This window comes from Singulisphaera sp. GP187 (assembly GCF_900129635.1).
In the GTDB taxonomy this organism is placed as follows: Bacteria; Planctomycetota; Planctomycetia; order Isosphaerales; family Isosphaeraceae; genus Singulisphaera.
On record NZ_FSRB01000003.1, the window covers coordinates 173,015 to 634,387 of the forward strand.

A 461,373-nucleotide genomic window follows, 5' to 3' on the forward strand; every position below is an offset into this window, starting at 1 on the left:
CGGCTTCGGGTCGAACAGGTCCATCTGGCTCGGCCCGCCATGCTGGAACAGGCAGATCACCGACTTCGCGCGCGGCGGCTTTGAGGCTGCCACGGGCGCGGCGTGGAGCGACCGGTCGTCCATCGCCAGCAAATCCGCCAGCGCCAGTGATCCCAAGGTTCCGGCGAAGCGGCTCAGGAAGGCGCGCCGATTGTGGCGGAAGTCGTCGTGTCCGAAGACGCCCATTGCCCGATCCCTCCCGGCCTGAAATTCAATCATTCCACGTATAAAAAGGCATTACTTGCCAGGAGTGCCTGACAGAAGTCGGCCCAGGAACGTTCGGCCGCGTCGGCCTGCCCCGGGTAGTGGGCCGGCTGGGCGTCGACGAACCGCATTGCCGCAACCCGCTCTTCCTCGGTCGGCGGCCGACCGACCGCGACGAGGAAGGCGTGAGCGATCTTGCCCTCAGCGTTCGGACCGGCTTCACGCTCTAGCCGCTTGGCCAGGGCACGGGAGCGGGCGAGCACGAAGTCGGAATTGAGCAGGCTCAACGACTGCAAGGGGATGGTGGTCGCGTTGCGCCGGGTGCAGTTGATGACGATCGAGGGTGCATCGAAGTCTTCGAGCACACCGACGACATGGGTTCGTCGCTGCTGGAGGTACACCGAGCGCCGATGGGCCCCATCGACCGACTCGTCGACCGCGACGGTACCATTCCCGTTGCGATTGGCGGCCACATAGGGGCCTCCCATCCGCCCGTCGAGTTCACCCGAAGCGGCGAGCATCGCGTCGCGGATCGCCTCGGCATCGAGCCGCCGCATCGGGTAGCGCCCAAGCAAACGATTGTCAGGGTCGCGTGCTTCGCCTTTCGCGTCCGGGCTGCTTACCTGGCGGTAGGCGTTTGAGGTCACGATCAGCCGGTGCAGGGCTTTGGCACTCCAGCCGCTGTCGACCAGGATTCTGGCGAGTTCGTCCAGGAGCGCCGGATGCGTGGGAGGAGAACCCGAATAACCGAGGTTTTCCGGAGTTGCGACCAATCCGACGCCGAAGTGGTACTGCCAGATGCGATTGGCCGTGACCCGGGCCAGCAGTGCCGACGACCGCGACCCAGGCCGAGTGATCCAGTTCGCCAGCGCCAGCCTTGCGCCCGTCGATGACGACCCCTCAAACGGCGGCACAACCTGGAATGGGTGATCCGAGTCGCGCAGAACGGAGGGGACCCCGGGCTCGACCACCGGTCCCCGGCTCGCGTAGTTTCCCCGCAGCAGCAGGTGAACCTCGGGTGGAGTGGTCTTGAGGTCGTGAACCCAGGCGATCTTCCCTGGCCGCCCGCCCCGCTTCGAATCGAGCGACTTCAACGCATCGGTGTATTCTTTGAGCTTCGCCTTCCGAGCCTGAGCGTTGGAATCCTCGGGCGCCTGCTCCCCCCCCTCGATGAGCAGGTTGTCGACCACGAAGCTGCGGTCACAGCAGTATTCGAAGCCAAATCCTCCGTCGGGCAAGTCAGCCGCGGTGAGCGTTACCGCGCGCCCTTCGGGCTGCCAATCATACACATGTTCGAGGCGAAACTTGCCTTCTCCTTGATTCGTAATCCGCACGCCAAAGCGATGCCCCGGCTCGTAGCCGATTCCGCCGATCGTGCCGACCGCGCGCGAGTCCGCTCCCGGGTAGTCGACGTGGACCTCGGCCCCTCCCGACGGGTTTCCGTCGATCAGGACATTGCCCCCCTTGGCGGGGGTCTTATCCTGATAATCCGCCAATGCAAGGTAATAACCGACCCGCGCGGCCGGAACGCCATCCTCCTTGACCTTGCGGGCAACCAGGTCGAACGTCACCTGGATCCACCCGCCGACGTTGTCGGGCGTCCAGTCGAACGCCTGGCTCGTCGACAGAAAACGATTGCCCCCCGTTCCCGACTCGAGGATCTTCAAGGTGCCGTCCTTGACGACGGCCCCAGGAACCAGTTCGGAGTCGATGTTGACCGGCGGCGTCCCGAACGGCATGTCATCCGCCGGAGCCTTGGCGATCCAACGCGGTGCCAGTCGACCCGGCGTGTCGTCGAACGCGTCCTGGAACCGCACATCGCCTTTGCTGCGGTTCTGTTCCGACCAGACCCGAAACGCGGCTTTCAAACTGGCGATCTGACCATCGATCCCCTTCGTTCGCGCGGTCCACTCCGCCAACTCCGCGGGGACCGGCGCCTCCACCACCCGTTCGTTCGGCTTGACCCAGCCGTCCACCGGAAACGCCGGGTAGAGGATCGCTTGCAGTTGATAATAATCCTGCTGCGTGATCGGCTCGAACTTGTGGTCGTGGCAGCGGGCACACTGGAAGGTCATCCCAAACAGCGAGGACCCGAGGATCTCGATCGCCCCTTCGAGCACCGCATAACGATCGGCGCGAAGCTCATCGGGATTGCCGTCACTCTCGCCGGTTCCATCCTGCGAGTTCCGCAAGTAGTGCCCGGCGACAAGCTGGTCAACCACTTCGGGCGTCACCGGGGAGCCAGGCCGAAAACCGGAAAGCTCATCACCGGCCAGTTGCTCGCGGACGAACTGATCGAGCGGCTTGTCCTGGTTCCAGGAGCGAATCACGTAGTCGCGATAACGGTAGGCGAGGGGCCGGTCGCTGTCGGCCGCGAAGTAGCCGTTGGAGTCGGCATACCCGGCGGCGTCGAGCCAGTACTTACCCCAGCGCTCGCCATACCGCGGTGAGGCCAGGTAGCGTTCGACCATTCGCCCATAAGCGTTGGGGCGGTCGTCGGTGAGGTAGGCCGCCACCTCCGCGGGGGTCGGTGGAACGCCGGTCAGGTCAAAACTGACGCGACGGATCAGGGTCGACCGATCGGCCCCGGCCCCCAGGGTCAGTCCCTCGGCCTCGAGTTCTGGCAGAAGGAGCCGGTCAATCGGATTCGCGGCGCCTGGGTGGCTGCGAACCGCCGGCAGAGTCGACGAGCCGAGCGGCGCAAACGCCCAGTGGTCGGCCGCCTCCGGCGTTCCCGCGACGAGCTTCGGCAGACCAGGCGCCCCCGCTTCAATCCAGCGCTCGAGGATCCGCTTCTCGTCCGCGGTCAGCGGCTCGTCGGGCGGCATCTCCTCATCGGCGACCCGCGTCCAGAGCAAGCTTTCGTCGAGCCGACCCGCGACGACGAGGTCTCCTGTTTTCCCACCCCGGGCGAGCCCATTCGGCGAGGCCAGGCTCAGCTTCGCCTCCCGCTTGGCCGGCCCGTGGCACTTGACGCACCGGACCTTCAGCAGCGGCATCACTTGCCGGTCGAACGAGGGCGTCGACGGCCCATCATCGGCCAGCGCCATGCTCTGGCAGATGATCCCCAAGACCAAGCTGCTCAGGACCGTTCCTCGGGTCATCAGCACCTCACAACCATCGAGTCAATTCGCGGAAAGCCAAAGGCAAGCGTCCGGCAGGCCATAAGCTCGCGGTTTCCGTTGTGCGGGCATCCTCTCGAATCACAGTTCCCAAGCGGCCACGGACCTCGAGTGGAGATCGACAAGACGCTATTTCCTGTCAAACGCAATCAGGACATTCCAAAGTCGCTTCGATCGGGATTGCGATGCTTTCGTGGTGGGACGAATCGGAAGTCGCGGTTGGTGTAGAATACCCGGCTTCACCCGCGCGAAGCCACCTACTTCCGCGGCGTTCCCCGGCTTGGACTCAAACCCAGGACCGCAGACGGCTCATCGCAAGCTTTCCAGCCATTCGTCGAAGTAAGCCTGCTGCTCCCCGATCGTCACAGAAACAAGCGACTCATTCGAAGAGAAAATCGAAACCAGATCCTTGGAGGCGGCGGCTCTGCCCTTCTCCAACTTGTACGCCAAGTCCCCAGTGCCCATCCCTCGACTCATGCGGGACGGGTATACACCTCGGCTGGCCCCCAGGCAAAGGAGGCGATAGCCATCGGGCTCGATAACCTGCCGGATCTGACAGAGGGCGTCGAAGTAACCTTCTTCCGAGTCGGCGGAAACCGTTGCTCCATTGAAGGACAATTCCAGGCGAACCGTAACGGGATCGTCCGGCGACTCGTCCCACAAGACGAACGTGCCATTCAGAAGCGTCCCTTCCGGTGCCCGTACCTGGACCGGCTTCACTTCAGGCATTGATCACCGCCTAATCGCTAAGCCGCGGAGGGGATGGTACACTGGAACAAGCCACGAAACGACCAAACCACGAAACACAAACATATTTAGACAAGAGATTCAACCAACATGGGTCTGTCTTGCGCAAAATGCGGGTCGACCGAGATTCTCACCGATATCCCTGTCATCTCCGACAATTTGCCGACGGGCGCCGTCTCCGCCCTGGCTTATCGCAGGCCGGGCGCACGAGTCTTCAAGAGGCCAATCACTCACCCCTTCTTGGCCCGAGTCTGCGGTATCTGCGGATTCGCCGAATTCTATGTCGAGAATCCGAAAGGCCTCTTGGCCGTCGCAAAACAGGTCGACACAGACGTCTGAACGCCTCTACAGTCAATCTGCTCACCCTAACGGATAATGATACCAGGATCGAATCAAGTCGAATCATGGTGGTCACTTCAAGCTCGGATCCTGACCTCATTTCCGCATCCCAGTGAGGACCGCGAGGGTTGAGGCCTGTTCCCGGGCCCAGGCGTTCCGACGTGTCCCCCGCTCAGCAATCGATATCGAGCCATCATTTTCTACTGGTATGGTGAAGGGACGCCCGTAGCCGTGGTGCGTGGTAGACCGTTGTGGCACGAGTGGAGGAGGTCTGCAAAGGCGAGGTCTACGACTGGTACCCAGAGAGGAGGTCTCAATCCCGTCCTCTCCAAAACTCAGCAACTGTCAAATAGTAACCATCGGGTGCCGGATACTTTACACGGAGCCGGCCGCCACTTCACCGCCGTTTTTGAGGGCTTCCCACTCGTCCCACGAGTAGAGGACCTCTCGCGCGGAGCCGCTCTTGAATTCGCCGACGATGCCGTCTTCGGCCATGAAGTCGATCAAGCGAGCGGCGCGGCCGTAGCCGATGCCGAGGGCACGCTGGAGGAGGGAGCAGGAGCCGCGACCTTCGCGAATGATGATCTCGATGGCCGGTTCGTAGAGCTCGTCACGCTCCTTCAGGGCCGCGCCTCGCTCCTTACCACCGGGGCCGCCGCTGACCTGCATCTGCACCAGCTCGCGACTATACTCGGCGGGGAATTGCTCGAGATACTGACAGACCCGATTGACCTCGGCGTCGGAAACGTACGTCCCCTGCGCCCGGACGATGTGCGAGGTGCCGGGGAAGAGGAAGAGCATGTCACCATTGCCGAGCAACTTGTCGGCGCCCATTTCGTCGAGCACGACGCGCGAGTCACCTCGGCTCGCCACCTGGAACGCGATTCGCGCGGGCAGGTTACCTTTGATCAGGCCGGTGATCACGTCGACCGTCGGCTTCTGGGTCGCGACGATCAGGTGCATCCCGACCGCACGGGCCTTCTGTGCCAGGCGGACAATGTGCGACTCGACCTCTTTGGCCGCCGTCATCATCAGGTCGGCCATTTCGTCGGCGATGATCACGATGTACGGCATATACGTCGGGATCCGCGCCATCTCCTCGTCGTCTTCAGGGCGGAGACGCGAGTAGATTTCGTCGGCACCAAGCTGATTGTATGTCTGGATGTTGCGGACGCCCGCCCGGGCCAGGTAGCCGTACCGTTCGTCCATCTTGTCACAGGCCCAGGACAAGAGCGACTCGGCCTTCTTCATGTCGGTGACGACCGGGTGCATCAGGTGCGGGATCTTCTTGAACTGCGACAGTTCGACCATCTTGGGGTCGATCAGGATCAGCTTCACCTCATCCGGGCGCTTGGTCATCAGGATCGAGAGGATCATCGCGTTGAGACAGACCGATTTACCGGTTCCGGTTCGTCCCGCGATCAGCAAGTGGGGCATGTCGGCCAGGTCGAAGGCGAGTGGGGCCCCCTTGACGTCCTTGCCCAGGAAGAGGGGGATCTTGAGCTTGTCGTTCCGGTTATGAATCTCCGTGACGACTTCGCCGAGCTTGACCATCGCCCGGAGTTCGTTGGGGACCTCGATCCCGACCGTGGTCTTGCCCGGGATCGGCGCCACGATCCGGACGCTGGGGACCGCCATCGCGATCGCCAGGTCATCGGCCAGGCTGATGATCCGAGAGACCCGCAAGCCCGCTTCCAGCTCGATCTCGAACTGGGTGATCACCGGACCGGTATCGATCTGGACGACTCGCACGTTGTAGCCGAAGTCGAGCAGGGTCCGTTCGACCAGCAACGCCCGCGCGTTGATCTTCGCCTCGTGCTCGTGGACCGGGAACGAGGGAAGTGGTTCCAGGAGTTCGAGCGGCGGGAGCTGGTAACCGCCCCCGGCCGGCGCGGACGGAATCGGCGCGGACGGATTCGCAACGGCCGGCTTGGTCACGGTGGGCTGATTGAGACCGCGAGCCCCCGCGTCGGGAATCAACTCGTCAGGCGATGGCGGGCGACTCAGCGCAGGTCGCGAGGTGATCGGGGCCAGCCGCGTCGTCGTGTCCACCAGCGCGAAGTTGCCCGGCATCAGCATCGCCGGGTTCGCGGCGGGAATCGGCTCGGCCGCCTCGACCGGCTTCCGCCTGGCCTTGATGCCGAGGACGCGAACCACCTCTTGAAACGGCCAGACGAAGAGGGCCTCGGCACAGAGCGAGAGACCGACCAAGCCGGCCGCCGCGAGAATCAGGAGCATCCCGAGCAGGCCGAACTGCCCCTCGAAGAAGGCCACCGCCAGCGCACCGAGGTAACCCCCACTCCCCACCAGAGGTCGTGGATCGAGGTCTCTGCCGTACTTGTGAACAAGTGCTGCCGTCACGGCCGTCAACAAGGCGAAGCCAGCCGCGGGGCCGACTCGCTCGGCAACCGACCGCCGGGCGAACCAGAGGAGGTCGATCGCCGCGAGGCCGAAGACGACCAGCAGTGAGGTCCAGCCCACCGACGTGAACAGGACGTGAGCCAAGGCGGCCCCGACCGGACCGCACGGGTTGGCGGGCGACGTCCGGACCGGCTCGGTCGAGTGACCGGGCGGGTCGGCCGGGTCGTAGTGAGCCAGGCTCAGAGCCAGAAAAATGATCGCCAGCAAGAAGGCCGACGCCGGACCGTTGCGCGTCAGTCGCTGTCGATCAAGCATGAAGATTCCTCGGCGCGCCTGAAGATGAGGGAGTCCGGGGATGACCTGCCCCGCGCGCCGTTGCGCGAGTGTCCAAGTCCCGGACCCGTCTACTTCAGATCGGCAGCGACGAGCGAACAGCTTTCAAATTCCCGCCGCGGATCATGCGCCTGTGGGCCTGATGCGACTATTCTGACGGTTGGGTAAGATCGACGGTGCCGCCCTCTTCGGCTTCCTCGGTCGGCTCGGTGTTCTGAAGGTTGCCCGACATATCGAGGTAGATTTTATCTTGCATGATCTCCTGGATCACGACCGCCATCTTGTCGGCGCCTCGCGATTCGACCAACGGCCGTGCGCCCTGGTTGAGCGCGATCATCCGCTTCTGGATCAGGGTCGACAGCTTGAACCGGCCGCCAACCTTGTTGACGATGTATTCTTCCTTCAGTTCTTCGAGCATCGGGGGATCAACCTCCACAACCATGTTGGACAAGCAGGGCGACCAGGTCGTTGACGGCCTGGTCGAGTTCGCTATTCATCAATGAAAAATCGTAGCGGTGGACTTGTTCGTGTTCCCACCGTGCATTGGCCAGACGGCGAGCGATCGTTTCTTCACTGTCGGTGGCACGATCGCGCAACCGTGATTCGAGGATCGCGAAGCTCGGGACGTTGACAAAGAGCAGCAAGGCCGACGGCACGCGTTCCTTGACGAGCAGGGCCCCTTGGACGTCGATCTCGAGAAGCACGCACTCGCCTTTTGCCAGTTGGTCGCGGACCGGCCCCGCGGGAGTGCCGTAAAGATTCCCGTGGACCTCGGCACTCTCGAGGAACTGCCCGCGCTCGCGTTGCGCCTCAAACTCCTGACGCGACAGAAAAAAATACTCCCTGCCGTGCTCTTCGCCGGTCCGAGGAGCACGCGTCGTCGCGGAGATCGAGAGTCGCGTCTTCACTTCCGGACGCTGCAGCGCCAGCCGAACCAGGGTGCTCTTGCCAGAGCCCGAAGCCCCTGAGACCACAATCAACCGGCCGGGCAAATTCTCCCAGTCATCCATCGCAAATTCCGGAAAGGGATCCAATATCAACACACAAGAGACTTCAAAATTGATCTTTCATCCATGAAATCGAGTGATGACACAATCGATTCTTGGGAGGGCGATCGATCATTCCACGTTCTGAATCAACTCGCGGATCTTTTCCAGGAGACCCTTGATCTCGACGACGCACCGGCTGATCTCGACGTCGTTGGCCTTCGAGCCAATCGTGTTGGTCTCGCGTCCCATCTCCTGGACGACGAATTCGAGCTTGCGCCCCGCGCTTTCGGGCTCGTGGATCACGTCGATGTATTGAGCGAGATGGGCGCGGAGCCGGACGATCTCCTCCGCGATATCGGCCCGCTCGGAGAGGATGGCGACCTCGCGAATCAGGTCCTTGGGCTCGATCGTGACCCCTTGCCCTTCGACAAGGCTCTGAACCCGCTCGATCAGCCGCTTCTGATAGGCGGCGACGACCTCGGGCCCCCTCGTGACGATCTGGTCGAGGTGGGTCGCCACAGCCTTGCCGAGCACGAGCAGCTCGTTGGCCATCGCCTTGCCTTCCTCGGCCCGCGCCAACTGAAGCTTCACGAGCGCCTGCGAAATCACACCCGAGAGTGCGGGCCAGTCTTGGTGCGGGTCGTCGGTGGAGGGCTTGCGCTCCTCGACCACGCCGGGCAAGACCAAAAGCGCACTCAGCGGGGTCGACACCGACGAGTTCCCTTGCAAGGCGTCGAGCTGGTCGCGATAGCTCGTGAGCGCCACCACGTTCAAGCGGTAGTCCTCAACCCGACGGGGGCGGTCGATCCGTAAGACCACTTGCACCGTCCCACGGCGGATCGTCTCGCGCACCAGCCGCTCGAGATCGGGCTCGAGCGCACCATAGGGGTCACTGATCTTGGCGCTCAACTTGAGATGGCGGTTATTGACCGTCCGGATCTCGACGCTGACCGTCCAGCGCTCCTCTTGAAGCCTGGCCTCTCCGAATCCGGTCATGCTCAGGAGCACTTCGACCTCATGGCGGGTTCAGGGAATGAATGTTAGGAAGGCGCGCGCTCGAAAAAAGCCAAAATCAACGAGGAAGAGGGGTCGGCCCCTCATCCCCCCTTACTTCTTCGTGGGGGGAATCGGAGCGGGAACCGCGGGGACTTCGATCGGCTGGGGAGAGGTGGACGTTCCGCTCGGGATCGCCGGCGCGGGGGTGGAGCTAAGGTCTGCACCGCTCGACTTCTTCGACTTGGTGCCCGTGGTCGAAGCCGCCCCCTTGGTGACCTTCGAGGTCCCGGAATCATTTCCCCAGGCGGAGTCGCCACCCCGGTTGGAGATGATCACCATCAGCATGCAGAGGACGATCCAGAAAGCGGCCACGCTCATCGTGACCTTGGTGAAGACGTCTCCGGCCTTGGTACCGAAGGCGCTCGAACCACCCATGCCGCCGAATGCGCCCGCCAGGCCTCCTCCTTTACCGCGCTGGATGAGGACCAGGCAGATCAGGAAGAACGACGCAAGGATCAACAGCGAATCGAGAATGCCGATCAGGATATTCACGGCGAGAGTCCTTCCGCGAGGAGGGTGTTAAAAATAAAGGAAGCGTCGTCCCGATCGGAGGGGACGACGCGCGGCGATTCCCGAAGGCTCGAATTCAGACCTGGCCCTTGGCGGCGACAACCTGGGCCGCCCGGATGATTCCCAGGAAGTCCGCCTCTTTGAGGCTGGCACCACCGACAAGAGCCCCGTCGATGTCGGGACAAGCGAGCAGCTCAGCCGCGTTGTCGGGCTTAACGCTCCCCCCGTATTGGACAACGATCCGCGCCGCGGTCGCTTCGCCGAACAGCTTGGTCAGCCAGTCGCGAATAAACTCGTGGACCCCTTGCGCCTGGGCCGGGGTGGCGGTCAGACCGGTGCCGATCGCCCAGACAGGCTCGTAGGCGAGGACGATCCCGACCATCTGTTCGGCCGAGATCCCGGCGAGGGACCCGGTCAACTGGCCGGCAACCACGTCTTCGGTCTGGGCCGCTTCGCGCTCTTGAAGGGTCTCGCCGATGCAGACGATCGGGATCAAGCCCACGGCCAGGGCGGCGTGGAGCTTGGCGTTGACCTGGGCGTCGGTCTCCCCCATCCCGTGCCGCCGCTCGCTGTGGCCGAGGATGACGTGGGTGCATCCGGCGTCGTTGAGCATCGCCCCCGAGATCTCGCCGGTGTAGGCGCCTTCGGTCTTCCAGTGCATGTTCTGCGCACCGAGACCGATCGGCGAGTTGGCCAGGGCCGCGTCCACCTGGTCGAGAAAGAGCGCTGGGGGGCAGACCGCGACGCGGACGTCGGCCGCCGGTCCGACGCCGTTCTTGACCGCCTCGGCCAGGGCGACGGCTTCCTTCGCCGTCGCCGGATTCATTTTCCAGTTACCCGCGATAAACAGGGGACGCATCAGACAGTCACTCCCTCACAAGCGTCGATCGTCTTGCCCAGGAGTTGGGCAAGCTGCCGCAACTCCACCATGAGCTGGGCGTATTGGCGAGGCAACAACGCCTGCGGCCCGTCCGAGAGTGCTTTCTCGGGACAGGAGTGAACCTCGATATGGATTCCGTCGCTGCCGGCGGCGACTCCCGCGAGCGACATCGCGGGGATCAGGTCGGGCCGACCGGTCGCGTGGCTCGGATCCACGATGATCGGCAGGTGGCTCAATCCTTTGACATTCGGCACGATCGAGAGGTCGAGCGTGTTGCGGGTCGAGTCCTCGAACGTCCGCACCCCGCGCTCGCAGAGAATCACCCGGCGGTTGCCCTGGGCGAGCACGTATTCGGCCGACATGAGCAGGTCTTTGACCGTCGCGCTCATCCCGCGCTTCAGCAGGACGGGGATTCGAGTCTTGCCGACTTCCTTGAGCAGGTCGAAGTTCTGCATGTTCCGGGCGCCGATCTGGAACAGGTCGGTATAGCGTTCGACCAGCTCGATCTGCCGCGGATCCATAACCTCGGTGACGACCGGCATGCCGAACCGCTCACCCGTCGCCTTGAGCATCTTGAGGCCGTCTTCGCCGAGCCCCTGGAAGCTGTAGGGGGAGGTTCGCGGCTTGAACGCACCGCCGCGGAGCACGTTGGCCCCCGCCTCGCGGACCTTCTCGGCGATCTCCACCAGGAGCGGCTCGCTCTCGATGGCGCACGGGCCGGCGATCATCATCAGGTGGCCGCCGCCAACCTTGATCCCCTTGATGTCGAAGACCGAAGCCTCGCCGTGAAACTCGCGGCTGGCGAGCTTATAGGGCTTGAGGATCGGAACCACCTGCTCGACCCCCGCGATCGCCTGGAGCGGCTCGGCCTGCAACTTATCTTCGTCACCAATGACGCCAATGATTGTCCGCGCGACCCCCTGGCTCAGGTGCGGGGTAAAGCCCAGGGCTTCGATCCGCTCGATAACGTGGTCGATAACCTCCTGGGTCGCATGCGGCTTCAGAACGATGATCATGAGGGTCCTCAGGCTCCCGGCCGGGTCGGCCGTGTTCCTCCCGACGCTGGGGGTCGACCTACTGTCGGTTGGGTGAACCCAAGAGTTTAACGATCGGCAAACGAGGAGGGAAGCGGAAACCGCTCCGGGCATGCGATTTGTCGTCGCCGCGGCCCCGCCTTGCCGTCCCGGTCAGATCGCCCGGCGCCGGGCGATCCTCCGTCGCGCGACGAGCCCGGCCGACACGATGCCAAAGAGGGCCAGGACGCTCGGCTCAGGAACCGGCTGCGGAGCTCCCAGCTCGACGTGGAGTGAGGGCATCGACACGGGCATCGGGGTCGACGTGCCATCGGCACCGGAGGCCGCGGCCACAAGGCTATTGGCGCTATCGGGGACTTGCGGTGCCAGCCGGAGGGCATGCATCACGTCGAGGGAAGTGAGCCCGAACGCCCCGATCTGACCGACGGCATTGATGTCCGTCGCTCTCGTCAGGGTCGAGGCCGAAGTGGGATCGATCAGGCGATTGGGATCGACCGGGGCGTTCTCGTTGAACGAGGCGAAAGTACGCCCAGTCGGACCGCTCCCTTTGGCGAGGTCACCCACAAGCTGCCCGGAATTGTTGATCGCATTCGCCGCGCTCCCCACATCGGCTTTGCCGAGCCCGGTGGCCCCTTCTGCTTGAGTATAGAGGAAAGCCTGGGCATTCTGCCCACCTGAACCAGACGTTCCGACCACCTGACTCTTGTCGTTGCCCCCGAGAACCTGACTCAAATTGCCGCCGGGCAACGATCCCGCGGTAGTGGCTGCCGGGACACTGGGCAATGATCCCGCGGCAGTGGCCGCCGGCACACTGGGCAACGATCCCGCGGTAGTGGCTGCCGGGACACTGGGCAACGATCCCGCGGTAGTGGCTGCCGGGACACTGGGCAACGATCCCGCGGCAGTGGCCGCCGGCACACTGGGCAACGATCCCGCGGCAGTGGCCGCCGGGACATTGGGCAACGATCCCGCGGCAGTGGCCGCCGGGACATTGGGCAACGATCCCGCGGCAGTGGCCGACGGGACATTGGGCAACGATCCCGCGGCAGTGGCTGCCGGCACATTGGAAAAGAATCCCGCGGCGGGGGCCGAGGCACTGGGCAAGGATCCCGTGGCAGAGACCGTCTGGGCACTGAGCAAGGATCCCGTGGCAGTGGCCGACGGGACACTGGACAACGATCCCGAGGCAGGGACCGTCGAGACGCTGGGCAACGATCCCGAGGCGGTGGCCGACGGGACGCTGGGCAACGATCCCGTGGCAGGGACCGTCGAGACGCTGGGCAACGATCCCGAGGCAGTGGCCGACGGGACATTGGGCAACGATCCCGAGGCAGTGGCTGCCGGCACACTGGGCAACGATCCCGCGGCAGTGGCCGACGGGACACTGGGCAACGATCCCGTGGCAGGGACCGGCACACTAGAAAAGAATCCCGCGGCGGTGGCCGGGCCACTGGGCAGGGATCCCGTGCTGATGGCCGGGCTACTGGGCAGGTTTCCGATGGCAGTCGTCGGGCCACCGACGAACCGGGCCTCGGCCCGGTGCTTGCCGAAGTCCCATCCCGCGGCGTTGCTCCCCGCTCGCGACGTGGCCCCGGCGTCGACGCCATTGGCGCCCTGCTTCAACGCGTCGGGATGAGGCCCCCTGGATTCGCCGGACTGGGGCCGGTCCCCAGTTCCGTTCGTGTTTTTTCCCGAGGGGTCGACCTTGAGCCGTTTCTGGGTGGTCACAGCCCTCGAGCTGTCGCCTAAGGGGAGCACGGAATCGCTGCTACCCCCGACGTCGGTGACGGTGTACATCGGCTCGGCAACGACCGATGAGCCCGCCATCACCAGGGCAGCCAGAGTCGAGAGTCCACACCGAGTCAACCCTGCAAGTCGAATGCTCATGGGTGGGTCCTTCCATGGAGAGCAAAGCCCTGGTCAGCGTCCTGGCTCACCGCCACTTGCTCCTAAGGTTTGGGCCGGGACATTAAGTACCGGCCGCGCTCTCACGTCAAGACCAATCGTTATAACTGGAACACTTGGGTGTTCGCCGCGGATCCACCCCCAATCAACTCTCGATACATTCCCCGCGGGGATAGGAGCCGAGAATCTCGAGGCGTTCGCACTTCTTGCGGACCAGGTCGAGGGTCTTTTTGATCGGCTCGTCATCGGCATGACCGTCGATGTCGAGGAAGAAGAGGTAGGTTGGATCGCGCTCGGTCGGTCCGTCGGAGTTGGGGAACGACTCGATCCAGGTCATGTTGATCCCGCTCTTCTTGAAGAGCGCGATCGCCTCGACCAGCGCTCCCGGTTGATTCGGCACGCGCAACATGAGCGTGGTCTTGTCGCGACCGGTCCGCTCCTCCGAGCGCTCGGCGATCACGGCGAACCGTGTGACGTTGTGAGTCTGATCCTCGATGTTGGCCGCGAGCACGTTGAGGCCGTACGACGCTCCCGCCGCCTGACTGGCGATGGCTGCGGAGAACTCCTCGCGCTGGGCGTGCTCCGCGGCGGCGGCCGTCGAGACAACGTCGATCAGTCGAGCGTCGGGAAGATTCTTACCGATCCAGTGCCGGCACTGCGAGAGGGCCTGAGACTTCGAGTAGATCCGCTGGACTTGCCCCCAGGCACAACGGCTGAGGAGGCAGTGATGCACCCGCAGGCGAATCTCGGCGCGGATCTTCAGGCCCGGGAGCCGCACGAACATGTCGAGCGTGTCGGCGATCCGTCCGTCCGTCGAATTCTCCAGCGGCACGATCCCGAACTGGACGTGCCGCCGGTTGACTTCTTCAAAGACGGCGGTGATCGAACCGACCGGAACGTGCTCGACCGCCTCGCCAAATTTGGCGACAGCAGCGAGATGGCTATAGCTGTATTTGGGTCCCAGGCAGGCGATCCGCATGGTCCGCTGCAACGAGCGTGATCCGCTCATCAGTTCGCGGAAGATGAGTCGGAGCGTTTCGACGGGGAGTGGCCCGCGGCTGGTGGCTAGGGCCTTGGCGATCACTTCGTCTTCGCGGGCCGCGGACCAGACTTCCAGGCCCTGTTTCTGTTTCAACTGGCCAATCTGCAACGAGATTTCGGAGCGACGGTTCAGGAGCGCGATCAGCTCCTTGTCGATGCGATCGATCTCGCTCCGAAAGCTCGCCAAGGTCGGCGCACGTTTCGTATCGGCGGGTGTCGCCGCCGTCGAGGACTTGGGGCGGTCGGACGAGGGCTTACGGGGCATCGGTCCACTCGGGGCAAGAGACCGGTCTTCGCGGTCCGCTAGAAATCGGACGCAACCTTGGCCGTCACAAGTGGATACATAAAGTCTGAACCCCTGTCAAGCCATTTCTCGCGACAACCCGGGATCGGCCCCGTTTCACTGGACCCCGAAATGGGTTAGAGTAACCCGATCGACCCGTCGGACCGCTTCGGGAAAAGAACGCGAATTCGGCGGTTGCTGCCAAAGCGGCAGAGCGCTTTCCCAGCGCGCAACGGTCCCTGTCGTTTTGGCAGTCGACTCGGGGGTTCACGTTTGCAGGCGATCTTTCATTCCCGACGCAAGTCCTTGAATTTTCCGGCGAACCAGCGATCCAGCGAATGACGTCGGGCCTGATGGCACTGACCTTGCATAATTGTTATTCTGTGTCGCGAGGCGGCGAAGAATCAGATGAGTGAGGCCGAGTGGGCCCGTGTGCCGCTTGGTCGTTCCCTTGAGTGGGCGATCGCACTGAGTTCTCGTGGGTCCCGTGGCCCGCAACCTCGCCACTGCTCAATCTGGGAGAAGGAGACTGGTCGTGGCTGAAGGCGAAAAGATTATCGGAATTGACCTCGGGACAACCAATAGTGTCGTTGCGGTCATGGAGGGGGGCGACGTCACGGTCATCGCCAACCAAGAGGGGAGTCGCCTGACGCCGTCCGTCGTCGCCTTCACCCCCAAGGGTGAAACGCTGGTGGGCGAGCCCGCCAAGCGACAGGCGGTCACCAATCCGACCGGAACCATCTACTCGATCAAGCGGTTCATGGGCCGACGCCACGACGAAGTGCGCGGCGAAGAGAAGATGGTTCCTTACCCGGTCGTGGGCGGCGCCAGCGACTATGTGAAGGTCCACGTCGGCGGCAAGGACTACACCCCGCCCGAGATTTCGGCGCTGGTGCTCCGTAAGCTCAAAGAAGCGGCCGAGAGCTATCTCGGGCACAAGGTCCGCAAGGCCGTGATCACCGTCCCGGCCTACTTCAACGATAGCCAGCGTCAGGCCACCAAAGACGCTGGGCAGATTGCCGGCCTCGAGGTCGCCCGAATCATCAACGAGCCGACCGCCGCCGCCCTGGCGTACGGACTCGACCGCAAGGCGAACGAGAAGATCGCCGTCTTCGACCTCGGCGGCGGAACCTTCGACAACTCGATCCTCGACGTGGGTGACGGCGTCTTCGAGGTCCTCTCGACCAACGGCGACACCCACCTCGGTGGCGACGACTGGGACCAGGCGCTGATCAACTACATCGCCGACGAGTTTCAGAAAGAGCAGGGGGTCGACCTCCGCAAGGACCAGATGGCCCTCCAGCGCTTGAAGGAGGCCGCCGAAAAGGCCAAGAAGGACCTCTCGTTCCAGACGCAGGCCGACATCAACCTGCCGTTCATCAGCGCCGACCAGAACGGTCCCAAGCACTTGACCCTGACCCTCAACCGCAGCCAGTTCGAGAAGCTGACCGACAGCCTGTTCGACCGCTGCAAAGCCCCGGTCTTGAAGGCGCTCGATGACGCCAAGCTCAAGGCGGCGGATATCGATGAGGTTGTGCTGGTCGGCGGCTCGACCCGGATGCCCCGCGTCCAGCAGATCGTCAAGGAGATTTTCAGCAAGGAACCCCACAAGGGGGTCAATCCCGACGAGGTCGTGGCCATCGGCGCGGCGATCCAGGGCGCGGTCCTGACCGGCGACGTCAAGGATCTGCTCCTGCTCGACGTCACCCCGCTCTCCCTCGGCCTCGAGACCAAGGGGGGCGTCTTCACCAAGCTCGTCGAGCGGAACACCACGATCCCGACCGAAAAGAAGGAATCGTTCACCACCGCCGAAGACAACCAGAACGCGGTCACGATCAAGGTCTACCAGGGCGAACGGCCGATGGCGGCCGACAATCGCCTGCTCGGTGAATTCAACCTCGACGGTATTCCCCCCGCGCGGATGGGCACGCCCCAAATCGAGGTGACCTTCAACCTCGACGCCAACGGCATCCTGAACGTCACGGCGCGCGACAAGGGGACCGGCAAGGAACAGACAATCAAGATCGAGTCGTCCGGCGGTCTCTCGAAAGACGAGATCGAACGGATGCAGCGCGACGCGGATTCGCACGCGGCCGACGACAAGCAGAAACGCGACCTCGCCGAAGCCCGGAACAATGCCGATCAGCGAACCTATCAACTCGAGAAGTTGATGGATGAGAGTAAGGACAAACTCTCCGACTCCGATAAGTCCGCGGTCCGCGCCGCCATCGATCGGCTCAATGCGGTCAAGAAGGAGAACGACGTCGCCGCGATCAATCAGGCGATTGAAGACCTCCAGCGAGCCAGCCAGGCGATGTCCGAGCATCTCTATGCCGCCAATGCCACCGGCGCTCCCGGTGCGGGCGGCCCCGAGGCCGGCGCGGCCGCCGGTGGGGGAGCCTCCGCCAATGGCGGCCCGGACAACAAAGCCGACGACGTCATTGATGTCGAGTTTGAAGAGAAGAAGTAACTGCCCAAGGCCGCAAGTCAGGGGGGGTGGGGACCATCCCCACCCCCTTCGTCGTTTTGTACAATCAAGAAGGTGCCCCGCGGAACCGGGCCGTTGTCTCCAAGACGCCCCCTACTTCCGAGGCGTCTTGTCTCCGAGGAGTCGACGCTATGTCTCTCGATGATGCACGGACGGTCTACCCGATCCTGGTGCGCATAGCCCAAGACCTTGCCCAAGCCGCCCGTGATCGGCGAACCGCCGTCTGGATTTCCTACGATGACTTCTGCCAGCGCTGCAAGGAAGTCGGCGTCAAGGAAACGCCTCGGACGATCGCCACCAAGCTTCTCAAGCCGCTTCAGACGGTCTGCCTCGAAAACAACCTTCCCGACCTGAGTGCGCTGGTCATTCAGAAGCCCAAGGCCCGAAGCGACTTCGGCAATCTCCTGCGGCCCTCGGACGGCTGGTGGGAAGCCTACGTCAATCGGGGCGAATCCACCGTCGGCGATGTCCCGTTCTGGTTCAAGCAGTATCAAACGGCTCGCGACTATCCCGAGTGGCCCGAGTCGCCGTTCTTCTAAGCCGACCACCCACGGGAGTCGGACTGGCCCGCACTGACGACGGTGGACGGCCCGGTCACGACGCGTGGAACCGAGGTGCGCCCAGTTGACCGTATTGGCAAACGGTCATACTGGAGCCCCCCTTTAGAACCGAAACGCTTCGAGCCCCTCTCCCTTCGCGGCGTACCCCTTTCGCCCCCCAATGAGGGGACTCAAGTGTTCTCATATCTCGCTGGGTGGCCCTGCGATCGAGATTCCGCACTCGCGGTTCGATTTCGATCGCGCCCCCTTGCGCCTGCCGAATCATGCAATCCCATTGACGCCTCGCGAACCAGCCGACGAGTTGGGTGCGTAGCAATGCAGAATGCCTCTCGGATAGGGACAACCTTTTCGTTCGAATGACGGCAAGCGCCGTGAGGTCGTATCATGGCATTTCGATTCGAGAAGCTCACGCTGAAAAGCCAGGAAGCGGTGCAACGGGCCCAGGAGTTGGCCAAGGAACGGGGCCATCAACGGCTCGAACCGATGCACCTGCTCGCGGCCCTGCTCGACCCCGATCAGGCCGTGATCCGTTCGCTCTTGACGCAGCTCGGGGTGAACCCGGGGCAGCTTCTCAAAGCGACCGGCGAAGGCCTGAACGCCTTGCCCAAGGTCAGCGGAGGCGAAACCACGCTCGGTCCGGACCTCAGCCGCGTCTTTGACGTGGCCCAGGAAGAGGCCGACCGGATGAAGGATGAGTTTGTCTCGGTCGAGCATCTCCTGCTGGGGCTCATCAAGGTCAAGGGGAAGGCCCAGTCCCTGCTCGAGGCGATGGGGATCACCGAGAAGGATATTCTTCAGGCCCTTCAAAAAGTACGAGGGGGACAAAGAGTGACCGACCAAAACCCGGACGACAAGTATCAGGCACTCGAGAAATACGGGCGGGATCTGGTTGAGCTGGCGCGCAAGGGAAAGATGGACCCGGTGATCGGCCGGGACGCCGAGATCCGCCGCGTCGTCCAGGTCTTGAGCCGCCGAACCAAGAATAACCCGGTGTTGATCGGCGAACCAGGCGTCGGTAAGACGGCGATCGTCGAAGGCTTGGCCCAGCGGATTATCTCGGGGGACGTGCCCGAGAGCCTGAAGGATCGCAAGGTCATCGCGCTCGACATGGGGGCACTGGTCGCCGGAACCAAATTCCGCGGTGAGTTCGAGGAACGGCTCAAAGCGATCCTCAAGGATGTGACGGAGTCGGAAGGGCGGATCATCCTGTTCATCGACGAGCTGCACCTGGTCGTCGGTGCCGGCAAGGCGGACGGAGCCATGGATGCCGCCAACCTGCTCAAGCCCGCCCTCGCCCGAGGCGAGCTCCGCTGCATCGGCGCCACCACGCTGGACGAATATCGCAAGCACATCGAGAAAGACCCCGCGCTCGAGCGTCGGTTCCAGCCCGTCTTCGTCCCCGAGCCGTCGGTCGAGGATACCGTCGCCATCCTTCGCGGTCTGAAGGAACGGTACGAGATCCATCATGGGGTCAAGATCAAGGACTCCGCCCTCGTCGCGGCCGCCAAGCTTTCCTCGCGGTACATCACCGACCGGTTCCTGCCCGACAAGGCCATCGACCTCATCGATGAGGCCTCGAGTCGCCTGGCGATGGAGCTGGGATCGGTCCCGACCGAAATCGACATCATTCAGCGCCGTTTGCTCCAGCTCGAGCTCTCGCAGCGAATGCTCGCCGCCGAGGAAGAAGAGCACGCGCTCGAGCGTCTCGCCGAGGTGGAAGCCGAGATCAGCCGGCTCAAGAAGCAGGAGCAGGATCTCCGCGCCCAGTGGGAATTCGAGAAGTCGGGTCTCGGCGATGTCCAGAAAGTCCGCGAACGCCTCGTCCATGTGCAGACCGACTATCAGCGGATCTGGGACGAGATCCGGATGATGCAGCAGCGCGGCGAGCGCCCCGAAGAAAAGAAATATCAGGAACTGGCTGCGCTCGACGTGGAACGAAAGTCGTTGGAGTCCAAGATCGCCCAGAACGAGCTCATCGGCGACAACCAGCCCAAGGACACCAAGCGACTGCTCAAGCGTGAAGTGGACGCCGAAGAGATTGCCGAGGTCGTCTCGCAGTGGACCGGGATCCCGGTCGCGAAGATGCTCACCACCGAACGGGAGAAGCTGATCGATCTGGAGGATCAGATCCACCTCCGGATGGTGAATCAGGACGCAGCCGTCAAGGCCGTTGCCGACGCCGTGCGGCGGAGCAGGGCGGGGCTCCAGGACCCGCACCGTCCGATCGGCTCCTTCCTCTTCCTCGGTCCCACGGGCGTTGGCAAGACGGAGCTGGCGAAGGCCTTGGCGGAGTTCCTGTTCGATAGCGAGACCGCGATGGTCCGCATCGACATGAGCGAATTCGGCGAGCGGCACAATGTCTCCCGGCTCATCGGCGCCCCTCCCGGCTACGTCGGCTACGAGGAGGGCGGTCTGCTGACCGAAGCGGTGCGCCGCAGACCCTATTCGGTCATCTTGCTCGATGAGGTCGAGAAGGCGCACCGCGACGTCTTCAATGTCCTCCTCCAGGTCCTTGACGATGGTCGTCTGACCGACGGCCAAGGCCGCACGGTCGACTTCCGCAATGCCGTGATCATCATGACGTCCAACCTCGGCAGCCAGGAGATCGCCCGGCTCGCCGAGAGCGGCGACGAGGCTCGGATGCGTCGCGCGGTCATGGACGTCCTCAAGGCCCAGTTTCTTCCCGAGTTCCTCAACCGGATCGATGAGACCATCATCTTCCATCCGCTCGGGATGAAAGAACTGGTGAAAGTCGTCGAGATTCAGCTCCGCCGACTCCAGGCGCAACTCGTCGAGGTCGGCCTGACCATCCGGGTCAGCGAGCCGGCCGAGCAACAAGTCGCCGACGAAGGCTTCGACCCGGCCTATGGCGCTCGCCCGTTGAAGCGGGTGATCCAGCAACGGATCGCCAACCCGCTGGCAAGCTGGCTGCTCCGCAATCCGGCGAAGCCCGGAACCACGATCGACGTCGACTGGGACGGGAACGAGTTCACGTTCATCCCGGTTGAGTCCGAGCCGGCGCCGACCGCTTGACCCGTTCACGCATAAACCCCCGCTCGACCCCGTTTTTTGGGGGATCGAGCGGGGGTTCTCTGTTCGTGGACCGCCGCGCCCGTAAACGCCACGAATCATGGGGCATGCGGGGGGGATGGGTCAGCTCAAACCGACTACGGTTTGGTTGCGGCCGACGCGGACGAGGCCTTGGCCCCAGCCGTCGAGGTCGCATTTGATGAAGTGGCCGTCGTGAAGGCCGATTTAACCGCCGTGACCGACTTCTTTTTCTTCTTCTTCCGTGGAGCCAGACTCGTCACCGTACTCACCGGCGTGACGGGTTGAAGGTTGGTATTCCCTTTGTTGTTCTTGGCATTCTTCTGCATCTGCTTCATGTACTGTTGCTGCTGCTTCAGCATCATCATTTGCTGTTGCATCAACATCTTCTCTTCCATCAGCTCCTGATAAACATACGGGTTGCCCCCCGCCATTTTGTACTCGGGCGAGTTCGTGTTCATCGAGCCGAACGGGGTGTTGATCGTCCCACCCGATCGTCCGTAGCCCCTCGCCATCGCCAGCGATGGAACCATCGCGAACAGGGCCAGTACCGCCAGGAGACCGAACCGGCGAATCCCCATCATCCCCTCCCCACAAAAATCCCCTGCCACCGCGCTGAACCCAGGGAAGTGTTCAAACGTCGTGGCATGATTGATGGGCGCATCCACGATGATACCGACTCCTCGGTCGTGTCGCGACCACCCTTGGTTTGTTTTGGTGCGATTCCGAGTTGATTTCGTTGCCGGAAGCGGACCGACTCCAGGCTGGACCGGCGCAAATTCTTGTGGATGTTCTTGATGCGACGAGCCGCTCGAGATCCGTGGGCGGTCGAATTGTGCGGATGATACCGCTTGACAGGATTCCGAGATCTGCCACAAGATACAAGGCACTCCGCCAGTTTCGGGTCCATCGGCTCGAATCGATGATGGCGAGTGTTTTGGGGATTTGATGTTGAGACGGTCTCGGTCTTGGTTAGTTCTGCTCTACCTCCTGGCCACGGTGCTGGTCCAGGGGTCGCACGACCATGGTCGTGGCGACGAGGGGAGAACTTCGCAACACGAGGCTGGCTGCGCCGATCCCAGGCCGCATATCGCAGGGCACTGGTCGCCGGACCTCTCGCACGACCATGACGAGTGCCTGGCCTGCCAATTTCGGGCGGAGCATCACGCCTGGATCCTCACCCCGTTCTGCCTCGACCGGCCGGTCGGTTCGCTCCTAACCGACGCGACCGGCTCCTCCACTTCGACCAAGTCATTCCGCTGGAACACCTGCCGAGCCCCTCCGGAACGTGAGACCGCCTGAACGACGCGTCCTCGTGTCCCGCACGATGACGTCCGCTCCGTGGTTTTCCTCAAAAAAAAACGTTCCCCAAAGTGTGGCTCAGCAGCGGTGCCGTTGTAGCGCCCATTTTTTCTGGTGCGCCCGGTCTCCGTTGAGTGTTCCGGAGGTTTGCATGCTTCGCAATGCGCCGCGGATTCGTCCGCGAGGGTTTACTCTCATCGAGCTTCTCGTCGTCATCGCCATCATCGCCGTCCTAATCGGGCTCCTCCTCCCCGCCGTGCAGTCAGCACGTGAGGCCGCGCGACGCTCGCAGTGCGTCAATAATCTCAAGCAGATCGGCCTGGCGATCCACAACTATCAGAGTGCCCTCGGCGCCTTCCCACCCGGCTACGCCAGCAACTGGCGGCGCGACTCCGGAGACGAGGGAACCGCCGAGGACGACATCGGCCAAGGCTGGGGATGGGGGAGCATGATCCTCCCACACCTCGAACAAACCGCCGTCTACAACGCGATCAATTTCAGTTTGACCATGACCTACCAGGACAACGTCACCGCACAGTCGATCCGGTTCAATAGCTATCTCTGCCCCTCCGACTTCACCAAGCAACTCATCCCCGTGCGCGATGAAACCAACCAGCAGACCGTCTATACCGTGGCCTCGGGCAATTACGTTGGCATGTACGGAATCGGCGAGATTGGAGCAGCTCCCGGTCGGGGCACGGGCATGTTCTACCGCAATAGCCGCCTGACCTTCGCCGACATGACCGACGGTTCAAGTCAGACGATCATGGTGGGTGAACGGAGCCACAACCTCAGCTACGTCACCTGGACCGGCCGGGCGATCGGCGGTTGGCTCCACAAGACTTCGTCGTTCGAGGGCGGTACCGACCAGTTCGCCGTCGACCCCGAAGAGTCGTTCACGATGATCCTCGGACCGGTCGGCACCGAGAACGGCCCGAGAACTCCCAATCATCCGATGGCACACGTCGAGGATTATTGGAGTCGTCATCCCGGCGGGGTCAACTTCGTCTTCGGCGACGGCTCGGTGAAGTTCATCAAAAACGCCATCACCCCCGTCGTGTTCCAAGGATTGGCAACACGAGGCGGGGGTGAAGTCATCAGCGCCGATAGTTTTTGAGACCGCGATCACGGCGGCTCAGGCCGGCTCCACCAGGGCCACTTCCTGGTGGAGCGAAGCTTTCGATTTGAATTCGGCCTTGTCGATGCAATAACGTCGGAGCTTCTCGCTGATGCTCCGACGCGACAGCCCGCAATGGGCCGCACAACGGTCGATTCGGCCTCGGTAGCGCGAGAGGACCCGCTGGAGATAGGCCCGCTCGACGCGCTCGGTCAATTCATCGGTGATCAACTGGAGCGGCCGATGCAGATCGAAATCGAGGCTGAACGGCTCCTCCCGGGTGGAGACCACCTGGGGCGGCAAGTTATCGGGTTCGATCACCAGTCCCGGGGTCGTCACCACGGCCTGCTCGATCACATGCTCGAGTTCACGGACATTGCCCGGCCAGTCGTACCGCGCCAGCCTCGAGTAGGTCTCGCGCGAAAGCGTCTTCGCGGGCAACCGCCGCTCCTGGAGACGCTTAAGAATATGCTGTACGAGCAGCGGAATATCGTCGGCGCGATCCCGAAGCGCGGGCAGCTCGATCGAAACCACGTTCAAACGATAGAAGAGGTCTTCACGGAACCGGCCGGCGGCCACCGCCTCGGCCAGGTTGAGGTTCGTGGCGGCAAGGACGCGACACTCGGCTTGGATGACTTCGGAACCACCCACGCGTTCGAACGTCCCGTCCTGAAGCACGCGAAGCAGCTTGGCCTGCATGCCCAGCGGTAGTTCGCCGATCTCGTCGAGCAGGAGGGTCCCCCCCTTGGCCTGTTCGAACCGTCCCTTCTTCTGGCGGTCCGCTCCGGTGAACGCCCCTTTTTCGTGGCCGAAGAACTCGCTCTCCAACAGCGGTTCGGGCAACGCCGCGCAATTCACAGCGACGAGCGGCTCGCGGCGTGTGACATCGCTGTAGTGGATCGCCTGCGCCACCAGTTCCTTGCCGGTCCCGGTCTCGCCCGTGATCAAGACGGTGCAGGACGACGAGGCCACCCGAGCCACCCGCGAGAAGACCTCGCGCATCCGGGGACTCTTGCCGAGGAGGTCGTGGTAGGCGCAGCGCTGCTGTACGCCGTGTCGGAGCGACTCGACCTCATCAATCAACTTACGATCCTCGAGCGCCTGCTCGACGAGGACACCCAGTCGCAGGGCGTCGATCGGCTTGAGCAAGTAATCGTACGCGCCCAGCTTCATCGCGGCGACGGCCGAGTCAATCGAGGCATTACCGGTCATCACGATCGCGGTCACCGGCAAGTCGCGCTGACGAATCTCGCGAATCAGGTCGAGGCCGTTGATCCCGGGCAAACAGAGATCTGTGATGACCAGCGAGAAATTTCGCTCGACGATCCATTCCAGGGCGGTGGTCCCATCATGGGCCACTTTGATGCGCCGATCGGGGGAAGCAAGTAGCTGGGACAACTGCTGACAAATCAGCTCACTATCGTCCACCACAAGGATGCGTCGATCCATGGCGCCCTCATCCAAGGTTGAGGCGGGTGGGACTACGTTCCCGACCTTCCAGAAAGCCTGGTCGAGATCAGATCTCGGACTCGGAAGGCGGGAGAATATCCTAAAGGAAGTAGATTACGCCGATTCCAAGGGTTGTCAAGCCGAGGTCGGCTCGCGCGCTCGACGGTTGCGCTTCCGCTCCGGCTTGTTGGGAGGGGAGCCCGAGGCTCCCGCCTCCCACGACAGATCGGATTCGCGCCCATCGGTTCGGAGAAAAGCCTAGCCACCCGTTCAGGGAGCCGCCCCGAGATTCCGGTCGAGGAATTCATAGGCACGCGTTCGCTCGGACTTGGGAAAATCATGCTCGGCGTCGGGATAAACCGCCACGAGCCGATCGCTGGCCCCGAGCAACCGGTAGACAGGCTCCGCGGCCACGAGACAACGTTTGACGCCCTCGACTTCGAAGTTGGCGTCTCGCGTGGGCGAGTTCGTGAAGAAGGCACGCGGCGCCAGGGCCGCGACCAGTTCCGGAAAATCGAACGGAACCTTGCCGAGGTCAAGCTGATACGTATCTTTGAGCCGAGGCATGTACCCTTTGTGCGACCAGCCCGTGATCTTCCCCTCGTAGTAGGACGGGAACGCGTTGAAGCCGCACGACGAGACGACGGCCTTGATTCGCGGGTCGAAGAGCGCGACGAAGATCGAGTTATGCCCCCCCAGCGAGTGCCCGATGACGCCGATCCGGTCGGGGTCGACCTCATCGAGCGAGCTGAGCAGGTCGACCGCGCGCAGGTGGTCCCAAATGCCCTTCATGGATGCACTGGCGTAACCCAACGCATAGGGGTCGACCTTGTGCTCGCCGAAGTTCGGGTAGTCGGGAGCGATCGTGACATAGCCCCGCTCCGCGAGCTCCTTGGCATAGTGGAGGTTGGGCTTGCCTCCGAGCCCCGTCGGCTCGTCCTTGCCAATCGCGGTGGTCTGATGCAGGCAGAGCATGGCAGGGCGTCTGGCCGGGGCGCCTCCTGCTTTCGGGATCAGGAGCCAGGCGGGAACCCGGTCGCCCGGCTCGCAGGCGTAGCTGATCTTCTTGCGGACGAAGGTCGGTTCGTCGATCGTCTCGAGAACCTTGAGATCGAGCGGAACCCGACGTTCGCCGCCGGGCAATGGTCCCATGACCGCCTCGAGGTTGGCGATGATGTGGGCGCGACGGACCTGCCAATCGGCAGCCGACCGGACCGGCGCCTCGTCCCCCTCGACGTTCCTGACAACAAGCAGCTTGGCATGATCCGGATAGCTGGGGACTTGCGGGGTCCCCGCCCATCCGTTAGCTCCGGTCAATGCAGTGAGGAGGCAGAGTGCCAGACCAAGAGCGGCCCGCGTCGAGCCGAAGCGAAGGCGGGTCGACCAACTGAAGCTTGGTCTCCCTCGAAAAACGCTCGGCCGATGAACTGTCTCCATGGAAGCAAACTCCTCGGATAAGATTCGGGGAAACCGTTGACGGACCGAAGATGACAAAAGCATAGCAGAATCAAAGCCGTGGCGATGCCTGTCATCCGCCGTGAAAGGGCGAGCCGGCGAGGCCAAGCCACCCCCGACTCGGCGGGTGGCGCTCATCCGGGAGCAGACCCCGGAGGAGTGGCCTGTTCAAGCAGATTAAAAGTGAGTCGATCGGCAAAGCTTGACGATCTAGGATTCGTCAACGGCTGATGAGCCGCATCCTCGGCAGACGCCAACCCTCACTCCGGAGTGACGCCATGCGTAAGGTCAGGCTCAGAACCGCCCTCGTCGGTTGCGGCAAGGTCGGGCGGATCCACGCCCTCGCACTCGCGCGGCTCCCGGAATCGGAGCTGGTCGCCGTCTGCGACGGACTCCCCGACCGCGCGCGAGAATTCGCGGCGGAATTTGGAGTCGCGGGGTTCGTCGACGTAGCGGAGATGCTCGAGAAGGCCAGGCCCGAGGCAGTCTGCGTCTGCACGCCCCACCCAGTCCACGCCGACCCTGCCGTGCAGGCGCTGGACGCGGGAGTCCACGTCCTGGTCGAGAAGCCAATGGCCGCGACGCTCGCCGATTGCGACCGAATGCTCGCGGCGGCGCGGGCCTCCGGCGCAACCCTCGCCGTGGTCAGCCAACGCCGCTGGTTCGAGCCGGTCGCGCGCGTCAAGGCGGCGATCGCCGCCGGCAAGGTCGGCCGGCCCGCCCTCGGCGTCCTGGGCATGTTCAACTGGCGCGACGCATCCTACTACGCGTCCGACCCCTGGCGGGGCCGCTGGGAGACCGAGGGGGGCGGCGTGCTCGTGAACCAGGCGCCCCACCAGCTCGACCTGCTCGCCTGGTTCATGGGCGAGATCGAGGAGATCAGCGGCTGCTGGGCGAACCTCAATCACCCCTCCGTGGAGGTCGAGGACACCGCCGTGGCCGTCGTCCGCTTCAAGTCGGGGGGGCTCGGCTCAATCGTGGCCAGCCTGTCGCAGAAACCCGGCTTATTCACGCATGTGCACGTCCACGGTTCGAACGGAGCATCGGTCGGCGTCGAGACCGACCGAGGGGCGTCCTTCGTCGCGGGCGTCTCGTCAATCATCGAGCCGCCCCTGAACGACCTCTGGAACGTCCCAGGCGAGGAGGCTGAGCTCGCCGCATACCGGGAGCGCGATCGGGAGCAGTTCGCGCGGGTCGACGCCACGACCCACTACCACGCGTTGCAGATCGGCGAGTTCCTGCAGGCGATCCTTGAGGGCAGGGCACCCGCCGTGACGGGAGAGGACGGCCGCACGGTCGTGGCGATGTTCACCGCCATCTATCGTTCCCAGCGCGACCGTTGCCCCGTGCGGTTCCCAGTCCTCGCGTGAGCGGCAAGCATCACACCGATCAGGGCAGCGTGACGCAAGCCAGGAACTTCAATGGGGAAGCCTGGGAGATACAGTGAAGATAGACACTTGATCGCTGACCTCGATGGGGTTTCCAGGTTCCCCGTCTTACCCTCTTTGGGTGCATGGCCACCGACGGCGCTCCGGGGACAAAAGGTGTGGAGGACCAGTCGGATCAACTTCTTCCCCGCGCAGGGTCGAATGCAGCGTTCTTAGCCGCGAATCTGACCGACACGGCCATACATGACATCAGAGCGGAGGACATACTTGCGGCCGCTGGTCACGGCGGCTCCTTCATGGATAAGCTGATGCTCGAAAATCAGGGCCATGCCAAGTTGAGGTGTCACTGAGACTTCCTGAAAGACCGTCTCACCGCCAGTGAACCCCTCACTGAGGTAGATCATAAAAGTCAGGAGGCTCTTTTCTCCGTTCTCTCGACGATAGGGACCATCCCGATGGGCCGCGAACCGCTCGCCGGGATCATACCGATAGAATCGGAACCGCTCGTTCAAACCGATGGCCTGACGACCCTGGAAGAATCGGGGGATCCGATCGCGAACACGACGCCACAAGTCATCCGCTCGTGCGGCGTCATCGACAATTACCCGCGTATTGTTCCGGATGTCCGGGCGCATCGCAAAGCCGCTTGCCGTGGTGATCGGTGCCGCCTGATAGCCTTCCCGCTCCGTCAGCGCAATATACGCCTGACACTCCTGCAAAGTCAGAAGGTCTGGCACGGTAAAAATACCTTCCGCGACGTTCATCGGATCACCGTTATTGGCAACAAAGTTGGCTTGACGCACAGAAGGTTCTCAACGCAGGCCACCGGTCGACCTTTCTGACCGATCCAGTTTGAGACACCAAGGTAATGACGCGTTTCGAAGGCGAAAGGTTCATACAGGGCAAACACATCAACGCCCAAACAACGAAAAACCAATCCAATTACCATCAACAAAATAATACGCTTAACATAAATAATATCTTATTATTTAATATCATAATATTCGCCGATTTTCTGAATCGAGGACGTGGCCCGCACGCGCACCCTCGAGAAGTCGTGGAGAATCACACCAACCCCCCTCGGGTGATCGGTCGCCTTCACTTTCAACTGCGGCGTCATCTCGACGCGGTCGTGCGGGTCCAGCCAGTTTCGGTTCGCACCGCACGCCTCCAAGACCAAGATCGCATTGCTGGGGATTCGGTCGATGGGGGGTCTCCCTGAAATCATTGATCATGATGAACGGCGACCCACGAAACCACCGCCTATTCTGATGGCATATAGGCGCAACAATTAGGCAAAAGTAACCCAATCCCGACTGCGATCGACCGCAGATTTCCTTCGGTTTCCCGAAACGGGGTTGGGGCTGAACCGAAGCTCAAGTCGCGATTTCCGCGGAAAAACAGCTCCTCGGCTCGAAATGCCGTCGGTCGTGGTACGGAGCCTGCCTTAAGGGGAGCATCGCCACCAACGACAGGTCCGTCGCCGGTCTCACCCCAGCGGTGGCCCTCGGAGTCCAGGGACCGGAGTGATGGTCGTTGCGTGGCGGCGCAGGTCGGACCGGGTGCGTTGGCCACGCCGACCGTGCCGGCCGGACAGGTTTCCTCCGCAGGCACGACGATTCGATCAACCTGTTGACCCTCGCGGCACTCGGCCTGGAATCACGCCGGCCGGCCGACAAGGCCTGCGCGGTGCGGGTCGACTCGACGCGGGACGAGACGCTTCCTATCACTCCGACGCATCGAACGCACATTGGCCACCAGCACAAGGGACCGACGATGATCGCGATAGGACACGAGCGGAAGACCGTGGTGGTGGTCGGCAACGGCATGGTCGGTCACCGGTTCTGCGAACGACTGGCGGCCTACGACACCGATCGCAGTTACGAAGTCGTGACGTTCTGCGAAGAGCGTCGGCCGGCCTACGATCGCGTCAACCTGTCGAAATATTTTGAACGCCACGACGCCGAACACCTGAAGCTGGCCTGCGAGACGTGGTACCTCGAGAACGGGATCACGCTGCATCTGGGCGACCGCGCGTCGGCCATCGACCGCGAGCGTCGGGTGGTCGTCTCGGCCAAGGGCCGCGAGGTCGGCTACGACACCCTCGTCCTGGCGACGGGCTCGGCGCCGTTCGTGCCGGCGGTCCCCGGCGTCGATAAGAAGGGGGTGTTCGTTTATCGGACCATCGAGGACCTCGAGCGGATTCTCGCCTACGCCGGTAAGGCGTCGTCCGTGGCGGTCGTGGGGGGCGGCTTGCTCGGCCTCGAGGCCGCGAAGGCGGTCCGCGACCTCGGACTGGAGACCCACGTCGTCGAGTTCGCCTCTCGGCTGATGCCCCGCCAGGTCGACGATGCAGGCTCGAAGACGCTGCTCGACAAGATCAACGCGATGAACGTCCGGGTCCACCTGGGCAAGAGCACGCGTGAGTTCCTCGGCAACGGCAAGGTGGAAGGGCTGGCGTTCACCGACGGCGGGCAGCTCGATGTCGACATGGTCGTGATCTCGGCGGGGATCCGGCCCCGCGACGAGCTGGCCCGCGACTGTGGCCTGGAGGTCGGCCCGCGTGGCGGGGTTGTCGTCGACGACGCGCTCCGCACCTCCGATCCGGACATCCTCGCCGTCGGCGAGGTCGCCTTGCACCGGGGCATGGTCTACGGCCTGGTCGCCCCTGGGTACGAGATGGCCGACGTTGTCGCGGCGAACCTCAAGGGGGAGGCGCGGACATTCGGCGGCTTCGACATGTCGACCAAGTTGAAGCTGATGGGCGTGGACGTCGCCAGCTTCGGCGACCCCTTCGCCGAGGCCGGTGGGGCGAAAGCCTTGACCTACGAGGACCCTTTCGGGGGCGTTTACAAAAAGCTCCTCTTCGACCCCGAGGGCACCCGCCTGCTGGGGGGCGTCCTGGTGGGTGATGCCTCAGACTTCGGCGTCTTGCTCGGCCTGTTCAAAAGCGACCAGCCGCTCACGATCCTTCCCGGCGACCTCCTGTCGGCGGGCCGAGGCTCCGCCTGCGGCGGCGAGGTCGACGCCCAGGTCTGCTCGTGCAACAACGTCGGCGAGCGTCGGATCCGCGAGGCGGTCCGCGACCAGAAGCTCACGACCGTCGCCCAGGTGAAGGCCTGCACCCAGGCCGGCACCGGCTGCGGCGGCTGCCTGCCGCGCGTCGCCGACCTGCTCAAGGCGGAACTCCAGGCGACGGGCGCTCGGGTCGACAACCGCCTCTGTGAGCACTTTCCGCACAGCCGCCAGGAGCTCTACCAGATCGCCCTCATCAAGCAGATCAAGACGTTCGACGCCCTGATCGCCGCGCACGGCCGGGGGCACGGATGCGAGGTCTGCAAGCCGACGGTGGCCTCGATCCTGGCGAGCCTCTGGAACGAGAACGTCCTCGACCCGGCCCACGCGACTCTGCAGGACAGCAACGACCGCTTCCTCGCCAACATCCAGCGCGGCGGCCTGTATTCCGTGGTCCCGCGCGTCCCTGGCGGCGAGATCACGCCGGAGAAGCTGATCGTCCTGGGCGAGGTCGCCCGGAAATACGGCCTCTACACCAAGATCACGGGCGGCCAGCGCATCGACCTCTTCGGGGCGCCGGTCCACCGGCTCCCCGAGATCTGGTCCGACCTGGTCGCGGCCGGGTTCGAGAGCGGCCACGCCTACGGCAAGGCACTGCGGACGGTCAAGAGCTGCGTCGGCTCGTCCTGGTGCCGGTACGGCGTCCAGGACTCGGTCGGGTTCGCCATCCGGGTCGAGCTGCGCTACCGCGGGCTTCGCTCTCCGCACAAGCTGAAGGGGGCCGTCTCGGGGTGCGTCCGCGAGTGCGCCGAGGCCCAGAGCAAGGACTTCGGACTGATCGCCACCGAGAAGGGCTACAACCTCTATGTCTGCGGCAACGGCGGCGCCCGGCCGCGGCACGCCGACCTGCTCGCCGCCGACCTCGACGAAGACACCGCGCTCCGCTATCTCGACCGGTTCCTCATGTACTACATCCGCACGGCCGACCGGTTGACCCGGACGTCAGTCTGGCTCGAGAACCTCGAGGGCGGGATCGACAACCTGCGGGACCTGATCGTCAATGACCGTCTCGGCATCGCCGACGAGCTCGAGCGGCAGATGCAGGCGCTCGTGGATTCGTACCGGTGCGAGTGGAAGGCCGTCGTCGACGACCCGGAGAAGCGGCGGTTCTTCCAGCAGTTCGCCAACACCGACGAGGCCGTGTCCGGCGTCGAGTTCGTCTCGGAGCGCGGCCAGCAGCGGCCCGCCGACTGGCCGTCGGACTTCGTGCCCATCGATCAGCTCGGGGGACGGCAGCCCATCGAACCGGTGACCCAAGCCGACGAACCGGTGACCCCGGCCGACGAGGCCGGCCTCCGCTGGGTCCGCGTCGGGTCGGTGAGCGACTTCCCCGTCGACGGCGGCCGCGCGATCAAGCACGGGGCGGCGGAGGTCGCCGTGTTCCGGTTCGACTCCCAGGGCACGTGGTACGCCTGCCAGAACACCTGTCCGCACAAGCGCGAGGCGGTCCTCTCGCGAGGCATCCTCGGCGATCAGCAAGGCGTCCCCAAGGTCGCCTGCCCGCTGCACAAGAAGTCCTTCTCGCTCGAATCGGGCGCCTGCTTGAGCGGCGAGTCGTACCGGGTCGAGGTCTTCTCGGTCCGGGTCGAGGGCGACGACGTCTACGTCGAGCTGCCGCCCGAGCCAGACATGGAACGCCGCGCCGGGGCTCCCGAACCCTGCCGCATGGCTTGCGGCTGAACGACCCTGAACCCGAGACTGAATCTTTCAGATTCAGTCTCGGGTCCCGACTCCTCGTGACGGCGTCCCGACGACTCGTCGCGGCCGGCGTCTATGTCATCTCGCTCGGCGCATCGACCTCGCAAACCCCATCCGTCTCCGCGAAGCCACGGAAGTGGCAACTCGTCTGGCTCTTCACTTTGGCCAAGGGGGGCGAAACCGACAGGGCAGTGGCAGACCCACACACCGATCAGGGCAGAGTGTCGCAAGCCAGGCACTTCAGTAGGGAAGTCTGTGAAATTCAGTAAAGATAGACGCCTGATCACTGACCTCAATAGGTTTTCCAGGTTCTCCGTCTTACCCTCATTAGGTGCATGGCCACCGACGGCGCTCCGATGAGGATTACACCTGGCGCCACCGTGAGGATTGGATCTTCGATCCTCCTATCGCGTCTGGCACCACGCCCGGCGACGTCGAGAATCATCCGAAAAGGCCGATCGACCCGAAAACGGCCGCCTCAGTGGAGGCGTCGTGGAAGCGGATCGACGCCTGGCTGACGCTGCACGTCCCGTCGCTAAAGGCGGAGATGGGCAAAGGGGCAACTTCTGAGGCCATCGCCAAGGCCGAAGCGACCCTGGGCGTGGAATTCCCCGACGCCGTGCGGGCCTCATATGCGGTCCACGACGGCAGTGGTAGCGTGTCTCTCTTCCCCTCGGGCGATTACCTGTCGCTCGACGGGATGCTGGAGCAGTACAAAATCTGGAAGGAACTCGTCGATGAAGGCACCTTCGATGATGAGGAGAGCGACCCGGAGGGTCCGATCCAGAAGGTCCACTATCACCTGAACTGGATCCCATTGACGCACAATGGCGACGGGGACCACGCGCTGATCGACCTCGCCCCAGCCGAGGGCGGAAATGTAGGGCAGTTGATCGACTTTAGCCACGAGACGGGGCCCGAGAACGTCGCAGCGCACGGTCTCGCCGAATACCTTTCGATCCTCGCCGACGGATTCGAGTCGGGGGCCGGCGTCGTGGAGGAGACGTATATCGAATGGCATCAGGAAACCGGCATGGCGCGTTCGGCGTTCGGCGTTCTCCATTCCCCCAAAGGCAACGTCCGCCAAGCGTTACTTCGAGTTCATCGCAGGGACCTCGAGCAAGTTCTGGGAGGTCTCCCAGGAGGGCAGCGACATGACGACCAGATACGGCAAGATCGGCACCAAGGGGCAGTCGACGACCAAGTCGTTCGACAACCCTGAGAAGGCGATCGCGGAGACGGCCAAGATGATCGCCAAGAAGGTCAAGGAAGGGTACGTCGAGAAGACGCCGTGAGGGATGTTCGAGCGGCAGGTGCAGGATTCGGGGCCGGCGGCAGGATCGCCCACTACCTCGGCGCATAAAGAAACCCCGTAGCCGCCCGTGGCCACGGGGTTGTCTCGTCTCACTACCCTCACCCGCCTCAACCGCTCAGGCTACCCTGAAGAACCGACGGAGCGAATGGAACGCGGCGTGCACGTCGCGAGGATCGCCTGGGGGGCTGATCCGTCATCAGCGATGACTACCAAGGGAGTGCCGGCAGGTCTGGCAGTAGAACTTCTCTTGACCTTCTCGTCCCTCTTCCTCGAACCTTTGGCAACCACAGGTGGAGAAAGGTCCACCCCCGCTGCAGACGGATTTTGGAGCGCCCGCGGCGGGTTGATTGGAAGAGAGAGCCGCTGCTGCTGCCGCCCCGACTAGGAACAAATTGCCAAGTGCTTTAGCCTTCTGATCTCCGGACATGGCTTGCCAACCGCCGGCGCTGCTGGCCCGGGCGAGGGCTTTCTGTGCTTCGGGCGAACCAGCATTGGCGGCTTTCCTGAGCCACTCATTCGCGAGCCTGAAATCCTTCTTCACATAGATCCCGTTGGTGTAGCAAGTAGCTAGTGAGTACATGCCACCTGGGTGCCCCGCTTTCGCCGCTTTTTCAACCCAAGCGACTCCCTTCGCCTCATCCCTCTCGACATTCTTCCCGAAGTAATAGCAGATTCCCACGTCGTACATGCTCTGGGAGTCTCCGGCGTTCGCCCGCAACTCCAAGGCTTTTATATCTACCCCCGACTTCGCGCTTCCGCCGACTTTGGCAGCGGCCTTCTTCTCCGCGAGTTGAACCTTATCGCCTGGGACGGCCATCCGGATGGCCTTCGCATTGACCAGGTTCTTACCCGGCGGAGAGTGGAAATCGTCCGGAGTCTCCTCGCCTCCGCAGTAATAGAGGACGTCCCCCTCCAGCTTGACGATGAGGTGCCTCGCCTTGCCGGCACCTTTGCCCTTCTTGACATATTGGGTAAGCTCGACCGGGTCTTTGGTGTCGTCGACGGTCCAGGTGCCGCTGGCGAAGAAACCCAAATTGGACTTGAGGACGTACGTATCCCCCGTACGTGTGATGGTCCAATTATTTCGTCGCATCTCGACGGAGATGTCGCGCCCGTTCTCAACCTGCTCGACGACCTTCCAGGAGCCCTGGAGTTCTTGGAAATAGTCGGTTTTCTCTGCTGTTCCCCCGGTTGACGGCTTGCCTCCCACGCCTGCCGTGGCGTCACTCGATGTCCCCCAGCCAGCTCCGAAGGCGATCAGAAGAACGCTGATGCGGCGGGAACGAGTCATGGTCGGGTTTCCTTGCTGACGGAGTGGACCAGATGGTTGAGGGAGCGGCCGTCAGATGCTCCGAATCGGAGGCTGCCGGGGGAGCCTACGGGCTTCGCTCGGACCGCACAGCCATGCATTCGACGTAGGAACGAGATTCTTATACCAAATTGGTGTACTATCCGTCGATCCAGCGGATTCGAGACCCTGGCCTTCCTCTTCGAGCGTTTCAATTTGCAAAGGCCCACGGCGGAATCGGTCAGGCCCGATCTTACGACAAGTCGACGCAAGCGGTTTGGTGGACGGATGTCTAGCCGATCATCGTAAACTTGGACGTGACTTCACGAAACGCGACCATCTCGGGGATTCCATGGACATTCTCGACGCCTACCTCGCTGGAACCGGTGAACTTCGCACGGCCTTCGACGGCATGACCCGCGATCAGCTCCTCGCCCGGCCCGTTGAAGGGAAGTGGAGCGCAATGGAGGTGCTGTGCCATTTGGTCGATGCCGACCTGTCGATCGCGACGCGGATTCGTGCCGCCCTCAGATTAGACCGCCCGCGAATGATGGCCGCGACCATGGAAGAGATGACGGCGAAGCTGGCTGTCGAGGCTCGTGATGCGGAGGAGGAATTGAATCTCTTCGAGACCATCCGTAGCCAAACCGCCCGGATCGTCCGATCCTTCCCGGAAGAGGCTCTCGATAGAGAGGTCATCCTGGTCAAGGTCACCGGGGACGAGGTGACGTGGTCAGTGAGGAAGGCTCTGACCATCATCACGGGTCACGTGGGCCACCACCTGGCCTTCGTCGCCGAGAAGCGACGGGCTTTGGGGCTGCCCGCCTAAGTTTGGGAACGGCGTAGGCTGGCGGGTGAAGGCACTCACCCAAACTGGTAGAATCAGGCGAGGGATCATCGACTCATGCGGGCGGGCTCCACGATGCTCACCATCGACGTAATCTCGGACGTGATCTGCCCCTGGTGCTTCATTGGCAAGCGGCGGCTGGAGAAGGCTTTAGGCGATCGTCCTGCCATTATTCGCTGGCACCCGTTCCAACTCAACCCAGACATGCCCCGCGAGGGTATCGAACGGAAGGCGTATCGGATCAAGAAGTTCGGGAGCTGGGAGCGGTCTCAGGAGCTCGACGCCCAGGTGGCAACCGCTGGACATGGTGAGGGGATCGCGTTCAACTTCGACCGGATGGCCCGCACCCCGAACACTCTCGACGCTCATCGGGTCATCTGCCTCGCCGGCGAGCGGGGTATTCAGGACGCGGTGGTCGAGGCCCTGTTCGTCGCCTATTTCACCGAAGGCCTCGATCTGTCCGACCGGGCGACCCTCGCTGAGCTGGCGCCTGGAGCCGGCCTCGAGCGGACTGAGGTGGACGAGTTGCTGGCGAGCGACAAGGGTCTGGACATCGTGCGGGCCGGGGAGGAACAGGCTCGTCACCTCGGCGTCTCAGGAGTGCCATTCTTCGTCGTGAACGGCCAGGTCGCCCTGTCCGGTGCCCAGCCGCCTGAGCTGTTCCTGCAGGCGTTCGAGCAGGTGGCCGAGGCGGTGGCGGCCCGGGAGGCGTGCGAGGGCGATTCGGGGGCGGGGAAGCGGGGGTGTTGAGGGGGAGCGGGATAGGTTCCTTGATTCAGATTAAACATTTATGATTATTACTCATGCCTTTTCTCTACCGCGATTTCATCAAAACCGTTTCTACGCGATTTGATGCCAACCTGACTTACTTGCAGGCAATTTGGAATTTTGACCTGGGTCGGGAGTTCGAGGTGGCAATTTGCAAAACGCTACGGGCCGCTTTGCCTTCTCGCTTTGGCGTGTGTCGCGGGCATGTTGTCGCCAGTAATGGAGGTAGTGCCGACGACGATATCATCACATATGACCGTCAACTTTTCCCGACGCTACGACTAATTCGTGACGAGGATTATTGTGCACAAAGATGGATGACGTGGCATTTGGTTTCGGCGTATCGGTGCTTCTCACCGTTTTGGACTATGTCCAACTTGGAAGGCTCCCCTGGTCAGCTATAACCAGCGAGGCTCTGGACCTGCCGCAATAATGCTTGGGGAAAAGCCGCTGCCATGACCCAGACGGCGTTCGGCGACGCGGAGGCATCAAAGGGGACGGAGCGAATTCCAGAAAACGATATGCAGTCGAATTTCTATGATAAACCACATCGATAATTCGCTCCGTCACAGTTGATTCCCCGATGCGGATGACATCCCGCCGGTCGTGGAGGGTTGTCGCGATCGGTGTCGATGCAGGGAGGGGCGTCCCTGGGGACGCCCCGGCCGTCGGGGAGGGTCACGGCTCGTTCAGGTCGAGGGACGCATCCAGGACTTTGTTGATCCGGGTGCGACACTCCTTCAGGTGGGCGCGGGTCGTCTCATCGACTTTGGCGTCTTTCGAGTCGAGGAGCTTGCCGATCCGGTCGCGGATCTCCTCCATGTGCAGCCGCGCCAGGCTCTTGGCGTCGGCAGGCGGCTCCGGCGTGCCGAAGAAGAAGATGTAGTCGAACAGGTCCTCGTAGGGGCTGCGTTTGCGGCCGAGAACGAGGGTGCTCAGCTTCTTGAGGTGCTCGCGCTGGAGGTTGCGCCGGATCGTCGAGCAGGCGACGGCTCCGCCGCGGGCGTCGATCGGCTCACATTCCGACCAGATGCCGTCGGTCAGGGACCGGAAGACCTCAGCCATCGTCAGTGACTCGGTCCCCGGCTCGGCCTGGAGTTCCTGATTCTGGAGTCGCGACAGCGTGTCGGCGGACAGGCATCGCCCCAGGACGATCTTCTGGATTCCGAGGATGTGCTGATAGATCGGGAATTCGACCGAGCCCCCATAGTAAAACAGCCTCTCGTTGCCCCAGTGATACCAGCGCTCGCTGGCCAGCTTGCGGAGCAGGGCCGGTGAGAACTGGAACGCCCTGTCGCTGAGGATCTGTTCGGACACAAGCTTCAGCGCCTCGCGCTGCTTGGTCCCCGGGACAGGCGTGATGGGGTCGTGCGTGGGCCTCTGGGGCGTCTCGGCCTTGGCCTCCTTTTCGTTCTTGTCCGCCTTGCTCTCGGCCTTGTCTTTCTCCTTGCGGTCCTTGTCCTTGTCCTTGTCCTCCTTGAATTCCCCCGGCCGGTGGTCGCGGGAGACGTACTGGCCGCCGACGTGCGACGAGGCCAGGTACGCGGCGTCCCCCCACTGGGAGAGTAAGAGCGAGAAGGCGCGGCGGGTGCGGGACCACGGCTCACCCTCCTTGACCACCTTCTCGTCGAGGCCCTTCATCAATTCGGTGGCCAGCGCGACCCGGTCCCTGGCGTACCGGGTCGGGTCGGAGCCGAGGTCGAAGGCATTCACGAGCGGGTCGTGGTCGAGGAACATGTCCTCATCAGTAGAGTAGACCAGGTCGGGGTCGGGCGACCGGGCGGCGATCTTCCTCAGCTCGGCCGCCTCGTCGCCGTCGATCGGCTTGTAGGCATACTCGATCGCCCAGTAGTCGTAGGGGCCGATCGTGGTGGTGGCGAAGTCCCCCTGCTTCTTGCCCTTGGCGGCGATGTTGAGTGGGTTGTAGTCCATCACGCTGCCCGACTGTCCCTTGACCCGCGTGATCGCGGGGTCGTTGATCTCGTCGGCCGTCAGCATGGTGCTGGCGTGGAAGTTATGCCGCAGGCCGAGCGAATGGCCGACCTCATGCATGACAACGTACTTGATCAACTGGCTCAGGGCCTCCTCCGAGAGCTTCTCGTCGGGCCCGGAGGTGCCGGCGGCGGCAAAGGTGATGGCGGCCATGGCCAGTTCCCTGCGCAGGCCCGTGGTGAACTGGCAGGCGGCGAACTGCCCCGTCAGCATCTGCCGACGGAGCCGGAGCAGGTCGGCGCCGGTCCCGGCCGGGACCGCCTCGACGCCCGGCGCGAGGCCGTCGGCCGACGACCGGGGTCCGATCAGCGGCAGTGGCAGTCCGAAGCCCATCTTGGCCGCCATGATCGGGCTGATCACCTCGCCCATCGCCAGCGGTGCGCCGGCGCGGTCGCCGGCCGCGGTCGGGGCGGTGCCGGTCATGAAGGCGTACTCCTGCGTCCAGAAGCGGACCAGGCCGTCGTCGAAGACAACGTCGCCGTCGATCATCTCCCCGGTCAACGGGTTGGACCGCAGCCCCGAGTAGGCCCCGGCGCCGTCGGCGGTCCCCCAGCGGAAGGTGCAGTAGTTGATGTCCTCGGGGTCGAAATCGTCGCGGCCCTCCGTCTGCCAGCGGACGGCGATGGCATTCTTGAAGCCGATCTTCTGAAACGCCTTGTTCCACTCGAGGATGCCCTCCTCGACGGCCGGGCGATACTTCTCGGGGACAGTCGCCTCGATATACCAGATGATCTGCTTCTTGGGCGGCGACAGCTTGGCCTTCGGGTCAACCTTCTCGAGCCGCCAGCGGTTGACCTGACGGACGAAGTAGGTGTCGAGGTCGGCCTTGCCGAAGTCCTTGGCCGCGTCGAGGAAATGGCCGACCCGGTCATCGGCGTATCGGGGCTTGTAGCCGCCGTCGGGCGCCTTGACCAGGCTGTAGTGGATGATCAGCGTTTTGCCCCGACGGTCGGCGGCGGCGTTATCGAAGAAGGCAAAGGAATAGGGGCCGCCGCTGTAAGTGGCCTCGACCTCGATCTCGAGGTTGTTCGGGTACGTCTTGATTTTGTGCCAGGTCGTCCGGTTGCGATCCAGGCTGCCGAAGAACTGGAGCTGGGCGAAGTCGGTCAGGAAGACGTCGGCCAGGTCGATCACCACGGCGTTGTTGTTCGCGTGGTTGATGCTGATGATCGGCAGAGCCAGCAGCACCGAGTCGAGGTAGTTCTGCTGGACCGCCCGCTCCACCGCCGAGCCGGTCGGCGCCTTGTAGTGGACGTTACGGCGGATCAGATGGACCTTGTCGCCGACCCGCTTGAAGACCAGGACCCACTGGTCGCCGAAATTCAGCGGCTCGCCGGCCATCGCCATGCCGCGCGCGATGTTGATCGGCGCCAGCAGGGGCTTCTCGAACTGGTCCGCCTTGATCTCGGCGTAGAGGTGCTCATCCTTCCTGTGGAGCGTGAACAGGCCGTCGAACTTCTCGGAGTCCTTCGTCACCTCGTTGAAGTCGCGGAACTTCTTTTCCCCCTCGGCCCCCCGGCCGTGTTCGTCCTTATCCTTGCCCGCGGCCACGTCGGGGGCCTTCCCCTCCGGCTTCTTGTCCTCCTCGGCCCAGAGACCCGTCGATCCGAGGACGATGACCAGGGTCGTGGCCCATCCGAGTGCGATGAGATGCCTCATGTGACCCTCGCGATGCTGCGGGAGGGCAGGCTTGCCATTGACCTCGCCGGGAACGCCCCGGCGTCCACGGGCCGATCGCCAGAACGATCGGGCCTCGCCGCGTGCCCCGCGGCCGCGAAACCGGGTCCCTGAAGTCACGGTACGAACCCCGATGAGACGAACCCCAGTCGTGGAGGGTCTGACTCAGGTACCGCCCGCCCATCCCGACGGCATTCGACCCGGGGAGCGCCCGAAGAGCGCGGGCCAGAAGCCCCCGTCACCGCTGGTTAGGCGCACTCGCTTCGATGAGATACGGGCAGCACGTCGGAATCTGCTCCGCTCATTCACAGGGTAACCCTTTCCCGCCGAACCCGCATAACCGTCAATGCTGGCCAGCTTCGGTTCGGGACACAAGGGGGAAATCGAAGGATTTCGGATTCGACCACGGCTCACTGCGGTCGGCCCGGCGCGTCCGTGGTGCCGTCGATGGTGATGTCGATGGCCATGCACCTAAAGAGGCCAAGATGGGGAGCCTGGAGAATCCACTGAGGGCAGCGACCAGGCACCCATCTTCACTGGATTTCCCAAACCTCGCCACTGAGGTGCCAGGCTACTCTTGCTCGCTTCGATCAGTAGGCGAGGATCCCCTGGACTCGCTCCCGGCTGGCCCGCGAGTCATCGAGCTTCTTCTGGAGTGCCGCGACCAGCTCGTCCTTCTTCTTGCCCACCACCACCCCCAGGAATTCCTTCTGGACCTCCTGGAGTTCCTTCTGGGTCAGGGATGCAAGTCCCTTAACCTCGGCGGCGATTTGACTGGACTCAAGGTTCAGGGACCGATCCTGGAGATCGCGGAGCTTCGCCACGGCCTCGGAGGGCGTCAGTTTCGGGGCCTTGGGAGCCTTGGCCTTAGGGGATGCTGCCTTCTTCCCCGAGTAAACCTCGGGGAGTATCCCGGTCCGGCGGTATTCCTCGGCGTCCCGCAGGAGCGCCGCCAGTTGGTCCATGTCCATGCTTGCGAACGGTTCCAGGGTCGCGGCGACGGACTCCAGGGCGCTCGTGACGCTCTTGCCGGCCGACTGGTTAATCCCGGCGGCCATCAGCGGGGGCACCAACAAGCGGATGAATTGCTGCAGATTGGAGACGAGCATGAGGAATCCCCTGGCGTATCTCGGCGACGAGTCTTCGATAACGGCTCTCATACCTCGGGTCGAGGGCGGCGAGCCGACCCTCGATTGCGGAGTGTTCCCGGATGATCTCCTTGTAGAAGTAGACCGGATCCCCCCAGGCGTCCTTGCAGTTGTCACCGAGCGAGTTCCAGATGGCCTGCTCCCGGGCGATCAGCCTCTCGCGGGGATTTGCCTTGTTCCCGACGACGCCGAGTACGTTCAGCTCGGCGCACGAGGTCGATTGGAACTTCCTAAGCCAACTCAGGATCCGGGGGACCGACTCGGCGGACGTGTCCTCCAGGAGGACCGGGATGAGGACATAATCGCTGGCGGCCAGAGCGTTGACGCAGCCGGTCGTCAGCCTCGGCGGGCAGTCGATGAGCACGACGTCGTAGTGGTCGCGGAGCTGGGGGGAGTGGAGAGCCCCGCGGAGACGGAAGCGGATGTCCTCGTCGCTGAGGCCGGAGTGCCACCGGGTCATCAATTTGTTCTCGAGGTCGGCAAATTCTTCACGCACCGGGGCGAGATAGAGCTGCCCGGATCCGGACATGATCCGGAGCTGGGTGACGCACCGATTGAGGGCCGCTAGGTTCCCGCCTTCGGAGAACAAATTGTCGATGTAACAATCGGACCGTTTTACATTGGCCCTCTCCTCGTGGAGCAGGCAGAGGTTGGAGAGCGAGCCCTGCTGGTCCAGGTCGATCAGAAGGACCCGCAGGCCGTCGGACGCGAGCGAGGCCGCGAGATTGGCTGTGATCGTCGTCTTGCCGACGCCACCCTTGAGGTTAGCCAAGGAAATCACCGCCGTGCGCCTCGCCGACAGCGGGAGGAAAGGAACGACGGACCCGCTCAGCGGCTTGATCCAGATCTTTCCGTCTGAGTTTGAGATCGTGTTCAACTGGGCCGAGTATTGTTTGATGAGAGCCTGTGCCTTCCGGCGGGCACTCAGTTCCGCCTTGAGCCTCGCCTGCGTCTCGTGCAACTCCAGCGAGAGGCGTTCGGAGACGGTGGATATCTCGTCGGCGCGGAGTTGGAGGGCGTCGATGCGACCCTCCTGGGCCTTGATCTTGTCGTGGAGCAGGTCTCGCTCCCGGCCTATCCCCTGGATCTGCGACCGGAGACCTTCGTTCTCCCTATCAGCGCCCTGGACCTCTGCCGTCAGTTGCGCGAGCTGATCACGAAGTTCGTCGACCAGGCCCGAGGATCGCATTCTCCGGCTCATCTGAACGGCGAGCAGCACCAGGAAGGCCCCCACCACTGCACCGCACACGAAGGCGGGCAATTGGTTTCGCTGCATCATCAACGTTACATAATGATCGATATCGACTAAGCTCATGCAGTAACATCCTCTCCAAATAAAGGTCTCCGAGGATCGGTCTCTGGTGGCCATCGGTCACTGAGAACACGATGGGCCCAAACGTTCACCACTTATTCATTTTCGGAATACATATTGGCTTGGCTAGGATCCTTTTTATGATGGCACACTGGCGCATGACAAGCAATGAACCTCTCCGAGACTCTAGGTCCTCGTTCAGCCTACGGCTCGAATTACGACCGAGAGTCCGACGCCCGAAAAGGCCATGCCGCCAGGCACTTCAATGGCGAAGTCTGGGAGGTATGGGTAGAGCTTTGGCCTGACTCAGGGAGGCCATGCTGCCAGGCACTTCAATGGGGAAGTCTGGGGGGATTTGGGTAGTGGGGAACCGTACCGCCAGGCACTTCAATGGGGCACATTGCGGAGGTTCCCTCAGTCGCCAATCGAACGAATCAATCTCGCCGGATTTCCTCCGACAAGGGTATTCGGGGGAACGTCCTTGGTGACGACCGAACCCGCCGCGACGACCGAGTTCTCGCCTACGGTGACGCCACCGATGATGGTCGCACCGGCTCCGATCCACACGCTTTTCTCAATCACGATCGGCGTTCCGATTGTGGCGGCGCGTCGCTGCGAAGGTTCAAGGGGATGGCCCGTTGTGATGATGCTCACGTTGGGCCCGATCATCACGTCGTCCGCGATGTCGAGGCCGCCAAGGTCATAGAAAGTGCAGTTCTGATTGACGAAGACATTATGCCCGACGCGGATTTCGTCCCCACCGGCAGTATAAAAGGGAGGGATCAGTAAAAAGTTCTCGTCGACCTCTTTACCGATAAGTTCGCTGAACAAGGCCCGAATTTCGTCCGCATCGTTGAACGTCAAACGGTTAAGTGTGGCGGTGATCGCCATCGCTCGTTTGACGTTTGCCAACATGGCTGCTGATTCTGGCGTCCTGCTGTAAATGATTTTGGTGCGATCGTCATTCGGCATTCGTTGTTTTTCCTCGGGCTACAGTTTCGCGTGCGTTTCGGCGCACGAGGGCGGCACCGAGATTCGCTGAGTGTAGCCCCTCATCGGTCCTGTTCCAGGTTCACGTCCTTTGTCAGTGTGCAGAATCCCTTCCGTAAGTTCAACTCGCGTACCGGACCTCGATGGTGTCGTCCTCCAGCAGGGCGAATCCCCCTCCCATCTTGTGTCACGAGTAAGTCACGGGGCAATTGGCAAACCCTGCTGCAAGCCGACCCAAAGTGACTGGTAGTCGAGTTGTGACGGGTGAAGCCAAAGGACTTCGACCGCATTTCCGGCACCAAACGAACAACTGGACCAAGAACGGGCGTATGGTGAAGGCCGAATGGCAGGTAGGCGAGTTGCTCCCTCGGTTCGGGTTCAAGATGGCCGAGGTGGCGGTGCCCAGGACACTGGTCGCGGCGCGAGGTGATCCGGCAAATTCGCAGGCGTTTTCGTGAAGTCGAGCGCGGAGATGGTACGAATATCAGGCATCGGACGACGCTGAGACAGATGGTCACATTGATCTGATTGAAGTGATTGGGAGCCCAATTGAGGCTCGAACCGTCCGTCAGAACCGGCGTCGACTTGATCGAACCATCTCAGCATGATGGAATTACATCTCAAGTGACCAGAAATGGGTCCAAACCGCATCTTCTCACCGGCAATCGAATCAATATAAGTTAACGGCACTTCCAGGAGTTCTCCATGCGGCTTGCCGACGGACTGACTGGGCTGAATCAACGACTGCGTTTCAGGAACGTTGGCCGTACGCGCGAGCGTCGTGGGAAAAGTTTGCGGTACTTCACGGCCGAGGTTTCGCAGTTGGAAATTCGTACCCTGCTCTCGAGCGACGTACTCGGCCCTGAAACGCGGATCAACTCCACGGTCGCCGGTATTCAGCAGTTTTCGGTGCAGAGCGATAAGTCGGTTGCGGTCGATGTCCATGGAAACATCATCGCAACCTGGACGTCCCCGAACGCCAACGGCCGTGGCTCGGAGATCGTCGCGCGACGGGTTGATGCCGAGGGGAATCCGCTCGGGGCCGAATTCGTGGTCAACACGACCACCACGAGCTTGAATCGTAACCCCGTCGTCGCGGCCTCCGACGACGACAAGTTCGTCGTCGCCTGGGAGGCCCGAGGGAATTCCCAGGACCAGAGCGGATGGGGCGTTTACGCGCGAGTGTATTCCAACGATGGGACAGCACTGACGGATGAAATTCTGGTTAATGCCTCAACAACCGGAAACCAGCGGGATCCGTCGGTCGACTGGCTGACGTCGGACTCCTTCGTGGTCTCCTGGAGCGGCGCCGGCCAGGGGATGCAACAGACCGCGTTCTCACGGATCTTTCAGAGCTCCGGCACGCCGCTCACCGGGGAGACTCGACTGAGCGGCTTCGCCAAGGGCGGCCAGCGGGACGTCGCCGTCGTCGCCCTGCCTGGTGGCGATTTTCAGGCGGTATGGCAAGGGCAGGGGGCGGGTGATTCCAACGGCATCTTTTCACGGCAGTTCGACGCTCTCGGTCACCCCCTGGGACGCGAATTCCGGGTGAACACCGCGCGGCGCGCTCGGGAGCAGCAGCCTGCCCTGGCGGTCGTCGACGACCAGGTGGTCATCTCCTGGCAGAGCATCAATAACAGGCTGGACCGGCTCGGCACCGGCGTCATCGCACGGCGATTCGACCTCAAGGGTGCGCCGCTCGGACCGGAGTTTCGGATCAACCAGACGACCGCGGGCAACCAGTTCGACCCGTCGATCGCGCCCTTGGTCGACGGCGGCTTTGTCGCCGCTTGGGAGGGCGCGGGCGTTGGGGACAACCACGGCGTTTTCGTCCGCGAATTCAACGCCGACGGCACTCCACGCAGCGCCGAACAGCGAGCCAACACGACCGTTGCCGGCATCCAGGCCCACCCCACCGTCCAGGCCACGGGCACGGGGTACGTCGTCGCATGGGACGGCATGATCGGGGCGGGCGAGAGTGGTGCGGACTCCGCTGCCGACCCTCGCGGGATCGCCATGCGAGCGACCCAAGCGACCCAGTGGGCGATGCCGGAATCGAGTGTCGCGACCAGGGATGACGTGATGACGTTCACCATTCCCGGCATCGGCGTGGTGCAGCAGGTCTCGCCGAAGACGATCACGTTCACGAACACGACGGACAAGACGATCTATCCGATCCTGGAGTCCGCAAACAACAACGCGGTGCCGAACAACAATAACGGGCACTCGGGGTTGGGCCTGTATGACCCCTACGACGCCGTCAACCTCGAGTACCGGGGCTACATCGGTTACACCGAAAACGGCCAGTACTATCTGGGACTGAAGGCAGGCCAGACCGTCACCGTCCCGGTCCCGCTCGTATTCTGGGATGCGGGCCGCATTCTGATCGCGCCTGACGGTGCCAACCTGATCCCACAGGTGGATAACGTCGTACCGCCTGCCAACACCCCGAACTCGCCGAATCCGTTCCATTTCCATGATTTCCAGAATTTCATCATCACCGATGGCGTGTTGCAAGACCTGGTGAGCAAGGACGGTGTCCCTCAGTCCGTCGCGGACGCTCTCAAACCGCTCCTCAATCAGACGTTCGTCGATATCGACAAGTTCAAGAATGCGGCAAGGACGGCGGTCGGACCGGCGGCGTACGGTACGTACGAGGTGCCGATCCTGAATCGCGCCAGCTCAGTGATTCCAACCAAGCGTTACCGGGACGATCTGGCGGATGGGGTGCATGCCGTCCTCTGGTATCGCGCCCAGGGCGTCGGCGGCCTGGCGGAAGGCCCGGCCGGCAGCGCCCCGGCCCAGCTCGGTGAGATGACCTTCCGGAGCAAGATTTTCGCGGATCCTCGCTACGTCACCCACAAGGACATCGATCCCAACGGAAAAAGCGGCGAAGTGCACGACCTCGTGAATTACGACGTCTCGTACGTCGATTCCATGACGCTCCCCGTGGCCATGCAAGCCAATAACGTCCCCTTGGATCCGAGTGGCAAGCTCACCACGGCCACGGCGCCGTTCGGCTGGGTCGGAGCGGACAAGTCGATCGCCCAGTTGCAAGGGCCTCTCGATGTCTTCACGTCCCCGAATCCGGATCGCAATACCAATGCGAACGGACTGGGGAATTACTTCGGAGGCCAAGGCTACCCGAAGTACTACATTCCCTCGGCCACCGAGGCGCTCACGGGCATCAAGGTGCCTGCCGGACAGAATCTGGCGCTCGAGAGCCCCGTGACCAATGGCCGATCCTCCTGGGATCAGAATCGGTTCATCCTGACGAGCGCCGGTTCCGACCCGATCGTCTACGCCCAGCCCGGAGCGATCAGCTCGCAGGGAAATACGATTTACTTCGACAAGAGCTATCTGCAAGATCTCACGATCGTGAAACAGGCCGTTGATGCCAAAAAGCCTGTTCTGGTCGATGCGTCGCTGAATAACTTCAAACCGGGCACCAAGGTCACCGGCGTCGATCTGTCTCCAGACAGCCAGCAGCGTCTGACGGTCACTGTGGACCAGAGTGACGTGAATCCCAGCGGTACGCCAGGGGGAGTTTACAACTTCGTCAGGCCCGTCGAGGATTACGTCATGACGAAGCTGGCGAACCTCTGGTTCTCGTGGGCGGATCACTACTACGATCAGTACAAGGACGTAACGCCCGACTCGAGCTATTCCGGCAAGATCAACGCCGGCTCGAATGAGCTTGTTCTCACCGCCCCCGTCGCCGCCAGTCATCTCGTTGTAGGCATGCCGGTGTCAGGTCCGGGAATGCCAGCCGGCTACCTGGCCACGATCATCGGCCTCGTGTATGCGGATGCCGCCCAGACCCAGGTCAAGTCGATCAAGCTCAGCAAGCTCTCCGATGCCGGCGGATCGGGAGCGGATTATCTCGTGAGTCGAGTCCAGCAGATCAGGCCGCAAAACACGGTCGGTTTTCCGATCACGCCGTACAAGCTGAGCTTCACGGATCCGACCGACCCCGATTACGACCTGCGTTTCGCTCGGTCTATCTATGTGGTCATGGACTCGATGAACACGATTCCGGTGAGCTCTCCCACGGATCCGGCGATCATCAGTTTGATGGCCAACGTAATCGGTGGAAACATCGGATTCATCCCCCACATCGGCGTCTCGACCGATCCGAGCAAACCCTCGAACTATTCGGGGGTCCTGCTCGTCGCCGACGTGATCCGCGACAGCCTCAAGTCCGTGTTGCGCGGAGTCGACGATTTCCAGACCGATACGGAAGCCATGGGACACTGGTATCCCGACCCTTCGTTGACCGGCGACGTGACCGGACAGAAAATCAACGGCACCAACGCCGATTTCAACGTCTACAACCTCAATCCGTTCGTGTGGTTCGTCCACAAGAAACTGGGGCTGTCGGGATATGGTTTTTCGCTGGACGACGATGCCGCAGACGTCGGCGCCGACGGCGCGTCCGAGTTACGGGTCGTGATCGGCAGCATTGACAATCTTTCGCACGATCAATTCTACAAGGCCGAATGGACGCATGGTGCCCCCTACGGTCCGGTGAAGAGCACAACCGGAAGCTTGTCGATCGTCAACGGGGGCCAATATGACGGCAAGTATCAACTCACCGGCCTCGACATGTCGCCGTTGCCCGTCGTCCTGCAGGTGCTGGGTACCGGATCGAGCGGGGAGGCCGGGGCACTTGTGAGCGGCCCCGGAATTCAGCCGGGGACCAAGGTCCTGTTCGCGAACATCGGCGGCAACGGGGTCATCCTGGACAAGGTCGCAACGATTCCCGCCAGTCCAAGCGGTCCCTACTTCTTCTCGGGCACGCCTCCCAAGGTCGCGACCCCGGCTTCGGCGACACCTGCCGGTGCAAACTCCTGGAACCTGAGGGTTCTGGGCGCCGACGGTTTCTACGGTGAGCCGAGCCTGAGCTACACCTGGTCCCTGCTCAGTGGGCCGAGCGGAGTGAACGCAACCTTCGCCAGCAACGGCTCAAACGCAGCGAAGAATACCGAAGTCACACTCACCAACGTGCCGGGCAAGTACGTTTTCCAGGTGACGATCTCCGAACCGAACGACGTCGGTGGGTTCTTCACAACCACCGGAGTGGCGGTGGTTGTCCCGAACGGTCCGAGGGCGAGAGTTGCGGCTCGGTCGCGAAGGAACTGAGGCGAACGAGCGAAATTCGGGAACCGTGTCGGGCGAGGTCACGACGGCGACTGCGGCGAGAAGCCGCAGGGGCCGCCGTCACCTCCTGCGACACGGTTCAGAAACTACGATCCGTGAAACCTGTGCGATTGTTAGCGACTTACCGCCCCGACCCTTTCGCTGACTCCAGGAGGATCGGATCGGTTCTTAGCCTGGAGTCACGGCAATTGACGACCGGTTCCGCGGTCGGATTCCGCGCGAGGTGTGCCCGCCTCGGGCCGCGACTCGCGGACTTGATCCGCGCGTTGCCAGAACGCGCGCCCGGCGTCCGTCTCGGTTTCGGCCATTAACCACAGAACGCGGCCGATGGCCGCATTCGAGATCAGGTCGGCGGGCGGTTTCGCTTTCCAGCGATCGTAGAACGCATCCACGTTTCGCTTCGCCCGCTGCATCAGGTACTCCTCCTTGGTGGTGCGGTACAATTCCAGATCGGCCTCGACCATGAAATGGGCGTATCGCACGGCGTCGCGATAGACCCCCGTCTTCTCGTCCAGAAACCAGTCCGCGGCTTTCCCGATCCTCTGGGCTTGATCGAGATACTCCGGCTTGCCCGTGGTCCGGTACAGTCCCAGAAACGCGCGGAGCATCAGCGCGGAGTTGTACGTCAGTTTGCCGCGCTTGACTTCGCCGGTGGCCACAACCTTGCGGTCATCAAACAGGCCGTCCTCCGCCTGCAGCGCGTCGACCGTCCACGCGACGATCCTCCGGGCCCGATCGACGAGCGCCCCGGCGTCGCCTGCGCGGAACTTCGCCAGCCGGAGGCAGCCCACCGCCGCCGGGCCATTGGCGCAGGCGTTCTTGGTGCCGTCCTTATGGAGTTGATGCCACCAGATCCCCCCGCCACTCTCCTCGTCCCAACCGCTCAGCACGAATTTTAGCGTCTCGTCCGCCCGCGTGAGGTAGCTCGGGTCGCGGTCCGTCTCATAGGCTTCCAGGAACGTGATTACTAGCCATTCGTTATCATCATAGTATTTATCGTTGCCGTTGCCGCGGGTGGGTGCCGCTTCATAGCCAGGGATTTTGACTTTCGGATCCCAGTAGGCGTCGAGCGCTTTGAAGTACTTTTGCAAGAGCGGGCCGTAAGTGGCGGGGTCGGCCCGCGCCGCCGCCACGAGATTCGAGAACATCACGCTTTGGAGCCACACGTAATCCGGCCTCCGCTCCGTCGCGGACCTGAAATACACGCCGGTTTGCGGGTCGAAGAATGCTTTTTGGATGTGTTCCGTCACTTCGCGTGCGTGTTGCTCATACTGTCCAGGATTCGCAGCCCGCGTCGGACCGGCAAAACCTAGAACCAGGACGGCTGCCGACAGTACCTTGCTCATCGCCGGAATGCTCCTCGGTGATCGACCGATTTTCAATGCTGACGCCTACATATTTCCCGTGTTCCGCCCCGATGCGACTCAACCCGCAATAGGCGCGGAAGACCGGCCAGGTCGAGCGTCAGGCGACGGAGGAGCGTCCGCCGGGCCGACCGGCTTGAGGCCCTCGGCCTCGTACCCCTCCGCGACGAACGCGTCGATCGGGTTCAACACCCCAGTCCGGCGTGCCGTGGACTCCGGGCGGACGACCGGCTTGAGAACCCAGAGTTCTTCCGCCTCGTCGTCTGCCGCCCCGGCCAGCGGCGGCAGGAGCGCGATGAAGCAGGCCATCCACCGGAGAGTCGATCGCACGCTCGGCACCTCCCGGATTTTCGGATGTCGGACGATCCTGGTTCGTCATAATAACCGACACTGGGGCCACGCCATAGCCAACGCGAGCGATGTCTCGAGGTGTCGCCCCGCGAAACGAAGCCGGACCGGCTACGGTTCTCGGCCACCAGACGATGAGCCGTGAACGGCGCAGAGGAGGGATCGGAAAGCGCTCGCGTGGCCGGGGCCGCGCAGCGCGGCGGTTAGGCGAGCGGACGCGGACGCGGACGCTCAGTTCCAGAACCACATGACCAAGACGCTCAGGAGGCAGTAAGCCCCCAGAACCGTGGCGCAGCCCCACCGCCATCGGCCGCCATACCACGTCACGAATACCGGAAGCAGCAGGGATGCGAACGAGAGTACGACTTTTGTGAGAGCGGGGATACGAACCCTGTCCGCAGCGACTCCACACAAACCAAGGACAAGCGGCCATGACCACCCGACGAAGTAGACGAGCGGGCCTATGGGGTTCGGATGCCTCGGACTCTTCGATCGGGTCGTTCCGATCGAAGAGTCCGAGGCAGGGGCGGCGTAAGGATTCAGCTCATCGCTCATAGCCGCACCGACTCCTGGGCCGCCTACCGACCAAGCTCAGCAGCCGGGGCCGCCGCCAGGCCGTGATGTCTCGAATCACCGAAATTCGGAGACTTCTCACTGATCTCCACCAAGCCGATGACCGATTACAAGCCGTTTTGCTCTTGAAAGATAGGGCTTGCAAGCTTGTGACGATGATCAAAATTCGATTCTTGAATATCAACAAATTCATCATTGATGCTAAACGAGAAACTTGTCCACGTCAGGCAAGAGCCGGGCGAAGTCGAGCTTGGTGGGACAAGCCGCCCTGGCGGCATCGAGATCGGCATCGTGCCAGTCGCGCTCGTGTGGGGCGAGCTTGGCGTAGGCGTCACGGGCGTGTTGGCGAGCGCCATGATGCTCGTGGTAAGTCAGGAAGCGTGCCAAGTCGCCCAGGCGAGCGTTCGTGCCCGCAGCCAGTCCACACCTGCCATCACATTCCGCGCACATCGTCGGACCGGCACCCAGCATTGCGACCCGCAGCCCCTGGATCTCGGCCGGTTTCATGGGTTGGTAACGCCGAGCGGCCTCCGTGTTTTGGTTGACCTCATCGGTGTTCGCCATCGCCACACAGGCGGAGGCGATCCGCTCATCCGACCAGAGGGCTTGCAAAATCCCCTGATAAGGGTTGAGGCTTCGCTCCTTCAGCACCGGAGCTTGGAACTGCAACTGCTTGAGACTTCGCTCGAAACCCGAGAGTGCCAGGTGGCCGGCCACGACCTTCATCGCCACGAGGCCGATCTTCTTCTTGTAACAAGCGTCGATCGCCCGGTTGAGTCGAGAATCCTGCTCCAACCACGGATTCATGGCGACCATGACCACATCCATCAGGCCACCCTCGGCGGCGGCCTCAAGCTGCTCGGCACGGTGTTGGTCATGGGTTGCGAAACCAACGAATCGCACCTTGCCGCTTTTCTTGAGGGCGGCGATCGTCTCTTTCATCTCCTTGCTCTTCGGCCAGTCCATCTCGTTACGGGTCAGGCCGTAGTCGACTGCCTTTCCTGACAGCGCGTGAAAGTAAAGCAAGTCGATGTAATCCGTCCCGAGCGCCTGCAATCGCAGATCGACCCGCTTGATCATATCGCTGGGCCGCGCAACGCCGTCCTTCGTCGCAAGAAAGATCTGTGAACGGACCTCCGGCATGGCCGTGAACCAAGTTTTGAATCCACCCTCCGTTCCATAGGTCGCCGCCGTGTCAAAGAAACGGACACCGAGGCTGTACTCAAAGCGCAGGAGCCGATCGAGGGCGTCGGGAGCACGCGCGGTGCCACCGTTCAGGATCGTGACCGCGACCCCCGTATTGCCCAGGGTGCGCCTGGGGAGTTCAAGTGGCTTGGCGGGGAGGGGCGAAGCAGCCTCCGCCAAAGTCGGCGTCTGCGTCAGAGCCGTCGCCGCGACAGTCGCGGCCGCGCCATTCTGAATGAACGCGCGACGACGCATTGGGACCGCATCGGAGTCAGACATCGCTTGGTCCTTCGGGTTGAGGGAGAGATCAACCATTCCGCAAGCCCACATCGCTCAATGTAGACGGATACCAACGGAGAGTCCAGCAATGGGCCCGCCCTGACTGACCGCTGCGCAAAGCGAGCGAGTGCCATGGGGTGGGGATCAGACCGACGCATGCAACAGCGACACCGGGATTCGGGTCCGAGATCAGCCCTGCGAGCGAAGTCGGCCGGCCGATGCGTGACGGTGTTCGGATTGAATCGGCTCCCAAAGAGCCTCTCGGGCCGGGAACGGCTTCCAGGAGTTGGGGCCACATGGAACCTGAGAAACTTTCCGTCTCGACCGTGGGGAGGATGGTCGGGAAGTCGAATCGCTTCACCGCCTTGGCCAGGACGGTCGTGTTGCGTGCTTCGGTCCGACGCACTTCGGTCAGTGTGACCGAAGCCCGATGCCCGGACGGCTGGTGGCTCCAATGATCGGTGGCGTCTTCGTGGCGATCAGGCCGGCCCTGAACGGCAGTTTAAGCGTCATTCGGGGCGGGCTGCCGGACTCCGCCGACCTTCATCTTGCCTCCGAACCGTTCGTTTTGCTATGAATTAGCTGCTTCAGAAATTGGTTCTTCCACGGTGGCTTGCCTCAATTCAACAAGCCACCACCATCTCGTCGAGGGGCGCTGCGACGGCACGCATGGGCGTTCCTGCCAGGCTCGCTGGGGTGGATTTTCACTGTGCAACGGCGCCCGTTCATCGTTTCAGGAGACTTTGAACGTGACCGCCGTTGCTCAAAAGCCTGCGACAGTCAAGGATTACCACGTCGCTGACCTCGCGCTTGCCCCCTGGGGCCGCCGCGAGATCGCCATCGCTGAGACCGAGATGCCTGGCCTCATGGCCATCCGCGAGGAGTATGCCTCGCGCCAGCCCCTCAAGGGCGCTCGCATCACCGGCTCGCTCCACATGACCATCCAGACGGCCGTCCTGATCGAGACGCTCAAGGCCCTCGGCGCCGAGGTCCGCTGGGCCTCGTGCAACATCTTCTCAACCCAGGATCATGCCGCCGCCGCCATCGCCGACGCCGGTATCCCCGTCTATGCCTATAAAGGCGAGTCCCTCACGGAGTACTGGGAATACACCCATAAGATCTTCGAGTGGGCTGACGGCGGGCACTCGAACATGATCCTCGACGACGGTGGGGATGCCACTCTGCTCCTCCACCTGGGCGCCCGCGCCGAGGCCGACATCTCCGTCCTCGACAAGCCGACGAGCGAGGAGGAGCGCATCCTCTTCGCCGCCATCAAGAGCCGGATCAGCGCGCAGCCCGGTTGGTACTCCAAGAACCTCGCCGCCGTCAAGGGTGTCACCGAGGAGACCACCACCGGCGTCCACCGCCTCTATCAAATGCACAAGCGTGGCGAGTTGAAGTTCCCCGCCATCAACGTCAATGACTCGGTCACCAAGTCCAAGTTCGACAACCTGTACGGCTGCCGCGAGTCGCTGGTGGACGGCATCAAGCGCGCCACCGACGTGATGATCGCCGGCAAGATCGCCGTCGTCGCCGGCTACGGCGACGTGGGCAAGGGTTCGGCCCAGGCCCTGCGCGCCCTCTCGGCCCAAGTCTGGATCACCGAAATCGACCCGATCTGCGCGTTGCAGGCCGCGATGGAAGGCTACCGCGTCGTCACCTTGGACTATGCCTGCGACAAGGCCGACATCTTCGTGACGACCACCGGCAACTACAGGGTCATCACGCATGACCACATGGCCAAGATGAAGAATCAGGCCATCGTCTGCAACATCGGCCACTTCGACAACGAGATCGACGTGGAGTCGCTTGAGAAATACACCTGGGAGGAGATCAAGCCGCAGGTCGATCACATCATCTTCCCCGACGGGAAGCGGATCATCCTGCTCGCCAAGGGCCGCCTGGTCAATCTCGGCTGCGGCACCGGCCACCCCTCGTATGTGATGAGCTCCTCGTTCGCGAACCAGACCCTCGCCCAGATCGAGCTCTGGCAGCACAACGAGAAGTACCCCGTCGGCGTCTACGTCCTGCCCAAGAAGCTGGACGAGCACGTCGCCCGCTTGCAACTCAAGAAGCTGAACGTCGAGTTGACCGAACTGACGCCGGAACAGGCCGCCTATATCCACGTCCCGAAGGAAGGCCCCTACAAGTCCGACCACTACCGCTATTGATCGTGATCGGCTTGCTTGGGCGGCAGGGGGCTACGTCCCCTGCCGCCACCATTTCCAGGGAGGATGGGTATCCAACCAGGTGCCTCCTTCACTTCTCCGCCACCGGCGGCTTGTAGGGCTTGAGGAATGCAGGATCGATCGCCTCGTGCCCTTGGCCGACCCACCATTGGTTCCACGCCTGCTTATCTGCCTTAAAATCGTTTTTCGCCATTCTCACCAACGCGGCACGTGCCCAAAAACGCGTGTTCTGATTGCCATGGTCGATCAAACTGACTAGCAATGGCACCACGCTCGGCGATTCCTGCCGGGATAGCGCGGCAATGGCCATCCACTTGGGGCGACAGTCATAGTCTTGCCCCTCAACGTGGTACGCGGCGACCTTCTTCAACCCGGGAACAAGCCGCGAGTCTTTCAGAGCGCTGGCCTCGGCCAAGGCCGAGCACAAGTGGCGGCCGTACTCGGGCTCATCGAAAAGCTTGACGAGATAGGAAACTCGCGCTTCGCGATCGGCGGGTTTCAGATCCGCGTAAGCGTTCTCATTAAGCCATAAGCCATTGCGACCGAATGAGCGTGCGGTATGCAAAACAAACTCCTGCACCTCCGGCTCGGCCTTGCCGTATGAGGATGACACTTCCGCAGCGGCAGCATCCATGTCCAATGGTCGCGGAGCGGCGAACGCCACAGTGTTCGCGATCAAGGCGAGGAACAGACCGATGGACAATGACCTTGAGTTCATGCGATCCTCCCGAAAATCATGAGATGTTGGCCGGACGGTAAAGCTCACATGCCTAACCTGCCCAGGTGTCAATGCCTCCCCCGAAAGCCTATCAGGCTCCTGGCCAGGTGCAACACCTGTCTCAACCAAGCCGCTCACGCGGCAAAATGGCCGATCCGCCTCACTCTCACCAGCCGAGCGTCCCCGGTCATGGGGAGTTGGTCCGCCGGGCACTGGCGAATCGCACGAGAGTCACGCAGGTTCTCCGAGGAAGTGTTGGCAACTCGCCGACCACTTCCACGCCGCTCCTGACCGGCTCCGCGAGAGCCCGTCCGTGATGACTTCCTCCTCATCGAGAACGATCTCAAGTTCGCCGTAGCCATCGCCGACAACCCGACCAATTCATCGAAGCGGGCCGTCGCGTTTCGCGCTTCGCTCCGACACCCCGCAGTTGATTCGTCCGACACTCGCAAAGTCACCAACCACTGAGCAGACCGCTTTGGTGCGTCAGCGCCGCGTGCGGAGGCCGACCGCATGTGGCCCGGCATGCTCCGGTTGCCGCGTTGGGTACGGAGTCGCTGACCCTCCGGCCCGGCGGGCATCAGGGTTTTCTGTGAGGCGAGGAAAATGCTGGCTCCGGACAAATAAGTTCAAGTGTCTCGAGCAGTCGGGGACGTTATTTCCTTCGCTGAAGACCTTTAGCAGTGCGCCAGATTCGCAAGTACAGGTCGGGCGAACGTACCGGAAATTTATTTTTGACCGCGCGTCGATCAGGCCCAATGTCGTTCGACCAATTGGTGGCGTGCGATTGGGGGTTGCGAGCAACCCCAGCCTGAACTCTTTCCTGAAGGAGAACCCAAATGACCCGACGACTGCTTATTTGCCCCGCGCTGTTCTTTGCTCTTCAGCTTGCGGCCTACGGCGACGAGAAGACCGGCCAACGGCCGCCGGTGACCGCCAATTCCGATCTCGAGAAGATGAAGAAGCTGGCAGGCAGCTGGCTGGCCGCCGATGAAGACGGCAAGCCGACCGATCAAGTCATGTCAATTATCAAGGTGACTGCGGGCGGCAGCGTGGTGCACGAGACGCTCTTCCCCGGCCAACCGCACGAGATGGTCTCGATCTACTCTGTCGACGGGCCCGACCTCGTCATGACCCATTATTGCGTGCTGGGTAACCAACCGCGCATGAAGGCCGATCGAAAGTCGGCGGCCAACCAGATCCGATTCCAGTTTGCCGGCGGTTCCAACCTGGACCCGACGAAGGACAAGCACATGCACGAGGCAACGCTCACGATGGTCGACAAAGACCACATTGAAGTGAACGGGGTCGGCTGGGACAGCGGCGCCCCCGCGAAGGAGATGTGCTGCGGACTGAAACTCGTGCGCAAACAATAGCAGCAGCGTCCGGACAACAAGACCAAACGGCGCATGAACGCGTTGGGTTCTGCCGAGGCTGTCGCGCCCACCGATTTGGCCGGCGTGCAGCCTCGTGCCACTGGAATGTTGAACCGACAAAAGCGGGAGTCATTACCTAACGTCCCCCGAACGCCCACGCGCCGTCGCCATCCCGGCTGGTTCCCGCTTGCGACCCGAGTAACGTAACCGACAACGCAAACTCGCGTGAATCGGGCCGATACCCTGCGGACGATCCTACCGACGCACTCAGTATCTGTGCCGTCGATGCGAAAACCAGCCGGCGGGAACCAAATGGACGGATGGGGGGGGTAAAGCGGGTCAGTCCGGCACGCGGTTTAAGCACTTCAATTGCCCCCCCAGAGCGGGGTCTCGGCATCGCATCGTTTTCTGTGAGAAGGATGTCTCCCGAGCCCTCGAACCTGCCCGTCTATTGCTTTAAATATTTGCTCGTCAACGATTGTTTCGCTCCCAGCAACTCTTTCGGCGTTCCCTCAAAAATAATTTGACCGCCTTTGTTGCCGCCTTCCGGCCCCATGTCGATGATCCAGTCAGCACTGCTGATGACGTCGAGGTTGTGTTCGATGACGAGGACAGTATTGCCGCCCTCGACGAGGCGATTCATGATATCGACGAGGTGGGTAATGTCGGACATGTGCAGCCCCGTAGTGGGTTCGTCTAGAACATAGATGCTGCCTTGTTTGTGGAGTTCACTGGCAAGTTTGATGCGTTGACATTCTCCGCCGGAAAGGGTGCTCAACGGTTGCCCGAGGGTGAGGTAATCCAGCCCCACATCGCTGAGTGCCTGGAGTTTGGTGGCCACACCGCGGATTTTGAAAAATTCCAACGCGTCGCTGACGGTCAGTTCCAAAATGTCGGCGATGGACTTGCCCTGGTATTTGTATTGGAGAACCTCTTCTTTGAAGCGTTTGCCCTGACAGATTTCGCAGGGCAAGGCAACGCCTTCCAGGAAGGCGAGGTCAGTGTACGTGACACCCAACCCCTGGCAATTGTCGCACGCGCCTTTCGAGTTGAAACTGAATCGACCCGCATCGACTTTGTTGGCGGCGGCAAAGGCTTTGCGCACTTCGTCCATGATGCCCGTATAGGTAGCGGGGTTGGAACGGCTCGAGACGCCGATGGGGGATTGGTCAATGACGGAGGCTTCGGGATGTTGCTGGAGAAAGGCTTCGTTGATGAGTGAACTTTTGCCCGAACCAGCCACACCGGTGACGACGGTTAGGACGCCCGTGGGAATCTCCACGCTGATGTTTTTCAGGTTGTTGAGATTTGCTTTGCGAACCGAGAGTTTGCCTCTGGGTTTGCGAAACTCGGACTTGATGGCGACGTTGCGGTTGAGGAATTGGGCGGTGAGGGTTTTGGCTTCGGTCAGTCCTTGATAGGTCCCTTCGTAGACAATCGTGCCGCCTTGCGTCCCTGCGCGAGGTCCCATGTCCACGATGTTGTCGGCGACGGTCATGACGGCGGGGTCGTGTTCGACGACGATGACGGTGTTGCCTTTGTCGCGGAGCGATTGCAGAAGGTCGTTCATGCGATGCACGTCGCGCGGGTGGAGACCGACGCTGGGTTCATCGAAAATGTAAATCGCATCCACCAAGCCGCTCGTCAGATGTTTGACGATTTTAACGCGTTGGGATTCGCCCCCCGAAAGGGTGTCGGTTTCGCGGCTTAACGAGAGGTATTCGAGACCGATATTGACCAATTGTTGCAAGCGTTCGGTGAGGGCTTGGATCAGGGGCGCGGCTTCGGGAATGTTGACGGTTTGAAGAACGCGAATCAACTCGTCCACTTGCATGTCCGAGAGTTGAGCAAGATTGTAACCCTTGACCTTGCAGTTGAGCGCGGCTTGGCTGAGGCGTGCGCCATTGCACAGTGGACACGTCATCATGGTCAGATAGGGTTCGACATTTTTCCGCGTGCGTGCCGATAGGGTTTTAATGTCTCGCTGGATATACGATTTGTTGATTTTCCCCATAATGCCCTGATACGAGGCATTCATGGTGGTTTCGCCGATCGGGAGCTTGAATTTCAAGTCCTTGCCGTGGAGCAGCAAGTCCATTTCCTGTTGGGTAAAATTCGACAACTTTTTGTCATTATCGAAAAAGCCCGAACTCGAATAGGCTGAGTTTTCCCATTTCGAGAAAAAGGGAACCTGCACGGCGCCATCGTTCAACGATTTTTCCATATCCAAAAATGTGTCTGATTTGATACTGAGTTTGCGCCCGATGCCGTGACATTCGGGACACATGCCCGCGGGATCGTTAAAGGAAAAGGAATTGGAATAGCCAACGTAGGGCTTGCCGATGCGGGAAAAGAGGACTCGAAGAATCGGGGCAATATCGATGACGGTACCGACGGTGGAATGGGAACCGCCCCCGAGTCGTTTTTGGTCAATGATGACCGCCATGCTGAGGTTTTCGATGGCGTCCGCATCGGGCTGGGGATACCGAGGGAGAAAGTTGCGGACGAACATGGAAAAGTTTTCGTACAGACGGCGCTGGGCTTCGGAGGCGATGGTGTCAAACACCAAAGAGGATTTGCCCGAACCGGAAACGCCTGTGAATACGGTGATTTTGCGTTTGGGGAGTTGAAGAGAAACGTCTTTGAGGTTGTTTTCACGCGCGCCACGAATTTCGATATATTCTTGAGGCATCGTACGGGATTCTCCTCGTCACCGAATCTGTTTTGTTGTTTGGAACGCAACGACAAGCGGGCTTTCCGTCGACAGGACCTTGGGCCGGCGTTACTCAAGTGGCGGGATCGCCTCCATCGGGCCGGCAGACGGCGAGGCGGCGACCCAAGAATTCTCGATCGGCGCGGGCCGTGGTAAAGCGTAAGGCTTCCCGCCAGGCGCGCTCGGCGGCGGCGTGTCGGCCGAGTCGGAAATGGAGTTCGCCGATCACGGTGTGCCAACCGGGATAACGGGCGGGAACGCGTTCCGGAAGAACGGCGGCCAACCGCTCGAGGCCGGCTTGCGGGCCGTGCAGATAGGCTTCGGCGACCGCGCGGTTGAGGGAGTGCAGCGGCGACGGCGCGATGCGATCGAGCGTGTCGTACAATTCGGCGATCCGTCGCCAATCGGTGTCGGCAAAGCTCGGCGCACGGCAGTGCTCCCACGCGATGCCGGCTTCCACGTGATAGCGCGTCAGCTCGTCGCCGGTGGCTGACCTGGCGAGCCACGCCATGCCTTCACGCACGTCACTCCAGTTCCAGGCGGAACGATCCTGTTCCTCGAGCAGAACGATGGCGCCATTGGGAGCGACGCGCGCGTCAAAGCGGGCTCCGTGAAAGCACATCAACGCGAGCAAGGCATGGACCGCCGGGACGTCGCCGACGGGATGGGCGGCGAGCATCCGCGCCAGCCGTCGCGCCTCGTCGCACAGGTCACGGCGGATCGGCATGTCGCCATGGGTGACGTGGCAGCCCTGACTGAAAAGGAGATAGACGACCGCGAGAACCGCGTCCCGCCGACCGCAAAGCTGAGCCGCTGCCGGCGTATCAAAATCCACGTCCAGCTCGCACAGCCGATCCCGCGCCCGCTCGATCCGCTTCTGGACGTTGGCGTCGGTGGTGAGCAACGCGCGGGCGATCTCCGCGGTGCTGAAACCGCAGAGCGTCCGCAGCGCGATGGCGACGCGGGATTCGGCCGGCACCGCTTCGTGGCAGCAGACGAAGAGCAGGCGAAGCGGTTCGTCGCCGATCTCGTCGGCGAAATGCGCTTCGAGCGGCGACGATTCCCGCTCGTCGTCTTCGGCCAGGCGCGGCAATGCCTGGGCGTGGATTCGCTCCCGCCGCAGCGCGTCGATCGCCAGGTTGCGGGCGGTGCGGTAGAGCCAGCCGGCCGGGTCTTCAGGCACGCCGCGCCGAGACCAGGTTTCCAGGGCCTGCACGAGCGCGGCTTGAACGACGTCCTCGACGAGGTCGAGCCGGCGCACGCCGAGCGACCGGGTCAGCACGGCGCTGAGCCGGCCGAACTCGTGGCGAAAAAAGTGCTCCACCAGCGTGCGCGGTTCGCTCACGCGTAGCCGGCCATTTCGCGGATCTCGATCGTGTGCCCGGGCGGACACGCACGGGCGATCGCCAGCGCGGCGTCGTAGTCGTCGGCCTGGATGATCGTGAAGCTGACGATGATTTCCTTGGCTTCGACATAGGGACCGTCGGTCACAAGGCCAGCCTTCACGATTCGGCCGGTGTGCTTCAATCCGTCGCCTCCGGGCACAATCGACGAGCTGAACTTTTGCATCCATGCGCCCCAGGCCGCCCCCAAAGCCTGCATTTCCTCAGGAGACGGCTGGACGCGACTCTCCGTGGATTCGCGATAGATGAACAGAAACTTCGCCATGACAGACTCCAGACCGTTTCGCATCCGCGGGCGGAGGTCCGTCCCCCGCCTTACGTGAATACAACGAACAAGCCACAACCCTTCGGACACTCGCGCGAAAAAAAATCCATCGACGCGCCCGATACGATCCGCGCAGCTCGCTGAGCCAGTGCTACCGCTGCTGAGGGCCCACGTGGTGTTCTGGATGCTCATCGAGGAGACGGTCATCGGGAACCTGTTGACAAGTGCGTCCACCCCGACTTCGCGAGCGACCGCCGCCAGGGTCACGGTCGCCGTCGGCGACCCGGCGAACACGAACATGCCGAAGTCGACCCGCCGACAGCCGCTGGCAACCCGAGAGAGGCCGGCCGGTTCGAGTCGGTCTCCGATCACCACCTCGGCACCGGCGGCCCACAGGGCAGCCGCCCGCTCGTCCTCGCGACCATGGCGGGAGCCGGACGCCCGCGATCGAGGAGCAGTTCGGTCACGGTTCGCCCAACCGCACCAAGTTGACCGACTGCCCCGGTTACGAGGATCATTCGGTTATCGACCAGGCGACGTTCTTCGCTTTCGCCGAACTTGGGCTGATCCAACACGATCGCATCGATAACGACAAGACTGAAACCAGGCACGACAGGACTGGAACCCACCCGACAACGACCGAATTCGCTGATGTCTCAACAACATGGGGCGAATTCGGGCGAGCGAACTCGCCCAGCCAATCTTGCGCAGCAGAACGACCTCCCACCATCCGAACGGGGTGCCGGGATTTACCGGATGCCAGGATTTGAACCAGACGGTCAGTTCCTCGGCCTCTGCCTTTGTCACCCGGACCGTCAGCTCGCGCCCATCGGTTCGACACCACCAAGCTGAAGGGGCTCCGAGCATCATGATTCGTTCATTTCAAAATTGCACGACCACGCCAGTGCCGATGGATTTTTCGAATCGGAAGTTCCCCGACCATTCGGGTTGAACGTTATTGTTCAACCCCACCGAAAAGTTGAGCGTCCACTTGAAGTGCGGCTTATTGATGAGGTTCGCGACAACACCCGCATTCAAGAAGCCCTCATCCGGGTTCAATAAGCTGAAGTCGAAGGTGTCGAGGATCCAGTCGGGCAGCTTTCCCTGCAATTTGGTCTTGAACAGCAGCTCGTTCACGAAATGGCTGAGCACGGATGGCGAGATCTGGACGTCGTCCCCTAATCCGCCGAGCGTGACCGTCAACTTGTCGACGTGGGCATTGCATCGAACCTGGCTGAGCGTACTGAACTGGGCCACGGCCAAATGCAAAGCAGAAATATCGATCGCCACGTCACGGCCTAACCGGGTGTCGAACCGCATCGTCGTCATCGTGTCCAACGGCCGGTCGTTGATCCGCGGTCGAAAAACCTCGCGAAACCCAACGCCATCGGTCGCCAGGAAGGAAAGGGTGAGGGGCCAATGTTGTTTCCAACCGCTGCTTGACCCCTCGACAAAGCCGGCACGATCGCCCACCTTTGCGTTCCGAATGGCGACGAGCAACTTCTCGCGATCTTCGACAATGAAGTCGATGCCGTTCAAAACGTCGCGATGGGCAATGACTGGAAGAAATCGCTGTTTGGAAAGCTTCTCGATCTTGTCCCAGGAATAAACGATGTGATCGCCAAGCACGATCTTGGGCGTAAAGGTTTGCAGGCGGGTGTTGATCGCATCAAACACCTTTTGATTGGCCAGGAGGTGGTTGATGTGCTTCTCGCAAGCGACAAACGGCGAACCTGTCGACCGCTCGAACGTCGCCCCCGGCCGATCGGTTTTGGAAGGGGAGGGACTCTTGAGCTTTTCCAACTCCACGGTATTGATGACCTGCTCACCAGTGCCGCCATCCAACGCATGAGCAGCATCGAACGGCTTGCCCTCACTCAAGGAGACCGGATCCCTCATTCCCAATTTATTTGGCGGCGCCATCTTGAAAGTCCCCCTGGTTGAAGTGGGATTTCTCAGATGAGTATCGACCTCGCCGTAAGCGACATCGCATGATCCTCTTCAACACTTATTGTCCTCAGGCCAAATGCCCGTGTCCAGGGGATTGGTTGGTAAGTCTGGGGCATCCGGCGGCCCCGCCGGCCTCTCCTGTTTTGGGGCTTGTGGTAAACGAGGAGGGCCGTGACTGGCGGGAGTGCGGGTGCGACCACAGACCGATTCCGGCTTGACTCGGCCCCAAAGTTAAACAATGATTTAGCGATGTCCCGGCCGCCGCCCGACTCAGGGCCGCATCCGCGCGGGGACGAGCCCGAAGGGTGTCTTGATGCGTATCTTAGGCGCGACGCTTCTGATCCTTGTGACGACTCACGCCGGTCTGGCCGCCCGGGCCGACCAGCCGCTGACATTCGAGCGGGACGTGCGGCCGATCCTCAAGGCGTACTGCCTCGACTGCCACGGCGGTGGCGAGCAGCTCAAGGGCAAGCTCGACCTTCGGCTCAAGCGGTTCGCAGTGCGGGGCGGGGCGACCGGGCCGGCGCTGGTGCCAGGGCGGCCGGACGAGAGCGAGCTCCTGGCCCGCGTGCGGGACGGCGAAATGCCGCCGGGCGATGCGAAGGTGCCCGCCGACCGCGTCGCCGTGCTCGAGAAGTGGATCGCCGCGGGAGCGCCGACGGCGCGGGAGGAGCCGGAGAGCTTGCCTCAGGGGATCGACATCACGCCGGAGGATCGGGCGTTCTGGGCATTTCAGCCAATTCGACGCCTGGATCCGCCGCAGGCCGGGCCGGACGACCGGGTGCGGACGCCAATCGATGCGTTCGTCCTGGCCAGGCTCCGCGACCGCGGGCTCGGGTTCGCCCCCGACGCCGATCGACGCACCCTCATCCGCCGCGTCCACGCCGACTTGACGGGCCTGCCTCCGACGCCGGAGGAGGTCGACGCGTTCGTCGCCGACCCGGCGCCCGACGCCTACGAGCGGCTTGTTGACCGACTCCTTGCCAGCCCCCATTACGGTGAGCGGTGGGCGCGGCACTGGCTCGACGCGGCGGGTTACGCCGACTCCGAAGGGGACGGCACGCAAGACACGCCGCGACAGTTCGCCTACAAATACCGCGACTACGTCATCCGGGCCCTGAACGCCGACACGCCGTTCGATCGGTTCCTTATCGAACAAGTCGCAGGCGACGAGCTCGTCCCGAAGCCCTGGGCGAACCTGTCGCCCGAGCAGACGCAGCTCCTGGCAGCGACCGGCTTCCTCCGCACCGCCCCCGACGGAACTGCCACCGGCGGCGCGGATGCCCTGGTGTCGAATCAGGTCGTCACGGACACGATCAAGATCGTCGGTTCGGCGGTCTTGGGCCTGACCGTCGCCTGTGCCCAGTGCCACGACCATCGCTACGACCCAATCCCCCAGTCGGACTACTATCGCTTCCGCGCCGTGTTCGAGCCGGCCCTCGACCCGCAGCATTGGCGCCAGCCCGGTCAGCGGCTCATCTCGCTCTACTCCGACGCCAACCGTGCCCGCGCCACAGCGGTCGAGGCCGAGGCCCAGGCGATCCAGAAAGAGCTCGACGCCAAGACCGCCCGGTTCCTCGCGGCCGCGACAGTAACGGAGCTGTCGAAGTTCCCCGAGGACGTGCGGGGCAAGCTCCGTGCGGCTCTCGACGCCCCCGCCGATAAGCGGACCGACGAGCAAAAGTCTCTCCTCGCCACCAACCCGAGTGTCAACATCAGCGCGGGGGTGCTTTACCAGTACGACCCCAAGGCCGCCGACGAGCTCAAGAAGGACGCCGAGCGGATTGCGGCAAAGCGGTCGGAGAAGCCGCCGGAAGACTTCGTCAGCGTGCTCGACGAGGTGCCCGGCGTTGCGCCCGAGACGCATCTCTTCCATCGCGGCGACTACCGCCAGCCGAAGTCGCCGGTCGGGCCGGGCGACCTCACCATCGCGGCCCCGGACGGCCAGCGTTACGAGATTCCCCCCGATGACCCGACGTTGCCGACCACCGGCCGCCGCCTGGCCTACGCCCGCCACCTGGTGAACGGCCGGCATCCGCTCGTGGGGCGGGTGCTCGTGAACCGGCTCTGGCTTCATCATTTCGGACGCGGCCTGGTCGAGACGCCCGGCGACTTTGGCGCACTGGGCACCCGGCCGACGCACCCCGAGTTGCTCGACTGGCTGGCCGACGACGTCGCCCGCGGCGGCTGGGGCCTGAAGCGGATGCACCGGCTCATCTTGACGTCCACCGCCTACCGCCAGTCCTCGCGGCGCGCCCCGGCGCAAGACGCGGTGGACATCGAGAACGCCCTGTACGGCCGCTACGCCGTCCGCCGGCTCGACGCCGAGGCGTTTCGCGACAACGTGCTCGCCGTCTCAGGCCGCCTCGACCGGACTCCGTTCGGCCCGTCGGTGCCGGTGGCGGAGGATTCCGTCGGCCAGGTGCTCCCCGACAAGGACTCGCCGCGCCGTAGCGTTTACCTCCAGGCACGCCGCACGAAGCCGGTGTCACTGCTCTCCGCGTTCGATGCGCCGGTGATGGCCATCAACTGCGACCGCCGTGTGCTCAGCACGTCAGCGCCGCAGGCCCTGGTGCTGATGAACAGCGAGTTCACGCTGGGGCATGCGAAATCGATGGCCCAGCGGCTCCGGGCCGAGGCGCCCGCCAACTCCGCCACCGACTCGACGGACCCTGCCGCCAATCGTTTGCCTCGGATGATCGCCCATGCCTGGCTCGTCGCCTACCAGCGCCCGGTCAGCCGCGAGGAGCTCGACGCCGCCGTTGCGTTCGTCGCGGTCCCCCGTGGCGGTGATGACCCCGAACTGGCCGCGCTGACGGACCTCTGCCAGCAGCTCCTCTGTTCCAACGAGTTCCTCTATGTCGACTGAGCCGCTCCCCCACAGCAGACGGGACTTCCTGGCGAGCTCCGCCTTCGGCGTCGGTGCATTCGCCCTGGCGCACCTGCTGCGCCAGGACGGACTGCTCGCCGCAGGGCCCCCCAAGCCCGGCGAGAACCTGCCGCTCGACCTCAGGCCCCGGCCACCCCACCACGCCCCCAAGGCAACGGCGATGATCTCGCTGTTCATGCATGGGGGGCCGTCGCACGTCGACCTCTTCGATCCCAAGCCCGAGCTGTCAAAGCACCACGGCAAAGACTACGGCGGCGACGTAGCCTTCAGCTTCGTGAATCGCGCCAGCAAGAAGCTGCTTGGAAGCCCCTGGAAGTTCGCCAAGCACGGACAGTGCGGCACGGACGTTTCGGAACTGCTTCCCGAGACAGCGCGGATGGTGGATGACCTCTGCGTGATCCGGTCGATGCACACCGGGCACAACGGCCACGAAGTCTCGATCCGTTACTTCCATGGCGGGATCGCGGGCATCACCGGGCGTCCGACGCTCGGGAGCTGGGTCGTCTACGCCCTTGGCAGCGAGTCGCAGGAGCTCCCGGCCTACATGGTCCTCTCCGACCCCGCCGGGCACCCCGTCGACGGCACCCACAACTGGTCGAGCGGGTTCATGCCGCCGACCTACCAGGGGACCGTGCTCCGCCCCCAGGAACCGCGGATCCTCAACCTCGACCCGCCGCCCCACCTCCGCGGCGAAGCGCAAGCTCGGAATCTCCAATTCCTCGATGCGCTGAACCGCCGCCACGTGGCCTCGCACCCCGGTGAGACCGACCTGGAGGCCCGAATCCGGACCTACGAGCTCGCCGCGTCAATGCAGACCGCCGCGAAGGAGGCGCTCGACGTCTCCGGCGAGCCCGAGTACATCAAGCGGCTCTACGGCCTGGACCAGGACGCCACCCGCGAGTACGGCACGCGCTGCCTGATCGCGCGGCGGCTGGTCGAGCGCGGGGTTCGCTTCGTCCAGCTCTTCCTGGGCGGCCAGCCCTGGGACAACCACAGCGCCATTAAAACGACACTCCCCGAGATCTGCCGTCGCACCGACCGGCCCGCCGCCGCACTCGTGGCAGACTTGAAACAGCGCGGTCTGCTGGACACGACGCTCGTCCACTGGGGCGGCGAGATCGGCCGGCTCCCGGTCAGCGAGGGGACCCTCGACGACAACGCAGGGCGGGACCACAACGGCCAAGGGTTCTCGATCTGGCTCGCCGGCGGCGGAATCAAGGGCGGCATGATCCACGGCGCCACCGACGAGGTCGGCCACCGCGCCGCCGACGGGATCGTCACCCCAAACGACTTCCAGGCCACGGTCCTCCACCAGCTTGGCCTGGAGCACACGCGGCTGGCCTACCACGCCAACGGCCGTGCCCAGCAACTCATCGACGGCCGCCCCGCCCGAGTGGTGGGTGAGATCCTCGCGTCGCCGCCGGGGGCCGATCAGGTGTCGAAGTGAGCCACACGCAATAAGATCCGCCCTGGCTGATCACTCGCTTCGGGAAGGTCCCCGCCGCCTCGTTCCCGAGCGATGGTGTTCCACCATGCGCGGGGGGTAGTCGTCGAACAGCGAGCCATCGGCGGCCTGCTCGAAGTGTCGGATCCTCGACCACAGTGGTGCCTCTGCTTTGCGTCCCCGTGAATAGGCTTCAGCTCGGCGTGAGAGCGTGTTATGAACCACGCCAAGGCGTTAGTTTGAGCCGGCTCGAAACAGGATGCGAGGTCGTGTAGCACGGTGGACGTCTCGCTGTCGCATGACGGTGTGCAGTCATCCCAGAGGTTTCAATCCTCGATCTGCATCCCGGCTCCGTGGATTCTACCCTTCTTATCGAGATCGAACGTCAACTTGACGGTCATGTTCTCGAGGACGGCCCGATACTGGACACGTAGGCCCTGATCCTGCTCCTTCCGTTCGAGGAGCTGGAAAGTCTGCAAGGCTCCGAACGAGGCCAACCTCTCTTGATCGGCCTTGATGGCCGGAATGATCTTCGTCTTTGCCTGGTCCGTGAAAATCGCCCCGTCAACCTCGCCTTTGAGCGCCCCCTCGAACATGCCCCGGAGGCGTTCAGTGGTCTGCTTATCGTTATCGGCGATTGGCTCGACCGGCTTGGCCGCGAGCGCCGGCAGGTAAAGGCCGGCGATTCCGCGTGCCAAACCATCGGCCCGGCCGCCGTCGGCATTGGTCAACACAATCACGGTCAGCTTGTCGTCGATAAAGCGCGAGATCTCGGTGGAGAAGCCGGGGATGGCGCCGCCATGCGAGATACGGCGGTGGTCGTTCACCTTCGACACCTCCCAGCCGAAACCATAGTCGGCCTCTTTGCCATCGTTCAACCGGGTTGGAGCCCACATGTGTTCGAGAGTCGACTCATCGAGGATCGTGTGGCCCGCGAGCGCGAACTCCCACTTCACGAGGTCGCCGAGGGTCGATACGAGCATGCCGGCCGCGAAGGGCTGGGTCGGGCTCACGTACTCGGCGTTCCTCAAAGTCTTTCCGTCCCACTGATATCCCTGCGCACGGCTCGTGATTACGACCCGGAGGTCGTTCACGCGGGTGTGCGTCATCCCGAGGGGCTTGAAGACCCGTTCGGCCATGGACTCGCCATAAGGCTTGCCAGTGGTCTGCTCGATGAGCATTCCCAGGAGCACGTAGCCAGTATTGGTATAAAGCCACTTTGCTCCCGGCGTGAAATCCAGCGGCGCCGTCGCGACTCGATCGAGGATTTCGCGCGGCGTGCAGTCCTGCCGCAGCGTCTTGTTGTACCCCTGGACCGAGGTGTAATTCTTGATGCCCGAAGTGTGATTCAGCAGGTGTCGGACCGTCACCGACTCCCATGTCCTCGGGAGGTCGGGCAGTCGCTCCGTGATCTTGTCGTCGAGCCCGAGCGCTCCGTCCTTCACGAGTTGCATGATCGCGGACGCGGTGAAAGTCTTGGTGACCGACGCAATCTGATAGACGGTGTGCTCCGTTACCGGAACGCGATGCTCGACGTTCGCAAGCCCGTAGGACTTGGTTAGGGCGATCATTCCATCGCTCACAACGGCGACCGATACTCCTGGAATGTGATGCCGTTTCATGAATTGTGTGACGTATTCATCGACGTCCGCAGAGATGGAATCACTTCGTCTCGACTCGCTGGCTTGAGCCGCATTGAGGACTTGAGCGAGACACACGCCGATGATGGCGCAGACGTACGTTGCGGGGATCGGGAATCTCATCGGGGAGACCGTCCTCTTCTCGAGTCGGGCGTCTTGACACAAGCCGATCTCAAGCTTATTCGGAGCCTGGTCTGAATTATTCGGTTTTGCACAAGGCCCAATGAACATTAGTTTAGATGCGGACGTAGTTGAGAGTAGGTCGTGAAGCTGGCCGAGGCGAAGCGTGGGTTCGTTCTGCTGCCACGACATCGAGTCGTCGTTCGGCACGGTTCCGCCGGTTGGCGCGGGACTACGAGACACTCGCCGAACTGCACCTCGAATTCACTTTCTGATGCTCTAAAAGGCTGCCCCCGCTGCTTGAGTCAAATTCATCACACGCTCGAGGATTCACCGTTCCAGACGCCGAGGAGCCGCCGGACCGTCACGAGCTGGCCCAGGTGATAGGCGTTGTGGTCGGCCACCAGGAGGGCCTCACGCAGGATCGTCTGACCCTGCCCGTGCGGGATCGGGGCGAGCAGGTCCGTCCCGGGGTCGGCCACCAGATCCATCATTGCGCGCAGATCGGCCCGGAACGCCGTGACGGAGCGGTCCCAGGCGCCGGGGTCCGGCGGTTCGTCCGACGTGGGCCAGTAGCCGTCCGGGAACTCAGGGGACACGTGGGCAGGATCGACACTGAAACGGAGGATATCCCACTGGGCAATCCGCATGTGTTCCACCAATCGCCAGGGGGTATGCGGCAGCCCCGGCGGCCGCGAGCCACGCAGTTCGGTGGGCAGTCCGGCGATCGCCCGCTCGAAATCGAGGTGAGCGTGGCTCCCGCCCAATAGCTCCAGGAGGTGTTCCCTCAGCCCGGCTTGTTCTGCCATCATCGAAATCCCTCCTCCGAGTCGTCTCGGCCCTTCCCCTGGCCCGGGACGTCGCCCGATTATCGCAGCCCGCGACCGCGCCGGGAAGCGGCGGGGCGTCGTGGCACCTTGCTCCTCCGGTCGGCGTATTGCGATGGTTCTCGCCGTTCGTACAATGTCAATCAGACGAAAAATCCTCGTCCGGCCAAGAGAACTGCACGGTGCTCTCAGCGAACTTGATACCTCTCGTTTCGAAGAGGACACGCGAGCGCGGCCGCGACTACTTCGTTTCGCGGAGGGTGACGGTTGTCGAGGGCGATGCGTGGCACGTGGACGCGACCGTCCAAGGAAGCCGGTCGTACGAGGTGAAGCTTTCCCGAGAGCGTGCTACGATCGAGGCTGGGTGTTCATGCCCGTACTGCGAGGAATATTTCGAGCCCTGTAAACACATCTGGGCCACCCTCCTCGCCGCGGAAGCCGAAGGTTATCTTCAGGGAGACGGCAAGCGAACGGTGCGGCATCTGACGTTGGCCGCCCTGGACGACGAGGATAACCTCGAAGACAAGCCATGGTATCCGACTCCTCGACCGTCCCCGACGTTCCGCCCGCGGAGCGACATCGCCAATTCAAAGCCCCGGTCCCGTCAACCTCGGCAGACGACCCCGGCGTGGAAGCAGACCCTCTCTCGCCTGCACTCGACGACGGGGCAGGCACCGGCGATCCTCTCCACGGCCCTACCTCCTGGACACGAGATCGTCTATGTCGTGGACATACCGGCCTGCCTGGCGAGCAATGGGCTCGTGCTTGAGGTGGCGACACGCAATCGCAAGAGGGACGGCGAGTGGAGCAAACCCAAGGGTCGACGCTTCGCCCTGAGTGAGATTGCTCACCTGCCGGAACCCGCCGATCGCCAGGCCATGGCCATCCTGGCCGGCGGGCGCGAGCAAGTGAGCGGTTACTATTCCGGCCGCGGCTACTACGATAGCGCCCCGGCTCGCTTCCTCCTCACGCACGCGCTCAGCGAGGCCCTGCTGCCAATGCTCTGCGCCACGGGCCGGTGCCTGTTGCGGGAATCGGAGCCGGACGACTCGATGCGTCCGCTCCGCTGGGATGACGCCGGCCCTTGGGAGTTTTGGCTGAAGGTGACGCCCGACGATACCGGCAAAACGTACGCGATCGCCGGCGAGCTCCGTCGCGCCGAGGAGCGACTGGCACTGGTGACTCCCCTGCTGTTGCTGAGCGGCGGGCTCGTGTTCTGGGAGGATCGCGTCGCACCACTCCTTGACTTCAACGCCTTCCAATGGATCGCACTGCTGCGACAGCAGGGGGAAGTGCCCGTCCCCGCCAAGCAGAAACAGGAGTTCCTCACGGAATTGCTCCGGCTACCGGACCTGCCCCGGCTCGAACTGCCGGAGGATCTGCGGTACGAAGAGGTCGCGCCGGCACCCCGGCCTTACCTGACAATCAAGCGCCGCGACGACCGGCGGTGGATGTCCAATCGGGATCAGAACTGGCTCATCGGCGACCTCTCGTTTGAGTACGACGGCCATGTCGTGCCCGCGCAGAGCCCGGCCCGGAGCGTCTTCGAGCCCGACGAGCGACGGCTGCTGCTACGCGACCCGGCGGCCGAGCGGTCCTTCGCGGCAAGACTCGAGGAGGTCGGCTTCCACCGCAGGGCTGACTACCGCCAGGGCGAGACCCTGGAGTTGCCCGCACGCAACCTGCCGAAGGCCGCGCGGGCCCTCCTCCAGGAGGGCTGGCGCGTCGAGGCCCAAGGGAAGCTGTACCGCCAGGCGGGCGACTTCCGGATCGAGGTGACGTCCGGAATCGACTGGTTCGAGCTGCACGGCGGGGTGACCTTCGGCGATCAAGAGGTGCCGCTTCCCACCTTGCTCGCGGCCCTGAGGCGCGGCGAGGACCTCGTGCCGCTGGGCGACGGCAGTTTCGGCCTCTTGCCGGAGGAGTGGCTCAAAAAGTACGCGCCCCTGGCCGGAGTGGGCACGCCGGAGGGGGATCACCTGCGGTTCCGGCGGACGCAAGTCGGCCTGCTCGACGTCCTGCTGGCCGAGCAGCCCGAGGCGCGATTCGACAAGCGATTCGAGCGGGCGCGCGAGCGGCTGCGCCAGTTCCAGGGCATTGCGCCCGCGGACCCGCCGGCCGGGTTCCAGGGTCAGCTTCGCGGCTATCAGAGCGACGGCCTTGGCTGGCTCCACTTCCTCCGCGAGTTCGGCTTCGGTGGCTGCCTGGCCGACGACATGGGCCTGGGCAAGACCATCCAGGTGCTCGCCCTGCTGGAGGCACGCCGCGAACGACGGGCCGCTTCCAGGAAACGCCGCCGACCGCCGCCGTCGCTGGTCGTGGTGCCGCGGTCGCTCGTCTTCAACTGGATGCAGGAGGCCGCTCGCTTCACGCCGAAGCTCCGCGTCCTCGACAATACGGGCCTCGGCCGTGGTAAGCCCGGGGAACAATTCGACGGCCACGACGTCATCCTGACCACCTACGGCACGCTTCGGAAAGATATCGTCGACCTCAAGGACTACCCCTTCGATTACGCCATCCTCGACGAGGCCCAGGCGATCAAGAACGCGAGCAGCCAGTCGGCGAAGGCGGCCCGGCTGATCCAGGCGGAGCACCGGCTTGCCCTCAGCGGCACGCCGATCGAGAACCACCTCGGCGAGTTGTGGAGCCTGTTCGAGTTCCTCAACCCGGGGATGCTCGGCAAGGCCGCGGAGATCGGCAAGGCCGACATCGGCCTCCTCAAACCCGGCGAAGAGTCCGTGTCGCTCCTGGCGAAAGCCCTCAGGCCGTTCCTCCTCCGGCGCACCAAGGAGCAGGTTGCGAAAGACCTGCCCGAAAAGTCCGAGCAGACGGTCTACTGCGACCTGGAACCCGCCCAACGCAAGCTGTACAACGAGCTGCGCGAGCACTACCGGAACTCGCTACTCGGGCGCGTCGCGCGCGACGGGATCGGGAAGTCGAAGATCCAGATCCTCGAGGCACTGCTGCGTCTGCGGCAGGCGGCCTGTCATCCCGGTTTGATCGACAAGGCCAATCGGTCGGGCGAATCGAGCGCCAAGCTGGACGTGCTCCTGCCGCAACTGCGCGAGGTCTTCGACGAGGGACACAAGACCCTGGTCTTCTCCCAGTTCACGAGCATGCTGGCGTTCGTCAAGCAGCGGCTGGACAAGGAGGGAATCCCCTATGCCTACCTCGACGGCCGGACGCGGGACCGGCAGGCGCGGGTGCAGCAGTTCCAGGAGGACCCGAACTGCAAGGTGTTCCTGATCAGCTTGAAGGCCGGCGGCCTTGGCTTGAACCTGACGGCCGCAGACTACATCTTCCTACTCGACCCCTGGTGGAATCCCGCGGTGGAGAGCCAGGCGATCGACCGCGCCCACCGGATCGGCCAAGTTCGCCCGGTGTTCGCCTACCGGCTCATTGCACGGGATACGGTCGAGGAAAAGGTACTCCAGCTCCAGGCGCAAAAACGAGCCTTGGCCGACGCCATCATCACCGCGGACAACAGCCTCATCCGAGACCTTGGCCGCGAAGAACTGGAATTGCTCCTCTCCTGAACTCCGCGGCCCACAAATGCCGTGCTCGACCGAACGGCCGTCCCTCATTCGAAATTCAGGAGAAACGAGGGGAGCAAGGAGCCGGGGAGAGGTCTGGAGACGAAAGTCCGAGACTCGATATCGACTTCGACACCATCGAGTTATTCATCAAAATAAAATAAAGCCGCATATTCCTAATCGCTGCAAAAAATCACGTAAACCCAATAAAATCATCCCTATGAAACTCTCTTTAATTGCCCATTTTACCCACATGACCGCAAAATTGACGAATGTCCCATTGATTTCACCAACGCTCATGCCCGCCCCTGGGGGCGGGCATGAGCGTGGCCGTGAACCGCACCGCAGGGCGATTCGACCATTGATCAGACCCCGCCGGCCTGCCTCGTGATCCCTCTCACGGGGTCCCGGTGGTCGGGGCGATCCTGGCATAGGTCGCCCGGCCGTCGAGCTTCCAGCCACCCCATCGGGTCAAGGTCCAATCGGTCAACTCGCCGAACGGCATCGCCGCGCCGGCAGTGGCCTTCGACGGGTCGGCGAGCGAGACGTCTCGCGCCCCGGTGCTGGCGGGGTTGATGGAAATGCCGACGGACCCCTTCTGTTGAACCGGGTCCTCCTGCCCAACGTGGACCTCGACGGTCTCCGCCTTCGCGCCCCATTGAGCGCGGAGCTGGACCAGCCGCGGGTGGACGGCATCGTACCAGCGACGGAGGTCGTCGGTGGTGCCGGAGGCGGCGAGCGATGCCAGGGCGGCCGGGTCGTCGCCGGCGAGCGCCTGTGCCGCCGCCTCCGCGACCCGTTCGAGCCGCTCGGCGGCCCCGAACAGGTAATACAAGCCCAGCACGAGGGTCAGGAGCAACGCCAGGCCGGCTCCGACCTTCTGGAGCGGGAACTGGCCCGCCAACTGTCGGACTTCCTGTTTCAACTCGCGATATCGTTCTTCCATGTCGGGAGGCTTGCCGACCACAAGCTTCCCGCCCTCGCCCAGATGCAGATCGGCGTGGCATTTTCCGCAGGTCAGCCGCTCGTAGGGCTTCACTTCCGCGGTCCCGAGTGGGCTCTTGCAGAGCGGACATCTCCTCCCTGTCATCGTCAACTCCCTTGTCCCGTCAGAGTTCCGAAAGTCATCATATCAATGATTGAAAAAAAGAGGTGATTTCGCGAACGAGAAACGGCGAGGGGCGTTCTCGAGGGGGGAGCCCCCGGTGCGGACGTTGCCACTTTACTCGACATAGGATTTAAAGTACATACGCCGGGTCGGCGGCGTCAACCCCGTAAGGCATGGCTGTCGCCCGACGCCCGCCCCGCCCGGAAGCCAGCCTCCGGCCCCTCAAAAAGCCCAAGCCGTCCGACACACGGGATCGGGTCGATCCGCCTCGGGTTGTCGATCAGCCAGCACCATCCGGGTAAAGGGTCGGTGGCCATGCCCCCACAGAGGCCAAGATTGGGAACCTGGAGAGTCCACCGAGGCCAGCGACCCGGCACCCAGCTTCACTGGATTTCCCTAACCTCGCTGCCGAGGTGCCTGGCGACTCTTGCTCATCAGTCGACAGCTTGGCGCTATGACTCACCATCCCAGGCGCCGAGGAGCCGCCGGACCGTGACGAACTGGCCCAGGTGGTAGGCGTTGTGGTCGGCCACCAGAAGTGTCTCACGCAGGATCGTCTGCCCTTGCCCGTGGGGGATCGGGGCGAACAGGTCCGTGCCGGGGTCGGCCACCAGGTCCATCATCCTGCGCAGATCGGTTCGGAACGCCGCGAAGGGCAATGATGGCCAGGCACTTCATTGGCGAGGTCTGGGAAATCCAGTGAACATGAGTGCCGGGTCGCCGACCCAGATGGATTTCCCAGCCCCCCCGTCTTACCCGCTTTAGGTGCATGGCCGCCGTCCCTCGGGAAGTCCCGGTCTGGCAGTCAGATGGGCGAGAAAGGTAACAAAGGGTACAGTCGCCGCTAATCCTGAATTTGCACGGAGGCGCATACACGGAGCCATCCCGGATGGTGATACAGCAATCGACTGGCAGGCGCGGCTTCATCGGACTGACGGTCATCGTCGGCCTCGCAGTCTGGTTCGCCAGGGGCTCTTCCGATTGCAAACAGGCTGCACAGCCCTTGATCGACGCTCTCGAACGGCATCACAAAGTGCACGGGCGTTATCCGGTTTCGCTTGATGACCTGGTCGGCGAGAACCTGATCCGGGCGATTCCACAGACGACGTGGAACTTTGGCGTCCGGCATCCGTTCGGCTTTGAGTATTTTGTCGACCCCGACCTGGACTTCTTTTGCCTCGGCTATGCTGAGTACGAGCTGCACTTCGATGATGATGGCAGACAAGTCTCATATGTCTCGTTTCGAGGCTGTTGGGATGACGCGCCCGGCCTGCAAGAAACCGATTTGTGGCGGCTCCCTGTCGAGCGGGCGGGTGAGTGCTTCCGAGTGTCGCGGTCATCTGCGGCACTTCGCCTACTTGTCAAGAAAGTGATTGGGTCCGCTCCAAAAGGTTGTTCAATCTTTTGGGAGGATGTCGCGGAGGCGATTGGTTCAGTGTCGCAGTGTGCGATCGAGGGTCAGTCCGGTCTGTGCGTGGAGGCTGGAGACAACGAGGCCACCGCATTCTTTCTTGTCACCAGACGAGCGCACACTTTGCGGGGCAATTCCGATTTACTTATTAAAATATTAGAGCGCAATAAAGGCGACACCATCCTGAGGTGGCGTGAGGTCCTCCACGATCGAAATGAATGGGAATGGCTGTCCGAAGACCAACATCCCTTTCACCATTCGCTGATCTCCTCGCGGAGCCGTTGGTTCCCGCGCTGGAGTTGCTCAGCCATGGCGTTCGGGGCCAGGGGAGCCGGGATCGGCGCGAACTTGCGGACCCAGTGGCGGATGGAACCTTGATCGACGCCGAGCCTCTGGGCTGCTTGTTTGACCGTGTAACCCTGCTCGGTGGCGAGCCTGGCGCTTGGGTCTTGAACTCGTCGTTGTAAGTCGTGCCTGCCATGGGCGATCTCCTTGGGTTGGTGTTATACCAACTCCTCCGAGTGCCCACGTTTCGTGGGGAAGATCACCGATGCCGAATTCCCGCTCTCACGCCTTGCCGCGGGCTCGATTGTCGTTTATACGTCAACCCCCCAGAATGCCTCCGCGATTCCACGGTCCGACCCGGAACAACGCCCATGAACTTCTCCCCGCCTCGCCGCTTGCTGGCCGTCCCCGTCTACTTGTTGTTGCTCTTGGTCGCGCCCGACGCCGCGCTCCATGCTCAGCAGGCTCCTTACGACGTCTTCCCGCCGGCCGATCCCCCTTACTACCGCGTGCGGTATGAGCCCTCGAAAGAGGCCGGCGAGCTCAGCTTCGGCGTCAACTACACCGCCTGGATTCCGCCTGACCTGAAAACCGTGCGCGGGGTGATCGTGCACCAACACGGCTGCGGCGAGGGGTCGTGCAAGTCGGGACTCACGGGAGCGTATGACCTCCATTGGCAGGCCCTGGCGAAAAAGCATAATTGTGCGTTGCTGGCTCCCGCCTACGAACAGCCCGAGAAGGCCGACTGCCAGATGTGGTGCGACCCGCGCAACGGTTCGAGCGCGGCGTTTCTGACGGCTCTGGTCGACTTGGGGGCGAAGTCGGAGCATCCCGAGCTGGCCGAAGTCCCGTGGGCACTCTGGGGGCACAGTGGCGGCGGTCACTGGGCGGGTGGAATGGTCCTGATGCACCCCGAACGCGTCGCGGCGGCGTGGCTCCGCTCGGGCGTGCCCCAGTTGAAGGAGAACTCGGATCGGCCCACCATCAAGGCGCACACACTTCCCGATGCAGCGCTCAAGGTGCCGTTGATGTGCAACCTGGGCACGAAAGAAGGCGTATCGGTCAAGAACGACCGATTCTCCGGAGTCTGGCCCGCGAACGAGGCCTTCTTCAGCGAAGTTCGCTCCAAGGGCGGGCTCGTCGGCGTGGCTGTCGATCCGCTTACCGCTCACGAGTGTGGAAATCAGCGTTATCTTGCGATCCCCTGGCTCGACGTCTGCCTCACCGCCCGTCTCCCGAAAAGGTCGGGAGAACCCTTGAACGCCATGCCCGCCGACGACGTCTGGCTCGCGGTTCCGACCGGATTCGAGGCTCGGCCCGCCACCAAGTTTTCAGGGGATCCCCTCAATGCAGGCTGGCTCCCCAACGCGGCGTTTGCGCGGGCGTGGATGCAATACGTCAAGGACACGAACCTACCCGACACGACTCCGCCTCCCGCCCCGACGAACCTGCACGTCGATGGCAACCGGTTGCACTGGGAGTGTGAGGCCGACCTCGAAAGTGGCCTGGCCGGATTCATCATCGAGCGCGATGGGGCATTGCTCGCCAACCTGCCTGAAACGCCTAAAAACCCCTTCGGCCGGCCCCTCTTCCAAAACCTCCAATACAGCGATACGCCTTCTCAACCACTCGTCCCCTTACAATTCACCGACGCGACGACAGAACCGGGCGCTGCCCACACCTACAGGGTGATCGCCGTGAACTCGGCCGGAAGCAAGTCGGAACCGAGCGAGACCGCCAAAACAAACTGATCACCACAATGATTCATGTTGACAAGTCAATAAAATTGACGGAGGCCGAACTTTCCCCTGCCGGACCTGCCCCGACAGGTGATCGCCGCCGACGTGGAGGCAGCCCGCGATGGGGCGAAGCCGTTTCCCGCATTCCGGTTCGAGGACATCCGGGAGCGGCATCGCGTCATGGAGTCAAATGAGGCCAAGGGGACGAAGATCGTGAATCCCCGAGCGATCGGTCAGGTGGTCGCTCAGGGGTCATGCTGGAGCCGCGGCAGAGTGACGGTCCTCGACTTCCCGGTGAAGCGAAGCGGATCCGGATGTCCGTCGGACCAATCCATAAGCACGCCCGCATTTCTTAGATCGGCAAGCGGAGCTGCTGCTCGCCGCCGGTCTCGGTCGAGAGTGACGAGAGCGTCACACCGAGGAGCCGAATGCCCTTGGTGACCGGAAAGAGCGACTCGAGCAGCGGATCCACGATGGCCTCAATGGCGGCTTGGGTCGCAAGTTGGGTCTCACCCGTCCGACTGCGGGTGACTTGCTGAAAGTCTGCGTACTTGGCCTTGAGGGTTACCGTGCGTCCCCGAAGCGACGATTCTTCACAGTAGGTCCACACCTTGGCGATGAGTGGAGTGAGAACCACCCGTGCCTCTTCGAGTGTGAAGAGGTCGGCATTGAATGTCGTCTCAGCACCGATGGATTTGCGAATACGATCGGCGCACACCGGGCGTTCGTCGATGCCCCGCGCCAGGGCATAGTAGTAGGGGCCCGCCTTTCCGAACTGCTGTTGAAGGAATAACAGGGTCTGGGCCTTGAGGTCGCCGCCGGTACGAATTCCGAGCCGTTCCATCTTGGCGTGCGTCACGGGACCAATTCCGTGAAACCTTCCGACCGGCAGATTCTCGACGAAGGTCGGGCCCCTCCTCGGCGTGATGACGAACAAGCCGTCGGGCTTGCGCTCGTCGGACGCCATCTTGGCGAGGAACTTGTTGTAGGAGACGCCCGCGGACGCGGTCAGCTCGGTTTCCGAGCGGATTCGCGCCCGGATCTGTTCGGCGATCTCGGTCGCCGAGGAGATCGCCTGCCGATTTTCGGTGACATCGAGATAGGCCTCATCGAGTGAAAGGGGCTCGATGAGCGGTGTGTACGCAGCAAAAATCTCGCGGATTTGACGCGACACCGTCCGATAGACTTCGAACCGCGGTCTCACGAAGATCAGGTCCGGGCACTTTCGCTTGGCGGTCACCGACGGCATGGCGGACCTGACGCCGAATCTGCGGGCCTCGTAGCTCGCGGCCGCCACGACTCCGCGCTCGCGTGAGCCGCCCACCGCGACGGGCTTGCCGCGAAGCTCGGGATTGTCACGTTGCTCGACGGACGCATAGAAAGCGTCCATGTCGACATGAATAATCTTGCGCTGTCGTGCGGGTTCGACCACGCCCGTTTGGTCAAGCGTGTTGCTCACTCGCTCCCGTCGCTCGAACTCCGGCACCGGCATCTCACCACAGGCCGCGAGGCCTCCCTCATCGTTCGCCTGACTCGGCGGCAACCACGAACGGTCGATATTCGCTCATCGACCGATCGAGTGCCCGCGCTTGACTCCGAGGCTTCCGGCACACACTCTACCCGACTCCTGGTCGCGTGTATACTGACGCCATACTGTTTGAAGGCATGCGGGTTCACATGTTCTTCAGAGTGGCTTCGACCTAGCCGAACTCACGCTCGAACGCGGCCTGGAGCCTCGGGCTTCCCCGTCCCCGGACAACCTCCGCGATCCGTTCGCCCAGGCGCGGGTCATCCTTGTAGATCCCGAGCGCCGACAGCGCGGCGATCGCGTCCGGCTCCGACTCGGACGCAACGAGGTCCGCCAGAAAGTCCATCGCGGTCGGTCGGCGCAGGATGGCAATGGCCAGGAGGATGTGCCGACCCAGCTCGTCGGAGTGGGACCGTTCCCAGCAATCCCGGAGCGGGTCGAGCGCCTCGGCCAGACGCGACCTCCCCAGCGCCATGGCCGCCGCCTCGCACGCGGGCGGGTTGCCCGGATCGAGGAATTCGGCGACGAACGGGAGGTTCTCCCTGGGATCGACGGTCAGGAGACCGCTGAGGCACTCGGAGAGCACATCCGGGTCCTTGTCGCCAAGGCGGACCTTGAGGCGGAGAACCAGGCCCGCGCCCACGGTCCCGACGGCACCGAGCGCCACCGCCGCCGCGATCCGCACGTCCTTGGCAGGATCGGCCATGGCGTCGACCAGCACGGGCAGGGAGTCCGGGCCTTCCGTGCGCGCCAGGGCGACGAGGGCCGCCGCGCGCAAGCGCGGGGCGGAATCCTCCGATCCTCCCCAGGCCGGCTCGAGTTGGACGTGCCTCGCCGCCTTCAAGAAGACGTCAGGCTGCGGGTGCTCCATCCGGTCGAGGGCCTGGACGATCGCGAGCTTGGCACGGCAGAGCTTGTCGTCCTTGACGGGATTGACCAGGAAGCGAGCGAAGGCCGCCTGCAAGTCCCCGGCCAGTTCGGCGAGCGCGTTCTCGCCGGCGATCGCAGCGGCCGCCGCAACGACCAGGTTCGAACGGTCGCCGATCCGCTTCCGCAGCCCGCCCTTCTGCTCGTCGCTGAGCTCCTCTCCGCGGAGTGCCCGGATCGCCGCCAGCTTGTCGTCGAGGGATTCACGGGTTGCCATGCTTCGCTCCAGGGCCGGCGGAGGTGGTATCGCCGGACCGCTCAGACTCGGGACCGGCGGCCCGAGAACCGCACCAAGCCGGCCGAACGGACACATAAGGAACACGTGTTACAACAGCGGCGACTGGCTGACATAGAGGAACGGGAAAATCTTGCTGACCCCGTCGAAGAAGAGGACGGACGTGACGGCGACGAAGAGGATCGTGGCCCCGTGGGCCATGATCTGGCCCGCGATCCCGCCTCGCCTCGCCAGGCGTTCGAGCCACCCCGAGGCGAGCGCTGCCGGCCCTTGGATCGTGAAGAACGCGAGTTGGTAGCCGGTCAGTCGCGAGGTCGCCAGCGCGAACATGACCTCGTGGAATAGACCGCTGACCAGGAACACGAGCAGCAGGGAGCGGACCGGAGTGCGTCGGCCTCCGGTCGCCTGGAAAACGTTGCGGTAGAGCCAGTCATGGATCCGGCAATTGTACCGCCGCCAGAACTCGGAGACGGTCCGCGACAGGTAGGCATTTCGGATGATTGGAGTCGTGTCGAAGCCTGCCAGGCGTTCGAGCGCGCCAAGCGCTCGCGAAAGCGATTCGATGGCGAGCACAAAGGTCAGCAACATCACGGTATGGTTCAGCGCAAAGCAGGATCGGACCAGGGCGATCCCGGAGAGAGCTCTGACCGCCAGGAGAGCGACGGTGAAACCGATGATCCCACCGAACAGCCGCAGGACCTGTGGCCAAGGGCACTCCGGCCTCAGCAACCGACGCTTGTGATCGGGATAGACGGCGGAGAGTATCGGGAACGGGATCAAGAAGCGGTAGTATTCGCGAAGGACGATGCGCCGGTCGACCTTGTCCCAATGGCGTAAGTAGTCGACCAACTTGAAGGTAATGTCGCCCGATGCGAAAGCGGACGCAGCCCGTAGCCCCAGATTCGCGGACGGGATGAGCCATGGGCAAACCAGGATGATCGGCACGAAACACCAGCCGATGAAGGCGCCGACCCAACCTCGAAGCCGGTATCGCGGCAGCGGCGCGACCATGGCGAAGCCATACGCGACCAGGATCGCCAGGAAGAGCCAACCCACGTTCTTCATCAATCAAGATCTCGCACCATCGACAACGGACAGCCGAGCGACCATTGTGACCGATTTGAGGCCGGAGGAGCACCGCTTGCCGCTGCAATCCGGCCGTGGACTTCGCAGTTCGCACCCAGCATGAACACCTGTCCCCTGGGTGTCCAGCGCCAAATCCCGGGAATCTCCGAGTGGGGTGACCGCACCACGGAATGTGGATTTCCCCCGTCTCCCACTACGCCCGCCGCGAGAAAACCTGAGGAGGTCGGTGCTGTCTGCCGCCCGGCCATGATAACCGCCGCCTCGAAGGAAGGCTGGCTTTGGCCAGGCACCAAATCCAGGCAAGCTCGAGACTCTAGGTAATTCACCGGGAGTGGGATCGCGACAGCCGTTTCCCCTAAAACTCCCAACTCGCCCCTTTCAAGTGCCTGGCCATGACGGCCCGTCGTTTGGGTCGGTTGCGTGAGACGCTCAAGAAGCTAGAGTCGCCGGGGTTGGAGAAGACGCGAGTGTTCCTGGATGAGCGGTTGATGGGAGCGACGTCAAACGAGGTGGAGCGAGGCAATAGGCCTTGCCGTAAGATGCAGAAGTCGGTGTACCGGATCAGGACGTCGGGCGGGATCGAGGGTCGGTTGGCGCTAGACCTACAACGGGAACGTCAAGGAGACGACCGCTCCTAGAAAACCGGATCCCTACGCAAGACACGGGCCGCGTGATGCATCAAGCACGGTTTCTTTGTGCAGTGACTTCAAAAATTCTGGATTCCGAGCTTTTTTTTATTTCCTTTCGCACAAGTACATGGTGGAATGATTGACGCCCGTCGCATCCTCTCACAACTCTGAGGCCGTGATACAATCGAGTGAGGCTCGGCCTACTAACTCCTCGCAAGGGCCTGTTCACCCAGGCAATGCTGGAAATTACGGCCGAGCCTGAAGGAGGATCAGTATGAAGTTGGTGAAAGCTTTGGCGATGACGTCACTCGCCGCCACACTCTTCTTGGCTGCCAGTTCCTCCGGGGCCGGGGTCAAGAAGTCGCAGCGCATGTTATCCGAGCTGGAGCAAAAGAGCTTGTACGGCGGCGTTAACGACGCATGCTGTGGACAAGCATCGAACTGCATTGAGCTACACCCAGCATGCGCCACGTATCAAGTAAAATCGGAGTGTGAAGGCAAGTTTGCCGACGGCGTCCTTGCCGGCGCATTCGCGAGTTGCTCGACAACTTCTATTGGCAAGACGTGCACCGTCGACAACCTTGAAAAGTGTCGAGTTTTCGGATCTTGCAACTGGAATGACAGCACGAATGAGTGCGAGGTAACGCTACTCCCTAACGTGTACTCGCAGGGCTGGACTTCCTGCATCGACGATTGCGCTCCGGGTTGAATGAGGGATGATCCCTGAGCTGCCATCGAGATGCTGTAAATTGACGGCCCTCAATCAGCAGGCTTCTAAAAGGAGGTTTGTGCGAGCCAATCGGTACAGACGGTTGCATCAATGTTAAACATAAGACGCCATGCAACCTGTATCTACTCCAATTCGCCTACGGAGGGCCATGAGGGGGCAGGCTGCTAGCAGGAGTGGTCTACAACAATCCTGCCCGCAACTTGCCCCCTCGAGGCTATGCGTCTCGCAACCGCTAAGCCCATATGTTTCTAGCCATGGGCTGGCGGCTAGAGTTCACCTTGGAGAGGCTCGGATAAAACTTAATCATGGATTCGCTTAAACACCGGAACTCCAGAAATCCTCGGGTCAGCGGCAATGATTAGGGTGTGTTTTGTCCGAGCCACATAGGAACCAGCACCTGGACTCGAAATAGACGGAGTATTAAGCTCGAATAGGCCACTTGGCACGACGCTCCATCTGAACCGAGACACCTTGTTTAAAGGGTATTTTAGCAAGAACATGGTCGCCTTCTGCGACGGTCGGCCACCTATGCATTGCAGTCTGCTCCTGCTTAAATCCTGACGATCTGCACGAATTAGAGAATTCAAGGAATCCTTGGCAATGAACATCCGGTCGCAAGCAATGCTTTTGTTACTTCCGCTTCTTCTCGGGAGCGACTGGTCCGACTCCGATACCTCACTTGCTATGGTCGTCAAAGACGCCATCTCATCAAATGCATCGCGATGGAATTCGGGGGCGTTGAAAGTCCGTTTGACGTTTTATTCCAAACCGTCGGCTATGAATCTCGAGATGGATGCCGACGTAACATGGTTAGGAAGGCAATCATTGGTGGCATACAGATTGCGAGATATCACTGGAAACGTAATCGGTTCGCCCAGCCCGGACGTCCCACTAAATGAGCAGCCTATAAATTATATAATGCGATCGCCAACGAGTCTTTATACATATCATTCGAAAAACAAATCTTTGGTTCTTTACGACCCAAAAAGGAAAGAGCCTATCGTCGAAGTCTTTGCGGTTTCCCCGGTCGATTTCTGGGAGTATTTCCACGGCGGTTCACTTACAGCCAAACGAAAATGGGTAGATATGATCGGCCCAAACCCGATCTTCCCAGATAGCACCTATTCTCTCGCACGACTGGACAATCATCGTGTCAATTTCATAAGACAAGACAGCGGCGGTGGGATGCTCGAGCTTACGTCATCCATGGCAGTTGCCGGCAACGTGACGAAGGCCGCTTACAAAAATAGAAGCGGATCGCCCTCCTTCATTCAGAACTACGATTGGCGAACCGACCGCGATGGAGTGGCCGTTCTGGACAAATGCGAAATACGTGCGAGCCGCTCTGGCGATCTTGCTGACGCCGACCTCAGTCTTGTTGCCGAGTTTAAAGACATCGACCTTAAAACCAAGGTTCTTCCAGCGAAATTCACCGAGGATAGCTTGTTTCGGCTTCTGCCTCCTGGATTCACGTTTGTAAATCAGGTCACCGGGAAGCGGGTTCGCAACGGTGGGCTTAGAACCGAAACCGACTCGAGACTGAAATCTGTCGCCAAAGATCTTAAAAGACATGGCTTCCTAGCCAGATGATGACACGGCTCTAAGAGCACATTTCAACGCCTGCACAGAGACACAATCGCATTCCACATTTATAGACGATTCCTCTGTACCAAGCATTCTGCTAATCTCATAAATTCAATCCAATGGAGAAAAGAGTTGCTTATTCACTCTACCACCGTATTGCTCTGCCTATCCCTGTGCTCGTTGGGTGCCGAGCCGAGCAAATTAAAAAAAGACCTGCCGGATGTACGCTGTGGAAGTTATGCGCTATTCGTCGCCCTCACTGCTCTTGATCTCGGTCCTAAGACGTTCGATGAGCTTGAATTGGCGTTAGGCCCCCCTACAGATCGAGGCTATTCCATTGCCCAATTAAATGAACAGGCTAAAAAGTCTGGCGCCCGCACGCTCGCACTGTCGACGAACCTTGACGAGATTCTGGCCCGGCCTGATCGATTCGTAGCCATCTGCCTGATTAACAAAAAACACTTTGTTATATTGCAATGGATCGACGAAGCGCAGGGTATGGCCGAGATTATCAACGGGACCATAGCAAGTCGAATGCCACTTGACACTTTCAGGACCGCATGGGGTGGAGAATGCTTGCTGCTGGGCACCCAGCCACTGACCACAATATCGGTTCGCTCCTATTCGCACAAACAAATGATCACTTCAACACTCATCGTTTGCGTACTAGCAACAATACTACTTGCGTTTTGTGCACTTTACCTGAGAGCAAGAAATCGCCTAGCATCAAAGTCGATTTGCTTGGTGGGCGCATGCATCCTGGCGGCCTCTTCCGCCGGCTGTGGCAAGGAAAAAGCAAGTGCCTTCAGAAATTCGCATTCGCCCGAGCCTCAATCATTAGTTGCCTCCTCCAATGTTCATGATCTCGGCGTGATTGCTTCACTCTCCGCGGATCGCATCGAAACAATCGAAACTAAGATTCGCAACATATCGAATGCACCCGTTTCTGTTCTAGAAATTCAGTCTGGATGTGGCTGTACATCTGCGGCCTTAAGCAAAACTCGCATCGAATCGGGCGAAGAAACAGTCCTGACTACAATTATCAAAGTAGGCATTGATCCACAGCCACGTAGGAGTGTTGTCAGATTAGTCTCCAGCACATTGGGTTCACGGCCATTATCTATCACATACCAGTGGCAGGCCGCTGCGACGATTCTCAATATGCCAAGGTCAATTGATTTGGGAGAACTTGGCCCTGGCGTGCATAGGACAGCTCAAATTGCGATAAGTTCAATTCATCCTGAATTGTGTTCTCGATGTGAAGTCGCATCAAAGCCTAGTTCGCAATTAATGTCAATCGGATTTTTCAAGGCCGGCCAAGTTTCACGACTGTTATCGAACGGGAAGATGTCGAACTCGGTTAAGCTCGGCGATATTGCTCTGGACATCCGTGGCGATCATGAGGAGCAAGAGCATCGGGAATCTGTGGGATTGATTCTGTCATGTGGAGGGAAAATTCTTGGCGAATCAACAATTCCGGTGTTTTGGCGTTCTCGCTCGATTATTAGGGTCTCGCCAAGTCGGTTATGGCTTGGCGTTCACAAGATTGGTGACACGCTTTCCGGCAAGCTTAATTTGTCTTCTGCCGATGGTAAGCCGTTTCGTATCCGGAAGGGCACTTCCGATGATCCGCATCAATCCATTGAGATCACGTTTGACGGCGAAGACCGGTCGTCCCACATGGTAAACGTACTGGTCAAGTCCCCCGTCGTACCGGGCCCATGGCGAAGCATTCTGTCATTAGAGACTGATAATCCGAACGCAGCTCAGCTATATGTACCAGTCTCTGCGATCATCAATGAGGCCTTATAAATCATGTGCGAGCCATCCCCCAGTTTTCGTCCCTATCCTCGAAGGCACCTAGAGCTGGGCTTCTCCCTGATTGAAGTCCTTGTCGTGGTTTCTGTCCTGGGTCTGCTGTTGGCACTTTCAATACCGGCCGTGCAGGCCTCACGTGAGGCTGCTAGACGTTTGACGTGCATTAACAATCTTCATGAAATCGGCATCGCCCTCAATGCTCACCACGGTGTGCATGGGCGGTTTCCGAGCGGCATGCGTCCCGATGGCACAAGCCGTACTGGAGATCTTTATGCGGCTGGCCCTTCGTCGACGCATGCGCAATTGCTTGCGTTTATCGATAGCGGTGTGTTATTCAATGCGATAAATTTTGCGGGCACCTCATTTAGGGGCCCCTCGCTTTCGTTGCGTCCATCTAATGAGACCGTAAGAAAAACCACAGTGACAAGCTTTCTGTGCCCTTCTGACGGCTCGCTCAGCCTTGGGGGTAATAATTACCGAGCATGTGTTGGCTCCTTGCCGTACATGCATGACGGAACTCCCTGGCCCGGGGGCGGGGGTGCATTCCCCGGTCTTAAGGCCGTCTCCGCAGGGGACTTCTCTGATGGATTGTCTATTACAGCGGGCTTTAGCGAACGACTTGGTGGAAGTGGCCTGAAACATGCGTTCTCACAGCCCAGAGATTTGTGGTTTAGCGGACTGGAGGCTCTTGGCAATCCGGAATCAGCGTCCGAGGTGGCTTCCGCATGCGCGGGTTTGTCGACTACTCCTCCCACATTCTATGAGCTTATGGGGCATGCGTGGCTTCCTGCAGGATATGAAAACACGCTGTACAATCATGTTTTGACGCCAAATTCCAGAGTTTGTGATTGCAGCACCGGAATCTACGAGAACTCGGTTGGACAAACCACCGGAGGAGCGATCAGTGCAAGAAGTCGGCATCCTGGTGTCGTCGGTGTTTTATTCATGGATGGGTCAACACGATTTATTCGAGAGTCCATAGCAGCCCAAGTTTGGTCGGCGCTTGGCACTCGTTCAGGAGGGGAAACGATCAATTCCACCGATTATTAAGTTAAAGAGAAAGTGGAGCTGTATATCGATTTGCGGTAGAGTCAGTCATCGATCTGGCAATTGTACCTCCGCCAGAACTCGGAGACGATGCGCGACAGGTAGGCGTTTCGGATGATTGGAGTCGTGTCGAATCCTGCCAGCCATTCGAGTGCGCCAAGTGCTCGCGAGAGCGATTCGATGGCAAGCACGAATGTAAGCAACATCACGGCATGTTTCAGCGCAAATCTCGATCGGACCAGGGTGATCCTGGATAGAGCTCGGACCGCCAGGATGGTGATGGTGCAACCGACGATCCCACCGAAGAGGCGCAGAACCTGCGGCCAAGGGCTCTCCGAACGCGACAACCGCCGCTTGTAATCGGGATAGACGGCAGAGAGTACCGGGAACGGAATCAAGAAGCGGTAGTATTCGCGAAGGACGATGCGTCGGTCGACATTGCCCCAATGGCGAAAGTAGTCGACCATTTTGAAGGTAATGTCGCCCGATGCGAAGGCGGACGCAGCCCGTAGCCCCAGATTCGCGGACGGGATGAGCCATGGGCAAACCAGGATGATCGGTACGAAGCACCAGCCGACGAAGGCGCCCACACGACCTCGAAGCCGATACCGCGGCAGCGGCGCGACCAGGATCGCCAGGAAGAGCCGACCCACGTTCTTCATCAACGACTCGATACAGAGCTAGGAAGCCTCGCGCGACTCGTTCCCACGGTCCCCCACTATGCCTTACCCACAAGTCGTAAGTCGTTAGCAATCCGGAGGTTACGGAAGGGGGCTGTGGCCCGAGCTGGATGCCACAACTGGAGGACTCTCAAGCACTTGCGCCGATCACCCTCGCTGGACACCGGGCCAGACCCCCACTTGTGGGTAAGGCATAGCGGAGGACCGTGGGAACGAGGGTGATTCTTCGAGTCTGTCTCGGAAGGTCCGTCTGAACCGGGAAATCAGGGATGATTGGGTGCCACGCGGTTCCGTATTTGTCACGCGACAGTAAGTTAGGCCGCGCAATCGCGACACGAAGTTTGTCCGCAACCTGTTCGTTTGACACCTACTTGTTCGTCACCGCTAATCCCATGATCCGCTCGCGACTAATTGCGGACGCCACTTGCCGGCTCAACTGTCGCCCCTCGGTGTCCGCGATTACCCACTCACAAGCCAAGGGGTCAAAATTCACATACACATGCTTATTTTTGTTGAGAATTCCGATGTAAAGATTTCTATTGCATACGGAAATGTATCAAGTTGCTCCTGCCCATCGTCGACCTGTGGAGTTGGCCAGGTGCCTATTGACCGATTCCAGACTCCAGTTGTCCCGCTCCCACGCCGGTGTAAATTCGCGACCGGAGCTCGCCAACTCGGGGTACGCTTCCAATCGGCTCCGGCCCTTCACGCTGGGATACTCGCCACGCTGAATGTCGTCCATAATCTTCAGGCGTTCCCGCAACTCTTCCGGGGTCGCGCAGGCCTGCGGTTCCGCCCACCGCTTGGCCGTCCCTTGGGACCGCTCAACCACCCCATTGTCCTGGGGGGTTGCCGGAGGGTTGTAGTCGATACCGACCTCTATCCCGGCCAGCCACAGTCCGAGGTCCGTCGGCAGGTCGCCCCGCGCCGAACCCCACGGCGTCCCATTGTCGACCCGGATCCGATCGGGTCGGCCCCAGCGGGCGAAGGCCAGGCGGAGTTGATCCTGGGTCGACGCGGGCGAGACCTGGTTCCAGCGGGCCGGGGGGGAAAACCTCGGTCCAAAGGACTGCGCCACTGCACTCGTCAACGATTCTTAACCAGCAAACTCGCTGCCCGGTCTGGAGCGGAACGAGTTCGGCGGCGTCCATCTGCCAGACCTCATGAGGCCTGGCAGCCCGTAGAGTATCGCTCGAGGGCCGCCGTCCCGGCGGGGCGGGCGCGAGGTCGGCTCGGAGGAGCCACCGTTGAAGAGTCCGAGTGGCGGGGAGCGGTCCGTCGAGACCGTTGCGACGTAACATCACGCGGATCAACCCCGCCCCCCAGGTTGGGTGCTCGCGGCGAAGCTCCAGCACGGCTTGTACAAGGGTCTCGATGGGCTTAGGTGTCGCGACTCCACAACGGTCGTAGGACGTGGCCAGCGGATCGGCGTTCTCGGAACGGAAACGTTGAAACAACCGCCGAACGGTGCGTAAGGAGAGGTCCAAATCCTTGGCGATGGTCCGAACATCCTGTCCATCCTGGAAGCGATTCCAGATGGTTTGACGAATGGGAAGGGGGACGTGGCGTGGCATGAGCCGTTCTCCACGGACGACGGGCGAAAGAACGAGTCTCTACTGTAAAGCCATACCGATTCGCGGACAAACTTCGTGTCGCGATTGCGCGGCCTAACTTACTGTCGCGATTGCGCGGACAAACTTCGTGTCGCGATTGCGCGGCCTAACTTACTGTCGCGTGACATATTCGGAACCCGTACCCCCCAGGCCAAGGCATTCCCGCATGGGTTCCGAGTCCGGAACCGCATGGCACTCGGAGAAGATCCAAAAGCTTCGGTGGGATTCGCCTTTCGGGACAGACTCTAAGCTCCATGGCGGGTCGTTGTTCTTCATCGAACACGATCTCGTACCATCGACAACGGACAGCCGAGCGACCATTGTGACCGATTTGAGGCCGGAGGAGCACCGCTTGTCGGGGCACCCTCGCCCTGGTCTTCGGCTTTCGGCCCCAAAATAAACACCTGTCCCCTGGGTGTCCAACGCCAAACTCCGGGAATCTTCGGGTGGGGTGACCGCACCACGGAATGTGGATTTCCCCCGTCTCCCACTATGCCCGCCGCGAGAAAACCTGAGGAGGTCGGTGCTGTCCGCCGCCAGGCCATAATGATCACCGCCGCGAAGAACACGAGCAACCGTTGAGAAATCGGATGCGTAAAGACAGCCGCGGAGGAGCCGATCAACGCAGAGCGATCCTCAGGTGGAATAGGGATAGGTCCGTCCTCGGTCGGTGCTCTCGAGAAGTCGGTTCAATTTCTGATGCGATCGCCGTGACTGAACCGAAAACCTGGACCAGTCGAGCATCGCGGAAGGCATGCTCGTAAAATGAAGTCAGTCACAGGTCTCGAGAGAACCGCACCATGCCGCGCGTGATCGTCGTCGAGGACAGTCCGACTCAGGCCCAGCACCTCGGCTTCATTCTCGAAGAGGCCGGATTCGAAGTCGTCCTCGCCCCCGACGCCGAAACCGGCTTCCGGCGTCTGAATGAGGAACACTTCGACGTCATCCTCAGCGACCTCCACCTCCCCGGCGACAGCGGCTTCGACCTCTGCCGACGCCTCAAGGCCGACCCCGTCCACCGCAACATCCCGATCGTCGTCTGCACCAGCGAGGTCGACCCCGTGAACGTGCTGCGCGGGCTCCAGGCCGGCGCCGACGGCTTCGTCACCAAGCAACGCCCCCCCGCGGAGATCCTCGGATGTGTCCGGAGGGTCCTGCAGCGCGGGTGCGCCCCTGAGCCTTCGCCCTCGGCCCGCACGCGCGTCACTTTCCTCGATCAGGATTTCGAGCTGACCGCCGGCCGCGAACAACTTCTCGATATCCTCGTCTCCGCCTTCGAAGACGTCGTTCATATCAATGCCCAATATCGCCAAAGCGCGGTCGCGCTTCGCGAGGCGAACCGGAAACTGGAACAGCGCAACCTGGAGTTACAAAGGTCGGTGGAGTCGGAACGTCGTGCCCACGAGGAACGGAAGCGTGCCGAAAGCCATCTCATTCAGAACGAAAAGATGACCTCGCTGGGGCAATTGGCCGCCGGCGTGGCCCACGAGATCAACAACCCGCTGGCCTTCGTCATCAATAACATCACCCTCCTCCGTCGCGACCTCGGCTATCTGGAAGCGATGCTCAGCCTCTACCGAGAGGCCATCGCTCCCCTTGCCGTGGGCCGGCCTGAGCTGGTCGAGCCGATCGAGGAGTATGCTGAGAAGGTCGACCTTCCCTACACCCTCGAGAACCTCGGTCGGCTCCTCGAACGCACCGCCGAGGGGGCGAAACGCATCCGGCACATCGTCGCGAGCCTGCGCGACTTCGCCCGGCTCGATGAACAGGAACTCAAGGAGGCGGACCTGAACACGGGGATCGCCTCAACGCTCGACCTCGCCCGCGGCCGGGCCAGCGAACTGCAAGTCGCGCTGGAGACCGTGCTCGGCCCCTTGCCGATGGTGACCTGCTATCCCGCGAGGATCAACCAAGTGGTGCTCAGCCTGGTGACGAATGCCCTCGACGCCTGCAAGCCGGGCGGCCGCGTCATCATCGGCACCTGCGTCAAGGAGGACGGCGTGGAGATCGCGGTCACCGATACCGGGACCGGCATCCCCCCGGATGTTCTCGGCAAGATCTTCGACCCGTTCTTTACCACCAAGTCCCAGGGCAAGGGCACGGGGCTAGGGTTGAGCATCAGTTATGGGATCGTCCGCTCTCATGGTGGAACCATCGCCGTCGAGTCCACCTCCCCCGGCGGAACCCGCATCGTCGTCGATCTGCCAATCCGGCCGTCCCCGACGGCCGCCCCATAGGCTCAGCCCGGACAAGCTGACCGGGAAGGTCGATCAGGATTGGAAAACGGAACTGACGATCAAGAGGCCGGGGGATTCGCATTCAAGCCGATTGGCCCGGCGGCTCGAGGAGGTGTCCCATGATCGCAAACTCGGGTTTGGTGCCGGATCGTCAACCGTGGCTGATCGCGCCGGCGGTCGCGGTCATGAACCGCCTCACCTACCCGCGGAAGTTCGCGCTCGTCAGCCTGTTATTTGTGACGCCTCTGGCTCTTGTCATGGGCCTCCTGATCTCCGAGATGGACGCACGGATCGAGTTCGCCCGGAAGGAGATCCAGGGCACCCGGTATTTGCGCCCCCTGCGCCAACTCTTCGAGCATGTCCTCCAGAGTCGAGTGCTGGCACACGCCTACGGCAACGGGAAGGTCTCGCTCCGCCCCGCGTTGATCGGCAAGCAGGCGGAGATCACCGAGGACCTGGAGACCTTGCGGGTCATCGAGAGTGAGCTCGGCCACAACCTCCGGACGACGAGCAAGCACGACGCGCTCCAGGAGAACGCGCGGTTCCTCAGGGAGAAGCTGTTGAAACTGGAGGCCGGTGACAGTGACGAATTGCACAGGCAGCTCCTCGCGGAGATTCGCGATTTAAACGCTTATGTGAACAACACCTCGAATCTTATCCTGGACCCCGACCTGGACAGTTTTTATTTGATGGATGCCATCCTCATCGAGCTCTCGGGAGGCCAGGATCTCCTGGCCCTTGCGAGTTCGTTGGGTAAAGGCGTCGTCAAGGGCAGAACGCCCACGGCGGAGGAGAGGACGGAGTTCATCAGCCTGTCCAGCTTGCTGCGTTCCAACGAGGAGACGACCACAAGGGGACTTGACGTCGCGTTCCAGAACAATCCCTCGGCCAGCCTGAAAGCCGAGCTAGGGTCGACGCTCCGCGACCATCTTGCTGCCACGGATGCACTCCTGAGCGCGATCGACGGCAAAGTCGTCAGGTCCGAGGCGATCGCGATCCAGCCGGCCGACTACGACCGGCTCGTCCAGAAAAGCCTGGAAGCCAACTACTCCCTCTGGGACAAGGCTGTCGTCAACCTCGAGGGCCTATTGCGAGCCCGCATCGACGGTTTAACCCGGAAGAAGCATCTCATTGAGGCGTTCGCAGCGGTCATGCTGCTTTCGGTCGCCTATCTCTTGTTGGCCATCTATCTCGGCATCCTGGCCACCGTGAGGCGACTGAGAGAGGCCTCGGAACGTATGCTCGGCGGCTCGGTGGTCCAGCACGTCTCCCTGGAGACCAGGGACGAACTGGGTCAGGTGGCCACCGCCTTCAATAATATCGCCACGCGTCTGCGTGCTGAATGGGTCCAGGCGCGGGAAGAGAGCGCCCGAGCCCGGGCGGCAGAGGCGGAGGTGCGCACCGCCAAGGACGCCGCCGAACAAGCGACCCAAGCCAAAAGCACCTTCCTCGCCACCATGAGCCACGAGATCCGCACGCCGATGAACGCCATCATCGGGATGACGGAGCTCACCCTCGACACGGATCTGACTCCCGAACAACGGCAGTACCTCGAGCTCGTAAAGGAGTCATCCGAGTCGCTCTTGACGCTGATTAACGACATCCTCGACCTCTCGAAGATCGAGGCGGGCAAACTCGATCTCGAGTCGATTGAATTCTCCCTTCACGAAAGCCTCGGCAACACGATGAAGGCGCTGGCGCTGCGGGCGCACAAGAAACGGCTCGAACTCGCCTATCATATCGCTCCCGACGTCCCCGAGACGCTCGTGGGTGATCCGGGAAGGCTTCGTCAGGTCGTCGTCAACCTGGTCGGCAACGCCATCAAGTTCACCGAGCACGGTGAGGTGGTCGTTCGGGTCGAGAAGGAGTCTCAGTCGGCCGACGAAGTCTGTCTGCACTTCCGGGTGACCGACACCGGGGTCGGCATCCCCCGCGAGCGGCAAGACCTGATCTTCGAGGCGTTCACTCAGGCCGATAGCTCCACGACACGGCAGTATGGCGGCACCGGGCTCGGCCTGACGATTTCCGCCAGACTCGTCGCTCTGATGCGGGGACGGGTCTGGGTCGAGAGCGTGGCGGGCCAGGGGAGCACCTTCCACTTCACCCTGCGGCTGAGCGTGCGGAAGGACCCTGGTATCACGCGGGACTCGGCCGGGCCAACCTTGGTTGACAACCTGTCGGTGCTGGTCGTCGACGACAACGCGACCAACCGTCTGATCCTGGAAGAAATCTTGACCAAATGGCACATGAGGCCCACGGCCGTCGTGGACGGCCCCACCGCGTTGGCGGAGATGAAGCGAGCGGCCGCCGCCGGCGATCCCTACGCCTTGGTGCTCGCGGATGCGATGATGCCCGGGATGGACGGCTTCACCCTCCTCGAACAGATCAAGGCGCACCCCGAGCTGGCCCGTTCCACTCTGATGATGCTCTCGTCCGCTGACCAGTCAGGGGACGTCGCCCGCTGCCGGCGGTTGGGGGTGGACGCCTATCTGGTCAAGCCGATCAAGCGCTCAGAGCTGCTGGACGCCATTGTCACGTCGCTGGGCACGGCAGGGGTCGCCGATGGGCGCGGGGACTTGGCCTCCCGAGTCCACCGTCTCGAGCCGGGAGATTTGTCAGCTCCGTCGCAGCGCTTACGAATCTTGCTGGTGGAGGACAACCCCGTCAATCAGACGCTGGCAACAATCATGCTGGAGAAGCGCGGACACACGGTAATCGTCGCCGGCAATGGCAAGGAAGCGCTCGCCGCCTGGGAGCAACAGCCATTCGACCTGATCCTGATGGACGTGCAGATGCCCGAGATGGATGGCCTCGAAGCGACAGCCTGCATCCGCGCGAAAGAGCGGGGGACAGGCCGACACATCCCGATCGTGGCGATGACCGCCCACGCCATCAAGGGCGATCGTGAGCATTGTCTGCAGGCGGGTATGGACGGTTATGTCTCCAAGCCGATCGAGATCAGTGACCTGCTCCAGGCCATCGCCGACGTCGCACACAACACGACGGCGGGATTGATCCGCCCGGAAGGACTACCCGAAGCGACGCCCCCTCCCGATGATCCCGAGGGTGTGCTGCCGGATCGGAACGCACTGCTCGAGCGAGTCGGAGGCAGTCGGGAGAAACTCGAGAAGCTCGTGGCCGTGTTTCAAGGCGAGGTTTCGCGATCATTGGCCGAGATTCGAGCTGCGATCGATCTTGGGGACGCGACGAGGATCGAACGAGCGGCTCACTCGCTGAAGGGGGCGATTGGAGTGTTCAGCAAGGCCGCGGCCTATCACGTAGCGGAGACGCTGGAGTCCATGGGCTTTGCCGGCGATCTGACCGAAATCGGGGATGTCTACCACGCTCTCGAGAAGCGGGTCCACGAGCTCGAATTGGCTCTCACGGAAATCGTCCCGCGCTCGAACGATCGATGACTCAGCCGGTCGTGGGACTGTCGGAATCATGTCGGATTGCTCTGGCATTACTCGAACTCGCCGCAGCCGAGTACCGTGTCACAACCTCGGTCGGGGCCGCCATTTTGGAGTGGGTTCGTCGCTCCTGATGAGCGAGACGCAGGGCGGAGGCACGACGAATCGAGCCCAGGTCGCGAGCGACGATAGATTTTAATATTACCACATACAATATTGTTCACTTCATATTTTTTCATCTCCTTGAAACGTTCATCACGAACAAGGACAACATCGCCCGTTTCTGCAAGAATTACCGGTCGCGGTCGCGTTGGACGGGAACAGCGAAATGACCGCGATGCGGATCGCTGAATGAAAACGTCAAGGTAGCCGTTCACGTATGTCCGTCAGTTACTGATCGCTCTGTCATCGGCTGAGGTGGATCTGAGGTCGCTCTTGCCCGACGTTTGGATCGCCGCGCATCCCGAGCACTTCCTGCAGTGCCGCCGCGATGAGGCGGAGGCGGCCGCCCGAGCGCGGAAGCGGCGTCGCGAGAGACGCCAGGCCGAGTCGAAAACCGGGCTCCCAGCAGGTTGAAGTCGTGCCTCGCCCTGGGTTGATCGGACATCTCGATCAGCGTAATCAACGTCTCCAGACCGGCCAAGGGTCCTGGCCGGTGAATGGGCACGGAGAGCCGCGATCTGGCACCGTTACCGGATGAACCTTTTCCGGAATGTGGAGAGGAAAGTTCCCAGGGGGTTCAGGTGATGATTTCTCCGGGTCGCGGCGCTGGCGGGAGGGCGGCCGCGGGCGTCGCGTGACCAATTCAGGTCCCGCCGAGCGCCCGCGCCCAGGCCTGCATCGCGCGCCGAGAGGACTCGGGGGGTAGGCGGCGTATCCGAGGATCAGGCCGGGGGTGGGGGGGGTCGCGGCGCTGTACCTGGAGATGGGGTGGTATTCGACCCCGACCCCGGACGCTGCGGCCATGATCGCCTCCTGGGAGGCCCCGACGGCGCGGGCGACGAGGTGCATCCCGGCCTCGGCGGCGGGGATATCGACGGCCCCCGACAGCTCCGCACGCGCGGAGTCGACCACGGCTCCCTGGCGCTCGGCGTAGAGGGTCCGCATCTGGCGGATGTGCCGGGCGAAGTGGCCGCCGTCGATGAAGTCAGCCAGGACGGCCTGATCCAGCGGGGGCGAGTGCCGGTCGGCCAGCCAGCGGGCGGCCCCGAAGGCCTCCGCGAGTCCCGGGGGGGCGACGAGGTAGCCCAGCCGCAGGGAGGGGAACAGAACCTTGCTGAAGGTCCCCGTGTAGATGACCCGGCCGGACCGATCGAGCCCCTGCAAGGCCGGCAGCGGGAGGCCTCCGTAGCGGAACTCGCCAGCGTAGTCGTCTTCGAGGACCCACGCCCCGGAGCGATCGGCCCAGGAGAGCAGCTCCAGTCGGCGCGCCAGGGACATGGTGATCCCGGTCGGCCACTGGCAGCTCGGGCTGACGTAGGCCAGACGCGGGCGCGGCTGCGAGCGCTCGGCGGCGGACACGTCGAGGCCGTCGGCGTCCAGCGGGACGGAGATCACCTCGGCCCCGGCCATCTCGAAGGCCGGGCGCACGTCCAGGTATCCCGGCTCCTCCAGCCAGACCTTGTCGCCGGGGTCGATCAGGAGCCGCGCGATCAGGTCGATCCCCTGCTGCGCCCCGGCGGTGATGACGATGTCGTCGGCCGTGCAGCGGACCCCGCGCGAAGCCCCCAGGTATCCGGCCACGGCCTCGCGCAGGGGCCGATAGCCGAGCGAGTCGACCCGGGCGAACAGGTCGCGCGACAGCCGTTTCTGCCGACGGGCGGTCAGCCGCTCCCAGACCTCGCGCGGGAAGGCGTCGAGCGCGGGGACGTGCGGCCGGAACGGCGCGGGCCGGCCGCCATCGTGGCCCCGCAGGCGCCCGAATGCGGCGATCTCCCGGCCTCGGGCCGACAAACGCGAGGGGCCGCCGGCGCCGACGGCCGGCGCGGGGGTCAGGCCCGGCCTCGGGGCGTTCAGCAGGTGCTCGGGGAGGGTCCGCGAGACCCGCGTGCCGGAACCCACCGACGGCACCAAGTAGCCCTCCGACGTGAGCTGGTCGTAGGCCGACGCGACGGTGTTCCGCCCGACCCCCAGCGAGCCGGCGAGCCCGCGCGTGGAGGGGACCCGCTGCCCCGGGCGCAGTCGCCCCTCCAGGATCGCCCGCCGAATCTGGTCCCGGAGCTGCCGGTGGAGCGGCTCGCGGGCCCCGACGTCGAGGACGAGGGAGTCCAGGTCGAACCGCAGGGCGCGGCTGTTCTTCGGCATTGAAGTGGTCCCATGACTTGTTACGCGAGTGGCCCTTTCAACGGTACCACCGCGGCGTATCATTCGGGTAGCAATTTGCGGCACGGCCGCTCAATTCAGGGAGTCATGGCGATGCAACCCCGGCTCGATGACACGAAGGCGTCCCCCGGCGCCGTCAGGGCCCTGTTCGGCCTGGAGGTCTACCTCCACGGCTACGGGCTTGGAGCACGGGCTGCTACACCTGGTGAAGCTGCGGGCCTCGCAGCTCAACGGCAGCGCCGACTGGATCGACATGCATTCCAAGGAGGCCCGCGCGGCCGGCGAGACCGAGCAATGGCTCGACCTGCTCGACGCCTGGCGCGAGGCCCCTTCGACACCGACCGCGAGCGTGCGGCGTTCGCCTGGACCGAGGCGGTGACCAAGGTGACCGAAGGGCATGTCCCCGACGCGGTCTTCGAGGAGGTCTGCGAGCAGTCCAACGACAAGGAACTCGCGGACCTGACCATGGCGATCGCCGCGATCAACGCCTGGAACCGGATGGCGATCAGCTTCCGCAATCTGCCCGGCGATTACCAGCCGGGGCAGTTCAGCCACCTCCTGAAGAGGCAGATCCACTGATGCGTACCGTAATCGCGATCGCCCTTGGGGCGGCTTTGGGGGCCGGCGGCCTCGTGCTGGCCCAACACAACAAGCACGGGGATGCCGCGAAGGTCAAGATGCTGTCGGAGCAGGACGTCTCCGAGATGATCGACGGCAAGGCGGCGCGGGTCTCCTCGCTCGAGGTCTCGTACGGGCCGGGGGGCTTCACCCCGCCGCATCGCCACCCCGGCGCTGTCTTCGGGTACGTGCTGGAGGGGGAGTTCGAGACCCAGTTCGGAGGCCAGCCACTGCGGAGGCTGAAGGCCGGCGACACATTCTACGAGCCGACCATGGCGCTCCATTCCGTCTCGCGGAACCCGAGCCAGACGGCGAATGTGCGGTTCCTCGCCGTCATCCTGCACCCGCGGGACGCCAAGGAATTGGTGATCCTGGAGCCGCCCAAGCCTTGAGCCCCGGCCCGGGGAATGACGACGTCGCGGCCCCCGCTCGGGATGGCGGGCGGGGGCCGGGACGCGAGTGGCGGCCGGGTCCTCATCCTCGCGCCGGATGATTCCGTCTGATTTTCGGGTCGACCGGGCCTTGTCGGGCTCGTGGACCAGGCCCCCGGCAGGGGGGACTCAGGGGCCCCTCGCCGCGGCGAATGGAGGTTGAATCATGCTATCGAAGACGAGACTCTCGAACGCAGCCCTCGTCGCCATGCGTGCAGCGCTGGGCGCGGGATTCTTATCGGCGGTGGCCGACCGTTTCGGCCTCTGGGGGCCGAGCGGCACGCCGGGGGTGGCGTGGGGCGGGTTCGCCAAGTTCCTGCAATATACCGCAACGCTTCTCCCGTACCTGCCGACCACGCTCGTGGCGGTTGCAGGCTGGGCGGCGACCGTGGCCGAGATCGTGCTAGGCGTTGCACTCCTTGCCGGCGTGGGCGTTCGCCTGGCCGCGCTCGCCAGCGGAGTCCTGCTTCTCACCTTCGCCATCGCCATGACGACCGCGCTCGGCCCCGAGGCGCCGCTGTCGTACTCAGTCTGGACGGCGGCGGCCGGCGCCTTCTTGCTGGCCCAGGACCGGCCGGCCTCGTGCCAGGAGCCGCCGGTTGCAGCGTGAACCAGACTACGCAGCCAGACCAGACCGGGCCCCAACTCCACTACAAAGGAATTTGGAAGATGAAGATCTACAACAAAGAGACAGGACAGGGAGGCGGACGATGAAGGCAATCGTTGTGACGGATCAGGCTGCGGGAACGGCTGGGATGAAGCTGGTGGAGCGGCCCGAGCCGCAGGCCGCGATCAACGACGTCGTCGTTCAGGTTCATGCGTCGGGATTCACCTGGGATGAGCTGGCGTGGCCCACGACCTGGACCGATCGCCTCGGCCGTGACCGAACGCCGTCGATCCCCGGCCACGAGCTGGCCGGAGTGGTCAGCGCCCTCGGCTATGGAACGACCGGGCTGTCGGTGGGACAGCGGGTGTTCGGCCTTGTCGACTGGTATCGCGACGGCACGCTGGCGGAGTATGTAGTCGTCGAGGCACGCAACCTCGCGCCGCTGCCGGGCGACGTCGACTTCACGGTAGGCGCGAGCCTCGTGATGCCGGGCCTGACCGCGTGGCAGGGACTGTTCGAGCACGGCCGCCTGCAAGCGGGGCAGAGCGTCCTGGTGCACGGTGCGGCCGGCGTAGTCGGTTCGATGGCAACCCAGCTCGCACGTGAGGCCGGCGCCTACGTCATCGGCACCGGACGCGCTGCCGGCCGTCAGACGGCGCTCGACTTCGGCGCGAAGGAGTTCGTCGACCTCGAGAACGACGCCCTGGAAGACGTCGGCGGGGTCGATCTGGTTTTCGATGTCCTCGGCGGAGACATCGGGAAGCGGTCCGCACGCCTGATTCGCGCCGGAGGAACGCTGGTGTCGATCGCCGGGCCGCCCGAGGCGCGGCCCGGCGACGGACTGGCGATCGACTTCGTTGTCGAGTCCGACCGCGCCCAACTGCGTGAGATCGTCCGGCGGGTGCGGGACGGACGACTGCGGACGAACATCGGTAACGTCTCGACCCTCGACGATGCCGTCGCCACCTTCAACTCGACCGAGCGACGCGCGGGGAAGACGATCATCCGCGTTCGTCCGTGAGCGACACGCGCCAATCGATGCACGCGGCCGGCCGGCCGGCGCTGTCCGGATCGGCCGGCTCCGTCCTATCAGACCCGCCGGGACAACCTGGGAAACGCCCCATGGCCCCTGGCATGAGATGTCGAACGGGCTCCATCCCCGCAGCATTTCCAGCAAAGAGAGCGAAAACACTCTTGTACTTCAACCTATCCCTTCACCCATGGGAATCACCATGACCAACGGAATCACCATGACCAACGCCGTCATCGAATGTATCCTGAGCCGCAGCACCACCAAGAAGTACGACCCTGCCGTCACCTTGAGCGATGACCAAATCCGCGAGCTGGTGCGAATCGGCACCACCGCGCCGACATCCTTCCACATGCAGAACTGGCGCTTCATCGCCGTACGCACGCCTGAAGCCAAGGCTCGGCTGAGTCCGATCGCTTGGAATCAGCCCCCGATCACCGATGCAGCCGTTACCTTCATCGTCTGCGGCCAGTTGGCCGATTCCAGCGTAATACCAGAGCGCCTGGCACCGCTGGTGGAAGCGGGCGTCATGCCGGCGGCGATGGTTCCGGATTGGGAAATCCCCGCACGCGGTCTGTATATGGAGTACCCGCAGCGCCAGCGCGACGAGGCAGTACGCTCCGGCGCCATCGCCGCAACGGCGATGATCTATGCGGCCCGCTCGCTGGCCCTGGGTTCGACGCCGATGATCGGTTTCGATGCCGAAGCGGTGGCCCGCGAGTTCGGACTGGCCGAGGACGAAGTGCCGGTCATGCTGTTGTCCGTAGGCGCGGAGCGTCCGGGAAACTGGCCGCAGAAGCCGCGCCGTCCGGTGGCCGATGTGTTAGATCTCGTTTAATTATTAGTGAAATCAGGAACTTACGGAGAATATGATCCTACGTTCCGCACATCTCTGGTTCATTATCTCCGAATTTCCGGCGGCCTGCAATTTCAGCGATCGTAGGCCGTCGCCATGCCAAGCAGGTTCAGAATCTGGCGTTGCAACTTGGAGAGCTCGGTCGTGAATTCCACTGGCGCTTGCCCCTCCACGATCAGCTGATGACGCTGCACCTCCTCGAACAAATCAATCACCCGACGTGCCGTCGGGCGATGGCACGCTCGACCTTCCGGGTACAGAGGCACACTCTTCACACCATCGCGTTTCATCGCCGCACGCAGTTCCCGCTCCAGCAGCGCCTCGGTCAACAGGGCCAAGAAATAGACGCAAAGCAGCGACTGGATCCGCCCCACGTTCTGCAGGTACACGGGAGCCACTTCGAAGTCTGTCTTGAGTTGCGAAAACCGCTTCTCGATTACCGGCTGACGCTTGTATGCTAATAGCAATTCTTCCTCAGTAAGCAATAACTCGTTGGTGATTAGGGGAAAGACACCGTCGACGCACATTTCCGCCGCGAGAGCAACATGGTCGATGCGGTAAGTCAATGCGATGCGAACGGTCTCCTCTTTCACGTAGCGCGTCTTGTCGTTGGGACGGCCACGCCCCTCCTGACGGTAAGTTTCCTCCCGTTTTTCCACGACTTCGACTGTGATCCACCGGGCCAAGTCCCGCGGCTCCAGGATGGCCGCGACCGCCTCCTTGACCTTTCCGAGTTGGCGATAGCGGCTACGCGGCGAGCTGAGTTTTAACCGCAGTTCCGACAACGCCAGCAACGCACGCTCCACTTGCTGATGACGTGATGATGCGTCGACTTCCGCTTTCCGTGTGCTGTGACACCAGATCAGACGGTAGCCCTCGGCACTGAGGGTCGCCTGGTCGGCCACGCTGTAGCGTTCCAGGAGAACTCCCTTCTCATCCCGCTTCTCATGGATCGGCTTCCAGGTCACCTGGTCCTGGTACAACAACGCGCGGAATTCGCCATCTTCGGAGCGGGTACGAGGCAGGATGCTCAGGAATCGGCCGCCGTGCTGGTGCAGGTAAGCCATGTTCTCGGCGGTGGCGAGCTTGCAGTCGGCCACATAGAGAAAGTCCCGTCGCCCGGTCAACTGGCACAGCAGGTCCCAGGTGGCACGATGAGTGCGGTCGTCGGTGGTATTCCCGCTTTCGACGCGGAAGTGAACCGGTACGCCGCCATCGCGAGTGACGGTCAGGACGTAGAGCAGTTGTTTGAGGTCAGGGCGATGATCCTTGTTGTGCCCCCAGGTAATGGCCTGGGTCTTCTGGCCCCGCATCAGGTCCTCTTGGGCCGCCTCGCGATAGTCGCCGTGGAAGGTGATTGTGGTCGAGTCGTTATGGAGTTCGTCCAATGCGACGTTGAACTCCGCCACGGCATGGGTGGCGACGGCCAGGGTGAACGAGGGGACATTGGCGTCGAAGAGTCGGTCGAGACAACGTCCGACGCGGTCGTCGTTCCAGTGGGGCAGTTGGGCCGGGGTCAGAGCGAACCACTCGGCGGGGTGGCGACTCGCCCATTGGCCGACGCCATACATGGGTTCACGGGAGACGAGAAGGTTCTTGAGCAAGAGAAGGAGGCCGGTGGAGGTGGCGATCTTTTGGCGGGCATCCTCGGGGGGAAGGTATTGGCGGAGGAAGTCATCCAGTCGAAGTCGGCGGATGATCCGATCGAGGATGGGAAGGGCGCCGAGCCGGAAGGACTTGAGGGACTGACCGCCGGTGTGGGCCGCCTCGCCGGGACTGAGATCGGGAGCGGGATTCGACTGGCGCGGTCGTTTTTGTTCTGGCATGGACCATGGCCTCGAGAGGGATCAAATCGTCCTCGACATGCCCGCGATTGGCGACAGGCGTCGGGTTGTGATTCCCGTCGGCATGATTGTCCGAGAGTCGAGCGGGTCAAGGTGGAAAATTTTGTTGACTTGCAGAAATAATTACGCCTTGACGTAAGTCTAGGCCCGCAAGACTTACGTCAAAAGCGAATCCTCAAGTTTGACTCCGAAAGGAGGCAGGGAACGGTTGGGACATTGCCTTGCATGGGAAACAAGCGAAGAATCGATGGGGAACGATCACGATGGGTTGGCGGGACGAGGAGGCGTGATGTGAGCAAGTCAGTGGCGGAGATCATGGAAGGAGCGGGTCGCGGGAGCCAATACATCAGCGTATGCCAGAAATAGCAGGAGGTGAAAATTCCGAGAAATTGCAGGCGAGATGTGCGGAACGTATGTATGATGCCAAGAACTGCAGCTCTTAAGCCGGAACAGGTGCCGGCCGAATCGAAACCGACTATCGATCTGTTCACCAATAACATCGGTTTCACCCCAAATATGATGGCGACCTTCGCGCTGAGCCCGATTGCGTTCAACTCATGGGCCGCCCTGCTCGGCTCCTTGAGCAAGGCGCTCGACGTGAAGACGCGTGACAGCATCGGCCTCGCTGTCTCCGAAGTGAATGGCTGCAACTACTGCCTGACGGTTCACAGCTTTACGGCCGAGCATATGGCCAAGCTGCCGGCCGATGAAATCATTCTCGCTCGGAAGGGTCATGCCAGCGACCCGAAGCGGGACGCCGCCGTCCAGTTTGCTCGCAAAGTCATCGAGACCCGCGGCAAGGTCAGTGACACCGATCTGAAAGCGGTCCGCGATGCTGGCTACACGGATGCGAACGTCATGGAGATCGTCGCGCTGGTGGCCATGTACTCCCTGACGAACTTTTTCAATAACGTGTTCGATCCCGAGAAGGACTTTCCCGCCGTTCCACCGGCTGGCTCGATCTGAACTCTATCCGGTCGCATCGACCATCTCCGGGCGTCCTTGGAGGTTTCATGCCTCTTGCGATTTCCGGCAGGAAATCGTGCTGTAATTTCGGGATGGCGACCCGTCGCCATCGGACGACGACACGACATCACCTTTCCCAGAAACGACGAGACAAAATCATGATTCGATGGATTCAGTATGGCGTCATCGCGGGCGTCGCCTGCCTGGCCGGGGCCGCCGGCCTGACCTTCGCGTTGGCCGCGCCGCCCGTTGGTACGACGGCGGCGGTCGAGTTTACCCCCGACGGCAAGCTCAAGAAGCCCGACGGCTACCGCAACTGGGTGTCCGTCGGCGCGGTGGTGACCCCCAACGACCTCAACGACGGCGAGGCCGCGTTCCCCGAGTTCCACTCTGTCTACATGGACCCGGAGAGCTTCGCCCACTACGAGAAGACCGGCGAGTTCCGCGACGGCACCGTGATGATCAAGGAACTCATCGGCGTCGGCGCCAAGGAGGCGACCAGCGGCAAGGGCTACTTCATGGGCGACTTCCGCGGCTTGGAGGCTTCGATCAAGGACTCGAAGCGTTTCAAGGACGAGCCCGGCTCATGGGCCTACTTCAGCTTCGGCCACAAGTATCCGCTCAAGGCGGAGGCGACGAAGCAGGCCGCGGCCTCGTGCAACGCGTGCCACCCAACGTCAGTAACTCGGCGTCGTCAACAACGGATGTAACTCTCACCGGACCAGAGAATTACTGCCGCTCCGTGGCTGCGGTTCGTTCGAGAGAAGGGGGGGCAAAAAATCGCCGTTCTTCGTCATGATGGGTGCGGCTAGCAACCGGCACTCACCTGGATTGAGGAAGAACGGCGATGAAGGCAGCTCGGACGCTGCAAGGCTTGCAGCAACCGCAGTCGTTGATCGGCTATGTCCGACAGTTTCTCACCCCGACGGTCTGGAAGCAAGCCCGAGGGGTTGTTCCTCAAAGGCGGTCGGCGCCGCGGTGGGATCTCCAGCCACTGGTCGTGGTCATGCTCGCCATGACCTGGGCCACCGGCGACTCCGAGTCCGAGAGGTTTGAGAAGGCCCGGGGATACTACGTCGCCTGCCATGAGTCGCGAAGACGCCCGGGAAAGACCCTCGTCGGCTTCCAGAAAGCGATGCGACGCGTCCCCATGCGACAACTCAGGGCGTTGGCCGCGGGGGTTCGGCAACAGATCCACGCCCGACTGGGGTCGCGGCGGATTGTCGACGGCTTCGAGCCGATGGGCTGCGACGGCTCGCGGATCGAGTGCCCCCGCACCCCCGAGTTGGAACGGGGACTCGGGCAGGCCGGCAAGAACGACGCGGCCCCCAACGTCTGGCTGACGGCGTTCGTCCACTTGCCCACGGGACTGCTTTGGTCGTGGCGACTCGGCCCGGGCACCGCGGCCGAGCAAGAGCATTTGAGGCACTTGCTCGCCACCCTCTCGCCCGAGGCCCTGATCGTCTGCGACGCCGCTTATATGGGCTTCGATCTGGTCCGGGCGATCCTCGGTGTCAAGCGATCGTTCCTGTTCCGGATGTCGTCGCGGGTCGACCTCTACACCCTCGAAGTGGCGAACCTGGAGGATTGGACCGAAGGCCCTGTCTTGTACTGGCCGAACTATGTCCAGAAGAAAGGGGAAGCGCCGATCCAATGCCGCTTGATCCGGATCCCGGCCAAGGGCAAGGGTAAGGGGTCGGTCAAACGCGACGTCTGGCTCCTGACCGACGTCCTCGACCCAGCCCGGATGTCGGCGGCGACGGCCGCCAAATTCTACCGCTGGAGATGGCGTAATGAAGGACTATTTCGCACATACAAGCGTATAATCAATAAATTGAAACTCGCTAGCCGCACGGTGGCCTTGGTGCATCGCGAGGCCGAGTTGTCACTGCTGGCCACGCAGATCCTCCTGGCGCATGCCGACCTGGCGCTTCGGCCGGCGTCGGCGTCGGCGACCGATGGCCCAGTGATCAGCCCCCGCAAAGTTCTGATCGAGATCCGCAAGGAGATCGACGCGGCCGTGAAACCCAAGGCCAAGTGTTACCACAAGCGACTCGCGGGCTGCCGCGCCGGGTGCCGGAAGCAGAAGAGCCCGAAAGCCACACGCAAGTGGCCTCGTCGCAAACCGCATAAGCCGCCGAAACCGCCTGTGCTCCACACCCTGACTCAGGAACAGAAAGCCTTGCTAAACAAGCACATGAGTGCAGTAGGATGAGGCATCAGTAATCGACGTTGCGTGCCTCCCCAGCAAGTACCTGATCCACGGCGCAAAAGTCGCCAGCTATTTCCGCAGGGGTGCCGAGTTCGGGATCGTCCCGGGCGATTGGAAGGTCGAGATGTCCGCCGTCCACGACGGTAAGAGGAAGATGGTCGACACGATGGTCGTCCGGAATCAAGACCTTTATCGGGAGAGCGGCGCGGAGCTGGTCATGGGACAGGGCCGCTTCGTCGGGCCGAGGACGATCGAGGTCGTGGCTGCCGACGGCGGGACGCGGACCCTCCGCGGCGAGGTGGTCGTGATCAGCACCGGCTCCAGGGCCCGGATCGACCCGATCTCGGGCCTCGCCGAGGCGCGGCCGATGACGCACGTTGAGGCCCTCGACCTGGACCGCGTCCCGGGTCACCTCGTCGTCCTGGGGGGCGGCTACGTCGGGCTCGAGCTGGCCCAGGCCTTTCGCCGCTTCGGCAGCCGCGTGACGGTCATCGAGCGGAACGACGCCCTGGCCCATCGCGAGGACCGCGACGTCTCGGAGGCCCTGCGCGAGCTCTTCAAGGACGAGGGGATCGAGGTCCGCACCGGCATCCGCGTCGAGCGTGTGGAGGGGCGGTCCGGCGAGTCCGTGAAACTGCACGTGGCGCGCGACGGGGCGGAGGACCCGATCGAGGGCACGGACCTCCTGGTCGCGAGCGGACGGACCCCGAACACCGACGGCATCGACCTGGAGGCGGCCGGTGTCGAGCGTGACGGCCGTGGCTTCGTCAAGGTCGACGAGCGGTGCCGGACGACGGCCCCCGGGGTATGGGCGGTGGGCGATTGCGCGGGTGGCCCCCAGTTCACCCACATGGCCGACGACGACGTCCGCGTGGTCCGCGACAATCTCGCCGGCATCGACCGGACGACGACCGGACGTCTGGTACCCTTCTGCCTGTTCACCGACCCCGAATTGGCCCGCGTCGGCCTGAGCGAGTCGGAGGCGGAGCGTCGCGGGATCGCCTACCGTCTCGCGAAGATCCCGGTGACCGCCATTCTCCGCTCCAGGACCCTCTCCGAGCCGCGCGGCTTCTACAAGACGCTGGTCGCCGCCGACAGCGATCGCATCCTCGGCTTCACCGCGTTCGCCCCCGAGGCCGACGCCGTCATGACGACCGTCCAGGTCGCGATCTCGGCGGGTCTCCCCTACACGGCCCTCCGCGACGCGACCCTGACCCACCCGACGATGTCGAAAGGCCTCGCCGCGTTGTTCCACGCGGTGCCCGACCGATCCTGATCCGCCGGCTGAGCCGGACCGGGCCCTATGCCGGCCAGGCGGTGCCAAACCAGCGAGAGCCGCGCCGAGCTCGGCGGGACCGACAGCGAAACGGAGAGCCGCTTCGTGGAACGGATGCTTTCGGCGGTAGCGACGTACCGGCAGCAAGGGCGCGGCGTGTTAGAATATCTTATCGCCTGTCATGAGGCCCGATCGCTCGGCCATCCCGCGCCCTCGTTGTTCGCCAGAGAGATCGAAGGAAGAAGTGCGGCCCGCCCCACGGCCACCCTCCAGGCTCGATCGCACGGGCTCGCCAGGGCATGAGCGCCGGCCTGGCAACTCCTTTTGGTTCATCTACCAGGCGATCGTGGTCATGCCGGACACGCCTGCCGCATCCGCTGAAGTCGCCGGGTTCCTCGGATCACTTGAAGTGGTCCCGATCGCCGTGGACCGGCGTGGGCTGACCCCGGCTTGGAAGCGGCACAAGTCAAGGAAGAAGGGTTCACCGTCCTCTGGCCCGAGCGTTTCGACGATGTGTTGATCCGTTTCGTGACGACACCGACGAGGCTGGCCTCGTATTCCACCTACTTTGTCTTCCAGAGATCGATGAGCTTCGCGGTCACTGTCATCCGGCATGATCCGCCCACCATATTGGCCCCCGATGTCCTCCGCATCGAGGCGGGCGAGTCGCTGGATAGCGTTCGCGATCGGTTCCTTTGCGATTTCCACGCTGAGTTGCTCGGAGAGCGCCCGATCCTGCTCGGGGCGTTGGTTGGTCGCGAGTTCGAGGCGAGGTTCACTGGGGCCGCGAATAAAGAGCACGAGTCGAGACGTCATCCGCCCGGCCCCGGGGTCGGGCGTGTCAAAGCACGGCTTTACTTGTCCAATCCTCGAGTGTTGAGGGTCTTCGTGACGACACCAAACGGTCAGGAAACCCACAAGGGGCTCGAGTCATTCCTTGACTCTTTCCGCCTGGTAGAGGCGTGAACGCTTACCAACTACGTTTAGTCACATGCTTCTGCCTAAACCATTTTGTCCGCGTCCCACTCTCAGCAATCGGCAAAGGCTCTGGTCGAGTGCACGGCAGGTTTGGATTTTCTGACCCGAAATGACTGACTTACTAGATGCATTGATATCAAGACACGCTATCACAATCAGTCGCCATCCAGATCGCGGTTTTACCGCCGTGTGAAGACGGACAACCCAGCAGCAATCCATGGTTTTCACGGCCGCTCCCGTGACGTAATATCGATCCGTGGCCGTGGGTTTTGATTCAGGATCACTCGAGCAGGGATACGCAATGACGATGAGACCACCGTCCCCCGCATTGTTCTTCGATACGATCACTGCCTATCAGCGTACAGAGGCGCTCCAAGCGGCCATCGAGCTGGACTTGTTCTCGCTGGTGGCGGCGGGGCGACGGACGGCGGCCGAGTTGGCCGAGGCATCCCAGGCCGCTCCTCGGGGCATCCGCATCCTGGCGGACTATCTCACCATCCTCGGCTTCCTCAACAAGGAAGGCGACCACTACGAGCTCACTGACGACACGCGGGTGTTCCTGGATGGCGGGTCGCCGGCCTATGTGGGAGGCGCAGCGCGATTCATGCTCGCGCCCGAGATGAGAGAGAGCTTTCAACAACTGACGGCGGCCGTGCGGCGGGGCGGTACGGCGGCCTCCGAGGAGGGGACAGTCTCCCACGACAATCCGATCTGGGTGGAATTCGCCCGCGCGATGGCCCCGCTCATGCAGTTGCCTGCCCAGTTGCTCGCAGGCTTGGTCGGCGGGGACGCCGGGCGGCCACTGCGCGTGCTCGACGTCGCCGCGGGACACGGTTTGTTCGGCATCACGATCGCCGAACGCTATCCCAAGGCTCAGATCACGGCGCTGGACTGGCCGAACGTGCTGGCGGTTGCGGAAGAGAATGCGCATCGGGCCGGAGTTACCGAGCGATACACCTTGCGGCCGGGCAGTGCCTTCGACGTGGCCTGGGGCGGCCCTTACGACCTCGTCCTCCTGACGAACTTCCTGCACCACTTCGATCGATCGACCTGCGAACAGTTGGCGGCCAACGCGTACGTGGCCCTCGCCCCGGGTGGCCGGACCCTGACGCTTGATTTCATCCCCGAACCCGATCGCGTCACGCCGCCGGCAACGGCCGGCTTCGCGCTGGTGATGCTCGCCACGACGGCCCGCGGCGACGCCTACACGTTTACGGAATTCCAAGACATGTTCGCTCAGGCCGGGTTCGTGCGTAGCGAATTCCACGCACTCGCGCCAACCACGCAACAGGCGGTGGTGTCGTATAAGGATTGAACAGAATGAGGGATCGCGGCGCCGGATCTCGGTCGCGGCGCCCGACCGCCCACGATTAACTGCCTCATTGTTCAAATTCAAATATCAACGCGTCTTTCGCCACGTTACGGTGGCGCTTCATCCGTCGGAAGACAGGGAGCGATCAGCTCCCCGCTCGCCATTGGAAGGCGAGCGAAGATCAATGACCACGATCCGGCTGCCGTCGCCAAGCAGGCCGTTGGCGGGGAGACAACAATGTCGGTGTCGATCGGGATCGCGGTGGTGTCGATGCGGAGCTTGTAGACCCGGGTAACCTCGGGTCCAGGCCGACGGGGCCACACGGTCGATGAGAGCGTGGATCGTTCCGGGACAGCAAGTCCGGCTGCCGGCCCGGAACGCTTCTGGGCGGAAACACGATTCGACGATTCTACATTTAAAAATCAGTATTTATGGCTTCCCACGATCCACGCCGCCGCGAATGTCCGTGCCCAGGTCCCAGATGATCGCCGTCGTGTCCGCCATCCCGGTGGCCATTGACTTGCCGTCGGGCGCGAAGGCGAGCGATGAGATCGGCTTGCCCTGGGTGGCCAGGCTCAGTAACTCGCGACCGCTGGCCATGTCCCAGAGCCGAATCCGATCCGAACCAGCGGGCAGGCTGTTGCGGAGGGTTGTCACAGAGCAGAACCGCCGTCCATCCGGCGAGATCGCGACGCGTGTGCCCACGTTCGGTTCGTCCTCGATCGTTCGCAAGGCCTTGCCGGACTTCAAGTCCCAGACGATGAGCCGGTGATCCCGCTCACCACTGGTCAGAGCCCACGTCAAGTCGGGCGCAATCGCGGCGTTGGCAATACGGTAAGGTTTGCCCTTGCCAAAGTGGCTCGTGAGGTCGAATTGCCGGATCGGCTGGCCCGAGTCCGACTCCCAGAAGCGGAACGACGTGTCCTGGCTCGCGGTGACGAACGACCGGCCGTCGGGAGCGAACGCGAACGCGACGATCCTCGAGTCGTGACCGCGCAGCTCCGCCAATCGCTGCCCCGTATCGGCGTCGAAGACGCGGACCGTATCGTCCGGCGGCCCATCATTCTTGCCCCCCATCCCGAGCGTGGCCTCCGCGTTCCAAGTCGCGACCGCCACTCGCCGGCTGTCCGCCGAGAAGCTCACGAGGGTAGCGCGGTGATCGAACCTCAACTCGCGTAAGAGCCGGCCGTCGGAGAGGTCCCAGAGCCGGGCGATGCCGCCGAAGTAGGGGGTGTCGGAGTTGGGATCCTCGCCGACTGCGGCCATGAGCCGTCCGTCCGGAGACACGCAGACCGCCCGGGCCCAGCCTCGCTCGGTCAAGTCGAACTGGCGGCGTGGTTCGCCATTGGCCGTGTCCCAGATGCGGATCGTGCCATCGGCGCTCGCGGAGGCCAGGGTGCGGCCCTCGGGCGTGAACGTGACGGCGAGCACGGAGTCTGAGTGGGACTTGGTCGGGGCGGGCAGTGACTTTCCCGAGGCGAAGTCGAGCACGCGAATCCGATGGTCGTTGCGGAGGAGTGCGATCGTTCGATCGTCGGGCGCGATGGCAATCCCGGAGGCCCCCCCACCCGAGTCCAAGTCGTCTGGAGGGAACAGGATCGTCCTCGTGACGCGGCTCGAGGCGATGTCCCAGACCAGAAGCCGATCGTGATGGGCCGAGACCAGGGTCGACCCGTCCAGCACGAGCGCGAAGCCGCCGAGGCCGAGGATCTCGCCCGAATCCATCTCGCCGAGTTTCTGGCCGTTGCGTACATCCCAACGGGTGAGCTTAGCCACGGGGATGACTCGACCCCACTTTTTGCGAATCGCGTCCTCCTGGACATGTCGGTCCACGAGCCCTCCGGAGATCAATTCCTTGCTGTCCTTGGTGAACGCGATACCGGCGAGGAGAAAATCATGGGCTGCACGAAAGACAACCGGCTTACCTCGGTCGCGAAGGTCCCAGATGCGGAGCATGACCCGTTCCCCGGTTTTCGGCTCCATCCCGAGCGCCAGGCGGTGGCCGTCGGGGGAGAAGGCGACCGGGCCGCAGTGGTCGTCCTGCTCGTCGCGGAACTCAAGCGACTGTAGCTCACGACCGGTGGCGACGTCCCAGAGCCGAACGCACTTGTCATCACTGCTCGACGAAGCGAACGTTGTCCCGTCGGGCGCAAAGGCAATTCCTCGCACCCGCCCACCGGGCAACTTGGAGCGGAAGCGTTCCCGTTTTGCCGTAGCGTCCCAGAGCTGGACCGTGCCATCCTCGCGGCCCACCGCCAGGAAGTGACCGTCGGGTGAATAGTCCACAGCCAGGGGCGATGATGACTCCTTGAGCAGGTCCAGTCCGGGGATCGTTTCGCCTGTCTTGAAGTCCCAAAAGCGGACCGCCTTGTCCCAACCGGCCGTGGCCAGGGTGCGGCCATCGGGGGAGAAGAGGGCCCGGACAACATTCCCCTCGTGTCGGAGGCGCGTGGTCCCCATTCGCACCCTCGCGCCTTCGGGCAGGGGACGATCGATCGATCGCGCGGCCGCGACCGCCACCGCCAACGCGGCCCCTCGGGCTGCCGGCGGATCCTCCGTACCGGCGTAACCGATCGCCACAGCACTCCCCAGGGCACCGAGCAAGAGCAGGATCGCCGCCGCCTTGAGCCGGCCGACGATCATCGAACGAAGTCCCCCCCGCGCCAGCGCGATGACCGACCCCGAGACGGCCCCGGTCTCCGCCAATCCGAGCGTGACCGAGACCGCCGCCCGGGTCGTTGCTCCGACCAGTGAGGGAGGTACGGCCAACGCGGCGGCCTCACCCCCCACAGCGGTCCCCGAAGCCAACAATCCGACCGCCGGTGCCAGTCCGCGGCGTGTGAGTCGCGCCCGCAGGAGAACCTTGGCCCGAGCCAGCCGGCCCGAAACGGTCCCCTTGGTCCACCCCAACACCTGGGCCGCCTCCTCCTGAGTCAGGCCCTCCAGATAGCAGAGGACCAAGGGGCGGTGGTATTTCTCCGGGAGTCGACCCAACTCCTCGTCGAACACCGGCCGGAGGTCGGCCATGTCCCCATCCGCCTCGGGGGAGATTACCTCGGGCAGGGCGCATGACAGCTCGGGTCGTCTTCGGGCCAAGACTCGCGTCCTTCGCGCCAGGCGAGATGCGACGCCATGGAGCCAAGGGGCCACGGAATCCCGGCGCGTGATCGCGCGGGCCCGGAACGCAAGGACCAGGAACGTCGCCTGGAAGACATCCTCAGCGGTGTGAACATCGCCCAGAGCGCGACGGCAAACCCCCAGGACCATCGGCCCATGCCTCCGCACGATCCCCTCGAACGCAGCCTCGGCGGCGTTGCCTCCCTCCACGAATCGATCGAGCAGTTGCCGGTCCGTCAGGCCAACGGCGGACCCGAACCGGAACAGCGTACCCAGGTCGTGAACGAGACCCTCGGTCGATTTCTCATCCATGTGATCATGTCTCCTGAGACGGCGGGAACCACTACCATTTAGTGCATGTGCCAGGTCGGACGAATACGACAATCTTGGTCGAAAATAGGCATTTGGTGCCTCTTGCGATCCGGCGTCGATGCGATCTTGACGGAGGTTCCGAAACGCCAGTGGCTGAACCGAACGGTCAGCTCGACGAATCCGGCGGAGTCGCCGCCGAGGTCGTGCCCCTCGCTCGTATCGGTCCGTGCCTCGGTCAACACGGAACGTCAGTCGTTCGGATTGATGTCCCTTGGGGACCTACGACGCGACGGCACCCAAGATCACACTTTCACTCATTAACATAAACAAACAAAAATACATATCAACAGCCACATCGAGGAGCCACAGCACCATCGTCTTCAATCGCAGTGGCAGTCGCTTCAGGTGATGTCCACCGCCGCCGCGACGCGGTTTCGAGAGCACCGCATGATGCATGCCAGACCCAAAGGTTTCGCAGTTAGACCTCTGACTCGCCCAGTCCGGCCAAGATTTCCCTCGCCCGTGGCGGCTGCTCGATGATCGCCAGCATGAGTGTTTCCAGTGACCGTGCCGGCATGCGTGCCATGTGCATGAGCATCTCCGCCACGGGTCGGCCGCTGGGCAAAACGGCCAGGAATAGCCGCCAGAGCTCACCCCCGGTTTGCAGCATCCAGGGCTCGAAATCGACGCCGTCGGCGGCCGTGATGACCTGCTGATAGGCGTCGTCCGTCAGGCGGTTCAGGCCGTGAAGGCAGATCAACTCGGCGGTCCCCTTAACGAGTTCCTTGGCCATGAGTTGCCAGTTCGTGCCTCGGCCGACGACCATCAGAGTCTCGCCACGCCGCTGGACACCGCCATACCCCACGGCGCAGGCACGGAAGACCTGGCCGCCAATCGTCCGGGGGGTGCTCAGATTGCCGAAGGCGACATTGGTCGTCAACTTCGATTCGAGCCGGTCGGGTGAAATCCCCCAAACCATCGTCACGGCTTTCTTGGCCAGTTGAACAACGCCCGGTCATGGCCTGCCTCCTTGCTGCGCAGGCGGCCAATCACATTGAGGGTCTGGAAGGGGAAGAAGTATCGGAGGGGCCAAAACCCCTTTTCATTGCAGCGTTCCAGGCCACGTCGCCGGGCCGCCGACGCAAGCCGACCCCCATGGTGGGACAGCACGGGGTGGCCGAAGAACGGGTGCAACGGGTCCGTCGTTGACCGCCTCCAGAACCGCGGCGGCCAGCCGAAGAGCAGGGCGGCGTCGAAACTCCAGTATTGGAGGAGGTTGATCAATGCATTTTGGTCGTACAAGCGAACCAGATCCGAGTCGAGTGCATCGAGCTCGTCCCGTACCAGGTGATGGAACGTCATGCCCGCGTGTTGTGCGGCACCCTGGATCAGCCAGTTCAATGTAAAGCGTTTGTTGACCTCGTCACGTAGCTCAACATCATTCACATTCGGCCCCGCGCTTTGGGCTCCGGCGTCGGCCGGGTGTCGGGCCAATCCGGGTTAAAAGGGTCCAATTCTCGCCGCGGCTTAGGCGGCTTCTGCGGCAAACGCAGGGGATCCCGCGGCAAGGGCGAAGACTTCTCACGGCGCTTGTCGGGTGGCGCAAGGGGCTCGGTTTGCGGCATGTCCTGGACGTCCTCCATACTCACGCCGAACGAGTCGATTCGGCAGTGCATCCGCCGTACTGACAAATCCCTTGGTTCAATACTTGTGAGCAAGTCATCACCATGCCAACTTGCCCCCTTCGTCTGCTCTATTTTCTCACCCGATCACAACCGAATCAAGCAGTCCTGTCTGCTTCGGTCCGACACACGAATGGCACTAGACCGACTTTTCGTTTTTGAAGGCTAATGAAGAGGCCAACATCCCGGGGCCTCCCATCTTCTCTGTTTTTACGCCGCTGACTTCATCAGCGGACGACCCGTGTAGGTCCAGCGAAACGGCTTCGCGAATACCTTGTTGAAATAGGTAAGGAAGTTCAACAGCTTTGATTGCAGATCATTCACCGACGTGAACGAACCGCGACGAATCACCTTTCGCATGATCACTCCGAAGATCACCTCGATCTGGTTCAGCCACGAGCTGTGCTTCGGAAGATATACAAATCGAATCCGATGACTTGTGTCCGACAAGAACGCTTGCCGGCTCGCCACCGACTTCAGCACCCCACGTTTACCTTTTTTGCCCAATTCCAGGGGGATTTCACACGCCACGGCAATCTGATTCACCAGGCTTTCCGTGCAATGAATGTTCAAGTTGTCCGCTATAAATACCCACGATCCCTCCGGGTCCAGAGTCAACGTCTGCTCGATGTGACGGACGAAGTCCGCCTCGGTTCGCGTCGGGCCAATCGTTTGAGTGAGCATCTTTCCGGTCGTTACTTCGAAGTTGCCGATCAGGCATAACGTCCCGTGTCGGATATACTCAAACTCGATCCGTTCGCACTTCTCTGCGATCATCCCCTTGGTGGGAGCGATCCGCTCCAGCGCCTGGAGACCGGTCATCTCATCAATGCAAACGGTGTGGGTCGCATCGTTCCGCTCCCGCTCCGACGCCATGAGGTACGTGTCACAGACCGTCTTGACTTGCTCCTCAAAACGTTGAGGATCCTTCTCCGTGGTGTTGAGCCAATACCGGCTCTTGTGGGGCTGCAAGGCGGCCTCATCCAGGTAACGGCTCACCTGGGACGATGAGATCGATACCACAATGCCGCGTTTGACGACCTCATCGGCCAGTTCCCGAGCGGTCCAGTGGGTGATCGGTCGGCCCGACTTCTCAGGCGGCTCACAAGCGATCGCCAAGATCTGGGTGACCTGCTCTGGGGTGAACTTGCTGGGGGCGCCGGGGCGTGGTTCGTCGGTGAGGACGGCTTCAATCGCATGGCGCAGTTTGGCGCGAGTCTCGCAGCATTCGATGTTGATCAGTTTCTCCCAAGCGTTGGCCCAGCGTCGTCGCCAGCGTCCGACCTGGCGGTGGACCAGACCGACCGCCTCGGCGATCTCTTGATTGCGAAGGCCGTCGAAGCCCATCAGGATGATCGAGGCGCGTTGCCGGAGTCGCGAGGGTGCCGTGGTGGCACGGGACAAAGTCCGAAGGATTTCCTGCTGGCACTCGGTAATGGTGATCTTGGCCGCCTGGCCCGGCATGACGTGTGAACTCCTGGTGGCTGGTAAGTTAGTCCATCCAGGTAATTTTGGGGTGTTCGTCAACCCCTTGGGCTATCGAATACGAAAAGTCGGTCTAGCTTTAGATCACGCCGTGAACTTTAGTCCATGCGCCATCGTAATATAGGGCATGATCACTCATCGGGTCCACCCTATTGACGACATCTCGATTATCCCGCCCCGAGACGCCGAAGCCAACTCCTTGACGAGCTTGGATCGACATAACTTTCGGCCGCAGACTTGAACGTGGTCGACATCCCTCGGCCCTCAGCCATGAGGCCCATTCGGCGAGCGGGGCATCCCCGTTCCGACTCTCCGGTTCCAGACCTATGAATCGGGCAACGACGTTTGGGGCATTGGCGAAATTCGTCACGAGGTGAACCGAGACTGGCGACTATTCCGGCTGTGGTGAGTTGCAGGATAGCACGGACGTGTCGGATCGACGCGCGCAACGTAACCTCCTACGACCGTGTGGTTAAGTCGTCAGTGGATGCTTCGGGGCCTCGAGGCCGGGGGAACTTTTTCCGAGTCTGGCTGTATAACCTCTCAGCGGGAATTCAGTGTGGCAAGGCAGGGCGCCATGAACGATGACCTCGATGCGATCCGGCGGGTGTTGGCGGACGACGTCGAGTCGTTCCGCCGCCTCGTGGAGCGCTACCAGCGGCCGCTGTTGACACTGGCCCGCAACCTGACGCCGCCCGACACCGACCATGAGGGAGTCGCCCAGGAGGTGTTCCTGGCCGCGTTCCGCTGCCTGGCATCGTTCGACCCAAAGCGGTCGGCGTTCTCGACCTGGCTGTTCACCATCGCCCGCAACCGCTGCCGCAACGAACTCGCCCGCCGGCGGCCGGTCGCGGGCGCCGAACTGCTGGACGTCGTCGATCTGCGGTCGCCCGAGCGGGCGGCTTCGGAAGCGGAACTATTCCGCCAGCTCGACGCGGCCCTGGATGCCCTGCCGTTCGAGCAGCGTTCCGCCTTCGTGCTCGCGCAGTTGCAAGGTCTTTCCTACGAGGAGGTCGGTCGGATCGAGGGCGTCAGCGTGGGCACCGTGAAGTCGCGAATCGCCAGGGCCCGTGAGAAACTTCGCTGTCTCCTCCGCCACGCCGCCGAGCCGTACTCATGAACGACGATCTTTACAATCTGTGGATGCAACGGGCTGATGCCGAGGCGCCCGCTGACTTCGCTGACCGCGTCATGGACGCGATCCGCCGCGAACCACTGCCGTCCTCGAAGGGCGTCCTGGTCCTACTGCTGTCCTCACCCGCCGTGCGCGTCGCCGCCTGCGTCCTGGCGTGCCTCGCCTGCCTGTGCCGCATGGCGGCGGTTGTTGCCGTCTTTTTCGTCCAGTGAGCTCCGTAATAACGAGGGTTTCTCTTGAGCACCCCCAACTCACCCGCCCGCAGTCCGCTGATCGCCGTGATTCTATCGCTCGCCGCCACCGGACTCGGCCAGATTTACTGCGGCCGTATCGTCCGCGGCCTGGTAATGTTCCTCGGCTCGCTGCTGTTCGCGCCGGCGATCGTGGTGGCCGCCCTGTTGCCACCGGCGACCATTGTTCTGATCGGCCTGATCCTCGCGCTGCTGACAGTGCTGGGGGTCTATGTCTTTGCGGTCGTGGACGCCTTCCGCCTTGCCCGCCGCGGCCGTGATTTCTTCCACTCAATGGACTACAACCATCCGCTGGTCTACGCTCTGTTCATCCTAGTAGGACTGACGTACTCGGCCGGCGGGCTGTACTTCATCCGCAGCAGCGTCTTCGAGGCCTTTGCGATTCCGACGGCCAGCGAGGTGCCGACGTTGCTCCCCGGTGATCGGGTTCTGGTGAACAAGACGACGTACCTGAGGCGATTCGTGCGCCGCGGCGACGAGGTGGTGTTTCGCGTGCCGTCGGAGCCGGGGCTGAACTGGGCCAAGCGTGTCATCGCGCTGCCCGGCGATACCGTCGAGGTGAAGGTCAACGAGGTGATCGTCAATGGGCGGCAGTTGCCGCGCGAGCCGGCGCCACGGGCGAGCCTCGGGGCCGCGGCGCAAGAGGTCAAGGGGGAACTATTCGAGGAAATCAACGCCGGCCGCCGCTATCGGATTCTCTTCGCCGCCGACACGAAGCCGTTACCGGACTACCCCAAGGCGAAGGTGCCGGACGGGATGTGTTTCGTGCTGGGCGACAACCGGAACAAATCTCGCGACAGCCGCACGATGGGCTTCGTGGCCCTTGGCGACGTGCTCGGCGACGTGCAGCACAGGTACTGGCCAGCCGCGACGTGGGCCCGGTTCGGCGGCCTGACCGAATAAGCACTGACCTGATTCCAATCATGCACCAGCCCCTCAACGGAATCTCCGGAGCCATGCATGGTGGTTTCAGTGCTGTTCGATCTTGATTCCTCGCCCGACTTCGGGAATTCCGCGACAAGAGTCTCCATTTTGCCGAGGAGCGCCCGTCGCACGGCCTCCCTGTAAAAGACCTCCCACCCGGAATCGCGCGGCCAGAAGTCCTTGGTTTCTGGCCGCCAAGTCGTGGTGCCTATAGCAGCATGGGCAACCTTTTCCAGCTTCTTAGAGCCGATCGACCGGATTGTTGCGCGCTTCGGTCGATCAGACCGAAGCACTCGACGTCCACGTTGAGGAGACACACTGCGGCGATGATTGCGAGGGCGTACGGCAACGGATACCCGGCAGCCCGACCGATCCATCATTCCAACCTGACGGCTCATGCTTGGACATGCGAATGCCGCCGTGGTCCATCTCGTGTTTCCGGGCTGCGAACTCTGCGGTGTCACGGACATATCGGAGTCGATGCGTCCTTTCGTCCGGCCTTCGTGGATTGGCTACGGAAATCTGATGGGGCCAAGATTCGACGACTTGTTATCCGATCGACCGACCATCCGCATCTTCCATGAGTGATCCGCTCGGCCAATCTCCTCGTAGCAAGAGCGATTCCAGCTCGCGCCTCCGGCCATCGGGCGGACACGCCTGGGCGAAGTGCAGAGGCGATCGGTGCAGTGCCCCCCGGGCCAGCCGGTCGCGGAGCTGCTCCCAGGGGCCCGAGTCGACATAGGCGTCCCGGACGGTGAGGAGCAGCAGCGCGACGGGCACATCGGCGAACGACTCGACGGCCGAGTAGACCAGGGCCCGCAGGTCGTCGCCGTGACGCCAGGCCGGCGCAAGGCCCGGGTCGTGGGCCGTGTCGAAGTCGAACCAGCGAGCCTCGCCAGTGCCGGGATCGAACAGGACGTTGCGGAGCGTCGCGTCGCCGTGGCTCAGGCGTTCACACCCTCCGTCGGCACGCGGCATCTCGACCCGATGCAGGTCCCGCAACGCCCGGCCTGCGGCGTCCAGGCCCCGTAAGCGGGCCGGCGCCGGGTCGAGCCGGCTCCGCGCGTGATCGGCGAGCACCACCCCCGGCCACCGGGGAAGGATCAGCCAGCCCCGGGGGCCGGTCTCCAGCTCGATCCCGTGGAGCGCGCGATGCAACGCACGCTCCCTGGCCCGCCACTCCGCCCCGGGCAGGACCCGCACTCCCGACCCCTGCAGGCGCAAGTACAGGTTGCCGGGCCCGATCAGCAGCGGTCCGAACCAACGTCGACGCTTCGCGATCGTCGGTGGCCGGCCCGGAGCCTGGCGGGGCTCGATCGCATGCATCCGGAGCTTGCCCAGCCAGGGTCCGAGCAACGCCGGCCACCGCCCGAAGCCCGGCCAGGACCGTTCGCCGTCGGCGGTCGTCCTCGGCACGGTCGGGAGCGCTCCCTCCTTCAATCGCCGGGGGGTCGAGTCCCGCGGCGCGTGCCGGATATGGTCGGGATAATCCAGGCGGCCCCGGAAGCTCAGAACCGCCCAGACGTACCGGGCGAAGGTCCGCGTGTATCCGAAGTGCTGGAGCTCCATCCGACGCCCCGAGCTGAGGGCCGTGATGGCTTGATCGTAGACGAATCGGCGGGGCCGGGTGCGGTAGAGCCCGGCCAGGATCGGCCACTCCTCGCCGATGGCGACGCGCTCATCGAACGGCCCGAACTCATCGAAGGCCTCTCGGGTGCAGAACATACAGGCCGGCATGGCCTTGGCCCGCGGCAGGGGGAGCCGCCGCACGGCATTCCAGAAGGCCCACCAGCATCGGACCCGCCAGCCGCCGTCCAGCGCTCCGAGGCGAGTGATCCCCGCCTCGTATCCTTGCTCGTCGACCAGCTCTGCGATCCGGACGAGCGCCCCGGGAGGCAGCCTGGTGTCGGCGTCGAGGAAGACCAGCATTCGGCCGCTCGCCAGCCGCGCCCCGAGATTCCGCGCCCTGGCCGCGCCGCGAGGCGAGCAGGTCGCCACCAGTACGCCGCCCTCGGCGGTATGCCGGACCAGGACGTCGGCCGTGCCGTCGTCGCTCGCGTTGTCGACCACGATGACTTCGACCGCCCCCCCGTCGCAGCACACCTCGCGGTAGCGGTCGCGTGCCCGCAGCACCGACCCCACGGTCGAAGCAATCAGCGCCGCCTCGTTCCTTGCGGGGATAACCACCGAGATCAAAGGCGGGGGCCGCTTCATGGCCGTTGCGTCCCCGTTGGCGGTGGGGAGGCCGCGAGGCCGGGCCCCTGGTGCGGGCCTTCCAGGACGAACAGGTCGCGACTGACCAGGCCCAACAAGCCGGGCTCGGGGACAACCCGCGCCAGCTTCAACCCCGCCTCGTCGGCAAGGTCGCCGACCCGCTCGCGCGACAGCAGGCGCCGTGGGTGGAGCGGCGTTGGCGAGGGCGGGATCAGGCGGAGGGTCGCGCAGAGCCGGAATGCGACCCGCCCCTGGATCCAGCCCCGTAGCCGCAGCGCAATCCGCCCGGCCCGACCCCGAGGGCTCGACTGCAAGACAAGGACGCGACGCGAGGCGACCCGCCCTGCCTCGCGGAGCAGGGCCGCCGGGTCGTCGGTATAGCTCAGCACGAAGGCGAGCAGGCACGCGTCGAAGACGCGATCGGCAAACGGCAGCCGGGTGCCGTCGAACAGGACGGGCCCGCCCCCGACGACGTGAAAATCCACCACGTCCGCCTCCGCACACGTGCGCGCCCCCCGGATCCTCAGGGCCTCCGCGTTGTGGCCGGTCCCCGAGCCGATGTCGAGCACCGTCGCCCCCGTCGGCAGGTGCGGGGCGATCCGCGCCGCCAGGTGCCCGGCCCGCCGGCGTAGTCGGTGGTGGAAGGCCGCCCGCAGCGGCCCGATCACGGGAGAAACTCCGAGAGCAGGCCGGGCGTCCGGCCTTGTTCCAGCATCCGGTCGACCACCTCCAGCACGCGCGGCAGGTCGCCCCGGTCCAGGTCGGCCGGATGCACCACGACGCAGGGCAGGGTCGCTGGCCGGAGCCGCCAAGAGACGTCGCCGAACCACTGCCCGACCCGCGCGAGCGGCCCCACGACGCCCCAGTCCCACGACCAGGTCGCCAGCGGGATCGTCGGGCCGTTCGCCACCCGGATCGCGCCGAACGTCGCAAGGTAGCGGAACCCGCACTCCCCCAGCTCGTCCGCCGTCGCCCGCCCGACCTGCCAGGCCGGAGGCACAAATCCCGCGGGCGCGACCCCCAGGGCCCGCCGCAACAACTCCCGGCCCAGTCCGAGCCGGCGCCGGACCTCCTCGCGAGGCAGCCCGACCAGCTCGTCCGAACGACCCGTGAACAGCGAGAGCACGCCCGGCCGGTCCTGCCAGTGGGTGTATCCGTGCTGCAAGACCTCCCCGAACGCCCCCGCCACGAACCGTCCGAAGCCGCCCCCCGGCCCCTCGATCGGCCGCCCATGCCAGCAGGGCACCACCGCGCCCGCCAGCGCCCGCCCGACCCGCGGCGTGAGAGCCTCGGCGATCCTCGCGAGTTGCGGCAAGAAGGCCGGCGCCACGTCGTGGACGACCACGGCGAAGCGTCCACCGATATCGCTCACGACCGGTGCCGACATCGCCCCTGAGCCTTTCGGTTCGCGTCCCCTGAACGGCCCCCACAGCCACTTTGCACCGCAAAGCATAACGACCGGTCCATCCCGATTCAAGCCGCGACCCCACGCTTTGCGATCGGTTGGAAGAACCCTGAATGGCATGCGACGACCGAAGCCACGTTGAAGGTTGGTTTTCGCACCCAGGCAGTCAACTTTACCTCCGTTATGGCAGGCGCATAGAATAACAATGGCCGCTTCCCAGGCCGAAAGACATTGATCCGACAGGAGAGTCACAAACCGATCCTCGGTCTCAGACTCTCGATCCAAACTCTTGAGATCCTCAACCGGAAGATTGAAGATCATGAGTAGAAAAATTCAATCAACATTGGAGAATTTGCGGCTGGCAATCCATGGAGTGACAGCTCCATTTTCATGCCAAGGAACGTTCGTTCCGAAGAACGCCGTCACTTTTGTCTACCCGGATCAGACCCGGTTTGAGGTCACACTCGCAATAAATCGATTTGAGCAGAAGGATGAGTTAAAACCGTTACTCGAACACTGCAAGCCGGCGCCATTCGGCGACGGCAAAAAGACCCGCCACGATCGGAGGGTGCGTGACGCGTTTCAACTCAAAGCCGAAGGTGGAGGATTCTCAATCGAGGGCTTCGAACCCGCGTCCGACGGCATTTTGAAGAAGATTCAGCGAGCGCTCGTTCCGCATGACCCGAATCCCATCTCGGCGGAACTCTACACTGTAAACATCTATACCGCCGGCGGGCACTTCGCGCCCCACAAGGACACACCGCGTGGCAGCGACATGTTTGGAACGCTGGTTGTGTGTTTGCCGTCGCGGTTCAGCAGCGGAGAATTGGTTTTGAGTCACCGAGGAGTCGTGCAGAAGTACGATTGGGGAGCTGCCATCGAGAAACAGGAGACAGCGAATCAACTTCATTGGGCGGCGTTCTTCGGCGACGTGGATCATCAGATCAAAAGAATTTGGAGCGGTGCGCGCGTCACATTAACTTACTTGTTGCGGCACGGCACAAGCGGCGCACCGGCGCGCGATGTCGTTGACGAGGATGTCGCACCGCGAATCCAAGAAGCCTGGCAGGCCTTGCTGGCCGACAAGCGTTTCCTTCCAAATGGCGGAATTCTCGGTTATCCCTGTTGCCATCTCTACCACCAGGACGCACGGTTCCAGAGCAAACCGATTTCGATCGACCGACAATCTTCAACCATGCTCAAAGGACGCGATCATCTGGTGGCGGCGACGTCTCTTCAGGCCGGATTGAAAATCAGCTTCAACGCATACATGTTTGAAAATTGTGCCGATGAGACTTGGCAACTCGAACGCTTTCCAACAAGCAAAGAAACTTCGCGATTGGGTTGGCAGGTCGATTCGTCCGACCTTGAAAGCGCTTTGCCAATTCGTGCAAGTTCTGAAAAGGATGGTGATTTTGGCGTCACTTGGCTGGAGCCTCCCCCATCGTCGGACAACTCCACGTGGCAATTCAAAGAGGATCGCGATCCGGAACTTCCGGCGGCAGCACACCTTCACTCTTGCGATTATTGCCCCTGGGGATACTTCGGAAATGAGAGTTCCGAAGTCGATCTCTACACCTTTGCGGCATTGCACATCGAGATCCCGAAGTTCGGCCAAGGCCTTCGCGCAGCGACCAAACCGTCGACAAGTCCAACTCTCAAACGCAAGCGATCCAGCCGCACAGACAACGCGAAACCAGAGTAACTTATCAGCGCCGTTGCATGCTTCGGTCCGACACGCCGCGGTCGATCGGACCGAAGGACGCTCCGCGACCTGCTTTCGGATGGTCGGATTCTACCGATAACGACCAGATCTCCGACAGCCTGAGGCGAGGCACAGAAATCGAGTGGGCAGGCAAACGAGGCGATAAAGGCGATTCTGAGCCGTGGCGGCCTTCGAGCCCGCCAACCGCAACATGTGTCGAATTTGCCGCCACCGGCATTGCAATCCGCCTTGCTTCCTGTGACAACTGTAAGTGGCCTGAAATTGTGTTGCGTCGCCCCTGCCCACCGGGACTGCCCACCCGGCGGTCTTTGCATGAGCGACGTAATCGACGGCTCGCTGTTTGGGCTCCAGCGGGAGAGTTGCCTGTGCCGGTGTCGAACCCGCGCCCGTAGGCCTTCGATGAAGACGCCGGGACGTGGTTGCAAGAGCGGCGGACACGTAAGTGGGGCGTGGCCCGTGAAGGCAAGAGGGAGGCGACCCGTGACGGAACTCGTGGCGTGTTTGTGCGGACAGGTGTACGAGGCCAAGGGCCTGGACGCGCGGTGCCCGGGTTGTGGCCGGGCATGGTCGGGGAACGACGGCAAGCGGCCTTGGGGGCGGGGTGGGATCTGGTGGAAACCGGCCCTTACGGTGTTCGGCGGTCTCGTCCTGCTTGCCCTGGTCCTGCCCACGATGCGCTCGGCCCGCGACGCGGGTCAGCGGGCGCATTGCAAGGAGAACCTGAGGCAGATCGGGCTGGCCCTGCAAGGCTACCATGACGCCTTCGGCTGCTTCCCGCCGGCGGCCATTGTGGACAAGCAGGGGAGGCCGTTGCTGAGCTGGCTGGTGGCGATCCTGCCGTACCTCGGGTCGGCGCAGCGGTATTCCAGGTTCCACCTCGACGAGCCATGGGACAGCTCGCACAACCTTGCCCTGGTGAACGACCGGCCCGACGTTTACGCCTGCCCGAGTGACCCCGACCCGAAGCCGGGGATCACGGGCTACCAGGTCGTGGTGGGCGCGGATACGGCGTTTCCGCCGGATTTCCGGCCGGTGACGATCGCGGACGTGACGGACGGCTTGAGTAACACTCTCGCCGTTGGCGAGACGCGACGGACGGCCCCGTGGACGAAGCCGGAGGACGTGCCCAAGGCATGCACCATAACCCAGCCGGGGCTGCGGGCACTGCACGGGTATCACGACGGCGGTTCCAACATCCTGTTCCTGGACGGAACCGTGAGGTTCCTCAAGGAGTCGATCTCGCCCGCAACACTGAGCACGTTGCTGACGCGGGCCGCGGGGGAAGTGATCTCGGCCGACTCCGCCGACGGGCCATCCGGTCCGGTTGGGCTGGCGACGTTCGCACCGGCGGGCCAGCCAGTCGCAGCACACGCAGCCAGGACAGGCCTGACGAGCACCGTAGCAAACACGGAGGATTACGACCACGTCGTCGACAACCCGTTCCTCCGCGTCCGGGACGAGCCGCTGTCGACGTTCTCGGTCGACGTGGACACCGCCAGTTACGCCAACGTCCGCCGGTTTCTCGACCACAACACGTTGCCGCCGGTGGACGCGGTGCGGATCGAGGAGATGTTGAATTACTTCCCGTACGATGACCCGCCGCCGACGGGCGACGCGCCGATTGCCACGCACGTCGAGGCGGCGGCCTGCCCGTGGAGTCCCGGCCACCGACTGGCGCGGATCGGGCTGACGGCACGGCCGGTCGGCCGCGAAGGGCGGCCCCAGAGCAACCTCGTCTTCCTGATCGATGTCTCCGGGTCGATGACAGACGCGACCAAGATGCCGCTGCTGAAGTCGGCGCTTCGGACTATGGTGGGCTGCCTCGGCGAGAACGACCGCGTGGCGATTGTGGTCTACGCAGGGGCGTCCGGGCTGGTGCTGCCGTCCACGTCTTGCCAGGAAAAGACACGGGTCCTCGAGGCGATTGAGCTGCTGGAGTCCGGCGGCTCGACCAACGGCGGCGCGGGCATCCAGCTCGCCTACGACCACGCCGTGGCGAACTTCCTCGTAGGGGGAACGAACCGGGTGATCCTGGCCACCGACGGTGATTTCAACGTGGGTGTCGCCGCCCCGGGCGAGCTCATCCGCCTGATCGAGGCCAAGGCCAGGAGCGGCGTCTTCCTTACCGTCCTCGGGGTGGGCATGGGCAACATCAAAGACGCGACGCTCGAACAGCTCGCCGACAAGGGAAACGGCCACTATGCCTACATCGACTCGCTCCGCGAGGCGCGGAAGGTCCTGGTCGAGGAGTTGGGAGCAACCCTCGTGACGGTCGCCAAAGACGTTAAGTTACAGGTCGAGTTCAACCCGGCGAAGGTCGGTGCCTACCGCCTGATCGGGTACGAGAACCGCCTCCTCCGCAACCAGGACTTCAATGACGACACCAAGGACGCCGGCGAAGTCGGCGCGGGCCACCATGTCACGGCGCTTTACGAGTTGATCCCGGCGGGCCGGGAGGGCGATGTCCCCACCGTCGATCCGCTTGAATTCCAGAAGGCAACGCCCCCTCGCGCGAGGACCGCGACGAATCGCTGGTCATCAAGCTACGGTACAAGCCCCCGACAGGAGACGAGAGCCGGCTCATCCAGGTCGGTTTGGTCGACGGCGGGGCCGCCGCCGTCTCGCAGGGGAGTCATGACCTCCAGTTCGCCGCGGCGGTCGCTGGCTTCGGGATGCTACTGCGGGACTCGCCCCACAAGGGGAGCCTGACGTACGACGCAGTCCTGGAGTTGGCTACCTCCGCGGCGAGCAGGGACCCGCACGGGTACAGACGCGAGTTCCTCACCCTCGTGTGTAAGGCGCAGATGCTCAGCAACTGACCTGGATGAAGCGGTTGTCGTACGACTGAAGCGGCGGATAGCCCGCGTGGTTCGGCCTCGTCCGCGAGCCCCCCATCACTCGCACCCCTGGTTTCTTCTCAAGCCTTATACATCGTCAGAAAAGTAACCTCAGGAGAACTGGATCTGGCCTGCTTTAGGATTTGTCGCCGCAGGTTGAAGCCGTTTCTCGCAATTCAGGCGTCATGTCATTCCTCGACTGGACTCAAACTCCGCTCAAGGAATTGTTCTAAATAGCTCCTCGCAACTGGGAAAGTCCTACGTTCCAGCCTCTTACGGCAAGTGACGAAATTTCGTCACCCCGCTGCTTTCCCTGTTGCGAGGAGCTATTTAGCATACGTTCCGCACATCTCGCCTGCAATTTCTCGGAATTTTCACCTCCTGCTATTTCTGGCATACGCTGATGTATTGGCTCCCGCGACCCGCTCCTTCCATGATCTCCGCCACTGACTTGCTCACATCACGCCTCCTCGTCCCGCCAACCCATCGTGATCGTTCCCCATCGATTCTTCGCTTGTTTCCCATGCAAGGCAATGTCCCAACCGTTCCCTGCCTCCTTTCGGAGTCAAACTTGAGGATTCGCTTTTGACGTAAGTCTTGCGGGCCTAGACTTACGTCAAGGCGTAATTATTTCTGCAAGTCAACAAAATTTTCCACCTTGACCCGCTCGACTCTCGGACAATCATGCCGACGGGAATCACAACCCGACGCCTGTCGCCAATCGCGGGCATGTCGAGGACGATTTGATCCCTCTCGAGGCCATGGTCCATGCCAGAACAAAAACGACCGCGCCAGTCGAATCCCGCTCCCGATCTCAGTCCCGGCGAGGCGGCCCACACCGGCGGTCAGTCCCTCAAGTCCTTCCGGCTCGGCGCCCTTCCCATCCTCGATCGGATCATCCGCCGACTTCGACTGGATGACTTCCTCCGCCAATACCTTCCCCCGAGGATGCCCGCCAAAAGATCGCCACCTCCACCGGCCTCCTTCTCTTGCTCAAGAACCTTCTCGTCTCCCGTGAACCCATGTATGGCGTCGGCCAATGGGCGAGTCGCCACCCCGCCGAGTGGTTCGCTCTGACCCCGGCCCAACTGCCCCACTGGAACGACGACCGCGTCGGACGTTGTCTCGACCGACTCTTCGACGCCAATGTCCCCTCGTTCACCCTGGCCGTCGCCACCCATGCCGTGGCGGAGTTCAACGTCGCATTGGACGAACTCCATAACGACTCGACCACAATCACCTTCCACGGCGACTATCGCGAGGCGGCCCAAGAGGACCTGATGCGGGGCCAGAAGACCCAGGCCATTACCTGGGGGCACAACAAGGATCATCGCCCTGACCTCAAACAACTGCTCTACGTCCTGACCGTCACTCGCGATGGCGGCGTACCGGTTCACTTCCGCGTCGAAAGCGGGAATACCACCGACGACCGCACTCATCGTGCCACCTGGGACCTGCTGTGCCAGTTGACCGGGCGACGGGACTTTCTCTATGTGGCCGACTGCAAGCTCGCCACCGCCGAGAACATGGCTTACCTGCACCAGCACGGCGGCCGATTCCTGAGCATCCTGCCTCGTACCCGCTCCGAAGATGGCGAATTCCGCGCGTTGTTGTACCAGGACCAGGTGACCTGGAAGCCGATCCATGAGAAGCGGGATGAGAAGGGAGTTCTCCTGGAACGCTACAGCGTGGCCGACCAGGCGACCCTCAGTGCCGAGGGCTACCGTCTGATCTGGTGTCACAGCACACGGAAAGCGGAAGTCGACGCATCATCACGTCATCAGCAAGTGGAGCGTGCGTTGCTGGCGTTGTCGGAACTGCGGTTAAAACTCAGCTCGCCGCGTAGCCGCTATCGCCAACTCGGAAAGGTCAAGGAGGCGGTCGCGGCCATCCTGGAGCCGCGGGACTTGGCCCGGTGGATCACAGTCGAAGTCGTGGAAAAACGGGAGGAAACTTACCGTCAGGAGGGGCGTGGCCGTCCCAACGACAAGACGCGCTACGTGAAAGAGGAGACCGTTCGCATCGCATTGACTTACCGCATCGACCATGTTGCTCTCGCGGCGGAAATGTGCGTCGACGGTGTCTTTCCCCTAATCACCAACGAGTTATTGCTTACTGAGGAAGAATTGCTATTAGCATACAAGCGTCAGCCGGTAATCGAGAAGCGGTTTTCGCAACTCAAGACAGACTTCGAAGTGGCTCCCGTGTACCTGCAGAACGTGGGGCGGATCCAGTCGCTGCTTTGCGTCTATTTCTTGGCCCTGTTGACCGAGGCGCTGCTGGAGCGGGAACTGCGTGCGGCGATGAAACGCGATGGTGTGAAGAGTGTGCCTCTGTACCCGGAAGGTCGAGCGTGCCATCGCCCGACGGCACGTCGGGTGATTGATTTGTTCGAGGAGGTGCAGCGTCATCAGCTGATCGTGGAGGGGCAAGCGCCAGTGGAATTCACGACCGAGCTCTCCAAGTTGCAACGCCAGATTCTGAACCTGCTTGGCATGGCGACGGCCTACGATCGCTGAAATTGCAGGCCGCCGGAAATTCGGAGATAATGAACCAGAGATGTGCGGAACGTAGGATTTAGGCCTAAAACAAGCGTAATTTATAGGGCAAATCTTTAGCGATCCCAAAATAAATATAGGTGCACGCATACTTTCCCGGGTATCTCTCCGGGATCCTCTCGTCCCAAGCCGCCGTTTTCATCGCCCCACCCCCTCTCTGTGTTTGATGGCCAATGCGGATCGGGGCATCCAAACCCCGACTTCAGGAAAACCTCCTTCAATACAGCCAACTGCCATGCAGTCGCTCCGTAACCGTTCACGGGGTCAAACTCCTTGTTTCCAAGGGGTTTTCGCCGCGAAACATACATAAAATCCTCTGAGCTGAACCATAATCACGGCATACAACTTCAATAACGCCTTGATTTAAGCGTTTGACCCCGTGAACGGTTACGACGCCTTGCCACGGGTTCCACGACAACAACCGGTACACAATCCGTCGACCGCCCTGCACGATCTGACACGGCATCTGGATCATCCCCGCACAGAAGGTTGCGAACTCCATTCGTAACAACGTGTGCTTCTCGGCGCCGTGCTTGGCCGCGTGCCGCGGCGATACCGGCACCAATAAGGCGCTCCATGCCTTCAAACTCCAGGCCAGGCTGGCCATGACCATATACGCCCAGTTGCTCACCAAATCGTTCACCGGTGCCGTCAATGCATGCACACCCCCCTTGAGTTGGGCGATCAGATTCTCCTGATCGCAACGGTCGTTGGCCGAGAACACGATCTCCTCGGCCGGGGTCACGAGGTCGTTGGTGATAGAGAAGAAATAACGATACTCCTCGAACAACCGCAGCTGTCCCTTGTCGATTCCCAGACGTTTGCGCAACACGATGATGCGATAATCGCGGCGGCAGGCGACCGGTCGATAGTTGAACTCGGCGACCATCTCCTCGAGCAGGTGAATCGTCTTGAACCCCCGCGCTCGAACGATCTCGGGTTTGATCCGTTCGCGCTGGGTGCGTGGCGCGGTCTTGATCGCATACCGCGGAGGACGTTCCAAGAAGCCGTACTTCTCGGCCGGGAGGTCGTCAGCCAACCCCTTGAGGGTGCTATGGGCATCGATCCCGAAGATGAAGTTGACGTCGCCGGCCTGATCCCAGCGGTCGAGCTGGGTGGTTTGCGAGAAGTCGGTGTCCCCACGCACGAGGATCTTGAGAAACCCGGCCTGGCGGCAGAGATTGAGCATCTTGTCGATGACTGGGTCCGCCCCCTCGTGCGAGGGCCGGTTGCCGTTGCGATTGACCAGGTAGAGCGGTTCGGCGGTGTTGGCCAGCGAAACCAGCAGGGGATGATAGCCCCAGATGCCCTTATAGGAAATGTCAACGTCCTGCTTGCACTCGGCGTCCGTGGCGACGAGCGTGCCATCGACGTCGAGGATGGCTTGAGCGAAGAACTCGGGAGGCTGCTGGGACCAAACCCGCCGTCTCGTTTCATTGATGGCGTCCATCAGAGTGACGACGTGGGCCTCGAGGAATCGTCGGCAGAAGTCCCCGGCGGTGGTGGGGTCGGGAATACGCTCCGCGCCCAAGGCATTGAGGTAGACCTCGTCGTTGCGTCGTAGTTCGAGGTGCTCGATCCGTTTTCCGCCCGCGAGGATGTTGTAGGCGATGTTCAGGACATGGTCGGATTCGTGATAAGGGAGATGGATTTTGAGGAGATGGAGCCGGGCGTCGATGTCGCGGATCAAGCCGGTCCTGTGTGCGAGCAGATGGATGGCACCAATGCCGCCGGGAGCCAGTCCCGAGACACGATCGGACAGTTCATAGTGAATGTTGGTGGCCGTCATCATCGGTCGGTCCAGCTCGGGGATCGCCCGCTTCAGGAGACGTCGGCGAATTCTCTGCTTGCGTTGCTGGGACTTCTTGTGGACTGTAGGAGTCACTCGAAGGCCTCTTTTGTGTTTATAGATTATAATGTCTCGATAACTTAATTATCCATGAAAACAAGGAGGCTTTCGAGCTTTTTCTGAAAAATCGGCCAAAATGCCCCACCAATTACGCTTGGTTCAGGACTAGTGGGGCTCCGCGGCGCCATCGCAAAGCGTCTCCTCATGGCGGGCGCAGCCGAAAATCGGGGCGGCCACCGAAGCCTACCCCGGAACCGACCGTTACGCGCCTTGTCCTTGCAATAGTGGCCAAAAATACAAGTTCTGTTGCGGTCGGAAACCCCCGCTGATTCATGGCCACACCGAAAATCAAAAGGGACGGAGCGAATCCCCAATCAGCATGGACCTTCTCGATCCATTTTCGAAATTTCCTTCGTCCGCTTTGATTTTCTGGGACTCGTCTCGGTTTCGCACGCCGCCGGCATCAACACAGAAAAACCAAGCAATTCACATTCATTGAATTTGTCGATTTTACCAATGAAATCGACCCGCTTCCGGCCCTGGCCGACTATGAGGATCTTCGGCACATAGACCACCGGGGCGCGGGGCACCTCCACACCCTCGACGAGCATCCGCTGGCCCCCCCCGAGTACGGCCACCTCATCGAGAAGGTTGGCGAACCGCTGGCGATTGTCACGTTGGCCGTTCATCCCATCCTCCGGGCTTGCCGAGGTTCCCAGAAGATTAGGATACAAAGTTCATCGTGCTGCGGGTGGATCTCCCGGCGCCCCAGAGAATTAGGCAAACCTTTTGGAGGAACGTTCCTTTCCATCGCCGGGTGGTTGGCCTCTAATGAATCGGAGAGATCGGGAACGGGGAAGACGCGACACGGGATAAGCCAGACAAGCCTCCCCGACGCGACTTCAAAGGAGAGACAAATGCAAAAGCGTAGACTCGGCAACAGTAACCTGGAAGTCTCCGCCCTGGGGCTCGGGTGCATGGGCATGAGCTTCGGCTACGGTCCCGCGATGGACAAGCAGGAGGCCATCGCGCTGCTTCGGACGGCCGTCGAACGCGGTGTCACGTTCTTCGATACCGCCGAGGTCTATGGCCCTTACACGAACGAGGAACTGGTTGGCGAAGGCCTTGCCCCCTTCCGCGGGCAGGTGGTCATCGCCACCAAGTTCGGGTTCGACCTCGACCCGAAGCTCGACCCCCGCGGCATGAAGGGGAGCCCGGGCCTGAACAGTCGACCGGAGCACATCAAGCAGGTCGCCGAGGGTTCGCTCAAGCGGCTCAGGATCGAAGTCATCGACCTGTTCTATCAGCACCGTGTCGACCCGGACGTGCCCATCGAGGACGTGGCGGGAGCCGTGAAAGAGCTCATCCAGGAAGGCAAGGTCAAGCATTTCGGCCTCTCCGAAGCCGGGGTGCAAACCATTCGCCGCGCCCATGCTGTCCAACCCGTGACGGCCCTTCAAAGCGAGTATTCGCTCTGGACGAGGGAACCCGAGGCGGAGGTGCTGCCGACGCTGGAGGAGTTGGGCATCGGCTTCGTCCCCTTCAGCCCCCTGGGCAAGGGCTTCCTCACCGGGAAGATCGACGAGAATACCAAGCTCGAAAGCACCGACTTCCGCAGCACCGTCCCCCGCTTCGCGCCGGAGGCCCGGAAGGCAAACCTCGCCCTGGTGGATCTGCTCGGCCGGATCGCGGCGTGGAAGCAGGCGACGCCGGCCCAGATCGCGCTCGCGTGGCTCCTTGCCCAGAAGCCGTGGATCGTCCCCATCCCGGGTACCACGAAACTCCATCGCCTGGAGGAGAACCTCGGGGCGGCCGCCGTGGACCTGACGCTCGACGACCTCGGAGAGATCGAGAGTGCCGCCTCGCAAATCACGGTCCAAGGGGCTCGGTACCCCGAACACCTGGAGAAGATGACCGGCCGCTAAGCGGCGAAGGAGCACGGGATGGGAACGAACAACGCTTGCGGACCCGGCCCGGTTCACTTCGGCAATCCGGGCCCTCGCTCGGGATGCTCACCCGTCGCGACACACTCACTCCGCGGCGGCCATGCGGGGGCTCTCCCGATAGATCGACCTCCACGGGGCTCGCTCGTGATCCGGCTGGACAATCTCGGGCGTGAAGCGTCGAGCACCTGGCCGAGACGCGATGTGTTACCCAGCGAATCAAGGGATTCAGCCATGAACGTACACGAGATCGACCGCGGTCCCGCGATACCGGACCGCCGCCACTTCCTCGCTGCGGGGCTGGGGTTGGCCGCAGCACCGTTGTTGACTCGCATGGCTACCTGCGCTCTCCCAACTCAACCTTCGGAGGTTCCCATGGAAATCAAGAGAATTGGCTCACAGCCTTCCGGCAAAGGGCCGGCCGACTGGTTCACCGGCACGGTCCGTATCGACCCGCTGTTCCAGGTCCACGCCCCGGCACACGCGGCCGGTGCCAGCGTCACGTTCGAGCCCGGGGCTCGGACGGCGTGGCACACCCATCCGCTCGGACAAACCCTGATCATCACGGCCGGTTGTGGCTGGGTCCAGCGGGAGGGCGGCCCGGTCGAAGAGGTCCATCCCGGCGATGTGGTCTGGTTCCCGGCGAGCGAGAAGCACTGGCACGGTGCCACGCCGACCACCGCCATGACACATATCGCCATACAGGAACAACTCGACGGCAAAGTCGTCGATTGGCTGGAACATGTAAGTGACGAACAGTACCACAAATGATGGTTCGACCGTGACAGGGCCTTTCCATCATTCCCAACGCGACCAGTATCCCGTGCGGTTCCCGGTCCACGCGTGAGCGGCCCGCGTGAATCCACGAGCCGGCTGGTCCGGGCTGAGGCGTCTCGACACCCGGCTCCAATTATCACTTCTGCGCCCGTTCCTTGTCATCGAGCACTCGATCCAGGACGAATTCGAACGCCTCAGACGCGTCGGCGTAGTTCGTCGCGTGTCCCCCCTCCGGCTCGTGGATCGATCGCACTGCGCGGTTCTCCTCTCGCAACCGCCGGGCAAGCCGCAGGACGCTGTCGGAAGGCACGATCGTGTCACGGCCGCCGGTCGTCATCGCGACCGGCATCGTCAGCTTTTCGGCGGCCAGCTCGGCGGAGCGTTTGCGGTACTCGTCGGGCTTGCCCTTCTTCGACCCGCCGTACGAGGCCGAGATCGCGTCCGGAAACCCGGTGAACTCCACCAGGTTCGCGGTGCCGTTCATCGATACGACGCCGTCGATCAGGTCGGGATGCAGCGAGGCGAACGTCAGGGCCGCCGTGCCGCCCATCGACCCGCCGCAGATCACGAGCTTGCCCACCCGAAATCGGCGCCTCAGATCCTCAATGATCTGAACCACGTCGGCTTCGGCCGCCGGCCCCATCCAGGACGTCGTTCCCCGATAATCCGGCGAGACGAAGATCATTCGCCGTTTCGCGGCGGCATCGCGTGCGGCCCGGCACTCGTCACGCCCGTCCCTCACGAACTGCCAGCGGTCCGACCCGTGGCCATGCAGTGCGATCAGCACCGAGACCTGCGCAGGCGGTTGAGAACCGTCGGGCATCACGATCACGTAACGCTGCTCGCTACCGTCCAACCGAGCGGAGAACGCCACGTCGACGGGTTCGGCCGCGACGACCACAGTCGACGACACCACCCCGGAAACCGCGAGAGCCAGGATGAAACCAGATGCTTGGAGGGTCATTCGAAAGGGTCCTACGGTCTTGGAACGTCTCAGGACGGGGCAGACTCCGAACAAAGCGGTCTGGAGACTATCCCCCGTCACTGCCTGGAGCAAGGGAGACGATCGGCGGCCAGACACCGAAACAAGTCACCGTCCCCCAGGACCCACCCCCCGGAAGCACCCAATAGCAACACGTCCTGGACCCACCGCTCACGGTTTAACTGAAAGGCAGTTCGTAGACATCGTAATTGACCGAAGACAGGCGATCGAAGGGGATTGTCAGTTTTCCCATCAGATCGAGGATGCTACGTTCTCCGTCATCAGAATTGCGGAATAGCTCCAGTTCCTCAGCGAGTGGCTCGCCCACTTCACTGCGGCCCTCTCCCTCTTGCTCCATTCGCTCCCTAACCCTGGAGCCGTCTCGAAAGAACTCGAATCCATGAGTTCCTGTAGAACCTTCCAGGATGAGAGTAAAGACGGGTCCCTCTTTGGAAATCCGTGATAGGGCATTCTGATCGGCGGTAAGAAAAGGACCCCAGATCGAAGTCCAGCCATCTACGATCGCCACGGCGAGTGTCAACGAACCGTCGAAATCCCCCACGGAAGTGGCTTCATCGAACGAAACCGAGTGGAGATAATGCGCACCAGGGAAACCGAGTTCCTCAAGTAATCCCACGATGTCGCTCGCTCGATCAACGCCGATCAGGACAGCACTCGAATGCCAAGACATAGCCGCTCCACCCCGGCGGGGTAACGTCCCTTCACCCGTTTCGATTCGGTGCGAGGGACCATCATATCCGGGTCTGAGGCCCCGCCCAATCGACCCTACGCCTGGGCCCGGTCGGTCGGTGGCCATGCACCTAAAGAGAGTAAAACGGAGAACCTGGAGAACCCATCTCGGCCGGCGACCAGGCGTCCATCTCCACTGAGTTTCCCAGACCTCGCCGCTGAAGTGCCTGGTTACTCTTGCTTGTTCGCAGCCCCGCGTCCCTTCCGCCGCCGGAGCAAATGCCGCGCGAAGGACAGGAGCCCCTGATACCGATATCCGGGGTCGACATAGTGCTCGATGACGTAGAAGGCGAAGTAGTAGGCCCGGGCAAATGCCCACACCGCCACCGCAAGCAGCGTGGCGGACTTCAGGCTCGGATGATCCACGAGCAGGAGCGCCGACGCCAGGATGCCCGAGCAGAGCAACAGGAACCCCTTGATGTAGAGCAGCCGGGGGTTACGGATGTCGGCCATTGGCTACCTCCTGTCGGGAAGGAGGTGGGGTTGCCCTCACCCCCTCCGATCAGAACCGTCTGTGCGCCTTGCAACTCATACGGCTCAAGCCTTCACGAAAAAGCGAGCGACGTCCAGGCACCTCGACCGAGAATCGCTGGCGTTCTTGGTCGTGAGTTGGAGTGGATAAACCGCTCTACATCCCCCGTATCGAGCAGTAGACGATCCACGTAAGGCAAATCAGGACGAAGTAAGCCAGCCCGCCGAATACAAAAAACTGGGACCGACGAAGCGAGGGATGACGCTTACCGACCTCAAACAAATCAACCAACAGAGCGATGCTGCCTAAACCGTTTCCGTCATCGTGCGTCTTCATCGCAATCGTGATAGCATGCCAAAACACAAACGGAAATGGAATGTACAATATTGTGAAAATCAAAAATGCAAAGATTCGAGGCGAGATCCCGACGGGGGAACCAAACGCCTTGGCGGCAATGGTTCTGCTCTCAGGTTCAGCGAGAATCGCGATTGGTATTACGTAGAAAATCAGTGACATGAGCAGTGAGGCAAAAAGAGAACGATCGGCGGCCAGGCACCTAGACTGGGCATAGCCAGGGATCTTGGTAGTTCATTGGGAACGGTCGTGTTGTGGCTGCTTTCCCTAAATCTCCCAAGCCTCCCCTTGGAAGTGCCTGGCCAGGCGGCCCCGCTGACTGAGTTCTCCTCGCTTAGGATTGAGCGAAAACCGGGACGGAAGGGGAGTCGGGGCCGTCGGAGATACTTTCTGTCCCGATGCCTGCGACGTCCTCGGTTTCTCGGCTCTTCCGACCTTGGATGGGTCCTGCATCCCTGGGTCGCCACGGAGAACTTTCCTAAGATATTCGGCATTTGCCGGTATAGTCTCCGGGAGGGCATCAATGGACGACGCACCGACGACGCGACCCAGCCTGTTGGTCCGCCTCCATCACCCGCGTAACGAGGCGGCCTGGCATGAGTTCACCGAGATTTACGGGCCGCTCGTATTCCGCCTGGCCCGTCGCAGGGGGCTTCAGTACGCCGACGCGGCCGACCTCATGCAGGAAGTATTCCAGATCGTGGCCCGCGTCATCGAACGCGGCACCTATGACGCGAATCGCGGCTCGTTCCGCGGGTGGCTGTCCGCCATCGCCCGCAATACGGCGGTCGATCTCCTCGACGCCGGGCGGCGGCAAACACGCGGGACCGGGGACACCGACGTGAAAGACCTTCTGGAGGCCCTACCGGCACCGTCCCCGGAAGACACCGTCCTCTTCGAAGCCGAGTTTCGTCGCCGCCTCTTTGAATGGGCCGCCGGCCGCGTCCGGACCGAGTCCACCGAGGCGGCTTGGCGAGCGTTCCACATGACAGGGGTCGAGGGCCGGCCCGCCTCGGAGGTGGCCGAGGCGCTGGGGACGACCGTCGGCACGGTTTATTACTACAAGAGCCAGGTCATGGCCCGACTGCGGCGGCTGATCGAGGGGTTCGAGGGGGACGAGAGCGTCAACACGCGGGAGAACTGACTCATGCGACGAGGATCATCGGCCTGCGATCCCGAAGGGTTGCGTTGGCTCCTCAACGGGGGGGTGCCCGAGCCCCGTCGTGCCGAATTGATCGAGCACCTTGACGCGTGTGCGCCCTGTCGGTCCGCCCTCGAGGAGCTGGCCGCGGGCGAGCGCTGGTGGGAGGACGCTCGGCAATTCGTCGGCACGGGGATGGAGTCGGGCCCGAACTCCGGGGGCCACCACCGGGGCGGGACGATCCTTGGGGATGGTGGGTCCGACGCACCGGGCGGCGCGCATGAGGGCCTGGACTTCCTGACTCCATCGGCCTCCCCCGGGTCCCTCGGGTGCCTCGGCCCTTATGAGATCCTCGGGGTGCTAGGGCGCGGCGGCATGGGGCTGGTCCTCCGTGGCCATGACCCTGCGCTGAACCGGCCCGTCGCGATCAAAGTGCTCGCCCCCGGCGCAGCACTCGGCGCCCTCGCCCGCCGGCGGTTCGCCCGCGAGGCGCGGGCCGCCGCGGCGGTCGTCCACGAGCACGTCGTCGCCATCCACGCCGTCGACGAGTCGGGCGGGCGGCCCTATCTGGTCATGCAGTACGTCGCCGGCCGGTCGCTGCAGGAGCGGATCGACCGCGACGGCCCGCTCCGTGTCGAGGAGGTCCTCCGCATCGGGATGCAGGCGGCCTTGGGGCTTGCCGCGGCCCACGCACAGGGCCTGATCCATCGCGACGTGAAGCCTGCGAACATCCTGCTGGAGAACGGCGTCGAGCGGGTCAAGCTCACCGATTTCGGGCTGGCCCGGGCCGTCGACGACTCCAGCCTGACCCACTTCGGGGTCGTCGCCGGCACGCCGCAGTACATGGCGCCGGAGCAGGCCAGGGGCGAGCCGGTTGACCCCCGGTCCGATCTCTTCAGCCTCGGCAGTGTCCTCTATGCCATGTGCGCGGGCCGGTCGCCGTTCCGGGCTGAGTCGACCCCCGCCGTACTTCGACGGATTTGCGACGAGCAGCCTCGGCCGATCCGCGAGGTCAACCCGGACGTACCCGAGTGGCTTGAGGCGATCATGACGCGACTGCACGCGAAGGAGCCGGCGGGGCGCTATCAGTCGGCGACCGAGGTGGCGGAGATCTTCGCAACGCACCTCGCTCGTTTGCAGGAACCAGGACGGAAGCCTCCCCACGCGGGACCCGGCGCCCCGGCGGCAATCAAAGGGCGTGCAAGGCCGCAGACCAGGGCGATGGCCCTCATCCTGCTCGGGATTTGTGGGGCCGCCGCGACCGCAGGACTGACCTGGTCCTTCACCTCCGGGGCCCAGGCCCGACGGGACAACGCCTTTCGGACGTCCAGGATGGGCCGGCTTCCTGAAGCGATCGAGCGGGTCTCTCCATCCGGCCCCACCCGGACGATCGCCGGCATCGTCCGGGATCGCGATTCCGGCAAGTCGATCCCCGGGGTTCGCCTGACCCTGGCGGGACTCCCCGTCGCGGTGACGAGCGACCCCCAAGGGCGATACGAGTTACGCGGACCGGCCAAATCCCTGGTCCCGGGGCGGGATGTCGCGGGTCGATTCGACGTCGCTGTGGAGCCCGCCCCGCTCCCATTCCTCGCCATGAACATCGAGGTCGTCGGCGACGACGGCGACGACACGATCCAAGCCGACATCGGGCTCTCCCCGGGGATCCCGTTCCGTCTCCGTCTGACCGACGGCGCGACCGGCGGCCCCGTCCGGGCGGCCCAGGTTGTCTACCGGCCGCTGCATCCCAACCCCTTCGCGGACGGGCTGCTCCCCCCGGGCGCGAGCAGCCTTCATTCCCGGGCGGCCGAGGGGCCGGACGGCGTCTACTCCGGTGTCATGATCCCGGGCCCCGGCGCGATCGGCGTCGAGAGCTACGCGGAGCACTACGGGCCGGTCTCGGTCGATCCGGTCGCCTACTTCGTCCCCGGGGAGTTGGCGGCGCGTGGCGTGGATGCCTCGACCGTCTTCGGCACCAGGCAACTCCTGGCGGTCGAGACGGGGGGCGGTTACGGGATCTATTACTGGCCCCAAGGCGGGATGTCCGGGGTCTTGCTCGTCGACCCGAGGCCGGGCCAGGGCCCGGTCGAGTTTAAGCTCTCGCTCCGGGACAACCGGGTCGGGAGGGCCGCACGATAGGACCATCGGGCGACCCTCGACTCATTCCAGGTCACGAAACTGGCTCCCTCCTCCGGTCAGCCCGGGGGACCGCGCGCACGCCCGGCAAAGGCCGCACGACCGGGCCCACCACTCGGAGTCTCGACCTCGCCGCACGCGGCCGGCGGCGAGCCATTGAGGGGAATCGCCATGGGCAGCATGAATAAAAATGGTCCGATCGGCGCGCACCTGCTCGCCGTGGCCGCCTTCTTCCTCGGCGGCAGTTCGCCCGCCCGCGCCGCCGACGACGAGCCGGGCAAGGCCCTGGTCGGCGCCTGGGAAAAGGATGGCAAGGTCACCGTGATCTCGGCCGACGGGACCGGAAAGAACCACGACGGCAGCCGTTTCCGCTGGGAGTTGAAGGGGGGACGGCTGATCGCGAGATCCCGAGCGGGGGACGGCAAGCTAGGCGAGGAGTGGTCGGTCCCGATCGCCTTCACTCGGGACGAGAAGGAGTACTCTTACTTGCTGGGCGGCGAGGACGGGGGACTGAAGCGAATGACCTACTCCAAGCTTGACCCGCAAGGGCGGCGGTACGCGGGCCGGACCGAGGCGGATCGGGCCTATCCGCCGGACGCGGAGGCCCTGGAGGGCGAAGGGCCACCGCAAGGGGACGGGGACCGTCCCGCGCCGAGCGTTGTGCCGCAATGACCGGAGCCGGCGGAAGGCACCGGGGCCGAGGAGACCGTCCGCGTCGGGCCCAACGTCCAGGTCAGCCGGGAACGGGACGGGATCCACCACGGCAAGATCGTCAACGCCGCCGATCCACGTGACCCGGAGCACCTGCTCGCCGCGTCGATGTTCCAGCCACCCCCCGTCGATCCGGCGGCTTCGAAGGTCGTGGCCTACGCCTCGAACGACGGGGGCGAAAGCTGGCACTGTCGACTCGGGGCCGGTCGGTGGCCATGCACCTAAAGCGAGTAAAACGGAGAACCTCAAGAGCCCGTCTAGGCCCAATACCGTTGAAATAGGCGCAAGTCACAGCCTCCTGCTACTTTGGGTTTGCTGAGAACCGAAGAAACAAGGAGGCTACGACTTGCATGCCACAAGGACATTGCACGTTGCCGGCCGATGACGCGGGCCGGATCTTGGATCGTTTGGCGGGACTCGAACAGATGATCTCGCCCGCGGAGATTCGACAAGCGCTCGCGGCCACGGGTCGGGTCAATTCACGCTGCTGTCGGTTGTCGCACGAGATCGTTCTGTGGGTGGTGCTGGCCATGGGACTCTTGACCGATTTGCCGATCCGCCAGGTCTTCAAGCACGCCCGGCGGCTGCGCAAGGGCGAAGCGTCTCCCCATCGCTCGGGCCTTTGCCTTGCTCGACAGCGGTTGGGCGTGGCGCCGGTGCGGCACCTGTTCCATCAAGTCGTTCGCCCCCTGGCCCGGCCTGAAACGCCGGGGGCGTTCTACCACGACTGGCGGTTGATGGGGGTCGACGGCACGATCTTCGATGTCCCCGACTCGGAGGCCAATGCCACCGTCTTCGCTCGGCCCTTGGCGGGGCCGCGTGGCGAGGGGGCCTTCCCCCAGATCCGCAAGCTCAGCCTGGTCGAGTTGGGGACTCATGTCGAAGTCGGCCTGGTGGTGCGGTCCTCGGCCCATGGCGAGCAGTCGATGATCGGCGGCTTGTTCCGCCATCTGACGCCGGAGATGCTCCTGCTTTGGGACCGGGGATTCCTCAGCTACGAGCTCCGGCGGGAGATGACCGCCCGTGAAGTAAAGGTGTTGGCGCGGGTGAAGAGTCTATTGATCTTGCGTCCGATCAAGCACCTGGCCGATGGCTCGTACCTGGCCAAGATCTCCAAGAACGCCTACGACCGGGAGAAGGACCGCGACGGGATCGTGGTCCGAGTGATCCGCTATACACTCGACGATCCGCAACGGGTCGGGAATGATGAAGAACATGTTTTGATTACGAATCTTCTTGATAGTGTTCTCTATCCTGCCATGGAATTGATACTGCTTTACCATGAACGCTGGGAGGAAGAGCTGGTTTTCGACGAGCAAAAGACGCACCAGGATCCCCGGCGGGCGACCAAGCCGGCGCAGTTGCGGAGCGAGACGCCGGCAGGGGTGATCCAGGAGGTCTATGCGTTGTCGCTGGGACATTTCGTGATCCGGTCGCTGATGTTCGAGGCGGCCGCGACGGTCGGCCTGGATCCCGACCGACTGTCGTTCACCGGGTGTTTCCAAATCCTCAAATGCCGCCTGCCGGAATGCGACGGCACGACGCCCACGAGCTTGGAGTCGTGGTATGAAGGCTTGCTTTGGGAGATGCAAGGGGAGCGGTCGGAGCCGCGGCGGAATCGGATCAATCCGCGTGTGATCAAGCGAAAGATGTCGAAATGGAAGAAGAAACGTCCCGAGCATCGGCGGATTCCGCCCTTGAAGAAAACCTTTCCAGAGACTGTGGTTATGTCTCGTTAAACGGTATTGCGGTTAAATCCACGGGTGATCCACGGTCAAGGAGTGTGAAATCGATGCGTTCCTCCGACCGAGGTGTTCCATGTGGCAGAATCGGCTCCGGCGCTGTTGGAAGTCCCTCCTCGGACTCTATCTGATTTCATTTTTGCCTACCGGTCGGCTCTTATCAATGCCCCGGGATCGTCACCTTCTTCGCGTCGCTGTGCGGTCCGCTCTTCTTCCCGCCCCTCCTCGTCTACTGGTTTGCAAATCCGCTCTTCTGGTATGGACTCGCCTGCTTGCGATCGGGTCGCTGGCTCAGCGCGGTGATCTCGGGGGGACTCTCCGGTGCCTTGGCCTGTCTGAGGCTCATCCCCATGTTTTCCGGGCAAATGAGCCCGGTCGGGCGTGAGGACTTGCTCTTATTCGGTGGCTACTTTGCGTGGATGGCGAGCACGATCCTGCTGGCCGTAGTCGCGCTGGCGGGGTGGTTGATCCCGCGACTTCATCGGCGTCCGCGGTTCCGTCTGAGTTGGTTGATGTTCGTGATCGCGGCTGTTGCCCTGGGACTTGCCGTCCTACCGCCCTTCGTCAGGCTGCTCGTATGGTTCTCGAAGCCATGGGGGAATGGTATTGGTGCCCCGGGTTAGGCCTGCCTGATGAACCTTTGCCACTCGCCATCGTAGAAACCTGCCCGGCTGTGAATGAGCACCCGGGAGGACAGGATGACGGAAATCAAAGGGCCCGGTCGGTGGCCATGCACTTAAAGAGAGTAAAACGGAGAACCTGGAGAACCCGTCCCCTTTTGATTCGTCGTTAAGTTGACCCGACGGGATCGGAAGATGAATTCGGGCACTATCAATAGAGGCATGATCATCCGATGTGCGGTCTCCCTGGAATTAGCTTGGACCGTAAGCCCGGTCAAGTTACTCTGTCGGACCCTCGATCTCCGCTATGGTCGAGTGTCATTCAGCACGGACGAAGCGTACCTCGAGGCGGGGCTGTTCGACTGAATGCGGACTCCCGAGAAGAGCGGACGGTCCCTTCGACCGTGAAACCTTACCGCTCAGAGCCTTGATTTGGGCTAAATCCGGGTCGCGGAAGAGGGCAAACATTGTTGGTCAAAGCAGAATCTTTTAGATTGGTCGATTTCCGGCAGGATGAGCCGCCACAACGTGATTGTAGGAGTCGGAGGTGATGAATACTTGGTTCGAGCAAACAAAGTTTCGGCTTCAGTTATGCGGCCTGATCATGATGTTCATGTGTCCGGGCTTTCTTATTGTCTTTGCCGGCCAAACGAAGCAGCAAATCGAAAGCAACCGCTGGCCATCGGTCGAAGGAACGATCGACGGTGCCTTCCCGAAAGAGACGTTGACCGCGAAGCGGACGACCAGGTATGCCGGTCGCGTAGCTTATCACTATACCGTCGGGGGGCAACGCTATTCGAGTGACTTGACCGACCTCGGGCCAGGAACGTGGCACGACACCCAGGTCGAGGCCCTCAAAGATGTCAATCAGTACGAACCCGGGATGACCGTGCCTGTCTTCTACGATCCCCACGACCCCAAGATAGGCGTCTTGCAGAAAGGCATGCCCAGAGTGCACCTTGTGCTGCTGGTGCTTTTGAGCCTCCTGACCGTCGTCTCAACAATCGCCTCGTTCTTCACGATCCGCAGTTGGATCAGATCGTTCCGGCGCGGGAAGAACGCTGCATCGACAAGCGGATCGGATGCGTCAGGGAGCCCACCCGCTCAGGTGAGCGAACACAATGAGCAAACTGGAATTATTGGAGAATCTCAAATTAGAATTTGAGAAGCAGAAACGGGGACGCAGCTCGTATTGACATCCATCCGGTCGACCATGGTCACGAACGTCCCGGGGGCCGGGTGCGTCGCCAGTTCCCAGCGGATACAGACGATTCGCAACCCCGACGACCGCGGTATTTCTCGACTATGGGTGGCCGCGGTTTCTTGCAACCGTGATCAGCGTTTGTCGGAGGGTAGTCGGTGGCCATGCACCTAAATAGAGAAAACCGAATAATATAGCGAATCTATCGAAACAGGCATCAACCACCTATCTCCACTGATTCTCCCGGACTTTCCAACTGAGGTGCCTGGCCACCAAATCCACGGGAGACTGTCGCCTCGTTGCCGGGTTTTCCGGCCGGTCCGAGGTGGCCCGGATCCATCAACCCGGTGTCCTTGCTACGCCGGCTCAGTGTCTACGATTGCAAGTTCATGTAATGGAGCCGAACGCGCTCATCAAGGCTCTCGTCCGTCGCCATGAGGTACATGAACTCGCCGCGAGCGATCGTGAACAGCTCCATGTCGGTCTTGGCCCGCACGGTCTCCGGGTTCGGGAGCCGCGAGATTGCGGTGATCCGCCCAAACCTCTGGCCGGCGCGGAGTTCGTGCGGCGGGGACTCGCTGGACGACGCCTCGGCCACGCCCTGCGAGATCACGTAAGTCCGCTCTCCGATCTCCCCCTCGCGCACGATCGTCTCGCCGGCGCGGCGGAATTCGACAGTCATCTGCTCGGCCATCCGGGTGAGCGTCGCGGTGTGGAGCCCGTCCAGCTCCTTGACCCGGGAGAGGACCTCGCAGATCCGGACGACCAGCTTGGGCCGCACGTTCGAGACGATCCGTCCGCCGACCATGCTGACGATCCGGTCGGCCCGCTCGATGAGGCGCTGGTCGTGGGTGACGATCAGGACGGTCGAGCGCGACGGGCCCCCCGCCAGCTCGTGGAGCAGGTTCATGACCGTCGCGCCCGACTCGGCATCGAGCGCGGCGGTGGGCTCGTCGGCCAGGACCAGCGCCGGGTCATTGACCAGCGCCCGGGCGATCGCGACCCGCTGGCGCTGGCCGCCTGAGAGCCGGCCGGGCCGATAGTGGAACCGGTCGGATAGGCCGAGCCGCTCGAGAATCGCGCCGGCGCGGCGCTCCATCTCCGCGACGTCCGCCGGCCGGAGCGCGGTGGCCATCCGAACGTTCTCGAGCGCCGTCAGCGAGCTGAACAGATTGTGGTGCTGGAAGATGAACCCGATGTCGCGGCGATGCCGGACGAGGTCGCCCCCGTTGATCCCGGCCAACTCGCGTCCCAGGATCTGGACGCTCCCTTCCTGCACCTGTCTCAGGGCACCGACCAGAGTCAGAAGCGTGGTCTTGCCCGAGCCCGAGGGGCCGGTCATGATCACCACCTCGCCCTCACCAATGTCCAGGTCGACATCGAACAGGACGCGTGTCCGGCTCTCGCCCGACCCGAAGTCGTACTGGACGCGGCGGATGCTCACGACCGCCACGGAGACGGGCCTGGAGACGGGTGCCTCGACGTCGACCTGATGGCCGTCGACGCTGCCCAAAGTCGAAGTTGAAACGCTCGAGTCGCTCATCCGTAGAGCTCCGCCGGGTCCACAGCGAGGAGTCGCCGCGCCGCGAGGCTGCCGGCGAGGACGCACATCGCGACGGTCAGGGTCAGGACCAGGGCGAGCCCGCCGGGCTTCAGACTCATCTCGAGGCCAGTCAGGTCTTGCAGCCACCTGAACAGGCCGACGCTCACCGCCAGGCCCGCCCCGAAGCCCAAGAGCGCCAGGTAGACGGACTCGGCAATCACGATCAGTAACAGCTCGCGATTGCTGTAGCCCATCGCCTTGAGCGTCGCGAACTCGGCGAGGCGGTCGCTGATCTCGCTGAACAGGACCTGATAACAGATCGCCAGGCCGACGATAAAGCCCATCACCACACCGATGTTGAAGACGGCCCCCAGGGGCGCCGCATTCTCCCAGAATTGCTGCTCCTTGGCGAGGAACTCCGGCTTGGAGAGGACGATGACGTCGGCCGGCAGCCGGGCCTTCAGGTCCTCCTGGACGCGCGCGAGGTCCGCACCCGGCCGGAGCCGCAGGACGCCGACGTCGATGGCCGTCTCGCCCCACGAGCCACCGCGACGCTCGGGATAATAGGCCAGCATGTTCTGCTCGCTCAACAAGAGTGTGCCGTTGCTTCGGAAATCGGTCCCCAGCGTGAAGGTCCCGGCGATCCGGAGTCGCTTGCCTTGCAGCTCGGAGACGGTGCCGGCTCGGAGCGGGCCGTAGAGCGTCTCCTTCGATCGGTCGTCAGCCAGGGCCACGTCGGGACGGTCCCAATCGTCGCGCTGGGAGCGGACGGCCGCCAAGTCGAGCACGTCGTCCCGGGGGGGGAATGCGACGACCCGGATGCCCCGGGAGATCCCGGTCAGGGAGTTCCTCCACTTCGACTGCTCGGGGTCGATGTAGAGCGGGCTGGCCGCCCGCACTCCGTCCGCCCCGCGCGACTGGTCGAGCCGGCGCCTCGGGAAGGGCGCGGGGTGCGAGACCATGTAACGCAACCGGTTCGTGAGGAACAGCTCACCGTCCATGTGGGCGATCAGGGCACTCATGTTGTCGAGCAAGGCGTTGCGGAAGCCGTTCTGCAGGAGCATCAGCACGACTGCGAAGGCCGCGCCGGCGGTCGAAGCGGCCAGGCGCCACTTGTTCTCGGTCAGGTTCCGCCAGGCCAGGGGAATTCGTCGTTGTCGGAACATGGATATTTCAACAACTCGAAGATTTGTGGACTCGAAACTCTGTGACAGTGCCCGCCGTTTGCAATCGCCGGCTCAGAAGAGGTCGGCCGGGTCGGCGCGTCGGAGCTTCCCCAGGGTCAGCAGGCCGGAGCCGAACGCCGCGGTCAGGTTGAGGGCCAGCACCAGGGCGAGGTTGGTAGACGTCAGGATCATCGGGATGTTCGCCAGCGTGTCGGTGATCCGATACAGGACGGCGCCCAGGATGACCGCGGGCAGGTAGGCCGCCAGGGCATAGATCGCCGCCTGCACCAGCACGACGCGCGACAGGTAAAAGGTCGTGTGACCCATCGCCTTGAGAGTGGCGTATTCGGGCAGGCGGTCGCGGACGTCGTTCGAGAGGACCTGGTAGATGACCACCGCCGCCACCACCATCGTCACGAACACGCCGAAGGCGAAGATCTTGCCTGTGGCCGTCTGCCGTACCCAGTAGTCCTGCTCGATCCGGTAGAGCTCGTCGCGCGTCAGGGCCTTCACGTCAGGGGGCAAGCGAAGGTTGAGCAGGCGGACTGTGCCGGCCAGGTCCTCGCTCTGGACCTTGAGCAACCCGAAGGCGACGGGACCGGTCGGCGGAATCCGAAACAGGCGCGCGAAGTTATCGGAGTCGCAGAGCACCGCCGCATCGGCCCCGAAGCTGCGCTGGAGGGTGAAGCCGCCGACCACATCCACCGCCAGGCCGCCGAGCTCCCATCCCGAGAACGCGTGGCGGTCCTGCCAGCCGAAATCGGGGTTGGACCAGGCGTTCATGAGCAGGCGGTTTCGGGTGTGCAGCAAGGGCCTGGCCGCCTCGATCTGGTCGCGAACCGGAGGGCGGAATGGGTTGCGGTCGAGGTCGATGCCCAGGACCAGCAGGTCGCGGACCTGCAACGGTCGGGGACGCCGGGGCCCCAGCCACCAGCGCCCCAGGGGACTGACCTGCGGCGGCGTCCGGGCCGCCGCCTCGGCCGTCACCGGATAGGGGGGGCAACGCCACCGATTCATCCGGGCCCAGAGCGGCCTGGCGGCACGCACCGCCTCGAGCGCCTCGGCCTGACGGAGCCGCTCGCGTGGGAACGTGCCCGGGTCGTAGAACTGCTCGAACTGGGGCGAGACCAGTGCCACGTCGAAATCAAGCTGGTCGTAATTGATCGAGGCCGTGAACCGGACCGCCTCCAGGAACCCGAGCTGGAGCAGTACCATCACCGTCGCGAACCCGATGCCCGCAATCGCGACGAGCGACCGCGCAGGCGCGGTCCACACGTTCCGCAGCGCCAGCGGTGGAGTGCGGAGGCCGTCCAGAGCCAAGGAGGTTCGCGTCATGGGCCGCCGGGGCCTCTCGCCCGCGCGCCCGGCCGGAGCGTCACGTCCACCTGCATGTTCACATAATTTGACGCCTCGGTCGCCCGGTCGAGCGCGATCGAGACCTCGACGACGTGCAGGTCCTGGAGCGCCCGGGGGTCGACGTTCTTCAGCCCGTTGCGTCCGACCAACCGGCCGATCCGCGTCACCTTCCCGGCGATCGTCCCCCCTTGCACCGACACTTCGGCCGGATCACCGACGGCGAGCCGGGGGACGTCGGATTGGTACACCTCGGCCTTTGCCACCATCGCCGAGACGTCCCCCAGGGAGAGCAGGGGGCCGGAGCTGATTTCGCCGGGGTGGGCGAGCAGGTCGAGCACGAGACCAGGAGCCGGGGCGTGGACCTCCGCCTCTTCAAGGGCCACCCGTGCCAGGTCGATCTGGCGCGCGAGGACCAGGGCGTCCGGACTCTCGTCAGCGACTCCCTCGTCCTCGAGCGCTCGACGCCGGGTCTGGAAATCGAGCCGGGCCTGGAGTTCCTTCAGGTCCAGCTCGGCCTTGTTCGCCGCGACCTCGAGCTGGAAGTACGTCTGGGCGAGGTCGGACTTCGCCCGCTCGTCCTTATCGACAAGCGGATTGAGCTTGGGGAGGAGGTCCCGCATTTGCTTGACTCGTTGCTGGGTCAAGTCATTCATCCGCGTGGCGGCGTCGAGGCGGGGGCCTTTGAGACGGTCCTCGACCTCGCGCTCGAGGGCCAGCCGCTTGCGCTGGAGCTCGCGCTGATGATCGGCGCTCTTTTTCTGGGCCTCGGCGAGGGCCAGTTGCTTCTCAGCCTGGGAGTGGCCCTCGAGGATCGCCAGGAGGTCCCCCGCCCGCACCGAGTCCCCCTCGCTGACCCGTATGGACTCGATCCTTACGCCGGGACGGGCCCCGATCATGCGGACCCCCGCGACAGGCTCCAGGCGAGCCAGGGCATGGACCGCAACGCCGTCGGACGCCCCTGGATTCGGGCGCACGCCGGATCCCGCAGCTTGAGAAGGACTCCGGAGGGGAGCCAAGTCGTCGCTCCCGAGCAGAACGATGCCCACTCCCAGGCCTAATAGTCCAGTGAGGATTACGAGGTGAGTTCGGGCGAGTCGGCTCGATGATCCTCGGCCAAGCGGCTTGGTCACGGCAGGTCTCCTCCCTATTTGAAGTCCTCTGTTATACGCCCATGGCGACCGGACTCAAGCCCCGACTCCGGATTCGTGCCGGCGCGGGCCCCACAGACGAGCCACAATGACTCCCGGACGACGGACGCGATCTCCACAATCCAACCTACACATGCACCGACCTTTGAAGCCAAGATCCTTCAACCGGCGGTGGTCATCGAACCCGTTCTCTGCCTCCTCGGTTCTTATTATCGCAAACCGGCGTGGGAATACGAGAAGGCATTTATCTGGTCTTTCACGTGTTTTTTGTATAAATCTTTACACTCGTCCGACAACATCGAGCATTCGATCAGCGAAAACACGGCTTCTTGCTCGGGGATGAACCGCTCCAGAATTCTCTTGTAGTGGCTTTCGACAAGGCCGAGCTTCTGGGCGAACACGACGAAGTCGTCGTAGGCGTAAAAGGCGTTAGCCTTGTAGCCCTCCGTCTCGAAGCCATCCTTGAACAACTCGAGGGCGGTATGCGTCTCGTCCGGTAGGTGGAGGCGAGTGTTCAGCAAGTCGTAGGCGGGGGTCAGGTTGTACTCGTCAGTCTGATCGTCCCTGATCAGTGAGAAATTCTTGAGGTGGGCGTCACCATTGTTAACGAGGTAATTGAACGCTACGAGCGTGAAGTACCGCTCCGAATCCACCGGCGAAGCGGCCACATGCCGGCGGATGAGCTGACCGATCTCCTCGTACGACCCGTCGTACTTGTAGTTCTTCCCATGGGCTTCTTCGGACCTGGCGGCGATCTGGGCGAAATCCTCCTGGAGTGAGCGTCGGCCGTCGGGTTGTACGTCGAAGCGGCGGACGAGATACGCGAGTTCCCCATCCTCGAACGCGACCAGGGCGTTTTCAGCCACTTCGATCTTGAAGACCTGCCGGGCGAGCTGCATCGTCAGGTGTTCGTTGATCGGGGCCATTTCCAGCCGCTTGAACATCCCATGCGGCCTCGGCTTTAAGATGTGCTGCCCGCCCGACATCACCATTTTCAACCGCCCAGCGTTCAACGCGAGGGAGATCTTGGTCTGGATGCCGGAGATCGACATCCGGTCGGTGGTGACTTCGAGCGTCACCTGGTCGTAATCCGACCGAGAGAACGGAAGGATGAAGGGGACCTTCTTGCCCCCGAACAGCCGATTCCGGCAGGCCCCGCAGTAGGTCTTTTGTTCGTCTTTGAAGCAACCTGGGCAACGCGTCATGTCGAGACGACCTCCTTGATGGTCACTCCCCCGACCGTTTCGGCTTCGCAGGTCCGCAACAGCCGCGTGAAATGGTCGCTCTCGTCGATCTTCAGCACGCGGCACTGAAGCGCTTTGTCCTCCCCTTCCGCCAACAGGCCGAAAAAGAAGGGAAACAGCAGAGGCGACTCAAAGCGGCCCTCTTGCTTGGGAAAGGAGAGGCTGATGGCCGGGCACTTCGGACTGCTCAGGTACTCCGGCGCGTACTGGAAGCGGTAGGTGCCAGCCTGGTCCTTGCTCAACACCCCCGCGAAGACTCCCCGACAGTGCACCTTAGCTCGACGCATTGAGCGACTTCTCCGTCAGGCGGAGTTCCAGGCCCAGGACCTCCGCGATCTTGGCGAGCTGATTGATCGTGGGGTTCGCACTCCCGTTTTCGATGCCGGTCAGACTACGGAGCGTGACTCCGGAGAGTTCGGCGAGGTCACGCCGACGTAGGCGGAGTTTCCTCCGCCGAACGCGGACTTTCTCCCCAATTTCTTGGTTCGTTAGGGCAACCTCCTGTCGTTCAGGCGCATGATAATGCGTTGTTTCGCTCGAACTTTCATGGTTCAGCTTTCTGGCAGCCGGAAAGCGCATTCCCATGCGCTTTCCCCAAGTTTGTGCCCAGAAATCCAGCGGAGATCAAGTAAAATGCGCGTTATAGTGCGCCTTATGAGACCGCACCTTGGGGGAGTGAGCGATTGGCTCGCCGTCTTACACGCGTCGGAGCAACACATCGCGGTCGATCAGACCGAAACGGAGCAATCGGCGGCCAGGTATCTAGACTGGGTATAGCCGGGGTACTTGGAAGTTGATTGTGCCTGGCAGCGTTGCGGCTGTTCCCCCTAGACCTCCCAAGCCTCTCCTTTGAAGTGCCTGGCCATGACTGCCTCCCGTCGAATGCGTCAGGGTAAATTTCCAAAAGTGAGGGACCCAAACGAGGGTGAAGAGGCAGTATCCTTGGACACGCCCGTCGGCGTGTGGGGGGACAAGGATGCGAGTCGGATATAAGTCTCAAGTCTACAATGACCTGGATCGTCTCTTCCGAAATGGATCCGGCGCTTCGAGTGATCGGGCCTTGCTCGATCGCTTTCTCAACGCGAAGGATGAAGCCGCATTCGAGGCGCTCGTCGCGCGGCATGGGCCGATGGTCTTGGGAGTCTGCCATCGCCTGCTCGCCAGTTCCCACGATGCCGACGACGCCTTCCAGGCCACATTCCTCGTCCTGGTCCGTAAGGCCGGACAGATCCGTGACCCGGCCCGGCTGGGGCCTTGGCTCTATGGCGTGGCCACCCGCGTGGCGAGCAAGGCACGCGTCCGGGCGGCTCGGCGCCGGGAACGCATGGACGCGCAAGTCGATGAGGTCGTTGCTCTCGACGCGACAAGCACCGGTACCGGCACCGGCGATGAAGTCGAGATTCGGTTGATCCTCGACGCCGAGCTCGGGCGGCTTCCGGCCAAGCACCGCGACGTGCTGATCCTCTGCCTGCTCGAGGGGGTCACCGCCGAGGAGGCCGCTCGCCAACTCGGCTGTCCGATCGGGACGATCAAGAGCCGCCTGGCCCGCGGCCGGGAGGGGCTTCGCACTCGCCTGACGGGCCGAGGGATTGCACCCGTCGCCGCCCTCGCCGCCGTGTCAACGGTCTTCGGTTCCCCCGTTTCCGCCGCCCTGACCCGCACGACCCTGGGCACGATCGCCGCCGGCGCGGCGGACGTTGCGCCGAGCCTCGTAGCCCTGACGAGAGGAGTCGTACCCGCCATGTTGCCAAAGTTGACCTGGATGAGTAGTGGCTTCCTCCTGGCCGGGATCGCTCTGGCCGGGTTGGGGACCGCAACCTGGATCAAGCACCCCGCGGCGGCCCAGCAGCCCGCCACCGCCGGCGCCGTCGAGTTCGAGCCCGGTCCTAATCGCCAGGCCCCCGACGTTGAGCTCAGCGCCCGGGAGCAGTCGAAGCAGAATCTCCAGAGGATCCTCCGGGCGGTCCATGACTATGCCCAGGCGAATCACAATGAGCTTCCGCCGTTGGCGATCTACGGTCCCGATGGTCAGCCTAAACTAAGCTGGCGGGTCGCACTCCTTCCCTATCTCAACGAGAATCACCTGTACGAGGAATTCCACCGGGACGAACCCTGGAACAGCCCTCACAACCAACGTCTCCTCGGGCGGATGCCCGCCGTTTTCGCAACGCCCCACTTTCCAACGCCCAACTTCCCAGCCCCCAAAGGTCAGACTCGACTTCGCGGCTTTATGGGCAAAGACGCTCTCTTCGACGGTGTCCGGGGCATCCGCTTCATCGAGATCACCGACGGAACGGCGAACACCGCGTTGCTGGGATCGGCCGATGAAGCCACTCCCTGGACCAAGCCGGGCGAGTTGATCTTCGCGACTGGCCAGCCCCTTCCCGCCCTGGAAGACCACGAGTCGAATGGGTGGCTGGTCGGCATGGCCGATGGTTCGGTGGGCGACATTCCGGCCGGTGATGGGACGTTGCTTCAGGCGATCATCACTCGTGACTGGGGAGAGGTGATGTCACAACCATTCAGGGCCAAGTCGCCGATCGAGAATCCAGCTGCGCCCTCCGCCGGTCGCCGACGACCCACCTCCGGGTCGAAGCCGCAAGCCGGGGCGATGTTTGGGGGGAAGCCCAGGATGATTGCCACCCCGAAGCCCGATGCCGGTCTGCCGGGAATGATGCCCAACCCAGCCACTCCGAACCCCGACGGCGGCATGCCGGGAATGATGATGTCGGGGATGATGCCTGGCCCAGGTATCCCGAAACCTCCGTCGACATCCCTCACCGTGGAGCAACGTCTCCAGAAGCTGGAAGAGAAACTCGAGAGTCTCATTCAGCGAATCGATTCCCGGCCTTCCGAGAATGGAAAGCCCTGAGACGCTCGAAGTGTCAGGAGCGCGATCGGTGGCCAGGCACCAAGACTGGGTACAGCCGGGGTTCTTGGTAATTCATTGGGGATGGCAGCGCGGCGGCTGTTCCCCTTAGCCCTCCCAAGCCACCCTTTGAAGTGTCTGGCCATGACTGCCTTCAGATGACGCATCTGAAGTGCCTGGCTATTCCCCCTCGTTAGACGACCCGCCGGGGCCGCATTACCCCGTCGGCACGGGTCGCTTATAATCCAGAGGTTGGGCCGTAAATCGTGGTCCCGGGCGTCTCATCGAATTTCATTGATCGGATTAAGCGGACGAATGGACGTGTTTCTTCACGCCCTGTCGTCCGCCTCGTTCAGGTTAGGCTTAAAGGCCAGATCACCATGCTAGCCACACTTATTGAACTGGTCACAGGTCGAGATGATCTCGAGCGTGTCGCCTACCGTGAAGACCTTCGTCTGCTCAACGGATATCTGAAAACGCGAAGACTACTGATACCGAGAGAGCCGAGACGGTTCCTCAATGCCGCGAGCTTTACCTCGGAGGAACTGCTCGAACTGGTTCGCGTGGAGAGCGAGGAGTTGGCGGGCGATCCATTCGTGCCGTGGGTGCTCGAAGCTGAGGGCAAGCGGAGATTGCCGGCCTTCTCCAGTCAGAAGAAGATGGCCATCTTCTCGGGAGCGATCTCGAAACGGATGGGCAAGGTGTTCTCGCTCGGAGGCGCCGAGATTTTGCTGAAGGATCTGGTCGAAAGCCTCGATATCGACTTCATCGACTTGAACCCCTTGTGCCCGAAAAACTGGGAGATCGGGGTCGGGGTGATCCGGGGCGGAGCCTAACCTCGCGCTGCAGCGGACCCGGTCCGCCACGTCATTTAAGGTCGACCCGATCCGGCAGGCTTGGTGCCTGCCGAGGAGGCCTACACTATTGGTGACATTCTTAATTCTTGATACAGTCTGCGCAAGATGAGTAAGCCTCTCCTCGCCCTCTGTGAGCCCCATTCTGGTCATGCCACGCACCACTCGGGACTCTGCGGTCGCCTAGTCCGTCAGCAGACGCCAGGCGCTCCAGTTAGATCGCTTGGGAGATTTGGCAAAGATGCTCGCCCGATCGCGAGATTTGACAGTTTATTCAGGCCTCCCGCCTTGCCCTCTTTCGCTGCATGGCCTCCGACCGTCCGCGGAGTAGGCCCTCAATAGCGACAACTCTATTTCATATAGACACAATGAGTTAAGAATTAATATTGTCTCAATTTCTTATTCACTGTCAGAATTACCGACGGTGAGGCCGAGTCGTTTGAAGGGGCAGGGGGCGTGAGTAGCATCGGCACAGAAAATCGGCGTAAGCCCCAAGAACGCCGCGATGTCATAAAGTGCATACCCTGTCTGGCCCAAACCTCACCCTGCTCGGATCTGGCTACGGAGACGTGGTCACGCCGTCCGCCCATCGCAAGACCGAGGCAGGAGGCGTATCGCCTTCGCCACCCGACGCCGAAGAAACTACTTCGGTCGCACCGGCGTCAGCGGATCGACCCCGAACTCGCGCATCGCGGAGTCACAGTCATAGCAAATGGCCCGCGTCGCTCCGACCTTGTCCACTTCGAATGCCCACAGGATCCCGCTCTCGGCGTGATGTCCTTTCTCCCACGGCGCTGCCTCGGTGACCACCTCGCCTCCGTACTTCGTGGCAACCTGTTTCACCGTTGCGAGGGCCTTGGGATCGTCGCTGCTCGAACCAAAGATGAGCTTGCCGTCGCTGACTCGCCGCCCGACCGCGCCGGTCCAGTACTTTTCCACCTTGGTGGATTTGTAGGAGCTCCAGAGGACGCCCTTCTGATCCCGGTAAACGGCAGCCCGGCCGATCTCCTCGGACGCCTCGACCATGGCCGCGCGCAGTTCGTAGACGGCTCGCTCCGTCTCCGGCAGCTTGTTCAGGAACTCCTGAAGGCGCCAGGGCGGCACCCCAACGACGGGGGCCTTCTTCACCTGGAGGGAGATCTGCTTGAGCCGATTGACGGTCCCCTCACCCACGTTCGGTTCCGTCCGGACGCGCAGCCCTTCCGTCGGGGCCGGAAGTGGAACGCTCGGAGCGCTGGCAGGTCGATGCCCGCCCTTCCGGGCGTTCTTGAACGCCAGGACGAGATCCTTGGCCTGGTGGGCCGTGACAGGATCCGCTCCCAGGGCCTGGGCCAGCCCATCAATCGCCTTGTCCTGGGCAGCCTCCCGGATCTGGCTCTTGAGGAATTCTCCCGCCAGGATCTCCCCGGCTTTCCGAGCGCCGACCCTCTTCACCAGCTCCCGGATCGCGACCGTCGCCGTACCGACACCGATGGCCATGCTCGCCGCGGTGGCGGCATAGTCCACGATCTCCACGACCAGCTTGGTGGTCTCGAGGGACTCGATCTGCTCGTGGAGTGTGGTTCGGATCCGCTGATGCACGGCGACGTCGTTTTGAACCTGCTCCGCCGTCGGCTCGCCTAAATAGCTCCTCGCAACGGGGAAAGTAGACGGGGTCTGTACAATTGGGTAGTGTCACTCATGTCCAGTCCCCGAGATTCACACCCATGGCACACAGCGTTACCCTCGACGACGGGCAGCGCCGGGCGTTGCTCGATCGATATCGCAAGGACCACGACCCCGAGGTCCGCTTCCGATCGCATCTCCTCTTGCTCCTGGACGATGGGCACACCTGGGCCACCGTCGCCACGCTCTTGTTCTGTAGTTCGCGGACTATCGACCGCTGGGTTAAGCGGTTTCACGCCGAAGGGGTGGAGGGTCTGAGCGGGCATAAACCAGGCCGCCCCTTTCGCTTCGCCGCCGAGTGGGTCGCCGTCGTCGTGGACTGGGTCAAATCCCAGAAGCCCCGCGACTTCGGCTTCCTCCGCAGCCGCTGGTGCTGCGAGATCGTGGTACTGCTGATGCTTCGAGAATTTGACCTGGAGGTCTCTCGCGAGACCGTTCGTCGTTGGCTGCATCAGGGGGGACTGGTCTATCGTCGCCCGCGTCCCACGGTCGGGCCGACCGACGCGGAGCGGGAAACCAAGCTGGAAAAGCTCCGCGAGTTAATCGCCGGATTGCCTGAGGACGAGACGGTGGTCTTCCAGGATGAGGTCGATATCAACACGAATCCCAAGATCGGCTCGATGTGGATGGTCAAGGGCCACCAGGCGAAGGTCGAGACACCCGGCAACAACGAGAAACGCTATCTGAGCGGTTCGATCCACTGGCGGACGGGGCAGGTGTTTCTGACCGAGGGCGCCCCGAAGCAAGGGAGGGACACGGCGTTGTTCTTGAAGCACCTGGATGATCTTCGGAGTTGCCTGAGGCGCTACCGCAAGATTCACATCATCTGCGACAACGCGAAGTGCCACGCCAGCAACGATGTGGCGGTGTATTTGTACGAGCACCGCGAGCGGATCGACCTGCACTTCCTGCCGGCCTACAGCCCCGATTGTAATCCGATCGAGCGGGTGTGGTGGAATCTGCATGACCAGATCACCCGCAACCATCAGTGCAAGTCCATGGAGGAGTTGTTGGAACTGACCTTCACCTGGCTCGGCAGTCGCAACCCATTCAAGGTCGAGGGCCGCTCCGTCTATCAGCAGGCCGCTTGAATTACTTTCCCTGTTGAGAGGAGCTATTTAGGTAAGGCGGCAGCGACAGGACGCGCTGAAGGACGGAGCAGGCTTCCTCCTTCGACCAGACCTCCCACCACCGCTGGTCAGCGACCAGCCTATTGGCCTCGACCAGCATGTCGTGACCGATCCGGTCATAGAGGTCCCGATCTCCTTGCATCCTGGCATCCACCAGCCTCTGGTGCTGAAACTTAAACCAGTTTCGGTCGTCATCGGTGACCATGGCCGACCTCGATTCTTGATCTTGCGGGACCCGTGGCCGGACAGGAATTTCGAGCACAGCCGTGGAGGGCTGTGCCACAGGAAATATGGACCGACCGCAGCTGAACAGCGCCCCTTATTCCTGGGATGTGTCTGAGACGGAGTCGTGGGGGCCGGTGTCGGACGGCCCTTGTGAAATGCCTTCAAACGGTGCGCTCCACCCCCTACCAGGTATATACGCGACGGCGGATCCGACCGGACACGGAATCAGAAAAGCCGGGACTTCCCAGCGGTACAGTCTCGATCCACGAGGCCAGTTTCTTCCACCTAGTTTGTGTTTCGCCCGCCTGCTCCATGGGGAGTCGGGGGGAGTCGGTGGCCAGGCACTTCACGAGGGTAAGGCGAGAAGCCTGGGCAATCCGTTAAGCCTTGCGACTGGGCGCACCTCTTTACCGAATCCCCCCCGACTTCCCAGTTGCAGTGCATGGCTCCGAGTCTCCCCTCGCCTCTTGGCTCTCGCCAGATGATCGAACTTTCATCGAAAACCAGATCGATGTCCTTTTGATATAGGGCAAGCTCTATGACTACTGAGCCGGAGCGGCTAATCGTGAGGACTGACCCGAAATGCTTGATTCTTGCCATTGGCACTTCTGGATAAGTCTACGACTCGCCAGCCTTCGGTCGTCTCTATGGCCTGAACGCTCAACGCTTCGACGAGCACTTCGTCGTCAACGTGGCCCCCGACAAGGCCGGTCGGTTCAGGGCGGTGTCTGCGCTCGGGACGTTTCCAATCAATCAACCGGATGTCGAGAGGGGCCATCGGTTTTCCAAAGGCAGTTGGTGGTCGACCTCCGACCTCGGGCGGTATCCCAAGCCGCCGTTCCTGCTCACGGATGACCCCGCGTTTCATTTGGTCGATCACAGCGCCGTGGCGCGACTTCCCGTACAGGTATGATTCTGGGGCAAACTGATTACTACGGCGAGCACGACAATCTCAATCGCTTCGGGGAATGACCGGCAGGTTCGAACCCGGAAGGCACTCGGACGGAGAACGGGTGCCCGGTTCTACCGATGGTGCCGGGGCTGCCACCACTCCGTCCGAAACCCGGAGCCGGCGAGGGAGTGGCACGGAAGATTCCCTTGAGTCCGGCCGATTTCTACCGGTCCGCGCCCCCCGGCCTCCGGCCCCGATTCGCTCGAGCTTCGCGAATCCGGCCACGAGGCGAAGTTGGGCGGGGTTGCCCGCCGAGCACGCCACGTCGGAGCCGGCCCCTCGCTCGCGTCGGTAAATACGACGACCGGGAGCCTGCTGGCGGTCGCGCCCGGGGGCCACGTGAATAACGGCGTCCGGGTCTTCCGGGCCGTCGGCGCGACGACTGACGCGGTGCTCTCCGCCTCGCTCCGGCCCCCGACCCGCCGCGGTGGCCTCAGCCTCGGCGGGAGCTAACCCACTCCAGGCCGGCCCGGCGGACCAGCACGGCCGCGTGCCATCGTTCATTTGGGATGCTCGTATTCTTCGTCGCCGTGGAAATCGAGGAAAAGAAAATGGCCGGGTCGCCCCGGGGATTGCTCTCCCCGGGCCCCAACAAATCCAACCATTCACATTCAACGCGTACAACTCGTCATGCCATGAACTCGTTATGGGGCGACACACTGAATGAATCGCAACCGGGGGCGGGAGAGAAATCGAATCGGGCGTCAATATTGCCGCTATCCGGGCAAAATCGGACGATCACAAACATATGAACTTGTAGATGCTACATTATCTAGTCTCCGCAAACTACTTCAAAAATTAGGAATGTCCCCAATAGCCAAGCCTTTGAAATGCTTGGCCATGACTGCCACAGTCCAAGAGAGGTGAGCCGGATCCAGACGCTGCTGTTCGTGCACTTCCTGGCGCTGCCGGTAGAGTCGCTGATGCAGCGGGAGTTGATCGACAGCCTGCCGCTGTACCCGGAGGGCCGGGCGTGCCGACGGCCGACGGCTCGGAAGCTGATCGATTTGTTCGAGGAAGTGCAGCGGCATGAGTTGTCAGCGGCCCGGCGCCCGTCCGTGGTCTTCAGCATGAAGTTGAGCCCGATGCAACGTCACATCCTCCGGCTGTCGAACATGAGGGAGGCCTACGAGATCTGACCGGGGCACTGTCGGATGTCCAGATATTCCGCGCGTGACGTACGGAAGATTGGGCGAAACGTGGGGAGAGAAGTAGGATGGGTCCCTCGGTCCGGGTAGGAATCGATCCGGCCTTGGAGGACATATCGTGCGAGCGAACTCCCTCGTGCTAGCCATCCCGATCATCCTCGGCATAGGTTTATCCCTTAGCACGCCCCCGCTCGTAACCGAACCGGTGGCGGGCCAGGAGGAACCGGCCCCGCCGGACCCGACCTGGCAGCGACTCGGCCTGCCCGAGAGCCCGACGCCTGAAACCGGGCGCGGCGTGGGGATCGTCCATATCGACGAAGGGGGCCTCGATCCGGCGCTGCGCCCCCTGGGCGAGCGACTCAAGCATGTGATTGTCGGTCAGGACATGGACATCTCACTGGCCGAACCGCTGAATGCTTACAAGGACCGAGAGGATGCGGAGTACAACCACGGCGTCAGAGGTCTCCTCCAGATGGCATCCGCCCCGTTCCGCGTGCGGGACCGGACCTATGGCGGCCTGGCACCGGGGGCGACGTACTTCGTGATTCCGTACCTCACCGTGCGCGCGGACGGACCCGACGGACGGCACGAGCGATTCGACCCGCGGCTGGGCCGGGCCATCGATTGGGTGGTGAAGAACCGGGAGCGCTGGAACATCCGCATCATCCTCCTCACAGTCGGGGTCGACCATCCACGCCCTTCTCTGGAAGGTTCGGCGCGATCCGGCCTGATCAAGAACACCCGGGAATACCCGATCGTCCGCGCGCTGGAGCCGGCGATCCAGGCGGGGATCCTCGTCGTCACGGGCAATAACAACACCGCCATGGAGAACACACTTCCGCCGGTCGAATACCTGTCGGTGGGCGCCTACCACGACGCGGGGCATGCCGATCACCGGTTCCACCGCGAGAACCCCGACGAGCCGTGGGGGCGTAACGGCGACGGTCACGAGCGACCCGACGTCCTGGCCCCGAAGTACTTCGTCCCCAACCACCTAACACCGGAGGGCGAGCTCGCCTACTTCGGGGGGACCAGCTCGGCCAGTGCCCAGGTCACCGCGCTGTGCGCCCTCCTGTTCGCCCGATTCCCGCAAGCGGATGCGCAGACGATCAAATATGCCCTGATTCGCTCAGGCGATCCCTTGCCGGGCAGCCAGCGGCCCGGGGTGCGCGTCAACGCGGCCCGTGCCATCTCACTGCTGACTGACGGCTCCGTCCGCCCGCCCTGGCCCCGGATCCCGCCGCCGGTCACGGTCACTGACCCGAACTCATCCCTCCGATCGAAGGATGCGGTCGAGCGGGCGCTCGCCGTCTCGGCCCTCGCCTGGCATCCCGAGTTGTTCCGGCCGAAGGACGGGGTGCGTCTCCGCCAGATCTTCTGGCGTCTGCTCCGCGACGACTCACCCACTGTGAGGAAGGCCGCGGCGTCGGCCCTGGCCGGCCCGGAATCGGACGACGAGCGACGACGGCTCTGGGACAGTCTGTACCGGGAGTTGGACATGGGGGTGCGCGGCCTACTCGCAGATGTGCTCCTAGCCGGTGCTAGGGCCGATCCCTTGGACGACTGGATTCCACTCGCGACCGACCCGAACTGGACGGCGCGATGGTGTGCGGCCAAGGTACTACGGGATCATCATCCGACTGCACCACGACTCGAATATGCGGTCGTCCCGGAGGAGATCGAGCAGAAAGCCCAGCCGGTCCTCGATTGGTATCGAAAGAGAAAGCAGTCCAGATGAATGCGCCCCGATAAGGTGCTCATCTCAGCTTCCCGTGGGTCTAATGGGAGCGATCGGGCGATCGGTGGCCAGGCACCTAGACTGAGGCACCTAGACTAGGTATCGCCGGGGTTCTTGGTCGTTCATTGGGGGTGGCAGCGCGGCGGCTGTTCTAAGATCCCCCAAGTCTCCCCTCTGAAGTGCCTGGCCATGACTTCCCCCCTGATACAATCTTGATCGACCGAGGTCGCATTCGGTGGACTACCTCAATTCCCAGAGCACCACACCATGACCTTCAACTGGCCGACATGGCTCCCCACGAGGGACTATCGCCTGAGGTATCGGATTATGCTGTTTCTCGCACTGCTCGCGCCGATCGTCGGCACGGGCAGGTGCCCCGCGGCCGCCGCCGAGGGCGGTCCCGATCTGAACGGCATCTGGAAACTGGTCGGCCAAACTCCTGGTGACAGTGAGTGGGCTATCTTCGAAGTCAAGAAAGCCGATGGCAAACCCATCGTCGAGATCATTGACGGAGTGAAAGTCTTTGGAAAATCCCAGATCTACCTGGAGAAGTCGGCCGACGGAATCGTCGTGTTGCTTGCGTATGAGCAAGGTGACGTCACCTTCAAGGGTCGTCTCCACGAGGACGGTGGGGACGACCGCATCGTCGGCGCCATGCAATTCCGGGCGTCGGGGATGGCATCGACGTCTGGGGCACGCCTGGAGAGGACAAGGGCGACGAAGCTCGCGGAGCCGAGCGAGCCGCCGGAGAAGCGTGGCTTCATGGCGACCTTCGGCCTCCTTCCGGAATTGCAAAAGGCGACGGCTGAGTTCCTCAACGATCGGTATAAGTCGCTAGAACTGACGACCGCGACCGTAGCGGCCGATGGCATCCGAATTGACGCCCCTACCACCACGCGGGCTTGGGCAGTGTCTCGCCTCGTGGACGTAGCCAGGCGGGCCGGGAAGGCCGACGTCGTGGCCGAGACCGAATTGGCCAAACTCAAGGCGCTGATCGCCGAGGAGGGCCGTCCGCCGACCGTGCCTCTGGTTGTCGAACCATTCGCGGGCCGGCGCGATTCGGACGGAGATCAAGTCGTCTTGGTGGAGCTCTTCACCGGCGCCCAGTGCGGGCCATGTGTGGCCGCCGACATCGCGTTCGACGCCCTAAGCGCCGCCTACAAGCCGATCGATTTGATCACATTTCAATATCACCTCCATATCCCCGGCCCCGACCCATTGACCGGCCCCGATTCCGTCTCTCGTCAGGACTATTACCGCGTCCGGAGCACCCCTTCGACCTATTTCAATGGTCGGGCGATGGCTGGCAGCGGGGGCTCGGTCGGTGACTCACGGCGAAAGTTCAATCAATACCGTCACGTCATCGATGAACTTCTCAAGGGGAAGAGGGAAGCGACGATCGAGTTGGTGGCCCATCGGACAGGCGACGAGGTTCACATCACAGCTTCGGCAAAAGTTGACAGACGCGCAGGGACATCGACAAGAAACCCGCGGCTGCGTCTTGCACTGGTCGAGGAGTCGGTGCCGTACTCCGGCAGCAACCGTCTGCCGTCCCACCACTACGTCGTCCGCGCCCTGCCGGGGGGAGCCGAGGGCAGGGCATTGGAGGGGGGCAAAATCCGGATCGAGGAATCCATCAACCTCAGCAAAGTCCGGAGTATGCAAGAGGCGTACCTGAAGGGGTATCCGAACTCACCCGAGTCGCGAGGCGCTTTCCCAAACCCCTTGCCACCAGTCGAGTTGAAAAAGCTCCGTGTGGCTGCTTTTCTCCAAGATGATAGCGATCGGCTGGTGTTGGACGCGATCATCGTCCCTGTCGACTGAAGCACCTCTCTAACCGCGGGATGATTCTGCTGGTCGTCGAGAAGTTCGAGGAACTCGGCTCCGCATATGCGGTCTATCGTTACCTGGTCGTGAATGACCTGCGGCTTGGGTTTCGCCGCCAGAGGAGGGCGAATCGCTCGGTGAAGTCCTCCAGCCTTTCGGCCGAAGCAGGAACGATCGGTGGCCAGGCACCCAAACTGGGTAAGGCACCTAGACCGGGCAAGGCACCTAGACTGAGCACAGCCAGGGTTCTTGGGAGTTCATTGGGGATGGCAGCGCGGCGACTGTTCCCCCTAGACCTCTCAAGCCTCCCCTTTGAAGCGCCTGGCCATGACTGCCTTCGTTAGCACGTTGAGCCAGTCGAGGAACCGATCTAGCCACCCGTCGATCGACAAACCCTGCGGCTTGGCCCCGCGGCCGGAATCACTGCGGGACCAGTCCCTCGATCCGCGCGACCTCTTCGGACTCCAACCGGAAATCGAGGACTTCGAGAGCGGCCCGCATGTGGTCGGCATTGGTGGTCCCCGTCAGGACCATCATGCCGACCTCGAGTGCGAACCGGAAGACGATCTGGCTGACGGCCCGGCCATGGCGTTCGGCGATCCGGGCCAATTCGGGATGGGCCAGCGCCTCACGGTTGGCGGTCAGCAGCGAGAAGCCCTGGTAGACCAACGCGTTGGCGGTGCAGAAGTCCCGGATGGGACGGTCCCAGCGCCGGGCGGCGTAGCATCGGTTTTGGACGAACCGGGGTCGGATGCGTGCCTCCCGACACAGCTCCTGGAGCTGTTCGAGGGTGACGTTACTGACGCCGAGCAGACGAGCCCGGCCACTGTCGTGGATGGCTTCCATCGCTCGCCAGGCCGCCCAGTCGGCCGGAGCCAGGCCGACCCGCTGAGTGGGGCCGTGCAGCAAGTAGGAATCGATCACTGCGACGCCCAGGTGCTTGAGCGAGCTGGCGAAGGACTGCTCGACCTGGAGCGGGATCGGGGCGTCGGGATCGTAGGGAAGGCGGTGATCCTGCCCATGACGGAAGGTGAACTTCGTTTGGAGGAACAGGCCATCCCGGCGCAGCGGGCCGCTTGCGACCGCCGCCGAAAGCGCCTGCCCGACCGCGGCCTCGTGGTAGTGGCGACGCTGGTTGGCGGTATCGATGCCCCGAAATCCGTGTTCCAGGGCAAGTGCGGTCAGGCGTTGCGTCTCGTTTTCCTTCCAGGCAGTCCCGTACAGGAAGCGGGGCACCCGAATCCCTTCAATCAACATGGTCCGGTCGGACATCGACTCCTCCGCTTGTGATTCATACTCCGGGGCCGATCGAGCCGCGGGGTCCTCTCCACCCATTCTGCACGTGACGGAGCGATCGGCGGCGGCTGTTTTCCGTACATCTCCCAAGACTCCCCTCGAAGTGCTTGGCGATGACTATCATTCGACCGGATCGTCGCTGAGCTGGAAGCGCCTCCTGAGGAAGGATGAGTAAGTTCCCAAAAAGCCCAACGGTATAATGGAACCGGTTCACAACCCGGTGACCACCCTCTGCTGCCCCGGCTGCGGTTGTCTGGAGGCCTGCGCACAGTTCATGATGGGGCAATACACATGCAGAATCAACCAGTCCTTCTCCTCGTCCTGCTCGTGTTCCTTGCATTCACCACCTGCTCGAGGGCGCAGCTCAATGCCCCACCGAGCCGTCCGGCCCCGCTGGCGGAATTGCTCCACTACGAGCCGACCGGGCTGTCGCTGCTGACCCCCTACGCGAAGGGCAAGATCCCGGTCCTGTTCATCCACAGGCTGTGGGTGAGCCCCTCGTCGTGGCACCGGATGATCGCGAAGCTGGAGGAGGACCCGGCGATCGCGGGGCGATACCAATTCTGGACTTTCGGGTATTCGACGGGCGACCCGATCCCGTACTCGGCCCATCTCCTGCGGCAGAACATGGAGGAACTGCGGCGGAAGCTCGACCCCGACGGGTCCGACGCGGCGCTGGACCAGATGGTCCTGGTCGGGCACAGCATGGGCGGACTGCTCACGAAGATGATTGCGTCCAAGGCCAGCGACCGCCTGTGGCGCGTCGTGAGCGACCGGCCCGATGCCGATCTCCAGGGTGAGAGGAGCGACGTCGAGCTGTTCCGCAGCGGCCTGCTCTTCGCGGCGCGTCCGGAGGTGCGCCGGGTGGTGTATATCGCCACGCCGCACCGAGGCAGCCGATTCGACCGGGGCGCGATCGAGAGGATCGGGATGAGGCTGGTGGGCATCCCGGATCCCCTGCGAGCGGCCCACCGGCGGCTGGTGGAGAGCAACGGCGACGGCTTCTTCCGCGACCACTTCCGCAAGGCGTTGCCGACCAGTATCGAGGAACTGGAGTGGGGCTCGCCGCTCATCACGGGCCACGCCGAGCTGGCGCCGCCGCCGAGTGTGAGGGTCCACTCGATCATCGCAGTGCGGCCCGAGTCGCCGCGCGGCGATCGGACGGACGGCCTGGTCACATACGAGAGCGCCCACGTCGCCGGGGCCGAGACGGAGCGGGTGATCGCGACCGGCCACCTGTGCCAGGATCATCCGGAGGTCATCGGCGAGGTGCGGCGGATTCTCGCCGAGCATGCCAAGTTCTGAACGGAGCGACGAAACCGGTGAGGAAATACCGAACCGTGAAGATAGCATTCTGCCTTATCGTTCTGCACTACACCCCGGCGATGAGAGGCGGTCAGGCACTTTGACTGGGTATCGCCGGGGTTCTTGGCAATTCATTGGAGATGGCAGCGCGGCGGCTGTTTCCCCTAGACCTCCCAAGCCTCCTCTTCGATGTGCCTGGCCATGACTGCCTCCATTCACGGCCCAGGGCTCCTAGCCTACTCAGCTTAGGTGCCTGGCCTCCGACTCAATCTTCCGGCAATTCAGCTGGCTCACCCCCAGCGTCTTCGACCAATCCCGCACGACACGAGCCATCTCGACGAAGATATCCTCCGCGCTCGTGCGAGTCCTCTTGAGAATCTTGTACCCGTGATCGGCCGTGTCCAGGGTATGGAGCGTCGCTCGGTCGCCGAGCTTTGCGCAAGTCGATCTCAAGAGGCTCATGTCAGCCAGATCATCGCGCGTCCCGCTGAGGAACAGCATCGGGGCTGTGACCGCTTCGAGATGATCGGCCCGTTTGGTATCTGGCTTCCCCGCCAGGTGGAGCGGGAATGAGAAGAAGACCAGGCCGACCACACCCTCGAGCGGCGTCTCCGAGGCGGCCGTGGATGTCATGCGTCCGCCGAAGGAATGGCCACCTGCAAGGAGGGGCAACCCGGGAACTGACCCGGACGCCGTCGCGACCGCCGAGCGGACGGTTGCGGTGCAAACGGTCTGCGAGTCGCGGCCCTTGCCGTTCTCCGAGTACGGGAAGTTGTAGCGGAACGTTGCGACACCAACCTCGGCCAGTCGCTCGGCGATTGCCTGCAGGGTGGCATGCCGCATGTTCGTGCTCGCCCCATGGCCCAGGACGAGCAGATGTGTCGCGCGTTCGGGCCGGATAAGAAGGGCCGAGACCTCGCCCTTCTCCGGCGTGGCGAGGAATTTCCGCTCGTGGGCGTCGTGCGGCATGTCAGGCTTCCTGACCCAGGGGCTGGGTGAAACAGAAGCAGACACCGTAGGGTTCCTTCGCGAAGAAGACGCGGAAGGGCTTGCCGTCGTATTCCTGCCCGTCGATGATCCCGGGCCCGATCCCCTTGGTCTCGTACTCCTGCCACAGGGCATCGACGTCACCGACGGAGAACCAGCAGCTCGCCTGCTCGGGGTCCTGCCCATTGACCGCCAGGCCGATCTCCACCTCATCCCGTTGTAGCCTGGCCGTTGTCTTATCCTTTGCGAGTAGCGAGAAGCCGAGGCACTGCGTGTAATAGCCAACCGCCGGGCCGATTTCCTTGACCGGCAAGGCGTTCGTGTCGGTGTCGCCGATCGGCCCGGCCGCCTTGAAGAACACGCCCTTCGACATCGCCCGTCTCCTGTTCGCATGGACAGTTGCCCGCAAGGTAACCCGTGGCGGGTCACGCGACAAGGCGAATCTGCGAAAATTACCGGCAGGTCATCTCTGGACGTAACGATGCGGCGAGTGTCCAATGCGGGTTCATGAGGGCCGGGCGGAAACCCGGACAACGAGGTCAACCCTCCTGGGAAAACCCGGATCATAGTCGATATGACCGTCAACGAAATCCTCGCACAGCTTAAGTCCCTCGGCGACGACGCTCGGCGTGCCCACAACACAAAGGCCGGCGCGCCTGACAACCAGTTCGGCGTGAAGCTTGGCGACATCCGCTCGATGGCCAAGAAGATCAAGACCGATCACGAACTGGCGCTCAATCTCTGGGACACCGGCAACGTCGAAGCGCAACTCCTCGCCACGCTCATCATCAAGCCCAAGTCGCTCTCTGCTGACGAACTTGACGAGATAACTCGCTCCACCACCTGTGCGCAGGTGGCAGACTGGCTGAACGCTTACGTCGTCGCACAACATCCCGGGAAGGAAGCGCTGCGTGAGAAGTGGATGACGGCGAAGGATCGCTGGGCCGCTCGTGCGGGCTGGAACTTCACCGCCAGCCGCGTCAACAAGGGCGCTGACGACCTCGACCTTCCTGCGCTGCTCGAACGCATCGAGAATGAGATGCCGAAGGCGATGCCAGAGGTGCAGTGGACCATGAACAACACGCTTGCCGCAATCGGCATCCACCACCCCGAACACCGCAAGCGCGCAATCGCCATTGGCGAGAAGATTGGCCTGTACCGCGACTGGCCGGTGTCCAAGGGCTGCACTCCCCCCTATGTGCCGGTATGGGTGGAGGTCATGGTGAAGCGGCAGGACTGAGGAGAGCGGCGAGACACCTCATCGGCAGCTTCGGCGTGCGGCTACGACCGGTTTGCGCCGCTCCGAACCTGACGCGGAATCGCGAACACCCGAGGACAAAGCCCCGGGCGCTGAGTAGCGACAGCCTCGGCGGATTTCACGCCCGATTGGGACGAAGACCACCCGCCCCAGACGAAAAGGTGCCAGGAACCGTTGTTCCCATTCTTCGACCTCCCCAGCGGACGTAACGCAGACTTCAAGCCCAAACGAGACGCCGTCTCCGACTGCCGGGTCACCGACCCGTTCGGCCGGTCACGGCGTATGCGCTGAAGCAACCCCTTCTCCTCAACGGCCGTCAGCGACGTGTTGACCCGGGTCGGCCAATCGGCGATTGGCGGCCAGGCAGCTTGACTGGGTATACCAGGGTTCTTGGTAACTCATTGGGGATGGCAGTGCGGCAACTGTTTTTCCTAAATCTCCCAAGCCTCCTCTTTGAAGTGCCTGGCCATGATGAACTCCCAGACCGAGGCGTGCAAAGCCAACTCTCTGGATGGTAGCGGCGTGCAGGTCGACTTGGGGGGCGGCTTCACGGTCCGCGCGGTCGACGACGGCTCGATCGGACCGACGAAAGAAAGGAACTCAGCTCTTTGATTTCGCCGAGCGCTTGCCCTTGCTCTTGCCCTTCGCCGAAGGGGCCTGCGAGGCGCCCTCGGGCCGCATCATCCTCTCGAGTTTCTTCAACTGGGCCAGCTTCTTGTCGAACTCGGCGGACGGGGCGATCTTCAACTGGGCCTTGGCCGACTTCCGAAGGGCGCCCAGCGCCGTGTGTACGGGCGGCTCGGCGTCGATGTCAGCGTATTCCTTCTGGACGTTCTCGAACAACTCGCGGATCTCGGACGACGACGCGAGCAGCGCATTCCGGGACCTCTCGAACAGGGCCATCGCCTCCTGCTTCTGCTTCGCGGGGACGGCCTGCTGCTTGGCCATGGCGAGCTGCTGCGTGAGGGCGGTCTGCTGGGCCCGCAACTCTTGCTGGAGAATCGCGTTGGGGTTCTGGGCATACCGAGCGTACTTCCCGCCGTACCGCGACGAGGTCCTGCCCGGGGTCCCTATGGACTGGAGCTGCTGCTGGGTCATCGCCTGCTCGGCCTGGAGCTCCGCGACCTGGGCCTCCTTCATGGCGATCTCGGCAAGCTTGTTATAGTTCGTCTCGAGCTGCTTGTAGCGGGGACGGACGTCCTCGAACTTCTGGAAGCACTCTACTTCTTGCTTCTTGAGGATGTAGTGCGCCCCCGACCGCGTCAGCCCCCGCGCGGAGAGCACCTCCTCGGGTGACTTGGGAACCTCCCCCGCAGACTTCGCCGCGTCCTCGGCTGCCTTGGGGACCTTCTCGGCAGAGTCGTCCGCGCCCCGGGCCGCAACGCCCACCCAGGCGGTCAGCACGATTGCAACCGCCCACCATACCGATCCCGGTCGACTGAGCATGGCCTTCTCTCCGAAATATAGGTAACGCGTGACCTGCCCGAGCGACGCCCAACCGACTTGCGCCGTCGTCCTTGTCGCGCGATCCCGCGAGCCGTTATGACCCGGAACCGCGCCCAGCCGGTGGACTCGCCGTCGAGTCTCGGGCCTTCAACTGAACTACCGAGGGATGGGGGGGAGGGGGGAGGGAAGTTGACTGTTCCGGGGGCCAGCTCTCCTCAGACCCGCGAGGAGGGAATGAGTCTATAGTGGCGTTGGATTTCCTCGACTTGAGCTTATCCTGCCCCGCCGTCGATTGCAATTCTCCGTGGAGTGGCGACATCGCCATCGGTTCCCCGGGTTGCCCTACCATCGTGATGTGACATGCCGGCTTGGTGGCGTCATCGGGCGAGCCGACTCTCCACCCTTAAACGAATCACGACAAAGCATGGAACGACGCGTCCGGAGTCGACCGATCGGCGATCGCCTTCCACGAGGGATCGCGCATGGGCCTTCCCTACGCCCGCGACGAGACGAGGCTACCGGTCGATCGCCTCTTCGAGGATCTGACGCAGTTCGGAGTCGAGGAGCGACACGGGGTTACCCTTCATGCTGCTGGCCCGCTGGGCAAGCGGGATCAGCCTGTAGCAATCGGCGACGGACAGACCGGCCTCCCGCAACGGCGGGATCTTCAGCTCCGCGCAGAGTTCGTGGACGCGGGTCACGCCGTCACGGAGGGTGGCCGAGGCATCGCCGGTCAGAGTCCGGGCGATCTCGACGTACCGCTCGAGTGTGGCCGGGTCACCCCGTTCGCCGACCGCGCGGATGTTGGCCTCCATGACGAAGGGCAAGAGCCGGGCGCAGAGGGCGCCGTGCGGCCGGCCGGTGGCCCCTCCGAGCACGCCCGCAAACCCGTGGACCGCGCCGAGCCGAGCATTGGCCAGGGCGACCCCGCTGAACAGGGCGGCGAGCGCCATGTCCTCGCGGGCCGCGAGGTCCGAGCCGTCGCGATAGGCGAGGGCCAGGGATCGCGCCGCACGCGCGAGTCCCTCGCGGCAGACACCGTCGGTGAACGGGTTGGCCGCGTTGCTGACGAACGACTCGATCAGTTGCGTCAACGCGTCCATACCAGTGAAGGCCGTCACCTCGGGCGGGAGCGTCAGGGTCAGCTCGGGATCAACCACGGCCACGCGGGGGAGCAGGTGGGGGCTCCGCAGGCTCACCTTCACCCCATGCTCGGGGACGTCCAGCACGGCGTTGCGGGTCGCCTCGGTGCCCGTGCCCGCGGTGGTCGGGACGGCGAGGAACGGCACGGCGGGCTCGCGCAGCGGCTTTCCCCCTCCCACCACCTCCAGGTAGTCCAGGACGTCCCCCGGATTGGTGAGCAAACCCGCGATCGCCTTGCCGGCGTCGATCACGCTGCCCCCGCCCACGGCGATCACCAGGTCGCAGTGTTCCGATCGTGCGATTCGAGCCGCTTCGTCCACCAGGGTGGTCGTCGGTTCCCCGCCTATGTTGACGACCAACGAGCGGACGCCGACCGCGTCAAGGCCCTGGGTCAACGCCTCGCGGCCGCGGTCGGAGCCTCCCAGGACCACGACGGCGTACCGGCCAAGGTCCCTGGCCAGAGCGGGGACCTGCCGCGCGCTGCCGCGGCCGAAGAGGATCCGCCCGGCCGTTGCGAATTCAAAGATCATGGGAGTCCGTCTTCGGGGTACACCTTGGCGAACTTCACGCTGGACCGGGGCACCGCCATCATGTCGGCCACCGTCTCGGCCCACTGCCGGTAGTGCGCCGTCTGCTTGTGGGCGGCGGGCGCGTCGGCCGTACGGTAGATCTCGACCAGCAGGAACTGGGTGGGATCGTCTTGCTGTTGCAGCACATCGAACCGCGCAATGCCTGGCTCGTTCAGACTGTTCCGCGAGTTATCCATGCAGGCAACCTTGAAGGCCTCGACCCGATCGGGCTTCACCTGAATGTGCACGTGAACGATCAGCATGACACGCTATCCCACCTTGCCGAGATCGAGGAAGATGATGCACGAAGGATTGCCGACCGCCGTGTAATGGCCAGTAAACTGCAAGCCACCGGCCTTGCGATCCACCCGGAATGTGGCGATGTTATCGCCGCGCTGGTTGCAGCAATGGAGGAATTGGCCGGCGGGGTCGAAGCTGAAGCTGCGGGGATAATTGCCGCGGGTCCATTCCTCCCCGACGTACGTCAGATCACCGCGCGGGCCCACGGCGAAGATCCCGATGCTGTCGTGGAGCCGGTTGCCGGCGTAGACGAAGCGCCCGTCCGCCGAGACCAGGATCTCGGAGCCGAAGTTGCTGCCCGCAAACCCGGGGGGCAGGGTCGAGATCGTCTGCCGCGGGGCCAGGCGCCCGAGGTTCGCGTCGTAGTCGAACAGGACGATCGTCGAGGCCTCCTCCTGGATGGAGTAGAGCCAACGGCCGTTGGGATGGAAATGGAAATGCCGCGGCCCGTCCCCGGGCGGCAGCGCGATCGCGTGCGGCTCGTTCGGGGTCAGGACGCCTTTTCGGTCGTCGAACTTCCAGACGAAGATTTGGTCCAGCCCCAGGTCGACGTGGAGGACGAATCGCCCCGAGGCGTCGGCCTGGATCATGTGCGCGTGCGTCCGATCGTGCCCGCTGAACGCGAAGCTGCCCGTCGGGGCGTTCTTCGTCCGGGCGGGTCCGATCGTGCCGGCATCCGTCTTGATCTCCGAGGCCTCCCCCAGACGCCCATCGGGGAGGATCGGCAGCACCGCCACGGAACCGCCGAAGTAGTTGGCCACCAGCACGAACCGTCCCGACGGGTGGACGCTCACGTAGGTCGGGCCGGCGCCGCCGGACTGGACGGAGTTCAGGGGCGTCAGATGCCCGTCCGCCCGATCGACAGCGAAGGCGCTGACCGTCCCCTGCTTATCGTCGCCCACGCGATCGGTCTCGTTGGCGGAATACAATCGGGTCCCGTTGGCGCTCAGGGCGAGGCAGCTCGGGCTGGTCCCCATCTCGTGGAGGCCCGCGGGCTTCAACGCCCCGGTGGTGCGATCCATCTGGAAGAGGTGGATGCCGCGGCCGTTCCCCGGCGGCAGGTCCACCTGGGTCGGCAGTACGTCGCGGAGCGGTGAGCTGAAGGTGCCGACATAGGCCATGAGCGGCCCTTCGCCCTCGCGTGCCACCGCCGCCGACCGGGCGGCAGTGAGCGGAATCGTCCCCGCCAGTGCAACAGAGGACCTCAGGAACGAACGTCTTGAACGGTCGGATGGAGTCATGAGGATAAGAGATCCGGTATGGTCGATGGGTTGCGGGCAGCGCGCGGGATGTCCGGGTGGATCTTGGGTCGTCGCGCACTCGGTGGATCAGGCAGAGCGTAACGGATGTCGGGCGTGACCTACTGGCCCGGCCCCTCGGCCTTGATTCGAATATTCCGGTATTCGACCACGTTGATCTCGGATTGCAGGGCGAGGGGCCCTTTGTCGGGAATCGGAAGCGCGGCTTCGAGCAGTTCGCCGTTGCAGGTGCAGCGGGCGTTGGTGCGGGTGACGACCACCTCGATCGCGTTCCAGTCGCCGGGCTTGTAATCCTTGAGCGTCTTGTACGGACCGACGCGGGGGTAATCGCGAATCTGGAGCTGATGGGCGAAAACCTTGTCCCTCAGGTGGACGCCGCTGTTCGCGTCCTTCGAGGCGCGGAATTCCAGGCGGAGGGTGAAGTCGCCATCAAACGACTCCACCGTGTCGATCTCAGTCATCTTGGGAGGCCGGTCCTTCGAGCCGGCGATCACGAGGACGCCGTCCTCGACCGCGAACCGGCCGTCGTCGGAGGCCGTCTTTCCGGCCAGGTCCGTCTTGCCCAGCCGCCAGCCCGTCAGATCCTTGCCATTGAAGATTGGCTTGAAACCCGGCTCTTCGGCGTGAGCGGCGGGGAGGAGGACCGCCGAGACGAGCAGCGCGAACGTGCTCGACCAAACCGGGCGTTGTCGATTGAGCCAACTCATCAAGATGCTCCCGGAAAGGATCAGACCGCCAGTTCCCTCGTTATAGGCGAGTTGCCCCGGGCACGCAATCCAGGGCCGGGATGACCTGAACTGATGCCGTCCACCAAGACTGAATTCGCAAGATCCATGGCAGATATCGCCCCAGAGTCATCATGGCTCGCCCGCTCGCGGCCCGCGGCCGAATGGGTCGCCCGCCTTCGGGGCGAGAGGGAAAGGGAACGGGCATTAGCCGTCCTGTGCGTCCGTTGATCCGGCCTCGGCCTGACGCCGGTACTCGTTCACCAGCAAGCCGCCCACGCCCCAGTCCTCCAGCTCCACTTCCTGGATCACCACGAACGTCAGGCTCGGCGGCTTATTCAGCGCGTCCAGGTCGCCCCCTTGATGAGCGCGGCCTTCTGTTCGGGGGTCGTCCCCTCGCGGGTGATCTGGATCGTCACGATCGGCATGGTCGTCTCTCCTCGGCGTCACCAGTGGCCGGCGTGCGCGCCGCCATCGACGTGCAGGGTCTCGCCGGTTACGAATGTGGCCGACTCCAGGTACAACACCGCATCGACGATCTCCTGGATCTCGCCCAATCGCCCCAGCGGATGCATCGCGGCGAGAGAGGCCAGCGTCTCGGGCTTGTGCATCGGCGTCCTGATGACGCCCGGCGCCACCGCGTTGACGCGGATGCCCTTGTCGGCGTACTCGATCGCCAGCGACCTCGTCACGGCATCCAGGCCCCCCTTGGTGAGAGACGCCAGCGCCGACGGCACCCCCTTCACGGGCTGACCCACGAGCGTCGTCGTGATGTTCACGATGTGTCCGCCGCCCTGCGTGAGCATCTGCCGGACGGCCCGTTGCGAGACGTAGAAGAACCCGGCCAGGTTCACCGAGATCTTGGCGGCGAAGTCGTCTTCGGTGTAATCGGTGAACGGCTTGGCGATGAAGATTCCGGCGTTGTTGACCAGCGTATCGACCCGGCCGAACGTCTCGACCGCACCGCCGATCACCCGGTCCGCGACCGCCGGATCGGCGATGTCGCCGGCGATGGTCAGCATGTCCGCCGAGGCGACGGCCTCGATAGACCGCGAGTTCGCCACAACACGGAAGCCACGATCGAGGAATCCGCGGACGAGTCTCGCCCCAATCCCCTGCGACGCGCCGGTGATGACGGCGACTTTACGTGTGGAACCCATGACGACCCTCCTTTCACTGAGAACGAGCCCCGGTGGTGCGGTCGCAGCCCACACACGATTCCAGGCCAGTTTCTCGTAAGACACGGCGTAAACTGCTGACGCAATATGATCGCCGATCCACAACATCTTTGAAAGCTTCGGTACAACACACCTCGGTCGATCAGACCGTCGCGTGCGATGCAACCGACTGCTGACAGGCGTCACGACCCCTTTTTCCTCTACCGGCGAGGCGCCGAGTTCGGGATCGCCAGCGGTGACTGGAAGGTCGACATGGCCGCAGTCCGCGACCGCAAGCGGAGGATGAGTGGATGGACTGGTCGCCCTCCATCTCGAGAAATACCAGGAGAGCGGCGTGGAGCCGGCCATGGGCCACGGGCTTTTCGTCACCCCGAAGACCGCCGAGGTTGGACATCGAGACAGGTCAGGAGGTATCCTGGGAGTTGACGGATCGGCGCAAGACCTGTGCGACCTCCTACGACGAGCACGTTCCCGAGTCGCCGATCGAAATCCTCGGTGATTCGATAGGTGGCATGACCTATCGTCGCTACACCCATCGTGCCCCGTTGGCCTCCAAGGCAATCAGGACGCTCCCGCAACCGACCGCGTTCTCGGCCCCGCTGAACGGGAGGGAGAGCGAGTGTCTTTGTTGCCGGAGTCGGTTCGCCGACGCCGGCTGATGCGGCCGATGTGCGCAACAACCGGGCGGTGAACACGGGAGTGCCGATGGCTTCGTTGAAGCGAACCGCCCTCGGCGGAGCCGCGCCAATACCGTCAGCGCGAGCAGGATCACATACGGGCTTGCCAGTGAGGTACCCCCTACCCGACGGAGAAGCGGATATCATAGAATCAATCGGAGAGAGACCAAGACAGGAGGACGGATGATCAGCAGCAGTTACAACCTGACCCATCTGAAAGCACTCGAGGCTGAGAGCATCCACATCATCCGCGAGGTCGCCGCCGAGTTCGAGCGGCCGGTGATGCTCTACTCAATCGGCAAGGACTCCGCCGTCATGCTGCGGCTGGCGCAGAAGGCGTTCCACCCCGGACGGCTGCCCTTCCCGCTGCTGCACGTCGATACGACCTGGAAGTTCCAGGCGATGACCGAGTTCCGCGATCGGCACTGCCGCGAACAGGGCCTCGACCTGAAGGTTTGGATCAACCCGGAGGGGCTGGCCCAGAACGTGAACCCGTTCGACCACGGCTCGAAAAAGCACACCGACATTATGAAGACGGAGGCGCTGAAGCAAGCGTTGAACCACTACCAGTTCGACGCGGCGTTCGGCGGTGCCCGTCGCGACGAGGAGAAGAGCCGGGCCAAGGAGCGCGTTTACAGCTTCCGCGACCGCCTGCACCAGTGGGACCCGAAGGACCAGCGGCCGGAACTCTGGAACCTGTACAACTGCAAGGTGAACAAGGGCGAGAGCATCCGCGCCTTCCCGCTGAGCAACTGGACCGAGCTGGACGTCTGGCAATACATCCACCTGGACAACATCCCCATCGTGCCACTCTACTTCGCTGACATCCGCCCGGTCGTCGAGCGCGACGGCACGCTCATCATGGTGGACGACGAGCGGATGCGGTTGCAGCCCGGCGAGAAACCGATGATGAAACGGGTGCGGTTCCGCACGCTGGGCTGCTACCCGCTCACAGGGGCGATCGAGAGCAACGCGACGACGCTGCCGGAGATCATTGAGGAAATGCTGCTGGCGACGAACTCCGAGCGGCAGGGCCGGGTGATCGACCACGATGAGACGGGGTCGATGGAGCAGAAGAAGCGCGAGGGGTACTTCTGAAATGCAAGCCGTTGACCTGAGTCAGGAAGACATCCACACCTACCTTGCCCGCCACCAGAAAAAGGAACTCCTGCGCTTCCTCACCTGCGGCAGCGTCGACGACGGCAAGAGCACGCTCATCGGCCGGCTGCTGCACGACACCAAGATGATCTACGAGGACCAGCTCGCCGCCGTGAAACGCGACAGCGAGAAGGTCGGGACCACCGGCGCCGGCGAGATCGACCTCGCCCTGCTGACCGACGGCCTGAAGGCCGAGCGCGAGCAGGGGATCACCATCGACGTCGCGTATCGTTACTTCTCGACCGACCGCCGCAAATTCATCATCGCCGACACGCCGGGCCACGAGCAGTACACGCGCAACATGGCCACCGGCGCCTCGACGTGTCAACTGGCGATCATCCTCATCGACGCCCGCTACGGCGTCATGACCCAGACCCGCCGGCACTCGTTCATCGTGTCGCTCCTGGGCATCCGCCACGTGGTCGTGGCCATCAACAAGATGGATCTCGTCGACTACTCCCGCGACGTCTTCGAGCGGATCAAGAACGACTACACCGGCTTCGTCGCCAAGCTCGAGCTGCGCGACATCACCTTCATCCCGATGTCGGCGCTGAAGGGCGACAACGTCGTGTCCAAGAGCGATGCGATGCCGTGGTATTCCGGCCCGCCGCTGCTGGACCACCTGGAGACGGTGCACATCGCCAGCGACCGCAACCTGACCGACTTGCGTTTCCCAGTGCAGTACGTCATCCGCCCCAATCTCGACTTCCGCGGCTTCGCCGGCACAATTGCGTCCGGCGTCCTGCGCAAGGGCGACGAGGTGATCGTGCTGCCGTCGCACAAGCGCAGCAAAGTGAAGTCGATCGTGACGTACGACGGCGAGTTGGAAGAAGCGTTCGCACCCCAGGCGGTGACCGTGACGCTGACCGACGAGGTGGACGTCAGTCGCGGCGACATGCTGGTGCTGCCGGACAACCTGCCGCACGTCACCAGCGAGATCGAGGCGATGGTGGTGTGGATGGCCGATCAGCCGTTCGTGCCCGGCCGGCCGTATACGCTAAAGCAAACCACGCAACAGGTGACGGCGGAGGTCGCGTCCTTCCGTTACGGCGTCGACGTCAACACCCTGGAGCACCGAGCCATCGCACGGCTGGGGCTGAACGAGGTCGGGCACGTGCAACTCAGCCTGACGCAGCCGTTGGCCTGCGACCCGTACCGCACCAACGCCGCGACCGGGGCGTTCATTCTCATCGACCGGTTGACGAACAACACGGTCGGAGCAGGAATGATCCTGGAGACCGGCAGCGGCCGGATTCCGGGCGACGCGTGGGGGGCGGAGCCGGCGGTGCGTCTCAAGCAGCGCGAGAGCCTGATCGCGCCGGCCGAGCGCGAGCAGCGCTACGGGCAAGTGCCGGTGACCGTGCTGCTGGTGGGGTTGACGGGGAGCGGCAAGAGCCGGATCGCTTACGGGCTGGAACGCCGCTTGTGGGACGAGGGGCGGGCCGTGACGGTGTTGTACGGCCAGAGTATGCGACAGGGTCTGAATCGCGACTTGGGATTCACCGCGGACGACCGCTCGGAGAACCTACGGCGATCGGCCGAGGTGGCGAAATTGATGAACGACGCGGGGGTGATCACCATCGCGGCGTTCGTCGCACCACACGAGGCGGTGCGCGAGAAGGTGAGGCAGTTAATCGGCCGGGACCGCGTGCTGGAGGTGTACTGCACAGCGCCGATGGAGGTGCTGCGGGCGCGCGACCAGAGCGGCGCGTACCGGTTGGCGGACGCGGGCAAGATCACCCAGATGCCGGGGGTGACCGCGGCGTTCGAGGAGCCGAAAACGCCCGACCTCGTGCTCCAGACCGACCAGATCAGCGTCGACGAGAGCGTCAGCCTCATCGTCGAGTTGATGAAGTCGAGAGGCTATATGCTCTAAGCACACGGAGCTGGTCTTTCTCTCTCTGTTGAATCATATGCAATTGCCGGAGGGGGCCACGGGTTAACGACACCCCTGGCCCCCTCCGGCGATTGCAACACCGCGGTCACCGATCAGAAAATCAAAAAAAAACCGAGACCAACGAATTAACCTTCGTAGTGGCTCGTGGGAGCCCTCCTCACCCATGATCAAGACTAGGGACCATTAGGCCCTGACATGTCGGCTTGGTGATCGAAGATGGTCGAGAAACCTGCTCCGAGCAACGGGCCACTTGGAGGCGTCGTACAGCACGGCGAGGGGGCATTCCGTGATTCCGGTGAAGTGGCTGATGGCCTTTCGGGGCAACAAGACACCGTTCGGACTGTTTCTGCGTTCCCGTGCAGAAATTGAGGGTGTCGCCCTTCGAGCGTTGATCGGCCACCGGCGGTTTCAACCCTTTTCGCTCGCGAGCAGAGATTCAAGCCGGTCGAGGTTCTGCTCGTTGGCGGTTGCACTCAGTGGGCGGAACTTCGCAGCGACCTCGGGGCTCTCAAACTCCTGATCCCAGGCCAAGTGGGTTTGGTCACCGCGTGCGGTCAGTGTCACCGTGAGCCTGTACCACGGCTTGACAACGTGCTCGATCACGATCCTCGTATCGGGCTGAATCTCCCGGAAGACACTCTCGTTGGGGTAGTGGGCACCGTTCGGGCCGTGCATCACAAAGACCCACCGTCCACCGGGCTTGAACTCGAACTGCTCGAACGTATTCGTGAAGCCGCTCGGTCCCCACCACTGCGCGAGGCGGTCCGGCTGCTCGAACGCGGCGAACACGTTTCGGGACAGACTGGAGAGCACTCGTTCGGTGCTAATTACAGAGTTCGGGTGATTCGCTTGAGACATCGGCAAGTTCCTCCAGGAGTCTCTCCGCAAAGGGCCTTCGCCGCCTGCACGAACCCCTTGCAGATTCCAAATCATGTTAGATTCACAATTTACAAGCAACAAGATCTGTAGCTCACTGCACTTGACTCGTCCCAGTGTCGGCCGATTTCTTCCGAATCACAACATGCGCGGCGTTTGGCGTTCCCACATGCTCGACACATTCATAACCGAGGTTGATCAGGTCCAGGCCATCGAAAAGCCGCTCCCCTGAACCAAGTAGGACCGGCGAGACGGCCAAGTGCAATTCGTCGATCAGCGTCTCGCGGAGGAACTGCTGAATCGTAGCCACGCCGCCGCCGAGCCGAACATCCTTTTCGCCCGCCGCCTCCCGCGCGCGCCGCAGCGCTTCGTGAACGCCCCCGGTGACGAAATGAAACACGGTACCACCTTGCATTTGGATGGATGCCCGCGGGTGGTGGGTGAGGACGAAGACCGGGCAATGATACGGCGGATTGTCGCCCCACCATCCCTTCCATGACTCGTCGGGCCAGGGGCCGCGAATGGGGCCGAACATATTGCGGCCCATAATCCACGCACCGATATTTTGGAATCCCCGCGCTGCGAAGTCGTCGTCAACCCCCGTTGATCCTTCGTCTTTGCCGAACAACCTTTGCTGAAACGTTCGGGTTCCGAAAACCCAGCAATGCAGGGATCGCCCGCCGATTCCGAGTGGGTTGTCGAGACTCTGATTCAGCCCCGCTCCGAAGCCATCAAGCGAAATCGTAAAGCTCTCGACTCGCAGTTGAGACATAGCGTGCTCCTTGAAAAATTGACACGTACACTTATTTTAATTAGATTTCGTTGATCGGATCAGCAGTGATGCAATACCCCTCATGCAAGGCGTGGGGGATGCTCCGTTCGTTCATGCTGCTTCAGCGACCTCCGCTCGGCAATCAGGCGGTTGACCGCTTCATTCGCAGGCCGGATCTCGAATGGCTCCATCCCCACTCCCGGGTGTATCGAGATCAACGTGATCGCGTGATTCCGGTCGCGGGCTTCCAGCAGCAGAACGCCGCCGAGCGTATCGTTGGTCTCCCCACACGGACCAACGGTGGCTTCGCTCTCGCGATCCTTCCGCCTCTGTGACTGCCTTTCCGGACTTGCTCGTCCCTCCCTGTTACCAAGCGCTCGTCCATGAGTCGAATGGGCCAAGTCGTAATCGACACCACGGGCCGATTTTTTTCAATAAGTTCGTGGACGCGAACGCACCAGCGGGGCGAGTTGTCAGGACGAGGTCGACCTTCATGCTCCAAGCCAGGTTCGTATCTGAACGGCCGTCACCTTCGGCCCGGGAACGCGTACGATTCGGGGGGCAGCCGTGTGACCCGAGATTGTGGATCGTCACGGGCGAGTTCAACGACTACGAAGGCACCGCATCCGAGGCGATGAGGGCCAAGAACGCGCGACTCAAGGCACGCGCTTTGCCTCACTCGATTGGGGAACACCCGGAACCCAACCGTGGCCAGAGCGAGAGAATCATCCTTTTTGATTCTCGGCTTGAGCCCCAGGGCCGGAAACGCCGATGAAAACGGAGAGAACGGTCGTGCCTACGGTGACGGATCCACCGAATTGGCGGAATGACATGCAGGGGCAGTTGCCCTGGTAAAGCTTACAAGATTCCCTCCTTTTGTCCCCGTCGATCCGACGGTACGAGGCGCGGACAAGGGCGGAATCCCCCGATCGTGGAACGGTTGGGGGTTCGATTTCGGGGCTTCGACCCCTGCCAAAAAGGAGACAGCCGTGCGGTCTCTACGGACATTGACGGTCGCGGCCGGCCTGCTGGGAATGACCCCATTCGTGGCTCTGGGCCAAACGAAGACGACGCCGGAACAGTTGCTCAATTTCAAGCCCAGCCTCAAGGGCGTGGAATATGAAGCCGTGACTGACCCGGCGGCGATCAAAGCCTGTAAGGTCGAGACAGTCACCGACGCAAACAAGAAGCAAATCGGCTGGGCCCTTCGCGACGGCCAAGGGAAGTTGCTTCGCAGATTCCTCGACTCTGACGGCAACCGCGCCCTCGACCAGTGGAGCTACTATCAGGACGGCTTCGAGGTCTACCGCGAGACCGACCTGAACAACGATCGGAGCCTCGATGAGTGCCGCTGGTTAAATTCGGCGGGCACCCGAATCGCGACGGTGAAAAGTATTCCGGGCGATGTCAAAGAGTGGAAAATCCAGATTAACGGCTGGAAGCGCCTTTCCGCGGAGGAAGCCTCCAAGGTCTTCGTCCAGGCGCTGGTCTCCTCGGACCTGAACCTGATGGAGACCGTGCTGGCGACCCCCGAGGAGCTGGCGGCACTGGGCATCCCCACCGGGACGATCAAGCAGGTCAAGGAAAGCGCCGCCAACCGCGTGGCCGAGGTCAAGACGATCCTCCAGAACCTCAAGGGATGGAACAGCCAGACCACCTGGAGCCGGCTGGACGGGATGATGCCCCACCTGATCCCGGCCGACCCTTCCACGTCGCTCAAGCAGGACCTGATCCTGTATGAGAACGCGGTCATCTTCCCCGCGTCGACGGGCGGAGCGGCCAACGCCGCGAACATGGCGTTCCTCCAGGTCCCCGAAATGATCAAGCTCGGCGACGTCTGGAAGTTCGTCGAGCTGCCTCGGGCCGTCGATCCGACCAAGCCGCTGGTCGCGAGCGAAGGGGGGATTCGTTCGTCGCTCTTCCAAGAGCAGGGGAACACCCCGGGGGTCCAGGACCCCGAAGTGGAAGCCGCGATGAAGGCCCTCGCCACCTATGACGAGGCCAACGCCAGCGCCGAGTCGAAGACTGCCTTGGCCCAGTTCCACCGTGGCCGCATCCCCTTGCTTCAGGCGGTCGTGAAGGTCGCGAAGTCGCCGGACGACCAACTGATCTACAACAAACAGATCGTCGATAGCCTCGCCGCAGCCTATCAGACCGGTCTGTTCGCCCCCGGCCTGAGCTCCCTCGACAAACTGATCGAGAGCGAGAAGGGGAGCAAGCTCAGCAACTACGCGTCGTTCCGCAAGATCTTCGCCGAGTTCGCCGCCAAGAACGATGAGGGCGGCAACGTGATGGCCAACCAGAAGAAGTGGATGGCCGAGCTCAAGAACTTCGTGGACAAGAACCCCAAGGCCGAAGAGGCACCCGACGCCCTCCTGCAACTCGCCAGCGCCCACGAATACAACGCCGAGGAGGACGAGGCGAAGACCTTCTACACCGCCCTGACTCGCGGTTTTGCCGACACCGACCAGGGCCGGAAAGCGGCCGGTGCCTTGAAGCGGCTCGACCTCGTGGGCAAGCCGCTCGACATCAAGGGCCAGAGCTTGAACAAAGAGACAATCGATACTTCGAAGTCTCGCGGGAAGGCGCTGCTCGTCACCTTCTGGGCCACCTGGGCCGATCCGGTCAAGAAGGACCTGCCCGAGCTCGTGAAGCTCTACCAGAAGTACCACGACCAGGGCCTCGACATCGTCGGCGTCTGCCTCGACGAGAAGAGCGAAGACCTCGAAGAGTTCCTCAAGGCGAATCCGCTGCCTTGGCCGCAGATTTACGAGCCGGGTGGACTCGAGAAGAACCCGCTCGCCAGCAGCTACGGCATCATCGCCTTGCCGACGATGATCCTCGTCGACAGTTCGGGCAAGGTCGTCAACCGGAGCCTCCGCTCGGCCGCCGAGCTTGAGAAGCAACTCGAGAAAGTCCTTGCCTCCAAGGACGGCGTCGCTCTCGGAGCGAAGTGACTCGATCGCGACCACCTTGGTCGTTCCCTGATCTGAGTTGAGGCCGAGCTCTCGCGTTCAGGCGAGCGCTCGGCCTCTCTCCATTGCCGCGCGAGGGTCCGCCGGATTATCTTTGAGTTCATTCGAAGCCGCATGAAGAGTCGATCCGCGCTGACGTCGTTCAAAAAAAAGATGCGGGTCCCCTTTGCCCTACATTGTGGAGACGTACGACCGATGGAGAGTCTGGCCTGCCTCAATGGCGAACTGATGCCGGTGGACGAGGCGCGGATCCCGATCTGGGACCGAGGATTTCTGTTCGGCGACGCCGTCTACGAGGTGATGCGAATTTACCAGGGGCGCTGCTGGCTCGAGGAAGCACACCTCGGCCGACTCCAGCGCAGCCTGGCCTCCATGGAGTTCCCCGCGGTCGACCTCACCGAGCTGGTGGACCGGACGAATCGCACGATCGATGCCAGCGGCGTTCTCGAAGGAACGGCTTACCTGCACATCACCCGAGGCGTGGCCCCCCGCGCACACGCCTTCCCCGATTCTTCCGTGCCGCCGACCGAGCTGATCGTCATTCGCAATTATGATGACGCACAACCCGCTCGCAACCGGGAGAGTGGAGTCGCCACGCTGAGCCACCCCGACCTGCGATGGAAGCGCTGTGACGTCAAGTCGACCAACCTGCTCGCGAACGTCATGGCGCACGAAGTCGCGCACCGAGCCGGTTGTTTCGAGGCGATCCTGGTCGGCCAAGACGGGCTCGTGACCGAAGCCACTCACAGCTCGGTGCTCTGGGTCCGGGACGGCCGGTTGGAAGGAACTCCCGAAGGCAACGGAATCCTGCCGGGGACGACCCGACAGTTCCTGATCAAGGCGGCCGGTGCCGCCGGGTTGCCGTTCGCCGACGCCCAACTGAGCCTCGACGACCTCAAGCAGGCCGATGAAGTGCTGCTCGTCGGCACGACCATCGAAGTGTTTCCGGTCATCCGGATCGACGACGCGCCGATTGGGGGGGGCCAACCCGGTTCCGTGACCCGGCGGCTCCAGACCATCTTCCGCGAAGCCGTCGAGCGCTGGCTTGCCCCTCAACCCGTTTGATCGGGTCGGTGTCGGCGGCGGCCCGTCCCCTCTAACCGATTCTGACCGAGCGCCTAGCCAGTGCCCGCGGGAGCCCGAATGTCCACGTCCGACGAGCCGCTCGACCCATTCGAAGCCCATTTTCATCGCGACCCGATCCCGAACGCGGGGATCCGGGTCATCGTTCTCTGCCAGGGGAACGCGGCCCGCTCCGATGAGGTGGCCGCTTCCCTGGAAACGCTCATCGTGGAACGGGGTCGAGCCGTCGAGAGCGTGATCGTTCCGGTCGCGGGACGAGGCTGGAACCGAGCCTTGGAAGAAGGCCTGCGCGGGACGAGCACGCCGCTCGTCCTAGTGACCACGGCGCGCGAGCGTTGGACGGCCGCCCATCTCGACCCTTTGCTCAAGTCGATCGAGGCCTGCGACCACGTGGTCGGCCGGCGTCAGACCTCCGCGCTGAACCGTCTGACCCGTTGGATTCGCCAGTTCCCGTGGAAGCCCGTGTTCGGTGTGCCGGTCCTCGACGTCCACTCGCCTTGCCGACTGCATCGCTTCGAGAAGCTCGACGCGATCCCGCTCCAGTCGGCATCGGAGTTCCTTGATATCGAAATCCTGGCCAAAGCGACCTTCTTCGGCCACTTGATCGATGAGGTCGACGTCCCTGCGCTCGACCGGCCGCCCCTTTCGAGCTTCGGACACGACCGGAGCGCGCTCTTCCGCCGACCCGTCTTCAAACGCGACTCAGGTCCAGCGGAAGATTCGCAACGCCAGGTAGAACGAGCCGACGGCCCAGACAGCGAGGATCGCCAGGGCAGGGGCCACGTCGAGCCAGCCCGCCCCTTCGAGGATCACCAACCGGAGGGCGCTGATGAGCTGGGTCAGGGGGAGCACCTTGATGAACGGCTGAGCCACGTCGGGGAACCGCTCCGAGGAGAAGAAGACCCCCGAGAAGAGCCACATCGGCAGCATGACGAGGTTCATCAGGCCACTGACGGTCTCGGTGCTCTGCGCCCGGCTACCGATCAGGAGGCCGATGCCCGCGAACGCCAAGGCGCCCATCACATCGACAACAATGACGAGCAAGAGACTCCCGTGGATCGGCATCTGAAAGGCGAGCGTCCCCAGGAGGAGGAGCACGCCCAGGTCGGGCAGGAGGAAGGTCAATCGCGCACCGATCAAGGCGAGCAAAAAGTTGCGCCTGGGCATGGGAGTCGCGACGAAACACTTCAAGAGCTTGGCCACCCGAAAGTTGACCAGCAGGAAGCCGATGCCCCAGAGCCCCCCTCCCATCGTGTTCAGGCCGATTAAGCCGGGGATCAGGAAGTCGATATACCGCGAGCCGGGTTCGGTGACCTTGATGTCCTCGGTCGCGAGCGGATCGACACGACCGTGGGCCGACTGAAGAATGTCGTCGACCGCTCCGCGGGCCGCGACCCCTTCGGGCCGCGTGGGATCATAGCGATAGATGACCTGCGACCCCTTGGGCTCGATCACGAGGGGCGTCTTGCCGGTCAACAGCCTGCGGTTCGCGGCGTCGGCCGAGCCGACTTTGAGCTGGAGGCCCGGACGACTCTCGCGACGCGCCTTGACGTCATAATCTCGGAGCGTCTTCTCGACCGCCGACGATCCGCTCGCCACCAGGTCGAGCTGGATGCTCTCCGGCGGGCGACTCCGGAAGGCCAGGCCCAGGCCGATCGCGAGGACCGTGGGGAACCCGTAGACCCAGAAGATCCGCGCGGGCTGGCGATAGAACTCGCGGATCCGGCTCAGATACAGTTCACGCAACGAGTGAGAGCGAGACATATTCGAATCTAGCCGTTCTTGAGGAAAAAAGGGCGTCGCGTCAGGTCCAACAGCCAGGTCGTCCAGAGCGTCAAGACCGGCCCCGTCGCTTCTTCTTTTTGGTCGAGCCGTTCTTGGGGGCGTCTTCGGCGTCGTTGTCGCGAAGGTGGCGGCCGGTGAGCGCCACGAAGACATCTTCGAGGCTCACCTGGCGAGTCGTGAGCCGGGCCAGGGGACGCCCGGCCTCCTCGAGTTGGTCGAGGAGCGCGGGAATCGCTCGATGCGGTTCGCCAACGGTCAGTGCGTAGCCGTCTCCATCGAGGCGCGTCGAGAGCACGGTCGGCAGGGCGCTGAAACTGGAGATGTCGAGCATCGGGGCGTCGCCGCCGAGGGCGAACTCGACCACATGCTCGCCGCCCAGCCGCGAGATCAGGTCAGCCGGGGAGCCGAGGGCGATCACTTTCCCGTGGTCGATAATCGCCACGCGATCGCAGAGCCGCTCGGCCTCATCCATGTAGTGGGTGGTCAAAACGGTGGTCCGCCCTCGATCGTGCAGACCGCGGATGACCTCCCAGAGCTGCCGCCTCGACTGTGGATCGAGGCCCGTCGTCGGCTCGTCGAGGAAGAGTAGCTCAGGGTCACCCACCAATGCGATCGCGACGGCCAGCCGTTGCTGCTGTCCCCCCGAAAGTTGCTCGACGAACGTGTTCGCCTTTCCTTCCAACGAGACCTGAGCGAGCACGTCGTCCGGCTCCAGGCCGTCATGGTAGAAGCTGCGGAACAGGCGGGTCATCTCCCGGACCGTTTGCTTGTCCGGGAATCGCGTTTCCTGCAAGGTGACGCCGATCCGCTCACGGATCTGCGTCTCGTTTTCCTCCCAGCGAAGGCCGAGAACCTCCACCTCTCCCGAGGTCGGTTGGTTCAAGCCTTCGAGAATCTCGACGGTCGTCGTCTTGCCCGCACCGTTCGGGCCGAGCAAGCCGAAGCACTCCCCGACGGGAACCTCGAGGTCGATTCCGTTGACCGCATCGACGGGTCCGTCGCGGCCGGGGTACTGTTTTCTGAGGTCTTTGACCCGGATTGCCCAGTCGCTCATGAACGCGCCGCACTCCGACGGATGAACCAACGAGTCCCCAGGAAAGGCCTCAAGGGACGCGATTATTGTACTCGGCGAACCGTCCCCCGCACACCCCCGAGCAGCCCGCTCTCGCCATCACGTCGAGCCTGGTTCAAGCCGAGGGGAGAGCATCACCGATACTCGATGGAGAGGGAGCGACCTTGCGAAGGGTGCGTTTGTACGTGCCGATCGCGGGAGGCAGGACGGCCCTCGAGGACGAGGTTGTGGCGAGTCGGTCCGAGCCGTCTACCACGATCGGGAAGGGGATCACGATGGATCAAGATCGGGCGAAGCCGTGGGAACAGAGTGGCCGGGTCGGTGACTTGCCTGCCGGGTTCACCCTGCCGAGCCGAGTCGCCGCCCTCAACGCCCTCGTGCCCGCCTTGCGGTCGCAATCGGGGCTGGTCCTCGTCTCGGGTGATGCCGGGGTGGGAAAGACCTGGCTCCGTGGCCGGATCCAGGCCGAGCTTCCGACCCATTGGCGAGAGATCAGCATCGACCCGTCGCCGGCCAACGACCCCGCCGAGTTCTATCGCCTGATCGGCTATGCCCTGGGTCTCCAGGAGGCCAGGGGACTTGCCGCGGCGCGGCTCGAGCTCACCGACTTCCTCAAAGAAAATGCGGCGGACGGAGTCTCCTGGGTCCTCACCGTTGAGGAAGCCCATGGCCTGTCCACCGAAGTCCTCGAGGAGATCCGCGTTCTCTCGAACCGGCTCGGAAGCTCCGACGGATTCGCGGGACTGATCCTGGTCGGACAAACCGCGCTCGCTCGTCGCCTTTCGTCCCGGACACTCTCCGGACTCGCGGGAAGGATTGCCGCCCGGACCCACCTCCGCTCCCTTGATATCGAGGAAACCCAGGCGCTCGTCGAGCGAATCGCTCCGAGCCTTGGGCGCCAGTCCGAGGCGCTCGAGTACCTTCATCGAGAGACCCGGGGCAATCCGAAGCGGATTCTCGATGCGGCGCGGTTCCAACGCTCGATCGCCTCCCCCCCCGAGCGAGCGTCACACCGATCGAGTCGTCGCCGAAGGCTGCGAGCGAGCTCCCACAGCCCGTCCCCCAAGAAGAAGCCCCCGTCGCCCTTGTCGAAACCAACGAGCCTGAATCGTGGGACGGTCCTGTACTCGGCCATGACAAGCCTCCGCTCCGGGTCGAGGACGGCCTGATCGAGGTCGGTTGGGAGCCTGAGTCCGAATCGGAAGACCTCACCGATGAAGAAGGGGACGACCGCGAGAGTCTGTCGGAACCGAATCGAAATGGCTCGCCGATGGGCGAGGAGGCGATCAACGATCGCTACACCGCGCTCCAGGCCTGGAATGAATGGGCACGGAACCAGGGACGTGCCACCACGGTTGAGCCCGCCCCCTTGGCCGATGGACCGGCCGTTCCCACCGAGGGACTCGACGAGGAACTGGCCGAGGCTCCCTCAGAGCTCGCGGCCGCGGCCCCGAGTGTCTGGGCGGACGGCCAGCAGAACTTCGCCCCGTACAGCCAGCTCTTTACCCGCCTGAAACAGCGCCGAGATTCCCATTAGAACCGGACCGCAAACCACTCACGATTGGGCGGATGGCCTGGTGACTGTCGGGATCGACCCCACGGTCCGCCCGCCGTGCGACTCGGCCAGCGGAGTGGCACCGGCGGGCGGCCGAGGGCGTTCTATGAGCCCAATGCCCCCCTGGGCCTCGATCGAGCGCGATGAACCACCGTTGCTTCGTCGCAACAAACAGCCTTAACCCCCTAAATCCCCTCAGCGAAATTTTCCACATCGCTGAGGGATCGAGTGATGAAACGACTCAGATCCGACCGAAAGGTTGATAGTGACCCGCGATCGTCACCTAAACCATGACGAGGGTCGCCGCCGTTCTGAAAAGCAGGTGCCGCCGAAAGTCGATCTGGTGCTCCCAGTAGCTCTTCTTTCCCGAGAAGGGTAACGACGGCGGTCGATTCTGTCCCTTGTGCCCTTCGGGTCGCCAGGGCCGGGCCTCCGAAAGGCGGCACCTGCTTTTTTTTCTCTGACGAGGCTTCCTCGCCTCATTCCAGGCCACAACGGCCCGCTCTGCCTGGCGAGGCGCATCTCGACTCGGTAGGCTAAGCCAAGCCGCTTTCATTTCGAGTGTACCGCCCCATTCGATCGAATCCTCCGGGATCTGCCGTCCGTGTCCACCTCTCTCATTTCTCCGGCCGACGGCCCACAACGGTTACTCGTCTCTCTGGCCACCTTCAACGAGGCGGGGAATCTCCGCCCGCTGGTCGAGGAGATCCGTCAGTTCGCCCCCCACGCGGCGATTCTGATCATCGACGACAACTCCCCCGACGGGACCGGGACGATTGCCGAGGAACTCAAGGCCGCCCTGGCCGAGGTCCAGATCATTCACCGGCCGACCAAGCTCGGATTAGGCTCGGCGATGCTCGACGCAATGAGGTTCGCCATCGAGCACGGCTACGACGCCTTGCTGACCCTCGACGCCGACGGCAGCCACCCTCCCGAGTGTATCCCGGCGATCCTTGCCGGCATGCGTGAGCACGACGTGATGATCGGGTCGCGCTACGTCGAAGGGGGAGGGGTGGAAGGGGAGTTCAACCTGAAGCGGAAATTCATGAGCACGGGCATCAATTGGTACGCCCGGCTCTTACTCGGCCTCAAAACGAAGGACAACAGCGGCGCCTACCGGTGCTACCGGGTCGCGAAGCTGAAGCAGATCGACCTGAACCGAATCCGGTCGCGGGGATACTCGTTCCAGGAGGAGATCCTCTTCTGGTGCCGGATCGTCGGTTGCCGGATGGGAGAGACGCCGATCCTGTTCAAGAACCGCCGCTCGGGGATCTCGAAGATCAATCGAGGCGAGGTGATCCAAGCGCTCAGGATCATTCTCCAACTCGGAATCGACCGGGCTCTGGGAAAGACCCGGATCGAACCAGCGGCACCAAGATCGGATTGAGTCCGTCTTAGGAAGTCGCGTCAGAGCCGCCCGGGCCGTATCAATGGCTGATACGGCCCCGAGTGACTGAAGAGCCAGGCAGGGGTGCGGGGGCTGGGGCGGGCTCGAAGACCACCCAAGGGTTCCATCCCGAAACGACATTCCCAATCAGCCCGGGTGATCGCACCGCACCTGGCCTCATGATTTCAGCCCCGAAGGGCGGTCAGAGCAAGTCCAGGGCAACACCCTGGGGACTCGATCAAGAGGATCGGTTGCTCTGATGGGTGACCGCAGCGATCCAAAAACCGCTGGGTGCCACGGGTTGGACTCAACCCGTGAGCGATCGCCTGGATTTTGGCTCACGGGTTGTGTCCAACCCGTGGCACCCAGGGCTTGCACATCATTCAATCTCAAGGAAGACAGGGGACACCTGATTAGACGGCGTCATACTCACGGACGGTCACATAAACCTCTTGGCAAGTTTCGGCGATTTTGTCTCCCAGCCCTTGGTGCTTGGTTTCAAGCTGGCTGGAGTACATGCCGAGGACTTTGCAGAGGAACGCGCCGTGGCACGAGTCGGTCTCGCTACCGAGCTGCTCCAACGACTCTTCGATCTGGTCAGCCAGGTAGAGCAAGAACTGGGCCTGTCCCTTGACGTCGGCCAGGGAACGGAACAGGTCGGGAGAAATGGCCCCCGTGGCAGTCGTCTTCGAGGAGGGATCGACCGATGACATCGACTCACGACCTCGCATGTAGGTGCTTTCTTCGGCCCGGTTGACAACCTCGTTCATACGCCGTCTCCGTTCTGACCCTCGAACGCGCCCAACGAGCTCGCTTGGTGGTCGTCGAAAGAATCGGCCGTAGGATGGTCGAAGGAGTTCACGGTGTTGTGGATGATGGTCTCGAGTTGACCGCACAACTCGCCGACCATTCGCATGTTTTCACATTCGACGGACAGGCTGGAAGCGTGCATCTCGATCAACTGCCGGATGAAGATCCGCGTCCCCGCCTCGGGCTCCTCCTGGAAACGCTCGACGTCGGCAACGGCCGCGCGAACGAGGTAGTCCATGAACTGGAGTTTGCCCCGAATCGTGGAGCAGAGCTTGGCGAGTTGAGCGTGTTCCGAGGTGTCTTGCGTTTCCGTCAGTTGTGACATCCTTATCATCTCTCCCCGACCTGTGCGGCCGGATGCTCGATGGAACCGTGCCCTTCAAGTCTTCGGCCGGCATCGTCCGCGTCGAACTCCCAAGAGAGTCGACACTTCCTTGTGGTCTCTAAAAGACAGCGGACAGGTTACCCCGTTACTCTCCAGTCCGCAAGCAAAAACTCGACTCCGCGAGGAGACGACGACCGAGCAAGCGATCGATCCCTCTTGATGAGCCCCCGATCGACAGCCCACCCGCGCTCGCCCGTCTGCCTTCGAAGCAGGGAATCGTTTCGGTCTCGAGAATTTTCTCAGCGAACCGGCGCCGCCCGCGAGTTAGGATGCGAGACGGACCTCGATCGATCCAGGAAACCAAAGGGTCGATTCGCTCTCACCCACATTCCGGAGAGTTTGAATATGGACTTGAACCGTCGCCAGATGCTCCTCGCCACGGGCGCCGCCATGATCGGCGCGGGATCCATGTCCCGCGTCCTCGCCGCGGGGGACAAGGGAAGTCCGAAAAAAGTGCTCTTCTTCACGAAGAGCGCGGGTTTCATCCACCCGGTCATCGACCGCGTTGGCGACAAGCTTTCCCTGGCCGAACGAATCCTCACCGAGATTGGCAAGGAACACGGCTTCGAGGTCGTCGCCACCAAGGACGGACGGATGTTCGACCCGGACAAGATCGGTCAGTGGGACGCGTTCGTGTTCGAGACGACGGGCGACCTGACCGTTCCCGGCACGGACAAGACCCCGCCCATGTCGAAAGACGGGAAGGCGGCCTTCCTGGATGCGATCCGCCAGGGCAAGGGATTCGTCGGCATGCACTGCGCCACCGACACCTTCCATAGCCCCAAGGACGGCCCCCTCGATCCTTATATCGAGATGATCGGTGGCGAGTTCATCGTCCATGGCGACCAGCAGCATACCCGGATCCTCGTGACCGACCCTGCCTTTCCCGGCGCCGGTGCGTTCGGGTCATCGTTCATGATCAAAGACGAGTGGTACGCGCTCAAGAATTTCCCGGACGACCTCCACGTGATCTTGGTCCAGGACACCGAGACGATGGAGAAAACCAAAGGAGGGAACAAGGCGTACGACCGACCGAATTTCCCCGAGACCTGGGCCCGGATGCATGGCAAGGGGCGAGTCTTCTACACCTCAATGGGCCACCGCGAAGACGTCTGGGAAAACCCGCTCTACCAGGGCCTCTTGATTGGCGCCTTGAACTGGACCACTGGCAAAGTCGAGGCCAGCGTCGAGCCCAACGTCACCAAGGTGACGCCCGGCTACCTCAAGTATCCGAGCTAAATGCAACCGCGAGAGATGCCGGGTGGTCAATGACCACCCGGCATCTCTCGGGCTGAGACAACGCACCAATCATATCCGCGATCGGCCGACACGACTTGCGAGCTCATCCTAAAAAAGCATTCAAATCTGCAATTCTCGATTTGCAAGATGAGCACGGATCAAGGGGCCTTCGCCTCATAGACCACTTCGCCATCGACGACGGTCATGACCACCTTGGCCCCGAGCAACTCGAGCGGCTTGACCTGGAACAGGTCGCGGTCGACGACCGTCAGGTCCGCCTGCATCCCAACCTTCAAGAGCCCCAGCCGATCCTCCTCGAAAGCGGCGTGGGCTGACCCCGCGGTGAACGCGCGAAGGGTTTCCTCGAGGCTCATCTTCTGGTCGGGATGCCAGCCCGACGCGGGCTGACCCTTCTCGTCCTGACGTGTCAGCGCCGCGTAGATTCCGTAGAACGGGTTGACCACCTCGACCGGAAAATCGCTCCCGAAGGCAACGGGCACGCCGCCGTCGAGAAACCAGCGCCAGGCATAGGCTCCCGGAGCTCGGTCCGGACCGAGACGCGCATCGGCCCAACGCATGTCGTCAATCGCGTGCGACGGCTGCATCGAAGCGATGACCCCGAGCGCAGCGAACCGGGAGACGTCCGCTTTCCGAACCACCTGGGCATGCTCGATCCGGAGTCGCGGATCCTTGGCGGTAGGCACCGCGTCGCGCGCTTGCTTGTAGCTGTCCAGCACCAGCCCGATTCCGCGGTCTCCGATCGCATGCGTGGCGATCTGCCAGCCGTGGTGAAGCGCCTGCTCGGTCGCCGCTTCATGCAGCTTGGGATCGATCAGGAGCAGCCCCTTGTTGCCGGGATCATCACTGTAGTCCGCGTCGAGAAGCGCTCCCCGCGACCCCAATGCCCCATCAATAAAAAGCTTGATGGCGCGGAATACGAACCGGGCCTTGGGACCGGCGGCGATCGGCGGGTGACTGGCGAACTCAACAAGCTGCCTGTCGGGAACCGAGGCCATGCCATAAACACGAAGCTTGAGCTTGCCCGCCCGGTCGAGCTCGCGATAGGCCTCGGCCATCGGCAACGAGACGCCCGCGTCATGCACGCCCGTCAGGCCCGCCTGAAAAACGAGCGCCTGCCCCCCCAAGATCCGCCGAGTGAGGTCCGCTTTCGAGTCACCGGGTCGGTGTCGCGAGACCAGGCCCATCGCCCCGTCGATGAAGACGCCGGTGGGGTCTCCGTTCGCGTCGCGAATGATCTGGCCGTCGGAGGGGGCCTCCGTCGCGCGATTCACCTTGCCCCGCCGGAGCGCTTCAGAGTTCGCCCAACCCGCGTGGCCGTCGACCCTAACCAACCAGACGGGGCGATCGGGCGCGATGGTATCGAGCGCCTTGGCGGTCGGAAAGTTCCCCCCCGGCCAGAGGCTCTGGTCCCAGTTCTGCCCGACCACCCAGGAGTCGCCGGGATGAGCTTCCATCCATGCTTTGACGCGTCGAACCACTTCTTCGAGAGAGTCGACACCGCGGAGGTCGAGCTCCTCTCGGCTCGCGCCAAGGTCGCAGAGATGAGCATGCGAGTCGACCAGCCCTGGGGTAGCAAACGCGTTGGGACGATCGATGACCTGGGTATTCGGGCCGCGGAAGGCGAGCACTTCCTCAGTGGTCCCCACCGCAACAATCGCGCCGTCGCGAGCGGCCAGGGCCTGGGCCCACGGTCGTTCCCGATCGCCGGTCCAGATTCGGCCGAGTGTGAGGATGAGGTCGGCGGGACCGTCCTTGGTCAAGCGGAGCGCCCGACCAGGAAGTTTCTTGTTCGGCTTTCCATGCGCGATCACGGCCACCCCGTTCACGAACAGGTGATCCACGCCGGGCGCGTACCGGGTCGGGTGGTCGAACGTGGCCGCATCGCGAAACGTCTTGGGATCGAAAACGACCACGTCGGCATAGGCGCCAGTGCGAATCACGCCTCGGTCGGCCAGGTGGAGGATCTCAGCGGGCAGCCCCGAGCACGATCGGACGGCCTTTTCGAGAGTCATCACCTGGTCGTCGAGGGCATAGCGAATCTTGCGCGGGAAGGTGCCGTAGGCGCGGGGGTGAGGGCTGTCCGTGCCGCTCGGGACGTGGGTCGAGCCGTCGGAGGCGGTCGCCACGAAGTCCTCTTTCATCACCTGGCGGACATCCTCTTCGCTCATCCCGAAGCTGATTGCCTGGGCCCCGCCGTGACGTTGGACATCGAGCACGACCTCCAACACGGTCGTTCCTTCCTGCTGGGCAATGGCCACGAGGTCACGGCCCACTCGCGTCGGCTTGGGCCCATATCGCGCGATCCGGACCGAGGCCCCTCCGTTGCGCTTGTCGAGCGCCTCCTCGATTCCGTCGCGGAGTTTTTTGCCGCGGACCGGATCGGCCGCGATCCGAATAAAGTCGTCCGTAGTCCCTTGCAGGGCCCAGTGCGGGACGACCATGGCCGCGAGCGAGGTGCTCGACGCCACATAGGGATACTGGTCGGCCGAAACCGCCTGCCCCGCTTTCCTGGCCTCGGCGATCCGCTTGCAGGCCTCGGCCGTCAATCCCCAGCTCGACTTGCCCGACGCTTTCAGGTGGGAGACGTGGACCGGAATCTTGGCCTGGCGACCGATCGTGAGCGTCTCGTCGATCGACTCGAGCAGTCCGTCCCCTTCGTCCCGGATATGGCTGGCATAGAAGCCACCGTGCTGAGCCACGACCTTGGAGAGCTCGACCAACTCGGGGATCTCTGCATAGCGGCCGGGCAGGTAAATCAGGCCGGTGGACATCCCCCACGCCCCGTCCTTCATCCCTTGCTCGACGATCCGCTTCATGCGATCGAGCTCGCGATCGTTCGGCGCGCGGTCAACCTTTCCCATGACCGAGGACCGGACCGCCCCGTGCGGGATCAGGTGGATCACATTCGTCCCCGCGCCGCGATCGTCCACCGCATCGAGATACTTGGCTACGTCGAGCGATCCGCCGCCGCAGTTGCCGGTCACGACCGTCGTCACCCCTTGGGTCTGATAGTTCACGTTGCCGCGCTTGCGGGCCTCGAGAATCGCGCCGTCGGAGTGAGAATGAAGGTCGATAAACCCCGGCGCAACCACCTTTCCCGAGACGTCGAGCGTCTTCACGCCGGGAGCCACCGAAAACACGCCGACCGCCACGATCCGGTCCCCACGAACCGCGACGTCGGCCCTTCGTCCCGGCGACCCCGTGCCATCGATCAGCGTCCCCCCCTTGAGGAGCAGATCGGCGACGATGGCGTCCCCGTGCTTCCCCGGCTCCTCCGCACCCTTTGCTTGCAACGACGCAAGCCCGATCATAGTCGACAGAACGAGTCGCCTGAGCACGTCGTTATTCCTTCCTCGTCGCATAGCGATCGCGACACGATCCCCTGGATTCGTCGCTCCCCTCTGAATGGTCATGATGACCAGGAGTGATCGAAAAAACCAGGGTCCGAACCGACGGCTCGTCCTCTGAGCATGTCTCAACCCAAGGGCTTGTGCCCTGGGGCGAGAGCGGTTCACCCTCGGGTGGTCCACGTCCGGGTGGCTGGGGTCCACCCGTTCGAAAATCGCTCGCACCCGATCACGCTCGACCTCTCGAGGGCGGTCGGGTACGAAGGATTAACGGCGGCACCCGGCCACTCAGATCTGCGACTTCTGGTGGGAAGCACGCAGTTGCCGACGCCGCGGAGAAAACGACCGAGCGAACAAACCCGAACCCGGCTCGCTTGAATCGAGAACCGGCCGCTCTCGCCGGCCGTGAAGCCAGGTCCCGATCGCCCCGTAGCGCACCAGGCTATGATATGAGGCGAAGCCGATCGACAGAGTGCCGAGCAGCGTGACCGGCATTTTCCAGACGGCGTGCCCGGGAATGAGATAGAGGTCGCCCTGGATCAGGCCGAGGACCGGCATATGGACCAGGTAGATCCAGTACGAGCTGTCAGCGAGGTAGCTCAAGGTCGGATTGGCGTGGCGGAAGATCCGGTGGGCCGCCCCGATGGCGCCGAAGACGATCAACCAGGCGAACAACGCACCGAGCACGGCCAGCGCGAGGGCATCGGCCCCGTGCAACGGAGCGACCCGATCCCGGCCCAGGAGCCACGCCCGTCCCACGAAGATGGGGACCGACATGGCGAGATACCACGGGGCAGGCCGGGCAAGCCGTTCGAGATCCGCTCGCAAACTATACAAGCCCACCCCGACGAGGAAGAAGCTCGCGTGGTGCAGCAGCTTAATCGGATCGATGAAAAAGGAGTTGTGGCGGTCCAGCACCGCGTCGATCCCAACGTGTTGGCGGCTGATCCAGAGCAAGACGGTCGTCGGCACCGCGAGCACGAACGGACGCCAGCGCGACCCCAAGACGAGGCTCGTGAAACTGCGGAGGGTGGTCGGATCCGTCCTCCGGCGCTGCAGCCACCACTGGAAGAGACCGAACGCCACCAGCATGACAATGAGGTATTCCAGGAACCAGAGATGAGCCGTGCCGAACTGCTCCGACCGGAGCGCCGGGTCGCGGAACCGCAGCCGGATGGCCTGCCGCCAGGTACAACGCCCTGAAACCAGCCAGCCGTAGACCCAGGCAAGCAAGCAGGCGGGGAGCACCGTCGGGACCGCCACCAGGAACGGGACGGCGACCCGCTTCGCCCGGTTCTCGAGAAATTTCCGCAACCCGCGCGTCTCGTACAAGAGTGCGGCGAAGAACCCGGCGATCGTAAAGTAGAGCGGGTTGGAGACCCCCATCGACCACCAGCAGAACCAGTCGATGACCGGCGTGGTGGGAGCGTCGCGGACACACCAGAGGACACCCGGAATTTCCCGCGTGACATATCCGAGTGCCGCGTGCAACCCGACAACCAGAAACATCGCCATCCCGCGCAAGCCATCGAATGCGTGATACCGAGGCTTGGGGGCGTCCGAAATCCGATCGACGATCTTCGCGTGAACCGGCGTGGGGCGTGCCCCGCGACTCCTGAGCTCACGCCGGCCCTTGATTCGCTCTACGGTCATACCTGTTGATCTCGCAACGGTCTCGATCCGACAGCGAGTTCTCGGCGCCGCAAGACGCCGACGAAGGCCGCATGGGTCCCTCTCTAGAGATCGTCCGGCGGACAGGGAATCCTGGAGGATTTCAGTTCACTTGCTGACTTGATTGGGCCGTTTGTGAGGGTAGCGCCTGAAAGTGCGTCAACAGAGCCTCGCAACTCCCAATGCCTTAGGCTTGCGCAGCGCATAAACCGGCCCCGGACAAGCTGTCCGGGGCCGGTTTAAGATTCCAACACAATCACAGGACGATCCAAATAACCTGTTTAGCCGAATAAACCTGCTGATTCGTCATCATCAAGGAGAGAATTACGACAAATTCAACCGACAGAACTGGGGATTTGAATCCGCTTGCCTCGAGCTCTTCCCCACTCAGACCGACGACGGCACTGACTCTTTCTTGGGGCGAAGACGACGTCGCATCCGTTCGCCCAGAGTCAGGCAAGCGGGCAGGAGGACAAGGTTACCCAAGGTGCTCCCCGCGGTGGCGATGCCGACCATCGTCCCGAAGGTTGCAAACGGCGCGAACTCGCTCAGCCAGAGCGCGGCGAAGCCGACGGCGACCGCCAGGCTTGAGAGCAAGACCCCGGGGCCGGTCACCGCGTAGCTGTCGAACAGGCTCGTTTCGAACGGATTCGATGCGCGTTCCTTGCGGAACTGGAGCAAGCAATGGAAGGTGTCGTCCACCGAGAGACCGAGAGCCACGCTGGCAACCAGGGCGGTGGCCATATCGAGTTTGATCCCGAGCCAGCCCATCAGGCCGAGCACGAAGGCGACCGCCAACAGGGTGGGCATCATCGCGAGCGCGGCCAGGACAGGACCGCGAAGCGCGATGGTGAGCATCAAGAGGATGCCGGTCACCGACCAGAAGAATGTGTCCCACTGCGTGACGATGATCGATTCCGTCGTCTTGGTCATCAGGTAGGACAGGCCGGTCAGGGACACGTCGGGCCCGAACGGTGCCTGAGCGCGGTGGATGGCGGCTTTAAACAAGGCCGCCTTCTGAGGGGCGGGCTGCTGCTCGCGGAGTCGGATCATGAGCCGTGCCTGGCCCGTCTCCTGATTCCAGAACCCTTTCAAGAGCTCGGCCTGCGGTGAGGATGCAATAAGGTCGAGCTTGGTCGCCAAGGTGCGATCGGCCGCCTCGCCGGGAAGCGCGGCGAGGCGTCCGTCGGGATCGAGCACCGTCGCCACCGAGATCACGTTCGCGGCATCCTCCGCACGACCGACCCGGATCGATGCAACCGCGCGTTCGAGCGCCGTCAACCGCTCGAGCGACTCGCGGCCGATCGTCTTGCCCACGGGCACGATCAACTCGACCAGGCCGATGCCTCCCAACCGCGCTTCCGCGGCATGGTAGTCGCGGACCACCCGGGTCGCGGGCCGAAACAAATTGATGTAGTTCGACTCGTAGCGCAGTTGTGTCATGCCAGCGGCGAGCGGCAACACCACGGCGAAGACGATGATGACGATCGCGCCCGGATGGCGGTAGACCCGTTCGGTCAGCCGGGTCATAGCGGCCGACACCCACGAGGAGGACCCGTAACGGACGGGAATCTCCAAGGGGATCGGCGGGAGCATCGCGATCGGCGAAAGGACCATCACTAGCACCGCGGCCAGAAGCGTGCAGGTGCCCAGGATCACGCCGAACTGGCGGATCGGAACGACGTCGCTCGTGGCGAGTGCGCCGTAGCCGATTGCGCCGGTGACCGCACACCAGAAAATCGGAATCCAGACGGCCGACAAGGCCGACCGCGCGGCAACCCAAGGGTCGGCCTCTTGACGTCTTGCTTCGCGAAAGTGAATCGCCAGATGGCTCGCGGCCGGCATCGTCAACACAATGATCTGCGCGACCAGCGGCCCCCCGGAGAGCGCCAGCTTGATCTGGAAGTAGGCGAGCAATTCCTCGGTCGCCAACCAAACGAACCAGCCGGACGCGATCGGCACGAGCGCCCACCAGATACTCCGAACGGCTGAGAGGGTCACGAAGCCGATCAAGAGCATTCCGACCACCGCGAGCCGGCGGCCGTCGACCTCAATGCTCCGGAAGCCATCGGCCAGGAGCACCGGGGGACCGACCACCGCCGGCCGTTTGAGTCGGTGGCTCGAACCAAACCGATCGGCGGCCGCGCGGAGGGCCTCGACGGTCTGGACCACGTCGTGATCGATCGTTTTCCGCAGGCGAACCACAACCGCCGTAGTCGTGCCGAGCCCATCGATCAAGGTGCCGCGGAAGAGGGGGTGTTTCGTCAGCCGAACCCGAAGCGCCTCGCGTCCCGCACGGTCGGCCGAGCGTACCGCGCCGGCCACCGTGAGCGGGTTCGACTTCAGATCGACGTTCTTGAGGCTCTTCTTGGCGCGATCGATCGCAAGGTTCCGCGCGAACGCGGGGAGTCGATCGAGAGTCAGCAGCAGATCGTCGATCACCCAGAGCTGGGGCATCGCGTCGAGCGACTCGACGCGCAGCACCCCTGGGATCTTCGTCGCGTCGACTGCGGCGGCGAGCTCCGAGACCCGGTCCATTCCGGCCGGGGTCAGGAGTTCGGGGTCGTCGTAGACGAGGAAGACGAAGTTGTCGTCGCCGAAGGTCCGGGCCGCCTTCTGATAGGCGAGCATCGCGGGATCATCATCGGCGAAGAACGAATCGATTGACTGCTCGTACGTGACGCGATGGCCAAAGACGATGAGAAGTCCGAGCAGCAACGCGACGGCGGCGAACGCGAAGTAGCGGGCCTTGAGCAAAACTCGAATCACGGCGAATCAAATCTCTCGGGCCAAAAGGAGGCTGAGCCAGTCGCGGATCCCCGCGACCCCTCCCTTGAGGTCCTCGATTAGCCGATCGAGAAAGGGAGAAGCTGTCGCACCCCAGTGTAGTCGAAACTCTTGAGGAGAATGTAGGTGCTGTACATGGCGACAGCCGAGATTGCGAAGAAAGCGACCCAGGTCAGGATGTCGCTGAGGAACGACGCCGAGACCCGGTTGTCGGCGTCGCGCTGCTTTAAATAGAGCGTGGCGCCCGCAATCAAGGGCAACAGCAAGCTCTGCGCAATCCCCCCAATTTTAATCAGTCCCTGAGGCTCCCGAAACGCAAAATATAATCCGAGCGCGAGAATCGGGTAGATGACGCAGAAGGCGCGGACCGTGCGATCGCGTGCGGCAACTCCGTTTTGCCGCCAGACCCCGCTGAGGTCGAGGAAGTCGGCCGTCAGCCGGCTATTCGCAGCGGTCGCCACGTAGAGGGTCTTGAACAGGACCGCCCAGGCACCGAGCAGAAAGCCAACTCGGGTCCAGTTCCGCATCCCGGCCAGCGCCGTTCCTTCGAGCGGTTGGAGATACATCCGCGACAGCGTCGGGATCATCTCCGGTCCTTTGGGGTCGAGCCCCTGGGGATGGAGCACCGCGGCTCCAAGTAAGTAGAACGCAATCGTGGCGACCGTGAACACGACCATGCTGAACCAGGCGTCCAGTTGCATTACCCGGGTCCAGCCTCGAGCGCGATCGGCCCAGCCCTGGTCGGGCGACCGCGGTCCCACCGCGCGGGCATAGCCTTTTTCAATGCACCAGTAAGGATACGCGAACAGCTCGGAGGCCCCGACACCGGTGATCCCGAATGCCGAGAACGCCAGGGCGATCGCCATGGGGGGAACCGAGAGTTCCATCCCCTCCTTGAGGTTCGCGACGCTGATCCGAAAGCTGGTCCATTGGAGGATCAGGACGCTGGCGACCGTGAAGAGCGTCACCAGGGCCACGAGGATCGTCGTGATCCGCTCGAGCCGTTTGTAGCCTCCCGAGAGCAGCAGGACGATCGCCGCCAAGGTGGTGAGGGTGGCCCAGAAGTGTTCCTGACGCGTCGCGAGAAAGGCGCCGAAGGCCGGCGAGAGGTGGCCGGCGAAGCTCGCCACCGCGCTTGAGGCGTCGGGGAAGGCCATGTGGGCCGCCTGGCCGACGGTCCCTTCCATCGCGGCGATCTGGGCCTGGGTGGCGAGCATCATGAACAGCCAGAGCCAGCAGAGCCACGACGTCCCGAACCGAGGGCCCGGCAAGGTGTCAAACGCGGCAAGCGTCGTCCGACCGTGGGTGATCGCGTACCGGCCGAGCTCCACCTGAACGAAGACCTTGATCAAGCAACTCAGGAGGATCAGCCAGAGGAGGCTGAACCCCGCCTTGGCACCGAGGCTGGTCGTGTTGATCAACTCCCCTGTGCCGACGATCGACGCGGCGAGGATCAGGCCGGGGCCGATCTGTCCGAGTGCTTTCAGAAGCGTTCGGGGCGGTTCCTGAATCGCGTCCGGGGGCAACGCGTAGGGGTCAATCCGGGATGAGTCGTTCATGCGTTGCGCCACTTCGACGGGAGTCGATTGCACGACCTAAAAGGTTGGGATGGCCGCCATCCTACGGGGCTTGCCCCTCCGTTTCCAACCTGTCACCCCAATTCACCGAACATTTTTTTGCCCTCGCGAAGCAAACGGCATGTGAGGGGCAGGGGGGACGTGGGCGGGATGCTGTCCGTTCACGATCTCGCTCAGGTGCCCGAGCAAGCGATCGCGAAAGACCGGAAGGGCCAACGCCTCGGCACGGCGGCGGGCCAGTGCGGGGTCGTGCGGCCGGCCTTCCGCCTCCCAGGTGTCGATCGCCTCGAGCAGGGCTTCGGCGGTCGGCGTAACGTAGGTCCGGCCGACGGCCCCATCGACCGTTTCAGCCACGCCCCCAAGGCCCAGGGCAAGCACCGGAGCGCCGCAGGCCAGGGCCTCGATCGGCACGATCCCGAAATCTTCCTCACCCGGGAACAGCAAGGCACGACACCGGCGATAGTGGTCGCGGATCACGTCGTCGGGCTGCCAACCGAGGAACCGTACTCCGGGTCCGGCCAGCTTTTCGAGCCGCGTTCGTTCCGTCCCCTCGCCGATCACGACCAATTCACGGCCCGAGCGGCTACAAGCGAGAATCGCTTGCTCGGTTCGCTTGTAGGGCACGAGCGCTGAGACGCAGAGGTAAAAGTTTTCCCGCTCCTCCGACCCGGGCGCGTAGAAGTCGGTGTCCACGGGGGGGCAGATCACCTGGCTCTCACGTTGGTAATAGAGGCCGATCCGCTCGCGCACCGTCTCCGAGATCGACACGAAGTGCGTGACCCCGGCGGCCGAAGCACGATCCCAGGCCCGCATCCGATTGAGCATTGCGCCCGCCAGGGCCCGCCGGATCGGCCGGTCCGACCAACCTTCGAGATAAGCCTCCCGTCCTTGCCAGGCATAACGCATCGGGGTGAAGCAATAGCAAACGTGGGGCACGCCGCGCGGTGGCCGCACTGCCTTGGCCACGCAATGGCTCAGGCTCACGACCAGATCCACGTCGCCGACGTTCCAGCTCCTGGCCGACAGGGGCATGAGCGGAAGCAGCTTGCGGTAATGGCGTAAGACGCCAGGCACGCGTTGGAGCGGGGAAGTCCGGATCTTCATCCCTTCAATCGCCGGGCTCAGAGCGCCTCGACGATGAATGAGCGTATGCAGGGTCGCGTCGGGGAAGGCGCGGCAGAGCACCTCGAGGCATTTCTCCCCGCCCCGCATCCCGGTCAGCCAGTCGTGGACTAGGGCCACGCGAAGCCCCGTCAGCCCTGGAGAAGTCGTCGGCCGGCCGAGACGCGCGGAGACACTGCGGACGCTGGCATCCATGCCTGCCTCCTCGTTCGGGGAATCGAAGGGTACGGGACGCGCGAACCGTAACCGAGATCGCAAAATCCGACAAGGCGGGCTGGGCAGGGCCCGCGAAAACTGGTCCGGTTATTGACGGTCAGGAAAGTCATGTCAGCCGAAGCCGGGTTTCCTTACACTCGAAGGCATGAGAATCAAAGGCTCCCCTCAGGAATTGGAGCACCGACGCCAACTCGCCATCCAGCGTTGCCTGCTGTGGATTGGTGAGGATGTCCGGTCAGACTCGCGACTCCCGAGGCGGTATCGGTGTGAGCGCCCGCTGACGGTATCAGGGCCGGGCGGGCACCGCGTGAAAGAGCGCGGCAAGCCCTTCTGCCATCGTCGGGTGCACCAGGATCGCATCACGCAAGGCCGTGTAGGGCAGGCTCGCGGTCATCGCGGTCTGGACGATCGTCATGACTGCGCCAGCCTCGGGGGCGAACGCGGTGAAGCCCAGGATGCGGTCGCTGTCGGCGGCGACCAGAGTCTTGTAGAAGCCGCGCGATTCGGAGAGCGTCCAGGGGCGTATGAACGCGGCCAAGGGTATCTTCGCCAGCCGGTAGGCAATCCCGCGACCCCTTGCCTCCGACTCGCTCAGGCCGATGCGGGCCAGTTCAGGGTCGGTGAATAGGCAGAAGGGCACGAGACGGCCCGTCGTCACACGGTCGATGCCGGCGAGGTTGTCGCGGATCACGCGGACATCGTCGTCGGCGATATGTGTGAAATGGGGGCTGCCAGCGCAATCGCCCACGGCCCACACGCCGGCGGCCGTGGTCCGCAGCCGTTCATCGACCTTGATAAAGCCCCGGTCGTCCCGTTCGATCCCGGCGGTCTCAAGGCCGATGCCGTCAGTGTTCGGGGTCCGGCCGCTCGCAACCAAGAGGTCCGATCCCTCGATCACGCCGTGCGTCGTGTGCAGCCTTACGGACTCGCCGGATTGCCCTTCCACGCGCGCGACGGGCGTAGCCGTCAGCACCTCGATCCCCTCGTCGTCGAAGAGTTCCCGCAGCGCGTCCGAGACGTCGCGATCTTCGCGGTGGACCAGGGCGTCGTTCCGCTCAATGACCGTAACGCGACTGCCGAAGCGTCTCAGGGCTTGGGCCATCTCGAGTCCGACATAGCCGCCCCCCAAAACGAGGAGGTGCTTCGGGACGCGGTCCAATTCGAGGGCCTCGATGTGCGTCATCGGCCGCGATTCGACGAGGCCGGGGATTGGGTCAATCCGCGCGCGGGAGCCCGTGCAGATCACGACGACTTCGCCGCGAAGGGTGCGCGTACCGTCGTCGGCCGTCACCTCGATCGTTCTCGGCCCGACGAAGCGGCCTTGCCCCTTGACAAGCTCCGCGCCGCTCTCTCGATGCGCATTGACATTACGAGCGACAATGCCATCGACCATCTTCCGCTTGCGGTCGCGGACCGCTGGCATCTCGATTTTCCAGTCGCCCGCGGCGATGCCGAATTCGGCGCTTCTGCGGAAATAGCTGGCGACCTTGGCACCGTGGATCACGTTCTTGCTCGGGGCGCAAGCGATGGTAGGGCAGGATCCCGCGAGATTCCGTCGCTCGACGACCGCCACGCGCTTCCCCTGCGAGGCCAGCGACCAGGCAAAGAATCTGGCCCTCCCGCTACCGAGCACCACCACGTCGTATTCCTCGGGATGCGACACGTTTTTCCCCCTTCGAGTTAATTCCTCGCGTGAATTTCATGCCTTGGCGGCGACGATTTCGATCACGACCAGCAACTCGGGCCGCACGAGCCGGGACACGACACGAAGCAAAAAAAAAAATGGGCCGCGCGGCGCCGACGTATCGCTTACGCGAGCACTCCGTTCCTTGCCTTCAAATTGGGATTTCGCGTCAGCCCGGCGCGAGCAAATGAGACTCTTGAACCTTCACCGCACGAATCGGTGGTAGGCGGATACGGTAGCCAGCACCTCCACGACGAGGTCGCCCGCGGCGCCCGTGACAAGAATGAGGTGCGTCATCGCTCAGCCCTCCCAGCTTTACATCGTCAGCACGACCCGGAAGCGCGCCTTGCCGCTCATCATGCGGTCGTAGGCCTCGGCGGCCTGTTCCAGGGGGTACACTTCGTTCATCGAACGGACACCGGACTGGACGCTGAACGCCAGCGCGTCCTCCGAGTCGATGGCTGTGCCGGCGTACCAGCCCTCGACAGACCGGCGGCCGCCGATGAGCAGGCGCGTGGGTCCGAGCCAAGATCCCTATTCCCTGCCCTTCTCCGGGACTGTCGTTTCCTTGGTGTCGCCGGAGTGCAGGATCACCGCGAGGAGGCGGGTCCTGGTCTTGCCACTCGGATTCCGGGCCACACGGTGCACAGATCCCGACGGTTCGTAGAACGTATCCCCGGCCCTGTATTTCTTGACCGGTTCGTCGTCGAGGGCGTGCTCGTATTCGCCCTCCAGGACGTAGCCGAACACCGGGCCGGTATGGTGGTGAGGAGAATCCTTCTGGCCGGGCTCGAAGGTCACTTCTACCACGGTCTCACTGGCAGCCTTCCCGTCCAGCTTCTCGATGATGTCCCGCTGGGAAAGCTGGGTCACCTTCACTTGACCCTGGCCGGTGTGTTGGACATGTTGGGCGAGGATTTCCCCTCCGACACCGAGGGCAGTTAAGACGGTGAGGAGAAGGCACGTCCGGCTCATGGCAACAATCGTCTTCATCTGTGAGTCTCCGATTGAAACGGGCAACGATGGATTGGCAGCGCCGGCTAGAGCGGTTTGCCTTTGCATTGCGCACCGCGGAGGAAAAGGGGGACTGGCTCCCGGCCCCTGAGCCCTTGAATCGCGCCAAACACTTTGGAGGCCGGGTGCCTTGTATGTTTCACCAGGGGGCGACTCGCCGCGATAGACCGTCAGTGCCTTGGCCATCTTAGGCCGTGGGACAGCTTGGTCGTCGCGGTGAGCTCTCCCGGACTTGAGCCCGAACAGTCGCCCGGATCATTCCGGATCTGCAAGGCAGGGCCACGCCGGGATGTCGTCATCCGGACCTCAAGGAGATCTCTCATGTCAGCCACCCCCTGCTTCGTCGGGATCGACGTTTCCAAGGCCCACCTCGACGTCGCCTCGCGGCCCGATGGGCAGGAATTCCGCTTGGCCAACACGGCCGAAGGGATCGCCTCGCTCGTGGATCGACTCAAACTCCTCGGCCCCACCTTGATCCTGCTGGAGGCCACCGGCGGCCAGGAGTGGGCCGCGGCGGTGGCCTTGGCCGAGGCCAAGTTGCCGGTCCGGATCGTCGAGCCGGGCCGGGTCCGTCACTTCGCGCGATCGATCGGCCAGCACTCCAAGACCGACGCCCTTGATGCGCGGGTGCTGGCCCATTACGCCGACGCCGTCCGCCCCGAGGCGCGCGAACTTCCCGACCAGGAGACCCGCGACCTCCAGGCTTTGCTGGATCGGCGTCGTCAACTAGTGAACATGCGAGTATCCGAGCAGAATCGGCTCCAGCAGGGGCCGACCGCCGCGGTCCAGGCCGACCTGAAGGCCCACATCGCCTACCTCTCCGGCCAGATCAAGGCGATGGACCAAGCCGTCGGCAAGGCGATCGAGGCCAAGGCCGATTGGAAGCTCCGCGACGAGGTGCTGCGGAGCATCCCGGGGGTCGGGCCGCAGACCTCGCGGAGCCTGTTGGGGCTGCTTCCCGAGCTGGGCAAGCTGACCGGCAAGCAGGTCTCGGCGTTGGCGGGGCTGGCCCCGCGTGCCCGCGACAGCGGGACGGTCAAGGGGGCCCGGACGATCTTCGGCGGCCGTGCCGAGGTCCGCACGGCGTTGTACATGGCCTCGGTCTCGGCGATGCGATTCAACCCCGACCTCAAGGCGTTTTACAAGCGGCTCCGCGAGAGCGGTAAGGCGGCCAAAGTCGCCCTGGTCGCGGTCTCTCGGAAGCTGCTGACCATCGCCAACGCGATGATCCGCGACATGACACCATGGACGCCTACAAAAACGTGCGCCCCGGTGTGATCTGCGACCACGCACCTTGACAACAAACACAGTCGCTGTCCCCTTTTTCCGTGCGCCAGCCGGTCGGGAACCGCTCTAACCCGGCTGGACCTGGTCATTCTTTGGATTCAATGATGTGCAAGCCCTGGGTGCCATGGGTTTGGACTCAACCCATGAACCAAAAACCTGGGCAATCGCTCACGGGTTGAGTACAACCCGTGGCACCCAGTGGGCTCTGCATCCCCGCGATCACCCATCAGAAAATCAAAGAAAACCGTGACCAACGGCTTAGTCCGTCACCACGACCCAATACAATAACCACATCTTTATTTCAATCCCTATTGCGATGTAACGGGGGTCGCTGTCTCCGCGTCCTTATGGACGAACGCTGATGATCGTCTTGACCTTGATCCGCTCTGTCGGGTTGAGGATGGACGAACGCTGATGATCGTCTTGCCCTTGATCCGCTCTGTCGGGTTGAGGGCGGCAACGGCGTCGTCGAGGGTCGCGACGTTGCCGATGTTCGTCCGCACTCGCCCGTCACGCGCCCACCGGACAATCTCACTCAGTTGGGCGCGGTCGGGCACGACAACGAAGTCGATCGCCAAGCCGTCGGCGGGCCGTGCCTCGGTCGGGCCGGCGATGGTCACCAGCGTTCCTCCGGCGCGAATCAGGCCTGCGGACCGCTTCGCGATGTCGCCGCCGAGGACATCGAAAACCAGATCGACCCCGCCGACATCTTCCAGGGCGTCGTTATCGAGGTCGACGAACTCCTGCGCGCCGAAGTCGAGCGCCGTCTGACGGCCGGCAGCGCGCCCGGTGCCGATGACGTAGGCGCCGGCCTCACGTGCGAACTGGGTTGCCATCGAACCGACTACGCCGGCCGCACCGTGCACCAGGACGCTCTGCCCCGCCCGAAGGCGACCGTGCTCGAACAGGCCCTGCCACGCGGTGAGGCCCGACATCACGAGGGCCGCGCCCTCCGTAAAGTCAACGTCGCCCGGCAGCGGCGCGAGGTTGCGTGCCTCAACGGCTACATACTCCGCCAGCGTGCCGTCGCGAGTCCAGTCTGTGAGGCCGAACACCCGCTGTCCCACAGACAGTCCCGTCGTTCCATAGCTGAGGGCGGTGACCACTCCGGCCAGCTCGTGGCCGGGGATCGACGGCGTCCGGTCACGGCCGAGGCGATCGACCCAGGTCGAGGGCCACGACAGCTCATCCCCGGTGAATCCCGACGCATGAACCCGAACAACGACATCGCCGTAGTTCGCGCCCGAGAGGCTGGCGAGCGCCCCTCCCTGCGGCTCGGGCCGCTCCACCAGCTTCATCCCGGCCGTTCCGGCGGCCTGATCCGTCACCACAATCGCCTTCATCCGGCACCTCCATCGATGTCTCTATCTGGAATATCGTTGTGAGCGTCGCACGCTGTCCCCCAAGGCTTGCTCGAACGATGCGTCGAGCGCACTGAGGTTGAGGACGGGTCTCGTTACTGACGGGTCCCGAGCGGTTTCGTCGTAAGACTGGTCGCTTCGTGGCACGAAAACACCGCCTGTCGCGTGCCACGGAGCTCGACAACGAGCTGCCTCATTCAAAGAAACTTTTCCAAAGGCAGCCCGATGTCACCCAGCGATCCGACCTATCCGTCCTGGTCGAGATTAAAGTGTGCCGACACGGCAACCCAGGTGCCGTCGCGGCGTGCCCAGTTATCGGTGTAACGGCCCCGGCGCGGCTTGCCGTCTGCCGAGCGGGAGTCAAAGCGCCCATGGATGATCGCGAAATCACCCAGCACGCGGATTCGCACGTCCTCGGCCACAAGCCCGCTGCTCGTCACCGGCTGCGCCGTCAGCTTGAGAAACTCGGCCTTGTCGAGCAGCGAGCCGTCCGGATACGAGCTCATGAAGTCGTCGGCCAAAATCTCCTCGAAACGCTTCACATCCCCATTCTGCACTGCGGCGAAAAAGTCGAGGTTCAGGGCGGTCAGCGTATCAAGATCGCGTTGCGTATTCGCGTTTGTTTGCATGCCTATATCCTTGAGAGTTCGGCGTTTTCTCGTTCAGTCACGAAATGAAGCCCTGATCTTTGACCCGTAGGACTTCAACACGGATTGGGATTTCGCGATGCGGGCCATGATCCGGGTCCCCGACGACTAGAAATACGCCCGTCAATTCTTAAGCACCGGGTATCCGCGGATGTACACCCAATCATCCTTCTTGGCCGGAACGTGGCAGGTCCTGCAGTCAGTTGAATAGTCGGTCGCCACGTTGCGTGCGGGCTCCTTTCCCATGAAGAGGGCCCAGCCCCAGCCGTCGCCCCACAGGTCGTTGCCGGGGAACCGGCCCTTCGCGTCCTTGATCATCACGAACCAGAGCTTGATGTCCGTAGCCCAGTGGGACTGCCCCGTGGTGAGCTTGTCCGAGCCGACCCGCGTGACTTCCTTCACGAGCGTCGCGCCGTCTGGGAACTTGCCGTCGCGGCGATACGCCCGAACGTCTTCCGGCCGCGCATACACGACGTGCATCTCGTCGAGCGGCTTATCCGGTTTCGTGGCCACGGCGTACGTGCCCAGGTGCAGGAAGGTCTCGCGGTAATCGGTCGGCCGCGTAATGGCGCCATCCTTCGTGACGTACGGCGAGAAGCCGGAGATCTTGGAAGCGGGGGAGTCATCCGCAGGTGACGGGTGCGACAAGCCAAGGGCGATCATCGCGGCGAAGAGCACCGCTACGAGCAGGCCGCCGATGTTCTGCCAACGGGGAATGTTAATGAGCATGGTGTGCATCTCCTATTGGTATGCGGGGTGATTCCTCCTCAGAGGAGCGCGGTCCTGCGATGCCCCCGGGTGTGCTTCATTTCGAACGTGCGGCCGCTGCGCGCAAGACGGGGTAGTACTGGCTAAAGACCCAATCCGTCTTGGCGCTGTCCTGGTGGCACTGGTTGCAGGCGCTGGCAACGTTCTTGGACGTCTCCGCCTTGAGCGGGTACTTGTGGCCGAAGCTGAAGTAGGCCCACGAGCCGGGCTCGTCCTTGAAGCGCTTCGAGTCCTTGATGGCGGCCTCGAGGCCGGTGAATTCGCCCTGGAAGTAGCCCATGCCGCTTGCCGCCTCCTTGGCCCCGACGCTGCTGAGTTCTTTGATCAGGACGGTGCCGTCCCGGAACTTGCCGGTTTTCTCGTATTGGGCGAAGCCCTCGGGGTCCATGTAGACGGAGTGGAACTCGGGGAACGTGGCCTCGCCGCCGTTCATGTCGTTGGGGGTAATCACTTCGCCGACGTACACCCACTTGCGATAGTCGACTGGCTGCTTGAGTTTGCCGTCGGCAGTGAACTCGACCAGGGCCGTCTGCCTTTCGGGCGGCTCGGCCTTCACGGCCAGCACGTAAGACAGTCCGGCGATCCCGACCAGGGCCGCGATACCCACGGCCACGTTCGACCTGAATGATCCAAGCATGGTGTTGCCTCATTGCTTTCGGAAAAAAAAATGTTATGCATTCGTCATGCGCCATGTGACGGGTCGCGGGAAGGCTACTCCTCGTCCGCGACGGATCACCCGAAGAAGCTGCGAATCGCCGAAAGGACACCAATCTGTCATCTCGATGACAATGTGGCCGATTTCGGGGAGGCCGATGTTGCGCCCGTTTTTCCCCAGCCCTTTCACTGAGAGTGAGGAGCGTCCAAGAACAGCTTGCAACTTTGCCTCTGGCCTGGCTGCGTAGTCTGGTTCACGCTGCAACCGGCGGCTCCTGGCATACGGCCGGCCGGAGCGAGGCCAGCAGGAATGCCCCGGCCGCCGCCGACCACACCGAGGACGACAGCGGCGGCTCGGCTCCGAGGGCGATCGTCATCGTGACGGCGAACACCACCAACAAGACTCCGCTAGCGAGGGCGACTGCCCGCAGCCGGACGCCCGCCAGGAGGCCGACGGCCAGCGTGACCTCCAGGACGGTCGCCGCCCACCCGGCGACCGGCACCAGGCCGGCGGGCAAATACCAAAGGAGCTCGCCGGTGTAGGCAAGGAACGCGTCGAACCCGCCCCAGGACACCCCGGGCGTGCCGGCCGGCCCCCACAGGCCGAATCGGTCGGCCACCGCCGACAGGAACCCGGCCGCCAGGGCGAGCCGCAGGAAGACGGCCGCCAGGCCGTAGCGAGTTAGCTCGCGGCCAAACGCCTCCACCTGGGAACTCATCGCCCTCTTCTCATGGGTAGTATCTTGCATCAAGGACTTCATCACTGGCTCCTCGGCTCATCTTGGAGCTCTGTCCAGCCGTTTCTCCGGCAGGGTTGCCATCGCGACTCCTTGTTGGAAAGGGAAATGCGAACGCTGTGCCATCTCCCGGAGCGTTACCCGAGCACGGCCGTAACTTGTTACAAACAGCGAGTTTTGGTCAGATCCCCGGCGGAAAGGATGAGCCGGTCCTGTACTCCCGGACCTCCACCGCCACGATATTTCGTGGACGCGTACGGCATTTCGTGGGATCAGCACGCGCGTTCGCCGACCGGGACCTTGTCGGCCAACAAAGGGCGGGAATGTCGCGCGCCACGGCTACGGTTTTGCTGGCAATAGTTAAAATGATGACCAGCCAACCGTCCCGCGAAACGGTGCGTCGATTCGATCATTCGGGGTGGTGTTTTGACTGACTGGGGCCTTCGTCGTCAGGCAGGTGTCCATGGGCGAGACGCGCACAACTTCGACAAAGGCGGTAGAGAAGCGAACTACCCCTAACAACTCCGACGACTCGCTCCGCGGGGTCGTTGAAGAACTCGACGCACTCCGTGTGATCGTCGAGGGGACCGCTCACAGCACCGGCGAGGAGTTTCTTCAAACCCTCGTCCGTCACCTGGCACAGGCGGTCGGTGCGCACTACGCCTTCGTCGCCGAGTTCGCCTCGCCCGAAACCCGTACCCGAGCCCGCACCATCGCCTTTTGGTCCAGAGACGGTATTGCTGAGAATTTCGAGTGGATGCTCGCGGGCACGCCCTGTGAAGACGTAGTCCACGGCAAACTGTGCCACCATCCCTCGGGGGTACGGCAAAACTTTCCCGAAGACAGACTCCTGGTTAAGTTAGGAATCGAAAGTTACCTGGGAGTGCCGCTGTGCGATCCGGAAGGCAAGGTTCTCGGCCATCTCGCCGTCTTCGACGACCGTTCGATGCCGGAGGAGCCGCGCAAGCTGCTCATTTTTCGCATCTTCGCGGCGCGCGCCGCGGCGGAGCTGGCACGCCTTCACCTGGAGTGGGAGCTTCGCGCCAGCGAGGAGCGTCTGCGGGACTTGATATGAAGAAGCCCCGATCGCTTACGTCAAAGAAGACCTCGAATCGCGGTTTATCAGCGCCAACCGTGCCGCACAGCGCATTCTGGGAATCAAGCGGGAAGAGGTGCCCGGCCTGGTGGGGATATCGCTCGTCCCTGACACGCCCGACGCCCAGCGCCGCGTCCAAGAAGCGTTCGCGTCGGTCGGCCGCGGCACGGACACCCGTGGCGCCGTGTTGGAGTTTCGCCGCAAAGACAACGGCAACCCCGTCTGGGTGCAGTGGTGGTCGAAGCCGGAACTCGGCGGCAAATACACACGCTCGATGTTCCTGGACATCACCGACCATGTCCTCCTGGAACAGGAAAAGGCTCGCCTCGCTGCCGAAAATGTCTACCTTCAGGAAGAGATCAAATCGGTTCACAACTTCGACGAGATCGTTGGCGAAAGCCCAGCCCTGTTGGAGACGCTCGAAAAGGTCAATCGTGTCGCCAAGACCGATGCCTCCGTTCTCATCACCGGGGAGACGGGAACCGGCAAGGAACTGATCGCCCGCGCCATCCACTCCGCCAGTCGCCGGCACGATAAACCGCTGATCAAGCTGAATTGTGCCGCTCTGCCCAGCGGATTGGTCGAGTCCGAATTATTCGGCCACGAAAAAGGGGCGTTTTCGGGAGCGATCAGTCGTCGCGTGGGGCGCTTCGAATTGGCCCACGGGGGGACGATTTTCCTGGATGAGATCGGCGAAGTTCCGATCGAGGTTCAGGTCAAACTTCTCCGCGTGCTTCAGGAACGCGAGTTCGAGCGGGTCGGCGGGGCCAAGCCGATCAAAGTCGATGTCCGCGTCATTGCGGCAACCAACCGGGATCTCGTGAAGTTAATCCACGCGGGAAAGTTCCGCGAGGACTTGTTTTACCGCCTGAACGTCTTTCCGATCGCGCTTCCGCCGCTGCGCGACCGGGAGGGGGACGTGCGGCTGTTGGTGCATTTCCTGGTGACCCGGTTCGCGGCCCGCGTCGGCGTGCGGATCGAGTCGGTCGGAAAGGCGTCCCTGGAGCGCCTGAACCGCTATTCCTGGCCCGGAAACATTCGCGAACTGGAGAACGTTCTGGAACGGGCGGTCATTCTGTCACGCGGTCCGACTCTTGAGATCGATCCGAAAGTGTTCGCCTCCACTCCGGCCGATCGTCCTCCGGACGCTAATCCGCCAAGGCTGCCAGGTTCAGAAAACGAGGGTCTGGCTGTACCTGGCGTGCGACTGACTCCACCGCTCGAAAGCCTGGAAGCCAGCACACGAAACCACATTCTGGCTGCCCTTGAGCATACGTTCCGCACATCTCGCCTGCAATTTCTCGGAATTTTCACCTCCTGCTATTTCTGGCATACGCTGATGTATTGGCTCCCGCGACCCGCTCCTTCCATGATCTCCGCCACTGACTTGCTCACATCACGCCTCCTCGTCCCGCCAACCCATCGTGATCGTTCCCCATCGATTCTTCGCTTGTTTCCCATGCAAGGCAATGTCCCAACCGTTCCCTGCCTCCTTTCGGAGTCAAACTTGAGGATTCGCTTTTGACGTAAGTCTTGCGGGCCTAGACTTACGTCAAGGCGTAATTATTTCTGCAAGTCAACAAAATTTTCCACCTTGACCCGCTCGACTCTCGGACAATCATGCCGACGGGAATCACAACCCGACGCCTGTCGCCAATCGCGGGCATGTCGAGGACGATTTGATCCCTCTCGAGGCCATGGTCCATGCCAGAACAAAAACGACCGCGCCAGTCGAATCCCGCTCCCGATCTCAGTCCCGGCGAGGCGGCCCACACCGGCGGTCAGTCCCTCAAGTCCTTCCGGCTCGGCGCCCTTCCCATCCTCGATCGGATCATCCGCCGACTTCGACTGGATGACTTCCTCCGCCAATACCTTCCCCCCGAGGATGCCCGCCAAAAGATCGCCACCTCCACCGGCCTCCTTCTCTTGCTCAAGAACCTTCTCGTCTCCCGTGAACCCATGTATGGCGTCGGCCAATGGGCGAGTCGCCACCCCGCCGAGTGGTTCGCTCTGACCCCGGCCCAACTGCCCCACTGGAACGACGACCGCGTCGGACGTTGTCTCGACCGACTCTTCGACGCCAATGTCCCCTCGTTCACCCTGGCCGTCGCCACCCATGCCGTGGCGGAGTTCAACGTCGCATTGGACGAACTCCATAACGACTCGACCACAATCACCTTCCACGGCGACTATCGCGAGGCGGCCCAAGAGGACCTGATGCGGGGCCAGAAGACCCAGGCCATTACCTGGGGGCACAACAAGGATCATCGCCCTGACCTCAAACAACTGCTCTACGTCCTGACCGTCACTCGCGATGGCGGCGTACCGGTTCACTTCCGCGTCGAAAGCGGGAATACCACCGACGACCGCACTCATCGTGCCACCTGGGACCTGCTGTGCCAGTTGACCGGGCGACGGGACTTTCTCTATGTGGCCGACTGCAAGCTCGCCACCGCCGAGAACATGGCTTACCTGCACCAGCACGGCGGCCGATTCCTGAGCATCCTGCCTCGTACCCGCTCCGAAGATGGCGAATTCCGCGCGTTGTTGTACCAGGACCAGGTGACCTGGAAGCCGATCCATGAGAAGCGGGATGAGAAGGGAGTTCTCCTGGAACGCTACAGCGTGGCCGACCAGGCGACCCTCAGTGCCGAGGGCTACCGTCTGATCTGGTGTCACAGCACACGGAAAGCGGAAGTCGACGCATCATCACGTCATCAGCAAGTGGAGCGTGCGTTGCTGGCGTTGTCGGAACTGCGGTTAAAACTCAGCTCGCCGCGTAGCCGCTATCGCCAACTCGGAAAGGTCAAGGAGGCGGTCGCGGCCATCCTGGAGCCGCGGGACTTGGCCCGGTGGATCACAGTCGAAGTCGTGGAAAAACGGGAGGAAACTTACCGTCAGGAGGGGCGTGGCCGTCCCAACGACAAGACGCGCTACGTGAAAGAGGAGACCGTTCGCATCGCATTGACTTACCGCATCGACCATGTTGCTCTCGCGGCGGAAATGTGCGTCGACGGTGTCTTTCCCCTAATCACCAACGAGTTATTGCTTACTGAGGAAGAATTGCTATTAGCATACAAGCGTCAGCCGGTAATCGAGAAGCGGTTTTCGCAACTCAAGACAGACTTCGAAGTGGCTCCCGTGTACCTGCAGAACGTGGGGCGGATCCAGTCGCTGCTTTGCGTCTATTTCTTGGCCCTGTTGACCGAGGCGCTGCTGGAGCGGGAACTGCGTGCGGCGATGAAACGCGATGGTGTGAAGAGTGTGCCTCTGTACCCGGAAGGTCGAGCGTGCCATCGCCCGACGGCACGTCGGGTGATTGATTTGTTCGAGGAGGTGCAGCGTCATCAGCTGATCGTGGAGGGGCAAGCGCCAGTGGAATTCACGACCGAGCTCTCCAAGTTGCAACGCCAGATTCTGAACCTGCTTGGCATGGCGACGGCCTACGATCGCTGAAATTGCAGGCCGCCGGAAATTCGGAGATAATGAACCAGAGATGTGCGGAACGTAGGTTATAGGGCCAGGCCAACCACACGAGGGCCAGGACGGCGACCACAACAACCGCCAGCAGCCATCGCACCGCGTCCCGCACGCGAGAGCTATTCACGACCGGTCTCTCAAACATCAACAATTCCTATTCGCACAACCTAATCGCAATACAAAATCAACATCCGCTCATTATTCGATAAATTCACGAACCTTATCCGACAACCCCATTTCGAATGCTTCTATCGCCTTTCTTTATAGCTTCGAGCCGTAGACGATGTCGACGTCCTTCGTCATTCAAATGGGCTCGGTGTCGGCGTCTTGAGAACCGCTCCGTGAGCAGGACTTCCATCAGCCTTGTTCGTGGCTGGGATGCCGACCGTCAAGGTTCGGACATCTCTCGTTTGCCGGCGCTCCCACGACCTCCCCCCGAGCTCGGCCAGGTGACGGGCTCGCTCTTCGAACGACTCCACCCGCGCGTCGTAGTTAATCTTCCAGCGCCGCCACAACGGCGACGTCGGCAACTCGATTGATGGCTTCCCGAGACCATCCCACTCGCGATTTTGGGACGGCAGGCGGACCGACTTGAGAAAGCGCTCCATGGATTCCTTGGGGCAACCGCCGCGTAATCCACCCTTCCGCTGGATCGTCAATGCCACGTCCGCCAACCACGCGAGCCGAAACGTCGTTTTCGTCGCAATCCCATAAGCCTTGAGGAGGATGGGGTTGGTGTCGACCCGCGCCAAGACCGCCGGGATCGCCTCGATGATCCGGGGGTCCGGCCCATGGCCTGACACGGCCAGCGCAATCACCTCCTCGGGGCGGCGGAACATCCCGGGCACCTTGGCGTCCTTGACCCTGAGGTCGACGACGCCAAGGTCCCGCAACTCAATCGCGAGATCCGTCAATTCGATCCCCGGCCGGTCCGACCCACCGACCAGCCTATGGAGCGAGACGTCGAGCGCACGCGCAAGCCGGCAAGTCTGGTCGAGAGTCGGCAAACGTCGCGCGGCCTCGAAGAAGGAAACCTGCTGCTGAGACATTCCACAAAGTACCGCCAACTCGACCTGGCTCAGACCTCGCTCGAGGCGAACGCTTCGGAGGTGCGCGCCCATCCCCCGGAATTCCCGTTCTTCGCCCATCTCAGGCATCCTCAATTCCGCCACACTCGATCGCAATTTCCGAGTCTTTTCCTCGATCTGGCGGTTCCAGGATACTACAAATTATTGTAAAAAAACAACGAATCGTTGTAACGGTAGCTTGCGAAGTCGGCGTGATAGTGAAATTGCCTTGGGGTGGCTCATGCCGTAATGGCAATGCCAAGCGGTAGCAGGATGGGATGACCAGGGCCGTTCTCGCACGTGGCGGAAAGCGTCTGAGCCTGCTAAACTCAAGCAGCCTTCGGACTCCGTTCCCCTTCCCGAACTTGATTACGAGACGAAGCCGACCGATGTCCGACTCGACCGCCTCGACGTTAGTGCCGGCCTTGCTGAATGACCTCATTTCCGCCCTGGGCGCGGAGAATGTCTTGCACCGCCACGACGAGCTCGTGGTCTATGAGTGCGACGGCTACGTCATCGAGAAGAACACGCCCGATATCGTGGTCTTTCCGACGTCGACCGAACAGGTCGTCGCGGTCGTCAAGCTCTGCAACAAGGCCGGCGTGCCATTCGTGCCTCGAGGCGCGGGGACGAGCCTGGCCGGGGGAACGCTCGCGGTCGGCGGCGGAGTGATGATCTGCCTGACCCGGATGAAGCGGATCATTGAGATCAATACCCGCGACCGCTACGCGATCGTCGAGCCCGGCGTGGTCAATCTCTGGCTGACCCGCGCACTCGGCGGGACCGGATTCCACTACGCGCCGGACCCGTCGAGCCAGAGTGCTTGCACGATCGGCGGCAACGTCGCCACCAATTCCGGTGGTCCGCACACCCTCAAGTATGGGGTCACGGTGAACCACGTTCGGGGGGTCGAGCTGGTCCTCCCCGACGGCACGGTGGTGGAGACGGGCGGGATCAATGAGGACAACCCGGGGTACGACCTGACGGGTGTCATCGTCGGCAACGAGGGCACGTTCGGGATCGCCACCAAAGTGATCGTGAACCTGACCCGGGACCCGGAGGCAGGGCGCACCTTGCTGGGGGTCTTCGACAGCGTCGACGCGGCCACCGAGACCGTCAGCGGGATCATCGCCGCCGGAATCGTTCCGGCCGCCCTCGAAATGCTCGATACCCTGATGATCCAGGCGATCGAGCAGGCGTTTCACTTCGGGTTCCCGACCGATGCCGGCGCAATCCTGATTATCGAGGTCGACGGCCTCGACGCCGGGCTCGACCATGAGGCTCAAGCCATTTCCGAGATCGTGCAGACCCATGGCGGGTCGGTCGCCAAGTCGATCACCTGGCGGACCCGCAAGGAACCCGAGTACGTCGCGATCTGGAAGAGTCGCAAGTCGGCCTTCGGCGCGATCGGCCGGCTCAGCCCGACCTTCTGCACTCAGGACGGCGTCGTCCCGCGCACCAAGCTGCCGCACATCCTCCGGTTCATCACCGAGGTCGGCCAGCGGTACGGGATCCGGATCGCCAACGTCTTCCACGCGGGGGACGGCAACATCCACCCGATTCTCCTGTTCGACGAGCGCGACGCCGACCAGGTGGCCCGCGTGCTCAAGGCGAGCCACGAGATTCTCGACGAGTGCATCAACGCCGGCGGGAGCGTCACGGGGGAACACGGGATCGGCGTCGAGAAGATGGAGTTCATGCCCAAGCTCTTTACCCAGGAAGACTTGGCCGCCATGGTCGCCTTGCGCAACACGTTCAACCCGGACGGTCGCTGCAGCCCGGATAAGATGTTGCCCGGGGGCGCGGGGTGCATCGAGCGAAAAGGCCCAGGACATCGGGCGTCGGCCTGACCGGGCGCCCGGAGTGGGACCGGATCCCGACTGGTCGTCGTGGTGGTTGATCTGGTAGTTTAGGGATCGGACGGCTCGGGCCGCTCGCGATCTCTCCCTGTGGATCTTGATCTGGTTTTGGCGAGGAAGGTGCGAGGTGGCCAAGCGACCCAAATTCTCGCGATGGCGGCGCCTCCCTCGCGTCTATCGCTCCGGCGAATTCAAGTTGCCCGACCCCAATCCGGAACCGCAGCGCCTCACGCTCTACTTGAAAGATGCACTCCTCGAGCAGGCCGAACGCCAGGCGGAGCGGGCAGGGGTCGAGACAGTCCAGCAATACTGTGCCGATCTGCTCTCACGCGCCATCCAGGCGGAGCAAATTCGCGGCCAGGTCGCCGAGATCGAAGCGCGAAGCGGGCCGCTCGAAGGGCTCCAGGAGATCGCCAACGACCCGGCCTATCTCGCCGAATGGAGCGCGCAGGCGACACCCCGCGAACCCGCCGAACGGATCGCGCTCGAGATCAATCTCGCCCCTCAGACGGAGCACGAGCCTCCCGGGTTAGAGCTTTCGACCCCAGACCGGAATTCCGACTCGGACGCTCCCGCACCATCGCCCGAGGCACCCGAGCCGATCAGCGCATCCGGGCGGGTGGTGCTTCATCATGCGGGGCAGGGGGAGGAGGACGACCGTCTGGCGTTTCTCCCCAGCTTGCGGCGTGGCGAGATGGTCTCGGTCAACGAGATCGCGGAGCTGGCTCGGGCGCTTCAGACCTTGGAAGTGGAGACGCGCGAGGCCAAGGTTCTCGACCGTCGCGTTGCGTTCGCCCTGCACCGCTTGGCTTACGAGGGTCAGATCCTCCATACCGATGCCTGGCCGGGCGTGTTCGACGCCTGGACCGTCGACACGCTCCATGCGGTCCAGGAAGCGGTCGAGCGCATCCTCTCGGGTCAAGATATCCGCTACTATCCCACCAATCCATGACCGGAGACCCCGCATTGAACTGGCCCGATTCTCCGATCGGAGGACGGCTCGGCGATGGCCGCCACGCCCTCGCGACGGAGCGCCCCGAGACCGTTGATGCGCTCCGTCATGTCGTGCTCGACCGCGTGGCGCAAGGACAGGCGATCTACCCCCAAGGGGGAGGGACCGCGCTCGACTACGGCGGTACTCCGCGCACCCCTGGCGTGGCGATCGACACTCGATCGCTCAATCGGGTCATCGACTATCCGGCGGCCGACATGACGATCACGGTCGAGGCCGGGATCACCCTCGCCGCGCTCCGCTCGATCCTGGCCGAAAAACGTCAGAGGCTCCTGATCGACGCCCCTCATCCCGACCGCGCCACGCTCGGGGGGATCTACGCGACGAACACGACGGGGTCGCGACGATTCGGCGCGGGCCGACCGCGCGACCAGATCATCGGAGTCAGCTTCGTCACCGCCGATGGCGCCTTGGTGAAGGGGGGAGGCCGCGTCGTCAAGAACGTCGCGGGGTACGACTTTCCCAAACTGCTGACCGGTTCGCTCGGCACACTTGGGGTCATCGCGCAACTGACCCAAAAGGTCCGGCCGATGCCCGAAGCCTCCGCGCTCGTCTGGGTGCCCTTCACCAGCGTTGAGGGGCTGGCGCCGGCACTCGATCGCCTGAATACGTCCGCAACCCGACCGATCGCGATCGACCTGTTCAACGGCTCCGGAGCGCGCCACGCCGGGGAAGCGCGGGGTCTGCCGGCAGGCGATTGGGTCCTGGTCGTCGGCTTCGAGGACAACGCCGCATCGGTCGCCTGGCAAGTCGATCGCTTGATGATGGAGTTGGGTCGGACCAACATCGTGCTCCGTGAGGGGGCCGACGCCGAGTCGCTCTGGTCGGCCCTCACCGAATTTCAGGCGGCCGAGGTCGGTCCGGTCAGCCTCGTGGCGAATCTCCGGCCCTCGTCCGTCGCCGCGTTCGTCCGTGATTTTGACAACGATCGCTGGGCCGTGCAGGCGCACGCCGGGAACGGGATCGTGCGGGCTCATGCCCTCGGGTCGCCCGAGCTCGAGACGCTCGCCCCCGAAATCGATCGGCTGCGCACCGCGGCGGCGGTCGACGACGGCAGTTTGACGCTCACGCGCTGTCCGGTCGAATGGAAAGAGCGGCTGCTCGTCTGGGGAACACCCCGGCCCGACTGGGCGCTGGCGGAGCGCATCAAACGAAGCCTCGACCCCAAGGGCGTGATGAATCCAGGGCGGTTCATCGCTACAATTTAATGAACAGACTCTTTGGCTGAGAGACGAGGCAATCCTGCATGGCGATCGCGACGCCCGAATCGAAGACGGAGTCCAAGCCGCCGGTCCGACCCGCTCAGGAATCGAGCGTCGACCTCGACTGGCTCACGAGCAAGATCGACTACCGGCTCTATCAGGATTGCGTCCACTGCGGCCTCTGCACCGCGAGTTGCCCCACCTACCTCGAGACCAGCGACGAGAACGACAGCCCGCGCGGGCGCATTTACTTGATGCGCGCGGTGGCCGACGGCCGGCTCGATTTCAGCCCCGAGGTTCGCGAACACCTCGACCTCTGTCTCGACTGCCGGGCCTGCGAGAGTGCCTGCCCCTCGGGGGTCCAATACGGCAAGATTATCGAGCCGTTCAAGGTCGCCCTCCAGCGCACCGCTCCCGCCTCGGAACGGACGAGCCTGCTGCGCCGCCTGATCCTTCACCACCTGTTCCCCTACTCGGGGCGGGTGAAGCTCGCCCTGATGCCGGCCCGGTTGCTCCAGCGCGTCGGCCTGATCAACTGGGCCGAGAAGGTCGGGCTCACCAAGCTCTTGCCGCCGACCTTGCGGCGGATGCAGGCCATGCTTCCCGACCTCACCGGGAGCCACGGCCACTTGCCGGAGGTTCTGCCGGCGATCGGCCCCAAGCGTGCGCGAGTGGCCTTGTTCCTCGGCTGCGTGGCCGACGCGATGTATCCCGAGACCAACGCGGCCACGGCCCGTGTGCTCCAGCAGAACGGGTGCGAGGTCGTCGTCCCGCGGAGCCAGGTCTGCTGCGGCGCGATTCATTACCACTCGGGTGTCGAAGAACCGGCACTCGAGCTCGCCCGGCAGAACATCGCGGCCTTCGATCCGACCCAGTACGACGCGATCATCGTCAACGCCGCCGGCTGCGGCGCCATGCTCAAAGATTATCCGCACCTTCTGCCTGCCGCCGACCATACGGCCGCCGAGCAGTTCACGGCCAAGGTACGCGATATCTCCGAGTTCCTGGTCGCACTCGGCCCGATCAAGCCGACCCACTCACTGCCGATGAAGGTGACGTATCACGACGCTTGTCACCTCTGTCACGGCCAGCAGATTCGAAGCCAGCCGCGCCAGTTGCTCGCGATGATCCCCGGGGTCGAGCTCGTTCCGCTCGAGGAAACCGAGATCTGCTGCGGTGCCGCGGGGACGTACAACCTGACCCAGCCTGAGATGTCGGAACGACTCGGGATCCGCAAGATGGACCACCTCGCCGCGACCGGGGCCGAAGTGGTGGCGACGGGCAATGTCGGCTGCATCCTCCAGATCGCTCGCAAGATCAAGGAACGCGGTAGCCCGATGAAGGTGGTTCACCCCGTCGACCTACTCGACAGGGCCTATGGCGGCGAACCTAAGAAATAATCAACCCAACAATCGATTGCGCACCGGCCGCACGGCCCGGCCGGTGGAATCAGACACCACGGCCGGGCCAGATGTACTACTGTTGCTGGGGTAGCGGGCGGGCTTCGGCATCGAGCCGTTGCACGAAGCGTTCGATCAGAGCGCCAAGGCGTGGGGTCGCCGCTTGACCGGCCTCGACCACCTCCACGTGACTGATGAGGCCGCCGGAAACACCCGCCGCGGCGTTGGTGACGACGGCGAAGGCGAGCACGTCAAGCCCCGCGTGCCGAGCCACGATCGCCTCCGGGACCGTGGACATCCCGACCACGTCGGCGCCGAGGGTGCGGAGCATCCGGATCTCGGCGGGGGTCTCGTAACTCGGGCCCGGCAGGCATGCGTAGACCCCGGAGGCAAGGTCGAGTCCAAGTTGGCTCGCTTCCTCGTAGGCGAAGGTTCGGAGCCGGCGGGAGTAGACTTCGGACATGTCGGGGAAGCGAGCGCCGAGCCGCCGGTCGTTCGGCCCGCGCAACGGGTTCGCGCCGATCAGGTTGAGGTGATCCTCCAGGCAAACGATTGAACCCGCCTGGAGCGACAAGGCGATCCCTCCCGTGGCCGCGGTCAGGATCAGGGTCCGCACACCGAGACGCTGGAGGACGCGAATCGGAAACGTGACCTCGTCGAGGTCGTAGCCCTCGTAATAGTGGAACCGTCCTTGGAGGACCAGGAGAGGCGAGCCGCCGATGGAACCGGCAACCAGGTTGCCCTCGTGGCCCTCGACCGTCGGCCGAGGAAAATGGGGAATCTGTGCGTACGGGATGACCACACGGTCGGCCAGGCGGTCGGCCAAGGCACCGAGGCCCGATCCGAGGACGAGAGCGACCTGGGGTGGCTCGGGCAGGGTCGCACGAATCACCCGGGCGGCTTCGCTCGCGCGAGCGTCAAGTTCGATCGGCGGCATGGCCCGGTCTCCGAAAGGGTGGCTGAGGATACCTACGAATGCGTTGGCGTCAGATCCGTTCGACGATTAGGGAGTCGGGTTCGAGTCGAAGGTCACCGATCGTGACGGCGTCATGAATCATCGCCACCGCCTGCGCGAGTCGCGACTCGTCATTCACATGGACCGTGCCGAGCCGCTCGCCCGCCTCGACCGGGTCGCCCACTTTCTTGTCCAGGACGAGGCCGACGGCCGGGTCCACGACCGAATCCACGCGGGCTCGACCCGCCCCCAGAAGCATCGTCGCCTGGCCGATCGGCCAGGCGGCCAGGGATTGGACGTAGCCTGAGCGCGGTGAGAGAACCTCGACCAGGCGCTGCGCCTTGGGCAACCGGCCGGGGTCGTCGACCGCGCGGGGGTCGCCCCCCTGGACGGCCACGAGCTTCCGAAATCGCGCGAGCGCCGATCCATCGGCGATCGTCCGATGACAGAGCGCACGAGCTTCAGCCAAGGTCGCCGCTTGCTCCGCCAAGACGACCATCTCGGCCGCCAACTCTACCGAGAGGTTGACCAGGTCCGACGGGCCCTCGCCCCGGAGACAGGCGATGCTCTCGACCACCTCGAGCGCATTCCCCACGGCGCAACCCAAGGGCTGATCCATCCGGGAAATCACCGCGCGGATCCGCTTGCCAAGGGAACGGCCGATGGCGCACATCGTCTCGGCCAGGGTTCGGGAATCCTCGAGCCGCTCCAGAAAGGCACCGTTGCCGGTCTTCACGTCGAGGACCAGCCCGTCGATCCCCTCGGCCAGCTTCTTCGACATGATCGACGAGGCGAGCAGAGGAATCGATTCGACGGTGGCCGTCGCGTCGCGCAGCGCATAGAGATGCTTATCCGCCGGGGCGATCTCGGCGGTCTGGCCGATCAGCACGAGGCCGCACTCCTCGAGCACCTGCTTGTAGCGTTCCAGGTCGAGGTGAACGTTGAAGCCAGGGATCGACTCCAACTTGTCGAGCGTGCCGCCGGTGTGGCCGAGCCCTCGGCCCGAGACCATCGGCACCAGGACGCCCGCCGCGGCCGCGATCGGCGCCAGGATCAAGGACGTCTTGTCGCCGACCCCGCCGGTGCTATGCTTATCAACCTTCAGGCCGGGCGTGGCCGAGAGGTCGACGACCGAGCCGGAACGCATCATCGCATCGGTCAACGCCGTCGTTTCCGTCGCATCCATCCCGCGCCAGACGATGGCCATGAGCAAGGCCGACCACTGGTAGTCGGCCACCTCGCCACTCACCAGGCCCGCGACCATCCAGCCGATCTCCGGAACGCTCAACGCATGACCGTCCCGTTTCTTGCGAATGATGTCCACCGCTCGCATTGATGAGACCTCCCGGCAACCCCTGGTTCGTGAGGGCGAGCTCGCACCGTTTCAGTCAAGCGAGGTCGCAAACTGGCGATCGCCAGCATCTCCCAGGCCGGGGTAGATGAACCCAACCTCATTGAGGTGGTCATCGACCACGCCCACGTGGATCGGCACGTCGGGCATCGCCTGGCTCATGAAGGCGATCCCCTCGGGGGCCGCGATCAGGGAGATCAACTTGATCCGAGTCACGCCAGCCGCCTTCAGGACCGAGCAGGCGTGAGCGGCCGATCCACCGGTCGCCAACATCGGGTCGACGACCAGGGCGATGGTCATCCTCGGGTTCGCGGGCAGCTTCTTATAGTATTCCATCGGACGTAGCGTTTGCTCGTCGCGATAGACGCCGACGTGCCAGACCTGGGCATCCGGGATGAGTTCGAGCACCCCCTCGGCCATTCCGAGTCCGGCACGGAGAATCGGCACGATTCCGATCCTATCGGCCAACTCCCAGGAGGGTGACGGACCCAATGGGGTCGGGACCTCAACCGGTCGGGTCGGCAGGTCGACGGTCGCCTCCTGGGCCAGCAGGATCGCCAGGGTCCGAACCAACCTCCGAAACTCGGGCGGCCGCGTTCGCGCATCCCGCAAACTTGCGAGTTGATGAAGTACGAGGGGGTGCGTCGACGGGAAAACCAATGGCACTGAGGCCTCCTTCAAGCACGAAGGGAGTCGCGATTTCACTCGATCCTACCTTACGACCCGAGCCTTGGGGCGAGCTGTCCGTTGCTTTTCCTCCGACGCCAAAGAACCTGACCGCTCATGAGTCCAAGGGCCGACCCGAGCAGAGTTTGCCCAGGACGGGGAGAGTCGCCCCGGATCACCGTCTCAGATACTCAATAACGCGAGCAATCCTCGTTCGCGGGGATGGACCCTCCATGAACCCAAACCTTTACAAAATCTTTATTTAGGGAACTACAAGCAAAGCCTTTCATGACAATTCCATTTCGTTCCGTGCGCAAGACCGAAACCGTGTCCCAGTATTTCTTAAGAAACGCAACTCGAGTTCTGGTTCATCGCCAGGAAACGAGCTAGGGTTTCGTATTGGGAACGTTCCGGGAATGTCAGTTCGTGCCTTGGATGGCGTGGCCAAAGCACGCGGCGGACCGGCCTGACTTCGACCCTTCTCACTGAGATTTCGGACGGTGGGATTCCATGGCTATGAATGGCGGTGTCCGTGTCTTATTGGTTGATCCTCACGAAGCGTCTCGTCGGTCTCTGCTCGCTCAATTCGAGCAGTTGGGCTCGATCTGGCTTGCGGAGGTCTGCGCCGCCTACTCGGTCGCGGTCCAACGCGCGGCCGAGATCCGCCCCGAGGTGACGGTGGTGGTCGCGGACGCGAACCCGGACGAGGCGGCCAAACTGATCCGGGCGCTCGTGGAGCAGGCCCCTCATGCCTCGATCATCGCGGCGACCCACGCCGCGGAGACCAGGACCGTCGTCAATCTGGTCAAAAGTGGAGCGAGCGAGATCGTCACCCTGCCGATCTCGAACGAGTTGCTCCTCAACACGATCACGGCGATGGCTCAAGGCGAACCGTCTCGCGCTCCCGCGCATCACCCGGCCCCCCTCAGCCAAGTCCAGACACCACCAGCCGGCATGGTTCCGAAATCCAAAACGATCGTCGTCACCGGGGCATCGGGCGAGGTTGGCTGCACGTCGTTGGCCGTTAACCTGGCAACCACCTTGGCCAAAACCCCTGGGAGGGACGTGGTCATCGCCGACTTCGAGCTCATGTTCGGCGCCGTTGATACGCTACTTGACGTCGTCCCCGAGAATACTCTGATCGAGATCGTCAACAGCGTCGATCGACTCGACTCCACCTTGTTGAAACGGATGCTCTGCCGGCATCAGTCGGGCCTCTACGTGTTGCCTCGCCCCCACGAGTTGATCGATGCCGCAAGGCTCGCCCCCGAGCACCTGCCCGACACGCTCAAACTCCTTCAGTCCACGTTCTCCGCAGTCGTGCTCGACACCAGCAAAAGCCTTCAAACCTCCGACTTCATCGCCTACGACGCCGCCGACGTGATCCTCGTGGTCGTGCAACTCGACTTGACCTCCGTGAAGAACACGGTGAGGCTCCTGAATTGCCTCAAAGGATTTGACGGACTCTCCGAACGGGTTCAGATCGTCGCCAACCGGGTCGGTTCGCTCCGGAACACCCTGTCGATCCAGACGGCCGAAGAAACGTTCATGCGGCCCGTCTCGTGGCAGATCCCCAACGCGACCAAAACCTTCCACGTCGCGCGAGACCGAGGCGTTCCCATCGACCTGATCGCGCCGCGAAGTGACACCCAACGCGTGCTTACCGAGATGGCGAACACCCTCGTCCCCTCGCTGGTCACCGTCGAACCCAAGCCCCCACGCGGATTCTTCCGGAGCCGGTTCCAACGCCAACGCTAGTCGGCCCGGCCGCGCGGCCCGACCTCGAGACCCGTTCCACGCTCGAGGCGGCCACTTTCGACTCCCGGAAATTTAAGCCGACGTCCGCCCCACTCGATTCCTAAAAAACCGCGGTTTTGACACCTGTCGCAGGCCGTTTCTCAACGATTTCCCAGAAATAATCGATAAAATCCCAATTTCGCTTGCCTTAGAAAGCAATCATGTTCTATGGTAGGTGCATAGGACGAGGCGAGCACCGATGGGTGTAGCGGACCACGTCCTGTCGGATCGGGAATGAGTCAGAAGACCCGCCCGCCGTCCGTCCTCCCGCTTCCAGAAATGATTCGACTACCAGACGTCACGACGTTGCGACGTCTCGGTTAGCCCCCATGAAGGAGGAGTGATTCATGTCTATCGCTGCGGAAGAGATCCAGACTGCCATGTCCGAGCCTTTTTTGGCCGACGCCATCCTCGGTGCCCAGAGCAAGGTCAGCGAACGGGCCGCTCGCGCATCCAAGGCCCGGCACGCCAGCAAGCGTCGGCAGCGGATTGATCCCACTACGTGTGAGCGTGAGTACACGGCCGCCGAACTCGAGTTCATGCAGGCGATCCAGGCCTACAAGCAGTCGAGCGGCCGGATGTTTCCCACCTGGAGCGAAATCCTCGAAGTGCTTCAAGCTCTGGGGTACGAGAAGTCGGCCTGAGCGTCCTTAGTCCTGGTTCGATCCGAGTGAAACCTGCCCACGACGTTGGGCACCGCACACTCGGCACCGTCGACGTCGACGGTTTCCGACCCTGTGACCGCATCCGTCGCATCACGAAGCCGTGATCTGAGACTGTAGCGCCCCCATGAGGATTCAACCGTGAGCACTCGCGCCGCCCAACGTCCCGCCAATGGTTCGACTCTCCAGATCTACCTCCAAGAGATCAACGACACCCCTTTGCTTTCCGCGCCGGAAGAACGCGAATTAGCGGAGCGCGTTGCGATGGGAGACCCGCTGGCTCGCGACCACATGGTGAAGGCCAACCTTCGACTGGTGGTGAACATCGCCCGGGGCTACTTGGGAAAAGGCATGTGCCTGGAAGACCTGATCGAGGAGGGGAACCTCGGCCTGCTGCGCGCCGTCGAGGGGTTCGACGGCAACATGGAAACCCGCTTCAGCACCTACGCCAGCTACTGGATCAAGCAATCGATCCGCCGCGGCGTGATGAACAATGGCAAACCGATCCGGCTCCCCGCCTATATGGTGACCTTGCTCTCGAAGTGGAAGCGGGCCAATGAGGTGCTCACCGACCGGCTCGGGCGCACGCCGACTCCGGAAGAGGTGGGCCAGGCGTTGAAACTCTCCAAGAAGAAGTTGGGCATGGTCGCCAAAGCGATCCGCGTCAACGAATTGACACCGCATTGCGTCGGCGCGGAGGGAGACGACTTCCTTCTCGACTCCCTGCTGACCGACGACCGCAACAAGGCCCCCGGCGACCTCCTGATCGAGTCGGACGACCTGGAGCGGGTCTTCGATCACATGGGACGCCTGAGCGAGCGGGAAGCCACCGTAATCCGCATGCGGTTCGGCTTGGAACCGTATGTCCCCATGACGCTTCGCGAAGTGGGCGAAAACCTCGGCCTGACCCGAGAACGCGTTCGCCAACTCGAGAAGGAAGCCATGGAACAACTCATCGCAACCGTCTGACGATCCAACTCGAAGTTCCCCCTCGGGCCCTCGCCCTGGAAGGCTTCGACCCGCGTCCCACGCGATCGACGCAACGTCCCCGGCGCGGAGTTGTCATACGATCGAGACCAGCCTTCAAGATTGGCTGATGCGTTCGATGAACTCGTCGGAATACTCGTGGGATCCCTCATCACGCAAGGTCGACTCGCAATCACGCGAGACCATCCAGACGTGACGGCAGAGGGCCACATCGTATCCTCCGGCCACGGCCCCCTGGGCGGCCACGAGGATCGAGGCAAGCGATGCCGTCGCAACATTACCCTCTTCGATCAAATCATTAATCAGCATTTCGATCCGGTTATTCAAACATTGCGGAACCAAAGTTATTCCCCTTCCAACCGTGCGGGGGCCTGGCCACAACTTTGAGGCCGCCCCACTGCTGTCCCGATCAACCTACGGAACCTGATACACAAACAGATTCCCGGGTTGCCACAAAGAGGCGTCCGGCTTTTTGCCGCTAACTCTCTCGTTTTGTGGGAAAAACCCAACGAAACGACCCCGATGTTGCTCGGCGACAGCGTGCTCATCCTCCCGAGCGACTGCGCGGCCCCAAGCCCTCCGCGCTGGTTCGACCACCGCTTTCGTTCGCCGGATCGAGGTGAGTTGGGGCCAATCCCCGAACACGAGGGCGCACCATCGCGAGATGCAACCGAGACAGGATTGAGTGACGGCACGGCCGGCGCCCCGGGTCGAGCGTTCCAATCGGCTGCGCAGCAGGCGGCCCATGATGGACCGTGCATCGCCGTCGTCGAGGCGTCCCTTGGCGCTGGGACACCTCGCCAGTCAGCACATCTTGGATTCATCGCTCCGTCGAGGGGCGACGGGAAGGGGCGAAGCGTCCGGAAGGATGGCGATTGACCGATTGTCTCGACCTCGAAGCGACGGCTTCGCTTATCGAGGTCGGGAACGCCGGAAGAGACCGGCATCGGGGTCGGCACCCACCCCCGTCCCCACTCCATTTGTGACGAGTGCGGGCTCGGTGGAGCCGTAGGAGTGTCGCCCCATGGTTTCGAGCAACTGCCGCACCGTCTCGCTCGTTCGGCTGGTCTGGGCGGCAATCTCCTCGGCTTTCGCGGCCAAGGTCCCCAAAAGTTCCGGGAGCATCGCGAACGAATGGAGCTTGATCTCGCGCGGACAGAGGGGCCAGGGGATGCGCTCCTCGGAAACAATCTGCGTGAATTGATCGCTGCCTTCGCCTCGGTCCAAGGTGGCCGCGAGAATATGGAGCCGGTTCCGGCCGGCGGCTTTGCCGTAGGCGAGATGCGACGAGATCAGGAGTTCACGGCCATCCGCGCCGGTGCCGCGTTGGGAATCAAAAGGCCGGCTGATCGCCCAGACCCCGATGTCGAATTCCTCGGCGAGGTATCGATCGACGTCTTGAACGACACCGCTCGCCTCGGAGAGCGCTCCATTGAGCTGAGCGACGATCACGCGGAGCGAATCCAGATCCGTGCGTGGTTCATGGGCCATGGGAATGACCATCCTTGGCCTGGGGGCCCTTGACTGTGTGCGGCCGAAACGACAAGGAAATGACGTGAGCGTTGAACAGCACGGAGTCTCGCAGTGGAGGGCATCCTATCCGTCCCCCCCACAGCGTCAAGAGCAGAACCAAAGGGCAACCCCAGGACCGATGGATCGGAATCACGGTCGCTGCCATCGTGCGACCGGCAAATGCCGACCGAGAGCCCCAACCCAATCGAACGATCGCCGAGCGCTTGGACCGCCGGAGAAAATTCCGTATTAATTCATTTCTTCACAGCGTGATGCGGCAAGGGCGAAAAAATGAGCCGGCAACCCGGCGGAGAAGACGAGTCGCAATTGGTAGGGCCCCTGGCGGATCGCTCGCGATTCGGCGACGCGGGCCTCGAACCAGCCGGTGACAGTGGGCCGAATCAACCGGATCAGGACGGGAACCCCGTGCCTCGGTTCGTCGTCGACGAGCACGAGCATGCCCTCGCGGCTCAGATCCATGAGCTGCGCGGACGAGGTCACCAATCGGCCGGCGTGCCACCAACCGACTTGCGACGTGTTGTCGAGCGCCGGATAGCGGGGAAATCCGCGCCGTTCGATCTGGTTGACGTTCTCAGCTTCGAGACGTTTGTTTCGCATGGCGTTCAGACTGCTAGTGGGATCAAAAAACGCAGACGAAGCCCAGGGTTCCTCTCCCGCCAGCGAAAGGCGAGTGCGTCATCGCACTTCGAGGAACATTGGATAACTCCACTCTAGACTCTCGAACCACCACCCGCCCATCCATGTTGTAAAGATTCCTCACCTCGCCCCCGTTCCGCGAGCTGAGATCCACCACGACGTGCGCGGATTCCGAACCATCGCAAAACGTCAGACGGTCGGTACGAACCGCGTGAAAGCCATGGACGTTCCGGTGGTGGAACGCGAAGATGAAGTTGACGGGGGAGAGCGATGGTCGCTCGTGTTCGAAGTGAGAGAGCCGCGGTGAGAGGTTGGCGCGCGATGTCGAAACGAATTGGTCGTGTTGGATTCAGTCTTGTTGAGGTCATTATCGTCCTCGTCGTCCTCGCAATCTTCGTTCTCGTTCTGGCGATGCGGATGCCTCGCCAGCGCGAAGTTGCCAGGCGCGCAGCATGCCAGAAAAACCTCATGAATCTCGGCATCGCGCTCTTGAACTATGATCGATCGATCGGGCATCTGCCGATCGTCCCCGAGTTGGGGACCGAGGCGAGCCGGCGGACCAGCCCGCTCAGGGCGTTGCTCGAGGAACTCTCGGTCCCTGACTTGCGGGACTTCACGGATCTGGAGCACCTTCCCGCGCGAGTGACCGGGTTCGTCGCGCGTGAGCAAGCCGTACCCGGGTTCGTTTGCCCGAGCGACCCGAACGCAACCGCGGGGCACTTCCCCGCGCCCATCAGCTATCGAGCGAACGCGGGTGATACCCCCGACGGCCAGAACGGAATCTTCTCCCCGGGGCGAAAGCTGAGCCTGGTGGAGATCGAGGGGGGTGACGGCCTGGAATTTACGGCCGCCTTCTCAGAACGACTCGTGGGGACCAATCAGGCCACCCACGCCCCGGCGAACTACGCCGAGGTCTCCGGGCCGATCACGGCGAACGGCTGTCCCCCGCTCGAGGCCGCGTCCTGGCGCGGCGACGCGGGAGCGTCCTGGTTCACCAGCAGTTGGCAGTCGACACTCTATCAACATGCCCTCACACCCAACGCGGATCCGTCCTGCGTCGCCCAGAACCAACAATCCGCCGAAATGGGCGCATCCAGCGGGCACCTGGGCACCGTCAACGTCTTGACCCTCGACGGCGCAGTGAAAACGTACAGCGCCACGGTCGATCCCCAGATCTGGCGCAAGCTGGCCACGCCACAATCCACCGGGCCGGTGAAATCCAGCGCCCCCTGATTGGCGTTTTATTCTTTCCCCGCGTCGATTTTTACCAGCGAGAGCGAGGAGACCATCCGGACCCAGCGGACGTGCATCGGGTCTCCAGCAACGATCAAGCGCACTGGACCTTGCTGGTCTCCCAACGGTTGACCATCGCGTTTGAGGGCGAGCAGGTAGCGTTCCCCCTTGGGATCCATGGCCGCGGCCGCCGCCGAGACTGCAACTCGATAGCCATCAGCGGCCGACACGAGAATCACCTGGTCGGAGAGCGACCGTAGAGCCGCCATCGCCGGCTTGCCAGCCAGCCGATCCTTCAGCACGGTCGCCAGGGGGACCCCGGTGTAGGTCACCGGCTTGCCCGACTCGGTCACCCGGAGCTCAACCTGCGGCGAACTTTTCCAGGCCGAGGGGTCAAACGGCAACGCCTCGACCTTGGCGGTGGCCGAGCTCGGCGCCAGGCCGAGGCAAAGCGAAAGCACGAGTAAGCTCGTCATGGTCCGATCCTCGCGAAGCCGCCGGATTCGAAAGGGGTGGCGACTCGGGCTTGGCACCCGCCCATCGCCACCCCCCACGATGATTTAGGCACCAAACTTCTGGAGCCGGCCCGCGTGGGCCATGGCCAACGGCATCAGGTCCTTGGCCAGGAACTGGCCGAGCCCCCCCTGAAGGCAGGGGCGCTCGCCGAAGGTTGTGACCAGGTCGGGACGACTCGTCGCCGGCGCCCAGATCAAGGTGGGCACGGGGTGGAAGCTGTGCGCCCGCATCCGGCTGGGGGTCGAATGGTCCCCGGTCACGATCAGGACGTCGGGAGCGAGCGCCCGGAGTTTGCGGACCTCGGCGTCGAACGCCTCGATCATCGCCACCTTGCGGACGAAGTCACCATCCTCACCGGTGCTGTCCGTGTACTTGTAATGGATGAAGAAGAAATCATAAGCGTCCCAGTTGGCCTTCGCCACCTCGATCTGGTCGGCGAGCGTCTTGCCCGGCTCCACGACCGTCATGCCGACCAGGCGGGCCAGGCCGCGGTACATCGGGTAAACGGCGATCGCCACCGATTTGAGGCCATAGACCTCTTCCATGGTGTCGATCTTGGGGAACTTGGCGAACCCGCGAAGCATCAGGAAGTTGGCCGGTCGTTCATCCTTGAGGATCGCCTTGGCCTGACGCAGGAACTCGGCGGCGATCTTCGCGGTCTTCTCCGAGTCGGCATCCGCTCCCTTGGGCTCGAGGGTGTGCAGGCCGGTCGTGAGCGGGTCGGTATCGCAGACCTGATCCCCCAGCCCTTCGCCTCGGAAGCGAACGACGAGGCGGTACTCGCGGACCGGCTCGACGAGCACCTCGACGCCCTCGATCTTGACCCCGGCCTGAAGCTTGGCGACAAGCGCCTCGCAGGTCTCGGTTGGGATCCGGCCGGCGCGACGGTCAGTCACGCGCCCTTCGGCGTCGATCGTGCAGAAGTTGCCGCGGATCGCCACGTCCTTCGGGCCGACCTCGACGCCGATCCCAAGCGCCTCGAGGACGCCACGGCCGATGTCGTGCACGAGGGGGTCGTAGCCGAAGAGGCCGAGGTGTCCCGGACCCGACCCTGGAGTGATCCCGGGGGCCACCGGTGTACTCAGGCCGACGGTGCCCTCAGCCGCGAACGCGTCGAGGTTGGGCGTCACCGCGGTCTCGAGCTCGGTCTTTCCGCCCGGCTCGATCGGCAGTCCGCCGAGACCGTCAGCGACCAGCAGAACAATCTTGGACTTATTCGACTCGCGAAGTTGGCGAATCAGTTCTTGCGTCGACATCAATCGATTCTCTTGAAGAAGTCTGGCGGGTTGCAACCATTCCCAAGGAAGGGAGGCGTTCCCTTCGATGGGTTGAACAATCGAAAAAAAAGCAGGGGGGGGCGGTCACCGATCGACCGGAACACTCCACCGAGTCTACTTGCTCTCGTCCTTGGCCGGAGTCGCATACGTCATTTCAGTCTTGGTGGCCCGGAACGCGGCTTCGACGAGGGTCCCGGTCGTGTCGGGCGCAAAACCTTCGACAACCACCACATCGTGTCCACGGCGTTCGATGCGCGGGATGGCGTCCTTGGAGAGCTTCCGGACGGCGTCAGTGGCCCCATCGACCTCGGCGGCAACCTTGGTTTTCTGGAAGTCGGCGTAACCGCGTTCGAACTCGCGAGCATCCTCCTCGGTGTCCCAGGTGGAGAACCAGACGAGGCCAAGTCGGTCGTCGGGGCCCTCGAAGACGGCGAAGCGATCACCGTCCCAGCCGGCCGCGGCCTTCTTGCCACCGTGGCGACGGAGCAGAATTCCCAGTTGCATCTCACCGACGACGTTGCGCCCGAGCTCGTTCCAGCCCGCGCCCGCCTCGAGTTTTCCGAGGTCGATGGCGGTGGGCGGATCGGGCTGATCCAGGTACTTCTCGGGGTGAAGGATCTGCTCCGTGGAGAGCGGAGGCCGTTTGTAGGCCAAGCTCAGCGCGGCCCAGCCGCCCTCGTTCGTCAGGTGAGCGCAGAAGACCAGACCACGAAGGTACGGGAAGATCATCGTCTCGGAGAGCACCACCGGGGCTTCGCGCAGGCTCGCCCCTCCGGCCAGTGGCATGAAGGGCATCATCAGGCTGAAGACGCGGTCGAGTCCGGCGGCCGGCATCTGCGGCGCTTCCTTCCCGCTCCAGTCTTCCATCTGAGCCCCGAACATCGTCAAGGTCGCCTCGCCCTCGATCAACGCGGAGAGCGCCAGGTCACGATCGTCGTCCCGTTTGATCGCGGACTGCATCTTGTCGAGGTCGAAGTTCTGATCGGCCAGCGCATGGGTCAACTCGTGCGCGATGACCGTCTTGTTCTCATCCTTATCAAAACCGGTCGTCTTCCCCAGGAGCCGCTCGAGAAACGTCGGTGGCTTCTCGGCCTTGGCCGCGGGCTCCTTGATCAGGTGCATGGTCTTGGTCTTCGTGTCGTAGAAGGCGGCGATCTCCTCGGAGTAGACCTTGACCATCGCCTCCTTCAGGTTGAAGTTGCGCGGCAAGAGCCCCAGCACCTTCATGCCCAGCTCATTGGCTCGGAACTCGGCCGGAGTCATCTCGGCGTCAATCTCTTTAATGAGCATTGCGCTCATGTCTTCACGATTTGTGACGTCCCGCTTGACTTCATGTTTGAAGGGCAGCTTCCGCATCCCCGGGAGGAGTTGCTCAAACGCCCGCTTGTAGAGAACCACGGCTTCGGTTGTGTTTCCCTTGTCGGCCAGCGCATCGCCCTCGGCGAGAAGCTTTTTCCCCGTCGAGACGTTGGCGTCGAGGTCAGCGAAAACGAGGCTCGGGAGGAGGGAAACGCCTAGCACAATAGTCGAGAAGAGCCGACCAGTATTCGACATAGACTGTCCTTTTACAGGGAGTCCGGAAAAGTCTGTCCGTAAAATCGTCCCGCTGAGCGCCTCTTTTTGCTGGAATCACGGTTCCCAAAGACCGGTGCCTCTGGCGTCAAACGGTCGCCCAATCGGGACTAAACAATGCGGACGTGACGTTTCGAGCCTCCTTTAGTGTGGCCTCTGCCCATTAGTGGAAGTCGGAACCGGGGCGGAGCCGGCGACCGCGCGGCCCGCGGCCGTCGGCGGGGGGATCGCGATCAGGATCCGCGCCGCCCGAACCCGGACGTCGTCTCCATCCCGCGGCCCTCCCGGGGTCCCCAGGAGCCGATCGACGCCGTTGGCAACGTAGTCGAAAATCATCGTCTCGGGATAGCCCCAGGCCCGCATCATCTCGACCTTAACCTTCAGAGTCGAGCGTGCATAGGTCGTCGACACGATCTTGTTGATGTGCGCTCGAATCTCCGGCAAGGTGGACCGGCCGTACTCGTTACAGAGCGCTTCGATGTCTTGACCGATGTTCGGCCGCCGAGACTTCAACAGATCTTTGAGGGCTTTATGGAAGGGGATTCGGCTGGCCTCGGCCTTCTTGATCATCCGGCCGACCTCGAGAAATCGCGCCTGGGGTTTCAGATCCTCAATTTTACGAATCTCCTCCGCCTTCCGTGCCGCTTCGTCGCGAATTTCGCCGAGGATCTGCTCTTTTGTGACCTCGGGGGTGGCTCGGCGACAGCCACCGGTGGAACCGGCGGCGCGGCAACCACCCTGGGCTCCGGTTCGATTTTCACGATGGCGATCGGCTTCCGAATTGACACGGGCTCGGAGTCGCGTCCCCCCTCCGCGCTCTCCGCGGCGGGAGTCTCGGGCTTCTTTTCGATCGCGGGAGCAGATTCGGCCCCATCGTGACGACCGGCCGGTGCGGGTGAGCTGGCCGCACTCGCGGCCAACGGTGGCATCAGGTCGTCGAGATCGGGGAGTTCCGGCAGCGCGGAGGCCGCCGCGAGAGTTGATGGCGCGGGCGACGCCGCAGCCGATTCGCTGGGAACCGCGGCCACCGCGGGGCGCGCCGGCTCGACCGACGCGGGCCGGTCCGGCTTCGAGTCAACCAGCGCAGTCGGAATCGGCGGCGGCACCGGGGGGGGGACGACGATCGGCGTCTCGCGGCGGGAGACGAGAATCCCCAAGACCGCGAGCAGTATCAGGAGCGGCGGAACCAGGAGCGAGGGGAAACCCCGATCGCGGTACTCGATGACGACCTTGGGCGGAAGCGGGGCCGCCGTTGGTTCGGGCGGCGCGGGATCCTCGCCTTCGATCGAGAAGTCCGGTTCGTCGATCATCGTGGTCCTCGCTTCAACGTAGCCAGCCTGAGAAGAACGATGCCCAACACAACATCCAAACTGTAGGGGGATTCGATCATCCGCCCCCTGAACCCGCCACGCCGGTCCCCCGGATCGTCTGCCCCCGCGGGTCGAGCATGGCCTCGATCTCCTGGACCGTCGGGTAGTTCCCCTTCTTCTTGAGGGTCTCGGCCGACGCCGAGCCACCGAGGGCCGCCTCGACTTCCTCGGCAGTCTTCCCTACCAAGCTCAGCGCGATCTCACGGACGTTGACCTTGTCATGGTAGGCCTTCTTGGCGATGGCCGAGGCGTTGTCATAGCCGATTCTGGGGGCCAGGGCGGTGCACATCGCCAAGCTCCGTTCGATCTGGTCGCGACATCCTTCCACGTCGGCTTCGATCCGGACCACACCCACGACGCTGCTGCCCGCGAGGAACTTCTCGGCATCGACGCATTTGTCGGCCAGGTGCTCCGCTGCGTTGGCGAGCAAGTCGATCGACTGAAGCAGGTTGTAGGCCAGCACCGGCATCATCACGTTGAGGTCGAAGTTCGAGCCGAGGGCATTGGACCAGGCGATGGTCGCGTCGTTACCGACGACCTGGGCGGTGACCATCATCACGGCCTCGGGAATCACCGGGTTGACCTTGGCGGGCATGATCGAGCTGCCCGGTTGGAGCTCCGGGATCTGGATTTCGCCGATCCCGCACCGGGGACCCGAGGCGAGCCAGCGAATATTATTGGCGATATTGGAGAGGCTGATCGCGACCGTTTTGAGGATCGACGAGACCTCCACGGCGGCGTCGCGGTTTGCCATCGCCTCGAAGGTATTCGCCGCCGGTCGGAACGACAGGCCCGTATCCTGGCTCAGCTTCGCGGCCATCCGTTTCGGGAACTCGGCGTGGGTGTTGATCCCCGTGCCCACCGCGGTCCCGCCGATCGCCAGCTCGACGAGCGATTCGCGACTTCGGTTCAGCCTCAAGAGTCCCTGATAGACCTGCGCGGCGTATCCCGAGAATTCCTGACCGAGCCGGATCGGGACGGCGTCTTGAAGGTGGGTCCGGCCGATCTTCACGACATCGTCGAAGGCGCGAGCTTTTGCCTCGAGTCGTTCGTGAAGGTGGGTCAGCGCGGGGCTGAGGTGCTTCTCGATTGCTTCCAAGGCGGCGATGTGAATCGCCGTGGGAATCACGTCGTTCGACGACTGCCCCATATTGACCGCGTCGTTGGGGTGAACCGGCGACTTGCCTCCCCGAACGCCGCTGTTGAAGAACTCATTGGCGACCCCGGCGATCACCTCGTTCGCGTTCATGTTGGTCGAGGTGCCGCTGCCGGTCTGAAAAATGTCGACGACGAATTGATCGTCGTGCAACCCATCAGCCACGGCTTGGGCGGCCAAGACGATCCGTTCGCCGAGTTCGGCTGGGAGCAGGCGGAGATCCATATTGACCTGGGCCGCGGCTTTTTTGATCAGCCCCAGCGCCCGAATGAACGACCGAGGGAACCGGAGCGGGCTGACCTGAAAGTTCCTTCGGGCCCGTTCGGTCTGGGCTCCATAATAGGCCTCGACCGGAACGTCCATCTGTCCCATCGAATCCTTTTCCACGCGAGTCTTGGCCAAGGCTCTACTCTCCCCCCGTCTTGAGTTGGATCCAACCGATGGGCTTGAGCGCTCACGTCCTCAAGGGCCAGCAGCCTCACACGGAATTTTATGGTAGCAGATTCGCGCACTCCCCGCAGGTCCAGACACCATTCCCACCGGCTGGTCAACCCATCAGTGCTTGATGATCTTCAAGGGCCGTCCGCACGCACAGTGAACGTCCCGGCGTCTGCCCGTTGGAAATGACTACGACGGCCCGCCAGTCGGCGTTCGCCCCAGAACGCGAGACGGCCCGCGCCGGGAATCTTCATTCCCGACGCGGGCCACACGTGGATCGGATCAAACCGCGAGGCCCGTGAGCCGTCGCACGTTCAATTCGCCTTCAAACTCAGCTTCTTCATCACCGATTCCAGGTCACTGGCCATCGTCGGGCTGAGCCGATCGCGGCCGGCGATCGCCTTTTCGAGATAGGTTCCCGCCTGGGTCACACGACGTCGGTCAGACGCAACGAGTTTGCCCATATGATAGTTCAGGACGGGGTGGTCGGGCGACTTGCGAAGTCCCTTGGCGTAGGAATCTTCCGCCTCGCGGGACCGGCCAGTCGCCTCCTGGATCGAGCCAACGGTGTCAAAGAACTCGCCGGGCAAGGTTCCCGGGTCGACCCGTTTGAGGAATCCGTTGGCCAGTTCGAGGGCCTGTGCGCTCCGTCCCAGGTGGGTGTGGAGAATCCAGGCCTTGTTGTTGATCGCCTCAACGGAATTGGCGGCAGACTTCAAGACGAGGTCATATTGCTCGACCGCCTTCTCGAAGTAGGGCTTGGCATCGGCCGAATCCTTGGTCTTTTCGGCGATCGAAAGCAGCAAGTCGCCGTAGTTGAGGTGGACGAGGGGGACGTCGAGCTTCGACGCCGCCTTCTTGGCCCAGGGAAGGGCGGCCGTCAACTGGCCTCCCTTGTGGTAGCCCACAGCGATGGCGAGCAACATGTTCCCCTTCTCGTCGGAGTCGCCAACCTGGGCGGCCACCTTCTCCGCCTCGGCGAGTTCCTCGCTGGTCGCGGGGCGGCCATCCTCCCGCGTTTCGCTGAGCCGCTGAACCAGGAGGGCCAGGCCTGCCGCATCCTCAGGGTTGGCTTCCACGGCCTCCTTCAAGGTCGCAATCGCCTGCTTCCGATCCTTGAGGAGGATCTGGATCTCCGATTTCTCGTGGTAGGCCTCGGCGAACTTGGCATTCTTGCGGATCGCGGCCGTGAGCGCCTCGATAGCTTCGGCGCGGTGGGCGGCCACCTTCGAGTCGGATCCGGGCTGCGCGGCGGTCGCTCGGGCCAGGAGCAGGACGGCGTCGGGCTGGTCGTTGTCAATTTCCAAGACCCGCTTGGCCTGGCTCATCGCTTCGGCGTACTCGTTCAGCTTCAGCTTGGCCTGGCCGAGCAGGAGCTGGACGTCCAACTGCCTCGGGTTCCGTTCGAGGGCTTCGGCGTAGGCCTCGGCTGTCTCCCGAATCCTCCCCTGCGCGGCGTAAATCCTGGCCCGGGTCAGGGGACCGCTCGAGGAGCCCTTGGCGATCTTATCCATCTCGTGGGTGATCGCCGTGGCGCGGGTGAGGTCGCCACGTCGCGCAGCGAGGTCGCATTCCGCCTGGAGGAACGTCAGGTCGGTCGGGAAGCGGGTGCGGAACTCACGGATCATTCCCGCGACCTTCTCATTGAGGGTCTGCTCGACGTCCGGCTTGTTCAGTTGAGACGCTTGGATCGCTTGGAGCCCGACGACTCGGACCAAGTTGGCCGCGACCAGGGAATCCTTCGGGTTATCGTCCAGGAGCTGGCGAAGCACTCGTTCGGCGCCGGTGAAATCATTGTGCTTGCTGTAAATCTCCACGAGCATTCGCCGGAAGACCGGCTTGGGCCCCGCCTCGGCCTTGGCCTCGACGTAAGCGATGGCCGCTTTGTCCCCTTGGGTCGACCGGAGCACCCGGTACTTGGCGTGAACCAGCTCCATTGAGTCGGGCTGTGCGATCAGGCCCGTTTCAATGGTCGCCAGGGCACGGGCCGTGGCGTCTTCCTTGGGGGGGGTTAGGGAATCCACCGCCGCCAGCATGAGATAGAAAACGGCGGGGGGTTTCTCCTTGGTGGTCGCGGCGATCGCCCGCTTGAGCAGCGCGGCAGATTCTTCGAACTTCTTGCCCCGAGCCAGGATGTAGGCCCGAGAAACGACCGCGGGCGGATGGGCCGGGTCGACCTGGATCACGTAATCGAGCTGAGCGAGTGCCGCGGCGTCCTCGTCATGAACCCGATAATAGTTGGCGCCTCGGACCCGTTCGTCGAAGGTCGGCTTGTTCTTCGTGTCGTTCAAGAGCGAGGCGATTTCCCGCTTTGCGGTCGCCCACTCGCCCTTGGCCGAGTACGCCGTGACGAGTTGCCAGCGGTCGGCGCGGCTCAGGCCGCCGAGGTTGTTTTGGCCGTTGCCGCGGAGGACTTCGAGCCGATTGATCGCGCCGTCGGGGTCGCCCGATTCGAGCGCGATCGCTGCCAGGGAAGACTCGGCGGCGGTCAACAGCGAGAGACCGCCGTCCACCTCCTTGGTCGGCTTGGCCCGGGCGATTTCTTCGAGCGATTCGCGCGCTTCCTCGGTGGCTCCGGTGCGGCTATCGAGCTGAGCCTTCCAGAACTGGACGAGCTTGTTGCCCGGATCTTTCTTGAGGGCGGCCTCAAAGTGCGTGACCGCGCCGGTCAGGTCGTTCTCGTCGAGCGAGAGCTGGGCATCGAGAAGGTCGCCGATCGCGGCTTCTTTCCAGCGTGACCGGATCTTGGCGATGGTGGCGGCGACCGCGGCGTGGTCGTGCTTGCGGAGATCGAGCAGGGCGAGCTGAACGAGCGGCCCGGAGTTGTCGCTTCGATCGGCCACGCTCAGCAGGACCTTGCGGGCTTCTTCGGGCTTCTTGAGCGTGTCGGAGAGCAGTTGGGCTCGTGTCAGCGTGATCCCGATGTTGTCGGGGTTGCGGGTGATAAAGTCGGCGAGGACAGCGTCCGCCTCCTCGATCTTTTCCGCTTTCACGAGCATGGCCGCGTCGAGCCCCACCAGCTCATCGCTATCGGGGAATTGCTTCCTCGCCTCGTCGAGGATGGTTCGCGCCTCGGTGTGTTTCCCCTGCTCGTCAAGGATCAGGACCGCGAGGTGCTCGGCGGCCGGTCCCCCCGCGCCCTGCTTCCGAAGGGAATCGATCCGCTTGAGGGCTTCCTCCGTTTTTCCAAGCTGACCCTCGATCTGGGCCAGACGGAGTTGGACGGGAGGCGTAGGCGTCTCGCCCTTGGCGAACGACTTCTCGTATTCCGCGAGAGCGAGCTTGAGGTCCTCGGGACTGCGCCGCGCCTGGTGGACTTCGCCGTTCAACAGGTGGAGCGTCCCCGCGAGCTCGCTCGGCAGACGGCCCTGGGCCACCTGGGCGAGAAGGCTGTCGACGATCGGCGCGGCCTCTTCGGGGTATCCCGCCTGCACGATCGACCAAGCCGCCCAGATCTGATACTGGGGTTCGAGAGTCCCCATTTGCATCGCCCGCTGGAGATATTGCCGGCCAAGGCCGGACTCCAACGAGAGGACCAAGGCGACCCCGTAACGTGCCTGGGCCTCGGCGAACTCAGGAAGCTGAGTCGCCGCGAGCTTCAAATGGTTCAGAGCGCTGGCGCGGAGCTTCAGTTGCGCCGGATTCGGCGCGGTCGGCGGCGTCTTTTTTCGGCCCGTCCCACTCACCCCGGAGTTTTCCAGCTCGATCGAGCCCAGGAAGAGATGCCCCAGCCCCTGGTAAATCGTGGAGGAAGACTCCACGAGCTTGGCGATATGCGGGTTGGCCTTGGTGAAGCGGTCGGCGTCTTCGGCATTGCTCAGAGCCACCTCAACCGCGATGGTGTGCAACCCGAGCACGGTCTCGGCGTTGTTCGGGCGAGCGGCCGACGGCAGTCGGAGGGCTTTCTCAACCAGTGCGAGGCACTGGTCCCGCTTGGCTCGAAACCGCAGATGTTCGGCATAGCTCAGGTAGACCTGAAGCTCCGGCCGGTTGGATTCCTCGAGCGCCTTCTGAAACAGGCTTTCGACGTTTCCATCGATCGCATCGACCAGACTCACCAGCGAGTCCCTCGTTTTCGGCTCCGAGGTGGAAGCGATCCGGAGCAGCGATTTCTGGACCCCTTCCAGAAGAGCGCTGAGCCGAGCGAGCCGGGTCGGCGCCAGGGGCGAGTCCCCGAGCACGGTCTGCACCTCGGCCTGAAGGGCTTTGACCCTCTCGGCCAACGCGTCCAACTCAGTGGGTTCGGTCGTCAAGACATCGAGCTCACGAAGCCGGAGCAAGGCCATCCGATCGACCAGGTCGGCATCGGCGGGAAGGCTCAGCGTTCTCCCCTGCTTCAACGCCTCGGCGACGGCCGCCGAATCGCGGAGCTGCTGGGCGAGCTTGGCCTTGATCCAGGTGATCCGGACCGGCGCAGCCTTGGCGGCAACAAGTGCGTCGAGGTGGCGCTTGACGTCGGGAACCTTGGGCGCCTTATCTTCCAGCTCCTCGGAGGCGAGCATGTAGCGGGCGTCACCGTTGCTCGGTTCCAACCCATGAAGCTCGCCCGCCCAGAGGAGGATGTCGGGCCGGACGCCTCGCTTGACGGCATCGGCCAGCAAAAGCCGGCGCGGTTCCTTCAAGGTCTTGCCGTATCGGGCCGCGGCGATGAGTGACTCGATCCTGCCGTACTGGATCTCCGGCTTCTTCTCTGGCGGCACTTGCTCGGCCCACTCACCATACATCTTGGCGATCTCTTCATGGATCGCGGCGTTCCGCCCATCCTTCTGAAGAGCGCGCTTGTAATGGATCAGGGCCTTCTCGTACTGCTTGGCGGATCGCGCGGCCCTCGCCTGGGGCAAGATATCGCTCGACCCTTGTGGGATGAGGGTGTAGGCAATGGCGACAACGCCAACTATGGCGATCACAAGAAACAGTCCGGAGAGGACCAGGAGGGGTTTCCAGCGGACGGTCATCGGGCTCATCTCCTTCAGCTCATGGTGCCGGACCGCGACGATCGTGGGGACTCCCGAACGCTCGACCATCCGGGTCTGAGGTGCGGACCAAAGGTGCGCGGCGATGGAAAACCAGTCGGAGCAGGGGCGTGGCAGCCTGAAACGTGGTACGCGCTCAGACCGGGATCGGTCTCAACCCGGACCGAGCTCAGCGGACCTGACGCAAGGGAACGGACCCCGTTCCTTCACGCTGCCGAGAAACGAATCATGCCGGAAGCGGGGCGACTCACGAAGGGAGTGCGAATTCTGAGAGGGAGGGGGGAACGGCAATGCCTTCTGCCCTGATACCTCAGCGAGGTCGCAATCCGTTGCAGTTCGTGCACCAACATCCAGGCAAGGTGCCAGGATAGAGACTCCGCTCTGAGACTTCAAGAAAATTCGCCCACTTCCGGCGCGGGCGCGTCACGCTCGAAATCACTTCGTGGCCAGCCCTTTGATTCGAAATCCAGGCGCGGAAACTGACAAGCCTTCCAAAAAAAATGACACGTTCCGCTTGATGACTGGCCCGCCCCGGCCAGGGATCCAAAACGGAACGTGTCGAAGGGGAACCGCGCGTGCTCATCAACCGCCGGAACGTTTTCGACCTGAGTGGCTGAGGATCGCCCACCACGCAGGAGAAGGGGGCCAGGTGGCCCTGGTCCCCGGACCTGACGTTGTTCGCGGCCAAAGCGCCGTCAGCGCCGAGTCGAGGACTCGGGGCGGCGCGCCGCCTCGCGGGTCTCGCGCTCGGCGGTCGTGACACGCAACCCATCATGAGCTGGCGACCAATGCGGCTGCCCCTTAGCAAGCACGAAGTCGTGCCCCCAGCAATGCGGGCAAAGCCCCCGGTCGGCCGTGTCGACATGGCAGTAGCGATCGGGATTCTTCATGAACCGCACGCGACCGGGCTCATCAGCGCAGAGGTAGAGATGACCTTGGTAGAGGACCCCAAAGCGAGCCTCACCCGACTTGGCGGTCCCGCGGTCGACTTGGTGGACCGGGCATCGGCCACTATTGACCGGAATGAACCGTTCCGGCTGCCGCTGGAACGTGCCGCGGGCGATCGGGTCGGCGAAGCGATAGACCCGGCCCTCGTGCTCCAGGCTCACGGCATTCTGTCCCGCCACGAGCCGGTGATCCTGAACCAGACTGACCGGACAATAACCGGCGAGCGCCAAACTCGCCTCGACACGGGCCCCGGGAGGAGCCGGGGCGGCGGCTGTCCGGTTCGCGACCGCTGCGCCTTCCATGCGAACTCGGGCCGATTCGAGGAACGTGTGGAACGTCTCCGGGTCGAGATAACCTTCGTGCTTGGCGACAATCTCACCCGCGGGGGTGACCAGGATCGTTGCGGGAAGTCCGGTCACGCCGAGTCGTGACGCCAACTCTTCATTTGTGTCACTTTGAAATTTGATCGGAACAAAATGTTGACGGGATTGGCTGATGATCTTGGGATGGATAAACGACTCACGATCCATCAAGGTACAAAAATGGCACCAAGAACCTGTAAACTGGATCCAAAGCAATCGTTGCTTGGTCTTGGCTTCGACACTGGCACGTTGAAGGTCGGATCGCCACTCGATCACGCCGGGACCCGCGCCTTCGGCCACTCTCCCATCCAGCCACACCGAACCGAATCCAAGGAGGGCGACAAGGCCCATCCCGATCGACCGGGACTTGCGATGAGTCATAGAGCATCTCCGTCGTTCGACGTCGTGAACTAGAAGCTCAGGGAGCCACAAATGCGTCAATGAATGCGACGCAATCCATCCGTGGAGATGCCACCCGAAATGTGACCAGCGGGCCAAACCATTGGCAGGCAAGGGATCTGCTTGATTCCCGTTTTTACATCGGCCCCTCTCCGCACTGACTTGATCGAAACGAGCGCCCACAGGCTTTGCATCCGGGCGAACTCTCGGGAAGTTCCGGTCCAGCCAATGAGAGGGGTCGCCAGTAATTTAAGACGGAGTGAACCTGGGCGAAACGATGGCGAGTCCACCCGTCATGCCGCTCCAGCCCGTTGTGCCGATTGCGCCGCCGCCGGCTCGTAACATGCAGTGCACAGCCGAGACGAACGAGGGGACGATTTCAGGGTCCACTGGTTCGCGGCCAAGGAGGGCAGTAGGAATGTCGCGTGCGATTGCAGGGGAGGGGAGGGGAGGGGAGGGGAGGGAGAGAACGTCGGGGCGCCGCTTCGTCACGAAGCGGCGCCCTCGAGGTCAATAGAGGCGCGATCGCTTTCCGCGAAGGGCGAGCGGCGGCTGGAGCAGTTCGTTGAGGATAATGGCCTCGCGGAGCTTGGCCGGTGAGCTCAGAAGCACCATGATCTCTTCACTTGAGAGGGCGGCCAGGACGGCCGACTTGGCGGGGGAATGCGGCGTCGCAGCCACCTCCTGGCTTACCGGAGTCGACAGTGGCACCACCATCTTTGTGAGCGGCGTAAGCCCCATTTGCCGGGTCAGTTGCCCGGTCGGTTCTGGGGTCATCGACGCACTCAGGGCGCGTGGGGTCACCAACTCCTGTCGCTTGGCCGGCGTCACCGAAGCGGCTCGTGGCCGAGGAGCTCGTCGCGACCCCGGCCCCGGCTGGGGTCGCGTGCCAGGCGACGAAGGCGAGCGACGTGGTTCCGCATCAATGATGAGAATTTCATCATCGGGCTTCGTCGGGGGTCGACGCCCCTGGCTCGCCAAGGTCGATGCGCTTCCCGACGTCTCGCGTGCGAACGGTTCCGCCCGACGTTCCGGCAGGCGAGCCAACGACGGCGGTCCCCCTGAGCCCGACCCCGGTGGCCTCGGCCCGGGCGGGCCTGGAGGACGACCAGTCCGTGGCGGCAACGGCTGCGCCTCCCTGTTGATCAGAGAGGTCAGCGCCCAGATTGCCAGGAAGGTCAAAGGGACCACGAATTGAAAGAGATTGACACCATTTCCCACCGACTTATCCTCCAATCTCTTGGGTCACCGTCGTCGGCTCTGGTCGAAGCCGTCGCGATCAGCCGCTGGTGACTTCACGCCGCGAGTTACCGGTGCCGCCGATGGCGGACCGCATCTCGGTGTCGGCCTGAATGTTGCGCAGGTGGTAATAGTCGGTGACTCCGAGGTTTCCCTGACGGAACGCCTCGGCGATGGCCAGCGGCACCTCGGCCTCGGCGAGAACGACCTTGGCGCGGTTGGACTGGACCTGCGCGATCATTTCCTGCTCGGAAGCCACGGCGAACGCGCGTCGTTCCTCGGCCTTGGCGCGAGCCACCCGGGTGTCGGCTTCGGCCTGGAGCGCCTGGAGATTGGCTCCGATATTGTCTCCCACGTCGATGTCGGCGATGTCGATCGAGAGGATCTCGTAGGCGGTGCCAGCGTCGAGGCCTTTCTCGAGCACCCGTTTCGAGATCGAGTCCGGCTTCTCCAAAACCTGGTTATGAGTGTCAGCCGAGCCGATCGCGTTGACGATCCCCTCGCCGACCCGAGCGATGATCGTCTCATCGGTGGCACCGCCGACCAGCCGGTCGATGTTGGTCCGGACGGTCACCTTGGCCTTCACTTTGAGTTGAATGCCGTTCTTGGCCACGCCGTCGATCGTGAGCCGGCCCTGCGACGGGTCGGGGCAGGGGATGACCTTGGGATTGACGCTCGTCTGCACGGCCTCGAGCACGTTACGGCCGGCCAGGTCGATCGCGGCAGCGCGTTTGTAGGAGAGGGGGATATCCGCTCGGTTGGCGGCGATCAAGGCGCGCACGACGTTCGGCACATTGCCACCGGCCAGGTAATGGGCCTCGAGGCTCTGGGTGGTCACCCCATCCTTCTCGGCAAGACCCGCCTGATAGGCCATGATCTTCGAGCGAACGATGATGTTGGGGTTCACTTTACGGAACGACATCCCGACCAGTTCGAGGATCCCGACGTTGGCGCCGGTCATCTTCGCCTGAATCCAGAGGTTGAAATATTTCGCGAAAAAGATACATGCCACGAGTGAGAACATCGCGATTGCGATGATCCCGAGCACGACGTAAGTCGACCAGGCAGACATCGGTGCTGGTCCTTGCGCCAACAGGGTGAAGCTCATTCGGAGTCCTCTCGTATAAACGGCCGTTGTCGGGCCGTCGTTGAGCGTCGAAGCCGGGAGTGGCGGAGTGCGATTCGTCGCCGGTTCACGAAACCATTGTTGCCACGACAGGCCGCATCGCACGAATTCAATCAACACAGGTCAGCCGGTTCGGGTGTGGGATCAGGTCGGGCCAGGGCCTCTTCCAAGGTTGGGTCGTGGGCGGTCCGCACGATGAGTTGGCCGCCTCGAACCCGAACGGCCCGGATCAAGGCCCCCGCGGGGATCAGTCCCTCTTCCGACATTCCGTCAAGCCGGCGACCGTCGAAGTCGACCATGCCCGACAGTCGCAACGGGGTCAAGGCGCGACCCAACTGACCGATCAAGTGATCCAGCCTTTGGCTCGAGTGCGACGCCTCAATCTCTTCAGGAGCGGGGGGCTTCAGGAGGACACGCTTAGCCAGCGGAGTGCGCGGCCACAGGTAGACTCCCAAGACGACCGCCATGGGCATCAGTAGGAAATCGGCCAGCAGGAACAGCAATCCCAGGTCGGTCGACTGTTCGAACGCCCTCCAGAGACTCAAGGCCATGCAGCACAATGCCAGCAGCCCGATGATCCCGCCCGAAGGAATGAAGATTTCGGCAATCAACAAGATCAGACCAAACGCAAGCAGAAGAAGCGGCCAAGCCAGCGTGCTCATGACTCCCACACTTTCGCCGGGGGGATTGGGAGACATTCCGTCAAGTTGGACGAGCCATCGTGACTCGATGAGTCTACGCCCCTTCCCTAGTTTAAATCACTCGGAGGACCGAAAGCTAATTCTCTTCCGGAACATTGGCGATTTGTCGTCCGATCGTCCGGGTTCAAGCGCCCAGTCGTTTGACGGTCACCCGAGTCCCGTGGACGTCGATCACTTCGACGAGGCTGTCCGGCTCGATGAAATAGCCGTCGGCGGTCACGTCGAGGAGCAGGTCGCCGAACCGAGCCTTCCCGGACGGGCGGAGCATGGTCGTCGTCCGACCGGACTCGCCGATCAGAAACGCGAGCGATTCGTAGCCTTCGAGCGAGGGCTTGACGATCGCATCATCGAGGCCGGTCCCGGTCCAAGGTTCAGGCTTGAGGACCAGCCGATTGAAAAGGGGGAGTGACGGGAAGTAGCGGGCGATCACCACGGCTCCGGCGCCGACCGCCACCATGGCCACGGTGATTTGGATCAGCGTATAAGCAAGCTCGCGATACTCATATTCTTGCGTGGGCCACACAAACGTGTGACTGGCCATCACGATGCTGGTCAGGATCAGCAAGACCCCGCTCATCCCGAAGACGCCGAAGCCGGGGAAGACGAACAGCTCGAGTGCCAGGCAGACGAGCCCGACGAGGAACAGGATAATTTCGAGCTGGTCGGCGGTTCCGCTGAGGTAATGGCTCCAGAAAAAGAGCAGGAAGGCCAAGGCCGACGTGATCGCCGGGAGGCCAATCCCAGGGAGCTTCAACTCTAAAACCAGCATGAACAGGCCGACGAACAAGAGGATCCAGCTCACGATCGGGTCGGTCAAGACCGTCACCAACGTATCGACCCATGTTGGCCCGTCGACTCGGATCAATTTCCCACGAAGCCCATACAAGGCCAGGAAATCTTCCGGCTCGTTGACCACTTGCCCGAGGCCATACGAAATCGCGTCATCGGCCGTCACCGTCAGGACGTCGCCACGGCTCTTCCGCACGCGCGGGTTCACATAACGCGCCGGGTCGGCCTGGATGTCGGCCGCCACCACCTGGGTCACGGCCCCGGTCTTGGTGTCGGTCGCCTCGATGACCTCCACGTCGGGATCGACCATGGCACGAGCGACGGCGACGGGATGGCCCTTCTGCTCGGCGAGGTTGGCGGCTCGATTGGCGATGGCCTTGATTTGCCCGTCATTCAAGAGGACGACTTGGCCACGACCGACCACGAGTTGGCGGACGTCACCCATCTCCGCCCCTTTTTTGAAGACGATCTCATTGCAGGCAAGTGCCGCCAAGACCGATACCCCGATCGCGCGATCGTTGATGAACGCGACGGTCTTCATGTCCTTGATCCCGGCGATCATGTCCGCAATGGCGTCGGCGGGCATGTCGATGCCCCCTTCGCTGTTGAACTCGAAGAAGACGAGGTTCACCTTCTCTTGCCGAGCCTGTTCGATCCGCCGGGTCAGGTACGACTTTTTGACGATGTCGAGTGGCCCCTCGATCTTGATCCGGACCGGCCGCAGCACTTGCCCCAGCGTCGGGTCGTCGGCCGTGGAGCGGCCCGAGATCTTATAGATCTTCGCGATCTCGATCGGGTTGTCGGCCGTCAACTTGGAGAACCCCTCCTCACGGGCGCGTTGCGCGGTGATGACGCCGCGTTGGCCCCCTTCCCAGGCAGGCAGGTCCTCGAGCACCTGATGCGTTTTCTTGAACTCAGGCAGGTTGTCAGCCATCACATAGTGAATCTGCTTATCCGTAGTCCGGATCGCGCGGAGATCGGCAGTGCGGTCGACCATGCCGAGCAGGAGGTCGTGATCGCGGACCTTGGTGTCGGCAAGGGCCCGGATGCTCCCGATGATATCCCGGCGCGGGGCTTCGTCCTCGGGGGTAATTGGCCCGAGCGTGGCCTGCGACCCCATGACGATCTCATCGCAGGCCAAGGCGGCGAGAACGGCGTACCCCTTCAAAGGTTCGGGGATATAGGCCACCGTGGTCTTGGCCCCGCCCAGATTCTTCATCATGTAATAGGCGAGGTCGTACGAAATCCCGAACTCGCTGCGTCCCGGAGCCGTTTCACCGGGCCGAAACTCAAACACGAGCACCGGTGACTTGCCGTGCACGACCCCCGCGCTGCGATCGACGAATTGCCGGGTCGCCGCGCGGACCTGCTCGAGCGTCGCGTTGGTGATCGGCTCGGTGATCGTGAAAAACTGGCCGGGATTGGAATCGTCGGGCACGCCGGGAGGTTGGGCCTGGACAAGTCCGCCGAGAACCAAGGTCAGAACCGTCAGGAAGAACGCCCAGGAGAGCAGACAACGACCTGAACCACGCGGGCAAATCATGGAAGTCGGACTCCCTCCGAGAATCAGCCGGGGCATCCACCTCGCGACCGAACTCCCCGGAACACCGGGGTGATAGGGTTCCGGCTCAAGCAACCGCCCTCTCCCGCCCGGTCTTGGCGGTGCAGAGGAAGGACGAGGACGGTCGGAAAGACCGGCCACCTCCAACCGATTATATGCCTCTGAAAAATCACCGTCAAACTTACGGTCGTTCCCCGGAGGAGCCAACTCGACAATCGCGCCCAATCCGGGAAAACTCACGCCACCGAGACCACTTGCCCTCACCCTGGTGGATCGACCCCAATAAAACGAAAGGCGAGGCACCATGGCCTCGCCCTCACGCCCACTGCTGATTCGTCGCCGCCGATCGTCCGGCAATCAGCGAACGTTTCCACCCACCGGGCCGCGACGTTGCGGGACCTGGCGGGTATCGCCGGTTCGCGGCACCTGAGCAGGGGTCGGCGCCGCCTGAGCCTCTTCCTTGTTGTACATGATCTTCCAGGGGGGCCCGAGCTTCTGGCCCTGGAAGTTCGCCGCCATAACGGGCGCGTTCGGCTTGATGCCGGAGATCACGAAAAACTTCTTGCCCTTCTTCTCAGGATCGACCAACACGATCTGGGTCGGCAAGAGCATCGTCTTGTCGAGCTCGACCCAGGCGGCGCTGAAGCATTCCTTATCGATCGGGAGTTGTGGCAAGACGTAAATGACGTAGGATTTCGCATCTTCCGTCTGCAGTTTCATCTGATAGCGATTGCGCGCATCGTCCGCCTGGAAATTAAACAGGAACGGCAGCGGCCCTTCTTGGAGGGCGCGTTGACGTTGTTGCACTCCGAGTTCGTGAACGAAAACCTGATGGGTATCGCTGCGATATTGCCAGACTTCCTTGCCCGTGCAAATGATCCGCTCATGCGGGACGAGTTTCTTCGGCTTCCCCTCCGAGACGACCACCTTCTGGAAGTCGAGCCAAGCCTGGTTTGGGCTCTTGAACATGGCCCGCCCCTCGTATTCTTCGTCGTCCCACTTGGCGGACTTGTCGACCCGGCGAATATTGACGTCCAGGCTCCGAAGTTGGGTGCTCTGCTTCGCCCACTTGTTGAGGAGCAATCGCATCTGCGCCCCGTCCGGGTCGATCACGGGTGCCGCGGCCTTGGCGGCGGCTGGTGCCGCGGCCTTGGTTGTGGGTGGGGCCGCGGCCCGCGCGGGTGGTTGCTGCGCCAATGTCGGGCTTGCCGATATCGCCCAGCACACCACGGCCAGAGACAAGACCATCCTTATGGACCATCGCATGGGCAACCCTCCTCCGTGGGACTGGCCTTAACCTCTTGTTTTCGCCGGAGTGCGCTCGACACCGGCGCGGCAAACCTATCAGAGATCGACGAACCCCGCCAGACCAGCCCTTGCGACACCCCTTCAAGCCGGATCCCGTCGCCTCGTCCGCCGTGAAATCGGGCACTCATGCCAGAATTCCGGCGGTCAGCCCCCACCCTCCCGCTCGTGATCACCGAGACCCGACCGCTTCGGTCGAAACGCGTCAGCTTTCAAATGCGCCGCGGAACGCGATTTGCGGATCAAAGTCAATCCGAGGCGTTTCACTCGATCCGTGACATCATCGATCCGACGGGAGAGCCGTCGATCTCAAAAAAAATCAGGAGCCTTCGATGAGCCTGGAACCGATTCGTGAGATTGCTCCCCCCGCCTGGCCCTTGCCCTTGATCGGCCTGCCACCACGGGGTCCGCGTCGAGTCGCTTGACGATTCCGGGTTCCGGCCGGAGAATGATCGAGACGCCGTTCCCGCGCCCATCGTGGACGAGGGACGGCATCGCTGGATCCACGGCCTTGTGAGCCCCAGGAACGTCACGATGGCGTCCCTCGACCGACCCAAGCTCCGGCCCCTCTCTGCCCAACGCTTCGAGCACCAGGGGCAAACCTACGCGGCGATCGCCGACCCGCTCGGTGTGTTTCTCGAACCCGTCTTGATTCCGATCGACGGCTATCAGTGGGTGGTCCGCCACTTCGATGGTGAAACCTTACTGAGCGAGATTCAGGCCCGAGTGCTCCGCGAGACCGGCCAACTGATCACCCTGGCGCAGCTCGAGGAATTGGTCGACCAGCTTGATCGCGCCATGGTCCTCGACGGTCCGACGTTCGCCGCCTACCACGAGTCGTACCGCCGCGCGCCGGTGCGGCCGGCGGCTATGGCCGGACGATCGTACGCGGGAACCGAGCGCGCGTTGCGAGCGCAGCTCGCACGCTTTTTCTGCCATGCCGACGGCTCGGGCGTGCCACAACTCCAGACGCCGACCATTCCGTCCCGGCTTCGCGGCGTGCTCAGTCCGCATATCGACTTTCAGCGCGGCGGTCCGGTCTATACCTGGTCTTACAAGGAGCTGGTCGAACGCTCCGACGCCGACACGTTCGTCATCCTGGGCGTCGCCCACCAATATTGCCGCAATCGATTCGCATTGACCCGCAAGGACTTTGAAACGCCGCTCGGCCGCGTCCGGACCAACGGCGATTATGTCGATCGAATCGCCGCACTGGCCGGGCACGACCTGTTCGAGGACGAACTCTCGCATCGGACCGAGCATTCGATCGAGTTCCAGGTGGTCTTTCTCCAGTACCTCCTGGGGGGCATCCGCGACTTCTCGATCGTGCCGATCCTGGTCGGCTCGTTCCACGACTTGATGGACGCGGGGACCGACCCGATCGAATCCGACGACGTGCGGCGGTTCGTCGAATCCCTTCGTGCCGCGGAAGCGGCCCACGGCAGGAAGGTCGCGTACATCGGCGGGATCGACCTTTGCCACGTCGGGCCTGAGTTCGGCGACCCCGATCTGCTCGACCCCGAAATCCTTGCCGAGGTGCGCTCGTTCGACACGTCGATGCTCGATCGCGCAGTCGCGCGTGATCCGGCGGGCTGGTTCGGGACGGCCGCCGAGATCGGCAATCGCTGGCGGGTCTGCGGACTGGCCGCGGCCTACACCATGCTCCACGCGATGGGACCGGCGCGAGGCACGCTCCTCAAATACGACCAGGCCGTCGATGAGGGACGCACCTGTTGCGTCAGTTTCGCCAGCCTTGCGTTTGACGCCCATGACGAGCCCAGCCCTTCAGCCGAGGTCCGAACCTGTGCCTGACAGCCCCGCTCCGGTCGTCGAGTCGCCCGAAAGCTCGCCCCGGCCGCCTTGCCCGGCACCGGCCGATTTTCGGGCGGAAGTTGCCACCTACGACCGGCTGGCCGAACACGCGATCTGGAACGGCCCGCGCTACCGACTGCGCTATCGGGTGCTCGGCCAGGGTCCCCCTTTAATCCTCGTCCCCGGCATCGCCGCAACCTATCGCGGTTATGCGCTGATGCTCAACCGGCTTTCGAGCCAGTTCCGGACAGTGATTTTCGACTACCCGGGGGACCACCCCGACGACGGGGCCAAGCTGGGGCGGATCACCCACGACCACCTCGTCGACGACCTCTTCGGTCTGATCGAGCACCTCAATATCGGCCGCGCCTTCTTGACGGGCTTGTCGTTCGGTTCCACGGTCGTGTTCCGGGCGCTCTACCGCGAGCCCAGACGATTCCCCAAGGCGGTCGTCCAGGGGGCGTTCGCGCACCGTCGCTTCAGTCGGGCCGAGCGGCTGGCGCTCTCGCTCGGTCGCCACCTGCCGGGACAGAGCGCGCGGCTGCCCTGGCGCGAGCAAGTGCTCGCCTACAACAGCAAGAGCCACTTCCCTTCGATTATTGAAGACCGCTGGCCCTACTATCTCGAGCAAAACGGTCTGACTCCGATTGCCGCGCTGGCCCATCGACTCGACCTGGTCGCGCGGCTCGACCTCCGGCCGATCCTTCCCGAGATTCGCAACCCGGTCCTTTTGCTTCAGGGCAACGAGGACCGAATCGTGGTGCGCCGCTACTTCGACGAACTGAACGCCGCCTTGCCGGCCGCCGAGGGGGTGATCATGCCCCTGGTCGGCCACCAACCGCACTACACCCACGCCGAAGCGCTGGCGCAGGTGACCGCCGACTGGCTGCTGCCTTGCGCCCCCGAAGGATGCCCTAACGAGCCCAGGCCGGCCGCGGGAGCGTGAGACTCGGCCTCGATCGGGCCGCGATCGCTCGCCATTGGTTTCGTGGCTCCGGACGCGGATCGTGGCTCGATCTATCCTGACAAGTCTCTCCGGTTTACAATCAGACTCGCTCGGCGGCGTGGCGTCCGTCGCGAATCGCCGCAACCTTCAGTGAGGATGTCCACCTTGGCCGAATCGCGCTCGAAATTGGTGATTGTGGGGATCGGCGACGACGGCCTGGCCGGGATGACCGAGTCGGCGCGGCGGATCGTGGCCGAGGCCGAGGTGATCCTGGGCGCTCCGGCGATGCTCGTGCTCCTCGACGGGCTGAGCGGCCGGAAAGAAGCGCTCGAACCCGACATGCCCGCGGCGCTCCGGCAAGTGCGCGAGGCGCTCGCGTCGCAACGCGCCGTGCTGGTGAGCGGTGGCGATCCGCTCTTCTATGGCGTGGCGCGATACTTGTGCGATCGCCTGGGCAAGGATCAGTTCGAGGTCATTCCCCACGTCAGCAGCATGCAGCTCGCCTTCGCGCGGGTCAAGGAGAGCTGGGAGGACGCCTACCTGACCAGCCTTGCCGGCCGACCGCTCGAGGCCATCGTCGATCGGATCCGGACGGCCGAGAAAGTCGGCCTCTTCTCGAGCGACGAGCACCCGCCGAACCGGCTGGCCCGGGCGCTTCTCGATCGTGGGATCGACTACTTCCGGGCCTACGTCTGCGAAAACCTCGGCTCGCCCGACGAGCGAGTGACCCAGGCGGAGCTGTCCGACCTGGCCAGCATGGACTTTGACCCGCTCAACGTTCTGATCCTGATCCGGAAGCCGAATCGTCCCGACCAGGCCAACCGCGCGGGCCGCCACCGCCTGTTCGGCAACGCCGATGACGTGTTCGCCCAGACGCTCCCCAAGCGCGGCCTGATCACGCAATCCGAGGTCCGGTCGATCGCCCTGGCTCAACTCGATATCCGGCCGACCAGCGTGGTCTGGGACATCGGCGCCGGTTCCGGCTCGGTGGCCATCGAGGCGGCCCAGCTGGCCTACCAAGGGATGGTCTACGCGGTCGAGCCCGAGCCGGCCGACGTGGCCTTGATCGAGGCCAATGCCGAGTCGTTCGGGGTCCCCAACGTGCGGCCGGTCCAGGGACGCGCTCCGGAAGTGCTCGCGAGCCTCCCCGATCCCGACGCCATTTTCGTCGGCGGCACCGGCCGACAGGTTGTGCTGGTCCTCCGGTCGGCCTACGCGCGGCTTTGCCCGGGGGGACGAATGGCCGTCAACGTCGTCACGATCGATGGGCTGGCCACCGCGCTCGAGACGCTCAAACAATTGACCCCGGAAGTCCAGGTCTGGAACATCTCGATCGCACGCGGGATCGAGCAGATGGACCGCGTGCGCTTCGAGGCGATCAACCCCACGTTTCTCCTCGCCGTCACCAAGACGCACGACGGGAGCGACTGAAACTTTGGCGATTCCGATCCCTCGGTTGTGAGAAGCCAAGGGCGGCAGGTATACTGGTGAAAAGGGACATAACCATGGTCGCTACCGAAGCGCGGCCGCACGAGGAACGGGCAGCATGGCCGAGGCCGTCGACACGGAGTTGGATCTGATCGCTGTCGGCGCACACCCCGACGATGTCGAGATCGCATGCGGTGGGACGTTGGCACGCCTGGTTCGGAAGGGGTACAACGTCGGGATCGTCGACCTCACGGACGGCGAGCCGACCCCGCTTTCTGCCGGCCCTGACATCCGACTCGCCGAAGCCGAGCGGGCTGCCAAAATTCTCGGCGTCCAGGTCCGAATCAACCTGAACCTGCCCAACCGTCGGCTCTTCGATAACTTCGAGTCACGGGTGGCCCTGGCCAAGGTGTTCCGAAAATACCGGCCCAAGGTGGTGCTCGGCTTCGGCGGCAAGACCGTGCTGGCCTCGCCCGACCATTACCAGGCCATGCTGATCACCGACGCGGCCGTCTTCTACAGCCGCCTCACGAAATGGGACGAACATTTCGACGGTCTGCCGGTGCACACGATCTCGAATCAGTTGAGCTTCCCGATCGCGATCCACGGGTTAGACTTACCCGAAGCCTCGGGATACATAGTGGCCGATATTGGCAGCACCTTGGACGTGAAGATCGAGGCGGTTCGCGCTTATGCCACCCAGTTTCCCGCAAATAAGGCGGGGATCTTCGGTGCCGTCGAAACGATGAACCGCTACCACGGGTTGACGGCCGGTTTCGAGGCGGGAGAGCTGTTCATGACTTATCGCTCGGTGGGGATCGACGACCTGATGCGCTGGGCCAGTCCGACCCACGCCCGATCGTAGAACCGCCGAAGTCGAAACAGTGGGCTCCGATCCAGACACGATGCGCTCGTTTGCTCGGTGAAAGAAGGCGGTTGAGGTGAGTTGGTATTCGCGGTTCCTTTCATGGCTGAGGAAACTGATGAACGACTTCACGGGGAAGTCTTCGGAAACTCGTGCCCAGAACGACCCGGAGGCCACCGCCGACCTCCCCATGTCCTCGCCGCTGACCGTCCGTTCCAGTGGCCTCAAGCTCCTCGTCGGGGTGGTTTCCACGGTAGGCCGCTACCGCGAGCACAACGAAGACAACTACTTCGTTCCCGGCCGTAAGTCGGTCCGGTTTGATGCTCCGTCACCCCCGGAAGGGAGCGGCGAGACGGTCTTGTCGTCACTCGATCCCGCGTCCAACGTGCTGTTCATCGTCGCGGACGGCATGGGGGGGCAGCAGGCGGGCGAGCAGGCGAGCAAGATGGCCGTCGAGCTCATCCCCCGCGCCGTCTCACGACGGCTCGGATCGGAGGAGTCGGACCCCAAAGTGGTCCAGGGGCTGATTCGAGATTCGGTGGCCGACGCCAACCAGGAGATCCTCGGCTGCTCGGGGGCCGTGGCCGAGTTCTCGAACATGGGGACGACCGTCGTCCTCGCCCTCTTCCGTCACGACCGTGTGTTCGTCGCCGGCATTGGCGACTCGAGGGCGTACCGGCTGCGGAGCGGCCAGTTCGAACAACTCACCGAAGACCATTCCCTGGCCGACGCCCTGAGCCGCGCGGGCACGATCACCAAGGAAGAAGTCGCCAATCATAAGTTCAAGAACGTGCTCTACCTCTACCTCGGCAGCAAAGACGCCCGAGGGGGGCCCGAAGAAGTCCGAGTCCTCGACGTCCAGCCGGGCGACCGATTTCTGCTCGCGACCGACGGCCTGACGGGGGTGGTTCAGGATGAGGAATTGGCTCGCGTGCTCCAGTCGTGCGACGACCCGCAGAAAGCCGCGCGAATCCTGATCGACCAGGCTCTGGCCAACGACTCGAAGGACAATATCACCAGTTTGGTCATCCACGTGGTGAACGAGGCCGCACGCGCCAACGTGTAACGATGGCATTCGTCGTCCCGGTCCATTCCCTCACCACACCGAAGCTTAGCGATCGTCGTGATCCGCACCGGCCCTGGCGCCGGCATGAGGGGACCATCCCAACCCAGGGGTCTGAACATCATGCCGCGGCTTGAAGACTTCCTGGCGAACCTGGCCAGGAGCGGCTTGGTGCCTCCGAGCGACCTGGAACGAGCTCGCTCCAGCCTTCCGAGCGAGCCGACCGCGGACGCGGCGGTCCGACTCGCCAAGCTCCTGATTCAGCTCAACGTCCTGACCCCGTACCAGGCCAGAAAGGTGCTCGCCGGAGCCACTCGCGGTTTTTTTCTCGGTGGCTACCGGATCCTGCGGCCGATCGGTGAAGGGGGGATGGGGAAGGTCTTTCTCGCCGCCCGCGAGGGGAAGAGCCAGCGGGTGGCCATCAAGGTGCTTCCCCCCAAGAAGGCCGCCGAGGAGGGACAGGCCTTACTCCGATTCCGCCGCGAGATGGAACTCTCGCGCCGGGCCAATCACCCCAACCTGGCACGCACCCTCGACGTCGGCAGCGAGGGGGACGTCCACTTCATGGTCCTCGAATACATCCCGGGCGACAGCCTTTACCATACGGTCAAAGGAAAGAGCGGCGGCCCGCTCCGCGTCCCCGACACCGCGCGATTCTTCCTCAAGGTGCTCGACGGACTCGAGGCCGCCCACAACTCCGGCCTGATTCATCGCGATATCAAGCCGTCGAACATCATGGTGACTCCCGACGGCGATGCCCGGATCCTCGACCTCGGTCTGGCCAAGGCCATCAACGAGGAGAGCCCGCTCACGCGCCCGAACGTCGTGATCGGCACGCTCGACTACGCCAGCCCCGAGCAACTCGGCAACGCCGCGCAGGCCGACCGCCGGAGCGACCTCTACAGCCTGGGCTGCACCCTCTATTTCACCCTCTCGGGCCGGGCTCCCTTCGAAGGCGGCGACGTCGTCAACAAGATCTTCAAGCAACGGATGGAAGATCCGGAGCCCTTGGAGCGGGTGGCACGCGGCGTCCCGGCCGCATTCGCGGCCATCGTCCGCAAGCTCATGGCCAAGTCTCCCGACGACCGCTACCAGACCTGCGCGGAGCTGAGCTCCGACCTCGCGCGCTGGACCGACCCCGAGAAGGTCCGGTCAATCCTCGGCGCCGAGGCGGAATCGGCCCGCGCGTTCCGTCCGCCTCCCCCCGAGCTGGAAGACGAGGACCTACGACTCCTCACCGTCGACGATTCCCAGAGCTCCCAGCCCTTTTCGCTCCGCGACCTAGGCGAGGCTGAGCCGGCCTTTGCGCCCATGCACCGCCCTCCACCCTCTCCCGTCCCTGCGGTCGTCCTGCTCCCGGGGGAACGGGAACGGCGGGTCGCCGCGAACCAGGCCTACGCCCCCGCAAGTCGAATCCCGCCTGATGAGTCTCGTTGGCTGGTCCACTTCGTCGCGATCGCGGTCGTGATCGGGGTGCTCGCCATCCTGGGAATCACGCTCCTCCGTTGAATTTTCAGGCATTGGCCCAGCGTTTGCTTCACTCAGTGGACGCACGCCAGCAACACAAGCACTTCGCTTGGGATTTGGGGTGGGGGACTTCCACAAATGGCTGCTTTTCACGGCTTAAATGCAAGCAAAACCAGCACGCTGCCTCAGGGGGGAGTGGTCGAGATCGGCTTACTGTTGCCGGCAAATCAAGCCGACGCGCTGGTTGAACTCTCCAAGCGACGCCACCAGAGCGTGGCTCAGATTCTTCGAGGACTCATCGACCGCGCGCTGACCGATGATGAGGCGGCCACCCGCTGGTCCTGACCCCCTTTTTTTCAATTTGGGTACATTTGTTTAGACCCATCTTGTCTCACGAGCCGAACAGAAGAGACCGAGGCCGGTCGGCTTCTGTCCACTACGCCGCCAAATCTCACCATTTTCTAATTTGTTGGATATTCCAGGTTCCCCGCTTTACCCACTTTAGGTGACTGGCCACCGTCTCGCACGTTGAGGCTCAGGCCGTTGGGCAGGCTCACTCCAGAGTCACCTCTTGGCCGGTTTCGCCATGACCGTCCTTCTCCCCCTTCCTCCGTCGCCTCCAGGCTCGCACCAGCCAGTGATCAGCTGCCCGGATGGTTCCCCACACGACCGCGACGAAGACGAACCACGCGTAAAGCTGCCCTTGCTCGGAATGCAGGGATTCCCAAAGCAGATCGCGGCACACGATGCCGCTGAGGAGGAAGAAGCCCCAGATAACGAGGTTTGGCGCGGCGTTCACCAACCTCCCGAGTACGCCTCCCTCGGTTGCACGCCGGTGCCAGGCTTCGGCTCTCAGGGCCTCGGAGCGGCAGCCCCGGCACATGGGACGCCCGCGGTGCCAGGTGGTAGCCTTCCTGCCGCAGGGGAAGTCCTGATACCAGGAAAGTCCGGGGTCAAGCCGGGGGACGCAGCGGGATCGGGGCTCTTGGCAGGTATCCATCGTCTGTTCCACTTCAACGGCACGATTGCAGCGAATTTGCGAAGCGCCTGGGCCTCGGCCCGTACTCTGCGCTTCTGGTTTGACAGAGCTTCCAACGCCGCACGCCGTCGGGCACTACGACCGGCACAGACCATAGATAAGATGGCGAGGAAGATGACGGCAACCATGAACCACTGGATACGGATCCGGGGGAGCCTCATGACGGATGTCCTACGTTCTCACCGAAGCCTTTAGGCGAGAGAAGCGTAGCAGATCGCTCCGACGGACGTAATGGGCGATGGCCGGTTCCCTTCCCGATGACCAAGGCCGGTTCCGTCGGTTGAAACATCCCACCGGCATCAATGGGGCTCTTTTCCCGCCGCCGCGTCCAGCCACTTCTGAAGCATCTGGCCAGCACGCTCGTGACGAGCCAAAGCCCGCTCCACGGCGGCCACCGGTAGCGGATCGCTCCCCTGAGCCTGTCCACGCACGTACTCCGGGAGCGGTGTATCGGGGGATCCGCGCCACGACGGTCTGATGGGAGTGTAGCCAAGGATCGCCGTTTTTTGGTTTAGACACTGGGCTCCACCCCAAGCTAAACTTGAGCGTTTAACTCCGTGACAACACCCATCATTCGGGGCGGGACGGAGTTCTTTCACGGAAACAGTTAACGATCGAATTCGTTTTGCTATTGAACCAATCGCATGGCCATCACTCTGACGATACGCGACGAAGGGGTCGGCGGCGTGCCAGTGCAGGAGCAGACGCTGGACGTCCCCGCCGAGCGGATGACGGCCCGGGAGCTAATCCGGAGCCGCGTCTACCAGGAAGTGCAGGACTACAACCTTAGAATGACAGGTCCGTTCCTCGGGCTCGTCCGTCCCGAAAGCGCTGAGCGGGCGCTCAACCGCGCGGGGGCGACGGCCCGGTTCCGGCCGGTCGACTGGAAGAAACAGTTCGAGCGGGCGGTCGAGGCGTTCGAGGCCAACCAGATCCTCCTGCTCGTGGACGACCGGCAGGTCGATTCGCTCGACGAGGAGGTGACTCTCCGCGAGGGTTCCGTGGCGACTTTCCTGCGTCTGACCCTGCTGGTGGGTGGCTGACGCGAGATGAGGCGATCCAGGGAGTCGGGCGATGCCGAAGAAGAAGGCGGCGGAGCAGGTGGCGACGCCCGTCGAGGGCGCGACCGCGGGCGAGCGCATTGACGCCTTGTTCGCATTCCGGGCGACGTGCAAAACGCTGTCGAGCCTGGCGGCCGATCAATACAAGGAGGGGCGGGCGGTCCTCAAGGCCGACCCCGAGACGAAGGCGGCGATCGTCCGCGAGATTGCTTCCCGGTTGGAGCCGGGAGGCATGCGGGGGAAGGGCGATGCGACAAGCAACGCTTCGGGCAAGCTCCTCGAAGACTTGCTGATCGAGACCCTCTACTGGTCGAGGACCGACGAGCCGCCGCGGCGGACTACGTAGCCGGGCTCGCGAAGCCGACCCGACTTCTCTACCTGATTTACGTGGTTCAGGACATCATCGGCGATCTCGCCGCCAAGCGCGAGCTTTCCCCGGCCACCCGCGAGGCTGTCCTCCGGATGGCCTCGATGATCCGCGCGCAGGTCGAGTCCCGCAAGAAGTGGCCGATCTACTTCCACGAGGACGAGCGCGAGGAATGGCTCGAAAACCTGGAGATGGCGCTAGCCGTCGGTATCCGCCGGCAGTTGGACCCGGGCGAGGCCTGGTCCGACGCCGCGATCGCCGAGATCGAGGGGTTGCCGCCTGGCCCGACCTGGAGCGTCTGGCTCACATTGGCGGCCCATTGTAAGACGCTCCCGAAGTCCGGCAAGACGACCGAGAAGTGGCTTGCCGCGGCCCGCGAGTTGGTCGAGCGGATCGGCCCCGACGCCTTCAGACGGGCCGTCCTCCGCTGGTTCCCGCTGGTTGACCGGCCGAGGACCGCACCCCACCCGAACCAGAACTCCTGGGACCCGGACTGGACAAACCTGATCCTCCCCGGCCACATCAACGTCCTCCGTGGGCTGGTCTTCCTGTGCGCGGGCCTCGACGACAGGGAGGTCGCCCGGGCGCTGGCGAAGTTGGCGATCAGCTCGTATCGCAAGCTCCCCGGCGTCGGGCCCAGGCTGGTCTCGCTCGGCAACGCCTGCGTGAGCGTGCTCGGGACGCTGCCGGGGATCGAGGCGGTTGGCCAGCTCGCCATGCTCAAGACGCGGGTCAAGTTCGGCACGGCGCTGAAGGAAATCGAGAAGGCATTCGACGCCGCCGCGAAGCGTGAAAACCTCCCGCGCGAGGAGATCGGGGAACTGGGCGTCCCGACCTATGGGATGGAGGACGTCGGCCGCCGCGTCGAGATCTTCGGCGAGTACCGCGCCGAGATGGCGGCCGACGCACACGGCGACGGCTTCTCGATCCACTGGAGCAAGGCCGACAGTTCGCCGCTTAAGTCGGTGCCCGCGTCGGTCAAAAAGGACCACGCCGAGGAGTGGAAAGAGCTGCAAGCCACAGCCAAGGACGCCGGCATGATGCTGACCTCCCGGCGCGATGCGCTCGACGCGTCGTACCTCGCCCGCAAGACCTGGAGCCTCGACGACTGGCGCGAGCGTTACCTCGACCACCCGCTGGTCGGCGTGGTCGCCCGCCGGCTGATCTGGACCTTCACCGACGGTAAGACCTCGCAAGACGGGCTGTTCCACAACGGCAGGCTCGTCGACCGCGACGGCCAGGCGCTCAAGCCACCCGGTGGGTCGACGACGGTCGGCCTCTGGCACCCGATCGGCCGCCCGGTCGACGAGGTGCTCGCCTGGCGCGACCGCCTGGAGCGGCTGGGGGTCAGGCAGCCATTCAAGCAGGCCCACCGCGAGGTCTACCTGCTGGCCGACGCCGAACGCCGGACGGGGTCCTACTCAAACCGGTTCGCCGCCCACCTCCTCAAGCAACACCAGTTCCACGCCCACTGCGCCGCCCGCGGGTGGAAGAACCGGCTGAGGCTAGGTGTGGACGACTCCTTCCCGCCCGCGACCCGCCCCTTGTCCGAATGGGGCCTCCGCGCGGAGTTCTGGGTCGAGGGGGTCGGCGATGAGTTCACCGAGTCGTCCGCCTACCTCTACCTGACCACGGACCAGGTCAGGTTCTACCCGACGGACGCCGCGCAGGCGAAGGCGCACGCCTCGGGGGGTGGCTATCAATTCTGGAACGGCGAGGACCGGCCGACCCCGCTGGAGGAGGTGCCGCCGCTGGCCTTCTCGGAGGTCATGCGGGACGTCGACCTGTTCGTCGGCGTGGCGAGTGTCGGGAATGACCCGAGCTGGGCCGACGGCGGCGCGGGCGGCCAGCACCGCGACTACTAGGAGCGGTTCAGCTTCGGCACCCTCTCGGCCACCGCGCAGACCCGCAAGGAGGCGCTCGAGAGGATCGTCCCCCGTCTCAAGATTGCCGACCGCTGTTGTTTCACTGATAAGTTCTTGGTCGTCCGGGGCGACCTGCGGACCTACAAGATCCACCTGGGCAGCGGCAACATCCTGATAGAGCCGAACGACCAGTACCTCTGCATCGTCCCCAAGCAAACGGCCTCGGCCCGGCCCGACGGCGGAGTCTTCCTCCCATTCGAGGGGGACGCGGTCCTCTCGGTCGTCCTGAGCAAGGCCTTGATGCTCGCCGACGACCGGAAGATCAAAGACGAGACGATCACCAGCCAGTTCGATGCAACTGGGTCAACTGACAGGGAGGAAGTAGCCAGGCACTTGATCAGGGAGGGCTGGAAAATTCGGAGAAGCTGAACACTTGATTGCAGACACCGTTGGACTATCGAGGTCCCCCGAGTTACCTCCTTTGGGAACCTGGCCACCGACTCGACGCCCTTCTGTGAGAAAAGCCCTGCACCCTCGTTCGTGGCCGGTGGGAGTGACTCCGCGCGGCTTGGGCTTCTGGTAAAGTGCCAGGCCACTGACTCGAGCCGGGCGCGGAACCGTCCCGCGGGGACGTGGAGCGAGGCCGAATCGGAATCGGGTCGCGGATCGGGCGGCTGTGCCTCATAATGGAGGGAAAGTCGACTTCCTCCATTTCAACCCCTCTGCTACAAGGTGCGGAATGCCCGGCATCAGAGACGACCGCTCCGGAGCGTCCGCTGCGTCCGAGCAAGGAACTCCGACCCCCCGGCCCGCGGGTTACGTAGCTCCCGAAGAGCATGACAAGCTTTTGGATCTTGCCGACACCTTGGCGGCAGTCCTGAAGGAGCAATTCGAGGATCCCGTTGCAAGCTTGGCGATTCTCTCGGCCGAGGCTGGTCGGATGGTGGGTGGCCGCGAGGCGGATCCGGCGGGAGAGGTGGCAAGGACACAGAATGATCCCGGTATTGCCACCTCCGAATCGAGCACAGGAGGTGCCATGCCGACCCCGACTGAAACGTCAACTCATCGTCGTCCCTATCACGGGTTCGACGTCGAACGGGCGACGTACGAGCGGATTCAGACCGAGCTCCTCAAGACGTCCGAGGGCATGTTCGTGGTCATCGTCGGAGATGAGTGCGTCGGCCCGCTGGAGAGCGATGAGGCCGCGGAGCGCGCCGGCTACGAGGCGTTCGGCCTGGGACCGCTCTACATCAGGCAAGTCCTAGCCGCAGAGCCGCCGGCACTCGTCACCCGCGATGTCGCGATATGCCGAACCTGACGGTCACGGTCGGCGCCGGCCAGGCCCCGATTCTCGAGTTGATCGTCGGCCCGACAGAGGCGACGATTGAGGCGCTACGGGCAGCCGGCGAACCCATCCCGCTGCCGATCCTGGTCCCGGCCATGCTCGATACGGGTGCTGGGACATCGCTGCTCGCGCGCCGGATCGCCGAAAAATTGGGCCTGGATCCCGGCGGCGAGCGCATCGTCATCGGTGTGGGGTCCGAAGGCACCGAGACCGGGGTCGTCTACCGGATCAGGTTGGCGTTCCCGGCCGTCCCGCCGATGCTGTTGGCGTCGACCGTATGCGTCGTCGCGGTCGAGGACCTGGCCAAGTTCGACGTCGGCATGATCCTGGGCCGCGACCTGCTGAGCCGGTGTGTGCTGCTCTACAATGGTCCCGACGGGCGGTGCACGTTCGCGTTCTAACTCCACGAAAGTGGCGACCAGACAGGGGCGCTACCAGGGGCGCCCCGCCGAAGTCCGGGACGTTCCGGCGGGCATCGGGCAAGGTCACAGGATCCAAAGTGGCCAGAAACTTCAGACCATTGCAAACATCCCTAACTGTCAATCCATTCTATAGATTCCGATTAAAATCTTCCCCATAAGACACGTTACAATACCCCACATAACCCAAAAGACGTCAATGTTTTCGAACATTAAATCTATCAAATATACCGAGACACTAAATATATTTAGCGGCAGAGCAAACACAGCCAGGCACTTGACCAGTTAAGGCTGAAAGGTACAGAGAAGCTGGACACTTGACTGCAGCCACCGTTCGACGATCCAGGTCCCCGAGTCACCCGATTTGGGTGCCTGGCACCGATTGGACGCGAGGCCGCCTTGGAGGAGCCGGCAAAAGATCGTTCTCTTGTCCAGCAGGCAGCCGCCGGATAACCTCGAAACCGAGCCGGATCGCCACATCTTTTTCCTGGCCGCGGGACATCATCCGAAGACTACAACAACGTGGGGGCGGCATGATCAAGCCACCTGACATCGAAGACGACAACTGGGAAATCATCGTTGCCGCGGCTACCGGCGATGCTCCCACGCTGCGTCGGCTTCTGAACGGAGACCCTGCGCTGAGCCGACGCGGCTATTTCTATACGCCGCCGATTCACTTCGCGGTCCGCGAAGGACATGCCGAGATTGTTCAGATGTTGCTCGATGCTGGAGCGGACCCGGAATGGAACGGGTACTATGGCGACAGCTTGATCGGAATGGCAAGCGAACGCGGCCATGATGCCGTCGTGGCAACTCTCGAGCGGGCTCGCGATCGACAGGGTAGGACCGCGCCGGCTGAGACGCGCCAGGATCACCCGATTCATCTGGCTGCGGAGACCGGCGACCTTCGACGGGTTCGTGAACTTCTGGATGCGGACCCTCACCTCGTGAATCGTGGGGATCGTGCGGGAGGCACGCCGCTCCATCGTGCGGTGATCGGAAGGGCGCGCAGCGTTGTCAAACTGCTCCTTGAACGTGGCGCAGACATTCACGCGATAGACGGTTCCGGCTTGGGGGCTCCCGACGGCCTCAGCCCGCACAACATCCAGGCAATCGATCTCGCGGTCTGGGGTGGACGCGGCAGGAGCGTGCGCCCGCCGAGATGGCAGAGGCTTCTCGCGCGTTTGCGTTGCTGGATCAAGTCGCGCGGGCGTAGGAAACAACCGACGATGCCCTGCGATGTGAAGACAGCCCGACTGCTGCTGGCGTACGGCGCGAACCATGATCTCGCCGTTGCGGCGGCGCTGGGTGACTTCGTCCGTGTCAAGGCGACCCTGGATGAGGACCCGTCGCAGATTCGGGAAGCGCGGCCGAATGGACGGCGGCCGCTCACAACGGCTGTCGAATTCGGTCACGAATCGATTGCTCGATTGCTCCTCGAAAGAGGAGCAAACCCGGCCTGGCCCGAGCTCAACGCCGACAAGGGAGGGGCCCTTCACACGGCCGCGCGCGCAGGGAACCGCGCGATGGTTGAACTCTTGTTGTCGCGTGGGGCAGACCCCAACGGTCATATCGATTCGGCCGGCAATGCGGTGTGCGCGGCGAAGACGTCGGAGATTCGCGCGTTGCTCGAGGCCCACGGCGGCAGCCTCGATCCCTATGACCTTGTGTGGAAGGACGAAGATGATGAGGTCATCCGCCGGGTCACGGCGGATCCGAAGTCCGCAGAACTCGGATGTGGGGGTGTCTTCACGGCGGTCGTCACGCGCGGCAAGCGAGATTTGCTGAAGCGTTTGTTAGACGCCGGTATTCGCGTGCCGCCACTCGTTACCGGATGCCAATCGTATCTGATGGAGCAGCCCGACATGTTTCGCACGCTGCTGGAAAATGGGATGAATCCGGACACCTGCAACTGGCAGATGCAAACCATGCTGCATCTGTGCTGCAGGGGCGACGGTAGCGGCCGCCCGGACAAGGCCTCACTCAAATGTGCGGCGTTGCTGCTCGACGCCGGAGCGAACATCCTGGCCAGAGATGACGACTACGGCTCTACACCGCTAGGATGGGCCGCAAAACACAATCGTCCGGATATGGTGGACTTTCTTCTCGCTCGCGGAGCGAAGACGAATCTTCCGGATGACAAGCCGTGGGCCACGCCGTTAGCGTGGGCAAAGAGACGCGGGCATACGCAGGTGGCCGAGAAGTTGGTGAGGGCGGGGGCGAAGGGGTGAGGTGCGGCGGGTCACGTTCAATCGATCCAGCGGCGCCACGGTCAGAATTCCCGGCACGGTGGGCGCTCTCGGCATCGAGTCATTGGATGTCGCGACACGAACCGTGAAACTGGCGGCCCTGGACGCGACTGAGCGAGTAGCCAGGCACTTTACCAGGGAAGACTGGGAGTTCCAGAGAAGCGGGACGCTTGACTGCAGGCACCGTTGGACGATCCAAGTCCCCCGAGTCACCTCCTTTGGGAGCCTGGCCACCGACTCGAATCTTTTTCAATTTGGGTACATTTGTTTAGATCCATCTTGCCAGAACGTCGTGTCTGAGGGGACAATTGACGCGGCTCGTCGCAATTGGCGACGAGCCCGAGGGGGGGTCGGCCTCAACACCATGTCAAGCAACGATGGCCTGGACGGCTTCCTGCCGGTTGTGGCCACCTGGTTTCGAACCACGTTCGGGGCGCCCACCCCTCCCCAGCAATTCGGTTGGCCGGCGATCGCTGAAGGGCGAAACACACTCATCTTCGCCCCCACCGGGTCGGGCAAGACGCTGGCGGCGTTCCTGGCCTGCCTCGACCATCTCTGGCGCACCCCAAGGCGGGCGCCCGGGGCGAGAATCCTCTACATCTCGCCTCTGAAAGCCCTGAACCATGACGTCTATCGCAATCTCCAGATGCCGCTCGAGGGGATCGTGGAGACGGCTCGAGCAGCCGAGACCGAACTGGCTCCGCTCTCGATCGCGGTCCGGAGCGGCGACACCTCCTCGGCCGACCGCCAAAAGCTGGTCCGCAAGCCTCCCGATATCCTGATTACCACGCCCGAATCGCTGCACCTGATGCTGACGAGCCGAGCCCGCGAGACCTTACGGTCACTCTCTCATGTCATCATCGATGAAATTCACGCCCTTTGCCCCAACAAGCGAGGGGTCTTCCTCGCCCTCTTGCTGGAACGCCTGGAGGCGATCAACCCCGACGGCTTCGTCCGCATCGGCCTCTCGGCCACCCAGCGCCCGCTCGATGAAGTCGCGCGATACCTCGGGGGGTGCCGGATCATCCGTGGTCCCGGCACGAAGACCCGCCTCGTACCAAGGCCGGTAACGATCATCGACACGGGACACCGCAAGGAGCTCGACCTCCAAATTCTCGTGCCGTTCGAACGGCCTGGCCCCGTGGCCCCGGGCACCACCTGGCCGGCCATCGAACGCCGGCTCCTCGAGCTTATTCGCGCGCACCGCTCGACGATCATTTTCGCCAACAACCGGCGGGTCGTGGAGCGGCTGACCGCGCATCTCAACGAGCATGAGGACGGCCCCAAGACGACCGCAACTGCGTTGGTGCGATCGCATCATGGCAGCCTGAGCCAGGAGGAACGGCGGAATACCGAAGAGGCCTTGAAGGGAGGCGAGCTGCAAGCCGTGGTCGCCACGGCGTCGCTGGAACTCGGGATCGACATGGGGGCGGTCGACCTGGTCTGTCAGGTCGAATCGCCCGGCAGTGTGGCACGGGGGCTTCAGCGGGTCGGCCGGGCGGGTCACGTGGTCGGCCGAGTCAGCAAGGGGCGGCTCATCGCCAAAACGGCGAGCGACCTCCTGGAATCGGCCGCGCTCTGCCGCGCCATGGTCGGCGGCGCGGTCGAGTCATTGCGAGTGCCGAACGGCTGTCTCGACGTGCTCGCCCAGCAGGTGGTCGCCTGCGTGGCGATGGATCGCTGGGACGTCCCCGCCCTTTTCGACCTGGTCCGTGGCGCTTATCCCTATGGCAACCTGGCCCCGTCCGCGTTCGACAGCGTGCTTCGAATGGTCGCGGGCCGGTTCCCCACCGAGACCTTCCGCGACCTCCGTGCCCGGGTGAGTTGGGACCGAGTCCACAACCGCTTGCACGCTCTGCCCGGCAGCGCGCGGCTCGCGGTGACCAGTGGCGGGACGATTCCGGACACCGGACAGTACCCCGTCTATCTTGGTAACGAAGGTCCACGGCTGGGCGAGCTCGACGAGGAGTTTGTCTTCGAGCGTCGGGTGGGGGAAACCTTCGTGCTCGGAACCGCCACCTGGCGGATCGAGGCGATCGAGACCCACCGCGTCGTCGTGGCCAGAGCCGAGGGGCAAGCCGCGATGATGCCCTTCTGGCGCGGCGAGGATTCGGCACGCACCCCCGAGCTCGGCGAAGCCGTCGGCGCCCTGAGCCGCGAGCTGGTCGAGCGGCTCGATGACCCGGGGCTCGTCGCCTGGCTTCAGGCCGACTGTCATCTCGAGCCGGCCGCCGCGGAGTCATTGCGCGATCACGTCGCGCGGCAGGTCAGGGTCGTCGGTGCCGCCCCCGACGACCGCACCGTGATTATCGAGTCGTTCCGAGATCCAGCCGGCGAGATGGGAGTGGCCGTACTCACCCCGTTCGGCGGCAAGCTTCACCAGGCGTTGAAACTCGCGCTTCAAGGTCGGTTGCGGGAGCGGCTAGGGATCAGCCTGTCCTGTCTTCACGCAGACGACGGGATCTTGATTCGCCTTCCCCAGAACGACGAGCCTCCCCTCGACGTATTCGACGGCCTGACTTCCGAACTCGCCGAGCGCCTGATCCGCGAGGAGTTGGGGGATAGCGCCTTGTTCGGCCTCCGGTTTCGCCAGAACGCCGGCCGGGCGCTGCTGATGCCGCGCCCCGACCCATCCAAGCGAACGCCCCTCTGGCTCCAGCGGCTTCGGGCCAAGGACCTGCTGCAAGTCGTCCGGCAGCTCCCTGACTTCCCGATCGTGGTCGAGACCTACCGCGAATGCCTCAATGACGACCTCGATTTGCCCCGCCTCCGGCTCTTTCTCGACCGCGTGGCCTCGGGGACGATTCGGGTGGTGGCGCGCCGTGGTGAGATCGCGTCGCCGTTCGCCACCGACCTGATCTTTCGCTTCACCTCGCAATTCCTCTATCAGTGGGACGAACCCCGCCACGCCGAGCGGCAGCCGGGCCGAGCGGCGGTGGACGAGGGACTTCTCGATCCCTTGCTCGACGCGGCGAGCCACGCCCAATGGCTCGACCCGAACGCGATCGGTCAGGTTGAGAGCCGGCTCCGCGAGATCGGTCGGCCCCCGCGCACGGTCGACGAGATGGCCGAAACCTTGCGACGCCTGGGGGACCTCGCGGCGGGCGACTTGAGCGGCCCGATGCTTGGTTTCCTGGTCGAGCTTCAAGCGCAAGGGAGAGCCGCGGAAATCGAGTTGGCGAGAACGCTCGAGCCCACGCGCTGGATCAGCGCGGAGGAATCGCCCCTTTATGAGTCGGCCTTCGCCCACGAACCCGACGAGGCCGCGCAGGAGACGATTGTCCGGCGGTTTCTCGGCACCCACGCCCTCGTCGGCCTCGACGATCTGCTGGCGCGTTACCCGCTCGGCCCCGCGGCAGCGACCGACCTGCTCGAACGCTGGGAAGAGCAGGGGAGGCTGGTCCGCCTCGAGCCGGCCGGTGACTCGGGCGAACCGCTCTGGGCCGAGCGGCGAAACCTCGAGGAGGTTCGCCGACTCTCGATGGCGCTGCGACGGCGGGAGAGTGTTGCGGTCGCCCCCGAGGTCTTCGCCGACTTCGTGGCCCGGCGTCAGCACGTGCATCCCGCCACTCACTGGGAGGGCCAAGCCGCGGTCGGCCTGGTCCTGGAGCAGCTCACCGGGTTCGCGGCCCCGGCCGACCTTTGGGAAACGGACCTGTTGCCAAGGCGAGTCCGCGACTTCCGCGCGGCCTGGCTCGACGAATTGCTCTCGGCCGGCGGCTGGTTCTGGCGGGCCGAAGGGGAGACCAAGGGTGAGCCTCGCGTCGGGTTCGCTCCTCGTGACTTCGCGGGGGCCTGGCCCAGCGCTCCGGACGAGGTCCCCTCACTGACGGACGCCGAAGCCCAGGTCCTCGCCGAACTCGAGCGCCGGGGGGCCTCGTTCGCAACCGACCTGGCCCGGAACCTGGGGCTCGAACCGTCACGAACCCGGCTGGCACTCGATCGCCTGCTTCGGCTCGGACTGGCCACAAACGACCGCTTCGACCCCCTCCGACCGGGCGGTTCCGCGATCACCGAGGCCCTTACCCGCGCCGCCGCGGGCCAGCGCACGAGTTTGCAGCGTTCCCGGCCGTCGTTGCGTCGCACCGCCTCAAGTCGTCCCGAGGGGCGGTGGTGGCGGTTGGAGCCCGTGGACCTGGACCTTGAAACGGGCCAACTCGCCTGGGCGGCGGTCCTGCTCGAACGCTACGGCGTTCTCGCTCGCGAAACGGCCGCACTCGACCCATGGTGCCCCCCTTGGCGTGACCTGGCCCCCTGGCTCGCCCGCGCGGAACTCCGAGGCGAGCTCCGTCGCGGCTATTTTGTCGAGGGACTCTCGGGCGTCCAATATGCGACGCTCGAAGTTGCCGAGGAGTTGGCCAGGATGGCTGGCGACCGCGAATCGGCCGCCGAGTACGTGCTGATCTCGAGCCTGGACCCGGCCAACCTCTACGGATCGGGAGCGCCTCTCGACATCGACCTGCTCGAAGGCGGAACCGCGCGACTGCCGCGCAATCCGACGAATTTCCTGGTCCTACGCGACGGCCGCCCGGTCTTGATCATCGAGGCGGCCGGCAAGCGGCTGACGGGCCTGGCTTCGGCTTCGGAAACGGATCTGCGCGGAGCGTTGGCCTTGGTCCCCACGCTGGCTGGGCCGGCGCGTCGAGTCTTGAAGGTGGAGAGTTACAACACCCGCCCCGCACTCGAGAGCGCCGCCGCCCCTTGGTTAGCCGAAATTGGGTTCGTGCGCGATTATCCCGGAATGACGTATTACGCGGGTTGGTAGTCGGGCGGTCCGTGAGGGCGGTTTCTCCCGTGCGAGCGACGAAGATTGGGCGAACCAGGCGGACAACTACCCAAGCGGTCAGACGTTTGCTAGATTCAGGTTTCGCAACCGGTGACCGGCCCTGGCCATGAGCTGCGGTCGCTGCTTCAGGCTCACTTTTCGGAGATAGACCCCACATGCCACGCGCACGATTCATGACCAACGTTCTTTTCGGAATCACCGCGTTCGTCGGGCTCGGCGCATTGACGATGACGGCCGCCAACGCCGCCGACGACAAGCCGGTGGTCGTCCTCGACACCACGCTGGGACCGATTACGATTGAACTCGACCATGCCAAGGCGCCGATCACGGTCGACAACTTCCTCAAGTACGTCGACGACGGTTTTTACAATAACCTGATCTTCCACCGCGTCATCTCCGACTTCATGATCCAGGGCGGCGGAATGAACGATCAGATGCAAGAGAAGCCGACCCGGCCGCCGATCAAGAACGAGTCGGGCAACGGTCTGAGCAACACCCGGGGCACGATTGCGATGGCTCGGACCAACAATCCGAATTCGGCGACCGCGCAGTTCTTCATCAACCTGTTCGACACGAATAGTCGGCTCGACACCTTCGGGGGCGGTTATACTGTCTTCGGCAAGGTCACGAGCGGAATGGATGTGGTCGACGCGATCGCCAAGGTTCAAACCGGTTTCAAAAATGGGATGGACGACGTCCCGCTCAAGCCGATTTACATCAAGAGCGCCAAGCGGAAAGCCAAGTCCTGACCCAATTTCGGCCGGCGGGCGCACGCCGGACTCTCTTGACCCATCCCGGCGTGCGATCTAAGATGACCGGGGTTGCGCGTTCGGATTCGCTCCGGACCTCTGGATTCATGATTCTCGCGGTTTGGTGATATCAGGTTCTCTTAGGAGTGTTATGAATGGCTCACATCGTGGCCGAGCCTTGTTTTGACTGCAAGTACACCGACTGTGTCGTCGTCTGCCCCGTCGATTGCTTCTACGAAGGGGCGCAGATGCTTTACATCAACCCCGAGGAATGCATCGACTGCGAAGCGTGCGTCCCGGAGTGCCCCGTCGAGGCGATCTTCCACGAAGACAACTTGCCGGACGACTGGAAGGACTTCACCGCGCTGAACGCGGAAGAGGCCCCCAAGTGCCCCGTGATCAATGAAAAGAAGGACGCTCTGGAAGGCGAGTCTTGCACTCCCGCCAAGAAGTAAAGCCGGACGCACAAGCCGCCAAACCGAAGCCGACCCTCGACCCCAGATGCTCCTCTGGGGTTTCTTTTTTGCGCAAGGGGTGGAGTGGGCAGCCCCGCCAAAGCGACAGGCGCCGACGCTCCCCGACTCCCCCGCGAAGCCGGCGACTCACCGGTGCAGCCGCTTTCGAACGCGAAACGGGCGAAGCCTGATGGCTCCGCCCGCGAAGACGCAGGTCCGGGGGTTGGCGGGCGAAGCCTTACTTGATCTCGTCGCTCGAAATCGACTCACCGCCCGCCCGGGTCATCAGTTTCAAGAGGACCAGCTTATTGATCTGGCTGGTGACCGTACCGACACTGCCGTCGCAGCGTGCGAAGTTTACCAGCCCCGGGTGCTTGCTCGCCCAGTACGACCAGTAGTTCGTCGTGCCGACGGTGATCGGCTTGTTGATCGTGCGTCCGAGCAGAGTGCGGACACACGAACTGGGACCATCGCTCCAGTAATTCTTAGGATAAATGACCTCGCCGATGAACATGGTCGAAGTCGTTCCATCGGTAATGTCGGCCATGCTCACACTCGAGTTCTTGTAGGCCACCCCGTTGTCGAACTGAGTGCAAGGGGAGGTGGAGAGGTCGAGCGGATTGGTCGGCAAGGTGGCGGCGTCATTGCACGCGATGTTGCCGTCAGCGGCCGAATTCCCTCGGTAGTCGGACGGCCCGAGTTTGGACGCGGTCGACGTTCCCGACGCCACCGCGGTCGCCTTTCGGTTCGAGGGGCAGACGAACGCTTCGATGGTCCGTCGGGTCGCCGTCGTGTTATCAATCGCGGTGGGAGCCAGGTTGAAGTTGATCTCATTCCAGAGGTTCGTTTGCTCAAGCTTCAAGAGCAACCCCGACGTCAGCCCGTTCCACATGTACGCTTGGCTTGACCACGGCAGGCAGTTGCAGTCTCCGGCGGAGCAGCCCGAGCTCGCATCCCACTGCGCTTCGTTGCAGAACCATCCCGAGGGAAGGCTTAGAAAAGTATCGTGATACTCCTGTCCGGCCAGCCCCAATTGCTTGAGGTTATTCTGGCACTTCGCCCGGTTCGCTGCCTCGCGGGCCGATTGAACGGCCGGCATGATCAGGGCGACCAGGACCCCAATAATCGCGATGACGACGAGTAATTCGATCAGGGTAAACCCTGTCTTTAACCTCGCGGCTCCCCGGCTTCGGCGCATCGGTCTATCCCTCTCATAACGACCGGACTGACGGCGTCACAATCTCCGACCCTCAAGCCTAACCGATCCACGAAATGAATGCCATCACCCTCTCACGGTTTCAGGTGGGGATGAAACCGCCGTACGCGCACCATTCGAGGGCGATGGCGATGAATTCAGCTATTTCAATTCGACCGACCAATAGGCGTTGTCGAGGAACGTCTTCCAGCTCTGGTAGCGGCGGTGCGACAGCTTCAGGCAGAGCGACGGGCTGGTCCGGGGCTGAATCGGTTCCTTGATCAACCGCATGTTGGCCTCCCAGGGAGTGCGCCCGCCTTTGCGGACGTTGCACTTCAGGCAAGCACAGACGATGTTTTCCCAGTTCGCCAATCCGCCTCGACTTCGGGGCAGGACGTGATCGAGGCTGAGCTCACTGGTCGCGAACCGCTTGCCGCAGTACTGGCAACGATTGCCGTCCCTGGCAAAGATGTTGCGGCGGTTGAATTTGACCTTCTGCCGCGGGAGCCGATCGTAGGCCAGCAGGCGCACGACGCGGGGCACCTGGATCTCGAAGTGAACGGTGCGGATGAACTCATCGTCGGGGTGCTTGAACCGAGCCCGAGCCTCGGAAACTTCGCGCCAGCTCTGGAAATCGAACGAGGCGTACCGGCCATCGTCCAGCGTGATCACTTCGGCGAGGTCCTTGAAGAGCAGGCAGAACGCCCGCCGGACCGAGATCACGTGGACCGCCATGTAAAACTTATTCAGGACAAGGACACTGGCATCGAGGGCGTGACTGGCGCCAAAACTCATGGGCGTGTCTCTCCTCCGAGCGGCAGAAACGGACGTAAGGGGCCAAGGCGTAAGGCTCGCGGTTCAGACAATGCGCACCTGGGACCAGGTTCGCTGGGCTGGGTCGCCTTGGCCCGTCCGCTCACTCGAAGGCGTTACGGACAGCCTGGCCGACGTCAGCCGTTTTAGCACGACCACCGAGGTCGGGGGTCTTGGGAGCGCCCGCAGCCAGGACCCGCGCCACTGCGCGTCGGATCCGCTCGGAGGCGCCGGGAAGTTCCAGATGATCGAGCAGCATCGCCACCGAGAGGATCGCCGCGATCGGGTTGGCAATCCCCTTGCCGGCGATGTCGGGCGCCGAGCCGTGAACCGGTTCGAACATGCTCGGCGCGGTCCGCGCCGGATTCAGGTTGCCGGAGGCGGCCAGGCCCATCCCTCCTTGAAGCACGGCCCCGAGGTCAGTGATGATGTCGCCGAACATATTCGTTGTCGCGATCACGTCGAATCGTTCCGGGCTGACGACCATGCGCATGCAGCAGGCGTCGACGTGTTGATAGTCACTCTTGATCTCCGGATAGTCGCGGGCCGTCTCGGTGAACGCGCGCATCCAGAGGTCGTGGGCGAAGGTCAAAACGTTGGTCTTGGCCACCAGGGTGACCTGACCCAGCAAACCACGTCCCCGTTCCTCCTCGGTGAGCCCCGGATAAGGGCGATCGCGGCCGCGTGACCGTGCCAGATCAAAGGCGTACCGCAGGCAGCGCTCGACCCCCGCGCGGGTGTTGATCGACGTCTGGATCGCCACTTCCTCGGCCGTCCCTTTCCGGGTGAATCCCCCCGCGCCTACGTACAGGTCTTCGTTGTTCTCGCGGACGACCACCATGTCGATCTCGTCGGGGCCTTTCCCCTTGATCGGGGTCTCGACGCCCGGGTACAGGCGAACCGGCCGGAGATTGATGTACTGGTGGAATTCGAATCGAAGGCGGAGCAGGATCCCCTTTTCGAGAATTCCGGGAGCCACGCCCGGATGTCCGACCGCCCCCAAGAAGAGCGCGTCGCATCGCCTCAGATCGTCGACGACCTTGTCGGGGAGGACTTCGCCCGTCTTAAGGTAGCGTTCCCCTCCGAGGTCGAACGGGACGAGGTCGTAGCGAAACCCCTCGCGCTCAGCCACGTCAGCCAGAACCGCCAATCCCTCACGGACCACTTCAGGTCCGACCCCGTCTCCGCCGATAACGCCGATCGTGGGCAAAACCGCCTCCTCAACCAGGGGACAAACCGAAACTGGGCCACCCGACGTGAGTTGCTTCCAGACGAGATCCGCGGTCGAGCGTGACCAAGCATCTCACGAATAATACTTTAACCGCCCCGCGCGCGAGGTTCAAGCGTCACGCAAAGCAGGCTCGCGTCGTACAATTCGAGAGCCGATAGAACCGGAAGTGTGCGTGCTGTCACGGTAAAGAAAACCGTTGACAACACCGATGCCGACCCCATAGTTTGTTAGGAATAATCTCATTGCGGCACCCGGGGTTCTCCTTTCTTCCGCCGGACGTCTGTCGCTGCCTGTCTCAGTAATCTCAAACGTCGTCGAATTTTGTTCGATCCCCGTGTTTTGCAGGCACCTGGGAGCCGGCCTCATGGCCACGAAGACCGAGAGCAATCCCCCCGCGAAGGATTCGAAAGGGCTTTCGAGTCTCAACGAATTCAATCTCGAGAAGTCGATCTTGCGCCGTGGCCTGGCCACGCCCGTCGAAATCGAGGCGTGCAAAGCCCACAAAGCCAAGCTCGCAGCCAAGGATGAGTGTAAGGGACTCCTTGAGATCATGGTCGAGGCGAAAGTCCTGACCAGGAGCCAGTCGGTGCGCTTGCTCAAGGAGATTGGCGAGACCGCCAAGAAATTCGAGATCCCGGGCTATCAAGTCCTCGAGCGGTTGGGCAAAGGGTCGATGGGCGTCGTCCTCAAGGCGCGCCAGACGAGCGTCGACCGCATCGTCGCCGTCAAGATCTTGCTTGATGCGCTCGCTCAGAACAAAGAGTTCATCAAGCGGTTCGATCGCGAAGCGAAGATCGCCGCCAAGCTCTCCCACAACAACGTCGTCAACGCCATCGACGCCGGCGAGGTCAACGGCCATCACTACTTCGTGATGGAGTATGTTGAAGGGGGGACGATCAAGGATACCCTCGACAAGAAGAACGTGTTCGAGGAGAAGGCCGCCCTGACCATCGTGATGGCGGTGGCCGAGGCGCTGAAGCACGCCCATCAGCGTGGCCTGATCCATCGCGACATCAAGCCCGAGAACGTGATCCTGACCAAAGACGGTGGGGTCAAGCTCGCCGACCTCGGCCTGGCCCGGCTCACCGCGGACGAGAAGTGGGCGATGTCCGAAGCGGGCATGGCGATCGGCACGCCCTATTACATCAGTCCCGAACAGGTGCGCGGGCAGGTGGACGTGGATATCCGGGCCGACATCTACAGCCTAGGCGCCACGCTCTACCACATGGTCACCGGCCGCGTTCCCTATGACGGGGAGGCCGCCGCGGAGGTCATGCGAAAACATGTCGACAAAAACACATTCATTGTCCCTCCCGACCATATCAACACCAAGCTCTCGAGCGGCCTGGGGGTTGTGGTCGAGACGATGATGGCCAAGAACCGGGAAAACCGGTATCGCAATCCTGACGACCTGATTCTCGACCTCAAGTGCCTGCTCCAAGATGAGAGCCCGATGCTCGCCGGGCAGAAGCCCGACGACCTCGCGACCCTGGCGGAAGGCGACGTCGGCGACGACACGCGCGGGGCCAGCGAAGCCCAACTGATCGAGATCGCCGGCTACGTCAACGGCCGGCAGCACATGATCCTCGCGCTCGCGGCGATTCTCGCCCTCTCCGTGATCACCAACCTCGTCATGATCACCACGCGCTGAGCCTGACGCGCGGGAGCGGGAGATTCCCTGGTGGGCCGTGCCCACCCTACAAGAGAATGTAGGGTGGGCACGGCCCACCAGCATTTTGCGGAATCTCGCCGTGGGTTGTCAGCGGGCTCACGCTCGCTCCCACGCCGGTTTGCTGGCTCGAATCCACGCGCCTGACCGCGAGCCGAGGCCTTCTCAAGTCGAGAGGGCCTGACTCGTCATCGATCCGGCTTCATGATGGAGTCGAGAGTGGGGAAGGTCCGAGGCAAATCCTGACACCGAGCGGCCAAATTGGGCACCAGGCGGTACTCAACTCAACCTCCCCAAGTCGATCGCCATGCGATCGACCCACAAGTCCGTGTTAGTTCTTGCTGAAGTCGAACGACCGGAGAAATTCCTTGCCGAGCGGATCCTTGAGAAACTTGCCGTGACAACCCGGGCAGAGGTCGAAACGAAAGCCCTTGCGCAGCGGTGTCGCGGCTTCCTCGGCACTGAGTTGCTCGTCACGCTGCAAGAGCTGGGAGACCGCCTCCATGGGATCCTCATCCAGATCGTCCTCCGTGATCTCAGTGGGGTCGAAGCCGGGAAAAGCCTCGATTTTGACCACATACCGGGGGTCTCCGCATGCGGTTAGATCCTTACCGCAGAGATCACACGTGAAGTGGACCATCAGCGTCTCATCCCTCAGTAATTGGCTGGTGAAGAGCACAAATCCGATTCTAACTCGACGGCTTGAGTCCGTCCAAGCCCGTCGGCCATAATTCGAGTAGATCGGAACCATTGGGGGACCGTCAAGGCGAAAACCACGGTAATCAAAGCGATCACCGAAGCCGCAATCGCCAACCGAAGCTCGGGCGGGTCGTACCAAACCTCCAGTCGATGCCGGCCCGCGGGAAGCTTCATTTCCAGAAATGTTTCTCGATATGATCTGATTTCTGCGGGCAGGCCATCGACCGTGGCCCGCCATCCTGAATCAAAGATTTCTCGCATAACAATCTGACTATTTTTTTTAAATTCACACTTGCCGCTGATCCTTCCCGGTGCGCGATCGAGCGCGATCCGAGCGAGGGCCGAGTCGGCCTCGATCCAGGGTGCGCCCTCGAGCCGGGCGACCCAGACGTCGCCCACGCGATCGACCCGCGGAAACGAGCCCGCGGGAGGCGGCGTGGAACCGACGACCGCTTGAACCGACGCGTCTTCGAGCCGATCGCGGGCGCGGAGGACCCCCTCCCACGTAATCGATCGCCGACTGGTCCGTGCCTTCGGTCCCGGCTCGTAAAGCGAGGCGAAGAAGGCGAGGTTCCGCGACAGCTCAACTGAGTCATAATTGCGCACGTCGGACAGACCGTATCGCATCAATACATTAGGAGGCAATTCTTCGCCGATGGCGAGAATCCGGTCGGTCGGTTTCAGCTCACGGCGGAGGTAGGCGATCACCGGGCTGACCGGTCGGTCATCACTCCGCGCAATCGCCGGGTTCAGCCCGACCCCGAACCCGAACAGGTCGAGCAGCGTCAGACCGACCACGGCCGAGCGAACCAGCGGGCTCGGAACCCACCGACGTCGGAGCGATTCCGCAAGTCCGGCCAGCACGAGCAGGTGAACTCCCGCCAGCCCCAGGTAGCGCGGAACGAACGTCAGGGTCGAACGCACCTGGCGTTCGGCGCGCGCCAAGTAAACCGCCGGATCCGCGCCCGCGGTCGCCGCCGCGGCCTCTGCGTAATGGTCGGTCGCGCGTTGCCTGAAAAAGGGTTCGAGGCGCCCGAACCCGGCCGCACCGGCCAGCAGGACCAGGGCAACGCCCCCCCAGACCCAGACCGAGCGCACCCGCTGCCCTTGTTGGAGCCGATCGAGTCCGATACCCCCGAGCAGAATCAACGAGAAGGCCACCCAGAGGCTCAACCTACGGTTGTCGGTCACTCCGAGCACCGGGAGAGCACGCAGCAGGTTGTCGACCGGAGGGAGGCGGCAAGCCCCTAGAACGCCGACGATGGCAAGGCTGGCGAGAAACCTGACGTGCGCATTTTCCCGTCGGGCCGACCAAGCCAACGGCACGAGCCAGATCAAGGTGGCGAGACCGGCGAATCCCCCGGCCGTCTCGTTGAGATTATCCACCCCCAGAGCGCGGCCCAGATGCGGATGACCCCGTCGCTGACTGCCGAACGCATAGGGGAAAGCCGTGCAGATCGCCCCGAGCACCCGAGGACGGGCGATCCTCCAGGGAGAGTCCCGCTCGCGTTCACGGTCCTCCCAGACCGGGCTCCGGGTCAAATAGAAGCCGAGCGGGACCACTTCCACCGCCGCGAGCATGATCCCGAGCGTCACTCCCGCGGTCCAATAGACCACCCCGCGGCGGCAGCCGCTCGATTCCCTTGACGGCTGACCGGCCAACCTGGATTCGTCGATCAGGTCGGTACGAGGCTCGTCCGCCCCCCCGCGTCGGGCCGTGACCGCGGCCCGCCAGAGCACAAACAGGCCGGCGGCAAGCATGACGTGGGCGCTCGTCTGGACATGCCCGCCCACGAGGACGAGTGCGGTCACGATGCTGAGCACTCCGACCCGCCGCGCGGTGGGCTGGCGGAGCACCCGGTCGCCCGACCAGAAGAGCCAGGGCATCCAGACCGCGACGTTGGTCACCGGATAGAGGAGCCAGACGACGAGGAACCCGCAAAACGGGAACGCGAGGCCGGAGAACCAGCGTCCCCACGGGCCGAAGCCCCAGGATCGGGCGAGCAGGAACATCCCGAGCCCCGCCACCCACAGCCGCGCGGCCGCCATCCAGGCGTAGGCGTCGGGGAGAGTCCCAACGTAGGCAATCATCTGGAACGGATCGAAAACCGCGCTCTGCCCGTTGGCCAGGTGGGGCGTGCCGCAACCAGCCCGATCGTTCCAGAGCGGCAGACGACCCTGGCGGATCATCGTGCGGTTGAACTCGATCCAGGGCTGGAACTGAAGGACAGGGTCCATCAGCAGCCGGTTCGCCGGCTCGTAATCCGCGCCGCGGTGGTCGCGAAAGCTGGCGGAGACGAGCAGGACATCGGCCGAGCTGAGCACTTTGCCGCCGAAAAGGGACTCCGCGAAGAATCCGGCGACCAGCAGGGCGAGCACGGCGGAAAAGGCGAGCAGTTCGCGACGCGGCGACATAGCTGCAATGCCTCCTTGCATCGCTTCGAAGTCGATCCTCCCGGTGTGCAATCGTCAGGAATAGCCGATCGACCGATTTCCTTCAAGTCGAGCTGAGCGGCTTTGAACTCGGAAACTCGGCCTCCTCCATTCCATACCCGCCGCTCCGGTCAGAAGAGTTCGGCGATCGGCTGGCCCCCCTCAACAACGATCGGGATCGGCCGGCCCTGGGGATTGACCCAGGAGGCGTTGGGGTCGATTCCGAGGTAGGTGAAAAGGGTCGCGGCGAGATCCTGCGGCGTCACCTTGCGCTGATTGATGCCGTAGCCCTTGCTGTCGGTCGCGCCGATGACCTGCCCATGCCGGAGTCCGCCGCCGGCGAGAACCATCGACATCACGTGGGTCCAGTGCTCGCGTCCCGCCTCGCGATTGATCACGGGGGATCGGCCGAACTCGCCCATCATCACGATGAGCGTGCTCTCGAGCAGGCCGCGCCCTTCCAGGTCGGCGACCAAGGTCGCCAGGGTCTGGTCGACCCGAGGCAAGAGCGGCTTCAGGCCCTTCTCGATCCCCTTCCAGACGACGTTGTCGCCATGGTGGTCAAAATAGCCCCAGGCGCCACTGACCATGACATAGCTCACCCCCGCCTCGACGAGTCGACGCGCCAGGAGGGCTTTCGTTCCAAGACTGTCACGGCCGTAGGCGTCCCGCAGTTTCGGATCTTCCTTGTCGAGCTGAAACGCACGCTGCGCCTGCCCCGAGCAGACCATGTCGATCGCCTGCCGCGTGTAGCGGTCGACGTGCTCGATCGCCGCGTTGCTATCCACATCCGCGCGGAGCTGATCGAACTGCTTCCGGAGCGCTTCACGGCTGGAGAGGCGATCGAGGTTCACCCCTTTGGGGAGCTCGAACCGACCGGAGAGCTCGCTCCCCTTGACCGGCTCGAAGGCCGCGCCCATGTGCCCCGCGCCCCAGACGTCGGCCTTCCAGCTATCGGCCAGGCCGACGAAAGCCGGCATGTTCGGATCGTTCGATCCGCGCAACTTCGCGACGATCGAACCCATCGAGGGATACCCACCCCCCTCGCGGTTATCATCGGTCCGCTGCGCCAGCGGGTTCCCCGCCTGCATCGTGATCGGTGTGTGGTTGCTCGCCGAGCAATCCATCGAGCGGATCACGGTCAACTTGTCCATGATCGCGGCCTGCCGCGGGAGATGCTCGCAGAACCGAACCCCCGGCACGTTGGTCGCGATCGAGCCGAACGGGCCGCGGACCTCGCTGGGCGCGTCGGGCTTGGGATCCCACATATCGAGGTGGCTCGGTCCCCCCGAGAGCCAGAAGACGATCACCGACTTCGGCTTCGAGGCCGGCTTCCCCGCAATCGCCGCTTCGGCCCGGAGCTGAAGGAGTTGCGCGGCCGAGAGCCCGGCGATCCCGGAAAGGCCCGCCCGCATGAACCAGCGACGCGACGTCGACCCTGCTCCCAACAGATCCCTCGAAGTCGGTCTCCAACCACTGGCACCCCGTCGATGGCTGATCTCGTGCGCGTATCCGCCGGCTTGTTCTTCCATCGCCAAATCTCCCTCACGTCAGTTGGCTGATCTGACGGTTCTCTCCCTTGGCTCCTCTGAGTCTAGCCGCTTTTCTCAACCGCTTCCAGCAATTCTTCAACTTTTATTGGCGCCTCGAGGAACCCAGCTTGAACCCGTTTTGAAATCGTCACACCCTGGGCACTTGACACCTCAGACTGTTTGTCTTACCCTTTGCTCAGACATACTGTCTTTGGGGGACTCACGGGATGGCGAGGAAATCGACGAAGGACGTCACTGAAGCGGAGTTGACGATCCTGCAAGCGATCTGGGAGCACGGCCCGGCGACGATTCGGCAGTTGGCCGAGCGGGTCTACGGCGAAGGGGGCACGTCTGCCTATGCGACGGTGCAGAAGCTGCTGGATCGGCTGGAAACCAAGGGGGACGTGGTTCGTGACCGCGCCGAGAGCGTCCACGTCTTTCGGGCCGCGACCGATCGCGAGGAGTTGATCGGGCGCAAGCTCAAAGCGGTGGCCGAGACGCTCTGCGGTGGGTCACTGACACCGCTTTTGAGCCACCTGGTTCAGAGAGGGCGGCTTTCCGAGCAGGAGCGGAGCGATCTCCGGTCCCTGATCGAACGGCTCGACCCGAGCGTCGCGTCCAAGGACCACCCCTAACAGATGAGGGAGGCAGCCTTTGGAAACGTTCCTGCGGGTGGGCCTTGGGAATGCCTTGCTGGCGACGATCCTAGCACTCGGCGCGGCGGGTGCGGGGTGCTTGCTCCGTCGTCGGCCCGCCGTGCGTCATGGCCTCTGGTTACTCGTGCTCCTGAAGCTCGTCACGCCGCCGCTCTGGGTGATTCCGCTCACGAGTCCCGAACCAACGAGCACGGTTGATGAGGGGCAAACGTCCTCGAAAATCGAGGCGGACCGCGACACGATCCTTGCCCGATTGATCGCGGCCCGATTGGCCGCCGAGCGTCTTGAGACCGCGTTCGGTCCCTCCCGGTTACTCCCGTCGATCGATTGGACGCGATGGGCGGCGACGACCTGGCTCACCGGTTCGTTGGTGACGCTGGCCGTGACCGGCCTCCGGATTCGGCGCTGGAATCGGCTGCTGAGACTGGTGGAGCCCGCCTCGGACGACGTTCAGGAGCAGGTGGAACACCTGGCGAAGCAGATGGGGCTGGCGCGGCCGCCGACGAGTTGGTGGTTTCCGGGCCCGGCCGCCCCGATGCTCTGGGCCTTGGGGTGCCAGGCCAGGCTCATCGTGCCGAGCGAGCTCTGGAGCCGTCTCGACGATCGGCAACGAATCACCTTGCTCGTTCACGAGCTCGCCCATCTCCGCCGCAAGGACCACTGGGTCCGAGTCGTCGAGCTCGTTGCCACCGCATTCTACTGGTGGCTGCCCCTGGCCTGGATCGCCCGCTGGGCGCTCCGTGAGGCGGAAGAACAGTGCTGCGACGCCTGGGTGGTCTGGACCTGTCCGGACGCGCTTCGAGCGTATGCGGAGACGTTGTTGGACACCGTGGATTTCCTCTCAGAGACCGGCCATGCTGCGCCTTTGGCGGCGAGCGGGTTCGGTCACGCCCATCACTTGAAACGGAGAGTGACCATGATCATGCAAGGGAAAACGCCGCGCGACCTCGGCTGGACCGGCCTCCTGACAATGCTCGGACTCTCGGCGCTGCTCCTCCCGTTGTCGCCGACCTGGGCTCAGAAGGCCGACGACGAAGATCAAGCCAAATCCGAAGCCGGTGAGGACGTCCAGGAATCCAAGGAAGGGTCGGAACGTTCCGAACTGGAGAATCTGAAGCGAAAGCTTGCCGAGGAAACCCGCAGGCTCCAGTCGCTCGAGAAACGCGTCGTCGGGAAAGAGACGGTGACGATCAAGCCGGGCGAGGGCTCCGCGAAGGAGCAGGGGGAATCCTCCCCGAAGGCCAGCTCCCCCGACGGGAATACGATTATCGAGTTTCGAGCCCACGACCTCAACGCGGCCAAAACCCTCAAGAGTCGGCCCACCCTCTTTGAAGCGAAGGAACTCCAGTTTCATTTCACCGACGAACACCGGGGTGCCATCGATCGAGAAGTCGCGAGGGCCAAGGCCGAGGTCGAGCGTGCCCGGGCCCAGCTCCACCGCGCGGAGTCGCAACTGGCAAAGCTTGGAGATGAGTTGAAAACCAAGCAATTCGATCAGGTCGTCCGCGCCAAGGAGCAACTGGACAAGATTCAAGTCGAGTTGAAAGCCAAGAAAGCCAACGCGAAGGAACTCGAGGAGGATTCCGAGGACTCGGGTGACAAGGACAAAGTCACGGAGAAGGCTCGGGCCGTAATGGGTATCAAAGGTCGGCCGGCCCTGAATCGTGAGCTGTTCATTGTGCGTGACGTCGAGCGGATCAAGAAGCTCGAGGATGAGGTACGGCACCTGGTGGAAAAGAAGCTCGCGGTTCAATCTCCCGAGAAAGATCGGCGGATCGCCGACCTGGAGAAGAAGCTGGATGAGCTCATCGACGAAGTGAAGCACCTCAAGTCCGAGCGTGGTGATTCCAAGAAGTGAACCCCCGCCAGCTAGCCCGGCCGGCCGGTCAACGACCGGCCGGCAGCGTCCTCGACTTGGCTTCCAATCGGAGGCAAACGGAAAGTGTGAACTCCCTGGCTTTCGATGCCGTTGGAAGCCAGGGAGTTCACGCTCCTCGTTCGCCTGGAAAAGCTCCCGATCCGCAGACCGCGGTCAGGAAACCCGGCAGACGAAACCCTTCAGGTATTCGGTTTCCAGGCAGGAGGCCGAGACCGGGTGATCGGGGGCCTGGCCGCGTTGCTCGAGGATCTGGATCGACCGGCCCGATAGTTCGGCGAGTTGACCGATCAGGTCGGCGAAGAGGCCACGTTCGACCAGGCCCGAGCACGAGAAGGTGACGAGCAACCCGTCGGGTTCAAGCACATCGAGCGCGGCCCGATTCAGGCGGAGATAACCCTTCAGGGCGTCTTCGACCCCTCGAGGGTGGCGGGCAAACTTGGGCGGGTCGCAAATCACGACTCCAAATCGATCGCTGCCCCCACGGATCGTCTCGAGCGCATCGAAGACATCCGCCGATTCAAACCGCGCCTTGCCCAGTTGGTTGAGCACGGCGTGATGGCGGGCGACTTCGATCGCGGTCGAGGAACTATCGATCCCGAGCACCGACTCCGCCCCGCCGTGCTTGAGCGCGTTCAGCGCAAAAGCACCCGTGTAGGTGAACAGGTCGAGGACCCGTTTGCCCTGACAGTACTGGGCCACGGCCCGGCGATTCTCGCGCTGATCGAGGTAGAAACCGGTCTTTTGCCCGGCTTTCACGTCGACCCAGAAGGTCAGGCCGTTCTCGATGATCTCCACCGGGGCCACGGGTGCGCTGCCGTGGAACACGTCCTCGTGCGGGCGAATCCCTTCCTGTTCGGCGGTCGTCCGATCGGGCCGGGAGAGGATGCCCTCGAGGTCCGGCTCCTGGGCGAGCAGGCCGATCAGCATCTCCCGCCGCTCGAAGAGGGCGAGGCTCGTGAACTGGACGACCAGCCAGCGATCGTAGCGGTCGACCGTGAGGCCGGAGAGCCCGTCGGATTCGCTCGCGATGAGGCGATAGGCGGCGTTCGGCCCCCCCAGGTGGAGGACCTCGCGTCTCAGGCGGACCGCGGCCGCGACCGTCTTCGCCCAGAATTCGTCATCCAAGGGGCCGCCGTCCCAGCGGTAGAGCCGGACCCGGATGGCGCTGTTGGGGTTGAACAGGCCGCGAGCGATGAACTGACCTTCATGACTGAAGACCTCAACCTCGGAGCCCGGCTTCGGCTCGCCTTCGACCCTGGCGATGGAGGTCACGAACAACCAAGGGTGACGCGCAAAGAAGGGGCGCGCTCGACGCGGCTTGACGATGACTCGGGGAAGGCTGGCCATCTCTGGGATAGTCCTCTGGCAAGAAGTCGGAACGAGGAGGCAATGGAAGTCGGGACCGCCCTTGACCGATCATCGCTCATCGCGGAACGGATTCGCACTTAAACTTAACTTAACCTAATTGAACTCGCGTGTCGAAGCCTGCGGTTCCCAACGGCGAAGTGGTCGAGTGAACCAGGGAGCGGTTCAGGGTCGTCGCCCGGCGTCACCGCTCGCCTTCGGAGGAACGGCTGGCCGCCTCGAATTCGGCGAGATAGGCCAGGGTTCGCTCGAGCTGATTCTTGAGATGGCGGACCCGAAGCATGCTCTTGATCCGACACAACAGTTCGACTTTGTTGACCGGTTTGGTCAGGAAGTCGTCGGTCCCCGCCTGAACGCCGCGTTCGAAGTCGGACGCTTCGTTGAGCGCGGTGACCATCAGGATCAGGAGATCCTTGGTGGCGGGATTCGCCCGCAGTTTCCGACAGACTTCGAAGCCGGAGAGTCGCGGCATCATGACGTCGAGCAGCAGGAGGTCGGGTTGGAACTCCGCGACCACGCGCAAGGTATCCTCACCGTCGAACGCGGTTCGAATTTCGCAGTCGACATCACTGAGGTAAGCCTCGAGCAACTCCACATTCTGGAGGTTGTCGTCGGCGATCACGATTTTCGGGGGACCTTTCGGCTGATCCAAGGCAGGGTCTCCTGGGGAGAATCCGACCAGCTGCCCCGAAATCCCTCAAATCAAAAAGGGATGTGTCTTGCAGACTGAGCAGGACGGAAATCGAGTCGGAGTCGCGGCGGCGTTCTTTCCGCCTGATTTTAACCGGTGTCGCCCCTCGCCGAAACCGGAATTGTAAGCGAACTTCCCCTCAAAAGAGTGTGGATGATGGCGGAGATCCGACGACTGTCGCTTGCCGACTCGCGGGAACGTGGTAAAATTGCCAGTAACGCGTTGCTCTCCTGAGAGAGTGGCTCTCTTTGGGACGCGACATGCGCCCTCTCCGTGCGAGGAGGCTCGTCCGTGCCCTTACGTGAGATCGACCGACAGTTGATTGATCGCTGCCTCCGGAAAGAACCCGGGGCGTGGAATGATTTCGTCGACCGGTACATGGGTCTCATTTACCACGTGATTCATCACGTGTCGCATGCTCGGAGCATCGTGCTTTCGCCGGCAGACATCGAGGATATTGCCGCCGAGATCTTCCTGGAGATCGTCGACGAAGATTATGCCGCGTTACGCCGCTTTAAAGGAGCGAGTTCGCTCCCGACGTACTTGACCGTGGTCGCGCGGCGGATTTGCGTCAAAGAAGTCATCAAGCGCCATCGCGAAGCCGAACTGGGCCACATCCAGGCCCATCGGTCGAGCGTTGACGAAGACGCTTCGGGCGAGGCCGAGGCGATCGCCACCGCGGAGGAGGTCGAGCGAATGCTCGAAACCCTTCCCGAGCGCGACGCCGAAGTCGTCCGGCTCTATCACTTGAAATATCTGAATTATCGTCAGATCGGCAAACAGCTCGGTATCCCCGAGAATTCCGTCGGTCCCATCCTGGCCAAGGCGCGCAAACGTCTGCGTCGGACGGCCGAGCAACGGACCGGTTGATCGCGAACTGAACAACAATGCGGGGAGCACGCGACCAGGCGTTCGTCCGGTTTCGCGTGCTCCCCGATTTTTTTGCGCTGTTCACGCTGAAAAAACAAGCGGGGAGGGCAAGCGCCCTGTCTTTGAAAGCTCACGTTTGGAGCCAACAAAAAGACAGGGAGCGATCAGCTCCCCGGTCGGCTGTCGATTCAATTCAGGTCGCTGATCAGCGTTCCATGCTCACGCTCGAGGCTCTCCACCGCGACGAGGCCTCCGGCTTGGCATAGCTCGGTTCCGGGGCGGTGGGCAGAGCAGGGCCGAGCAACTCGTCACTGAGCGAACCGCGGGTCGACGACAGAGCCACCGGGTCTCGCTCCGTCCGCATCGCTCCGTCGACGCCGAGCGGGACGGGTTCGCTCAAATGCACGCCTGCCGGCGGGGCGGGAAGTGTCTCACGAAGGGTGGTCGGTCCTTGTGCTTGCTGCTGGGGTGGGTGAGCGCCCGCGAACAGGGTAACCAGGTTGATCCGGTCGTAACCCTGCCTCGGGTCCTCCACAAAGAGGGCGGCGTACTTGTCCGCCGGGAACTCCTCGTTGATCTTGGTCGAACTTTGCGCGAACGCGACTTCCAGGTTGAGACGATCGCGGACCCACTCGAGCTTCATCTTTTTCGGCAGGTAGACCGTCTCTTCAGGGTGGTTCCCATCAGGAACGCTGAGGTAATCCTCAATGATCGCTCGCGCGATCAGGGTCGAGTCGCCCGCGAAGAGCCGATGCTCCTTGATCCGGCGTGTCGACTCGGAGATGACGACGACCCGAGTGACTGTTTCGCCCCCCGCGCGGGTCGGGCTGAGGGTCAAAACGAGGGTGTCAGGGTCCTTCCCGCGGGTCACAGTACAGCCTGCGGCTTCATTCTCGGTGATGACGCGAAGCCCAAGCGCCTCGACAATCCATTCAGGCTGGAGCACGGCGGGAGAGAGAGGCGTCTTACCCGACTCGTCGTAGTCGCAGTAAAAGATCGCCTTCTGATCGTTATCTTTGGTCCAGTACCAGAACTTCTCGTCGTTCGAACCGATATCGGCGACATCGCCGCCCGTCGACCTCACTTCGAGCCGGAAGTTGCGCGGACGCTCGAGGGCGAGATAGCCGTTGGCCGCCCCCATCGGGCGCCGCCCCTTGCTGACCGAGAGCGACGGCTTCGCCGAGATCTTCTCGATCCGTTCGGCGTTGCGGTTGTGCTCGGTGACGAGAGTCCGCGCCTCGAGTTGCGGCCTCGCAACGACGGGAGCCTGGCGCGCAAGGTTATCGACGCCCGCAGTCCGGCAGCCGGATTGGACGACGAGTAACAGCGCCGCGAAAGTGACAGGCCGAGCATACCTCATACAGAGTCCTTTCCGGTCGGATCGTCGACCGGCGACAAGGCAGTCTCTCGAGGGTGCAGCGCTTTGGGGAAGATAGGCCTTGCGACGGGAGGGGGAAGATTACTCCAATCCCCCTCACCGAACAAGCCGGATTCTCAGTCGCGAAATCGAACCTCTTCCAGGATCGACCACTCCCGACCTGCTCATTGACGAAGAAAGGCCTCGAGTGCGTCGAATCCACGTTCGAGCGTGGTCAAATCCGTCGCAAACGACAGTCTCGCATAGCCCTCGGCTCCGAACGCCGAGCCCATCACCAGCGCGACGTGGGCGGAAGCGAGCGCCGTCAAACAAAATTCGGTGTCGTTGGTGATGAGCTTGCCTCCCAGTGTACGACCGAGGTGGGCCGAAATGTTCATGAAGGCGTAGAACGCCCCCCCGGGAGCAATACAAGTCACTTCAGGCAAGGCGGCAATCCGCTCGAGCACATACGCCCGGCGCTTGGTGAACTGAGACTTCATCGCGACGACCGAATCCTGCGGACCCGTGATCGCCTCGAGCGCGGCCCACTGGCTGACCGAGCAGGGGTTGCTCGTCTCCTGGCTCTGAATGTCCCCCATGAACTTCGCTACCGGCGTCGGGGCAAGCGCCCAGCCGATCCGCCAGCCGGTCATCGCGTAGGTCTTGCTGACCCCCGAGATCGTGATCGTCCGCTCGGCCAGACCCGGCCGGAGCGTCGCGAAGCAGGTTGCCTCGGCGTCGCCATAGAGGAGTTGTTCATAGATTTCGTCGGAGAGTACGCCCACCTGGTCCGATTGCAGCACCGCGTCCGCCAGCGCTTCGAGCTCGGCCCGGGTATAGACCACCCCGGTCGGGTTCGACGGGCTGTTGATCATCAGGAGCTTGGTTCGCGGAGTGACGGCCGCCAGGAACTGCTCGGGGGTCAGCTTGAACTCATTGGCCTCGGTCGTCTGGAGCACGATGGGCGTGGCTCCAGTCAACTTGACCAGGTCGGCGTAGCTAACCCAGTAGGGGGCCGGGATGATCACCTCGTCGCCCGGACCACAGACCGCCATCAAGGCATTGTGAATCGAGTGCTTGGCGCCGTTGGAGACGACGACTTGCACGTCCTGAGTCGGCAGGCCGCGGGTCTCCGAATACAACTTGGCCAACGCCTGGCGAAGCTCGGGGATCCCCGACGGGGGCGTGTAGTGAGTCTGGCCCGACCGCATCGCCTTCAGGGCCGCCTCTTGAATGTTCTCCGGCGTTTTGAAATCGGGCTCGCCCAGCGCGAAGTCGAAAACCTCGACCCCCTCGGCCTTCAATCGCTTCGCCGCTCCGGCCATCGCCAGCGTTGCCGAGGGGGCAATCGCACTCACCCGTTCGGCCAGTGTCAGAGACATCGCGCCAGTACTCCTGAAAATCAATGCGGATAGGTGCCTGTTGAAACGCGCGGGGGACCAGAGCTCATCGCCTCGACTGTTCCCGCCGGCAAGGAGAGGTCGGTCACCGCTCTCTCCTCGATCAATCCTGCTTCCACCCTATCACGGAATCGAAGCGTCGTCACGCCCTGACTCGAGCGCCTCAACCGATGCGCCAGACACGAAAAACCGCGGATGGGTTCCCGCCATCTTCAGACCATATCTTTACGCCTAAACCCTGCAGTCGACAAACTCCGATTAACCAGCAAACTTCACCCTAGATCCGCTATTTCTTTTGCCCGCCAAGAATTCGGAATGATAAGATGAGGTAGACCGGTAAGCGATTCGTTTTGAGCGGGATGTTTCTTGAGAAATCAGGAAGGATACCCTCGGGAATGATCGGTATCGCGGTCGATCATCTTCGGTGCGATTAATTTGGGCGACAATGTCCCGAATTGTTGCGAGCCGGTGAGTTGGTTTGCTCGTCGACCAGAGGAAATCGGGTGTTTTCGCTCGGAAGGGACGGACCGAGTGGGAACGTTGACTGGGTGGCGTTCTTGTCTAGGGCGCTTCGTCCTCGGCACCAATGGCTTGGCAATCATTGGGGGTGGGGGAGATCATGCACCGCGTGGTGGTCACTGGCATCGGGATTGTGTCACCCAACGGGATCGGTCGTCGCGAGTTCAGCGAGGCGATCGTCGAGGGGCGATCGGGCGTAAGCTTCATTGAAAGTTTCGACACGACCGGGCTGGCGATTAAGATTGCCGGCGAAGTCAAGAACTTCGATGTCATGCCGTTTCTCGGCGAGCACAAGAAGAGCGCCAAGCTCATGAGCCGCGCGGTCCGCTTTGCGGTGGGCGCGGCCGGACTGGCCGTGACCGATTCCGGCCTGGACGTGAAAACGCTCGACCCCTCCCGGTTCGGGGTTTGCATGGGGACCGGGATCACTCCCATGGACGTGGGCGAGTTGGTCGAACCGATCGCGCGTTCGATCCGCCCCGACGGCTCGTTTGACATGGGGAAATTCGCCCAGGCGCGGGCGGAGTCGATGTTCCCGCTCTGGCTCCTCCAGCATTTGCCGAACATGGCGGCGTCGCACATCTCGATCCTCCACCACGCGATGGGGCCGAACAACACGATCGTCACGGCCTGCGCTGCGGGCACCCAGGCCGTCGGCGAGGCGTTCCGCTTGATCGCGCGGGGCGATGCCGACGTCATTCTCGCCGGCGGCTGCGACAGTCGGCTCGACCCGCAATTGCTGGTCGCCTATAACGCGATGAAGACGGTCAGCGCCTCGGTACGTTCGCCGGCGGAGGTTTCGCGGCCGTTCGACGGTGAGCGCGATGGCTTCGTCCTCGGCGAAGGGGCGGCCGTGCTGATGCTCGAGAGCCTGACCCGGGCCAAGCGGCGGCGGGCGACCATCTACGCGGAGATCAAGGGTTACGGCTCATCGTTCGACGCCTATGGAATCACCCGCCCCGAGCCGGAGGGGAAGGGGGCGGCCATCGCCATGACGGCCGCACTCCGCGAGGCGCGGGTCGACCACTCCGCCATCGACTACATCAACGCCCACGGCACGAGCACGCGGCTCAACGACCTGTCGGAGACCGTGGCCGTCAAGCGCGTCTTCGGCCATCGCGCGGGCTCGATCCCGATGAGTTCCCAGAAGTCGATGGTGGGCCACTTGATCGGTGCCTCAGGCGCACTCGAGGCCGCCGCGACGGCCATGTCACTCCAACGCGGGGTCGTTCCGCCCACGATCAACCAGGCGACCCCCGACCCGGATTGCGACCTCGACTACGTGCCCAACACCGCGCGGGAGATGCCGCTCCGACTGGCGATCTCCAACAGTTTCGGGTTCGGTGGCCAGAACGCATCGCTCGTGATGTCACACTTCTAAAGCCGGTGTGAGAAGGCGTCTCGTGAGATCGTCTTCTCACACACCCCCAAATCCCAAACCCGGCAAGCGCTTCGGAGCGTTCGGCCCCTGTTCCGCCTATCCATCGACATTCCAACTATCTTGCGCATCTCAACGTTTCGCGACAATCGCGATGACGGATTGTCGATGATCGGCTAACATGCCGCCCGTTGTCGCTCACCCCCCCGAATCTCTTAGGAGCGCGTCCTCCCCTCATGCGCTTCCGATGGCTCTGGACTGCTGGCTTGCTCCTCGGACTGCTCCCAAGGCTTGACCACCCCGTCGCCGCGGGTGAGGTTCCGGTCCGTGCTTCGACGCAACGCGCTCGACTGGCGATTCCGGCCGGCTTGCCACGCTATGAGATCGAAGCGCGGCTGGATATCGACCGAAGGCTGGTGACCGCTCGTGAGCGGGTTCGCTTCACCAACCGAAGCGCCGTGGCCACCCGCGAACTGGTCTTTCACGTCTACCCTCGCTACCGGATGAAGGAGGAGGACCGGCCGGCGCTCTCCAAAACGCTGGAAGTGCTCCGGCTCAGTCCCGAAGAGTCGATGGACGCCGACGGACGGCGGATGAACGTCGGCCGGGTCCGGGTGGATGGCCAGTCGGCCCCGTTCGCATTCGACCCGGAAGTCGATACGGTCATGATTGTCCCGTTGGCGAAGCCGGTTGAGCCGGGGCTGGGGGTCGTCGCCGAGATCGAGTTCAACGTCGAGCTCCCCGATATCTGGGGCCGGTGGGGACACCATCACGGCCTCACCTACCTCTTGAACTGGTACCCGGTCCTCGCGCACCACGACGACCGTGGCTGGGAGCGAACACCTTACGTCCCGTGGCACCAGCCCTGGCACCAGGAGGCTGGCCACTACACCGTCCGGTTCGACACCCCCGAGGGCCAGGTGATCGCCTCCTCGGGCCGGATCAGCGAACGCAAACCAGGTGCGCCCGGCCGGCAAGTCTCCACGATCGTGGCCAGCCCGGCGCGTGACTTCGCCCTGGTCTGCTCCGATCGGTTCGAGGTCCGCGAGCAACAGGTCGGCCCGACGCTCCTACGGGTCGTCTCATTGCCCGAGCACAAGGCCAACGCCGAGAAAGTCCTCGAATACGCGGCCGAGGTCCTCCCACTTTACGAGCGCTGGTTCGGCCCCTACTTCGATGACGAATTCGAGATCGCCCCCTCGTTTTTCGGCTGGAACGGCAACGAGTGCTCGGGCCTGGTGCTGCTCGACGACCGCGTCATGCGGGTCCCCTCCTCGGGGGAACGGTACATCGACCACCTCGTGACCCACGAAACGTGCCACCAGTGGTTCTGGAACGTCGTCGGCACCGACGGATATGCCGAAACGTTCATGGACGAAGGCCTGGTCAACGCATTCACGGCGATCCGCCTCGACGAGAAGTATGGCCGGAACGCCCCCTTGATCCACTGGGGGAAAGGCCTGACCTGGCTCCCCACGATCGGCCGAGAAGACCTGCGGCTCTCCGGCTACTACGGCTGGCGCGCCCGGGGCAACAACGGGCCGGTGATCCAGGACATCAAGTCGATGGGCAACCTGAACGCCTTGTTCAGCCTGGCCTACGACCGTGGCGGCAAGGTGATCGAGATGATCAAGAACCGGCTCGGCACCGAGCGGTTCTTCGCCTTCTTCCGGAAGATTTACCACGAGTACGCGTTCGAGACGTTCCACTACGCCGACCTGAAGCGCGAGCTGACGGCATTCGACCCCAGCTTCGACTGGAATGGCTTCCTCGACGGTTGGCTCGTTGAGCATAAGGACACGGATTGGGCCGTCGAGCACGTCAAGGACACCCCCGCAACCGACAATTCCGGCCAGCGCTCCCTGACGGTCGAGCTCAAGCAGACCGGGGAGATGATCGAGCCGACGGTCGTGCTCTGCCGCTGCGGCCCCGACGAGATTCGGGTGCCGATCTGGCCCGACCGCGGGAGCTACGACATCCCAGGCGGCCACGTCGCCCACGCTCCCAAGGAGGACCGCTGGGTCGTGACGGTCCAGGCTCCCTCCTCACCGTCGCAGGTGATCGTGGATCCCGACCACGCGCTGCTCGACGCGGTCCCGGACAACAACCGCTGGAAGCCGGAGATCGCCTGGCGGTTCACCCCGTTCATGACGCCGCTCGACGAATCGTCCCAGTTTCAATCCTATGACCGGACCTCGATCGTCGCCGGGCCGTTCATCGACCAGTACGCCCGCGGCGGTTTCAAAATCGGCGCCCAGCGCGTGAATCGCTGGCAGGCGACCGTCTGGGCAGGGGCCGAGCCCGCGCTCCGCGAAGCGATCTTCGGCGGCCAGTTCGCCTTGATGCAGTTCCCCTGGCCCCACTGGTCGCTGGGCGTCTTCTACGAGGAAGGGCTCTACAACTTCTACAACGACAAGCGGCACTCGGGCGGCCGTGCCTTCTTGCGGTACCGGTTCCTGGAGACGTCCAGCTTCCTGATCGACGACCAAGGGTTTGCGGAGCTCTACTTCGGCACCGGCAACGAGTTCTGGCAAGGAGACGACGGCCGGCCGGTCAACGGCAATCTCAACGCCGTGGGGGGCCGCTACCGCCTGAGTACGCTCTTCCCCTACTGGGATCCGGTCCAGGGCTTCGAGATCGACGCCACGGCCGAGTACGGCGACCGCTCGTTCGGCTCGGCGGCAACCTACGTGCGGATCGCCGGCGAAGTCGGGATCGTCCGCCCAATCCCAACCTGGTCGGGCGAGCCCTCCAAGAGTCGAATCGCCGTCCGCCTCTACGGCGGCTACGGCGGTCCCGACACCGTCCCCTTGTTCCGCCTCGGCGGCGGCCGTCGCCTCCGCGCACTCGACCTGAGCCAGGACGTCGGCAGCTCCGTCTGGCTCTCCACCTTCGAGTGGCGATTCCCGATCTGGCGCGACATCGACCAGGACCTTGCGGACCACATCCTCAGCGTCCGCAACCTGCTGGGAGCGGTCTTCTACGACGTCGGCCAGTCGTACCTCCGCGGTGAGTGGAACCCCGTCGTCCACGGCGTCGGCGTCGGCATCCGGGTCGACACCATCCTCTTCGCCTTCCTCGAACGCGCCAGTCTCCGTGTCGACATCGCCCAACCCGTCGGAGTCGGCACCGGCCACGGCCCCGTGATCTGGTTTGGGCTGAATCAGGTCTTTTGATCTTCCGCCACCCTGTCACTCGGCCCCTGAAGTTGGATCCTCCACGGCAATGAGGGCCGCCACCTTCTCGCCCGGTCGGGTTCGACAGGGGATCAGGCGAAAGTGAAGGACACTCGGCTCGATCCGATAGACGCTGAGGTCGGGTGGGTGGACACAATCCTGTTCCGTCAGGTGAGCATCCACGGCGCCCGAGTCATACCCACCCAGTTCGACGCGAACGCGCAACGAGCTGGGCGACAGGAGCGCGAACGCCGGGTCAGGGCCGGACAGCGTCAATCGCGCCTCCGCGGGGGGGCGATCCTCCAAGCAAAGGTTCGTGGGAATGTTCCGGTACTCGATCGGCACGACGAACGTCTGTTCGATCGTATCCCCCTGGCGCGCGAACAGGAACCAGCCCAGCGCGGCGATCGCCAACGATGCGACCTTCAGTCCGGAATGCTGAAAAAGGCGCTTGGCCAACCGGGGCCGGTGGGTTGCCGGACAATGCTCCGCGAGGAACGAACCGAGGCGAAGCGTCAAGTCAGCGGCCGACGCGATCTCGACCAGCCGCCCATTCTGCGCGAGGCTAACAATCCCCCGCTCCTCGGAGACGATCAAAATCAAGGCGTCGGTTCGCTCCGACAGTCCGAGACCGGCGCTATGTCTCGTGCCACGCCACTTCCCGTCATCGATGTTTTCCGAGAGCGGAAGCTGGGCGCAGATCCGCACGATTTGGCCATCCCGAATCACGATTGCGCCGTCGTGCCCCGGGGAATGAGGATCGAAAATGCTCTGCATCAAGCTCGTCTTGATCGGGGCAAGCAGCTCGATCCCTCCGTTCACACAGTGCTCCAACGTCTCATGTCCCTGGAGCACGATCAGCACACCGATCCGTTGCTCGGCGCTCTGGAAAGCGAGGTCGACGAGCGGTTCGACGTCGTCGCTCGGGTGCCGCGATCGGTTCAGCGCTTGAAACGGACGCCAGTGCCGCCAGCGCAGAATGGCGCGACGAATGTCCTCTTGAAAGGCGATCGCGAAAACGACGAAAAGCGCCAGGCCCGCGGTCCGCAGGAGCATTTCGGTTAAAAAGAGCCCAAAGACGCGGGCCACGAAATAGATGCCCACCAAGATGACTGCGCCTAGCAACGGCATTCGGTTCGCGGGCGTTCGCAGCAAGCGAAGCACGCCGTAGATCAGAACTGAGGCCACCAGGATGTCGACGACCTCCGTGGCATCGGTCACCAACGCTGAGCGGAGGATGGACCAGTCGAAGGTGGTCAAGCGGGACTCCAACGGCCAAGATCCATTGATCTCACTCCGAGCTTCGATCCTGATCGACACCCGGTGGGCCGCTGTCGATTCAACCCGGTCTCGTCGGCTCGTCTCTGAATTATAGAGGACCCCGTACCAGGAAACTCAAGCCCCGTGGGATCGCGGGCGGAGAATCGATCGCGCCGACGTCCGATCGAAAGAACGCGTCAAGTGTGGTGGCGAGGGGCGGTCGATTCGGCGGAGGAAGCCGAAAGTGCAGGGGGGGGTCCCCAGGGCCCACGCGTCTCTGGAGTCTCGATCGTGCCCGATGAGCCGACCGCTAAATGGCTTTGGCCAACACGTCCAGGTCGTGTACGAACAGCGGAGCGGGGATGGGACATCGGGCGATGATCGACCGGTCTGCCAGCAGTTCGGCGGGGGCCGTCCAGGCCGAGTCGAAGACTTGCGGGTCGGTCCAAAGTGGGATCAACCGGTGATCCCCGCGATCGAGGATCACGGCCACCCCATGGACCGCGCGAACCGGGTGCGCCACGGCTTCGATGGCAGCCTCAGGGCTGGGGAAGAGCCGGATCCGGTCGACTTGGTCGTCCGACGACGTGGTTGTATAGAGCATGGCACGATCTCCCTGGGCGCAGTTATCAATCGCGGTCCATCAATGCGTAACTTGATCGTGTCGACGGCGAAACCTCAAGCCGGACGCAGCCAGTGTCGGGGATCAGGCGATCCGAACCGGCTCATCGGACGGTCCTATGCAACCCGCCGCGCGAGGCGGAGCAAAGGGTCGGCAACGAAACGAAGCGCTGCAACGGACACCACCGGTGACTGGTCGCGGCATCGGTGATCGAATCGGTTGAGCAGCGATGGCCACGGAGAGGACGGGCCACGAGCGAAGACCACTCGACGAAATGAATGTAAGCAAGAACGGCGACCAGGACAAGGGAGGGGTTCAACTCCCTCGCCAAACTCCGTTTCAGAGACCGCGACTCGTGCTTCAACAACGCCCAGGACCAAAGCGATCGATGTCATAACGATGCGTTCTACCAAAACCCATGAACCATACGCCCTGTCGAGTTCCCTCTCGCCCGTATGAGCAAAGCTCGCCGATCCGTGGAGCAGTCCCGGTCCCGCCGTAACGAACCTACGACCTTGGGAATTCGCTCCTGCCGAATCGGTGGATTGATTCTAATAACGTGCGAGTCGGATTAGCAAGTCCAGCAATCGCTAATATTGACGTGCAAATCCATTCGGAGAAAAGATGAGTCTGTCGCAAGGAAACCGGGCCGTCTGTCTGCCCTTGAGGTCGAAATTCGCGGGAGAAGCTCGATCCCGGTATCCTTGCTCCTGTCTCGAAAAGATCCACGGAATCCTTATTGTCATTGGCGAAGCCGAGTTGCATCAGGTCGCACGTACACGTGAACGGCCGGCGTCAACACGACATCCCTCGACGCCTCGATTCCACCGAGGATTGACTCGACCTCCAATCCACGGACGATCGCATCCATGATGTCCCGCCCGGACGAAGCATTTTATCACGGGATGCTGTGTTCCAATCATCACTCAAATCCAGGGCGGTTCCGTCTTGGAGGTTGAGCACACCGCACCACGGTAATCGGCTGGACCAGCACGGAGCAAGACGGCGCGTTGAGGTTCCATGCTCACCCGAGATTCAATCCGAGTCCCGACGGATTCGCTTCTCAACTCTCCGATGATTCTTGCCTCAGGGTCGTCGCCAACTTTGAAGCCAGCGCTCTCCGGATGCGGAGCCGAGGATTGCTCGATTCGATTGGTCGCGTCTTTAAAAAAAAGGAGGCCCACATTGGGCCTCCTGTCGCAATCACGATTGATTGATTCACCACTAATTCATTTAACGGGGACTTCATACCGAATGAACCCAAGCAGTTCACCTTCCTTGGCCCCATGACAGGATGCGCAGCGCTTCAGCACGGCCGGGACGATCGTCGCGGCGTAGAGCGTCCGCTTCTCCCCTTGGCCGGCAATCTCTTCGTAGTACGGCTTGCCCGCTTGCATGGCCTTGGCGGCGCGTTTCTCGAAGTCGGTCTTCGGCAGGTTCGCCTCGTTCTGAGGAGCCCCAGAGGCATCGACAAGCTTGGCTTTGTGCCATCCCTCCTTATCCATCGCGCCGAAGACATCCATGGCGACCTTGATGGCGGGCGGCCCCTCATCGTACCGCTTGGTGACCGAAACTACGGCCGTCTTGTAGAGCGAATCGAGCATCTTGACCTGGTCACGAGCTCGGGTCACGGCCGGATCTTTCCCGGCCTCATCGGCCCGCAGATTCGTGCCCGAGACCAAGACCGCGACGAGCGCCGCGGCCGCCAAGGAGGCCACCAGGCAAACGACGCAATACAGTCGACCGCTTTTCATACCCTTCTGCATCAGTTCTCCCCTTGCGTTCTCTTGAGACTTGCCGCACGAATCGTGACACGCGGGTGTCACGGACCCTTCAACGTCACGATCCCACCCGTCACCGGCCGGAGCGACTCCAAGGTCACTCCATCCAGATAGTCCATCTGCCGCCGTTCCGCCTCGGCCAGCACGCCTCGCAAGGCGCAGCCGGGCTGAATCACGCAGACACCCGGCCGATCCACACACTCGAGCAGGTGAATGTTTCGCCCCTCGAAGTCGCGCACCACCTCGCCGACCGAGATTCCCGTCGCCTCGCGCATCAACTCGATCCCGCCCCCAGGGCCGCGGACGTTTCGCACGTAACCCAGCCGGCCCAACTGGTGCACCACCTTCCCCAGGTGATTGGCAGAGATCCCGTAAAACGCTGCCAGTTCCCCCACCGTCGATCGCCCCCGTTCCGTGGCCAGGTAGAGCAACGTCCTCAAGGCATAGTCCGTATGAAGCGCGAGTTTCATCCACCCGATCCCCGGCCCGATCGATTGCGGTATTCCTGCACCAAGAATACAGGAATTGACGGGTAATTCAAGATAGTGATTCGTTCCGAGACCGCACACGTTGTAAAATCACCCGTTTTGGGGAGTGGTTTTCCGAGGCTCAGAATCGAGCCTGCGTATGGGAGCAAGTGGGGGCATGGGGCGTCCGCACTCCCTATTTAAGAGGGCTGAACCGAAGTGGTAGGCGCAGTCAGGCCGGCGTCAGCTTTTTGACGATTTAAGGCGACTTCGACAAGTCGTCGACGCCGGACGATCCGGTTGTATGATGGCTCGACGGCCAGTCACAGGGATCGGCCCCGAACGCTTTGCCTCCGCAAGTCAATGAGGATCGACCTGGCATGCTGCGCCGACGCCTTTCGTTATTGCAGGCCGTCAGCCTGAACATGGCGATGATGGTCGGGATCGGTCCGTTCATCACGATCCCGGAGTTTCTCAAGAAGCTGGACGGGCCGCAGGTCATGATCGGCTGGGTGATCGGCGCCCTGATCGCCCTGGCCGACGGCCTGGTCTGGAGTGAGCTCGCGGCGGCGTTTCCCGGTTCGGGCGGGACGTTTCACTTCTTCGACGCGGTCTACGGCGAGTCCAGGGCCGGACGGTTCCTCAAGTTTCTCTTCGTCTGGCAGTTCCTCTTCAGCGCTCCGCTCGAAGTCGCCACCGGGGCGATCGGCCTGGCGCACTACGTCGGCTATCTCTGGCCGACCCTGAAGCTCACGGCCTGGTCCTGGCAGGTCTCGGTCCCGAGTCTCGGCGGTTTCACCTGGCAGGTTCAGAACGAACAGGTGTTGACGATCGCCGTGATGGCGGCGATCACCACACTTGCTTATCGCCGGATCGAAGTGGCCGGACGACTCATGGTCGTCCTCTGGGCGGGGATGCTCGCCACCGTCGCCGTGGTGATCGCGTCCGGGCTCGGCCACTTCAATGCGGCCCAGGCGTTCAACTTTCCCTCGGACGCCTTCACACTCGACCGTCGGTTCGCGATGGGGCTGGGCGCCGCGGTCGGAATCGCGATGTACGACTTCCTCGGCTACTACCAGATCTGCTACCTGGGCGATGAAGTGGACGACGCCCCCCGGACGATCCCTCGCGCCATCCTGATCTCAGTCGTTGCCGTCGCCCTCGTCTATTTGACGATGAATGTCAGCATTCTTGGCGTCCTGCCCTGGCAGGAAGTCACCGCGTCGACGCACGTCGCCAGCGACATGATGCAGCGGCTCTACGGCTCAACCGCCGCGCGAGTCGTCACGATGATGATCATCTGGACGGCGGCGGCCTCCACCTTCGCGGCCTTGCTCGGCTACAGCCGGGTCCCCTATGCCGCGGCCCGTTCGGGGCACTTCTTCCAAGGATTGGCCCGAACCCACCCGACGGGCCAGTTCCCGCACCGCTCGCTGCTCCTGATCGCCGGGCTGGCCACGCTCGCCTGTCTGGCCGACCTCGTCACGGTGATCGAAGCCCTGCTCACGTCGCGGATCCTGATCCAGTTCGTCGCCCAGATCGCCACGGTCTTCTACCTCCGAACCCGCCCCGACCTCCTCGAAAAAATGCCGTTCCGAATGTGGTTCTTCCCACTCCCGGCGCTCTTCGCCTTGGTCGGCTGGCTCTTTGTGTTCGGCACCTCAAGACCCCAGATCATTCTCTATGGGGTCGGTTCACTCGTCCTCGGCGCGGTCGTTTTCATGGTCTGGAACCGGCTGGCGGCAAGAGTCATACCTTGACCTGAGTTGCATCGCTTGAGACTCTTGTGCATAGCCGGATCATCCCTGAGTCAGGGACCCGGCGCCAGGGGAAGGGTTGCGCAACGTTGAAGAGGAGATCCGAATGCGGCGTCTGTTTCTGGTGATGACGGGTTTCCTTTGGCTTTCGGCGTCGCCGGCAAGCGCAGAGCTTGAAGTGGGGGTGGCGCGAGTCGACATCACACCCGACTATCCGATTCGACTCCACGGCTACCTTTCCCGCACCCAGGAGTCGCGGGGCACCGCCCAACGGATCTGGGCCAAAGGGCTGGCCATCGGCTCGAAGGAGGGGCGCCGCGTCGTCCTCGTCTCGGTCGATAGCCTGGGCGTCCCGTTTGAGATCGTCGACGAAGTCGCGAAGCGACTCCAGGCAAAGGAACGACTCGCCAAGTCGGACTTCGTCGTGGCCGCCTCGCATACCCATAGTGCGCCCTGCTTGTCAGGAATCGCGCCGAACATCTTCGGCAAGAAGATCGCCGACAACGAGCAGGCGACCATCGATCGCTACACCCGCGAGCTGACCGACAACCTCGAACAGGTCAGTCTCGCCGCCCTCAAAGACCTCCGCCCAAGGCGGCTCGATTGGGCCCAGGGGCAGGTGAACTTCGCCAGCAATCGGCGGACCAAGGGGGGACCGGTCGACCATTCGCTCCCCGTGCTGAAAGTCACCGACCTCGACGGCAAGGTCTGCGCAATCCTGGTGAACTACGCCTGCCACTGCACGACGCTCGACCCCAACGATAATAAGGTCAGCGGCGATTGGGCCGGCTCTGCCCAGGAAGCGATCGAACACGATCATCCCGGCGCCATCGCCTTGACGGTCGTCGGCTGCGGCGCTGACTCGAACCCCCTGAAACGACTCGCCGCCGATGGGGCCCAGGTCAACGGCCGCGCCATCGCCGACGAGGTCAACCGGCTCGTCAAGCTCGCCTCGAACGCGAAGCCAGGCGAATCGCCCTGGCACAGCCTTGAGGCTCCCCCCGTCCCGTCACCTCGCGCGGAGGTGAAGCTTCCCTTCGACACGCTCCCGACTCGCGCGGAGCTCGAAACGCTCGTCAAGGCCGGAGGCCCTCCCGGCTACAACGCCTCGGTCCAGCGTGCCAAGCTCGATCGCGGCGAGCCGCTCCAGACCGAGGTCAACTATCCGGTCCAGGTCTGGGCCTTCGGTAACGAACTCGCCATGGTCTTCCTCCCCGGCGAAGTCGTCGTCGACTATGTGCTCCGACTTAAAAAGGACTTTGACCCGGCCAGGCTCTGGGTCACCGCCTATGCCAACGACGTCCCCTGTTATATCCCCTCCGAACGCATCCTCCGTGAAGGGGGCTACGAAGGGGGCGGGGCCATGGTCTACTACGCGCGACCAGCCCGATTCAAACCGGGCATTGAAGACTTAATCATTTCGACAGTTCACAAACTGATGCCGGACGAGTTCCAGGCGAAGCCCAAGGCGGATGCCAAGGCCAACGATGAAACCCCCAAGGCCAAGTCGACCGAAGACGCCCTGAGCGCCATGCGGGTCAAGAAGGGGTTCCGTGTTGAGCTCGTGGCGTCCGAACCCTTGATTCTCGACCCGGTCGCGATCGATTTCGGCGGCGACGGCAAGCTCTGGGTCTGCGAGATGCGTGACTACCCCGCCGGGCTGGATGGCAATTATACGCCGGGGGGCGTGGTCAAGGTCCTTGAAGACCGCGATGGTGACGGCCGTTACGAGACGGGGACGAACTTCCTTGAGGGGTTGCCGTTCCCGACGGGCGTGATGGCCTGGCGGAAGGGCGTCTTGATCTGCGCCGCACCCGAGATCCTCTACGCCGAGGACACCGATGGCGACGGCAAGGCAGACGTCCGCAAGGTCCTCTTCCGCGGCTTCGCGACCGAGAACTACCAGGCACGCGTCAACGGCCTCTCCTATAACCTCGACAACTGGGTCTACGGTGCCAACGGACTGATCGGCGGCACGATCCACGGCATGGCGACGGGACGCGAGATCAACATCGGCGGTCGCGACTTTCGGATCAAGCCCGACACCGGGACGATGGAACCGGCCTCGGGCCTGACCCAGCAAGGGCGGATCCACGACGACTGGGGCAATCAGTTCGGCAACACGAACAGCGACTGGCTCAGGCACTATCCGTTCCCCGACCAGTATGCCCTGAGGAACCCGCGCGTCGCGGCGCCCGGGCCCATGGTCTATGTCGCCCGCGACCCCGACAACGCGCGGATGTATCCCACCAGTCGGACCCTCGAACGGTTCAACATGCCCGAGAGTGCCAATCGAGTGACCTCGGGATGCGGCCCAACGATCTACCGCGACCATCTGCTGGGCGACGGGTTCACCGGAAATTCGTTCACGTGCGAACCTGTCCATAACGTGGTCCATCGCGAGGTGCTCTCGGCCGACGGGATCACGTTCGCGAGCCACCGCGCCGAGGACGAGAAAACGTCGGAGTTCCTCTCTTCGACCGACAACTGGTTCCGTCCCGTGCAGGCCCGGACCGGACCGGACGGAGCGCTCTGGGTTGTCGATATGTACCGAGCGGTGATCGAGCACCCGCGCTGGATCAGCCCGCAACAGCTCGCCACCCTGGACGTCCGGGGCGGATCCGACAAGGGCCGGATCTACCGGGTCTACCCCGAAGGGGAGACTCCGCGTCCCGTGCCGATCCTCGACCGCCTGGCGGCTCCCGAACTCGCCAAGCAGCTCGACAGCCCCAATGGCACCCTGCGCGACAACGTCCAGCGCCTCCTGGTCGAGCGTGGCGACCGATCGGCGGTGCCCGCGCTCAAGGAAGTCGCCGCGCGCAGCACCCGGCCCGAAGCCCGGATGCAGGCGCTCTGGACGCTCGAGGGACTCAATGCGCTCGAGGGGGCCGAGATCCTCAACGGGCTGGCCGACAGCCATGCCGGCGTCCGCCGGCAAGCGGTCCGCGTCGCGGAGCGAAGGCTCGGCGACGACGAACCGCTCGCAAAGGCTATCTCCGCGCTTGCGGCCGACCCCGACCTCGGTGTCCGCTATCAACTGGCGTTGAGCCTGGGCGAGTGGAACGATCCCCGCGCGGGCGAGTTGCTCGGCCAGATCGCCTTGCGGGACGGCAACGACATCTGGGTCCGGGGCGCGATTCTCAGTTCGGCCGTGAAGCATCCGGGGCCGATTCTCGCCGCGGTGGTCTCCGACAAGGCCGATCCCAAGATCCGCTCGGCCATGATCGGCCCGCTGGTGACCACGGCGACCTCCGCGCGGAACGCCGCCGCGATCGCGGCGCTCGTCGATGCCTTGCCCAAGCCCGCCAAGGGGGAACCGATCCCGTCGTGGTGGCTGGCGCTGGCGGCCGAACTGTTCGGGTCGGGCAACGCCGAGGTCGGCGACCTCGCCTCCATGCCGTTCATGCAATCGGTCTTCGCTCATGCCCGCCTCGTCGCTCAGGACGAGAAAGGGAAGGCCGACGAGCGTCGGGCAGCCATCCGTCTGCTCGGCCACGAGAAGAAGAATCAGGAGGGTGACATCGCCCTGCTGACGGATCTGCTCGCGCCTCGGAATGATTCGGCGATCCAACTCGCGGCGGTGCAGAACCTGGCGCGTCTCGAGAACCACGACGCCGCCGGCCGCCTGATCGCCACCTGGCCCCAACTCGCCCCCGCGCTCCGTGGGGCCACGATCGACGGCTTGCTCGCCCGACCGAGCTCCACCCAGGCGCTGCTCACCGCGCTCGAGAGCAAGGCCATCGTATCGGCCGAGATCGATGCCACCCATCGCCAGCGACTGCTCGCGCAGACCGATCCGGTCCTGCAAGAACGGGCCGAGAAGGTGCTCTCAACGGTTCGACCGCGGGGACGCGCCGAGGTGCTCAACGCCTATCGCCCCGCATCGGAACAGACCGGCGATCCCACGCGGGGCAAGGTCCTGTTCGGCAAGATCTGCGCGAGCTGCCACAAGTTCGACGGGCAAGGGCACGAGGTCGGTCCCGACCTGGCGGCCCTGACCGACACCACGCCCGATGCCTTTCTGACGGCGATCCTCGACCCCAACCGCGAGGTCGACGCCCGCTACGCCGGCTACACGGCCGCCGTGACCGACGGCCGGGTCGTGACCGGGCTGATCGCCGCCGAGACCGGCAACGCGATCACCCTGAAACGCCAGGAAGGGGTGCTCGACGTGATCCTTCGGGCCGACCTCGAGGAGCTCAAGACGACGGGCCAGTCACTGATGCCGGAAGGACTCGAGAACGACCTCAAGCCCGCCGACCTGTCCGACCTGATCGCCTATCTCGCCTCGGGTGCCCGTCGACCCAAGGTGCTCGAGGGGAACCATCCCGAGACGGTCGTGCAGGCAGCCAACGGCAGCCTCCGCCTGAGCGCCGAGACCGCCCAGGTCTACGGTCCCACGTTGACCTTCGAGAGCCAGTTCGGCAACCTCGGCCTTTGGCAGAGCGCCGGCGATCACGCCGTCTGGACGGTCCGGGTCGATCGCCCGACGACGTTCACCGTCGCCATGGAGTGGGCCTGCGCCGACGAATCGGCGGGCAATGCGTTCCTCGTTCGTTCCGACGTCAGCACCCTTCGAGGAACGGTCGACGGCACCGGCTCGGGAACCTGGTCGCGCTATCGCTCGATCTTCGTCGGCGAAATGGTGCTGGCGGCCGGAACCCATCGGATCGAGTTTCGACCGGTGGGCCCGATCCGCAACGCGCTACTCGACCTCAAGGCGGTCACGCTCACGCCTCGTGTGAAGCTGGGGCGTTGACGCAATCCTGAGAAGAAACGCATTCCGCTTCCATCGTCCGATCGCAGGGCCGGCTCAATCGATCGATTGAGTCGGCCTTGACCCTTTTGGTAAGAAGGGATAGTTTGCCTCGACTTGGATGGATACGCCATCAAGACTTCCAGAGATTGAGGCGCACGATGCGACGGATCGCGCTTGCGGCCGCGGTATTCTCGGGCATTCAGACCACCGGCTGCATGACGGCCGGACGGGTCGCCGAACCCGTGATGAGCGCGACGGTATTCACCTACACGGCGGGTCGTGCCACCCAGGATTTCCACTATCCGCCCACGACGCTCCAGTCGGCGATCACCGGCGCGATGGATGACCTCCGGGTCCACTCGGTTCGGTTGACGCAAGACGGAGGCATGCTCATTTACAACGGATCGACGGCCGACGATCGTCGCGTCGCGGTGACGATCCGCCCCAACCAGGCCGTCTCGCGGGTCAGCGTCCGAATCGGCTGGTTCGGCGACGAGCCGCTCTCGCGAGCGCTGATGGATCGAATCGGAATTCGCCTGGGCGAATTGCCCCCCTCGGCCATCCCCGTCGATCCCCCGAGCGAGCCCGCCTCGAATCCTTACTTCTCGCGTGACGCCGTGCCCGACTCGGTCATGCTTCGCGACCAGGCCGACGCCATCTACCGCGACACTCCCGTCCCCTGATCCTCCCGATCCGACGGTCACTCCCACCCAAGCCAGAGGACGGACGAGACGGCCCTTGGACTTCCCCCAGGCCGTCTTCCACCGGCCAGGGTATCTCCTCGTGGAGGACGAGCCACCGACCTCCAGGCCGTTGGTAATGTCCCTCTGGGGCCAGTCCGATTCGAAGTCACCACGCCAGCCTTCCGTGAGCCCCGAGCCCACGCGAACGGGGTCGTGATCCAGCGCTGTTTCAGACGGCCGACGCACTCGCAAAGTCACGCCATTCGGCATTCTTTGCCGCGTTCGACTCGCTCCGTTGCGCCTCGAATTGGCCTCACTCAGTGCGGCACAGTCACCCCAAAACGACGAACCAGCGAATTCGTGATTGCAAAGAGGTAGAATTCCCTTGAGTTCTCATCTCTGAATTGAGTGTTGTGTTCGACCTGGTTGAGAACGTAGCCGGAGCCATCGTGCGATGCGTTCTGCCAAGGCCTCGAACTCACTCAAAATCACCGCGTTTGACCCGCGAAAAATCACTCGTTCTTCGTCGTTTCTGGCGGCTTTTGAAGGGCCAGCCGCGGCCCGCGACGTCTTTGCCTCCTGCGAAGACGGCTCGCGGGCCGTGTGGCCATTCATCTGAGGAATTCGACTCAGCACATGTCCAAGTCTACTTCCTCACGACAAAGGGTCGAACCTGGGGGACGCATCCATGCGACCAGGAGTCGAACCTTATTTTTTCGGACAGAATCCACGCAGCGCTGGAGACGTGCGTGGCTGGTTACCTAGGTGGGATCAAACATTTCAAGGACAACTGAATCGAACACAACTCGAATGTGAAGCGAAAGGTGTCGTGCTCTCAGGACGGTCGCCAAAATACGCTGAGATGCCTCGTCCGTCAACCCACTCGCCTCCACTTTTTCCCGAGAACTCTTCAGATCCGAAAGGTCAACATTGATGGGTAAGGGAGTGAATTCCGTGTGAGTCGAACTTGCTCATGAGGTTGCGGCATTCCGTCGGCGTCGCTGGAACCGCTCGAATAAAGCACTTGCGGTCGACGCGCCGGGGTGCGATCGTTGGGGACTCCTCCGGGGCACACTTCAGGAAAAAGTCACGATGACAGTGCGGATCGGTTTGGATCATTACACGATCGGGCACCGCAACCTCTCGGCGGAAGAGACGCTCGAATTTGCCCAAACTCACAGCTTTGACGGCGTCCAGTTTCTCAACCCCGAGTCGATCGATCGGTCGCTGGCCCCCGATCGACTGACGGCGTTCCGCCGCCAGGCCGACGAGCGAAATCTTTACCTCGAGGTGGGCCTTCCCTCGCCCAACCCGGTGCGTCGCTCACGGCAAGAGGACCGGGAGATTACGGCCGCCGAGCATTCGCGAGACCTGGTCCGGCACATCGAAGCGATCGCGGCGTTGGGCTGCCGGCACGCGCGGGCCTATGTCGGCGACCGCCATGACCGATTCCGCACGGACGTACGCTGGGAGGTCCAGCGTGCGGCCACGCTCGAGGTCCTGTCGATCCTCACGCCTCGACTCCGCGAACTGGGCTTACAGATCGCCCTGGAGACGCACGCGGACCTGACGGTCGACGAGCTGGTCGAAATGATCGACCACCTCGGTCCTGACGTCGCGGGAGTGACGTTCGACACCGGGAACCTGCTCATGCGGCTCGACGAGCCGATCGCGGCGGCCGAGCGGCTGGCACCTCACGTCCTGGCCACGCACGTCAAGGACGCGATCCTCGGCTTCACGCCGCGGGGTCTCTGCTGGCAGGCGCGGCCGATCGGGTCGGGGGTCATTCCCATGCCAGACATCCTGGCCATCCTCATTCACGCCAATCCCCAACTCACTCTTTCCATCGAACTTCACCCCAGAACCTACGACCTACCTATCTTCGACAAAACCTGGCTTTCGTTTTTCCCCGCCCTTCGCGCGGACGCACTGGCCGGAATCGTCGGCCTCGCCGAACGTTGCCATCGCCGGTTCGCGGAAGGGTCACTCATTCGCCCCGAAGTCGTGGAGGCAATCCCCTGGGCCGACCGTGACCTCGATTGGATCGCCAGTTCGCTCGGCTATCTCAGGACGGTCGTTCCCTACCTCGCCCGTTTCGAGGATCGATCCCCGCCTGAATGCGTGTGACCGCTCGCTGCGCTTTACCGACGCATGGTGGTGGGGAGTCGCGTCGGTCGTGGGCAATCCGCGGGAGAAAGCTTCCCGGGTGAAGACCTTTTCCAGGTCGTTTGAAAACAACGACTGGAGGGCCCACCGATCGGGAATCACCGAGGCCGACCGCCTCGGTGACCATCCTCAATCACCCCCAAACTCAACACCTTATTCTCTGAGTCTGTCGCAAGGAAATCGGGCCGCCTGTTTGCCCCGGAGGCCGAAACTCGCGGGAGAAACTCGTTCCCACGCTCTGCGTGGGAATACCGTTCTGGCCGCTCTGCGGCCCCACCCACCGGCGAAGACGACGCAGAGCGTCGCGGACGGCATTCCCACGCAGAGCGTGGGAACGAGATCCCGGTGTCCTGGCTACAGTCTCGGTTTTTTATATTAAAACTCACTTCATCTAAAACCATGCCATCATGGCAGACCCCACAAATCAAGAATTTTCCGAAATCCTACCAAGCATCCTGACCATGAAACAAGAATGTATTCATAAACGTTGCATTCAGATTTTATTTTACGTGCAAAGACAAATTGATTCTAAGCCAAATCATCATTCATAAATTCATAATCCAAAAGCAACCTTCATCCCACAAAACGTTCCGCAATGCGAGCCAACCCGCTCGGACCTATGCGATTCGTCGCGCGGGGACTCGTCCGCTCCGAGGGCCGATCCCCGGCCCTCGGAGCGGACGTGTTTGTGCGATCATTGAGACGGCTGGACGTTCGTCTGGCGGATCTGGGTCGAGAGGTGATACGGGAAGCCGTCGATCTCGTATTCGAGATCGGCGAAGAAGGCAATATTCCCGGTTGCGGGAGTGGCCTTATCGATCGTCATCTTCTCTTTCGGCTCCACTGCGGTGGCCGACCATTTCGACTTGCGGAAGTCGAGAGAGTCCGACGTCGCCTCCCAAACCTGGACCGACTTGGGTGCGGGGGCCGAGTCGACGACAAGACGAAGGCTCCCTTCGTTGTCGTCATGCTTCCACGAAAACTTCGGGAATGGCTTCTCGCCGATCGAGTGTCGGAACAAGGCGCCGACGGCACTCATGGCGTAATCCCTATGCTGGTCGAGGCCGTGGCCCGCGTTGGGCAAGTACACCACCCACTTCGAACCGACGAGTTCGTCCCAATAGAGATTCAACGAGTCGAGCGTCCAGTAAGGGTCGTTTGTCCCATTGATCTGGAGCTTCGGCAGGCGCAGCCGATTGCGATACGTGAACGGGTCGACCATCGCCAGCAGTTCCTTGGCGTTGGGCCGGCTCTCTTTGCCGATCAGGCCGCGGTCGGTGTAATCCTGGATCTGCTCGCTGAACTTGCCCCCGAAATTCTCGAGCTGATGCTTGTTCTGGGCGTCGAGGTTGAGGGTCGGGATGACCATCGGCGCGATCGCTTTCACCCGGGGGTCGGAAGCGCCGGTGAGCCAGGTCGTCCAGCCTCGCTTCGAGGCTCCGGTCACGACGAACCGCGTGATCGGCTTGTCCTTCTCCTTGCCGAACTCCTGCGCGGCGTCCATCGCCCGCACCGCGCTCTTGACCATCGGGAAGAGCAGGGGCCACTCCTCATCCTTGGTTTCGAGGTAGCGGACGAACGTCTCGGCGATCAGCGTGTCCTCGTTCTTGCCACCGAGCAACGGCTGGTTGGGCACTTGGGGAAGCACGATGACGCGGGCCTGGCAGGCTTTGGCGAGTGCGAACCCGACGGTGAGATCACCGTCGCGGGGACCATCCCCCACCTTTCCCCCCGTGATGAAGAGCACGGCCGCGTCGGGGTACGCCAATTCTTTCGGCTCGATAATCGAGAGGTTGTGGGACCAGGTGATCCCTTGCCAGACCTGCGAAGTCAGTTTGATCCAGTGAACCGTTGTCCCGTCCGTCGTTTTCGACGACACGAAGTTCCAGGCATAGGCCGGGTCGGCCTTTTTGACGTAGTCGTCGAGCCCGGCCCGCGCGGGAAGAGCCCAGCTCACCGCGAAAGCCAGCGTCAAGAACGAGGAGAGAAGCCCGCGTTGCATCATCGACATCGAGAAGGCTCCGCAAGGAAAGAGGCAAACCCAAACACCGCCCCCCGCAAACGAACAGCAAGTCCAGCGGAGGCCCCCATTAAATCGCAACCGGTCCTCCGCCGCACTTCTCTTTTTCTCGCGCGCACTCAAAACGCGTCGGCGCTCAACACCTCTCCCGAGCCGATCGTGTTGAGACCAATCCACACCGCCTGATTCACCGTATTTTTCACAAACCGCACCGAGCCATCGCCCAACAAGGTGTTCACTCCCCCGGCGTGACGGCTCCGTGAGCCTGCGAAGGCTTCACTGTCGCCAGCGCCAGAGTCACAAGGGAGTTGTAGAACAGGCTCACTGGTACAAAAGAGACCCGGGTCATTATTGAGGAAGTCGCCACCGGTACCACTGCCGGGTCTAAGACCCAGATAATCTTTAGTGGAGTTCGGGGCGTAGCGAGTCATGAACGACGAGCCTCCCGGTACGGTCGTCCACATCGCCCCTCGGATGTCGTTCGGCCCCCCCTGGAGGACCTCGCCGACGAACACGGTATTGCTGGTGCCGTCCGTGATCGAGGCAAAGGTGGTATTCCCATTATGGCCGAACGCCGAGCGGAGATATTGTGGCCCCAGAGTGCCATCATTGGCCGCCCCCCAACTGGTGTTTCCCCAGCTCGCCGCGTAATTGCCCTTGCTCATGATCGGTGCGCTCAACAGGCCGCCCCGGTAGCTCGAAATAATCTGGAACTTGTTCTCGCGGTCGCTCGGGCATTGAAACGACGAAATCTTCGTGGCGGACACGGTCGAATTGGCGAAGAACCCGTCGACGATTGCCAACCCCGGTCCGGGCCACCCCTCCGAACCCAAACTATAGTTGAACGAGTTGGCCAAATTGCCTTGCTCGATCTGAGGCAACATCAAACAGAACCAGGTCGTATTCTGGGCTCCCTGGAAGACCTTGGGAAAATCGGTTGCCGGCTGTCCGGGTCTGGGCGCCCAGATTCGCCCCGGTGGAATGCAACTATGAACCGAGTTATAGTTATGTATAGCGAGTCCGAGTTGTTTCAGGTTGTTGACGCACTGAATTCGCCGGGCGGCCTCGCGCGCCGCCTGGACGGCGGGCAGAAGCAGGGCGATCAGGACAGCGATGATCGCAATCACCACCAACAGTTCGATGAGCGTGAAGGCCGAACGGCGCAACCCTCTCATAGCCATCTCCCTGCCCGAAGTTGGGGCAAAAAGGATCGGGGGACTCAGACCAGCGTGAAGGCCGGTCCACAGATCAGAAGATCGTAACGATAGCGAGAAGATGTGTGGCAATTGTCAACGCTAGAATAATAAACGAGGAATGGCGTGGATACCCCCTTCTCGAAACGAAACGGGATTTATCCGTCTGTGACTGAAAAGAGAATCATCAAGTCAAAAGGTGCCAATTTCGAATTTCCGAGGGAGCCAATTCTGAGTTCAACGATTCCACGCTTCTTCGCCGATCCTAGGCACGCAACCTGGGCCGACCTCGGCCCCTCCCCGACGACCTGCCGGCCGCGGATCGGAGTTGGGAACCGACTCCCCGAACTCAGCCCCCGAGTCAAAGTCCGGACTGGTCCTAGCTGGCGACGGGCGAGGCAATGACCAAGGCCCCGCTGGGCGGCGAGCGGACCGGTAAGAACCCAACCGACTGGGTAAGCTCGGCACGGAGCGGAGCCTGCTGACGAAGGCCAACGGGGTGCCTGTGGGGCTGGCGGTCGAGGGGGCCAACCGGCACGACAAGAAGCTGGCCGTGGCGACGTTCAAGAGCATCCCGGTGGAGCGGCCGGAGCCGACCGCAGAGGCACCACAAGGCATGTGCCGGGAGAAGGGGGGGACGACTACGACGACACCCGGGAGTTGGTCCAGGAGTTCGGGCTCACCCCCACCTGAGGGTCCGGGGCGAGAAGGCCAAGGTGCGGGAGCAGGAGGCGGGGTTCAAGGCCCGGCGTTGGGTGCTGGAGCGAACCCAGAGTTCGATCAACCGCTTTCGCCGGATCCTGTTCCGTTGGGAGAAGCCGATGGAGGACGACCTCGGCATGCGACACTTCGTCAGGGCCTGGATCCGATCGAGATCCTGCGGCCTACTGGGACAGGTACTTCGCTGACATCAACACTTAAGCAAGAACCGAGAGAAGAGCGTCCGGCCGTCAGAATCGTTGGTCCAATTGGCCATGATCCAATTGATGCTTAACTGACGCAAGCCCTCGAAAGCGAATGCCGAGTTCCCCTACTGAAAAACGGCCTATCCCTGCTTTTGAGACAGTCTCGTACTCGATGACATCGTCCTTTACTCCCCTTCGATCGGCTGCTGAGCGTAGACCTTCAAATAGCTCTCATAACGCCCGGGGTGGATTTGTCCCCAGTAGACCGCGTCCTTGACGGCGCACTGGTCTTCGTGGGTGTGCGAACAACTGGGGTATTTGCAGAGTGGGATGTACGGCCGGAACTCGACGAAATGGCCCTCGACTTCACCGGGGTCGACACCCCAGAGCTCAAACTGGCGCAGGCCCGGGGTATCGACGACGTGACCTCCCGACTCGAGACGAATCAATTCGGCGGTCGTGGTCGTGTGCTTCCCCTTGGCCGTCCAGTCCGAGACCTCGCGGACCCGCAGGGCCAGGCCAGGCTGAATCGCATTCAGAAGCGAGCTCTTACCAACCCCGCTCTGGCCCGAGAACGCCGTCGTCCCCTCGCCAAGCAATTCCTTGAGTCGAGTGATTCCCTGCCCGCTGGCCGCCGAGGTCACGAGCGTCTCGTAGCCGAGTTGAGTGTAGAGGCCGATCACCCACTGGAATGGCGCCGTGTCGACGAGGTCGGCCTTATTGAGGATGATGATCGGCCGTACCCCCCCGATCTCAGCCGAGATCAGGTAGCGGTCGATGAGCGGCAGCTTCAGTCCTGGCTCCGCGAACGCGGAGACGATCAAGACCTGGTCGACGTTGCAGGCAATGACGTGCTCGCGACGGCGGTAACCACGCGTGATCGTACCCTGCCGCGCCTCGATTTTCTCGATCATCCCCTCTTCGCCCGCGGCGTTCCCGGGCGGAACCAGACCCGGTCGCCGACGGCAATCACGTTGCGCCCGTCGATCGCGAGCGTTTTGAGGATCCGACGGATATGGCAGGCCCAGATGCGACCGTCGTCGTCCTCGACCATCGAGAGGAGGCCGTGAACCCGAATCACACGACCGGCGAGGCAGGCCGAGAGATCGACCGACCGGTTCGCCGACGGCTCGGACGCGCCAGGCTCGCCTGGCTTGGGTTCACCGGCCCCGGTCACGTCCGTGACGATCGTACGATGCCTCGACAGGTCCCCCTTGGCGCGGACGCGCTCGGCGGAGACCGGTTCGGCACGCGCCAGATCGTCCTGGCGGTAACGACGGGTCAGGTCGTTGGCGCGTGTCCGATTCTGACGATTCTTCTTGAACGCAACCCGGACCTTTTTCTTCTTCGCCACGTCCGAGGCCTTTCTAGATCGCTCCCTTTCGCCTTCACGGTTCAAGGCTAAAGGGAGCGAGGCCCCGCTGTCAATTGATGCCGACCGCTTCAGCGCGTATGGAGCGGCCTGCGGCCCCCTGCGCGATCGATCCCGTTCGACGTCGGCTCATTCAGGACCTGCAAGGCCCGTTTCGAGTTCGACGTCTGAAAAATCCCAATCGCCTTGCCCGGTGTGGAGCTCGACGCATACGCATACTCGACGTTGATGTGCTCCTCCGCGAGCCGCTCGAGAATCCGGGCGAGGGCGCCGGGTTGGTTGTCCATGGGGACCGCGAGGACGTCCGCGCTCGTGAACTCGACACCCAGGGACGTCAGCACCTTCTTGGTCGGATCCAGATCGCTGGTGACGAACCGAAAAACGCTCCGTTCGGACTTATCCATGACCGACAGCGCCTTGATGTCGAGCTTCTCGTGAGCCAACGCCGAACAGATCTTGGCCAGGCGGCCAGGCTTGTTTTCGAGGTAGGCAGTCACTTCGTGGACGAATTCCATCGAATTGCCTCCAACAGGTCAGGGCCTTAACACAGGCGGACAGATCTCATCCTGAGTTCACTTTCCACCGGAAGGGCCGGTGGTCCAAAGGCGTGGCGCCATCGCTCCCAGCGGAGGCAGCCCACGCTCAACGGCCGATCACGCGAAAAACGTGCGCGTTCCATCGTGGCGGACCTCCCATTCTGGGGCGACGACACCGCGTCGATCTCCGAAAAATGCCAACGCCGCGAATCCCGACAAACTCCAAATCCATCGAGCGGACGAACGCGTCGACCACCCACCAAACCCCGCGACTTAGCGGCCGGGCGCGGGAGGAGCCGTGGCGCCTGGCGCAGTGCCGGGAGCCGTGGGTGCCGCGGCGCCCGGCTGCGGCTGCTCGGGCAGCTTGATCCCGGCGGCACCCGCCAGATTCGGAGCCATGCGGCTGCCCATCATCCGAAACACCCTGCTGATCGGCGTTTCCGGAGCGATCAGGTTGGGGAACGCGGCCCGGCTGATGAACCGCACCTCTTGGTCATCCACGGTCACCGCGGATGACGCGGGAAACATCAAGGCTTTCAGGGCAGTGTCGGACGGAAGCTTCGCCGGGTCGATCCGGAGTACGAACGGCGTTCCCGCGGTCTTCGCCACTCCATCGGCTCCCGGTGCTCCCGGTGCTCCCGGCCCACCGGGCATCGCCCCCGGAGCGCCCGAGGAGGCCGCGGCGGGAGGTGGGATCGACCCCGGCCCTGCGCCTGGCCCTGGCCCTGGCCCCCCACCTGGCCCCGGAGCGGAGTTCAGCGGGGCGGCCGTTCCGCCCGGACCGCCCGGACCGCCCGCGCCGCCCGCGCCGGCGACCGGCTTGGGTTGATTGAGGACGATCGTCTGATTGATCCGTTTCTGCAACTCGCCGGGAAGACTCGCCAGCATCTTGGGAAGATGGTCGCGCGGATCTTCAAGGTGCAGGTAAATCAAGCTTCCTGGGAGCTGTTCGAGCGCCACTGCGTATTCGTCGGCAGGGATCCAGGAGGCCTCTTTCTTGATCTCAAGCGCCTGCCGCGCCACCTCGGGGGTCGACGCGAAGACCAGGTGTTTCGAGCCCACCCGGATGGTCGGTCGGAACCCGGCCGGCAACCTCCCGAGCTCGCTCGGAACGTTGAGCACGAACGACTTCACCAGTCCCGGCATCATCTTGAATTCCGGGGTCGGCGGCGGCTCGGGCCGTCGTCGTCGCGTCGCGCCGTCGCCGGCCTCGGCGCGGGCATCCGCACCAGCCGGTGCGGCGGCCGCAGCCGCCGCCTCAGCCGCCGCGGCGGTATCCTGGATCCGGTTCCGAATCTCCTTGTTCACCTCGATCATCAGACTGTCGAGCGCGCGTTCGACCGCTTCCTTGTTATCAATCTCGAAAATTGCCACGAACCTGGGGAGCGGCGTGGTGCCAAAGACGAGCGACAGCGGGCTCAATCCTCCGCTCGCCGCGTCCGACTTGGCTGCTGCCGTCGTCGCGGTCGAAGTGGTGGGCGTGGCGGGAGCGAGGTAGAACATGGCCTTGGGGCCAAGGTGAGCGAGGATGTCCTTCCGGAGCTGCAATCGCGTCTTGGTGCGAATCAACTCTTCCAGCTTATCGAAGCTCTCGCCAACCGCCGGATTCGCTCCCTTCGCCACGCTCGACAGGGTCTCAAACACGTTTGCCGGCTTCATCGAGACCGCGGTGAACGAGCTGATCCCATCGGGCATCGATAACAGTGTTGTTTTGTCGAAGGTCGGCTGATCGAACAAGGCGAGCAACCCCTGACGTGGCGATTTGGCCTTGAGCCGGGCCACGGTCATGATCGCGTCACCCGCGAGCCCCCACCGGAAGTCGACTCGGTCGACACCGCGAATCTGGAGCTTCTCGAGAAAAAAACTGACCGGCGATTGCGGCTGATTCCAGGTGGCGCTGTCGAGGAAGGCGAGACCAACCGGTTCCATGCCCCCTTCGGGCTTTTCCAACTCGACGCGGGCGGGGTGCTCGATCGCGTTCGGTCGCTTGCCATCGAGCACTTCGCCGATCACATCGGCGGTCTCGGGGCCGTTCAGCGCGATCACGACGTCGTCTTTCTCGACCCACCAGGCCCAGTTCAAGCCCGGTTGGGGACCAGCCATGAGAACGATCTGTCGTCCCTTTTCGCGTTTGGAGACCTGCGGCTTGACTCCCGGCCCCCCCAGTGTGATCAGGAGCCTGCCGGTGATCGGACGGAGCTCCTTACGGGCCGCGCCTCGCAACACCAAGACCGACGCCCACTTCGCCGGGTGCTCCGGCACTCCGGCGGCGGCGAATACAAACCCGGACTGAACAAGATTCTCCGCAAGCTTGACGAGCTCGATTCCCGTGACGCGACGGTCAGGGCGGCTGCTCAGGACCCGCTCGGCAATCTGGGCGCTGACGTCTTCGAGCATCGCCCCCAGCGTGGTCTCGTTGAGCATCTTGTAGGCCGCCGTCTTCTGCCAGGCTTCCTGGTGGGAGTCGAGCCCGGCGAATTCGGCATAGACGGCGAGGTTGTCGCGCGGCGCGTATCGGGCGAGTGGACTCGTATCGGGCGGAGGTGCCGCAGCCGCCTTCTTGGCCGATCCCGTCTGCGCAACCAGCGTCGTCGAGAGGCCCGCGAAGAGGGTCAAGACGCCGCACAACCAGCGGAGGAGGCGCAGACCGATCGGAAATTGTTGCACGTGGCGGTCCTTTCGCGAAGACTCGAAAGATGTGGCACGAGTCGAGGCAAACGGCAAGGGGCGGGCTGGTCGAGCCGGAAGGAGACCTCGGCGGGCGGCGCCCGTCGTCCCGGACCTTTGCTCCTACCATCGAAACGATCCAACTGGCATCGTATGATCGAATTGGCTCCGCGCCAACACCCTGCCCATGCCCCTCGAGAAATGTCCGTCGGGGGCTCCCCGAGAACCACATGCCGGCCGGTGATCGGAACCGGGAAACCCGGGAAAATCGAAGCGCCCCGGGTTCGGCAGGTGAAAACCGAGACCCCGCCGGCGGGCGACGCCAAGCGAGCGTGCCGGTCGGGTTCTGCGACTCGAGAGCGGGAATCGGTGATCGAAGGACGCTTGACAGTTTTTGAGCCAATACTCTAGGATACTTCGCGCCCGGCCTCAACTGATATGATGAACATCGGATTGGGGCCGAATCCGAGGGGGCTTCCCGAGCCGGACCAAACCTCGGTACGATTTGGGAAGCGAGCTCCCCAAGGACGCGATCACGCCTTGTGGCGATTGTCTCGGGATGCGGAGGTTGGGCCTCGCCCCTACCATCCCGCATCCCGATATTGTCTTGATATTTCTCTTGTTTCCGCCTCGGAGATCCCCGCATGCGGATTGCCCTGGACGCGATGGGGGGCGATCATGCCCCCGGACCGATCGTCGCCGGCGCCGTTGAAGCCGTCCACGATCAGCCGGGCTTGACCGTCGTTCTCGTCGGCGACCGCGAACGGATCGAGGCCGAATTGGCCAAAGCGCCCCAGGCGGACCTCGACCGCCTCCCGATTGTCCACGCCAGCCAAGTCGTTGGCATGGAAGAGAAGCCCGTCGAGGCGCTCCGCAAGAAGCGCGATAACTCGATCTCGAAGTGCTGGGGCCTGATGGCCAGCGGCGATGTCAAAGCCGTGGTCTCGGCCGGCAACACCGGTGCGATGGTCGGCTCGGCCCTGTTCAACAACAAGATGTTCTTGCCGGGCGTCCGCCGCCCCGGTATCGCCGCGATCTTCCCGTCGCACCAGGGACCGATCGTGCTGATCGACGTCGGCGCCAACATGAACGCCAAGGCCGAGGATCTCTACCAGTACGGCGTCATGGGCTCGATCTACGCCGAAACGATTCTCGGCGTCTCCGAACCCAAGATCGGCTTGCTGAACGTCGGCACCGAAGACGACAAAGGGACCGACCTCACCAAGTCCACCCGCGCGATTTATCAGAAGAGCCCGCTCGCCCATCGGTTCATCGGCAACGTCGAAGGACGTGACATCTACGAGGGGCATGCCCGCGTGGTCGTCTGCGAAGGGTTCGTCGGCAACGTCTTGCTCAAGGCGGGCGAAGGCGCCGTCGACTTCTTATTCGCGACCCTCAAGCAGGAACTGGCCCGCCTCCTTGGCGTCATGCCCGCCGAAGCGGGTCAGGCCATGGCCTCGGGACTCGGCGCGCTCAAGGCCCGGTTCGAATACCAGGAATTCGGCGGCGCTCCCCTCCTCGGGATCCGCGGGGCCTGCATCATCTGTCACGGTGCTTCCGGCGCTCGCGCCATCAAGAACGCCATTCGGGTCGCGGGCACCATGGCCGAGGACCAGCTCAACGCCTTGATCGTCGAGCAGATCGCCGCCGGCCACATCGCCGAGTCCTGAAAAGTGAGGTGAGGTAGAGGCTGGCTCTCGTCGGTTGGATTGGGCCAGGTCAGTTGCGACGTCTGGATTCGTGGGTCGAACCCCATTCCTCCGGAGAAGGATTTCCACGCGGATGCTCTCGAACTCAAGGTAGATGACTCGATGCCCAAGATTGCCTTCCTCTTCCCCGGCCAAGGAGCACAGACCGTTGGCATGGGCCGCGAGCTCGACCACGAGCTCCCGTCGGTGCGTTCCCTGTTCGACCGCGCCACCGAGATCCTTGGCTTCGACCTCCGGAAGATCTGTTTCGAAGGCCCGGCCGAAGCCCTCGAGTCAACCGACGTCAGTCAGCCGGCCATCTTCGTCGCCAGCCTGGCCGCGTTGGAAAGCTTGAAGCTGAGCCAACCCGACGTGGTCGAAGCCTGTCAGGGAGCGGCGGGGCTCAGCCTCGGCGAATACACCGCCCTGGTCTTCGCCGGGTCACTCGATTTCGAGACCGGGCTCAAGGTGGTCCGGGCCCGTGGTCAGGCGATGCAGGCGGCCGCCCTGGCCACGCCGAGCGGAATGACCAGCGTCCTCGGACTCGACGAGCCGGCCATCGACGAACTCTGTCGACGGGTCGCCCCCCACGGCCGACTCTGGAAGGCCAACCTGCTCGGTCCCGGGAATATCGTCGTCTCCGGAGAGTCGGCCGCGCTGGCCCAGCTCGAGCCGATCGCCTCGGAGCTCGGCGCGTCGCGCGTGATTCCGCTCAAGGTCGCGGGGGCGTTTCACTCGGATCTGATGAAACCGGCCGACGACCAGCTCAGCGCGGTCCTGGCCACCGCGTCGATCGTCGCGCCGCGAATCCCGGTCTACTCAAATGTCGATGCCTCCGCGCATTCCGAGCCCGACGACCTGAGGCGGACCCTGGTCGCCCAGGTGGTCGGCGGGGTCCGCTGGGAGGACTCGATCCGGCGGATGATGGCGGATGGCTTCGACACGTTTTACGAGGTGGGCCCGGGGCGCGTCCTGACCGGCCTCTTGAAGCGAATCGATCGCAAGACCGGTTGCACGAGCGTCCCGGCCCGTTGACGCCGCCCGCGAATCCGCAGCACCAGCCCTCCTCGGTCGTTCCCGTCGCTGGATTGAGCGCGGAGAGATTGGGGTTGTGGGGGCAAGTCAGCGATGATTATAACGATTCTCAACGTCCCGCCACGGCGAGGTTTTCGGCGAATTTGATCCCCGCATGAGGATGGAAGCGAACATGGCCAGCGGTGATACTCCTTCCGGATGTCGAGTCGATTTGAGCGGTCAGGTGGCGCTGGTGACCGGAGCCTCGCGCGGGATCGGCCGAGCCATCGCGACCCGTCTGGCGGCCTGTGGCGCCAGCGTTGCGGGCGTGGCCCGGACCCTTGAGGGCCTCGAAGAGACCCTCAAGACAATCCGCGACGCGGGGGGGACCGCCGAAGGCTATGCCGCCAACGTCGCCGACTCCGCCGACGTCAACCGGGTCGTCGAAGAAGTCGAAGCGAAATTCGGCAAGATTCACGTCCTGGTCAATAACGCGGGCATTACCCGCGACGGCCTGGTCCTCCGCATGGAAGACGACGCCTGGGACGATGTCATCGACACCAATTTGAAGGGGACGTTTCTCTTCTCCCGAGCGGTTGGCGCCGTGATGATGCGCGGCCGCTACGGGCGGATCATCAACATCAGCAGCGTCTCGGGGCTGATGGGCAACCCGGGCCAGGCCAACTATTCCGCGAGCAAGGCGGGTGTCATCGGCTTCAGCCGGACGATCGCCCGCGAGCTGGCCGCCCGCAACATCACGGTCAACGTGATCGCCCCCGGATTCATCACCACCGACATGACCGATGCGCTCCCCGATAAGATCAAGAGCGAGGTCAAGGACCGGGTCCCCCTCCGCAGACTTGGGACCCCCGATGACATTGCCGACCTGGCATGCTATCTTGCCGGGGCCGGGGCAGGCTACCTGACCGGCCAGGTCATCGCCGTCGACGGTGGAATGACGGCCTGACCGCGGTCAACGCGGGATCTGGCTGGGAGCGTCAGGCTCCGGACTCCCGGGTCGAGACTCGACATAAATCGGCGAGCGCTCGCTCCAGGGTGATCCTTCCGTAGACATTGGGGCCGGGGATTGGTAACTTGAGACGTTTTACAGGATCCACGGCCCGGAAGTTCGAAGCCGAGGCTCTTTCCGACCGATAACTCTGAGGATGCCCTCGACACGTCCCGGCGATTTTAGCCGCCGTGATCCGGTCAGGGGTTTTTCAACGCCACGCCGACGATACGCCTCGGTGCCCGAACGCGAACCGTCATGCCCAGTGGTGCAACCGGACCCGTCTTGAAAGCTAGCTTAGACCAGAAATCAGGAGGTTCGCCCGTGTCCGTGGAAGAACGCGTGATCGAGATCGTCAGCGAGCAGATGGGGGTAGCCAAGGACCAGGTGACCCGGGAAACCTCATTCGTCAACGACCTGGGTGCCGACTCGCTCGACACCGTGGAACTGGTGATGGAGTTCGAAGAAGAGTTCGACATCACGATCCCCGATGAAGAGGCGGAGAAGATTCAGACCGTCGGTCAAGCGATCACGTATATCGAGGAACATACGAAGTAATATGGGTAAGTCACGCCGAGTCGTCATCACCGGCATGGGGGTGGTCACGGCCCTGGGCGACACGCTGGACCGATTCTGGTCGTCGCTCTGCGCGGGCCAAAGCGGTGTCGGACCGCTATCCCTCTTTGATACGAGCGAGTTCAAGGTCCACTTCGGCGGCCAGGTTCCTGACTGGGATCCCGTTGCGCGGTTTGGGGCTAAGGAAGCGCGTCACTTGGATCGGTTCGCGCAATTCGCGATGGCCGCCAGCATGTCGGCCGTCGAGGATTCGGGAATCGATTTCGAGCGCTATCCGTCCCACACTTGCGGAGTGATTATCGGATCGGGAATCGGTGGGCTCACCGAGTTTGAGACCCAACACTCGATCATGCGCGAGAAGGGTCCTTCCCGGATCAGCCCGTTCACGATTCCCAAGCTGATGGTCAACGCGGCGAGCGGTCAGGTCTCGATCCGCTGGGGCTTGTGCGGACCGAACACGGCCATCGCAACCGCTTGCGCGTCGGCGGCCAACGCCATCGGCGACGCGTTCAAACTCATCCAGGCGGGCCTGGCCGACGTCATGATCACCGGCGGCAGCGAAGCGGCGATCACGCACATGGGCCTGGGAGGGTTCGCTTCGATGCGGGCCTTGTCCACCCGCAATGACGATCCGACTCGCGCCAGCCGTCCCTTCGACCGTGATCGGGACGGTTTCGTCCTGGCCGAAGGGGCCGGAATCATGCTCCTCGAGTGCGAGGAAGTTGCGCGAGCCCGTGGGGCGCGCATCTATGCTGAAGTGCTTGGGTACGGCATGTCGGCCGACGGGTCGCATATCACCGCCCCCGACGAGCAAGGCCGAGGCGCGGCTCGCGCCATGAACCTTTGCCTCAACGACGCACGTGTCGCTCCCGATGGTGTTGATTATATCAATGCCCACGGAACCAGCACCGGCCTGGGTGACCTGGCCGAGACTCGGGCGATGAAAAGTGTGTTCGGCTCCCACACCGACCGGCTCCAGATCTCCAGCACGAAGAGTGAGCTGGGCCACCTCCTGGGCGCTTCGGGAGGGGTCGAGCTGATCGCTTCCGCCCTGGCGATCCATACCGACGTCCTCCCGCCGACGATCAACCTCGACAACCCGGGCGAGGGCTGCGACCTCGACTACATCCCGAACGTCGCACGCGAAGTCAAGGTCGAGCGGGTCATGTCCAACAGTTTCGGCTTCGGTGGGCACAACGCCAGCCTCCTGATCGGCCGTTACCGGCCCAGTGACTCCTAAGGCCGGCTTCGGCCCGGTGAATCGCAGGCCAAATGAGTTGGTAGGCTGGGGTCCGGCTTCGGTTCGGACCCCGGTCTTCTGACCCACGCGCTCGGGTCCGTGAGCGGCCCCCAGCCAACCGAGACACGGGCGAGGCGACGCTCCCCCCTCTCGGTCGGAACGTACTCCAGGTTAGGCACCACGAGACGATGAACACACCTCCGATCGACCTGCTCGGCGAACGGCCCGCCGCTTCGCCGCTCACCGCCGCCGAAATTCAACGCTACGCGCGGCATCTCATCATGCCCGAAGTCGCCATGCAGGGTCAGCAGAGGCTCAAGGCCTCCAAGGTCCTCTGCATCGGCACCGGGGGCCTCGGAGCCCCCTTATCGCTTTACCTGGCCGCCGCGGGGGTCGGCACGATCGGCCTGGTCGACTTCGACGTCGTCGATGTCTCGAACCTTCAGCGCCAGATCATTCACTTCACCGCGGACGTTGGCCGGCCCAAGGTCACCAGCGCCCAGGAGAAGCTGCAAGCGATCAATCCCGAGTTGAAGATCATTCGCCACGAGCACCCGATCGATAGCAGCAACGCCCTCGCGATCTTCGCCGATTACGACGTGATCGTGGATGGGACCGACAACTTTCCGACCCGCTACCTCGTCAACGACGCCTGCGTCCTTCTGGGCAAGCCGAACGTCTACGGCTCGATCTTCCGGTTCGATGGCCAAGCGTCGGTCTTCTTCCCGCCCCACGGGCCGTGCTATCGCTGCCTTTATCCCGAGCCACCGCCGCCCGACCTCGTGCCGAACTGCGCCGAGGGGGGGTGTTGGGGATCCTGCCGGGGCTGATCGGGATCGTGCAAGCGACCGAGACGGTCAAGCTGCTCTTGGGGGCCGGTCGCCCCCTAACCGGCCGGCTCCTCCTCTACGACGCGCTCGAGATGAGCTTCCGCGAGATGAAGGTCCGGAAGAACCCGAAGTGTCCGATCTGCGGCCCTAACCCGACGATCACCGGCTTGATCGACTACGAGCAGTTTTGCGGCGTTCCCGTTGTCGACCCCGCGGCCGCAACCCAGGCTCCCATCGAAGCCGCGATCAGTCCCCTCGAACTGAAAGCGATGCAGGATCGTGGCGAACAGCCGTTCGTTCTCGACGTCCGCAACCCCGAAGAAATCGCCATCTGCCGGATCGCCGGGTCGACGGTCATTCCCTTGCCCGAGCTTGCCCATCGCATCGCGGAACTCGAGCGGGGCAGGGCAATGATCGTCCACTGCAAGAGTGGTGTCCGAAGCGCCAAGGCCATCGCCCTGCTCAACGAAGCAGGCTTCAGCGGACTCAGGAACCTCACCGGGGGGATTCTCGCCTGGATCAGGGATGTCGATCCCACATTGCCCACCTATTGATCCTGGGCCAAACCGCCGCCGGTTCGCCGGCGGCGGGAATCGAGGCTCCAGACACTCCCTTGTCCTGGGACTGAGCGACGACCGAAACTGAGAACGGGATATCGGCAGGGGGTTGCAATGCGATAACCCCTGTGCCATATTTCAGCCTCTCCCCGGACGACCCTCCACGACCAGGACACCGACATGATCGAGGGGACGAAATGAGCTGGCAGGCTGGGCTTTACGTGGCCGCGGTGCTGATCCCCTTAGCCGCGTTTACCATCGAGATAATCGGGATCCGCCTGCTCGGCCGTTTGAACGCCTACCTGGCGACTGGGGCCATCGGCCTCTCATTCCTCCTGAGCGCGGTCGGCTTCTTCCAATATTTCTTCGTCGAGGCGGAAGGGGTCCTGGCTTCGCACCACCCCCACGCTGCCGCCCATGCCGAACCGGGCGAGACCGAGGCAGCGGCCGCGACCGAAGAGGCGGCTCCTGAGAAAGAGGAACACGCCAAAGGCCCTCTGGTCTGGCGGGCCCACTACGACTGGGTCATCGGCGGCACTCAGGCCGTTTCGGTCGTCGGCCAGGCCGCTGGCCCCGCGTTGGTGATCCCGCTGGCCGTCCATATCGACAACCTCACCGTGATCATGTTCTTGATGGTCACGTTCATTGCGACGTTGATTCATATCTATTCGATGGGGTACATGCATGACGACCCGGGCTATCCCCGGTTCTTCACGTTCCTCTCGCTCTTCTGCTTCTCGATGCTCGGCCTGGTCGCCTCCGCCAACGTCTTCATGATCTTCATGTTCTGGGAGTTGGTCGGCGTCTGCTCGTACCTCCTGGTCGGCTTCTGGTATCAAGAGAAGAAGAATTGCAACGCCGCGAACAAGGCATTCATCGTCAACCGAGTGGGTGACATCGGGATGCTCATCGGTCTGGGCCTGATCTGGACCAGTTTCGGCACGTTTGATATCAACACCATCAACCACTCGCTCCGCGACAATACGGGGCGACTCCATGTGGAAGCGTCGGCCCAAGGGGACACCGCGGTCGTCACGCTTCACGACCAGGAGAGCGGTGAGGTCCTCAAAAATGCGGTATCTGGTAAGCCGTTGCAGATCCCATTTTGGGCCTTGACCCTCGCGGGACTCGGCATCTTCGCCGGGTGTGCGGGCAAGAGTGCCCAGTTCCCGCTGCACGTCTGGCTTCCGGACGCCATGGCCGGTCCGACCCCGGTATCCGCCTTGATCCACGCGGCCACGATGGTTGCGGCGGGGGTCTACTTGGTGGGCCGCTTCTTCCCACTCTTCACTCCCGACGTTCAACTTTATATCGCATACACCGGGGCGATCACCCTCTTCATCGCGGCCACGATCGCGGCGGTGCAGAATGACTACAAAAAGGTGCTCGCCTACTCGACCGTCAGCCAGCTCGGCTTCATGATGCTCGGGCTCGGCGTCGGAGGCTGGGCCGCCGGGCTCTTCCACCTGCTCACGCACGCGTTCTTCAAGGCCTTGTTGTTCCTCGGCGCGGGAAGTATCTACCACGCCGTGCACACCTACGAAATGCCGGTGCTCGGCGGCTTGCGTAAGAAGATGCCGATCACCGCTTACACGATGCTGGCGGCGACGCTCGCGATTTCGGGCGTGCCCCTCTTCAGCGGTTTCTACTCGAAGGACGCGATCCTCGCCTCCTCGATTTACTTCGTGTTCGGCGAGCACAACACCCAGCACATCCTGTTGTTCCTGCTGCCGGCGATTGGCGCGGCACTGACGGCCTTCTACATGTTTCGGATGTGGTTCCTGGTGTTCGCCGGCGAGCCCCGAGGCTACCCGGCCGCGGAACCTCATGGGCACGGCAGCGCGCACGGTCATGGCGGCCACCACGGCAATCCGTACGACCACGCTCACGAGAGCCCGCCGATCATGACCTGGCCGCTGATGATTCTGGCCGTGCCGACGATCATCATTGGTTACCCGTTCACGATTCTACCGGTCTCGACCTCGGACATCGCCAAGCCGGTCGTGGAGCGGATGCTCGAATACGGTGAACCGGTCGTCAGGCAGGTTCATGTCGAATCGCTCCATCAGTCGCATTTGCTCGCGATGGGCGCATCGGTCCTGATCCTCGCGGTTGGTGTCGGCCTGGGCGTCCTCTTCTACGCTCCGCCGCTCCCCTACGTCTTCCGGAAGCGGCAGGATGCTCGCGTGGCCGCGGAACGGCTCGGCGGACTCTACGGATTTTTCGTCAACAAGTGGTATTTCGACGAGCTGTATGACGCCGCGTTGGTCCAGCCGACTCTGGCGATCGCCCGGCTCTGCAGCGAGTTCGATCGACGAATTATCGATGGCACGGTCAACGGCATGGCGAAACTGACTCAGCTCCTGAGCAAGTCGGGAGGTCTCTTCGACAAGGTCGCCGTCGACTCGCTTGTGAACCTGACCGCGCGGACCGTTTATTCCGTGGGCGACTGGAGCCGCGGGATCCAGACCGGCCGCATCCGAAACTACCTGATGTTTCTGGCCGTCGCCCTGGTCGGCCTGTTCGTGGGCGTGTTCGCCTGGATTCGCCCCTGACCTGATCCCGACCCCGGACCGTTTCCGATCAACCTCCGCCGTCTGCCGTTCCCCGTCATTCCTCGACCTTGACTCTCTTCGAAGTGGTGCCAACGTCATGAGCGACGACCTGCTGCTGACTCTGCTCTGGCTGCTCCCTCTGCTCGGTGCCATCGGCGTTCTCTTCCTGCCGAAACGGGCCGAGACGGCGATTAAAGGGACCGCACTCGCGATCACGATTGCGACCTTTGCCCTGACTCTGGTGGCCTACAGCGCCTACGTTCAGCCGGGCTCGAACGCCTCGGCCCCCTTACGCGAGCGGGCCGAACGCAACTCGCTCAACGTGAGCAACGCCACGGGAGCCTCAACCGCGACCGAGGTTGGCCCCGCTCTCGGTGACCTGGTCGTCCGGCGAACCTGGATCCCTTACTTCAACATCCAGTATTACCTCGGCCTCGATGGGATCAGCCTGAGCCTGGTCCTGCTCACCGGCCTGGTGAGTGTCCTGGCCTGCCTGGCGTCGTGGAATATCGACAAGCAGGTGAAGGGATATTTCTCACTTTACCTGCTGCTGACGGCAAGCATGATGGGCGTCTTTCTCTCGCTCGACATGTTCCTCTTCTACGTCTTCTTTGAAGTGATGCTGCTGCCGATGTACTTCCTGATCGGCGTTTGGGGCGGAGAGAACCGCGAGTACGCGGCGATCAAGTTCCTCCTCTACACGCTCTTCGGGTCGGTCTTCATCTTGGTCTCGATCCTGCTGCTCTACTTCTGGCCGGGCGAGCCGCTGGTGGCGGGCGTGACCCAAGCCATGCACAACGGCCAGGTGTTCAGCGCCCATTCCTTCGATCTCGTGGCCCTCTCGCGGATCACGAGCGAGACGGGATACTACGGCGTTTCGGTTCAGCGCTGGATCTTCGGCCTCTTCCTGGTCGGGTTCTGCATCAAGCTGCCCTCGTTCCCGTTCCACACGTGGTTGCCCGACGCCCACGTGCAGGCACCGACTCCGATCAGCATGATCCTGGCGGGCGTCTTGCTCAAGATCGGCGGTTACGGCCTGATCCGACTGGCCTGGCCGCTCGCCCCTCTGGGCGCGATCGAGTTCGCATGGCCCGTTGCCATCCTGGGTGTCGTCAGCATTCTCTACGGTGCCTTGGTGGCGATGGCGCAGACCGACTTCAAGAAGCTGGTCGCCTACAGTTCGGTCAGCCACATGGGCTACGTGACGCTCGGAATGGCCGCGATGAACCTGACCGACGATCCTCGCTACTACGCCTTCGGCGTCAACGGCGCCATGTTCATGATGATCGCCCACGGGATCACCTCCACCGGCATGTTCTTCTTGGTGGGCGTGATCTACGAGCGTGCCCACACCCGCGACCTCAAGAAGCTGGGGGGGTTGCTCACCTCGATGCCCGCCTATGGTGCCGTCTCGTTCCTGATCTTCTTCGGGTCGATGGGGCTCCCGGGACTCTGCGGGTTCATTGCCGAAGCGTTCGTCGTGCTCTCCACCTTCAACTACAGCAAGCCGCTGGCGGTCCTCGCGGCTGCGGCCGTGGTTCTGACCGCGGGCTATATCCTCTGGACGCTTCAACGCGTCTTCCTGGGCCGGAACGAACAATACCGCGGTCTGCCCGACCTCACTCCCCGCGAGTGGGCGATCTCGATCCCATTGGTCGTCCTGACCGTCCTCTTGGGCGTCCTCCCCCAGCAATTCCTGCTGAGCTGGATGAGCCCGTCGGTCGAGCGGATGGTTCACGACGTCGCCGTGGCATCGGCCCGACGGGAAACCAACGAGGTCGCCCGCCAGGCCAAGGTCGTCTCGGAAGTCACTCCCCCCGTGGTTCAAAACCGCTGAGAGCGCTTGGCAAGTTTTTATGAGACGTTCGGCGGGGAGGAGATTTTTCTCCCCGCGTCCGACTCGGTTTGCTTCGAGGTGAAAGCGCCATGGGCCGGGAACGCGTCGCGCTGGTGACGGGGTCGGCAACGGGGATTGGCCGGGCGGTTGCCTGGAGATTCGCCAGTCTCGGGTTCGCGGTCACGATCAACTACTCGAAGTCGCGCTCCGAGGCTGAAGCCACCGCCGACGGCGTTCGCGAACGGGGTGGCGAGGCCCTCGTCCTCCAGGCGGATATCGCCGACGACACGGCGGTGCGCGCGATGGTCGAACGGACCGCCGAGGAATTCGGCGGGCTCGACGTGCTGGTGAACAATGCGGCGACCACGTTCTTCGTGGCGCATCATGACCTCGAAGGACTGACCGATCAGGTCTGGGACGAGATCCTCGACGTCAACCTGAAGGGGACCTTCTTCGCCTGCCGCGCCGCGATGCCTTACCTCAAGGCCCGCAAAGGGAACATCGTCAACATCGCGTCGGTCGCAGGCGTGGCCGGGTCAGGGAGTTCGATCGCCTACGCCGCAAGTAAAGGCGGGGTCATCACCATGACCAAGAGCCTGGCGAAGGCGTTTGCCCCCGAGGTCCGCGTCAACGCGGTGGCTCCCGGCCCGGTCCAGACTCGTTGGCTGGCCGACCACCAGGACATGGTCGAGCAAGCGATGAAGTCGACCCCGCTGAAGCGCCCCGCCTCCGCCGACGACATCGCCGATGTCACCCTCTTCCTCGCCAACGGCACGTCCTTGATGACCGGCCAGGTCCTCGTGGCCGACGGCGGACGAACGATCTGAACGCACGCGACGCGATGCGAACCGCACACGGGATTACCGACTCATCAAAATCTAGCGAGGAAGCCCCCGGCTTTAGAGATCGTCCCGCTTTCTAGGAAAGTTAGGGGGCCTTGGACAGCTCGTTGGGGCGTGTTTTCGTGGCCGACCCCTTGGTCGGACCGATGTCATATGTTCAGGGCCACTTCGTAAGTCCTTGTGGCACTACGCGCGGAAAGCGGGACGATCTTTTTAGCCGTGGGGAGGAATCGCGTGAATCTTGCCCTTGCATGTGAGATCTCCATGCGAGACAATTGAACGCATGGACACCGTCCGGACGATCGTCTGCAAGCTGACGCCCACCCCCGAGCAACGCGTCGAGATTGACGCCACGCTCAAGGCGTTCGCGTTGGCTTGCGACTTCACCGCCGAGTCAGCCCGGTCGCTCGGCTTCACCAACAAGGTCAAGGTCCAGCACGCCTGCTACCGGAAGATCCGCGAAACATTCGGCCTTTCGTCCAACCTCGCGATCCGGGCCATCGCCCGCGCCTGTGCCGCCCTCAAGGTCTCCGCGAAAATGCACTCGGCGTTCGCGCCGACATCGATCGACTACGACGCGAGGATCTTCTCGTTCCACGAATGGAACTGGACCTGCGGCCTGACGCTGCTGTCGGGTCGGGTCAAGCTCACCACCAAGCTCGGCGAGCGACAGAAAACGGCACTCAAGGGCCGCAAGCCGACATCCGCTGTCCTGCTCAAGCGTCGCGACGGTGCCTACTTCCTCCACGTCCAGTTGACCGACGAAGCTCCCGAGTCGATCGAGACAAAGGGGACCATCGGGGTCGACATGGGGGTAAAAAACCTCGCCACTACGGATGACGGCGAGAACTTCTCGGGGGCCGATGTTGACGCCTGTCGCCGGAAGTACAGCCAAGCGAGGAAGACCTGTCAGCGAAAAGGCACCAAGTCCGCTAAGCGGAAACTCAAGAAGATCAGCAAGAGAGAGGCCCGGTTCCGGGCCAACGAGAACCACGTCATCAGCAAGCGGATCGTTGCCAAGGCTAAAGACACCGCCAGCGCCATCGCCGTCGAGGATCTCGGCGGCATTGGCCAGCGGACAACGGCCAGGAAAGCCGATCGATCTCGCATGAAGGGTTGGGCGTTCTACCAGCTCAGGCAGTTCATCGCCTACAAGGCCCTCGCCGAAGGCATCCCCGTCATTCCGGTTGACCCGCGCAACACGTCTCGGACATGCTCCGAGTGCGGGCATTGCGAAAAGGCTAACCGGAAATCGCGGGATGAATTCGTGTGCAAGCATTGTGGATTTGAACTCGCTGCGGACTGGAACGCGGCCCGAAACATTCGTGACCGGGGCAAAGTCATGTGCCCTAATGTCGGCGTTGTTGACACCGGAGGTCGAAACCCGGTCGAGACGACTGGCAAGCCTGTTTTGGCAAGCCCCCGCCTTTAGGCGTGGGGTTCATGACGTGATCTGATCTTGCGTCGATTCGCGAGCCGGAGTACCTTGCCGCTCGCCCCTACACCCACGTCGCCGCACCAATTCCGGAGGGTTTCTCGAACCAACCCAAACAAAGGAGTGGAACCGATGCAGGGCAGGTCATGGATGGCCGCTTTGACCGTCGCCGTGGGGATCGTACTTCCTCTCGCTCGCTCGGCCAACGCCGACGAGAAGCCCGCGACGAAGACCAACACCGTCTACATTCTGCTGAATATCGCTGGCCTCGATGCCGAAGGCTGCGACGTCGAAATCAAGCCCGGCCACTCAGGCTGCCAATTTCGCCCGATCCGCCAGCACGTCAACCAGGGCGGCCAGCAGACCGTCCGCCTCACCGACGTGAAAACCTCAAGCGCCGACCGAGAATGCGCCTTCTCGATCACGATCCGCGAAGCCGGCCAGGCCAATCGGACCTTTCGCCGCGGCCTGAGGCTCGCCTCGCCCGAGACCGCTCCCTACTCGGCGATGGAATGCTTCATCAGTTCCCCTTCCAAACTCGCCAAGGCCGAGCAAGCAAAGCGGACCCGCTGACCTGGCAAGCCGAGGGCAGGCCGATCGAGGTCCCTGCAACTCGACCGATGTAATCGAAGAAATCTCGGCAATTTGTAGCCCCGAAGGGGCGTCCGTCAAGCGACCAAGTCTGGCTTTGACAGTCGCCCCTTCGGGGCTGTCATGCGTGAAGATGTCGGAAGTTTTCCGGGGCTTCACCCCCGGCTAATCAGGTAAACATAATCTTTCTCGATTTTTTATGGATGGCCGCGGTGGCTCGCAACCGGGGTGGCGCAGCGACAAGAGGTTTCGGTTTGAACCAGCGAACCGCGTCAGCCCTGGGCCCTCAGACGCCCCACTTGCTCTTGAATTCAATGGATCAATCATTTGAATTTTTGAATTGCGGTTGGGGCGTCCGCGGTCCCAGGGGAGAGAGGTGTTGGCTTCACCCAGGGAGTTGCGTCAGAGCCCTGCTCGACGCTCGAACTCAAACCGGCAACGTCCGCAGCCTCGGGTCAAAGCACCTCTTGTCGCTGAGCGATCCCCGGTTGCAAGCAACCGCGGCCACCAAGAGAATCCGGAGTCCCTGCTTGACCGACATGCGAGCATCCTTCAGTGGATATCCCTTCCCAAAGTCCGTCGAAAACAGCTCGGTCATTTGTCGAAAGCACTCATCGATCGTGCGGCGAAACTCGCCCGAAACAATCACGACAGGGTGAGAGATTTCTTCTGTGGTGGGCAGATAGATGGTACCGTGCCCTCGCGACGCCCGTGTCGTGAGCAAAACGGCCATGAACCTGTCGATCATGGCCGTTTTACCTTGTCATGTCAGGATGAAGCCGCCATCGCCCCATAATCCGTGACGGTCAGCCAAGAGCAACTCAATCGCTGACGATGAGCAGTCGAGTCGATTTACAGATTCCACTATCTCCTTGACCCTGCCCGAATTTGTCCCCCGCACGTAAGGTGGCCTGAGATCGAACTTATCTCAGGCCCCTTTCCTTTGGGCATCGCTCACTTCTTGATGGGCGTTTTACCGCCTAGAGCCCGTCGACGCGTAATGTTGTTCAGACCATTCTTGCTACGAGCATGAACCTTGGTGTCAACAGCGTTTGATCGCATCGAGAGGGGGACGGATGTCGGAGTCAGCCTGAATCCATACCATTGGCTATTGAAAACACCATCACCTACAATCTGGCCGTTGTCGTTAATGTCCCAAGCTCTATTCAACCTCCAGCCGGTACCGTTCACGACAAGAGTATTAAGATCCACCCATCCGTTGACCTCGTCCCATCGAGTTGCATTTCCGCCATCGGGATCATTGTTATCCCCGACCACGACCCCGTTGTTGTTGATTGCGCGGGCGACCCCAACCCCAGTTCCTCCTGGCACCATAGATAGATCGATCGTGCCACCAGTGGGCGACCAGAGGTAAGCAGAGTAGGTCGATGAATTGCCGATCACTTGGTCGTTATCATTGATGTCGACGGCAAAACTGTTCAGCCCGAGTGCAGTCAGACTAGCGATGTTTTGAAGCGTCCCTGTCGTACCATTTGGGGTGGACGGTGACCAAATGAACGCGGCATTCGGGCCGTTTCCTCCGGTCCCGACCACTTTGCCAGTGTTATTGATCGCCTTGGGCGTCAATACACCGCCACCGTTGTAAGGAGCAGGCAAGACTCCCAAGTTGACAAACCCTGAGCCTGGCGTCCAGAGAAACCCAGGTTGCGGGGGTACGTAGAGCGTGAAGCTGTAACCAACAACATGTCCAGAATTATTAATTCCGAGCCCATGGCTTTGTGACGGTGCGGGGGAAGGTGATCCCAGATTGATCGGAGAACCGGCACTCCACTTGGCTGCTCGAATTCCATCGACACTATCAGTGAAACCGGTCGTCTCTCCGCTGTCGTTAATGCCCCACAGTACGGAATTGGTCCTCGTGCCGAGGAGGGACGATTGAAGATTCGGACTCGCGGGGCTCGTCCAGAGCGTTGCATACAACTGCGAATTTACATCCTGACAATAGCCTGCGACTTGCCCACTGCTGTTGATGCTTTGCCCCATAGTGATTACGATTCCAACGGGCGGGTCGAACTCAAGCCGTGCCAACGGCTCGACGGTGTACGCTGTCGGAAGTTGTGCCAGGGCGGCATTGGAAGGGCAAATCGCGGAGATTGCCATTGCCGCGATGACCAGTCCTAATGCGCCGCCACGTCGTCCAGAATAGAGAACGCCGCTCGGCAAGAATTGCTGGGTGGAACGCTGATTCATAAACTTTTCCTTCGTACAGACTAGACATTTTAGTTTGGCGCCAAGCACAAAGCTCAGGACCTAACGGAAACATATTATCCGCCAATAACGCCATTTCAATCGCAAAAGTTATTAAGATTACGTGAACTCAATCATTGCTAATTTTTAATGAAATTTTGCTGTTGATAGGATTTACGCAGTCAAGCTGCATGCAGTGAATGTTTGTCCTTAGTTCGCCAGGTTCCAGCCATTGGCTGCGACGATCTAACAATCCAAATACATCAACATTCACGCTTCTCCATGAAAACTTGTTCGCAAATTGCGTAATCCCTATGTTGATTTGGATTAGAGCGCCTCACGATTGCATCGCGTACGTTGCACGTGATTTGAACCAACCAATGATATCTTGTTGCGTGACTTCACTTAGGCCACAGCCGATCGCGGTCGTGAGCGCATCCGTCGTTCGGGCCGCCGCCGACTTCAGCGAGGCTTTCACTTTGGAGAACATTTCCTCGATCGGCGAGTAATCCGAGCTTGAGGGCGGCAATGGGATCACTTTCGCGCCAACCCGCTTGACCGTCTTCACTACCGACTTCGCCTTGTGCGGCTTCAGGTTGTCCCAGATCACCACATCGCCGGGATGCAGCTGCGGTGCTAACGCCTGGTCCACGTAGGCCTCGAACGTGGCTGTGTCCGTCGCCCCCAGGACAACGAGCGGGGCCGTCACGCCTGAGAGTCGGAGACCACAGATGAGCGTCAGGGTCGTCCAGAAACCTGGGACTGCCCCATGCACGCGCTCTCCTCGGGGGGCGCGGCCGTGAGTCCGGGTCATCGCTGTGTTCGTCCCGGTTTCGTCCACGAAAACCAGGTGTTTCGGCTCGATTCTCACCACCTTCTTGCGGAATGCCGTTCGCTTGCGGCGGCCCTTGGGCGTGTCGCGTTGGGTGGCGTGGAGCACTTTCTGCTTCCAGGTGATCCGCAGCTTTTTCAAGGCGCGTGAAATGGCCATGCAGCTACAACTGACTCCCAGACGACCGCGAAGTTCCTCGAGCGTGGCGTCGGGCTGTTCCTGGATCAACTTGCCGAGTCGCTCGAGGTCGTCGGGGCCGAGGGCGGGCCGTCGCCCGCCGTTGTGCGATCGGGGTTCGGCGGAGCCGGTCTGTCGGAACTGCTTCAAGAGACGTACGATTGTGGAGACTTTGACGAAAAACCGCTGGGCGATTTGACGCAACGAGCCTTCGCCGCGCGCCACGGTCTTGAGGATACGATCTCGAAGGTCTTGGGAATAGGGTCGCATGGGGCACCTCCTGGGTCTATTTCTACTCTACCCAGTCGCAGGAGAAACCCTTCTCCCCAGGCGCAAGAGAAACGGTTGGCGCTCTAGACCGACTTTTCGTATTCGATAGCCCAAGGGGTTGACGAACACCCCAAAATTACCTGGATGGACTAACTTACCAGCCACCAGGAGTTCACACGTCATGCCGGGCCAGGCGGCCAAGATCACCATTACCGAGTGCCAGCAGGAAATCCTTCGGACTTTGTCCCGTGCCACCACGGCACCCTCGCGACTCCGGCAACGCGCCTCGATCATCCTGATGGGCTTCGACGGCCTTCGCAATCAAGAGATCGCCGAGGCGGTCGGTCTGGTCCACCGCCAGGTCGGACGCTGGCGACGACGCTGGGCCAACGCTTGGGAGAAACTGATCAACATCGAATGCTGCGAGACTCGCGCCAAACTGCGCCATGCGATTGAAGCCGTCCTCACCGACGAACCACGCCCCGGCGCCCCCAGCAAGTTCACCCCAGAGCAGGTCACCCAGATCTTGGCGATCGCTTGTGAGCCGCCTGAGAAGTCGGGCCGACCGATCACCCACTGGACCGCTCGGGAACTGGCCGATGAGGTCGTCAAACGCGGCATTGTGGTATCGATCTCATCGTCCCAGGTGAGCCGTTACCTGGATGAGGCCGCCTTGCAGCCCCACAAGAGCCGGTATTGGCTCAACACCACGGAGAAGGATCCTCAACGTTTTGAGGAGCAAGTCAAGACGGTCTGTGACACGTACCTCATGGCGTCGGAGCGGGAGCGGAACGATGCGACCCACACCGTTTGCATTGATGAGATGACCGGTCTCCAGGCGCTGGAGCGGATCGCTCCCACCAAGGGGATGATCGCAGAGAAGTGCGAACGGATCGAGTTTGAGTATATCCGACACGGGACGTTATGCCTGATCGGCAACTTCGAAGTAACGACCGGAAAGATGCTCACTCAAACGATTGGCCCGACGCGAACCGAGGCGGACTTCGTCCGTCACATCGAGCAGACGTTGACTCTGGACCCGGAGGGATCGTGGGTATTTATAGCGGACAACTTGAACATTCATTGCACGGAAAGCCTGGTGAATCAGATTGCCGTGGCGTGTGAAATCCCCCTGGAATTGGGCAAAAAAGGTAAACGTGGGGTGCTGAAGTCGGTGGCGAGCCGGCAAGCGTTCTTGTCGGACACAAGTCATCGGATTCGATTTGTATATCTTCCGAAGCACAGCTCGTGGCTGAACCAGATCGAGGTGATCTTCGGAGTGATCATGCGAAAGGTGATTCGTCGCGGTTCGTTCACGTCGGTGAATGATCTGCAATCAAAGCTGTTGAACTTCCTTACCTATTTCAACAAGGTATTCGCGAAGCCGTTTCGCTGGACCTACACGGGTCGTCCGCTGATGAAGTCAGCGGCGTAAAAACAGAGAAGATGGGAGGCCCCGGGATGTTGGCCTCTTCATTAGCCTTCAAAAACGAAAAGTCGGTCTAGTCTGCCCCTCGCTCGACTCCACCTCGCAAAAGAAGGCCGGAGATCCAGTGGATCTCCGGCCTTCTTTTGAAACCATTTCAAGTGGACAGCGACGTCTGGTCAGAACGAGTCCGCCGAGACGACCTCGCCGCCCGCCATGGTCACGAGGCTGCGGAGTGTGAGGAGGCTGATGCTGTCCTTGATGAATCGGACGCTCCCATCGCCGAACAAGGCGTTGACCCCACCCGAGTGGAATGAGAAGAGTTCGTCATTGGCCCCGGCGTTGTTGCCGGCGGTTGAGGTGTCGCTGGACCATCCCGAGGTCGCTTTCATGGGACGAGCCTTGTTATTGGGCGCCCCGGAGACACCATAGGCACCATCAGGCTCGGCCCAGCGCCAGTAGCGTCGGTAAGCAGAGGGGTTACTGCCGGCCCCCTGGCCCAGCGTAGGACGAGCATTGGTACCGTCGTAGTAGCTCTCCATGTAGGGACTCATGAAGCTCTCATCGCGGCCGGCGTCCTCACCGATGGCGATCGTGTTGCTCGTCCCGTCGATGATCTCGGCGATGCGGGTCTGCCCTTCCTTCAACACGCCGTTGGCTCGAGAGGCCTTGAGGCGGTAAGGCGTCGCGGCGGAGTAGGCCGTGGACTGGCCCGTCGGGTTGATGTCGGTGTAGCAGGTTGCGCCGTAGTCGGCATACCCATAGCCTTTATTGCCTCCCACAGCTTCCTCCGGCCCATTGGGATCGGTGGAGTCGCGGCTGCCGCCACTCCGAGAGGAAGAGGGGCAAAGGAAGACATTGATCACGGCCGAAGCACCGGTGTAATTCATCCCGGTTGCCTCGTTGTAGTCGACGGAGAAATTGAGCGAATTATACACCGCGCCCCCTTCCATGTTGGGCAGGATGCGGGCCAGCGTGCTCCAGCCGCCGTCAATGAACTGCGTGGCGGGAGGCGACACTTTGAAGTTTGTCGACTCACCACCGGGCGGGAAACTTCCGTTGCTGCTCTCATAGTTGTGCAGGGCCAGGCCGAGCTGCTTGAGATTGTTGGTGCACTGCGAGCGGCGGGCCGCTTCGCGCGCGGCCTGAACCGCGGGCAACAACAGAGCAATCAGCACGGCGATGATCGCAATCACCACGAGCAGTTCAATCAAGGTAAAGCCGGACCTGCGCGTACTCGATCTCATCATGGAATCCTTGTTTCAAGACCTTTGTGAATCAATGTGAGTCAATCACCACTCGTGGGCTGACGTCGTCGTTCAGTCGCGCACTCGAATCGAGGCAATCGATTTGAGTCCTGGCTTTTCGAGTCGGATGGGCGGCAGATCATTGGGTTCGGGCTTCACAGTCACCTTGAGTCCCGACGTTTCCTCATCAGCATACTGAGGAGGAAACGGCAGCTTTCGCTTGACGTTGCTTCTCGTCCCTGGCTTCGCGGCAGCAAGCATCGAATCGTCAGGCGCAAGTTTGACCCGGAATTCCCCCGCCGGGGCGCCTTCGCCCGACACACCCGTGCTCAGCGAAAATGACCCATCGGAACCAATGGTTCCGGATGACTCGATCATCAATTCTCCCAACGGAAGGAACACCACGCGGCCCGATGTCAGTGGCTGGCCATCGGGTAAGAGGATCTTACCTTTGACCGGATAGACGGTGACCTTCCCCGCCGCCTCGGATGACGACCCGCAACCGGCGAAAGCAGCAAGACAGAGGCTGACACAAGCCAGCCAGAGGGGTCGACGACTGCAACGCGTCATTCTCGTCAGTGATTGGATTCTGTTGAAAAACATTCTCATGTCACATGGGGTTCAAGAAAACGAACGGCCACGGTTTGGAAGCCATTCCGATCGACAAGTCGTCCCGGATCCCTCGGGGACTCCATTCGTCCAACGATCAAGCCCAGCGCGACCGGCGCGCAGAGCGATCTCAGACGGACCATACTCCGGGTGAACCCGGCCTCATGACGTCTACTCCATTGAATCAGTTCGCAAAATCAATGTGTGAGTTGGAATCGCAAATCACAACTCAGATTGATTCCGCACCGATGGTTTGGTTCCGGGGCCGCGACAAGGGGGGATCGCGGCAACCTCGCCAATGGGAATCGGCCAACGCACGACATTCGTCGCAAGGGAGAGGCGAAGGATTATCGCATCGGTAGGTAAGTGGACCCTCGAATCGAGTTCGTCAGAAAGCCAGGCCCCAGACCTGATTGGTCGGGGCCTACGTCGATATGATCCTACGATGCGAAATGGGAAATGCCTAATGAATGTTCTGTGAAGTCTCGATGACCAAATGGCGAATGCCCGAGGCCGAAGTGTCAATCATCGTCGGAGGAGGCTTCGAGGTAGTCGGGCTCGATCGGCCCGGTCGCCGCGGCGGGCACCGTGGGTTCGACGCGGGCGGTCGCGCCACGATTGCCCAGGAGCCGGACGTTGCCCGGCCCGACCGCGGCCTCGAGGTCGGAGAGCATCCGCTCGTCGTGACGGATCTTGAGGCCCGCACCGGCCTTGTAGATCGCGCGACGGACCCCTGAGAGGCCGAGGATCTCGAGGTAGACGTCGAGGTTGCCGGGCCTGATCCGGAACTGGCGGAGCAACCGCTGCATCTGCTCGTCCTCGGTCACGCCCTTGCGAAGGGTGATGACCACCCCCCGCGAGAGTTCGGCCGGCCCTTTGCTCAGGGGGATGATCTTGGAGATCACCAGTTCGGCCGGCTCGCGACGTCGGTCGAGCGCCCCGCGAACGAAGCAGATCAGGTCATTTTTGACCATCTCCTCCGCCTGGGCGTACTGCTCGGGCCAAAGCATGGCCGGAACCGAACCGGTCAAATCCTCAAAGCTGAGTTTCGCCATCCGGGTCAGCCCCGACCGGCTCTTCTGGACGCTCTTGATTTGCACGCCGGAGATCATCCCTCCCAGGATGACTTCCGACTTGGCCACGACGGTGGCCAGGTGCGCCACGCTGTGGGTCGCGAGGGCCTGCAAGAGGCTGGCGTGCCGAGCCAACGGGTGGCTCGACATGTAGAACCCGAGGACCTTCTTCTCCTCGGCCAGACGCTCGACATCGGGGAGCTCGGGAATGTCAGGGAGGCTCGAGGTCGTGACGGGCTTGCCGTTACCGTTGCCATTGCCGTTTTGAGGCGTCTCGTCGCCGGCCCCCGCGAACGCGTCGAAGAGGCTGCGCTGGCCCCGCTTGCGATCCTCCTGAACCGCCTGGCCCGCCTGCGCGGCGCGGGGCAAGACCGCCAGCCACTGGCTCCGCCGTGCCCCCAGGCAATCAAAGGCGCCGGCCTTGATCAGCGCTTCGACGCAGGACTGACTGACCACGGACAACGGCACCCGTTCGAACAGGTCATCGAGCCCGGTGAACACCTCCCCTTTGTCGCGTGCCTTCACAATCTCTTCGACCGCCTTCAGCCCGACCCCCTTGATCGCCCCCAGGCCGAAATGGATCTTCCCCTCGGCGGCGACCCGAAACGGGGCCTCGCCCTCGTTGATGTTGGGCGCCATCACCTCGAGGCCGAGCTTCTTGCAATCTTCGATGTGCTCGACGAGAAATTTTTCCCGCTCGGCGCCGTCCATCTCGGTGGAGAGCAGGGCAGCCATATATTCGGTAGGGTAGTGCGCCTTGAGGTAGGCCGTCTGGAACAAGACGAGGGCGTAGGCCGTCGAGTGCGACTTGTTGAAACCGTAACCGCCGAAGAACTCGATGAGCTCGAAGATCTTGGTCGCGCGATCCTTCTCCAAGCCGCGCTCGACCGCCCCCTCGACGAACTGCTTTCGTCCCTGGGCGATGGTCTCGGTCTTCTTCTTGGAGATCGCCTTGATGCACGCGTACGCTTGCGAGAGCTCGATGCCCCCCAGGCGGTTCAAGATCCGCATGACCTGTTCTTGGTAGACCATGACTCCGTGAGTGTCTTCGAGGACCTCTTTCATCACGGCATGTTCATAGACTGCCTGCTTCCGACCATGCTTAACGTCGACATACTCGTCGACCATACCGCCGTTGAGCGGACCGGGACGGTAGAGCGCCAGGATCGCGATCAAGTCGGCGAAGCGGTCGGGCTTCATCTTGACCAGCAGGTCGCGGATGCCCGCCGAGTCGAGCTGGAAGATACCGCGGGCCTCACCCCGCTGGAGGAGCTGGTACGTCGCCTCATCGTCGAGCGGCAGGCTGAGCAGGTCGAGCGGCTGGCCGATCTTCTTCTCGACGAGCTTCACCGCGGCCGCCAGGCTGGTCAGGTTGCGGAGGCCGAGGAAGTCCATCTTGAGAAGGCCAGCCTTCTCGACGTCGCCCATTTCCCACTGGGTGCTGACGACCTCTTTATCCTTGTCTTTGTTCGGCAGCCGCTGGAGCGGAACCATGTCGCAGAGCGGTCGGTCGGCGATCACGACGCCCGCGGCGTGGGTGCCGACGTTGCGCGCGGTCCCTTCCAGCCGCCGCGCATACTCGTAGAGCTTGGCGATCTCCGGGTCTTCCTCGGTCAAGCGATTGAGGGCCGGCTCTTCCTTGAACGCCTCTTCCAGGGTGATATTCAGCCGGGTCGGGATCAGCTTGGTGACCTGGTCGACCCGGGAGAGCGGGATGTTCAGGGCCCGGCCGACGTCCTTGAGCGCCGCCTTGGCGGCCATCGTGCCGAAGGTGCCGATCTGGGCGACGTTGGCCGCGCCGTACTTGCCTCGGACGTACTCGATGACCTTGGCCCGCTGCTCCCGGCAAAGGTCGATATCGATGTCAGGCGCTTCCGACCGGTTCGGGTCAAGGAACCGCTCGAACAGAAGGTCGTACTTGAGCGGATCGACGTGGCTCAAGTAGAGCACGTAACTGACCAAGGCCCCGCACGCCGAACCTCTCGCCGAGTTGGGGATCCCTTCCTCGCGGGCGAACCGGACGAAGTCCCAGACGATCAGGAAGTAGGACGCGAACCCCATCCGGTTGATGATCCCGAGCTCGTGGTCGAGCCGTTCCTGGGCCGCGGCCGGCGGGTTTTCGCCGAACCGTTCGCGCAGGCCGGTCTGGCAGAGCTCGGCGAGATAGTCCTCCGGGGTCTTTTCGCCGGGGGGCTTGAACGACGGAAACATCCGTTTGCCGAGGTTCAGGCTCTTGTAATTCTCCTCGACCATCTCCGAGATCCGGACCGAGGTGGCCAGCGCCTCCTCGTGACCGGGCATCGCGGCGTACATCTCTTCGGGGCTGCGGACGTGGAACTGGTCGTTCTCGAACTTCATCCGGTTCGGGTCGTCGACCGTCTTGCCCGTGTTGATACAGAGCAGGATATCGTGTGCCTTGGCGTCATCCTGCGTGAGGTAATGGGCATCACTGGTGGCGACCAGGGGCAGGCCCTTGCGCCGCGCGATGTCGATTGCCCCGGCCGCGCAGTCGCGCTGGATCTGGATCCCGTTGTCCTGGATCTCGACGAAGAAGTTCTCTTCGCCGAAGACGCGGACGTACCAATCGCAGAGCTTCTCGGCGTCGGCCGTCTTGCCGTAGAGGATGTGGTCCGAGAACTCGGCCGAGGCGCAGCCCGAGAGACAGATGAGCCCTTCGGAGTGGCGTTCGAGGATCTCTTTGTCGATGCGCGGCTTGTAGTAAAACCCTTCGAGGAACGAGGCCGACGAGAGCCGCATCAGGTTGCGGACCCCCTCGCCGTTGCGCGCCAGCAGGGTGAGGTGGAACGCGTACTCTTTCCCCGAGCCGCCGCCCATGCTCCGCTCGGTCCGATGCCGAGGCGCCACGTAAGCCTCGAGTCCGACGATCGGCTTGATGCCGACCGCCTTGGCCTCGCGCAAGAACTCGACCGCCCCGTAGAGGTTGCCGTGATCGGTCACGGCCAGGGCCGGCATGCCCAACGACTTCGCCCGCTTGACCAGCGCGGGGAGCTTGCTGGCGCCGTCGAGCAGGCTGTAGTGGCTGTGGCAATGCAAATGGACGAACGGCCGGCTGCTGGACATCAGACACCTCAGGCGGACCGGGCACCGCGGCCGGCGCTCGTTGATCGAGCACCGGGACCGCTGAACCTACGCTCAGGTCATTCTAACACAACGCACCCCTGACCCTGAAGGGCCTCGGCGCTTCTTGTAGTCTATCGGCAGGCCACCGCGGCAAACCGCGCAGGTTCCGGCCACGATCGCGACCGCGACGACCGATCCTCCCGACTGGACGGTTCGAACCAAGAGAACGATCGCCCAGAGGCCCCCGAAGAGCCCCGCGGACGATCGTTCTTGGGGGAATTACCGATCAAATCCGTGAACGGAAAAGAGGTGGTGGGCGCTCTGGCCCTGATCGGTCATCAATGGAACGGACGCGAGGTGAAAAAAGAAAAAAAAACGAACTCAGACGACCGCGAGTTCTTCGACATCCTGAACTTCATCCGCATCAACCGAGTCGTCCGAAGCGATCGCCGATTCAAGCCCCTGGACCAACGCACCCAGTTGAAGCGCCAGCAGCCGATCGCTCGGGGTGTGCCCGCGCAACAGTTGCAAGAATGCTTCCGCCCCGATCAAAACAGCCTTGGGCTTGCTGTGAATGGTCAGGACAAAGCGAGCGTTGGGGTCTTCCAGGGAATCCAGCACCTTCGGAAGGTCGCGGTGAAGTTCTCGACTGCCAATGAAGCGAACGCGAGACTGAGACATCTCCATCCTCGAGGCCTCGAACGGCCAAATGCTGGGGGAAAAACGAAGTGAGCAGACACACTCACCCCGACTTTGATAGGTGAACCCTAGATTAACCGACGTTGAACTTCGCGTCAACCAATTTGAAGGCGTCGCGCGGAGATTCCCAAATTCTTCGGAGTGTCGTCGCATCCTCCGTCGAAAGCCGTTGCGATAATGGGTTCTTCCCTGACACAGATCTGACGCAACCGGTTCATGTCAACTTGCCGAACTCAGATCAGAGTGGCTCATCGCCGGCAGGATTCGGGCGGAATGACGCCCACATCGCGGCTTCGATTCCATGGGGATCACAGCAATTTACCGTCGAGTGGCGCATGCTCTCGCCGGTCTCAGCCCCAACGGGGCGGCCCAAGGCAGCCCGGGGCCACGCCACCGAAAAATCCACATGCCCGCATTTCATAACCCTGTAAGCGCGGCCTAAGACGAGCGATGGCCTTGCGGTGTAAATCGTGCTGGCATAACCCGTTAAATCGCCCTTTCAGGGCTGCCGACCCTCGTGACCGAGCCCCCATGGCGTGGCCCCGGGCTGCCTTGGGCCACCCCGTTGGGGCTGAATTCAAACAAACAAATCGCAAAACTGTTCACAACATCGTTGCAATTTGCCATGATCCGTGCGCCATCCGATGATGAGCCGCGAGAACTCACGGATCCTTGGTCTTTGCCGCGGCTTCGTCGCCTGGGGCAACCGCGTCGCTCGGTGGGGCAGGGGAGGTGGGAGGCACCGTCGTGTTGGGAAGTTCCTTCAGGCCGAACTTGAGAAAGAGCTCGTGGAGATCGGTGTATTTACTGAAGTTCTCGTTGAGGTCCGCGCGGATGTTCGCTGCCTCCAGGGGGTGCCCGGATTGTTCCGCCAGCAAGGCGCGACTCAGTAAACCGGCCACGACCTCGCGGCGATGGAGGATGGCCTTTTTGAGTTTGTCAACCCGGTCCTGGGAGAGCAAGTACCAACCACGCTCTTCGGCCTCCTTGGGATTGAGCTTGCTGGCCATCTCCTCCCAGTAACCGATCGCCGCCAGGTCGTTCCCCGCGCTCGAGGCCTTGCTCGCCAGCCGGTAATAGGCCTGATAGGCCCCCTCGGCCACATTCTTGGGCTCATTGAAGCGTGTGGGTTCTGGGTTCTCGAGGATCCTCGCCCGACTATCGGCAACTGCGACCTCGATGCGATCGCGCCAACCCTGGGTCGTCTTGAGGTAGGGGTTCGGCTTGAAGCGGGAATCGAGCGGATCCAGGTACTCCCTACGAGCTCTCGTCCAGTCACTCGGTTTGTCGGACTCCATCAAACGCTCCGCCTGATGGTAGAGATAAGCGGCGCTTGGCGGCCAGAGCATGTAGCCGATGAAGCCACCGACCAACACCAGACCGAGGAGCAACAGGACGACCTCGAAAAACGAACGGTTCAGTTCGGGAAGCGCCAGTTGTCGTTTGCGCTTGGCCGCCTTGCGCGGCTTGGTCGCGGTGATTTCCGTGCCCGCACGAGTCGGCATCCCTGCACGGGTTGGGGTGAGCGCCTGGTCGCCTTCAGTCGCCCAGACCATCGCGACGGTATCGCCCCGGCTCGCCTTGTCGCGGATCTCCCTGAGGGAGACGCCCACGGCTGCCGCGTCCCACGGCCGATCATTCGGGTCCTTGGCCATCAGTTGCACGACCAGTTTATCGAGCGCCACCGGAATTTCGGCGACCCGGGCGCTGGGACGAGGCGGAGGCTCGTTCATATGGCAATGCATCAGAACGACGGCCGACGACCCCTCAAACGGAGCGCGGCCGGTGAGCATCTGATACATGACGACCCCGAGCGCGTAGAGGTCGGTCTTGTGACTGATCTCGGGGGTCCCTCGAATCTGCTCGGGGGCCATGTACGCTGCGGTGCCAAGGGTCCGGCCGGTCGCGGTGAGGGCCGTCGCGTCGAGATCCTTGGCGATCCCGAAGTCGGTCAGCTTCATCTCCCCCTTCTCGGAGACCATCAAGTTCGAGGGCTTCAGATCGCGGTGGACCACGCCATGCTCGTGCGCATAGTGCAGGGCTTCGCAGGTCTGGATCGCCAGCTCGGTGATCTCACGCCAGGGGCGAGGGCCGTCACGGCGGAGCATCTGCTCGAGTGTCTCGCCCGCGACGTACTCCATCGCGAAGTAAGAGGTCCCTTGATAGCGACCGACCGCCAGGAACCGGACAATGTTCGGGTGACTGAACTGCTTGAGGATCTCGGCCTCGCGGCGAAATCGCTCGTACGACTTGCTCTTCTGGGTGAGCTCACCGCTGATCACCTTGACGGCGGCGGGCTTGCCCGTCGTCTCGCTGATCGCGCGGTAGACTACCCCCATCGCCCCCGTACCGAGGATCGCCTCGATCCGGAAGGAACCGAGCTTTTCGCCAATCATAGTCGTACCCCGGTATCGCCGGCCGGGCCTCGTCTCATTACCTGAGCCACCGTTGGGCCCACTCGGGAAAAAGAGGGCCTCACCGCGGTCTCGTTTCGAGGGAGCGAGTCACGCCGATCGCGGCCGTTGCCGCGCATCGTCGTGCCCATACTCCCTCGATTATGCGAGACGGAGGCCGGTCGTTGCGAGGGGGCGCCTCGGATTCTCACCCTCGAGGCGAGGAATGAGCCGCGACGACCACGGGGCGACGCGACGCCAGGCCCGAGAATCGAGGGCCTGAGCGAGCCGCCCCATGGGGACGCAAGTCTTCAGAACTAGGACTGCGGCACCTGACACGACTGGCCGCCGGCCGCCGGCAGGTAGCAATTCTGCACGTAGTCCATCACCATGCGGTCGGCGTTGAATCGCCAGGCGAGCGAACGCAGGGCGTTCTTCTGCCGTTTGATCCAGCCGCGGGGCAATCCGTCGGCGTCGCGCTGGTAGAAGAGAGGGATCACCTGACCCGTGAGGGTCTCGTTCAGCGCCTTGTAGTCACGCTCGTCCTGCACCGAGGGAACCGAGTGCGACTGGCCGTAGCCGATCGCGAAGCCGTTGGTCCCGTCGTACGCCTCGGCCCACCAGCCGTCGAGGATCGAGAAGTTCAGGGCCCCGTTCAAGAGCGCCTTTTCCCCCGAGGTCCCGCTCGCCTCCTGCGGCCGACGCGGGTTATTCAACCAGACGTCCACGCCTTGAACCAACTGACGCGCGACGTTGATATCGTAATCTTCGACGAAGACGATTCGGTGCGACAGCTCTTCCTTGCGGGTCAAGCGCACGATGTTCTGGATCAGTTCCTTGCCGAAGTGGTCTTCCGGGTGCGCCTTGCCCGCGAAGATGAACTGGATCGGCCGGTCGCTGGAATGGACCATCTCGATCAGGCGTTCCACGTCCTGCAAGACCAGGCCGGCGCGCTTGTAGGTTGCGAATCGGCGGGCGAACCCGATCGTCAATGCGTTCAGGTCGAGGGCCGACTGAGCCCGCTGGATTGCAGCGTCTCCCTCGTGGCGCTTCTGGGCCTGCGCGATCAGCCGACGGCGGACGAAGTCGATCAAGCGGGCCTTCAAGACCTGCTGGGTCTCCCAGAGCTCAGCGTCGTCGACGGCTTCGATCGCCTCCCAGGTCTCGGGACTCCGAGCCTGCTTGAGCCAGTCGGGACCGAGGTGCCGGCCGTAGAGCAGTTGCATCTGCGGCGCGATCCAGGTCGGCACGTGAACGCCGTTCGTGATGTGGCCGATCGGCACACTCTCTTCGGGCCGGTTCGGATACAGCGGGTGCCACATCCGCCGGGAAACCTGGCCGTGCAGGGCGCTGACGCCGTTGGCGTGTCGCGACAGCTTGAGGGCAAGCACCGTCATGCAGTACGGTTCGTTGAGGTCGGTCGGATAGACGCGGCCCAGCCCCATGAAGTCGTCATACGACAGGTGCAGCGCCTCGCGCAGCTTACCCAAATTCTCTTCGACCAGCGAAGCGGGGAACCGGTCGTGACCGGCGGCCACGGGCGTATGGGTCGTGAACACGGTCATCCGCGCGACGTCGCGAACGGCTTCGCCGAACGGAATCTCGTTCGCTTCCATCTCGGCCCGGATCATCTCGAGCCCGGCGAACGCGCTATGCCCCTCATTGAGGTGCAGCACCGACGGGTGAATCCCGAGCGCGTTCAAGACGCGAACGCCCCCGACTCCCAACAGCAGCTCTTGCCGGATCCGGACCCGCGCATCGCCGCCGTAGAGCCGAGCGGTGAGCGCCAGATCGCTCTCCGAATTGCCGGGCACGTTCGAGTCCAACAGCAACAAGGTCGTCCGACCCACGTTGACCCGCCAGACCCGGGCCTTGAGCACCCCGTTGTTCGTCTCGATCGAGATGATCAGCGGAGTCCCGTCCGTGGCCGTGACGGTCTCGATCGGCAAGAGGTCCGGGTTCGCGTTGAGGTACTCCTCTTGCTGCCAGCCGTTGATGTCCAGCGACTGGCGGAAGTAGCCCTGGTCGTAGAGCAGGCCGATCCCGATCAACGGGATGCCCAGGTCGCTGGCACTTTTCAAGTGGTCGCCCGCGAGCACGCCCAGGCCGCCCGAGTAGATCGGCAGGCTCTCGTGCAGGCCGAACTCCGCCGAGAAATAGGCGATGGGACGGGCCCGCAGGTTGGCTGCGTAAACCGTTCCCCAGGAATCCGTATTCTTGAGATATTCGGCAAGCCGGCGAAACGCGTAGTCAATCCGTGAGTCGAGCGCCATCTCGGCGGCCCGACGATCGAGAACCTCGGCCGGCAGCCGTTTCAGGAAATCGATGGGGTTGTGATCGACGCTGCGCCAAAGCTGAGGATCGAGTTCGCGAAACAGGCTGACCACGTTCGGCTGCCAGCACCACCAGAGATTCCGCGCCAGTTCTCGGAGCTTGTCAATTCGCTGCGTCTGACCCACCATGGCCGCCCCCAAACGAAATCGCAGGATTCGTGAATTCCGAACGTTTCGCAACTCCCGATCCTTCGTATTGGGAGGTTAGTATGGCCAAACTTCGACCAAAAGCCAAGTCCTGGCAAGTCGTTCGGTTTGACCGAACGGATTCCAGCGAAACCTCCGAGTCAAGTCGGCACATCCCCTCGATTCGATTCCTGGGAAGCCGAAAGTGCCTCCCCTGACACGTTCCTGCCCACGCGCAATCTGTTGCTCGAAAGCCGTTTCATCAAAGTCATGAGGCCGGGGGAAATCCAATCCCCGGCCTCAATCGCAAGCGTGAACGGTGGGAAGTCGTCGGTCAACGAAGGGGAGTGACTCTGGGGCTTCGACTAATACTGGTTGGAGTTGAGCGTTTCGTTGCCGTTTCGAGTGCCGATGGCCCACCAGGTATTGAGGTTGACCTGTTCCTTGACAAACCGCACGGAGCCGTCGGCCATCGAAAGATTCACCCCACCGGTGTGCAGGCTGGTGGCGTTGGAGGTTCCGAAGACGTCGAGCCCGACCCCGTTGGGGTCGGCAATCGCCGAGCACTGTCGCGAATTCGGGCCACCCACGTGGTTGTACATCCCGAAGTTGGCATAGTAGGGATACGAGATCTGCCAACTCAGCCCACGCGAGCCGACCCCCGTGTTTCCGGGTGAGGTGGCGAGGGTCCCCGCCGGAACCGCATTGCAGGCCGCGAGGAACTGGTAGACCGTGCTCTGGCTCCGGATCAGGTTGTTGGGGTTGAGGGTGAACCCGGAGTCGAAGAAACCGCGGATCTCGCCGACCTTGCCGGTCCCGGCGATCACGGGCAGGTTGGTGCCACTCACCGCTTCGCCCCAGAGCGCGGTGTTGCTGGTCCCGTCGGTGATCGAGCTCAGCCCGATCACCCCAGCCGTTTGCGCGTTCGGATAATTGGCGGTCGTCATATAAGTACCACCGCCCGTGTAGGTCATCGTCGGGTTCAGCGGAACGAAGGGGCCGCTGTAGCCGTTGAGGAGGAACGGCCCCCCGAGATTTGCCATGTAGTTCGTCACCGGCTGGCGGAGCAACCGGGGCGTATCGGACGGGCAGAGGACGACCGACAGTTGGATGTTGAACACGGTCGTGTTCGCCCACCAGGTGGTCGGTCCTTGCGTGCTCGGCGGGTAGGAGCCGTAGACCCCTCGACCCACGTTGTAGGCGTTGTAAATCGTCCCCTGTTCGATGTATTGCAGCAGGCTCACCAGGGGGCTGGCGCCATAGCTCCAGCACAAATCCACTTGAGAGAACGGGTTGACGGCCGGGCAAGGATAAAGCGATGCCGAGGGGAGGGTCTGATTGACCGACTCGTAGTTGTGGATCGCGAGGCCAAGCTGCTTCAGGTTGTTCGCGCATGAAGAGCGACGGGCCGCCTCGCGAGCCATCTGGACCGCGGGCAAGAGCAGGGCGATCAACACGGCGATGATCGCGATGACCACCAACAATTCGATGAGCGTGAAACCTCGAGATCGAGCGTGGCGCATGCCGGACTCCTCCCCTTGCGAGTGACGATCAGAAGGACAAGGCCGAAGGAACGGGATGGCCAGGGCCCCCAGCGCTGCGATCAGTTCGGAAGTGGACCCTGGTCGAACTCTCGATTCATGGGGGGTGGGAAACGACAGGGTTGGCAACTACTTCGTTGCGTTTTTCGAGACGGCGGACGCCGAAGTGGTGGCCTTCGCGTCACTCTTCGCCCCGAAGCTGGGGCTGCCCGCGGGAATCCCCGGCCCGATGTTCGGCTGCTCGGTCGGTCCGGTGTCCGACAACGAACCCCCGCAACCGGAGAACCCGCAGAGACCGAGTACCACGACGCCGACTGCTTGAAGCACTCTCGACCGTACGTACATGCTCCCTCCCCACGATGACGCACGCGAGGGACGGCCCTCAACCGGGTGTACCTCGAGCGACGCAGGTTTCGGAAACGCCTCGGATCGATCAGTTCAGCGGATTTATAAGATCGACCGATGTCAGAGGTCTGATGCCCAATCTAAAGGCCTTTCTCTAACAGTTCAAGAAAAACCCGCCCACTGATTCTTTTTTCTTCAACCGCAGCCCATTCCGGCCTGGCCGCCGGAACTCCACTCCCCATCGAGCAGGACCTCTTTACGCTTAAATCCCCTTGAAATTCCAAATCAGAATACCCCAAAGACCGATCGGCCGAATCGCGAAAAAAAAAACCAGCCATCGATCCTCGTCGCCAAGCCGGGCCGGCTCCGGTCCGAGATTTGCACAGACCTCCTGCTGATGATTCGCTGCCGCTGAAATGAACCAAGGCAGCGCGAATGCCCAGGGCCCCGTTGACGGGAGAAGCCTCCGATGGCCACCAACGATACCAGTCCGAACATCGCGACGACCGAGGTCTCCACGCGCTTCGACGGTCCACCCACGGTGACCGAACCCGAGTCGCCCCACGCCCTCTACCCGCCTGAGGGACCGGAACCGGCCGGGACCACGTCGAGTGCCGGGGACGCGATCGCGAATCGTCAGGCCGAGGCGGCGACTCAAGGGACGGGCGTCGAAGGGGAAGAGGTCGTCTGGGAAGGGCGTTACGCCATGCGGAACTTCATGGGACGGATCGCCGTTCGCGTGCTGCTGACCGTCGCCTGGCTGGCCTTCGTCGGCTACGCGATGGGGTATCGAAACGACAACGACCTGGGATGGCTGGTCGCCGCCGGAGGGTTCATCCTCGCCGCGTTCTGGCTCGCGCTGATCTATCGAATGATCCAGGCGCATTTTGGCCACGACTACCGTCTGACCAACCGCCGCCTCTTCGTGTCCACGGGTCTGATGCGTCGCCGCCAGGACATGATGGAGTTGCTCAGCGTCAAGGACGTCTTTACCCGCCAGACGCTGTTCGAGCGCTGGCTTTCGCTCGGCACCGTGGTCGTTGTCTCGTCCGCCAACGACCTGCCCGTGTTCTATGTGGCCGGCGTCCAAGACCCCAAGGAGGTCATGGACCTGATCTGGCACCACGCCCGCTCCGAACGGGATCATCGCAGTGTGAAGGTCGAGAACATCTGAACCGGACCCCTGAATCCCCCTGATCAAGCGATTGGCCCCGGTTCTCGCTCGGCTCCCAAATTCCGTTCCGAAAGTGACGGGTGCCTTCGGAGTTTACCTGCAAACGCCGTGCGGACTCGAGCGTTCCGCACCCGCCCCGGCCCGCGCGAGTTGGGCGATCCCTGGCTTGCCGATTGCCAACAGGCCCATGACTCTGTTCTGATTCACTCTCCGCATGACTCGTGAGATTTCTGAAGCGTGGCCCGACCCCGTCGTCGTCCGCATCGACGGCGGGCCGAGTCCACCCCCGTGAAGCCATTGGCTGGGCGGGCTCGATCGAGTGTGGAAGTCGCCCGTCTTTTATGAAGTGCCTTGGAGCCGAACTGCAATGCCTACCGTGACAGTTGAGGACGAGAAGTCGTTTGAGGTCGAGTCGGGAACGAAGCTGGTGCTCGCGATCGAAGATGCTGGAATCGACATCATGCACCGCTGCGGCGGCAATGCGCGCTGCACGACCTGCCGCATCCAGGTCGTCACCGGTGAGCCCGGTCCGATGGGTGAGCACGAACAGGCCCGACTTGCGCGTGAGGCCAGCCTGGCCCCGGACATCCGGCTCGCCTGCCAGATCCGCGTCGAATCCGACCTGACCATTCGCGTCCTCGGCCGCGCCGCGGCCTCCGGAGTGACGGCCGGACCTCGCCCCGCCGATTGAGAATCGCCACCCCTGGGCCCGCAGACTCGCCCCCAATTCAATCCCGATTCCATTCCCCTGGGACCGCGGGCGCCCCGCCCGCGGTCCCAGGGGAATGCGAAGAACGCAAGCGAAGCCGCCAAACCGCACAATCACTTGGGCTGGAGTCGACCCTTCGGCACAGTGTACGGCATCGGAAACCGCACATTCACTCCGCCGCGGATGGACAAGAAACGTTCCTAAGTCGAGGGGAGATCCGACAGAGGACCTGAACCAACAAGTGACGATCCTCTCTTGATTGATGATTGTCGGCACCGAAATCCCGAAGACCAAGAGATTCCAGGATTGTACGCTCAATCCGAGGCGACGGGCGTGCTTTCACCTCGGTCGAGCGGCCCGTTCCTTGAGTTTTTCCGCGAGCACGGATTCATCGCCCTTGATGAGTTTCCCGTCCGGATCGATCAGAATGGCAGTCCCCAACCCTGGCAGGCCGAATCGCTCCCAGGTTTTGAAGGTGGGGTCGAGCAGGATGGGAAACGGCAGGGTTTTGCCGCCCCAGACGTGTTTCACGATCGGAGCCAACGCCCGATCGACGTCGGCCATCGACTTCAACTCACCGTCGAAGTCGATGCAGATCGAGAGGATCTCGAACTGATCACGCTGCGGAGCATGCTCCTCGTAGAATCTGATGAGCCGGGGCAAGTCCTCGGAAAGGCAAGGCCGACAACCCAGGCCCCAGAAATCAAGCAGAACCCACTTGCCGCGAAAGTCGGCCATTCGCACGTCCTTGCTGACGCCGCGGGCGTCGGTGGCGTGCCAGCGCGGTGGTGACTCGCCGTAGTGCTGAGTGTAGTCGTTCCAGGAACCGTTGGCCTTCGCCTGCTCCTCCAAAGTCTGACGGGTGGGTCGATGAGGCACGAGTCTTAATCTGCCGAGGTCGCAGTCCGTGCTTTCGGTCCCCAGCACAAACGCTTTGTCGGGAACGAGCTCTCCTTCAAAGGCATCCTTGTCGGCAAACTGACTGTAAGCTTGGAGCGTGTACTTGCCCGGAGGGAGACGGAATTCAAACTTCGCCTCGAATGAGCCGCAACTGACGAACCTGGTCGAGTGGAGTGGACGGATCGGGTCTTCAGGCAAGTGAACATAGACATGAGTCCAGCTTGGCTGCTGACCTGGCCCCGGCCCCTCGAGTGAACCGCGTACCGTGACCAGAGGGACCAGCCGGATTTCGAGCAACTCGTCTCCCTCCGACTTGGGGAGCAACGCGATTCCGCCCTGCCTCCGTGACGAGTCCATTGCCATCACAGCGAAGTACGGGTCCGGATCCTTGATCGAAAACCGGCCATCAGCCCCTGTCTTGGTGGGTTGGGCCCGACCGGTGGGTTCCATCTCACCGAGTCTGCCCCAAAAGAGCCTGACATTTTCTGCCTTGGTGAGATCGTACGGCTTACCGTCTCGATCCACGCTAGCCCCATTGGCCCTCCAGAAAAAGCCAACAGCCGCATCGGCAACCGGCTTCCCCGCCTCATCAACAACTCGCCCGCGGATCTCCCGCGGTTCATTCGCTTGTGCACCGGTCATAAAGATCAGCAGGATCAGCACGGAACGGCGGATCGGCGCCTTCGTCTGTGTATGTTGCATTGACAGATCTCGCACGGTCTCGTGGCACCGTCCATGGATGGCTACGCGAAAGCTCTGACAATTGTAACTTGCCGATTCTCAGGATTTCAAAAAGATTCCGAGGCATTCGGAGCGATTCAGCTCAGAATGACCGAAACGGTGCGAGAAAAAGGGGAACGGATAAATTCCATAAGCAATTTTTTATCAACAATCCGCCAGAGAGCGAGGAATCACCCTCGTTCCCACGGTCCCCCGTGGGAACGAGGTGCGAGAGGCTTCCTAGCCTTGTATCGGGTCGTTGTTTTTTATTAATTCACACAATCAAATTTATGAATACTCAAAAATTCTATTTTTCTTGTACTCGATTGCCTTGACGACTTCCAACGAGCGACAAACATCGCCGTCGTGCCACCGGCGACGGCCAAGGAGATTTGCGAAAAACAGAAATCGAGTGCGAGTACGATGGCACTGTCAGCAGGGACGACCCCGGGCCGAAGGACCAGCGCGGTCGCCGGAGATCACGCAATCTCGGCGACCCGGGACTCGGTTTCAGAATCGGTTCTCGGATCGGCTCGCTAACGGGAGGCGCGAGTGGCTTCATCCGCCTTGACGTGCTTGGGATACTGCCAGCGCCCCACGTTTGCACGTAGCCAAACGTAATAGAAACGGACCCCGCGATCCTTCTCGCCCGTGCCGTAGCCGCCACGTTCGGGATTGGGCCCCGTGCCGGTGGCGGTGGTGACTCCTTCACCGTAGGCGCTATGGAAAATCATGGCCCCGCGCGCGAGTGACACGTATTGTTCCCAGTCCTGCCTCATCGACTCGCGATGGAACGCGTTGAAGATCCCCTCGTTGCCTGGCTCATCGTTGTCGTGCGTCTCGGTGTTGACCACGAAGCCGTGCGCGGGGATCGGCATCTCCTCCTGGAAGAAGCGGATCTGCACGCCCGGGTAGTCGACGAGCGAGCCTGACTTGTGGTTCGGGCAGACACCGGCCTCGACGTCGGGGGCCGTCGCATGGAACCAGGCGACCAGTTTCGCCTTCTTCGCCGGCCCGTCCGGCTCGCGGAGAATCTCGTGATCGGCCCGCTCGAGGTGGCTGAACTCGTGCATCAAATTGACGAAGACGTTTTTCAAGTGGCGCTCGGTCAAGAACCGGCCGGTCTCCTCGATCGCCCGCTTCACGGCGGCTTCGTCGCGAAGCTCCTGATCCTTGCGCGGCTGGAGCAAGTAGATGGCGACGACCATGCCCCGCTTGTCCGCCTCGCGGATCAGCTCCTCAAGGCGGTTGGCGAAGTCGGGTCGGAGTGTGCCGTCGCTCCGGTATCCATTGGGCCCGGCGTCGACGCTGGGGAAGCCGCCATTCGTCCCTTGGAGGGCGACGCTGATCAGGTTGATCCCGTGGGCCACCATCGTGTCGAGGCAGCGGATGTGCCGCTCGGTCACGGCCGGGCTCATCAACGCGTTGTTGCAGCGGATGCCCCAGAGCTTGACCGGCTGCCCGCCCAGATAGGCGCGATCGTCGCGGAGTTCAAACTCCTTGGTCGGCTGGGGCGCCGGGGTATCCGGCTTGCCCCAGGCCGCGCCAGGGCCGAGCGGCCCGACCAGGAAGAACCAAACCAGAAACGATCCCAGGATGCGCATCGTCGGCATCTCGTCCACTCCTATGAGAAGAGGTGTTCAAGCTTTGAATCCGGTCAGAGCGAGTCGGACGAGATGACCTCGCCGCCGTTTCGCGTGGCGATCGAATGCCAGGTTGCGGCACTCGCGCTGTTCTTGACGAATTGCACGTGCCCGTCGGTCATCAGTACGTTCACCCCGCCCGAGTGGAAACTCCGGGCCGCCGTCCGAGCGATCGCATTGCCCGAGGTGCAGTCGGGAGCAGGGCTATTGGGAGGGTAATAGAAATTGAAGGTCGCGAGGATATAGCTGCCCCGCGACCATTCCGCGCCTCGGGAGCCAATCCAGAGCGGAGGCGAGGCGCAAACGGCGTCTGTCAAGGTGTTGTTCTGAGGAATCTGAGCATATTGCAATCGCTTGTCCTGGGGGATCGGTCCCGCCGTATCGAGGGCGGAGCCTTTGATCGTCTCGCTGAACGCCGCAGTTTGGCTGAGGCCGTCGGTGATCTCGGCGAAGCGGACGGAGGCCATATCGAAGAAGAGGCCGTCGGGATTGCCGAGCGGTGTGTTGATCCGCAGGTCACCGCCGTTGAGGACCCCACTGCCGGAGCTTCCCAGGTAGTTGGTCGGCCCGAAGAGCGGGTTGAGTCGGTCGGCCTTGGGGTCGCTGGGGCACTGGTATGTGCTGATGATCACGGCGACAGCCGTCGCGTTGGTCACGCCCAGCGGCTGCGCGGCGGTCGTCCACGAGGTGTGCTGGAAGTTGATCGCGTTATAGAGCGCTCCCCCTTCGACCTGGGGCAGAAGCTGGGCCAGCGACGACCAGAGGTGGGGGAGTTGGTGCGACCGGGCGGTAGCAGACCGTGAGTCCCCTCGTAGTTATGAAGTGCCAGGCCGATCTGCTTGAGGTTGTTGGTGCACTGGGCGCGGCGGGCCGCCTCACGCGCGGCCTGCACGGCGGGCAAGAGCAGGGCGATCAGCACCGCGATGATCGCGATCACGACCAGAAGCTCGATCAAGGTGAAGCCGGAACGGCAAAGCGAGCGCATGGGGGACTCCGAAATCGGGCACGCGTCGGTTGCAGGTTCATGGGGCCGCTTTGATGTGTCGGGGGTACTCGTAGCGACCGACGTGGTCTCGGACCCACTCGTAGTAGAACCGGATGCCACGGTCGGTGGGCCCGGTGCCGTAACCGCCCATCTCGGGGTGGGGTGCCGTGCCGCTGAAATTCGTGATTCCCTGGCAATACGCGCTGTGGAAGAGCATGACGGCGTTGGGCGCCTTCAGATAGCGCTCGCAGTCGGCAAAAATGGATGCCTTGTGCCCGTCGTTGAACCAGCCGTCGTTTTGGTAGGCGTCCTGCTTGTGGGTCTCGACATTGACCACGAAGCCCTGAGACGGAATCTCCGCCTCCTTCTGGATGATGCGGACCTCCATGCCCGGGTAGGTATCGGCGGTATCCGACTTGTGGGTCGGGCAGACGCCGACTTCAATGTCGGGGGCGACCGCCTTGAACCAGGCGGTCAACTTGGCCTTTTTGGCCTCGCCCTCGGGCTCGCGGAAAATCTCCTGGTCGATCCGTTCGGCGTGGTTGTATTCGTGCATTACGTCGATGAAGACATTTTTGAGTTTTTGTTTTACGAGGAATTGGCCGGTCTCTTGAACCGCCCGCTTGATCGCCGCCTCGTCGTAAAAGTCCTGATCCTTGCGAGGCGAAAAGAGGCCGACCATCACGACCATCCCGCGTTGGTCCGCCTCACGGACCAGCCACTCAAGGCGACGGGCCACCTCGGGTTTGAGCCGGCCGTCGCGGCGATAGCCGTTCAGGCCGGCGTCAAGGTCGGGCCAGCCGCCGTTGGAGCCTTGAATGTAGAGGCCCAGGAAGTTGATCCCGTGGGCGACCATGTTGTCGAGGTTGTTGATATGCCGCTCGGTGACCGTATCGCTCAAGAGCGCATTGCCGCACCGGAGTCCCCAGAGATCGATCTCCTTGCCGGCCAGGATCGCGCGATTGTTGCGGATCGCAAACTCTCGGGTCGGTTCGTCGGCAACCGCCCGAACCACCGGAACCAAGCACGCGGCCAACGCCAGTACGGACATCGCAAGCGACCTCAGGCTGGGGCTCATCTTCGCTCTCCTCGAGGCTGCAAACGCCAACGGCCAGACACCCCCCGAGTGAGCTGAAAACCCCAGTCGAACGGGGACCGCTCGCACTTCAAACCGAGGCCTGATGGGGCCTGACGGCCAAAACTAACAAACTCGTTGACCCCCTACAAGAGTCAGGCCTCAAAACATGGGGAGTCCAAGGCGGCCTTGTTGTATCCCGAATTCTGACGTGTTTAATAATCGATGATCGAGACGGGCAGGATCGGATTTCTTTCAACGACCCGATCCAGGGCTGGGAAAGCCTCGCGCTACTCGTTCCCACGGGGGACCGTGGGACCGAGGGGGATTCCTCGCTCGATGGCGGGTCGTTAATTTCTTTCGACATCCCACGCGGATTTGCCACCACGGAAGTCCGCATGAGTCGGGTCCGATCTTGCGGACCATCCGTCATGGGTCATGAACGCGGACCACACCTGCAACGAAGCCGCAAGCGAAAATGGTCCGCAATAGCGGCCCCTACGGGAGTCGTTGGGCCCACGATGACGCCAATGCCGACTGACTCATCGTTAAGGGATAAGCGAAACAAGCAGAGCCGGCAGTCCGCATCCTCTCGTCGGAGGAGTATGGCCGGTGGTGTGCTTGAGCCTCAATTTCTGGGTTGCGGCAAGGCGCAACGATCGTGGCCCGACGGCCCATGAACATGGGGCGTCAGATCAGATTAATCCCGTGTGATTGCCACACGATGGGAAGTCGAGAGGTAGAATCCGCCGAGGAAAACGGAAGGAGAGGAGGAATTACCGGTTTCGGACATCCGCCTCCCCTCGAAAAACCTTACTGGGCTTCCGAGCACTTCTTGCAGCGTGCGATGTGTTTACGGACCTGGCCACCGCATCGTTTGCAGCGTAGGTACTTGGCCTGACGCGTCTTCTTCTTGCGAGGACGAAACGGCACGGGACACCTCATCGAGTGATTTGTGGCACTCCAGCCGACTCGGCCGGAGCGAAGAGGAAGAGTCTAACGGATTGAGGTGTCCTCCCGCCAGGGGAGTTGGACGAATTCAAAAGTCCATCAAGCCGCGTGCGCCGACGTGGCTCGGATCGAGTCGTCACGGATTCGACGGCGGCAACTCTCCGGGCGGTTGTTCCATGACCGTCCCGACCGCAGAATGGTGGACCGTCCCGCCTCTCCTCGTCAAGGGACGTGTTACCGTTACCCGGTCTGGATCGTGTCACGAGGGCAGGAGCACCGTCTGATGAATCGGAACCAATGCGGACTCACGGGTCTCGGCCTCGTTTGGCTGGCCGTCACCACGACCTTGGCCACCGCGGCACCTCCCCTCCCGGACGTCTCCGAGCGGGCCCGGCGCGTCCATGACTCCGCCATCCTGTTCGACGGACACAACGATCTTCCCTGGCTACTCCGGGACCTCGGCGACTTCCGGTTTGAAAAAATCGACCTGTCCAAGCGGCTCGAATCCAGCGTGTCCCAGACCGATATCCCCAGATTGCGTGAGGGAGGCGTCAAGGCACAATTCTGGTCGGTCTACATCCCGAGCGAGCAGCCCAACCCGGCGCGGACCGTCACCGACCAGATCGACCTGGTCCACCGCATGGTCGAGCGCTATCCCGACGACCTCGCGATGGCCTATTCGGCCGATGACCTCGAACGGATCGTCAAAGCAGGCAAGATCGCCTCGTTGATTGGCATTGAGGGCGGGGTGGCGATCGAGAATGACCTGGCGGAGATCCGGGCATTCCACCGCTTGGGTGCCCGCTATATGACCTTGACCCACAACGTCACCCTCGACTGGGCCGACGCCGCCACCGACCTCCCCCGGCACCACGGGCTCTCCCCATTCGGCGAGCGGGTCGTCCGTGAGATGAACCGCGTCGGAATGCTCGTCGACATCTCCCACGTCTCGCCCGAGACGATGGCCGATGCGCTCCGCGTTTCGGAGGCGCCTTTGATCGCGAGCCACTCGGGCGCGTTTGCCATCGCACCGAGCCCGCGGAACGTCCCCGATGACATCCTCAAGGCGTTGCCCCGCAACGGGGGCGTGATCATGGTCAACTTCTACTCCGGCTTCGTCGTGCCCGAGGCCGCGCGACAGACCGCCCAGGCGCGTGCGGAACTGAGGGAGAAATACCCCGACCCGGCCGCGTTCAAGAAGGCGATGTCGGCATGGTCGGACGCCTACAAAATGCCGCGCGGGACGATCGGGGACGTCGCCGACCACATCGAGCACATCATCAAGGTGGCTGGGATCGACCATGTCGGGATCGGGTCCGACTTCGACGGAATCACGTCCTGGCCGGTCGGCCTCGAGGATGTGTCGTCCTTTCCCCGTGTGACCGAAGAGTTGCTGAAACGTGGCCACTCCGACGACGACGTCCGGAAAATCCTCGGCGGCAACGCGCTTCGAGCGTTCCGCGAAGCGGGCCAAGTCGCGTTGAAGCTTCAGAAGACGCGGAAGCCGGAAGTCGATCAACCGCCACCATCGCCCAAGCACTAAGCTCAGTCAGTGCGACGGGCGTACCGCTTGCTCTTCAATTCGATTCCATTCCAATCAAGAGCGGGCGGACGCCGCGGTCCCAGGGAAGGCGACTCGGACAACACCAACGGCCCACGGGGGGTTCTTCCCCTTGGGAACCCGGGCGACCCGCCTCTGGGTGGCCCGGATCCATTAACCCGGTTTCCTTGCGATCGTGTCGGAAATTCACGACCGATTGCCGTGGCTCAAAGCGTCTTCAAATACTCAATGAGGTCCGACCGCGCCTCGTCCCCGAGTGAGTCACCGAAACGATGGCCCGCGTTGCTGAGTCCGAAGCGGGACGTGTCGTAGATAAACTGGGCCTCGAACGGGGGCAGCGGAGGGGAGGGGGGGGCGGTTACGACGTCGAACTTCCAACCGACATGGGCCGGATCGTAGTGCTCGAATCCGGTCGAAGGGGGGCGAGTGAACCGCGCGGGGCGATCGGCCGACTTGAGGAGCGCGGCGAGGGTCGGGACCGAGCCGTTGTGGAGGTAGGGAGCCGTCGCCCAGATGCCGTCCAGCGGTGGGGCCTGATAGCCGATCTTTTCGAGGTCGGCCGGGTAGTCCTCCGCCAGCCAGGTCGTGTTGTAGTGGGCCACGAGCCGGTCGGAGAGTCCGTGGGCCCGCTCGGGATCGGTGCCGATGACCGCCAACTCCACCAATCGATTCGGGTAGTGGCCGTCCGGTCCGTAGGTGCCGTGGCACTTCACACAGTTCTTCGCGAACACGGTCTTCCCGCGTTCCGCCTTCACCGGGTCGATCGCGAACGGATATTTCGGTGGCTTGAGACTCTTGAAATAAGCGAGGATATCTCGAAACGTCGGCTCCAGCTCCTTGAGTTCCTCGAGCGACTTCTCGGCAAGGAAGAACTGCAAGCTCGACCGGACGGAGCGGGCGTCGGTCCGGCCGTCGTAGTACATGGTCGTCTTGCGCGCGAGGTGCCACCAGGGAGGGACGTCGAGTTCCGGAAGATTGGCGCCGAGCGGCAGCGGGATCTTACGCATCGAGAGATCGGAATTGCGCACGCTCAGCAAGACCGCCGAGATCATCCCGGCATTCACCGTGCCCCGCGCGGTGTTCAGGTGGAAGAGGCTCGGGGGGAGGCGACGATTGTCCGCGCGGGTCAAGTCATAGAGTAACGCCCGCATATCAAGAGTCGTGTTGCCTAACCCGACGTAGCTCTGACCGCCGATCGAGCCGCCGTGACAGACCATGCAGTCGATCTGCATGCCGGTCTTCTCGCCGCCCGGCTGGCCGGCACGGCGAAGCCCCATGGGGAGGCCGTCGTTGGGATAGGGAGCGGTGTGCAGCCCGTAACGCTGGTTGAATGCCGCGGCATAGTCGTCGGCCGAAGTTTCCGCATCCGGAGCATTCTGGCCCCAGAGTGTGCCCGCGCGCCGATAGGCCGCGCCACTCCAGCCTGGCTTCAAATAACCGGTCGAGGTCAGCGCCACTCGACCACGTTCCACGGCGGCCGGGTCGGGCGAGTCGCCGGCGGACCATGTTGGGCTCAGAAGCACGACGCCGGCTGCGAGAAATTCTCGGATTCGCGAACGCCTGCGCATCGGTCGACCTCCCGGCTACCGGCCGAAGGGGGTGAGCTCACCCCTTCCGGGCCTGGGGTCATCCACCGAAAAAACCAGTGGGAGACAAAGTCAAGGGAGTGGAGGCAGGGGCCTCCCTCCCTCATTCAGTTATAGGCGCGCGGGGTCGCCTCGGAAATGGTCAACGTTTTTTGTTGAGCGGCGGGGTGCGGTCGTCGATCGAACGCTTGACCGGCGTCGCGGCGGCCTCGATCGGCTTGATGCGGAGATTGCGGAACTGGACCAGGCTGGGGGGCCCGGTGTACTTGCCGTCCTTGAAGCCGCCGTGGTGCTGGAGAACGAGCGGTCCACGTGCGGGGATTCCCGGCAACTCGGCGTTTTCGATCACCGTGATCCCGTTGAGGACCACCGTCAAGCGGTCGCCAACGAGCGTGATCGTGAACTCGTTCCACTCGCCGACGGGGCGGTCGGCCTGGGTCTTCGGGGTGACCCCCGCGCGGACAGACGGCGGCATCTTCGCGTCCATCCGGTAACCGTAAACCTCGCCCGACCCAATCGGCCAGCACCACATGTTGATCTGGCTCTTCCCCTTCGGGTCGCGGAGATAGATCCCCGAGTCGCAATCCGGCAGCGTCAGCTGGATCGGCTTACCGTGAATGTCCCTGCCGTGGGTGCCGTCGGGGAGAATGTAAGGGACCCGGGGATTCTGGTACGGGGCTTCCTTGAGACGCCACTCGAGCTTGACGACGAAGTCCCCGAATTCCTGCTTACTGACCAGGTTCTTCACACCGGGTGCTTCGCTCCGGGCGTCGTAGTCGATCACCCCGTCGAGCACTTTCCAGTGGCCGTTGTCGCCCTCGGGAATCGTCCACTGGGAGAGATCCTGGCCATTGAACAAGGACGTGAAGCCCTCGTCGGCGCTCTCCGCCGCGGGCGCGGCGAGCACGAGAGCGACGGAAAAAATCAACGAATGAAACATCAACCGGGTCTCCAAGACGTGGGCGGAGTTCTGCCGCGACTCGCGGACAAGAAAATCACGCTAACCCGACTTCAAGACCGCGTCAATCGACCGCATTTTTATCTTCGAGGTGCAGTGACGACCCACTCCCACCCGGTCAAAACGCCAGCAATGGCCGGCGGCTCGACTTTGAGAAGATAGCAAACCCAGGTCGACTTGCGAAATTTTCCGAATTCTGACGAATGACCCCAGTGTTGTTTTGGATGCTTGAACGGCAGTCCATCGACAACGGGTGGACAGCTCCGTTAGAATCACCAAAATCGTTCGAACACGCGAGGCCGCCTCAGGTTCTCGCGACTGGATCGGAGTCATCTCATCGGGGAGAACGCTGATGGGACCCGCCGAGATCGTGGCAAGTTTGAAAGAGCTCTGCATTGAAAAAGGGCCGCGACTGACCACCGAGCAGATCGTGGACTGGATCGATCACCAAGGCGGTTTCGAGTCGGACGCCGAGCTGCTCGCGTTCGCCAAAAAAATGAAGGCGCGCCAGTTCGCCCGGATGCTTGAGTACGAAGACGAGGAGTCCAATCTTCGCGTCAAGCGGCTCTGGAGCTTCTACGACCCCGAGCTCGGCCGGCGGTTTTATGCCGACATCCTCCAGATGCCCGACGATCGTCGCCGCCGCCTGGTGCGTCAGTACGCCCAGTTCCTCGACCAGCTCCGCTCGGTCCGTCGCGCCATGGCCGACTACTTCGCCGGCCAGCAATTCTTCGACTTCTACGTCGGTGATGAAGACGAAGACCTCGTCCTGGAGTCGGCGCCCGCGACGGGCGGACGAAGCCGACGGCACTGACTCGTCTTGACCTGATCCCCCGCGGGCCGAGACAATGAGAGGTCTTCGCCCTTGTTGAGAAGAGGCCCGCGCCGTGCGACGAGACGAGAGGACCGTTGGAATTATGTCCGCCCCTACCGAGTCGAAACTGTTCTCTTCGCAATGGCCCGATGCGCTCGGTCGTTTCGGTACGTTCGGCGGCCGGTACGTTCCGGAAACCTTGATGGAGGCGCTCAATCAACTCGCCATCGAGTACGAGCGTGCCCGCGTCGACCCGGAATTCCAGGCCCAACTGAACGATTACCTGGCGAATTACGTCGGCCGCCCCTCGCCCTTGTTCCACGCCGCGCGGCTGAGCAAGTTCGCCCAGGGGGCCGAGATCTACCTGAAGCGCGAAGATCTGAACCACACGGGCGCCCACAAGATTAACAACGCGCTCGGCCAGGTCTTGATCGCGCAGCGGATGGGCAAGACGCGAGTGATCGCCGAGACCGGGGCCGGACAGCATGGCGTGGCGACCGCGACCGCCTGTGCCTTGACTGGCCTCGAATGCACCGTTTACATGGGCGAAGAAGACATCAGGCGGCAAACGCTCAACGTCTTCAACATGAAAACCTTGGGCGCGACCGTGGTGCCGGTCACCGACGGCACCCGGACGCTCCGCGACGCGACCAATGAAGCGATGCGCGACTGGATGGGATCGTCGCGTCAGACGCACTATACGATCGGCAGCGTGGTGGGCCCGCACCCGTTCCCGATGATCGTCCGCGACTTCCAATCGGTCATCGGTCGGGAAACCCGCCAGCAGTGCCTCGACCGGCTCGGCCGCTTGCCCGACGCCGCCGTGGCCTGCGTCGGCGGCGGTTCGAACGCCGCGGGCATGTTCTACCCGTTCATCAACGATACCGAGGTCGAACTGATCGGCGCCGAGGCAGGGGGACGGGGACCGCAATCCGGCGACCATGCCGCCAGCCTGACGAAGGGACGGCCGGGGGTCCTGCACGGCAGCCTCAGTTACGTGCTCCAGGACGACGACGGCCAGACCGAGAACGTTCACTCGATCTCCGCCGGCCTCGATTATCCCGGCGTCGGACCCGAGCATAGTTACTGGAAAGAGACCGGCCGGGTCCGCTACGAGAGCGTGACCGATGCCGACGCCTTGGCCGCTTACGCAACCCTGGCGCGGCAGGAGGGGATTCTACCCGCCCTGGAATCGAGTCACGCGGTAGCCCGGGCTTTGGTCGAGGCCCCTCGCCTCGGTCCCGGCAAGATCATCGTCATCTGCCTCTCGGGGCGAGGGGACAAGGATGCGTATGAGGTCGCCCGGCTGCGCGGGGAGCCAATGTCGTGACCGGGGCGGGACGATCCGCTTCGTACCGAGCGGTCACTCGACCCGGGTGCAACGACCGTAGATCGCGCTGGCCGAAACCCAGCCATTCGTCCTGTCGCGATTGTTGCCGATCTGATATCGCCCTCCTTGGACCGCCTTGATCAGGTGCAAGTATTGCCGGCCGTTGACTTTACACAGTACGATCTCACCGACCCGCAGCGTCGCCGGGTCCACGGGTTCGACCGTGCAAAGTTGGCCCGACTCGATTCGGCCTTGCATCGAATGGCCGCGAGGCCGAAATTGGACGACCTCCCCCCTCCTGCAACTTGGCGATGTGCACTGAAGCCCAGCCCATGAGTGTCACCTCGTCGAGCTTAACCTGCACGGTGGTCTCTTTTTTTTTAATCGTAACGGAATTGCACGCGACGGCCGAGTCAGGACTCCCATGAACCGCATCGACACCCTGTTTGCCCGCCTGAAGAGCGAAGGCCGCCGCGCTTTGATGCCGTTCATCACGGCGGGCGATCCCGACCTACCGACCACCGCGGCGCTCATCACCGAGCTCGTGACTCGGGGGGCGCACATGATCGAAATCGGCATCCCCTATTCCGACCCGATCGCGGACGGGCCGGTCATCGCGGCGAGCTATCACCGGGCTCTGGGGCACGGCGTAAAGCTCGCACATATCTTCCAGACGATCCGGACGCTCCGGGCCGAGACGGCCACCGGCCCGTTGACCGCGGCCCCGTTGGTCACGATGGTTTCCTACTCGATCATCCACCGCCAGGGAGTCGATCGCTATCTTCGCGAGGCGGTAACCGCCGGGATCGACGGTCTGATCGTCCCCGACCTCCCGGTCGAGGAGTCGGAGGGACTCTGCCGCAAGGCGACCGCCCTCGACTTGCGCTTGATCCAACTCGTGACCCCGACCACCCCCCGTGACCGCGCGGTGCAAATCACCCGGTCGACCACCGGCTTCGTCTACTACGTCTCGGTGGCGGGAATCACCGGCGAACGGCGGTCGATCCCGCCGAACCTGGTGGAAAACGTCGCCTGGCTCCGCACTCAGACCGACCTGCCGATCTGCATCGGGTTCGGGATCAGCACCCCCGAACACGTCCGCGAACTCGCGCCCGTGGCCGACGGCCTGATCGTCGGCAGCGCGCTCGTCAAGCGACTGATCGATGCCGACAAGCTGACCCGTGCCGAGGTCGTCAAGGAGATCGGCCAGTTCGTCGCGGAGCTCGCCACCGGCCTGGACGTCCCCGCGGCTCGCCCGTCGTTCTGACCGAGCCCAGGGGACAAAGCGAAGCAAGGGGGGAGGGAGAGGTTCCCCCCTCAGACTTCGTAGGTGGCCAGTCGGTCGGGAATCTCGACCGGATTCAGCAGGTGGGGCTGAAGCACCGGAGCGAGCGCCTCGAGGCCCTCGGGCTCGCCGTGAACCAGGAACCCCCGCTCGATCCGGCCGCCGGTCTGCTCGAACCACCAGGCCAAGTCATTGCGATCGGCGTGGCCTGAGAAGCCGTCGAGAACATAGACCGCGGCGTTCAGCTCGTGCCACTGGTCCATGATCTGAATCCGCTCGACCCCTTCGGCGAGTCGTCGGCCGAGGGTCCCCTCTGCCTGGTAGCTCACGATCACGATCGCGTTGTCCGGATCATCGACGATATGCCGCAAGTGGTGTCGAATGCGACCTGCTTCGCACATCCCCGACGACGAGATGATCACCAGCGGCCCGGGAAGATAATTGAGCCGACGCGAATCATCCCAGCTCGCACAGAACTCCACGTACTTGGACCCGAAATACATCGGGTCCTTATCCATCATCTGCCGCGCGGCGGGGGTGTAGGCATCGGGATGATCGCGATGGATGTCGGTCAGCCGCATCGCCAGCGGGCTATCGACGTAAATCGGGATCGGCCGCACCTTGTGGATCGCGAACAATTCTTGGAGGCAGTAGATCATCCGCTGCGTTCGGCCGAGGCTGAACGCCGGGATCACGATCTTGCTCTGGAGCCGGGTGGCGCGAGCGACGATCGCGTGGAGCTGCTTGATCAGCTTGTCATAAGGCTCGAGTTCCCGATTGCCGTAAGTGCTCTCGGACACCAGGATATCGATATCCTTGACGATCGTCGGGTCGGGCAAGAGCCCCATCTGACGACGGCCCAGATCTCCGGTGAAGAGAAACCGGCGCTTCCGGCCCGCTTCCTCATAGTCGAGCTGGATCATCGCCGAGCCCAGGATATGGCCGGCGTCGAAATAGGTGAGGACGACCCCAGGGAGGATCTCCGTCGGCGCGGCATAGGGCAATCGTTCGAGCCGATCGACGACCAATTCGACGTCGACCAGTTCGAACAAGGGTTCAATCGGCTCGGCGTGGGGGTTGCGGGAGTTGGCGTTCCGCAGATCCTCCCGCTGAATCCGGGCACTATCACGGAGCATCACGCTGAGGATGTCGCCGGTCGCGGGCGTCGTGATGATCGGTCCATGATAGCCGGCGCGGACCAGGCAGGGGAGTCGGCCGATGTGGTCATTGTGTGCGTGTGAGACGATCACCGCATCGAGGTCGCGAGGATCGAAGCTAAACTGGCGATTCGGACTGTCGAGGTCGATCCGATTCGAGTCGAAGAGCCCACAATCGAGCAAAATCTTATGCGAGCCGATTTCCAAGAGATGGGCGGTACCGGTGACCTGCCGGGCCGCGCCGTGGAACGTGATGCGCAAAACGATCTTCCTCCCGATAGATCCGTCGATGACGACTCGGGACGATCAAACGGATGGATAGCGTATTCCCTAGATTTGGTGCAAATTCCATGATGCCATGATCGGTCAACCGGTTCAAGGCCACACGATCTTGTGACAAACTCTGATTGATCCGTTTCGGGATCGTGCGTAGAATCCTGGAGAGACCCTGAGCGGTCCCCCTTCCGGAAGTTCTTTCCAGACCTGACCGTGTCCGAACTGGGTGAGGAGCGCCCTGTGATGACGCGCGAAATCTCCGAATCTCATCCGTTACTTCGCCTGTTCCGAGGGATGACCGAATCCACGTTCATGACTGAACTGGGGATCGGTGACCCGCGCCTGGTGGGGTACGTAGCCAACCTGCTGGCCCGTTTCGTTCCCAGCCAGACGATCTGGCGGATCCGAGACGACCAAGGGCGACGGCTGACCGAAGTCACAGCCATGGTGGCGGAGGCCGAGTCGGCCTCCAACACGGCCCATCGCCGCGATTGCCATCGCCACGTCGGCGACTTCACCTTGTTCTGGACGGGAGTCTATCCCGAAGCCCTTTCCGGGTTCCAGGCGGCCGACTCTCCCGACCACCTGATCAACTATCAAGTGCAAGGCAAGAAGTCGTATTATGTGGCGAGCACGCTCGACGACGACGACCAGGCCCTGGTTTTGCGACGGCTGAGCGATCAATTCGAGCTCTGCGCCTTCGGACTCTCGCGGGTCCGGCGCGAATGGGAAAAAATCGCCAACGATTCGATGGGCGACTCGATGCATCGTGGCATCGTCGCCTGAGTCCCCAAAAAGGCCGTCGCCAGCGCCACTACGTGCGTCCTTTGAATTGCAGTCGGACGGCTCCCCGGTTTAGATTAAGGGGCCGGACGAGCGAGGTGAGGCTGTCGTTCCACCGGCAAGCTTCCGGTGGTAGAGAGGGCCCAGTCGCGTGACGGACGTAGTGCGCTATCGACTCGACGACCTCCGACGTTTTGCCAGCGGGCTGGGCGTGGGGGTCGGGATGCCCTCCACCCGCGCCTCGGCATTCGCCGCGCAGCTCCTCTGGTACAACACCACGGGGGCGTCTTCGTTTGGCATCGAAACCCTGCCCGACTGGTTGGAGCGAATGGCCAGGGGTGAAGTCGACCCTCGGGCCGAGGGCAAGGTCACGAGCGAACACCAGGGAACGGCCGTGTTCGACGGCGAGAACGGGCTCCCCGCGTTGATCCTGGCGCGCGCCGGGGAACTGGCCACCGAGAAGGCGCGCGACGCCGCCATCGGCCTCGTCCGGGTCGCGAACATCAAGGCCACGGGTCCGGCCGCCGGAATCGCCGGCGAGATCGCCTTCGGGCCGTTCCTCGCCGCCGTTCTCGGCCCTGGTCCCACCTGGTCGCTGGCACTCCCGAGCGGCGACGGCCTGCCCGCCGTCTTCGACTCCACGCTCGAGTTTGAGGCGGTCGCCACGGCCTCGAATCCATCGAGCGCGACGCGACCGGCCAAGGCTTCGCCGTTGGCCCTCTGGGCCCCGTGGGCGACCGCGATGGTTCCCCACGACGGCTGGCTCATCGTCGCACTCGGCATCCAGGCGATCGAATCCCTCTCGGGCTTTCACGAGCGAGTCAGCAGCACGATGCGAATGACGGACGAAGCCCCCGGGCGCCTCTTGCCCACGACCTGGGAGACCCGGCGTCGCGAGGCCCGCGAGCGGGGCATTCCTGTCACAAAGGCAGTGGTGAACCGTTTCAGTGAGTGGGCGGGCCGCTGCGGCGTCCCCCTTCCCTCGCCCGTTGCGCAGGTGCCCCCATCCGACCGCTCACCCCGCGGCGTGATGTAGGAGTTCCGAAATGGTTCTCCCCCTCGGCGACCTGGCCAAGACGCGCATCGTCCCGTTCGGGACTTACGGACTGATTGCGCTCAACATCGTGATCTTCCTGAGCCAGCTCGAGCACGGCACGTCATTCACAACAACTTACGCCGCAACCCCGTACGAAATCAGCCACAACGTCGACCTGCCGGTCTTCGATGACACGATTCTGCCGATCCGGCCCGCGCAGGATGAGCTGCGTCGCCAGGTTGAGGAGCAGGAACATGTTCCATTCCCGATCTGGCTGACCATTCTCACGTCGATGTTCTTGCACGCCAGTCCCTTGCACCTGGCCGGGAACATGCTCTATCTCTGGATCTTCGGCGACAATGTCGAGGAGGTACTCGGCACGTTCCGCTACCTCATCGTCTACCTGACGTGCGGCCTGGTCGGCACCCTGCTGCAAATCGGGATGAATCCGGACTCGCTGATCCCCACCCTCGGCGCCTCCGGAGCGATCGCCGGAACGATGGGAATGTACGTGGTCTGGTTCCCGCGCAACCAGGTCCGCGTCCTGGTCTTCCGGTTCATCACCCAGATGCCCGCGCTCTACGTCATCGGGATCTGGATCATCCTTCAAGTCTTTGAAGGGGTCAGCTCGGTCGGCAGGATCGGCGAGACAGGGGGGGTCGCCTATCTCGCCCACATCGGTGGCGCGGCCACCGGGATCCTCTTCGCCTTTTTGTATGCCGATCGCGCCCGCGAGGTCGAGGCGTTGCACGACGCCCAGGATGGTTGGTTCGTCGGCCCCTGACGAGGGGCTCGCGTCCCGTCCGCTCCCGTACCATTCGATCCGATCCACTCCGATCAACGGCGTTCGGCCAGGGCCTCTTCGACCGCTCGGAATTCCAGGACCGCCGGCTCGAACTTGATCGGCTGGCGCCGGCCCCGCTTTCGCTCCAGGATCAGGCCGATCCCTTGGAAGGTGGCGCACCAGGAGACGCCGTAAATCAGGTATTGCCAGTTGGGTAAGACGACCATCAACAGGCCCGTGAAATACATCTGAACCGCGGGAGCAAAATACCAGGGGTTCACGAGATAGGCCGTGGTCGCGAACCCGAACGTGCTCAGCGTCGCCCAGACCGCCTTGAACCATTCGATGGAGAAGCCCGTCAGGCTGTTCAGCGAGGCGACGTTGAACGAGAGAATCAAGAATGTCGCCCAGACGCGCGTCAAGACCGCGGCGAGCGGAGTCGAGCGATACCATCGCGGACCCGCCACACGTCGGATCACCCAGAGATTGGTCACGAGTTCCAGGCCCCAAAGACCCAGGTAGTGAATATTGCGACGGTCTCCGATCGTGTAAAGGACCTGGCAGGTGACGAACACGGCCAGGTGGATCCAGCCGAGTATCATCAACGCGAGCCCCCACCGGTCGCGCAAGGCAACGCGTTCGAGGTCGGCCACCAGCTCGGATTTCCAGCGGGACAGTGGGTTGGCGGGACGCTTCGGGGCGATCATGGGCATCACCGGTTTCCCGGGGTTGAATTCGAGGAGTAACGATCAATCATCGACGGCTGGGGGGGACCGGCTTGAACGTTTCCGAGAGCGCGCTCGGCTTGTTGACGTGCTCGGGCGGGTGACAGACCGACCTGGCGAACTTCACCCGGTCGCCCACGCCGAATCGGGACGCGCAGCACGCCCGGTTCCTCAAATCGCCCGGCGATCGAGCGAGTCGGGCGAGTGAGCCCGCTTGAGCTTGTTCACGAGGCAGGATTCGACTCCAACCGCTCGATATCCTCGGGTGCGGCCGCACGGTCGAGCGTGAGGATCCCCTCGAGATGGTCGATTTCGTGCTGGAGCACGCGGGCGAAGAATCCGCTGGCCTCGACCCGGGCGGGACTGCCGTCGAGAGCGTTGTATTCCACCTGAATCGACAACGGGCGAACCACCCGTACCTGATAGTCGAGAAAGCTGAGGCATCCTTCCCAGGCGGGTTCGGTCTCCTCCGAGGCCCAGACGATCCTCGGGTTCAGCAGGGCAGTCACCTCGACCTCGGGTCGGTCGGGCGCGTGCTCGGTCGGGAACGACCCCGCGAGGATCAGGCTCACCGAGACTCCGACCTGAGGTGCGGCCAAACCCACGCCTCCGGAATGCTCCAGAGTTTCGAGCATGTCCCGCACCAACGTTTGGAGGGGCTCGCCCGCAATTTCCTCGGCTTCGAGGCATCTGGCCTTCGCTTTCAGGACCGGATCACCAAGCTGAACGATCGGGCGGATCATGCGCGAAATCTCATCTCTCTTGAAGCCGTCGGGAGGGGGTTGAGCCACTCCATCATACGATCTTAATCACGGTTCCACGAACACTCGAGCCGAGCATTGTTCATTTCGCCTCGCCTTCATTAAACTGAATAATGAGAGCCCAAGACGCAGGGCCCTGACGGTTTCCTGTTCGGTTGACCAGGAGGGCGTGATGAACCAGATTCAGTCTTATCCGCTCTGGATCGGTCATGGTGGCGAGGGACACAACTTCCCGGCCATTTTCGACGCGGGCATTGAGGCGGTGGTCGAGCTGGCGATGGAGGAGCCGGCCCTGCCTTCCATCCGCAACCTGATCTCCTGCCGCTTCCCGCTCCACGACGGCGTCGGCAACCGCCCGGAGCTGCTCGTCCTGGCCATCCGGACCGTGGCCAGTCTGATCGAGTCGGGCATCCCCACGCTCGTTTGCTGCTCGGGAGGAATGAGCCGATCACCGGCCGTCGTCGCCGCGGCCCTCGCACTGGTCAATCACGACGCGCGGGAGGAATGCCTCAAGAGCGTCACTTACCACCATCCGAGCGACGTCTCGCCCGGACTCTGGAAAGAGATTACCAGGCTTCCTCACGAGTTGCTCGAAGTCGGATGCCTGGCGCGGCATTGAGCCGCCTGGCAGCATTGAGCCGCCTGGCACGCTCGCCTATCCAGGCGAGCGAATTACGAAGTTCCCTGTCTGGGGGATTCTCCCTCGCGTGAGCGATCAAGCCAGGGAACTCAGGAACGCTGACGAAACGACTTGCCAGAATCGGGCCACCGGTTTCCCCAGAAATCAGGACGTGGTTTCGTCAGCGTTCCGCGCCCCCAGCGGACCGACGACCGAAGATTCCAAGCCTCGGGACGAACACACCAAGGGCGACCGATTCAACCGCAATCGCGGCCACCCGATGAGGCCGACCATGACCGGTGGGATCGTCGAGGGATTGGAGCATCTGGGCCGGTTCGTCGACTTCGCCTTCCGGACGGTCGGGGCGATGCCGGGCGCCTTGGTGCGCAGGGCGGGAGACATAATCCGCCAGTTCGAGCGAGTCGCCTGGGGAAGCCTGCCGATCATCGTGGTCGCCGGGATCAGTGTGGGGCTGGTGACCTGGCTTCAAACTCACCGGCAACTGGCGACCTACGGGATCGAGGCGACTCTGCCCAGCTTCCTGACCCCCGCAGTCCTGGTCGAGCTCGGCCCGATGCTCGCCGGACTGCTCGTGGCCGGACGAATGGGAGCCGGCCTGGCGGCCGAACTGGGGTCGATGATGTTGACCGAGGAGGTCGAGGCCCGCGCGGTGCTCGGCGCGTTGCCGATCCCCACCCTGGTCGCCCCCCGAGCGATCGCCTGCGCCCTGGCCGTCCCCTTACTGACGGTCGTGCTCGACGCGGCGGCCGTGCTCGGCGGCATGGGCGCCGAGCTGATGGGTGGAACCCTCACCGCGAGTGTCTTCTGGCATAAATCCCTGCTTTACCTGCGAATCAGCGACGTGCTCCCAGCGACGCTCAAGACGTCGGTGTTTGGTCTCCTGATCGGCCTGGTCGGTTGCTGGACCGGTCTGAACGCCGACCGATCGACCGAGTCGGTCGGCCGCGCGGCGACGACGGGCGTGGTCCGCGCGATGTTCGCCGTGTTCGTCGCCAACGTGGCTCTGGTGCCCTGGATCCAGGCGATGACGATCCTCACCGAATGGACAAACTAAAACGTAAGCTCTTATAAATTCACGTATTAAGCGAATCGTCTCAGTTCGCCTTTTCAGAGCACTCGGCCTAAAATCCATGGATGATTCGGGGGCGAGGTCGAGTGCGAGTCGATCTTCCAGCGAAAAGTAACGAAGGGTCCAGCCATGAATCGAGAAATTGGGCGGTGGCGGGCGCTGGCCAACGCCGGGTTCGCCCTGGCGATTCTGGCCCTGGCCGGGTTCGGGATGGCCCAGGTGGCGAGTCGGCAATGGCGCACCCAGAAGACGTTCCGGGTGCATGTCGACTTCGCGTCGATCGGCGGACTCGGCGTGGGCCAACGGGTTCGGATCCAGGGGATCGACGCCGGAGTTGTGGAAGCCGCCGAGCCACCGCGAGCGCCGGGCCAACCGGTCCATCTCGTGTTACGGATCGACGAACGGCTCCGGCCTCTCGTCAGGGCCGACGCCGTCGCGCGGATTGTGACCGAGGGTGTGGTCGGTTCCAAGGTCATCGAGATCGCGCCGGGCCGGCCCGAGGCGCCGCCCCTCCCCGCGACCGGCCTGATTGCCGCCGAGCGGCCGCTCGAGATGAATGACCTGCTCCAAGAGGCGCGGAAGTCGCTCGCCCGGGTGGATGCGGTGGCCGCGGCCGCCGAGCAAGGCTTGGGCGAGATCAACCTCATCGCCGCCACGATTCGCAAGGGGGAGGGGAGTCTCGGCAAGTTCGTTCAGGACGAGGAAGCCTACCAGAAGCTCCTCGCGCTCTCCTCTCGGGGCGAACGGACTCTGCACGACGTCGACGAGAACCTGGCAGCGATGAAACGCACCTGGCCGCTCTCCCGCTACTTCAACGATCGCTCGTTTTTCGACCGGGACCGCGTCCTCTACCATCCCGGGGCGGAGCGCGATAGTCGGGTCATCCTGGAATCGGACCTGTTCGAACCCGGCCGGGCCGTCCTGACCACTCAGGGGCGCGGCAGGCTCGACGGGATCGCGGCCTGGTTCAAGTCGGTCCGCCGCCCGTCGTCGGAAGTCGTCATCGCCGCCTTCACCGACCGTGATCGCGATCAGGAATTGGCCCAGATCCTTACCCAGGAACAGGCCGATGCCGTCCGCAAATACCTCGTCGAGAAACACGCGATCCAGTCCACCGGTTGGTTCGGCAGCCGCAAGGTGGCCGCAGTCGGCTTCGGTGGCCAAGTCCCGAGCCCACTCGCCGCGGTCGCCGGCGACCAACCTCCGCGGCGGATCGAGATCATCCTCTTCACTCCGCAGACCTGAAAACCGGCCGATCTTGCCACGAGCCGACGGTTGCAAGTCGGCAAGGGTCGCCGTAAGCTCGAGCCACCTGACAACTGTCAATGGGCGTTCGCACATCTTCGACACGATCGACTCGCGCGACGTTTTGCGTGGAGTCGTCGGGTCTTCACAACGGAGGTTCTCATGGTTCGTCGCGCGTGGCTCCCGGCGCTGATCCTGGTCGTCGGGGTGCTCCCTACCGCACAGGCCCAAGTGAAGCTCGAACACAAATTCATTGAGGGGACGAAATCGGCGTCGAGGACGACCACGAAGACCCACCAGATCCTGAGCATCATGGGAATGGACCTGGAGACCAACGCCGACGAGTCGGTGCTCACGACGTCCTCCATCGGCAAGCGAAACGCGGATGGGACCCTGCCGATCGCTCAGAAGATCGTGTCGATCCGGTCCCAGCTCACACTGCCGGGTGGAATCAGCGTGACGTTCGACTCGGCCGATCCCAACGTGAAGATCGAGAATCCCCAGGTGGCCTTCCTGGGCGATGTCTTCAAGGCCCTCGTCGGCGTCGAATACACGGTCGTGCTCGACGCCAAGGACAAGGTCAAGTTCGTCGAGGGGACCGAGACGTTTGACGCCAAGCTCGATGGTCTCGACCCCAAAGCCGCGGCAATGCTCCGCGGTCGGCTCGGCGCCGAGAAAATCAAGCAAGCGTTCGAACAGGAAATCGGGAATTTACCCACGGTGCTGGCGCGTCAGGGAGAACCCTGGGAGGCGACCTCGACCCTGGACCTCGGCTCCGATCAAACCTTGACCTTCCGCAAACGCTACGAATACCTCGGGACGGTCGAGAAGGCGGGAAAGTCGCTCGACAAAATCGGCGTTCGTTCCCTGACCGCGGTCTATGCGATGGATCCCAAGTCGGCTTCCCCGTTGAAGGCGACCAAGAGCGACCTCACGGTGGAGTCGTCCGACGGGACGATTCTGTTCGACCGCGAGGCCGGTGAAAAAGTCGAGAGCACGACGGTCACCCGGATCAAAGGGAACCTGACGCTCGAAGCCGGGGGCAAGGAACTCCCCACCACCCTCGACCTGACCCTGGAATTTTCGGACAAACGCGAACCGACCGAGAAGTGACCCGAACCGTTCGATCACCGGGGGTCGGGCCCTTCCGCTCCCCTGGTTCACCGCCTGTCGTTCCCCCTTTCCTCATGAAGGGGGGAACAACCAGATCGGGGAACAGGTTGACGCTCGCTCCCTGGTCGATTAGCTTTGGGGAAGAGGACAAGCCTTTGCGACGACGCCCCCGAGCCGAGGAGAGGATACCTCCGTGGCCTCCTTGTTCGTCATCCAAGGGGCCGACCAGGGTAAGCGATTCGAACTGAAATCCAAACCCATGGCAATGGGGCGAGATCAGTCGAACCCAATCCGGCTCCACGACACCGAGGTTTCCCGACGCCATGCCGAAGTCCGACCCGTCGATGATTCCTACCGGATCATCGACCTGGGTTCGGCGAACGGCACGTTCGTCAATGGCCAGCCGATTGACCAGGCCCCGCTCCGATCGGGGGACCGGCTCCAGCTTGGCCAGACCGTTATGCTTTTCAATGAAGGCGCCGGCGCCGAGCGCGATTTGACCGCGCGGGTCGACGTCCTCAGCCGCACCAGCCCCGACGATCGCTCGGCGATCCTCAAGAGCATCCCGGCCGGGGAGGGCTCGCGCGTCCTCCAAGCGCCTGACATCACCGGCGGCTGGCTCAAGGACCGTTTGCTCAACCTGTCGGTCATGTACCGCACGACGCAGGCGATCAGCCACGTCATGGAGATCGACGCCCTCCTGCCGCAGATCCTCGAGCTCGTCTTCGAGTCGATCAGCGCCGATCGAGGGGCGATCCTCCTGAAGGACGATCAAGGGCTCCTCGTCCCCAAGGCCGTCCGCTGGCGCGGGCCGGCCGAGCCGGATGAGCGGATGACCATCTCCCGGACGATCGTCGACCACGTGCTCGAGCAAGGGCAGGGGGTCATTACCTCGGACGCCCCCGGCGACAAGCGGTTCGGCCCCGCGCAGTCGATCGTCGACTTTGGGATCCGCGAAGCGATCTGCGTCCCGGTTCAGGGGCGGCACGCGACCCTCGGCGTCCTTTACGCCGACATCCGCGCGGCCAGCGGCTTCACGCCGATCACGTTCACCCGAGAAGGGGTGCGCAGTCGGTTCTCCCAGGACCACCTGATGCTCATGGCCGCGATCGGCCACCAGGCCGGTCTGGCGATCGAGAACACGCTCTTCTACAACGACAAGATCCAGGCCGAGCGGCTCGCCGCGGTCGGCCAGACCATCGCCACGCTCTCACACCACATCAAAAACATCCTGCAAGGGATCCGCGGCGGGAGCTATCTGATCGACATGGGCCTGAACGAGAAGGACGATGCCATCGTCCGCCGTGGCTGGACCATCGTCGAAAAGAACCAGGGCAAGATCTACAACATGGTCATGGATATGCTCTCGTTCTCCAAGGATCGCGAGCCCGCCCTTGAGCCGAACGACCTCAATGAGACCATCACCGACGTCGTCGAGCTGATGCAGTCACGCGCCAAGGAACTCGGCGTCGAGCTCCAGTGGGAGCCCGGCGCCGACCTCGACCAGGTCTTGTTCGACGCCGACGGAATCCATCGGGCGATCCTCAATATCCTGACCAACGCAATCGACGCCTCCGAAGGGGTCACAACCCCCCGCGTCGTAGTCAAAACCGCCTACGACCCCGAGAGCTCGACCGCCCGGATCACCATCTCGGACAACGGGATCGGGATCGACGAGGAAGACCTCGCCTCGATCTTCCAGGTCTTCTCCTCGAGCAAAGGCTCGCGCGGGACCGGCCTGGGTCTCCCCGTCTCGCAGAAGATCATCCGCGAGCACGGCGGCAAGATCGTCGTCACCTCGAAGGTCGGCCGAGGGTCAACCTTCGTGATCGATCTGCCGATGAAGCGGGGCGATTCCGGCGGCTCCTCGGAAGGGCCGGTGATGTCGGGGTGAGCCGGCGAGCGGAAAATGGCCGCTCCCTGCCACCTTTTGAAAGCAGGGCCGATTCCGTGGTGGGCACGTCCCACCCAACGAAAAAATCGGCCCCGCCTTCCGTTGAATCCTATTGAGGGGGCTCGAATTCCTGGATGCTTTCGGCCTCTTCAAGTTCCTCGACGATTCCCTTCGGCGAGCTGATGATCAAGAGCCCGTCCTTGACACAATAAGCAAGCCCCACTTGCTTGAGCAGCAACCGAAGCGTCGTCTTGAGTGGCACACCCTCCAGATCCAATATTACGGTCGACGTTAACGGCACCTCGGCCTCTTTGAGACCGACCGGGTCGACGTAGATCGGGATCCCGTTGTCGTTCGCGCCCGTGGTCGCGCTCTTGATGTACTTCAGGACGTCCTCGAGCCGCGTATCGTTGCCGAACGACATCGAGATGGGATCATCGAGCTTCTTCAAAATCATTTTCGTTCGTGGCGAGGTGTCATTGGCCGCGACTCGGCGGCCCATTTTCGCGATTGTGACTCTTCGCTCTCCATCAGGGATGGCGGGGCCAATCGCACCACCTCCAGCTGAGGCATAGGCCTGGACTCCACCTATGCGTCCCCGAGCAATTGCGAACTTGGTGGTCGTTTTCGCCGTCGGACCTCGCGGGCTCGTTTGAGGGGGGGTTATTACGGGGTCACCGAGCGGGGCGACCGTATCAGATCGGTGCGACGGCCCTTGGGACACCGTCGTCACGGTCTTCGTGGCGTCGCGCGGCCCAGCCACGGTCGAATCCTGCTCCTTCCGTTTGCCTTCATCTCCTGACGTCTGGCGGACGAGTCCCCCCGCGCTGGCGGTGAGAAGGCCGGCGACGGCGATTGTTGCAGTGAGCACTCTTAGCTTGCTCAGAAACATGGCGTGGCATACTCCTTCCATCAAGTGGGCGACCTGGGCCGGGATCAGGCCGGCGGCCACCCCCTTGACCTTGGCGGCCGCGAGCGTGCTCGCGGCCCGAACCGTGGATCCGATCAGCGGGACCGGGACCGCCGCCGAGGCATCCCGGGAGAGCGCGGCCGTGAGGACGCCGACCGAAGGTGCCAGGCCGCGGCGGCTCAGGCGCGAACGCAGGAGGTCGCGGGCCCGTGCGAGTCGCCCCTTGACGGTGCCGACCGGCCAGCAAAGCTGTTCGGCGGCCTCTTCGTGGGTTCGCCCCTCCAGGTAGCAGAGCACGATCGGTGCGCGATACTTCTCGGGAAGCCGATTCACCTCTTCAGAGAGCCAGGGACTTCGCTCCTGGGAACTCAGTTCATGCGGGTCGGCCTGATCGTCGACACCCCCGGTTTCGCGGGTCCAACGCTTGGCCGCTTCGGCCCGAGACCGTATGGCCACACGATAAGCCACTCCGTAGAGCCAGTTTCCCAAGAGATCGCGATCGCGCAACGAACCGGCCTTCCGGACGAGAACCAGGAACGTCGCCTGGAATGCGTCCTCGACGTCGTTCGGGTCCCGAAGCCACTGACGACAGACCCCCAAGACCATCGGCCCATGGCGCGTCACCAGCGCCTCGAACGCGGCCTCATCGTGTTGGAGCACGAACCGGTCGAGTAACTGGACCTCACTCATTCCCGCGACACTGCCGAGGTGAAAAAGCCGCTCGATCCGCCGGATCGTGGCCCCTAACGGTCTGCTCGCCATGGTTGACCCTCTCGTGAACCGGTCACCCTGGTACTGCCCGCAGGATCTCCAGCCGATACGGAAATCTCAAAAAAAATAATCGTGGGCAAGTGCCCTACGCACCGCGACCACTCCTCCTGGGCGACCGCGAACGGGCCGAAAGGACGAGGAGCGGATTGGCCCCGGGGCCGACTTCGACCGCGTTCGATCCTATTGCCGAATGGCGAGCAGACGCATCGCTCGCTCGCGAAGCGTGAGCCACGGAGCATGGAGTTCGAGCGGCCCTTCCCTCGGCTCCTGCTCCAGCGGCTCGGGACGGCCCGTGTGGTCGACCTGGACGAACTGCATCAGGCCGTCCATCCAAGGGGAAGGGCGGTCGGAAAGCGGCGACCCGTAGACCGCCACGATCACCTGGGCGCGGGCGCGATGGATCTCCGCCCCGCGGATCTCAACGACCCGGCCGATCGGCACGGGCTCGAAACAACGCACGTCGAGAACCCGTTTCAAGACCAAGTTCGCGTTCAGACCCGCCGCGCGATAGGCCGCGGAATAGGCGGCCTCCAAAGCCAGCGAGAGCAGGACTCCCGCATAGAGCGTTCCATGGTGGTTGGCATCGCGCGGCAAGATCAGTCGATGAGTCAAAGTCTCGTCGTCAAGCGAGCGCGCCATAAGCGGATCGAGCCTGTTACGGGAAAAAGGGCCGAATTGGCGAGGACGGAACTGCCGCACTCTGAAAACGTAACGCGCAGGCAACGAGGTCGCAACCGCTCGACCTCACGAGTGAGGCCAACGCGAAAGGATAGCGCCATCTCGTCACCCTGACAGGGTCAGGACGAAGCCAGGTGAGAACCGTTCCCCCAAACTCGCCAGTCCCTTTCTTTGGGGTTCGTTGCTCACGCGAGTACCGCCTGAGCGGAACCGCCCCCCATGGTTTCAAACTCATCAACGATCGCAACGACTCTGCAAACGCTAAAGACACCCCATGAAATGCCTAAGAAAACCTCTGTATCCCCTCGACTAGCCAAACCGCTCGATCCGACCTAAGAATAGAGTGGGGTGACCACTTTATTCCATGACGAGAGCCCAAGAACGACGACCCGATCGATTGCACCGAGGCGGCCGCCGAGATCGCCACGGATCGGCTGTCGTGTCGGTGAGTGGGACGCCGAGAATGGTGCCAGAGGATCCGTGTGCCCCCCGGCTCGCAGGGAGTCAGCAGATGCACCCGAGCGTCGTCCAGTTCCTGGCGCATCTCAAGACGGAACGAAATTCGTCCGAGCACACACTGCGGTGCTACGAGGACGACATGGTCTTGTTCTGCCAGTTCCTGACGGAAGGTCAGGAGGGCGAGGCGAACCCGATCGACGTCGATGGACGGCGAGTGCGGCGCTACTCGGCCTGGCTCAACGGCCGCGACTATGCAGCCAGCACGATCGCCCGCCGCTTGGCCAGCCTGCGTTCCTTCTACCGATTTCAGCGACGGCGCGGGGTGATCACATCCAACCCCACCGAAGCGCTCCGTAACCCGAAACAGCCGAAGCGACTCCCCCGGCTGCTCCGAGTCGACGAGATCATCGCGTTGCTCGATTCGATCGCCACCGACACGCCGCTCGGGATCCGCGATCGGAGCATGTTCGAGACGCTCTACGGCGGCGGCCTCCGCGTGGGCGAACTCGTCGGCCTGAACCTGGAGGACCTCGACCTCGAGCAGGAACTCCTCCGGGTGCGCGGCAAGGGGAAGCGTGAGCGACTTTGCCCGATCGGTCGGATGTCCGCGACCTGGATCACGAACTGGCTCCAGGCCCGACAGCCGAAGTCGGTCGGCGAACGGGCCGTCTATCTCAACCGTTACGGCGAACGACTGACCACGCGGAGCGTTGGCCGGTTGCTGGAGACCTACCTCGTCGGTCACGGCCTCGACCCGTCAGCCAGCCCGCACACGCTTCGCCATAGCTTCGCCACTCATCTGCTCGATCGGGGGGCCGACCTCCGGAGCGTCCAGGAGCTACTCGGCCATCGAAATCTGACGACGACCCAGATCTACACTCATGTGACCGAAGAGCGAATGCTCAACGTGTTCAAAAGCGCGCATCCACGGGCTCGAGGAGGAAATTGATCGCGTCCTCCTGGTTTTAGGCCCTTCGCGGTTGCATAACATAGCTCACCTTTTTAAGATTAGCAAAGGACCGAGTGTTCCTTTTTTCCAACCTCAACGGCTTCGAGAGGACCCGAGAACGCCCGAAGGTCGCTGGGATGGCCCAAAGCCGATGGTTTGCGAACCGGCGTCCAAGTTCGATCGTACCGTCTCCAGAGCGACGCGGCTTTGTTTGACGACGTTGCATCCATGACTTAATGTTGACTCAGAGCGACGCAGCTTGATGGAAAAATTCGTTCCCGGGAGGGGAACGACAACAGGTAGAGGGACCGGTAGTCTGCCATCGGCTTCGTCATTCTCGAACGATGGCTGTTCGACCCAACGAAGTCGTTGTACTTCATGATCTCAAGGATGAGGCACCGAGTTCGTATCCCCGATGCGGGCGCATTTGGCGAGAGAATCACCCAATGAAAACTCGGCTGTTGATTGTGCATCCCGACCCGTCCACCTTGGCCCTCTTGTCATCGATGTTGATGTCGATGGGCCACGAAATCGACGAAGCGGCCAATGATCGTTTGGCGGTCCGCCTGATGGAGCGAGGCGGGGTTGACCTGATGATCGCGGGCGTCGACCCCTCGGATATCGAGGCGCTCGAGTTGCTCGCCTACATGAGGCGCAAGCACCGACAGATTCCGGTGATCTTGATGTTCCCGGAGTCCAATCCGGAGCGAACCAAAGAAGCGCTTCGCCTCGGTGCGCTCGCCGTCTTGAAATTCCCGGTCCCGGCCACGGAACTCCGGGCCGCCGTGACCCAGGCGCTCGGACCGGTCGTGGCCGCTCAGGCCAGCGCCGCGGCCGCTGCCGCCCAGGCCAACGCTCCAGCACCGAAGCCAAGCAGTCATCCGGTCGCCGCCAATGGACGGAGCCCCGCGCCAACCCCGACGGCGCAATACCGATCCGAGACGTTGGCCAAGGATTGGGGGATTGTCGGCAACGACCCCAGCCTGCGGCAGGCCATCGAGCTCGCGGCCTCGATCGCGCCGATGCGCTCGCCCGTGCTGATCGTCGGCGAGCCCGGCACCGGCAAATCGCTCCTGGCGCGCACCCTGCACAAAATGGGCGCGCGAGCCGACCAACCGTTCGTCAATTTCGATTGCGCCGCGAGTGCGGAGACCTGGGCCGAGCACGACCCGATGGCCTCCCTCCCGGACTCCGAAATCGGCACCCCCGACCACGAGTGGCGGAACACACTGGCCGAGGCGCAGGAGGGTACCCTCTTCCTCGAAGAGGTTTCCGCCCTTCCCGACGACCTCAGGCTGCAACTCCTCCGTTCGCTCCAAGATCGCGAATTCGAGTCGATGAACTCGAACCACAACGGTCAACCGGACGTGCGATTCCTCATGTCCACCAGCGAAAACCTGGTCGGGCTCGTCGAACAAGGCAAGTTCCGTCAGGACCTCTATCACCGCATTAGCGTCATATGCCTCAAACTCCCGCCGCTCCGCCACCGCGGGACCGATATCGAGCAACTCGCCGAATTCTTCCGGGCTCGATTCGCCCAGGAGTTCAACAAGAACGTCGTGGGCTTCACACGCGACGCATTGGATTGTCTGAATAAGCATGACTGGCCAGGCAACGTGCGTGAGCTGGAAGGGGTCATCCAGCGCGGAGTGGTCCTCTGCCAGGGGAGCCGGATCACATCCGGCCACCTCCTGCCCAGCCTGGGAAATTCCCGCGTGCCCCGGCCGTCATTGATGATGTCGCCTCGGCCGTCGCTCTCCACCAGCATCCGGCCTTTGAAAGAGGCCCTCGAAGAGCCCGAAAAGCGGATCATCATCCAGGCGCTTCAGGCCTTGAACTGGAATCGCCAGGAGACCGCGCGTGTGCTCGACATCAACCGAACGACCCTCTACAAGAAAATGAAGAAATACGGACTTCTGGTCGATGGACCGATCTGGGTGAATTGACCGTCCCTGTCGAATCCAATGAGAGCCAGCGTGCACAGGGCAGGGCCCAGCGAACTTGATTCGCTGGGCCTTGTTCGCTTTCAAGAGGTTTATCGCGAGGTCAGCCCGCTGGAACCCGCGGGGCAATCACCCCAAGAGTGGCTTGCTCTCCCGAATCGTCGGGGTGATTTGGTAGAATAGAAACACCCACGCCCGACCGAAACGGTACGTCCGATCATCCCGCCGAGGTCTCCCTCCATGCCTCCTCATTATTTCGGAAATGAAATCGGTACCCTGACGCGCCGTGAGGCGCTCCGCCGCGCGGGAACCGGGTTTGGTGCGCTGGCGCTGAGCGCCCTGTTCGCCGAAGAGGGCATGCTCGCGCCGGCGGCCCGTGCCGCCGAATCGTTGACGCCGCTGGCTCCTCGAGCGCCCCAGTTCGCCCCCAAGGCGAAGCGCGTCATCCACTTGTTCATGAACGGCGGGCCGTCGCACGTCGACACTTTCGACCCCAAGCCGGCGCTCACCAAGCAGTCAGGCAAAGCGCTCCCTTCGCTCCTCCCCACCGAGCGGAAAACCGGCGCGGCGTTCGCTTCCCCGTTCAAGTTCCGCAAATACGGCCAGAGTGGCATCGAGGTGTCGGACCTGTTCGCCCGGACCGCCGCACACATCGACGACATCTGCGTGATCCGCTCGATGCACGCCGACGTCCCGAACCACGAACCGTCCCTGATGTTGATGAACTGCGGCGATGCGCGCCAGGCGCGGCCGAGCGTCGGGGCCTGGGTGCTTTACGGACTCGGGTCCGAGAATCAGAACCTGCCGGGCTACCTGGTCATGTGCCCCGGCGGCTATCCGATCGCCGAGTCGCAGAACTGGCAGTCCGCCTTCCTGCCGGGGGTCTTTCAGGGGACCTACATCGACAGCCAGCACACCGACATCGAAAAGCTGATTCGCCACATCAAGAACCGCCACGTCTCGCACCACGCCCAGCACGCCCAACTCGAGCTACTCCAGGAACTGAACCGCGAGCACATGGAGCGTCGCCAGCGCGAGGCCGATCTCGAGGCCCGGATCCAGTCGTTCGAGCTGGCCTTCCGGATGCAGACCGAGGCGGGGGACGCGTTCGACGTCAGCCAAGAGCCCGAGTCCATACGTGCGATGTACGGCCCCGGGGTCCAGGCCAGGCAGACCCTGATCGCCCGCCGACTCCTCGAGCGCGGCGTCCGCTACGTGCAACTCTGGCACGGCGAAGGTCAGCCCTGGGATAGCCACGACGACATCGCGGTCCAGCACGCCAACCTCGCCAAGCAGTGCGACCAGCCGATCGCCGCGCTCCTCCAGGACCTCAAGCAGCGCGGGATGCTCGACGACACCCTCGTGATCTGGGGCGGAGAATTCGGCCGCACCCCCACCGTCGAGCTCCCGACCGCGGGCGCCAACCAAGGGAAGATGAACGGCCGCGACCACAACCACTACGGCTTCACCATGTGGATGGCCGGCGGCGGCGTCAAAGGGGGCCACATCCACGGCGCCACCGACGAGTTCGGCTTCCAGGCGGTCGAGAACAAGGTCCACGTTCACGACCTCCACGCCACCATCCTCCGGCTCCTCGGCTTCGACCACGAAACCTTCACGTACCGCTACGCCGGCCGAGACTTCCGCCTGACCGACGTTCACGGCAAGGTCATCAACGACATCATCGCCTGATCGCGAAACGCGAGGCCAACCACTCACTTTCAAACATTTTCAACCAAGGATACATGCACTAGCCAGACACTTCAAAGAGGGCGACTAGGAAATTCAGCGAAGACGAGCACCATGTCGCCAGTCTTCACTGATCACCCAGATCACGATTTTTTGGCTTTTTGAATGTCTGGCCACCGACTACTTCAAGTCCGGGACAAGTTCGTATCAGTGAGGAGGGAAGCCATTCCATGGAATTGACACTTGAACTCCCATCGTCTCTCGACGCGGAACTCGACGAGGACGCGAAACGAGAAGGGCTGTCGCCAGCGGAACAAGCAACACTCTTTCTGCACCTCGCAAACGCTCTGAGCTCGAGCGAGAAAACACCGACACCGTTCAAGGCAGCGGTGAAAGGATTTCTCGCCTCGCGTTCACTCGACCCCAGCCTCGTGGCATCCACCTTCGAGGAACTTGTTCGAGTCTGCGCCGCATACCACGATCTGGGAAAAACTTCTCAGGCGTTCCAGAAGGGGGTTGGGCAAGAAACAGCCATGGTCACCGCTCCCACCGATGAGTTACTTGTCACGCAAGTCCTCATGAACTGGCGGAATCCATTCGTCCATGCCCCACTTCGCGAGATGGTCCAACGATCGGGCCGAACGAACCGAAGCTGTTTAGGAAAGTATTCTTACCTGCCTGGAAGTGATGAGGACTTCGCACGCGAGAAAATCCACGAGATTGCCCATGAGGAGCGGCCGAGGGGATGAACTCAATTCTGGACGCTTGTGCGATGATTGCCTACCTTCAGGGTCATCCCGGTGGAACGGTTGTCGAGGCGATCCTCACAGACGCCGTGGCAACGGCTTATGCTCATTCAATCAACCTCTGCGAGGTCTACTACCACTTTCTCAGGCTCTCCGACGAAGGCACAGCGAGTCAGGCTGTTGACGATCTCCTCGAGTCTGGCGTGATCGAACGACAAGATATGAGTCGAGCATTCTAGACCGACTTTTCGTTTTTGAAGGCTAATGAAGAGGCCAACATCCCGGGGCCTCCCATCTTCTCTGTTTTTACGCCGCTGACTTCATCAGCGGACGACCCGTGTAGGTCCAGCGAAACGGCTTCGCGAATACCTTGTTGAAATAGGTAAGGAAGTTCAACAGCTTTGATTGCAGATCATTCACCGACGTGAACGAACCGCGACGAATCACCTTTCGCATGATCACTCCGAAGATCACCTCGATCTGGTTCAGCCACGAGCTGTGCTTCGGAAGATATACAAATCGAATCCGATGACTTGTGTCCGACAAGAACGCTTGCCGGCTCGCCACCGACTTCAGCACCCCACGTTTACCTTTTTTGCCCAATTCCAGGGGGATTTCACACGCCACGGCAATCTGATTCACCAGGCTTTCCGTGCAATGAATGTTCAAGTTGTCCGCTATAAATACCCACGATCCCTCCGGGTCCAGAGTCAACGTCTGCTCGATGTGACGGACGAAGTCCGCCTCGGTTCGCGTCGGGCCAATCGTTTGAGTGAGCATCTTTCCGGTCGTTACTTCGAAGTTGCCGATCAGGCATAACGTCCCGTGTCGGATATACTCAAACTCGATCCGTTCGCACTTCTCTGCGATCATCCCCTTGGTGGGAGCGATCCGCTCCAGCGCCTGGAGACCGGTCATCTCATCAATGCAAACGGTGTGGGTCGCATCGTTCCGCTCCCGCTCCGACGCCATGAGGTACGTGTCACAGACCGTCTTGACTTGCTCCTCAAAACGTTGAGGATCCTTCTCCGTGGTGTTGAGCCAATACCGGCTCTTGTGGGGCTGCAAGGCGGCCTCATCCAGGTAACGGCTCACCTGGGACGATGAGATCGATACCACAATGCCGCGTTTGACGACCTCATCGGCCAGTTCCCGAGCGGTCCAGTGGGTGATCGGTCGGCCCGACTTCTCAGGCGGCTCACAAGCGATCGCCAAGATCTGGGTGACCTGCTCTGGGGTGAACTTGCTGGGGGCGCCGGGGCGTGGTTCGTCGGTGAGGACGGCTTCAATCGCATGGCGCAGTTTGGCGCGAGTCTCGCAGCATTCGATGTTGATCAGTTTCTCCCAAGCGTTGGCCCAGCGTCGTCGCCAGCGTCCGACCTGGCGGTGGACCAGACCGACCGCCTCGGCGATCTCTTGATTGCGAAGGCCGTCGAAGCCCATCAGGATGATCGAGGCGCGTTGCCGGAGTCGCGAGGGTGCCGTGGTGGCACGGGACAAAGTCCGAAGGATTTCCTGCTGGCACTCGGTAATGGTGATCTTGGCCGCCTGGCCCGGCATGACGTGTGAACTCCTGGTGGCTGGTAAGTTAGTCCATCCAGGTAATTTTGGGGTGTTCGTCAACCCCTTGGGCTATCGAATACGAAAAGTCGGTCTAGGAACGCGTTGGAAACCACAAGAAGCGGGGAATGATCTCGCTCGCGGATTGTTTCTGCCTCGCCTTGGCGCAAGAACTCTCAGGCCAGTTGGTCACCTCCGATCACGGCGAATTTGATCCGCTTGTGGGATTGGGAATTTGCTATATCTTATTTATTCGATAACGCGATCCCTTGAGAACGGTTTGCGTTCGGCTGACCGCGAAACAAGAGGACTGGCACACGGCCGCCGAGCCTGGCAAGTTGTCGGTTTCGAAAATCCTGCACCTGAATTGGCGTCGAGGTGCGGAAACGAGGTCGCACCAAGTTTTGACGTCCACAATTCCAACTCCAAAACCCGCTACGTCCCCGTTTCCTCATCGCCGCGGACAGCTCGACTCGACTATTCGCTACGACTCAACGCCTTCTGAAACGCCGCGAAGGTCACCTGGGCGGGTGATGTGTCCAGGACCGAGAAGACGACGCGATCGAATCGGCCCGACCAGTTCCCGTGTCTGAGGTGAGCGGCGAACGACTCGGCCACAACGCCGGGATCGTTGCGGAAGACGCCGCACCCCCAAGCCCCCAGCACCAGTTGCCTGTAACCCTGAGACGCCGCCAGGGCCAGTATATACTCCGACCGTCTGCGGAACACGCCCGGTATGGACGGCAAGTCAGTGGGCCGGTTGTCGGCGGCGGCCCCGACGTTGGGGGCCGCACTCGTGATGAAGGCCGCCATCTGCGGCTCGTCGAACCAACGCCGTAGAGAGCAATGCCCAAATCCTTGACATTCTCCCCAGCCACATTACGGCGGAAATTCCAGCGGAACGAGACGGTCGAGGGCGGCGCACCGGCATGGCGCCGCCCTTGACCTCAATCGAGCTTGATCTCGATGTCCTGCTTACCACCGGAGGGGATCTCGAGGACGAGACCCGAGGAGGTGGGGTTGGCGTACTTCTCGTGGATGATCAGAACTTGTTGGGGCTCGTTCTCGCCCTTCACTTTCACTTCTTTGTAGGCGGTGACCGTCACCGTATGCTTGCCGGGGATGGCGCCGTCGTTGTCCGTATAGGTTGTGAGGACAAATTTCCCGTCCTTGATTGCACCGCTGGCGCTTCGGCCTTTCTCGGGGATCAGCTGGAGGTTCCCCGACTCCAGGGGCTTGCCCTTGTAGGTTATGGTGCCGGCGGCCGGCACGGCGGCGACGAGGTCGGAGTCGCGTGAGCAACCGGCCAAGGCCAGGGCCAGAGTGAGGGCCAGGCTGGCGACCGGGCACGAGACGCGTCGGAATATCATGAAGCAGATCTCCAGGTCCGGATTTCACCGGTTCAATACTGGTCAGAGCTAATCACTTCGCCCTGGTCGCGGGTGCTCAAGGCCCGGTAGACATTCAGGTTGACCGAATCTTTCAGGAAGTGGACCGAACCATCGGCGAATGCGAAGTTCGCACCACCGGAATGGAAGCTCCCAAATGCACCATTATTGGAACCCGCGGCGGAGCCGAAGCAAGGCTTGGTGTTGGGCGGATTCACCGAGGTCCGGAAGCTCGAGCTAATTCGGATGCAAATACTCCAGGCATTGAAGACGTTCGTGGTGAGCAAGTTGGAACCGGCGGCCGTGGTTCCCGCAGGGCAGACGGTCTGGCCCTTGAACTTCCCGTCGTTGGCGACCGTCTCGCCCACAGACAGGGTGTTGCTCGTTCCGTCGGTGATGTCGCGGATCTTCACCGGGAAGGTATAGAAGGCAAAGCCGTTGTTGGCGGTCTTGATCCCCCCCGCGTTGGGCGGGCCGATGCTGCCGGCATTGAAGGCGTACGAGCCGGTTGCCAACGTGTTGGCAGGGAACGCGTTGGTCGCGGTGTTGATGACCGAAGCGGCGACGTCTGACGGGCACATAAAACTTGTGATGGTCGAACTCGAGACCGTGCTGTTCATCAAGACGGTATACGGGCCGATGGGTGGGGTGCCCGGAAGCGGCTGGCTAGCGTTGTAGGTCGCGCCCGTCTGCGGGTCGAACATGACCTGGAAGTTCCACGCGTTGTACATGGGGCTCTGCTCCATGTATGGCAGGATCGAGACGAAACCGCTTCGATAATCGAGGTCGGCCGTCGCGGTGACGTGCCCAGGCTTGGCGGCCGTAAACGCGCCGATCACATCGTGGTAGTTCTGGAGTGCGATGCCGAGCTGTTTCAGGTTGTTGACGCACTGGCTCCGTCGGGCGGCCTCGCGCGCCGCCTGAACTGCGGGGAGCAGCAGGGCGATCAGGACGGCGATGATCGCAATCACCACCAGCAGTTCGATCAGCGTGAACGCTCGACGTTTCATGGAAAGTCTCTCCAGGAAGGAACGTAGGGAAAATGAAATGATGGAGGTTCGACCAATCATGCCCCATCGACGTGCCTAGATTTTGCACCGATGTCGATTGCGCAGAGCGATACGACGAGATCCGCGTGGTTAAGTCGCGCACCTTGTCCTCTGCAATGTCGATGGGACGTGGGTATCGGACGCGATTTTCTTCTCAACGCATCCACGTGTCAAGGAGTGGATTCTATATTCTCGACCGACGTTTCAACGGAGGGCAGCCTGGGCAAGCTGAAGACGCGGCAAAAGCTTAGCCGGAATTCGGATATTTGGGTAAGGTAGGAAGTGTTGGTCCCCCCTGAGGAGGGCGAGGAGGATCGCTGCGGAGGGGTCACCCGCCGGGCCCCGGGCCGCCCGGCCAAGATCGAGCGCCGCTTGCCGACGCGCCATGGGATCACCCAACTCGCTCAGCCTCAATGCACCGAGCTCACGGAGGGCGCGACGGTCGTCAGGGTTCTCGGCCAGGGCCGCTTCGAGGAGTCGGCGGGCTTCGACCCGGCCATCGGGGACCTGGCGCAGCCAGCGGGCCAGGCGAGCGTGGGGGATGTTAATCCGGCCGCTGCCCAGCGTGAGCCGGGACCGGACCAAGGTATTCAGCCGATCGTGGAGCGGGCCGGAGGCGGTGATCTCCGCGACCCGGCCCGCCGCGCCTGGGCTGAGGGCCCGGGCGTCGTCCAGCGCGTCGATCGCGGGTTCCAGATGCGATTCGCCCAACTCGGCCACGGCCAGCGCGATCTCGGCGTGTCCCCAGCGGTCGGGAACCGGGTCATCCAAGGGACGCCAGGCCAGGGCGGCCACGGGAACCGCGACCAGCCATACTCGCCAGGCCAGCGACTTCCCGCAGCGTCCCCGAGCCAGCCGAGCTAAGTCCACTGCGCCGGCCGCTCCCAGGAGTGCTAGGCCGGGGACCCAGGGGATCCGGTAGCGTCCGACCACGAAGAAGGCCGCCGTCGAAACGAGCCCGGCCACGGTCGTCATCGCCAGGAGCCGCCAGAACGCCGAGCGGTCAGCCCTGACTAACCCGAGCGCGGCCCAAGGGGCTAGCCAGCCGAACCCTAGGATCCCCCAGGCCAGCCGGGGGGCCGCGACGAGCTGGACGAACTCCCGGTCTTGGTTGTCCGGAACCTCAAAGTGGCTCAGGAGGAGCCCGAACTTCTTCGCCAGCAGCCGGAGCGAGGCGACGGGGGCTTCCCGCCATCGCGCCAGCCCCCGGCCGAACCAGAACCGAGACACTTGGCCGGGCGTCAGCGACCGGCCCGAGCGGAGCGACGCCTCGGCTGCGAAGTCATCGGCCTCGTGCAATGGGTTCGCCTCGACGAAGTCAGGCGCCCAATAAGTCCCCGTCGCTCCCGGCCCGTTGCCGATGTAGAAATTGGCCCCCGACTGCCAAGTCGTCACCAGCAGCTCCGGCGGGCGGCGGACCGACGCATTGATCGCCACCGGCGGCACCAGCGCCAGGGCGAAGCCGAGCGCAAAACCGAGCGCTAGGACCACCCCGCGCCGGGGGCGCTCACCGAGCCCAGCCGCCCAGGCCGCTCCGAGCGGGCCGACCACCATCGCGTTGGCGCGGAGCAGGCTGATCAAGCCCCAGACCCAGCCGCCCACCGCCATCCCGAGGACCTGGACCCGCCCCAGAGCCCCCGCCGTGTAGGCGGCGATGGCCAGCGCCAGGGCGGCCAACAGAGCGGCCAGGCCCTCCTTCTCCAACAGGCCATCGGTGAAGATCAAGGGTCCGTAGGCCGCCACGACCAACCCCGCCACGACCCCCTCGGTCCGACCCAACCCCCGCCGACCGGCCAGGAACACCACCACCGGAGTCAGCGACCCCAGGCAGCCCAGCGCGATCCGGAGCTGGGCGATCCCTGGCCCGACGAGCTTCATCAGTACGGCCAAGGCGTAAGGGAAGAGCGGGTCCTGGTAGAACGGCCGGTCGGGAAGCCAACGTCCCTCGAAGATCTCTACAGCCCGGGTCCAATAGGCTCCCTCATCGACCCAGGGGATCCGGCCGATCGGGTGTCCGGTGTATTGCCAGACGTAGGCGATGCGGAGCCCCAGGCCCGCCACAGCAATGGCGACGAGCCAGCAGGTATCGCGGCGGGTCCATGAAGAAGTCGGGGCGCCGTCACCGAGGGGCCGTCTCGTCGCAGTCATCACTCACCCCGTCGCCTTGCTCGACGGCGGTCGATCCCCAAGGTCACCCACGGGCGGCCTGTCCGACCCGAGGCTCGGATCCTCCCCGTTCCACTACCGTCCTGCCCACCTTAATGGCGACAACCCCGGGGCCGCAAGGGCGTTGCGAGGATCCCTACACCCTGACCCGTGGCTTGCGAGCCGGCCGGGATGCGTTACACCGTCGACCGAAACATGCTCACACCGCTGATCGAGCAACCTATGTCGGGGGAAGTGGCCAGCTATTTCAGCAGCAAGGGCCGAGGAGATCCAGCTGATGATAAGTGCCTCGCTGCTGACCTCGCGCCTCGACATCGAGCGAACGAGAGCGCCAAGCCCTTGCTCATGGGACTTGTGCAGCGGCAAGCCTAGCTTCCCTACGCGTCCCCAACCTCCCCACTGAAGTGCCTGGCCCCTTTGGGTCCATCCTGCAAAAGCTTGAACCGCTCACTTCGGCTCCGGCGGATCGGGCGAGACGGGAAGCCAGGGGTAGCGGGCAGCGTGGAGATACTTTTGTGCCAAGGTCGCCTCGTGCTCGGCGAGTCTTCGCATTTCCGCAATCCGGGCCGTCGATGCGGCAACGGAACTCCTGAACTCTCGACCTTCAGAGACCGCGTACCGCAATTCCTGCTCACGCCAGTTGTGCTTCAGAGCGAGTCGGAAATACGACGGCCGACGTTGCCAGAGGCGGTTCACCCCAACGCCGGTCGCGAGAACAAGTCCGACGACCGCCACCAGAACCATCAACCGTGTAGTCGTGAACCTGGGGAGTCGCATGGTGGCCTATCCGGTGAGCCTGAGGGATTGGCGGAACATCCACTCACTTTGGGTCGGGAGGAACGGGGAGCCACGGGTGGCTGGCGGCGTATTGGGGGCGACCAGTGGCCAGGCACCCATGGCGGGCAATACAGGAGTTTTGGGTAGTTTGCCCGGGGCAACAGTCTTGAGCTGTTCACCCTAAACCTCCCATGCCCCCCACTGAAGTGCCTGGCGATATTACCCCACCCTCCCCGAAGTCAATTCGACTCGGCGATTCGCTACGACTTAAACGCCTTCCGGAACGCCGCGAGGGTCGCCTGGGAGGGTGATGTGTCAAGGACCGAGAAGACGACGCGATCGAATCGGCCCGACCAGTTCCCGTGTCTGAGGTGAGCGGCGAACGACTCGGCCACAACACCGGGATCGTTGCGGAAGACGCCGCACCCCCAAGCACCCAGCACCAGTTGCCTGTAACCCTGAGAGGCCGCCAGAGCCAGTACATACTCCGACCGTCTGCGGAACACGCCTGGTATGGACGGCAAGTCCGTGGGCCGGTTGTTGGCGGCGGCCCCGGCGTTGGGGGCCGCACTCGTGATGAAGGCCGCCATCTGCGGCTCGTCGAGAAGCGTACCTTCATCGTCGCGAATGATGGGGCAGCCGGGTGAAAGGATCATCGCGTCGGAGTACAGCGGAGTCGAGGATGCCCGATGCCGCGCGTAGAAATCCCAGGTCCGCAGTTGGGATGCATGCAACGCCGAGCTACGGGCAAGTGACTCCTCCTGGGCATGGCTGCCGTTGAGGAAACCACCCCCAGGATTCTTTGCGGATGCGAAGTTCAGGACCGCGACCGGCCCTTGCCCCCGTGATCGCACACGCGCAATCCCGGAAAGGGTCGTCTCGTTGACCACTTCGAAGACGGTGGAAAGATCCGTGCGGGGATGACCCAGAACGTCCCTTTGAAGCCGCTCAAGCTCCTCGGGCGGGTAATAACGTGTGGCGTCGAGGCACTCACGGATCGGGTTGGCGATATCGACAACTCGGCCGGAAGCCGAGCGGTAGGTGCCTCGCTCGACGATCTCGACCGTGCCTCTGGCCAATTCCGCCCGCGTCGATCGTTTCATGGTGCCTCGTGTCGACCATTCACCAGGCCCATCGGACCGGACCAAGACGGACCAGGCGATCGCCTTGAGAGTATCAGACGCCGAGAGGGAGTGTCGGGTTCGCTTCAATACGGAATATCGTTATCCCACTCAACCGGAAGCGATTCCGTCCGCTCTGCTTCCAGTCGTTTGGATGCAAGGGAGGACCGCCGAATTCCGGGGCGGGTACGTTGAGCACCATCATAAGACATGTACACCCCAGCCTTCGCTGTCACCTGCGATCGGGGTTTCATACTTCGCACCGGCTCCGGCCCGGGACGCGAGCGAGACTTCGGCACCCTCCTCCTCACCGACACCGGCCCAGTCCTCTCCTGCACTCTGGGTCAGCCGTCAAAATCAAAAAGACAGGGAGCTGACACTCTCCGCTCGCCTGGACCGTGAACGGTCGCAAGCGAGCGATGAGGATGAGCTCCCTGTCCCATGTTTCCCGCAAAATACCCAAATGGGTGGGCAGACCCACCTGACCACCGGTCAGAATTGCTTGCGCTGACGGCTCGAGGGAATTCGCAGGGTCCGGCGGTACTTGGTCACGGTGCGCCGCGCCACCGGGAAGCCGTGCCGACTCAGTTCCTCGACGATCTCCTCGTCGGAGAGGGGACTCTGCTTGTCTTCCTTGGCGATGATCTCGAGCAGCTTCTGCTTGATCGTGTCCCAAGCGACTTCCTCACCGTCGGTGGTGGTCGTGCCCCCTCCGAAGAAGCGCTTGAGCGCGAAAATTCCGCGGGGGGTCTGTACCCACTTATCGTCGACGGCCCGGCTCACCGTGGTCACGTGAACATGCACACGGTCGGCAATCTGTTGCATCTTCAAGGGCTCGATGAACTCGGGCCCTTTGTCGAGAAAATCCTTCTGGTGGTCGATGATCGCTCGAGCGACCTTGAGCAAGGTATTTCGCCGTTGCTCGATCGACTCGATCAGCCAACGCGCCGACTGGATCCGCTTTTGGATGAACTCGCGGGCGGCGGCGTCGGTGGCCTTGTTCTTGAGCTGCATCTGGTAGTAGCGCGAGATCGAGAGCTGGGGCGTGTGCTCATCGACCAGCCGCACTTCGTATTCGCCATGCTCGTTGGCCTCGACGACCAGGTCGGGCACCACGTACTGCGTGCTCTCGGGGGCGAACCGAGCACCTGGCCTCGGGTTGAGACGACGGAGGTGTTCCATCGCCTCCTTGATATCGTCGATCGCGATCCCGGTCTTCTTCTCGATCGCGGGGAGCCGGTTCTGCTGGAGGTCGTCGAGATGGTTCGAGATCAAGACGTGGAGGATTTCCCGCGACGGGATGTCCTGATTGAGCTGCAGGAGCAAGCATTCCCGCAAGTTCCGGGCGCCGACGCCGAGCGGGTCGAGCTTCTGAACCAGGCCAAGCGCCTCTTCCGCCTGGGCCATCGTGGCGTCGCCACCATAGTCGCGGAGCATCTCGCTGAGGTCGTGGTTCAGATACCCGTTCTCATCGAGGTTAAAAATAATGTACTGAGCCAGGGTGCGGACCGTGGGCTCGGGGTCGAGGAAGCCGAGCTGATCGTCGAGGTCGTCATGAAGCGAGCGCGGCCGGGAGGCCATGTTTTGCATCGCGTCATGTTTGCGATCGGCCTCCTCGCTCATCGCGGCCCGGCTCAGGCGGTGCGTTTCTCCAAACGGTTCCGACCAGTCGTCCTGGCCGTCCATCCCGCCGTCGGCCTCGAACTCGGTCGTCGTGGGCTCCTCGGGGGGGGCGGGAGCCTCTTCGCCGTCCGACTCCGGAGCGGGGGCTTCTCGGAGGTCGACGAGAACCGGGTTTTCGCTCAATTCCTGGTCAATTCGCTCCTGCAACGCCATCAGCGGCAACTGCAGAATTTCCATCGACTGGATCATGCGAGGCGCCATGCGGAGGCGCATATCGGTACGCATCTGCTGGGAAGTATCGAGACGCATGGTCCTGCTTTCCGTCGTGGAAGAGAGGAATATTGGGCAATCCCGGCAACGACGTCGCGATGGCCACTTCCTGGCAGACAAGAGCCTCAGAGACGACTCACCCCAGGCCACCGCGGCTCATCTTGTCCCACCATCCCCGAACACGGCCTCAGTCATAGCAATTATAGTGCCATCTCACCGTCGACTACACACTCTCCTGAAAAATTTCAAAAACTCCTCAAAACCGTTGTCGACCGTTGATCGCGTCGGCCAGCATTTCTTTGTTGGCGAATTCCAGAACGCTTCCCGAGGCGATGCCTCGGGCCAGACGGGTGATCGGGACCCCGGTGTCGGCCAATCGCGTCGCGACCAGGAGCGCGGTGCCGTCCCCTTCGAGGTTCGGGTTCGTCGCCATGATCAGCTCCTGGATCGTCCCGGAACGGACGCGCGCTTCGAGAGCAGGGAGGGTCAATTGGTCAGGGCCCATCCCCTGGAGCGGCGCGAGGCGGCCGAGCAGCACGTGATAGACTCCTTGGAACGTGCCGGCCTTTTCGAGGGCGAGCAGGTCGCGCGGTTGCTCGACCACGCAGACGACCGACGCGTCGCGCCTGGGGTCGCGGCAGATCCCGCAACGGGGGTGTTCCGCTTCGGTCAGGTGAAAGCAGGTCTCGCAGTGCCGGACCCGATCGCGGACATCACGAATCGCGTCGGCCAGTGCCAGCGCCTCTTCGGCAGGGCACTTGAGCAGGTGGTGGGCCAGACGTTCGGCGGTCTTCGCCCCCACGCCCGGCAAGCGTCCGAACGCATCGATCAGGCGGTCGACCGTGACCGAGTAACCCGCCATGGCTCAGGCTCCTCCGCCACCACCCGGACCGAGCAGACCCGACAATCCCGGAATCGGAAAACCGCCCGCGAGCGACGAAAGCGACTGTGCGGCCGCCTCGCGGGCCTTCGTCAGCGCCTGGTTCACGGCAGCCGTCACCAGGTCTTCCAGCAGTTCGGCATCGCCGTCGGCCAGAAGCTTGGGATCGATCCGCACCGCGAGCAACTCGAGGCGACCATTCGCCTTGGCCGTGACCGCCCCGCCGCCGGCTGTCCCCTCGACGTGGAGCTGACCGAGCGATTCGGTGGCCTTCTCGACGGTCTCCCGGATCTTCCCGGCATTCCGCATCATGTCCGCGAGGTTGCCTAGATTATTAAACACGACAAACCTTCTTGATGGGTTCGCGGAACGTGGCGCCCAGCACATTCCCTACGAGCGTCAGGCGTTGGAGGACCGGGTCAAATCTTCTTCGGCTTCCATCAGGACGGGGCGGGCCTCGAAAAGTTCCACGACCTTTCGGACCATCGGGTCGTCGGACACCTCGTCGTGGCGATTGGGTTCCGTGACGGCCGTCGGAGTTGCCGAGGCAACTTCCTTGGATGAGCGCTCGAATCGAAGCTGAACCGGTCGGTTCAAGACGCTCGCGAGCGCCTCTTCAATCTTGGCCAATGACTGGGGAGTTCCACAGTCCTCAACGATCCAATTGTATCTCGGCGGCACACCGATGACCAGGACGTCCGGCTCTGAAATCGCCGTGGGAACGACCTGGCTCAAGCCCTTGCCGAGCCCAAGCCCGACCTTCTGGACGACTTGCGGCCAGATCGCCACGACCTCGCTCAAGACGAGCGGCGCGGCGGAATGAGCACGGGGGGCCGGTGCGAGCTCGGTTCGCGAAGCGGGTGGCGGCGGAGGGGAGGAGGTGGAGGTAAGGGCAGGGGTGGGGACGGAATCCGCAGTCCGCGCGGGCTCGCCTCGCGCCGTCAAGGGGGGCGAAGGCTCGGGATCAGGGGGGGCTAATTTTTTTTTTACAAGGGTCTGTGCGGGGTCCATCGGCGGCAGACCGCCCTCGAGCGCGATGAGCCGCCCGACCAAGTCGCTGATTTCCGCGAGGTTCTCCAACCGCGCCACCTTCACCAGGCCGACTTCGATGATCGTTCGGCCGTGGGAGCTCCCTCGCAGCCGGGAGCGGGTTTCGGGCAAAATCTGCAACGCGGCCAGAATCGAGTCGAGCGGCCAGCGGTCGACGACCGCCTGGAGTCGCGGACGTTGGCGAGGCGTTGCGGTCAGCACCGTCTGGTCGGCTCCGGCCGAGAGCACCATCACGTCGCGGAGGAAGTCGATCACCCCGTTGAGCAGGTCGGTCGGCTGAATCCCCTGATTGGCCGCCGCATCCACGAGCTGGAGGATCGCCCCCGAGTCATGGTCGGCCAGGGCGTCGACCACGTCGAGGATCCGCTCGTCGCTGGCGGTGCCGAGCAGGCGGTGGACCGCCTCGACGGTCAGCCGTTCTCCCGCCGAGGAGAGAAGCTGCTCGACCAGCGACTGGGCGTCGCGCATCGACCCTCCCGCACGGCGGGCAATGGTCTGAAGCGCCTCGGGTTCGGCTTCGATCTGCTCGCGAACGCAGATGTCGCTGAGCGTGGCGACGATCTGCTCGGGGGTAATCCCGGCGAAATCATAGCGTTGGCAGCGGGAGAGCACCGTCACCGGAATCTTGCCCGGTTCGGTGGTGGCGAAAAAGAACTTCACGTGCGGCGGCGGCTCCTCCAACGTCTTCAAGAGAGCGTTGAAGGCACCGGTCGAAAGCATGTGAACTTCATCAATGTAGTAAATCTTGAATCGAGACCGGCTCGGCCTGAGCCCGGTGTTCTGCCGCAGCTCGCGAACCGATTCGACGCCGTTGTTGCTGGCACCGTCGATCTCGAGGACGTCAACGTCTTCCCCGGTCGCGATCGCCTGACAGATATCGCATTGCAGGCAGGGCTGGTCGGTCGGCCCTTTCACGCAATTGAGGCATTTCGCGAAGATCCGCGCGATCGAGGTCTTGCCGACGCCTCGAGTGCCTGAGAACAGGTAGGCGTGGGTGACCCGGTTCAGCTTGATCGCGTTACGGAGCGATTCGACGACGTTGTCCTGGCCGACGACATCCTCAAACCGCTGAGGGCGGTAGCGTCGAGCAACGACCGTGTAGTTCGAAGGATCGGCCGGCTGGGGCATTGGGGGCTTGGCCGGACTGGCGCTGGGCCAGGAGGCACGCTCCGTCGGGCCTTGGGGAGATGGGCGAAATGCCCTGGTTCTTTATGAGAGAACCTCGCGACCGGGTTGGGCTTCGCAAGATCAAAAAAACATCAAACGCAGGGGACTGGGAGAGCCGGGGAGGTTCTCCCGGGCACATGAAGGCGATGCTTATGGCTGCTCCGTTCCCGGCCTGACCAGGTTCGCAAGCCCCCATTGCCCGGGTCCCCCCCGGCTCACCCAGACCCCCGCCAACTGACTCTTGGCGGTTGACCCGGCTGACGTCGCTATTGTGGGGGATTGGGCTCCTCGACGCAAGCCCAAGATTGCGCGGGTATGCTCTTTCCGAGGATGGTGATTGGATTCGGTTCCGGGGCATTCACCTTGCGATTGACGGCCGACTTGATGACCATAAGAGTTGGAGAGGGCTGCGACCCTTTGAGCGGAGGTCTCCTGACCCCTTGGCGGGAAGGCGAGACGTCCGCTCTTCCCGGTCCCAAGGCCACGGTTGGCGCTGGCCGTCCGTCGTAGCCGGGCGTCTTCGAGACCCGCGCTGGGTCCCGGTCGCCATCGATGTCACTCAGCCTCGAGAAAGGGGCAGCCATGGCCCGACGATTGACCGCCCGCCCATCACCGGCCTGGGTGGGGGACTTGCCGGTCTTCGAACGGACGCTTGCCAATGGCTTCAAAGCCTTAGTCCTGCCGAGAACCCACGCCCCCGTCGTGGTCTGTGACCTTTACTACCCGGCCGGTTCGGTCGATGAGCCGGCCGGAAGGACCGGGCTGGCCCACTTCGTCGAACACATGCTGTTCAAGGGGACCGAGCGATTCCCCAAGGGGCAAATCGACCGGCTTGCGTTCGTGGCGGCCGGGCAATCGAACGCCGAGACCGGCGAGGATTGCACGCACTACTGGTTCGCCTTCCCGTCCGATCGGTGGGAGCTGGCCCTCGAGGTCGAGGCCGACCGGATGCGCGGGGCCACCTTCGACCCGCGCGAAGTCGAAGCCGAGCGCCACGTGATCGGCGAGGAACGGGCCCGCGACCTCGACTCACCGATGGGCCGGCTCGACCAGACCCATCTGGCGCTCACGTATCTCCGCCATCCTTATCGCAACCCGATCCTCGGCTGGCCCGACGACCTGGCGCGGATTGGCGTCGACGATCTCCGCGGCTTCTACCGCCAGCACTATCGCCCCGACGGCGCCGTGCTCGTGATCGTCGGCGATATCGATCCCGAGCGTGCGCTCGACCGGGTCTCAGCCCATTTCGAGCCGTTGCGGCCGGGCGTCGACCCACGGCTCCCACCGCCGCTCACCGAACCGCGTCAGATGGGCCGACGCGATTTCACGCTGGTTGACGCCGAGTCGGTGGCGCGTGGCCTGCTTGGCTGGCACAGCGTGCCGAGGGGGCATCCCGACGGCCCCGCGCTCAACGTCCTCTCCGACCTCTTGACCTGCGGGCGACGATCACGGCTCTGGAACGAGCTGGTCGAGCTCCGCAAGCTCGCCACCTGGGTCGAGACCGGCCAGGATGACGCGCGCTGGGCCGGGCAATTTCTCTTGCAGGTCGAGGCGGCCTCCGACGTGGAACCGGCGCGGATCGAGCATGCGATCGCCGAGTTGATCGCCGAGCTCGCCGAGGAAGGGCCAACTCCCGAGGAGTTGTCGCGGTCGCGGCATCGCCTGGAAGCCGCCTGGCGCTGGGAACAAGAAGACCTCGCAGGCCTGGCGGCCGGCCTGGGCAATGTTGGACTCTGGGACGACTGGCGGGCCTGGCAGGCCGAGCACCGCGCGGCCATGGCCGTCTCACCCGACGATATTCGTCGTGTCGCCTCCACTTACCTGGTCGACTCGAGCCTCACAAGCGGCTGGTCGATGCCCCGTTCGGGGCGGACGATGACCGTCCTGCTCCCCTCCGAGACCATTTCCGACGTGACCTGGACGGCGCCCCCGCCCAGCCCCGATCGGCCGATCTTGCTGACCATCCCCGACGGCAACTCGCGGCTGACCGACTACCGACCGCACCGGACCACACTCTCCAATGGCATGCGCTTGATCTACGAGCGCCGGCCTGAGACAGGAATCGTGGCGCTCGAGTTGTTCGTCGATGCCGGGTTACTCCGCGAGTCCAAGCCCGGCTTGGCCTACCTGACCGGACGACTGCTCGAAGAAGGGACAAAGACGAGGCCGGCCGAAACCCTCGCCGAGGCCATCGAAGATGTCGGGGGCACGTTCGACGTCGGCTCCACGGGCGTCTCGCTTCGGGTCCGCGCGGAAGATTTGCCCTTGGCGGTGGAAATTCTGGCGGACGTCGCCCTCCACCCGTCGTTCCCCGAAGAGGCGTTTCCCTGGGCGAAGCGACGAATCGCGGCCGAGTTGCAGGGCGACCGCGAGGATCCGGCGTTCCGCGCCGACCTGATCTTCCGCGGGCTCGTCTATGGCGACCATCCCTATGCCCGCGACCCGCGAGGCTCGAGCAGGGACATCGCCCGGCTCACCCACTCGGACGTCAAAGCGCATCACCGCAAGCACTTCGCGGCCGACAACGCGTTCCTGGTCGCGGCCGGCGACTTCGACCCCAAGAAGCTGACGAGCCTGGTGAAAACCCATTTCGACCGCTGGAAACCGCGCGGCGGAAGCCTCGAGGACTATCCGCGGCTGGTGCGATCGGCTCGGCCTCGAGTGCGCCGGGTTTCCCAACCGGGCGAACAGGTCCACATCGTCCTGGGTCACCTCGGCATTCCCCGCAACCATCCCGAGTTCGACGCCTTGGCGGTCCTCGACCATATCTTCGGCAGCGGACCGGGCTTCACCGACCGGTTGAGCCGGATCCTCCGCGACGAGTTGGGGCTGGCGTACTCGGTCGGCGGCGGCATCACCGAGTCGGCCGACGTGGTCCCCGGCCTCTTTCGCGTCTACGTGGGCACTATGCCCGACGAGGCCGACCGGGTCGTCGCCGCGATCGCCGAGCAGGTGCGTGCCATGCACGAGGGCGCCTTCTCGGACGACGAGGTCGACTGCGCCCGCCGCTACCTGGCCGGCTCCTGGGTGTTCGACTTCCAGACCGTCGAGCAACGCGCCGAACGCCTCCTGGAGTTGGAGCGTTGGGGCCTGCCGTTGGACGAGCCGATCCATTGGCCCGAACGGATCTCGCGCGTGAGCACGGCCAAGGTCCGCCGAGCCGCCCGGACCCACCTCGATCCGGCCGCCTTGATCCGCGTCGAGTTCGGGCCGGTCCGCCGCCGCCAGCGTCCGAACGTCGAATGTGCTTAGAAGTCAGTCAATCCCGATCGAGACGACTCCCTCCCGAGGGAGTGCGAACCTGTTTCCCCCCTGCTGTGGCGCGATCGGCTGTGGCGTCATCGTGTGTCCAACGATTCCCATAGGGTGGGCACGGCCCACCTCTTAACCTCATACTTGGCAAAGAGATAGAGATCATGGGCCGTGCCCACCCTACGGGATGAATCCAATCCTGACCGCCGATCCATCGCAAATCATTGATGAATTCATCACGGGTTCGGCGACGCTTGACCTGAGATCGACACTCCGCCCCCGGGAGGGAGACCGGCTCGACGACCTCGGTTTCATGGCGCTGGCGCCCCGAACGTGAGGGGACGAGTGAGCCCCCACCTGTCGATCCGTCTTTCAGCGAAACCGGTTATTTGCTATATGAAGCCCACGGTTCCCCCCACTCCTCACCGCGGCGACGACATCTTCGAAGCCATGGAAGGGAAATCCCACAAATCCACGGGTTCTTTCGACCGAGAGTTCTAGGTGAACAGATGCCGACCTGGCGAATGTGTCGAGTAGCGATCGCGCTCGGTTTCGTCCTGGTCGCGGGCCTTGGCCTGATTCTCGCGCGAGAGAAGGGGCAAGGAACCGCTGCGGTCCCGGCCCGGCGCGTAAAGGGGTCGCTTCCGCGGGTTCGGCCGGTCCCGGCCCCGCTCGTTTCGGAGTTGAAGTCAAGCGAGCCGCCTGTAACCGTCGTGGGGCAGGTAACTTACGCGTCGGACGTGGCGACGATTTTCCAAGAGAAGTGTCAGTCGTGCCATCGCCCCGGCCAGGTCGCTCCCTTCGCGTTGCGGACCTACGACGAGGCCAGGCGGTGGGCAAAACCGATCCGAGAAGCCGTCGAGAGCCGTCGGATGCCCCCCTGGCACGCCGACCCGAGGGTCGGCCACTTCCTGAACGATCGCAGCCTCTCACCTCGGGAACGAGCGACCTTACTCGCCTGGATCGATCAAGGAACCCCTCTGGGTGACCCCAAGGATCTCCCTCCCAAGAAAAAATTCTCCAACGGCTGGGCAATCGGCACGCCCGACCTGATCCTGACCATGGCCACGCCTTATGAGGTGGTCGCGGAGGGGGTCCTCTCTTACCAACGCTTCCAGGTTGAGACCGGCTTCACCGAAGATCATTGGATCCAGGCGGCGGAGGCGCGACCGGGCAACCGCGCCGTGGTCCACCACATCTGCGTCTTCCTGGCGGACGATCGGCCCAAGGGAGATCGAATGAGCGACGAGCTCCGTGAGTTGGTCTGCTACGCCCCCGGAGACCTCCCCTCGATCTTTCCGCCGGGGACCGCAAAACACCTCCCTGCGGGGGCGGTCCTTAATATCGAGGTCCACTACACGCCGATTGGCACCGTTCAGACCGATCAATCCTCCGTGGGGCTGGTCTTCGCCCGAAGCCCGATCCATCGACGTGCGTTCACCAAGGGGATCAGCCAGAAGCATTTCGCCCTGCCACCGGGCGCGGCCAATCACGCGGTTCGCTCCTCGTACCGCTTCGCCCATGACGCCCAACTGCTCAGCCTCATGCCTCATATGCACTTGCGTGGCAAAGATTTCCGCTACACGGCGACGTATCCCGACGGCCGCACCGAGCTGCTATTGTCGGTCCCTGCCTACGACTTCGGCTGGCAGAGTGTCTACCGCCTCGCCGAGCCCAAACCGATGCCGGCGGGAACCAAGATCGATTGTCTGGCCCACTTCGACAACTCGGAAGCGAACCCGGCCAATCCCGACCCGAAGCTCACGGTCCGGTGGGGCGAGCAAACCTTCGATGAGATGATGATTGGCTTTATCGACTTCGACGAGGAGCTCTCCCTTTCCGCGAACTCCGTCGCCGCGCAATCACGTCCTCGGAGATGAGCGTATTCGCTTCCCAGAGCCGGTCGCACCGGGCGGAGCCCAGCCCACCATCGATTTGGCCAGGGAGTCGTGTCCAATGAAACGCCCCCAAGTGCTCGGCCAGATCACGCTTGGCATCTTGCTGAGCCTCGCAGCCTTCGCCGCTCGCGTCGAAGCGAGCCCGTACATCACCCACCCGATCGGACCGGCCTCACGGACGTTCCTTTCGGTTCTTCATGAACGCTCGGCCGGCTCCCGACAAGCGCCGAGGCTCCCGCTTTCGTTTGACCCCGGCATCCGGGACGCCATCGAGGCAAGCCTGCCAACGTCCCCCTTCGGCGCGTCCGGGCCTCTTCCCCTCAACCAGTCGCCTGATGATCATGAGGCGGGAAGGATCGACGCTCCCCCAACGGCCCCCAAAAACCGCACGGTGCCCGAACCCGCCTCGATCGTCCTGGTTGTCACCGGATTGATTGGCCTGGCCGCGCGACGTCACCTGCTCCGCAATCGCCCTCTGGCCTGAGAGAATCGTCCTGGAATGCGTGTGACGCTTGCTTGATTTCCAGGCGGACGAAACTTCTCAGGTGGGCGCGGAGCGTACGCTTGTTATCTTCCGTTCGACACCGGCGGGTGAAACCGAAGACTGGGAGCGTACGTGCCTTGCTCTCCGTTTGACACCAGCGAATAAAACCAAAGACAGGGAGCTTACGCTCCCCGCTCGCCTTTAGGGCGAGCGAAACTTCCCAGGCGAAAGACTCTTAATTGTTCGGCATCTTTCCCCCCGCGGGCATGCCGATGGCCGACTTCTTCCAGCCCGGCAATTCGGCTTTGATCTGCTTTCGGAGGGGAGCGGCCAACTTCTTGTCGGCGTGAGACGTGTTGTCGTCGTAGCGTAACGCTTCCTCGGCCTCGTTCGCGGCGTCGCCATACATCCCGATCTCGGCGCTCGCCAGGGCCAGCTCGGCATGGAGGGTCGCGTTGCTCGGGTACAGTCGGGACGCGCGGCGGGTGGCCTCGACGATGTTCGCGCGATAGGTCGTGAGCTCGCCCGGTTTGAGTTTATCTCCGAGTTGATTAAGGAGTTGTCGGGTCACCTTGGCCCGTTCGCGGTGCAAGGTCCAGGAATTCGGGTTCCGCGGGGGTGAGACCGCTTCGACCATCGAAGCGGGGATCGTCTTCCAGCGCGCGTCCTCCGGTTTGGCTCCGCGCGACTCCCACTCTTGATACTTCTCGAAGGCCAGGCCCAGCCACGGTCGGGCGCTGTATTTGTCGAAGGCATAGGCCTCTTTGTAGGCTGCCTCGGCCACTTCAAACTTGGGAGGAGTGGCGCGAAGCGCGGCGTCGGCCGCGGCGATCGCGGCCTCGGACCGCCAGAACGGACCAATGGCCCCGACAAACGTGCCGAGCAAGGCCGCCCAGACCAGGGCGAGGCCAAACCCAAGGAACCGGCCTCCTGATTCTCGGAGCCGACCGCAGGGCCGGTCCTCGCGCAGGTTCAAACCGAGCGCGATCAGGGACCAGAGCATCAGCGCCACCCCCGCGATCCCGATTCCACCCGCCGCCAGCAGATTGATGGCGATCGCCAACGCACCCGCCCCGAACCCGACTGCGGAGATCGACACCCGCCGCCAGACTTGCATCCCGAACAAGACCGCCCAGACCCATGCCAAACCGATGATCAACCAGCGGTTGGGCATGTCGCCCTCGAACGGGTTGAGCGTCCCCAGGATCGACGCCAGGATCCAACCTCCCCCCGCACACACGAGCAGCCAGTTCGTTTTCCTCGGCGGATCGCTCGACCATTCCTGAGCGGACCGCGGCTTCGAAACCTCCAATGGCAAGTCCGTCGGTGCCGGGGCAGGACGGAGCAAGTTCCAAAACGCCAGGGCCAGCCCGGTCACGAGCGCGACCATCGCCAAAGCGCCCGCGGTCGACCAGACCTCGAGCACGAGGTTATGCGGGTCGAAAATCTCTTCGCTGGCTTCAGGCAGCTTGTGCCGGAGGTACGGAGCCGTGAAATTGCCCGGCCCACGCCCTCCCCAGAAGACCTCTTTGCGTTCGGTGATGACCCGCCAGGCGCCGACCCAGTATTCCCAACGATAGCGAAGCGACATCGGCGACTGGGTCAGAACCTGGCGATCGAGCTTACCGGTCGCCAGCCCCGCCGAGACAAGACCGCCGATCACGACGAGGCCACCCAACGCAACGAGGAGCAAGGTCTTCTTCGACGCGCTCCGCCATTCACACCAGGCCAGGGCGAGCAGGCCGACCGCGAAGCCAATGTAAGAGCTGCGGCTCTTGGTCAGGATCAGGCAGACGAGGATCGCCAGGGCCGGGAGAATCGCCAGCACCAGGCTTGCCAAACGCGACCCGCGCCCGTCGCGACGGATCAGGTTTTCCCAGCCGACCGCGACCATCAAAACGAGTGGGCCGACCAGAAAACCAGCCAGTGAGTTGGCCAGCGCAAACGTCGACATTGTCTCGGTCGAGTTCAGCCGATCCTCAAACATTTTGGCCGCGGTAGAGTCAGGAGCGTATCCCATCTGCTTGAGAACTTCGAGACGATGTGCGTTGAAGAACGCTCGGGTCTGAGGCATCTCCACCCCGGCGTGGTAGAGCCCAAAGACGGCGACCGAGACGGCGGTCGCCATCAGCGCTCCCGCCACGACGACCGACTCCGTGCGCGTCCTCGGCAAATTCCGCACCAACAGATAGGCCAGACCGACCGCGCCCCAATCCCAGGCAAGGTTGATCGCCAGGCGCCGGTCGTACGCCTGCCCCGCGCTCATGCCGACCAGCGTGATCAGGGCGATCACCGCGGCATCGGTCCACGACCAGCGAATCCGCACGACCCCGCCGATCAATCCCGAGGCGACGGCGAGCCCCGCCACGAGCAAGACCGCCAGGTCCCAGTAGAGGCCGGCCCCCCCTTCGGCCTTGGGGTCGACCTCGCTCGGCCAGTAGGCACGCGCCGTCAACAACGCCACGGTCAGGCCGAGGGCCACCCGGCGGAGACGTTCGCCCAGCCAGGCCGCCAGTTCGGCGTCGGACTCATCCGCCATGAATTCCGGCCCCTTCCGATCCAACCTGGGGTTCGGAAGTTCGGTTGGCCGCGGGCTTCTCCTGGCCATGATTGGACTCACTCCGATCAGATCGGGTTGCGGAAACTTCGAGGATCGCGACCACCCCGAGCAGGCAGCACGTCTGGGCAAGAACGACGCACGCCCCAACGGCGTCGAGCTGATGGAGCAAGAGCGCTCCTAGCCCCCCCGCCAGTGTCACTAGATCAATCGTCCGAACCGCCTGCGGCGGCGTCAAGCCGCGCTCGACCAGTCGGTGCGAAAAATGCCTGCGGTCTCCAATAAAAGGGCTCCGCCCTTCGCGGAGCCGGATGATGATGACCGACACGGTATCGTAAAGCGGAACCGCCATCACCAGGAGGGGAGCCAACACATTAAAAGACGATGATTTGGCGTCGTACCGGAAATAGGTCCCCGCAATCGTCAACGCCCCGAGCATAAACCCCAGGAAGTTGCTTCCCGCGTCGCCCATGAACAGCCGCGCGGGGTAGCGGTTGTGGACCAAGAACCCGGCCAGCGCTCCGACAAGCACCAAGAGCACCGCGGGCGCGAACAGACTCCCCACCGCGACTTGCGCCCCGACGAATAGCAAGGCCGCGATCAGGCCGACGCCCCCCGCCAGGCCGTCCATGTTGTCGAGCAGGTTGAACGCATTGGTCAGCCCGACCACCCAGAGAATCGACACGGCGCCCCCCAGAACCGGGGAGTTGAGGGGCCCAAAAAGCGTCACCCGAACCCCACCGAACCAAACGAGCAACGTCGCCAGGCCGACCTGAACGCCCAGGCGGAGCCGCCAGCCAAGCGTGATCCGGTCATCGACGAGTCCCATGAACATCACAAGGGTCGCCAGCCCCACGATCGTGCCTAGCTCCCCAGCGCGTTCCCAGACCCCTCCCACATGCTTCGCCAGTTCGACCGGGAGCGCCCCGCGGCCAAAACCGGCCACGAGGGCGCCCAGCGCGAGAACAACCACCGTGGCCAGCCAGATCGCCAGGCCCCCACCAAGGGGCGTCGGCATCTTGTGCCCCTTGTGTCCGGCCCCGGCCGGAACGTCGATCAGTCCCAGGCGTGGCGCCCACTGGCGCACCAACGCGCAAAACCAGGCACTGAGTGCGAACGCCAGCAAGACCAGGCTCAGCCCCGCACTTGCAACGACCCACGCGTCCCGCGAAACCATGAACTGCTCCCGGAGCATCGACTCGCCAACGGAGAAATCCCAGTGACCCTCGAGCCATCACCCTGCTCTTGGGTCACGACGAGACGGAACAACGCTCCGGGAACATCCTGGCCCGAACTCGATCAGACACGGGAATCCAAGGCCGACATGACCCCCACGCAACGCTCGCACAAGCTCGGATGCGCGGCCGACTGACCGACCGTCGGGCGAAGGTTCCAGCAGCGTTCGCACTTGCCCGCCGGCGACTTCGACGCCCGGATCACCAGTCGATGCTCAAGATCCACCAGGTGAGTTTCATCCTCGGCCCAGCCGCGCTCGCCCTGGACGTTCTCGATCTTCTCTACCCGAACGACGGCGAGCTCCGCGACGATACAGACCGAGGTCAGCAGGTCGAGGTGACGCGTGAGGAACTCGGCCGTTTCGGACGAGTCGGTATAGAGCTCGACCGACGCCTCCTGGTTACTCCCGATCTTCTTGCTCTTGCGCAGCGACTCGGTCTCCCGCAAGATCAGGGCGCGATAGACGAGCAAGTCCTTCCACGGGATCGTCGACTCGGCCGCCGTGCTCGTGCTCGACTCGGCTTCGGGCCAAGCGGCGAGGTGGACGCTCGGGACCTTGTCCGGCGAACTCGGGAGCAGCTCCCACAACTCTTCCGCGGTATGCGGGATCAAGGGGGCGAGCAATCGCGTCAAGACGTCGTGCAGCCTCGCCAGGACGAACTGCGCGGCCCTGCGATCGGGCCCTTGGGGAAGCTCGGCGTAGAGCCGATCCTTGAGCACGTCGAGGTAGAAGCTCGAGAGCTCGACCGAGCAGAACTGGTAGATCCGCTGAAAGACCCGGTAGAACTCGAACCGCTCGAAGGCCCCTTTGACGTCCGCCGCAACCTCGTCGAGCTGGCGCAACGCCCAGCGATCGATCTCGTGGAGCGACTCGAGGGGCACGCTCGCCGGGTCGAACGACGCGTAGTCTTCCAGGTTGCCCAGCAAGTAGCGGAACGTGTTGCGGATCTTGCGGTAGGCCTCCGACATCTCCTTGATGCCTTTTTCACTCATCCGGATGTCGTCGGCGTAGTCCATGCTCGCGACGTAGAGCCGCAGGACGTCGGCGCCGTACTGTTCGGTCGCCTTGACGGCCGAGACGGCGTTGCCGCCCGACTTGGCCATTTTCTGGCCCTTCTCATCGACGACGAACCCGTGAGTCAAGACCGTCTGGAAGGGAGCGAGGCCGGTCGTGCCCACGGCGGTCAGGATCGACGACTGGAACCAGCCGCGATGCTGGTCCGAGCCTTCGAGGTACATGTACGCCGGGTAGCCGAGCTCAAAGCCCCCCGCGAGCACCCCGCGGTGACTCGCCCCCGACTCGAACCAGACGTCGAGGATGTCCCCTTCCTTGCGGAAATCGGTGCCCCCGCACTTCGAGCACGTGAGACCCGGCGGCAAGATCTCCTCGACCGGCTTGGTGTACCAGGCGTCGGCCCCTTCGGTGCGGAAGAGGTCGCGGAAGTGCCGGACCGTCTCGGCCGTGAGAACTTGCGTTTCGCAGCCATTGCACCCAAGGGCCGGGATCGGAACCCCCCACGAGCGCTGACGGCTGATGCACCAGTCGGGGCGCAGTGAGACCATCGCGTCGATCCGCGACTTGCCCCAGCCCGGCAGCCAGCGCACCGAGTCGATCTCCTTGAGCGTCCGGCCGCGCAGGTCGTTGCGGTCGACGCCGATGAACCACTGCTCGGTGGCGCGGAAGATCACCGGCTTCTTGCACCGCCAGCAATGCGGGTAGCTATGTACGAACGAGAGTTCGTGATAAAGGTGCCCCCCGGCGCGCAGCGTGCTGATGATTTCTGGATTCGCCTTGAAAACTCCTTTGCCCACCAGTGAGGCAGGGGCCTCGTCGGTGAATCGACCCGAGGCATCGACGGGGCTCAAGGTCGGGAGCTGATAGGCGCGTCCGGTCTGGTAGTCTTCGGTGCCGTGCCCGGGCGCGGTGTGGACCAACCCGGTGCCGTCCTCGACGGTCACGTATTGGGCGAGGACGATCGGGCTGGTCCGCTCGATGAACGGGTGGCGGTACTGGGCGTGCTCGAGGACCTTGCCTCGGCACCGCCCCAACTCCGTGACCTCGGTCAGGCCCCGAAGCGCCATGACCTTGGCCAGCAGGTCGGCGGCAACGATCGTCTGGACAGGCTGGCCCAACTCCGGATCGACGTAGCGAACTCCGACGTAGGTCAGGTCGGGGTGGGCGGCGATCGCCACGTTGGCGGGCAAGGTCCACGGGGTGGTCGTCCAGACCATGGCATGCCAGGGGCCCGGTCCCCACGCTTCGGGCACCCCGGAAACGATCGGGAAATTGACGTAGATGCTCGGCGAGGTCTCGTCGCGATATTCGAGTTCCGCCTCCGCCAGCGCGGTGCGGTCGTTCGTGCACCAGTGGATCGGCTTGAGCTGGCGGAAGACGTATCCCCCCGCGAGCAGGTCGGCCAGCACGTCGAGGATCCCGGCCTCGTACCGGCGGTCGAGGGTCAGGTAGGGGTTCTCCCAATCGCCCGAGACGCCGAGCCGGCGAAACTGGTCGCGCTGGAGGTCGACCCACTTGAGCGCATCGGCCTGGCAGAGGGCCCGGATTTCCGCGAGGCTCATCGTGGCCGCCTTGGAGCCGAGGTCTTTGACGACCTTGTGCTCGATCGGCAAGCCATGACAGTCCCACCCCGGGACATACGGGCTGTCGAACCCCTGCATCGTCAGGGACCGGACGACGATATCCTTGAGCACCTTATTGAGCAGGTGCCCCATGTGGATTTCGCCGTTGGCGTAGGGGGGTCCGTCATGGAGGACCTTCCGCTCGGATCCGGCACGGGCCTTGCGAATCTGGCCGTAGAGGTCGGCCTCGCGCCAGCGCTGCTGGATCTGGGGCTCGCGAACGGTCAGGTTCGCTTTCATCTCGAACCGGGTGACCGGGAGATTCAGCGTTTCTTTATACGGCTTGCTGTTTTCTGACATGGCAAAAATTTCAGAGGAAAGGCCGGCTGTCTCACGGCTGGTGACGAATAGCTCGTGGGAAAATTGGGGCGGTGGCGATTCGGGAGGGAGCCGCGCTGGCCAAAACGGCCCGGCGGGCTCGATCCGAATTCGAGGGCGATCCGTTAGTTCAACTGTTCCAGGACGCGTCTGACGATGGTCCTGAGCTTCCCCTCGGCCTCCTGGGCAACCGCGATAATCTCTTCGAGGCTGACCGGAACGAGGGCGTCAGGCAAGCAGAGGTCGGTGACGATCGAGAAACCAAGAACCCGCATGCCCGCGTGAACCGCCACCAGGACCTCGGGCACCGTGGACATACCCACCACGTCGGCGCCGATGCCCCTGAGGTAGCGATATTCCGCGCGTGTCTCGAGGTTCGGACCGGTGACCGCCACGTAGACACCGCGATGGGCCACAATGTTCTCTTCCAACGCGGCCCGAAGCGCCAGTTTTTGCAAGCCCTGATCGTAGGGTTCGATGAGGTCGGGAAATCGGACGCCGAGCCTCGAGTCGTTGGGCCCGATCAGTGGGTTCACGCCCAAGAGGTTGATATGGTCGTCGATGACCATCAGATCCCCCTTGGCGTGCATCGGGTTGAGCCCGCCCCCGGCGTTCGAGACGACGAGGTAGCGGCACCCGAGCTCCTTCATCACCCGGATCGGAAACGTGACCTGGGCCGCCGTGTACCCTTCATAGAGGTGGAATCGCCCCTCCATGGCCACGACCGACTGGCCGGCGAGCGTGCCGCAGACGAGCTGTCCCTTGTGACTTTCGACCGTGGAGCGGGGAAAGTGGGGAATCTCGGGGTAGGGGATGGTGGCCTCGGCATCGATCTCACCGGCCAAGGCCCCGAGACCCGTTCCCAGGACAATGCCCACAAGAGGCGTGCCCGACCATCGCGTTCGGACGGCCTGCGTGGCTTCCTGAACGTGTTCCCATTCGTGGTGCGTCATGATGGATGGCGATCGCGAGCGTCGGCGGGATCGGCAGGTTCGACGGAGGCCGAGAGACGCCGACCCGAGTCGTCCCCAACCCGACGACTACTCCCCGGAGGTCGACGCTGAGCCGGACGTCAGTCAGCCGACGTCGCGTCTCGACTCGTCCCGCCTCAAACGGGGAAAGATCGCCATCCCTAAGGGCTCAGTACCGGCGGAGCAACCGGGCGAAACGAGGGTCGCGGCGAAGGGACTTCAAGTCCGGGTCGCGGCGCACGTGATCGATGTGGCGATAGCCAAGGTCCAGAGCCCGCTGGAGTGCGGCGAACGCCGGGTCGGTAATGCCGAGCACCGCGTAGCTGCAAGCCAGGTTGTACCAAGGAATCGAACGCTCGGGCATCAGTCGCACCAGGCGGCGGTCGATCTGAAGCGCCCGGGTGTATAAACCCTTGGCGGCCAGGTTATTGGCATGGACCCGAAGCGCATCGGCGAAGAACGGATCGCGATCGAGAACGCGACCGAGAAATTCAATTTCGAAGTCGAGCTGGCTCTGCTCGCGGAGCCGCCGAGTCGTGGTCTCGGGTGCCGGGCCCTCAGAGGAGGGTTCGCTCGGTCGATCCTGGTGTGCGGCCATCGCAGAGATGCTCCCTTCCCGGTCCCGAACGTTGCGTCCTCAAATAAATCGCTCAACCGGGGCCTGGTCGCAAGCGCCTCGGATTCCGCCGGTGACATTGACTCAAGGATAGCCGGAACCAGGTGCAGTCAACAAGGAGAAGTTCGGCGAAATCACCGGGGAGGGCGGAGCGGAGCCGATTCGAGGCGGGCGTTTCGAGTCACAGCCCCGGGGTAAGTCCGCATGGAAGAAGAGGGCGGACGTGAAATTCACGCCCGCCCCACTCGTCGAAGCTGACCCCAAACTAGAGTGCGGAGTGTTCCGAGCGTGCCGACTCAGATGTCCTCAAGGTCATCTTCCTCGGCATCGTCGAGGTCCTCGTCCTCATCATCGTCGAGGTCATCATCCTCATCTTCGACGTCGATATCGTCGATCTCGCCATCGATCTCATCATCAATATCATCGTCGAGGTCGTCATCCTCGTCGTCGAAATCGTCGTCGAGGTCATCATCCTCGTCGTCGAAGTCGTCGTCGATTTCGTCGTCCTCGTCCTCGGCTTCCTCGTCGTCAAATTCTTCTTCGTCGCCGGGGTGCCGGGCAGTCGGAGACGAAGCGAAACGGTCGGTCCATTTCGCTTCGCCCATCATTGGTTCTTCGAGTTCCGCGAGCATAACCAGACGGTCCCACATGAGGTCAGTCCTCAGGCCTAAAGTTCTACGGGGTAATCCCCGACACCGCGTGATATCAAAAAAAGGGAATGGCCGACTCGCCCGTTCGAGGCCCGAAAGCCAAGGTTAAGGGCGGAGCCATCCACATCGTCGCGGCGAAACGCCATTGTCAAACGAACAATCCAGAGTCAGGGCAAGGCTCCCTCAGGGGAGAGAAACCTCGAAGCCCACGGCTCACGCAAGTCGAACCGCCTGTCCAGTCGCGGCCGAACGGGCGATCGCTTCGAGGAGTCGAACCGTGTCCAAAGCCGCGTCGGCCGGACAGCAGAGTGGCGTGCCGCTCACGACGGCCGCCACGAAATTTCCATCAATGCTCTCGGTCGCTTCGACGAGCGGAACGGCCTGCGCCGGCGCATCGCCAAGTTCCTCGAGCAAGCTCGTCTCGGTCGCCCGGAGTTTCCCCCGTTCGCCGAAGAAATTGATTTCAAAGAGTTGGCCCGGTGAAACACCCGCCACGGCCAAAGTCACCGGAGTTCCGTCCCCCAGGCGAATGGCGGCCGCGGTCACCAGGTCGAGTCCCGACTCAAGCCGGTTCTGAACAGCGGCAACATCGGTCGCCACCTGCCCCGTGCTCCAGAGAAGTGCGTCGATTAGGTGATCTCCGGCATCGGCCAGAACGCCACCGCCGGAAACTTTGGGGTCGAACCTCCAAGAATTCTCCGCCCCCACGTGCGTGGCCAGCCAGTTCTGAGCCAAAGTCGCCGTGACCAGGCGAAGCGGTCCGATCGCCCCTGCGCTCAGGCGTCGACGTGCTTCGACCAGACTGGGGAGCAGGCGATACTGATGCCCAACCCCCACTTTCCGATTCCGTCCCCGGGCCAGCCCGACAATATCGGCGGCTTCCTGGACGTTGGTAGAGAGTGGCTTCTCAATGAACAGGTGGCAGTCCGCCTGGAGCGCATCCATCGCCGGGCGATAGTGTGCCAGGTGGGGCGTGAAAATCGCCAGCGCCGTTGGAGTCGCCTGCTTGAGCAACTCGCGATGATCGGCGAAAGCGACCGCGGGCGGCCCTGACTCTGGGATGGGAACGAGCGCGACCAGGGCGTTGGCGGCGTTAAGGTCGGGATCGGCACACCCAACCACCTGCACCCCGTCGAGGGCGAGCAGTCGGCCGAGGTGAACGCGAGCCGCAAGGCCGCATCCCACGATCCCAATCCTGAGCGCTGAACTTGCCATTCCACCCCACCCCCGCGTCTGACCTCTTGGCCCCATGGCCAATGGGTTCAAAAACCACGCGGCCCCATCCCATCAATCTACCTATCCCGCGTCAAGAGATTATCGCACCCGGTCAAGACCTAATCCCGGAATTCTGGAGAAGGTTGCGAGAACCTGGCCGATCCCAAGAACGTACGTGCAATCCTCCCTGGACCACGTACCGTCGTCACCCGTGATGGGGGTAATGTACCATGCTCCCGACCAAGTCAAGGTGATTTCCCAAAACCCCGATCAGTTCGTGTCCAGGAGGCTCCCTACTCCGAAGTCGACTCCACGGCCTTGCCGCCAAAATCTCTCGGTTTCGTCCGGCTCACCTTGACGAAGGAAATCGCGATCTTTATATTGGGTTTCTCGCTAGACGGTGGGTGTGGCCTAGCGGTTAAGGCGCCAGATTGTGGATCTGGATATCGCGGGTTCGAATCCCGTCATCCACCCTGTCTCTAAAATCCTCGCCGAACACGACTTAGTGTTCCTGCCGGCGGTCGGCAGTGCAACCCGGACGTCCCCAAAAAAGTCGTACTGAGACGATTTTCGTACTCGGAACCACTTGGCGGGCGGCTAGGGTTTCACTAATGATCGCCTTCAACCTTCCCCACGCCCAATCCCCATTTCCAACTCTCGCCATTACAAGACCAAGGGATTCGCCATCGTCCGGCTGGGCGGCCACGATATCGACCTGGGGAAGTCGTAACTCTTGGTCACCGTGCCTGTGCCCCACGCCTTTGAGCGATCCAATGGGGTTTCGCTTCCGGCCTTTCGGAACGGGACGTAAATCACTTCTCGATTTCAGAACGGCTCACGGATGTGCCAACGTAGGCGGGGGCTCGCCCCAGCTGACTTTCGTGGGATGAACATCGGTTTACCCTCGAGTCGCACACGTCCTTGTCGCTGGGGCCTCCGACACCGGGTGAAGGCCAACTGACCAGGGTCATAGACCCCAGCGACACAGAACGCTCAGAACAGGAGGTTCGGTCTCGTCCGGATCCTTGGCTTGCCCCGAAACATCAGGGAGTGGGCTTGCGTTCGGTATCGCTCGGCGTGTCCTTTGCTGCCTCGCGCAGCAGGCCGAGCGCGGTTTCGACGAGCAGCTCGCCTGCGCCCGGTTGCAGGCTGGAGTTCGTGACCTCGTAGCTCCCGCCCACGCAGGCCGCGCGGTGCGGGACGTAGATGGTCTCGACGGAATTCGCGAGTTCGATGACCAATGTTGTGTTAAAGGGCGAGGCTTGCTTGATGGCCAATCCCAGTTCGACGAAGATCTCGCCGGGGAGGCAGACGATCGCGACATCGCGGCCGAGCGTCATGACGGTGACATCCACCGGCAGTGTCTCGCCAATGCCGGCCAGGGAGCGGCTGAGGCCCCATGTGATGTGCTCCGCCGTAACCGCGTGCGGCTCGCGGTGCCGAAATTGGTCGAGGATCAGCTTCTTATAGGCCGTGACGTGCTCGAAGAAGTCGACTTCTTCTCGGCGATTGGCCGCCGCGAGGGTCTTGATCGCCTGGGCGACCTCCTCCTTGGTCGCGTCTTGCAACGGCAAACGGACGACTCGCGATTTTACGACCAGGTCCGCCCGTTCGATTCGCTTCAATTGGGTCAGTTGCTTGTGAATCGATTCGCCGATCGAGTTGCCGATAAAGTCGGCCTTGTTGCGGTCCTTGCTGCGCGGATTGACGTGATTGATGTCGCCGCAACAACCCGTGCCGAAGATCGAGATCACCTCCGAACCAAACGCCTTGCGCAGCGTCTGTTCGATGAAGAACGGATAGTCCGCGCTCCACTTCATCCCGCCGACGGTATCAAGGTGCAGCGCGAAGTTGCTGAGGATGCCAAGCGGTTTGCCGTCCTCGTCACGAACCGTCAGTAGAGCGATCTCCGGATCGATCGGTCCCGCTGCGCGGACGACGTTGGGATTGTCGTAACTCTGCCACGTTTTCACGCTGCCGTCGCGCATGACCGAGCGGCGATTGAACGACACGGGTATCGTCTGCGTCGCCGAGCCGAACTCCAACTCGGCGGGCTTGGCGGCGGCATGCGCTCTGACGATCGCCTCGACGGGACTATTAATAAGTTTGTCGATATATTCAGCTCGTATCGCGTCTTGTCTTTCGCCTCCGAGCTTCAAGTAAAGTGCTTTCATGTAATCGGGTGCGGTGTGCGAGTGCGTTGCTGAAATCACGATGTGCGAGGCCGGGATGCCGGTCTTCTCGGACGCTCGTTGGCGAATCGCACGCGACAGGTCCGTCGCGATCCCGATCAAATCGCACACGACGAGCGCGGATTCCGCGTGCGCATCGCGAAACACGATCGCCTTTGCCTTGAGCGGATCGATCGTGCCGTCGGACAGTCGCTCATGATAGTATCCCGCCATGGGAAACCCGACCGGCGGCGTGATGTCGGACTCGGCCACGCCCACTCGTAAGGAGTCGGCCGCGTTTGCCGTCGTCATCGTTCCGACGAAATCCACAAGGAGGAGTCCCGCAACGAGAACAACGGAAGGGTGCATCCGGCTTTTCATAAGGCTCTTTTCCTGAGATTCCTACGGATTCCGAGGGGGGGGTTCCAGGGCCATCAGTCGACGAGGGTTGTGTTACACAATGCTCGTTGGCCAGGCCCACATCGTACGGCCAACGCCAGCAACTCGCTACCAGATCGACTCCAATCGCCGTGAATTGGCGTGCTCGTCGCGCTCCGACTCCCGGCCTTCCAGGCGGCCCCCTGAGCTTCCCCTGGAACAACGCGCGGGGAATCACGAGGTCTACGTGGTGACTGGCCACCACGGCCATCTCGAGGCGGGCAGGAAAAAGGGCGGCCGGGCCCCCGCCCGCCGGGTCTCGTTCAGGACACGAGTGTTGGTTGACCAGTTCAGCCGAACGGGCGCAAAACCACAGAGCTTGTCAGATCGTCATAGAAGTGCGCGGTGGCCCGGGAGTACGAGGAGGCGACCTCGCGCCGGGTCGTGGGCTTTGACCGCGCCGCACCGGCGCTTTCGCGCCGGCCGGCGGTCACGGTTCGGCGCTTCGAGCAAACTCTGGGGAAAAAGTTGTGAGGGATCGGCGCCTCGTTGCAGTATAGACCGGGGCAAATGAAAGGACACGGAGTTCCGAACATGGCGATCGAATCACGCGGCGCCGTCCTGCGGCAGATCCATCAGCTTTTCAGCCTGGGCACTGTCGCGGGGATGCCGGAGGATGAGCTTCTGGAGCGCTTTGTCGTTCGCAAGGACGAGGCCGCATTCGAGGCGCTCATCGTCCAGTATGGCCCGATGGTTCAAGGGGTCTGCAACCGCGTGCTGGCAAACCCAGACGCCGCCGAGGATGCCTTCCAGGCCACCTTTCTCGTGCTGCTCAAGAAGGCCGGTTCGATTCGCGATCCCGCTCGCCTCCGTTCCTGGCTCTACGGCGTCGCTGTCCGTGTGGCCTCCCGGGCCCGCGTCGATGCTTACCGACGGACCACGAAGGAGCGCGACGCGGCGCGCTCGGAGGCCGTTCCGCCGATCACCCCCAGCGATGCCGCTGGTGTCCGCGCCGCGGTGGATGAAGAGCTGAACCGCCTTCCCGAGCGATTTCGCCGGCCCCTCATTCTCTACCACCTCGAAGGGATGAGTTACGCGGAGGCCGCCCGACGCCTCGAATGTACGGAGGCCACAGTCCGGGGGCGGCTCGCCCGGGCCCGCGAGCAACTCCGTGCCCGGCTGACTCGACGCGGGTTGGCTCCGTCCGCCGGGATGGTCGCCGCCGCACTTGCCATCGAGCCGGCGTCGGCCGCCGTCCCCGCCGCAGTCGTCACCGCGACGGTCGGAGTCGCAAGGATCGTCGCGCTGGGCGGGCCGATCGCAACCCACGCAGTCTGGGGCCCGGCGGCCGATCTCGCCGAGGGAGTCCTGAAGACGATGGCCCTTTCGAAACTGAAACTGACGGCCTCCTTCGCCGCGATCGGCGCTTTGGTCTTGAGCGCCCTGCCAATCGCGATCGCTCGTGACGATCAGGCGAAACCCTCGATTGACGGGCCGGCTCGTAACGCCTCGGCACCGCCGAAACCGGCGGCCGCTGAGATCTCGAAGCCCACGCCCATCGAGCTGCTCGTCGTCGATCGGCGCACCGGCCAGGCCATGAGCGGCGTCGCACTGAAGATCTCGATCAACGGAGAGACGAGGCTCGAAGGGCAAACGGACCGGGAGGGACGCTACCCGGTTACCCTTCCCGGTGCATTGACGTCTGTCACCATCAAGGCCAGGGCCGATGGCTTCGTGCCGGCGTTGGTCTCGTGGGTTCGAGAAGGGACGATACCCATGGCCATCCCGAAAGACTTTCGACTGGCGTTGGAGCGTGGCACCAGCATCGGGGGCGTGGTCCAGGACGTCTCGGGCCGGCCGATCACCGGGGCCACGGTGTCCTTGCTCATCCCGCAAAAGTTCGGCCAGGGTCAGCCTCGTATCGACATATTAGACTACCCGGCCGTGACCGACGATCGTGGCCACTGGCGTCTCGACGTGGTACCGAGCCAACTCGACGACCTTCGAATCCGGCTTCGCCACCCCGACTACATCAGCGATACCAGCCATGGCTCGACGCAAAAGCCGACGATCGCCCAACTGCGCGACCTGACGGGTGTGTCGGTGATGAAGAAAGGACTGACGGTTGGCGGCCGAGTCCTCGATCAGGTCGGCCGGCCGATCACAGGAGCAACCGTCGTCCATGGTAGCCCGCCTGAACGCCGTGAAACGGAGACCAAGACTGATGCCGACGGTCAATTCCGGTACAACCACATCGCGCCCGGCGACCTGATCCTGACCGTCCAGGCGGCGGGGCATGGCCCCGAATTGAAGACCGTGAAGGTGGTCCCGGAGATGGCGGCGGTGGAGTTCCGACTCGGGCCGGCTGGGATCCTTCGCGGCCGGGTAATCGACCAGGATGATCATCCGGTGGCCGGGGTCTGGGTGATCGCCGACGAGTGGCGCGGATACCGGTCGCTCGCCTTGGAGACGAAGTCGGGCGCAGACGGGGTGTTCGAGATCGCCGACGCGCCGGCGGATGTGGTGTTGCTCCAGTTTTCCAAGTCTCCGGAGTTCATGAATCTTCCCGACCAGGCGTTCGCCCCTTCGGACAAGGTGCAGGTGGTGAAGTTGAACCGGCCGCTGAGGATTCAAGGTGCGGTCGTCGATGCCGAGTCGGGAAAACCGATCGAAACCTTCAACTTGCTGGAAGTTGGCGACCCGAGCCGTGAGCCGACCCACGTGGACCGCGACCGGTCGCACCAATTCCATGGCGGCCGGTATGAAATCGACTTCCGCTGGCCATACCCCCATATCCGGGGTCTTCGGATCGAGGCCGAGGGCTATCTACCGGCCACCTCCCGAGGTTTCGCAGCCACCGAGGGGAAGCAAGTCTACGACTTCAGGCTGACTCCAGGTACGGTGCCCACTCGCCGGGCGCTATCGGGGGTCGTGCGACTTTCCGACGGATCGGCCGCGGTGGGGGCCAAGGTAAACCTGGCGACGAAAGCGAACGGAATCACCGTCCGGAATGAGAACGCCCTTTATCCCGAGCGGCACCCGAACGTCCGGGTCGGCGCGGACGGGACATTTCGGTTCCCGCCGCAGACGGAGGAAGCCCTCGTTCTGGTCCTCGATCCCCGGGGGTGGGCCGAACTCACCGAGGAGGTCCTGATCGCTCAGCCCACCATCACGCTCGTGCCGTGGGGACGTGTCAAAGGGACCCTCCGGGTCGGAAGCCGCCCAGGATCGCTCCAAGAGGTGTACTTGAATCCAAAAGTTGAACGAGTGCTGGTGGAGGATCTACGGATCCGTTACGAATCTCGGGCGACAACGGACGAAGCAGGCCATTTCACGATGGAACGGGTCCGCCCCGGAGAGGCTTCGATCTCCCGGATGGTTGACCTTTCTCCAAGGAGGCGGGGTGCCGGCCCATGGATTCCCATCGCGGTGGAATCCGGCAAGACAGTGGAACTGGCGCTCGGCGGCCTCGGTCGACCGGTCACAGGCCGGTTCATCAAGCCCAGGGGCTCGGACGTGCTGATCGACTGGGCGAAAAGCTTCGGTTCGTTCCGTCTGAAGGCGCCGGTCGTTCCCATCCCTGAGGGCCTGACGCAGGAGCAGCGGTTGGAGTGGCTCGAGGAGTGGCACAGAACCGAAGCGGGGAGGCTTGACCTGGAATATCAGCGGTCCCCTCGGTTCTATCCGGTGAAGATCGAGGCGGACGGCTCATTCCGGATCGAAGACGTCACCCCGGGTCACTATGAGCTGAGTATTCGGGTCGATGAACCGTCCAGCCCGGGTCGTCGACCCATGGGACACGCGAGCCGTTCGGTGTCGATCCCCGAGATGCCGGGCGGGCGGAGTGACGTTCCCCTCGAGCTGGGCGAGTTGGAGCTTGCGCCGTAGACGGCTGTTGTCCGGCGAGGTCTCCACAAGTCAACCGGCGTCCGCGGGGGAGGATGCGCCGCCGGAGTGGGTCGGCTCCGGCAGCACCGCTCACCGCCCGCTTCGGGCCTGGGAGCAAGGCGGAATCTGGGACCGCCTTCACATCGAAACGATCAACAAGGCTCGACCGCGAAGCGGATCTCAGCCCACGACTCGGGCGATGTCGATCAAGTACATCTGCCGCCCGAGGCCGCCGTGGGCGGAGTCAATCACGACCTTCTTCCCGTCGGGGCTGAACCGGGGATGGGTGTCGACGCGCCATTCCCCCGAGTATTCCGGCGGTACGGGAAAGTGCCCCAGGGCAACTCGGCGTCCGGATTTCACCTCGTACAAGTAGGGGTTCTGATTGCGCTGCTTGTCGGGGTAGCTGTCGTTCAAGATCCAGGCATTGCCGGGCAGATAGGTGCAATGCCCGTCCGACAACATGACTTCGGGGCCGACCGGCTCGGGCTTTTGTTCGCCTCCGTCGTCGAACAGGTAAAACCTCTTTCCGCGCGAGGGCTGATCCGACCAGGCCAGGATGTGCCGCTCGTCGCGCCAGATGAAGTGCGACGTCATCCCATTGGCGTCGATCAGGCGGATGTCGCTGCCGTCGGCGGCGGCGGTGAACATCCGGGTGCCCGCGTGCTTCTGCGGCGTTCGCCAGCGATGCAAGAAAATGAACCTGCTGCCATCGGGGCTGAAGAGCAGGTGGATGAAGTAGTGTTTGGCCTGCCCCCAGTCAGCAAAGGGCTGGCCGAGCTTGAGCACTTGCGCGACTGAGACCAGCAGACGCAACCACTGAGAATGATTCATGCGAGGGCCGATCCGAACCAGCAAGTTGTCCGGGCTACCCCGATCCATCAATCCGGCGTCCTTGCCACAGCGTCGAGTTTTTGATGATTTGCCGGGTGCCTCGGCCTGGCGTGCACGGGTTCCGAGTACGGACCCCGTGGCCCCCAAACGTCCTTCATTTCCCGGTTCACCCTGAGCTTCCGAGACAGACAGACTCTTAGCGATCTCTCTTTACGCCCATCGCCCGAAATTGCTTCCATGTGATGATCTCGATCCCCAGCCGCTTGATCTCGGCGGCCGTGGCCGGGTCGGTGAAGATCCGCCGATCTCCGTCGCGCCGCGGGGCGCTGTCCGTGACGGCACGGAGCTCCTCGTCGTTGTAGCCGCAATGGACGATCAGTTGGCTGACGCCCGGCGGCAACTCGCGTAACGCTTTCGTATAACTCTCGAGGCGGCCCTCGTGCGTCTCGCCGCCGTAGAACTGGATCAAGTGGTCGAGTACCGGCAGTTGCTTCGCATCCAGGGCGGCGAGGAGCGACTTGCCTCGCTCGCGGAGCGCGGGATACTCCTCGCCGATCGGCCCCTCGATTTGGCGCAGGAACAGTACGGGTAGGTCGTACTTCAGGCCTACCCGGACGTAGACCTCGACGATGTCGGGACGGCTGACCAGGGCGCCCATGTGGGTGTCCAGGTGGCTGATCGGAATGCCCAGCTCCCGAGCCCGCTCGACCTGGGCCGTCAGCTCGATCTCGACCTCCTCGGCCTTGGCGGCCCGCACCACGGCCTCAACGCCGCGGTGGAGGTATCCCTCGGCGTCCACCAGGCTCGGCACCCGCTCGCGCCCGGCAACCGGCCCCCAGCGATAGACCGACCACTCGGAATTGAGCGTCAGGTGGACGCCGTAGTCCTTCTCGGGATGGGCCCGGGCGTACTCGGCGAACTCCTTGACCCACGGACATGGCGTCATCACACTGCACGAAGAGACGACCCCCTCTTCCATCGCTTGGATCGTGGCCCGATTCACCGAGTGGCACATGCCGGCGTCGTCAGCGTGGATGATCAGGTAACGCTTCCCGTCATTCGCCTCGACAGAAGCCGAAATGAGCGACAGGAAGAGGGCGAGTATCATCGGAGCACGTCGCATGAGGAAGTTTCCGGTAGCCTGGGAATGAGGGCACGACCGGCCCCAGAATGCCCGGAGTCCCTCAGGACTGCAAGCGCGAAGCCGTTCACGACCAAGCCACGGGCGAACATTCACGTCGGATGACCGTCGTCGGCATGGCCGCAGGGGCAATGGCGGCACCCCAGACGGACATCTCGTTTTTGAAGGCTAATGAAGCGGCTTACATCCTGGCGCTTTCCATCTCTCGCAGGTCCATTCTTCGACGCAAGTTCCCGGTGGCTCGTCGAGCTCACCTATCAGGCGCTGAGCCACCTCGGGGAAACGTGTTTTCTTTCTCCCCGTTCCACGATGTCGGACTCGCAGATCCTGCCACGCCGACCTGTTAGGCTTGATGGAATCAACTCTCCGAGGAGGTGCCGAAGTGGCCACAGACCGCAAGTTCACGATCCTCGATGCGACGGCCCTGCTGTCCGCGACCGCGTTCGCGGCCGTACCCGTCGGCTGGATGCTGACGCCTCTGGCGCGTCGCCTGGAGGGATACAAGGGGAACTTCCGATGGGAACTGGCTTACCTCGATTCCCTCCTACGCTACGCCCTCGGAGATAGGGCGCTGGGCCGGGCGATGATGAACGGCCTGCCGCCGGCCGCGATGACCTTCCTGTTCGCCTACGCGTTCATCCTGCTGGCGCTGCGGTTGCTCTCGCCGAGGCCCCCGACGGCGGAGTTGGTCCGCCAGCCGGGCCTGTGGGCCTCCGGCGGCGTCGTGCTGGGGACGGCCTCGATGCTGACACTGCGTTCCTACCAGCCGGTGATCCTCCCGGCGTCGGTCGCCCTGGCCTGGCTGGGGCTGGCTCTGAGCGGGCAATGGCGTGCGGAACGGTCCTGGATCGACCGGTGCGGGAGGATCGTCGGGACTTGTTGGCTCGTGTTGCTCCCGCCATGTGCCTACTTCGCGTGGACGGGATGAAAAAGCCCGCCACGCCAGGCGCCGGCATTACCATTGGCTGGTGTTCCGCGAGTCGCGACGGTGCGAGGGCGACGCCGACGACCGACGCGACCCGTCCCGATCTCCCGCCGGCGCAAGGATTTCCGACCGGCCCAGCTTCGGTGCCGCTCAAGAGCACTCGAACCACCAGTCGAACGTCCCGTCGGACATCAACATCAGATCGAGGACGCCTGCGTCGCCGAACGCCAGTTCCTCGCCCGGGAGCCCCACTTCAGGCGTCCCGGGCCAGCGATCCCAGCGTCCCGGGACGCGCTGGGGGGGCGCGACCTGGACGAGGAGTCGGCCGCCGAGGAAGCCGCCGGGCAGGCCGTCCTGGACGAAGTCGGGCCAGCCGCCGACCTTGGTGATGCACCACTCGCCGAAGTGCCGGTCGTCGTCCGTCCGCAGGTGGACCCCGAAGAATGGCAGGAGGTCCCAGCCTGTCGCGGGGACGGCCCCGGGCCCAACCAGGTCTGACAGTCCCAGGGGCATCCACTCAATGCGCAGCGACCGCTGATACGGGTCGACGTGGTACGCGTCCGGGCCCCGGGCGAAGACGAGAAGGACGTCGCCCGGCAACCGCCTGTCGAACAGTTCCCGGGAATCGGCGAAACAGAACTGGGCGAAAAAGGGAAAGGGCTTCCCGTTGACCGTCATCGGCCAGGGTAGCCCCGGCGGGCGGTAGGGTAGGCCGGCGACCTTGGTGACCGACCGCTCCGGAGGCTCGCCCGGCAACCAGAACAACTCGTCGACCGTTTCAGGACCGTCGGGTTCGGTCTCCACGCTGAATCCCTGGTATCGGGCCTCGGCCTCCTGGGCCGCCCGGCTGGCGACCGATGTCGATTCGTAGACCGTTGGGAAGTGATCGCGGAGGCCGCCGGCCGCGGCTCGGATCATCGGGCCCGACTCGTTCGCGGCATCGCCAGTGACACGAGTCGCCGGCGGGGCATCCTCGGGGCCTCGGGACCCATTTCTTAGCTCGGCCAAGTCGCTCAGGGCGTCGAGCATGGCAAGGATCGGGGCTGAAGTCTCCACTCGTCCGCGCTGCATGCACCACCTCTCATTTCGGGGCTGAAGACTCGAAGAACCACCCGGCAACCGCTTGTCACCAGCTAGCCCAGCCCGCGCTCGCGGCCATTCAAGACCTGGTCCGCCCGGCAGAGCCTTCGACGCGGCGGTCAGGTCATGGGGGAGATCCTCCGTGGTGCTGGCGATCTTGGTCGTGAACGAGTCCACCACGGAGTGGCCTCCACTTCAACTCAAACTGTCAAGCCGCCGAACCCAATTTCAGACCGCTTCGCGACAGAGCCGTTCCGAGCGGGTGACGAGTCGGCCGAACCCCGACGCGGCGACTGATGATCGTCGTGGCAATCCTAGCGCGATGGCCGCGTCAGGGATGGCGTTGGCCATCGTATTCGACCGTGGCGAGTCCAGCGGCCTGGCTCAGACCGCCGGTAATCCGTGTAACGGAGGGAGTGGACAGAGAAGTGGTGGGTTCCGTGGCAGGGTCAACGACGTAACCGAGCAACTTCCAGGTGCAGGCTCAGGACGGGACGACGGCAGTCGGCATTCACGCGCCTCTCACGGCGGAGGTTACGATCGGACGGGCCAAGCTGGCCGACACGCGGCTCGAGTCATTGGCCTCGGGGAGGAAACCCAGGAATCGAGCGAAACGGCGTTGCCTGTGGCTTGCGTACCAAACCTGCCTTGCCTGTCCCTTGGTTCTTCTCGCACGCGACCCGTCCATCGTAAGACCCCCCAGCAACCACCCCGTCTCGATTGAACCGACTTGTTAACGACCATCTGACATCACTACGCGACAGCCTGGGCAAAAGGACAGAGTTTCGGGAAAAACTTGCCCAATTCATCCGTAAAGGCTCACCGCGGGATCGAGGACGGGCAAAAATAAGCATTCCCTGTCGGGATGCCACCTGATCTGCAAGGTTTGAGGAATTCAGGTCTCACTGGCTGGCAGAGCAAGCCAGATGAGGGGAGGGGAGGGGAGGGGAGGGGATCACCAGGGCAGGGCAGCGAGAATTGGGATCGCAACGGCAATGGCCTCGAATCAAGGGGCGGGTGGCCAGGGTCCAAGACAGACCCCGGCCACCCGGTTGAAGATTCCACGGACCTGAGCGTTCGGACGCTTAGCGAGCGAACTGGATCGTGGCGGCCTGCGGACCGCCGAGCAGCTCGAAGCCGAATTGCGTTGCGCTGAGGTTGACGACCTTGCCGACCAACGGGGGAGCATCGGCTTGTGAAAGTGTCAGGACTCCATCCAGATAGTCAGCCTCGCCGGTGATCGAATCGGCATGACCGTCGGCGTTGACATCCCAGGCGAACTGACCGTCCTGTTGTACGGTCAATTCGATGCTCACATCAGGTGTGGGCTTCGCCTTCCAGGTGCCGACCAGGGCGGCCGGGGGAGGGGTGGGTTGGTGCATCGGGTCCGGCTCGTTGGCCGGAACCGGTTCCGTCGCCGCCACGGCCGGCGCTTCGGAGGCAGGGGCGAGCAGCTTGGCGAACTGGGCGGCCAGCTCGTCTCTAGGCTGGAGCTTGACAACCTCCTGGAATTGCTGCCGGGCCTGCTCGATATGGTCTTGAACCATGTACTGATAGGCGAGCACAAAGCGATTCGACGCGGACGTCGGGTTCACTCTGATGGCCGCCTCCAGCGCCCGGATGTGGCTGGTGTAGGTTTCGACGTCGGGATAAAGACCGATCATGGTCGTCCAGTCCCAGCCTGGGCCGGCGGTCAGCACGGCGTAGAGTACGGCCGCCGCCTCGTCATAACGAGCCAGGGCGAAAAGACAGAGCGCTCGAAACTCGTGGAGGACCGGATCGTTGGGGAACGGCTGCAAGGCCAGGTCGGTCAGGCTCAAGGCGTTGACAAAATTCCCCGCCTTGAACGCGTCACGCGCGGCCAGGAACGTCGAGTCGTCCTGTTCGGTGCCTTCGGGTTCAGGAGGAATGCTGGACAAGTCAAGAGGACGGCTGTAATCATGAACAAAGGCCTGAGGCGCATTCGCAACCACCGTCGTTTGGATCACGGGGGCAATCACATACGGGTTGGTAAAGCCGGTACGAAGCCAGCCATTGGCCCAGGGACCAAGTCCCCAGCCGACCAGATTCGCGTGGCCCCAGGTCGGGAAAACGTGGATCGGGCGTCTTCTGGGCCCGAACCCCCAGCCGACCGGGCCGACCCAGCCACCAAAGTGGTTTCGTCCCCAGCTCCCTCGATACCAGTTGCCGTGAAAGTGGGAGTTGGGACGCCCCCAACCCCAACCCTGCCCAGGCCAACGGCCTCCGCCACCCCACCCGTTGTTCACGTTAACGTTAATATTGTTATTGATGATATTATTATTGTTGCCGAACCAACCGCCTCCGCCAGGGCGGTGGTTCCCCTGATTCGGCCGGTTCACGATCCCGAGGTTGTCGCCCAGGCCGGGGCGATTGATCCCGCCTCCCGGGCGATTGTCACCCAGGCCAGGGCGATTGATACCTCCACCCGGGCGATTGTCGCCCAGGCCAGGGCGATTGATACCTCCACCCGGGCGATTGTCGCCCAGGCCAGGGCGATTGATACCTCCACCCGGGCGATTGTCACCAAGGCCGGGGCGATTGATTCCACCACCTGGACGATTGTCGCCCAGGCCAGGGCGATTGATCCCGCCTCCCGGGCGATTGTCACCCAGGCCAGGGCGATTGATACCTCCACCCGGGCGATTGTCACCAAGGCCGGGGCGATTGATCCCGCCTCCCGGGCGATTGATCCCGCCTCCTGGGCCCGAGATACCACCACCACCTGTACCGGGGCGGTTGCCACCGCCCGGTAAGGGGGTGGGGCGAGTGATCCCCCCCGTCCCAGGTCGGTTTGACGCCCCTGGCGTCGTGCTTGGTCGTTGGATGGGCCGGGAGGTTGCCCCCGCGTTCCCGCCGCCGGGGCGGGAAATGTTCGGGCGGGACACCGGGCTGGTCATTCCCCCACCAGGGCGTCCTCCTCCTGGTCGGGCTCCGCCTCCCGGGCGAGCTCCGCCGGCGCCTCCTCGTCCCGCGCCGCCCCCGCGTTGAGCGTAAGCGATTTCCATACAACAGGTTAAGAACAAACTGAGAACCAGGGGTAGTTTCCAAAAGGTGCCCATCACAACGGCCCTCGCGAGGATGCTTCAGGATGTACAACAGGGCGATTTCAACCGAGGGCCGCCAGGGGCGGGAACCCAGGACGGCAACTTTCACAACGAGTGGCTCGAAGCCTATCAGGGCCGATCGCTCGCGGGAGTCGCGGCCCCGGCCGGCCGTTTTCGCTCTGACGCCGGCGCGGGCTGAGCGGTATCGGGCGCGGGGGGCTTACGAACCAACAGGACCTCGTCGATATCGGGGAGCAGTTCGGTACCGACGATCCGGTCGATGGATTGAAACTTGATCGCATCTTTATTGACCGACTCGAGGACCTGGGTTGCCGATGTCGTGAGACCGTCGCCCGTGACCCCGCCTGCCTTGATGATCCAGGAGTCGCCCGAGCGAGTCCATTGTCCCTGGCCGAAGCCCCCTTCGGAGTCAAAGACCCACGACCGGATTTGCTTCGCCTGCGGATCCCAGCCGATCCACTGCGTCCCGCTCCTGGCGGGTGCGCCTCCGATCTGGACCGAGTACTTGCGAACCAGGAACTTCTGATCCTCGTCCCAGCGCACCGTGGTCACGATCTTGCCATCTTCGCCCTCGTCGACCCAGTCACCGACCAACCATTCGAGCTCGCGGAGCGGTTCTTCCTTGTCGGCGGACTCAGCGGTCGTGGTCGAGCCGTCGCGAAGCTCGGCCAGCCGCCACTCGCCTCCCTTCCGAACGGCGATGAGGCTGTACTGCCCCGTGGAGAGCGCAGCGCCTGCCTCGTCCTCAAGCTGGAAATGGCCCAAGACCGAGGCGACGTCGGGGGTCAGGAAGCGGACCGTGTCGACCTCCCCCGCAATCTTGCAGGTCGGCCCGTTGTCGAACGCGTCGGCATAGTGTCGGCCGATCGCGTCACGCCCCCGAACCTCACCCCCGTCCTGGTCGATGAGCGCCGCGTCGTCGGTAAATCGCGCCGAGACGGCCTTGGCATCGGCCTGATTGTAGGCGTGATAGAGCGCTTTGAGTTGGTTGCGGAGCTCCACCTCACCGGAAGGAACGGCAGTCACCGCCTGAGGCTTCGGTCCGTCTTGCGGATAGGTCGCTCGTGAAACGGCGACCAACCCGATGCCGATGCAGGCGAACGTCAGCAACGGCGAGCCCCATCGTCTCACACCGCTCTGTCGTTCCAAGCGAATCGTCATCTTCTCCTCCTCAAAAAAGACGAAGCACCGGCCTCTCGGAACAGCCGGTTCGGTAGGTTGAATCTCGTCATCGCCGGTCGGGCGACATGGCAGTGAAGTGGCCACCGACCTTTTGGACCACCTTGAATTGTACAAGCATTGCCATCCGACTCTAGCACCAACTCTCCGTGACTTTGGGGTCGGTCTTCCTCCCCCCCTCCGTCAAGAGCCAAAGCCACCAGTTAATGATGTAAAGCCCGGAGGAAACTGCCATTGTGGAAGATTTTGACTCCGGCTATCTTGCAGCGCGCGGTGGAGTGGCCTGGTCTTGCCACCCGGCTCAATGCCAGTGCGATCAACGGGAAAAATGAGCTCTCGCCGGCAGTAAACCGACGGGCCGAACCAAGGGATTGGGTCGGCCGCGAGTGTCCCGTGATAGGAGCCGAGTCCGCGTGCGATCGTACTCACCATGGCCATGCTCGTGGAACGCCGTGCTCGGCCTGTGGGGTCTCGTTGTCGCATTCGCCCCGAGCGCCTGGGCGCAAACGCTTCCCTCAGCGCCAGTTCCTTCCCCAGCGCCGGCAGTTCCCGGAACCGCGCCCGAACCGCCGCCACCGGCCGCACCAATCACCATCGAGCAACTCGCCCAGCGGCTCCAAGCGATGGAGGCCATGAACCGGAAACTCGCCGACGAGCTGGCGACGACCCGGCGGGAGCAAAAAGAACAGATACAGCAACTTCTCGAACGATTCGGCGCGGTGCCAGCAAGTGCGAGCGACCGGACCACCGAGGCCGGTCGGGACAGTCGCGCGGTCGACGAACCCGCGCCGCCGAACGAAGCCGTCGAAGCGGCGAATATGGACTCTCCTGTGCCGGACTACACGGAGGGGCAGTTCAATCCGTCCACACTCCCACCGGGAACTCCCCCCGCGCCCAGCTCCCGCTCAAAGCGGTCGCCGCTGCTGGGGAGCTTCGGCCCTGGCTTTCGGTTCCAGACCGAGGACGAGAAGTTTCGGCTCCAAGTCCACTACGAGTCCCAGATCGAGGCCCGGATCTGGGGACAGAGCGACCAGGACCCGACCAATAGCGGCTTCTTCCTGCCTCGTCAACGAATCTTCTTCGACGGCAACATCACCAAGTCCATCGAGTACGAGCTCTCGATCAATCGCGGTTTAAACAATATTAATCTGCTGAATGCTTACATCAACTTACACTTTAACGACAGGTTTCAGTTCAAGTTTGGCCGCTTCTTCACGCCGCTCCCCTACGATCAGTTCGCGATCTCGAACTACTGGTTGCTGACCCCCGAGCGGTCGATCTTTACCACCAACCTCGGCCTCAACCGCCAGATCGGGATGATGGGCTGGGGTTACCTGTTCGATAAGCGGGTCGACTACGCGGCCGGCATCTTCAACGGCTCGCGGAACTCGTTCGAGAGCCTGCACAACGGGGTGGATTTCGTCGGTTATTTCAACGCGCGGCCGTTCCAGGAGTCGGAGGGGTTGCCCTGGTTCAAGTTCTTGAACCTTGGCACATCGGTCGCTTATGGGTTCCAGGATCAGTCGCCGGTGCCCCGAACCTTCCGGATCGGCGGCGGCTCGCCGGATGCGAACATCCCCGGCACGGCCACGGTGCCGTTCCTGACCCTCAACCCCAACGTGGTCGAACAGGGGGAACGGTTACTGGGGTCGGTCCACTCAGCCTACTTCTATAAGGGCCTGTCACTGATCGGCGAGTGGCAATACGGCTATGGCAACTACTCCACCCCCGGTCGCCGGTCGTCGACCCAGGTGCCCTTCTCGGGCTTCTACGTTGCCGGCGGCTATTTCCTGACCGGCGAGCACATCGAGCGACGGACCAGGCTCAGGCCACTCCGGCCGCTCGTGCCGACCAACAAGGGCGAGCATCGCGGCCTGGGTGCCATCGAGCTCGCCGGACGGGTCAGCGAACTGCGGCTCGGCGAACAGATCTTCACCGCCGGCTTCGCCAACCCCGACCTCTGGTCCAACCAGGTCATCACGACTGAGCTTGGAGTCAATTGGTACTGGAACGAGTACATCAAAGTCTACGCATTCTGGCTCCACGGTGAGTTCGCCGACCCGGTCCAGTTCCGCCCCGGCCGGTTGCAGGACACCGCCGACATGTTCTGGCTAAGGTTTCAGCTCTATTTCTGAGGCAGGTTGTCTCGGACGAGCAATCCATATCACGCCAATACCAACGCATTCACACTTAACACGCCACCCAATCCCGTCCCTGGTCACCGCGGTGCCCAACTCGTCTGCAGTCCTGCCATCGTTGCGGGGTCAGCGGTCGCATTGGTAGCAACTGTGGCAACATCGTTGTCGTGCCAGGGCAGGACAGGGGATGCTCCGTGAGCACTCCGTCAGCTAAAGCAGACGGCTTCTTGGGCGACGCATGCCGGTGCTACGTTACCGCCCACTGGCCCGCTCCGGGCCAGCCAGCCCGCGAGGGCTGGGGTTCGCTTCGGGGCCGTCTCCCGACGGTCCATCGCGTAGAGGAGGTTGCCCCCCGATTCTTGCACGGGTGGTTACGGCGAAGCCCTCGGGACGAACAACGTGTTCTTAGTTTACTTGATTTCACTTATTGACTCAAGGGCGGCGATTCCCCCGCTGCTTAGAAGCAACGGTCCCCTCGCCGAATTTTATGGGAGCGAACTCAGCCTTCCCCACCCGTGCCTCGAGAACCGACACACTGCGGCCTTGAGGCGGAGGCTTGCGGCAGGCCACACATCCATGCGACAGTGAGGAGCGGATGCGACCACGCCGTTGGGGCGTCATTCGGCAAGGGAGGGGCGACCTTGGAGACGCGGGACTTGGTTCAGACCTGGCTGCGCGGGCGGGCGAGCCTGACGGATGGGGGGGAGCTCCAACTGGCGTCACGTGAGGCTCAGCCGCTCGCCAACAAGTTCCGGCGGGCCTATCACTGGATTGCCGCTAAAGCGATCCATGCCCCGTACCGCGACCTCGAGTTCGGGGCTCCGTTCGCTGTCGGATCCGGCGAGGGGAAGGTCGAGCTGCACCGAGAGGCCGGCTTCTGCTCGTTCATCTTGCTCCCACTGCTCAACCTCCTGACCTCGCGTCGGCTCCTGATCGTCGGTGCTCCCGGTCGCGGTAAGACCACCGTCGCCACCCTGATGGCACTGCTGGCCGGTTCGTCCCCTGAGGAAGTGCGGCGGTCGGTCCAGCACGGCCACCCCCAGCTCACTCTGGCCGACCTGCTGGGGGGGCCGCTGCCGGGTGTGCTGGTCAACGCCCGCGAGCCGGCCGAGGTCCGGGTCGCCTGGCGCGGCTGGATCACCCGACGCGTCAAAATCATTGACGAGTACAATCGGATCCCCACCAAGACCCAGTCGGCTCTGCTCTCGTTGATGGCCGAGGGCTACGCCGAGATGTACGAGCAGGTCGTGCACTGCGGGCCGTCGGCCTGGTTCCTGACCGCCAACGACGACGGCGGCGGTGGCACCTTCCCGGTGATCGAGGCGCTCAAGGACCGGATCGATGTGGTCGTGCGCGGTACGCCGTTCCACGCCTCGGGGCTTGACGCGATGGTCGACCGGGTCGCCTCGGCGCGCTCGCCCGAGGAGGCCGTCCCCGCCGAGCTGGTCTTTAGCCCGGAGGAGTTGGACGAGGCCGATCGCCAGGTCCGCGCCGTGCCGGTCTCGTCCGTGGTCCGTGATGCCCTCGGCTTCCTGCTCGGTCAGCTCGACTTCTGCCGCCGGGCGTCCGACCGAACTGAGGCTCAGAACAAGGACACACTCCACCTGTCCGGTCGAAGGGTAGGGCATGTCTGCAACGAGGACTGCCCGCTGGACAAGCACGTGAACCTCTGCGCCCAGACCGAGAACGGGGTCTCGGCGCGGGCCTACCAAACGCTCATCCACCTGGCGCAGGCCCTGGCTTATTTCCGGGGCCGCCCGGCCGTCGGCATCGACGACCTGCGGGCTCTGGCGCCTTGGGTCCTGCTCGAGAAGCTTCGGCCCAACCCGCACGCCGCCTTCTTCCAGAAGCCCGAGAACCAGGCCCTGCTGACCGACCGGGCCTCGTGGATTCGCCAGCTCTTCGACAGGTCGCTCGACCAGCACGCCGCCTATGGGCCGAGTCGTCGTGGGATTGCCGAACTGCGGGCTGAGGCCGAAACCACCGATCTGCCCGGCCTGGCTCCTGCCAAGGTCCGAGCGAGACAGGAGCAGGTCCGCCGGAAGATCGAGGAGTTGCTACGGAAGAACGAGTACAACGGCCCGGTCCACGCCGACCTGGTCCTGCTGAAGTCACTGCACGACGGCTATCAAAACCACCTCGATCGGTTCGAGCCGGCCGGGGGAACGCGATGAAAGCAGCCTTGGATCGCATCCTCGATGCCGCGGGCCGGGAAGGCCGGCGGCGACACGCCGGTTGGGACCAGGCCCGCTTCGAACGCCTGGCGACCGGCCCGGCCCCGCTCCTCTGGGGCCAGTTGGCGGGCCAGCCGCAGGCCGAGGCGACTCTGGAGGCGTATGCGACCCTGCTGCGCGAGGCCGTCGGGGCGGGCTACTTCGAGGGCGCGGCGGTTGATGAAGGGTCCGGGCTCTGGCCGAACTTCCTGGCGTTCGCCCTCCTCGAACTGGTCCCCCGGGCCCTGGTCGAGGAACCCCCTGAGTTACGGGTCGGACAGCTCGCGACACTCTGGAACCTGGGCGAAGGGCTCCTCTCCGGCCCGGCCTGGCTCGACCAGTACTCGCTGGCCTGCGCGGCGAGGCTCCGCCGGGTCGCCGACGCCGAAGCCTTCCTGGTCGAGGCGCTCGAACCGGTGCTGGCCCCGGCACCGCCGGCCTCGTGGTCGGGTCCGTTCGCCGTGGCGGTCCTCGATGCTCGCCCGGTGCTGGAGGACTTCCTGCCCGGAGAGATGCATCTGGCCGCTCCCCGAGTCGTCTGCATCACCGATCGCCGCGACCCGGACCACCGGCTCGGCCTACTGCTCGGGCACGGCGGCCGGAGCCGCTGGCTCGGCCCCGGCCCCGCGATGGCCCCGTATGACGAGGACGGCCCCGAGCCGCCCGCCCAGGTCTCCGGCGGACACGTTCGCGTCGGTTCGCACCAGATCGACCTGCCACTCCTGGGGGAACCGCACCGAGTTGCCTCGGCCCGTGCCGGGTTCGTAGTGGTCAGCGCCGTCGATTCTCAACGCCTCTGGATCGTGGAGTCCACGTGATGGCCCCCTCGGATCCCCCCTTGGACCTCACCGCTCTCGACCGGGCCGTGGCCGAGGCATGGCCGCGGGCCCAGGCCCGCTGGTCGCAATTCGTGCTGCTGGCACCGCCCGCGATCGGTTGCGCCCCGGAGAGCGTGGCCCGAATCCACCTCGGCACCCGGCAGATCGAGCTGAACGCCCAGCAAATCCTGGGACGAGGACTGATCGGATCGGTCGAGGCGATCCTGGCGCATGAGGTCGGCCACCACGTCCGCTACCCCGGTAGCCTGGCGGTCGACGCCCGCCTCCGGCTCCTGGAGCGGTCCCTGATCCCAATCGAAGGGTACTCGCTTCTCAATTTGTTCACCGACCTCCTGATCAACGAGTACCTCGGTCCGGATCTCCACGAGCCACTGGCTGCGGTCTACCGCGCCTTCATCGGAACTTCACCCTGGAACCGCGACCCGGCCTTCACCTTCTACCTGGCCGTTTACGAGGAGCTATGGGGCCTCCCCCCCGGCGACCTGATCGGCCCCGCTCACTCGGCATTCGCCCGCGCCTACCCGGGCGCCCGTGCCGACGCCCAGGTCCTGTCCCAGGACCTCTTTCCACTCGGCCCCAACCTGTACACCCAATACCTCTACTTCGCGTCGGTCGTGAGCCGTTACCTGCTGCCTCCGGAGGAACAGAAGGCCGAGCGAGGCGACCCGTACGAATGCGGCTGTGGCGAGCCGACGGCCGACGACTGGGCCGACGCCCTGACCCCCTCGGCCCGCGAGCGCGAGGCCGTCGAACGCGCGATCGCCGAAGGCTGGATCACTCCCAAGCAGGGAGACCAGCTCATTGGCCCCGATGCCTTGCCCACCCGCATCCTCGGCTTGCCCGGTCAGGGGGGCGAGGACGCCGAGCAGGTGCCCGAGGTCATGGCCGCCTACTACCGCCAGCAGGCCGAGAAATACCTCTTCACCCCTCCCGCGCAACGCACCCTGGGCGAGGCGCTCGTCCCAACCACCCTCGAGGACTGGGAGCCGGGCGACCCGCTGCGCGACATCGACTGGCTCGCAACCCTGGTCGAGCGTGGCCATGTTCTGGGGCCGGCGATGCCGGTGAAGCGGTCCCGGGTCGCTGAGTACGAGGGGCCCGACGTGCCGCTCTGGCAGCCACGAATCGAGATCTATCTCGACGTCAGTGGGTCGATGCCCGACCCGCGCACAAGACGAAACGCCATGACGCTGGGGGCCCAAATTTTGATCGTCGCGGCCATCCGCGCTGGGGGCTGGGCACGAGCGACACTCTACTCGAACGCCCACGTCGACTACTGGCGGTGGGGCCGCTCCGAGGCTGAGCTCTCCCGGTTCCTCATGCACTACATCGGCGGCGGGACTGAGTTCCCATTTGATGTTCTCGCCGCGTCGCTGGAGGAGTGCCGGACGAATCAGCCGATCCGGGTGATCGTCACCGACCCGGATTTCGACGCCAACTACGCGGCGGCTCCGGAGCACGGCCTGATCTTCGCCGAGGCGGTACGGACCTCGGCGCAGGTCGTCTTGCTCCTCCACCGGCCGCATCCGAGGGCGGTCGCCGCCTACCGTTCGGCCGGCGCGACGGTCGTCGAGGTCCCGGAGATGGACGACTTCCCGAGGATGGCCGCCGACCTGGCGCGGGCCCTTTTCCCGGAGGCCCGTTATGCAATGGCGTAAGTCGACAGCGAAACCAACCCCGTCCGAGCCACCGAGGCGGGCCTCGGTGACGCTCGGCCCCTTGGTGGACCACCTGACCGCCGAGGTCGCCCGGTGGGAAGGGGCCCTGGTCGACCTCGACTTGCTCCGAGCCCGGCTGGCTGATCGATGCCGGGACGGCGCGATCCAGCCCGCCCCACCGGCCGTGGTTGCCGAAATGTTCGGCGGCCTGGACACCGAAGGCCTGCGTCGGCTCGCCCTGATCGTCTCCGCCCTGGACCTGGACGAGATCCGCGCCTCCGCTCCTTGGCTGCTCGTCCACGGCTCGATCGTGGATCGGATCCGCGGCTGCTTCGTGGAGCTTGCCCGAGGCAGCGACCTGCTCACCATGGAGTTGCTCCGCCAGAGCCGGCTCCGGGTCGAAGAGTTTGCACGGATGTTGCTGATCGCGCTCGGGCTCGGCGTGGCCGGGGAGTCGGCGGAGGAGTCACAAGTGCGGCTGGTGCGCCTCGACTACAGACGCCTCCTCGCCGAGGCCGAGCGGGCCAAGGAGGCCGCCGAGCCGCGCCTGGCCGCCTTACGGAAACTCCAGGAAGAGCGCGGTCGCCAGGCCGGTCGTGGTAAGGTATGAACCCAATGATCGAGACCCTTGCCACCTTCGTCGCACGGACCGACGGTCGGGACCTCGACTCGGGGGACGACCTGACACGATACCGCTTTCACACGGGCGCCGACCTCCGCCGGCTCGGCGGCGACGAGCCGTGCCCGATTCTCTTCCGTGACCTCGGACCCGTGGCGACGGCCCGGTTCTTGCGTGGCACCCTGCGGCGACTGGCCGGGCCCCTCTCACCGATCCTCTACATGCGAACCGAGGGGTACGCCGAGCCCTATGTCGACCACGAGCGGATCGGTCGCTTGGCCATTCTGCGACCACTCGCGCTGCGCCCCTGGCACTCGGGCGTCGCGACCATCTATGTGGCGCGGTCGACCCGGTCGATCGCGGCCGACGCGCTCGGGTTCATCCCGGGCGATGTCCCACTGGCCGAGGCCGCCCGCCTGGCCGCCGACCTCCATGACGCCCGGGAACTCCGCGAGGCCCTCGGTGGCCGGAACCACGACGAAGCAGTCGCCGACACCCTGCAACGGCTCGATCGCCTGGCCCGAGAGTTGGAAACATCCGAGACGCTTGCCGGGCCGCTCCGTGACGAGTTCCAGTCGGCGGCACCGGCGCGGCGGGACCGGGCCACCGCGTTGATGGACGGCGTCGGTCTGGTCGAAGTCGACCTCTGCACCGCATGGCACCACTTGCCCCGAGACCGTCGCCACTTCGTTGCGGACGCCCTCCGACGCATCGGCCCGATCGGCGGGAGGCCACATCCATGACCGCCCGCTTCGACGAACCGATCTCGGCAACGACCGGGCTGGCGGACTGGGGCGAATGTCGGTTCCTGTCGTGCAGTGTCTTACCGGTCCGGGTGGCTTGCAACTTGACCTGCCCCTTCTGCTTCTCCAAGTCGTCGCTCAGCGCCCTCCGCGACGAGCCACGGCGGTGGGACCTGGGAGAGGTCGCAAACTACTACCGGTTTGCACGCGACCGAGGCGCGATGCGGCTGGTCGTCACCGGCGGCGGTGAGCCGCTCCTGCGTCCTGGCCTCGTGGTTGACCTGGTCAGGACGGGCCGCCGCGTCTTCGACGAGGTCGCCCTTTTCACCAATGGATCGCGGCTGACCCCGGACTTGGTCCGCCACCTGGCCGACGCCGGACTGTCGTACGTCTGCTACTCTCGACACGCGGCCGACGACGACGAGAACCGGGCCTTGATGGGCGCGGGGGCCCCGGCGGTCACCGAGGTCGCGGCGGCCGCCGCCGCGGGCCCGCTGAAGCTCAGGGCGACCTGCGTGATGACGCGCGGGTACGTCGACGACAAGGCCGCCGTCTGGCGCTACATCGACACGCTGCGGCCCTTCGGCATCTCCGAGTTCACGTTCAAGCATACCTATGTGGCCTACGAGCGCTCGGTCTTCCAAGGTACGAATGAGGACACTTGGTCACGCCGGCATCAGGTTGAGTTCGACCCGTTCGAGGGCGAGGGGGAGCCCGTCGGCGGCCTCCCTTGGGGACCGGTCATCCGTCGCAAAGGAGAGCTTCAAATATGTTATTACCGCGAACCGACGCCCGAGTGGGAGCGGAGGCACCAACTCTGCCGCTCGTCCAACCTCCTGTCGAACGGCTCGGTCTACGCCTCACTGGAGGATCAGTCGAGCCTCTTGTATCGCCTGGGCAACTCCTGAACGCCTTGGCCGGCGAGGACGTCGAGCGGTTCCGGGCGTTACTGCCCGTCGGCTATGCGGCCGGGGCGGACGCCTATCGTGCCGCGGTCGAGAACCTGACGGCGGAATCGCTTTCGACGCACTACACCGACGGTCTGACCTTCTTCCATGAGACCTTCATCCCCCGCCTGATCGACCGGATCGCGGACCTGACCGGCGGGGTCTGGGACCTCTCCGGGCACGTCGCCTACGCGGCGGGCAGCGACGTCGATTTCATGACCCACGTGGTCGAGGCGGTCGCGGCCCGCGAGCCGGTCGCCCTCTTCCCGGGCGACTGGTTCGGCTTTCGGGTCGGGTCGACGCACCCGGACCAGATCCGCTGGGACGCCTCGGGCCGGGGCGCCTTGGCCTGCCTCTGTATCCCGTCGGTGCGCAATGGCCACCTGACCGATGAGATGGTCGACTTCCTCTCGGCCGCGGACGCCTGCCTGCTGAACCTCAACCTCTATCCGACCCTCGCCCCCGACGAACGTCAGCAGGTGGCCCGGGCCCTCAATGGCTTGCTCGATCGCTCCGTGCTGTCGATCAGCTTCAGCCGCGGTTTCGGGCTGACCGCCTCGCAGCTCGGCGTGCTGTTCGTGCCACGCGATCACCCTTACCGTCGCCGGTTCGCGGCACAGTGGGATTGGTTCACCTACTTCCACAACGCCCTGGCGGCCCGCGCCTTCCTGGCCCTCGACCCCGGCCGTCTCGAACCCGTCGATCGGGAACGCCGGGCACACGTCGCCACCTGGCTTGAGTCGCGGGGCCTGCCGTCGGTCGGGTCCGGGAGCTACTACGTCAAGTCGTTCCGGCTCGACGGCCCGGTTCCGGACCCGATCCGTCCCCTGGTCCGCGACGGCCTGGTCCGGCTCTGCTTCAAACCGCCACAGGTTTGAAGCAGAGCCGTGGAGGCGATCCTCCCGAGGAGACCGTCGGCCGGTTCCGGCGCACCTGACCACGTGTTGCGAGTGACTGGGTTCGGTGGTCATGAAGGAGTGCCTGCTTCCGAGACAGCTCCTTCATGCCATACCCAATACGATGGTACGCGAAATCAATTCTTCGCAGCGTCGGGGCTCTTGAGCGAATCTCGGAGCGATTTGGCACGAGCCTCGAGCTTTTCCGCCTCGGCGTTGTCACCCGACTTCCGGAGCACGGCCGCGTAATCTTCGAAAGCCGCCGCCACTTCGAGGGGGTCGCCCCCGGTTCGCTCGAAGATCCCGACCGCTCGTTTGCAGCACGCGACGGCTTCGTCCTGGTGGTCCTGGGAGAGACAGACGCGTCCCAGCTTCGAGGAGCAGCACGCCACGTGGGGATGATCCTTCCCGAGGTCAAGCTCGTAGAGGGCCAGCGCCTTCTTGAGCAACGGTTCCCCCGCGGCGGGCTTCCCCTGGCTGGCGTACAGCCAGCCGAGCGACTCGAGGCTGGCGGCAACGTCCGGGTGCTCAGCGCCAAGAACCTGCTCGCGGATCGCCAGAGCACGCTTCAGAAGCGGCTCGGCCTCGGCGTACTTCTCTTGGTCGACGTAGAGTGAGCCGAGGTTAAACAGGGTCGGAGCGAGGTCGATGGGCTGACCACCGGCCGTCTTCTCGCGGATCGCGAGCGCACGCTTGTACGAGGCTTCGGCTTCTGGGAAGTTGCCCAGGACATGGTCGACCGTGGCCAGGTTGTCGAGCACGGCCGCGACGTTCGGATTCTCGGGTCCGTGCACCTTCTCGGCCGCCGCGAGGCAACGCGCATAAGTCGCACGAGCTTCCGCCGACCGACCCGCCGCATCGTAGACCGACGCCAGCGTATTGAGGCTGCGGATGACGTCGGCATGCTCGGCGCCAAGCGCCTTTTCGCGGATCGCGAGGGCGGCTTTGGCGAGGGGCTCGGCCTCGGCGTTTCTGCCCTCGGAGGAGAGCACCCAGGCGAGGTGGTCGAGCGTGGTGGCGCGCCGAGGGTCGTTCTCGCCAAACGCCTTCGCTTCGTTCTCGGCCACTCGGAGTCGCCGTTCCGCCTCGTCGAGGAGGCCCGCTTTGTACGCGTTCCAGCCGGCGTCATGCTCGACCTTCCAGTCCGCCCCCCGCGCCTTGGCGGCAGGGACGGAACAAGCACCAAGCAGAGCAGCCACGAACCAGATTCTCATCGCCAGTTTCATCATTTGTCTCCTCATCCCGGGTCTCGCCACGATGTGCGTCGTCTCTCACCAGAGTTGGTTTCAGTCCATCGGCCGGAGCCAGGGTTTCGGGAGCCGGCTGCGCCGCCCCGTCGTCCAGTCGCGGGCTCCCGGCCCGACGGTACGGGGGCCGGAGCTACCGCTCGCCTGGGTTCGGGTGGCGCTGCCGGTGTACCGCGGCGGAGCGGCCGGCCGAGGCCCGGTCGCGGACGGGGGCGCACTCTGCGGCCCGGGGTTGGCGTAGTAGCCGACGCCCTGGGAGCCAGCGGCGTAGATGAAGCGGGGGCTTGCCGTCCCGTCGGTCGCCACGGGCGCAGGGACCTGCGACGTCATGAGCGCGAACGGCACAGTGAACGAGACCGAAGTCTCGGTAGGATCAGGCAGCCCTGAAATCTCGAAGACGACCTTCGCGCCCGAGGCCGGGACCGTTCCCAGGCCGATGGCACGAACGAGCGAGGTCGACGGCTGGCCGGCCGCCGCCGTCGCCGGCTGAAGCCGGCGGTCGAACCAGGGACTCGGTGAGTTGGGGTGGTAAAAGGTCGCGATCGCCGTCAGGTTCGTGGCGTCAAGTCCCTTCCCGGTGGAATCCTGAGGGAAGATCCGGATTCCCTGGGTGTAGAAGAACACCTCGAATTGGTGCCGCTCGGTCTTCCCCAGGAAGCCGCCGCGGGCGCTCTTCGTCGGAGCCGGCTCGTCCTCCCCATCCGCTCGGGAGAGAAACACCAAGCTCATCAGTCCGCCAAGCAGGAGGATCCCCGCCATCGGCACAGGTTTCAACGCTGGACGCATTGCAGCAATCACTCCCTCGGGATCAGTCTCATCAAGACCGCCGAATGCGGGCGCGATCGCGGCCCGACCCCACCCGGCAGTGTCTCTCCGCTTACCGAGACGTTGCCCGTCGCCTCCGAAGGTCGGCGATCGGGGCTCTGAGATCGGGAATCAGTGGGGGTAGCCCCACCCTCTCGGGAGGGCTCAAGTCATGGCGGGTGACGGCGCAAGAGTACAGGACATGACGATCGAGGTTGATCGGCTCGCCGCCGACCTCGGCCTGGAGAGAGACCAAGGTAGCGAACCCGCTTCCGACCCTAGAATGATGAGCATTTCCCAGTGCCGCCGCAAGGCACAGGTGGCAAGGAACGTGTCGAATCTTGACAAGCCGGCAAAAGATCCGGCGAACACGTTACCACGTTCTTGTGTTCAGAGTTCCAAGATCCGTAGACTCCCACCCCTTGAGCTCGGTGGCTCGCGGTCAGGAGCCGGCCGAACCTCAATCCCATCGTCCTGATGAGGCCGTCCGGCGAATCCCCGATGACCAAAATCACCCAGTTTACCCTTTCAGACGAACCCACCCTCATATCCCTCAAGCGAATCAAAACCCGGCCATAGCGCTAACGCATCCGATTCCTCATAACCGAAATTACTAGCAATCGCCTGGCGGCGCGGTGGCACCACCCCCCAAAAGCCACGGGCAATGCACCTGCACTTACCAACAAACCGCCTCAATGCGACGGGGGTCCGCCGTGAGTCACTGGCAATTTCGATTCGGCCGAGGCTTGTTCGTACTCCTCCTCGGAGCGAGTGCCGTGAACGCTCAGGAAATGGTGCCACCTGGATTCGAGGCTCCCGGGCCTCCGCCTCCACAGCGGCCGGCCGGCTCCGGCCTCCAGCCCGAGTCGCTCCCGGCCGAACTCGCGGAGGATGTCTCGCAGGTGCCCGTTGTGCCCAGCCTGGGGTCGACCCCGGTCTCGGACGTCCGGTTTCTGATGGACACCCTGGGTGTGAAAAACGCGTTCGGCGACAGCGGCATCCGGACGTTCGGCTGGGTGGAAGGGGGGTATACCGGCTCGTCAAGCGGGTCGGGATTGCTCTCGGTCGAACCCCGGCAGAACCGATTCGGCAACGAGTTTTTGCTGAACCAGATCGGCCTCGTGATCCAGAAGCCGCTCAAGCAAGACCGATTCGACATCGGCTTCAACGTTCGGTATTTTGCCGGTGCCGATGCGGCGCTGGGCCAGCCCAAGGGGGGCATCGACTCTCCGCCCGGCAATTCGCACTTCAGTCACGACTTCCGTGACCTTTACATCTCCGCGCACTTGCCAATCTTCACCGAAGGGGGCATGGATGTGAAGGTCGGCCGGATGAACACGATCATCGGCTACAACGGCTTCCTCGCTCCCTACCGGCCGTTCTACTCCAGCGACTACCAGTTCTTCTACTCGCAGGACGGGGCCTTCACCGGCTTCCTGCTCAACCAACATGTCACCAGTCGGTTGGACATCTGGAGCGGGATGACCCTCGGGGCCAACACGTTCTTCACCTTGCGGAGCAACAACTCCTACTGCTACATCGGCCAGGTGAATTACTGGCTGACGGACGAGCAGAAGACGCGGTTGACCGCCTCGGTCTACACGGGCCCAAACGCCATCTTCGCCGCCCCGGGCATGGCCGGCGACCACAACACCACCGTCGAGCTCCGCGTCCAGCAGAACTGGAGCGAGCGCTTCGTCCAGATCGTCCAGTCCAACATGGGCTGGGATACCAACACCCCAGTCGGCACCGGCTCTTGGTATGGCCTCTATACCATCGGGATCTATCACCTGGCCCCGGAACTCGATATCCAGGGCCGTGCCGAATGGTTCGACGACGTCAAGGGCACGCGAACCGGGATCAATACCGACTATGCCGAGGTCACTCTCGGTTTGAACTGGCACCCCAACAAGTTCCTTGAGGTCCGCCCTGAAATCCGCGGCGACTTCGCCGGCCAACCCGCCTTCGGAGGCGGGGGCGAGCCCCCGACCCACCGGAGCCAGTTGACCGGCGGGATCAGCGCCTTGATCAAGTTCTGACATCAGCTCATACGGTGTCGAAAAAATGAGAACGGCGATGGCAACCCTCGCGTTGCCATCGCCGTTCTCCATTTGCGGACAGTCTCACCTCGTCACTTGATTGATTCTTGCCGGGTGGGTACAACCCGCCCGACAAGTCAGATCGGTTCGTCGCGGTTTCACCTCACTCGGAGACGACCGGGGTTGAGAACCAGTGGTTGGGGGCGAGGCCGGTCGAGTCGAGGAACCAGGGAGCAGCGACGGGACCCCCGGTCCAGGTCCCCGCCAGCCGGAGCGCTTGCTGGGCGAGGTCCGCCGTGATCGCCGTCGGGTTGCCGGCCCAACGCAGGCACAGGTCCCCGCTGTCGAGCCGGAACACCGAGCGGCGGAATAGCGGTCCGGCTTCCGCCTCGGGCACGACCTCGGGAGTCGGCCCCGACACGAACAGGCTCGCCGTCGCCAATGCCCCACCGAAGTACCAGGCCGCATCCTCGGCCGACCACGGACCGTCCCACCGGAACCGATCGCGGTAGATCAACCGGCCAGCGCGGCGCGCCTCGAAGTCCTGCACGATCCGCGCGAACTGGAACCGCTCCGAGAGTTCGCCACGGTTGTACCGACCCGCGAACCAGATGTCCCCCCAGATCAACCGGGCGCGCGGCGCCAGCGCCACCCGCGCCCGTTGGTAGTACCGGCTCCCCTGGAACGGGATCGCCGGCCCCGGCAACACCACCAGGCAGGCGTCGTCCTCCACCTCCACCGCCCACTGCTGAGTCGCGAAGCTGGATAGCGCCGGGTGCACCCGCGTCGCCGACTGACCTGTCACCAGCGAACGCGTCCCCGCCCGCGCCTTCAGCTCCATCAGGTGGCCGTCACCGTCCATCAGGCCCGCGGTCAGGTTGATCAGGTAGAGCAGCGACGCCGGCTCGCCAGCGATCACGAACGGTGGCATCAGACGTACCGGGACCTGCTGGTAGCAGGTCCCCAGTCGAGTTTCGTCACCCACCCGGACCAACTCGATCCGCGCCCCCCCGACCCGCGCGGCCTGATGCTCTTTGGCGCACAGGCCCTGGAATTCGGGAGGCGTCAGGAGTTCGTCACGTGTGATGCGAATTGCTCGCGAACCCACTGGATCACCTCCTCGACACCTTCCTGCTCGCGGAGGCTGACCATCAGGAACGGACGCTCGCCCCGCATCTTGAGGCTGTCGCGCCGCATCACCTCCAGGTCGGCTCCCACGTACGGTGCGAGGTCCGTCTTGTTGATCACCAGCAGATCGCTGTTGCAAATGCCTGGACCCCCTTTGCGGGGGATCTTGTCCCCCTCGGCCACGTCGATCACGAAGATGAACCGGTCCGCCAGCTCGCGGGAGAAGACCGCCGTGAGGTTGTCACCACCCGACTCGACCACCACCAGCTCGAGCTTGGGGAATTGACGCTGAAAGTTGGCCACGGCGCTGAGGTTGGCGCTGGCGTCGTCGCGGATCGCCGTGTGGGGGCAGCCACCGGTCTGGACCCCGACGATTCGCTCCACCGGCAACACCTCGCGGCGCGAAAGGAACTCGGCGTCCTCATGGGTGTAGATGTCGTTGGTGATCACCGCCAGGTTGATCTCGGGCCAGAGGTGGCGGCAGAGCGCCTCGACCAGGGCCGTCTTCCCGGAGCCGACCGGCCCGGCCACGCCCAGGGTGAAGACCTGCCGCGACGGCCCGGCGTAGCGGGCCGGGCCGGGCCGGCCCATGTGGTCGTGACCGGGGTCATTGTGGAACGCGACGCCCCAGCGGGGACGCCGCCGCGACGGCCGGGTGGACCAGCCCCGCGCGTCCGACCCATCATTAAGATCGGAACATTCGAGCATAGAGTCGAGTTTGCTCATCGCAGAGGATCTCGTAGTGAGGGCAACCGGCGCCCGCGGTCTCGGCAGCGCGGCCGCCGAGGTCGGGAGCCAGATCGCGGATATCGTCATGGACGTAAGCCAGCACTTGCTGGCCGTGAGTATGGCCGATCGGAATCGCGCGGACCCCAGCGCCGATCATACCGAGGGCCGCCTGGTGCAGATAGGCCGTCAGCACGTCGTCGGCCGCGCCGCCCGCCAGCGCACCGAGCACCCCGAACGCGATCGGGTGGTGCCAGCCGGCGGTGTGTTCCGGCTCCGCGTCCATGAGCGCCGCCAAGCCGGTGGCGCACCAGGTCCAGGTCGCCCCCAAGGCCAGCAGTTGGTCGCCCATCTCCCGGCTGGCGATCCGGGTCGAAGGGGGAATGATCGACGTTTCGGCCATCTGATTCAGGGTCAGCAGCGCGCCGGAATCGCCGGCGTGGGCCGCGCGGCAGGCCGAGGCGACCAGCACCCCCTCGAGCGGACCGAGCGAGGTCCGCAGCCAGCGCCGGGTCCATTTCTCGAGCGTCTCGGGATCGTGGACCAGCCCGCGCGCGATCGCCGTTTCGAGCCCCCACGAATGGGTGTAGCCGCCGATCGGCAGGGCCGAATCGGTGATCTGAAGCAAGCGGAGATTCATCAAAAAGCCAATCCGACTTATAGGGTGAACACGGCTCACCAGGTTTCGCCGACGAGAACGGTCACGACCGCAGTCGCGTGAACACCAAGCCAAGCGATCTTGTCGGGTGGGCACGGCCCACCCGACAAGAGAATTCACGCCAGCTTGCACATATTCTTAGCCTGGAAAATCCAGATCCACCAGGGTTACAGGAGGGCAGGGGAGTCCGGGCCGAGGCATTCCCCGGCCCGGACAGCCACGGCTGCGTTCAAAACAGGAAGTAGCGCTGGGCCATCGGCAGCACGTCGATCGGCTCGGAACCGACCTTCTCGCCGTCGACCCACACCTGGTACGTATCGGCGTCGACCCGAATCTCGGGCGTCGCCTCGTTGCGGATCATGTCCTTCTTGCCCACCGTGCGGCAGCCCTGCACCGCCGCGATCTCCCGTTGCAGCCCGTACCGTTCCGCCGCGCCATTGTCCACCGCCGCCTGAGACACGAACGTCAGGCACGACTTCGACAACGCTCGCCCGTACGCCGCGAACTGGGGACGGGGGTAAACCGGCTGCGGGGTCGCGATGCTCGCGTTCGGGTCGCCCATCTGCGCCGAGACGAGCAGGCCCCCCTTGAGCACCAGCTCGGGCTTCACCCCGAAATACTCCGGCTTGTACAGCACCAGGTCAGCCAGCTTGCCCGACTCAATGCTCCCCACATGGTGCGCGATCCCGTGAGTAACCGCCGGGTTGATCGTGTACTTCGCCACGTACCGCTTCACCCGTTCATTGTCGTTGCGTGCGCTGTCGGTGGCCAGGGCGCCGACTTGCACCTTCATCTTGTGCGCGGTCTGCCAGCACCGCACGATCGCCTCGCCGACCCGACCCATCGCCTGCGAGTCCGAGCTCATCATGCTGATGATCCCACGGTCGTGGAACACGTCCTCGGCACCGATCGTCTCGGCCCGAATCCGGCTCTCGGCGAACGCCACGTCTTCGGGGATCTTCCGCGACAGGTGATGGCAGACCATCAACATGTCGAGGTGCTCATCAATCGTATTCACCGTGAACGGCCGGGTCGGGTTCGTGCTCGAGGGCAACACGTAAGGCAGACCGGCGATCTTGATGATGTCCGGCGCGTGACCGCCGCCCGCCCCTTCGGTGTGGAAGCTATGGATCGCACGCCCCTTCATCGCCGCGATCGAGTCGTCGATGAACCCCGACTCGTTGAGCGTGTCGGTGTGAATCGCGATCTGGATGTCGTACTTGTCCGCCACCGTCAGGCTGGTGTCGATCACCGCCGGCGTGGTGCCCCAGTCCTCGTGGAGCTTTAATCCGCAGGCACCGGCCTCGACCTGGTCATGCAAGGGTTTGGGCAGGCTGCTGTTCCCCTTGCCCAGCAACCCGACGTTGACCGGCAGGCCCTCGAACGCCTGGAGCATCCGCATGATGTTCCAGGGGCCCGGCGTGCAGGTCGTCGCCCAGGTCCCGGTGGCCGAACCGGTGCCGCCGCCGATCAGGGTGGTCACCCCCGAGGCGACCGCCGTCTCGATCTGCTGCGGACAGATGAAGTGAATGTGGGTGTCGATCCCGCCGGCCGTGACGATCCGCCCTTCGCCGGCGATGATCTCGGTGCCCGGCCCGATCACCAGTCGGGGGTCGACGCCACGCTGGGTCAGCGGGTTGCCCGACTTGCCGACCGCGACGATCCGGCCCCCCCGGATCCCGATGTCACCCTTGACGATCCCCCAGTGGTCGATGATCACCGCGTTGGTGATCACCAGGTCGCAGTGTTCCGGACCCATCGGATCAATGACCGGGCATTGGTCCTGGCCGTCGCGGATCGACTTGCCGCCACCGAAGATCGACTCCTCACCGTAGTCGACATAATCGTGTTCGATCTCGATGATGAGCTCGCTGTCGGCGAGCCGGATTCGGTCGCCCACCGTCGGACCGTACTTGCCCGCGTAAGCCTGTCGAGAAAGGCGCACACTCATCGATGGATACCCCTTACCAATTCGGGATCGGATGGTTTGAGTCGACGCGGATCACTCGGAGGAAATGCAGCAACCATAGCCTTCGTCGACACATCGCTTCAAACTGGTCTGTCGCGTGTAGGGATCGTCGAGCCGACCTGACACCAGACCGTTGAAACCGAAAACCTTCCGACGCCCGCCGTAGGGGATCAGCCGGACCTCCTTGACGTCACCCGGCTCGAGTCGCACCGAGGTTCCGCTCGGCAAGTCGAGCCGCATGCCGTACGCTTTCTCGCGGTCGAACACCAGCGCGCGGTTGGTCTCAAAGAAATGGTAGTGCGACCCGACCTGAATCGGCCGGTCTCCCGTGTTGTTGACGCTGAGCGTGACGAATTCGACGCCCGCGTTGAGCTCGAGGTCGGCCCCATCGAAGAAATATTCGCCCGGAACCATGGTTCTCTCTCCCAAGGGGATGGATGGCAAGTCGGGGAACTCGGAGTCATTCATCAACGAATCGGGTTATGGACCGTGATCAACTTCGAGCCATCGGGGAAGGTCGGCTCGACCTGGATCATCGTGATGATCTCGGCCACACCTTCCATGACGTCGTTACGGCCGAGGATCTCACGGCCGGCGCTCATGATCTCGGCGACCGACTTGCCGTCGCGTGCCATCTCCATCAGCTCCGCCGTGATCAGGGCGGTCGCCTCGGGGATGTTCAGCTTCAGGCCGCGATCCTTGCGGGCTCGGGCCACCTGGGCGGCCACGAAAATCATCAGCTTATCACGTTCTTGGGGCGACAGATGCATGGGCAGGACTCCATGAGTCGATTGGTTCAAGGGATCGACGAAAATCGGACACGGCAGCCCGACGCATTGACCTCGGTCAAGTCGCTGACGAGGCCGGTTCGCGGAGGAATTTCCCCTCGAGCCAGCCAAACGCCAAGACCAGCCAGGTGGCCAGGACGAAGGGCGCCGTCAAGGCGGGAAGTCCGAGCCTGGGGACGAGCTCGGTGATCGGCACCGAGAGCAAGATCCCCAAGAGCGGTGGGATCAGCGACCGCTTCGACAAGTAGAGGGCGACGGCCGCCAGGGTCGCGTTGTAGCCATAGAGCCCGAGCTCGACGTTCTCGAACAAGGAGCGATCGACGAGCCGCTCCGGGTCGAGCGCGCGAACCGCCGCGGTCGCGTGATAGTTCCCCACCAGCATCCCCACCATCGAGCCCACCAGCACCCACGCGGCGTGCCGCCAGTCGCTCAGGGCAATACCGACGACGAACAGCAGCCCCGTCCCAAGGCTCGCCTGGAACATCACCTGGCTCACGCCGTGGGCCACCGTGCCCACGAAGCCGACCACGCCCAACGGATCGCCCGCCGCGACCTGGGGCACTTTCAGGGCCAGCCCGAGGAAATAGATCGCCCAGGTCAGGACAATAAACGGTGAGGTGTATGTCGGGAACGGCACGTAACGCCGCATCAGCCGGGTCACCGGCACCGCGGCGATCGAGCCGACGACCAGCAACACGAGGCTCGCCCCCCCCGGCTTGAAGAAGAAGAGGGTGGCGATCCCGACCAGCGTCGCGTTGAACCCGTAGATGCCGGCGGCCACCTCGGCCTCGTCAAACTTGAGCACCTTGGCCGTCACCGCGCCGATCGCCGCTCCCACAATCGCGCCAAGCGCCATGATCGGCGAGCTCAACGCGATCCCGAGGAGAAAACAGCCGCCCGTCAGGGCGTTTTCCTGAAAGAAAACCTGGCCGATCCCCCGCAAAGTCGTACGCAGCGGGGTAGGGACAACTTCATCCGATAACGAGAACATATCAGCTCGATTCTCGTATTGAGGTGATGAGATTCCATTGGACCCGAATGGAGCCAATGACGCGACGGTCTAAGAAGCTCGGCAGTTCCCCGCCCCTGGAATGGAATTCATGAAGGGGACGGCACCGTTTGTCCCGCCATTTCCGCACCGACGAACCTCAATGACACCTGACTTGCGTTCCCTGACGACCACGCCACGTGGTGAACTCCCGCGGACCTCCCGGAACGGCTCGGGCCTCGAACTCCAATTCCGCGTAAGCCCCTCTTCCATTTGCAAGTTGCGGCAACATCTAACCAGTGATACCAGTGAGTTCCCGTAAGTCAATCACTGACTAACAGGAATGTTTTGAGACCGTCCCCACATTCCCGGGTTTTCCACCCGGTCCCGGTGCCCTTGCTCCAGCGTCAGTTTACATCGGGAAATCAGGTTCGCGCCAAGGCCCGTGCCCGGACGGCGCGAAGTACGGATCCGGGAGGCGCACCCCGGAATGACGGAGCCAATCAACCGGATCCCGAATGGCCGTGCATCGCCAAGCCGACTTGCACGCAGGCATGACCTCCCTCGTCAAAACGACCCGAACACCGAACCCAGTAAAATAATCGCAACTAATGAGATGATCACGCTGACGACAACAGTCATCACCATATCAAAATAGCTTTCGCGATGGGTCAGTCTGCTGACTTGCAGCACCGTCAGGACCGTGCCATTGTGGGGAAGGGCGTCGAGCGTACCGGAGCTGATCGTGGCCACGCGATGCAACAGCGCGGGATCGATGCCCTGCTCAACGGCGAGTCGCAGATAGGTGGCGCCAAGCGCATCGAGCGCGATCGCCATCCCGCCGGAAGCGGAGCCGGTAAGCCCGGCGAGCAAGTTCATGGCGGCGGTGAGCGAAACCAGCGGCCCTCCCCGGATCGACAGCACCGCGTCGCGGACCCCGGCGAATGCGGGCATGGCCGCGATCACCGCGCCGAAGCCGACGAGACTGCCGACCGTCAGAACCGGCAAGACCGAGGAATTGGCGCCGGCATCCATGCTCTCACGCAACGCGGGCAGACGCCGGTAGTTGATGATGACAGTGATCAGGGCTCCCAGTGCGAGCGCGATGGCGACCGACCAAGTCCCGGCCACGGCTCCGATCGTGGTCCCGCCCCAGACCTTCTCGGCGAGAAACGAAAAATCAAGGCGAGGGAGGATGACCAGCGACATCAGGAAGTTCATGACGATGACCACAATGAGGGGGAGGATGGCGAGAACGAAGGAAGGCTCACCCTCACTGCGCTTGCCATGGCGGATCTCGGCCGGATCGAATTCGCCGGCCGCCGTCGCATGCTCGCGGATCGTCTCATCGACGACAGGAGCCGCGTCCGCCCCGCCACCGTAGCCCTCGCCGGCCTTGCGTGCGATCGCCTCGGCACGGCCGAGCCACCACATGCCGAACGCCATCGTGATGATCGATGCGATGATGCCGAGTCCGGGCGCCGCGAATGGCGTGGTTCCGAAGTAAGGCATCGGAATCGCGTTATTGATCGAGGGCGATCCCGGGAGCGCCGACATCGTGAACGTAAACGCGCCGAGACAGATGGTCGCCGGCATCAAGCGACGCGGGATATCCGCCGCTCGAAACATCTGCTGCGCCATGGGGACCAGCACGAAAAAGGCTACAAAGACGCTGACGCCACCATAGGTGACTACGGCTGAGGCAAGCACAACCGAGAGCATCGTGCGGCGGGTTCCCAACAGCTCGGTCAAGTAACGCGCAATCGCGGTGATCGAACCGCTGTCATCCATCAGCTTGCCGAACAACCCGCCAAGCAAAAACAAGGGAAACCAGTGCGCCACGAAGCGCGAAGCGCCCCCCATGAACGTCTGGGTCCAATGGGCGAGCAGCGGCTCGCCCGACATCGCCGCGGCCAGGAGTGCAGCCGCCGGGGCCACCAACAGGACGCTCCACCCTCGAAACGCGAGCCACATCAACAAGGCGAGCGCGAGCAAGATCCCAAGCAGTCCCAAGGTGTTGTCCTCCATCACCAAATCAAGAGCGCCAGGTGAGTTGCCTCCCAGACGGTTGGCGACCGTGTACCGCCTGGGGATGATTGGACATCGCCTTGATCGATCATCCCACACAAGGGAAGGACGCCACGCCGTGGGACGGAGCGGCGAATCTTCGCCATCTCGTCCCAGCGGCCAAACGACAGCCCTGGAGGAAACCGTCGAATACGAGGGGGGCCTGGGGACGTAGCGGCTACGTCCCGGCCAGACACAGCAAAGACTTGCTCACATCTTGGAAACAGACAAGGAGATCGTCGGTTCGATCACGGCCACGACCGGGTCATTCGTAGACCTTGACCAGGCCGGTGTGCAGCTCGTAGGTGGCGCCGACGACCTTCAGTTCTCCCGACTTGGCAAATTTCGAGAGGATCGGGTCGAGGCCCCTGAGCCGCTCGACCCCCTTCTCGACATTGGCTCGGGTGACGTTTTCGAGCTTGTCGCCCGGGCGACCTTTCACCGCATTGACGGCCACCCGGATCGGATCGATCAGGTCGCCGATCGATCCGGGCAGGGCGTCGTTGGCATCAATGTGCTGGATGGCGGCCTTGACCGCGCCACATTGCGTGTGGCCGAGCACCATGATCAGCCGGACGCCGAGTTCGGCCACCGCGAACTCGATGCTCCCCTTGACGATCGGGCCCGCGCCACTGACGACGTTCCCCGCCGCGCGCACCACGAAGAGGTCGCCGACCCCCTGGTCGAAGACGAGCTCGGGTGCCACCCGCGAGTCCGCGCAGCCGACGATAATTGCCAAGGGTGCCTGCCCCTCGGCGAGTGCCAAGAAGTCTTTCGGACTCCGCCCCGGGTGGGTGAGTTGCCCGTTGACAAACCGGCGGTTGCCCTCGAGCAACTGGGCGAGCACGGCGTTCGGGTCGCGAGCCGGGGCCGCCTGGACGGCTGTGGGAAGGGCCAGGCCCGCCGCGCCGGCGGCGAGTCCGGTGAGCTGCACGAACTCGCGGCGCGACAAACGATTAGGGGATCGCATCGATTCAGTTCTCCGAGAGCGGGGTTCGGGCTCGCTGGGCTCACCTTGGGCCCGGGTGGATGACCGCGCGACGCGGCCCATCATCCACCGAACGTGCCCCCTGGTGCGGAACGCGTCAAACAAAAAAAAGGGATCGCCGGGCCTTCGGACGGCTCTCCCACTCCGCGAGCAAGCGCCGTCAGACGGTCGAGGAGAGAACGAAGACTCAGCGTGCGGAGCCTGCCAGTGATCGCCAATCCAGAGCGCCCAGAACGAGGCCCTCCACGACAGGGGAATCGGCGTAGCCTCATCGAACGATGTGTGGCGGTTGAGCCGCAACGAGGCGAGAGTCTCCCAAACGGCGCCACGGTCATCTCGGAGTCGCGAATGGCGATCGCCCGCAGGGGACCCCGAGTGATCCGAATGAGTCGGAGGTACTCTATGACACGCCAGGGCAAGTCACAACTTTCGACCGCCTCATTTTTAACGAATTCAGCCTCAGGCTCGCCGGCCAGGGCTCCCCTTCCCAGGCCAAGCGGAGAGCGTGAGATCCCTTGGCGTCTCGCCGACATCGAACCAAGACCGGGAGCGCGCGCTCCGCTGGCCTGGAAACGCTTCAGGCCGGGCGGAATCCCGCCCGACTCAGATGACCTGGTCGCCACCGAAGGACGTTTGCCCCTTGGGGTCGAGCCGGCCGAGCAGGCTCTCGATCGACCGTTCCATCTTCTCGCAAGCCTCGACGATCGCCTCGTCGATCGTGGCCGCTTCGTGGGTCACGGCAATCGGATGGCGCCCCGCGAGCCGGGCCTCCAACAGACAACGCTTGTCCGCACCACCATCCTTGGGGCCGTTCACATCGGCGAGATGAATCTCCACCCGGGTAATCTGGTCAGCGAACCGACTCAGGCCGCGTTCCACCTCGGCGGAGACCTTCTGAAAGAACTCATCGCTACCTTTGATGTGATTGTCTGTACTAACTTGGATTTTCATAATTAATTCCTCGAACATCACGACACTGAGGAGTCGTCGCCTGAACAGCGATGATTCCGCATCCTCCGATGAATATCAATGGGAAAAGAGCCGGTCCCGACAAATTCATCGAGATTTCGCCATTCCGCCGTTTTAACCGTGCGCTCCCGCCGGTTCTGAGCGTCCCCGCACTCGGGCGGCGGGCCCGCGTGCGTTCCCTTCCACCATGGGAACCCGAACGTCCCGGCTCCCGTCGTCTGACCGGCGCGTCTTGGGGGCTCGGATAGTGACGCCCGGAAGCCGGCGCGACCCGCAAATCTGGTCGGCGGATAACCCGGTTGACCGTTGAGCGACCAGCGTACCTCCCCTCACCTGGGCCGGCCCAGGGCCACGAATCGGGAAACCGCCGAGAAGTTGACCTTTTTTGCAAATCTTTGAAATCAAGAGGGTTAAGGCCTGTCGAATCGGGGCTCTTTTCGGCGCCACGGTCGATCGCGGTACGCTTTTTGAATGACATCTGGCGTTGCGTACAGTCACCGGGGTCAGCAACCGGAGGCGGGCTGCCCCCACCTTTTCCCTTCGTTGGCGGTCGTGGGAGAGGTGATTCACGGCGACTGGATGACGACCCGGTCCTTCGACCACGAGGACCGGGTTCAGGCCGGCAGGGCCAGACCGCACTATACGAGAGATCCGCCCGGACCTCGGGGCTGGGCTCAGCCGCTCGTTCCGGATCAGTAAAGGTGGCGACGGCCGCCTCCGGAAGCCGCAGTGGCCCCTCCGATTTCCCAAGTTGTTAACTCAAAGAAGCATGAGGTTTTTATGGCATTTAATGCGTCTCTCTCACAATCAACACTCCCACGCGACCTAGCGGCGGGTTCGGTTGTCTTTCTTGTGGCCCTGCCGTTGTGTCTGGGAGTGGCGTTGGCGTCCAATGCGCCGTTGTTCTCCGGCGTCCTGGCCGGAATCGTCGGCGGCATCCTGGTGGGAATTCTTAGCGGTTCGCAGACCAGCGTCAGCGGTCCGGCCGCCGGCTTGACGGCGATCGTCGCGGCCCAGATCGCCCTGTTGGGGTCGTTCGAAACGTTCTTGATGGCGGTGGTGATCGCCGGCTTGATCCAGATTGCGTTGGGGGTCGCGCGGGCCGGGTTCCTCGCGGCCTTCTTCCCCACCAGCGTGATCAAGGGTCTGCTCGCCGCAATCGGCGTGATCCTGATCTTGAAACAGATTCCCCACGTTTTGGGCCACGACCCCAACCCCGAAGGCAACATGTCGTTCCAGCAGCCCGATCACGAGAACACGTTCTCGGAGTTCGGCCGGCTGCTCGGTGAGATTCACCCGGGGGCGGCGGTGATCGGGCTCGCCTCGATCGCGGTGCTGGTGGCCTGGGGCCAGTGGAAGCGGCTCAAGAAGTCGGCCGTCCCCGCCCCGTTGGTCGTGGTGCTCTTGGGCGTGGGACTCAGCCTCTTGTTCCGCCAGCTCGGCGGGCGCTGGGTGATTGAGCCGAGTCACCTCGTGCAGGTGCCACTGGCCGACAGCCTGACCGGCTACCTTCAGTTCTTGCAGCATCCCGACTTCTCCCAGTGGTCGAACCCAGCCGTGTACACGGCGGCCCTGACCATCGCCGCCGTGGCCTCGCTGGAGACCCTGCTGAACCTGGAGGCGGTCGACAAGATCGACCCCCAACAGCGTGTTTCTCCTCCGAGCCGGGAACTGGTCGCCCAGGGAATCGGCAACGTGGCCGCCGGCCTGATTGGTGGGATCCCGATCACGTCGGTGATCGTCCGCGGTTCGGTGAACATCAACGCCGGCAGCAAGTCGAAACTCTCGGCGGTGGTCCATGGCGTTTTGCTCGTGGTCAGCGTCACGTTCCTGCCGATGTGGCTGAACCTGATCCCGTTGTCCTGCCTGGCGGCCATCCTCCTGGTCACGGGCATCAAACTGGCCAGCCCCGCGTTGGTCAAGCAGATGTGGAGCGAAGGGCGGTACCAGTTCATTCCGTTTGCGTTGACGGTGGTGTCGATCGTCCTGACCGACCTATTGATCGGGATCATGATCGGGCTCGCCGTCAGCCTCGCCTTTATCCTCAGCAGTAACGTACGCCGGCCGATCCGCCGGATCGTGGAGAAGCATCTGGGCGGCGAGGTCATCCGGATCGAGCTGGCCAATCAGGTCAGTTTCCTCAACCGGGCCGCCTTGGCCCTGGCGTTCGATGCGGTCCCCCGCGGCGGCCACCTCCTGCTCGACGCCCGGAATACGGACTACATCGACCCGGACGTGCTCAGCCTGATCCGCGACTTCAACGACCAATCGGCGCCGGCCCGCGGCGTGGAAGTCAGCCTCGTCGGATTCCGCCAGAAATATCAATTGAAGGACCAGACCCAATATGTGGATTGCTGCACCCGCGATATCCAGAGCGCGCTCACTCCGCGGCAAGTACTCCAACTCCTCCAGGAAGGCCATGAGCGATTCCGGACCGGCCAACGTCTGACGCGCGACTTCGGCCGTCAGGTCAATGCCACGGCCAACGGTCAACACCCCCTGGCCGTCGTGGTCAGTTGCATCGACTCCCGCACCCCCGCCGAATTGATCTTCGACATGGGAGTGGGCGACATCTTCAGCGTCCGGATCGCGGGGAACATCACCAGTCGAAAAGTCCTGGGCAGCGTCGAATACGGCTGTGCCGTCGCCGGGGCCAAGCTGATCCTGGTGATGGGCCACACCCGGTGCGGTGCCGTGACCGCGGCCGTCGACATGGTGGGCTCATCCGCCTCCATGGCCGACGTCACCGGCTGTGAACATCTCGACCACATCGTGAGCGACATTCAGCTTTCGATCGATCCCCAGACATGCCAGGGCCTCGCGGAAATGCCAACGGCCGAAAAGAAAGCATTCGTCGATGAAGTCGCCCGGCGCAACGTCTTGCGAGTCGTTGATGCGATGCTCCAGGAGAGCCAAGCGCTCCACGACCTCGTCCAGAGCGGCCAGATCGCCATCGTGGGCGCCATGTACGACGTGGTTACGGGAGGCATCGAGATTCTCCCGACCGTGGAGAACAACCAGTTGCACGCCCTGGATCGGGTGTGAGACAAGGGCTCCACCGGCGAAGCTCAGACCAGGCAAAGCCAACCGAGCGGTTCGTGCCCGTAGGCGATCCGCCCCCTCAGCAACCGGGGGGCGGATCGCGTTGGGGGAATCCGGCAACAATTCGCCGTGCCGGTGAGAGTCCTGGACTCGGCGGCGAACCGCTTGGTCGGGCGCCTCGTGCGCACCAACGTTCGATCCACTCTATAATGGATGGGATGGCCTCGCGCGGCGGTGCCTCACCCGCCAGGGCACCGATCTCAATTCAATCGCAATTTTTTTATGATCATTTTAACACGCATATTACTGTTCCGAATCGCGGGCCCGACGATCTTCATGAGCGTCCTTTTCCTCGGGTCGTGCATCACGGCCGCGATCTATCTGCACCATCAGCAGTCCACCTCGCTCCGGATCCTGGATGAGGATCTCCAGAGCCGCCAGTATGGGGCCGACCTCTTGCGGGAGTTGCACGACCTGATCGCCCTGCCCAGGGACCGGCGGCAGGAGGCGGCGCCGCTCCACAAGAAGATCCAGGGGCTACTCGCCCGGGCGAAGCAGGCGGCCGACAAGCGGGAGGAGGCCCGGCTCGTGGCCCGGCTGGAAGCGAGTTTCGATCGTTATCTCGAGCGGTGGCAGGCCGAGGCATCCTTGGATTCATCGAGTTCCGAAAACGCCGACAAATCGGCGCTCGGCCTTTTGGAAGCGGAGACCGTGCCGGCCGCCCGCGCGTTGGAACATTTCAACGCCGGGGAGATCGGCCGGGCCGAGGTCACACTCGATCGGACGGTGACGTGGATGGCCTGGGGGTTTGTCGGAGTGGGCACCTTCGGCTCGCTCGCCGGACTGCTGCTCGGGTACGGCGTCGCCCGTGGACTCGGGCGAACGGTGCTCCGGGCCGAGTCACTGGCCGAGGTCGGCGAGATCGCCGCCGGCATGGCCCACGAACTCAGGAACCCCCTGACCGCGATCAAGATGCTCGTGCAGATGAACCGGGAGGAAACCGAGGCCCAGGGCCTGCCCGCCGAGGACTTGCAAGTCATCGAGCAGGAGATCCTCCGGATGGAGGCCCGGCTCAACGTGTTCATCGACTTCGCCCGGCCGCCCAAGCCGGAGCGTCGGCGCGTCAACCTTGCGGCCGTGGTGGACCAAACCCTGGCCTTGGTCGGGGGCCGAGCGCGCAAGCAGCGGGTGACGGTCAAGTTCACTCCCCCCTCGACACCGGTCGAAGTCGAAGCCGACGGGGAACAGGTCCGGCAATTGCTGGTCAATCTCGCTTTGAATGCGCTCGACGTGATGCCGCGCGGGGGGATCTTGGAGATCGACCTCCGCCCTCCGGCGAACGAGATCGTGGAGTTGGCTGTGCTCGACACCGGGCCTGGCATCCCGCCACGGCACTTGTCCCGGCTCTACGAGCCGTTCTTCACCAGCAAGGAGATGGGCCTCGGACTCGGCTTGGTGGTCTCGCAGCGGATCGCGCAGGACCATGGTGGCGAGCTCCGAGCGACGAACCGGCCCCAGGGCGGGGCCTGCTTCGTCCTCCGCCTGCCCGCGACGCCAAGCGTCGGATAGGCTAAACTGGGTTGGGCTCCCGAGCGATTCTAAACGCGCTCTCAGCCGTTGGTCTCGGTTTTCATGGATTCTCTGATGGGTGACCGCGGGTTGCTCATCATTGGGCCTGCAAGTCACGGACAACAACGTTTCCCACATCGCATTAACATAAACGCAGAACCCAACGGCTGACTTGAGGGCGGACATGGCGACCATTCTGGTGATCGACGACGAACTCTCCATCCTCCACGCCTTCCGCCGCGCCTTCGACGACCCGGCCGACACGCTCTTGACGGCCTCCGACGGGGCCGAAGGGCTGGCGATCGTCGGCCGGAACCGGCCCGATGTCGTGGTCCTGGACTTGAACCTGCCCGACATGTTCGGCCTCGAGGTGTTCCAACAGATCCGTCAAATCGATGCGCGGATTCCCGTGATTTTCATTACGGGTCAGGGGACGACCGAGACCGCGATTGAGGCGATGAAGTTAGGGGCGTTCGACTACCTGCTCAAGCCCCTGGACGTCGGCCGGGTTCGGGAGCAGGTCGAGCGTGCCGCGGAGATCGGCCGGCTGATGCGCGTTCCCGCCGTGGTCACGGACGAGGTTCTCGCCCAGGCCCCGGCCGACGTCATCGTGGGCCGCTCGCCGGCCATGCAGGAGGTCTACAAGGCGATCGGCCTGGTGGCGCCCCAGGACCTCGCCGTCCTGATCCTGGGGGACAGTGGCACGGGCAAGGAGTTGGTCGCGCGGGCCGTTTACCAGCACAGCCGCCGGGCGACCGGGCCGTTCCTGGCGATCAACTGCGCTGCGATCCCCGAGACGCTGCTCGAGAGTGAACTGTTCGGGCACGAGAAGGGCGCGTTCACCGGGGCCGATCGCAAACGAATCGGCAAATTCGAGCAGTGCTCGGGCGGGACGCTGTTCCTGGACGAGATTGGCGACATGACGCCGTTGACTCAGGCGAAGATCCTCCGGGTGCTCCAGGACGGGCGGTTTGAACGCGTCGGCGGCAACGAGACGATCCGGACCGACGTCCGGATCATCGCCGCGACCAACCGCGACCTGGCGCAGATGGTCACGGCGGGCGAGTTCCGCGGCGACCTCTATTACCGCCTGGGCATCGTCACCATCACCGTGCCACCGCTGCGGGAACGGGCCGACGACCTGCCGCTCCTCGTCGAGCACTTCCTCAAGCGGTTTAACCCCGAGCTGGGAAAGAAGGTCGACCGGATCGCCCCCGAGGCGATGGAGCTGCTCCGACGCCATCCCTGGCCCGGCAACATCCGGGAGTTGCAGAGCGTCCTCAAGCAGGCCCTGCTGCGTGCTCAAGGGCCGGTCCTCGTCGCCGACTTCCTCCCCCCCTCGGTCCGTGGTGAAGAGGAACTCGCCGGCGCGACCGCGGCTCCCCTCGACTGGGAAGGTTTCCTCGAAGATCGCCTCCGCGTCGGGTCACAGGACCTCTACGCCGAGTCGCTCGCGCTCATGGAGCGGTCGCTCCTGACGCGGGTGCTCCGCCATACCGGGGGCAATCAGTTGCAGGCGGCCAAGCTGCTCGGCATTACCCGCGGCAGTCTCCGGACCAAGATCCGCACGCTCGGGATCCGGATCGATCGGTCGGTCTGGTCTGGCGATGACCAGGCCGGCCCCTAAAGGACCAGGTCGCCCCGCCGCTTCACCCCCCCGGTTCGAGGGCAACCGCGCCTCCTCGCCCAATCTCACAAGCGATCCAAAAGAACACAAGCCTTTACACAGCAACACAGTAGAGCGACCCCAGACAACAATCAACATTTCTCCCTCACGATTGGCATTGCAATCGCTTTAAGAGAGTGTTGTC

344 protein-coding genes, 1 tRNA gene, 1 other RNA gene, 13 pseudogenes and 1 riboswitch (1 of these 360 running past the window's edge) are annotated in these 461,373 nt (G+C 63.2%); of the genes and pseudogenes, 166 read left to right on the top strand and 193 right to left on the bottom strand.

Annotated elements, in window-relative coordinates; translation table 11 throughout:
* From BUS42_RS36695 to BUS42_RS45750, 11 genes are all read right to left on the bottom strand, one after another.
* Positions 1-225: the beginning of a DUF1501 domain-containing protein gene (locus BUS42_RS36695; protein ID WP_254054057.1), read on the bottom strand. The gene continues 1,185 nt to the left of window position 1, outside the view; the window shows 225 of its 1,410 coding nt (coding positions 1-225); it begins with the start codon at positions 223-225; its stop codon lies beyond the left edge, outside the window.
* A gap of 29 nt (positions 226-254) precedes the next feature.
* On the bottom strand, positions 255-3,347 hold the full coding sequence (locus tag BUS42_RS36700; protein ID WP_074317480.1) for a PSD1 and planctomycete cytochrome C domain-containing protein: 3,093 nt from the start codon (positions 3,345-3,347) through the stop codon (positions 255-257).
* Positions 3,348-3,674: 327 nt separating this feature from the next.
* Positions 3,675-4,094, bottom strand: coding sequence for a hypothetical protein (locus BUS42_RS36705; protein ID WP_074316048.1), 420 nt, complete (start codon positions 4,092-4,094; stop codon positions 3,675-3,677).
* A gap of 732 nt (positions 4,095-4,826) precedes the next feature.
* A complete protein-coding gene (locus BUS42_RS36715) occupies positions 4,827-7,127 on the bottom strand; it encodes a DNA translocase FtsK (protein WP_074316053.1) in 2,301 nt (766 codons plus the stop codon).
* Between the two features lie 166 nt (positions 7,128-7,293).
* Positions 7,294-7,563 carry a DNA-directed RNA polymerase subunit omega gene (locus tag BUS42_RS36720; RefSeq protein WP_074316055.1) on the bottom strand — a complete coding sequence of 90 codons (270 nt, stop codon included), beginning with the start codon at positions 7,561-7,563 and terminating at the stop codon, positions 7,294-7,296.
* A gap of 7 nt (positions 7,564-7,570) precedes the next feature.
* Positions 7,571-8,155, bottom strand: a complete 585-nt coding sequence (gene gmk, locus BUS42_RS36725; RefSeq protein WP_074316057.1) for a guanylate kinase — start codon at positions 8,153-8,155, stop codon at positions 7,571-7,573.
* Between the two features lie 108 nt (positions 8,156-8,263).
* Complete coding sequence (locus tag BUS42_RS36730) at positions 8,264-9,130, bottom strand: YicC/YloC family endoribonuclease (RefSeq protein ID WP_254054058.1); 867 nt, start codon at positions 9,128-9,130, stop codon at positions 8,264-8,266.
* 111 nt (positions 9,131-9,241) lie between these two features.
* Entirely contained in the window at positions 9,242-9,682 is a 441-nt protein-coding gene (secG, locus tag BUS42_RS36735) for a preprotein translocase subunit SecG (RefSeq protein ID WP_074316061.1), read from the bottom strand.
* 94 nt (positions 9,683-9,776) lie between these two features.
* On the bottom strand, positions 9,777-10,559 hold the full coding sequence (gene tpiA, locus BUS42_RS36740) for a triose-phosphate isomerase (protein ID WP_074316065.1): 783 nt from the start codon (positions 10,557-10,559) through the stop codon (positions 9,777-9,779).
* A complete protein-coding gene (gene aroF / locus BUS42_RS36745) occupies positions 10,559-11,596 on the bottom strand; it encodes a 3-deoxy-7-phosphoheptulonate synthase (RefSeq protein ID WP_074316068.1) in 1,038 nt (345 codons plus the stop codon). The genes tpiA and aroF overlap by 1 nt, the downstream gene beginning before the upstream one ends.
* Positions 11,597-11,767: 171 nt before the next feature.
* On the bottom strand, positions 11,768-12,310 hold the full coding sequence (locus BUS42_RS45750) for a PEP-CTERM sorting domain-containing protein (RefSeq protein WP_254054059.1): 543 nt from the start codon (positions 12,308-12,310) through the stop codon (positions 11,768-11,770).
* Positions 12,311-12,482: 172 nt separating this feature from the next.
* Here BUS42_RS45750 and BUS42_RS45755 point away from each other — a divergent pair, with 172 nt between their 5' ends.
* Entirely contained in the window at positions 12,483-13,250 is a 768-nt protein-coding gene (locus BUS42_RS45755) for a hypothetical protein (protein ID WP_254054060.1), read from the top strand.
* 414 nt (positions 13,251-13,664) lie between these two features.
* On the opposite strand, the gene pheA is transcribed toward BUS42_RS45755, so the two are convergent.
* Positions 13,665-14,825 (bottom strand): prephenate dehydratase, encoded by a 1,161-nt coding sequence (pheA, locus tag BUS42_RS36760; protein WP_074316075.1) that lies wholly within the window; start codon positions 14,823-14,825, stop codon positions 13,665-13,667.
* Between the two features lie 553 nt (positions 14,826-15,378).
* Between pheA and dnaK the strand changes: the two genes are divergently transcribed.
* The 3 genes from dnaK (at position 15,379) to clpB (ending at position 20,924) form a co-directional block, all read left to right on the top strand.
* The gene (gene dnaK / locus BUS42_RS36765; protein WP_074316078.1) at positions 15,379-17,313 is read left to right on the top strand and encodes a molecular chaperone DnaK; all 1,935 of its coding nucleotides are present in this window, start codon (positions 15,379-15,381) and stop codon (positions 17,311-17,313) included.
* A gap of 149 nt (positions 17,314-17,462) precedes the next feature.
* Entirely contained in the window at positions 17,463-17,870 is a 408-nt protein-coding gene (locus tag BUS42_RS36770; RefSeq protein WP_074316081.1) for a hypothetical protein, read from the top strand.
* Positions 17,871-18,275: 405 nt separating this feature from the next.
* A complete protein-coding gene (gene clpB / locus BUS42_RS36775; RefSeq protein ID WP_074316083.1) occupies positions 18,276-20,924 on the top strand; it encodes an ATP-dependent chaperone ClpB in 2,649 nt (882 codons plus the stop codon).
* 134 nt (positions 20,925-21,058) lie between these two features.
* Here the strand turns inward: clpB and BUS42_RS36780 are convergent, their stop codons facing one another.
* Positions 21,059-21,607: a hypothetical protein gene (locus BUS42_RS36780; RefSeq protein ID WP_254054061.1), complete on the bottom strand. Its 549-nt coding sequence runs from the start codon at positions 21,605-21,607 to the stop codon at positions 21,059-21,061.
* A 280-nt stretch (positions 21,608-21,887) separates the two neighbouring features.
* Here BUS42_RS36780 and BUS42_RS36785 point away from each other — a divergent pair, with 280 nt between their 5' ends.
* Together BUS42_RS36785 and BUS42_RS36790 are read left to right on the top strand one after the other, a co-directional pair.
* The gene (locus BUS42_RS36785) at positions 21,888-22,241 is read left to right on the top strand and encodes a hypothetical protein (protein ID WP_074316086.1); all 354 of its coding nucleotides are present in this window, start codon (positions 21,888-21,890) and stop codon (positions 22,239-22,241) included.
* 151 nt (positions 22,242-22,392) lie between these two features.
* The gene (locus BUS42_RS36790; protein WP_074316087.1) at positions 22,393-23,358 is read left to right on the top strand and encodes a DUF1559 family PulG-like putative transporter; all 966 of its coding nucleotides are present in this window, start codon (positions 22,393-22,395) and stop codon (positions 23,356-23,358) included.
* Positions 23,359-23,376: 18 nt separating this feature from the next.
* On the opposite strand, the gene BUS42_RS36795 is transcribed toward BUS42_RS36790, so the two are convergent.
* Both BUS42_RS36795 and BUS42_RS36800 read right to left on the bottom strand, forming a co-directional pair.
* Positions 23,377-24,807, bottom strand: coding sequence for a sigma-54-dependent transcriptional regulator (locus BUS42_RS36795; protein WP_074316089.1), 1,431 nt, complete (start codon positions 24,805-24,807; stop codon positions 23,377-23,379).
* 270 nt (positions 24,808-25,077) lie between these two features.
* A complete protein-coding gene (locus BUS42_RS36800; protein ID WP_074316091.1) occupies positions 25,078-26,244 on the bottom strand; it encodes an alpha/beta hydrolase family protein in 1,167 nt (388 codons plus the stop codon).
* 296 nt (positions 26,245-26,540) lie between these two features.
* Between BUS42_RS36800 and BUS42_RS36805 the strand changes: the two genes are divergently transcribed.
* Entirely contained in the window at positions 26,541-27,632 is a 1,092-nt protein-coding gene (locus tag BUS42_RS36805; protein ID WP_074316093.1) for a Gfo/Idh/MocA family protein, read from the top strand.
* 230 nt (positions 27,633-27,862) lie between these two features.
* On the opposite strand, the gene BUS42_RS36810 is transcribed toward BUS42_RS36805, so the two are convergent.
* Positions 27,863-28,387 (bottom strand): 2OG-Fe(II) oxygenase, encoded by a 525-nt coding sequence (locus tag BUS42_RS36810; protein ID WP_216821119.1) that lies wholly within the window; start codon positions 28,385-28,387, stop codon positions 27,863-27,865.
* Between the two features lie 1,039 nt (positions 28,388-29,426).
* Between BUS42_RS36810 and nirB the strand changes: the two genes are divergently transcribed.
* The 3 genes and pseudogenes from nirB (at position 29,427) to BUS42_RS44185 (ending at position 33,718) form a co-directional block, all read left to right on the top strand.
* The gene (nirB, locus tag BUS42_RS36820) at positions 29,427-32,405 is read left to right on the top strand and encodes a nitrite reductase large subunit NirB (RefSeq protein ID WP_074317484.1); all 2,979 of its coding nucleotides are present in this window, start codon (positions 29,427-29,429) and stop codon (positions 32,403-32,405) included.
* Between the two features lie 565 nt (positions 32,406-32,970).
* Positions 32,971-33,369: pseudogene (locus BUS42_RS45760) on the top strand (SMI1/KNR4 family protein); the annotation flags it as partial.
* A gap of 157 nt (positions 33,370-33,526) precedes the next feature.
* Positions 33,527-33,718 carry a WGR domain-containing protein gene (locus tag BUS42_RS44185; protein ID WP_254054118.1) on the top strand — a complete coding sequence of 64 codons (192 nt, stop codon included), beginning with the start codon at positions 33,527-33,529 and terminating at the stop codon, positions 33,716-33,718.
* 216 nt (positions 33,719-33,934) lie between these two features.
* Here BUS42_RS44185 and BUS42_RS36835 read toward each other — a convergent pair whose 3' ends face one another.
* Entirely contained in the window at positions 33,935-35,029 is a 1,095-nt protein-coding gene (locus tag BUS42_RS36835) for a TIGR03067 domain-containing protein (protein ID WP_074316099.1), read from the bottom strand.
* Between the two features lie 349 nt (positions 35,030-35,378).
* On the opposite strand from BUS42_RS36835, the gene BUS42_RS43975 reads away from it, so the two are divergent.
* The 3 genes from BUS42_RS43975 (at position 35,379) to BUS42_RS46810 (ending at position 37,045) form a co-directional block, all read left to right on the top strand.
* Positions 35,379-35,855 carry a DinB family protein gene (locus tag BUS42_RS43975; RefSeq protein ID WP_074316101.1) on the top strand — a complete coding sequence of 159 codons (477 nt, stop codon included), beginning with the start codon at positions 35,379-35,381 and terminating at the stop codon, positions 35,853-35,855.
* A 75-nt stretch (positions 35,856-35,930) separates the two neighbouring features.
* Positions 35,931-36,623 (top strand): DsbA family oxidoreductase, encoded by a 693-nt coding sequence (locus BUS42_RS36845; protein WP_254054062.1) that lies wholly within the window; start codon positions 35,931-35,933, stop codon positions 36,621-36,623.
* Between the two features lie 53 nt (positions 36,624-36,676).
* Entirely contained in the window at positions 36,677-37,045 is a 369-nt protein-coding gene (locus BUS42_RS46810) for a DUF6602 domain-containing protein (protein WP_410001733.1), read from the top strand.
* Positions 37,046-37,319: 274 nt separating this feature from the next.
* On the opposite strand, the gene BUS42_RS36850 is transcribed toward BUS42_RS46810, so the two are convergent.
* From BUS42_RS36850 to BUS42_RS36865, 4 genes are all read right to left on the bottom strand, one after another.
* Positions 37,320-40,292, bottom strand: a complete 2,973-nt coding sequence (locus BUS42_RS36850; protein ID WP_074316103.1) for a zinc-dependent metalloprotease — start codon at positions 40,290-40,292, stop codon at positions 37,320-37,322.
* Positions 40,293-40,900: 608 nt separating this feature from the next.
* Entirely contained in the window at positions 40,901-41,368 is a 468-nt protein-coding gene (locus BUS42_RS36855) for a hypothetical protein (RefSeq protein ID WP_159452341.1), read from the bottom strand.
* Entirely contained in the window at positions 41,352-42,773 is a 1,422-nt protein-coding gene (locus BUS42_RS36860; protein ID WP_074316106.1) for a ParA family protein, read from the bottom strand. The genes BUS42_RS36855 and BUS42_RS36860 overlap by 17 nt, the downstream gene beginning before the upstream one ends.
* A 411-nt stretch (positions 42,774-43,184) precedes the next feature.
* A complete protein-coding gene (locus BUS42_RS36865) occupies positions 43,185-43,742 on the bottom strand; it encodes a sugar O-acetyltransferase (RefSeq protein WP_074316108.1) in 558 nt (185 codons plus the stop codon).
* A gap of 347 nt (positions 43,743-44,089) precedes the next feature.
* Between BUS42_RS36865 and BUS42_RS46110 the strand changes: the two genes are divergently transcribed.
* Together BUS42_RS46110 and BUS42_RS36875 are read left to right on the top strand one after the other, a co-directional pair.
* Entirely contained in the window at positions 44,090-44,218 is a 129-nt protein-coding gene (locus BUS42_RS46110) for a hypothetical protein (protein ID WP_256386231.1), read from the top strand.
* A gap of 247 nt (positions 44,219-44,465) precedes the next feature.
* Positions 44,466-48,902, top strand: coding sequence for a hypothetical protein (locus BUS42_RS36875; RefSeq protein ID WP_074316112.1), 4,437 nt, complete (start codon positions 44,466-44,468; stop codon positions 48,900-48,902).
* 197 nt (positions 48,903-49,099) lie between these two features.
* Here BUS42_RS36875 and BUS42_RS36880 read toward each other — a convergent pair whose 3' ends face one another.
* The 3 genes from BUS42_RS36880 to BUS42_RS36895 all read right to left on the bottom strand — a co-directional run bounded on the left by BUS42_RS36880 (position 49,100) and on the right by BUS42_RS36895 (position 52,669).
* Positions 49,100-50,266, bottom strand: a complete 1,167-nt coding sequence (locus BUS42_RS36880) for a glycoside hydrolase family 76 protein (RefSeq protein ID WP_074316114.1) — start codon at positions 50,264-50,266, stop codon at positions 49,100-49,102.
* A 78-nt stretch (positions 50,267-50,344) separates the two neighbouring features.
* On the bottom strand, positions 50,345-50,614 hold the full coding sequence (locus BUS42_RS36885) for a hypothetical protein (protein WP_254054063.1): 270 nt from the start codon (positions 50,612-50,614) through the stop codon (positions 50,345-50,347).
* A 792-nt stretch (positions 50,615-51,406) separates the two neighbouring features.
* Positions 51,407-52,669, bottom strand: a complete 1,263-nt coding sequence (locus tag BUS42_RS36895; protein WP_074317488.1) for an aldo/keto reductase — start codon at positions 52,667-52,669, stop codon at positions 51,407-51,409.
* Between the two features lie 296 nt (positions 52,670-52,965).
* Between BUS42_RS36895 and BUS42_RS43980 the strand changes: the two genes are divergently transcribed.
* Positions 52,966-53,127 (top strand): hypothetical protein, encoded by a 162-nt coding sequence (locus BUS42_RS43980; protein ID WP_159452342.1) that lies wholly within the window; start codon positions 52,966-52,968, stop codon positions 53,125-53,127.
* A 183-nt stretch (positions 53,128-53,310) separates the two neighbouring features.
* A riboswitch (S-adenosyl-L-homocysteine riboswitch) is annotated at positions 53,311-53,399 on the top strand.
* Positions 53,400-53,418: 19 nt separating this feature from the next.
* Positions 53,419-54,840 (top strand): adenosylhomocysteinase, encoded by a 1,422-nt coding sequence (gene ahcY / locus BUS42_RS36905; RefSeq protein WP_074316117.1) that lies wholly within the window; start codon positions 53,419-53,421, stop codon positions 54,838-54,840.
* A gap of 88 nt (positions 54,841-54,928) precedes the next feature.
* Here ahcY and BUS42_RS36910 read toward each other — a convergent pair whose 3' ends face one another.
* Positions 54,929-55,576 carry a HEAT repeat domain-containing protein gene (locus BUS42_RS36910; protein WP_074316119.1) on the bottom strand — a complete coding sequence of 216 codons (648 nt, stop codon included), beginning with the start codon at positions 55,574-55,576 and terminating at the stop codon, positions 54,929-54,931.
* Positions 55,577-56,415: 839 nt separating this feature from the next.
* Here BUS42_RS36910 and BUS42_RS36915 point away from each other — a divergent pair.
* Entirely contained in the window at positions 56,416-56,952 is a 537-nt protein-coding gene (locus BUS42_RS36915; RefSeq protein WP_074316121.1) for a hypothetical protein, read from the top strand.
* 448 nt (positions 56,953-57,400) lie between these two features.
* Here BUS42_RS36915 and BUS42_RS36920 read toward each other — a convergent pair whose 3' ends face one another.
* The 4 genes from BUS42_RS36920 to BUS42_RS36940 form a co-directional block, all read right to left on the bottom strand.
* Entirely contained in the window at positions 57,401-59,644 is a 2,244-nt protein-coding gene (locus BUS42_RS36920; protein WP_074316123.1) for an ATP-binding cassette domain-containing protein, read from the bottom strand.
* A gap of 94 nt (positions 59,645-59,738) precedes the next feature.
* A complete protein-coding gene (locus tag BUS42_RS36925; RefSeq protein ID WP_074316126.1) occupies positions 59,739-61,010 on the bottom strand; it encodes an RNA polymerase sigma factor in 1,272 nt (423 codons plus the stop codon).
* Complete coding sequence (locus tag BUS42_RS36930; RefSeq protein WP_074317490.1) at positions 61,007-61,333, bottom strand: YciI family protein; 327 nt, start codon at positions 61,331-61,333, stop codon at positions 61,007-61,009. The genes BUS42_RS36925 and BUS42_RS36930 overlap by 4 nt, the downstream gene beginning before the upstream one ends.
* An 882-nt stretch (positions 61,334-62,215) precedes the next feature.
* A complete protein-coding gene (locus BUS42_RS36940; RefSeq protein WP_074316131.1) occupies positions 62,216-63,214 on the bottom strand; it encodes a hypothetical protein in 999 nt (332 codons plus the stop codon).
* Between the two features lie 382 nt (positions 63,215-63,596).
* Here BUS42_RS36940 and BUS42_RS36945 point away from each other — a divergent pair, with 382 nt between their 5' ends.
* On the top strand, positions 63,597-66,152 hold the full coding sequence (locus BUS42_RS36945) for a PSD1 and planctomycete cytochrome C domain-containing protein (protein ID WP_074316133.1): 2,556 nt from the start codon (positions 63,597-63,599) through the stop codon (positions 66,150-66,152).
* Entirely contained in the window at positions 66,142-67,620 is a 1,479-nt protein-coding gene (locus BUS42_RS36950) for a DUF1501 domain-containing protein (protein ID WP_074316137.1), read from the top strand. Before BUS42_RS36945 ends, BUS42_RS36950 begins: the two co-directional genes overlap by 11 nt.
* A 323-nt stretch (positions 67,621-67,943) precedes the next feature.
* Here BUS42_RS36950 and BUS42_RS36955 read toward each other — a convergent pair whose 3' ends face one another.
* Together BUS42_RS36955 and BUS42_RS36960 are read right to left on the bottom strand one after the other, a co-directional pair.
* Positions 67,944-69,380, bottom strand: a complete 1,437-nt coding sequence (locus BUS42_RS36955; protein ID WP_254054064.1) for a serine hydrolase domain-containing protein — start codon at positions 69,378-69,380, stop codon at positions 67,944-67,946.
* Positions 69,381-69,691: 311 nt separating this feature from the next.
* Entirely contained in the window at positions 69,692-70,189 is a 498-nt protein-coding gene (locus BUS42_RS36960) for a DinB family protein (RefSeq protein WP_083671206.1), read from the bottom strand.
* A gap of 305 nt (positions 70,190-70,494) precedes the next feature.
* On the opposite strand from BUS42_RS36960, the gene BUS42_RS36965 reads away from it, so the two are divergent.
* The gene (locus tag BUS42_RS36965) at positions 70,495-73,740 is read left to right on the top strand and encodes a DEAD/DEAH box helicase (RefSeq protein ID WP_143206656.1); all 3,246 of its coding nucleotides are present in this window, start codon (positions 70,495-70,497) and stop codon (positions 73,738-73,740) included.
* A gap of 394 nt (positions 73,741-74,134) precedes the next feature.
* Here the strand turns inward: BUS42_RS36965 and BUS42_RS36970 are convergent, their stop codons facing one another.
* The 3 genes from BUS42_RS36970 to BUS42_RS46815 all read right to left on the bottom strand — a co-directional run bounded on the left by BUS42_RS36970 (position 74,135) and on the right by BUS42_RS46815 (position 76,744).
* On the bottom strand, positions 74,135-74,827 hold the full coding sequence (locus BUS42_RS36970; protein ID WP_074316141.1) for a hypothetical protein: 693 nt from the start codon (positions 74,825-74,827) through the stop codon (positions 74,135-74,137).
* Between the two features lie 470 nt (positions 74,828-75,297).
* Positions 75,298-75,468, bottom strand: a complete 171-nt coding sequence (locus BUS42_RS36975) for a hypothetical protein (RefSeq protein ID WP_216821121.1) — start codon at positions 75,466-75,468, stop codon at positions 75,298-75,300.
* 1,039 nt (positions 75,469-76,507) lie between these two features.
* Positions 76,508-76,744 carry a transposase gene (locus BUS42_RS46815; RefSeq protein ID WP_083671374.1) on the bottom strand — a complete coding sequence of 79 codons (237 nt, stop codon included), beginning with the start codon at positions 76,742-76,744 and terminating at the stop codon, positions 76,508-76,510.
* Between the two features lie 168 nt (positions 76,745-76,912).
* Between BUS42_RS46815 and BUS42_RS36985 the strand changes: the two genes are divergently transcribed.
* A complete protein-coding gene (locus tag BUS42_RS36985; protein WP_074316143.1) occupies positions 76,913-78,292 on the top strand; it encodes an alpha/beta hydrolase in 1,380 nt (459 codons plus the stop codon).
* Between the two features lie 340 nt (positions 78,293-78,632).
* Here the strand turns inward: BUS42_RS36985 and dinB are convergent, their stop codons facing one another.
* The 3 genes from dinB to BUS42_RS37000 form a co-directional block, all read right to left on the bottom strand.
* Positions 78,633-79,670: a DNA polymerase IV gene (gene dinB / locus BUS42_RS36990; RefSeq protein ID WP_410001738.1), complete on the bottom strand. Its 1,038-nt coding sequence runs from the start codon at positions 79,668-79,670 to the stop codon at positions 78,633-78,635.
* 310 nt (positions 79,671-79,980) lie between these two features.
* Positions 79,981-80,952, bottom strand: a complete 972-nt coding sequence (locus tag BUS42_RS36995; RefSeq protein ID WP_074316145.1) for a HEAT repeat domain-containing protein — start codon at positions 80,950-80,952, stop codon at positions 79,981-79,983.
* Positions 80,953-81,060: 108 nt separating this feature from the next.
* A complete protein-coding gene (locus tag BUS42_RS37000; RefSeq protein WP_074316147.1) occupies positions 81,061-82,035 on the bottom strand; it encodes an MBOAT family O-acyltransferase in 975 nt (324 codons plus the stop codon).
* Between the two features lie 1,980 nt (positions 82,036-84,015).
* Here BUS42_RS37000 and BUS42_RS43300 point away from each other — a divergent pair.
* The 3 genes from BUS42_RS43300 to BUS42_RS46820 all read left to right on the top strand — a co-directional run bounded on the left by BUS42_RS43300 (position 84,016) and on the right by BUS42_RS46820 (position 87,867).
* Positions 84,016-85,005: a hypothetical protein gene (locus BUS42_RS43300; RefSeq protein ID WP_143206657.1), complete on the top strand. Its 990-nt coding sequence runs from the start codon at positions 84,016-84,018 to the stop codon at positions 85,003-85,005.
* Positions 85,006-85,131: 126 nt separating this feature from the next.
* A complete protein-coding gene (locus BUS42_RS42290) occupies positions 85,132-86,811 on the top strand; it encodes a DUF1573 domain-containing protein (protein ID WP_083671215.1) in 1,680 nt (559 codons plus the stop codon).
* Positions 86,812-86,814: 3 nt separating this feature from the next.
* A complete protein-coding gene (locus tag BUS42_RS46820; protein ID WP_074316158.1) occupies positions 86,815-87,867 on the top strand; it encodes a DUF1559 family PulG-like putative transporter in 1,053 nt (350 codons plus the stop codon).
* A 41-nt stretch (positions 87,868-87,908) separates the two neighbouring features.
* On the opposite strand, the gene BUS42_RS37025 is transcribed toward BUS42_RS46820, so the two are convergent.
* The 3 genes and pseudogenes from BUS42_RS37025 to BUS42_RS46825 form a co-directional block, all read right to left on the bottom strand.
* Complete coding sequence (locus tag BUS42_RS37025; protein WP_074316160.1) at positions 87,909-88,526, bottom strand: hypothetical protein; 618 nt, start codon at positions 88,524-88,526, stop codon at positions 87,909-87,911.
* A gap of 574 nt (positions 88,527-89,100) precedes the next feature.
* Positions 89,101-89,622: a DDE-type integrase/transposase/recombinase gene (locus BUS42_RS45770; protein ID WP_074316162.1), complete on the bottom strand. Its 522-nt coding sequence runs from the start codon at positions 89,620-89,622 to the stop codon at positions 89,101-89,103.
* A 352-nt stretch (positions 89,623-89,974) separates the two neighbouring features.
* Positions 89,975-90,118: pseudogene (locus BUS42_RS46825) on the bottom strand (helix-turn-helix domain-containing protein); the annotation flags it as partial.
* A gap of 839 nt (positions 90,119-90,957) precedes the next feature.
* On the opposite strand from BUS42_RS46825, the gene BUS42_RS37035 reads away from it, so the two are divergent.
* From BUS42_RS37035 to BUS42_RS43990, 3 genes are all read left to right on the top strand, one after another.
* Positions 90,958-92,394 (top strand): ATP-binding protein, encoded by a 1,437-nt coding sequence (locus BUS42_RS37035; protein WP_254054067.1) that lies wholly within the window; start codon positions 90,958-90,960, stop codon positions 92,392-92,394.
* A gap of 119 nt (positions 92,395-92,513) precedes the next feature.
* On the top strand, positions 92,514-95,810 hold the full coding sequence (locus tag BUS42_RS37040; protein WP_074316164.1) for a hybrid sensor histidine kinase/response regulator: 3,297 nt from the start codon (positions 92,514-92,516) through the stop codon (positions 95,808-95,810).
* 429 nt (positions 95,811-96,239) lie between these two features.
* Positions 96,240-96,380 carry a hypothetical protein gene (locus BUS42_RS43990; protein WP_159452343.1) on the top strand — a complete coding sequence of 47 codons (141 nt, stop codon included), beginning with the start codon at positions 96,240-96,242 and terminating at the stop codon, positions 96,378-96,380.
* Between the two features lie 45 nt (positions 96,381-96,425).
* Here the strand turns inward: BUS42_RS43990 and BUS42_RS37045 are convergent, their stop codons facing one another.
* Entirely contained in the window at positions 96,426-98,108 is a 1,683-nt protein-coding gene (locus BUS42_RS37045; protein WP_074316165.1) for a MocR-like pyridoxine biosynthesis transcription factor PdxR, read from the bottom strand.
* Positions 98,109-98,219: 111 nt separating this feature from the next.
* On the opposite strand from BUS42_RS37045, the pseudogene BUS42_RS46830 reads away from it, so the two are divergent.
* The 5 genes and pseudogenes from BUS42_RS46830 to BUS42_RS37070 all read left to right on the top strand — a co-directional run bounded on the left by BUS42_RS46830 (position 98,220) and on the right by BUS42_RS37070 (position 101,650).
* Positions 98,220-98,705: pseudogene (locus BUS42_RS46830) on the top strand (carboxymuconolactone decarboxylase family protein).
* On the top strand, positions 98,705-99,136 hold the full coding sequence (locus tag BUS42_RS37055; protein ID WP_173878284.1) for a cupin domain-containing protein: 432 nt from the start codon (positions 98,705-98,707) through the stop codon (positions 99,134-99,136). The pseudogene BUS42_RS46830 and the gene BUS42_RS37055 overlap by 1 nt, the downstream one beginning before the upstream one ends.
* Before the next feature lie 205 nt (positions 99,137-99,341).
* Positions 99,342-99,785, top strand: a complete 444-nt coding sequence (locus tag BUS42_RS37060) for a hypothetical protein (protein WP_074316167.1) — start codon at positions 99,342-99,344, stop codon at positions 99,783-99,785.
* A 100-nt stretch (positions 99,786-99,885) separates the two neighbouring features.
* Positions 99,886-100,803 carry an NADP-dependent oxidoreductase gene (locus tag BUS42_RS37065; RefSeq protein WP_074316169.1) on the top strand — a complete coding sequence of 306 codons (918 nt, stop codon included), beginning with the start codon at positions 99,886-99,888 and terminating at the stop codon, positions 100,801-100,803.
* A 211-nt stretch (positions 100,804-101,014) separates the two neighbouring features.
* Positions 101,015-101,650: a nitroreductase family protein gene (locus BUS42_RS37070; RefSeq protein WP_074317498.1), complete on the top strand. Its 636-nt coding sequence runs from the start codon at positions 101,015-101,017 to the stop codon at positions 101,648-101,650.
* Between the two features lie 92 nt (positions 101,651-101,742).
* Here the strand turns inward: BUS42_RS37070 and BUS42_RS37075 are convergent, their stop codons facing one another.
* The gene (locus BUS42_RS37075) at positions 101,743-103,494 is read right to left on the bottom strand and encodes an IS1634 family transposase (protein WP_083670021.1); all 1,752 of its coding nucleotides are present in this window, start codon (positions 103,492-103,494) and stop codon (positions 101,743-101,745) included.
* Between the two features lie 438 nt (positions 103,495-103,932).
* On the opposite strand from BUS42_RS37075, the gene BUS42_RS37080 reads away from it, so the two are divergent.
* The 7 genes from BUS42_RS37080 (at position 103,933) to BUS42_RS37110 (ending at position 110,259) form a co-directional block, all read left to right on the top strand.
* Entirely contained in the window at positions 103,933-104,478 is a 546-nt protein-coding gene (locus BUS42_RS37080) for a carboxymuconolactone decarboxylase family protein (RefSeq protein ID WP_074317500.1), read from the top strand.
* 158 nt (positions 104,479-104,636) lie between these two features.
* On the top strand, positions 104,637-105,188 hold the full coding sequence (locus BUS42_RS37085) for a cytochrome P460 family protein (RefSeq protein ID WP_074316170.1): 552 nt from the start codon (positions 104,637-104,639) through the stop codon (positions 105,186-105,188).
* A 137-nt stretch (positions 105,189-105,325) separates the two neighbouring features.
* Positions 105,326-106,693, top strand: a complete 1,368-nt coding sequence (locus BUS42_RS37090; RefSeq protein WP_074304734.1) for a transposase — start codon at positions 105,326-105,328, stop codon at positions 106,691-106,693.
* 10 nt (positions 106,694-106,703) lie between these two features.
* Positions 106,704-107,966, top strand: a complete 1,263-nt coding sequence (locus tag BUS42_RS37095; protein WP_083671221.1) for a dihydrolipoyl dehydrogenase family protein — start codon at positions 106,704-106,706, stop codon at positions 107,964-107,966.
* Between the two features lie 27 nt (positions 107,967-107,993).
* Complete coding sequence (locus BUS42_RS37100) at positions 107,994-108,269, top strand: hypothetical protein (RefSeq protein ID WP_074316174.1); 276 nt, start codon at positions 107,994-107,996, stop codon at positions 108,267-108,269.
* 147 nt (positions 108,270-108,416) lie between these two features.
* A complete protein-coding gene (locus tag BUS42_RS37105; RefSeq protein ID WP_074316176.1) occupies positions 108,417-108,932 on the top strand; it encodes a hypothetical protein in 516 nt (171 codons plus the stop codon).
* 319 nt (positions 108,933-109,251) lie between these two features.
* Positions 109,252-110,259: a class I SAM-dependent methyltransferase gene (locus BUS42_RS37110; protein ID WP_143206658.1), complete on the top strand. Its 1,008-nt coding sequence runs from the start codon at positions 109,252-109,254 to the stop codon at positions 110,257-110,259.
* 426 nt (positions 110,260-110,685) lie between these two features.
* Here the strand turns inward: BUS42_RS37110 and BUS42_RS37120 are convergent, their stop codons facing one another.
* From BUS42_RS37120 to BUS42_RS37140, 4 genes are all read right to left on the bottom strand, one after another.
* A complete protein-coding gene (locus BUS42_RS37120) occupies positions 110,686-113,685 on the bottom strand; it encodes a sigma-70 family RNA polymerase sigma factor (protein ID WP_074316183.1) in 3,000 nt (999 codons plus the stop codon).
* 478 nt (positions 113,686-114,163) lie between these two features.
* Positions 114,164-114,664, bottom strand: a complete 501-nt coding sequence (locus tag BUS42_RS44515) for a hypothetical protein (RefSeq protein ID WP_074316187.1) — start codon at positions 114,662-114,664, stop codon at positions 114,164-114,166.
* Between the two features lie 2 nt (positions 114,665-114,666).
* On the bottom strand, positions 114,667-115,131 hold the full coding sequence (locus BUS42_RS37135) for a hypothetical protein (protein WP_143206659.1): 465 nt from the start codon (positions 115,129-115,131) through the stop codon (positions 114,667-114,669).
* A 446-nt stretch (positions 115,132-115,577) separates the two neighbouring features.
* Positions 115,578-116,831, bottom strand: coding sequence for an IS630 family transposase (locus BUS42_RS37140; protein ID WP_074306086.1), 1,254 nt, complete (start codon positions 116,829-116,831; stop codon positions 115,578-115,580).
* Positions 116,832-117,429: 598 nt separating this feature from the next.
* On the opposite strand from BUS42_RS37140, the gene BUS42_RS37145 reads away from it, so the two are divergent.
* Genes BUS42_RS37145 through lepB form a run of 3 tightly spaced genes read left to right on the top strand, consistent with a single transcriptional unit; the run spans position 117,430 to position 119,141 of the window.
* Positions 117,430-117,972 carry a sigma-70 family RNA polymerase sigma factor gene (locus BUS42_RS37145; RefSeq protein WP_074316191.1) on the top strand — a complete coding sequence of 181 codons (543 nt, stop codon included), beginning with the start codon at positions 117,430-117,432 and terminating at the stop codon, positions 117,970-117,972.
* Positions 117,969-118,199, top strand: a complete 231-nt coding sequence (locus tag BUS42_RS43305; RefSeq protein ID WP_074316192.1) for a hypothetical protein — start codon at positions 117,969-117,971, stop codon at positions 118,197-118,199. Before BUS42_RS37145 ends, BUS42_RS43305 begins: the two co-directional genes overlap by 4 nt.
* Before the next feature lie 24 nt (positions 118,200-118,223).
* A complete protein-coding gene (gene lepB, locus BUS42_RS37155) occupies positions 118,224-119,141 on the top strand; it encodes a signal peptidase I (RefSeq protein WP_074316194.1) in 918 nt (305 codons plus the stop codon).
* Positions 119,142-119,711: 570 nt separating this feature from the next.
* Here the strand turns inward: lepB and BUS42_RS37160 are convergent.
* Genes BUS42_RS37160 through BUS42_RS43310 form a run of 3 tightly spaced genes read right to left on the bottom strand, consistent with a single transcriptional unit; the run spans position 119,712 to position 122,763 of the window.
* Positions 119,712-121,376: a glycosyltransferase gene (locus BUS42_RS37160; protein WP_074316196.1), complete on the bottom strand. Its 1,665-nt coding sequence runs from the start codon at positions 121,374-121,376 to the stop codon at positions 119,712-119,714.
* Complete coding sequence (locus BUS42_RS42305; RefSeq protein WP_074316198.1) at positions 121,373-122,044, bottom strand: class I SAM-dependent methyltransferase; 672 nt, start codon at positions 122,042-122,044, stop codon at positions 121,373-121,375. The genes BUS42_RS37160 and BUS42_RS42305 overlap by 4 nt, the downstream gene beginning before the upstream one ends.
* Complete coding sequence (locus BUS42_RS43310; protein WP_074316200.1) at positions 122,041-122,763, bottom strand: DUF2334 domain-containing protein; 723 nt, start codon at positions 122,761-122,763, stop codon at positions 122,041-122,043. The genes BUS42_RS42305 and BUS42_RS43310 overlap by 4 nt, the downstream gene beginning before the upstream one ends.
* A gap of 337 nt (positions 122,764-123,100) precedes the next feature.
* Between BUS42_RS43310 and BUS42_RS37175 the strand changes: the two genes are divergently transcribed.
* The 3 genes and pseudogenes from BUS42_RS37175 to BUS42_RS37195 all read left to right on the top strand — a co-directional run bounded on the left by BUS42_RS37175 (position 123,101) and on the right by BUS42_RS37195 (position 129,863).
* Entirely contained in the window at positions 123,101-124,486 is a 1,386-nt protein-coding gene (locus tag BUS42_RS37175) for a 2OG-Fe(II) oxygenase family protein (RefSeq protein WP_074316202.1), read from the top strand.
* A 693-nt stretch (positions 124,487-125,179) separates the two neighbouring features.
* Positions 125,180-127,326, top strand: a pseudogene (locus BUS42_RS37180) (von Willebrand factor type A domain-containing protein).
* Positions 127,327-128,276: 950 nt separating this feature from the next.
* Positions 128,277-129,863, top strand: coding sequence for an IS1634 family transposase (locus BUS42_RS37195; RefSeq protein ID WP_143206661.1), 1,587 nt, complete (start codon positions 128,277-128,279; stop codon positions 129,861-129,863).
* Between the two features lie 439 nt (positions 129,864-130,302).
* Here BUS42_RS37195 and BUS42_RS37200 read toward each other — a convergent pair.
* Positions 130,303-131,787 (bottom strand): annotated as a pseudogene (locus BUS42_RS37200) (IS1380 family transposase); the annotation flags it as partial.
* Between the two features lie 187 nt (positions 131,788-131,974).
* Between BUS42_RS37200 and BUS42_RS46835 the strand changes: the two are divergent.
* A pseudogene (locus tag BUS42_RS46835) lies at positions 131,975-132,067 on the top strand (SEC-C metal-binding domain-containing protein); the annotation flags it as partial.
* Between the two features lie 58 nt (positions 132,068-132,125).
* On the opposite strand, the gene BUS42_RS45785 reads toward BUS42_RS46835, so the two are convergent.
* A complete protein-coding gene (locus tag BUS42_RS45785; RefSeq protein WP_074316213.1) occupies positions 132,126-132,440 on the bottom strand; it encodes a hypothetical protein in 315 nt (104 codons plus the stop codon).
* Positions 132,441-132,668: 228 nt separating this feature from the next.
* Between BUS42_RS45785 and BUS42_RS37215 the strand changes: the two genes are divergently transcribed.
* Both BUS42_RS37215 and BUS42_RS37220 read left to right on the top strand, forming a co-directional pair.
* The gene (locus BUS42_RS37215) at positions 132,669-133,676 is read left to right on the top strand and encodes an aldo/keto reductase (RefSeq protein ID WP_074316214.1); all 1,008 of its coding nucleotides are present in this window, start codon (positions 132,669-132,671) and stop codon (positions 133,674-133,676) included.
* Between the two features lie 393 nt (positions 133,677-134,069).
* Positions 134,070-134,465 (top strand): (R)-mandelonitrile lyase, encoded by a 396-nt coding sequence (locus BUS42_RS37220; protein WP_074316216.1) that lies wholly within the window; start codon positions 134,070-134,072, stop codon positions 134,463-134,465.
* A gap of 142 nt (positions 134,466-134,607) precedes the next feature.
* Here BUS42_RS37220 and BUS42_RS37225 read toward each other — a convergent pair whose 3' ends face one another.
* The 3 genes from BUS42_RS37225 to BUS42_RS37235 form a co-directional block, all read right to left on the bottom strand.
* A complete protein-coding gene (locus BUS42_RS37225; RefSeq protein WP_074316218.1) occupies positions 134,608-135,435 on the bottom strand; it encodes an alpha/beta hydrolase family protein in 828 nt (275 codons plus the stop codon).
* A 196-nt stretch (positions 135,436-135,631) separates the two neighbouring features.
* Positions 135,632-136,144, bottom strand: coding sequence for a hypothetical protein (locus tag BUS42_RS37230; RefSeq protein ID WP_074316220.1), 513 nt, complete (start codon positions 136,142-136,144; stop codon positions 135,632-135,634).
* Positions 136,145-136,374: 230 nt separating this feature from the next.
* Positions 136,375-136,656, bottom strand: a complete 282-nt coding sequence (locus BUS42_RS37235; RefSeq protein WP_074316222.1) for a hypothetical protein — start codon at positions 136,654-136,656, stop codon at positions 136,375-136,377.
* 896 nt (positions 136,657-137,552) lie between these two features.
* Between BUS42_RS37235 and BUS42_RS37245 the strand changes: the two genes are divergently transcribed.
* The 5 genes from BUS42_RS37245 (at position 137,553) to BUS42_RS37270 (ending at position 144,541) form a co-directional block, all read left to right on the top strand.
* Positions 137,553-138,173 (top strand): RNA polymerase sigma factor, encoded by a 621-nt coding sequence (locus BUS42_RS37245; RefSeq protein WP_074316227.1) that lies wholly within the window; start codon positions 137,553-137,555, stop codon positions 138,171-138,173.
* A 3-nt stretch (positions 138,174-138,176) separates the two neighbouring features.
* Positions 138,177-140,306, top strand: a complete 2,130-nt coding sequence (locus BUS42_RS44520) for a protein kinase domain-containing protein (RefSeq protein WP_074316230.1) — start codon at positions 138,177-138,179, stop codon at positions 140,304-140,306.
* Positions 140,307-140,474: 168 nt separating this feature from the next.
* Positions 140,475-140,975, top strand: a complete 501-nt coding sequence (locus BUS42_RS37255) for a hypothetical protein (RefSeq protein ID WP_074316233.1) — start codon at positions 140,475-140,477, stop codon at positions 140,973-140,975.
* 389 nt (positions 140,976-141,364) lie between these two features.
* Positions 141,365-142,753, top strand: coding sequence for an IS4 family transposase (locus BUS42_RS37260; protein WP_083671238.1), 1,389 nt, complete (start codon positions 141,365-141,367; stop codon positions 142,751-142,753).
* 1,173 nt (positions 142,754-143,926) lie between these two features.
* A complete protein-coding gene (locus tag BUS42_RS37270) occupies positions 143,927-144,541 on the top strand; it encodes a DUF3592 domain-containing protein (RefSeq protein WP_074316239.1) in 615 nt (204 codons plus the stop codon).
* A 409-nt stretch (positions 144,542-144,950) separates the two neighbouring features.
* Here the strand turns inward: BUS42_RS37270 and BUS42_RS37275 are convergent, their stop codons facing one another.
* From BUS42_RS37275 to BUS42_RS37305, 7 genes are all read right to left on the bottom strand, one after another.
* On the bottom strand, positions 144,951-146,120 hold the full coding sequence (locus BUS42_RS37275; protein ID WP_074316241.1) for an ABC transporter ATP-binding protein: 1,170 nt from the start codon (positions 146,118-146,120) through the stop codon (positions 144,951-144,953).
* Complete coding sequence (devC, locus tag BUS42_RS37280; RefSeq protein ID WP_074316244.1) at positions 146,117-147,286, bottom strand: ABC transporter permease DevC; 1,170 nt, start codon at positions 147,284-147,286, stop codon at positions 146,117-146,119. The genes BUS42_RS37275 and devC overlap by 4 nt, the downstream gene beginning before the upstream one ends.
* A 72-nt stretch (positions 147,287-147,358) precedes the next feature.
* On the bottom strand, positions 147,359-148,621 hold the full coding sequence (locus BUS42_RS43320) for an FtsX-like permease family protein (RefSeq protein ID WP_074316246.1): 1,263 nt from the start codon (positions 148,619-148,621) through the stop codon (positions 147,359-147,361).
* A complete protein-coding gene (locus BUS42_RS37290) occupies positions 148,618-149,772 on the bottom strand; it encodes an HlyD family efflux transporter periplasmic adaptor subunit (protein WP_143206662.1) in 1,155 nt (384 codons plus the stop codon). The genes BUS42_RS43320 and BUS42_RS37290 overlap by 4 nt, the downstream gene beginning before the upstream one ends.
* 227 nt (positions 149,773-149,999) lie before the next feature.
* Complete coding sequence (locus BUS42_RS37295; RefSeq protein ID WP_074316249.1) at positions 150,000-150,995, bottom strand: HipA domain-containing protein; 996 nt, start codon at positions 150,993-150,995, stop codon at positions 150,000-150,002.
* On the bottom strand, positions 150,992-151,321 hold the full coding sequence (locus BUS42_RS37300) for a HipA N-terminal domain-containing protein (protein ID WP_074316251.1): 330 nt from the start codon (positions 151,319-151,321) through the stop codon (positions 150,992-150,994). Before BUS42_RS37300 ends, BUS42_RS37295 begins: the two co-directional genes overlap by 4 nt.
* On the bottom strand, positions 151,308-151,613 hold the full coding sequence (locus tag BUS42_RS37305) for a helix-turn-helix domain-containing protein (RefSeq protein ID WP_083671249.1): 306 nt from the start codon (positions 151,611-151,613) through the stop codon (positions 151,308-151,310). The genes BUS42_RS37300 and BUS42_RS37305 overlap by 14 nt, the downstream gene beginning before the upstream one ends.
* A gap of 397 nt (positions 151,614-152,010) precedes the next feature.
* Between BUS42_RS37305 and BUS42_RS37310 the strand changes: the two genes are divergently transcribed.
* Both BUS42_RS37310 and BUS42_RS43325 read left to right on the top strand, forming a co-directional pair.
* Positions 152,011-153,906, top strand: a complete 1,896-nt coding sequence (locus BUS42_RS37310; RefSeq protein ID WP_074316253.1) for a sigma-70 family RNA polymerase sigma factor — start codon at positions 152,011-152,013, stop codon at positions 153,904-153,906.
* A 377-nt stretch (positions 153,907-154,283) separates the two neighbouring features.
* Complete coding sequence (locus tag BUS42_RS43325; RefSeq protein WP_143206664.1) at positions 154,284-154,739, top strand: hypothetical protein; 456 nt, start codon at positions 154,284-154,286, stop codon at positions 154,737-154,739.
* A 660-nt stretch (positions 154,740-155,399) separates the two neighbouring features.
* Here the strand turns inward: BUS42_RS43325 and BUS42_RS37320 are convergent.
* Positions 155,400-156,338: a hypothetical protein gene (locus BUS42_RS37320; RefSeq protein WP_074316258.1), complete on the bottom strand. Its 939-nt coding sequence runs from the start codon at positions 156,336-156,338 to the stop codon at positions 155,400-155,402.
* Positions 156,339-156,463: 125 nt separating this feature from the next.
* Between BUS42_RS37320 and BUS42_RS37325 the strand changes: the two genes are divergently transcribed.
* A complete protein-coding gene (locus BUS42_RS37325; protein ID WP_074311863.1) occupies positions 156,464-157,513 on the top strand; it encodes an IS630 family transposase in 1,050 nt (349 codons plus the stop codon).
* 1 nt (position 157,514) lies between these two features.
* Here BUS42_RS37325 and BUS42_RS37330 read toward each other — a convergent pair whose 3' ends face one another.
* Positions 157,515-157,694 (bottom strand): hypothetical protein, encoded by a 180-nt coding sequence (locus tag BUS42_RS37330; protein WP_143206665.1) that lies wholly within the window; start codon positions 157,692-157,694, stop codon positions 157,515-157,517.
* A 1,269-nt stretch (positions 157,695-158,963) separates the two neighbouring features.
* On the opposite strand from BUS42_RS37330, the gene BUS42_RS37340 reads away from it, so the two are divergent.
* The 4 genes from BUS42_RS37340 to BUS42_RS37355 all read left to right on the top strand — a co-directional run bounded on the left by BUS42_RS37340 (position 158,964) and on the right by BUS42_RS37355 (position 163,439).
* Positions 158,964-159,182, top strand: coding sequence for a hypothetical protein (locus tag BUS42_RS37340; RefSeq protein ID WP_074316263.1), 219 nt, complete (start codon positions 158,964-158,966; stop codon positions 159,180-159,182).
* A gap of 410 nt (positions 159,183-159,592) precedes the next feature.
* Positions 159,593-159,868, top strand: a complete 276-nt coding sequence (locus BUS42_RS37345; protein ID WP_143206666.1) for a hypothetical protein — start codon at positions 159,593-159,595, stop codon at positions 159,866-159,868.
* A gap of 127 nt (positions 159,869-159,995) precedes the next feature.
* Positions 159,996-161,615, top strand: coding sequence for a S8 family serine peptidase (locus tag BUS42_RS37350; protein ID WP_143206667.1), 1,620 nt, complete (start codon positions 159,996-159,998; stop codon positions 161,613-161,615).
* 267 nt (positions 161,616-161,882) lie between these two features.
* Positions 161,883-163,439, top strand: coding sequence for a hypothetical protein (locus tag BUS42_RS37355; RefSeq protein WP_159452344.1), 1,557 nt, complete (start codon positions 161,883-161,885; stop codon positions 163,437-163,439).
* Between the two features lie 423 nt (positions 163,440-163,862).
* Here the strand turns inward: BUS42_RS37355 and BUS42_RS37360 are convergent, their stop codons facing one another.
* Positions 163,863-164,714, bottom strand: coding sequence for an aldo/keto reductase family protein (locus tag BUS42_RS37360; RefSeq protein ID WP_143206668.1), 852 nt, complete (start codon positions 164,712-164,714; stop codon positions 163,863-163,865).
* 315 nt (positions 164,715-165,029) lie between these two features.
* Here BUS42_RS37360 and BUS42_RS43330 point away from each other — a divergent pair, with 315 nt between their 5' ends.
* A complete protein-coding gene (locus BUS42_RS43330; RefSeq protein ID WP_074316272.1) occupies positions 165,030-166,043 on the top strand; it encodes an esterase/lipase family protein in 1,014 nt (337 codons plus the stop codon).
* Between the two features lie 240 nt (positions 166,044-166,283).
* Here BUS42_RS43330 and BUS42_RS37370 read toward each other — a convergent pair whose 3' ends face one another.
* Both BUS42_RS37370 and BUS42_RS37375 read right to left on the bottom strand, forming a co-directional pair.
* Positions 166,284-167,012: an alpha/beta hydrolase family protein gene (locus BUS42_RS37370; RefSeq protein WP_074316274.1), complete on the bottom strand. Its 729-nt coding sequence runs from the start codon at positions 167,010-167,012 to the stop codon at positions 166,284-166,286.
* A gap of 1 nt (position 167,013) precedes the next feature.
* Positions 167,014-167,403, bottom strand: a complete 390-nt coding sequence (locus BUS42_RS37375; protein ID WP_074316276.1) for a VOC family protein — start codon at positions 167,401-167,403, stop codon at positions 167,014-167,016.
* 201 nt (positions 167,404-167,604) lie between these two features.
* Here BUS42_RS37375 and BUS42_RS37380 point away from each other — a divergent pair, with 201 nt between their 5' ends.
* Positions 167,605-168,270 (top strand): DNA alkylation repair protein, encoded by a 666-nt coding sequence (locus BUS42_RS37380; protein WP_074316278.1) that lies wholly within the window; start codon positions 167,605-167,607, stop codon positions 168,268-168,270.
* Between the two features lie 618 nt (positions 168,271-168,888).
* Here BUS42_RS37380 and BUS42_RS37385 read toward each other — a convergent pair.
* The 7 genes and pseudogenes from BUS42_RS37385 to BUS42_RS37415 all read right to left on the bottom strand — a co-directional run bounded on the left by BUS42_RS37385 (position 168,889) and on the right by BUS42_RS37415 (position 174,890).
* The gene (locus tag BUS42_RS37385) at positions 168,889-169,734 is read right to left on the bottom strand and encodes a hypothetical protein (RefSeq protein WP_074316280.1); all 846 of its coding nucleotides are present in this window, start codon (positions 169,732-169,734) and stop codon (positions 168,889-168,891) included.
* Between the two features lie 515 nt (positions 169,735-170,249).
* A complete protein-coding gene (locus BUS42_RS37390) occupies positions 170,250-171,407 on the bottom strand; it encodes an iron-containing alcohol dehydrogenase (protein WP_074316282.1) in 1,158 nt (385 codons plus the stop codon).
* On the bottom strand, positions 171,404-171,709 hold the full coding sequence (locus BUS42_RS37395) for a putative quinol monooxygenase (protein WP_074316284.1): 306 nt from the start codon (positions 171,707-171,709) through the stop codon (positions 171,404-171,406). Before BUS42_RS37395 ends, BUS42_RS37390 begins: the two co-directional genes overlap by 4 nt.
* Before the next feature lie 6 nt (positions 171,710-171,715).
* Entirely contained in the window at positions 171,716-172,987 is a 1,272-nt protein-coding gene (locus BUS42_RS37400; RefSeq protein WP_074316286.1) for a lactonase family protein, read from the bottom strand.
* Between the two features lie 119 nt (positions 172,988-173,106).
* The gene (locus BUS42_RS37405) at positions 173,107-173,712 is read right to left on the bottom strand and encodes a 3-keto-disaccharide hydrolase (protein ID WP_074316287.1); all 606 of its coding nucleotides are present in this window, start codon (positions 173,710-173,712) and stop codon (positions 173,107-173,109) included.
* Between the two features lie 225 nt (positions 173,713-173,937).
* Positions 173,938-174,158, bottom strand: a pseudogene (locus BUS42_RS46840) (tautomerase family protein).
* Positions 174,159-174,176: 18 nt separating this feature from the next.
* Positions 174,177-174,890: an SDR family NAD(P)-dependent oxidoreductase gene (locus BUS42_RS37415; protein WP_074316289.1), complete on the bottom strand. Its 714-nt coding sequence runs from the start codon at positions 174,888-174,890 to the stop codon at positions 174,177-174,179.
* Between the two features lie 440 nt (positions 174,891-175,330).
* Between BUS42_RS37415 and BUS42_RS43995 the strand changes: the two genes are divergently transcribed.
* From BUS42_RS43995 to cysN, 3 genes are all read left to right on the top strand, one after another.
* A complete protein-coding gene (locus tag BUS42_RS43995) occupies positions 175,331-175,567 on the top strand; it encodes a hypothetical protein (RefSeq protein WP_074316291.1) in 237 nt (78 codons plus the stop codon).
* 168 nt (positions 175,568-175,735) lie between these two features.
* Entirely contained in the window at positions 175,736-176,683 is a 948-nt protein-coding gene (gene cysD, locus BUS42_RS37425) for a sulfate adenylyltransferase subunit CysD (RefSeq protein WP_256386240.1), read from the top strand.
* Between the two features lies 1 nt (position 176,684).
* Positions 176,685-178,619 (top strand): sulfate adenylyltransferase subunit CysN, encoded by a 1,935-nt coding sequence (cysN, locus tag BUS42_RS37430; RefSeq protein WP_074316294.1) that lies wholly within the window; start codon positions 176,685-176,687, stop codon positions 178,617-178,619.
* 429 nt (positions 178,620-179,048) lie between these two features.
* Here the strand turns inward: cysN and BUS42_RS37435 are convergent, their stop codons facing one another.
* Both BUS42_RS37435 and BUS42_RS37440 read right to left on the bottom strand, forming a co-directional pair.
* Positions 179,049-179,498 carry an SRPBCC domain-containing protein gene (locus BUS42_RS37435; RefSeq protein WP_074316296.1) on the bottom strand — a complete coding sequence of 150 codons (450 nt, stop codon included), beginning with the start codon at positions 179,496-179,498 and terminating at the stop codon, positions 179,049-179,051.
* A gap of 112 nt (positions 179,499-179,610) precedes the next feature.
* A complete protein-coding gene (locus BUS42_RS37440) occupies positions 179,611-180,288 on the bottom strand; it encodes a dihydrofolate reductase family protein (protein WP_074316297.1) in 678 nt (225 codons plus the stop codon).
* Between the two features lie 68 nt (positions 180,289-180,356).
* Here BUS42_RS37440 and BUS42_RS37445 point away from each other — a divergent pair, with 68 nt between their 5' ends.
* From BUS42_RS37445 to BUS42_RS37460, 3 genes are all read left to right on the top strand, one after another.
* Positions 180,357-180,623, top strand: a complete 267-nt coding sequence (locus BUS42_RS37445; RefSeq protein WP_074316298.1) for a hypothetical protein — start codon at positions 180,357-180,359, stop codon at positions 180,621-180,623.
* Positions 180,624-181,277: 654 nt separating this feature from the next.
* Entirely contained in the window at positions 181,278-183,245 is a 1,968-nt protein-coding gene (locus BUS42_RS37455; RefSeq protein ID WP_074316302.1) for a redoxin domain-containing protein, read from the top strand.
* Positions 183,246-183,458: 213 nt separating this feature from the next.
* Positions 183,459-184,328: an aminotransferase class IV gene (locus tag BUS42_RS37460; protein WP_074316306.1), complete on the top strand. Its 870-nt coding sequence runs from the start codon at positions 183,459-183,461 to the stop codon at positions 184,326-184,328.
* A 330-nt stretch (positions 184,329-184,658) separates the two neighbouring features.
* On the opposite strand, the gene BUS42_RS37465 is transcribed toward BUS42_RS37460, so the two are convergent.
* From BUS42_RS37465 to BUS42_RS37475, 3 genes are all read right to left on the bottom strand, one after another.
* On the bottom strand, positions 184,659-185,006 hold the full coding sequence (locus BUS42_RS37465) for a hypothetical protein (RefSeq protein ID WP_074316308.1): 348 nt from the start codon (positions 185,004-185,006) through the stop codon (positions 184,659-184,661).
* A 42-nt stretch (positions 185,007-185,048) separates the two neighbouring features.
* On the bottom strand, positions 185,049-186,110 hold the full coding sequence (locus BUS42_RS37470; protein ID WP_074316310.1) for an ABC transporter permease: 1,062 nt from the start codon (positions 186,108-186,110) through the stop codon (positions 185,049-185,051).
* 70 nt (positions 186,111-186,180) lie between these two features.
* On the bottom strand, positions 186,181-187,185 hold the full coding sequence (locus BUS42_RS37475; RefSeq protein ID WP_074316312.1) for an ABC transporter ATP-binding protein: 1,005 nt from the start codon (positions 187,183-187,185) through the stop codon (positions 186,181-186,183).
* Positions 187,186-187,376: 191 nt separating this feature from the next.
* On the opposite strand from BUS42_RS37475, the gene BUS42_RS37480 reads away from it, so the two are divergent.
* The 3 genes from BUS42_RS37480 to BUS42_RS37490 all read left to right on the top strand — a co-directional run bounded on the left by BUS42_RS37480 (position 187,377) and on the right by BUS42_RS37490 (position 190,145).
* Complete coding sequence (locus tag BUS42_RS37480; protein WP_254054120.1) at positions 187,377-188,372, top strand: ExeA family protein; 996 nt, start codon at positions 187,377-187,379, stop codon at positions 188,370-188,372.
* Between the two features lie 101 nt (positions 188,373-188,473).
* On the top strand, positions 188,474-188,740 hold the full coding sequence (locus tag BUS42_RS45790; protein ID WP_254054070.1) for a hypothetical protein: 267 nt from the start codon (positions 188,474-188,476) through the stop codon (positions 188,738-188,740).
* A gap of 622 nt (positions 188,741-189,362) precedes the next feature.
* Entirely contained in the window at positions 189,363-190,145 is a 783-nt protein-coding gene (locus BUS42_RS37490; RefSeq protein ID WP_074316316.1) for a polyprenol monophosphomannose synthase, read from the top strand.
* Positions 190,146-190,558: 413 nt separating this feature from the next.
* Here BUS42_RS37490 and BUS42_RS37495 read toward each other — a convergent pair whose 3' ends face one another.
* Together BUS42_RS37495 and BUS42_RS37500 are read right to left on the bottom strand one after the other, a co-directional pair.
* The gene (locus tag BUS42_RS37495) at positions 190,559-190,915 is read right to left on the bottom strand and encodes a hypothetical protein (RefSeq protein WP_074316319.1); all 357 of its coding nucleotides are present in this window, start codon (positions 190,913-190,915) and stop codon (positions 190,559-190,561) included.
* Complete coding sequence (locus BUS42_RS37500) at positions 190,912-191,280, bottom strand: hypothetical protein (protein ID WP_074316328.1); 369 nt, start codon at positions 191,278-191,280, stop codon at positions 190,912-190,914. Before BUS42_RS37500 ends, BUS42_RS37495 begins: the two co-directional genes overlap by 4 nt.
* 405 nt (positions 191,281-191,685) lie before the next feature.
* Here BUS42_RS37500 and BUS42_RS37505 point away from each other — a divergent pair, with 405 nt between their 5' ends.
* Positions 191,686-192,579: a ThuA domain-containing protein gene (locus BUS42_RS37505; protein WP_074316331.1), complete on the top strand. Its 894-nt coding sequence runs from the start codon at positions 191,686-191,688 to the stop codon at positions 192,577-192,579.
* Positions 192,580-192,737: 158 nt separating this feature from the next.
* On the opposite strand, the gene BUS42_RS37510 is transcribed toward BUS42_RS37505, so the two are convergent.
* The 8 genes and pseudogenes from BUS42_RS37510 to BUS42_RS37545 form a co-directional block, all read right to left on the bottom strand.
* On the bottom strand, positions 192,738-195,938 hold the full coding sequence (locus BUS42_RS37510; protein ID WP_074316332.1) for an amidohydrolase family protein: 3,201 nt from the start codon (positions 195,936-195,938) through the stop codon (positions 192,738-192,740).
* 297 nt (positions 195,939-196,235) lie between these two features.
* Complete coding sequence (locus BUS42_RS37515) at positions 196,236-197,600, bottom strand: acyltransferase family protein (protein WP_074316334.1); 1,365 nt, start codon at positions 197,598-197,600, stop codon at positions 196,236-196,238.
* Between the two features lie 405 nt (positions 197,601-198,005).
* Positions 198,006-200,387 (bottom strand): efflux RND transporter permease subunit, encoded by a 2,382-nt coding sequence (locus BUS42_RS37520; RefSeq protein ID WP_074316336.1) that lies wholly within the window; start codon positions 200,385-200,387, stop codon positions 198,006-198,008.
* 77 nt (positions 200,388-200,464) lie between these two features.
* The gene (locus tag BUS42_RS37525) at positions 200,465-201,964 is read right to left on the bottom strand and encodes an Nramp family divalent metal transporter (RefSeq protein ID WP_074316337.1); all 1,500 of its coding nucleotides are present in this window, start codon (positions 201,962-201,964) and stop codon (positions 200,465-200,467) included.
* A gap of 102 nt (positions 201,965-202,066) precedes the next feature.
* Positions 202,067-203,299: a glycosyltransferase gene (locus BUS42_RS37530; RefSeq protein ID WP_074316339.1), complete on the bottom strand. Its 1,233-nt coding sequence runs from the start codon at positions 203,297-203,299 to the stop codon at positions 202,067-202,069.
* Between the two features lie 307 nt (positions 203,300-203,606).
* Positions 203,607-204,983: a dihydrolipoyl dehydrogenase family protein gene (locus BUS42_RS37535; protein WP_074316341.1), complete on the bottom strand. Its 1,377-nt coding sequence runs from the start codon at positions 204,981-204,983 to the stop codon at positions 203,607-203,609.
* 336 nt (positions 204,984-205,319) lie between these two features.
* Positions 205,320-205,511: pseudogene (locus BUS42_RS46845) on the bottom strand (alcohol dehydrogenase); the annotation flags it as partial.
* 27 nt (positions 205,512-205,538) lie between these two features.
* Entirely contained in the window at positions 205,539-205,997 is a 459-nt protein-coding gene (locus BUS42_RS37545) for a cupin domain-containing protein (RefSeq protein WP_254054071.1), read from the bottom strand.
* Between the two features lie 342 nt (positions 205,998-206,339).
* Between BUS42_RS37545 and BUS42_RS37550 the strand changes: the two genes are divergently transcribed.
* The gene (locus BUS42_RS37550) at positions 206,340-207,296 is read left to right on the top strand and encodes an IS110 family RNA-guided transposase (RefSeq protein ID WP_074307685.1); all 957 of its coding nucleotides are present in this window, start codon (positions 206,340-206,342) and stop codon (positions 207,294-207,296) included.
* A 410-nt stretch (positions 207,297-207,706) separates the two neighbouring features.
* Here the strand turns inward: BUS42_RS37550 and BUS42_RS37555 are convergent.
* From BUS42_RS37555 to BUS42_RS37575, 5 genes and pseudogenes are all read right to left on the bottom strand, one after another.
* Positions 207,707-208,648: pseudogene (locus BUS42_RS37555) on the bottom strand (NADP-dependent oxidoreductase); the annotation flags it as partial.
* Positions 208,649-208,911: 263 nt separating this feature from the next.
* Positions 208,912-209,295 (bottom strand): nuclear transport factor 2 family protein, encoded by a 384-nt coding sequence (locus BUS42_RS37560; RefSeq protein ID WP_074316343.1) that lies wholly within the window; start codon positions 209,293-209,295, stop codon positions 208,912-208,914.
* A 141-nt stretch (positions 209,296-209,436) separates the two neighbouring features.
* Positions 209,437-210,042: a cytochrome P460 family protein gene (locus BUS42_RS37565; protein WP_074316344.1), complete on the bottom strand. Its 606-nt coding sequence runs from the start codon at positions 210,040-210,042 to the stop codon at positions 209,437-209,439.
* Between the two features lie 76 nt (positions 210,043-210,118).
* Positions 210,119-210,718 carry a cytochrome P460 family protein gene (locus BUS42_RS37570; protein ID WP_074316346.1) on the bottom strand — a complete coding sequence of 200 codons (600 nt, stop codon included), beginning with the start codon at positions 210,716-210,718 and terminating at the stop codon, positions 210,119-210,121.
* A gap of 271 nt (positions 210,719-210,989) precedes the next feature.
* Positions 210,990-211,454: a DoxX family protein gene (locus tag BUS42_RS37575; protein ID WP_074317509.1), complete on the bottom strand. Its 465-nt coding sequence runs from the start codon at positions 211,452-211,454 to the stop codon at positions 210,990-210,992.
* Between the two features lie 481 nt (positions 211,455-211,935).
* Between BUS42_RS37575 and BUS42_RS43340 the strand changes: the two genes are divergently transcribed.
* From BUS42_RS43340 to BUS42_RS37590, 3 genes are all read left to right on the top strand, one after another.
* Positions 211,936-212,547, top strand: a complete 612-nt coding sequence (locus BUS42_RS43340; protein ID WP_074316348.1) for a GAF domain-containing protein — start codon at positions 211,936-211,938, stop codon at positions 212,545-212,547.
* 46 nt (positions 212,548-212,593) lie between these two features.
* Positions 212,594-214,093 (top strand): sigma-54 interaction domain-containing protein, encoded by a 1,500-nt coding sequence (locus BUS42_RS37585; RefSeq protein ID WP_254054121.1) that lies wholly within the window; start codon positions 212,594-212,596, stop codon positions 214,091-214,093.
* A 179-nt stretch (positions 214,094-214,272) separates the two neighbouring features.
* Entirely contained in the window at positions 214,273-216,024 is a 1,752-nt protein-coding gene (locus BUS42_RS37590; RefSeq protein ID WP_083670021.1) for an IS1634 family transposase, read from the top strand.
* A 323-nt stretch (positions 216,025-216,347) separates the two neighbouring features.
* Here the strand turns inward: BUS42_RS37590 and BUS42_RS37595 are convergent, their stop codons facing one another.
* The gene (locus tag BUS42_RS37595) at positions 216,348-217,196 is read right to left on the bottom strand and encodes a helix-turn-helix domain-containing protein (RefSeq protein WP_074316351.1); all 849 of its coding nucleotides are present in this window, start codon (positions 217,194-217,196) and stop codon (positions 216,348-216,350) included.
* A gap of 308 nt (positions 217,197-217,504) precedes the next feature.
* Here BUS42_RS37595 and BUS42_RS37600 point away from each other — a divergent pair, with 308 nt between their 5' ends.
* The 4 genes from BUS42_RS37600 (at position 217,505) to BUS42_RS37615 (ending at position 222,588) form a co-directional block, all read left to right on the top strand.
* Positions 217,505-218,965, top strand: a complete 1,461-nt coding sequence (locus BUS42_RS37600) for an FAD-binding oxidoreductase (RefSeq protein ID WP_074316356.1) — start codon at positions 217,505-217,507, stop codon at positions 218,963-218,965.
* A gap of 136 nt (positions 218,966-219,101) precedes the next feature.
* A complete protein-coding gene (locus tag BUS42_RS37605) occupies positions 219,102-219,926 on the top strand; it encodes a hypothetical protein (protein WP_074316358.1) in 825 nt (274 codons plus the stop codon).
* 14 nt (positions 219,927-219,940) lie between these two features.
* The gene (locus tag BUS42_RS37610; protein ID WP_254054072.1) at positions 219,941-221,194 is read left to right on the top strand and encodes an FAD-binding oxidoreductase; all 1,254 of its coding nucleotides are present in this window, start codon (positions 219,941-219,943) and stop codon (positions 221,192-221,194) included.
* 38 nt (positions 221,195-221,232) lie between these two features.
* Positions 221,233-222,588: a (Fe-S)-binding protein gene (locus BUS42_RS37615; protein ID WP_074316362.1), complete on the top strand. Its 1,356-nt coding sequence runs from the start codon at positions 221,233-221,235 to the stop codon at positions 222,586-222,588.
* Positions 222,589-222,664: 76 nt separating this feature from the next.
* Here BUS42_RS37615 and BUS42_RS37620 read toward each other — a convergent pair whose 3' ends face one another.
* From BUS42_RS37620 to upp, 3 genes are read right to left on the bottom strand one after another with little or no spacing between them, the layout of a single operon-like run.
* Positions 222,665-223,525 (bottom strand): purine-nucleoside phosphorylase, encoded by an 861-nt coding sequence (locus BUS42_RS37620; RefSeq protein WP_074316364.1) that lies wholly within the window; start codon positions 223,523-223,525, stop codon positions 222,665-222,667.
* Between the two features lie 49 nt (positions 223,526-223,574).
* The gene (locus BUS42_RS37625; protein ID WP_074316366.1) at positions 223,575-224,876 is read right to left on the bottom strand and encodes a thymidine phosphorylase; all 1,302 of its coding nucleotides are present in this window, start codon (positions 224,874-224,876) and stop codon (positions 223,575-223,577) included.
* A 51-nt stretch (positions 224,877-224,927) separates the two neighbouring features.
* The gene (gene upp, locus BUS42_RS37630; RefSeq protein ID WP_074316368.1) at positions 224,928-225,560 is read right to left on the bottom strand and encodes a uracil phosphoribosyltransferase; all 633 of its coding nucleotides are present in this window, start codon (positions 225,558-225,560) and stop codon (positions 224,928-224,930) included.
* A gap of 510 nt (positions 225,561-226,070) precedes the next feature.
* Between upp and BUS42_RS37635 the strand changes: the two genes are divergently transcribed.
* The 3 genes from BUS42_RS37635 to BUS42_RS37645 all read left to right on the top strand — a co-directional run bounded on the left by BUS42_RS37635 (position 226,071) and on the right by BUS42_RS37645 (position 228,988).
* A complete protein-coding gene (locus tag BUS42_RS37635) occupies positions 226,071-227,318 on the top strand; it encodes an AAA family ATPase (protein WP_083671266.1) in 1,248 nt (415 codons plus the stop codon).
* Between the two features lie 386 nt (positions 227,319-227,704).
* Positions 227,705-228,001: a hypothetical protein gene (locus tag BUS42_RS37640; protein ID WP_074316372.1), complete on the top strand. Its 297-nt coding sequence runs from the start codon at positions 227,705-227,707 to the stop codon at positions 227,999-228,001.
* Between the two features lie 159 nt (positions 228,002-228,160).
* Positions 228,161-228,988, top strand: a complete 828-nt coding sequence (locus BUS42_RS37645) for a sigma-70 family RNA polymerase sigma factor (protein WP_074316374.1) — start codon at positions 228,161-228,163, stop codon at positions 228,986-228,988.
* Between the two features lie 114 nt (positions 228,989-229,102).
* Here the strand turns inward: BUS42_RS37645 and BUS42_RS37650 are convergent, their stop codons facing one another.
* The 3 genes from BUS42_RS37650 to BUS42_RS37665 form a co-directional block, all read right to left on the bottom strand.
* Complete coding sequence (locus BUS42_RS37650; protein ID WP_074317512.1) at positions 229,103-229,315, bottom strand: hypothetical protein; 213 nt, start codon at positions 229,313-229,315, stop codon at positions 229,103-229,105.
* 603 nt (positions 229,316-229,918) lie between these two features.
* Positions 229,919-230,497: a hypothetical protein gene (locus BUS42_RS37660; protein WP_074316379.1), complete on the bottom strand. Its 579-nt coding sequence runs from the start codon at positions 230,495-230,497 to the stop codon at positions 229,919-229,921.
* 270 nt (positions 230,498-230,767) lie between these two features.
* Positions 230,768-231,136 (bottom strand): pilus assembly protein PilZ, encoded by a 369-nt coding sequence (locus BUS42_RS37665; RefSeq protein WP_074316382.1) that lies wholly within the window; start codon positions 231,134-231,136, stop codon positions 230,768-230,770.
* Positions 231,137-231,496: 360 nt separating this feature from the next.
* Between BUS42_RS37665 and BUS42_RS37670 the strand changes: the two genes are divergently transcribed.
* Positions 231,497-232,408 (top strand): DUF1559 family PulG-like putative transporter, encoded by a 912-nt coding sequence (locus tag BUS42_RS37670; protein ID WP_074316384.1) that lies wholly within the window; start codon positions 231,497-231,499, stop codon positions 232,406-232,408.
* Between the two features lie 8 nt (positions 232,409-232,416).
* On the opposite strand, the gene BUS42_RS37675 is transcribed toward BUS42_RS37670, so the two are convergent.
* The 9 genes from BUS42_RS37675 to BUS42_RS37715 form a co-directional block, all read right to left on the bottom strand.
* The gene (locus BUS42_RS37675) at positions 232,417-232,884 is read right to left on the bottom strand and encodes a molybdopterin-dependent oxidoreductase (RefSeq protein ID WP_074316386.1); all 468 of its coding nucleotides are present in this window, start codon (positions 232,882-232,884) and stop codon (positions 232,417-232,419) included.
* Positions 232,885-232,968: 84 nt separating this feature from the next.
* A complete protein-coding gene (locus tag BUS42_RS37680) occupies positions 232,969-234,180 on the bottom strand; it encodes a 2,3-bisphosphoglycerate-independent phosphoglycerate mutase (RefSeq protein ID WP_074316388.1) in 1,212 nt (403 codons plus the stop codon).
* Between the two features lie 135 nt (positions 234,181-234,315).
* Positions 234,316-235,755: a hypothetical protein gene (locus BUS42_RS37685; RefSeq protein WP_074316390.1), complete on the bottom strand. Its 1,440-nt coding sequence runs from the start codon at positions 235,753-235,755 to the stop codon at positions 234,316-234,318.
* A 162-nt stretch (positions 235,756-235,917) separates the two neighbouring features.
* Positions 235,918-236,343, bottom strand: coding sequence for a hypothetical protein (locus BUS42_RS37690; RefSeq protein ID WP_074316393.1), 426 nt, complete (start codon positions 236,341-236,343; stop codon positions 235,918-235,920).
* A gap of 32 nt (positions 236,344-236,375) precedes the next feature.
* On the bottom strand, positions 236,376-237,083 hold the full coding sequence (locus BUS42_RS37695) for a hypothetical protein (protein WP_074316394.1): 708 nt from the start codon (positions 237,081-237,083) through the stop codon (positions 236,376-236,378).
* 76 nt (positions 237,084-237,159) lie between these two features.
* The gene (locus tag BUS42_RS37700; protein ID WP_074316396.1) at positions 237,160-238,701 is read right to left on the bottom strand and encodes a class II fumarate hydratase; all 1,542 of its coding nucleotides are present in this window, start codon (positions 238,699-238,701) and stop codon (positions 237,160-237,162) included.
* Positions 238,702-239,051: 350 nt separating this feature from the next.
* Complete coding sequence (locus BUS42_RS37705; protein ID WP_074317514.1) at positions 239,052-243,692, bottom strand: tetratricopeptide repeat protein; 4,641 nt, start codon at positions 243,690-243,692, stop codon at positions 239,052-239,054.
* 713 nt (positions 243,693-244,405) lie between these two features.
* Positions 244,406-245,401: a thioredoxin family protein gene (locus BUS42_RS37710; protein ID WP_074316398.1), complete on the bottom strand. Its 996-nt coding sequence runs from the start codon at positions 245,399-245,401 to the stop codon at positions 244,406-244,408.
* Positions 245,402-245,929: 528 nt separating this feature from the next.
* Positions 245,930-246,250, bottom strand: coding sequence for a hypothetical protein (locus BUS42_RS37715; protein WP_074316400.1), 321 nt, complete (start codon positions 246,248-246,250; stop codon positions 245,930-245,932).
* 94 nt (positions 246,251-246,344) lie between these two features.
* Between BUS42_RS37715 and BUS42_RS37720 the strand changes: the two genes are divergently transcribed.
* A complete protein-coding gene (locus tag BUS42_RS37720) occupies positions 246,345-246,617 on the top strand; it encodes a hypothetical protein (protein WP_074316402.1) in 273 nt (90 codons plus the stop codon).
* An 81-nt stretch (positions 246,618-246,698) separates the two neighbouring features.
* Here BUS42_RS37720 and floA read toward each other — a convergent pair whose 3' ends face one another.
* The 4 genes from floA to BUS42_RS37740 form a co-directional block, all read right to left on the bottom strand.
* Positions 246,699-247,730, bottom strand: coding sequence for a flotillin-like protein FloA (floA, locus tag BUS42_RS37725; protein ID WP_015244973.1), 1,032 nt, complete (start codon positions 247,728-247,730; stop codon positions 246,699-246,701).
* Positions 247,731-247,897: 167 nt separating this feature from the next.
* Positions 247,898-248,446, bottom strand: a complete 549-nt coding sequence (locus BUS42_RS37730) for an NfeD family protein (RefSeq protein ID WP_074316404.1) — start codon at positions 248,444-248,446, stop codon at positions 247,898-247,900.
* Between the two features lie 163 nt (positions 248,447-248,609).
* Positions 248,610-250,817, bottom strand: a complete 2,208-nt coding sequence (locus BUS42_RS37735) for an NfeD family protein (RefSeq protein ID WP_074316406.1) — start codon at positions 250,815-250,817, stop codon at positions 248,610-248,612.
* A 375-nt stretch (positions 250,818-251,192) separates the two neighbouring features.
* Positions 251,193-252,101 (bottom strand): outer-membrane lipoprotein carrier protein LolA, encoded by a 909-nt coding sequence (locus BUS42_RS37740; protein ID WP_074316408.1) that lies wholly within the window; start codon positions 252,099-252,101, stop codon positions 251,193-251,195.
* Between the two features lie 573 nt (positions 252,102-252,674).
* Between BUS42_RS37740 and amrB the strand changes: the two genes are divergently transcribed.
* From amrB to BUS42_RS37780, 7 genes are all read left to right on the top strand, one after another.
* Entirely contained in the window at positions 252,675-253,952 is a 1,278-nt protein-coding gene (gene amrB / locus BUS42_RS37750; RefSeq protein WP_074317516.1) for an AmmeMemoRadiSam system protein B, read from the top strand.
* Positions 253,945-254,898 carry an alpha/beta fold hydrolase gene (locus BUS42_RS37755; protein WP_074316413.1) on the top strand — a complete coding sequence of 318 codons (954 nt, stop codon included), beginning with the start codon at positions 253,945-253,947 and terminating at the stop codon, positions 254,896-254,898. The genes amrB and BUS42_RS37755 overlap by 8 nt, the downstream gene beginning before the upstream one ends.
* Positions 254,899-255,054: 156 nt before the next feature.
* Positions 255,055-256,329, top strand: a complete 1,275-nt coding sequence (gene cbiE / locus BUS42_RS37760; RefSeq protein ID WP_074316415.1) for a precorrin-6y C5,15-methyltransferase (decarboxylating) subunit CbiE — start codon at positions 255,055-255,057, stop codon at positions 256,327-256,329.
* 115 nt (positions 256,330-256,444) lie between these two features.
* On the top strand, positions 256,445-257,191 hold the full coding sequence (locus BUS42_RS37765) for a PIG-L family deacetylase (RefSeq protein ID WP_074316418.1): 747 nt from the start codon (positions 256,445-256,447) through the stop codon (positions 257,189-257,191).
* Between the two features lie 118 nt (positions 257,192-257,309).
* Positions 257,310-258,257 (top strand): PP2C family protein-serine/threonine phosphatase, encoded by a 948-nt coding sequence (locus BUS42_RS37770; protein WP_074316421.1) that lies wholly within the window; start codon positions 257,310-257,312, stop codon positions 258,255-258,257.
* 120 nt (positions 258,258-258,377) lie between these two features.
* Positions 258,378-259,763, top strand: a complete 1,386-nt coding sequence (locus BUS42_RS37775; RefSeq protein WP_074316424.1) for a serine/threonine-protein kinase — start codon at positions 258,378-258,380, stop codon at positions 259,761-259,763.
* A 96-nt stretch (positions 259,764-259,859) separates the two neighbouring features.
* Positions 259,860-260,066, top strand: coding sequence for a hypothetical protein (locus BUS42_RS37780; RefSeq protein ID WP_074316426.1), 207 nt, complete (start codon positions 259,860-259,862; stop codon positions 260,064-260,066).
* 208 nt (positions 260,067-260,274) lie between these two features.
* Here the strand turns inward: BUS42_RS37780 and BUS42_RS45795 are convergent, their stop codons facing one another.
* Complete coding sequence (locus BUS42_RS45795; RefSeq protein WP_254054073.1) at positions 260,275-260,520, bottom strand: hypothetical protein; 246 nt, start codon at positions 260,518-260,520, stop codon at positions 260,275-260,277.
* Between the two features lie 884 nt (positions 260,521-261,404).
* Between BUS42_RS45795 and BUS42_RS37790 the strand changes: the two genes are divergently transcribed.
* The 10 genes from BUS42_RS37790 (at position 261,405) to BUS42_RS37840 (ending at position 274,056) form a co-directional block, all read left to right on the top strand.
* Complete coding sequence (locus tag BUS42_RS37790) at positions 261,405-261,803, top strand: hypothetical protein (protein ID WP_074316431.1); 399 nt, start codon at positions 261,405-261,407, stop codon at positions 261,801-261,803.
* A 31-nt stretch (positions 261,804-261,834) separates the two neighbouring features.
* The gene (locus BUS42_RS37795) at positions 261,835-262,167 is read left to right on the top strand and encodes a hypothetical protein (RefSeq protein ID WP_074316433.1); all 333 of its coding nucleotides are present in this window, start codon (positions 261,835-261,837) and stop codon (positions 262,165-262,167) included.
* Between the two features lie 41 nt (positions 262,168-262,208).
* A complete protein-coding gene (locus BUS42_RS37800) occupies positions 262,209-264,053 on the top strand; it encodes a DUF4132 domain-containing protein (RefSeq protein ID WP_074316435.1) in 1,845 nt (614 codons plus the stop codon).
* Between the two features lie 114 nt (positions 264,054-264,167).
* Positions 264,168-264,482, top strand: a complete 315-nt coding sequence (locus tag BUS42_RS37805; RefSeq protein ID WP_074316437.1) for a DUF7737 domain-containing protein — start codon at positions 264,168-264,170, stop codon at positions 264,480-264,482.
* A gap of 310 nt (positions 264,483-264,792) precedes the next feature.
* Positions 264,793-265,371, top strand: a complete 579-nt coding sequence (locus tag BUS42_RS37810) for a hypothetical protein (protein WP_143206671.1) — start codon at positions 264,793-264,795, stop codon at positions 265,369-265,371.
* Complete coding sequence (locus tag BUS42_RS37815; RefSeq protein ID WP_074316442.1) at positions 265,359-265,799, top strand: retroviral-like aspartic protease family protein; 441 nt, start codon at positions 265,359-265,361, stop codon at positions 265,797-265,799. Before BUS42_RS37810 ends, BUS42_RS37815 begins: the two co-directional genes overlap by 13 nt.
* 551 nt (positions 265,800-266,350) lie before the next feature.
* Positions 266,351-268,048 carry an ankyrin repeat domain-containing protein gene (locus BUS42_RS37825; protein ID WP_074316446.1) on the top strand — a complete coding sequence of 566 codons (1,698 nt, stop codon included), beginning with the start codon at positions 266,351-266,353 and terminating at the stop codon, positions 268,046-268,048.
* A 382-nt stretch (positions 268,049-268,430) separates the two neighbouring features.
* Positions 268,431-272,831 carry a DEAD/DEAH box helicase gene (locus BUS42_RS37830; RefSeq protein WP_074316448.1) on the top strand — a complete coding sequence of 1,467 codons (4,401 nt, stop codon included), beginning with the start codon at positions 268,431-268,433 and terminating at the stop codon, positions 272,829-272,831.
* A gap of 194 nt (positions 272,832-273,025) precedes the next feature.
* The gene (locus tag BUS42_RS37835) at positions 273,026-273,601 is read left to right on the top strand and encodes a peptidylprolyl isomerase (RefSeq protein WP_216821139.1); all 576 of its coding nucleotides are present in this window, start codon (positions 273,026-273,028) and stop codon (positions 273,599-273,601) included.
* A gap of 155 nt (positions 273,602-273,756) precedes the next feature.
* The gene (locus BUS42_RS37840; protein WP_015244960.1) at positions 273,757-274,056 is read left to right on the top strand and encodes a ferredoxin family protein; all 300 of its coding nucleotides are present in this window, start codon (positions 273,757-273,759) and stop codon (positions 274,054-274,056) included.
* Between the two features lie 238 nt (positions 274,057-274,294).
* Here the strand turns inward: BUS42_RS37840 and BUS42_RS37845 are convergent, their stop codons facing one another.
* The 3 genes from BUS42_RS37845 to BUS42_RS37855 all read right to left on the bottom strand — a co-directional run bounded on the left by BUS42_RS37845 (position 274,295) and on the right by BUS42_RS37855 (position 277,274).
* Positions 274,295-275,254, bottom strand: a complete 960-nt coding sequence (locus BUS42_RS37845) for a DUF1559 family PulG-like putative transporter (protein WP_074316451.1) — start codon at positions 275,252-275,254, stop codon at positions 274,295-274,297.
* A 159-nt stretch (positions 275,255-275,413) separates the two neighbouring features.
* Entirely contained in the window at positions 275,414-276,046 is a 633-nt protein-coding gene (locus BUS42_RS37850) for an HNH endonuclease (RefSeq protein WP_015244958.1), read from the bottom strand.
* 121 nt (positions 276,047-276,167) lie between these two features.
* Positions 276,168-277,274 carry a 3-isopropylmalate dehydrogenase gene (locus BUS42_RS37855; RefSeq protein ID WP_074316453.1) on the bottom strand — a complete coding sequence of 369 codons (1,107 nt, stop codon included), beginning with the start codon at positions 277,272-277,274 and terminating at the stop codon, positions 276,168-276,170.
* 385 nt (positions 277,275-277,659) lie between these two features.
* Here BUS42_RS37855 and BUS42_RS37860 point away from each other — a divergent pair, with 385 nt between their 5' ends.
* Positions 277,660-278,946 (top strand): serine/threonine protein kinase, encoded by a 1,287-nt coding sequence (locus BUS42_RS37860; RefSeq protein ID WP_074316455.1) that lies wholly within the window; start codon positions 277,660-277,662, stop codon positions 278,944-278,946.
* A gap of 349 nt (positions 278,947-279,295) precedes the next feature.
* On the opposite strand, the gene BUS42_RS37865 is transcribed toward BUS42_RS37860, so the two are convergent.
* The 3 genes from BUS42_RS37865 to BUS42_RS37875 form a co-directional block, all read right to left on the bottom strand.
* On the bottom strand, positions 279,296-279,604 hold the full coding sequence (locus tag BUS42_RS37865; protein WP_074316457.1) for a hypothetical protein: 309 nt from the start codon (positions 279,602-279,604) through the stop codon (positions 279,296-279,298).
* A 14-nt stretch (positions 279,605-279,618) separates the two neighbouring features.
* The gene (locus BUS42_RS37870; RefSeq protein WP_074316460.1) at positions 279,619-282,078 is read right to left on the bottom strand and encodes a glycosyltransferase family protein; all 2,460 of its coding nucleotides are present in this window, start codon (positions 282,076-282,078) and stop codon (positions 279,619-279,621) included.
* Positions 282,079-282,227: 149 nt separating this feature from the next.
* The gene (locus BUS42_RS37875) at positions 282,228-283,628 is read right to left on the bottom strand and encodes a DUF1501 domain-containing protein (protein WP_074316463.1); all 1,401 of its coding nucleotides are present in this window, start codon (positions 283,626-283,628) and stop codon (positions 282,228-282,230) included.
* 227 nt (positions 283,629-283,855) lie between these two features.
* Between BUS42_RS37875 and BUS42_RS37880 the strand changes: the two genes are divergently transcribed.
* Both BUS42_RS37880 and BUS42_RS37885 read left to right on the top strand, forming a co-directional pair.
* A complete protein-coding gene (locus BUS42_RS37880) occupies positions 283,856-284,263 on the top strand; it encodes a BlaI/MecI/CopY family transcriptional regulator (protein WP_074316466.1) in 408 nt (135 codons plus the stop codon).
* A gap of 19 nt (positions 284,264-284,282) precedes the next feature.
* On the top strand, positions 284,283-286,142 hold the full coding sequence (locus BUS42_RS37885) for a M56 family metallopeptidase (RefSeq protein WP_074316467.1): 1,860 nt from the start codon (positions 284,283-284,285) through the stop codon (positions 286,140-286,142).
* Positions 286,143-286,316: 174 nt separating this feature from the next.
* On the opposite strand, the gene BUS42_RS37890 is transcribed toward BUS42_RS37885, so the two are convergent.
* Positions 286,317-287,510, bottom strand: coding sequence for a class I SAM-dependent rRNA methyltransferase (locus BUS42_RS37890; RefSeq protein ID WP_074316469.1), 1,194 nt, complete (start codon positions 287,508-287,510; stop codon positions 286,317-286,319).
* Positions 287,511-287,712: 202 nt separating this feature from the next.
* Positions 287,713-288,180: a response regulator gene (locus BUS42_RS37895; RefSeq protein ID WP_074316471.1), complete on the bottom strand. Its 468-nt coding sequence runs from the start codon at positions 288,178-288,180 to the stop codon at positions 287,713-287,715.
* Positions 288,181-288,510: 330 nt separating this feature from the next.
* Here BUS42_RS37895 and BUS42_RS37900 point away from each other — a divergent pair, with 330 nt between their 5' ends.
* Positions 288,511-289,089: an RNA polymerase sigma factor gene (locus tag BUS42_RS37900; RefSeq protein WP_074316473.1), complete on the top strand. Its 579-nt coding sequence runs from the start codon at positions 288,511-288,513 to the stop codon at positions 289,087-289,089.
* Positions 289,090-289,294: 205 nt separating this feature from the next.
* Here the strand turns inward: BUS42_RS37900 and BUS42_RS37905 are convergent, their stop codons facing one another.
* Both BUS42_RS37905 and BUS42_RS37910 read right to left on the bottom strand, forming a co-directional pair.
* The gene (locus BUS42_RS37905; protein WP_074316475.1) at positions 289,295-290,449 is read right to left on the bottom strand and encodes a hypothetical protein; all 1,155 of its coding nucleotides are present in this window, start codon (positions 290,447-290,449) and stop codon (positions 289,295-289,297) included.
* Between the two features lie 182 nt (positions 290,450-290,631).
* Complete coding sequence (locus BUS42_RS37910) at positions 290,632-291,828, bottom strand: pyridoxal phosphate-dependent aminotransferase (RefSeq protein ID WP_074316477.1); 1,197 nt, start codon at positions 291,826-291,828, stop codon at positions 290,632-290,634.
* Positions 291,829-292,465: 637 nt separating this feature from the next.
* Between BUS42_RS37910 and BUS42_RS37915 the strand changes: the two genes are divergently transcribed.
* Together BUS42_RS37915 and BUS42_RS37920 are read left to right on the top strand one after the other, a co-directional pair.
* Positions 292,466-293,746 carry a beta-ketoacyl-[acyl-carrier-protein] synthase family protein gene (locus tag BUS42_RS37915; RefSeq protein ID WP_074316479.1) on the top strand — a complete coding sequence of 427 codons (1,281 nt, stop codon included), beginning with the start codon at positions 292,466-292,468 and terminating at the stop codon, positions 293,744-293,746.
* Positions 293,747-293,979: 233 nt separating this feature from the next.
* On the top strand, positions 293,980-296,919 hold the full coding sequence (locus BUS42_RS37920) for a M1 family aminopeptidase (protein ID WP_074316482.1): 2,940 nt from the start codon (positions 293,980-293,982) through the stop codon (positions 296,917-296,919).
* Positions 296,920-296,934: 15 nt separating this feature from the next.
* Here the strand turns inward: BUS42_RS37920 and BUS42_RS37925 are convergent, their stop codons facing one another.
* The 4 genes from BUS42_RS37925 to BUS42_RS37940 form a co-directional block, all read right to left on the bottom strand.
* A complete protein-coding gene (locus BUS42_RS37925; RefSeq protein ID WP_254054074.1) occupies positions 296,935-298,179 on the bottom strand; it encodes a diadenylate cyclase in 1,245 nt (414 codons plus the stop codon).
* Between the two features lie 310 nt (positions 298,180-298,489).
* On the bottom strand, positions 298,490-298,783 hold the full coding sequence (locus BUS42_RS37930) for a hypothetical protein (protein ID WP_074316485.1): 294 nt from the start codon (positions 298,781-298,783) through the stop codon (positions 298,490-298,492).
* A gap of 1,247 nt (positions 298,784-300,030) precedes the next feature.
* Complete coding sequence (locus tag BUS42_RS37935; RefSeq protein ID WP_074316487.1) at positions 300,031-300,567, bottom strand: c-type heme family protein; 537 nt, start codon at positions 300,565-300,567, stop codon at positions 300,031-300,033.
* Between the two features lie 56 nt (positions 300,568-300,623).
* Entirely contained in the window at positions 300,624-301,052 is a 429-nt protein-coding gene (locus tag BUS42_RS37940; RefSeq protein WP_074316488.1) for an RrF2 family transcriptional regulator, read from the bottom strand.
* Positions 301,053-301,429: 377 nt separating this feature from the next.
* Here BUS42_RS37940 and BUS42_RS37945 point away from each other — a divergent pair, with 377 nt between their 5' ends.
* The 4 genes from BUS42_RS37945 to BUS42_RS37960 all read left to right on the top strand — a co-directional run bounded on the left by BUS42_RS37945 (position 301,430) and on the right by BUS42_RS37960 (position 310,375).
* Positions 301,430-302,809 (top strand): APC family permease, encoded by a 1,380-nt coding sequence (locus BUS42_RS37945; protein ID WP_074316490.1) that lies wholly within the window; start codon positions 301,430-301,432, stop codon positions 302,807-302,809.
* Positions 302,810-302,912: 103 nt separating this feature from the next.
* Positions 302,913-307,565 (top strand): neutral/alkaline non-lysosomal ceramidase N-terminal domain-containing protein, encoded by a 4,653-nt coding sequence (locus BUS42_RS37950; RefSeq protein ID WP_074316492.1) that lies wholly within the window; start codon positions 302,913-302,915, stop codon positions 307,563-307,565.
* 158 nt (positions 307,566-307,723) lie between these two features.
* The gene (locus BUS42_RS37955) at positions 307,724-308,248 is read left to right on the top strand and encodes a DUF3568 family protein (protein WP_074316494.1); all 525 of its coding nucleotides are present in this window, start codon (positions 307,724-307,726) and stop codon (positions 308,246-308,248) included.
* Positions 308,249-309,340: 1,092 nt separating this feature from the next.
* Complete coding sequence (locus tag BUS42_RS37960; RefSeq protein ID WP_074316495.1) at positions 309,341-310,375, top strand: sugar phosphate isomerase/epimerase family protein; 1,035 nt, start codon at positions 309,341-309,343, stop codon at positions 310,373-310,375.
* A gap of 733 nt (positions 310,376-311,108) precedes the next feature.
* On the opposite strand, the gene BUS42_RS37965 is transcribed toward BUS42_RS37960, so the two are convergent.
* Positions 311,109-312,425, bottom strand: a complete 1,317-nt coding sequence (locus BUS42_RS37965) for a PhoPQ-activated pathogenicity-related family protein (protein ID WP_074316496.1) — start codon at positions 312,423-312,425, stop codon at positions 311,109-311,111.
* Positions 312,426-312,553: 128 nt separating this feature from the next.
* Complete coding sequence (locus BUS42_RS37970; protein ID WP_074316497.1) at positions 312,554-313,609, bottom strand: DUF1559 domain-containing protein; 1,056 nt, start codon at positions 313,607-313,609, stop codon at positions 312,554-312,556.
* Between the two features lie 404 nt (positions 313,610-314,013).
* Between BUS42_RS37970 and BUS42_RS46850 the strand changes: the two are divergent.
* Both BUS42_RS46850 and BUS42_RS46855 read left to right on the top strand, forming a co-directional pair.
* Positions 314,014-314,190, top strand: a pseudogene (locus tag BUS42_RS46850) (IS5/IS1182 family transposase); the annotation flags it as partial.
* A 153-nt stretch (positions 314,191-314,343) separates the two neighbouring features.
* Positions 314,344-314,535, top strand: a complete 192-nt coding sequence (locus BUS42_RS46855; protein WP_083671272.1) for a hypothetical protein — start codon at positions 314,344-314,346, stop codon at positions 314,533-314,535.
* 182 nt (positions 314,536-314,717) lie between these two features.
* On the opposite strand, the gene rsgA is transcribed toward BUS42_RS46855, so the two are convergent.
* From rsgA to BUS42_RS37990, 4 genes are all read right to left on the bottom strand, one after another.
* Positions 314,718-315,446, bottom strand: a complete 729-nt coding sequence (gene rsgA / locus BUS42_RS45805; protein ID WP_254054075.1) for a ribosome small subunit-dependent GTPase A — start codon at positions 315,444-315,446, stop codon at positions 314,718-314,720.
* Entirely contained in the window at positions 315,443-315,886 is a 444-nt protein-coding gene (locus BUS42_RS45810; protein WP_254054076.1) for a hypothetical protein, read from the bottom strand. The genes rsgA and BUS42_RS45810 overlap by 4 nt, the downstream gene beginning before the upstream one ends.
* An 89-nt stretch (positions 315,887-315,975) precedes the next feature.
* Positions 315,976-316,419, bottom strand: coding sequence for an ACT domain-containing protein (locus tag BUS42_RS37985; RefSeq protein WP_074316498.1), 444 nt, complete (start codon positions 316,417-316,419; stop codon positions 315,976-315,978).
* A 294-nt stretch (positions 316,420-316,713) separates the two neighbouring features.
* Positions 316,714-319,107: a hypothetical protein gene (locus BUS42_RS37990; RefSeq protein WP_074316500.1), complete on the bottom strand. Its 2,394-nt coding sequence runs from the start codon at positions 319,105-319,107 to the stop codon at positions 316,714-316,716.
* 644 nt (positions 319,108-319,751) lie between these two features.
* On the opposite strand from BUS42_RS37990, the gene plsX reads away from it, so the two are divergent.
* The 12 genes and pseudogenes from plsX to BUS42_RS38045 all read left to right on the top strand — a co-directional run bounded on the left by plsX (position 319,752) and on the right by BUS42_RS38045 (position 333,263).
* The gene (plsX, locus tag BUS42_RS37995) at positions 319,752-320,777 is read left to right on the top strand and encodes a phosphate acyltransferase PlsX (protein ID WP_074316501.1); all 1,026 of its coding nucleotides are present in this window, start codon (positions 319,752-319,754) and stop codon (positions 320,775-320,777) included.
* Between the two features lie 141 nt (positions 320,778-320,918).
* The gene (gene fabD / locus BUS42_RS38000) at positions 320,919-321,830 is read left to right on the top strand and encodes an ACP S-malonyltransferase (RefSeq protein ID WP_074317520.1); all 912 of its coding nucleotides are present in this window, start codon (positions 320,919-320,921) and stop codon (positions 321,828-321,830) included.
* Between the two features lie 172 nt (positions 321,831-322,002).
* Positions 322,003-322,776 carry a 3-oxoacyl-[acyl-carrier-protein] reductase gene (gene fabG / locus BUS42_RS38005; RefSeq protein ID WP_074316503.1) on the top strand — a complete coding sequence of 258 codons (774 nt, stop codon included), beginning with the start codon at positions 322,003-322,005 and terminating at the stop codon, positions 322,774-322,776.
* Between the two features lie 366 nt (positions 322,777-323,142).
* Complete coding sequence (acpP, locus tag BUS42_RS38010) at positions 323,143-323,376, top strand: acyl carrier protein (RefSeq protein ID WP_015244922.1); 234 nt, start codon at positions 323,143-323,145, stop codon at positions 323,374-323,376.
* Between the two features lies 1 nt (position 323,377).
* A complete protein-coding gene (gene fabF / locus BUS42_RS38015; RefSeq protein WP_074316504.1) occupies positions 323,378-324,634 on the top strand; it encodes a beta-ketoacyl-ACP synthase II in 1,257 nt (418 codons plus the stop codon).
* 296 nt (positions 324,635-324,930) lie between these two features.
* Positions 324,931-325,541: pseudogene (locus tag BUS42_RS44535) on the top strand (HesA/MoeB/ThiF family protein); the annotation flags it as partial.
* A gap of 192 nt (positions 325,542-325,733) precedes the next feature.
* On the top strand, positions 325,734-326,018 hold the full coding sequence (locus tag BUS42_RS46860) for a rhodanese-like domain-containing protein (protein WP_410001739.1): 285 nt from the start codon (positions 325,734-325,736) through the stop codon (positions 326,016-326,018).
* A 200-nt stretch (positions 326,019-326,218) separates the two neighbouring features.
* The gene (gene nuoL, locus BUS42_RS38025) at positions 326,219-328,576 is read left to right on the top strand and encodes an NADH-quinone oxidoreductase subunit L (RefSeq protein ID WP_074316505.1); all 2,358 of its coding nucleotides are present in this window, start codon (positions 326,219-326,221) and stop codon (positions 328,574-328,576) included.
* Between the two features lie 97 nt (positions 328,577-328,673).
* Positions 328,674-330,413: a complex I subunit 4 family protein gene (locus tag BUS42_RS38030; protein ID WP_074316506.1), complete on the top strand. Its 1,740-nt coding sequence runs from the start codon at positions 328,674-328,676 to the stop codon at positions 330,411-330,413.
* An 89-nt stretch (positions 330,414-330,502) separates the two neighbouring features.
* The gene (locus tag BUS42_RS38035) at positions 330,503-331,240 is read left to right on the top strand and encodes an SDR family NAD(P)-dependent oxidoreductase (protein WP_074316510.1); all 738 of its coding nucleotides are present in this window, start codon (positions 330,503-330,505) and stop codon (positions 331,238-331,240) included.
* Between the two features lie 298 nt (positions 331,241-331,538).
* Positions 331,539-332,687, top strand: a complete 1,149-nt coding sequence (locus BUS42_RS38040; protein ID WP_074316512.1) for an RNA-guided endonuclease InsQ/TnpB family protein — start codon at positions 331,539-331,541, stop codon at positions 332,685-332,687.
* Between the two features lie 135 nt (positions 332,688-332,822).
* Positions 332,823-333,263, top strand: a complete 441-nt coding sequence (locus BUS42_RS38045; RefSeq protein ID WP_074316515.1) for a hypothetical protein — start codon at positions 332,823-332,825, stop codon at positions 333,261-333,263.
* A gap of 445 nt (positions 333,264-333,708) precedes the next feature.
* Here the strand turns inward: BUS42_RS38045 and BUS42_RS38050 are convergent, their stop codons facing one another.
* The 3 genes from BUS42_RS38050 to BUS42_RS38060 all read right to left on the bottom strand — a co-directional run bounded on the left by BUS42_RS38050 (position 333,709) and on the right by BUS42_RS38060 (position 336,768).
* Positions 333,709-334,029, bottom strand: a complete 321-nt coding sequence (locus BUS42_RS38050; RefSeq protein WP_143206672.1) for a hypothetical protein — start codon at positions 334,027-334,029, stop codon at positions 333,709-333,711.
* Positions 334,030-334,235: 206 nt separating this feature from the next.
* Complete coding sequence (locus BUS42_RS38055; protein ID WP_074316518.1) at positions 334,236-335,492, bottom strand: hypothetical protein; 1,257 nt, start codon at positions 335,490-335,492, stop codon at positions 334,236-334,238.
* A gap of 334 nt (positions 335,493-335,826) precedes the next feature.
* The gene (locus BUS42_RS38060; RefSeq protein ID WP_074316521.1) at positions 335,827-336,768 is read right to left on the bottom strand and encodes an IS630 family transposase; all 942 of its coding nucleotides are present in this window, start codon (positions 336,766-336,768) and stop codon (positions 335,827-335,829) included.
* Between the two features lie 181 nt (positions 336,769-336,949).
* Between BUS42_RS38060 and BUS42_RS38065 the strand changes: the two genes are divergently transcribed.
* Positions 336,950-338,203 (top strand): IS630 family transposase, encoded by a 1,254-nt coding sequence (locus BUS42_RS38065; protein ID WP_074306086.1) that lies wholly within the window; start codon positions 336,950-336,952, stop codon positions 338,201-338,203.
* A gap of 170 nt (positions 338,204-338,373) precedes the next feature.
* Here the strand turns inward: BUS42_RS38065 and BUS42_RS38070 are convergent, their stop codons facing one another.
* The 6 genes from BUS42_RS38070 to BUS42_RS38110 all read right to left on the bottom strand — a co-directional run bounded on the left by BUS42_RS38070 (position 338,374) and on the right by BUS42_RS38110 (position 351,278).
* On the bottom strand, positions 338,374-339,444 hold the full coding sequence (locus tag BUS42_RS38070; RefSeq protein ID WP_254054077.1) for a DUF1559 family PulG-like putative transporter: 1,071 nt from the start codon (positions 339,442-339,444) through the stop codon (positions 338,374-338,376).
* 1,127 nt (positions 339,445-340,571) lie between these two features.
* Positions 340,572-344,204 (bottom strand): DNA polymerase III subunit alpha, encoded by a 3,633-nt coding sequence (gene dnaE, locus BUS42_RS38085; RefSeq protein ID WP_074316529.1) that lies wholly within the window; start codon positions 344,202-344,204, stop codon positions 340,572-340,574.
* Between the two features lie 381 nt (positions 344,205-344,585).
* On the bottom strand, positions 344,586-344,885 hold the full coding sequence (locus BUS42_RS38090; RefSeq protein WP_254054078.1) for a type II toxin-antitoxin system Phd/YefM family antitoxin: 300 nt from the start codon (positions 344,883-344,885) through the stop codon (positions 344,586-344,588).
* A gap of 680 nt (positions 344,886-345,565) precedes the next feature.
* A complete protein-coding gene (locus BUS42_RS38095; protein ID WP_074316536.1) occupies positions 345,566-347,299 on the bottom strand; it encodes a serine/threonine protein kinase in 1,734 nt (577 codons plus the stop codon).
* A 314-nt stretch (positions 347,300-347,613) separates the two neighbouring features.
* Positions 347,614-349,758, bottom strand: a complete 2,145-nt coding sequence (gene glgP / locus BUS42_RS38100) for an alpha-glucan family phosphorylase (RefSeq protein WP_074317522.1) — start codon at positions 349,756-349,758, stop codon at positions 347,614-347,616.
* A 362-nt stretch (positions 349,759-350,120) separates the two neighbouring features.
* Positions 350,121-351,278 carry a DUF1559 family PulG-like putative transporter gene (locus BUS42_RS38110; protein ID WP_074316539.1) on the bottom strand — a complete coding sequence of 386 codons (1,158 nt, stop codon included), beginning with the start codon at positions 351,276-351,278 and terminating at the stop codon, positions 350,121-350,123.
* Between the two features lie 832 nt (positions 351,279-352,110).
* On the opposite strand from BUS42_RS38110, the gene BUS42_RS38120 reads away from it, so the two are divergent.
* Positions 352,111-352,815: a PH domain-containing protein gene (locus BUS42_RS38120; protein ID WP_074316542.1), complete on the top strand. Its 705-nt coding sequence runs from the start codon at positions 352,111-352,113 to the stop codon at positions 352,813-352,815.
* 367 nt (positions 352,816-353,182) lie between these two features.
* A complete protein-coding gene (locus BUS42_RS38125) occupies positions 353,183-353,506 on the top strand; it encodes a 2Fe-2S iron-sulfur cluster-binding protein (protein ID WP_074316543.1) in 324 nt (107 codons plus the stop codon).
* 357 nt (positions 353,507-353,863) lie between these two features.
* On the opposite strand, the gene BUS42_RS38130 is transcribed toward BUS42_RS38125, so the two are convergent.
* The 5 genes and pseudogenes from BUS42_RS38130 to BUS42_RS38145 all read right to left on the bottom strand — a co-directional run bounded on the left by BUS42_RS38130 (position 353,864) and on the right by BUS42_RS38145 (position 358,850).
* Positions 353,864-355,126, bottom strand: coding sequence for a redoxin domain-containing protein (locus BUS42_RS38130; protein ID WP_074316547.1), 1,263 nt, complete (start codon positions 355,124-355,126; stop codon positions 353,864-353,866).
* Between the two features lie 554 nt (positions 355,127-355,680).
* Entirely contained in the window at positions 355,681-356,757 is a 1,077-nt protein-coding gene (locus tag BUS42_RS38135) for a hypothetical protein (RefSeq protein WP_074316548.1), read from the bottom strand.
* 44 nt (positions 356,758-356,801) lie between these two features.
* A complete protein-coding gene (locus BUS42_RS46865) occupies positions 356,802-356,921 on the bottom strand; it encodes an H-X9-DG-CTERM domain-containing protein (protein ID WP_410001740.1) in 120 nt (39 codons plus the stop codon).
* A gap of 12 nt (positions 356,922-356,933) precedes the next feature.
* Positions 356,934-357,772, bottom strand: a pseudogene (locus tag BUS42_RS38140) (DUF1559 domain-containing protein); the annotation flags it as partial.
* A 37-nt stretch (positions 357,773-357,809) separates the two neighbouring features.
* The gene (locus BUS42_RS38145; protein ID WP_074316550.1) at positions 357,810-358,850 is read right to left on the bottom strand and encodes a hypothetical protein; all 1,041 of its coding nucleotides are present in this window, start codon (positions 358,848-358,850) and stop codon (positions 357,810-357,812) included.
* Between the two features lie 1,231 nt (positions 358,851-360,081).
* Here BUS42_RS38145 and BUS42_RS38150 point away from each other — a divergent pair.
* Complete coding sequence (locus BUS42_RS38150; protein WP_074316552.1) at positions 360,082-361,341, top strand: dipeptidase; 1,260 nt, start codon at positions 360,082-360,084, stop codon at positions 361,339-361,341.
* A 224-nt stretch (positions 361,342-361,565) separates the two neighbouring features.
* Here BUS42_RS38150 and BUS42_RS38155 read toward each other — a convergent pair whose 3' ends face one another.
* Together BUS42_RS38155 and BUS42_RS38160 are read right to left on the bottom strand one after the other, a co-directional pair.
* The gene (locus BUS42_RS38155) at positions 361,566-362,927 is read right to left on the bottom strand and encodes a c-type cytochrome (RefSeq protein ID WP_074316553.1); all 1,362 of its coding nucleotides are present in this window, start codon (positions 362,925-362,927) and stop codon (positions 361,566-361,568) included.
* A 160-nt stretch (positions 362,928-363,087) separates the two neighbouring features.
* Positions 363,088-363,885, bottom strand: coding sequence for a 3-keto-disaccharide hydrolase (locus BUS42_RS38160; protein WP_074316554.1), 798 nt, complete (start codon positions 363,883-363,885; stop codon positions 363,088-363,090).
* 370 nt (positions 363,886-364,255) lie between these two features.
* On the opposite strand from BUS42_RS38160, the gene BUS42_RS38165 reads away from it, so the two are divergent.
* Together BUS42_RS38165 and trpB are read left to right on the top strand one after the other, a co-directional pair.
* Positions 364,256-364,717, top strand: a complete 462-nt coding sequence (locus BUS42_RS38165) for a hypothetical protein (RefSeq protein ID WP_074316555.1) — start codon at positions 364,256-364,258, stop codon at positions 364,715-364,717.
* Between the two features lie 103 nt (positions 364,718-364,820).
* Positions 364,821-366,047 (top strand): tryptophan synthase subunit beta, encoded by a 1,227-nt coding sequence (gene trpB / locus BUS42_RS38170; RefSeq protein WP_074316556.1) that lies wholly within the window; start codon positions 364,821-364,823, stop codon positions 366,045-366,047.
* Positions 366,048-366,080: 33 nt separating this feature from the next.
* On the opposite strand, the gene BUS42_RS38175 is transcribed toward trpB, so the two are convergent.
* Positions 366,081-366,305 carry a hypothetical protein gene (locus BUS42_RS38175; RefSeq protein WP_074316557.1) on the bottom strand — a complete coding sequence of 75 codons (225 nt, stop codon included), beginning with the start codon at positions 366,303-366,305 and terminating at the stop codon, positions 366,081-366,083.
* A 166-nt stretch (positions 366,306-366,471) separates the two neighbouring features.
* Here BUS42_RS38175 and trpA point away from each other — a divergent pair, with 166 nt between their 5' ends.
* Entirely contained in the window at positions 366,472-367,314 is an 843-nt protein-coding gene (gene trpA / locus BUS42_RS38180; RefSeq protein ID WP_074316558.1) for a tryptophan synthase subunit alpha, read from the top strand.
* A 50-nt stretch (positions 367,315-367,364) separates the two neighbouring features.
* Here trpA and BUS42_RS38185 read toward each other — a convergent pair whose 3' ends face one another.
* Entirely contained in the window at positions 367,365-368,750 is a 1,386-nt protein-coding gene (locus BUS42_RS38185; RefSeq protein ID WP_074316559.1) for an MBL fold metallo-hydrolase, read from the bottom strand.
* 258 nt (positions 368,751-369,008) lie between these two features.
* Between BUS42_RS38185 and BUS42_RS38190 the strand changes: the two genes are divergently transcribed.
* The 3 genes from BUS42_RS38190 (at position 369,009) to BUS42_RS38200 (ending at position 371,368) form a co-directional block, all read left to right on the top strand.
* Positions 369,009-369,551: a hypothetical protein gene (locus BUS42_RS38190; protein ID WP_074316560.1), complete on the top strand. Its 543-nt coding sequence runs from the start codon at positions 369,009-369,011 to the stop codon at positions 369,549-369,551.
* Positions 369,552-369,699: 148 nt separating this feature from the next.
* Positions 369,700-370,584, top strand: coding sequence for an Ldh family oxidoreductase (locus BUS42_RS38195; protein ID WP_074316561.1), 885 nt, complete (start codon positions 369,700-369,702; stop codon positions 370,582-370,584).
* A 10-nt stretch (positions 370,585-370,594) separates the two neighbouring features.
* A complete protein-coding gene (locus tag BUS42_RS38200; RefSeq protein ID WP_074316563.1) occupies positions 370,595-371,368 on the top strand; it encodes a rhomboid family intramembrane serine protease in 774 nt (257 codons plus the stop codon).
* 53 nt (positions 371,369-371,421) lie between these two features.
* Here the strand turns inward: BUS42_RS38200 and BUS42_RS38205 are convergent, their stop codons facing one another.
* Both BUS42_RS38205 and def read right to left on the bottom strand, forming a co-directional pair.
* Positions 371,422-372,081, bottom strand: coding sequence for a hypothetical protein (locus tag BUS42_RS38205; protein ID WP_074316565.1), 660 nt, complete (start codon positions 372,079-372,081; stop codon positions 371,422-371,424).
* 236 nt (positions 372,082-372,317) lie between these two features.
* Positions 372,318-372,836: a peptide deformylase gene (gene def, locus BUS42_RS38210; RefSeq protein ID WP_074316567.1), complete on the bottom strand. Its 519-nt coding sequence runs from the start codon at positions 372,834-372,836 to the stop codon at positions 372,318-372,320.
* A 190-nt stretch (positions 372,837-373,026) separates the two neighbouring features.
* On the opposite strand from def, the gene BUS42_RS38215 reads away from it, so the two are divergent.
* From BUS42_RS38215 to BUS42_RS38235, 5 genes are all read left to right on the top strand, one after another.
* Entirely contained in the window at positions 373,027-373,473 is a 447-nt protein-coding gene (locus BUS42_RS38215) for a protein-tyrosine phosphatase family protein (protein ID WP_074316568.1), read from the top strand.
* Between the two features lie 88 nt (positions 373,474-373,561).
* Positions 373,562-374,548 (top strand): MlaE family ABC transporter permease, encoded by a 987-nt coding sequence (locus BUS42_RS38220; protein WP_254054079.1) that lies wholly within the window; start codon positions 373,562-373,564, stop codon positions 374,546-374,548.
* A 144-nt stretch (positions 374,549-374,692) separates the two neighbouring features.
* Positions 374,693-375,808 (top strand): OmpA family protein, encoded by a 1,116-nt coding sequence (locus tag BUS42_RS38225; RefSeq protein ID WP_074316570.1) that lies wholly within the window; start codon positions 374,693-374,695, stop codon positions 375,806-375,808.
* Between the two features lie 162 nt (positions 375,809-375,970).
* The gene (locus tag BUS42_RS38230) at positions 375,971-376,921 is read left to right on the top strand and encodes a DUF6263 family protein (protein ID WP_074316572.1); all 951 of its coding nucleotides are present in this window, start codon (positions 375,971-375,973) and stop codon (positions 376,919-376,921) included.
* Positions 376,922-377,114: 193 nt separating this feature from the next.
* On the top strand, positions 377,115-378,815 hold the full coding sequence (locus BUS42_RS38235) for an ATP-binding protein (protein ID WP_074316574.1): 1,701 nt from the start codon (positions 377,115-377,117) through the stop codon (positions 378,813-378,815).
* A 109-nt stretch (positions 378,816-378,924) separates the two neighbouring features.
* Here BUS42_RS38235 and BUS42_RS38240 read toward each other — a convergent pair whose 3' ends face one another.
* Positions 378,925-380,487, bottom strand: a complete 1,563-nt coding sequence (locus BUS42_RS38240; protein WP_074316576.1) for an RNA polymerase sigma factor — start codon at positions 380,485-380,487, stop codon at positions 378,925-378,927.
* A gap of 189 nt (positions 380,488-380,676) precedes the next feature.
* Positions 380,677-381,135 (bottom strand): acyl-CoA hydrolase, encoded by a 459-nt coding sequence (locus tag BUS42_RS38245; RefSeq protein WP_074316578.1) that lies wholly within the window; start codon positions 381,133-381,135, stop codon positions 380,677-380,679.
* A 550-nt stretch (positions 381,136-381,685) separates the two neighbouring features.
* On the opposite strand from BUS42_RS38245, the gene BUS42_RS38250 reads away from it, so the two are divergent.
* The 5 genes from BUS42_RS38250 (at position 381,686) to BUS42_RS38270 (ending at position 387,199) form a co-directional block, all read left to right on the top strand.
* A complete protein-coding gene (locus tag BUS42_RS38250; RefSeq protein ID WP_074316580.1) occupies positions 381,686-382,582 on the top strand; it encodes a tyrosine recombinase XerC in 897 nt (298 codons plus the stop codon).
* A 446-nt stretch (positions 382,583-383,028) separates the two neighbouring features.
* On the top strand, positions 383,029-384,528 hold the full coding sequence (locus BUS42_RS38255) for a sigma-54-dependent transcriptional regulator (protein WP_074316582.1): 1,500 nt from the start codon (positions 383,029-383,031) through the stop codon (positions 384,526-384,528).
* Between the two features lie 237 nt (positions 384,529-384,765).
* The gene (locus BUS42_RS38260; RefSeq protein ID WP_074316584.1) at positions 384,766-386,217 is read left to right on the top strand and encodes a DUF1501 domain-containing protein; all 1,452 of its coding nucleotides are present in this window, start codon (positions 384,766-384,768) and stop codon (positions 386,215-386,217) included.
* A gap of 227 nt (positions 386,218-386,444) precedes the next feature.
* Positions 386,445-386,963: an HD domain-containing protein gene (locus BUS42_RS38265; protein WP_074316585.1), complete on the top strand. Its 519-nt coding sequence runs from the start codon at positions 386,445-386,447 to the stop codon at positions 386,961-386,963.
* Positions 386,960-387,199, top strand: coding sequence for a PIN domain-containing protein (locus BUS42_RS38270; protein ID WP_074316587.1), 240 nt, complete (start codon positions 386,960-386,962; stop codon positions 387,197-387,199). The genes BUS42_RS38265 and BUS42_RS38270 overlap by 4 nt, the downstream gene beginning before the upstream one ends.
* Positions 387,200-387,266: 67 nt before the next feature.
* Here the strand turns inward: BUS42_RS38270 and BUS42_RS38275 are convergent, their stop codons facing one another.
* The 12 genes and pseudogenes from BUS42_RS38275 to ffs form a co-directional block, all read right to left on the bottom strand.
* Positions 387,267-388,520, bottom strand: a complete 1,254-nt coding sequence (locus tag BUS42_RS38275; RefSeq protein WP_074306086.1) for an IS630 family transposase — start codon at positions 388,518-388,520, stop codon at positions 387,267-387,269.
* Positions 388,521-388,997: 477 nt separating this feature from the next.
* Positions 388,998-389,336 (bottom strand): annotated as a pseudogene (locus tag BUS42_RS38280) (TIGR02452 family protein); the annotation flags it as partial.
* 131 nt (positions 389,337-389,467) lie between these two features.
* Entirely contained in the window at positions 389,468-389,890 is a 423-nt protein-coding gene (locus tag BUS42_RS38285; RefSeq protein ID WP_074316591.1) for a hypothetical protein, read from the bottom strand.
* A gap of 32 nt (positions 389,891-389,922) precedes the next feature.
* Positions 389,923-390,918 carry a DUF1559 domain-containing protein gene (locus BUS42_RS38290; RefSeq protein ID WP_074316593.1) on the bottom strand — a complete coding sequence of 332 codons (996 nt, stop codon included), beginning with the start codon at positions 390,916-390,918 and terminating at the stop codon, positions 389,923-389,925.
* Positions 390,919-391,161: 243 nt separating this feature from the next.
* A complete protein-coding gene (locus BUS42_RS38295; protein WP_074316595.1) occupies positions 391,162-393,105 on the bottom strand; it encodes a glycosyltransferase family 39 protein in 1,944 nt (647 codons plus the stop codon).
* A gap of 465 nt (positions 393,106-393,570) precedes the next feature.
* Entirely contained in the window at positions 393,571-393,900 is a 330-nt protein-coding gene (locus BUS42_RS38305) for a hypothetical protein (protein ID WP_143206673.1), read from the bottom strand.
* A 260-nt stretch (positions 393,901-394,160) separates the two neighbouring features.
* The gene (locus BUS42_RS38310) at positions 394,161-395,003 is read right to left on the bottom strand and encodes a TIGR02452 family protein (RefSeq protein ID WP_074317527.1); all 843 of its coding nucleotides are present in this window, start codon (positions 395,001-395,003) and stop codon (positions 394,161-394,163) included.
* Between the two features lie 510 nt (positions 395,004-395,513).
* Positions 395,514-396,953 (bottom strand): RNA polymerase factor sigma-54, encoded by a 1,440-nt coding sequence (gene rpoN / locus BUS42_RS38315; protein ID WP_074316602.1) that lies wholly within the window; start codon positions 396,951-396,953, stop codon positions 395,514-395,516.
* Positions 396,954-397,170: 217 nt separating this feature from the next.
* Positions 397,171-397,776 (bottom strand): recombination mediator RecR, encoded by a 606-nt coding sequence (gene recR / locus BUS42_RS38320; protein WP_074316605.1) that lies wholly within the window; start codon positions 397,774-397,776, stop codon positions 397,171-397,173.
* 3 nt (positions 397,777-397,779) lie between these two features.
* Positions 397,780-398,136: a YbaB/EbfC family nucleoid-associated protein gene (locus tag BUS42_RS38325; protein ID WP_083671275.1), complete on the bottom strand. Its 357-nt coding sequence runs from the start codon at positions 398,134-398,136 to the stop codon at positions 397,780-397,782.
* 57 nt (positions 398,137-398,193) lie between these two features.
* The gene (dnaX, locus tag BUS42_RS38330; RefSeq protein ID WP_074316610.1) at positions 398,194-399,972 is read right to left on the bottom strand and encodes a DNA polymerase III subunit gamma/tau; all 1,779 of its coding nucleotides are present in this window, start codon (positions 399,970-399,972) and stop codon (positions 398,194-398,196) included.
* 153 nt (positions 399,973-400,125) lie between these two features.
* Positions 400,126-400,223, bottom strand: an RNA gene (ffs, locus tag BUS42_RS38335) — signal recognition particle sRNA small type.
* A 370-nt stretch (positions 400,224-400,593) separates the two neighbouring features.
* Here ffs and BUS42_RS38340 point away from each other — a divergent pair.
* The 3 genes from BUS42_RS38340 (at position 400,594) to BUS42_RS38350 (ending at position 405,645) form a co-directional block, all read left to right on the top strand.
* Positions 400,594-403,263, top strand: coding sequence for a M16 family metallopeptidase (locus BUS42_RS38340; RefSeq protein ID WP_074316612.1), 2,670 nt, complete (start codon positions 400,594-400,596; stop codon positions 403,261-403,263).
* A 524-nt stretch (positions 403,264-403,787) separates the two neighbouring features.
* Positions 403,788-405,143: a c-type cytochrome gene (locus BUS42_RS38345; protein WP_254054080.1), complete on the top strand. Its 1,356-nt coding sequence runs from the start codon at positions 403,788-403,790 to the stop codon at positions 405,141-405,143.
* A gap of 76 nt (positions 405,144-405,219) precedes the next feature.
* Complete coding sequence (locus BUS42_RS38350) at positions 405,220-405,645, top strand: PEP-CTERM sorting domain-containing protein (RefSeq protein ID WP_074316617.1); 426 nt, start codon at positions 405,220-405,222, stop codon at positions 405,643-405,645.
* Between the two features lie 235 nt (positions 405,646-405,880).
* On the opposite strand, the gene BUS42_RS38355 is transcribed toward BUS42_RS38350, so the two are convergent.
* The 7 genes from BUS42_RS38355 to BUS42_RS38385 all read right to left on the bottom strand — a co-directional run bounded on the left by BUS42_RS38355 (position 405,881) and on the right by BUS42_RS38385 (position 415,881).
* Positions 405,881-408,184, bottom strand: coding sequence for an O-antigen ligase family protein (locus BUS42_RS38355; RefSeq protein WP_254054081.1), 2,304 nt, complete (start codon positions 408,182-408,184; stop codon positions 405,881-405,883).
* The gene (locus BUS42_RS38360; RefSeq protein WP_254054082.1) at positions 408,174-409,379 is read right to left on the bottom strand and encodes an MraY family glycosyltransferase; all 1,206 of its coding nucleotides are present in this window, start codon (positions 409,377-409,379) and stop codon (positions 408,174-408,176) included. Before BUS42_RS38360 ends, BUS42_RS38355 begins: the two co-directional genes overlap by 11 nt.
* Positions 409,380-409,501: 122 nt before the next feature.
* Positions 409,502-412,375 (bottom strand): isoleucine--tRNA ligase, encoded by a 2,874-nt coding sequence (ileS, locus tag BUS42_RS38365; RefSeq protein WP_074316621.1) that lies wholly within the window; start codon positions 412,373-412,375, stop codon positions 409,502-409,504.
* 143 nt (positions 412,376-412,518) lie between these two features.
* The gene (locus tag BUS42_RS38370) at positions 412,519-413,346 is read right to left on the bottom strand and encodes a purine-nucleoside phosphorylase (RefSeq protein ID WP_074316623.1); all 828 of its coding nucleotides are present in this window, start codon (positions 413,344-413,346) and stop codon (positions 412,519-412,521) included.
* A gap of 187 nt (positions 413,347-413,533) precedes the next feature.
* Entirely contained in the window at positions 413,534-413,962 is a 429-nt protein-coding gene (locus BUS42_RS38375; RefSeq protein WP_074316625.1) for a TPR end-of-group domain-containing protein, read from the bottom strand.
* A 314-nt stretch (positions 413,963-414,276) separates the two neighbouring features.
* Positions 414,277-414,630 carry a hypothetical protein gene (locus tag BUS42_RS38380; RefSeq protein ID WP_074316628.1) on the bottom strand — a complete coding sequence of 118 codons (354 nt, stop codon included), beginning with the start codon at positions 414,628-414,630 and terminating at the stop codon, positions 414,277-414,279.
* A 213-nt stretch (positions 414,631-414,843) separates the two neighbouring features.
* Positions 414,844-415,881 carry a Gfo/Idh/MocA family protein gene (locus BUS42_RS38385; protein ID WP_315850758.1) on the bottom strand — a complete coding sequence of 346 codons (1,038 nt, stop codon included), beginning with the start codon at positions 415,879-415,881 and terminating at the stop codon, positions 414,844-414,846.
* 364 nt (positions 415,882-416,245) lie between these two features.
* On the opposite strand from BUS42_RS38385, the gene BUS42_RS38390 reads away from it, so the two are divergent.
* Positions 416,246-416,318, top strand: a tRNA-His gene (locus tag BUS42_RS38390).
* Between the two features lie 570 nt (positions 416,319-416,888).
* Here BUS42_RS38390 and BUS42_RS38395 read toward each other — a convergent pair.
* Entirely contained in the window at positions 416,889-418,328 is a 1,440-nt protein-coding gene (locus tag BUS42_RS38395) for a neutral/alkaline non-lysosomal ceramidase N-terminal domain-containing protein (RefSeq protein WP_216821129.1), read from the bottom strand.
* A gap of 660 nt (positions 418,329-418,988) precedes the next feature.
* Between BUS42_RS38395 and BUS42_RS38400 the strand changes: the two genes are divergently transcribed.
* Complete coding sequence (locus BUS42_RS38400; RefSeq protein ID WP_074316633.1) at positions 418,989-422,282, top strand: sigma-70 family RNA polymerase sigma factor; 3,294 nt, start codon at positions 418,989-418,991, stop codon at positions 422,280-422,282.
* A 180-nt stretch (positions 422,283-422,462) separates the two neighbouring features.
* Here BUS42_RS38400 and BUS42_RS38405 read toward each other — a convergent pair whose 3' ends face one another.
* Both BUS42_RS38405 and BUS42_RS38410 read right to left on the bottom strand, forming a co-directional pair.
* Entirely contained in the window at positions 422,463-423,116 is a 654-nt protein-coding gene (locus BUS42_RS38405; RefSeq protein WP_159452345.1) for a TolB-like translocation protein, read from the bottom strand.
* A 196-nt stretch (positions 423,117-423,312) separates the two neighbouring features.
* Positions 423,313-424,239, bottom strand: a complete 927-nt coding sequence (locus tag BUS42_RS38410; protein ID WP_074316638.1) for a polysaccharide deacetylase family protein — start codon at positions 424,237-424,239, stop codon at positions 423,313-423,315.
* A 400-nt stretch (positions 424,240-424,639) separates the two neighbouring features.
* Here BUS42_RS38410 and BUS42_RS38415 point away from each other — a divergent pair, with 400 nt between their 5' ends.
* Positions 424,640-425,185 carry a hypothetical protein gene (locus tag BUS42_RS38415; RefSeq protein WP_074316640.1) on the top strand — a complete coding sequence of 182 codons (546 nt, stop codon included), beginning with the start codon at positions 424,640-424,642 and terminating at the stop codon, positions 425,183-425,185.
* Positions 425,186-425,332: 147 nt separating this feature from the next.
* Here the strand turns inward: BUS42_RS38415 and BUS42_RS38420 are convergent, their stop codons facing one another.
* On the bottom strand, positions 425,333-426,253 hold the full coding sequence (locus BUS42_RS38420; protein WP_074316643.1) for a DUF1963 domain-containing protein: 921 nt from the start codon (positions 426,251-426,253) through the stop codon (positions 425,333-425,335).
* A 1,094-nt stretch (positions 426,254-427,347) separates the two neighbouring features.
* A complete protein-coding gene (locus BUS42_RS38425; RefSeq protein WP_254054083.1) occupies positions 427,348-428,622 on the bottom strand; it encodes a tetratricopeptide repeat protein in 1,275 nt (424 codons plus the stop codon).
* On the opposite strand from BUS42_RS38425, the gene BUS42_RS45820 reads away from it, so the two are divergent.
* Positions 428,596-429,036 carry a hypothetical protein gene (locus BUS42_RS45820; protein ID WP_254054122.1) on the top strand — a complete coding sequence of 147 codons (441 nt, stop codon included), beginning with the start codon at positions 428,596-428,598 and terminating at the stop codon, positions 429,034-429,036. The genes BUS42_RS38425 and BUS42_RS45820 overlap by 27 nt on opposite strands.
* 420 nt (positions 429,037-429,456) lie before the next feature.
* On the opposite strand, the gene BUS42_RS38430 is transcribed toward BUS42_RS45820, so the two are convergent.
* A complete protein-coding gene (locus tag BUS42_RS38430; protein WP_074316645.1) occupies positions 429,457-430,509 on the bottom strand; it encodes a YybH family protein in 1,053 nt (350 codons plus the stop codon).
* Positions 430,510-431,159: 650 nt separating this feature from the next.
* Here BUS42_RS38430 and BUS42_RS38435 point away from each other — a divergent pair.
* The 8 genes from BUS42_RS38435 to BUS42_RS38470 all read left to right on the top strand — a co-directional run bounded on the left by BUS42_RS38435 (position 431,160) and on the right by BUS42_RS38470 (position 440,562).
* Positions 431,160-432,662: an OprO/OprP family phosphate-selective porin gene (locus tag BUS42_RS38435; RefSeq protein ID WP_254054084.1), complete on the top strand. Its 1,503-nt coding sequence runs from the start codon at positions 431,160-431,162 to the stop codon at positions 432,660-432,662.
* A gap of 644 nt (positions 432,663-433,306) precedes the next feature.
* Positions 433,307-434,839 (top strand): AAA family ATPase, encoded by a 1,533-nt coding sequence (locus BUS42_RS38440; RefSeq protein WP_074316649.1) that lies wholly within the window; start codon positions 433,307-433,309, stop codon positions 434,837-434,839.
* On the top strand, positions 434,836-435,696 hold the full coding sequence (locus BUS42_RS38445; protein ID WP_074316651.1) for a hypothetical protein: 861 nt from the start codon (positions 434,836-434,838) through the stop codon (positions 435,694-435,696). The genes BUS42_RS38440 and BUS42_RS38445 overlap by 4 nt, the downstream gene beginning before the upstream one ends.
* Entirely contained in the window at positions 435,696-437,375 is a 1,680-nt protein-coding gene (locus BUS42_RS38450; RefSeq protein WP_074316653.1) for a DUF58 domain-containing protein, read from the top strand. The genes BUS42_RS38445 and BUS42_RS38450 overlap by 1 nt, the downstream gene beginning before the upstream one ends.
* The gene (locus tag BUS42_RS38455) at positions 437,362-437,985 is read left to right on the top strand and encodes a hypothetical protein (protein WP_143206674.1); all 624 of its coding nucleotides are present in this window, start codon (positions 437,362-437,364) and stop codon (positions 437,983-437,985) included. The genes BUS42_RS38450 and BUS42_RS38455 overlap by 14 nt, the downstream gene beginning before the upstream one ends.
* Before the next feature lie 5 nt (positions 437,986-437,990).
* Complete coding sequence (locus BUS42_RS38460) at positions 437,991-438,737, top strand: hypothetical protein (protein ID WP_143206675.1); 747 nt, start codon at positions 437,991-437,993, stop codon at positions 438,735-438,737.
* Positions 438,734-439,645: a radical SAM protein gene (locus tag BUS42_RS38465; RefSeq protein WP_074316659.1), complete on the top strand. Its 912-nt coding sequence runs from the start codon at positions 438,734-438,736 to the stop codon at positions 439,643-439,645. Before BUS42_RS38460 ends, BUS42_RS38465 begins: the two co-directional genes overlap by 4 nt.
* A 5-nt stretch (positions 439,646-439,650) precedes the next feature.
* Positions 439,651-440,562: a hypothetical protein gene (locus tag BUS42_RS38470; RefSeq protein WP_074316661.1), complete on the top strand. Its 912-nt coding sequence runs from the start codon at positions 439,651-439,653 to the stop codon at positions 440,560-440,562.
* 155 nt (positions 440,563-440,717) lie between these two features.
* Here the strand turns inward: BUS42_RS38470 and BUS42_RS38475 are convergent, their stop codons facing one another.
* Positions 440,718-441,809 (bottom strand): tetratricopeptide repeat protein, encoded by a 1,092-nt coding sequence (locus tag BUS42_RS38475; protein ID WP_254054085.1) that lies wholly within the window; start codon positions 441,807-441,809, stop codon positions 440,718-440,720.
* A gap of 57 nt (positions 441,810-441,866) precedes the next feature.
* The gene (locus BUS42_RS38480) at positions 441,867-442,613 is read right to left on the bottom strand and encodes a hypothetical protein (RefSeq protein WP_074316666.1); all 747 of its coding nucleotides are present in this window, start codon (positions 442,611-442,613) and stop codon (positions 441,867-441,869) included.
* 794 nt (positions 442,614-443,407) lie between these two features.
* Here BUS42_RS38480 and BUS42_RS38485 point away from each other — a divergent pair.
* A complete protein-coding gene (locus BUS42_RS38485; protein ID WP_254054086.1) occupies positions 443,408-444,670 on the top strand; it encodes an outer membrane beta-barrel protein in 1,263 nt (420 codons plus the stop codon).
* A 163-nt stretch (positions 444,671-444,833) separates the two neighbouring features.
* Here BUS42_RS38485 and BUS42_RS38490 read toward each other — a convergent pair whose 3' ends face one another.
* The 10 genes from BUS42_RS38490 to BUS42_RS38535 all read right to left on the bottom strand — a co-directional run bounded on the left by BUS42_RS38490 (position 444,834) and on the right by BUS42_RS38535 (position 454,933).
* Positions 444,834-445,778, bottom strand: coding sequence for an urease accessory protein UreD (locus tag BUS42_RS38490; RefSeq protein ID WP_074316668.1), 945 nt, complete (start codon positions 445,776-445,778; stop codon positions 444,834-444,836).
* Entirely contained in the window at positions 445,736-446,389 is a 654-nt protein-coding gene (gene ureG / locus BUS42_RS38495; RefSeq protein WP_074317537.1) for an urease accessory protein UreG, read from the bottom strand. Before ureG ends, BUS42_RS38490 begins: the two co-directional genes overlap by 43 nt.
* 94 nt (positions 446,390-446,483) lie before the next feature.
* Positions 446,484-447,164 (bottom strand): urease accessory protein UreF, encoded by a 681-nt coding sequence (locus BUS42_RS38500; protein ID WP_074316670.1) that lies wholly within the window; start codon positions 447,162-447,164, stop codon positions 446,484-446,486.
* A 247-nt stretch (positions 447,165-447,411) separates the two neighbouring features.
* Positions 447,412-449,133, bottom strand: a complete 1,722-nt coding sequence (gene ureC, locus BUS42_RS38505; RefSeq protein WP_074316672.1) for an urease subunit alpha — start codon at positions 449,131-449,133, stop codon at positions 447,412-447,414.
* Positions 449,134-449,184: 51 nt separating this feature from the next.
* Positions 449,185-449,565, bottom strand: a complete 381-nt coding sequence (locus BUS42_RS38510) for an urease subunit beta (protein ID WP_074317539.1) — start codon at positions 449,563-449,565, stop codon at positions 449,185-449,187.
* A gap of 53 nt (positions 449,566-449,618) precedes the next feature.
* Positions 449,619-449,921: an urease subunit gamma gene (locus BUS42_RS38515; protein WP_074316675.1), complete on the bottom strand. Its 303-nt coding sequence runs from the start codon at positions 449,919-449,921 to the stop codon at positions 449,619-449,621.
* Between the two features lie 76 nt (positions 449,922-449,997).
* Positions 449,998-450,930: an urea transporter gene (locus tag BUS42_RS38520; protein WP_074316678.1), complete on the bottom strand. Its 933-nt coding sequence runs from the start codon at positions 450,928-450,930 to the stop codon at positions 449,998-450,000.
* A gap of 564 nt (positions 450,931-451,494) precedes the next feature.
* Positions 451,495-452,940: a GntP family permease gene (locus tag BUS42_RS38525; protein WP_074317540.1), complete on the bottom strand. Its 1,446-nt coding sequence runs from the start codon at positions 452,938-452,940 to the stop codon at positions 451,495-451,497.
* A gap of 319 nt (positions 452,941-453,259) precedes the next feature.
* On the bottom strand, positions 453,260-453,964 hold the full coding sequence (locus BUS42_RS38530; RefSeq protein WP_074316680.1) for a carbonic anhydrase: 705 nt from the start codon (positions 453,962-453,964) through the stop codon (positions 453,260-453,262).
* A gap of 621 nt (positions 453,965-454,585) precedes the next feature.
* On the bottom strand, positions 454,586-454,933 hold the full coding sequence (locus tag BUS42_RS38535) for an HPF/RaiA family ribosome-associated protein (protein ID WP_074316683.1): 348 nt from the start codon (positions 454,931-454,933) through the stop codon (positions 454,586-454,588).
* Between the two features lie 798 nt (positions 454,934-455,731).
* On the opposite strand from BUS42_RS38535, the gene BUS42_RS38540 reads away from it, so the two are divergent.
* From BUS42_RS38540 to BUS42_RS38550, 3 genes are all read left to right on the top strand, one after another.
* Positions 455,732-457,996, top strand: a complete 2,265-nt coding sequence (locus BUS42_RS38540; protein WP_074316685.1) for a bifunctional SulP family inorganic anion transporter/carbonic anhydrase — start codon at positions 455,732-455,734, stop codon at positions 457,994-457,996.
* A gap of 333 nt (positions 457,997-458,329) precedes the next feature.
* Positions 458,330-459,562, top strand: coding sequence for a sensor histidine kinase (locus BUS42_RS38545; RefSeq protein ID WP_254054087.1), 1,233 nt, complete (start codon positions 458,330-458,332; stop codon positions 459,560-459,562).
* Positions 459,563-459,746: 184 nt separating this feature from the next.
* On the top strand, positions 459,747-461,189 hold the full coding sequence (locus tag BUS42_RS38550; RefSeq protein WP_074316689.1) for a sigma-54-dependent transcriptional regulator: 1,443 nt from the start codon (positions 459,747-459,749) through the stop codon (positions 461,187-461,189).
* Positions 461,190-461,373: the final 184 nt, after the last annotated feature.

Excerpts from the sequence above, each read along its gene's own strand:
- BUS42_RS37570 (WP_074316346.1), bottom strand. The coding sequence starts at position 210,718 with ATGCTTGGATCATTCAGGTCGAACGTGGCCGTGGGTATCGCGGCCCTG.
- BUS42_RS38445 (WP_074316651.1), top strand. The coding sequence starts at position 434,836 with ATGAAAGCAGCCTTGGATCGCATCCTCGATGCCGCGGGCCGGGAAGGC.
- BUS42_RS37730 (WP_074316404.1), bottom strand. The coding sequence starts at position 248,446 with ATGAGCACGCTGGCTTGGCCGCTTCTTCTGCTTGCGTTTGGTCTGATC.
- BUS42_RS37695 (WP_074316394.1), bottom strand. The coding sequence starts at position 237,083 with ATGATCGACGAACCGGACTTCTCGATCGAAGGCGAGGATCCCGCGCCG.
- BUS42_RS38545 (WP_254054087.1), top strand. The coding sequence starts at position 458,330 with ATGAGCGTCCTTTTCCTCGGGTCGTGCATCACGGCCGCGATCTATCTG.
- fabG (WP_074316503.1), top strand. The coding sequence starts at position 322,003 with ATGGCCAGCGGTGATACTCCTTCCGGATGTCGAGTCGATTTGAGCGGT.
- BUS42_RS45785 (WP_074316213.1), bottom strand. The coding sequence starts at position 132,440 with ATGAACGGCCAACGTGACAATCGCCAGCGGTTCGCCAACCTTCTCGAT.
- BUS42_RS37245 (WP_074316227.1), top strand. The coding sequence starts at position 137,553 with ATGGACGACGCACCGACGACGCGACCCAGCCTGTTGGTCCGCCTCCAT.
- BUS42_RS38160 (WP_074316554.1), bottom strand. The coding sequence starts at position 363,885 with ATGTTTCATTCGTTGATTTTTTCCGTCGCTCTCGTGCTCGCCGCGCCC.
- BUS42_RS37390 (WP_074316282.1), bottom strand. The coding sequence starts at position 171,407 with ATGATCTTTGAATTCGCAACGGCCGGGCGGATCCTCTTCGGCCGCGGC.
- BUS42_RS36895 (WP_074317488.1), bottom strand. The coding sequence starts at position 52,669 with ATGTCTGACTCCGATGCGGTCCCAATGCGTCGTCGCGCGTTCATTCAG.
- BUS42_RS37875 (WP_074316463.1), bottom strand. The coding sequence starts at position 283,628 with ATGGAAGAACAAGCCGGCGGATACGCGCACGAGATCAGCCATCGACGG.
- BUS42_RS37905 (WP_074316475.1), bottom strand. The coding sequence starts at position 290,449 with ATGAGGTATGCTCGGCCTGTCACTTTCGCGGCGCTGTTACTCGTCGTC.
- BUS42_RS46820 (WP_074316158.1), top strand. The coding sequence starts at position 86,815 with ATGTGCGAGCCATCCCCCAGTTTTCGTCCCTATCCTCGAAGGCACCTA.
- BUS42_RS37865 (WP_074316457.1), bottom strand. The coding sequence starts at position 279,604 with ATGGTCCACTTCACGTGTGATCTCTGCGGTAAGGATCTAACCGCATGC.
- BUS42_RS38245 (WP_074316578.1), bottom strand. The coding sequence starts at position 381,135 with ATGGCGCGCTCGCTTGACGACGAGACTTTGACTCATCGACTGATCTTG.
- BUS42_RS37460 (WP_074316306.1), top strand. The coding sequence starts at position 183,459 with ATGGAGAGTCTGGCCTGCCTCAATGGCGAACTGATGCCGGTGGACGAG.
- BUS42_RS38405 (WP_159452345.1), bottom strand. The coding sequence starts at position 423,116 with ATGAATCATTCTCAGTGGTTGCGTCTGCTGGTCTCAGTCGCGCAAGTG.
- BUS42_RS36960 (WP_083671206.1), bottom strand. The coding sequence starts at position 70,189 with ATGATGGCAGAACAAGCCGGGCTGAGGGAACACCTCCTGGAGCTATTG.
- BUS42_RS37915 (WP_074316479.1), top strand. The coding sequence starts at position 292,466 with ATGCACCGCGTGGTGGTCACTGGCATCGGGATTGTGTCACCCAACGGG.
- BUS42_RS37845 (WP_074316451.1), bottom strand. The coding sequence starts at position 275,254 with ATGCGCCGAAGCCGGGGAGCCGCGAGGTTAAAGACAGGGTTTACCCTG.
- BUS42_RS38035 (WP_074316510.1), top strand. The coding sequence starts at position 330,503 with ATGGGCCGGGAACGCGTCGCGCTGGTGACGGGGTCGGCAACGGGGATT.
- BUS42_RS37375 (WP_074316276.1), bottom strand. The coding sequence starts at position 167,403 with ATGTCGAAGGGCGTGTTCTTCAAGGCGGCCGGGCCGATCGGCGACACC.
- BUS42_RS38360 (WP_254054082.1), bottom strand. The coding sequence starts at position 409,379 with ATGGTTTCGCGGGACGCGTGGGTCGTTGCAAGTGCGGGGCTGAGCCTG.
- BUS42_RS38530 (WP_074316680.1), bottom strand. The coding sequence starts at position 453,964 with ATGCGATCCCCTAATCGTTTGTCGCGCCGCGAGTTCGTGCAGCTCACC.
- BUS42_RS36715 (WP_074316053.1), bottom strand. The coding sequence starts at position 7,127 with ATGCTTGATCGACAGCGACTGACGCGCAACGGTCCGGCGTCGGCCTTC.
- BUS42_RS37890 (WP_074316469.1), bottom strand. The coding sequence starts at position 287,510 with ATGGCCAGCCTTCCCCGAGTCATCGTCAAGCCGCGTCGAGCGCGCCCC.
- BUS42_RS43980 (WP_159452342.1), top strand. The coding sequence starts at position 52,966 with ATGGAACCTGAGAAACTTTCCGTCTCGACCGTGGGGAGGATGGTCGGG.
- BUS42_RS36930 (WP_074317490.1), bottom strand. The coding sequence starts at position 61,333 with ATGGCGAAGTTTCTGTTCATCTATCGCGAATCCACGGAGAGTCGCGTC.
- BUS42_RS38125 (WP_074316543.1), top strand. The coding sequence starts at position 353,183 with ATGCCTACCGTGACAGTTGAGGACGAGAAGTCGTTTGAGGTCGAGTCG.
- tpiA (WP_074316065.1), bottom strand. The coding sequence starts at position 10,559 with ATGCGTCCCCTGTTTATCGCGGGTAACTGGAAAATGAATCCGGCGACG.
- BUS42_RS37035 (WP_254054067.1), top strand. The coding sequence starts at position 90,958 with ATGCCGCGCGTGATCGTCGTCGAGGACAGTCCGACTCAGGCCCAGCAC.
- BUS42_RS37040 (WP_074316164.1), top strand. The coding sequence starts at position 92,514 with ATGATCGCAAACTCGGGTTTGGTGCCGGATCGTCAACCGTGGCTGATC.
- BUS42_RS37575 (WP_074317509.1), bottom strand. The coding sequence starts at position 211,454 with ATGAGTTCCCAGGTGGAGGCGTTTGGCCGCGAGCTAACTCGCTACGGC.
- BUS42_RS37985 (WP_074316498.1), bottom strand. The coding sequence starts at position 316,419 with ATGGAATTCGTCCACGAAGTGACTGCCTACCTCGAAAACAAGCCTGGC.
- BUS42_RS37475 (WP_074316312.1), bottom strand. The coding sequence starts at position 187,185 with ATGAGCGACTGGGCAATCCGGGTCAAAGACCTCAGAAAACAGTACCCC.
- BUS42_RS36950 (WP_074316137.1), top strand. The coding sequence starts at position 66,142 with ATGTCGACTGAGCCGCTCCCCCACAGCAGACGGGACTTCCTGGCGAGC.
- BUS42_RS36985 (WP_074316143.1), top strand. The coding sequence starts at position 76,913 with ATGAACTTCTCCCCGCCTCGCCGCTTGCTGGCCGTCCCCGTCTACTTG.
- BUS42_RS37940 (WP_074316488.1), bottom strand. The coding sequence starts at position 301,052 with ATGAAACTCGCGCTTCATACGGACTATGCCTTGAGGACGTTGCTCTAC.
- BUS42_RS36865 (WP_074316108.1), bottom strand. The coding sequence starts at position 43,742 with ATGCCGAATGACGATCGCACCAAAATCATTTACAGCAGGACGCCAGAA.
- trpA (WP_074316558.1), top strand. The coding sequence starts at position 366,472 with ATGAACCGCATCGACACCCTGTTTGCCCGCCTGAAGAGCGAAGGCCGC.
- def (WP_074316567.1), bottom strand. The coding sequence starts at position 372,836 with ATGATCCGCCCGATCGTTCAGCTTGGTGATCCGGTCCTGAAAGCGAAG.
- BUS42_RS37160 (WP_074316196.1), bottom strand. The coding sequence starts at position 121,376 with ATGAAGCGGCCCCCGCCTTTGATCTCGGTGGTTATCCCCGCAAGGAAC.
- BUS42_RS37440 (WP_074316297.1), bottom strand. The coding sequence starts at position 180,288 with ATGTCTCAACTGCGAGTCGAGAGCTTTACGATTTCGCTTGATGGCTTC.
- BUS42_RS37530 (WP_074316339.1), bottom strand. The coding sequence starts at position 203,299 with ATGGATGCCAGCGTCCGCAGTGTCTCCGCGCGTCTCGGCCGGCCGACG.
- BUS42_RS38175 (WP_074316557.1), bottom strand. The coding sequence starts at position 366,305 with ATGCAAGGCCGAATCGAGTCGGGCCAACTTTGCACGGTCGAACCCGTG.
- BUS42_RS43305 (WP_074316192.1), top strand. The coding sequence starts at position 117,969 with ATGAACGACGATCTTTACAATCTGTGGATGCAACGGGCTGATGCCGAG.
- BUS42_RS38515 (WP_074316675.1), bottom strand. The coding sequence starts at position 449,921 with ATGCATCTGTCGCCCCAAGAACGTGATAAGCTGATGATTTTCGTGGCC.
- BUS42_RS37495 (WP_074316319.1), bottom strand. The coding sequence starts at position 190,915 with ATGAACGAGGTTGTCAACCGGGCCGAAGAAAGCACCTACATGCGAGGT.
- BUS42_RS38285 (WP_074316591.1), bottom strand. The coding sequence starts at position 389,890 with ATGATATTCCGACGCGTCTCGTGCCCGGTCGCCAGCCTGGCCCTCACT.
- BUS42_RS46110 (WP_256386231.1), top strand. The coding sequence starts at position 44,090 with ATGGTGAAGGCCGAATGGCAGGTAGGCGAGTTGCTCCCTCGGTTCGGG.
- BUS42_RS37145 (WP_074316191.1), top strand. The coding sequence starts at position 117,430 with ATGAACGATGACCTCGATGCGATCCGGCGGGTGTTGGCGGACGACGTC.
- BUS42_RS37415 (WP_074316289.1), bottom strand. The coding sequence starts at position 174,890 with ATGGGTTCCACACGTAAAGTCGCCGTCATCACCGGCGCGTCGCAGGGG.
- BUS42_RS37310 (WP_074316253.1), top strand. The coding sequence starts at position 152,011 with ATGCGAGTCGGATATAAGTCTCAAGTCTACAATGACCTGGATCGTCTC.
- BUS42_RS37955 (WP_074316494.1), top strand. The coding sequence starts at position 307,724 with ATGCGACGGATCGCGCTTGCGGCCGCGGTATTCTCGGGCATTCAGACC.
- BUS42_RS37085 (WP_074316170.1), top strand. The coding sequence starts at position 104,637 with ATGATTCGATGGATTCAGTATGGCGTCATCGCGGGCGTCGCCTGCCTG.
- gmk (WP_074316057.1), bottom strand. The coding sequence starts at position 8,155 with ATGGATGACTGGGAGAATTTGCCCGGCCGGTTGATTGTGGTCTCAGGG.
- BUS42_RS37470 (WP_074316310.1), bottom strand. The coding sequence starts at position 186,110 with ATGTCTCGCTCTCACTCGTTGCGTGAACTGTATCTGAGCCGGATCCGC.
- BUS42_RS38420 (WP_074316643.1), bottom strand. The coding sequence starts at position 426,253 with ATGCAGCGCGGACGAGTGGAGACTTCAGCCCCGATCCTTGCCATGCTC.
- BUS42_RS36880 (WP_074316114.1), bottom strand. The coding sequence starts at position 50,266 with ATGAGCAAGGTACTGTCGGCAGCCGTCCTGGTTCTAGGTTTTGCCGGT.
- BUS42_RS43310 (WP_074316200.1), bottom strand. The coding sequence starts at position 122,763 with ATGTCGGCACCGGTCGTGAGCGATATCGGTGGACGCTTCGCCGTGGTC.
- BUS42_RS38460 (WP_143206675.1), top strand. The coding sequence starts at position 437,991 with ATGATCGAGACCCTTGCCACCTTCGTCGCACGGACCGACGGTCGGGAC.
- BUS42_RS37685 (WP_074316390.1), bottom strand. The coding sequence starts at position 235,755 with ATGTCGAATACTGGTCGGCTCTTCTCGACTATTGTGCTAGGCGTTTCC.
- BUS42_RS37735 (WP_074316406.1), bottom strand. The coding sequence starts at position 250,817 with ATGATTTGCCCGCGTGGTTCAGGTCGTTGTCTGCTCTCCTGGGCGTTC.
- BUS42_RS38350 (WP_074316617.1), top strand. The coding sequence starts at position 405,220 with ATGAAACGCCCCCAAGTGCTCGGCCAGATCACGCTTGGCATCTTGCTG.
- BUS42_RS37780 (WP_074316426.1), top strand. The coding sequence starts at position 259,860 with ATGGCTGCTTTTCACGGCTTAAATGCAAGCAAAACCAGCACGCTGCCT.
- BUS42_RS38500 (WP_074316670.1), bottom strand. The coding sequence starts at position 447,164 with ATGAATCTCCGCTTGCTTCAGATCACCGATTCGGCCCTGCCGATCGGC.
- trpB (WP_074316556.1), top strand. The coding sequence starts at position 364,821 with ATGTCCGCCCCTACCGAGTCGAAACTGTTCTCTTCGCAATGGCCCGAT.
- BUS42_RS38540 (WP_074316685.1), top strand. The coding sequence starts at position 455,732 with ATGGCATTTAATGCGTCTCTCTCACAATCAACACTCCCACGCGACCTA.
- BUS42_RS38050 (WP_143206672.1), bottom strand. The coding sequence starts at position 334,029 with ATGATCGACAGGTTCATGGCCGTTTTGCTCACGACACGGGCGTCGCGA.
- BUS42_RS37970 (WP_074316497.1), bottom strand. The coding sequence starts at position 313,609 with ATGAGAGGGTTGCGCCGTTCGGCCTTCACGCTCATCGAACTGTTGGTG.
- BUS42_RS37870 (WP_074316460.1), bottom strand. The coding sequence starts at position 282,078 with ATGTCGCCGCGTCGCGAACTGCTCGCCTTTTCCGCCGTGCTCGCCCTG.
- BUS42_RS37635 (WP_083671266.1), top strand. The coding sequence starts at position 226,071 with ATGGCTATGAATGGCGGTGTCCGTGTCTTATTGGTTGATCCTCACGAA.
- BUS42_RS38200 (WP_074316563.1), top strand. The coding sequence starts at position 370,595 with ATGGTTCTCCCCCTCGGCGACCTGGCCAAGACGCGCATCGTCCCGTTC.
- BUS42_RS37625 (WP_074316366.1), bottom strand. The coding sequence starts at position 224,876 with ATGCGAGCGGTGGACATCATTCGCAAGAAACGGGACGGTCATGCGTTG.
- BUS42_RS37675 (WP_074316386.1), bottom strand. The coding sequence starts at position 232,884 with ATGACGAGCTTACTCGTGCTTTCGCTTTGCCTCGGCCTGGCGCCGAGC.
- BUS42_RS37080 (WP_074317500.1), top strand. The coding sequence starts at position 103,933 with ATGCCAAGAACTGCAGCTCTTAAGCCGGAACAGGTGCCGGCCGAATCG.
- BUS42_RS38265 (WP_074316585.1), top strand. The coding sequence starts at position 386,445 with ATGGAATTGACACTTGAACTCCCATCGTCTCTCGACGCGGAACTCGAC.
- BUS42_RS46810 (WP_410001733.1), top strand. The coding sequence starts at position 36,677 with ATGCCTTTTCTCTACCGCGATTTCATCAAAACCGTTTCTACGCGATTT.
- BUS42_RS37065 (WP_074316169.1), top strand. The coding sequence starts at position 99,886 with ATGAAGGCAATCGTTGTGACGGATCAGGCTGCGGGAACGGCTGGGATG.
- BUS42_RS38520 (WP_074316678.1), bottom strand. The coding sequence starts at position 450,930 with ATGTTCTCGTTATCGGATGAAGTTGTCCCTACCCCGCTGCGTACGACT.
- BUS42_RS37175 (WP_074316202.1), top strand. The coding sequence starts at position 123,101 with ATGAGTAGAAAAATTCAATCAACATTGGAGAATTTGCGGCTGGCAATC.
- ileS (WP_074316621.1), bottom strand. The coding sequence starts at position 412,375 with ATGTCAGAAAACAGCAAGCCGTATAAAGAAACGCTGAATCTCCCGGTC.
- BUS42_RS46860 (WP_410001739.1), top strand. The coding sequence starts at position 325,734 with ATGCAGGATCGTGGCGAACAGCCGTTCGTTCTCGACGTCCGCAACCCC.
- BUS42_RS38465 (WP_074316659.1), top strand. The coding sequence starts at position 438,734 with ATGACCGCCCGCTTCGACGAACCGATCTCGGCAACGACCGGGCTGGCG.
- plsX (WP_074316501.1), top strand. The coding sequence starts at position 319,752 with ATGCGGATTGCCCTGGACGCGATGGGGGGCGATCATGCCCCCGGACCG.
- BUS42_RS43300 (WP_143206657.1), top strand. The coding sequence starts at position 84,016 with ATGAACATCCGGTCGCAAGCAATGCTTTTGTTACTTCCGCTTCTTCTC.
- BUS42_RS43320 (WP_074316246.1), bottom strand. The coding sequence starts at position 148,621 with ATGACGCGAACCTCCTTGGCTCTGGACGGCCTCCGCACTCCACCGCTG.
- BUS42_RS36800 (WP_074316091.1), bottom strand. The coding sequence starts at position 26,244 with ATGGAGACAGTTCATCGGCCGAGCGTTTTTCGAGGGAGACCAAGCTTC.
- BUS42_RS37090 (WP_074304734.1), top strand. The coding sequence starts at position 105,326 with ATGAAGGCAGCTCGGACGCTGCAAGGCTTGCAGCAACCGCAGTCGTTG.
- BUS42_RS37560 (WP_074316343.1), bottom strand. The coding sequence starts at position 209,295 with ATGCAAACAAACGCGAATACGCAACGCGATCTTGATACGCTGACCGCC.
- BUS42_RS37590 (WP_083670021.1), top strand. The coding sequence starts at position 214,273 with ATGCCAGAACAAAAACGACCGCGCCAGTCGAATCCCGCTCCCGATCTC.
- BUS42_RS37435 (WP_074316296.1), bottom strand. The coding sequence starts at position 179,498 with ATGTCTCAAGCGAATCACCCGAACTCTGTAATTAGCACCGAACGAGTG.
- BUS42_RS37300 (WP_074316251.1), bottom strand. The coding sequence starts at position 151,321 with ATGCGTCGAGCTAAGGTGCACTGTCGGGGAGTCTTCGCGGGGGTGTTG.
- BUS42_RS38260 (WP_074316584.1), top strand. The coding sequence starts at position 384,766 with ATGCCTCCTCATTATTTCGGAAATGAAATCGGTACCCTGACGCGCCGT.
- BUS42_RS45790 (WP_254054070.1), top strand. The coding sequence starts at position 188,474 with ATGGGCGAGGAGGCGATCAACGATCGCTACACCGCGCTCCAGGCCTGG.
- dnaX (WP_074316610.1), bottom strand. The coding sequence starts at position 399,972 with ATGCCCCAGCCGGCCGATCCTTCGAACTACACGGTCGTTGCTCGACGC.
- pheA (WP_074316075.1), bottom strand. The coding sequence starts at position 14,825 with ATGCCCCGTAAGCCCTCGTCCGACCGCCCCAAGTCCTCGACGGCGGCG.
- BUS42_RS37000 (WP_074316147.1), bottom strand. The coding sequence starts at position 82,035 with ATGAAGAACGTGGGTTGGCTCTTCCTGGCGATCCTGGTCGCGTATGGC.
- BUS42_RS36835 (WP_074316099.1), bottom strand. The coding sequence starts at position 35,029 with ATGACTCGTTCCCGCCGCATCAGCGTTCTTCTGATCGCCTTCGGAGCT.
- BUS42_RS43325 (WP_143206664.1), top strand. The coding sequence starts at position 154,284 with ATGCTAGCCACACTTATTGAACTGGTCACAGGTCGAGATGATCTCGAG.
- BUS42_RS37650 (WP_074317512.1), bottom strand. The coding sequence starts at position 229,315 with ATGCTGATTAATGATTTGATCGAAGAGGGTAATGTTGCGACGGCATCG.
- BUS42_RS38070 (WP_254054077.1), bottom strand. The coding sequence starts at position 339,444 with ATGATGAGATCGAGTACGCGCAGGTCCGGCTTTACCTTGATTGAACTG.
- BUS42_RS37025 (WP_074316160.1), bottom strand. The coding sequence starts at position 88,526 with ATGAAGAACGTGGGTCGGCTCTTCCTGGCGATCCTGGTCGCGCCGCTG.
- BUS42_RS38110 (WP_074316539.1), bottom strand. The coding sequence starts at position 351,278 with ATGCGCCACGCTCGATCTCGAGGTTTCACGCTCATCGAATTGTTGGTG.
- BUS42_RS38510 (WP_074317539.1), bottom strand. The coding sequence starts at position 449,565 with ATGGTTCCGGGCGAATATTTCTTCGATGGGGCCGACCTCGAGCTCAAC.
- cysN (WP_074316294.1), top strand. The coding sequence starts at position 176,685 with ATGCAAGCCGTTGACCTGAGTCAGGAAGACATCCACACCTACCTTGCC.
- BUS42_RS36795 (WP_074316089.1), bottom strand. The coding sequence starts at position 24,807 with ATGGATCGACGCATCCTTGTGGTGGACGATAGTGAGCTGATTTGTCAG.
- BUS42_RS37880 (WP_074316466.1), top strand. The coding sequence starts at position 283,856 with ATGGCGAGGAAATCGACGAAGGACGTCACTGAAGCGGAGTTGACGATC.
- BUS42_RS36770 (WP_074316081.1), top strand. The coding sequence starts at position 17,463 with ATGTCTCTCGATGATGCACGGACGGTCTACCCGATCCTGGTGCGCATA.
- BUS42_RS37515 (WP_074316334.1), bottom strand. The coding sequence starts at position 197,600 with ATGACCGTAGAGCGAATCAAGGGCCGGCGTGAGCTCAGGAGTCGCGGG.
- BUS42_RS37220 (WP_074316216.1), top strand. The coding sequence starts at position 134,070 with ATGGAAATCAAGAGAATTGGCTCACAGCCTTCCGGCAAAGGGCCGGCC.
- BUS42_RS36790 (WP_074316087.1), top strand. The coding sequence starts at position 22,393 with ATGCTTCGCAATGCGCCGCGGATTCGTCCGCGAGGGTTTACTCTCATC.
- BUS42_RS38190 (WP_074316560.1), top strand. The coding sequence starts at position 369,009 with ATGACGCGCGAAATCTCCGAATCTCATCCGTTACTTCGCCTGTTCCGA.
- BUS42_RS37075 (WP_083670021.1), bottom strand. The coding sequence starts at position 103,494 with ATGCCAGAACAAAAACGACCGCGCCAGTCGAATCCCGCTCCCGATCTC.
- BUS42_RS38095 (WP_074316536.1), bottom strand. The coding sequence starts at position 347,299 with ATGATTGGCGAAAAGCTCGGTTCCTTCCGGATCGAGGCGATCCTCGGT.
- BUS42_RS38120 (WP_074316542.1), top strand. The coding sequence starts at position 352,111 with ATGGCCACCAACGATACCAGTCCGAACATCGCGACGACCGAGGTCTCC.
- rsgA (WP_254054075.1), bottom strand. The coding sequence starts at position 315,446 with ATGATCGAGAAAATCGAGGCGCGGCAGGGTACGATCACGCGTGGTTAC.
- BUS42_RS38375 (WP_074316625.1), bottom strand. The coding sequence starts at position 413,962 with ATGGCCGCACACCAGGATCGACCGAGCGAACCCTCCTCTGAGGGCCCG.
- BUS42_RS37055 (WP_173878284.1), top strand. The coding sequence starts at position 98,705 with ATGCGTACCGTAATCGCGATCGCCCTTGGGGCGGCTTTGGGGGCCGGC.
- BUS42_RS38450 (WP_074316653.1), top strand. The coding sequence starts at position 435,696 with ATGGCCCCCTCGGATCCCCCCTTGGACCTCACCGCTCTCGACCGGGCC.
- BUS42_RS36700 (WP_074317480.1), bottom strand. The coding sequence starts at position 3,347 with ATGACCCGAGGAACGGTCCTGAGCAGCTTGGTCTTGGGGATCATCTGC.
- BUS42_RS37110 (WP_143206658.1), top strand. The coding sequence starts at position 109,252 with ATGAGACCACCGTCCCCCGCATTGTTCTTCGATACGATCACTGCCTAT.
- recR (WP_074316605.1), bottom strand. The coding sequence starts at position 397,776 with ATGGCGGGTTACTCGGTCACGGTCGACCGCCTGATCGATGCGTTCGGA.
- nuoL (WP_074316505.1), top strand. The coding sequence starts at position 326,219 with ATGAGCTGGCAGGCTGGGCTTTACGTGGCCGCGGTGCTGATCCCCTTA.
- BUS42_RS38380 (WP_074316628.1), bottom strand. The coding sequence starts at position 414,630 with ATGTGGGACCGTCTGGTTATGCTCGCGGAACTCGAAGAACCAATGATG.
- BUS42_RS38385 (WP_315850758.1), bottom strand. The coding sequence starts at position 415,881 with ATGGGGCCAAGAGGTCAGACGCGGGGGTGGGGTGGAATGGCAAGTTCA.
- BUS42_RS37965 (WP_074316496.1), bottom strand. The coding sequence starts at position 312,425 with ATGTCGATGATGCAACGCGGGCTTCTCTCCTCGTTCTTGACGCTGGCT.
- BUS42_RS38275 (WP_074306086.1), bottom strand. The coding sequence starts at position 388,520 with ATGCCGGGCCAGGCGGCCAAGATCACCATTACCGAGTGCCAGCAGGAA.
- BUS42_RS38480 (WP_074316666.1), bottom strand. The coding sequence starts at position 442,613 with ATGCGTCCAGCGTTGAAACCTGTGCCGATGGCGGGGATCCTCCTGCTT.
- BUS42_RS37860 (WP_074316455.1), top strand. The coding sequence starts at position 277,660 with ATGGCCACGAAGACCGAGAGCAATCCCCCCGCGAAGGATTCGAAAGGG.
- BUS42_RS37765 (WP_074316418.1), top strand. The coding sequence starts at position 256,445 with ATGGCCGAGGCCGTCGACACGGAGTTGGATCTGATCGCTGTCGGCGCA.
- BUS42_RS37620 (WP_074316364.1), bottom strand. The coding sequence starts at position 223,525 with ATGCCGCCGATCGAACTTGACGCTCGCGCGAGCGAAGCCGCCCGGGTG.
- BUS42_RS37615 (WP_074316362.1), top strand. The coding sequence starts at position 221,233 with ATGGCGATCGCGACGCCCGAATCGAAGACGGAGTCCAAGCCGCCGGTC.
- BUS42_RS38340 (WP_074316612.1), top strand. The coding sequence starts at position 400,594 with ATGGCCCGACGATTGACCGCCCGCCCATCACCGGCCTGGGTGGGGGAC.
- BUS42_RS37840 (WP_015244960.1), top strand. The coding sequence starts at position 273,757 with ATGGCTCACATCGTGGCCGAGCCTTGTTTTGACTGCAAGTACACCGAC.
- BUS42_RS37330 (WP_143206665.1), bottom strand. The coding sequence starts at position 157,694 with ATGCAAGGAGATCGGGACCTCTATGACCGGATCGGTCACGACATGCTG.
- BUS42_RS43340 (WP_074316348.1), top strand. The coding sequence starts at position 211,936 with ATGGGCGAGACGCGCACAACTTCGACAAAGGCGGTAGAGAAGCGAACT.
- BUS42_RS37945 (WP_074316490.1), top strand. The coding sequence starts at position 301,430 with ATGCTGCGCCGACGCCTTTCGTTATTGCAGGCCGTCAGCCTGAACATG.
- BUS42_RS37935 (WP_074316487.1), bottom strand. The coding sequence starts at position 300,567 with ATGCAGAAGGGTATGAAAAGCGGTCGACTGTATTGCGTCGTTTGCCTG.
- BUS42_RS43975 (WP_074316101.1), top strand. The coding sequence starts at position 35,379 with ATGGACATTCTCGACGCCTACCTCGCTGGAACCGGTGAACTTCGCACG.
- BUS42_RS37305 (WP_083671249.1), bottom strand. The coding sequence starts at position 151,613 with ATGCGCTTTCCGGCTGCCAGAAAGCTGAACCATGAAAGTTCGAGCGAA.
- BUS42_RS37360 (WP_143206668.1), bottom strand. The coding sequence starts at position 164,714 with ATGTCCGACCGGACCATGTTGATTGAAGGGATTCGGGTGCCCCGCTTC.
- BUS42_RS38310 (WP_074317527.1), bottom strand. The coding sequence starts at position 395,003 with ATGAAACGATCGACGCGGGCGGAATTGGCCAGAGGCACGGTCGAGATC.
- BUS42_RS37230 (WP_074316220.1), bottom strand. The coding sequence starts at position 136,144 with ATGTCTTGGCATTCGAGTGCTGTCCTGATCGGCGTTGATCGAGCGAGC.
- BUS42_RS38150 (WP_074316552.1), top strand. The coding sequence starts at position 360,082 with ATGAATCGGAACCAATGCGGACTCACGGGTCTCGGCCTCGTTTGGCTG.
- BUS42_RS37640 (WP_074316372.1), top strand. The coding sequence starts at position 227,705 with ATGTCTATCGCTGCGGAAGAGATCCAGACTGCCATGTCCGAGCCTTTT.
- BUS42_RS37665 (WP_074316382.1), bottom strand. The coding sequence starts at position 231,136 with ATGCGAAACAAACGTCTCGAAGCTGAGAACGTCAACCAGATCGAACGG.
- BUS42_RS37795 (WP_074316433.1), top strand. The coding sequence starts at position 261,835 with ATGCCGAAGAAGAAGGCGGCGGAGCAGGTGGCGACGCCCGTCGAGGGC.
- BUS42_RS37790 (WP_074316431.1), top strand. The coding sequence starts at position 261,405 with ATGGCCATCACTCTGACGATACGCGACGAAGGGGTCGGCGGCGTGCCA.
- BUS42_RS38030 (WP_074316506.1), top strand. The coding sequence starts at position 328,674 with ATGAGCGACGACCTGCTGCTGACTCTGCTCTGGCTGCTCCCTCTGCTC.
- BUS42_RS38290 (WP_074316593.1), bottom strand. The coding sequence starts at position 390,918 with ATGAAACGTCGAGCGTTCACGCTGATCGAACTGCTGGTGGTGATTGCG.
- BUS42_RS37235 (WP_074316222.1), bottom strand. The coding sequence starts at position 136,656 with ATGGCCGACATCCGTAACCCCCGGCTGCTCTACATCAAGGGGTTCCTG.
- BUS42_RS37740 (WP_074316408.1), bottom strand. The coding sequence starts at position 252,101 with ATGCGATGGTCCATAAGGATGGTCTTGTCTCTGGCCGTGGTGTGCTGG.
- BUS42_RS37595 (WP_074316351.1), bottom strand. The coding sequence starts at position 217,196 with ATGGGCGAAGAACGGGAATTCCGGGGGATGGGCGCGCACCTCCGAAGC.
- BUS42_RS43330 (WP_074316272.1), top strand. The coding sequence starts at position 165,030 with ATGCAGAATCAACCAGTCCTTCTCCTCGTCCTGCTCGTGTTCCTTGCA.
- BUS42_RS37385 (WP_074316280.1), bottom strand. The coding sequence starts at position 169,734 with ATGCTCAGTCGACCGGGATCGGTATGGTGGGCGGTTGCAATCGTGCTG.
- BUS42_RS37565 (WP_074316344.1), bottom strand. The coding sequence starts at position 210,042 with ATGCTCATTAACATTCCCCGTTGGCAGAACATCGGCGGCCTGCTCGTA.
- BUS42_RS36995 (WP_074316145.1), bottom strand. The coding sequence starts at position 80,952 with ATGGCAACCCGTGAATCCCTCGACGACAAGCTGGCGGCGATCCGGGCA.
- rpoN (WP_074316602.1), bottom strand. The coding sequence starts at position 396,953 with ATGCGTCTCGATACTTCCCAGCAGATGCGTACCGATATGCGCCTCCGC.
- BUS42_RS36705 (WP_074316048.1), bottom strand. The coding sequence starts at position 4,094 with ATGCCTGAAGTGAAGCCGGTCCAGGTACGGGCACCGGAAGGGACGCTT.
- BUS42_RS38395 (WP_216821129.1), bottom strand. The coding sequence starts at position 418,328 with ATGACGACGGCAAACGCGGCCGACTCCTTACGAGTGGGCGTGGCCGAG.
- BUS42_RS37445 (WP_074316298.1), top strand. The coding sequence starts at position 180,357 with ATGCAATACCCCTCATGCAAGGCGTGGGGGATGCTCCGTTCGTTCATG.
- BUS42_RS38135 (WP_074316548.1), bottom strand. The coding sequence starts at position 356,757 with ATGCCGACGATGCGCATCCTGGGATCGTTTCTGGTTTGGTTCTTCCTG.
- BUS42_RS36975 (WP_216821121.1), bottom strand. The coding sequence starts at position 75,468 with ATGATGGACCTGGTGGCCGACCCCGGCACGGACCTGTTCGCCCCGATC.
- BUS42_RS37545 (WP_254054071.1), bottom strand. The coding sequence starts at position 205,997 with ATGAAGACGATTGTTGCCATGAGCCGGACGTGCCTTCTCCTCACCGTC.
- BUS42_RS38055 (WP_074316518.1), bottom strand. The coding sequence starts at position 335,492 with ATGAATCAGCGTTCCACCCAGCAATTCTTGCCGAGCGGCGTTCTCTAT.
- fabF (WP_074316504.1), top strand. The coding sequence starts at position 323,378 with ATGGGTAAGTCACGCCGAGTCGTCATCACCGGCATGGGGGTGGTCACG.
- nirB (WP_074317484.1), top strand. The coding sequence starts at position 29,427 with ATGATCGCGATAGGACACGAGCGGAAGACCGTGGTGGTGGTCGGCAAC.
- BUS42_RS37930 (WP_074316485.1), bottom strand. The coding sequence starts at position 298,783 with ATGCTCTATACAACCACGTCGTCGGACGACCAAGTCGACCGGATCCGG.
- BUS42_RS38215 (WP_074316568.1), top strand. The coding sequence starts at position 373,027 with ATGAACCAGATTCAGTCTTATCCGCTCTGGATCGGTCATGGTGGCGAG.
- BUS42_RS38065 (WP_074306086.1), top strand. The coding sequence starts at position 336,950 with ATGCCGGGCCAGGCGGCCAAGATCACCATTACCGAGTGCCAGCAGGAA.
- BUS42_RS36720 (WP_074316055.1), bottom strand. The coding sequence starts at position 7,563 with ATGCTCGAAGAACTGAAGGAAGAATACATCGTCAACAAGGTTGGCGGC.
- BUS42_RS38230 (WP_074316572.1), top strand. The coding sequence starts at position 375,971 with ATGGTTCGTCGCGCGTGGCTCCCGGCGCTGATCCTGGTCGTCGGGGTG.
- BUS42_RS37815 (WP_074316442.1), top strand. The coding sequence starts at position 265,359 with ATGCCGAACCTGACGGTCACGGTCGGCGCCGGCCAGGCCCCGATTCTC.
- BUS42_RS37405 (WP_074316287.1), bottom strand. The coding sequence starts at position 173,712 with ATGAGTTGGCTCAATCGACAACGCCCGGTTTGGTCGAGCACGTTCGCG.
- BUS42_RS38040 (WP_074316512.1), top strand. The coding sequence starts at position 331,539 with ATGGACACCGTCCGGACGATCGTCTGCAAGCTGACGCCCACCCCCGAG.
- BUS42_RS36875 (WP_074316112.1), top strand. The coding sequence starts at position 44,466 with ATGCGGCTTGCCGACGGACTGACTGGGCTGAATCAACGACTGCGTTTC.
- BUS42_RS36730 (WP_254054058.1), bottom strand. The coding sequence starts at position 9,130 with ATGACCGGATTCGGAGAGGCCAGGCTTCAAGAGGAGCGCTGGACGGTC.
- BUS42_RS36855 (WP_159452341.1), bottom strand. The coding sequence starts at position 41,368 with ATGGCCGCCGGGATTAACCAGTCGGCCGGCAAGAGCGTCACGAGCGCC.
- floA (WP_015244973.1), bottom strand. The coding sequence starts at position 247,730 with ATGTCTGCCTGGTCGACTTACGTCGTGCTCGGGATCATCGCAATCGCG.
- ureG (WP_074317537.1), bottom strand. The coding sequence starts at position 446,389 with ATGGGCCGGCCCGGCCCGGCCCGCTACGCCGGGCCGTCGCGGCAGGTC.
- BUS42_RS37835 (WP_216821139.1), top strand. The coding sequence starts at position 273,026 with ATGACCAACGTTCTTTTCGGAATCACCGCGTTCGTCGGGCTCGGCGCA.
- BUS42_RS38130 (WP_074316547.1), bottom strand. The coding sequence starts at position 355,126 with ATGCAACATACACAGACGAAGGCGCCGATCCGCCGTTCCGTGCTGATC.
- BUS42_RS38165 (WP_074316555.1), top strand. The coding sequence starts at position 364,256 with ATGGGACCCGCCGAGATCGTGGCAAGTTTGAAAGAGCTCTGCATTGAA.
- BUS42_RS37100 (WP_074316174.1), top strand. The coding sequence starts at position 107,994 with ATGCCGGCCAGGCGGTGCCAAACCAGCGAGAGCCGCGCCGAGCTCGGC.
- BUS42_RS38255 (WP_074316582.1), top strand. The coding sequence starts at position 383,029 with ATGAAAACTCGGCTGTTGATTGTGCATCCCGACCCGTCCACCTTGGCC.
- BUS42_RS37525 (WP_074316337.1), bottom strand. The coding sequence starts at position 201,964 with ATGAACGACTCATCCCGGATTGACCCCTACGCGTTGCCCCCGGACGCG.
- BUS42_RS37950 (WP_074316492.1), top strand. The coding sequence starts at position 302,913 with ATGCGGCGTCTGTTTCTGGTGATGACGGGTTTCCTTTGGCTTTCGGCG.
- BUS42_RS38205 (WP_074316565.1), bottom strand. The coding sequence starts at position 372,081 with ATGCCCATGATCGCCCCGAAGCGTCCCGCCAACCCACTGTCCCGCTGG.
- BUS42_RS37600 (WP_074316356.1), top strand. The coding sequence starts at position 217,505 with ATGTCCGACTCGACCGCCTCGACGTTAGTGCCGGCCTTGCTGAATGAC.
- BUS42_RS38090 (WP_254054078.1), bottom strand. The coding sequence starts at position 344,885 with ATGTCTCAGTCTCGCGTTCGCTTCATTGGCAGTCGAGAACTTCACCGC.
- BUS42_RS38475 (WP_254054085.1), bottom strand. The coding sequence starts at position 441,809 with ATGATGAAACTGGCGATGAGAATCTGGTTCGTGGCTGCTCTGCTTGGT.
- BUS42_RS38060 (WP_074316521.1), bottom strand. The coding sequence starts at position 336,768 with ATGCGACCCTATTCCCAAGACCTTCGAGATCGTATCCTCAAGACCGTG.
- BUS42_RS37140 (WP_074306086.1), bottom strand. The coding sequence starts at position 116,831 with ATGCCGGGCCAGGCGGCCAAGATCACCATTACCGAGTGCCAGCAGGAA.
- BUS42_RS38400 (WP_074316633.1), top strand. The coding sequence starts at position 418,989 with ATGGCGATCGAATCACGCGGCGCCGTCCTGCGGCAGATCCATCAGCTT.
- BUS42_RS38345 (WP_254054080.1), top strand. The coding sequence starts at position 403,788 with ATGTGTCGAGTAGCGATCGCGCTCGGTTTCGTCCTGGTCGCGGGCCTT.
- BUS42_RS36915 (WP_074316121.1), top strand. The coding sequence starts at position 56,416 with ATGACCCGACGACTGCTTATTTGCCCCGCGCTGTTCTTTGCTCTTCAG.
- BUS42_RS38455 (WP_143206674.1), top strand. The coding sequence starts at position 437,362 with ATGCAATGGCGTAAGTCGACAGCGAAACCAACCCCGTCCGAGCCACCG.
- BUS42_RS38550 (WP_074316689.1), top strand. The coding sequence starts at position 459,747 with ATGGCGACCATTCTGGTGATCGACGACGAACTCTCCATCCTCCACGCC.
- BUS42_RS37380 (WP_074316278.1), top strand. The coding sequence starts at position 167,605 with ATGACCGTCAACGAAATCCTCGCACAGCTTAAGTCCCTCGGCGACGAC.
- BUS42_RS37395 (WP_074316284.1), bottom strand. The coding sequence starts at position 171,709 with ATGCTGATCGTTCACGTGCACATTCAGGTGAAGCCCGATCGGGTCGAG.
- BUS42_RS36910 (WP_074316119.1), bottom strand. The coding sequence starts at position 55,576 with ATGAACTCAAGGTCATTGTCCATCGGTCTGTTCCTCGCCTTGATCGCG.
- BUS42_RS38045 (WP_074316515.1), top strand. The coding sequence starts at position 332,823 with ATGCAGGGCAGGTCATGGATGGCCGCTTTGACCGTCGCCGTGGGGATC.
- BUS42_RS36850 (WP_074316103.1), bottom strand. The coding sequence starts at position 40,292 with ATGAGGCATCTCATCGCACTCGGATGGGCCACGACCCTGGTCATCGTC.
- BUS42_RS37325 (WP_074311863.1), top strand. The coding sequence starts at position 156,464 with ATGGCACACAGCGTTACCCTCGACGACGGGCAGCGCCGGGCGTTGCTC.
- BUS42_RS38270 (WP_074316587.1), top strand. The coding sequence starts at position 386,960 with ATGAACTCAATTCTGGACGCTTGTGCGATGATTGCCTACCTTCAGGGT.
- BUS42_RS37710 (WP_074316398.1), bottom strand. The coding sequence starts at position 245,401 with ATGACTCATCGCAAGTCCCGGTCGATCGGGATGGGCCTTGTCGCCCTC.
- cbiE (WP_074316415.1), top strand. The coding sequence starts at position 255,055 with ATGTCCACCTTGGCCGAATCGCGCTCGAAATTGGTGATTGTGGGGATC.
- BUS42_RS38145 (WP_074316550.1), bottom strand. The coding sequence starts at position 358,850 with ATGAGCCCCAGCCTGAGGTCGCTTGCGATGTCCGTACTGGCGTTGGCC.
- BUS42_RS38410 (WP_074316638.1), bottom strand. The coding sequence starts at position 424,239 with ATGCGACGTGCTCCGATGATACTCGCCCTCTTCCTGTCGCTCATTTCG.
- BUS42_RS38370 (WP_074316623.1), bottom strand. The coding sequence starts at position 413,346 with ATGACGCACCACGAATGGGAACACGTTCAGGAAGCCACGCAGGCCGTC.
- clpB (WP_074316083.1), top strand. The coding sequence starts at position 18,276 with ATGGCATTTCGATTCGAGAAGCTCACGCTGAAAAGCCAGGAAGCGGTG.
- BUS42_RS38155 (WP_074316553.1), bottom strand. The coding sequence starts at position 362,927 with ATGCGCAGGCGTTCGCGAATCCGAGAATTTCTCGCAGCCGGCGTCGTG.
- BUS42_RS38295 (WP_074316595.1), bottom strand. The coding sequence starts at position 393,105 with ATGACTGCGACGAGACGGCCCCTCGGTGACGGCGCCCCGACTTCTTCA.
- aroF (WP_074316068.1), bottom strand. The coding sequence starts at position 11,596 with ATGATCATCGTTCTGAAGCCGCATGCGACCCAGGAGGTTATCGACCAC.
- BUS42_RS37505 (WP_074316331.1), top strand. The coding sequence starts at position 191,686 with ATGGACTTGAACCGTCGCCAGATGCTCCTCGCCACGGGCGCCGCCATG.
- dnaE (WP_074316529.1), bottom strand. The coding sequence starts at position 344,204 with ATGTCCAGCAGCCGGCCGTTCGTCCATTTGCATTGCCACAGCCACTAC.
- BUS42_RS37070 (WP_074317498.1), top strand. The coding sequence starts at position 101,015 with ATGACCAACGGAATCACCATGACCAACGCCGTCATCGAATGTATCCTG.
- BUS42_RS37500 (WP_074316328.1), bottom strand. The coding sequence starts at position 191,280 with ATGTCACAACTGACGGAAACGCAAGACACCTCGGAACACGCTCAACTC.
- glgP (WP_074317522.1), bottom strand. The coding sequence starts at position 349,758 with ATGGTGGGTCAGACGCAGCGAATTGACAAGCTCCGAGAACTGGCGCGG.
- BUS42_RS37260 (WP_083671238.1), top strand. The coding sequence starts at position 141,365 with ATGCCACAAGGACATTGCACGTTGCCGGCCGATGACGCGGGCCGGATC.
- amrB (WP_074317516.1), top strand. The coding sequence starts at position 252,675 with ATGGCGTCCCTCGACCGACCCAAGCTCCGGCCCCTCTCTGCCCAACGC.
- BUS42_RS37660 (WP_074316379.1), bottom strand. The coding sequence starts at position 230,497 with ATGGCCCATGAACCACGCACGGATCTGGATTCGCTCCGCGTGATCGTC.
- BUS42_RS37550 (WP_074307685.1), top strand. The coding sequence starts at position 206,340 with ATGTCAGCCACCCCCTGCTTCGTCGGGATCGACGTTTCCAAGGCCCAC.
- BUS42_RS37270 (WP_074316239.1), top strand. The coding sequence starts at position 143,927 with ATGAATACTTGGTTCGAGCAAACAAAGTTTCGGCTTCAGTTATGCGGC.
- BUS42_RS36785 (WP_074316086.1), top strand. The coding sequence starts at position 21,888 with ATGTTGAGACGGTCTCGGTCTTGGTTAGTTCTGCTCTACCTCCTGGCC.
- BUS42_RS36805 (WP_074316093.1), top strand. The coding sequence starts at position 26,541 with ATGCGTAAGGTCAGGCTCAGAACCGCCCTCGTCGGTTGCGGCAAGGTC.
- ureC (WP_074316672.1), bottom strand. The coding sequence starts at position 449,133 with ATGAGTGTGCGCCTTTCTCGACAGGCTTACGCGGGCAAGTACGGTCCG.
- BUS42_RS37775 (WP_074316424.1), top strand. The coding sequence starts at position 258,378 with ATGCCGCGGCTTGAAGACTTCCTGGCGAACCTGGCCAGGAGCGGCTTG.
- BUS42_RS37910 (WP_074316477.1), bottom strand. The coding sequence starts at position 291,828 with ATGTCTCTGACACTGGCCGAACGGGTGAGTGCGATTGCCCCCTCGGCA.
- BUS42_RS38435 (WP_254054084.1), top strand. The coding sequence starts at position 431,160 with ATGAACCGGAAACTCGCCGACGAGCTGGCGACGACCCGGCGGGAGCAA.
- BUS42_RS36845 (WP_254054062.1), top strand. The coding sequence starts at position 35,931 with ATGCGGGCGGGCTCCACGATGCTCACCATCGACGTAATCTCGGACGTG.
- BUS42_RS37255 (WP_074316233.1), top strand. The coding sequence starts at position 140,475 with ATGGGCAGCATGAATAAAAATGGTCCGATCGGCGCGCACCTGCTCGCC.
- BUS42_RS37770 (WP_074316421.1), top strand. The coding sequence starts at position 257,310 with ATGAACGACTTCACGGGGAAGTCTTCGGAAACTCGTGCCCAGAACGAC.
- BUS42_RS44520 (WP_074316230.1), top strand. The coding sequence starts at position 138,177 with ATGCGACGAGGATCATCGGCCTGCGATCCCGAAGGGTTGCGTTGGCTC.
- dinB (WP_410001738.1), bottom strand. The coding sequence starts at position 79,670 with ATGGACGCTTTCTATGCGTCCGTCGAGCAACGTGACAATCCCGAGCTT.
- BUS42_RS37720 (WP_074316402.1), top strand. The coding sequence starts at position 246,345 with ATGATGAGAATTTCATCATCGGGCTTCGTCGGGGGTCGACGCCCCTGG.
- BUS42_RS38225 (WP_074316570.1), top strand. The coding sequence starts at position 374,693 with ATGAATCGAGAAATTGGGCGGTGGCGGGCGCTGGCCAACGCCGGGTTC.
- BUS42_RS37045 (WP_074316165.1), bottom strand. The coding sequence starts at position 98,108 with ATGCCGAAGAACAGCCGCGCCCTGCGGTTCGACCTGGACTCCCTCGTC.
- BUS42_RS37810 (WP_143206671.1), top strand. The coding sequence starts at position 264,793 with ATGCCCGGCATCAGAGACGACCGCTCCGGAGCGTCCGCTGCGTCCGAG.
- BUS42_RS37225 (WP_074316218.1), bottom strand. The coding sequence starts at position 135,435 with ATGACCCTCCAAGCATCTGGTTTCATCCTGGCTCTCGCGGTTTCCGGG.
- BUS42_RS37295 (WP_074316249.1), bottom strand. The coding sequence starts at position 150,995 with ATGACGCGTTGCCCAGGTTGCTTCAAAGACGAACAAAAGACCTACTGC.
- BUS42_RS36920 (WP_074316123.1), bottom strand. The coding sequence starts at position 59,644 with ATGCCTCAAGAATATATCGAAATTCGTGGCGCGCGTGAAAACAACCTC.
- devC (WP_074316244.1), bottom strand. The coding sequence starts at position 147,286 with ATGTTCCGACAACGACGAATTCCCCTGGCCTGGCGGAACCTGACCGAG.
- BUS42_RS38430 (WP_074316645.1), bottom strand. The coding sequence starts at position 430,509 with ATGACGATTCGCTTGGAACGACAGAGCGGTGTGAGACGATGGGGCTCG.
- BUS42_RS38355 (WP_254054081.1), bottom strand. The coding sequence starts at position 408,184 with ATGGCGGATGAGTCCGACGCCGAACTGGCGGCCTGGCTGGGCGAACGT.
- BUS42_RS38250 (WP_074316580.1), top strand. The coding sequence starts at position 381,686 with ATGCACCCGAGCGTCGTCCAGTTCCTGGCGCATCTCAAGACGGAACGA.
- BUS42_RS36970 (WP_074316141.1), bottom strand. The coding sequence starts at position 74,827 with ATGACAGGGAGGAGATGTCCGCTCTGCAAGAGCCCACTCGGGACCGCG.
- BUS42_RS44515 (WP_074316187.1), bottom strand. The coding sequence starts at position 114,664 with ATGGTTTGGGGGATTTCACCCGACCGGCTCGAATCGAAGTTGACGACC.
- BUS42_RS37370 (WP_074316274.1), bottom strand. The coding sequence starts at position 167,012 with ATGCCGCACGACGCCCACGAGCGGAAATTCCTCGCCACGCCGGAGAAG.
- BUS42_RS37060 (WP_074316167.1), top strand. The coding sequence starts at position 99,342 with ATGCTATCGAAGACGAGACTCTCGAACGCAGCCCTCGTCGCCATGCGT.
- BUS42_RS37355 (WP_159452344.1), top strand. The coding sequence starts at position 161,883 with ATGACCTTCAACTGGCCGACATGGCTCCCCACGAGGGACTATCGCCTG.
- BUS42_RS38535 (WP_074316683.1), bottom strand. The coding sequence starts at position 454,933 with ATGAAAATCCAAGTTAGTACAGACAATCACATCAAAGGTAGCGATGAG.
- BUS42_RS37960 (WP_074316495.1), top strand. The coding sequence starts at position 309,341 with ATGACAGTGCGGATCGGTTTGGATCATTACACGATCGGGCACCGCAAC.
- BUS42_RS37850 (WP_015244958.1), bottom strand. The coding sequence starts at position 276,046 with ATGAGTTTTGGCGCCAGTCACGCCCTCGATGCCAGTGTCCTTGTCCTG.
- BUS42_RS37215 (WP_074316214.1), top strand. The coding sequence starts at position 132,669 with ATGCAAAAGCGTAGACTCGGCAACAGTAACCTGGAAGTCTCCGCCCTG.
- BUS42_RS37705 (WP_074317514.1), bottom strand. The coding sequence starts at position 243,692 with ATGACCGTCCGCTGGAAACCCCTCCTGGTCCTCTCCGGACTGTTTCTT.
- BUS42_RS37120 (WP_074316183.1), bottom strand. The coding sequence starts at position 113,685 with ATGGATGAGAAATCGACCGAGGGTCTCGTTCACGACCTGGGTACGCTG.
- BUS42_RS38305 (WP_143206673.1), bottom strand. The coding sequence starts at position 393,900 with ATGCGACTCCCCAGGTTCACGACTACACGGTTGATGGTTCTGGTGGCG.
- BUS42_RS36860 (WP_074316106.1), bottom strand. The coding sequence starts at position 42,773 with ATGAGCTTAGTCGATATCGATCATTATGTAACGTTGATGATGCAGCGA.
- BUS42_RS37920 (WP_074316482.1), top strand. The coding sequence starts at position 293,980 with ATGCGCTTCCGATGGCTCTGGACTGCTGGCTTGCTCCTCGGACTGCTC.
- BUS42_RS37690 (WP_074316393.1), bottom strand. The coding sequence starts at position 236,343 with ATGATCAAGAAGGCCGAGGCCAGCCGAATCCCCTTCCATAAAGCCCTC.
- BUS42_RS37275 (WP_074316241.1), bottom strand. The coding sequence starts at position 146,120 with ATGAGCGACTCGAGCGTTTCAACTTCGACTTTGGGCAGCGTCGACGGC.
- BUS42_RS37680 (WP_074316388.1), bottom strand. The coding sequence starts at position 234,180 with ATGTCGACGCAAGAACTGATTCGCCAACTTCGCGAGTCGAATAAGTCC.
- BUS42_RS36955 (WP_254054064.1), bottom strand. The coding sequence starts at position 69,380 with ATGAGATTCCCGATCCCCGCAACGTACGTCTGCGCCATCATCGGCGTG.
- BUS42_RS37670 (WP_074316384.1), top strand. The coding sequence starts at position 231,497 with ATGTCGAAACGAATTGGTCGTGTTGGATTCAGTCTTGTTGAGGTCATT.
- BUS42_RS37825 (WP_074316446.1), top strand. The coding sequence starts at position 266,351 with ATGATCAAGCCACCTGACATCGAAGACGACAACTGGGAAATCATCGTT.
- BUS42_RS37400 (WP_074316286.1), bottom strand. The coding sequence starts at position 172,987 with ATGACTCCATCCGACCGTTCAAGACGTTCGTTCCTGAGGTCCTCTGTT.
- BUS42_RS38240 (WP_074316576.1), bottom strand. The coding sequence starts at position 380,487 with ATGGCGAGCAGACCGTTAGGGGCCACGATCCGGCGGATCGAGCGGCTT.
- BUS42_RS36945 (WP_074316133.1), top strand. The coding sequence starts at position 63,597 with ATGCGTATCTTAGGCGCGACGCTTCTGATCCTTGTGACGACTCACGCC.
- fabD (WP_074317520.1), top strand. The coding sequence starts at position 320,919 with ATGCCCAAGATTGCCTTCCTCTTCCCCGGCCAAGGAGCACAGACCGTT.
- BUS42_RS37830 (WP_074316448.1), top strand. The coding sequence starts at position 268,431 with ATGTCAAGCAACGATGGCCTGGACGGCTTCCTGCCGGTTGTGGCCACC.